Below are 461,373 nucleotides of genomic sequence, written 5' to 3' on the forward strand. Positions count from 1 at the left end.
TTGCCGGGCTTGCCGTCGGGATCATGCTTGCCGTCGGGGAACGGGTTCTTCGTACCGTTCACCTCGTCGCCATCCGAGATGCCGTCACCATCGGTGTCCGGCTTCGTCGGATCGGTGCCGATCTTCTTCTCCTCGCCATCGGGCAGGCCGTCGCCGTCCGTGTCGGGCTTCGTCGGATCGGTGCCGTCCTTGATCTCGTCGCTGTCCTTGACGCCATCCTTGTCGGTGTCATCGCTGTTCGGATCGGTCGGCTTGCCGTCGTTCTTCGCGCCGGTGACCTCGTCGCCGTCCGAAACACCATCGCCATCCGTGTCCGGATTGAGCGGATCGGTGTTGCCGGGCTTGCCGTCGGGATCATGCTTGCCGTCGGGGAACGGGTTCTTCGTACCGTTCACCTCGTCGCCATCCGAGATGCCGTCACCATCGGTGTCCGGCTTCGTCGGATCGGTGCCGATCTTCTCTTCCTCCTTGTCCGGCAGTCCATCCTTGTCGGTGTCCTTCGTGGAGTCCTTGACGGTAATCGTGAAGGATGCGGCCCCATTGGAGCCATGCTCACCGAGAGCGGTGACCGTGACAGTGTAGACCTTGTCCTCGTTCTTCGTCGGAGCGCCGGAGATGGTCTTCGTCGCCGGATCGAAGGTGACACCGTCCGGAAGACCGGTGACGGTCAGCGTCGGATTCACCTCAGCGCCGTCCTTGTCGGTCACCGCGATAACGATGTCCTTGATCGGGTCGCCGGACCAGACGGTCTGGTCCTCGATCGGAGCGATCGTCAGCGGATCGCCGGCGGTCACTACGAAGGCGACAGCAGTGGTGTCTTCGGAGTTGTCGGGGTAGGTGACCTTCACCGGGATCGTCACGCCGTCGCCGGCCTTCGCGTCCTGAGACGGCGTCACCGTCACCTCGCCGGTGCCCGCATCGACGGCCGCCGTCCAACCGGCCGGCAGCGCGCCAGCCGGATCAAGCGCGTACACGGTGCCCTGCGGCATCTTCGCATCACCCGTCTGCGGGACCTTCACCGTCTCGCCGGGCTTCGCCGAAGCGTCCTTGTACCCCGGATTATGCGCATCCGCGAGCGAACCGACCTGGAACACCGCGACCGCGTCATCCGTCGACTTGTCCGCGTACGTCACCGTCACCGGCACGTCGACGGCCTTGCCCGCATCCGCCACGACCGGCGTATACGAGACCAGACCGGTCTTCGCGTCCACGCTCGCCCCGGCGGGCGCGTCCTTGCCGAGCGCGTACGACGCCACATCCGGCGTCGCCGCAGTGCCATCGGCGTTCGTGAACGTCGGAGCCTTGGACGTCGCCTGAGCATCAACCGACGCGGACGTCACCTCATACTTCGGATCCACCGAATCAGCAGTCGTCGGATCGGGAGCAGCCACCGTGAACTTGACGGAGGCCGTGTCTTCGGAGTTGTCGGGGTAGGTGACCTTCACCGGGATCGTCACGCCGTCGCCGGCCTTCGCGTCCTGAGACGGCGTCACCGTCACCTCGCCGGTGCCCGCATCGACGGCCGCCGTCCAACCGGCCGGCAGCGCGCCAGCCGGATCAAGCGCGTACACGGTGCCCTGCGGCATCTTCGCATCACCCGTCTGCGGGACCTTCACCGTCTCGCCGGGCTTCGCCGAAGCGTCCTTGTACCCCGGATTATGCGCATCCGCGAGCGAACCGACCTGGAACACCGCGACCGCGTCATCCGTCGACTTGTCCGCGTACGTCACCGTCACCGGCACGTCGACGGCCTTGCCCGCATCCGCCACGACCGGCGTATACGAGACCAGACCGGTCTTCGCGTCCACGCTCGCCCCGGCGGGCGCGTCCTTGCCGAGCGCGTACGACGCCACATCCGGCGTCGCCGCAGTGCCATCGGCGTTCGTGAACGTCGGAGCCTTGGACGTCGCCTGAGCATCAACCGACGCGGACGTCACCTCATACTTCGGATCCACCGAATCAGCAGTCGTCGCCCGATCGGTGACCGTCATCGTAACGGTGTCGGTGATCGTGTGCTCGGTCTTGTCTGCCGATGTGATCTTATAGGTCACCGGGATCGTATAGGTTCCGGCCGCCTCGGGGGTACCGGCAAGCGTGCCATTGGCGTTCAACGTGACGCCCTTAGGCAGCGCATTGGCCGCATTCGGAGCAGTGGCGTCCACCGCGAAGTCAGAGACCTTGTCGTCCTTGCGAAGACCGTTGACGATGATCTTCGCGTCCGCGGCAAGCGGCTGGCCCGCAACGGTCGTATCCGGGGTGATCGCGGTGTCAACGATCTGGAAGTCCAGCTCGTAGGGGATGGTGACGTCGACCTTGAACGTCTCGTCGGTCTTGTCGCCCTTCGGGACGTTGAGCGTTGTCGTCGCGTTCACGACGACATTGGTTTCGCCTGCTGCAGTGGGGGTGCCGGTGATGTTGCCGTCAGCGTCGATCGACAGGCCGTCGGGCAGAGCGCCGTCCTTCGGAGTGAAAGCGTACTTCACCGCAGTGTCGGCACCGACGATATCACTGTAATCCGGAAGCGACAGCTTCGCTGTCACGCCCTTGCCGTCCGGATCGGGGTTCCCCGGAACCGCAAGCGGGTACGACTTGCCGACCTGGCCCAGCGGAATGTCGGCATGCGCGTTGACGGCGGTGAACGAATCCGATCCAAGTGCCTGGGAGACTTCATCATTATCGGCGTTCGCCGTGTACAGCGTCGCCGTATAGGTGCGCGACGTGCCATCGAACTCGGGGACCTTGAAGTCGCACGAGTCGAGCTTGCCGTCAGTGGTGACTTTCAAAGCGTCGCAGGTCGCGACGTCCTTGCCATCCGGATCGGTCCAGACGATTTTATAGGTTCGGCCCGGATCGAAGCTGTACGCCAGTCCTGTTGCGGTTGTATGCGCCGTATCGCCGATCTTCGCGAAGTTGCCCGCGCTGTCGTAGGGATTGACGTCGAAGCTGATGTCATCGGGGATAAGCGCAAAGTTGATGTTGTAGATCTTGCTCGTCAGCTTCTCGGCGAAGGAGCCGGAAGGATAAGTGGCGAGGCCACCTGCACCAAGCGAACCGATGTCGCCCGAGAAGTTGTTGTACTGGAACGGGCCGGCCGAGGAGATGCCTTCCATCGGCTCAGTGGATACGTACAGCCAATCGTAATTGATGTGCTTGCTGGAGCCATTGCCGAGCAGCCAGCTGCCGTCATCATGCGATGCAGCGAGCGTATGGGCCTTGTCCGCGGAGACGAGCCCTGCGCTCTTGTAGGAATTGCCATAGGTTCCCTTGAAATCAAGCACATAGCTGCCATCGTTGGCGGTCTTCGCGGTCACCGTCTCGGCGATCCACTTGTCCTTGCCGTCCTTGTCGATCTGCTGCTTGATCCAATCCTGCAACGCCTGTTCATCCGCGCTGTCCCAAGTCGCTCCACGGATGCTCTTGTCGTTGGCCGCCTTGTATTCGTTTTCGATCTTCGTCACGGCCTCGTCGGACAGATAAGATGCGGTCACGCGCACGCCCGGGGCGGCCGAGTCGCCCTTGCTGTGCTCATAATCGAACTGCTCGCTCCACATCGTCGCCGGAAGCGCGCTGTAGTTCCAGAACACGGTTCCGGAGACGGTGCCGTTGGTCACCTTGTTCTGCGACGACGTGTCGGCATCCGCCTGGTCCTTATGCATCTGCGCGACGGGCTTTTCCTGGTATCGAATCTTCACGGTCTGAATCGTGTTCGGTCCGATGCCGTAGTTGGTCGCGGCTTGCACCTGATAGGCATGGGTCGTCGGGAAGACGCGCTCATTGCCCCACGAATAGGACAGCGAATACTTGTTCGTATCCGGATTATCGGACCACACGCGGTAGTACTCGCCCTGCGGCAGGTTCGGGTCGGCGTCGAAGGTGTGGATGCCGCCCTCGGAATCGACGAACGGCTGCATGACGATGCCCCAGTTGCCCTGATCATCCGAGACCGTGGTGTAGACGGGCGAGGCGACGGTTCCCTTGTTGTCGAACCACTGAGCATACACGCGCACGCCCTTGAGCGGACGAAAATCATTGCTGACCAGGTTGCCGCCATAGGGCACGCCCACATTGCCCGAAATCGTACTGTATGTATCGGCGTTGCCCGGCGATTCGATCGCCTTCGTAGCCGCGGGGACGGATGCCGCATCATCCGCGAAGGCGGCTGGCGCGACGCAGCCAACGCTCAGCGCGGCCACTGCGGCCAGACAGGCAACCCCTCTCCGTAAGTATCCAAAATCTCTCATGTGTACTTAGTTTCCTTTCTAGCGCATGCACCCCCCCCCCGCTTTTCGCTGAAGAGAGGCTGAGGTGAATGTGCACTTTGCCAGCGTGCTAGGTGATATGACCAATGGATTGTCCCGACCATCCACATGTGTAAGGTGCCTCACACCTGCACTGAACATATATGCGTGATATGCCTAATTCGACAGTCGGAACTCATGCGCCCCGTCGCCGCCTCATGACGCAATCATCCTGTCGCGAAATAGTAAAGATAGTTGACTATTTGCGTCGGCATGCGAACCGTGCTATGGAGAACATCAGGCGCGCGGCGCCGGACACGGCGATACGCGCGGCAACCGCGACGGGAGCTGGAATCGGCCATCTTCAGCGTTTGCCTGCGGCATTCGATTCAACGACATAGGACAACACCTGCACATACAGATGGACGATCTTAAGCAGCAGACACCGTTTCCTCATCCCAAGCATCGACATCGCAGACATGCTGGTCTCATGCACCTTATTCATAATCGACTGGCTGCGTTGACGCCCCAACCGGGTCAGATAGATCTTGCGCACGCGGGCGTCCGTATCGCCAACGACCGTATAGACATAGCCGGATTCCTCAAGGACGCGCACGATGCCGCTGACCGCCTGCTTCGACAGCTGGGTCCGATGGCAGATGACCTTGTGCGTGCAGCCCTCATGATCGAGCAGGATGTTCATGACGCCGATGGCGTTCGGAGAGATTGCTTCATCGGTCATCAGAAAGCGATACAGGTGCCCCAGCTGCTCCCAGTCGCGAAAGAACTGCACCGCGAATCGCCGCGCATCCCGATTGAGATTGCCATCATCCTGCATCATCAGTCCTCCTTGACCAGTCCCACGGAATGATTCTTGACCACACCCGAGCAACTCACAGATTTATGTCAAGAAGGTTAACATAATGGGCCATTGGTATCAAATGGGCATCAAGACAGCATAATCCGTTGCATGAATACTGCGTATAATGACGCCATAAGCCCGGACACGGCACCAATCGCGCAAAACCGACTATTTTGCATAGCCCATATACAAAAAGGACCCGACTATGGAGTCGGGTCCGGAAAAGCGGAGCGTCAGCGCTTCGCACGCATGCGCAGGAAGACCTTGCGGACTTCCGAGGCGAGCAGCACGAAGAACGCCAGGCCGATGCATTCGAGCCACGCCATCGCCGGCAGCGGCGTCGTACCGAAGGCCGTATTGAGGAACGGCACGTAGATGACGAGCAGCTGCAGCACGACGGACAGGCCGATCGCGCCCCACAGCCACTTGTTCGAGAACAGGCCGACGAAGGCGCTCTGCAGATGCGAACGCGACGCGAGCGCGTTGAACAGCTGCGCGAACACGAGAATCGTGAAGCCCATCGTACGCGCCTCGACCATCTGCGCGTCATGGCCCATCGCGCTTACCGAACGGTCGGTGAACAGGCCGCCGGACAGATGCATGTCCATGCCGATGAGCGTGACGACGGCCATGATGATGCCGATGTAGACGATGTCGCCCCACATCGCGCCGTCGATGACGCGGTCGGTGAGCTTGCGCGGCTTGCGGTCCATGACGTCCTCGGTCATCGGATCGACGCCCATCGCGAGCGCGGGCGCCGCGTCGGTCAGCAGGTTGATCCACAGCAGCTGCGTCGCGAGCAGCGGCACGGTGACGCCGACCGACGCCGGGTTCTTGATGCCGAGCCAGCCGGCGAACACGACGCCGAAGAAGACGGTGAAGACCTCGCCGACATTCGAGCTGAGCAGGTAGCGCAGGAACTTGCGGATGTTGTCGAAGATGCCGCGGCCCTCGCGCACGGCGGCGACGATCGTCGAGAAGTTGTCGTCGGCGAGGATCATCTTCGCCGACTGCTTCGTCACCTCGGTGCCGGTGATGCCCATCGCGACGCCGATGTCCGCGGCCTTGACGGCCGGGGCATCGTTGACGCCGTCGCCGGTCATCGCGGCGATGTTGCCCTGACGCTGTAGCGATTCGACGATCTTGAGCTTGTGCTCCGGGGCGACGCGCGCGTAGACGGAGACCTCGGATGTCGCCTTGTCGAGCTGGCGCTCGTCCATCGCGTCGAGCTCGTCGCCGGTGAGCGCCTTGCCGTCCTTGGCGATGATGCCGAGGTCGGAGGCGATGCGGGCGGCCGTGAGCGGATGGTCGCCGGTGATCATGACGGTGCGGATGCCGGCGCGGTGCGCTTCGGCGACGGCGTCGCGCACCTCGGTGCGCGGCGGGTCGATGATGCCGACCATGCCGTTCCAGATCAGATGCGCTTCGATCGCGTCGGCCTGTTCGGCGATGTCGGAGACCTCGCCGGCCGAGTTCGTGCGGATGCCGGGGATCTGCGCGAGCGAATCGGTCTCGAGCGGGCGGTACGCCTCGCCGAGCGTGCGGTACGCCTCACGAGAGAGCCGTTCGACCGTTTCGAGGATGTCCTGGCGGTCGCCTTCGGTGAGCTTGCGGATCGCGCCGTTGACGTAGATGCGGTCGCAGTAGCCCAGCAGCACGTCCGGGGCGCCCTTCGCGAAGACGGTGAGCTTGCCGGCGTCGGTCGCGTTGCGCGCGATGACGGACATGCGCTTGCGCTCCGACGTGAACGGGATCTCGGCGACGCGCTGGAAGTGCTCGTACTTCTTGTCCGCATGCGTCTTGCGGGCGGCCACGACGAGCGAGACCTCGGTCGGGTCGCCGACGACCTCCCAGGTGCCGGGCTTGTCGCCCGCACGCAGTTCGCCGTCGTTCGCGAGCGTGCCGGCGCCGAGCGTGGCGAGCACCTCGTTCGCGATGTTCTCCGGGACGGCGACGCCGTCGAGCGCGACCATGTCGCCCTCCGGCGCATAGCCGGTGCCGGTCAGTTCGACCTCGCCCGACGGCACGACGACGCGTTCGACGGTCATCTCGTTGCGGGTGAGCGTGCCGGTCTTGTCCGAGCAGATGACGGACGCGGAGCCGAGCGTCTCGACCGAATGCAGCTTCTTGACGATCGCGTGGTGCGCGGCCATGCGCTGCACGCCGAGCGCGAGGACGACGGTGAGGATCGCGGCGAGACCTTCCGGCACGGCCGCGACGGCGAGCGAGACGGCGAGCAGCAGCGAATCGATGACGTCGTGGACGCTGTGGAAGCCTTCGAGCAATGCGAGCGCGAGCAGGACGACGGCCGCGATGATGCACACGGCGATGCCGAGGATCTTCGAGACGTGGTTCATCTCCTTCTGCAGCGGCGTCGCCTCGTCGTCGGTCGACTGCAGCAGATCGGCGATTTTGCCGACCTGCGTGTTCATGCCGGTGCCGGTCACGACCGCGCGGCCGGTGCCCTGCGTGACGGAGGTGCCGTTGAAGACCATGTTCGCACGGTCGCCGAGCGCCTTCGCCTTCTCGAGCGCCGTCGGGTTCTTGCCCACCGGGACGGATTCGCCGGTCAGCGACGCCTCGGCGATGCGCAGGCTCGCGGCGGCGAGCAGACGACCGTCGGCCGGGACCGTGTCGCCTTCACCAAGCACGAGGATGTCGCCGGGGACGATGTCGGTCGTGTTGATGCGCTCGACGCGGCCGTCGCGCAGCACGTTCGACGTCGGCGCCGTCATCTCGGACAGCGCGTTGACGGCTTCCTCGGCCTTCGCCTCCTGCACGTAGCCGAGAATCGCGTTGACGATGAGGATCAGCACGATGACGATGGCGTCGAAGGGCAGCGCCTCGCCTCCTTCGGCGCCGGGCGCCGCGTTGACCTTCTCGATGATCCAGGCGACGAGCGAGATCGCCGTCGCGGCGAGCAGCAGGTAGACGAGCGGATCCTGGAACTGCTGCAGGAACTTCTTCCATTTCGGCACCGGCGGCGCGCTCGCGAGCTCGTTGGGGCCGAACTTCTCCAGTCGGCGCTTGGCCTCGGCGGCGCTCAGGCCGGTGCGTAGATCGACGTCGAGCGCCGCGGCCACCTGATCGGCGCCGACGAGCGACGGGTCGACGTCGCGCAGCAGTGCCTCCTGCGCTTTCACCTCCCGGCTCTCCTGGGCGCCCTCAGTCTCCACATGGGGCTCGTTGGATAATGCGGATGGATCAATGATGCGATCATCCATAGGTTGTTTCTCCTCGGTCAGCCGCGGAGTAGTCAGCCAGGCGCGGCTCCCCTGCCCGGTATCGGCGGACCGGGAAACGGGCGTCGGACTGCGCGGTTATTTCCGGCGCCACGTTGGCATGGCGCCCTCATACGTCTGCCATTATTCCATAGCGTCGGTCATCATGCGGCCGTTTGCGGCGAACTGCACACAATCAGCGAAAACGAGGGCGGCGCCGTCACGGCTTCGCGCACAGCGCTTTGGCGCGGGGCGCTGCCATAATTGTGCCCATGGTTACGAAGAAAGGCCCGACCAAGGGGTCGGGCGGCAAGCACCGCAACGCGCTGCGCGGCAAGGGCCCGACGCCCAAGGCCGAGGACCGCGTCTATCACAAGGCATACAAGGCGAGGAAGCAGGCGGAGAAGCGCCAGCGTTCCGATCCGCGTCTGGCGGCACGCCGCCGCGCCACCAAATTCACGAACGATTCCGACGATCTGGTCATCGGCCGCAACGCCGTCCTCGAGGCGCTGCGCGTCGGCGTGCCGGCGAGCACGCTCTATGTGGCCGCGCGCATCGAACCGGACGACCGCACCCGCGAGATCATCCGCCTCGCCGGCCAGCATGGCCTCAACCTGCTCGAGGCGGACCGCCTGGAGATGGACCGCATCGCACGCTCCGACCATCATCAGGGCGTCATCATGAAGGCGCAGCCCTTCCAGTATTCGTCGCTCATCGAGCTCGCCGAACGCGCCGAGCGCAAGGCGCGCGCGATGGAGGCCGCGAACTCGAAGGCCGCCCGCCTCGCCGCGCGTCCGCTGTTCATCGCGCTCGACGGCATCACCGACCCACAGAACCTCGGCGCCGTCATCCGTTCGGCGGCCGCCTTCGGCGCGAACGGCGTCATCCTGCCGGAACGGCGCTCCGCGTCGGTGAACGCGACCGCATGGAAGGTGTCGGCCGGAGCCGCCGCGCATATGCCGGTCGCGCGCGTCGTCAACCTGACGAAGGCAATCGAGGCGCTCAAGGAACGTGGCTACTACAGCGTCGGCCTTGACGGCGGCGGCAGCAAGCTCGTCGGCGAGACCGGCTTCGAGACCGATCCGCTTGTTGTGGTGCTCGGCTCCGAAGGCAAAGGACTGAGCAGGCTCACTCGCGAGGCTTGCGACGCCATTGCGAGTATTCCGATCACGAGCGCCGTGGAGTCGCTGAATGCCTCCGTGGCAGCGGGCATCGCACTCTACGCCACCGTGAACGCGCGGCGCAAGGCCGGCGAATCCGCCGAATAATTTCGCACTACGGGTGCCTGTTCCCAATCTACGAGAGCAGACACCCACTATCTCGGCGTGCGGCACCAGTATTTCAATCGCGCGAACCGCACGCCATCGCCATCCACTGACTGCGCGCGTACGTGCAGCACTTAGTGCTTATTTGCGAATGCTGATGCCGTCGTAGTGCACACCGAACGCGGCGGCGACGTAGCCGGGAACGGCGGTGCACGTGGCGCAGGCCACCGTAAGCCACGCGGGCGCGTCAATCGCCGAGGTGGTCACGGTGAGCACGTACGAGACGATGCCCATCACCATGCACACCACGTACACGATGGTGCGCGTGTGTGGACTGAACGTGGGCACGAAATCGGTCTCGCTGTCATGAGGGTGCGCGATTGCACGCTCCACACCATCGGCTGTATGAATCCCCTCGGAATCACTCAGCTCATCCGAGGGAATGTCTGTATCGATCACATACTCTCCTTTCACATATTTCCCACACATTGCACTGATTGCCACCTGCACGCGGCTTCATTCCCGATCGAACGGGCAGATCAGACACTAGGTGCCGCAAGCACATACTTGTTCCACGCCGTGCGGTCGCCGTAGAACACGTTCAGGTCCAGATCGCCCGCATAGCCGGGCAGCCGCCCATGCGAACTGTATTGGCGCATCGCGCACCCGTATGCGTCCTCGTTCCACGGGTGCTGCTGGTAGCCGGTGGGAGCATCATCGGCGTATTGCGCGACCCATAAGCCGCAGTCGTGTGCCGCAGCGATTCCCGCCACCGCGCTCATGGCCGACCGCTGCACGTAGACCAGCGGCTTGACCCGCGTGAGCGCGATGTATGTTCCAAGAAATCGGTCGAGATAACCGACGTCGTTCCATGCCAAGTTGTCTGCGGCCTCCCAGTCCACGCACGGCAGACCGCGGTGCACATAGCCGAGCGTGTTCACCGTGAAGAAGCGTGCCTCGGCTTCGGCGCCGACCCCGCGGATGTAGTGCATGTAGCCGAACGGCTTGCCCAAGACGATGCACCGCTGGATCCTCGCATCGGCACCCGTCCACACGCCGCGCACGATACCGTTGCCCGTGAACTCGCCCGCACCCCACGTGGCCTGCACCACCAAGAAGTCGAACGGCACCGCGTCGGGATTGAAATCCGCCTTCCAATTACTGATATCTATTCCGTGAATAGTTTTCTCCTTGTATTGTTTTGAACACAGACCGTGCACTGACATCGATGCACTGGTATCACCCGATCGCATGCCGACAGCACATGGGACACTTCCAGCTACAATGGTTTTCAAATGCCGTAAGTCGAAGGGCAGGCAGAGATGGCACAGTCACGCAAAAGCGGAAAGCTCATACGCTCCTGCATCCTGCTCTGCCTGCTCTACTTCATAATGGAAACCTCTTACTTCAACCCACCTCGGGGAGCAGATGGCACAATTGGATTATTAATCTGCATCTTTGTAGGCATACCATCCCTATTCCTTGCTCCCGTCATCGCCTTGTTCCAAGGTATTTATTTTGCTCGGAGCACACGACTGCAAACCGCAGCTTTCCTTTGGCGATTATTCGCAATAGCAGGTGGATGCACACTCAACCTGACATTGACTTCCGTACAAGGTTGGTACATCAATACGTATGGTTGGTTTTCTGTCTTCTATATCCTCGCTGCCCTTCCCCCGCTCTCTTTTCTAGCAGGAGGCATCCTCCTACGAGGTGGCAAAGCCATACACGCATGGACTAGAACACGAACTCAGCGAGAGCCCGGCACGCCGCACGCACATAGACGGTAGCGCCATCGTGAGAAAGGAAGTAGCGACATGCGGCGTCAATGATCTTCGTTAGATCTTTAGTTGCATCTCCACCAACTGCCTCGTAGAATGCTTGTTCAGCAGCCGCCTTAGTGGTGGCATTCTCACTCCATGCCATTTGTTTAAACCGGTTGGCCAATTCGCTTCGGTTGTTGTAGTAAGCAAGCATGGTGTCCGACAACAGGTGAGTCGTTGCAGTGGATGCCTTGAGCTTGCTTGTCAGGTAAATTGCATCACCGTCAGAGCACATATCTGAGTAGTTGCACTCATTACCTACACCGGTCAAACGCAGACTGGCGAGAGGCTCCACCGCATACCAGTTGTCTTTGGCTCCAATAAGAGCTCGGGCCACTGTATCCACATTGGCGGACGGGTGTGAGAGTGCGCGTTCTCATGTTCTGCAATGCTCGCAGATGAGCCCTCCGCAGAGTCGTCCAGCATAGCCGGCTGGACATCGGTATCAATCACATAATCTCCTTTCCAGATGCATAGATAGATACAATCGCTCGTTTTCTCGCAGATTCATACCCGCGCGGCAAAAGATTCCACGAACTAGGCACCGCACATCACATACTTGTTCCACGCAGTGCGGTCACCGTAGAACACATTCAGGTCCAGATCGCCCGCATAACCGGGCAGCCGCCCATGCGAGCTGTACTGGCGCATCGCACACGCATAGGCGCCCTCGTTCCACGGGTGCAGCTGGTAGCCGGTGGAAGCATCGTCGGCGTATTGCGCGACCCACAGACCGCAGTCATGCGCCGCGGCGGCACCCGCCACCGCACTCATGGCCGACTGCTGCACGTAGACCAGCGGTTTGACCCGCGTGAGCGCGATGTACGTTCCGAAAAAACGGTCGAGATAACCGATGTCGTTCCATGCTGGATTGTCTGCGACCTCCCAATCCACGCACGGCAGACCCCGATGCACATAGCCGAGCGTGTTCGCCGCGAAGAACCGCGCCTCGGCTTCGGCGCCGACCCCACGGATGTAGTGCATATAGCCGAACGGTTTGCCCAAGGCAACGCATTGCTGGATCTTCGCATCCGCGCCCACCCACACGCCACGCACGATGCCGTTGCCCGTGAACTCGCCCGCACCCCACGTGGCCTGCACCACTAGGAAATCAAATGGAACACGATCGGGATTGAAATCCGCCTTCCAATTACTGATATCGATTCCGTGAATAGTTTTCTCCTTGTATTGTTTTGAACACAGACCGTGCACTGACATCGACGCACTGGTATCACCCAATCGCATGCCGACAGCACATGGGACACTTCCAGCTACAATGGTTTTCAAATGCCGTGAGCCGAAGGGCAGGCAGAGATGGCACAGTCACGCAAGCGAGGAAAACTCATACGCTCCTGCATCCTGCTCTGCCCGCCGTTACACTGCTTCCGATAGACATCTGACCACACAAAGGTGAACAATGAAGCCACACCCCACTCGCATCAGACATTGCCGTCAACAGCTGAGGCAGATTCGTACTGATCAGTGGATTGCCGGCATTCGAAGAATCCTGTGGTGGAGCGGCTTCCTCATGCAGATTGGCTGCATGATCGTCGCCAGCCAGACCGATGCCGAATCGACGATGCCAAGCACTACGCCATGGCAAACGATTGGCATCGTCATTCTTATTGGCTGGGCATTGTGGATTCTTTGCCCGATTCTGCAACTCATGGAAATAGCGGTTACACCACCGCCCCATCATGACAACCGCGATCATGCGACCATCATCATCTGCACCATCACGACCACACTGGTCACGCTCGCAAGCGCATACCTATTCTTCATCGCCACGCTAACGCCGTCACCCGCATGAAAAAGCGGACGACAGAGGCTACAACTAGCCAACAGGATGCGCGAGAAAGGCAGCATATACGCGCGCCAGAATCGGCCTTTCGAGAAGGATGGCATCCTTACACCAATCCGCGGATTCCAGCTACAATGATTCAGGATTATCCAAATGTAGGAACTGACAGAAATGACACAGTTACACGAAGCTGATAAACATCAGTTCAGCAATGCAATCCACCGACTAGGTCATATATTGTCTCCTCGACGTTGCCTACGCCAACCCACACCAGTATTCTCGTGGATCTTTGGCATATTGTTGTTACTGGATGTGCCGGTACTGCTCATCACAGGGCTGATCACTCTCACACTTGCCGAGGAATCCGCACCGGATATTCCACCCGAATGTCTCTCTGACAAGCCGTGCCCAGCAACCCCGCAGCAACATTTACGAGACACGACCATATTCTATGGATCACTTGCACTATGGTTCCTATTTGTGCTGATCATGCATCTTGCAATAATCGCGCTCATGGATGACACATTGTCATCGAAACACTGCAAGGTAACTATCTGCACCGTTATTCTCCTCACCTTCCTAACATTGCTAGGAGCAGGATGCCTGCTGAATCAATGGGTGCATGACGTTCGTATTGTAGCGATCTATTGCACATCAGTGCTGGTTGCCGTGCTATGGCCTGCGTATGTGTCTGCCCGCATACGATGCTACCCATACGCACACAAAAACACGTTCTGACTTTTCATCACTCGTTCACCAACCGAGAAGTATCTGTGTAGGATACTCTTTCAGTAAGAGCACCCCATACAGATGCATCATTTTATCGACTGGGGTTACTGATAAAAGCAGCATAAGCTTGGGCCAAACTTCTCGCCTCATCCTCTACTGGCATCCTATCCGCATGTGCTGCGTGGCAGAGGAGCCAAGTTGTAATCGGGAAATTAGTATTTCCAATATCGATGCCGTCGCCCAATGCCAAAAAAGCTTCACTAACATTAGAAGCTTTCCCGCCAAACCGTTCATTATAGAACTGCACGATGCGCTGCTGCTGATTTTGCTGGAAGAGCTCTTTCACAGCTTCAGACAATGAGTGTCCCGAGGGCTGTTCCTTCATATACTTGGCTATAATCCATGCATCAGCATCCGCTAATACATCTGCATAGCCGAATCCCATGCCATCCGATACGCTGCCCAAATGTGCTTTGAGCCACGTTGCCAAATCAGCGTCATGCCCTTCTGACACATATTTGCCCCAAATCTGCAAAAGATCCAGAGGCCACCCACCAAGATCTCCAAATCCGTAATGGTTCTGCTGAGTCTCCACGCCCCAAGTCAGATATCCCAATGCCGTAGCCGCCATATGGGCAAGATCCGGATAGAAATCAGAGTTCTTAATCGCTGGCTGTTGGGAACAAACTGTTGCGCATAGCACGCGAGCTTGTACTAGCTGTTCGGGAGAGCTGACTTCCGGAGTGTAGGCTTGCCACATCGCTTGGCTATCCGAGCTCCCAGAGGACCAATACTCGGGCTTGCGCAACCAATCAAGAATGAACTCGCCAATCCCATCCTGAAATGCCGAAAGAGGATTGGAGAGCCCGCTCATTCCGCTCATGCACTCCTCTTCCGTCCTTCGCACCCACTTGTACAATGGGTCATTGACACTCTCGGGGAGCACGGTATCACAAGGCATCACTTGTCCTGAGTAGGCGACGCGGTCGAGGTCCCAGTCGTGGTAGCTGATTTCGGTGAACTGGTCGTAGTTCCAGTTGCTTGGGATTGGGAAGCCGAGGTTGCCGGAGAAGCCTGTGGACATGTCGGATACGAAGCTCGAGACCGCGTATCCGGCGTCGCATACGCGCGTGCAGATGTTGCGTGACGCGTAGATGCCGACTTTGTAGCCGCCGGTGATGGTGTCATGGATGGCTTTGAAGTACGGGATGATGGCGGCCGTCACCTCGGGGTCCGTGGCGTCGTAGTCGACGGCGAAGTAGATGACCGTCTGGGGCACGCCGAGGCGTTGCGCCGCCGCCGCGGCCTCCTGCGCGTGACGTGCGCCGGTCTGCGAGGTAAAGGTGTCCAGACTGGTGGAATCCTCCTGGAAGATGGGGAAGTACTTGAGTCCGTGCTCGACGATGCGTTCGAGCTCGCCGGGCCGGATTGCTTTCCAGTAGTCCTTGGGCTGAAGCTTGTCCTGATTGGGTTCGCTCAGGTAGCGGCCTACAATCTCGTATCCGTCGGCCTTGAGCTGTTCGGCGAATTCGTCGGTGATCTCAAATCGTGTATCGCATGCCACTGCCGGGCGGTTCGGGTTGCCGCACGAGGTGAGCAGGCTCATCCATGTGTACGCGTCCACGCCACCGCTCGCGGGTAGCGCATAGGCATGTTGGAATTCCTCGACTGCACCGCTGATGGCCGTATTCCACACGGAGTAAACACTGGAGCCATACCCATTGCACACCAATGCCGCAGAGGCAAGCCATACCCATTTTGGATTAGCACCTGCCGTAGAGGCATCGATCGTCTTGAGTCTGGAACGGGTACCGTTGCCGAAGTTGCCGGTCGCCTCATCAGGCGTGAAACCCTCCAGCGCCTGCAACACCTGAATGAGCGCCATATTCATTTCCCGGCCATATAGACCGTCGGTCGGAATAATTCCGGTATAAGAACGATACTGTTCATTGATTTGTTGCTGCACCTCTCGAATGACCTGCCTACCGCCAGAACTTGCAATCAGCTTGAACTGCTGCATCGACAGCAACGCCATCATGATGTCCATGGTCACGGTCGAATCGCCTCCGATGCCCATGTCCGTCTTCAACTCGCGAATCGCGGCGCCCGTGCCGCCATAGAAATGCCGCGTGATGGAAACGGCCCCGGTGCCGTAGCCCTTGCACCACAATGCACCCTGAATGATGGCGTAGACGTTCGATTCCGCCTCGGCGCCATCGGGCTGCTGAGCAATGCCCTGCGGCCAGCGCGCCTGGAATCGCGACTGCGTGCCCGGACCGAACGCGTCTGCCGTCTGTTCAATGCCCAGCTCGATCTGCAGCGCGTGCAGCAGACCGTACACCGTCACCCATCCCGTCGCACCGTTCTCCGGCACTTTGTCGAAGCGTGCATCCGCACCATATGTCTCGTTCAACCACTTCTGGGTTGCGAGCACCATCTCGTCTGTCATAGGTCGTGTCCTTTCTGTGTTTAGCTGACCTGACAAACTTGATTGTAACCATATGGTTTCTTTTTGTCAACTCATGGATTCAGTTTAAGCATTACAGTACACTGAAACCCATGGCAGAATACGGAGAACGCTTTGCGCAGGCCTTGGCCGCCGAGCTGCGCGCACAGAAGGCACGACGCAAGGTGAGTGACGAGCAGATCGGCGAGGCCATAGGTGCGCACCGTGTGTCAGTGAGCCGCTACCTCACCGGCGAACGGCCCATCCCCATGGTCGTCTTCGCCGACATGTGCGACTTCCTGGGAGTCAGCCCGTCGAAAGTCATAGACGACGCGGAACAACAGGCTCGCAGGAACCCCTAGCGCATCAGCGGCAACGGCAATATCGGTCACGGTCGGCAATCAGCCACCCCTTAGCGTCATAATCGAACTGTTGTTCGAATCCTGCCCACAGTATACACTGTAATCGAACACATGTTCTAACAATAACGCCGCGGACCGAAAACATCGCACCACAACTGCGCGCGTCGAAGCCATCCATGCTCTATAGCTTGAACTATCAAGACAGGGAAGTTGACATCCTGCTAGCAAAGCCTCACTGTTGAGGAACTACACAATAAAAGAGAGAAGGATGCCCATGCAAGCATGGCATTCAACACTTCCACGCTTCTTTGCCGTTACGAGTGTAATGCAGAAGACCATAATCTGCAAAAGTATGGTCGTTTACTCTAACGGAAGTAGTGCAAACGACCATGTTTGAGCTTCATCACGCAAGCTCACGCAAACAGATCGTTGAACGCCTCCGTCATCGTCGGATGCGTGAAGATCGCGTTGCGCATATATACGGCGTCGACCTGCAGATCCATCGCCACTTTCGCCGTGTTGATCATCTCATGCGCCTCCGGGCACAGCAGTGTCACGCCAAGAATCCGGCCGGTCCGCGGATCGGTCAGCGCCTTGAGCAGTCCCTCGGTCTCGCGCATCACGACGGCCTTCGGCACCGCGGCGGTGGGCAGCGTGTGCACCTGCACCGCAATGCCCTGCTCGGCGGCATCGCGTTCATTGAGACCTACGCGCGCGTACGGCACATGCAGGAACACGCACGACGGTACATTGCGACGCTGCGCGCGGCTGTACTCCGGCGCATCCGGCGAGATCTGAGACCAGACGATGCGGTAGTCGTCGAGTGAGATGTACGTGTGCTGCGGGCCGCCGTTGCAGTCCCCCATCGCCCAGACATTCTCGTCGGTGGTGCGCAGCAGATCGTCCACCACAATGCCGCCGTTCGCATCGGCCTCAATGCCTGCGGCGGCCAGATCGAGGTCTGCCGTCTCGGGAACGCGCCCGGCGGCCACCAGCACCGCATCGGCGTCGAACACCGCGGCGGCTCCGTTCACTTCGGCGTCCACCCGAACCGAAACGCCCTCACCGGCATGGTCACCGGATCCCGGACTCACACGGGTGACGACCGCGTCGGTCACCACTTCGACGCCCTGTCGCTTCAGCATGTCGAGAATGGCCTCGGCCATGTCGGCGTCCTCACGTGGCAGTACGCGATCGTTGCGCTGGAGCACATGCACCTCGGAACCGAAGTCTGCAAGCATCGACGCGAATTCCAGACCAATGAACCCTGCGCCCAGAATCACCACGCGTTTGGGGAATGCAGGCAGCGAGAGCATGCCTGTGCTGTCATACACACCGGGCGTGGTGCGAATTCCTTCGATATCGGGAATCCGTGGCTTGGCGCCGGTGTCGATGTAGATGCGGTCGGCCTCCAACACCGTCTGCACACCATCCGCGCCATCCACCAGCACGGTGTGCGCGCCGGTGAACCGCGCCGTGCCATCAAGCATCGTCACGCCGTCGAGCACATCGAGCTTGCGGTAGTTCGCCGCGCGCAGCTTCGATGTGAGAGCCGTTTTCGCCGCCATCGCCTCGGCGAAGGCCTGCCGTGGCTCGGCACCTTGCCGGTCTGCCGCATAGGCGTCGAGAATGAGCGACTTCGACGGCAGGCAGCCGATGTTGATGCACGTGCCACCGTACATGTTGCGATCACGCTCGACCAGCGTGACATGGCCGCCCTCCTTGGCGATGCGCGCGGCCAAGGTCTTGCCTGCCTTGCCAAAACCGATGATGAGATGCTCTACATGCCTGGATTCCATATTCGCCTCCCGTAGACGTGGTGTGGCTCTCACGCTAACGGACGACGCGCTGCTCGCGAACAAGCATCTCCGTACGCGAAGAACCGCACATCGCCATACAGAATGCGGCGATTTGCATCAATTCACATCGAGAGGCCGCTCAGTGCGCCCATACGGCCGCGTCCTGGTCGAACTCCGGGTTGTAGTCGTCGTCCTCGTCGTGATGCACGGCCGCGTCGTCGTAGGTGGCCTCGTCGTCGATGACGCCGGAATCGGCTTCGGCGTTGAGGTCGTCGACGGTCTTCGCATCCATCATCTGCTTGGGCAGGATGTCCTGCACGTAGCTCTGCACGGCGTCGGCCATTGGCACGTCGTGGCCGGCCTTCTCCGCCATGAACCAGCGGTGGTCGAGCACCTCGTGGAAGAACTGCGCGGGTTCGATCTGCGAACGGTATTCGGGCGGGATCATGCGCACCGTCGGTTCGAAGACCTCGCGCATCCAGTCGGTCGCGACGATTTCAAGATCCTCGCCGTCGCGCCACGTCGACGCGCGGTAGGCGTCGAGGTCGTTGAGCAGGCGGCGCGCCTGGTTCTCCTGCACGTCGAGGCCGGTCAGGCGCAGCAGCTTGCGGTTCGCGTAGCCGGCGTCGACGACGCGCGGGCGCACGAGTACGCGCTTGCCGTCCTCGGTCGTCGTCACCTCGAGCTCGTCGACATCGAAGCCGAGCTCGTTGAGCCGGTTGACGCGCTTCTCGATCTTCCACATCTCGTTCGGATTGAACTTGTCGGTGTCGGTCAGCGCGCTCCACAGCGAATGGTAGCGGTCGACGAGGCGGTTGCCGACCTCGATCTCGTCGACGTCCGGCGGCAGCAGCTCGCCGGAGCTCAGATCCATCAGTTCGCCGATGATGTTCGTGCGCGCCAGGTCGATGTCGTATTCGCGCTGCCCCTGCGTCAGCTCGACCTGCAGGTCGCCGGTCTCGGCGTCGACGAGGAACGCGGAGAACGCGTCGGCGTCCTTGAGGAACAGGACGTTCGACAGCGACACGTCGCCCCAGTAGAAGCCGGCGAGGTGCAGACGCACCATGAGCACGGCGAGCGCGTCGATGAGCCGTTCCGCCGTGTCCGGACGCAATGTGCGCGCGAACAGCGCACGGTACGGCAGCGAGAAGCGCAGATGCTTCGTCACGAGGATCGCCTCAAGCGGATCGCCGTTCTCGTCATGACGGCCGGTCACGACGGCGATCGGCTGCACGGTCGGCAGGTTCAGCTTCTGCAGCTGGCGCAGCAGCTCGTACTCGCGTTCCGCGACGTTGCGCGTGATCTCCTTCATCGCGTAGACCTCGTCGCCGACGCGCACGAAACGCACGATGTGCCGGGAGATGCCTCGCGGCAGGTTGACGAGGATGTCCTTCGGCCATGTGGACAGCGGCTGCTCCCATGGCAGCGTGAACATCTTCGGGTCGGCGCTCGCCGAGGTGATCTTGAGCGACGCGGGCTCTTCGGAGGGCGCGGCCGGGTCCTCGGCCTTCACGCTCGTCGCCTTCAACGCGCGCGGATCCAACTGCGGATTGTCATTGAAGCTCATAGTCGTCACTCTACCTCATTGCTGTATGCGGTTTTCTTCGACAGGATACGCCCGAGATACGAAGGAACCCCGCAGATGTTGCGGGGTTCCTTCACAACGCTCAGGTCAGCGCCTGCATGCGGCCGGCATCAGTTGATGCGCAGCTCGGTCGACGGGGCGAAGAGGTGCATCTTGGCCGGGTTGACCTTGATCTTGACGATGTCGCCGACCTTCGGCAGCACGCGCGGGTTCACGCGGATCGTCGTGAGCTTGTTCTGGTCGGACATCATCGAGACCTGCTCGGCGGCCACCGAGTCGTCCGTGATGATATTGCCGTAGATGTAGCCGTCGGAGCCGAGATCCTCGACGTTGACGACCTTGAGCGAGAACGCGTTCGTATCGTCCGGGCCGGCGAGCGAGGCGTCCTCCGGACGGAAGCCGACGATGATCTCGTTGTTGTCCTCCGGCGTGAGCTTGTCGAGCGCCTCCTTCGGCAGTTCCATGGTGTCGGCACCGATCTGCGCCTTGCCGTTGACGACCGGGTGCGTGTTGATGTTCATCGACGGCGAGCCGATGAAGCCCGCGACGAAGACGTTGGCCGGGCGGTCGTACAGCTCGGTCGGCGCGCCGACCTGCTGCAGGATGCCGAGCTTGATGACGGCGATGCGGTCGCCCATCGTCAGCGCCTCGGTCTGATCGTGCGTGACGTACAGCGTCGTGACGCCGAGCTGGCGCTGCAGCGCCGCGATCTGCGTACGGGTCTGCACACGCAGCTTCGCGTCGAGGTTCGACAGCGGCTCATCCATCAGGAAGACCTTCGGCTCACGAACGATTGCGCGGCCCATCGCGACGCGCTGACGCTGACCGCCGGAAAGAGCCTTCGGCTTGCGGTCGAGGAACTCGGTGAGGTCGAGGATCTCGGCGGCCTTCTCGACACGCTTGCGGATCTCCTCCTTCGGGGTGCCGGCGATCTTCAGCGCGAAGCCCATGTTGTCGGCGACGGTCATGTGCGGGTACAGCGCGTAGTTCTGGAACACCATCGCGATGTCGCGGTCCTTCGGCTGCATCGTGGTGACGTCCTTGCCACCGATCAGGATGCGGCCCTTGTTGACCTCCTCGAGGCCGGCGAGCATGCGCAGCGTCGTCGACTTGCCGCAGCCGGAAGGACCGACGAGAACGAGGAACTCGCCATCCTTGATATCAAGATTGAGGTCATCCACCGACGGCTTGTCGTTGCCCGGGTAGATTCGCGTGACGTGGTCGAAAATGACTTCTGCCATTATTCATCCTTTCATCGGCAGGTACGTGCCGAACGATCCGTTGTGAGGGGATTACTTGTGGCGTGTCCGCCTGCAGCCGTCGACTTCGACGCGGCAGCAGACTTCTACGTTCGCCCGACGGGGATCGCTCCTCGCCAGACTGTTCCACACTATACACGCTCCTCCCAACTTATCAATCCCCAGGCGTGCCGCACATGTCGACCCCCGCGCGCCGCGCCGCCTGTGCCAACGGCGCCGGCCGTTTTCGTTCTGCGCGACATTCGTCGCGCCGCGCGCCGCGCCGCGCCGGCGCCCTCCGTACAATCGACGGTATGACGCTTGAGAAATGGGAACGCATCTCCAACATACCGTTGTTCGTGCTGTCGGCCGTGTTCCTGTTCGCGTACTCGTGGCAAATCCTCGCGCAGACGCATCTGACCGCGTGCTTCATCGCGATCAACGTCGTCTGGATCACCTATGGCATCGACTATCTCGTCTCCTTCATCCTCGCCGAGAAGAAGTGGCTCTGGTTCCGCAGGAACATCCTGCTGCTGCTGACGCTCGCGCTGCCGGTCTTCCGCCCGCTGAGGCTGCTGCGGCTCATCCCGATGCTGCACATCTTCAACCGCTCCGCCGGCGCGGCGACGCGAGGGCGCATCACCGTCTACGCGACGAGCGCGATAGCGCTGCTCATCTACGTCGCCGCGCTCGCCGAATACTCGGCCGAGCATCTGGCGCCGGGCGCCACGATCACGACGTTCCCTCTGTCGCTGTGGTGGGCCTTCGTCACGGTGACGACGGTCGGCTATGGCGACGTCTACCCGGTCACGATCACCGGCCGTTTCATCGCCGTCGCGCTGATGCTCACCGGCATCGCGCTGATCGGCATCGTCAGCGCGATGATCTCATCGTGGATCATCGACCAGGTCAACGGCGGCGCGCGCAACATCACGAAGGACAATGCGCAGACCCCGGACACGCATGCGCAGTCCGACAACGACTACAACTCCGCGGACGTGCGCCTGATGCGCGCCGAGATCCTGCGGCTCACCGACACGATCGGCCAGCTCAACCACGAGCTGCAGCGCACGCACCGCCTGACGAAACGCGCGCACCGGCGCGTCCAGGATCACCACGGCAACGTCTTTCTCGACGCAGAAGGCCGGCTGCGCCGCGAATTGTCGGGCGACGTCATCGACATCGACACGACGACGAGCACGGCGTCGACTCCGGCCAGGGGCGCCGACGACCATGCACATGACGCGCCGCACGACGCCGGACGTGGCATCCACGGGCAGCGCAAGGCACCCCACCACGCCGACGACGCGCCGCAGACGCATGCCGACGACGCGCCGAATCCGGCCGACGGGCGATAATTGCCCATCGGCGCCCCAACGACCCTACGATAGGAACCATGAGTGATCTGCACGCTTTGAACCTCCAGCACGGCGACATCGTCGGCGGATACACGCTCGACGCACGCCTCGGCGCCGGCGCGATGGGGTCGGTATGGCGCGTGACGGACGGCGGCGGCACCAGCTACGCGATGAAGATACTGCGCGATTCGCTCAACGACGAAGCAGCCGACGAGGCGGGGCGCCGCGCGCAGACGACGGCGCGCGAACGGCTGCGCCGCGAGGCGATGGCGCTCAAGCGGATCAAGGACCCGGGCGTGTGCAGCATCGCCGACATGGAGCTCGACGATTCGCTCGCGTTCATCGTCACCGAACTCATCGAAGGCGACAACCTGCGCCAGGACGTCGCGCAGAACGGCCGCTACATGGGCAGCGACCTCGAACGGCTCGCCGAAAAACTCATAGCCGCCGTGCACGCGGTGCACGCGGCGGGCATCGTGCACCGCGACATCAAACCGACGAACGTCATGGTCTCGGTCACCGGCCCGATCCTCGTCGACTTCGGCATCGCGATGGGCGAAGGCGAAAGCCACGTGACGAGCACCGGCCTCGTCATGGGCACGCCGGGATTCATCGCCCCCGAGATCATCGAAGGCCAGGAGGCGACCGAGGCGACCGACTGGTGGTCGACGGCCTCGGTGCTCGCGTTCGCGGCGACTGGCGCACCGGTGTTCGGCACGCAGCCGATGCTCGCCGTGCTGCAGCGCGAGGCGACCGGCAACGCGAACCTGCAGGGGCTGCCGCCGCGCACGCTGCAGGCGTTCCGCGCGGCGCTCTCGCCGCATCCCGAGGAACGGTGCACGCCCGACGAACTGCTCGACGCGATATCGGCGGACGCATGGGAGGCGGAGTCGCACCTCCCTTTTGAGGCAGCCGCCCCGGCCACCGGAGCGGCCTTCAGGAGGAACGAAAGCGTGAACAACCCACGCACGTTATGGCGCGCGCAATCGATGCCGACCGCCTCGATCCTGTTCCCCGCCGGCCGTCCGCGCGCCGCCGCGCAGCCGGAGGATGGCAGCCAATCCGACGACGGCATGCGGACGCATAACGGCATGCCTCTCGATCCGCCGCGGCCGCCGACGGCGACACGGCCGATCGAAGCCGCCACGACGCCGCTGAGGCAGACCGCGGCCATGACGGCGGCCTCGGCGACACGCGCGCTGCCGAGCAACGCCGACATCGACGCGGCCGACGTCGAAGCGACGCAGGTGATCGGGCCGATCGAACAGCCGACGGTCTCTCTCACCGCGCCGGCGCAACCCGTGGCGCCCGGGCAGCAGGCCACGCAGGCGCCGCGCCCGGCGACGGCCGCGCCGTCGTGGCGGACGGTGCAGGCGAACGAGAACGCACAGCCGCCGCGGACGGACACGCCGCAACAGCCGCCGGCACAGGCGTATGCGCAGCCGGCCTTCGCCCAGATGCCGCGGGACGCGACGCCGTACTACGCGGCGCGCGGACGGCTCGCCTGCCTGCTGTCGCTCGCGCCGCTCGCCGCGCTCGCCGCAAGCCTGCCGGTCATCGCGCTCATCGCCGCGTCGGCCATCCTGTGGACGCTGATGGCGGTCGGCTACAACGCGGCCGCGCAGACCGCACGCATCCGGCGCCGCCAAGGCGCCCGCCGCGGCAGCGACACGGCGGTCCGCGCGATCTCGTTCCCGTGGCATCTGCTCAAATCGATCGTGTTCGTCGTCCCCGCGATCCTCGCGCTGTGGCTCGTGGACGCGCTCGTAGCCGCGCTCGCGACCTTCGCCTGCCGGCTGCCATGCTACGAGACGCCGCTTCCGCTCCTCGGCGGCTCGCTGACGGTCGCCGTGCCGGACGCAGCCCCGGCGTCGCTGACCGGCGCGAGCTGCGCGATCGCGTTCGCGGTCGGCTGGCTGCTCGCCGTGCTCGGTCCATGGTCGTCGCCGATACGGCTCGGTGCCGGGCATCTGCTCGGCTTGACGCTGCGCGAATGCGAACATGCGCAGCTGCCGCCGCGGCGGAACCGGCGGCAGTGGGTGTGGCTCGGACTCGCCGTCGCCGGCATATGCGCGGCCGCGATCAACATCGAGGTGTCGCCGGCCGTCGCATGGTGGCCGTTGCTGCCATGGTAGCCGCGCGGCGCCCTGATGTGCGCGCTTCGTGACGGATGTGCGCGGACGATGGATTTTGGCGGCACGGCAACCTACACTCGAGACAGATTCAGGAAAGGACCCCGATGGCTCGAAACAACCCATCCAAACGCGACCGCCGCGAGGCCGAGGCCGCCGCGAGGCAGGCGCAGGCGGCACAGGCGGCGAAGGAACGCAGGCAGCAGACGATCATCGGCGCCATCGTGGCGGCCGTGCTCGTCGTGCTCATCGTCATCGCCGGCGTCGCCGTCTGGCGCAGCACCCACCCGGCGGCGGACAACGCGTCCACGACGACGACCCAGGAGGCGGAGGACGCGAAGACGAAGCTCGCGACGTCGCCGTCGAAACCGTCGGTCGCCGACGACCAGGGAGGCATCCTCATCTCGGCCGACGGCTATGACAAGCCGATCGCCGACGTGCCGACCATCGGCATCTACATGGACTTCATGTGCCCGGGCTGCGGCAGCCTCAACCAGAACCTCGACAAGGATCTCGTGAAGATGGCCGACGCCGGCCAGATCAATCTGGATCTGCATTTCATGTCCTTCATGGACCGCTTCTCGAGCGACGAATACTCGACGCGCACGGCGAACATGGCGCTGTACATCGCCGACCATGATCCGGATCCGGACCATCTGCTCAAGTTCATGTCCAACCTCTACGCCGCCGACTTCCAGCCGGACGAGTCGAACTACGTGCCGATCAGCGACGAGAAGATCGCCGAGCGCGCCGTCGACGCCGGCGTGGACAAGGACGTGGCCGACAAGGCGATCACCCGCCAGTACGACGACTACCTCGACGCCGTCAATACCTACACGCCGACACGCGAGGAGCTGTGGAGCACGAGCGGCTCGATGAAGGGGTCGATGTCGACGCCGACGGTGACGATCAACGGCAAGTACTGGGACATCCACGACACGAAGGTCACGTCGAAGGCGTCGCTCACCGAGGCGCTGTGCGACGCGATCGGCCTCAAGCCGGAGGACATCGGCGTCAAGGGAGATCTGCCGTCGATCGGCGCGAAGGGCGACGCGCTCATCCCGTGACGGCGCGCCGGACGCGCGGCATGAAGATGCCGTGTGCGTTCGGCGGCCGGCGCGTCCGACGCCTTGACCGTTCCAGATGAGCTGCTATGCTGTTCACGGTCGGCATGCGATGCGCCCGACGCGACAGCGTCAGCCTCCTTAGCTCAGATGGCCAGAGCGGCCGCCTTGTAAGCGGCAGGTCGTCGGTTCGATCCCGACAGGAGGCTCGATTTGCATTAAGGACGAAGAATCCATATACTCATAATGTGTATGAGAAGTTTGGCCTCATGCAAAGGAATACTTACCTCTGAGTAAGCAAATCCTGAAGGCTCCCCCAACCATAGCCTTCAGGTGCGGGTGAAGCATCCCCCCAACCAGCTTCGCCCGCGGGGGGCGAGAACATCCCCTTCTCTCTCGCCCCCACCCCTTCCAACGGAAACCCTGCGTCCATTGGCCGCAGGGTTTCCTGTTTTCCCTTGTCTTCCACGCCCCGTGTGCGGCCCACGCATCCGGATCCCGGCCGCCGCGTCCAGTCCCGTCATGCGCATCGACGGTTCGACCCGCGGACCGGGGCTTCCGCGGACGGAACCATCGGCACAGGTGACGAATCCGGACGCAACGGGCCGAGCCATCGACGAGGTCGACGAAATCACCCGTGAACCAGCCCCCAGCGGGCCAGATCGTCGACGTTGCCGACGGGACAGGACGCAAATCGGGCCATCAGCGGGTGGAATCGTCGAACTGGTCGACGAAACGGGACGCGACGAGCAGCCGAAAATCCAGGGGAAACCGAGACGAAGGGGTGCAGGCGGCGCGGGAGTGGACATCGACGCGGACATCGACGGTGAAAATGGCGGCGCGCGCCAGTACAATCATGACAGGATAGCAATTGTGCAGGAAAGCCAGGAAAAGGGGGACTATGCCCAAGCGATGGTCACCGAGACGCACCGTGACGTTGCGTCGCATCCGTGTCATGACCTGCGCCGTCGCGCTCGTGCTCGCGTCGTGCCTCACCTTCGCGTGCACGGCCCGCAAATCGGTCGCGCTCGACGTCAACGGTGACACACGCTATCTGACGACCTACGCGACTACGGTGAGCGGCCTGCTGCGCGAACAGGGCGTCGACGTCAAGACGCACGACCTCGTCAAGAACACCGGCGACGGCACGCTCGTCGATAACGACGTCGTCACCGTGAAAAGCGCCTACCAGACGACGATCACGATCGACGGCCAGCAGATGCCGTTCTGGACGGTCGCGGACAGCGCCGAGCAGCTGCTCGACTTCTTCGAGCAGAACGAGGTCGCCGCATCGCGCATCACCGTCGACATCAAGAACGTCTACAACCAGCTCACCGGCGGCATGGTCATCAACGCCGACGGCCCGGTCACGGTGATCGCCGACGGCAAGACGTCGATCGCGCCGAACGGCAAGCTGCCGGCGGCGTCGATCCTCGATTCGAAGGGCATCACGCTCGGCAAGGACGACCGCGTCAGCGTGCAGAAGGACGGCGACGAGACGATCCTGCGCGTGCAGCGCGTGACCTACGGCGACAAGACGGAGACCGTCGCCATCCCGTACACGACGCGCACCGTGCTCGACGACACGCTCGAGCCGGGTGCACGGCGCGTCGACATGGCCGGCGAGAACGGCGAGAAGAAGATCACCTACCGCATCACCTACGTCGACGGCGTGCCGGTGGAGACGACGCAGACGAACGAGGTCGTGACGAAGACGGCGCTCGACGAGGTCGTCGCCGTCGGACCGGAGAAGGTCGAACTGCCCCAGGACGGCGCGGACGGCACAGGCGACGGCGACGCGGGCACCGACGCCGACACCGACGGAAACACCGGCACGGACGACGCTGCGGGCACCAGCACGGACGGCAGCGGCGAGGCGAGCGAGCCGACGCAGACGCCGAGCAACGAATCGACGCAACAGCCGTCGGCGCAGCCGAGCGCCGAGCCGACGCAGACGCCGCAGCCGACGCAGCAACCCACGCAGACGCAGACGCCGCAGCCGACGCAGACGCCGCAACCGACGCAGCAACCCACGCAGACGCCCAAACCGACGCAGACGCCGACCCAGACGCCGACCCAGACGCCGACCCAGCAGCCGCAGCCGACACAGCAACCCACGCAGACGCCCAAGCCGCAGCCGACTCAACAGCCGACGCAGCCGAGCACGCCGGCGGAGGACTGCCGTCTGTGCCGCCCGTCGGCCTCCGCGGCGCAGGCCTATGCCGCCGGCGCCGCCGCGCAATACGGCTGGACCGGACAGAACTGGACCGACCTCGTGAAACTGTGGAACCGCGAATCGGGATGGCGTTGGAACGCCGAGAACCCGTATTCGGGCGCCTACGGCATCCCACAGTCACTGCCCGGCGACAAGATGGCCGCCTTCGGCACGAACTGGCGCGACGACGCCGCCGTGCAGATCGACTGGGGCCTGAGCTACATCGCGGGCCGCTACGGCTCGCCGATGAAGGCCTGGGAGCATTCCGAACAGGTCGGCTGGTACTAGACCACGACGCACGCCGACGGACGGGGCCCCGCCAGATCCCCCATCCGCAGCCGACCGCGGCCATCCATCACAGGAACGACGATCCGGACAACGGTCCAGAGAGAAGACGACACATCCACATGAGCGCACACGACGAACAGCGCACGGCCGCGACGGCCGTCGCGGCCGCATCGACGACATCCACCGACCCTGCATCCGCGCCGTCCGCGACGGACGGGGCATCCATCGGAGGCCATCTGCTGGGCGCCGCCGACATCCGCCGCATCGCCGCCGACGCCGGCATCAGCCCGACGAAGAAATTCGGACAGAACTTCGTCATCGATCCGGGCACCGTGCGCCGCATCGTGCGCGAAGCGGGCGTCGGCGCCGACGACCATGTGCTCGAGGTCGGTCCCGGACTCGGCTCGCTCACGCTCGCGATCCTCGAGACCGGCGCGCATATGACAGCGGTCGAGATCGATCCGCCGGTCGCGCAGCGGCTGCCGGGCACGATCGGCGAGTTCATGCCGGACGCGGCCGACCGTCTGCGCGTCGTGCGCGCCGACGCGCTCACGCTCACGCCGCGCAATCTCCCCGACTTCGCCGGCGACGCGTCGTTCACGCTCGTCGCCAACCTTCCGTACAACGTCGCAACGCCGATCCTGCTCACGCTGCTCGAGCGCTTCGACAACCTCGGATCGTTCCTCGTCATGGTCCAGAAGGAGGTCGCCGACCGGCTGTCCGCGCAGCCCGGATCGAAGATCTACGGCACACCAAGCGTGAAGCTCGCATGGTACGGCGTCGCGAAATCGGTCGGCACGATCGGCCGTAACGTCTTCTGGCCTGCCCCGAACGTCGACTCCGCGCTCGTGCATTTCGACCGCTACGCGCCGGGTGACGGACCGGCGGCGCACGCGAAGGCGGGACGCGAGGCCGTGTTCGCACTCATCGACGCCGCCTTCGGGCAGCGCCGAAAGACGCTGCACGCGGCGCTGAAGAAGGTCGTTCCGGAGGGCACCTTCGCCAAGGCCGGCATCGACATGACGCGCCGCGGCGAGACGTTGACCGTCGACGAATTCGTGCGGCTCGCCGACGCGGCGAAGGAGCTCGGCGCATGAACGGCGCGATCGTGAGCGTCGACTGCCCGGCGAAGACGAATCTGACGCTGCACGTCGGCGAGCGGCATGAGGCGTGGGGCGGCCGCCACGCGCTCGACACGATGTACTGCGCCGTCGGCGTCTACGACACGGTCACGCTCGAACAGCGCGCCGCCGGCGCGGGCTGCTCGCTCGAGCTCTCCGGACAGTATCTGGGCGACCTCGCCGCGTCGAGCAGCGACATGCTGCGCAACCACGCTATGCTCGCGCTGTTCGCGATGGCGAGGGCCTGCGGACGCGAACCGGACGTGGCCGTGACGATCGAGAAGAACATCCCGGTCGGCGCCGGCCTCGGGGGCGGCTCGGCGGACGCCGCCGGCACGTTGCTCGGGCTCAACGCACTGTGGGATCTGCATTGGCCGCTCGAACGGCTCGCGCCGATCGCGGCGACGCTCGGCGCGGACATGCCGTTCTGCCTCGTCGGCGGCTACGCGCACGGATCGGGCTACGGCGAGATCGTCACGCCGGTGGCGCCGGACGATCCGCGCATCACGGCGTTGCGCGCCGACGGCTGCGACGGCCGGGTGCTAGTCGGCGCCTACCGCGCGCAGCTGAGCACGCCGGAGGTGTATGCGGCCTTCGACGTGCTCGGCGGCGACGGTTCGCCGAACGATCTGCAGGCCGCGGCCGTGTCGCTGCACCCGCGTTCGGGCGTCGCGATCGAGCTGGCGAGGGCCGCCGGCGCGACGCGCGCCTTCATCTCGGGTTCGGGACCGTCCGTGTGCGCCTTCGTACCCGACGACGCCGCCGCGCACGCGGTCGAACGGGCGTGGCTCGGCGCGCAGGCCGTCGACCGGCTCTTCGTGGCGCAGGCGCCGGTCACGCCGGTCGTGCAGGCGCCGGAAGGCCGGGCGGGCATGGCCGCCGACGACCCCGCAGCGTCAGCATAATGGGATAAGGTGAGACCACACACACCTCGTCAACAAGGGATAGGTATGGCACAGAACAACGGGGCGCGCGAGGCCCGCAAGGCATACGTACGCAAGCGCCAGTCGATCGTGTTCGGCATCGTCGGCGTCGTGCTTGTCGTCGCGCTCGTCATCTCGACGCTCGTGTTCTTCCATGTGGGCGGCCTCGGCGAGACCCCGCAGAGCAAGGAGTCGGCGAACTACGGCCGCACCGCGCCGTGCGTGTCGCCGGCGGCCGACGGCTCGACGCCGAAGTACGTGGACAACCGCTCGGTTACGGTGCGCGTGCTCAACGGCACGCAGTTCTCCGGTTTCGCGCAGGCCGTCGCCGAGGCGCTCGAGAACCGCGAGTTCGTCGTGCAGGGCGTCGACAACTACGACAGTTCGAAGGTGGAACGCACGCTGATCGTCTTCGGCAAGAACGCGATCCCGCAGGCGTACACGCTCGCAAGCAACTTCAGCGACGCGCAGCTGGTCATGGACGACCGTTCCGACAAGCTCGTCGACGTCGTGCTCGGCGCGACGTTCAAGGATCTCGTGCCCACCGAGGACCTGCCGAAGACCGGCTCCGACATCCCGAACATCGAAGGCTGCAAGGCTCCGGACAAGATGACGTCGCTGCCGAAGGCGCCCGACCATACGGCGGTCGGCTGATACACGTCAGGACGCGGTTTTGCGAACGCCCCGCACACACCATGTGTGCGGGGCGTTCGCAAAACCGCGTCCTGACGATCATCCCGGCCGCATTCGGCGCCGATGGTGATCGCGGGTCAGGTCCCGGGCGATCACCATCGGCGCATACCGCACCCGCGCCGTTCGCAAAACGGCCGTTGCGCGATCATCACATGCACATGACGCACCCGGGACGTTCGCAGACCGTCCGTCACCGCGCGGCCATGCGCTCGTCGTACCAACGATGCAGCTCGGCGACGGCGACGTCGTGCCCGACCGGGCCGTGGTCGAGACGGTAATCGAGCATGTGCCGGTATGCGGCGCCCACCTCCGGCCCCGGCTCGAGCCCCAGCTCGGCGATGATCTCGTCGCCGTTGAGATCCGGACGGATCGCCTTGAGATCCTCCTGCTCCTTGAGCCTGCGCACGCGCTCCTCCATCTCGTCCATCGCCGAGCTGAACACGAGCGCCTTGCGGCGGTTCTGCGTCGTCGCGTCGGCGCGCGTGAGCCGGTTGAGCCGTTCGTAGAGGGGGCCCGCGTCCTTGACGTAGCGGCGCACGGCCGCGTCGGTCCACGGTTCGTCCACGTAGCCGTGGAAGCGCAGATGCAGGTTGACGAGATCGCTGACGTCGTCGACGATGTGATGGTCGAAGCGCAGCGCCTTGAGCCGTTTGCGCGTGAGCTTGGTTCCAACGGCGTCGTGATGGTGGAAGCTGACCTTGCCGCCCGGTTCGAACTTGCGCGTCTTCGGCTTGCCGATGTCGTGCATGAGCGCCGCGAGGCGCAGCACGAGGTCAGGGCCGGGCACCGGGCCGTCGGGCCCCGTCTCGAGCGCGACCGCGCGGTCGATGACGATCATCGTGTGCTCGAAGACGTCCTTGTGGCGGTGATGCTCGTCGATCTCCAGCTGCAGCGCAGGAATCTCGGGGAAGACGATGTCGGCGAGGCCGGAGTCGACGAAGGCCTCGACGCCGGCGCGAGGCCGGTCGGACAGCAGCAGCTTCGTCAGTTCGTCGCGCACACGCTCGGCGGAGACGATCTCGAGCCGCGACCCCATGTCGCAGATCGCCTCGGCCGTCTCCGGCTCGATCGAGAAGCCGAGCTGCGCGACGAACCGCACGGCGCGCATCATGCGCAACGGGTCGTCGTCGAAGGACTGCCGCGGGTCGACGGGCGTGCGCAGCACCTTGCGCTGCAGGTCGTTCGCGCCGCCGAAGGGGTCGACGAACTCGAGCTGCGGCACACGCAGCGCCATCGCGTTGACGGTGAAATCACGGCGCGACAGGTCGCCTTCGAGCGAATCGCCGTAGCTGACCTCGGGCTTGCGCGATTCGGGGTCGTACACGTCCGAACGGTAGGTCGTCACCTCCACCTTGACCTCGGTGCCGTCGGGACGCCGGCGCAACGCGCCGAGCGTGCCGAACTTGCGTCCCATGTCCCAGAAGCCGTCATGCCCCCAACGCTTGAGGATCGGTTCGAACTCCTCGGGCCGCGCCGACGTGCAGAAGTCAAGGTCGTGCGAGGGCCGGTGCAGCAGCAGGTCGCGCACGGGGCCTCCGACGAGCGCGAGCTCATATCCGGCATCGGCAAACATCTCTCCCAGCTCAATGGCTTCCGGCCACACTTCGAAGTTCACAGGCTCCCTTTCCGGCATTCGTCCTCACGCGGCGCGCGCGTCCCATCGGCGTTTCCGCCGGCACTTTTCTGCCCTTCAAGCATACCCGTATCCCATCGGCGGCAAAACATGAGTAAGGTGGACTATATGACCACACCCGCAGACGTTGCACGCATGCTTGCCAACGCTGCGGTCAACCATGCCCGCAATCCGCTCGAGCCGGACGCGCTCATGTACACGTCGCAGTCGCAGACGCTGCGCATCGCGACGGACGAGGCGCGCACGAAACCCGATCCGCGCACGCCGACGCCGGCGATGATGCCGCGCCGCCGCACCGGCGACCGCCCGACGACCTTCGCGTCGCTCGACGCGCAGGAACTGCCGATCGTGCGCGAATACTCGGCCGGCGGCCTCGTCTTCGACGCGCGCGGCCGCGTCGCGATCATCGCGCGTCACTCACGCAGCGGCCACCTCGAATGGTGCCTGCCGAAGGGCCATATAGAAAAAGGGGAGACGCCCCAGCAGACGGCCGTGCGCGAAGTGCACGAGGAGACCGGCATCCTCGGCGAGGTCGTCGATTCGATCGCCACGATAGACTATTGGTTCACCGGAACCAGCCAACGCGTCCACAAACTCGTCCACCACTTCGCGCTGCGCCAGATCGGCGGAGAGCTGACGGTGGAGGGCGACCCGGACCATGAGGCCGAGGACGCCATCTGGGTGGACTTCGCCGATCTGGACGACGTGCTCAGTTACCCCAACGAGCGTAAGATAGCTTGGCTGTACGCAAGGAAACTGAACAGGCAGGGCTAACGTGAACCGACGTCACACCGATCCGCACGTCCGGCGTCGTGCTTGGTGCGCGCTGCTGGTGCTGCTCATGGCGATCGCGACGGTGCTCGACGTGCAGACGCCCCGGGCGGCCGCGGACGAAGGCGACGCCGCGACGGCCGACGTGCCAGGCGTGGCGCTCTCCGTCGAATCGCTCACGGCCGTCGTCACGGAGACCTCCGGATTCTCCGCGACGCTCACCGTCGAGAACCGCACGACGCAGACGATGCCCGCCGGCGTCATCGACATCCTGACGAACCCCGACTACAACTTCGTCTCCCGCACCGACGTGCAGGAGTGGGCCGACGGCGTCGCGCAGATCGACACGACGCATGAGCTCGCGCACGCCGACGTCGCGCCGATCCCGGCCGGAGGCCGCGTATCCGTGCACGCCGACCTCTCCCCCCACGCCTCCGCGCTCGCGGCGCTCACGACGTGGGGACCGCGGCCGCTGCGCATCCTCTACACCGCGCAGACGGCCGACGGCGCGCAGCCGACGGGCGCGTCGCTCAACACCTACATCACGCGCTCGCAGGACGGCGTGGCCGGCGAGCGCACGCCGTCGATCGGCATGAGCGTCGTCATGCCGCTCACATCGCATGGCTGGAGCGTCGACACGCAGGCGCGCCAGCGGCTCATCACGTCGAACGAAAGCGACGTGCCGCCCTCGGCCATCGCGACGCTCGGCGAGGACGATCGCAAGGCGCTGCACGACAAGGACCAGCTGAGCACGAAGTATCCGCAGCTGCAGGTCGTCGCCGACCCGAGCGTGCTCGAAACGCTCGGCACGCCGCATCTGACGGCGCTGATGCAGCCGGCGCGCTTCGACATCACCGCCTATGCGCGCGCCGACGATCCGCAGGCCTATGCGCGCGCCGGCGTCGGCAAGGACATGTGGAGCGCCGAAAGCGCGCTCGCGCAGCTGCGTGGCGCGCTCAGCGACACGTCGGCGAGCGCGCCGACGATCGCATGGCAGGGCTCCGACAGCTGGACGATGGACGCGCTCGACGCGGCGCGCGAGGCCGGCTATGACACGGTGATCGCGACCGGCGACTTCAACATCGCCGACGATTCGACGGCGCAGACGCTCGTCTACCGTGTGCCGACCGAACATGGCGACGTCACCGTGCTCGGCGCGCAACCGACGCTCACGGCGCTCGCGAACGCGCATGCCTCGTCGCAGCATGCGCGCGCCGAACGCACCGACGCGGGACGCATCGCGCGCTTCATCGCGCAGAGCGCGTTCTACCAGATGGAGCAGCCCTACGCGCAGCGCACGTTGCTCGTCTGCTTCGGCGAGGACGCCACCGCGCAGGAGGTCAGGATGCTGATGGACGCGCTCGGCGACGCGAGCTGGATCGATCTGAAGTCGCTCGCCGATCTCACGGGTCAGGACACGCTCATCGACTCCGCGTTGACGCCGCAGCTGATCGACGAGAACGTCGGCCTCTCCGCCGGCCGCGCCGAGACGGTCCGCGAGACGCTCGTGCAGCTCGGCGCAAGCCGCGACGACCTGACACGGCTCGCCTCGTCGATCCTCGGCGGGAGGGACGGCGCCGCGACGAATTCCGGCGGCGCGCCGAAGGATGACGCCAACGACGATGGCGACGCGGACGCGACAGACACCTCCTCCCCCACGGCGTCCGCGGCCGCGAAGGCGACCGTGGACGCGCAGTCGGCGCCGCCGGAGGCGTCCGACGGTTCGCGGCTGACCGAGTCCGCATATGCGCGACGGCTGCTCGACGCCCATGACACGCTCGCGCTGTTCGCGCTGCAGGGCGACGCGGCCCTGTGCACGTCGATGGGCAAGGCCGCCCAGGAGCTCGCGGACGCGGCGCTCGGCGCAATCACGTTGAGTCCGTCCGGCAACATCAGCGTGCTGTCGGAGACGGCGTCGATGCCGGTCACGGTGAGCAACGGGCTGCCGTTCCCGATCGACGTGCGCGTCTCGTCGCGCACCGACGCGATCGAGATCGTCACGGCCCGCATGACCCCGATCACGGTGCCCGCGCACGGCGAGGCGCAGGCGTCGATCTCGATCCGTGTGACGACCTCCGGCACGGCGGTCGCGCGCGAACAGCTCGTCGACAGGGACGGCGTCCCCTTCGGCGCCGTGCAGCAGACGTCGATCACCAGTTCGCTGCAGATCAGCGACAAGAGCGGTCTCGTCATCATCATCATCGCCGTCGCGCTCGGTCTGCTCGGCCTGTGGCGGCAGTTCCACCGCAAGAAGGATCCCGACGAATGAGTTCTTCCGTAGGCCGCAATTCGCTGATCATGGCTTCCGGCACGGCCGCGTCCCGCATCACCGGCCAGATCCGCACGATCCTGCTCGCAGCGGCGATCGGCACGACCGGTCTGGCGGCGAACGCGTACCAGGCCGGCTCGATGATCCCGCAGGTTATCTACACGCTCGTCTCCGGCGGCATCTTCAACGCCGTGCTCGTGCCGCACATCGTGCGCACGCTGCACAGCGACAACGCCGAGGAGCAACTCAACAAGATCGTCACCTTCGCCGTCACATTGCTGCTCGGCGTCACCGTGTTGATGGCCGCGCTCACGCCGTGGATCACGCGGCTATACGTCAGCGGCAGCCCCGAGCTGATCAGCCTGACATGCGCGTTCACGCTCTGGTGCACGCCGCAGATCTTCTTCTACGGCCTGTACACGGTGCTCGGCCAGATCCTCGCCGTGAAGAACAAGTTCGGCGCCTATGCGTGGAGTTCGGTCGGCGCGAACCTCATCAGCTGTCTCGGCTTCGTCCTGTTCATCGTGCTCTACGGCAACCATGCGACGTCGTCCGCCGGCGAGTGGACGACGTCGAAGATCGTGCTGACGGCCGGCATGTGGACGCTCGGCGTCACGTTCCAGGCGCTGATCCTGTTCGTGCCGCTGCTGCGTGCCGGCTTCCGCTTCCGGCCGCGCTTCGGCGTGCGCGGCATCGGCCTGCGCACGATGGGGCCGATCGCCGCATGGAGCATGGGCATCGTCGCCATCGACCAGATCGCCAACATCGTCATCACGCGCATCCTGACGAGCGCGCCGGGCCTCGCCGAACAGACGATGCATCTCAGCGAGTTCGACGTCGCCGGCAACGCGACTTACCAGAACGCGTACACAATCTACATCCTGCCGTATTCGCTCATCGCCGTCTCGGTCGCCACGGCGATCTTCCCGCAGATCGCGTCGGCGATCGCCGACGACGACATCGAACGCGCCCGCGGCGACCTGAGCGGCGCGCTGCGCACGGTCGGCGCGATCATGTTCCTGTTCACGGCCTTCTTCCTCGTCATGCCGCTCGCGATCACGCGCGCGCTGCTGCCGACCGTCTCCGTCAACCAGGCGATCCTTATCTGCGGGCCGCTGATGGGCCTGTGTGCATGCCTGCCGCTGGCGAGCGCGTACCTGATCATCCAACGCACGTTCTACGCCTTCGAGGACGGCCGTTCCCCGTTCATCTTCATGGCGATCATGTATGCGCTGCAACTGACGGCATGCCTGCTGTGCACGCGCCTGCTGCCACCGACCGACTGGGCGGCCGCCGTCGGCCTGTGCGCCTCGGCAAGCTACCTGCTGTCCTTCATCCCGCTCGTGCACATGCTGCGCAGGCGTTTCGACGGCTCGCTCGACGGCCGGCGCATCGCGCTCACCTACGCCAAGGCCTTCGCGGCGATGGTCGTGAGCGTCGTCATCGGCTTCGCGCTGCAGCGTCCGGTCTACCATCTGCTGCACGTCAACGACCCGTCGAGCGCCGGCGTCGTCGGCTGGCTGCAGTCGGTCGGCGCGGCGGCGCTGCTGTTCGTCGTCATCGTCGCCGTCTATCTGGCCGTGCTGTGGGTGCTGCGTTGCGAGGAGCTCACGCAGGGCGTCGCTGCGCTGCGCCGCCGTCTTTCCCGCCGCGCAGCGCCCGCCGACGCCGAAGCGCCCGCGTCGGCGCTCGTCGACGCCGTCGACGGCGAGGAACGCGCCTACGACGCCGCCCATGGCCTCGCCGCCGATGACGACGACAGCACGCGCGTCATCCCCGAGCTGAGCCGCATCGCGCCGGCGGTGCCGATCGACGAGCTCGCGCAGCTCGATCCTCCGGTGCCGGCGGGACTGGCCGAACCGCCGGTTGCGCTGGCCGCCGACGAGCCGCGCACGCCGGCGCCGACGACCACCTCGGACAGTAGAATGACGGTGCACACATCCGCACGCTCTTATGAATCAGGGGTGACCATGAAGCCTCATCTGGGAGATACGATTCTCAACCGCTACACGCTCGTATCGCCATTGCGTGAAGAGGCCGGCCTGCAGGTGTGGAAGTCGAACGACCGCGTCCTGTCACGCGACTGCCAGCTGTTCATCGTCAACAACCGTGCCGTCCTGTCGAGCACGAACGCGCTAGCCGGCACGCTCGCCGCGTCGCGCGACCCGCGTTTCACGCAGGTCATCCAGCTGCAGCACGACGGTGACATCGCCGTCATCCTCACCCGGCTCGACGGCGGCGTCTCGATCAGTGAATACATGCGCGACGACGGTCCCGGCGCGCCGCCGCTCAGCTATGAGGCGATGCGCACGATCATCGGCGAGACGATGGACGCGATCCGCTTCCTGCACAAGGACCGACTGACGCACCGCGCATTGTCGACCGACACGGTGCGCCTGACGCGCAACGGCGTCCAGCTCGCCGACACCCCGGTGAGCGCCGCGCTCGCCGACACGGCGAACACGCCGGCCTCATACAACGACGAACGCCGCGCGATCCGTCAGCTCGCCGGCGTCCTCTACGGCATGCTCACCCGCACGCCGTCGACGATGCATCCGCGCTTCTCCCTCGACAAGCTGCCGCAGGCCGCGCCTATCGAGTTCCGCCTCATCGTCAAGCGCGGCCTCGAGCTGAACGAGGGCGACAAGCCGACGGTGCCGCTTGTGACGATGGCCGAGATGGACGCGCTGCTCGGCGCGCGCAAGCCGCTGCATGCGCTGACGCGCCATGATCTGCGCCTGACCGGCGCCGACGGCGAATGCTCGATCGTGCGCGCGATGATCCAGCCGGCGCTGCCCGGCGACATCCTCCCGATCCCCGATTCGATGGTCTCGTCGCAGACAATGCCGTCGATGATGTTCCCGGCACAGCAGCTGGACCCGGAGTCGCTCGCCGAGCTCGAGGAGGAGCCCGAGGAGACGGACGAGGACGCCGGCGACGAGGCGGCCGCACGCTCGTTCAAGGCGTTGTGGAACAAGAGCAAGGCGATCATGGGCGGCACCGACGAGACGGCCACGAAGATCCCGGAAATCTCGCCGAACAACGCGACCGAGATGTTCACGGCCTTCGATCCGAACGCCGTCCAGGAGACGCCGATGACGCCGTCGCGCATGACGGTGCCGATCGACGTGTCCTCGATGCGCGACGGCACGGTCGACGCGTCCTCGTCGACCGGCCATCTGCCGGCGATCGACGAGGACGGCAACATCGTGCCCGACGGCTCGCAGTCGCAGCGCGAACTGCGCGAGGAGCGCGAGGACATCGACGCGACCTACGTCATGGGCGCGCCGGCGCTGCCGCCGAGCTTCGCGCCGCAGGAGCGTCCGAAGACGCAGCCGACGTCGAGCTTCGCCGAGCCGAAGCCGAAGAAAGGCAGGAAGCGCGCCGCCATCATCGTATGCGTGATCGCCATCTTCGTCGCGCTCGGCTTCGCCGTGCACAGCATCGCGACGAGCGGATCGCTGTTCGGCTTCGGCCGGCAGGACACGACGTACTGGCCGGACTCCGACCTGTCCAACGTCCCCTTCGGCGAGCGCAGCGGCGGCGACGTGAAGACGCCGGAGGCGTCGAACCGGCAGACCGAGACGCCGGAGCCGACGCAGACGCCGTCGAAGGCGCCGAACAACACCGCATACCCGGTCTCCTCGCAGCAGTTCCTCGACCGTCCGGCGGGGCAGCAGGGCTATGGCTACTATCTGCATCTGCAGAACAAGGAGAACGTCGATCGCCTCGTCATCAAGATCCAGTCGTCCGGCGGCAAGGGCGTCGTCTACGCGAACGCGGCTGCCGACAACCCGACCGGCGGCGAGAAGATGGCCGAGTTCACCTTCGCCGAGGGCGGCACGACGGAGGTCAAGTTCTCGAAGCCGATCGAGACGCAGGACATCATCATGTGGGTGCCGCTCGACAGCCTTCCCGGCAACCAGCTGTACATCGACTCGGTGCAGGCGTTCTAGGACCCCTGCACCGTCAACGCGGCGGGTCACGCGGCAATGGCCGCATGACCCGCCGCGTTTGCGCGACACGGGCCGCGACCATGTGCCCAGAGAGATACGCCGAAATAATCGACGGGGCGCATATATTGTGAAGGCATGAGTGAAATTCGCGACGTCATCATCATCGGTTCCGGCCCCGCGGGCTACACGGCGGCCATCTATCTGGGACGGGCGGGACTGAGGCCCCTTGTCATCGCGGGCGCGCTCACGCCGGGCGGCCAGCTCGTCAACACGACGGAGGTCGAGAACTTCCCCGGCTTCCCCGACGGCGTGCTCGGCCCCGACCTGATGGAGTCGATGCAGCGTCAGGCGGAGCGCTTCGACGCCGAACTCGTCTACGACGACGTCGAATCGGTCGAACTCGACGAGACGGTCAAGACGGTGCGCTGCAGCGGCGGCGACGTCTACCGCACGCGCGCCGTCATAGTGGCCACCGGCTCGTACTACCGCCATCTCGACGTGCCCGGCGAGGAGGAGTACGCCGGCCGCGGCGTCTCGTACTGCGCGACCTGCGACGGCTTCTTCTTCCGCGGCAAGCCGATCGTCGTCGTCGGCGGCGGCGACTCGGCGATGGAGGAGGCCGGGTTCCTGAGCCGTTTCGGCTCGTCGGTGACGTTGCTGCACCGGCGCGACCAGTTCCGCGCGTCGCGGATCATGGTCGACCGTACGTTGGCGAACCCGGCGATCGACGTGATGACGAACACCGTCGTCACGGGCATCAACGGCGACGGCAAGGCAGTCACGTCGGTCAGCGTGCGCGACGTGAGCACCGGCGAGGAGCGCGAGCTCGACGCGAACGGCGTGTTCATCGCGGCCGGGCAGATTCCGCAGACCGCGTTCCTCGGCGGCGCGCTGGCGCTCGATGACCACGGCTACATCATCGTCGACGGCGCGGGCACGCGCACGAACGTGCCGGGCGTATTCGCGGCCGGCGACTGCGCGGATCCGGTCTACCAGCAGGCGATCAGCGCCGCCGGCACCGGCTGCCGCGCGGCGATCGACGTGCAGATGTATCTTGAATCGCTCATCGAGGAGGCCGGCGCCTGAGCCGTCAGCCACTGTCAGCGATATGCAAGGGGGCATGCGAACCCCGATTCCGGTTCGCATGCCCCCTTGTGTAGACGCAGCAACGCTGCGCCGGGATCATTCGACGGCCGTCGTCACTGCGGATCAAGCAGCCCGATGATGCGTTCCATCTCCTCGGGCGACGAGAACACGATCTCGATGCGGCCGTGCTTCTCCGATCCCTTGATCGAGACCTTCGTGCCGTAGCGCTGTTCGAGGCTGACCTGGATCGGCGAGCCGGCCCACGGATTGTGCTTGTTCGTCTTCGGCTTCTTCGGATGGTCGCTCGCCTGCATCGAGACGATCTCCTCGACGCTGCGCACGCTCAGGCCTTCGTCGACGATGCGCTTGGCGAGCGCCTCCATCGACGCGGCGTCCGGCAGCCCGAGCAACGCACGCGCGTGTCCCGCGGAGATCCTGCCGGAGGCGACCGTCTTCTGCACGCTCGCCGGAAGATTCATCAGGCGCAGCGTATTCGCGATCTGCGGACGCGACTTCGAGACGGAACGCGCGAGCTGCATCTGCGTGAGGCCGAACTCGTCGATCATCTGCTGATAGGCGGCCGCCTCCTCGAGCGGGTTGAGCGCGACGCGGTGCAGGTTCTCGAGCAGCGCGTCACGCAGCATGTAGTCGTCGGCCGTCGTCTTGACGATCGCCGGGATCTTCGTCAGTCCGGCGATCTGCGACGCGCGCCAGCGGCGCTCCCCCATGATGAGCTCGTATTCGCTGTCCATGCGGTCGGCGAAGGGATCGCCGGTCGACTGCTTCGGCTGCGCATGAGCGGCGCGGATCTGCTCGGCCGGGCGTTTGCGCACGACGATCGGCTGCAGCACGCCGACTTCCTTGATCGATTCGGACAGCTCACGCAGTTCCTCGTCGTTGAAGACGGTCCGCGGCTGATGCAGGTTCGGCCCGATCTGCGTGACCTCGAGCTCGACGAGGTAGCCGCCCTCGACCGGCTTGAGGCCGTCCTCGGCCGCCTCCTTGCGCGCATCGGCGTCGCTCTTCGCGATGACCGGCGTGCCGTCGAAGAACATGTCGCTCGGATGCGCCATGTCGCCGATCGCCGGCATCGCCGCGCGCTTCGGCGCCGACGTCGCCGTGGTCTGGGTGTCCGCATCGTCGGCGCCGCCCTGCGCCGGCGGACGGTGCTCAGCGGCCTCCGGCTGCAGCGTCATCGGCGCGGCGAGCTTCGAGACGGTTGCGCCGTGACGCGTCATCGCGCCCATCGACGGGATCGTCGAGCTCAGCGGGGAGACCGGCGCGCTCGGCTGGTCGCCCGTGACGGGCTGCGCCGGCGCGGTGGCCTGCGTCTTCTTCTTGGGCGCCGGCTTCGGCGTCTTCGCCGCCTTCTTCGGCTGTTCGGGCGGCGTCACCGGCGCCGCGGGCTGTTCGCCCGGCAGCGAGGGGAACAGCGCACCGAGTCCTCGACCCAAACGTGATTTCGATGCCATGTCACTCCTCGTTTCTTCTCGATGCGATGGTCTCCAGCACCACGGCCGACCGGTTGTTGATTTCGAGCGCGGCCTCGCGGTACGCGATCGCGCCCATGCCGCGCGGATCGTAGCTGACGACGGTCTGCGCGAAGCTCGGCGCCTCCGAGATCTTGACGGTGCGCGGGATCGTCGTGTCGAGCACGATGCTCGGATAGTGCGTCTTCACTTCCTCGTACACCTCGCGGCTGAGCAACGTGCGGCGGTCGAACATCGTCACGAGCATCGTCGAGACGAGCAGCTCGGGGTTGAAGTTCGACTGGACGAGGCCGATCGTGTTGATGAGCTGGCCGAGGCCTTCGAGCGCGTAGTATTCGGCCTGGATCGGGATGAGCATCTCGGAGACCGCGCACATCGCGTTGATGACGAGCAGGCCGAGGCTCGGCGGGCAGTCGACGAAGACGTAGTCGTAGTGCACGTCGCTGTCGGCGAGGAAATCGTCGAGCGCGTGGCGCATCAGGTTGTTGCGGTCGGGCATGTCGGCGAGCTCGAGGTCGGCGCCGCTCAGGTCGATCGACGCGGGCACGATGTGCAGCGTCTCGTAGTCGGGGCAGGTCTGCATGACGTCCGCGATCGTCGCGCGGCCTTCGATGACGTCGTAGACCGACGGGTCGCCGGAGTTGTGCTTCGCGCCGAGCGCCGTCGACGCGTTGCCCTGCGGATCCATATCGACGACGAGCACATTCATGCCCGTCTGCGCGAACGCGGCGGCCACGTTGACGGCCGTGCTCGTCTTGCCGACGCCGCCCTTCTGATTGGCTACGGCGATGCGACGCGTGCGCGCCGGACGCTTGAATTCCGCGGCGTTGATGCGTTCGTAGCGCGTGGACTCGTCGGCGATCTGCGAGCCGACGCCGGAGTCGCTGCCTTTGAAAATACGCGCCAGCGTCTCCGTGGTGCTTTCCATGCCGGGGATGTTCCCTTGATCTGTCACGAGGACTGTCCTCCTAGTTGAGTCGCAGTGTCTTCAAGTCTGTGTATCCGTATGGACAGGGCGCCCGCCCGGTCCCGTTGTGGATAACCTGTGGATGATTGTGGATAACTTCCGTATCCCCACACCGTGTTCACTGCGAAATCGTTGATATACAAGCTTTTCTTGGCACCCAAGTTATCCACATCGGCATTGTGGATAACTTTCCCGCATGGACAAGCGGTGTGGATAACCTACCGTTTCGCCGTCTTTTTGCCCGTCGCCTTCTTGTTGATGATTACGACCCTCGTATCCTCGAGGCCGTCGGCGACAGGCGCCGTCACGACCCGCGGCCGCACGCCGCCGTACTGGGCGATCACCTTGCGCGCCTTGTCGATCTCGGCCTGCGCCGAACGTCCCTTGAGCGCGATGAGCTCACCGCCGGGCTCGACGAGCGGCAACGTCCAACCGGCGAGCTTCGTCAGCGGCGCGACGGCGCGGCAGGTCACGGCGGCGAAGGGATGACGGATCGTCTCACGCACCCCGTCGGGAACGACGACCGAGGCCTTGACATGGCGTTTCGCCGCCGGCTGGCGTTCGTCGAGCGCGGCGATCACCTCCTCGGCGCGCGCACGGACGACGACCACGTTCCGCAGACCCATCGCCTCGACGCATTCGCCAAGCCATTCGCAGCGGCGCTCCATCGGCTCGACGAGCGTGAATACGCGGTCGGGCAGCATCGCGGCCGCAACGAGCCCCGGGAAGCCGCCGCCACTGCCGATGTCGGCGACGGTCTTGAACTGCCGCCTCTCTGTCGCCTCGCGGACGAACGGGACGATCGCCGCCGAATTGAGCAGATGCCGCTCCCACAGGATGCCCACGTCGCGCGGACCGATGAGCCCCCTCGGCTCACCCTCCTGTGCAAGTTTCCCGTGAAACACCTTCAGCGCGTCCAGCGCATCGCCGAAGACGCCCTCAAGCACCGGTGAATCGGCGAGCTGGTCGTCGGTATGGATCTCGTCACTCATAACGCACCATCCTATACCGTTTCCACATGCAACATCGCCGTTCCCCCACACTTTTCTTCACGTGAAACTATCAATCCACCACGTGAAACACCCTTCGGCATATTTCCGCCTTCCTTCACGCGGTAGTCTGGTAGGCGATTCAGGGACAATTACGGAAACAGGAAAGCCGAGGAGACCATGCCGATCACCGATGTCGTATTCGACTACTGCGGAGTGCTGCTGGACTGGCGCCCCGAACTGACGATGGAGGGGCTCGTGCCTACGCCGGTCATCCGGCGCGTGCTCGACCGGGCCGACCCCTACGGCTTCTGGCACTACGACCTGATGAGCGACCTCGGCTGGAGCCCCGAACAGGTCCTCGCCGACTTCCGCCGCCACCATCCGCACGACGACGACCTCAATGAGGCGATGCGCCTGTACTTCGCGAACTATCGGCGCGCCTTCGCCGGCATGATCGCCGGGATGCCTGCCCTGCTGCACGAGCTCGACGGGCGCGGCTGCCGGCTGTGGGGGCTGACGAACTTCAGCACTCCCTTCGTCACGCTCGCACATGCCGAATTCCCGGCGATGCATCTGCTCCGCGGCACAATCGTCTCCTCCCAGGAGCGCTGCGCGAAGCCGGATCCGAAGATCTACACGATCGCGATCGGACGTTTCGGGCTCCGGCCCGGGCAGACGATGTTCTTCGACGACAAGTTCGAGAACGCGCGCGCCGCGACCGAGGTCGGCATGCGCGGCGTGCGGTTCATCGACGCCGACCAGGCGCTGCAGGCCGTGCGTGACGCGGACTGAGGCGCCGGCACAGGGCGATCCGCGTCCTGCGACATGCGGGAAGACGAACGCGAGGGGGCGCGCACGAACCATGTGGTTCGTGCGCGCCCCCTCGCGTTCGTTCACAGGGACGTCCACGCCGTGCGGCGCGGACGGCGGTCAGTCCTCGACGATGTACTCGTCGTCGTCCTCGAGCTCCTCGTCGTCGACGTCGGTGCGCTTGAGGTAGATCGTCACGTAGCGCTTCGGCTCCTCGCCGTGCGAACGCGAACGCAGTCCCTCGTCGCGCACGACGTCATGGATGATCTTGCGTTCGAAGGAGTTCATCGGCTTCAGATCGACCGGTTCGCCGGTCTCGCGCACGTCGTCGACGGCGTCGAGCGCCATGTCGCGCAGGATCTGGCGCTTGCGCTTGAGGAAGCCGTCGACGTCCACGATCAGATGCGAGCGTTCGCCGGTCTCCTGCTGCACGGCGAGGCGGCACAGCTGCTGCAGCGCGTCCACCACTTCGCCGTTGCGGCCGATCAGGTGTTTGATGTCGGTGTCGTCGTCGGCCACGATCTGCACCATCGGGCGACCGTTGCGCACGCCCATCTCGATGTCGCCCTCGTAGTCGGCGATGTCGAGCAGACCCTCGAGGTAGTCGGCCGCGATGTCGGCCTCGCGGTCCAGCTGCTCCACGCTTCGTTCTTCGTCCTGCACCATACGCACTCCTTGCATGCATTGGAATGTTCTCAATACTGTAAAAATCGTTCGGTCCGGGGAACGTTCCGCCGGACATACACGCCTATAGGACACCAGTGTAGGGCAGTCCCCCGCCACCCGACACGGCGAGTGCGCTCAGCGGCCAGATACGACGATTCCCACGGCCGTCGGACGGTCGTGGGAATCGAGGGCGGAACGGATCCGGACCCGCTACTTCTTCTTGCGGTTCTTGCGCTGCGGCTGCTGGCGCTGATGGCCCTGCACGGCCTTGCGCTCGGCCGCCTTCTTCGCCTCGATGAGCTCCTCCTCCTCGAGCGAGGGGCGTCCTTCCCGCGCACGCTTCCTGTTCTCGTTGTCGTGGTCGCGCTTCTCCTTGTCGAGCGCGGCCGGCGAGCCGGGGGTCGGGAACTCGCGCAGCTGCCAGAACGAACGCAGCAGGTTGCAGATGTTGTTCGCGAGCCAGTAGACGAGCACGGCGAACGGCATCGCGACGCCGGAGAAGACGTACATGATCGGGAAGATCCACAGCATCATCTTCTGCATGCGCTCGGTCTGCTTGTTCATCGACGCCGGCGCCGTGTTGCGGCGCATCGTGTTCCACTGCATGTACCACAGGCATGCGCACATCGCGAACACGAAGATCGCGATGACGACCTTGCCGCTTGCGCCGGCGGTCGTGAAGGTGTCGGAGACCTTCGTGCCGAAGAAGGTCGTCGCCGAGAACTCATTCGCAGTCGCCACGTCGAAGGCGCCGAGCGGGTCGCGTTTGCGGCGTGCGATGTACGGGATCGCCGAGAGCACGTAGAACATGCACATGAAGACCGGGCCCTGGATGAGCATCGGCAGGCACGACCCCGCCGGATTGGCGTGGTTGTCCTTGTAGAGCTTCATCATCTCGCGCTGCATAGCTTCCTTGCTCGCGGGATCGTTCTTGCCCTTGTACTTGTTCTGGATCTTCATCATCTTCGGCTGGATCGCCTGCATGCCGCGCATCGACTTCATCTGCTTGTAGAACAGCGGGAAGACGCAGGCCTGCACGACGACCACGAGGAAGATGATCGACAGCACCCAGGAAAGGCCCACGGCCGGCATGCCGATGAGCGTGAGCAGTTTGTGGAACCAGTACATGACCTGCGTCATGAGCCATTCCACCGGGGTCAGCAGCTTGTACAGCCACCCCCAGAATCCGCTATCCAATAAGAAATTATCCGACATATCTGGCCGTTCACTCCTTCTCGTCGTGGGGCAGAGGGGTCAGCCGCGGCTCTTCGTGCGCGCGCGACCAAGAGAATCTGTAGAACAGGGAGAACCGCTGCGGCACATCGTCGATGCCTCCCGAACTCCACGGGCGGCAGCGCAGCAGGCGCAGCGCGGCGAGCGAGCCGCCGCGCACGGCGCCGTAGCGGCGGATCGCCTGGATCGCATAGTTCGAACAACTGGGGTAATAACGACATGAGGGCGGGGTGTTCGCTGAAATCCGCCGCTGATACCAGCGGATGCAGCGAATCATCGCCCGCCCTGCATGACCCGTCATCAACGCGCCGTCTTGCGATGCACCGCGCGGAACAGCTGCGCCATCTGCGCATCGAGCGACGCGAAGGACGCGTGCGCCGCGCTCGGCTTGGCGCGCAGCACGACGCTGCAGCGCTCGGGGAGCTCATCCTCGTAGCGTTGCGCGAGCACGCGGAAACGGCGTTTCACCGTGTTGCGCACGACCGCGTTCCCCACCGCCTTGGAAACGGCCAGCCCCACATGTCTGGATGCATCGCCGGCGCCGTCCGTGTCGTCGGGCATCAGATAATGCACGACGAGGTCGTCGCCGGAGACCTTCCGGCGACGACGCAGCACGGCGACGAAATCGCGATGGCTTCTGAGCCGTTCCACGTTCGTCCGACTGAAACGAAGACTCAGGCGGAAAGAGCCTTGCGGCCCTTGGCGCGGCGGCGGTTGATCAGCGCGCGGCCGGAACGCGTGCGCATGCGGGCGCGGAAGCCGTGCTTCATGTGGCGGCGACGGTTGTTCGGCTGGAATGTCCTCTTCATAGTTTCATGCTCCCGTTAGGTTAGGTCGGTGGGCCATGCGTTCATGCATGGCTTCGCTTGAGACAATCTCTACCAATTTACCGATACCCCTATACCTCGCGCGCCCTCCACCAGCAGGCGGCCGCGCGGCGGGCGCTTCCGACACGCCCGGCAGGCGCCGTGGACAGTGCCGCGGCGACGTCCACAGACCCGTCCGCGGATACCGGGGAAAAGCGGGGAAAGTTATGCACAAATCACACCGTTGTAATTACAAAACCAAGCATTTCCAACACGCGAGCTTGTGGATAACTTCCATCAGTCAGAGTAAAAATGACCTGTTACGCATGTGCATCCAACCGATGGAGACGAAACCATGAGCGAAGCAACCAACGACCCGGCGGCCGCAACGGCCGTCATATGGTCGAACGCGCTCGAACTGCTTCGGAAGAACTCGTCGCTGACCGCCCGTGAGAAGGGGTGGTTCGAGGGCGTGGTCCCCGAGGCGCTCTTCGGCACCAACATCATCCTCGCCGTCGAGAACAGCGAGACGCAGCACGTGCTGCAGACGGAGCTCAACGACGAGCTGCTGCAGGCGCTGCGCATCGCGAACGGCGGCGTCGACCTCTTCCCCGCCTTCAAGATCGCGGTGCGCGCGAACGAGCCCGAACAGCCCGTGCTGCCGGTCACCGCGCTGAGCGAGGAGGCGCCGCGCGGCGACACGCGCAAGCGCCAGCCGCTGCCCGAGCCGGAGCCCGCGCCCGAACCGGTCGTCGTGCAGCAGCCGCCGAAGACGACGCATTACGACGACGCCGTCGTGCAGACCTTCGAGGATTCGATGGGCAACGACCTCGATCCGTCGGCTGCGGCCGCGATGTCGACGACGCTCGCAGGGGCCGCCGACGTGTTCAAGGGACGCTTCGGACGCTCCCCGCAACCGATGATCGACCCCGAGACCCATCTCAACCCCTCCGACACCTTCGACACCTTCGTGCCCGGCGACTCGAACCGCTTCGCGCGCACCGTCGCGCTCGCCGTGGCCGAGGGCGGCGGCAGCGACTTCAACCCGTTGTGCGTCTACGGCGGATCGGGCCTGGGCAAGACGCATCTGCTCAACGCGATCGGCAACTATTCGCTGATCAAGCAGCCCGGCGCCCGCGTGCGCTATGTTACGAGCGAGGAGTTCACGAACGAGTTCATCGACTCGCTGCGCATGGACGCCGGCACGAAGTCAGGCTCGAGCCGCGTGACGGCGTTCAACCGCAAATACCGCGAGGTCGACGTCCTGCTCATCGACGACATCCAGTTCCTCGGCGGCAAGACCGAGACGCTCGAACAGTTCTTCCACACCTTCAACAGCCTGTACCAGGCGAACAAGCGCATCGTCATCGCATCCGACGTGCCGCCGAAGAACCTCAAGGACTTCGAGTCGCGCCTCATCTCGCGCTTCGAGCAGGGCATAACCGTCGATGTCAAGCCGCCGGACCTCGAGACGCGCATCGCGATCCTGCGGATGATCGCGTCGAACTCGGGGATGCGCGTGCCCTACGACGTCCTCGACCTGATCGCCGAGCGCTTCACCGAGAACATCCGCGAACTCGAGGGCGCGCTCAACCGCGTCACGGCGCTCGCCTCGCTCAACGGCCAGCCGGTCACCGTCGCGCTCGCCGAGCAGACGCTGCAGGACTTCTTCTCGACAGACATCGAGGTCAAGCCGACCGACATCATCGGCCGCGTCGCGAAGTACTTCCATCTGACCTTCGACGACATCGTCGGCCCGCAGCGCAACCGCAACATCACGCTCGCCCGTCAGATCGCGATGTACCTGACGCGCGACCTGACGAGCATGAGCCTCGTCAACATCGGACAGGTCTTCGGCGGTCGCGACCATACGACGGTCATGCACAACATCAAGATCGTCTCGGACGGCATGAAACAGAAGCAGGAGATCTACAACTACGTCACCGAGCTGACGGTGCTGCTGCGCCAGCGCAACAACAAGTAGCCGGTTGCGGCGGTGTGGAAGGCGCGCGGGCGCGACACACCCAAGCATGCCGATTTCGCCGCGAAGTTTTCCACATGGTTATCCACAATTGTTGGCAAAGTCAGTGGATATCGCGAGGAAAACGCCGAAATCGGCTGTGGAAAACCCGTGGAGAGGAGCAGGCGAAATGTGGACAACGTATTGTCCCCCATCGGTCTGTGGAAAAACCGGCTTGTTGTCCACAACCGATGCAGAGTTTATCCACAGCCCGTGAACGTGGATAAACCGCCGCCCTGTAAGGCTTTCGCAGGTTTTCCACATATCCACCGTGCTTATGATGGTGATGACTCTTTCCTTCTTAAGCTCTCATCATGACCATCAACGACCATTTGCTGCGCCCTGTGCGTCACCTCGACGAAGCAAGCAAAGAGCAGTTAGAATGAGTGCCAGACTCACACAATCGTCAACAGTCAAGGAAAGCGCATGAAAGTAGAAGTCAATTCCACCTCGTTCGCCGATGCCGTGTCCTGGACCACCAGCATCCTGTCCGCCAAGCAGCTCAACCCGCTGCTCTCCGGCATCAAGCTCGAGGCTCGGGACGGCGCGCTCCAACTGTCCACATTCACCTATGAACTGTCCTCGCGCGACCATATCGAGGCGGGCGTCGACGAATCGGGCGCCGCGGTCGTACCGGGCAAACTGCTCGCCGACATCAGCAAGTCGCTGCCCTTCGAGAAGGCCTACCTGCAGACCGACGGCTCGACGCTGCGGATCTCCTCGGGCAAGTCGACGTTCACGTTGCAGCTCATGCCGGAAAGCGAATACCCGGATCTGCCGCAGCTGCCCCCGTTGCTCGGCCAGGTGGACGCGCCGACGCTGACGCAGTCGATTATCCAGGCGGCTGTGGCGATCGCGCGCACCGACGACCGTCCGGTGCTCACGGCCGTGCAGATGAAATTCGCGGGCGACACGGTGACGTTGTCCTCGACCGATCGCTTCCGCCTGTCACGCTCGACCTTCCACTGGTCGCCGGCGAACGACGGCCTCGAGGCCGTCGCACTCGTCAAGGGCACGCATCTGCGCGACATCTCGCGTTCGCTCGACGAACGCCAGAACGTCAACCTGTACTTCGACGTCGAGAACCCGACGCTGCTCGGTGTGGAAAACGCCGGCCGCGTATCCACAGTCCAGCTCATCGACGGCGACTTCCCCGCCGTCGACCGCCTGTACGCCGACTCCTACCCGATCCACGCCGTGCTCGACAAGCAGAACCTGCTCGATGCGATCAAGCGCGTCGCGCTCGTCGCAGAACGCAATGCGCCGATCCGCATGGTCTTCGCGGGCCAGGAGATCACGCTGACGGCGGGCGCCGCCGACGAGGCCTCGGCGAACGAGGTGCTCGACGTGGACCTCGACGGCGAAGACATCACCGTCGCGTTCAATCCGAACTACCTGCGCGAGGGACTGAGCGCGATCACCGAGCCGTATGTGCGCATGAAGATGACGACGGCCGTCAAGCCTGTCGAATTCGACGGCCAGCAGGAGGAGGACTCCGAGGAGTCGCTCTCCTACCGCTACCTGCTCGTGCCGATGCGCTTCAACAGCTGATTCATGGTCGTGGAACCTGCGCGCCACGCAGGTTCCACGACCGTTTTCCCTTTTCCCGCCGACCCTGAACCGTTGGAAACCGATGTTCATCACCCGCCTCGCCCTCGACCATTTCCGTTCGTGGGACCATTGCCTGCTCGACCTCACGCCCGGCGTGACGATCCTGCAGGGGGCGAACGGACTCGGCAAGACGAACATCGTCGAGGCCGTCGAGTTCCTGGCGACCGGTGCGAGCCATCGCGCCTCGTCGTCGGCGCCGCTCGTCGAACGCGGTTTCGACGTGGCGACGATCCGTGCGAACGTGACCGACGAGGACGCGGGACGCACGACTACCTATGAGGCGACGATCCGTGCGAAGGGCGCGAACCGCGCACGCGTCAACGGCGGTCCGTCAACGTATCTGCGCGACATCGTCGGCGACATCCCGCTCGTCGCGTTCACGCCCGCCGACCAACGGCTCGTCTCGGCCGATCCGGCCTCGCGGCGGCAGTTCCTCAACCAGACGGCGTCGCTGCTCGTGCGCGGCTACGCCGATACGCTGCAGCGTTTCTCCCATGTCGCCAAGCAGCGCGCGACGCTGCTCAAGCAGCTCGGCGCGGCCGACGGCTTCGACGCCGCCCGCGATGCTGCGCTCAGCGGTCTGGAGATCTGGACCGGCCAGTACATCGACCTCGGTCTGCAACTGACTCGTGACCGCATGGCCGTCGTCGACCGGCTTCGCGCGCCGTTCCGGGAGCTCGTGCATGAGCTCGCCGGCGCAGGCGAGGACGCCACGCTCGACTATGACCCCTCCTTCGACGAGATCATGCAGGGCGAGGACGCGCCGCGGCTCATCAGCGAACATTTCCAGCGGCTCTACGCAGGCGAGGTGGCGCGTGGACGCAACCTCATCGGCCCGCAACGCGACGATCTGCTCATCGGGCTCAACGGGTTCCCGGCGCGCGAGTTCGCCTCGAACGGCGAGATGTGGACGCTCGGCCTCGCGCTCAAGATGGCCGTCTACCGACTGCTCGAGGAACACTTCGGCACGCAGCCGATCGTCATCCTCGACGACGTCTTCGCGCAGCTCGACGAGGCGCGGCGCTCGCAGATCCTGCGGTTCGCCGCGGCGCAGCGGCAGGTGCTCATCACCGTCGCCGCCGCAGGCGACATCCCCGACGATGGCGCGTTCGCCGGTGCGCGGATTATCGACGTGGCCGCGCTGCGCGCGCAGCCGGACGAGGAGGGGCTGTGATGCATACGCCGATCGTCGTGACGCTCAAGCTTGACGAACGCAAGCTCGGCGCCCAGGAATTCGAACGGGTGGCGGCGAAGGCCGGCCTCATCAGGGAACTGCGGGTGCGTCGCGAGGAGGCGCTCGACAACTTCGGCAAGCCGGGACGCGATCCGCACGAACTCGGCGACGTGTTCGCGAAGATCGTCGAGCAGTCGGGATGGGGGCCGCATCTGAGAATGGCGTCGCTCGAATCGGACTGGGCGTCGGTGGTCGGCGAGGTCAACGCGCGCCATTCCCGCGTCGCGAGCTACGTGGACGGCGTCCTGACGATCGCCGCCGATTCTCCGTCGTGGACGCAGCAGCTCACGGCGATCGCGCCGACGCTCACCGAGACGCTGCGCGAACGCCTCGGCGGCCTGCGGATCGATGAGGTCCGCGTCACCGGACCGCAGACGCACGGCCGCGGCGTGCGCATGATGAAATACGTGCAGCGGAACACGAGACGGCCCCATCCGCGCGGCTAGCCCACGGTCCCGCGGCCGGTCCCGATGCAGCCGTTGTTCGCTCCGGGAGAACAACAACGCATAACGGGCCGCTGTTGCATTCCGTCCCTATGCATAGGTAAGATATCCAGTAGTGCACTCAAACGCCCACAGGGGCGTTTTATTCGTGTTATAGGGCATATCGCATCGCGAAAGCACCCTCGCGACGAGCACAGAAAGGATACTCTGTGGCAGATCTCACGGCTGATGCGGTGGACGCATCCTCGAACGATGACAATCAGGTCATCGACGGCCAGCTGGACGACACCCTCTCCCCCGAACACTACGACGCGAGCGACCTGCGCGTCCTTGAAGGACTTGAGGCGGTCCGCATCCGCCCGGGCATGTATATCGGCTCGACGGGTCCGCGCGGCCTGCACCACCTCGTCTACGAGATCGTCGACAACTCGGTCGACGAGGCGCTCGCCGGCTATGCGACGCACATCGAGGTGACGATCCTGCCGGACAACGGCATCCGCGTCGTTGACGACGGCCGAGGCATCCCGGTCGACGAGGTCCCCGGCGAAGGCGTCTCCGGCGTCGAGACGGTCATGACGAAGCTGCATGCGGGCGGCAAGTTCGGCGGGGGCGGCTACGCGGTCTCCGGCGGCCTGCACGGCGTCGGCATCTCGGTCGTCAACGCGCTCTCGACGCGCGTCGACATCGAAGTGCGCCGCCAGGGCTACTACTGGACGCAGACCTACATCAACCAGCATCCGACGGCGCCGCTCAAGCGCGGCCGCGCGATGGAGAACGGCGAGTCCACCGGCACATCGGTCACGTTCTGGCCGGACCCGAAGATCTTCGAGACGACGATCTACGACTTCGAGACGCTGCGCGCGCGCTTCCAGCAGATGGCGTTCCTCAACAAGGGGCTCAAACTGTCGCTGACCGACATGCGCGAGACCGAGCCGACCGGCGACGAGGTCACCGGCGAAAGCGACGCGAGCGACGAGCTGCACCAGAGCGTCACCTACCAGTACGCGAACGGCATCAAGGACTACGTCGCGTACATGGTGAAGATGCGCAAGGCGCAGCCGATCGAGCCGGACGTCATCGACATCGAGGCCGAGGACCTCTCCGTCGGCGTCTCCGCCGAGATCGCGATGCAGTGGACGACGGCCTACTCGGAGTCGGTGCACACCTTCGCGAACACGATCGCGACAACCGAGGGCGGCACGCACGAGGAAGGATTCCGCGCGGCGCTCACGAGCATGGTCAACCGCTACGCACGCGAGAAGAACATCCTCAAGGACAAGGACGAGAACCTTTCCGGCGACGACGTGCGCGAAGGCCTGACGGCCGTCGTCTCGGTCAAGCTCACGAACCCGCAGTTCGAAGGCCAGACGAAGACGAAGCTCGGCAACTCCGAGGCGAAGACCTTCGTGCAGCGCATCATGAACGACCGGCTCGGCGACTGGTTCGACGCCCATCCGAACGAGGCGAAGAACATCATCCAGAAGGCGATCGAGGCGTCCCGCGCGCGCATGGCCGCGAAGAAGGCGCGCGAGAACACGCGCCGCAAGTCGATCTTCGAATCGGCGGGCATGCCGGACAAGCTCAAGGACTGCCAGTCGAACGACCCGAGCGAGTGCGAGTTGTTCATCGTCGAGGGTGATTCGGCAGGCGGCTCCGCGATCCAGGGACGCAACCCGAACACGCAGGCGATCCTGCCGTTGCGCGGCAAGATCCTCAACACCGAGCGCGCAAGCCTCGACCGCATGATGAAGTCGGACACGATCGAATCGCTCATCACGGCGATCGGCGGCGGCTACGGCGAGGACTTCGACCTTGACAAGGTCAGGTACCACAAGGTCATCATCATGGCCGATGCCGACGTCGACGGCGCGCACATCGCGACGCTCAACCTCACGCTGTTCTTCCGCTACATGCGCCCGATGATCAACGCCGGCTACGTCTACGTGGCGATGCCGCCGCTGTACCGGATCAAGTGGACGAAGGGCCCGCACGACTTCGTGTACACCGACGCCGAACGCGACCGCGTGCTGTCCGAAGGCAGGTCCGCCGGACGCCAGCTGCCGAAGGGCGAAGGCATCCAGCGCTACAAGGGCCTCGGCGAGATGAGCTACCAGGAGCTGTGGGAGACGACGATGGATCCGGACAACCGCGTGCTCAAGCAGGTGCACATCGAGGACGCGCTGCAGGCCGACGAGACCTTCTCGATGCTGATGGGCGACGAGGTCGAGCCCCGTCGTCTGTTCATCCAGCGCAACGCGCACAACGCCCGCTGGATCGACGCCTGACCGGGACCCGGCCAGGCATCACCCGCGGCATCACCCGCAACAAGACGTGACCGCCCAGACGCGGCGAAGGCAAAGGAAGCAAAGTGGCAGACGAACCCACCAACAACGGCTCGGACGACGAGCTCAACAACCTCTCCGGCTCGCTGGAGCCGCTGAGCCCGCAGGAAGCGGACAACACCGATTACGGCCTGATGGTCGGCACGCGCGTGCAGCCGGTCGACCTGCAGGAGGAGATGCGCCAGTCGTACCTCTCCTACGCGCTCTCCGTCATCGTGGAGCGCGCCCTACCCGATGTGCGCGACGGCATGAAGCCGGTGCACCGCCGCGTCGTCTACGCGATGTACGACGGCGGCTACCGCCCCGACCGCGGCTACAACAAGTGCTCGCGCGTCGTCGGCGACGTCATGGGCAAGTACCATCCGCACGGCGACTCGGCGATCTACGAGACGCTCGTGCGCATGGCGCAGTCATGGTCGATGCGCTACCTGCTCGTCGACGGCCAGGGCAACTTCGGCTCCCCCGGCGACGACCCGGCCGCCGCGATGCGTTACACCGAATGCCGCATGGCGCCGCTCGCGATGGAGATGGTGCGCGACATCGACAAGGACACCGTCGACTTCGTGCCGAACTACGACGGCAAGACGCAGGAGCCGACTGTGCTGCCCGCGCGTTTCCCGAACCTGCTCGTCAACGGCTCATCCGGCATCGCCGTCGGCATGGCGACGAACATCCCCCCGCACAACATGCGCGAGGTCGCGGACGGCGTGCACTGGGCGCTCGACCATCCGGAGGCGACGCGCGAGGAGCTGCTCGACGCGCTCATCGCCCGCATCAAGGGACCGGACTTCCCGACCGGCGCGACGATCCTCGGCCACAAGGGCATCGAACAGGCCTACCGCACCGGCCGCGGCCTGATCACGATGCGCGCCGTCGTCAACACCGAGGAGATCCACGGCCGCATGTGCCTCGTCGTCACCGAGCTGCCGTATCAGGTCAACCCGGACCGTCTCGTCGTCTCAATCCGCGAGGCCGTGCGCGACGGCAAAATCCAAGGCATCGCCGACATGCGCGACGAGACCTCCGGCCGCACCGGCCAGCGGCTCGTGCTCGTGCTCAAGCGCGACGCCGTGCCGAAGGTCGTGCTCAACAACCTGTACAAGCATTCGCAGCTGCAGCAGACCTTCGGCGCGAACATGCTCGCGCTCGTCGACGGCGTGCCGCGCACGCTGAGCCTCGACGCCTTCATCCGCCACTGGGTTGCACACCAGCTCGACGTCATCGCGCGGCGCACCGCCTATCTCAAGCGCGAGGCCGAGGAACGCGACCACATCCTGCAGGGCTACCTCAAGGCGCTCGACATGATCGACGAGGTCATCCATCTGATCCGTTCGTCGGCGACCGTCGAGATCGCGCGCACCGGCCTGATGAACCTGCTCGATGTCGACGACGTGCAGGCCGACGCGATCCTCGCGATGCAGCTGCGCCGTCTGGCCGCGCTCGAACGCCAGAAGATCCTCGACGAGCACGACGAGCTCATGCGCAGGATCGCCGACTACGCGGACATCCTCGCCAAGCCGGAACGCCAGCGCAAGATCGCCGGCGACGAACTCGACGAGATCGTCGCGCGCTACGGCGACGACCGCCGCACGAAGATCCTGCCGTTCTCCGGCGAGATGAACGTCGAAGATCTCATCGCCGAGGAGAACGTCGTCGTCACCGTGACGCACGCCGGCTTCATCAAGCGCACGAAGGCCGACGAGTACCGCGCGCAGCACCGCGGCGGCAAGGGCGTCAAGGGCGCCAAACTGCGCGAGGACGACGTCGTCGACCACTTCTTCCTGACGAGCACGCACAACTGGCTGCTGTTCTTCACGAACAAGGGACGCGTCTACCGCTGCAAGGCGTACGAGCTGCCGGAGGGGTCACGCGACTCCAAGGGCCAGCACGTCGCGAACCTGCTGCAGTTCGAGCCCGACGAGCAGATCCAGACCGTGCTGTCGATTCCGAACTACGAGGTCGCGAAGTACCTCGTGCTCGCGACGCGCTCCGGCAAGGTCAAGAAGACGCGCCTGTCCGAATACGATTCGCCGCGCCAGGGCGGCCTCATCGCGGTGCGTCTGATGCAGAGCGAGGACGGCGAGACGAGCGACGAGCTGATCGGCGCGAACCTGTGCAACGCCGAGGACGACATCATCCTCGTCTCGAAGCACGGCATGAGCCTCAAGTTCCGCGCCGACGACGAGCAGCTGCGCCCGATGGGCCGCCAGACCGCCGGCGTGCAGGGCATGAAGTTCCGTGACGGCGACGAACTGCTCGCGATGGACGTCGTCTGGGGCGACACCAACAAGGACCTCTTCGTCGTGACGAACGAGGGCTTCGCGAAGCGCACGCAGCTGGGCGAATACCGTCTCCAGGGCCGCAACGGCTACGGCGTCAAGGCCGTGCAGCTCGTCGAGGGCCGCGGCTTCCTCGTCGGCGCGCTCGTCGTGTCCGAAGAGGACCAGATCATGGCGATCATGAAGTCCGGCAAGGTCATCCGCTCGGACGTCGGCGAGGTCAAGCGCACCGGACGCACGACGCAGGGCGTCACCTTCGCGAAGCCGGACAAGGACGACGAGATCGTCTCGATCGCGCGCAACGCCGAGACCGAGGACGACGCCGACGGCGACACCGTCACGACCGATTCCGCGTCCGGCAGCACAAGCGTGCAGCCGGCGGAGGGCGAACCGGTCTTCACGGTCCGCGCCGACGGCGACCAGCCGACGCCGGTCATCGAGGAGGATTCCGCGGCAATCGAACGCACCGAGGAACCGGACGCCGACGTCGCATGACCCCCCGTCCGTGAAGGACGTGCCCACGGCCGCGCATGGCCGTGGGCACGTCCCCGAACGTTGGTAATCTCGACCTCAAAGCCATGAGCATTTCAAGGAGCAGAGCATGAGCGACCCCCGCGAGGCCAATCCACTGGAGCATACGACCGCTTCGATGACGCATGACAAGCATGCGCCGCGCGTCGCCCGTTCCGCCTCGAACACCCCGCTGATCGCGGACAAGGACCGTCCCGAGGAGAACAAGCCGGTCCGTCCGATCAAGCGTCGCAAGAAGCCGGGCGCACGTCGCATGAAGCTCTCGCTGACGCATCTGGACGCCTGGTCGGTCGCGAAGGTCACGTTCATGCTGGCGCTCGCCGGCGCGCTCATCCAGATCATCGCCGTCGCGCTGCTGTGGTCGCTGCTCAAGGTCGTCGGCGTCTTCGATCAGGTCACGCAGATCGTCTCGTCGGCAGGCCTCGATGCGGGCGGCATCAATCTCGCGAACGTCTTCTCGCTGCCGACGATCCTCAGCGGCGTCACGATCTTCTCGATCGCCGAGATCGTGCTCGTCACGATTCTCGTCACGATCTTCGCGCTGCTGTACAACGTCGTCTGCTCGCTCGTCGGCGGCGTCCATGTGACGCTCGGCGACGACTGATCCGCCGGGATATACGCGCGGCCCCCGGACGGGCGAAACCGTCCGGGGGCCGTTTTTTGCGCCCATTGCGATCATCGGGGGGGGGTGCAGGTCGTCGCCGCCGCGTTCGCGAAGCGCGATCGTTGCGATCATGGCGGGTGCACGTCACGGCGGTCCTGATCGCAACGCGGCGTCTTTGCGATCGTCAGCGGTGCACAACGCCGCAGGACTGATCGCCGATGGGTGAAAATCATCCATATGGACCATGCTGCGACGTCGGCGCAACCGGTAAACTCAAGACCGTGTTCAGATATCTCGGGTATTTCAGCCAGTCGTTCATGCTCGCCGTCATGCTGTGGCCGTTCGTGTCGTTCCTGCTGACGCTGCCGATTGTCGCGATCATCTACCACCGCAACCATCGGTTGAGCTTCATGAGCGCCTTCAGCGCCTACGTGGCAGTGCTCTACGCGCTCGGCCTCATCGCGTTCACGATGTACCCGATGCCCGACGATCCGATCGCCTACTGCCGCACCCACCATCTGGGGCCGCAGCTCGACCTGCTGCGCTTCATCCAGGATGCGCAAAGCGGCCTGTCCGGCGTGCTGCAGCTCGTCATGAACATCGTGCTGTTCCTGCCGCTCGGCTTCATGCTCGGCCGCTGGGCCGGCTGGAGGTTCTGGCAGACCGCCGGCACCGGCCTCGCCTGTTCGATCTTCATCGAGACGACGCAGCTCACAGGCATCTGGGGCCTCTACCCCTGCGCCTACCGCTACTTCGATGTCGACGACATGCTCACGAACACGATCGGCGCGATGCTCGGCTACGCGCTCGCCTTCCTCTACACGAAGCTCGTGCCGAAGCGCGTGAAGCAGATCGACGGCGTCAACAGGCATCCGGGCTTCATCCATCGTGCGGTCGCGCTCGCGCTCGACGTCATCATCATGGACGTCATCCTGTATGCGCTCGTGCTGCTGCTCATCTATGTGTTCTACAAGTGCGCGGTCGCGCTCGACGACACGCACTATGCGATTGGCGCGCTGCTCATTTCGACCGACAGCGTGCGCTGGGTGCCAGGCATCCTCGCCGGCATCCTGTTCCTGATCTTCGAAGTGTGGCGTCCGTGGCGTCATGACGGCCGCACGCTCGGCGGCGCGTACACGCGCATGACGGTCGAGACGACGGCGCGCACCGGCTGGCGTCGCATGCTGTTCTACGCCGTCCGTACGCTCGTGCTCGGCGTCTGGTTCGTGCTGCTCAATACCGGCGCCGACCGTTGGTTCTGGTATCTGACGGCCGCGCTTGTGCTCTGGTGGATCGTCATGCACCGGATGCCCTGGGATCTTGTGCCCGGTGACACGGCCACACCGTCAGCGCATCTGCAGCACGACTATGAACAGGGCGATGACGTGGCACACGTATCCGCCGATCGTGCCCAAGTGGAAGAGCTCGTGGTAGCCGAACCAACGCGGGAAGGGGTTGGGCTTGCGCAGTGCGAAGAACACCGCGCCGACGATGTAGCAGGCGCCGCCGCAGATGACGAGGACCGTCGGCACGGGGCCGATGAACGGTGACGTCCAGAAGAAGTAGATGATCGTCAGAGGCGACAGTCCCAGAATGCAATAGATGATCGTGAACAGCCAGTCGAGCCCGTCCGGATACAGCAGATGGGCGATCGTGCCGACGGCCGCCGTCACCCACAGGATGCCCATGTAGGTCCAGCAGATCGGCTTGTTGTCGAGCGCGAACAGGAACGGCGTGCAGGTGCCGGCGATCACGAGGAAGATGTTCGAATAGTCGATGCGCACGAGGACGGTGTCGACGAGCTTCGGGAAGTGGCCGTGTCCCAGATGCAGCGTGGCGCTGACGCCGAACAGCAGCATCACCGATGCGCCGTAGATGCTGACGCCGACCTTCATCCAGCCGGCAGGGGCCAGGCAGATGAGGATGACCGATGTGGCGATCGAGAACGGGAACGCGATCAGATGGAGCCATCCGCGCAGCTTCGGCTTCTCGCGCAGGATCTGCCGGCGTTCGCGCCATTCGCGGAACATCGCGGTGCGTTGCTTCTGCTCGTTGAGCTTCTTCGCCGTGACCGTCTTCTTCGGCCGATGCGGTTCGTCGTTTCCGGAGCGCGGGATGTTGTAGATGGGGCGGTGGCTCTGGGAGGCCGCGCGCACCTGGTTCTTCCTTTTTCTGCTGTTCTCGCCGACCATGCCTCCTAGCATAGGTTCGTGCATGGGAAAGATGCGCGGCCGTTCCTCTGACGGGGAACGGCCGCGCATGCGGGTGGCTCGCGTGTGGATGCGGCGTGCCGCGGACGCCCTTAGAAGATGCCCTGGGCGACCATCGCGTCGGCGACCTTGACGAAGCCGGCGATGTTCGCGCCGAACATCAGGTCGCCTTCATGGCCGTATTCCTTCGCCGCGTCGAGCGATTCGGACACGATGTTCTTCATGATGTCCTTGAGGCGCTCGTCGACCTCTTCGAAGGTCCACGACAGACGGTACGAGTTCTGGCTCATCTCGAGGCCGGAAACGGCCACGCCGCCGGCGTTCGAGGCCTTCGCCGGTCCGTAGAGCACGTGGTTCTTCTGGTAGACGGCGATCGCGTCCGGCGTCGACGGCATGTTCGCGCCTTCGCACACGACGGTGCAGCCGTTGTCGACGAGCTTCTGCGCGGCCGCTCCGTCGATCTCGTTCTGCGTCGCGCACGGCAGCGCGATGTCGCACTTGACGCCCCACACGCCGCTGCAGCCCTCGTGGTATTCGGCGCCTGCGACGCGGTCGGCGTACTCCTTGATGCGGCCGCGGTGGGCAAGCTTGATGTCCTTGACGACGTCGAGGTCGATGCCGTTCGGATCGTAGATATAGCCGTTCGAATCGGAGCAGGTGACGACCTTCGCGCCGAGCTCGGTGGCCTTCTCAATCGCGAAGATCGCGACGTTGCCGGAGCCCGAGACGGCGACGGTCTTGCCTTCGAAGGAATCGTCGCGCAGCACGCGCAGCGCCTCCTGCGTGTAGTAGCACAGGCCGTATCCGGTCGCCTCGGTGCGGGCGAGGGAGCCTCCGAACTCGAGGCCCTTGCCGGTGAGCACGCCGGTGAACTCGTTGCGCAGACGCTTGTACTGGCCGAAGAGGTAGCCGACCTCACGGGCGCCGACGTTGATGTCGCCGGCCGGCACGTCGGTGAACTGGCCGATGTGGCGCTGCAGCTCGGTCATGAAGGCCTGGCAGAAGCGCATGACCTCGGCGTCGGAACGGCCCTTCGGATCGAAGTCCGCGCCGCCCTTGCCGCCGCCCATCGGCAGGCCGGTGAGCGAATTCTTCAGGATCTGTTCGAAGCCGAGGAACTTGATGACGCTCTCGGTGACGGTCGGATGGAAGCGCAGGCCGCCCTTGTACGGGCCGATCGCCGAATTGAACTGGACGCGGTAGCCGCGGTTGACCTGCACGTCGCCGTTGTCGTCGACCCAGGCCACACGGAACTTGACGAGGCGCTCCGGTTCGACGAAGCGCTGCAGGACGCCAGCCGCCTCGTATTCCGGATGCTTCGCGAAGACCGGCTCGATGCTCTCGAACACCTCCTGCACGGCCTGCAGGAACTCCTTCTGGTCGGGGTCGCGCTCTTCGACCTTGGCGTAGACGCGCTTCACATACTCATCGGTGAGCATTGTTCCTCTTTCTGATGTCGGATACGGACAAAACAGCATCATTCTAAAGACAGCGAAAACGCGTGCACAAGCATGTTTCATGTTTTGGAAGGTGATTTTGCCAACGCTGTCATTCGTCACGTCATCCCGATTGGGCGCAGACGACGGGAAATTCGGACGCAACGGTCAGGATCGCGGCGACGCGCCGTTGATCGTGCGGCGGAACGGCAGATAGATCGCCCACGCGATCGGCATCGTGACGAGCAGCGCGGGATAGAACCAGACGATCGGGACGCCGCCGAACAGCAGGCCGCCGATGAGCGGGCCGAGGAACATGCCCAGATCGATGCCGGCGTAGTAGGTCGTGTTCGCCATGCCGCTGCGCGCCTTGCCGGCGATGAGCACGGCCTTCGCCTGCGTGACCGAGCTCATCAGACCGTAGCCGCCGGCCGTCATGATGGCCGCCAACGCGAGCATCCAGAAACTGCGCAGGTGGGCGAGCGACAGCAGCATCACGACGTCGCCGACCGTGCACAGCGTCAGGAAGAACAGGAAGGACTTCGTATCGAACCAGTTGCGCAGCGCGATGCGGACGGCGAGCAGCACGAGCGCGTAGATCGGGAAGAACACGGAGACGCCGAACGGCACCTGCATGCGGGCGGCGTAGTCGACGATGAACGACTGGTTCGCGAAATAGGGGATGCCGAACATCATGAAGATCAGCGCGATCGGAATCACCTTCGGCTCGAAAAGCGCGCTCAGCCGCGGACGGCGTCCTTCACGGGCCGGTTGCGCGGTGCGCGCTGCATACGGGCGGCCGGCGTCCCTGATGCACAGCACGCAGACGACGACGAGCACCGCCATCGCCGACGCCGTCAGGAACGCGGCGCGGTAGCTCACCGCCTTCGAGATGCGGATGCCCAGATCGGGGCCGAAGGCCTGCGCCAACGCGTTCATCGTCCCGTACAATCCCATGCCGGCGCCCATGCGCGACAGCGGCAGCAGCGTCGACAGCCATGTGGACAGGCACACCGAGATGCAGGCGAAACCGACGCCGTTGACGATGCGTGCGGCGAGCAGCGACGCCGGATTCGACGCATACGCGTACCAGACGTTCGTGATCAGGTACAGCGCGCCGCCGACGACCGCGAGCACGCGTTTGCTCGTACGGTCGGACAGGCGTCCGGCGACCGGGCGGCAGAACAGCGCGGCCAGCGACAACGCGCCGGCGATGAACCCCATCAATGCGCCGTTCGCGCCGAGCGTGTGCGCGAAGCCGGCGATGATCGGGCCGCTCATCATGCTCGCCGTCATGAAGAAGAACGTGGCCGCCATGATGAGCGCCACATCGCGCGTGATCAGACGCTCCTGATGGTTGTTGTCGGTCATGGGCTCCCTTTCGATGGGATGATGCGACGTGTGCGTTCCGCGCGGCGTCGTCGCCATTGTAGGCGCGTCGCCGCCGACGACGGCCGTGCTGTTCGCGATGCGCCGGACAAGCCGTCGGCGGATGCCGGCGCCCCGGCTTGCGCCGCATGATCGGGAGCCGGCGGCCTCATGAATCCGGAATTGTTGCGTACACTGGCGGACAATGCGCGTAACGCGGAAATTCGGCGGCGATTACGCCGATATGGATATGCTCCCGCTATCGAGTCGCTTACTATGACAATACGTGGCCGTCACTGTGCCGATTCCCGCCCTTCCCCGTGTCGTGAGGAGGCGGAGCGGCGACGGATGGCCGCCGCCACCCGTCGGAACACTGAAAAGGAGTCAGCATCATGTTGGACGGATTCAAGAAATTCATTGCGCGCGGCAATATGGTCGACATGGCGGTCGGCGTCGTCATGGGCGCCGCGGTCACGAGCATCGTCAACGCGCTCGTGAACAGCATCATCAATCCGCTCGTCGCCGCCATCTTCGGCAAGCCGGACCTGAGCAAGACGTGGAACTGGACGATCACCAACTGGGCCGGCGAGAATTCGGTCATCTCCTTCGGCTCCGTGCTCAACGCGCTGCTCAACTTCCTGATCATCGCCGCCGCCGTCTACTTCTGCATCGTCGTGCCGATCAACAAGCTGCGCGACATGAGCGAGAAGGCGATGGCGAAGATGAAGAAGAACGACGAGGACGTCGCCGCCTCCGAGCCCGACCTGAGCCCCGAAGAGCAGACGGTCATCCTGCTGCAGGACATCCGCAACTCGCTCGCCGCGCAGCAGAACACCGCCACGGTCACGGCAGCTCCCGAAACCAAGTAGTAACCACGTTCCGCCGTACCGGTCGCATATGCGACCGCATTGCATGAGCAGGCGCCTTACAACCCGGGCGCCTGCTCATATCGTAATCGGGCATAGGGGACAGGGAAAGCACGCATAGACCAAAGTCGCATACGGGGTGGGGGATCTCCGCGCGGGCGCCGCTGACCCATGGATCCGATCCCGCGTCCTCTGGGTGCGAGGAACCGACGCGCGCGGGGCCAGAGCGGGGCCGACAAGACGCATGCATAACGATCAGCGCGAGGAATCCCCTCGCGCGGCAGCGGGCACCGTCAGCGGCCGCCGAACGAACCGCCGCCTGCGCCGCCTCCGCCACCACCGAAACCGCTGCCCGATGATGATCCGCCACCCGAGGCCGCCGACATCATCGATGAGAAATTGGAACCCATTTGCGCGCCGAAATCGAAGAACGACGCGCTTCCGGCGCCCGCGCCGCCATCGTTCGCGAATGCGGAGCCGGGCATCGTCGTCGTGCGCATCGACCAGTAGAGGACCGGCGCCATGTCGGCATGCGCGTCGAGCCATGCGTCGTCGCACAGCTCGGCGGCGGCGCTCGCGAACTGCGCGACGACGTCCTTCGAAATGCCGAAGGCCGTCGCATAGACCAGATATTCGCCCCACAGCGTCACATCGAGCATCGTGCGGTCCTCGAAACGGCTGAAATCGAGCAGATAGCGCGCCAATCCCTCCACCTGCCCGGCGACTTCCTCGCCCTGCGGATCGAGCGTGTATTTCGGCGCACGAATCAGCGGGAACAGCGTCAACGCCAACGCGGCGCAGGCGACGATGCCGGTGAGCACGACCTCGCCGACGCCGAAGCACAGCAGCACGCAGACGAACAGCAACGCCGCAGTCGCGCCGGCTCCCCACCAGTGCAGCCTGCGGTCGGACACCTTGACGGCATGCGCATGCTGCAGCTCGCCGCGGCAGGTCTGCGTGAACTGCCGGAATCGCTTGCGCGCCTGCTTCCATTTGCGCACCGTCTTGTTCATCTGCTTCGTGTCGAAGACGTTGCCGCCCGTGCGCTCGCCGATCTCCAGCAGGATGTCGAGCAGGGCGCGCTCGGACGCGCACAGCTGCGTCGTGTAGGGGTCCCGTTGGTCGAATGCGGCGGGCAGCAGTACGAAGGTGCACCGTTTCATCGCCTTGCGCCGATGTCCCTCATCAAGCATGTTGAGCCGTGCCATCGCCATCGAAGGCGTAGCCGACGTCAGATCGATCGGCGGCTGCCCGTCCCTGCCGTCGTACAGCGAGACCTCGCCGGGGAAGACGGCGATGATGTGTTTGTTGACGAGCGCCATCAGCGTGGCCGCCATCGCCGGCGCCGTCGCGGCCTCGCCGTTGCCGTAGTCGACGACGATGTTGTACAGCCGCGCCGCCGCGGCCGGGCTGATCTCCGGCGCGCCGCGCCAGTATTCGATCGGGCCGCGGTAGCGGATGCCGCGCAGGATGCGCAGGTATTGCAGAACCATCATGACGACGCAGAAGAGCCACAGCGCGGCGCCGATGGCGATGCCTGCGATTGTGAGCCGGGCGTCGCGTGTGCGTTTGCTGTCCCAATCGATGCGCGCCTGCGCTTCGGCGGCGATCGTCGCATCCTTCGTCGCCGTGTCCGCCGTGCGCATGACGTACGGCGTGACATCGTTCGCGGCCATGCTCAGATAGTCGACGTACATGCGCGAGCGGACGTTGTGCGCGCCGAACTCGAAACCGTCGTCGATGCGGCTAATCGACGAATCAGGCCCCTCGAAATGCAGCCACGCCCACGAATCCGCGTCATCGAGCGTCTGCGGATAGTGCACGCGCGCGGTGAGCGTACCGATCGGCACCGAGTTGTCCTTCGACACGGGCTCCCATTGGAACTTCGTGACGTCGTCGTAGGAGGTCGCGACGTTGTCGAAGGTCATTTCGACGCGGAAACGCATGCTCGACGCGCTTTTCGTCTCAGGGATGTTCCAGCCGATCTCCACCGTCTGCCTATGCGGATCGGCCACGTTGTCGGTAGACGTGATCGATGCGTACTCGGTCAGCGGCGACTGCTTCGACTTCGGATTCTCGACGTTCGCGATGTACCAGGTGCCGGCATGCTCGCTGTTCCAGCTGTGTGCGCGGTTCACTTCCTTCGGCTGTACGATGTCGCCCTGCGTGTAGATGTCGCCGGTGTCGAGATGCTCCACCGAGATGCCGCTGATGCCGGTCAGCTGGTTGGAGTCGAGCGTGTAACGTTGGTAGATCTGACGCCACGGCTTGCGGTTCTTCTGCTTGTCAAGCCGCACGTCGACCGTTTCAACGATGCGCAGGCTGCCGTCGTCCTCCACGGTCACGTCGTAGTCGAGCGTGCGGTAGGCCATGCGCGCGTCACGGCCGCCGTTCGCGATGCCGGCGAGGATGACGGTGCCGGTGAAGCCGAGGAGGAGGGCGGTGATGATCGTCGTGACGACGGCCAGCAGAAGATTGCGCTTGCATGACCGCGGGGAACTGACTGTGCTGGTGCTCATGATGGTTGCCGGCGCCTTTCTTGGGTTATGCATGCCCGGCCTCTGCTTGTACGAATGTTCGGTGTTGTAAATGATGAAGATTGTGGCATAGGAGCGGAGCGGAGCGGGGTTGCAAGTCCATCTCCTGAGAATGCCGTTGCGGGGGGAGGTGGTTGCGCTGGGGTGCGGCCCGGCTCGTCGGGCGGTTCGGCGGATCGGGACGCAAACGGGGTCTTTTGCGGGTGGGACCGTCGAGGCGGTCGATGGAGTGGGACGAAGACGGACGACCTGTGGTGGAACGTCGGATGCCTGACGGGTTGGAACGGCGGTATATTGGCGGGAAGGAGCGGAGGTTGTCGTGGTGAGCAGGCGGCGAACGGATAGAGAAGGGTACAAGGATGGTGCAGTCGGAATGGGAATCGTGCCCGAATTGCGGCATGAACGTCTCGGCGGATGCCGCGGTCTGCACGAATTGTGGGATGCCGCTTGAGGCTGTGCCGATGCCTGATCGGACGCGGGTCGCGACGGGCATGACGTCCTTCATGGATGAGACGGCTACCTTCGTGCCGTCAGTGCCGCCTGCACCGTCGGCGCCGGCCGCACAGTCCCCGCCGCCGGTCGTGAATGTGCCGGCTCCGGCGCCGCAACCTGAACCGCCTCATGACGGCCGGCATGCGCGTGGCGCCGGAAAGGCCGTCATCATCACGGCAATCATCGTGGCCGTCGTCATCGTCATTGGGACGGTCGGTGGTTTCATCTGGAATCGGCGGCATCAATCGGAATTGGCGCAAGCACGCGAGTCCTGCAACGCCGCCGTGCGGGAACTCGAGGACCAGTATGCGGCCACACAACGGGAAGTCGATGAGGCGCATGAACTGGAAACGTTGTCGGCTGATGATGTGGCCGACGAGGATACAGTCAAGGAACTCAAAGATGCAATCGATCGCTATCACAAGCTCTCCGGAGACAAAAGCGGGCTGACCTGCGCGGCGGACGCGCATAAGGACGTGCTCGACTACGTGACGCAGCAGGCGCGCTCGCGGGCCGATGCACAGCGCAAGGACGCGCAGGCCGTCGCTGAGGCGGCCGAGGCGGTGAAGGCGTCGCGCAAGGCGCAGCAGAAGGCTGATGAGCAAGCCGCCGATGCTGCCGCCGAGGAGAAACGCAAACAGGAGCAGCAGACGGCCGAAGAGGAGGCGCGCAAGGCGCAGCGGACGAACGACGATCAGGAATCGACGACTTCGTCTACGCGTGCCGACGGCGAGAACATCAATGGTGATTGGCTGTCCTACCCGAAGGACGGCAAACGGGAATACATCAACGCGCGCTACGGATTCGGCGTGCGGATCCCCGAGGATTTCGCGATCGTGACGCCCGCCCCGGACAACGGCGACGGCCGGACATTCGTGAACAAGGATCTGGACATGCGCATCACCGTCAGCGCGATGCATAACGTTCTGGGCACGACGCCGCAGCAGCAGCTCGCGATGTACAAGAGCGATCATGACGTCAGCTACAGTCTTGTCGAAGGCGACGTCATGGTCGCCACCTGGGCGCAGGACGGCGACGTGCATTACGTGAGGGAGGTCATCGGGGAGAAGGCCATCAGCACGATTGAACTCACGTATCCGGAGACCAACCATGCCTCATGCGACCCGATTCTGGAGGAGACGGCGCCGACGCTGACGGCCCCGTATGCCCACGGCGGCGCGGACAGGTGAGGGATGCGCGTATAGGGATACCGATTGCACATAAAGCCAGGATGGACGGTATGACGATGGATACAACAACCGCGGCGGCAGTGGTGCGCGAGTTCTTCACCGCGGGATACGTCGATCACGATTATGACCGTGTGATGGATCTCGTGGCGCAGGGCTATGTGGATCACAGTCCGGTCGGAGCGCGCAGCAACGCGGATGCCGTGGGGATCCTGCGCATCGTCGAGGGCATGTTCGGGTTTATCCACTCATGCCGCAAGATTGAAGAGCGCACATTAGCTAGCCACTCGCTAGCCGCCGAACATGTCTCGAATGTATCGGGCGCGTAGAAGATCTCTTCGCTTACCTTGTAGCAAGCCTGAAAACGCCCCTGAACGCATCTTGCGGATAGTTCCAAAACTTCGCTTTCCCATGTTCGGCACATCCATTCAAGCCGCTTGCAGCACTTGTGTTTTTGCCGGGACCTCTCCGCCCTTGAAAACACCGCGTGTCGCGGCGGCGACTTTGCAACACTTGTGCTGCGTAAATGTGCCTAAAACGGCCATTCTTGGCCTTGAAATGCCCTCAGGCAGAAAACAGAAAAACCGCTGAAAACCCAATGTTTTCAACGGTTACCGCGAGTGGAGCTACCCGGGTTCGAACCGGGGACCCTCTGCTTGCAAAGCAGATGCGCTACCAGCTGCGCTATAGCCCCGAACGGGGGAACACGTGAGAATGCTCCCCACGTGGGCCCGGGAGGACTTGAACCTCCGACCTCATCCTTATCAGGGATGCGCTCTAACCACCTGAGCTACGGGCCCGATTCGATTGCGCTAGACGCAACAGATAAAGAGAATACACTTCGGGGTGTACTTGTGCAAATTGATTGCCATTCGGCGTGTCGTTGTTGGTCGTGTGCTTGTTTCGCACCGAATCGTGGTCGTTCGCGCGCGTGCTCGAGGGGGCTGACGGCGCGCGGCGTCTCTCCGGCGCCTGTGCATTGTCGTCGCGGAGTCTTTTCGGGGGGGGGGGGTGATTGTGCCGCTGCGAGGACGTCATTCGCTTGGAGTGCATTCGAACATATGTCCGAATACTCGTTGATAATGCTCGTATGTCTTTTCGTGGAATGCCTCGCGCCCGTTCGTTTTCCGCGCCGTCGCAGCGTGCGCTGATCTCGCGCGAGACGCTCAACGTCGACGGATTGCAAGTGGCGGTGCTGCGCAAGAACAACCGCAACATGTACCTGCGCATCAAGCCGCCGTATGGCGCCATCGAAGTGACCGCCCCCGCGCGTATGCCCGAACGGGCGATCGTCGATTTCGTGCGCGACCGTCGCGAGTGGATCGACGATGCGCTGCGCAAGATGGCTGCCGCGCGGTCGCGCACCTTCGCGTCGGCGAACGTGGATCCTTCGGTGCCGTCGCCGTCGATCGCCGCCACTGGAACCGAAGTCTCCGTCGCACGCGAAACAACCGATGCCGCCGCTAGTTTCACGTGGAACGAACAGTACGTCGAGAAGGCACGACGCTCGATCGAACAGCGGATTCCGGCGCTTGTGGAGAAATGGGCGCCGATCATCGGACGTTCGCCGTCGAAGATCACCGTGCGTGCGATGACGTCGCGGTGGGGGTCGTGCACGCCGAAGACGTCGCGGATCCGCCTGAACCTGCAGCTCGGATTAATGGATCCCAAGTTCCTCGAATACGTGCTCGTTCATGAGATGACGCATCTGTGGGAGCATGGGCATGGCGCCGGCTTCCAGGCGAGGATGAGCGACGCGTTGCCTGAGTGGAAGGAGCTGCGCCGCGAGCTCAACCGCTGCACGATCTTCGAAGCGCCGCAAGTACAGCGTTGAGCGCGGCGTTGAATGTGACATCGTGGCGGCCCTGAGTCTCTCCTGGCATGCATGCGTCGACTCCCTGCCGCATCGCCTGCGCGAGTTCGCGTTCGACCGCCTGCATGGCATCGAGATCCGCTTGCTGCTGCATGTCGTCTTCCTTGTCTGTTGATTTCATTGATGCGGCGTTGCGCCGCGCGTGCCCGCTCGGTGCGTCGATGCCCTGCAGCGTCTCCTGCACCGGGGGATGCGCTGCTCGATGCTGTCGCGGTGCATGCGCAGCAATGCGACCGTCTCCTTCGTCGGCTGCCCGAGGATGGCGCCGATCTGTTCGACGTTGGGTTCGGGGTCGCGGTACAGCCGGATCCGTCGGATATGTGCGATGTCGTGCTCGCCATACAGCCGATAACCGTTGCCGTCCCGTTCTGGGTGCAGCAGGCCGACCGATTCCCGATGGCGCAGCATCCGTGCGCTGACCGCGCACAGCGACGCCGTTTCGCCGATCGTCAGCATCGCGCCGTGCGCTGCCGTTTGTTCTGGACTCGTTCGCATGACTGCCACGCTATTGCCTGACATGATGTGAGGGTCAACATCGGCGGAGTGGGATTGGTGCGATGATGGCGGAGACTAAGAAGAGTGGAGATGGGAACTCTGAAACGTTGAATGAGGGTTGCCATAACGCCTCACTGTCATTCACAGTATCAGTGATAGTGATGTGACAGTGTGACTGTGATGAGGGGGGCGGGATATGGTCGTCGACACACAGTCAGCTGAGGGCGTAAGTGGGTTGCCTGTGCGCGATGCGATGGTCGATAATACGGCCATTCAGCCATCGGTCGGCCATGAGTATACGACGTGAGCATACGAAAGGAATCCAAGGATGGAATCGATCAATGAGGTGCGCATCGAGGAGCATGACGGCAGCCTGCCCACCGTGCTGATGATCGTCGGATCGCTGCGCAAGAAATCGTTCAACAGGCAGCTCGCGCAGTTCGCCGCCGGCGAGCTCGCCGACCGCGCGAACGTGCACATGCTCGACTGGCATGAGGTGCCGATGTTCAACCAGGATGAGGAATTCCCGACTCCGGAACCGGTGGCGGCGGTGCGCACCGAGGTCGCCGAGGCCGACGCGATCTGGGTCGTGACACCCGAATACAACCACGGCATGCCGGGGCCTCTCAAGAATCTGTTCGATTGGCTGTCGCGGCCGATGGAGGATGGCTCCCTGTCGCCGATCGTCGGCAAGATGATGACGATGAGCGGAGCCGCCGGCGCGAGCTGTGCGCGTGACTGCTTCGCGACGTGGCTGCCGGTGCTTAAGGCGCTGAAGATGTGCATCGCCCCGGCGACGTTCACCGGTGTGGCGTTGAGCCGTGAGATGTTCATCAGCGATAGGCTTGAACTTGACGACGCGGCGAAGGCTTCGATGCGCAATCAGGCCGATGCGCTCATTGCGTTGATCGACCAGGAATGATTACTGCGACGTGCATCATCGATGCACGCAACCGTGGGCGGGAGTGACCATGGAAGATTACCAAAACGAGAACGCGAGGACGATCGGCCGGTAGGTCGATGAAGGCTGGCAATGGGGCATGCCGATCTCGCACGAGACCTGCGAAAGCGCGTGCAACGGCGAATGGGACATTCTGCTCACCCCCACGAAGCCGGTTCCCACGAATGGGTCGGCGATGTGCGCGGCAAACGTGTGCTGGGACTGGCGAGCGGTGGCGTGCAGCAGATGCCGATCATGACGGCGCTCGGCGCGCAGTGCACGTGCTCGATTATTCGTCGCGCCAATGCGAACGGGAGACCGAGGTCGCGCAACGCGACGGTTACGAGATCGACGTGGTCCAGGCGGATATGAGGAAACGCTGCCGTTCGAGGATGAAAGCTTTGACCTGATCATCAATCCGGTCTCGAACTGCTACATCGAACAGTTGCGCCCGGTGTTCCGCGAGTGCTTCCGTGTGCTCAACCCGGCGGCTCGCTCATCGGCGGCTATGACAACGGCGTCAACTACATCTTCGACGACGACGAGACGACGCTGACGTATACGCTGCCGTTCAATACCCTCCACGACGAACGCGCGCGGCAGATGCTGCTCGACGCGGATTGTGGCATGCGGTTCTCGCATACGCTCGACGAGCAGATCGGCGGCCAACTCGAGGCCGGATTCGTGCTGCGCGCATTGCATGGGGACCCGAACGGCGAAGGCGACCTGCATAAGCACCATGCGCCGACCTTCATGGCCACGCGGATCATGAAGCCGCAACGCCGGGGCGCCGTCGATCGACGTCGGCAAAAGAAAAAGAAAGGGCCGGGGCCACGTTATCCGTGGCCCCGGCCGGACACTGAGAGAGAAAGAAAAAGGAGATGTTCAGTTATCTCGGTTCGCGTATTCCTTGAGCCGACGGCTTTATGATATGGCGCGCATCTTGGAAAACCGATGGCAAAAGCTCAAAGAATGCTGTTGGTTCGCATGGATTCGCATGGACGCGGTCGCCGTCCGCGCGCGTGCGTCGATCGGCGGACGCGTCATCCGAGGAGCACGGCGGGCGTCGGTGTTCGCCGTCGCCGCGTCATTCATGGCGGCTGGGCGTGCGAGTGTGCTCACGGCGGAGCGCATGCGCGCGTCTTACGCTCGACAATAGCGGCATCGGACGGTGGCAGCAAGCCATGCGTCGTCGATGCGACGAATCATCGAGCGAACGGCAGACATAGGCGGGCAGACATTGGCGGAGGGAAGCGGCGGCATGGCACAGACGATCGATATCACCGGCGCGCGCGTGCACAATCTCAAACGGGTGGACGTGCGGGTGCCGATCGGCGAGATGGTCGCCGTCGCCGGCGTCTCCGGTTCGGGCAAATCGTCGCTCGCGCTCGGCGTGCTCTACGCGGAGGGGTCACGGCGGTATCTCGAGGGGCTGTCCACATACACGCGTCGACGCATCGCGCAGAGCGGCGAGGCGAAGATCGACGCGATCGAACATGTGCCGCCGGCGCTCGCGTTGCATCAGCGTCCGAGCGTTCCCGGCATCCGCAGCACCGTCGGCACGATGAGCGAGCTGCTCAACAGTCTGCGGCTGATGACGTCCCGTCTCGGCAACTACAGCTGCCCAAACGGCCATATGCTCGATCCGACGCCGAACGTCGCGCTCGAACGGCCGATCATCTGCCCGGTGTGCGGCGAACGGGTGCAGCCGCTCGGCGCCGAGGATCTCGCGTTCAACTCGGGTGGCGCATGCCCGGCATGTTCGGGAACCGGCATCGTGCGCATGGTGGACGGGTCGACGTTGATCGCCGACCCGAATCTGACGATCGAGCAGGGAGCGGTGGCGCCGTGGCGTTCGCTGATGTGGTCGATCATGGTCGACGTGTGCCGCGAAATGGGCGTGCGCACCGACATCCCGTACAAGGACCTCACCGACCATGAGAAGGAGATCGTGCTGCACGGTCCCGCCGAAAAAAGGCACATCCTGTACCACTCGAAGAAACTGAACCGCGCCGGCGAACTCGACTTCACGTATTTCAGCGCCGAACGCACCGTGCTCAACGCGCTCGACAAGGCGAAGGACGCGAAGGCGCTCAAGCGCGTCGAGCCGTTCATCAAAGAGGAACGATGCCCCGACTGCCACGGCACACGGCTCAACGAACGCGCGCGTACATTGCCCGTCGACGGCAGGACGCTGCCCGAACAGTGCGCGATGCAGCTCGACGACCTCGCGGCATGGGTGCGCACGGTGCCCGCGACGATGCCGGACGACATGCGCGAGATGGCGCAGACGATCGTCGACGAATTCACGCGCACTGCGCGTCGTCTGCTCGAACTCGGCCTCGGCTACCTCACGCTCGACCGAGCCGGCTCCACGTTGTCGACCGGCGAGCGTCAGCGCATCCAGCTCGCGCGCGCCGTGCGCAGCGAACTGACAGGCGCGATGTATGTGCTCGACGAACCGTCGATCGGTCTGCATCCGGCGAACGTCGACGGTCTGATCGGAGTCATGCGCGACCTCAAGGCGCAAGGCAACACCGTCGTCGTCGTCGACCATGACGCGCGTGTGCTGCGTGACGTCGACTGGATCATCGAAATGGGACCCGGCGCCGGCGCGCACGGCGGCACCGTGATCGCGCAGGGCGCGGTGGACGACGTCGAAGACGATCCGCGTTCGCTCATCGGCCCGTTCCTCGCAAGCGAACGTGCACGCATCGTGCGTCCGCAGACGGCCGCCGACGGCATGTTCAGCGAAGGGGACATCACGATTGCGACGGCTCCGCTGCACACCGTGCACGCATTGGACGCGCATGTGCCGAGGCATCGGCTCACCGTCGTCACCGGCGTCTCCGGGTCCGGCAAGACGACGCTCGTCCTCGAAAGCCTCGTGCCCGCGCTCAGCGCGAATATCGCCGACGAACAACTACCCAACCATGTGCGCGCACTCGACGCTCGGGGCATCGAACGCGTCACGATGATCGACGCGACACCGATCGGCGCCAACGTGCGCTCGACCGTCGCCACCTACAGCGGCATCCTCGACGACCTGCGGCGACTGTACGCGCGCACCGACGCGGCGAAGGCGCGCGGCCTGAAGGCGGGCGCGTTCTCCTACAACACCGGCTCGCTGCGCTGCCCGACGTGCGACGGCACCGGGCAGATCACGCTCGACGTGCAGTTCCTGCCCGACGTGGACATCGACTGTCCCGACTGCCACGGCGCTCGCTACGGCGACCAGGCGGGTGAGATCACGTGGACGCCGAAGTACGGCGGCAACGCGGTGTCGCTGCCGGACGCGCTCGCGATGACGGTTGACGAGGCGATGGACGCGTTCGCGGATCAGAAGCGCATCCATACGAAACTGGCGACGCTGCACGAACTCGGCATCGGCTACCTGACGTTGGGCGAGAGCACGCCGGCGCTGTCCGGAGGCGAGGCGCAGCGGCTCAAGCTCGCGAGCGAAATGGGACGCGCGCAGGAGGGGACGTTGTTCGTCTTCGACGAGCCAACGATCGGGCTGCATCCGCTCGACGTATGCACGTTGATCGGCGTCTTCCAGAAGCTCATCGATCATGGTGCGAGCGTGCTCGTCATTGAACACGACCTCGATATGATCGCGAACGCCGACTGGATCATCGACATGGGTCCCGGCGGCGGCGAAAACGGAGGCGAGATCGTGGCCGTCGGCACGCCGACGCAGGTCGCCGCGAACCCGCTCAGCGTGACTGGCAGGTATCTGGCGCCGTGCGTCGGCGTGACGCGTCGGTGAGAACCGGGGTGTGCGGTTGGGCGCGCTCGGGTGCGATGTATGGGTCGGTTGTGATTGGGGTGGGTGCAGGTTGCGGCAATCGCGTTCGCTGAAGTGGCCGGTTGTGCGCTGGTTGGATGCAGTCTGCACCGGACATGTTCGCTGAGGGTGCAGATAGCGATCGGTGCAGGTGCAGTCTGCGCCGGACACCTTCGCTATGCTACGGCGTCGGTCAGTGCCTGGGCGGTTACCCGTCAATCCGCGCTGCTCTCCGTCGCAGCGCTGACGGCTGTTGAGATATGACCGTCGTTTCACCGCTGCCTGTCTTTATGCTGGAGGGATACCGTGCGGCGAAGAGGCGGGAAAGGCGGCAACATGAGTTTTTTGCAGCGGCATCCGTATTTGTTCTGGCAGCTCGTCGGTTGGTGCCTCGCGCTCGTGGATTTCGTGTTCCTCGTCATCGCGGTGTTCAACGATCTCGGTGAGTGGAGTTATCCGGTCATCGTGATCATGTTCATCGCCGCGTTGTTCGCGGTGCTCGGCTCCCCGTTCTTCGTGTATTTTTCGCGCAAGACACAGGTGCCGCGGACGGATTCGTCGGCGGAATCGCAGCGGATCAGCAACGGCGTCGCGGCGATTGTCAGGCTGCGCGGGAAACCCGGCTTCGTGCTCGTGAATCTGCTGTTCCCGGTGCTGTTCGGCGCCCTCATCGTGTTGACCTACCAACTCGGCGAGCATGGCCACATCTTCCTCGGATTCGTGTCGATGGTGGCGATGGTCGTCATGCCGTTCGTCTTCTACTCGCAGTATTTCTCCGTATTGGAGCGGCGATTCATGGCCTATGCCGACGGCGCGCGCATGGTGACCCTGAGATCCGTCGATGACATGTCGTTCTATTATCTGTCCGACCTGCGCGTGACGCATATGCCGCTGTTGCCGTTACCGAACGCACCTTCCGGCGCGATGCTCGATTTCCTCTACAACTGGCTGCGCCGCTACCTGACGGCCGACCGGCTCACGTTGATTCGTTTCACCGCGGCCGATCTACGTCGCGTCGGCTGTGTGATCGTCAAGGAGGAAAAGACGGGTCTTGTCTATCCCGACTCCCTGTTGATCGCGATTCCGGAACGACAGCTCGATCTGAGCGGAGACAACCGCGCGCAGTTTGATAAGGAATGCAATGCCTTGGGCGTATTCCGTCTGCCGGCGCCATCGCAGATTGAAGTGCATCCATGATGGCGTGAGGGGTATTGCCGCCCGCGGCGCAACGCAGTTGCCCGCATGGTGTGACTGTGGGATGCTGGGAACGGCGACGCATCGGCTGCGGCCGGCGTTAGCCAAGCATCTGAAGGAAGGACGAATATCATGGCGAATTCGATGAAGACTGCAATTTTCGAGTCGGCGCGCCACATGGCCGTCGAGGAGGCGCCGAAGCCTACGGTCGAACAGCCGGACGATGCGATCATCCGCGTCGTGCGCGCATGCGTGTGCGGATCGGACCTGTGGCCCTTCCGCGGCATCAACCAGACCGAGGAGCATTCGGAGAACTCGGGGCATGAGGCCATCGGCATCGTCGAGCAGGTCGGCGACGCCATCACGTCGGTCAAGCCCGGCGATTTCGTCATTGCGCCGTTCACGCACGGCTGCGGCCGGTGCCGTGCCTGCCGCGCCGGCTTCGACGGTTCCTGCATGGCGCATCCCGATAATTTCTCGATGGGTGCGCAGGGTCAGTACATCCGTTTCCAGCATGCGCAGTGGGCGCTCGTGAAAGTCCCGGGACGGCCGGAGGACTACAGCGAAGGCATGCTCAAGAGCCTGCTGACGCTGTCCGACGTGATGGCGACCGGCTATCATGCCGCCCACACCGCGCAGGTCAAGCCGGGTGACGCCGTCATCGTGCTCGGCGACGGCGCCGTCGGCCTGTGCGCGATCATCGCCGCGAAGATGATGGGCGCCAAGCGCATCATCTCGACAAGCCGTCACGACGACCGCCGCGCGCTCGCGCAGGAGTTCGGCGCGACCGACAACGTCGCCGAGCGTGGCGAAGAAGGCGTCGCGAAGCTGCTGGAGATCAGCGATGGCGGCGCCGATGCCGTGCTCGAATGCGTCGGCACGGATGCCTCGTTCCAGGAGGCCATGTCGGTGGCGCGTCCAGGCGCCTTGATCGGCCGCGTCGGTCTGCCGCATGGTCAGCAGATCAGCGGCGAAGGCACGTTCTACCAGAACGTCGGCGTCTACGGCGGTCCCGCGTCGGTCACCACCTACGACAAATCGGTGCTGCTCGACGCCGTGCTCAACGCGGACATCAACCCCGGCAGGGTGTTCACCGCTGAGTTCCGCCTCGACGACATCCAAGCCGCCTACGAGGCGATGGACGAGCGCAAGACGATCAAGTCGTATCTGATCCTCGACTGAGCACTCATGATTGGCCGCGCCGTGCATGGCGATTATGCGCGGTGCGGCCAATCATGATCACGGGCGCCGATGACGCCGCCGCTGTTTCGGATACTGCGCCGACTGCCGCCCCATGGATGCGAACAGTGCATGTTCCTGTTCCTGTTCCTGTTCCTGTTCCTGTTCCTGTGTGAAGCGTTTCTCATCGGTGTATTCGATTTGCCGTCGGTGTGCGCATGGTGGCTGCATGCAAAGCAATGGGGCCTGCACGCTGTTGGACGTGCAGCCCCCAGATAGATGCGCAGTCGCTATGCGTCGCGCCGTGGCTGTTGCTGCATGCGCGTCACGCCGTGCATGGGGCGACGGTGCTGTAGTTTCCGGAGTTGTCGGTCACCACCACACTCGTACCGGTAGCCGTGTAGTTCTGTCCGGAGACGCCGTTTTTGTTGTCCCACTGACCTGACCCGTTCGTGAAGACGAACTCGATTGGACGGCTGTTCGGATTCTCGATCGCGTACGAGACGTAGCCGTCGCACGCGGCGGTCATCTTGACACCCGGTGCGGTGGTCCAGGAGCCTCCGTCGGCGAAGCGCCAGTGCAGATACGTCGAGTCCGCGCCGAACTTCGAGCTCGGGTAGTAGACCGTGGTCGTGGCGGCCGGAGTCGGATCAACAGGGTCGACGGGATCCACAGGATCCACGGGGGCGGTGTCGGTGTTGTAGAACACGCTCACCTTGCCGCTCTTCACGGAGCCGGAGGTGATCTTCTTGTTCGCGACGGTGATGGTGCCGCCGTTGACCTGATCGGTGTAAGTGCCGTCGTCGAGTGTGGTGTCGAGTCCGGTGAGGTTCTTGTCGCCGTCCATGTTGACCACGACCACGCCGTCGTTCGCGCTGTTGCCGTCGGACTTGTAGCGTTCGATCATCAGGCAGTTGTCCGCCTGGCAGTTACGCAGGTACTCCGCGTTGCCTTCCATTGCGTTGCGGAACTTGTTGACCCACTTGACCTCGGGGCTCTTCCATTCGTCATCGCCGGCGTCGCCGAGCTGGGACTGCTCCGCGAACTGCGCGTTCGTGCCTCCGGAGCCGACCGGACGGTTGAAGAAGAGCGGCGCGCCGCCTGCACGGGCGCCGATGACGCCCCAGCCCATGCGGATCTGCCAGGAGGTCATGCCGGTGGATTGCTTGTCGCCGTTCGCGTAGGTGTCGTGCGATTCGACCCAGGTGACGAGCTGGTCGTCCTGCACGCCCTGACCCTGCAGGCTGGTCAGATTGCCGGCGTTGAGGTTCTTGCTGTTGAGCGCGCTGCGCAGTGTGCCGCCATAGTTCGAGGCAGTGTTGCCGCCGCCGTTGCTTGAATACTTCTCGAAGAGCGCGGGGTAGGCAGCCACGTTGAGGCCGGCGTCGCCCTGCAGCACTTCGCCGTACTGGTATTGGGCGCCGTTGTCGAGGATGGTGTCGAAATACGGGGAGTGTGTGCCGAACTCGTCAGGCAGTTCGATGTGCTTGGCGGCATCGTAGCGGAAGCCGTCCACGCCGTCGGCCACCGCCTCCTTGAGGAAGCTCTGCATGCGGTTGCCGACCTCCTGGTTCTCGGTGTTGAGGTCCCATAGGCCGAGCAGGTGGCAATGGGTCACCTGCCAACGGTCGCTGTAATTGATTGCAGTGCCGTTGTCCCCGCAGCCGCCTTCGGTTTTCGTGTGGAACAGGCTTGAGTCTTGCCAGCTTGGTTCGATGGCGTTCCAGTCGGAGGTGAAATGGTTGATGACGGCGTCCACGATGACTCGGATGCCGTACTTATGGGCTTCGGCGGTCATGGCCTTGAGGTCGTCTTCAGAGCCGACGACCGAATTGCCGATCGAGGTGCCGGCCGGCTGGTAGACGTAGTACCAGTTCTCCGTGAACTGCTTGCCCTGCATGGGGCCTTTGATGACGCTGATCGGCGACGTCTGGATCGACGTATAGCCGGCGTCCGCGATCTCGGCCATGTGTTCCTTCATTGTGTTGAACGACCACATCCAGGCGTGCAGGATCGAGCCATAGTTCATTTCCTTGGCCAGCCCGTTCTGGGTGCGCGCCGCCTCGAACTGCGCGTTGCCGAGCGTGCGGTCATAGCTCGTCGTCGTGGCCGCCTGCGCGCTTGACGCGCCGACGGCAAGGCCTCCGATGAGCGTCGCGGCGGCCGCGATGCTGGCGGCCGTCCTCGTGAGGAGTCGGCTTATCGTCGGGCGACGGTTGGCTTCGGTGCGCAGACCGGCGCTCTTGGACAGGGGTGTCATGTCCGCTGTCTCCTTTTCTGTGAAGGGATCTTCTTCCATGAAGAGATCTTCGGTTGTGCGCCGCATGATGCGACGCTGCGGTCCTGCCCGCTGGATGCGGGGAATGCGCCGTCGGTTCAGACGCCTTCCTCAGGGCGAGGCAATACCGCTTTGGTGCGCGGTCATTGTGCAACCGTTTGCGGAAACGCCCTGTGCAGTGATTTGGAATCTTATGTGAAATGCAGCGGCAAAAGATTCGTTGAATTAGACCGATGACATCGTAATCATCGTATTTGACGTGTTATGTCAGAAAGGGAGCCTTGACGTAGAGCCGTTGGAATACCAGTTTTGAGCTTGGCGAATAAAGCGATTTTCGAGCCGAAGGCGTAAAGGATGCGCCTAAAACATGTGCAAATTTCACACTCAAGGACGACATCGTTTGCAAAGAGGTGATTGGATGCCTCCGGCCACCCGTTCGAGGATGCCGAATCTGCATGATGAAGCAATCGTGGCGGTGAGTCTGCGTCTCGTTTCTCCGAATGGAATGCCGGGCGGTATCGCTGGTCGGTTGGGTGGTGCTGGCGTCGTGCGATGCCGCAGTGTGTGGTGACGCTGGACGCTGAGGGGTAATGGTTACGTCGCGCGATGCCACGAAGTATGCGGTTGCGCGTCGCTGAGGTGGCGTGAGCGTCGCGCGATGCCGCAGTGCGCGCAGTCGCGCGACGGCTGTTCGCGCAGCGTAAGAATACGGGTGCGGCGCTCGCGGCGTGCCCACAATACAATTGCGGGCATCATGTACGGCATGTCCGTGTTCGACGCGGAACTGCGGCGCAAGCTTGACGAAGGCAAAGTGGCGCTGGGTGGTTGTGAGATCGAGTTCGACCGTCCCATGCCGAGTCATCACTGCAACGATTGCGGCAAAGAGTTCTGACGTGTACGGAAGACATCGATTGCTCGACCGTCTGCCGTTTTCCACTGTGCCCAGCCGTTGCATGCATGTCCGGTCGAGAACGCTGCGGCCTGCGAGGGCGAACTGAAGTGCACGTCCGTGCGCACGGTGCCATCAGCGGCAACGTTGCTGCGCCGCAGTTCGCGTGCGCGGTCGCCTATGCTGTCGCTGTCATGTTCGGCCACTCGCTGCCCCGCGCGTATCGTGAGCATGTCATCCTCGACGACCATCTCCACATGCAACGGCGGACGTTTTCTGTCGAGATAATAGATACCTTCGGGGATGTTCTGGATGTCGGTGTGTTCCTGATGGTTTTTCGCTGCGTCATCGAAGACTTTGCTTTTGGATTCCGTACTAGACCTCGGATAGATTTGACGACCTTCGAATGACGAGAGCAGTTCGATCGCCAGATTGATGTCAAGTGCGAACAATTCGGATCCGGGGACGCGCGCCTTCGAGAAGATATCGTCGAGCATACGTTCCTTCTCGTCGTAATCCTCGACCTCAATCGCGAACCTGCGCCGCAACCCCGTCACGTTGCGGTACCCGTTGTGCTCAAGCTCGTACATGCGACCGTCGAAACGATCCGTCGTCGTCTTGCCGATCTTGATCAATCCCGATACGACCGTCGACATCACGTAGAGCACGCCTGTTGCCATGGGTGCCTCCTTTGACTTGCGTGGTATGAGGTCCACTGCGATAATATGATGCTGGCTGGAGCATGTTTCAGATTCTTGTCAGCTAGGCACGCATTTTGTTGCTTAACCGCATTTGGCCTATAACCCCAATTGGGAGTGTTGCAATAGTAGTAGAGGGTCCGAAAGCTATTGCTTTCGAACCCTCTATCGCATTTTCACTTTGCAGGCCATCATAAAGCCTAGTTCAGAAAACAAAATGAAGATTCAGCGAGCGTTTCTGCAGAATATGAATCCTTCGACATGCCCAAAGTTGGAACAATCCTCGGTTTTCGCCACTGAATGAGTTCAGGATAGCACTTGTACAACGGATTCGAAGTCGTTCTACGATGCCGTGTTAGTGTAGGAATGCTTATCGGAGATGTTCTCATGGAACAGGTTTGAAAGGGATATAAGGCAATGGCGGCTGAGTATCGTGAAGATGAGGATAGGTCCCGCGTCGATGATCTGTTTGCGTGTATCGTTAATGAATCCGTAGATACTCGACAGCAAGGAACTCGGTTCGAACGAATCGTCAAATGGTTCCTCGAGAACGATCCATCATGGGTGGAACGCCTCGCTGAAGTGTGGATGTGGGATGATGCGCCTGAAGAACTGCGCCGTGGGCATGCAGATATGGGCATCGATCTTGTCGCATTGGACGAGGATGGTTCGTATTGGGCTATTCAAGCGAAGTGTTATACGGAGAAGAAACTGTCTGAGCGTGATGTGTCCACATTCTTCATGAACGCTTTGGTGGACGACCACTATGGGCATTTTATGATTGCGGATACTGCGCCAGCGGTTACCAAGACACTTGAGAATTATATAAATGATCATTCGGATCGAGATATAGTTCGTCTGGATCTCGACACGATGAGGCGCGCTAATCTTGACTGGGGTGCGTTTGAGGCCGGATCGCGAGCTGGTGCGCGTACCACCTATGATCCGCGTCCGCATCAGGTCGAGGCGATTGAGGCCGTCAAACAAGAACTGGCGGATCATGACCGTTGCTCGCTGATTATGGCCTGCGGTACCGGTAAGACGCTGACTGCTTTGCGTTTGTGTGAGCAGTATCCTGGCACGGGGGGGGGTACGGTATTATTCCTCGCCCCATCAATCTCACTGGTAAGCCAATCGATGCGCGATTGGGTCAACCAGACCCGCGGTCATATCAACGTATACGTGGTATGTTCTGATGCCAAGGCGAGCAAGGTCTCGGAAGAAGCCTACGGCCAGTTATCTGACATTCCGTTCCCAGCCACTACAAGCGCAGAAACCGTGGCCAGCCGATTCTCTCCCAAGCCGACCGCTCTGAACGTGGTGTTCTCCACGTATCAGTCCATTGACGTGATTCACGAGGCGCAGAAGCTAGGTCTACCTGATTTTGATTTAATCGTATGCGACGAAGCACACCGCACAACGGGGGTTATGGATGGCGAAGGTGCCTTCCAGCGTGTGCATGATAATGACTTCATCCATGGCAAGAAGCGTCTGTACATGACGGCCACGCCGCGCATCTATGGCGAAGGTGCGAAGAACAAAGCCGCTGATGGTGCTGTAGAAATCGCAAGCATGGACAACGAACGGGTTTATGGCAGGGTTGCCTACAGACTCACATTCGGTAAAGCCGTTGCGGCTGGATTGCTCACGGACTACAAGATCGTCATCATGCAGGTCGGTGAGGACCAGATGGGTCGCGCAATGCAGGAGGAATACAGTCGGGAGAATGCGCCGATTCCTCTATCAGACGCCGCCAAATTTGTCGGCTGCTGGAAGGCGATGTTCGATCGTCGTCACTCCACCTCCGTCGCCGACCTTGCCACACGCGGCCGGCATGCTGAGACCACCGTGGGCGATGACGAATCCGACCGAGTGTTGCATCATGCGATTGCGTTCTCCGCGTCCATCAAGGATTCCAAGAGCCTAACCGATAAGTTCCAGACCGTCATCGACGACTACACCAAATCGCTGGAGGACACCAGTGAAAACGCGGCAACAATCCATGCGAATGGCATTGTGACTGTTGACATCAAACACGTAGATGGCACGATGGACGCACAGATGCGTGCCGACAGACTCGACTGGCTCTCTGCCGATACCCCTGCCAACGAATGTCGAATCCTGTCGAATGCACGCTGCCTGGCCGAAGGTATCGACGTGCCCGATCTGGACGCGGTAATCTACCTGAGCGCGCGCAAAAGCAAAGTGGACATCATCCAATCCGTTGGACGTGTCATGCGCCGCGCCCCCGGCAAACAGTACGGGTACATCATCGTCCCCGTGGTCGTGCCCCTCGGCGGCGACCCCGACAAGATCCTGTCCTCGGGCGCTTACGAGACCGTCTGGCAGGTCGTGCGTGCGTTGCGTAGCCACGACGAACGCCTCGAAGCCATCATCAACGCCGCCTCGTTGGGTGATACCGACGCGTTGCGCCACATCGTCGAGGTCGAGGTCCTCGACGAAAACCGTTTGCGCCTCAACCGCAGAAAAACCCGCCGCACCTCGCATGTCGGCGCCGAGGACCACATTGGCGATGCCGGACAGGAACCGGACGAGCGCGACACCAATGCCGTGGAAGACGTGCAAGGCGAATTGGATTACGAGCTCGCCGAAATGGCGAAAGCCATCAACGCACAGATCGTACGCAAATGCGGCACGAAGATCTATTGGGGCGAATGGACCGACGACATCGCCCACATCGCAGCCGCCCGCGCCGAGCAGATCGCCCGCATTGTGCAGGACGGCCCCGCGAAAGATGCGTTCGAACGCTATCTGCAAGGTCTGCGAGACAGCCTCAACCCCGCCTATACGGACATGCAGGCCATCACAGTGCTCGCCCAGCACGAGATCACCAAACCGATTTTTGAGACCCTGTTCACCGATCGCGCCGTCATTGACAACAACCCGGTCATGCACGCGCTCGACACCGTGATGGACGAACTCTACACGGCTGGCCTGTCCCAAAGCATCGACGACCCGACCTTGCGCGACCTGTACTCCTCCGTGAAGATCGCCGCGATGCAGCTGACCACCGACATCGCCAAACAGAACCTGATCAAGGAGATCTACAACGAGTTCTTCACCAAGGTGTTCAAGGACACCGCCAACGAACTCGGCATCGTCTACACGCCAGTCGAGGTTGTGGACGCGCAGTTGCACATGGTCCAACGCGCCCTCGCCCGTGAATTCGGCCAGCAGCTCGGCGACCAGGGCGTGCACGTCCTCGACGGGTTCGCCGGCACCGGCACCTACATCTGCCGCCTGATCGAAGACACCAGCCTGATCCCCGACGAGCAACTCGAATACAAGTACACGCATGACCTGCACTCCAACGAGATCGTGCCGCTGGCCGCCACGATCATGGACATCAATATCGAACAGTCCTACCACCAACGCCACGGAGGAGACTACGCCAACTTCCCCGGAGCGTTGCTCACCGACACATTCCAAATGAGCGAGGAAAGCAACACGCTCGATGACACCGTGTTCACGGACAACACCGAACGCGTACGCAAACAGCTCGCCACTCCCATCCGCATCATCGTCGGGAATCCCCCATATCGTGCGGGCGATACGGACAACACGGGTAATCAGAACACCAAATATGAAACACTCGACGCCAACATCGAAGAAACATACGTGGCCAATTCCGATGCGACGCTCAACAATTCGCTTTACGACCACTACATCCGCGCATTCCGATGGGCATCCGACCGTATCGGCGATACCGGCATCATCTGCTTCGTGTCCAACGGCGGATGGCTCACCAGCGCCTCAGGAGCAGGCGTACGACGCTCCTTTGCCGAAGAATTCAACTCCATCTATGTATATAACCTACGAGGCAATGCTCGTGGTCAAGGTGAAGAACGCCGTAAAGAGGCCGATAACGTATTTGACTCAGGCACGAGAACTACGATAACCATCACGATGCTGGTGAAGAACCCTGCCTCTGAAGAGCATGGCGTGATCCACTACAGGAATATCGGTGATTACCTAAGTCGTGATGAGAAGTTGAACATACTTAAGGAGGCGGTGGAACAAGATCCTGAATGGACTATTCTCACGCCGGACGAGCATGGAGATTGGCTGAACCAACGTGATGACTCATATCAGAACTTTGTTCCGTTGGGGCTAGGGAAGTATAAGCGACCGTTGGGATTATTCGCGACTTATTCTGGGGGCTTGAAAACTCAGCGTGATGCATGGGCAATCAATTTCTCACTTTCTTCGGTAGTGGCTAATATGAGAGAGCTAATTCACGCCACGAATGCCGCTGCTGACGCCTTTACTGCAGATGGTGTTCATCTGCCTCAGGATTTTGCACGATTCAGTTGGACGAGACGTGTGAAGGATTATGCTGAACAGGGCTTCCATATCCCTGTTAACTTTGGCGGATTTACTGTAGAAATGTATCGCCCATTCTGTAAAGAATATGTATATTTTGATAAATACATGAACGAAATGACGCTCCAACAACCCCGAATTTTCCCGCTCGCGGAAGCGAGCGGGCGAAAGGACGCTCCAACAACCCCTGGTTCATCCTCTTTGCCTAAAAACGTGGAGACTGAAAATTCGGCGAACGAAATGACGCTCCAACAGTACTACACTCCTTGCTTTGAAAACAAGGTGATAAACATTGGTGAGCGTGGCGTAATCATTTCAGATTTACTTCCGGATCTGGAACTGAATCACCACGGCCAGTGCTTCCCGTTGTATTGGTATGAGCAAGTTGAAATCGACGTCCCTGCAGACGAGGCGCAAGGTGCTTTGTTTGAGGATCCCAATGCTCCGGAAGCCGAGCAGTCGCTGCTTGACTTGGGCGATAAGGCAACGCGGAAGAAGGCGCAGTATGTGCGCCATGATGCCATCACCAATACCGGGTTGCAGGTGTTCCGTGAAGCGTATCCGGACATGCGCATCAGCAAGGAAGACATCTTCTACTATATGTATGGCGTCCTGCATTCGCCGGAATACCGCACACGCTTCGAGAACAACCTGAACAAGGAACTGCCTCGCATCCCACTTGCGAAGGATTTCAAAGCGTTCATGAAAGCCGGTAGGGAACTCGCTCAGCTGCATTTGGACTATGAGCATGCGGATCCCTATCCGGTAGTCGAGGTCGGTGACAGCGCCAATCCTGGACGTACCGAGAAGATGCGGTATCCAAATAAGATCAAAGATCCCGAGTCCGGTAAGAAAATCAAGGATCCGACTGTGTTGCAGGTCGCGGAGCGCCTGACCTTCCAAGAGATCCCTACGCGTGCGTACCAGTACATCGTGAATGGCAAGAGCGCACTCGATTGGATCATCGACCGTTATCAGGTACGTACCGATAAGAAGACCGGCATTGTCAACGATCCGAATCTGTATTCCAGTGATCCGCGTTATATCGTCGACCTTGTACGCAAGGTCATCAGGGTGAGCATACGCACTCTGGACATCGTGGAATCGCTGCCTCCACTGGAAGAATTGCCCAAGCCGGACAACTGGCCTGCGGAATGGAACTGAGCGTTTATACTGGCGGGAACACAAGGAGAAGAAGCGATGAGCATGATCATGTGTCCTGAGTGCGGCACCCAGATTTCGAGTAGGGCGCGTTCGTGCGTGGAGTGCGGGTACGCGGGCGATGATCCCACGCGCCCCATTAGTGAGCAGATCACTCACGAGATTGTACCGACGTTCAAGATGGCGGTCGAACGTTGGGATCCGATGGCGGAGCGCGCCAATGTCGAATTGATGGATGTGTCGCCTGAGAATAACGCGGGTATTTGGAACATATTCGGCAATTGGAAACAGGTCGTCACTCTGCTGCCCGCATTGGCGGAATGGGTGCAGCAGCAGGCTTCTCATGAACCGAATAAGCAGTGGGTCGCCGATATTTCAGAATACTATGCGCGGCTCATCGACGAAGGCAAGATCGTACTCAAGGAAGCCAAGGATGGCAGTGGGATACTTCCTACGGCATATAATCTGGATGGTAGTTTCGCCAAACAATTCAGGCTCAAGGAAGTCGATCTCAGTCCGGATATGTTGCAATCCCTGCAGCATCTTCAAACACAGGTTGCCATCACTGCCGTACTCGAAGAAATCAAAGGACTGAAGGAATCCATCCAGAGCCTACAGGTCGATTTGCAGAATGACCGGTTGGCCATTGCGGATAGCGCGTGGGACAAATGGGCGCAAGCGCACATGATCCCACGCGGTCGCGCCCGCAATGACTACCTGCGCCTCGCGATGGCCACGGCGACTGATGCGAAATGCACACTCATGCGCAACTTTGCGCAGCGTAGCCTCACGCTTGGGGTGGCTGTTGGAACGAAAACCGGCGCTGCGGAAAAGGCGCGAAAAGCCAAGCGCACAATTACGGGGGAGAATGAGCGTCTTGCGATGGAGGCGATGCAGGATCTCGTATCCATCGCCAATATGGTCCGCATCGAATGCGAAGGCCACGTTGAATTGAATCAGTACGACGCGGCCGAGCAGAGCCTGGTGCAGTTCACCGACTTCGTGCACGCCCAGCAGCTCGATAATCCCGACACGTTGTTGTCGATCAACAGCTATCTTGCCAATGAGGCTGGGGGAGAGGCAGTCATTGACCAATTCCAGGAGCTGGTGTCCAGCACCGCTACGTGGAAACAAGAAGCGATTACCGCCGACATCGTGCCCCAGATAGAATCGGTAACGGTATCAGATGAAGACGGAGCCGTCACGAGCAAGGAAACATATGAAAATCAGGAAGCGTGATACGCGTAAGCAGGCTGAATCCAGCGATTCCAACGAATCCGGCGACAAACAGCCGCAATGCTCCAAATGCGGGAAGCGATTGGAATCCGCCAACACGAAAGGTATCTGTAAGCATTGTGAGGCTAAGGTGGAGGGCCATCGAGCGGCGATCCTCGCCGCTGCTGCGACAGTAGGAGGTATCGCTGTGAAGTACGGCCCAAAGGTCGTGTCAGCGGCGATGAAGGTAATCAAGAAATAATTTCGTTTGCGCCATTTTGCACTTCTATCTCGTCATCTTTGGGTGTTCGAGGTACTCAAAGATGGCAAGATAGAAGCCTTTTTGCGTCGAGACGCCTCCGTGGTCTCGCGGGATACACCCAAAAATGCCGAGATGTGCTTCATAAACGTGTGCGCCCCACTGTATATGATTCCATCCGTGTCTATTGGGCTCAAGGGGAGGAAACACTGATGCAGCAACCATATTCAGACGCATCTTCGCGCACATCCTCAGTCACTGACGCGGTGCTCCCATCTCCTTTCCGCCGGCCTCCGGCTTGGATCACGTGGGTCCTTGGCGTCATCTTTCTGCTTGACGCTCCGGTGGTACTCTTCCTGGCGTTTTTCATGTGGTGGGCGGTCACTGATAACGCCCCCGATATTCCGCCGGGCTGCTCATTTATGGACCCGTGTCCCACCACCCGTGGGGAAATTGAGCGCTCGCTCGTCTTCTGTGGCGGGTCGATCCTGCTTTGGCTCGTCTTCGTCTATTGCCTCTACCGTCTTCTGCTTGCCTGCCTCGACACCCGCGAATCCGCTGGCTCCCGTCGCACCACGATTGTCATCACTTCCGCGCTGCTCGTGGGGCTGTCCGCGCTCGTGCTTTGTGTACTGCCTGATTGGGCCTATGGCCGCCCCCTGTTTCCGGAACCGTTCTGGAATACCGGGCGGATATACTCCTACACGTACTTTTTCGCAGCATTTCTTTCCACGCTTTACCCTGCATACTTCGCGGTGCGCGCTCGCTATTGCGAATATGCACCGGGAGGAGACTGCCCAAGAGTGTGCAGCATGCAGAAGCGTAATGTTTAGCCCCCCCTCTGCGCTCAACTGACCCGGTAGTGCCCGACCAGCTCCTGCGGAAATGTGCCGAGCACATCCTCCTCGTACTGCTTTTGTTTCGCGCTTACGTGGTGGATGAGCAAGGGCAATCCGTCTGCGTTGCGTGTGTCGGAGGCGATGCCGATGTGGTTGCTGTAGACGACGATGTCTCCGCCCTGCCAAGCGCCGACGTCGGTGGTGTCTGTCGTGAGGTTGATCGCATGCGCGGCGAAGTACGCGTTGAGTACGGGGACACGGCGGAAGTCGATGTTGGCGTCAGGCGTGTCGATCGCGTACCGCTCGGGATGGGCGAGTATGTCTTCATGCACGAGTGTCATCAGATCGTAGCCTGCTCCACGCAGTGCGGCGCCTACGACGTCGGTGCACACACCGTACCCGTCGTTCGGGTAGCCGGTCGCGTAATACTCGCTTTTGTATGCCGGTTTTGTGGCGATGTAGGCGCGTGCGTTCTGCAGAATGTCGCTTTGGTCGTCGATGCCGTCGCCATCCTTGTCGATTGCGCTGATGTATGGGGTGATGCTTGGCGTTGACTGCCTCGCCGACCTGTCTTCGTCTGCGCCCCCTATTGCGCTCCCGCAGGCCGACGCCAGCGTGCAGGTGACGATGAGCGCACCTATCGTGATGACTCTGGATAGTCGTTGTGCCATATATGTCCTCCTCCGAGTTGCCCTTCGCTGGCATCTGTTATAGCGCGCTTATCGCCTATGGAGAGTGACGATAGGGTCGCGCATGCAGGGCGGCTTGCAATCCTCTTGACTCCCATGCGGGCGAAGTAGATGGCGTCCTCCTTGATCAGTTGCGTGCGGTACACGTTTGCGTAGCCGGCGTTTCGTGTAAGGCGCTTGGTGATCTTCCCGGCGGATGATGGTGCGTCATCCTGGGACATGGCCGGATGCCGTCATTTCTCCTCCGGTGTGAAGATGTCCTCGATCGTCAGGCCGAAAACGTTGGCGATCTGGAATGCGAGTGGCAGTGATGGGTCGAATCGGCCTTTTTCTATCGAGATGATTGTCTGGCGACTCACTCCGAGTATCGTGCCGAGTTTCTCCTGCGACCACTGCCGTTCGTGTCGCAGCTCTGCCAGTCGGTTCTTCATCGGTCGCTGACCTTGTGGATGAGGTAGCTTATGCCGAACATCACGGCGGTGAAAACGCAAACGGCGGCAAGTGTCCATGACACTGTCGGCGACGAACAGAAGCCTGCGATTGCGGCGCCGATTCCTGTGCCGGCGAGGAGCAGATGGAAGCTGTCTTTTGCGGCTTGGTCATACCAGCTGGTTTCCACATTATGTTCAGGGTGTGCAATAGCGCCCGGAATCGTCGACCGGTCGACGAGCAGCGTCCAACTGAGTGCGATCATCACTGGCGCAAGGCATGCGCACGCAACTGTGATGCCGACCCATGCGCGCGCGCCATCATGCGGATGAGGGAAAGCGAACCGCAGCGCGACACCCATGCCGATCGCGACCGCCAGTCCGATGGGGGCCGCCAGTCGCAACGCCGGCGTTCCGTTCGGCTTGATGCGTCCGAACCGGTACTGTTTCTGAGTTGTTTTCTCATTCATGACATAGCCTCCATGTTCATGTTGGTGTGAGGATAGGTGAGTCAAGCATATGTCAAGCAAGCTTTACTGTCAAGTTTGTTTGACGATTTGGGTTTCTTCGTTATATTTGCGCGCTGTTCCTGCCACGCGTTTGCTAAAAATCGACAATCGGTTGCTTGGATGCAGTTAGCGCACCGAGATCCTGTCGAACGGCTCTTCGTCGATCTGAGATGCCATCGTCGTCACCGGCCGGCCCAATCATTCCATGCTGCTGTGCAGGAAGTGGTAGGCGCCGTGTTCGCGTAGATAGTCGCACATGTAAGGCGGTTTGAAATCCACTTGCCCCCATGCGGGCGAGTAGATGACGTCCTCCTTGATCAGTTGCGTGCGGTACACGTTTGCGTAGCCGGCGTTTCGTTCGAGGCGCTTGGCGATCTCCCTGGTGGACGATGGCCCGTCGTCCTGGGCCATGGCGAGCAGATACTCCTTCTGCATCGAGCTAAGTCCGTCGATTTCCGGAGCGTGCACCATGTCGCCCAGTCCGCGCTGTGCTCGCCGAATCCCTTTTTCGGCTGTCTCCATCGTGATGCTGTCGTTATCTCTGGAGTATGCCCACGCCATTGTCGAGCGCCATCTCGAATTCCTCGAGGTCGTCCTCTCTGTCAATCAGTACGGGCGGCGTCATGCCTGCTGTGGGTTTGAACGGATTCGCCTTCAGGGGACCTCTTCCGAAAGTATAAAGAATATAAAAAGTATAAAAAAGTATAACGACGTATGGTGGGAGGTGCCTCGTCCAGCCTGGCCTGATGGCGTTTCCGCTGTACTGATGACATGCCGGTCGTCGGTCGTCTCCGGGAGGAGATCAGTTGCGGAAAGGCGCTGGGTCCGCAACAACCTGTGCATCCGCCGATACGATATCTGTAGCTAAGTTGTGCCATGGCTACAGATATCCGATTATGTGTAGCCATGATTATCCATAGCTACACATATCGAGCGCAGAAAGGGTGCCGGTCATGGTCGAATGGCATATCCCCGCACTTGGCCATGAGGCGCACGTATGGCATATCGCCGATGACGCGTATGTCTCCCGGTCGCAGCGCATGAAGGGCAACGGTCCATACGAATTGGCCGTTCCCATTACGTTGTGCGATCTGGATGTCAATCTGCCGTCAGCGTTGGGCACTGCGATCGACGCGGCGAGTCAGGCGTTGGCTAGATTCGATGCCTATGCACTGTGGAAACTTGGCGAACAAGTGCAGTCCCTCGGCCCGATGAGTGCGGGCCTGCTGCGCACGGAAGCTACGTCATCCTCGCAGATCGAGCATCTTACCGTCGGTGCGAAGAATCTGGCATTGGAGCTCCTTGATGAGGGAGACAGCCAGAATGCACAGATCGTCATAGGTAATGTGCGGGCGATGGAATCGGCGTTGGAATTCAGCGGAAACATGACGCAGGGGAATTTGCTGCGCATGCATAAGGCATTGCTCAGCGCACAACCCGGCTGGGACGAATACGCCGGTAGGTTCCGTGAGCAGCTCGTGTGGGTGGGGACCAGTTCGCATTCGCCGCGAGGTGCTTCGTTCGTGGCTCCGCAACCGGATCTGGTACAGCTGGCGATTGACGATCTGCTCGCATTCCTTCTGCGCGACGACATTCCCGTGCTTGCGCAGGCCGCCTTGGCCCATGCGCAATTCGAGACGATTCACCCATTTACCGACGGCAACGGTCGAACGGGCCGTGCGCTCATCCACGCCGTGCTGCGCAGCAAGGGCCTCGCCGCGCATGTGGTGCCGCCGGTTTCCGCCGGCCTTCTCCGTGCTACCAACACCTATTTTGATGCCCTTACCGCATTCCGTGCGGGGAATGCGGCTCCTGTGATTGCAGTGTTCGCTGAGGCGAGCCTTTTCGCCGCGCAGAGCGGCATTGATCTGATCGATCGCCTCGACGGGCAAATCGAGGCCGCCAAAACCGCCTTGCGAGGCACGCGTAGGGATGCGGCTGTGTGGAAGGTGCTGCCGCATCTGATCGCGCAGCCGGTGATCAACTCCCGGTATTTGCGCTCTGCCGTCGGATTATCCAAGCCGCAGGCCGAACGTGCATTGCGTGCGCTCGCCGATGCCGACGTGCTCGTTGCGCGTAACACCGCCAAGCGTAATGTCGTGTGGGAGCATCGTGGCATCCTCGACGTGCTTGATGACTACGCAGCGTCGCTGCGCCGGCAGTGATGATATTCGGATGGACAAAGAAGCAGCGTCGATTCCTGGGGCGGTTGTTCTCATCCGCCGAGCCACGTCGCCAGGAACAGCAGGTCATCGCGGTAGGGGAGCCTTGGGTCAATCGCCTCCGGCTCGAATCTGACCACGCCGTCATGCTCGGGCATGCCGGCGAACACCACGGCGCCGGAGAGCACGCAACCGCGCCAATCCTGCACGCTCAGGTCGCGCAATCCCAGCTGCGCGGTGATGGCGGTGCCATCTGCGTGCACTCCGTGCGGTGCTCCATACGGCACCGCAAGATTGTGCGGCTTGGTGCAGCGCAACGTGCCTTCGTCGGTCCGCACCAGGTCGCCGACGCCGACCAGCGCCGAACAGTACCGGTGCAGCATCGTCGGGTCGAATGCATCCTTCAACCATGGATACACGGCGTTCATCTGCGCGATCCAGTCCGTCGCCTTGTGCTCCACCGAGGTCTGCGTGATGCCCAGCGAGCCGCCGTAGCCGTCGTCGATGCAGCAAGCCTGCATCCAGAATCGCAACGCCGTGAACGTCGTGCGCACGGTGAACATATGGCCTTGCGCATCATCGCCCGGCTTCCGCGTCACGCCCAGATCGCGGGCCATCATGTCAACAAGCCGGAGAGCCATGATCGATCCTGTTGATCAGCGCGGTGAGTTTGCTCGCGATGGCGGCGTTGGACGGATGCTGGCACAGCGCGTCCGCCGCGTCGAAGCCGTTGTACGCATACATCTCCACGCACAGATGCGGCATGACCCATTCCCTCGCGGCGGTGGTGCCATGGCCGAACGCCATGATCGTGGCGGGCGTCACCATCGCCGTAGAGGTCAGGCTTGCGGTCGGTCGCAGCGTGGACAGCTGCGCGATCACCATGTCCATGTCCGCGTCCTCGCGTGTGAACGGCTGCGCCGCCTTGTACAAGGTGGGCGTGTGCGAGACGGGAAAATCGATCATGCCCGCGGTCGGCACGAAGAACACCCGCTGCCAGACCTCCGGCGCCACCAGGTGCAGATTGCCGAAGCTGCCGACCGGCAGTACGACGATTGCATCGCCCAGATCGCATCGGTTCAGCGCGAACAGCAGACTCTCGTTGACGGTGTCGAAGACATTGTCCAATACAATCACCGGCGAAACGTGCTCTTTCAGGAAGGCTTCCAGTGTCGCAAAATCACTGAAATCGACGGGAACGCCCATATGCTGCGCGGGGACGCCGGCGAGCGCGAACGCAAGCGCATTCGCCACAGCCGGCACATGGACGGCATCGATGGCCAGCAGCCGCGTTGCATGCAGCGTTCTGCACAGCTGCGTCGCAAAATCGGTCAGCCGACCGTTGTTCCGGACGTTTTCCGCCGTGAACGCGCAGCCCAACATCTGCATGTTCTGCGCGAGCGCATGCCTCACGTCGTCGGCCGGATGTGCCGGCGTCTGCGTCATCATCGGCGCGCTGTGTAGTCGTTTATCCGCGTCCGGCGATGCCGCGCGCTGCGCCGCCAGCTGCTGCAGCATGGCGTCGTTGTGCTGGATGATCTGCCGCAGGCCGAGTTTGAGCGCCACATTCTCTTCGAGTTCCTGCAGCGATTGCTGCTGCGCCTCCTCCTGCAGTTCCAGTTCCGCCTGTGCGTCGCGTATCGCGCGCTGCTTCTGCCGAAGCTGTTCGCCGAGTTCCTCCACCTGCTTCGTCAGCTGCTGCACGGTCCTGGTCTGCTGTTCCCGCTGTTTCCGCAGATCGTCGAGCTGCACGCGCAGTTTGTGCTTGTGCGCGTTGAACTCGTCTTTGAGCGCGACGGTGGCCTGCTGCCTGAACGCCGTCATCACGTCCTCGTCCTGCTTGAGCAGGTCGTAGATGATCGTCGCTATGTCGTCGGTGTTGCTGCGGATCGTCGCCTTGAGCGCAGTCTGGAGCCGGCGGAGATCCTGCGATGAAGGAGTGACGTTCAGATATTCGTTCAGATTCTCCGGTTTGCTGAACGCTTGTTCCAGAATGGCGCCTGCGTTGCGCATGTACTCGTTGCTGTTCCTCAGTCGTTCCTTGCGGATGTACCACTGCATGTACGCCTGCGCCAGTTCATGCATCGGCTTGATCAGCACGGCGGAGTTCGATGTCGGCAGTGTCAGCTGATCGTAGACGTAGCGTTGCTCGTTTCCGTATCGGCCATGGATGATGCGAATGCTTCTGTTCTTCAGCGTGACGCATGGGACGGTGTGCGGAGCCCCTTCGCTCAGCGTGAGCATTCCGTTGTGTATCGTGACCATTTCGCGTTTGAGCACGGCTGCATCCGAGGTGTCACCGCTTCCGGCGAAGAGCAGCAGCACTTTCTCCGTGGGATGCCCTGAATATCGAAAACCGCGTGCGAGTACATGGGGGAGCTCCTGTGCGCTCTGTGCCGGAGTATCGATGATCTCATACAGCGGGGGTTCGGTGGTGCGCAGGCCGCCTTGGAAGAGATTCACTGTTGGCCGATCAGGGCGATCGAAACGCGGTGTCCATTGTAGGAAACGGAAATCGGAGGGGCTGTCTTCCATATCGCGACGGAAGTTGGGATTGTAAAAGGTTTTGGGATCGTCGGCGTTCGGAGTGGTGGTGCGCTCCCACCAGCGTTCATGCATCACCCATTCGTATCGTCCGTGACCTGCCTCGTCGGTCGCATAATCGAGGATGCGCACGAACTGGCCATCGCCATCCCCGTTGCTGTTCCAGACATAAACTCCCCAGGAACGTCGGCGTTCGTCGAATGATGGTGCCATGGTAATACCCCCTCGGTTGTAGATGGTCGTTATCGGTGTGCGGAACGGATACGGGCGACGGTGACACCGTACGACTTGCCGTGCCGGGTCGGCAGTCCCTCTCGCATCTGCGTCACGTCGTAGTGTCTGTTGACTCGCTGCCGCTGCGCCCGTCGTAATGGTGACGACGCGGATGGCGTGGCGGCATCGACGATTGCGGGAGGCTCGGTGGGCCGCAAGTCGGGAGGATCCGCCAGCTCGAGACCCTCGGGATATGCGCGTGACAACGCGTAGGCGCTCCACGGCAGATGGCTGTTCGCGCGCAGGAAGCAGCAGGTGCCTTCGATATGCGTGCAGCGGCGTCCGATCTGCGTGAACCCCAGCAGTCCCGCACGGCGGGGATCGGGGAGAGCGCAATGCAATGGCGGGAAGACGATTACGTCGGATGTCTGCACATCGTCATGGGTTGCGAACGGCGTCTGATAGATCTGGAAACTCTTGGCGAACAACGGTTCGTCAATGCCGTTGGCATGCAGCTGCGGCGGCCAGATGGGGACGGCGTCCAGATCAAGGCTCGTCAATCGGAAACCATGATCGGCAAGCCAGAAATTGGCCTGCTCACGTTGTGGCGAATTCGCCAACGTGACGATACGTACGACGAGCAGATCGCCATGCGACGACGGCAATGTGCCGACGGCGTCGGCGATGTCGAAACAAGTCCGCAGCACATGCAGCTCGCGCGGGCGCACGACCGCGTAATAGTCGAAGTTGGTGTGCAGTGACGTTCCGGCGGCGAGACGACGGCCGCCGTTCGGGCCGAATTCGGCGGTGAAGAGGAACACGCGCTCGCCGTCTTCGGGAACGCCTACATTGCGCTGCCAGCGTTCCGGAACGGCGATGCGCGCACGCAGCTGGAATGCGGGATCCTCCAGACGGACGGTACGGCGACGGTTGGCCACAAGGTCGGCAAGATCATGGGAATCGTGGTCGACGATCAACATGGCATGATCGTTGCGCAGTCCGCCGATGAGATCGCATCCGAGCGAACGCCGACGGACCGACAGCTCCAGATGGAACATGGTCGTACATGGCGTGTTCGGTGCAGCTGCACGGTTGACGGTTCCGCGGTCCCTGCGCAGGAACATCGGCAGCGCGGGAGGAATCGAAGGTGTATGCGCGCCGATGGTCGCCTGATAGCGCTCGCATAGTTTCGCGACCGGATTGTTCTTCGTGTGCTTGAAATGCGCGCGCACTGTTCTGCGGGGAGCGTCATGAAGGCGCCTCGACGAACCTGCATGTGCACGTTGCCGCGAGGTTCCTGCATCGGCTGAATACTCGATGTTGCCGCGGTTGAGATGCACGGGCTGGTCGCATGACGGGCAACGGAAGCGCACGTTGGATGGGAGATCGCTCTGGAATTCAAGCACCACATCCTCCGCGGTGACGATGCGCGTGCGCGCCATCGGAATGCATTGCCATGCGGTATCCATATCGCCCCTCGCTCGCCTTCTTCGTCGGTTGCCTACAGTGTAGGCGACCGACGTCGTGGCACGCCGACGATGTTCAATATTGGAGCCATTGTTTTTGGAACGCGTCCCATTATGTCCGTCGTCGCCCTGCTATGCTTGAACCACCAACGGGGACGTGGCGGGGTGAAGGAGCCGACATGAAGGATGCATATCGTGCCTATGACGGCACAACCATCGACGATTCCTTTGCGCTGCTCGAATTCGTCAGCTGGCTGCGCAGGTCGACGCGCGACGTCCCCTGCGTGCTGCTGTCGCAGGATGCGCGAGGCCGATCGTATGTCCCTCTCGACCGGGTGCGGGCGACCGTCGGATCGCGCGCGGTGACGGTGCTGCTCGATAACGCCGTGCAGCAATCGGCGCGCAATCAGCTCGGCGACGTCAATCCCTACCGCGGCGCGGCGCGCATCTTCCCTCCCGGCGACCGGTGGCATGACGATTATCGGCTCGTTCCCTGCATGCTGCCGTCGTTGTCCAAAACAGAGTTTCTGGCGCGCATCGACGACAAACTGAACGCGCTCGTCTCCGCCGCACGCAAGCCGAGCGCCGTGTGCGTCGCACGATCCGCCGCGTCGCCTCCTGCGTCGAATCCGCAGTCGTCGAAAAACCGTGTCGGCAAGCCATCCGAGGAGCCGAGTCTCGCGGATGTGCGTGGTCCCCGGCGTTCGTTCCATATCGATCTCGCGCACGCTCCGCTGTGCCGCGACGCCATCATGTCGTCGCGACGCGAATACCCGTGCATCCTCGTATCGCTTGCGCCCGAGGATACGCGGCCGTACCTGGACGTGTCCGCGTTGCTTGACGAGATCGAGGATGCCGCCATCGTCTTCGAAATCGCCGATCAACGGACCGAACAATGGCTGCGTGAACATCTGCCGCAATGGGCGCTCGCTTATTGCGGCGCATGCCGATTCTTCCCGCCGCGCAACGGCTCCGACCGCACGTATTCACGGCTGTTTCATGTGTCTGGTCGCGAAGACGGCGCCCGTGTCGTCGCCGAACTCGCCGAGGAAGTGTGGGACACGGCGTATGCGGATGGCTACAGCATCGGCGCGGGCGTCGACGATGACACTGACGGGGACGACGACGTCGCCGACGTCATGTGCGATCGACGCGACGACATCACTGCCGGCGTCGTCGAAATGATCATCGATGACACGGCGTATGTGAGGATGGACGACGAGCCGATGCCGCGCAAGGCGACGCTTGGGACGCCGTCGGCATTCCCGGAATCGCTGCCGGTCGGCGCGCTGCTGCGCAAAGGGCAGCATGTGCGCGGCTGCGCCGTTGGCGCGGACGGATTCGAGATCGTTCCCGATTGGGTCGACGCCGCCGACGCGTTGCGCGCGTACGGGCCGGAAGCCGTCGTCGCGGGGCTCGTCACGTATGTGTGTGCGGATATGCTCAAGGTCATGCTGTATCCGACGGTCGAGGTCGAGGTGCGCGGCGCGGATCTGTTCGCCGGCACGGCGGTGAACGCGGATCTGGATCTGCGGCAGGTGTTTTCACGTGAAACAACGATTGCGCTGCGCGTCGTGGCATGTGACGCCGACGACTGGCTGTTCACATTGCCGGACGCGACGGACACGATCGTCGAGCCGCCGAGTCTGCTGCCGGAAGGACCCGTATGGCTGGACGCGGCGGACGCGTTGGCATATCTGACACGCGCCTATGCGCGCACCAGTCTCGCCGATGTGGCGATCGAAACGCTGCTTGACTCAGCCGGGACAGTGGAATCGGCACGAGCCACGCTGCGCACAATGCATCGGCAGCTGACGGAGGCGCAGAACGATAACGCGGCGCTGACGCGCGACAACGAACGGCTGCGGGATGAGAACGCCGAGCTGGCACGCCGCAACCGCGCCTGCGAAAAGACGATCGAGGAGAACAACCCGCTTGCGGCGTTCAGCGGACGGTTCGCCTCGGTTCGCGAGGAGCTCGACTGGCAGTTGAAAGCGCAATCGCTGCTGCAGTTCACGGTCGAGGATCGCAGTCGGCGGCCATTGGCGCAATGGTCGTATGCGGGCGGGTTCTTCGATTCGTTGGAGGAATGCGAGCACGGGGACATGTCGCGATGGTCGCTGATCCGCACGATGCTGCTCGTGCTCGCCGGCAAGGAGACGCTCAACGGCCTGCGGCAGCACCAGCTGCGCACGGGCAGGGGAGGGGACAACCCGGGTCGCAAGGACGGTTATGGCAACACGATCCAACGCTGCAACGTGCACGGCCAGTACAGGCTGCACTTCACGCGGGACGGCGCCGGGCGGATCACGTTCGTCTCGGTGAACACGCACGACGAACTGCTGCTGTAGCGCCTGCGGAGGCGGCTCGGCACGCTACCCGTGGGGCCAGCGGAGCGCCATCCGTTGCTGAATCGGCAGCGCGACGTGGCGGTCGTCGGTCAGGAAGGTCGCATAGCAATCGATGCGGTTGGCGGGATCGTCGATCGCCACCGGAGTGCGCGTGTGCGCGACGAACCGTTCATCGACGCCGGGTGACGAACGCGTGAGGTTGGAGTAGAAGAACGGGAACGCCGAATAGCGGCTGATCTGCTCAAGCGAACTCAGATTCTGCTGATACAGGAACCGCGCCCCGGGGATGCGCTGCTCGATGAGCGTGCGCCATGGGCCGATATCGGAGGCGACGATGAAGCTCATGCCGGAGAGATCGGCGAAGGTGACGCTCGGGTGTTGCGCGAGCGGATTGAAGTTGTCGATGGCGACGCCGAGGAATTCACGGCCCAGATACAGCGATTCGACGCGCGGATCGTCAATCTCGCGGTCGGTGAAGACAAGCGTCGCTTTGCGCTGCAGCAGTTCGTCGAGCGCCGCCTCTGGATCGATCAGGTCGTAGCGGATCGTGATGTGCGCGGCAGGGGGATCGGTTGCAGCGTCGGCCGCGCCGGTTGCGCCAGCTGCGGCGGTGTCGCCGCTGTGTTCAAGGGAGGCAAGGAAATGCAGCGGACCCGGTGCGACCGACGCGACGACGATTTCGTTGCGCAGGCGCGCGTCGCTGCGGACCGTCTCGACGAAACGCGCATAGTCGTCGAGCAGCCGCGACGCCTCTTCGGCGGCAAGCTCGCCGGTCGGCGTCAATGACAACCGGTTCCTGGCGCTGCGGTCGAACAACGTGACGCCGAGGTCGCGCTCGAGCTTGCGCATCGCGCGCGTCATCGTCGGCTGCGTGATGCGCAGTTCGTCGGCGGCTGCGCTCAATGTGCCATAGCGGTGGAACGCGACGAGTTCGCGCAATGCCTCCATTTCGATCATGATCGCCGCCTCCCTGAGGAATCGTCGGCGCCTCCCCGGTCCTTTTCCGCAGGCGCCGGACGCACTATGCACCGGACGCATAACAGCATCAATGATAGGCATTGTACTTCGCGGAACGAGGGCTTTACGATGCTGGGTGAACGCGGAAACGGACGACGGATCCGCATAAGACAACATAAGGCGAAATGGGGAACGATCATGCAGTATGTGACGTTGAATGATGGCAACACGATGCCGCAGCTCGGCTTCGGCGTGTTCCAGGTGCCGGACCTCGCGGTGTGCGAGCAGGCGGTCTCCGACGCGCTCGCGACCGGCTACCGGCTGATCGACACGGCGGCCGCATATATGAACGAGGAGGCGGTCGGTGCGGCGATCGCGAAGAGCCCGGTGGCGCGCGAGGACATCTTCGTGACCTCCAAGCTGTGGGTCGACCACTTCACCTACGAGAAGGCGAAGCAGGGCATCGACGATTCGCTGCGCAAGATCGGTCTCGACTACCTCGACCTGTATCTGCTGCATCAGCCGTACGGCGACGTTGCCGGTGCGTGGCGCGCGCTTGAGGAGGCGCAGCAGGCCGGCAAGATCCGCTCGATCGGCGTCTCCAACTTCGCGCCGGACCAGCTGATCAACCTCGAGCTGATGAGCAACGTGAAGCCCGCCATCAACCAGATCGAGGTCTCCCCGTGGCATCAGCAGAAGGATGAGGTGCGTTTCGCGCAGGAGCAGGATGTGCAGGTCGAGGCCTGGGCGCCGTTCGCCGAGGGCAAGCATCACATCTTCACCGATCCGACGATCGCGCAGATCGGCGCGAAGTACGGCAAGTCAAACGGCCAGGTGATCCTGCGCTGGCTGCTGCAGCGCGGCATCGTCGCGATTCCGAAGTCGGTGCACAAGGAGCGCATGGAGGAGAACTTCGACGTCTTCGACTTCGAGCTCAACGGCGAGGATATGACGACGATCGCCGACCTCGACAAGCACGAGAGCCAGTTCTTCGACCACCGCGACCCGACGGCCATTGTGAACATCTTCGGACAGAGCCTGCGCGCGTTGCGTTCGTGAACGGTGCGCCCGCGCGGATGCGCGGGCGCACGAAAAACTGTGATTGTTTTCGGAAGGACGGATCAACAACAACTATGGCAACATATACGATTCTTGCGGCGACCGGCCGGATCGGCCGTATGACCACGCAGTATCTGCTTGAGCACGGTGATGCGGACCTCGTGCTGTTCGGGCATGACGCCGCCGAACGTCTGAGCGCGTTCGCCGGTCCGCGCGTGCGCTTCGTCGACGGCGATCTGAAGGACTCGTCAGCGGTCAAGGACGCGGTGCGCGGCTCCGACGGCGTGTTCCTCGCCTATGTGGCGACGCCGGACATCATGGTGCCGCTCATCAAGGATCTCGATGAGACCGGCGTCAAGCGCTTCATCGCGATGTCCGTGCCGGACGTCTATCAGGAGGTGGCCGGCACGTTCCAGGCGTGGTACCGTGAGCACACCGGCCTGGTGTGGAAGACCAACTACGTCGACACCGTCAACGCGATCGAGAACTCCGATCTCGACTATGTGATCCTGCGCACGACGTGGCTGTACGACAACCCGGCCAAGATCGACGTGGATGTGACGCGCAAGGGCGAACCGTTCAAGGACGCGCAGATCACCCGCGAGGCCGTGGCCAAGTTCGCGGCCGAGCTGCTGACTGGCAAGCAGGACTACCATCGTGAAAGCCTCGGCATCGGCGAACCCGGCACCGAATGGGCGGCTCCGACCTTCCGTTGAGTTTCGACTGAGCCGTTACCACCCGGACGCGTCGCGTTCGTTTGGCTTGGATGGCCTGAGTTCAGGGTGAATGGGTGCGGCCCGGACGTCTTCATGGGAAGACGTCCGGGCCGCACCCATTCACCGGTGGCGTCTATTGCGATGTTCCATGTGAAACATCGCATCCCCGCCGTCTGAACCGATGGATCAGTCGATGAGGAACGAGCGCATGAACCACTGGAACTGCTCGAGCTTCTGTACATGGTCCTGGATGATGTTGCTGCTCACGAAGTCGAGGTCGTCGAGTTCGGCGACGGCGGTGCGGTCGGCCTTGATGAACGAGTCGTAGTACTTGTCGAGCGCGCGCAGATAGTCGAGCGTGTTCTGGCGGCCGTCGAGTTCGAACTTGTCCCAGGTGCGGTAGCGCACGATGTCGTCGGGGCGGCCGGAGGGCGAACCGCCGAGCGCGGCGATGCGTTCCGCCGTCTCGTCGGCCATCGCGAGCACTTCGTCGACCTGCGGGTCAAGCATCTCGTGGACGGCGATGAAGTTCGGGCCGGCGACGTTCCAATGCGCATGCTTGAGCACGAGCGCTGCCTCCTGCTCCTGGCTCAGCCGCTCCTGCAGGATGCCGATGATCTTCTCCGAGGAGGCCTCGTCGAGGCCCGGGATGATGAATGACAGTGCCATTGTTCGTTCCTTTCTGATGATTGATGAGTATTCTAGTTCCGAGCTTACGTGCCGTTGCAGTGTGTTGGCTGGACGTGAGCTGTCGGCCTAACCTCTGTTCCCCTCGTCCTCTTCGGTCGCTGCGGATTCCTGATCGTCCTGTTTGCGCACTTCGATCGTTTCGATCCTGCGGCCGTCGATCTTCGTGACGGTCATCGTATAGCCGCCGTCCTCGGAGGTGTAGGTGTCTCCGACCTCGCCCATTTTGCCGGTGTGCGCGAGGAAGTATCCTGCGACCGTCTCGTAGGGGCCGTCGCTCAGTTCGATGCCGGTGAGATCGGCGAAATCCTCGATCGTCATGCTGCCATCCACTGTGGCGACGCCGTTGACGAACACGGTGCCGTTGCCGCCGGTCTTTGCGTGGTCCTCGGGAAGGTCGTACTCGTCGCGGATGTCGCCGACGAGCTCCTCGGTCATGTCCTCGAGCGTGACGATGCCGTCGGTGCCGCCGTATTCGTCGATGACGGTGGCCAGATGGATGCCGCGTTTGCGCAGCAGCGCCAGACTCGGCAGCAGTTTCGACGTGCCGGGCAGCGCGATGCCCTCGCGCGTCACGTCGGCGACGGTCATGCCGTCCGGATTCTGCACGTCGAGCAGATCGCGCACATGGACGAAGCCGAGGATGTCGTCAAAGTCCTTGCCGGAGACGGGGTAGCGGGAATACGGCATGTCGCGGACGAAGGCGGCGGCCTCGGCGAGCGGCATGTCCGCGTTGAGGAACGCGACGTCGGCGCGTGGGCGCATGACCTCGGCGACGATCTTCTCGGACGCGTCGAAGACGTCGTCGAGGATCGTGCGTTCGTCGTTCGATAGGTTCGAGTTCGAGCTGACGAGGACGCGCAGCTCCTCGTCGGAGACTTCCGATTCGGTTTCATTCGGGTCGAAGCCGAGCAGGCGGACGATGCCGTTCGTGTTCTTGCCGATGAGCCAGATGATCGGCTTGCATACCTTCGCGAACGCGGAGATCGCGGGGACGACGGCGCGGGCGATCTGCTCGTTGCGCTGCATCGCGATGCGTTTCGGCACCATTTCGGAGATGACGATCGAGCAGTAGGAGATGATGAGCGTGAGCGCGATCGTCGTGAGCGGCGCGGCCACATTGCCGGGCACGCCCCAGCTCTCTACGACCGGCACGATGAACGGGGAGATCGACGACTCGCCGAAGGATGCGGACAGGAAGCCGGAAAGCGTCACGCCGATCTGCACGGTCGAAAGGAACGTGTTCGGGTCGCGCGCGATCTTCGCGACGCGGGCGCCACGCGCGTCCTCCTGCTCCATCTGGTCGATCTGCGAGCCGCGCAGCGAGACGAGCGCGAGCTCGGTGCCAGCGAAGACGGCGCCGAGCAGCAGGAAGACGAAGATGAGCAGAATGTTCAAACCTAAAGACATGACTCAAGCGTATGTCACCGGCAGGGCAATCGGGCGGCAAAAGCCTATCTGCGATTTTGGGGTGGGTCATCCGAGAGACCGGGCCCCTAGATGTGCCATCTTTATCGCTTTTGTTCGTATATGGTGGGTTTAGCGGGTGTTTGGGGAGATGTCTCACGGAGGACCCACCCCAAAATCGCAGATACGGCCGAGCGCCTTGAAGTGTTACGATGACCGGCCTTGAAGGAGTGACGGCGAGAACCGAAGCGGTCATAAAACGGTTGTGGAACACTGTGGGAAATGGTTCAGTTATCCACATTTCCACAGATTTACCGCCATTGGTGGCATTGGGCCGAATGGCATGCTTGGGTTGCCGGTATGACCGAATCGAATCAAGCCAAGCAATTGCGGGAGGTGCGCGACGCAATGTTGCGCAGATGCGTTGAGGCGCAGTCGAAGCTCCGGTTTCCTCCGGTTTTCTGCCGGATGACGGCGTTGGGGTTGTTGGAAGTCGAGTTGCCCCGTTTGATGCGTTGTTCGGGAAGTGATGGGGATATGCGCCCGGAACGGGTGGTCGCAGGTCAGAATGCGCATCATGCGCTTGCCGGTATCCATGATGTGCAATGGAGCGGATTGATCCAAACACAGGTGGTGGCGGATGCGGTGTGTTGTACGACGGCCGAATGCACGTGGGTGATGATGGCACCGGTGCTGAGCATGTTGGAATTGGTGGTGCTAGGTGACAGCATGATGCGGCGCGATGCCGCGCTCAAACGTACATCGATCGCTGGATTCGAGCAGTATCTTGACCAATTGCGGGAACGATGCAAAAGGACCAAAGTCAAGGGATTCCGGGCATGCTGCAAAGCCCTGAAGCTGATTCGCGAAAATACGGATTCATCGATGGAGAGCCGCGTGCGCGTCACGCTCGATCAATACGGCCTTGGTGTTCCGAATGTGAACCATCCTGTGGTGCATCCGATTACCGGACGGATGCTGTATCTGGATATGGCATATCCGGAACTGAAGATCGCCGTCGAATACGATGGCCGGTTTCATGCTGATCAGTGGGAGGCAGATGTGGAACGCCGCCGGATCCTTGACGAACTAGGCTGGGATGTCATCCAGGTCACCGCCGCTGATATGCGTACCGAAGGTGATCGGCATGCGTTGGCGATGCGCGTCGCACAACATATCGGCATCCGATTGGGGCGGAAGGTCCGTGTGCGTGCTCCATTGGCCGTGGAACAGCTCGCCGATGGCCGCCGTGCTCCGGAAGCTGCTTGGAAACGCTGGCTGTGAGCATCCGTCCGGACCCTATTTGCGATTTTGGGGTGCGTCATCCATGAGGCCCCTTCTCCAACTGCCTCTAAACCCACCATATGCGAACAAAAGTGATAAGAACGGCACGTTTAGGGGCATCGTCTCCGAGATGACCCACCCCAAAATCGCCGATACAGCCGATTGGCGGCTGATCTCGGCGCTCAGAAGCTGAGCACCTCCACCAGACCGGAATCCAGGCGGTAGCGGGCGCCCACGATCATCAGCCGCTCATGGGCGAGCGCATCGCGGATGATCTCCGAATGCGTCACCAGATGTTCGATCGTGCGCGCGATGTTGACCTGCTCGTAATCCTCGTTCGAGTCGAGGCCGGCCATTCGCGCCTGCCAGACGGACAGGCCCACGTTCTTGAGGAACTGCGAATCGGACGAGAGGATGATCTCGTCGAGGTCCTCCATCAGCTGTTCGCGCACGGCCGGCGATTCGTGCTTGTCCTCCTTGGACAGCTTCTTCACCAGTGCGTCGAGTTCCTTGACGCCCTGCTCGACGGCGGCGCAATGCTGATGGCCGAGCACGACGAGCAGGCTCACATGCATCGCGCCGACCGCGTATTCAAGCGACTGCAGCACGGCGTCGTCGATGATCTGCCCGGCCGTGCGCACCGTGAACATGTCGCCCAGACCGGCGTCGAAGATGATCTCCGGCGGCACGCGCGAATCCGAGCAGCTGAGCACCGCCGCGTCCGGATTCTGCGCGTCGATGAGCGATTCGCGCGTCTGCTTGTCCTGCCACGGATGCGTGGCGTTGCCTTCCGCGAAGCGCCGGTTGCCGGCGAGCATGCGGCTCCATGTGCTGTTCGCGGTCGTCTCTTCGGTGTGCTCGGTCATCGTGTCTCCTCTGGTCGTTGCGGTTCGTGCGTTACGGTAAATCATAGAATCTTTGGGATCGATGGATTGTTCACCGTGCGCAATCGGCGCCTGCGCGTTGCCGTATGGGCGTGCCTCAAGGCCATATGCCGCGGTGCGGTGAACGTACTTGCCTGCCACAGGGGGCGGCGTGTGATGCCTTCATTCCGTATGGCAGGCGGTCGTTGGTTACTGAAACGGTGTTGCGGGGTCCGGCGCGACCGGACTCGTGGGCCTCCTTCGGCGATCGGCATGCTCGTGCGCGCCGTGTCTCTGAGCGGCTGTGGTTTTGCACCGGCGAGGCAATGATTTTCCGACACGCCTAAATTTGTTTAGTAAAGTTGGTAAATGGTAGAGTACGTGACATGACCGGTGCAGCGCAGTGCCGATCACGCCAACCACCCAGAACGGCATCGGGCATGACATCAGGAATGACGCCACGGCTCACGCCAGACATAACGTCGATATCGCAATGGAGAGAACAACATGATGAGTGCATCCAGCGAGACGGCGCCGAAGCCGCCGGCAATGTCAGCAACGTCCATCAAGGGGAGCGCCATGCACAGCGCGATGGGAACCGGTCCGCAGGCGCGAGCGCAGCGGCGCCGCGCGCGCCGCCAGAAGATCTGCTTCGCCCTCGGCAACCTCGGCCAGTCCGCGTTCTACAACGCGATGAGCACCTTCTTCATGACCTACGTCACGACCGCGCTGTTCGTGCGCGTGGACAAGGGCGTCGCGGCCCGCATGATCGCGCTGATCACGTCGTTGGTCGTCGTCATCCGCATCGCGGAGATCTTCCTCGACCCGATCATCGGCAACATCGTCGACAACACGCGCACGAAGTGGGGCCGTTTCCGTGTCTGGCAGTTCATCGGCGGCATCGTGCCGTCCGTGCTGCTCGTCGTGGTCTTCAGCGGTCTGTTCGGACTCGTCAACGTGAACACCACATGGTTCATCACGCTGTTCATCATCACCTTCGTCACGCTCGACGTCTTCTATTCGGCGCGTGACATCTCCTACTGGGGCATGATTCCGGCGCTGTCCAGCAACTCGCATGAGCGCGCGGTGTACACGTCGCTCGGCTCGCTGACCGGCTCGATCGGCTACAACGGCGTCACCGTCATCGTCATTCCGATCGTCAGCTACTTCACCTACCGGTTCACCGGCGAGCACGTGCAGGGACAGTCCGGATGGACCGCCTTCGCCGTCATCATCGCCGTGCTCGGTCTGCTCACCGCCTGGTCCGTCGCGTTCGGCACCCGCGAAAGCTCAAGCAACCTGCGTACGAAGGAGGAGCATTGCGGTCCGCTTGACGCGTTCAAGGCCATCGGGCGCAACGACCAGCTGCTGTGGACCGCGCTGAGCTACCTGCTGTACGCCGTCGCCAATGTCGCCACGACCGGCGTGCTGTTCTACCAGTTCACCTATGTGCTCGGCACTCCCGAGCGCTTCGCGATCGCCGGCGTCATCCCGGTCGTCACCGGTCTTGTCACGACGCCGCTCTATCCGATCCTGAACCGGCGCATTCCCCGCCGCTGGCTGTATGCCGCCGGCATGGCGCTGATGATCGCCGCGTATGCGATGTTCATCATGGCGCCGCGCAACCTTGCGGTCGTGCTCGTCGCGCTGTGCCTGTTCTATCTGCCCCAGCAGACCATCCAGATGACCGCGATTCTGACGATGACCGATTCCATCGAATACGGCCAGCTCAAGACCGGCCGCCGCAACGAGGCGGTCACCTTGAGCGTGCGTCCGATGCTCGATAAGATCGCGGGCGCATGCTCCAACGGCATCGTCGGCTTCGTGGCCGTCGCCGCCGGCATGGTCGGCACCGTGTCCGCCTCGGACATGACCCCCTCGAACATCCATACCTTCACGACCTGGGCGTACATCATCCCGTCCGTGGGCATTGTGCTCAGCCTGCTCGTCTTCCTGCTCACCGTCCGCATCGACGAGAAGAAGCATGGGGAGATCGTCGAGCGGCTCGAGGCCGAATTCGCCGAGAACGGCGACGTCAACGCCTGACGTCCGATATCCGATACCGATCAGAAAGGAACAATCATGACCGCATGCGAAAGCCCGATCGCCACCAAGCCGCGCCGCGTCCATCGTTGGCCGCAGCCACTGCCCGGCGACGACGTACGGATCTGGTACGGCGCCGACTACAATCCCGACCAGTGGCCGGAGGAATACTGGGACGAGGATGTGCGCCTGATGACGCAGGCCGGCGTCAACATCGTTTCGCTGGCGATCTTCTCGTGGGCCAACATCGAGCCCGAGGACGGCGTCTTCACCTTCGACTGGCTCGATCGCATCATCGCGAAGCTCTATGCGGCCGGCATCGCCGTCGATTTGGCGTCGGGCACGGCCTCGCCGCCGATGTGGCTGACCGCCAAGCATCCCGAAGTGCTGCCTCGCGACGAGCGCGGCGACGTCGTCTGGCCCGGCGCGCGCCAGCACTGGCGCCCGACGAGCCCGGTGTTCCGCGAGTATGCGCTGCGTCTGTGCCGGCAGATGGCCGACCATTACCGCGACAACCCCGCCATCGTCTCCTGGCATGTGAGCAACGAGTACGGCTGCCATAACCGTTTCGACTATTCGGATGACGCGATGCGCGCGTTTCAGGATTGGTGCCGCGCGAAGTACGGCGCGATCGAGCGGGTCAACGAGGCATGGGGCGCGAACTTCTGGTCGCAGCGCCTCAACGGGTTCGACGAGATCCTGCCGCCGCGCTACATCGGCGACGGCAACTTCACGAATCCGGGGCGTCTGCTCGACTACAAGCGCTTCAGCTCGGACGCGCTCAAGGAGTTCTTCCGCGCCGAGCGCGACGTGCTGGCTTCGATCACGCCGGACATCCCGATCACGACGAACTTCATGGTCAACTCGTCGCAGAGCACGATGGACTATGACGATTGGGGCCGCGAAGTCGATTTCGTCTCGAACGACCATTACTTCACGCCGGGCTCATGGCATCTCGACGAGATGGCGTATTCGTCGTCGCACGTGGACGGCATCTCACGCAAGGAACCGTGGTTCCTGATGGAGCAGTCCACGTCCGCCGTCAATTGGCGCGGGCTCAACCCGCGCAAGGAGCCGGGACAGCTGGTGCGCGATTCGCTGCTCCATCTGGCGATGGGCGCGGATGCGATCTGCTACTTCCAGTGGCGGCAATCGCGCGCCGGGGCCGAGAAATTCCATTCGGCGATGCTGCCGGTCGCAGGCGAGGATTCGCGGATCTACCGCGATGTGTGCGAGCTCGGCTCCTATCTGCACGATCTGGCGGACGTCGTCGGATCGAAGGTGACCGATTCGCCGGTCGCCATCGTCTACGACGTCGAATCGGTATGGGCTGCTGAGCACGCGACGGTGCCGAACCAAGCGGTGCAGGGGTGGAGCGAGCCTTTGGACTGGTTCGGCGCGTTCGCGGAATACGGCATCCGCGCCGACGTGACGCCGGTGCATGGCGATTGGGACACGCATGAGGTGGTCGTCATCCCGTGCGTCTATCTGTTCGGCGATGAAACCGCCTCGCGTCTGCGCGACTTCGTGGCGCAGGGCGGCAAGGCGATCGTGACCTATTACAGTGCGATCGCCGACGAGCACGATCGTCTGTTCCTGGGAGGATGGCCCGGACTCATCGGCGATGTGGCCGGCGTGCGCGTCGAGGAGCACTGCCCGTTGGGCGATCGGTTCGCCGGTGCGCTCGACCATCTGGATGTCAGCAATGGCGCCGTCGTGCATGACCTCGCCGATGTCATCACGTCGGTCGCCCCCGACACGCAGGTGCTTGCGACCTTCGAGGCCGATGCCGTGACCGGCATGGACGGGCGCCCCGCCATCACCGTCCATCCGTATGGCGACGGCAGGACGGGCTATGTGGGCGGACGGTTCGGCAAGGACGGCATCGCGGCGAGCCTGCCGCAGCTGTTCGCCGCGATGGACGTGTTCCCGGACGCCGCTGCGGCGGACGGCGACGTGCTGCGTGTGACGCGCGCGCAGGCGGACGGCAGGGCATACGAATTCGTGTTCAACCGTCGGCGTGAGGCGGTCACCGTCGATATGCCGCGCGGCGAGGCGGCGGTCATGTACCGTGCGGAATCGAACGGCGCCACGGCGGTGCTGCGACCCAACGGCGCGATCGTGATCCGCCGCTGATCGGTGCGGTGGCGCCGGCATCGATGACCGGTGGCGGGTGCGACGCATGGGCCGCAGCCGCCACCGGTCATCGATGCCGAGGCGCTATGATTGGTAAAGTAGTTTACTAATCAGGGATGCCGAGCGGAGTGAGGTGACGATGGCGACACGTAAGGAGATCGCTGCATTGGCGGGAGTGTCGCAGGCCACGGTGTCCCGTGTGCTGAACGGGGACGCCTCGTTCAAGATCAAGCCGGAGACTCGACGGCGCATCATGCGGGCGGCGGCCCAACTGGGGTTCGCCAATGTGCCGATGCGCACCATCGCCGTGCTTGACGTGCATCCACAGGTGGAAGGACTCGAAGACGAGTATTTCCAAGCGCTGCGCAAGGAGGTGGAGCAGGTGGCGCGCAATCAGGGGATGACGCTCACCTACTTCGAGGATGCGGCGCAGCTCGTCGCCGGAGCCGATGATTATGACGGATTCCTCGCAATCGGTCCGGGACTGATCGAGCCCGAGGACCTGGAGCGGTTGCATGAATCGTTGCCGTACGGGGTGTTCATGGACACGAATCCGGCTCCGGCCTGGTTCGATTCGGTCCAACCTGATCTGAGCCAATGCATGCTGGACGCGTTGGACGCCTTCATCGATGCGGGGCGTCGGCGCATCGGGTTCATCGGCGGCCGCGGGCTGCTCATGGGCCTGCACAGCTACAAGGAGGACATCCGCTCGATGGCGTTCGTCGATTGGAGCGAGCGGCTGGGGCTCGATAATCGCGATCTCGTCTACGCCCATGGGCCGGTCACCGTGGACAACGGACGGGCGTTGGCCGAGCGCATGCTGGAGGAACACCCCGAAGGCGACCGTCCGGACGCCATCATCGTGGCGACCGACCCGATGGCGGTCGGCGTGCTGCAGACGTTCGCGAGCGCAGGGGTGAAGGTGCCGGACGATATCGCTGTCATCAGCGTGAACAATCTGCCGATCGCGCAGTATACTGCGCCTCCGCTGACCACTTTCGACATCGACCGGCACGAGCTGGTGTATGCGGGGTTGGAGACGCTCAAGGACGCAATCGCGCGCAATCGCACCTGCCGTCATCATCTGCTGATTTCGGCCGCATTGGTGCCTCGGGGGAGCTTCACCCCCGCAGTTGGGTGACGGAGGGCGGACTCCGTCGGCCGCCGCGGGGTCATGCGTTAAGGTACATCATGGAAGTTTTGAATACAGCGCGCGTTCCGGTGCGCGCAATTGCAGGAGGTGGCGATGGTCGACCGCAAGGGGGCGAAGCGCCCTTCGATTTTTGAAGTGGCGAAGCTTGCGGGCGTGAGTCATCAGACCGTCTCGCGTGTGATCAACGCTTCTCCCAATGTCTCGCCGGCCACTCGCGAGAAGGTGGAGCGCGCGATCGCGGAATTGGGGTACCGGCCCAGTAATTCCGCGCGCTCGCTGGCGTCGAACCGCACGCGCACGATCGGCATGATCGCGGGCGGCCAGCGGTTTTACGGCCCGGTGACCGCATTGGCGTCGGTTGAGGCGGTCGCCCGCGCCCACGCGATGTTCGTTTCGGTGGCGATGGTGCATGAGGCGGAGTGCACTCAGCAGGAGTTCGATGACCTGTGCGGCATGTTCATGCAGCAGGGTGTGGATGCGTTCATTTTCCTGACCCCCACCGATGAGATGTTCCAGATGGCGTGCCGTGCGAAGGTGCCGCAACCGTGCGTGATCATCACATCCACGCACGGCGGCGTGAGCGTGGGCGAGGGGATGCGCATGCTCGACGCGCGCGGCCGCCGCCGTGTTTCGCTTGTGGGCGTGGATCAGTGGGGCGGCATGGCTTCGGTGATGCGGCTGATCCGTAAATACGGCCACCGTAATGTGCTGTTTTTCGCGGGCCCGGGCCAGTGGCGCGATGCGCGCACGCGTCTGCTGGCGTGGAACAAGCTGTGCGCGGAGAACAAGATGAATTCGGTGACGGTGCAGTGCGGCGACTGGGAATCTGCCGATGCATACCGCCGCATGAACCATATTCTCGACAATATCGGGTCGAACGGCGGCCGCTTGCCCACATGCGCGGTGTGCTCGAACGACGTGATGGCGATCGGTGTGATCCGTGCGCTGCATGAGCACGGCGTGCGTGTGCCCGACGACATGAGTGTGACCGGTTTCGACGACATTCCCGGCATGAGCAACATGTACCCGCCGCTGACCACGGTGCGTCAGGATTTCGATGATCTGGGCATGATGGCCATGAAGGAGGCGCTTTTTTTGATGGGCGACGGCGATGAGCCCGGTTATCCGGCTTCGTACCATGGCGTGGGGTTGGTGTCCGCCGACCTGATCGTGCGTCAGTCGGTGCGTGCGGCCCCGCACAGGTGATGCATGAATAGGCGGTGATGCCCCGTGGACCACGGAACATCACCGCTCGGGTCGCCGCATCATGCTCATTCGGCGCGTTCGTTCGTGTTGTGTGGGGGCCGCACCTCCTTCGTCTTCCAGCCGAGCACCGCGTTTACCGCGCAGTACCCGGTGACGATGATGAGGCAGATGCTGAAGATGACATTCGACCAGCTGAAGAGCTCGCCTGCATTGTTCGCTTCCACGCATGTCTGGACGAGCCAGATCGCGCAGGCCGTTGCGGTCAGAGCGTAGAGCCGGGCGCGTGCCGTCGGTGTGATGTTCATGATATGCCTCTTTCGTTGATGGTGCGGCGGGGTTCAGCTCTTCTTGCGCTTCGAGAGGATGTCGACGGCCACGGCGCCCAGCAGCACGAGGCCCTTGATCGTCTTCACGACTGCGGTGTCGACGCCCATGATGGACAGGCCCTGATTGATCACACCCATGACGAGTGCGCCGACCACGGCGCCAGGAATGGTTCCGACGCCGCCGGTGACGGCCGTGCCACCGATGAAGCAGGCCGCGATGGCGTCCATTTCGAATTCCATACCGGCCTGTGCGGTGGCGGAGGAGAGCCGTGAGAGTACGCAGACCGCGGCGATGGCCGAAAGGAGACCCATGTGTACAAAGAGCGTGAAGTCGACGCGCCTGGTGTTGATGCCGGAGAGGATGGCCGCCTTGCGGTTGCCGCCCACCGCGTACACATGGCGGCCGAACACCGTGCGGGTGAGGATGAAGTTGTAGATGAAGACGAGCACGCCCAGAATGACGAGCATGATCGGGATGCCGCCTTGGTCGGCGTTGCCGGAGAGGGCCAGCAGATAGGTGACGAAGCCGATGAGCAGCGTGGCGATGACGATCTTGGTCACGGTGAGCGCCATGGGCTCGGGCGTGAGACCTGCCTTGGACACTTTGCCGCGGCGGCGCAGCTGACTCCACGCGAAGAGCGCGATGCATGCGATGCCGACCACTATGGTCAAGCCGTCGAACGGCCCCCACCATCCAAGCAGCTGCGGCAGGTAGTTGCGGGCGATGCCGCGGAACTGCGGCGAGGTGATCGGCACGGATTCGCCGACGATCACGGTGGCCAGTCCTCGGAAGATGAGCATGCCCGCCAGGGTGGTGATGAAGCCGGGGATGCCCACGTAGGCCACCCAGAAGCCTTGCCAGCAACCGATGATCAGGCCCACGATGAGCGAGATGAGGATCGCGAGCATCCAGTTGACGCCCTGCCGTTCCATCAATATGGCGCATACACCGCCTACGAACGCCACGATTGAGCCGACGGACAGATCGATGTGCGTGGCGATGATGACCATGACCATGCCGATGGCGAGGATGATTACGTAGGCGTTCTGCTGGATCAGCGAAACGAAGCTGTTGGGCTTGAGCAGCACGCCTTTGGTGAGGATCTCGAAGACGAGTACGATCACGACGAGCGCGCCCACGATGCCGTATTGCTTTGAATTGTTGGCCAGTGTCGCGAGGAGTCCCGCGTCCTTCTTTTCTGCCGGGGCTGCATTGACGGTGCTCATGATGCAACCACCTCCTTCTCCTTGGTCATGCCTTTCATGAGATATTCCTGGGTGAAGCCGTTCTTGCGCACGTCATCGGTGACGACGCCTTGGCTGACGGTGTAGATGCGGTCGCAGATGCCGATGAGTTCCGGCAGCTCCGACGAGATGACGATCACGGCCTTGCCGGCGTCGGCCAGCTGGTTGATAATCTCGTAGATCTCGTATTTCGCCCCGACGTCGATGCCTCGCGTCGGTTCGTCGAGAATCAAGATGTCGGGGTCGGAGATGACCCATTTCGCGAGCACGACTTTCTGCTGGTTGCCGCCGGAAAGCGTGCCGACATTCACGTCAATGCTGTTGCATTTGATGCGGAAGTCGCGGCGGTATTCCTCGACTTCGCTCTGTTCGGCGCCGTCGTTCATGATGCCGTGCGAGCTCATCTTCTCCAGTGACGCCAGGGAGGCGTTCTCGCGGATGTTCTGCAGCAGGTTCAGGCCGTAGGCCTTGCGGTCCTCGGTGGCGTAGGCCAGTCCCGCGCGGATTGCCGCCTGCACGTTGGGCAGGTGCACCTCCTTGCCTTTGACGAACACCTTGCCCGAGATCCTGGAGCCGTACGAGTGCCCGAAGAGGCTCATCGCCATTTCGGTGCGTCCGGCGCCCATGAGCCCCGCAAGACCCACGATTTCACCGGAATGCACGTTGATGTTGGCGTGGTCCACGATCACACGGTTCTGGTCGAGCGGATGGTGGACGGTCCAGTCCTCGAGGCGCAGGTATTCCTCGCCCGGCACGTTGGACTCGTGGTTGGGGTAGAGGTTGGTGAGCGAGCGTCCCACCATCTTGCGGATCAGCTCGTCCTGATCCAGCGGCGTTTCCGGGGTGACGAACATCGTGCCCACCGTCGCGCCGTCGCGGATGATCGTCACATTGTCCGCGACGGCGGCGATTTCGTTGAGTTTGTGGCTGATGATGATGCTCGTCACGCCCTGCTCGTCGCGCAGCTGGCGCACCAGGTCGAGCAGGTGGGCGGAATCCTCGTCGTTGAGCGCGGCGGTCGGCTCGTCGAGGATCAGCAGTTTGACGTTCTTCGACAACGCCTTGGCGATCTCCACGAGCTGCTGCTTGCCCACGCCGATGTCCATGATCTTGGTGTCGGGGTTCTCCGGCAGGCCCACGCGCTTGAGCAGCTGCGACGCCTTGGCGCGCGTCTTGTCCCAGTCGATCACGCCGCCCTTCGCCTGTTCGTTGCCGATGAAGATGTTCTCGGCGATCGAAAGGAACGGACTGAGCGCGAGCTCCTGGTGGATGATGACGATGCCATCGGCCTCGGAATCCTTGATGGTGCGGTACTTGCACTCCTTGCCTTCGAAGGTGATGGTGCCTGAATACGTGCCATGCGGGTAGACGCCCGAAAGCACGTTCATCAGTGTGGACTTGCCTGCGCCGTTTTCGCCGCAGATCGCATGTATCTCGCCGCGTTCCACCGACAGATCGACGCCGGAGAGCGCTTTGACCGGACCGAAGGTCTTGACGATGTCGTTCATCGTCAGAATCGTGCTGTTGCTTGGCATGCCGATCTCCTTCCCCTTCAGGTGCGCCGCCCGCTAGCGGACGGCTTCGCCCTTCGTGAGCTTGTCGAAGCGGTCCTGCGTGAGGTACTTCGCCTTGACCAGGTCGTCGAGGTTCTCCACGGTGATGTTCTGCGGGTCGAGCAGCTTGGACGGCACGTCGACGTTGTTGTTGTTGAACTCGCCGTTGATGCCGGTGACCTTCTTGCCTTCGGCGATCTCGATGATCATGTCGTACACGGCGTCGGCCAGCTCATCCACGTTCTTGAACACGGTCTCGCCCTGCTTGCCGGCCGCGATGTTGGACACCGCGATCTCCATGGCGTCCTGGCCGGTGATCGGCGGCCAGGATTCGGTGCCAGGCTTCATGTCCGGGCGCTTGGATTCGATCGCGTTAATCACGCCTTGCGCGATGCCGTCGTATGGGGTGAGCACGGCGTCGAGTTTCCGGCCGCTGGCATAGGTGGAATCGAGGATCGACTCCATGTCCTTCTGCGCCTGCTCGGTCTTCCATGACTGCACCGAGATCTTCTGCCAGTCGTCGACGGTGAAGTCCTTCGTCACGCCGCCGCCGTGGTTGGACGGGCAGACGAGCACGCCCTTTTCAAAGTATGGCTGCAGGATGTCCCATGCGCCTTTGAAGAAGTATTTGGCGTTGTTGTCGTCGGGCGAGCCGGTGAACAGCTCCATGTTGAACGGACCGGTGTCGCCATCGTTGAGCCCCAGCTGGTCGACCAGGTATTCGGCCTCCAGTTTGCCCACCTGCTCAAGCTGGAATGTGGCGTAGTAGTCCACGGCGTCGGTGTTCATGATCAGCCGGTCGTAGGCGATCACGGTGGCGCCGGCGTCGCGGGCCTTTTCCACGGCGGGCCCGACGGCCGATCCGTCCTTGGACGCGACGACGAGGATCTTGGCGTTCTGGTTCACCATGTTCTCGATGTCCGCGTTCTGTTGCGCCGGTTTGTCGTCCGCGTAGTTGAGGACCACCTTGTAGCCAGCCTTCTCAAGCTTGTTCTTGAGGTTGTTGCCGTCTTTGTTCCAACGCTCCTCGGATTTGGTCGGCATGGAAATGCCGATTGTCGCGCCTTTTTCGAGTTTCTGGGTGCCACCGGTCTGCTCGAATCCGGAACGGGTGGATCCGCATGCGCTCACGCCGGCGCATATCGCCAGACTGCTGATGAATGCGGCTATCTTGGTGATGCGTTTCATCTGCTCCATCTCCTTTGACGGAATGTACAGCGTCTCTGCTGCGATCTCGATGAGATCTACCGTCAGCATACGCCTTTGCGTTAAGTTGTCAAACTCAAAACGCCGTGTTTTGTCATGTTGAGTTCATACTCTGAATCCAATATGGGGATTTTCTGCATGTTTTCCACGGTTTTCGTGTATTCAAGACTGATTTCAGGTGCGCGCCCTCTATGCTGGTGTGTATGGCAGGACGATTCTCGAAGAAGAAGCTGGGCTCGCAGAGCTCGCTGCGTGAGGCGAATCGCGCCAACCTGTTGGACTCGATCCATAAATTCGGCGCGATGACCCAGGTGGAACTCGCCGAAATCATGGGCGTCTCCACAGCCACGATCTCCGCGCTCGTGCACCAGCTGGTTGACGAGGGCCAGCTTGAGACGCACGGCACCGTGCGCAACAGGCGGCGTGCACAGCTTGTCACGCTTGCACATCACAGCGGTCTGGCCGCCGGCGTGCACATCACGCGCCGGGGTCTGCGCATCGTATTATGCGACGACACGCGCACGCCGTACATGGAGCACCATTACCCGCTCGCGCGCAACCATCTGCCCGATACGACGCTCGACGTCGCGGCCCGTATGATCCGCGAATCGCTCGAGCAGATGGGCACGGGGGTCGACGAACTGCTCGCGGTCGGCATCGCGCTGGGCGCGCCGGTCGACAAACGCACGCATATGCTCGCGGTGCCCGGGCTGCTGCCCGGCTGGGAGGATGTGGACATCACCGCGGTGTTCCGCCGCATGTTCGGTGTGCCGGTGAGCGTGGACAACGATGCGAACATGAGCGCGTTCTGCGAGGCACGTGTGGGGGCGGGCAACGGCGTCGAGGATTTCGTGTATGTGAATGCAAGCGATGGCGTGGGCGCCGGCATCGTGCGCGGCGGCGAAGTGCACCATGGCGTGACCGGCCTTGCCGGCGAGATCGGACACATCCAGGTGGACCCTTTGGGCGCCATATGCCAATGCGGCAACCGTGGCTGCCTCAATACGATTGTGGATGAGCGGCGGCTGGCGTCGCTGCTTTCGGTGACCCATGGCGATCTCACTCTCAACGACCTGGTGCTGAAGGCGAACGAAGGCGACCCCGGCTGCCGGCGCGTGATCGCCGACGCCGCGGTGCGTATCGGCAATGTGGCGTCCACGTTGTGCATTTCGGTCGACCCCGAGCTCGTGGTGGTGGGCGGCGAGCTGGCGCAGTCGGGCGAGGTGTTCCTCGACCCGTTCCGCGAGGCGCTGCAGCGGCTGCTCTTTCCCGATGCGTTGACGCCGATCGCGGTGCTCGAGGCGAAGCTGCCGAAGGTCAACAGTGCGCTGGGGGCCGGAATCATGGCGATGGAGAACGTGGAACGGGAGGCCTTGAACGGTGGCCGTTCCCATAAGGGCAAGCAGGGGGAAGACGATGTGCCATCAGTCAACGTTGATTGAACTGCGCGGGATTTCGAAACGGTATGGGAACGTCGAAGCGCTGCGCGACGTCAATCTTGTGGTGCAGACGCGGCAGATCGTGGCCGTGGTGGGCGACAGCGGCGCCGGAAAATCCACGCTCGTGCATGTTCTGGCCGGGCTCGTGCAGCCCGATGCCGGCAGCATCGCGGTGCGCGGCGAGACGGTGAAGCTCGACAGTGTGGCGAAGGCGGTCGAGCTCGGCATCGCCTCGGCGTTCCAGCAGCCGCAGTTCTGCGAGAACCTCGACGTCTCCGCGAACATCTTCCTGGGACGCGAGATGCGCCAAGGGCTGTCGATGCGCGATGACGCGGGCATGTACGCTAAGGCGCGCGAAGTGCTCAACACACTCTCCACGCCGGTGCGTGCGGGGCAGAGCATCGCCTCGCTTTCGGGCGGCCAACGGCAGACCGTCGCCATCGCGCGCACACTGCTCAACAACCCGAGCCTGATCGTGCTCGACGAGCCGACCTCCTCGCTCTCGGTGACGCAGACGGCCGAGGTGCTCGATTACATCGTGCGGCTCAGGTCGGCCGGCCGCAGCGTGATCATGGTCTGCCATGACCTGCCGAATGTGTTCGCGGTCGCGGACCGCATCGTCGTCATGCGGCACGGCACGGTATGCGCCGTGCACGCTACCGCCGACACCACGTATGAAGAGGTGATCGCGGAGATCTCGGGCGTGAGCAAAGGGGCCGTGGCCAACCGCATGCGCGCCCGGGCCTCGCGGACGTCCATGCCGTGTGCGGGCGGAGCGGAGTAGTTTTCGGGGAACGGCAATGATGCGGTTCCCGGCCCGACTAAGGGAGGTACACACATGAACACTGCGGAACTCATTGTTTCCATTGTCGTCGGCCTTGGCTGCTGCGCGCTGGGCATGTTCCTGGGGTCGATGCCGCTCAAGCGTGACCAGATCACTGAAGAACAGAACAAATACCAGCAATTGGGCGGCTTGCTCGCGTGCGGTCTCGTGGTGATCCTGATGCTGCTGGGCATGGGCACCGCGTCGTGGGTCGCCATCGCGGCGCTCGCCGTGGGGGCGGGCGTCTGCCGTATCCCGGCGGTGCGGCGCATGCTGCTGGCGTGGTTCCCTATGCTCAAGCCGGCCGAACCGCGGTCGCCGCTGCGCAAGGCGAAGCCGAAGAAGCGCTGAAGGGCGTGTTCAGAGTCTGGTCGAGGCGCGCTCCACCAAGGTGAAATCGGAGGTGTAGACGCGCGGAGGGCCGCCATAGCCTTGGATGCGCTCGATGAGCATGTCGACCGCATGCCGCACATAGCTGTCCACATGCGGGTCGATTGTGGTCAATGAAGGGTTCGCATACTTCGTTTCTGGCACATTGTCGAAACCGATCACCTGCACGTCGCCGGGCACCCGCAGCCCGCGCACCTGCAGTTGGTGGAGCGCGCCGAGCGCCATCGCGTCGTTGAGGCAGATGATCGCATCGGGGTGCACGCCGCGTTCAAGCATCAGGTCCACGGCGTGCACGCCGCTGTCGCTCATGAGCAATCCCCATGAGAACAGCATGCCTATATCGACTTCGAGTCCATGCTCCTGATGGGCCTGCATATATCCCTGCATGCGCAGCGCCTGGGTGCCTTCGGTGGCCTTACGGTAATGCTCGACGCCGAGCGAGCCGTCCGCGCCGAATAACGCAATGGAGCGGCAGCCCGCGTCGAGCAGGCGGTTGGTGGCGTACCTAATCGCGTCCGCGTTCGGCATGGTGACCTGGTCCACTTTGCCGTAGGCGCTCCAATCACCGGCGAGCACAAGCGGATAGTTCTGCTCGAGGAGCTTGCCATGCTGTTCGAAGGCATGGTCGGCGAACACGATCCACCCGTCGGCGGCCAGGTTGTTCGCCTGTCGCATTGCGCGGGCCAGCCCATGCTCCGTCTGCCCGTATGTGTTGATGATGACGCCATAGTGGTATTCGCGGGCGTAGTCGATGACCTGATCCGCCAGGTATGAGGCGAAGGGCTGGGAGAAGTCGAACACCGCCAGTCCGAGCAGGCCGGTCGTGCCGGTTTTCAAGGACCGTGCGGACAGGTTGACGGCATAGTTCAGTTTGTCCATCGCGGCGAGCACGCGTTCACGTGTCGATTCGCGCATGCTGCCGGTGCCGTTGATCACGTTCGAAACCGTTTTGAACGAAACACCGGCTTCTGCGGCGACATCTTTGATGGTCACACCTCTTGCCATGATGCACCTCCGGTTTGCTTGGCAGTGCCCGTGCCTCTAGTGGATGGTACGCCGGCTGCCGCATATGGGCATTCGTCGTGGTTTTGATTATATTGGCGGCGATCCACTGGATGGCATGGATGGGCGCCCACGTCCCAAGGGGCCGTGGGCGCCGTGGCTCCCCCGTTCCGATGAATGTCAGGATTTGACCGCGCCTGTGGCGAGGCCGCCCACCCAATAGCGTTGCAAGAACAGGAACGCAAGCACCATCGGGATGATCGAGAGGAACGCGCCGGAGGTGACGAGATTCCAGATTTGCTCAGATGCGGCGCCTGCCTGCGACTTGACCTGCCATGCGGTGAGCCCGACGGTGATGGGGAAGAGCCGTTGGTTGGTGAGTACCACCTGCGGCAGGAAGAAGTTGTTCCAGGCGCCCACCACGGAAAGGAGGAATACCGTGGTGATGGCGGGGGTCATGATGGGAAGCGATACTTTGAAGAACGTGCGCAGCTCTCCGGCGCCGTCCACACGGGCGGCTTCCAACATCTCGTCGGGCAGCGACTGCATGCAGTAGATGCGCATCAGGTAGACGCCCATGGGATTGAGCAGCGTAGGCAGCAGCACGGCCCAGGCCGTGTTCGTCATGCCGACATTGCTCATGAGCAGGAAAATCGGGATGACCAGTGCGGTGGCGGGGATCATCAACGCGCCGAGCACGATGTTGAAGTACGCCCTCTTGCCGCGGAATTGGAACTTCGAGAAGCCATAGCCGGCCATGACGGCGATGGCGGTGGCCAGGAAGCCGCCCCCGAGCGCGTAGACGAACGAGTTGGCGATCCACCGCCAGTATATGCCGTCCTGATAGCCGGAGAGCTGCTTGATATTGCTCCACAGGGCGAAGTTCTTGTCGAACCACATTGGGCCGTTCGATCCAAAGAACAGGCCGGAATTGCTTTTTGTGGCCGCCACGATGAGCCACCACACCGGCACAAGGAAGTAGATGCATGCCAGGATCAGCACGACGGTGGTGAACACGCGCGGCGACCCCTTGATCGCATGTGCGCGGTTGGCCTTGGTTGCGGTTGCCATGTCAATCCTCCAATCCGGATTGCTTGCTCGTGAGCTTCATGAAGATCACGCTGAAGATGACGACGATGAGACCGAGTGCGAACGACACGGTCGCCGAATAGTTCGTGTCGTTGTAATTGAAGGCGAGCGCCTGCGCATACATGTTCGGCGTGTATTCGGGCGGGATGACGGTGGGCGCCTGATTGCGCAGCACGGTGGGCTCGGTATAGAACTGCAGGGTGCCGATGAGCGAGAAGATCGTGACCATGACCATCGATCCGGAGATCATGGGGATCTTGATGCGGGTGGCGATGCGGAATTCGCCGGCGCCGTCGATGCGCGCGGATTCGTAGAGTTCGGTGGGAATCGACTGCAGCGCCGAGTAGAGGATGACCATGTAGTAGCCGGTCCACTGCCATGTGACCACGTTCACGAGGGCGCCGAAGATGCCGTTGGGCGACAGGAAGTTCGGGGTCTGCATGCCGAACAGTTCGAAGATCGAAGTGAACGGGCCCATGTTCTTCGAATACATGAATCCCCACATCAGTGCGCCGATCACGCCGGGGATCGCATACGGCAGGAAGATGCACAGGCGTGAAGCGGAGCCAAAACGGTTCTTCATCGTGTCCAGCAGCAGCGCGAAGAACAAGGCCAGCCCCAGCTGGATGGGCACCATGACCACCGTGTAGAGGACCACGCGCCCCATGCCCGTCAGGAAGATCGGGTCGGTGAATACGCGTGCATAGTTGCTCAGGCCGGTGAAGCGTTCGCCGAACACCTGCGAGTAGGTGAACAGCGAGAGATAGAAGGCGTATGCCAGCGGGATCACCAGGAAGATGAGGAACACGATGCCGAAGGGGGCGGTGAAGAACCAACCCCACATGCTTTGCCGGCGGCCGGCTTTGCGACGTGCCTTGTCGATGTCCTGTTGCGTTGCTTGTGCTGTCGTAGTCATTTGAATCTCCTCCCTCGAAAGAAGGCGGGGCGGCCCATGCGGTCGCGTGTGGGCCGCCCCATGGAATCACGGTTTATTCGACCGTGAAGCCCTGCTGCTTGGCGTATTTGTCGAGGGTGTCGTCGAGCGAATTGAGGTTGTCCTCAATGGCGCCGCCGTCCTTGACGATCTTGGAGAAGGCCTTCACCTGCTCGTCGTAGGCGTAGGTCTGGAAGGGGAGGAACGAGTATCCCCTGTATCCTTCCGCCACCGGAATCGTGATCTCGTTGACCTTCTGGCCGCCCATGAAGGAGTCGGCCATGTCCTTGAAGGCATCGGACTGGAGCATGTCAGTCCATGCGGGGAAGAGACCGCCATCGGTCACGCCGATCTGCTGCGCTTCCTTGCTGCCGAAGAGCTCGCGGGCCACTTTGTAAGCGGCTTCCGTGTCTTTGGCCTGGTCCGTCACGGCCCAAGCGGAACCACCTTGGTTCACATCGGGCGTAGCATCGTCCCAGACAGGTGCCTTGTACATGCGGAAAGCGCCGGTGTCGGAACCATCAAGTCCTTGGATGTAGCCGGTGAGCCACGAAGCCTGCACATAGCACGCGTATTTGCCCGACAGCATGTTCGTGTTCCAGTCGGTCGTATTCGCGTCCGTCGTGTCGACAAGGCCTTCCTTGACGAGTCCCTGCCAGAACCGGAGCACGTCCTGCACCCCCTTCGAGTTGAAGTCGATGCCCACCTTGTCCGGCTCGGAAGCGGAGTACTGGTACACGTTCGCGCCCTTTTGCGCGAAGAGCGCCAGGTTCACGGCAGTGCCGTTCGGCGCCCAGTCGCTCAGATAGCCGTCATAGCCCGCGGCCTTCAGGTCGCGGCCGGCCTGCGCGAATTCGTCCCATGTGGTGGGCACCTTGACGTTGTATTTGTCGAACACGTCCTGGCGCACATACATCACAAAGGGACCCAGATCCACGGGCACGCCGTAGATGCCGGTATCGCTGTCCATCGTCACGCCGTTCCAGACGCCTTCGGTGTAATCCGCCTTGTGCTCGTCGAAACCGAACTGCTTGAGATCCACAAGGTGCTTCTCCTTGCCGGCCACGAACTGGGGCATCGCCTCGTACTCGAGCTGGATCACGTCGGCGGCGCCTGTCTTCGCTTTGATCGTGTTGTTGAACTTCGTGTATTCGGGGCCGCCTTGGCCGGCGTTCGTCCAGCAGACCTGCAGGTCATCGTGGGTCTCGTTGTACAGGTCCACCACCTTTTCGATGGCGGGGTACCATGCCCACACGGTCACTTTCTGCACGCCCTTCTTCGGAATGGTGTTCTGGCATTCAGCGTTATCGTTGGCCGTTTTATCCGTATGCACGGCCGCGGCCCCGCCTTCTGGCGATCCGCCGCCGCAGGCCGCGATGGAAACGGTCATCGCCGCCGCCAGCACGGCGAACGCTTTGTTTGCCTTGTTCATGATGTTCTCCTGTTCTTTTCGTTTCAACGCATATGGATGGCGGTCCAGCTCACCGGCGGCAGCACCACGGAGACGCCGCCATCGTGCACTGAGGTCGAATCGTTGGTATACGGTTCCACACGGTTCTGGTCGTGGAGCGTGTTGGCGGCGAGGATGTCGTCGTCATGGAGGGTGCGGGCCTCGATCTCATGCGGTGTGAAGCCTTCCGGCAGTTTGATGTCGAACGTGCATTCGTCGGCCGGCGAGCGGTTGGTGACGAACACGGAAACCGAGCCGTCCGCGCCGCGCACGGCGACGGCGTTCGTGGAGGCCACGTCGCCGTAGCGGTCGGTGTGGTATCGGGGGGATTCGATCTTGGGTTCCAGCACGCTGCCACCCTTGGACCAGGCGGCTGTGAGCGAGAACGGGTAGAACGTGGTCTGCCTCCATGCCGGGCCGTTGGGTTCGGTCATGATCGGTGCGATCACGTTGACGAGCTGGGCGAGCGAGGCGGCGTGCACGCGGTCGGCGTTCTGTAGCAGTGTGATCAGCAGGTCGCCCACCACCACGGCGTCGGCAAGCGAATAGACGTCTTCCAGCAGACGCGGGGCCACCGGCCAGTTGCCGATGCCCTCGGGATTCTTGCTTGGTTCCTCTTCCTGATACCATACGTTCCATTCGTCGAACGAGATGTACACGTTGTGGTCGCTCTTGAGCCGCGAACGGGTGGCGTCGATGGCGGCGCCCACATCTTTGATGAAGCCGTCCATATCCACGCCGGAGGCGAGGAACGACGCCATGTCGCGAGAGCCGTCGGGCATGACCCGCGGGAAGTAATAGGCATGTGCGGAGACGAAGTCCACCTTGTCGAAGGTCTGTCCGAGCACGGTCTCCTCCCATGCGCCGAACGTGTCCATCGTGTGACTCGACGAACCGCAGACCACCAGCTCGAGGTCCGGGTCGATCATGCGCATGCCGGCCGCGACCGATGCGGCGAGCTTGCCGTAGTCCTCGGCTCTTTTGTGACCCGTTTGCCAAGGTCCGTCCATCTCGTTGCCCAGGCACCACATGCGGATGTTGAACGGGTCGGCGGCGCCGTTGCGGATGCGTTCCTCGGACCGGGCCGTGCCGCCGGGGACATTCGCGTATTCCAGCAGGTCCAGTGCCTCGGCAAGTCCGCGGGTGCCGAGGTTGACGGCCTCCATCAGCTCGTTGCCGCCGGCCTTGCGCAGCCACGAGGCCATTTCGTGCAGGCCGAATTGGTTGGTCTCGGTGGAATGCCAGGCCAGGTCGAGGCGGCGGGGGCGGTCCTGCCGCGGGCCCACGCCGTCTTCCCAGTTGTAGCCGGACACGAAGTTACCGCCCGGGTAGCGGATGGTTGTGGCGCCGAGCTCCTTGACCAGGTCGATCACATCCTGCCGGAACCCCTCCTCGTCGGCGGTGGGGTGCCCGGGTTCGTAGATGCCGGTGTATACGCAGCGGCCCAGATGCTCGACGAACGACCCGAACATGCGGTCGTGCACCGGGCCGACCTTGAATTCGTCATCCGCCACGAGTCTGGCATGTGCTTGGGTAGGCTCGGCCATGGTTCCTCCTATTCCTCTGTGTCGCACTAAGTACAACGTTGTTCTTTTGCGCAATGGTTCTTCGTCGTCGAAGAAGGGTTGGGGTTGGGTTCGAAGGTTGGGTCAGTACAACCTTGTACTTCATGTTACCGCTCACATTTAGTTTGTAGCGTCAAAGGGGCAGTGTGGGTTGGTCAACGATTGGAATGACGCCGTTTGCTCGGTGTGTTGATGTGGTCGTGTTCGCTCAGGGCGAGCGCGGTTTTGCCTTGCCGGCGTGTTCTCGATTACGTGAGCGCTAACATAAAGGTGTCCTACAATGATGTGAACGCTCACACAGGAGGAATCATGGCGGATTCGCAAGACAAGATCGCCGAGAAGATCCGTGGCGGACGCACGTCCCTTGGCATCGAGTTCGGTTCCACGCGCATCAAGGCGGTGCTCATCGACGACGAGTGCAATACGATCGCCACCGGCGATTACGGATGGCAGTCGCACCTTGTGGGCGGCTTGTGGTCGTATGACGCGGACAAGATCTGGCGCGGTCTGCAAAGCGTCTACGCGGATATCGCCGACCGTGTGGAAGCCGACTATGGGCTCAAGCTCGCGCACATCGGACAGATCGGTTTCTCCGCGATGATGCACGGCTATCTGGCCTTCGACGCGGATGGCGAGTTGCTCGTGCCGTTCAGGACATGGCAGAACACCAACACAGGGGAGGCCCATGAGAAGCTCTCCAAGCTCTTCCAGTACAACATCCCGGAACGCTGGTCGATCGCACACCTGTACCAGGCGGTGCTCGACGATGAACCGCACATCGGCTCCGTACGTTACTTCACCACGCTCGCCGGCTACGTACACTGGAAGCTCACCGGCCGCAAGGTGCTGGGCATCGGGGACGCCTCCGGCATGTTCCCGATCGATCCGGACACCAAGACCTATGAGCAGGGGTTCATCGAACGGTTCGATGCGCTGCCCGAAGTGGCCGTGCAACCGTGGAGACTCGAGGATCTGCTGCCCGAACCGCTCGTCGCGGGCACGGCCGCTGGCACGCTTACGCCGGAAGGAGCGGCGCTGCTCGATCCCTCGGGCGTATTGCAGCCGGGGGTGGTGCTCGCGCCGCCGGAAGGTGACGCTGGCACCGGCATGGTGGCCACGAATTCCGTGCGCCGCCGTACCGGCAACGTCTCCGCTGGTACGTCGATCTTCGCCACTGTCGTGCTTGAGCACAAGTTGTCCACGCTGCGCCCGGAAGTCGATCTGGTGACCACTCCGGCAGGCGATCTGGCCGGCATGAGCCATGCCAACAACTTCACCGCCGACCTGAACGCGTGGATCAACCTGTTCCGCGAATTCGCGAAGCTGAGGGGATGCTCGGTCGACGACGCCGAGCTGTACGGCGAGCTGTTCCGCAGCGCCGTCAGCGAGCGCGCCGATCCGGACGCCGGCGGCATGCTCGCCTACCCGTTCCGCACTGGCGAATTCCTGGCCGGCCTAGCCGAAGGGCGTCCGCTGGTCGTGCGCGAACCAGAGGCGCGGTTCAACCTTGCGAACTTCATGCGCGCGCAATTGTTCGGCGCGTTCTCGCCCGTCACGATCGGCATGGATGTGATGACGCACGACGAAGGTGTGCGGATTGATTCGCTCGTGGGGCATGGCGGAATCTTCGCCACACCCGTTGTGGCGCAGCGCATCCTCGCCGCCGCGTTCAATACGCCGATCCGCATCATGACGACGGCGTCTGAGGGCGGCGCGTGGGGCATGGCCGTCCTCGCCGACTATCTGCGTCATGCGGATATGCCGCTCGCCGATTATCTCGACGGCATGGTGTTTGCGCACGCGCAGTCCGTGACGGAGACGCCGCGACCGACCGATGCGGCGGGGTTCCGCGAGTTCTTCGCGCGGTTCACACAGGCGCTGCCGATCGAACGTACGGCGGCCGAATGCATGCCGATCGGCGGCGGTCAAAGCGACTGACCGGATCAATACGAGTCAATACGGAAAGGAATGACAATGGCAACGCTTGCAGAGTATGGGCCGGAAGTCCGCGCGGAAGCCAAGCAGGTGCGCGAGGTGGTTGCCTCGCTGCACGAGCAGCTCATCAAGTGGAATCTGGTGGTGTGGACGGCCGGCAATGTCTCGCAACGGCTGCACACGGCGGACCTGATGGTGATCAAACCGTCCGGCCTGCGGTACGAATACCTGACGCCGAGCTCGATGGTCGTGTGCGATCTGGACGGCAATGTGGTGGACGGCGCCGAATCGCCGTCGTCCGACACCGCTTCACACGCCTATATCTACCGCCATATGCCGGAGGTGTACGGCGTGGTGCACACGCATTCCACATATGCGACCGCCTGGGCCGCGACAGGGCAGAACATTCCCTGTGGCCTGACGATGATGGGCGATGAGTTCGGCGGCGATGTGCCGGTCGGGCCGTTCCGCCTGATCGGGTCCGAGGCGATCGGTGAAGGCGTGGTCGAGACCCTCAAGGCATATCCGAGGTCCCCCGCTGTGCTCATGCAGAACCACGGGCCATTCACCATCGGCAAGGACGCGGAAGCGGCGGTCAAGGCGGCGGCGATGACCGAAGAGGTCGCGCACACAATGTGGGCGGCGCGCCAGCTCGGCGACATCATCCCCATTTCCCAGGAAGACATCGACAGGCTCAATGACCGCTACCAGAACGTGTACGGCCAGCACTGAGCCATGCCGTCCGCAACGAGACCCACACCCCCAACAACAACGGATATCACAGTGAAGTGAGGAACAATATCATGGCATTGGAGAATCCATTCGAAGGCAAGGAAATCTGGTTCGGCGTCGGCTCGCAGGACCTGTACGGCGAGGAGGCGCTGCATCAGGTGGCGCGGCAGTCCACCGAGATCGTCGATGCGCTCAATGCGAGCGGCCGCATCCCCGTCAAGCTCGTGCTCAAGCCGACGCTGAAATCGTCGGACGGCGTGCGCCGGTTCATGGTCGACGCCTCCGCGGACGACAACTGCATCGGCGTGATCACGTGGATGCATACCTTCTCGCCGGCGAAAATGTGGATCCGCGGCCTCGAATCGCTCAAGAAGCCGCTGCTGCAGCTCAACACGCAGCACCACTTCGAGATTCCGTGGGACAGCATCGACATGGACTTCATGAACCTCAACCAGGCCGCGCACGGCGACCGTGAATATGGGTATATCGTCACGCGTCTGGGCATCCCGCGCAAGATCGTCGTCGGGCACTACACCGATCCGGCGGTCGCCGACAAGATCGGCGTGTGGGCTCGTGCATGCGCCGGCTGGCAGGCGTCGAACACGATGAACGTGATGCGCTGGGGCGACAACATGCGCAATGTGGCCGTGACCGAAGGCGACAAGACCGAAGCGGAGCGCGTGTTTGGGGCCTCGATTAACACATGGGCCGTCAACGAGCTTGTCGCCGCCTATGATGCGGTCAAGGAGGATCAGGTCAAGGATCTCATCGAAGACTACAAGGCGAAGTACGAGATCGCGCCCGAACTGTTGGACAAGGACTATGATTCGCTGTTCATCGCGGCACGCGAGGAATGCGCGATGGTGAACATGATGCGAGCCAATGGCTGCACGGCCGGCGTCGACAACTTCGAGGACCTCGGCGCGCTGCCGCAGCTGCCGGGCGTCGGCCCGCAGCGTTTCCCGTCCGAATACGGCTGGGGCTTCTCGGCCGAAGGTGACTGGAAGACGGCGGTGCTTGTGCGCATCGGCGCGGTGATGGGCTACGGCCTCGAAGGCGGCGCGTCGCTCATGGAGGACTATTCCTATAACTTCACCCCGGGCAACGAGATGATCATGGGGTCGCACATGCTTGAGGTCTCGCCGGCGGTGGGCGCAATCGCCAAGCCGCGTCTCGAGATCCACCCGCTCGGCATCGGTGGCAAGGCCGATCCTGTGCGCCTCGTGTTCACGGTGGCGCCGAAGCAGGATGCGGTCGTCGTCTCGCTCGCCGACGTTCGTACTCGGTTCCGCATGCTGATGAACGTCGTGGACGTGGTCGAACCGCTCGGTTCGCTTGCCAAGCTGCCGTGCGCGCGTGCCCTGTGGAAGCCGGAGCCGAATCTCGAGGTCTCCGCCGAATGCTGGCTGCGGGCCGGAGGCTCCCACCACACCTGCATGACCACATCGGTCGGCCGTGAGGCGTGGGAGGACTTCGCGCGCATCGCCGGCGTCGAACTCGCGACGATCGACGCCGAGACCACGCCTCGTGCGTTCGCACGCGAGCTCGAGATCGAAGACATGTACCACGAGCTCAGCAACCGCCACTGATCCATCACGACTTCCCCTCCCTTTCCTTTCCCCCGCCGTGCGCCGGTGCCCATCGGGTGCCGGCGCACGGTTTTCCGCACCTTGCCATACTGTGCGCACGGTGCGGAGGGTTATGCCTCCGGCATCTGGAGACGGCTGACGATTCGATAGTAGTTTTTCCTGAACTCTTTCTCGGAACCGAAGAATCTGATGTCCGTCTGTGTCTGGTGTGATGTCCGGTATTTACGTGCGGTCAGTTCGACTGTGCAAATGAAATCCGCCACTTGGGCCAGCCGATAATCCACCTGAGAAGCGAGGCGCGCTTCTATCGCCTCTGTGGAGATGACATCGTGGATGGCGTCATCGAGGGCGCACACCACCAGCTTTTGCCCGTTGTCGTAATAGCGTTTGATCTTATCGAACTGTTGGAAATAGAGCAGATGATTTTGCAAATAAGTTGCAATGTCACGGGTAAGCCGACTGCGGAGTCTGGGGGAATCGAATGAGTTGGTGCTCCGGTTGCGGAAATCGGATTTCTCATACATGAATGTCACATAGGATACCGGCAGCTTTCGAACCATGAGCAGAAATGACCGCAATAGTTGCTGACGTTCTGAGGGTGGCAATGAGCGATACGGGCCATTGCCATTCAGCAGCGGTTCGGTGTGCAGGGGGATGTCGGGGAGATGCTTATTGGCAAGTGTTTCTTGATAGGCATCAAAAAGTGGAAGAACGGCATCATCTTGTTCGTGAAACACCAAGGAGACACCGAAATACTCCGACTGTCTGGCGTCTCTTCCAGTCTCGCCTGTTTCATCCACGAAGATTGAACATTCCCTCATCCTGCTCCCCGATAAGAAAAATGCCGGGGATAACCCCGGCGGTTGGAGATCGGCATTGCTGACGATCTGAGTATTTACGAGTATAACATCGGAGTGTCGGAAAGCAATGGTTCCGGCGTGGCGTGCGGGCTTATGCGCCGGTATCGTTCTGGTCGCGTTGGGCGCGGGAGTCAGCTGCATGCGCAGTGCTAGCATCAGTCGTAGATATACAGAAAGGCGCACTTATGAGCACGCTCGCTGATCAGACCTCGCACATCCCCCTCGTCACGCTGCACGACGGCACGAGGATTCCTCAAATCGGACTGGGTGTGCTGCGCATCGATGACGAAGGCGTCGCTCCGGTCGTCGAATCGGCGCTTGAAGCCGGCTATCGGCACATCGACGGCGCCGCCGGCTACAACAACGAGGAGGGCGTGGGCCGCGCGCTCGCCGCGACCGGCTACAACACGGGCGAGAAGCGTGCATCGTTGTGGATGACCACGAAACTGCGTGATTCCGAGCAGGGGTGCGATTCCGCGATGCGCGCCTTCGACCGCTCGCTTGAACTGCTGCAGCTTGACTACGTGGACATGTATATGATCCACTGGCCCACGCCCTTCGATTGGCGCAGCGGCGAGACGTGGAAGGCGCTGCGCGAACTGCGCGAAGATGGCCGTGTGCGCACACTCGGCGTCTGCAATTTCATGCCCGAGCATCTCGACCGGCTGTTCGATGAAACGGGGGAGTACCCGACCGTCAACCAGATTGAACTGCACCCCACATGGCAGCAGCGTGATGTCGTGGACTATTGCCGTGCGCACGACATCGCAGTGGAGGCGTATTCGCCGATGGCGCGCGGCGCCGATCTGGCGAACGGCGTCGTCGAGCATATCGCCGCCGCACATGGGGTGAGCCCCGCGCAGGTTATCTTGCGTTGGCATATCGAGAACGGCACGATCATCATTCCCAAGTCCGTGCATGCCGAACGCCAGCGTGAGAACCTCGATCTGTTTGGTTTCGCGCTGACGCCGCAGGAGCATGCGCAGATCGACGCGCTCGACGGCCCGACGCGCGCCGGCCATGATCCGATGACCTTCACCTACGCATGAACGATGGGGGCTGCGCGTGCTGCCCGGCGAACATCGCGCGGCTCATCGCGTCGATGGACCAATATGTGTACACGGAGAAGGACGATGGACGCACGGTGTTGGCGCATCAGTTCGTGTCGAACGAGGCGCGCTTCGACTCCGGCCTGCGTGTACATGAGGAGTCGGGATTCCCATGGAACGGCTGTGTGACGCTGGAGGCGTCGATGCCCGAGGATACCGGGTTGGAGTCGGTGGATCTGCTTGTGCGTGTACCGGAGTGGTCGCGTGACGATTGGCAGGTGTCCATTGACGGCACCAAGCGAAAGGTGGCCGTGGTAGACGGGTTCTTCGCGGTGAATGTTGCACGTGGAACACGGCATCGAATTGAGCTCGACTTCGATTATTCGGTGCATGTGATGCGCGCGAACTCGCATGTGAGCGCCGATGCGGGACGTGTGGCGTTCACCGCGGGGCCGATCGTGTTCTGCGCCGAGCAGGCCGACAACCCGGGGAACCTGTGGGGCTACAGGATGCATTTGGACGATGCATTGCAGCGCGCGCAGCTGCGTTTCGACGACGATTTGCTCGGCGGCGTCAACACCGTGAGCGTGCCGGCCGACCGCGAGGACGAGGATTCCACGCATGCGCCGCTGTATGAGCGGATGACGGGTCCGCGCGAGAGCACCCCCACCGGGCTCACACTCGTGCCGTATTATGCATGGGCGAATCGCGAAGTAGGCCAGATGAGCGTCTTCCAGCGCGTGTGAATTGCCCACAGGGTGCGTGTCTGTGCCTTCGGATGGTCGGCGTGCATCGTTGCGCGAGCGGTGTGCCAACGCATGAAGCCGGATCGGTGAGGGTGTGACGTGTGTCGGTGGCGGTCAGTTTTCCGCTTCGAAGACGTTGAGGTCGGTGGTCATCAGATCGCGGGTGTCCTTGGAGAAGAAGCCCTTGTCTGCCGGGAAGTGATCCGACTTCACGCGGTCGGCGTTCACCCATTCATTGAGCACGTTCACGGTGACTTCGGGCAGCCCGATGCGCGATGCGGCGACGATGAGCTCGTCGCGGTTGTTGTCGGTGTCCTTCATCTCGGACAGTCCGTGCAGCGCGTCGAGATTATCCTGGAAATCGGCGATCGGCTTGTTCTCGAACAGCACCTGATACCACTGATACAGCGCTTCGCCGGTGCGGGTCATGTCTTCGGTCGTTTCCGCCATGTCTCATCCTTCCTGTTGTGCGCGCCTGATATGATGCGCGCCGTGCAATCGTTCAGGTGACATCGTAAACGCGCCGGTCAGCGCGCGTGCGGAACTTCCGCTGCCGGTGTAACGGTGATGATGTGCGTTTTGGATGGTCTCCGCGCCAGCATCCGTCGTCTGCGCAAATGATACTTTCTATCATTTACGGCCTGTTGCGTGCCGAGATGCGCGCTCTAATTGATACTTTCTATCATTTACGACGTCAATTCGATAGTGCAGTCTTCTGATTATGCTCATCAGTATCAATATCGAGACCGGAGGATGCGGCATGGGTGATACGTACCGGCGGCTTTCCACGCTGTTCCATATGGATGCGAGCGCGGAGGCGAAGACCAAACTTGAGCATGCCGCGCGTGAGCGGCTGGAATCCGATTCGACCTTCCGCACCGGCATCACCACCAGGCTGGGCGAGCTGTTCGTCGCGATGCCGCGCGAGCTAACCGTCAGAATCAACGACGTGCTCGTTCAGGACCGCAAAGTGGCGCTGCTGTGGGACCGGCTTCCGCAGATCATGAAACGGAACTACATCGACCGGGCGATTGGCGACGAGATCCTCTCGACGAACGAGATCGAAGGGGTACACAGCACCCGCAGGGAGGTGGAACTCGCGGTGGCCGCCGCGCAGGAGCGAGAGGACGATGCAGTGACGGCGGCCAAGAGTCCCCGCCGCGACCCGTATCGGACCCTTCGATTCAGCGAGTTCGCCAAACTCTATCTTGGGTTGACCGACGATCAGGTTGAGCTGCCGCATTCGTTGAAGGATCTGCGGCGCATCTACGACGATGTCGTCGGCGAGGAAATCGCAGCCGAGGATGTGCCCGACGGGCGATTGTTCCGTGCCAAAGGTGGGCAGATCATCGGCAACGGCGCCCGTGTCGTCCACACGGGCGCGCATTCGCAGGAGCGGATTGAGACGCTGTTGGAGCAGATGCTGGGACTCATGCGTTCCGAAACGATGCCGACGCTGCTGGCTGCGGCCGCCGCGCATTTCCTCTTCGAATACACGCACCCGTTCTACGACGGCAACGGCCGTACCGGCCGATTCCTGTTCGCGCTCAATCTGCGATCCGCGCTTGCGACCCCCACGATCCTTTCGCTGTCCCGTGTCATCGCACACAACAGGCCGCAGTATTACAGGGCGTTCACGCAGGTGGAGGATGCGCTGAACCATGGCGAGTTGACCTTCTTCGTGATGACGCTGCTCGATTTGATCATGGAGTCGCAGCATGACCTCGTCGAATATCTGACGCAGTTGATGAACGGCGTGAAAGGGCTTAGGCGTCGATGCGACCAGCTGACGGATATGCACGCGCTTTCCTCCCATGCGGGCGAGGTGCTGTTCGCGCTTATGCAAGAGCAGGAGTTCGGCGGCTGGCGGTCGATGACGCTCGATGAGGCCGCCCGGCATCTTGGTCTGTCGAAGCAGAGCGCGCGCAAAGTGGTCAAAGAGCTTGAAGAGGCCGGACTTGTCGAGTATACGAAGCGGCGTCCGCTGATGTTCCGTTGCTCCGGCGATGGAGTGAATCTAGAGGGGATGCCTGAGATTTGAGCTATTTCGTGGTGCGATGCCCCGCAGTGGCATGATTCCCGCGGAGCGCCGTCAGCCATGTGCCGGCGCAATGACGGTAATGAGTGGGGGCCGTGACGCGGGATGATTTCCCGCGTCACGGCCCCCACTCATTGAAGAGGTCGGATCCTTGGTATCAGCCGGTGTTCTGCAGGCCGGCGGCGACTCCCGAAACGGTGCACAGGATCAGGTAGATGAAGCCCGCCTGCTGGCTCTTCGAGAGCTCCTCCTTGTCCACCTTCTTACGCAGCGAACGCAGCGCGAGCACCTGGGTGACCGACAGCGCGTCCACGTACGGGGAGCGGATGCGGATCGCCTGGCCGAGCACATGGCGGTGCTGCAGCGGCCATTCGTCGCCGACGATGCGCAGCACCCAACGGCGCGTCAGCTCCATCTCGTGCAGGACCTTGTCGCGCAGATCGTCGCGGTCGCCGAGCGCGAGGTACATCTTCGCGATGCGTTCGTCGGTCTTCGCGAGCGACATCTCGATGTTGTCGATGAACGTCGAGAACAGCGGCCACTCCTGATACGCCTTGCGCATCGTCTCGAGGTCGCCGAAGGCCTCGCACGCGGAGCCCAGACCGTACCATGCGGCGAGGTTGATGCGCGCCTGCGCCCACGAGAAGATCCATGGGATCGTACGCAGATCGTCGAGCGACTTCGCGCCCAGACCGCGCTTCGCCGGACGCGAGCCGATCGGCATCAGGCCGATTTCGGTCAGCGGCGTGACCGTGGAGAACCATGGCGCGAAGTCCGGCGTGTTGAGCAGGTCGAGATACGTCGCGTGGGAGACCTCGTCGAGCTTCTTCGCCATTGGCGCGAACGCATCGGTCATCTCAGTGTTCGTCTTCTCGACGCTCGGAGCGGACTGCAGCAGCGTCGCGGCGGCCACGGATTCGACGTGGCGGATCGCGAGTACCGGGTTGCCGTAGCGGGCGAAGATGACCTCGCCCTGCTCGGTGAGCTTGAAGCGACACTTGACGGAGCCCTTCGGCTGCGCGAGCACGGCGCGGTTCGCCGGGCCGCCGCCGCGGCCGACGGCGCCGCCGCGGCCATGGAACAGCGTCAGGTCGATGTCGTTCGCCTCGGCCCACGTGGCGATCCGCTCCTGCGCGGAATGCAGCGCGAGCGTCGCGGAGGTCGGACCGGCGTCCTTCGACGAATCGGAGTAGCCGAGCATGACCTCGAGCTTGCGGCCGGTCTGCTTGAGCCGTGCCTGCACCTCGGGGATCTTGATCATTTCGTCGAGCACGCTCACCGAGTTCTCGAGATCCTCAAGCTGCTCGAACAGCGGGATGACGTCGATGACCGGCGCATCGTCCGGATTCGAGAACGCGAGACGGTTGAGCTCGTAGACGTCGCGCACGTTCTTCGCGCTCTTCGTGAACGAGATGATGTAGCGGCGCGCGGCCTTGATGCCGTTGCGCTTCTGGATCGCGCCGAGCGCGCGGAAGGTGTCGAGCACCTCGACCGTCATCGGCTGCAGTTCGCCGCGTTCGCCATGCAGGCCATGCTCGCGGATGTCGTCGAGTGCGCGGGCGTGCACGACCGAATGCTGGCGGAACTCCATCTCGACCATGTGGAAGCCGAAGGTCTCCGTCTGCCAGATGAGATCCTGCAGCGGGCCGTAGGCAGCGCGCTTGTCGCCGGCTTCGGCGAGCGAGCGCTGCACGACGCGCAGGTCGGCGAGGAAGTCGTCGGCGCTGTGGTACATCAGGTCGGCGTCGCGCTTGATCGTGTAGTGCAGACGGTCGGCCAGGACGAGCATGACGGCGCGGTGCAGCTCCTTCGTCGAGATGAGCGACGCCTTGCTCGTGAGCCGCTCACTGATCTCCCTCTGCTGGTTCCACAGCGTATGCAGCTCGTCGCTCGGCGGCGTCGTCTCCGCTTCCACCGTCAGGTTCCGGCCGACGTTGCGAGTCGCCTCTTCGAGGGCTGCGAGCACATGGTCGGAGAACTTGCGCGCCACCTGACGGCTCACCTTCGCGGTGACGTTCGGGTTGCCGTCGCGGTCGGAACCGATCCAGCTGCCCGGATGGAAGAACGCGGGGCACGCCGGTTCGACGGTGCCGGCCTTGTCGCCGAGCACCCAGTCGTCGAAGCGACGGTAGACCATCGGGATCGTGTCGAACAGCGTGTTGTCGAAGATGTCGAGGATCGTGTCGGCTTCCTCGACCGGCGTCGGCTTCTTGAGCGCAATCGGGGACGTGCGGAATAGCGCGTCGATCTCGTTGTAGAGACGGCGGTAGCATTCCTTCTTGTCCGATCCGCCCAGCATGCGGTATGCGGCGAGCTGGTCGGAGATGCGGCGGATCTTGCCTTCCACGGCCTTGCGCCGCGCCTCGGTCGGATGCGCGGTGAAGACCGGATGGAACTCGAGACGGTCGAGCAGCTCCTTCGCCTTGGCCGGACCCATCTCGGCGATGAGCTGGTGGTAGGCCTTCGTCATCTCGTTGACCGGGTCGATCGCCTGGGAATCATCCACCTTCGCCTCGCGGTCATGCAGCACGGAGACGCGGTAGTTCTCCTCGCACAGGTTCGCGAGATGGAAGTACGTGGTGAACGCGCGCGCGAGCAGCTGCGCGTCGTGCAGGTTCATCGCGTCGATCGTCTTGACGGCCATTTCAAGGTCGTCGCGCTCGGGATGGGTGTCGGTGAGCACGCCCGAGAAACGTTCCGCGCTCGCGTCGACGGCGTACTGGCGCACGGTGTCGAAGGTGTTGAGCAGCGATTCGTCGTATTCGGAAAGCACTCCACGCAGAATCTCGAGACACAGATCCATGTCTTCGTGCAGTGTGGGGGGAAGCTCACGCTCCTCGGGGGCCTTGGTCCCCAGACCGGACGTGACGATGGCCGCATCCGCAGGCGTGATCTGTTCGTTATCAGTCACATTGACCTCCTTCTAAGAACATCAGGTTGCTCGGTCTTCCGCTCATCCGCGGCTCCTCCGCGGTTGTGTTGATCGGACGTTGCGAGCCCACAGCCTTAAGTTCTCTTCGGTTGCACGCCCATTGTAGGCGCGGGGAATCGACAGTGCGGCCGTTTGGGGGCCGAAAGGGCCATGATATGAGACGGCTGCCGTACACGGTCTCGCGCGCGCGGTACATAGAGGGACATGGACGGCCACGACCGGCAGATTTCATGGTTTCGGCGGCTTTTGGCCGCGCAGGTTTCCGGGTCGTTTGGGCGGCGCGCACGGTGGGCGGCGCACAGGCGTGCACGGCGGCCCACGTCCAGCGCCCGCACGTTAATGGAAGCCATGAGCAATGAGCAGACGCAGGGGAGAGGTGCAGGCCTCCACGATCGCTTCCGGGGAGCCAACGCCGACCATCCTCACCACCATGGCGGCCCGCCTACGAGCGGCGCCACGGCCGCCGGGAAATACCATTCCCATTCGATTCCGCTGGACATGGAGGACATCGAGCGCGACTGGGACAAGCCGATCCAGGACGCCGGCATCGCCGCGAAGGCGAGCGTCATCGTGCGCGTCGGCATGCTCGACCTCGGCGCCGGAACCGGCAGTTTCCGCGTGCGCGAGATGATGCACCGCATCGCCTACCCACTCGGCGTGCACGTGCGCGCCGACGTCAATCTCACCGACATCGAAGCCGCATGCACCGACGGGTCCGGACGCATCACCGAAGTCGTCAATCTGCCGACAACGGGTGTCAACACCGAACGCATCTGGCTCCTCGAACATTTCGCCGACTGGTTCAGCGTCAATCTCGGCACCGGTTCGATGTACCACCGCGAGACGAAGGTCTCCGACGGTCTCATGCAGCATCTCGACATGCGGGACGCTTCGCAGGTCTCCGCGGATATGGCGAAACGGCTGCGTGAGGAGCGGCATCAGACACGCGTGGCCGAACGCGCCGCCGCCTCCGACGCGGCGGTCGAGGACCACGAGGCCGCGCTCGCCGGCAACGCCGCCGACGTCGCGGCGGCCACGACGGGCGATGCCGCGATGCGGTCGGAGGACGGCGCGGCGCCGGAAGTCGGCGAAACCGTCATCGACGCGCTCGTCAAGGCCGACGGCCATGGCGACGGTGCGCGTGGCAGCGCCGAACAGCTGGCGATGCCGCGTACGCCGCGGACGCGGTTGCGCGCGGCCGCCGGCGAGCGCACGCGCGCTTGGCGTGAACGTTCGCAGCATCCGCCGAAGAACGGCTACGCCAAGCATTTCGACCATGTCGGTGACGGTTCCGCCGCACGCAAGACGCATGAGATCACGGTGCGCGACGTGCATCGGCGGCTCGATATGATCGAACGCCGCAAGCCGCTGTATTCGCCGGCGCTATCGGGACTCGCGTCCGCCTGCGCGTGCGCGTCCTTCGTGTTCCTGCTCGGCGGCGCGCCGTACGACATGATCGGCGCGTTCGTCGGCGCCGGGCTTGGCCAATGGCTGCGGCGACGGCTGTTCGCGCATCATCTCAACCAGTTCTTCGTGACCTTCGTCTGCGTGGCCGTGGCGGCCTTCGCGTGCGTCGGCACCTTGCGTCTAATCGGCCTGTTCAATCCGGTGGCGTTGCAGCACGACACGGCGTACATCGGCGCGATGCTGTTCGTCATCCCGGGATTCCCGCTCATCACCGGCGGCCTCGACATGGCGAAGATCGATTTTCCGTCCGGCGTGCAACGCGTGATGTACGTCATGTGCATCATCCTGATGGCGACGCTCGCCGGATGGATGGTCGCGTCGCTCGTGCAGCTCAATCCGCAGGGATTCGAATTCTCGCATCTCGACCCGTGGGTGAACGGCTGCCTGCGCGCGCTGTTCGCGTTCATCGGTGTATGGGGTTTCTCGATGATGTTCAACTCGCCGCAGCGCATGTGCCTCGTGGCAGCGACGATCGGCACGATCACCGACACGCTGCGTCTTGAATTCGTCGATTGCGGATTGCCCCCGGAGGCGGGCGCGTTCCTCGGCGCGATGCTCGCCGGCCTGCTCGCCTCGGCGTGGCGTTCGGCGGTGCGTCACCGCCTGCTGCCGCCGCATCTGGGCTATCCGCGCATCTGTCTGACGGTGCCGTCGATCGTCATCATGGTGCCGGGCATGTATATGTATCAGGCGATGTTCCATCTGGGGCAGTTCGAGACGCTGCTCGCGCTCGACTGGGCGTTCCGCGCGTTCATGGTCATCATCTGCCTGCCGATCGGCTTGGCGATGGCGCGCGTCATCACCGACAAATCATGGCGGTACGACGTGTGACGGTGGACGTCGTCCATATGGCTGCGGGGCGGCGCTTGGAAATCCAAGCGCCGCCCCGCAGCGTTTTCCCGATGTGCGTCCTGCCTGCGCGCGACCGCGTCAGCGGTCGTAGCGCATGCCCATCGCCTCGCGGACCTCGTCGAGCGTCTCGTTGGCGATCGCGTTCGCGCGGCGGTTGCCCTCATGCAGGATGTCGCGGATCGTGTCCATGTCCTGAGCGAGCTTTGCGCGGCGTTCGCGGTGCGGCGCGAGGAACCCGTTGACCGATTCGGTCACGTACTGCTTGAGCGCGCCGGCGCCGGCGTTGCCGATCTCCTCGGCGATCTCCTGCGGGTCGCGGCCGGTGACGAGGCCGGCGGTCGTCAGCAGCGCCGCGACCTGCGGGCGGTGCTCCGGGTCGAAGGTGATCATGCGTTCGGAATCGGTCGGGCTCTTCTTGATGAGCTTCGCCGTCTCCTCGGCGGTCGCGCCGAGCATGATCGAGTTGCCGTAGGATTTGCTCATCTTGCGGCCGTCGAGTCCCGGGATCTCCGGGGCGTCCGACAGGATCGCGGCCGGCTCCGGGAAGATCGGGTGCTTCTTCGCGTAGCGTTCGTTGAATCGGCGCGCGATCGTGCGCGTGATCTCGACGTGCGGCAGGTTGTCCTTGCCGATCGGCACGACGTTCGCCTTGCAGAACAGGATGTCGCAGGCCTGATGCACCGGGTAGGTGAGCAGCAGGCCGGTGAGCGCGTGGCCGGAGGATTCCATCTCCGACTTCACGGTGGGGTTGCGGTGCAGCTCGGCCTCGGTGACGAGGGACAGGAACGGCAGCATCAGCTGGTTCTCGGCCGGGATCGCCGAATGCGTGAAGATCATCGTCTTCTCCGGGTCGATGCCGGCGGCCATGTAGTCGAGGACGAGGTTGAGGACGTTGTCGTCGATGTGCTCGGTTGTGTCGCGGTCGGTGATCACCTGATAGTCGGCGATGATGATGTTCGTGTTGACGCCGCGGTTCTGCATCGCGACGCGTTCCTTGATCGAGCCGAAGAAATGGCCAAGGTGGAGGCGGCCGGTCGGACGGTCGCCGGTGAGCATCGTGAACTTGCCCGGATTCTCCTCGAGCTTCCTGAGCGTCTCTTCGGAACGCTTTCTCGCAGCGAGGAAACTTGCGCTCATTTCGTTGCCGGCCGCGGTCAGGCGCGCCTCTTGTTCTTCAGCCATACGTAATCCTTGTGCCGTTCGAATCGTTGGTTTTCGGTGGTTTTCATCGTAGAAATCTGAGCAGACAACAAAAGAGGGCCACGGAGGTGGTACTCTCTTATGTGATGAATTGATAGCAAACAGTTAATCCAGGGGGTCAGATGGGCCGCGGACGTCAAAAAGCCAAGCAGCAGAAGATAGCTAGGAAGCTCAAGTACCTGACCACTGACACGGATTATGACGAGCTTGCGAAGGAGCTGGGAGCGCAGGAACCAGGATCCGGTTCATTCGATCCGTTTGCCGATGTGGAGGCGAAGTACGCCCAAGACGCGGATGTTGACGAGTTCGAGGATGAGGAGACCGTCGTGTCCGCTGCATCCGAGGACGATCTTGATGACTATGCGCAGTGGGCGGCCGAGGCCGCCGCGAAGGCCACAAGCGGAGAGATGCCGGTGACGCCAGCGCCCAAGCCGCACAAGCCGATTCCGATGCCAGTGCCGGGCGCCTTCAAGCATGCCGATCGTGCGGACTCCGAACGATAGCGGTAAGAGTCCATCGGTCGGCTGAATCGCAACGCAATCCGAACCGTGTGCGTGTGCGTGAACCGCGGTGTTCGCGCACACGCACACGGTTTTTGCATACGGTTTTTGGTGGAGCGGCGGTCGCGGATGCGGCGTTCGTACGGGCTATCCGAGCGGAAGTATCGCCGAAAGGTCGTCGCGCTCGCCGACCGCGCTGATGTGGCCGGCCTCGCGCTCCTCGTCCCAGCTGGTGATGCCGCTGGCGACACGCAGCCAGACCGCCGGCTCGAGCTCGATGACGTCCGGCGGTGTGAGATTGTGCGGATCCGAGGCGGGGCCGTCAAGGATCTTCACGGCGCCCCATGGCGCGACGCGCACCTCGACGCCGGGTCCCGGCGCCTTCAGCTCGAGCATGTGCAGCGAATACCGGACGGCGAGCGCCATCGTCGGGCGCGGCAGCGCGGGGGCGATGTCGGTCGCCGTTTCGACGCCGACGAGCGCATGCGCGGCGTCGCACCATGCGTCGTAGGCGTCCATGCCGGCGGGGATGTCCTTCTTGTGGATAGCAGCCATGCTTCGTATTGTGCGCGCACGTTGCGATAAGTCAATATATTTATGTATCTCCGATCGTTGCGGGTGCGGGACGCGGCGGTGGCGGTCGGGACGGGTGGGGAATGCGCCGGAAGATGTTCGGTGGGCACGCAGCGAACTGAAATCGCCACTGAACGACACACGTGACACGCGCGCCGTTGGTGTCCGCAGAGGATGCGCGAGGGGCTTTGGCGACTGCTTACGACGGCTGAAGCGCTTCCGCGATGTGGAGGTCGCAGTACAAAAAGCGCGTGAACGCAGACGCAGGCGTTGACAAAGTGGACCTTATGCTATGATTTTCTGTTTGAGAACGTATGCAAAAACGGACGGAAGAGCTTGTGGCGCGGATTCCCGATGGGACAGGAGCTTTTGCCCGTGGACGTTCATAGTGAAGATAATGTTCAGAGGAGTCATAGATATGACCGAACTTACAGCACCGAAGTCCTCGGTTACCGCAGCCCAGTTCGCGGACGAGATCCGCAACGAGCTCAAGTACACGCAGGGCGTTACGCCTGAACAGGCGAAGCCGGCCGACGTCTACGTCGCCACGGCCACCGCTGTGCGCAAGCACCTTATGGATTCTTGGATGAAGACCCAGCAGGACATGGTCAACGGCAACACCAAGGCCGTCGGCTACCTGTCCGCTGAGTTCCTCATGGGCAAGCAGCTGCGCAACGCGCTGCTCAACTCAGGCCTCACCGATCAGTTCTACGCGGCCGTCAAGGAGCTGGGCTTCGACGCCCAGGAAGTCATCGACGCCGAATACGAGCCGGGCCTCGGCAACGGCGGCCTCGGCCGTCTCGCCGCCTGCTTCATCGATTCCCTCGCGTCGCTGGGCGTTCCGGCCTTCGGCTACGGCATCCAGTACCGTTACGGCATCTTCCGTCAGGAATTCGACGAGGACGGCCGTCAGGTCGAGCGTCCTGACTACTGGCTGGCCAACGAGGATCCGTGGGGCCACATCGACTACGCGCGCGACCAGCGCGTCAACTTCGGCGGCGAAGTCGTCGAAGAGGACGGTAAGCGCGTGTGGAAGCCGGCGTGGGCTGTCCGCGCGATCCCGGTCGACTACATGGTTCCGGGCTACGAATCCGGCCGCGTCAACACGCTGCGCCTGTGGCAGGCCCGCGCGTACGACGAGTTCGACCTGCTCACCTTCAACAAGTCCGAGTACCTCGACGCGGTCAAGCCGCAGGTCGAGGCCGAGAACATCTCCAAGATCCTCTACCCGGAGGATTCGACGGAGGTCGGCAAGGAACTGCGCCTCGAGCAGCAGTACTTCTTCGCTTCCGCTTCGCTGCACGACGCGATCCGCGTCTTCTACGGCGACGCCGAGAAGCCGGATCTGACGACCTTCCCGGACAAGATCACGTTCCAGCTCAACGACACCCACCCGGTCATCGGCATCCCGGAGCTCATGCGCATCCTCATCGATGAGTACGGCTACGACTGGGATACCGCGTGGGACATCACGACGAAGACCTTCAACTACACGTGCCACACGCTGCTTCCGGAAGCGCTCGAAGTGTGGCCGGCGTCGCTCATCGGCAAGCTGCTGCCGCGTCATCTCGAGATCATCGAGAAGATCAACGACCAGTTCATGCACGAGCTCGCCGACCGCACCGACGACGAGGCGAAGATCGAGCGTATGCGCATCCTCACCGCGGGCGAGAACCCGTCGGTGCGCATGGCGTACCTCGCCTCCTACGCCGGCTCGCACGTCAACGGCGTCGCCGAGCTGCATTCGCAGCTGCTCAAGGACGTGACGCTGCGCGACTTCTCGGACATCTATCCGGCGAAGTTCACGAACGTCACCAACGGCGTCACCCCGCGTCGCTTCATGAAGCTCGCGAACCCGGGTCTGTCCGCGCTCATCACCGAAGGCCTCGGCACCGACAAGTGGCTCGAGGACCTCGAGCTGCTCAAGAACCTCGAGCCGCTCGCCGCGGACGACGAGTTCGTCAAGAAGTTCGCGAAGGTCAAGTACGACAACAAGGTCCGTTTCGCCGACTTCGCGAAGGCCGAGTACGGCTTCGAACTCGACCCGACGACGATGTTCGACACGATGATCAAGCGTCTGCACGAGTACAAGCGCCAGGCCCTCAAGATCCTCGAGGTCATCGCCACCTACGCGGACATCAAGTCCGGCAAGGTCAAGGCCGAGGACATCACGCCGCGCACCGTCATCTTCGGTGCGAAGGCCGCCCCGGGCTACTACCTCGCCAAGATGACGATCCAGCTCATCAACAACGTCGCCAAGGTCATCGACAACGATCCGGACGTCAAGGGCAAGCTCAAGGTCGTGTTCCCGTGGAACTACAACATCCGCGTCGCGCAGATGCTGATCCCGGCGACCGAGCTCGACGAGCAGATCTCGCAGGCGGGCAAGGAAGCGTCCGGCACCTCGAACATGAAGTTCGCCCTCAACGGCGCGCTCACCGTCGGCACGCTCGACGGCGCGAACGTCGAGATCCGCGAACGCGTCGGCGCCGACAACTTCTTCCTCTTCGGCATGACCGTCGACGAGGTGGACAAGATGTACGAGGGCAACTACGATCCGGCGAAGTTCTACGAAGCGGATCCGCGCCTCAAGACCGCGATCGACATGGTCGCGGACGGCACCTTCTCCAACGGCGACAAGGAGACCTATGCTCCGCTCGTCTCCGATTGGCTGACGAAGGACTGGTTCATGACGCTCGCCGACTTCACGGCGTACCACGACATCCAGTCCCAGATCGAGACGCTGTACGCCGATCAGCTCGAATGGAACCGCAAGGCGATCCTCAACGTCGCCAACTCCGGTTACTTCAGCTCGGATCGCTCGATCGAGGATTACCTCGAGCGCGTCTGGATGACCGGCCCGCTGCCGACCGAGAAGTGATTCACACGGTCGTCACGCTGACCGCGGCATAAGACGAACGGCGGGCGGCACCTTCGGGTGTCGCCCGCCGTTCGTCTGTATATATCGCGATCAATCGGCCGCCGGTATGCGCGGATCCTCGTCTCATGGACGGCGGCGGCATCGGCGTCGCAGCGCGAGTGGATGCCGCATACGCGAGGATATACGGTGATATCGGCGGTGATATCGTCATCCATATAAAAACCGCGGTGTACACGTTCCAACAATCGTGCGCACCGCGGTCCTCTGATGTCGACAATGCGCGCTTCGCGCGCTTCGTCGCCGCACAACGCAGTGCGGCGCATATGCTCAAGCCGCGTCGGCGGCCGGAGCGACCTTATCGACGTCGTCCTCGGTCTTGTCCTTCGCGAGCGTGAGGTCGACGGGCGACGAGCTGTTCTCCCACGGCTCCTCCCACGGATCATAGTCCGGGTTCTGCTGCTTGTAGACGTAGACTCCGACGACTGCCGCGAGCAGTGCGCCGAAGAGCAGCGCGAAGAATTTCCAACCGCTAGAGGACTTGTTTTCCTTCATGACGGCTCCTTTCCGATTACGTGGTCGGCTGGTTTCCCCAGACAACTCTGTTCACCATCATAGGACTTTCGCCGCGTTCGCGCGACTTCGGTTGTGCTCATGGCAAGTCCTTGCATCGCAACGCGAAAACGGCGGCGCACGGTGGCGCGCGATCCTGCGCTACAGTGTGACCTATGCCCAACAATCGTTTTTCGTTGTTTCCCGACTCCCCGTCGATGAGGCAGGTGTTCTCGCTGCGGTCGCTGCGCTACCGGTGGCGCAACGGCGAGCCGGTCGTCACGTTGGCGATCATCGTCGTGTGCGTCGCGCTGTGGATCGTCGAGTTCGTCCTCAATCTGGTGGGCCGCCCGGCGCTCGTGCAGCTGCTGCAGTATGGCGCGATGCAGCCCTACCGTGCGGCGCGCGAACCGTGGATGTTCGTCACGTCGATGTTCCTGCATGCGCCGACGTCGATCTTCCATATCCTGTTCAACATGCTGACGCTGTGGTGCGTGGGGCCGTTCCTGGAGCGGCTCATGGGGCACTGGCCGTATCTGATGCTGTATCTGATCGCGGGCATCGGGGGCGGCGTCGGCATGGAGATGTGGGCGGCCTTCGGCCATGACCCCTCCGCTTGGCTCACTTACTCCTATGGCGCATCCGGCGCGTTGTTCGGCCTGTTCGCCGCGTGCCTCGTCGTATACCGGAAGGCCGGCTCGGATATGCGTTCGATGCTCGTATGGATGGCGATCAACTTCGCGATGCCGCTCGTCGTGCCGAATATCGCATGGCAGGCGCATGTCGGAGGCTTCGTCTTCGGCGGTCTGCTCACGTTGCTCGTCGTGGACGGCCCGCGCGCGCTGCGGCGCAGGTCGACATTGGCGCGCACGTTGATCTACGGCGGTGCGTTGCTGCTGCTCGAAGCGGTCATCGTCATCGTGTGCGACCAGAGCAACATCTACGCGATGGCCCTATGAGCGTGGTGTTCCGCAAGCGCGCATCGGCGGTGTCGGATGGACGCTTGGTTGCAAGCCGACGGCGTGCTGCAACTTACAGCGGTGTAGTTTTCCACAGGATGTGGAAAACGTTGTGGATAACTCGGGGATAGGGTGAGGAAACCACTCGAAGTTATCCACATAGATATCCACAAATGTTGATATCCGAGGTTTCCTCACTGGTGGAGGATGTGGATAAGAGTTATCCACATCCTTGCTGAACCGTTGGAATCAAGCCATAAATAGGGATTTTGCAATGGGGTGTCCCTATATGTAGGGCATCAAAAGTTATCCACATTTCACGTTATGTCAGAAATCGAAACACAGTGGACATCCCCTGCCACTGTTTTCCTCCTCAAGGACTCCCACCCCGTAGGGCCGGTATCGTGCGTCGAATACAACGGCCGTTCGTCAGGTCGATCGATTTGCCCTGAGGCAATGGGTTCGCAGTCATGCAGAGGAACGTCGTTCGGTCTCTGAGCATGTTCCCGGAACGGGTGGCGGAGCCGGAGCGGACCGTGGAAAGACCTATAGACGATTATCCTGTCGGCTTCAAAGCGGTGTCAACCGCTCTACCCAATTTGGGTACGCGGCCGCGCTTGCAGTCGCGGATCCGCAGGCCTCGCCGGCGTGCGTGGCTCGGATGCGGCCGCCGACGGCGGACCGGTCGAGCTGTCAAACTCGTCGGCGCGCGTGGGCCGGATGAATCGATCATCGAGGTCGCGCAAGAAAGTGCGGGACTCGTCGGCATGCGAGGGCCGGATGAGGACGGTGTCAGAGGACGGTTGCGACGACGGGGCAGTCCGCCCCACGCGTCGGCGCGTATCCGTATGGTTCTGGACGGCCTGCGGGCGGCACGCCGCTACAATGCGGCTTATGGACAACGACGATAATGCCATTTGCGTCGGCGGGTGCATCTCGCCGCGCGTCGACGAGGCGACGCGCGCGTTCATCGCGGCGCATCAGGACGAGGATGTGCGCGACGTCGCGCTCCACGCGAAACGGGACGATGGCGTGGACGTGCCTTTCGCGCTCGACCAGATCGCCGGTCGGCGCACCGCCCGGTCGAAACTGCCGCGTTGGGCGGCGACCGACGGCATCATCTATCCGCCGCATGTGCCGATGGAGCAGTGCTCGTCGCAGCCTGCGGCCGAATACAAGGCGCGGCTGGCGGCCGAACTCATCGCCGGGCAGCCGCATCCGACGACGCTTGTCGATCTCACAGGCGGTTTCGGCGTTGACTTCTCCTTCATGGCACGAGTATTCGACGAGGCCGTCTACGTCGAAAGGCAACCGCGGCTGTGCGTGCTCGCGATGCACAATCTGCGTGAGCTCGGCGTCGGGAACGCGCGCGTCGTCTGCGCCGACGGCGTCGCGACGCTGGCGACGATGCCTCCGGCGACGCTCATCTACGTCGATCCGGCGCGGCGCGACGCGCATGGAGCGCGTACCGTCGCGATCTCCGACTGCACGCCCGACGTGCTCGCGTCGCGCGACGCGTTGCTCGCCAAAGCGCCGTTCGTCGTCGTCAAACTGTCGCCGATGCTCGATTGGCGGCAGACGATCGACGATTTCGGCGGCGCGGTGCGTCGTCTCGACATCGTCGCCGTGCACAACGAATGCAAGGAGATCCTCGTCGTGCTCGGCAGGGGGCGCACCGAGCGGCCGCTGATCCGATGCGTGGACGACGGCGCATGCGTCGAGTTCCTCGCCGGCGACGACGAACGGCCGACCATCGCGCCGTCATCGACGCTGTCCGATATGCGTTTCCTCTACGAACCGAACGCGGCGATCATGAAGGGCGGCGCATTCGCGACGCTGCAACGGCGTTGGCCGGCGACGCAGATCGGCGTCAACAGCCATCTGTTCGTCGCCGATCAGTGGTTCGACGATTTCCCCGGGCGCGCCTTCGTGATCGACGGCATCGGCACGATGAACAAGAAGGACGTCCGGCGGCTGCTCGAAGGCGAACGCAAGGCGAACGTCGCCGTGCGCAATTTCCCACTCACGGCCGCTCAGCTCGCGAAGAAGCTCAAGCTGGCCGATGGCGGCGACGTGTACGTCTTCGCGACGACGGACGCAGACGGCCGCCACATCCTGATCCGCGCGCACAAGCGCGACTGAGGACGAGACGCCCAGGGTGTGGATGGCCATATGTGGGTGTGGTCACGCATGGACTGCCATTTGATGGGCTGCGGATGGCAGCGTATGGGTGAGGCCACGCAAGGAATGCCGTGTGGGAGGTTGTAGGCGGCGGCTTATAGGTGTGGTCACGCATGGACTACCTAAAGCCGATCGCGGGCAACAAAAAAGGGCACCGGAGGGCGCCCTGATCAGTCATGTGCCACGATGTCAGCGCCACCAGACCATCATGATGAAGCCGGCGATCAAGAACGCGAACGCGATCAGAAGGTTCCAGGAGCCGATCGACGGAATCGGATATGTGTAGTTCGTCAGATAGAAGACGACGGCCCAGATGAGGCCGATGATCATCAGCGTGCAGAACACCGGCACGAACCAACCCGGATTCGCCTTCGTGCCCTTGATGCTCTCCTCGACGCGCTTCGTGTTCTCACGCTGACGCTGCATCATGCGGCGCATCTGCGGCGTCATGTCCTTCTCGTCGACGGTCTGGTTGAGGATCTCCTGGATGCGGCCGACCGGGATCTCGTCGTTCTCGACGTAGGTTGCGGCCTGCGCCAGATCCATCGGCGCCTTCTCCGCCCCGTCGTCCTGCATATGCGGCTCGTCGTTCGACTTCTCGGCGGTACCGTGTTCGTCGACCTGGCCATCCGTGGGTGTTTTGTGCAGCTCTTCGTCAGCCATTTGTCTAATCTCCTTGCATAGGCTAATTAGGTATCATAGTGGTTGCTCGCGAAAGCGGCCACCAGAGGCGGCCATCATGAGCAAAATCATCATATTTTCGCGCGTCGCCGCGAAGGTGGGCCATATGGTTCGGCGGCGGAGTTCGTAAGGAGACGGATATGGCCAGGCACAGACCGAAGCATGGCACCGGCAAGTCGTTCATCGGCAGCGTCTCCGTGCTGCTCGTCGTCACCTTCGCCGGCTTCCTGCTCATCACGAACATGCGCGTCAACCGCACGACGACCGTCTCCTCCGATGCCGCCGAGCTCGTCGAGAACCGTGTGCGCAAGGTGGACGAGCTGCAGGCCGATGTGAAGGAGCTGTCGGCGCAGGTCGACAAGCTGAGCGCGCGTGTGCAGTCCGACCAGTCGCGGTCGTCCGAGGACGCCGGCTCCAGCACGATGCTGCCCGCCGTCGAGGGTCCGGGCGTCACGGTGACGCTCAACGATTCGTCGATGTGGAAGAACGCCGTCGATTCGTCGGGGTCGGCGGTGGACAACGACAAGTACGTCGTGCACCAGCAGGACGTCGAGGCGGTCGTCGACGCGCTGTGGGCGGGCGGCGCGGAGTCGATGCAGATCATGGACCAGCGCGTGCTGTCAACGTCGGCGATCATCTGCTCGGGCAACGTGCTGCTGCTGCAGGGCCGCAAGTACTCGCCGCCGTTCACGATCTCCGCGATCGGGCCGCCGACGCTGATGATCCAGGCACTCGACGATTCGCGCGCCGTGCAGATCTACCGGCAGTACGTGGACGCGTACGGCCTCGGCTACGACGTGCGCACGGAAAGCGAACTCCACTTCGACAGCACGACGATGCTGCTGCAGCCGCTGCAGTACGCGCATGTGCTGCAACAGCCGAACAAGTCGGGCAACGATACCGATGATGCCGCGGGCGGCGGCGAGCAAGCGGGCGGCGGTGACCAATAGAGTACGATTCTTGATGCGGTCCGCGGACATGGCCGGCGACGGCCGTCCGGGACGACCGGTCATGAAGAACGGGGGAAGACACCACCATGGAACACAGTCAGCATGCGGCGCCGCGCCGCACACGCAGCGTCGGACGCGCGATCGTCACGATCATCGCGGAGCTGCTGCTCACCTTCGCCGCGATCTGCGGTCTGTACGTGGCGTGGATGCAGTGGTGGACCGGCGTGCAGTCGGACCATGTCCAGCAGGAGACGCGCGCGCAGGTCGCATGGGCGCAGCCGAACGACGGCGGCACATTGACGATCGCGCAGCCGCAGGAGGGCGATCCGCCGGTGCAGCCGCAGGAGGCGCTCGTCGGCGAGCTCATCGCCCGCGTCTACATCCCGCGCTTCGGCGACCAGTGGGAACGCAACCTCGTGCAGGGCACCGACCTCGCCGAGCTCAACCAGCACGGTCTGGGCCACTATGTGGACTCGCAGATGGCCGGGCAGGTCGGCAACTTCGCGATCGCCGGGCACCGCAACGGCTACGGGCAGCCGCTCGGCGACGTCGACAAGCTCGAGAAGGGCGACGCGATCGTCATCCGCTCGAAGGACTACTGGTACGTCTACCACTATACGAACTACACGATCGTGACGCCGGACGAAGGATGGGTCATCGGCGCGAACCCCGAGCATCCGGGGGAGCCGCCGACGAAACGGCTCATCACGATGACGACCTGCGAACCGAAATACACGTCGCCGACGCACCGCTGGGTGAGCTTCGGCGAGTTCGCGTACTGGGCGAAGGTCTCGGACGGCATCCCGGAGGAACTGGCGAAGACCGATTCCAGCGGCGCCGTCGAATTCATCAACAACGAGCGGCAGTCGTTCGCGTCGTCGATCACATCGCTCGCGCCGTGGGTGTGGGGCGCGCTCGTCGTGTATCTGGTCGTGTTCCTCGCGGCGGCCGTCGCCTGGCGCTGGCCGGCGCTGCGCGCGATTCGTGAGGGGGGCAAGCCGTTGCCGGACGCGGACATCTACGGCTGGCTGCTGCGCCACCAGCCCGGCGCCGCGCCGATCCGCTGCCTGCTGATGCTGCTGCTCGTCTTCGCCGCCGCGGCCGCGCTGTTCCAGTGGGGCTTCCCATGGGCGGCCGCGAACGTCCCGTTCCTGCAGCAGATGTCCAACTATGTGGCCGTGTAGCGCGCCGCGCGCCCGCTACACCGGCTTTGCACTACACTGGTGGGCGAGTACAAGCCCACACGCCAGCGAGAGGACCTTTCATGACCGATTCCGCGCATATCCTCGTCGTGGACAACTACGATTCCTTCGTCTACACAATCGTCGGCTATCTCAAGACGCTCGGCGCGACCGTGACGGTTGTGCGCAACGACGCGCTCGACCCGGCCGACGAGGCCGTCCTCGACGGCTACAACGGCGTCCTGATCTCGCCGGGGCCGGGCGCGCCGGCCGATGCGGGCGTCAGCGAGGACATGATCCGAGTGTGCGCGGCGACGCGCACGCCGATGTTCGGCGTCTGCCTCGGCATGCAGGCGCTCGCCGAGGTGTTCGGCTGCACGGTGAGCCATGCGCCGTCGATCATGCACGGCAAGACGAGCCTCGTCGAGCACATCGACGATGAGATCTTCGCCGGCGTCGCGAACCCGATGACGGCCACGCGCTACCATTCGCTCGCCGTCGAGCCCGACTCGGTGCCGGCCGATGCGCTCGAGGTTACGGCGTGGACCGTCGACGACCACATCGTGCAGGGCATCAAGCACCGCGAGCTGCCGCTGTACGCCGTGCAGTTCCATCCCGAATCGGTGCTCACGCAGGACGGCTACCGCCTGTTCGCGAACTGGCTCGCCATCTGCGGCCAGCCGGACGCGGTGGACAAGAGCCTGGGACTGCAGCCGAAACTCGCGCGTTGAGCATGCGCTGAGCGCGCTCCCGCCGCACACATCCCAATGGGCGGGGCCCGGATCGTTCATGGATCCGGGCCCCGCCCATTGCGATGCTTCCGCCGGCTAAGCGCCGCGCCTGTCAGGGCTGGTTGTGGTCATCGCCGTTCTGCCCCGACTCGGAAGGCGACGGCGAGGAGGAGGGGGAATCCGACGGCGACGGTGACGGCGACGACGGGGCCTTCGTCTTGACGGTGACCTCGGACCCCTTGTCCACGCTCGTGCCGGCGGCGGGGCTGATCGATTCGACGGTCGCGTCGTCCGACGAATCGCCTTCCACCTTGACGCTCAGTCCGGCCGCCTCGAGGACGGCGCGTGCGCTCGCGAGCGACTCGCCTGCGGCGACGGACGGCACGTTCACCTGTTCACGGCCCGTCGACACCCACACCGTCACCGTGCTGTTCTGCGCGACCGACGTGCCGACCTCCGGCGAGACGCGGATGACCGAGCCCTTGGCGACGGTGTCCGACGACTCCTGCATGACGGTGACCGTCAGCCCCATCTGGGAGAGCGCGGCCAGTGCCTGGTCCTGCGGCTGGCCGACGATGCCGTCCGGCACCTTCGTCATGCCCGACGACACCCACAGGCTGATCGTGGATCCTTTGAGCTGCGAGGTGCCGTAGGCCGGGTCGGTGCGCGTCACATGGTCCTTCGCGATCGTCGCGCTGTCCTCGGTCTGCACGCTCGACTCGACGACGAATCCGGCGTCCTCGAGCGTCGACCTCGCCTGCTCCTGCGTATAGCCGGTCACGTCCGGGATCTTGATCGAACGGGGGCCGGTCGAGAACCACACCTCGACGGTGCTGCCCTCGGCGACGCGCTGGCCGCCGGCCGGGGTCTGCTTCGTGAACATGCCCTCCGGCTTCGTCGAATCGGCGTCCTGCTTGACGTTGATGTTGAGCCCGAGGTCGCTGAGCTGCTTGCGTGCGCGCGCTTCGGTCGTCGTCTCGTTGAAGGTCGGAACCGTCACGTACTTCGTCGCGTTCTGCGCGTGGTCCCACCACAGCCATCCGCCGATCGCGATGCCGAGGATGACGATGGCCGCGGCGACGGACGCGATGACGACGTTGCGCTTGTGCTTCTTCTTCGCGATCTCGGCGCGACGATCCGCGCGCGTCTTGAGCGAACCGGCCGAACCGTCCGGATTGACCTGTTCGAACTGGCCGGTGACCGGATTGAACACCTGCGTGGCCGGTCCCTGCTGGGCCGGCACCGGCTGCGGGGGACGCTGCTGTTGTTGCGTCTTCGTCGTCGACAGGTCGGTCAGCGGGTTGAATGCGGTCGCCGTCGGCACGCCGCCGTTCATGAGCGCGATGATGTCGCTCTTGAATTCGGCGGCCGTCGCGTAACGGTTCTGGCGGTCCTTCGCCATCGCCTTCGCGCAGATCGAATCCCACGCCGTCGGCAGTCCCGGCACGATCGTGCTCGGACGCACGGCCACCTCGGAGACATGCTGGTAGGCGATCGCGACAGCCGAATCGCCGGTGAAGGGCGGACGTCCGGTGAGCATCTCGTAGAGCACGCAGCCGGCCGAATACAGGTCGGAGCGCATGTCGACGGTCTCGCCGCGCGCCTGCTCGGGGGAGAGGTACTGCGCGGTGCCGACGACGCCCTGCGACTTCGTCATCGTCGTCGCCGAATCGTCGAGCGCGCGGGCGATGCCGAAGTCCATGACCTTGACGATGCCCTGCTCGGAGATCATGATGTTGCCGGGCTTGATGTCGCGGTGGATGATGCCCATCCGGTGCGAATACTCGAGCGCGCTGAGCACGCCGATCATCACGTGCTCGGCGTCGCGCTGCGAAAGCGGGCCGTTCGCCTTGATGATGTCCCTGAGCGTCTGGCCCTTGACGTATTCCATGACCAGATACGGCAGATGCTCGGTCTGGCCGTTCTCGAAGGTGATGACCTCCTCGCCCGAATCGTAGATGTTGACGATGTTCGGGTTGTTCATCTGCGCGACCGAATGCGCCTCGCGCTGGAAGCGCGTCAGGAAGATCTCGTCATGGGCGAGGTCGGGGCGCATGATCTTGATGGCGACGGTGCGACCGAGACGCGTATCGACGGCCACATGGACCTCCGCCATGCCGCCTCGTCCGATGAGCTGGCCGAGCTGGTAGCGACCACCATCCAGTGTCGTAGGCATGCTACTCATTGCTGCTCCTTCCGCCTTGCACCGCGAAGTGGTTGTGTCGTGGGGAATCCGTCTGCGCCGCCTGCGCGAACGGAGGGATCGTGTTCGTGGCCGGATCGTGGTGCGGCGCGCTCGCGACGCGCCGCGGCACCCTCTTTCCGGATGTGACCATCGTCGCGTCGACGGCGATCGTCTGCTGGTCGAGCAGCCGGCGTTCGATGCGCGACAGGACGCGGGCCACCGTCAGCGCGTCCTGCGGACGGTCGAGCGGGTCCTTCGCGAGCATCGACATGACGAATTGAGACAGTTGGAAGTCGACGGTCGCCGGCAGCGGCGGCACCGGGTTGTTGACATGCGCTGCGGCGATGTCGACAGGCGTTGCGCCGGTGAACGGACGGTGCCCGCACAGGCCTTCGTAGGCGACGACGCCGAGTGAGTAGATGTCCGACTGCGGCGTGGCGTGCTGCCCCTGCGCCTGCTCGGGGGAGATGTACTGCGCGGTGCCGACGACCATGCCGTCCTGCGTGATCTGCTCCTGGTTCGTCGAATAGGAGACGCCGAAATCGGTGATCTTGACCTCGCCGTTGGCCGAGACCATGATGTTGGCCGGCTTGACGTCGCGGTGGATGACGCCATGCGAGTGCGCGACGAAGAGGCCGCGCGCCGTCTGGACGAGGGCCGGCAGCAGCTGCGTCGGCTCCATCGGGCCGTCGATCTCATGGAACAGGTCGGCGAGCGATTTGCTCGGCACGTATTCCATGATCAGGAAGCCGATGCCGTCATGCTCGTAGTACTCGAACAGCGCGGCGATGTTCGGGTGCGCGAGATTCGCCGAATTGCGCGCTTCGGCGCGCAGCCTGCGCAGCTTCGACTCCTGGTTCGTCGTGTCGGTGCGCAGCGCCTTGATCGCGACCGGGCGGCCGAGCTGGATGTCGTAGCCTTTCCAGACCTCGCCCATGCCTCCCTGTGCGAGACGTGAATCGAGGCGGTAACGCCGGCGAATGAGCTGTCCTTCGATGAGTCTCATTGGGTAAGCGCCTCCTTCATTACTGCGGTCATGACCGGTCCCGCCGCGAACGAGCCGTAGAGGTCGACGTTGTGCACGACGACGGCGACGGCGATCTTCGGATCGTCGGCCGGCGCGAAGCCGATGACCCAGCCGTCGATCGAATCGTTGTCGGCGCCGATCTGCGCGGTGCCGGTCTTCGCGGCGACGCGGATGCCGGGGATCTCCAGGTTCGTGTTCTCGTCGGTGACGACGGCCTCCATGCCCTCGGTGAGCTGCTTCGCCGTGTCTTCGCTGAACGCCGTGCTCATGACCTGCGGCTTCGTGTCCGGCAGCACCGACAGGTCGCTGAAGCGCACGCGGTCGACGAGCGTCGGCTTCATGACCTTGCCCTTGTTTGCGACGGCCGCGGCGACCATCGCGTTCTGCAGCGGCGTGACGAGCGTGTCGCCCTGCCCGATCGACGCCAGCGCGAGACGGTCCGGAGTGACCTGCTGCGGGAAGCGGGACGCGACGGCGCGCATCGGCGTGCCGTCGGCGGCGGATCCGTCGATCGTGATCGTCGAATCGAAGCCGAGCTTCTTCGCCATGTCGGAGATCGTATCGTCTCCGAGCGCGACGCCGAGCTGCGCGAAGGCCGTGTTCGACGAATACGCTATCGCGTCCTTCAGCGAGATCTTGCCGTCGACGCCGTCGCCGGCCGACGATGAGTTCGTCAGCTCCGTCTCGGTGCCCGGCAGCGTGTAGCTCGCGCCGGCCGGGATCTGCGAGTTGATGTTGTATTTGCCCGAGTTGATCGCGGCGGCCGCGACGACGGTCTTGAACGTGGACCCGGGCGGGTACAGCTGGCTCGTCGCGCGGTTGATCATCGGGCTGGCCGCTCCCTGGCTCAGCTCGGCGTAGTTCTTGTTCGCCTCGCCGCCGTCGTGCGTCGCGAGCAGGTTCGGGTCGTAGCTCGGCTTGCTCACCATCGCGAGGATGCGGCCGGTGCTCGGCTCGATCGCGACGACGGCGCCGTCGTCGTCTCCGAGCGCGTCGTAGGCGGCCTTCTGCAGCTTCGTGTCGATCGACGTCTCGATTGAGGCGCCGCGGTTCTCCTCGCCGGTGAACAGGCCCTTGAGCCGCTGCCAGAACATCGCGTCGGATTTGCCGGTCAGCAGCGTGTCCTCGGACGCCTCGATGCCGCGGTCGGCCTTCTGCGTGACCGAGAAATAGCCGGTGACCGGCGCGTAGAGGGCGCCGTCGGCGTAGGAGCGCTGGTACTTGTACTCGTCCTGCGACGCGTCCGATTTGGCGAGGATCGTGCCGTCGGAGGCGAGGATCGCGCCGCGTGCCGCGCTGTTCGTGTAGTAGAGCGTGCGCACGTTGCGCGAGTCGCTGGCGAGCGCGTTCGAACGCACCGTCATGATCAGCGACGATGAGAGGCCGAGGATGACGAACAGCACGAGGACGGCGGTGAACAGCTGACGTAGCGTTTTGTTCATCAGGCCTCACCTCCCGGGTGTGCGCCGCCGCCCGCGCGCCGCGGCAGGTTGACGTAGGAATGGGTGTTGATCGGCGCGACGATCTGCGTGACCGGGCCGTCGTCGCCATCCGCGGCGGGGACGTGGCGGGCGTCGTTCGAGGCGGTGCGCGCCTCGGCCTGCTGGCGGCTGCGCAGTACCGAGAGCGCCTCCATGCGGAAGGTGTCGCTCAGTTCGTCGGACTGCGGCTTGTTCGCCGCGTTCGAGATGATGACGAGCAGCGCGGCGAGCAGGTAGTTCGCGACGAGCGACGAGCCGCCGGCCGCCATATACGGCATCGTCAGGCCGGTGAGCGGGATGACGAGCGTGATGCCGCCGACGACGGTGAAGACCTGGAACGCCATCGTGAACACGAGTCCCGAGGACAGCAGCTTGCCGAAGCCGTCCTTGATTTTCATCGCAATGATCATGCCGGCCGCGATGATGAGCAGGTAGAGCATGAGCACGGCGAACAGGCCTACAAGGCCGAGTTCCTCGCCGGTCGACGCGTAGATGAAGTCGGAGTTCGCCAGCGGTGTGACGGTCGGGTACCCCTGACCGAGGCCGGTGCCCATCAGACCGCCCGAGGCGAGGCCGAACAGGCCCTGCACGATCTGGCTCGAACCTCCCGGATAGCGGCTGTAGATCACCGGATCGAAGGGATGCAGCCAGGCGTCGACGCGGTAGCCGACATGCGCGAAGATGCGCGCGGCGACGACGCAGCCGGCGGCGAAGGCGAGGAAGCCGATGACGACCCAGCTCACGCGGCCGGTCGCGACGTACAGCATCGCGACGAACATCGCGAAGAACATCAGCGACGTGCCGAGGTCGTGCTGCACGATGAGCACGCCCATCGACGCGACCCAGACGATGATGATCGGGCCGAGGTCCTTCAGGCGCGGCAGCTGCAGCGGGCCGAGCTTCTTGCCGCCGACGGCGAGCTGGTCCCGGTGGTTGAACAGATAGGACGCGAAGAAGAACGCGAGGAACAGCTTCGCGAACTCGCCCGGCTGCAGCGAATACGGTCCGATCCCGATCCAGATGCGCGCGCCGCCGATTTCGCGGCCGAGGCCGGGGACCATCGGCGACAGCAGCAGCGCGAGGCCTATGACCATGCTCACATAGGAGAAGCGCCGCAGCACACGGTAGTCGTGCATGAACACGAACAGCAGGTCGCAGCAGACGAGTGCGAGGCACAGCCAGATCATCTGCCGCGTCGCGACATGGGCGTCTATCGCCGCGTCGCAGCGTGCGATCATGAGGATGCCGATCGACGTGAGCATGAGCACGCACGCCATGATCGACTGGTTCGCGTAAGGCTGGAACCTGCAGATGAGCGCCCACGTGACGATGAACAGCACGGCGATGACGCCCATCAGCACGAGCGCGTTCGTCGGCGGCTGCCCCTCGGTCCTCGCGAACATCTGGAAGACGCCGATGGCGGTGATGACGAACGCGAAGAGGATCTGCAGCAGATAGCGTATCCGGGTCTTCGTCACTTCGAATCCTTCTCCTGGGCCGTGGCGGACGGCGACGACGAAGCCGACGACGAAGCCGACGACGAAGCGGACGGCGATGGCGAGGCGGTCTCCTTCTTCGCCTTCTCGAGCGCTTCCTGCTGCGCCTGCGCGGCGGCCTTGCGGCGCTCCTCCTCATCCTTCTGCTGCTGCTTCGTCTTCTCGAGCTCCTGCTCGATCTGATCCGCCTTCGCGACGGCGGCGTCGTAGTCGTCGACGTTGATGCCGCTTTCGAGCTGGTTCTGCCATCCCTCCGGCAGTTCGCTGAACTTCAGGTCCGTCTGTTCTACCGGATGCGACAGTTTGATGCCGAAGATGTTGGTGGGCACGCCCTGGTAGATCGCGATCGTGTCACCGTCCTTCGCGAGAAAGTACTGCCTTTGGCTCCACGCGTACGCACCGCCGGCGATGCCGCACAGCGCGAGCGCGGCGAGGGCGACGACGATCACCGCGGCGACGCGTCCGCGGAAGCGTCGCGAGCGCGCCGCCTTCTTCTTCTCGAGCTGCTCGTGGTGGATCGCGGCCGCGACCTCCGGGTCGTTCGGATCGGCGCTGTAGCGGCCGTTGCTCTTGCGCACGACCGGGATCTCGCCGGTGTCCGGATCCTGCAGCTCGCCGGTCTCCTCGCGCACCTCGCTCGTGTGGCCGACGCTCGGCTTCGCCGGTGCGCCGCCGTCCGCCTGGTCGTCGTCGGAGGGACGCGGCTGGATGAGCGCGGCCGCGCGTTCCGCCGGCGACGATTTCGCGATGAGCGCGGGCGCGGCGGAGACCGGTTCGTTGACGATGTCGGCGATTGCGTCGAGCGATGCGCTCGCTGCGCCGCCGATGAGCGGCGTCTGGTGGGGGACGTCGAAGGAGTCGGCGTTGAGCGCGAGCGTCGCGTCGGCGATGACGGCTGTCACGTTGTCGGTGCTGCCGGCGCGCAACGCCATCGAGACGAGCCGCTGCGCGCACTCCTCCGGATCGCTCGCCGCGAGCATCGTCTCCTCGATCGTCGAATCCTCGAGCACGCCGCACAGGCCGTCGGAGCACAGCAGCAGGCGGTCGCCGGCGTGGGCGACGCGGATCGAGATGTCGGGGCGCGCGTCGATGTCGAAGTCGCCGAGCACGCGCATGACGACGTTGCGTTGCGGATGGTTGCGCGCTTCGGATTCGCTGATGCGTTTCGTGTCGATGAGATGCTGGACGTAGCTGTGGTCGCTTGTCAGGCGCATCAGCGCGCCGTCGCGCAGCAGATACGCGCGTGAGTCGCCGATGTGCGCGAGGACCCAGTAGCCGGAGACCAATGTGATCGCCGTGATCGTCGTGCCCATGCCGGCGAGCTTGCGTTCGCGCTTCGCCTTGCCGACGATCGCGTCGTGCGCGGCGAGCGTCGACGTCTCCATGATCGCGGTCGCTCGCGCGACGTCGCCTTCAGCGCTGTCCTGCTCGATGTGCGCGAGCGAGCGGATCGCGATCGTCGACGCGGTGTCGCCGCCGGCATGGCCGCCCATGCCGTCGCAGATCGCGACGAGATGAGCGCCCGCGAACGACGAGTCCTGGTTGTTGGAACGGACGGTGCCGACGTCCGAGACGGTCGTCGAATACATGTACAGCGTGCTGTGCTCTGCGGAGGTCATCGGCTCACCTCAGTTCGAAGGTGGTCGCGCCGATGCGCACGGGGATGCGCGGCGCGAGGATCGTGGGCGCGGTGATGCGCTGCTGGTTGACCACGGTTCCGTTCGTGCTGTGCAGGTCCTCGATGGCCCACTGGTGCGAGCGCTCGTCGGGGTAGACGCGCGCATGGTGCGACGAGACGAATTCGTCGTCGAGCACGACGGTGTTCGAGGCCGCGCGCCCCAACGTGATGACGGCTGAGTTCAACGGCACCGACGTGCCGGCGAGCGGGCCGTCGATGATGACGAGCAGCGTCGGCTGCTTGTCGGCGACCGCCGGCGTCGCGTCCGCCGTCGGATGGTTCGGCGTCGAGCTGGCGGGGGTGGCCGCGACCGGCGCGTCGGCCTTCCTGCGGACCTCACGTTCCTTTTTGCGGCGCGCGCGTGACTTGCGCGGGCTGTAGGAGGCCACGTCGCGGTACAGCGAGCGGGCGATGCTCCAGACGAACACCCACAGCAGAATCAGGAATGCGTATTTCAGTACCGCGAAGGTAAGTTCGGTAATCATAACGGCAATCGGTGTCCCGGTTCACTCCTGGTCTTGCGACGACGCCCAGTAGAGGATGCGCGTACGGCCGATCGTGATCGTATTGCCGTCGAGCAGCGTGGCCGCCGGCACCTGGTGGCCTTCGACGTAGGTGCCGTTCGTCGAGCCGAGATCGCGCGCGATGACGCCGTTGTCGGTGATGTCGATCTCCAGATGCTTGCGGGAGATGCCCGGATCGTCGATGACGATGTCGCAGCCGGAGCCCCGTCCAAGGATCGTCTTGCTCTTCGTGAGCAGGTACTGGCTGTTGTTCACCTCGAGCATCGGGCAGTCCTCGGCCTGCGCGTCGGTCGTGACCGGGACGGCGTTGCCCTGCACGGATTCGCTCGTGAGCTTGAAGTTGCCCTTCGACAGTTCGAGGTCCTCCTCGAACACGACGACGACGGGGCCTACGAACGCGTAATGCTGGCTCTTCGCGTACTTCGTGAGGTTGTCGGCGAGTTCGTTGGCGAGCGCCTCCGAGCCCCACTGCTCGATGCGGTCGAAATCGGGGGTGCTCAGCTTGAAGCGATACTCGTTCGGCGCGACCGTGCGCTCACGACCCACCGGCATCGCCGATTCGTCGATCTCGCGTTCGAGTGCGCTCGTCAGGTCGACGGGCTGCAGGTCCTTGGAGCCGAACTTCGCGAACACTCCGTTGACCGCGCCTTCCACGCTTTTCTCAAAACGGTCAAGAACGCTCATAGTAGTCCCTTTCTTATTCCTGTCCCATCCTACGCTTGGTCGCAAACCGTGCCGGCTTCTGCGGCCACCGGGCGAGCGGCCGCCGCGTCGGACGTCGCCGTGGACAGCACCGCATGGCGCGCCGTGCGCCATGGGTCGCATATGACTCATGATATATGAATACGTCTGTTCCCATCCTTTATACGGATATGCGATGACCTACGCGGCCGGCGCGCATCCGGTCCGTCATGCGCGCCGGCGCGCGTTCAGCCAATGCGCAGGGTTACGGTGCTAGCGTAAGGCGGTATGACGCAAACCACTGTGCACACGAATGACGCCCTGTCCGCCGATTCCTCGATCCCCGACTACGCCGCCGCGAAGGCGCGCACATTGCGCTTCAGCTGCGGCGCCCCGCGCTCGCCGCAGCTGCTGGGCGACGGCTCCCGCATGCTGTTCCTGCGCTCCGACGGCGCCGAGGACACGGTGACGTCGCTGTGGATGGGCGAGGCCGACGGCACCGAGACGCTGCTCGCCGATCCGCGCGCGCTGCTCGCCGACGCCGACGACGAGGACGTTCCCGCGGCCGAACGCGCCCGTCGCGAACGCGCGCGTGAAGGCGGCAGCGGCATCGTCTCCTACTCGGTCGACGCGGCCGGCCGCGTCGTCGTCTTCACGATCAACGACCAGCTGTTCGTCTCCGCGCTCAACGCCGATGCCGCGGCCGCCGACACCCATGCGCTCGACGTGCATGGCTCCGCCGACGAGCCGCTCCGTCCGATCCTCAACCCGCATGTGAGCCCCGACGGCACGCGCGTCGCCTATTCGACCGGCGCGGCCGTCATCGTCGTCGACGTCGCCACCGGCGAGGCGGGCGTCGCCTATGCGGTGCCGCGGGGCGAGCGCGCTGACGTGCGCGCCGGCGTCGCCGAGTTCGCCGCGGCCGAGGAGATGGACCGTTATGACGGCTTCTGGTGGGGGCCCGATTCGCGCACATTGCTCGTCGAACGCTTCGACGCCTCGCCTGAGCCGCTGTGGACGATCAGCGACCCGGCCCATCCGGAGCGCCGCGGGATCGACCATCGCTATCCGCGCGCGCTCACGCGCAACGCGATCGTCGAGCTCTACGCCGTGCATCTGGACGGCGACCGGCTGAACACGGAACGCACGGCGCTCGTCGACTGGGACAACGACACCTACGAATATCTGGCCGTCGTGCGTTGGGACATCGGCCATATGCCGCTGCTGCGCGTCCTCGACCGCCTTCAGCAGCACGAGCAGATCCTGCGCGTCGACGTGCCGAAGGAACAGGACTGGAAACGCTTGGCGCCCCTCGAGGACGGCGTCGTGCCGCTGATGCCGGTCACCGTGCTCGAGACGCACAGCAACGGCCAGTGGATCGACCTCATCGGCGGCACTCCCGCCTACACGCCGTCCGGCGCGCTAATCTGCTCGATCAACGACATGGCGAACGACACGAACCGCCTGACCATCGACGGCCGCCCGTTCACGCCGGTTGGCTGGCAGGTGCGCTCCGTGCTCGACGCCGACGACGAGACGGTCATGTGCATCGTGCAGCGCTCGCCCGAACAGGCGCCCGATGTGCCGAAGCAGTGGATGCCGACGGCCGCCGACCACGACGCCCGCAGCTTCGACGTGGTCGCCTTCGACTACGACGGCAACGTGTACCCGGTCACCGACGAACCGGGCGTGTGGAGCGCGACGCGCGCCGGCGACGGCCTCGTCGTCACCGGCCGCGACATGGCCGATCCGCGTGCGCGGATGACGCACTACTACCGCGGCGAGGCCGTCGCCGTCGCCAACAACGCGGCGACGCCGGGGCTCGACATCAACGTGCGCTTCGTGCGGCTCGGCGAACGCGGGCTGCATGCGGCGATCGTCGCGCCTACCGGCGCGCAATACGCGGACGCGCGCACGTTGCCGGTGCTCATGCATCCCTACGGCGGCCCCGGCTTCCAGGAGGTCACGATGAGCCAGTCCGCGTACTGGGACGCGCAATGGTGGGCCGAGCAGGGCTACCTCGTCGTCATCGTCGACGGCCGCGGCACGACGGGCCGCGGGCCGTCGTGGGACCGTGAGGTGTACAAGGCGCTGAAACAGGTCACGTTGGAGGATCAGGTCGACGCCGTGCACGCGCTCGACGACGCGGTGCGCCGCATCAACGACGCGTCCGCCTACGGCAGGCATGCGTCGGGCGCCCGCGCGCATGGGCTGCCGCGTCCCGAACTCGACCGCGTCGCGATGATCGGATGGTCGTACGGCGGCTTCCTGTCCGCGCTCGCCGTGCTCGACGCGCCGGACGTCTTCGCGGCCGCGTGCGCCGGCGCTCCTCCGACCGACTGGACGTTGTACGACACCTGCTACACCGAGCGCTACCTCGGCCTCGACGAGGCCGACTACGCGCGCAACGGCATCATCGCGGACGCGCCGGCGTTGCGCCGTCCGCTGATGCTCATCCACGGCTTCGCCGACGACAACGTGACGATCGCGCATTCGCTGCGGCTGAGCCACGCGCTGATGGCGGCCGGGCGCGACCACACCTTCCTGCCGCTGACCGGCATCACGCATATGACGAACGACCCGACCGTCGCGCGCAACCTGCTGCTGCTCCAGCGCGACTTCCTCAAGCGCTCGCTCGGGCGCTGAGGGACGCGCGGCTCAGCGCCCGGCGCCGTAGATGCCGGTGGCGATCGCCTCGGCGAAGACCTCGTTGACCTTCGGGCGCACGACCTTCATCGACGGCGTCAGGCACTTGTTGTCCTGCGTGAACGTGACCGGCAGCACGATGAACCTGCGCACCGACTCGGCGCGGGAGACCTCGGCGTTCGCGCGGTCGACGTACCTCTGGATCTCGGCGGCGACCTCCGGCAGCCCCGCGGCCTGTTCGAGAGTGAGGTCCGCCGGCAGCTTCTGCGTCGGCAGCCAGCCCTCCAAGCCTTCCTTGTCGAGCGTGACGACGGCGCCGACGAACGGGCGGTTGTCGCCGACAATGACGGCGTGTTCGACGATCGGGCAGGTGGCGATCTCCTGCTCCATCGGGATCGGCGCGACGTTCTTGCCGCCGGCCGTGATGATGATGTCCTTCGCGCGGCCGGTCAACGTGATGTGTCCTTCGTCGTCGAGCGTCGCCAGATCGCCGGTCCTCAGCCAGCCGTCGGAGGCGAAGGTCTCGGCCGTCTTCCCGGGGAGGTTGTGGTAGCCGCGGAAGACGTTCTGGCCCTTGACCTCGAGTTCGCCGGTAGGCGAGATGCGCACCGACGATCCGGGCACCGGCTGCCCGACGGTGCCGATGACGTTGTCGTGGACACGCGTGAACGCGAAGGGCGCCGCCGTCTCGGTCAGGCCGTAGCCCTGGATCATCGTCAGGCCGATGCCGTTGAAGAACGTGGCCAGACGGCGGTCGAGCGGCGCGCCGCCGCATGCGAGGTACTTGATGCGCGGGCCGAAGGCGCCGCGGATCGAACTGTAGACGAGACGTTCGTAGAGCGCATGCTCGGCGCGCTGCTTCGCGTCCGGCGTTGCGCCCTGCTGCGCCATCTCGCTCCAGTCGCGCGCCGACTCGGCCGCCTTCGCGAAGATGCGGCCCTTGAAGCCGGTGCCGGCTTTGCGCGACGCCGCATTGTAGACCTTCTCGAACACGCGCGGCACCGACAGCACGAAGGTCGGCTCGAACACCCGCATGTCGTGCGGCAGCGTCTTCGTGCTCGGCAGATAGCCGATGACGCCGGCGTCGGAGGTGAACACGAAGTACTGGATGAAGCGGGCGAAGCAGTGGGCGAGCGGCAGGAACAGCAGCAGGCGCGCGTCGCCTTCGAGCATCTCCGGGACGCATTCCGCGGCCGCGCGCGTGATGCTCACGAAGTTGCGGTGCGTCAGCTCGGCGCCCTTCGGCGCGCCGGTGGAGCCCGACGTATAGACGATCGTCGCCAGGTCGTCGGCGCCGACGCCGGCGATGCGCTCGTCGAGCTCCTCGTCGGAGACCATGACGCCGAGGCCTTTGAGCGCGGCGATCGCGTCCGCGTCGAGCATCAGGATGCGTTCGAGGCCCGGGCAATGGTCGAAGACGGAGTCGAGGCGGTCGAATCGCTCCTGATTGTCGGCGATCGCCAGCTTCACATCGGAATCGTTGAGGATGCGCTCGGCCTGGATCGCCGAATCGGTGTCGTAGATCGGCACCGTCACGGCGCCGACGGCGGCGAGCGCGAAGTCGAGCAGACCCCATTCCACGCGCGTCGCTGAGAAGATCGTGACGGCGTCGCCCTTCGCGACGCCGAACTGGATCAGGCCCTTCGCGATCGCGCGGACCTCGTCGTTGAACCGGCCGGCGGTGAGCGTGCTCCACGAGCCGTCGGGCTCCTTGTTCTCGGTGAGCGGGGAATCGGCGCCGGAACGCTCGAGGCGGTCGGTCAGCAACGTGTAGATCGTTTCATTGTCGCGTACGGTGAGCGCATGGCCCGGCGTCGTGTACTCGGTGAGCATGGGGGAATCCTTCGTATCGGCCTTGTTCAGGCGGCTTTCGCGGCCGCATCGGCCATCCTACGGTACCGTAGGGAACGTGCGCGTCGTATGAATCGACAACACACGCCGGCCGTGCTTTGTAGGGAACGCACAATCGGGGGATGCGCGACCGGCCGCGCGGTACGTCGAGCGCGTGAACGCGTCCGGGCGTGCGGCGGCGGTGCTTAGGATGGTCGGTATGGAAATCGCGATGGTCGACGAACGGCATGTGCGGCAGGCGATGGCGAGGACGGTGCTTCCCGCCACGGGCACATGCGCGCATGAGGGATACATGGAACCGGCGCACGAGGATTGGGCGGGGCGCCCTTTGCCGCGGCTGCGCAGGTTCGGCAGGCTGCATTACGTGTGCTACGACGTGGACGAGTTCCACCGGCTCGGCATCCCCGGCGCGTCGCGCGAGAACCACGGCGCCGTCGTGTTCTCCCATGGCTTCTCTGAATTCGCGGCCAAATACGGCGAGCTCGTGTGGTACTTCCTGCTCGCAGGCTTCTCGGTCTGCGTGCTCGAGCACCGCGGGCACGGCTATTCGGCGCGCGACGTGGAAGACGACCAGATCGTCTACATCGACGATTGGCGCCGCTACGTCGCCGATCTCGCGAAGTTCACGAAGGAGGTGGGCGGCGCCTACGCGCGCGGCGGACGGCCCACGCTGTTCGCGCATTCGATGGGCGCCGGCATCGCGGCGGCGATGCTCGAACGCTGTCCGAACATCGTGGCCAGGGCCGTGCTCTCGTCGCCGATGATCAAGGCGAACACCGGCGCGCCGAACTGGCTTGCTGCCGCCGTGTGCGGCGCGGCGTGCGACCTCGGGCGCGCGAAGTCGATGGCGCCGGGGCAGCACGGGTTCACGCCGGTCATCGATTGGCGCGACGAGCAGGGGGCGTGCGCCGGGCGGCTCGAATGGTACAAGGAGCTGCGCATCGCGGACACGCACTACCGGACGACGGCGGCCGCGAACGAATGGGTGCGTCAGGCCGTGCGCATCTCGCGCGCCATCCTTGATCCGGACATGTGCGAACGCATCGACGTGCCGGTGCTGCTGTTCCAGTCGGGACGCGACCACTGGGTCAGCAATCCGGCGCAGGACGCCTTCGTGCAGCGTGTGGGACGTGACAGCGGCCGCATCAGCAAGGTGCGCATCGAGGATTCGGTCCATGAGATCTTCTCGATGCCGAACGCCGTCGTGGCGCCGTATCTGCAGCGGATCTTCCGTTGGCTGCAGTCGGAGGAGACGGTGACGGTGCTGCCGTAGCGCCGCCGGCCGCCAGATGCGTTAGAATCGCCTCGGAAACAGCGGCGCGCGCGTCGGCGACGGCCGCGCATGAGCATAAAAGCGGGGCGTACAGTGACGCGGAACGCACATGGTGATCGGGACGGCGCCGGCGGCGCGGCCGGCGGTGGCCGCAGCGCGCAGGAGCAGGTGCAGGACCTGCTGAGCCGGTCGGCGCATGAGGAATGCGCCGACGCCGCGCAGACGCTCGCCGACGAGACGGTCGCCACGCGGTCCCTCGAGCAGACGCCGCGGCGGATGATGACCGGCGTGCTGTGCACGTTGCTCGGGGGCGCCTTGTGGGGCGTCAACGGGTCGGTGTCGAAGATCCTGATGGAGGGGTACCACATCGCGCCGCTGTGGCTCGCCTGCGTCAGGGAGATCGTCGCCGGGCTCATCTTCCTCGGCTGCGCGGCGGTCGGGTCGCGGCATGCGCTCGTCGAAGCCGTGAAAAGCGTGCGCGAATACCCGATGTATCTGGTCACGGCGCTCACCTGCGTCACGCTCGTGCAGGTCGCGTACCTGTTCTCGATCCATTGGACGAACGCGGGCACGGCGACGGTGCTGCAGACGGTGAACCTGCTGATGGTGCTCGTCTACGTGTGCGTGCGCGGCAGACGCAGGCCGACGGCCAAGGAGATCGTCGGCGTGACGCTCGCGTTCGCAGGCGTGTGGCTGCTCGCGACCGGTGGCAACGTCAGCTCGCTCGCGTTGCCGCTGCCGGGGTTGCTGTGGGGGCTTGCGGACGCGTTCTCGTGCGCGTGCCTCGCGATCATCCCGGTCATGCTCATCGCGAAGTACGGCAACTTCGTCGTCAACGGCATCACGTTCCTGCTGTCCGGGCTGCTGCTCACGCCCTTCGTGCAGCCGTGGAAGGACGTGCCGCAGCTCGACGCGCGCGGGTGGGGGCTGCTGCTGTTCACGATCGTCGTCGGCACCTTCGTCGCGTTCTGGCTGTACATGGCCGGCGTCGTGCGCATCGGCTCGATGCGCGCGACGATGCTCGGCACGATCGAGCCGGTCATGGCGACGATCACGGCCGTCATGTGGACCGGCGCCGTGTTCTCCGGCACCGATTGGGTCGGCTTCGCGCTCATCATCGTGATGTCGTTCCTCGTGCGGTAGCGGCCGTCGCGCTCATGGGTGTGCCGGTTGCATAATCGAGGGTCGTCGCCGTGCGCGCGGCCATACAATCGTGGACGATTGCCTGAGGCGTGCCGAAGGCCTGCGGGCGAGGCGGCCTGAGGGCGGGACTGCAGAGAAAGGATCGATTATGCTCTCGACGGCGCAGAACGTGACGATGACCGTGCTCAATGTGATCGTATTGATCGCGTTGCTCGTGTTCGGCGTGTTCGCCGTGTACAACAACAAACCGAATTTCGAGCTGACGCCGGAGCACCTCTACGACCAGCAGAAGGGTCAGCAATGGGGCATCTGGGTGTTCGTGTTCATCATCGTCAGCTGGCTCGTGACGCTGCCGGGCATCTTCGGCCCGCTCAGCAACGGCTGGACGCAGGTGCTGTGGTGGATCGAACTCGTGACGAATGTGGCGTCCCTCGTGTGCTGCTGCGCGGCGATCTTCTACTATCATCGCCTCAACACGCGCCCGCACGACTGATGCGCCGACGCGTCACCGCGTGCATCGATGACGCCGGACATAAGCGAGTGGCGGCCGGAATCTCCATGGATTCCGGCCGCCACTCGCTTTATTCGGCTCATTCGATACGCGTCGCTGATGGCGCGTTACGCTCGCCGTCAGCGCGGACGATCATGCGTCTTCACTCCTCGCGGCGACGTGCGCTCAGCGTGGCGACACCGCCGACGAACGCGAGCGTGAACGCCGTGATGAGCACGGCGCCGGTGCTTGCGCCGGTGGCGGCGAGCTTGCCGCTGGCGGCGTTCGCGACCTGCACCGACTGCGGCGCCCGGGATGTCGCGTCGGACGTCGCAGCGGCTGTGATGGTGCTGCCGGTGGTGCCGGTGCTGCCGGTGGAGACTGCCGCGCCGGGAGTCGCCGGCGCGGTCGGAGTCGTCGGATTCGACGGGTCGGTCGGCGTCGTCGGCTGCTGCTCGGCCTTGACCGCGGCTTCGAGCGCGATCTCGGCGAGGCGGAGGTCTTCCTGACGGTCCTTGAGCGCCTGCTGGGCGTCGGCAAGCGAGGCCTGTGCCGCGTCGAGCCGGGCCTGGGCGTCCGCGGCCGCCTGCTTGGCCTCGTCGAGCTTGGCCTGCGCCTCCTGGACGGCGGGTGTGTTGCCCACGTTCTTCCGGGCTTCGTCAAGCGCGGACTCGGCGGCCTTGACGGCCGCATCGGCGGCATCCTTGGCCTGCTGGGCGTCATCGACGGCGGCCTTGGCTGCGTCGGCGTCCTGCTGGGCCGCGGCGACCGCTTCGCCGGCCTTCGCGACGGTGTCCGTGGCGTCCGCGAGCGCCTGATTGCGCCTGGCGAGCTCGTCCTTGGCCTCCTGCAGATCGGCGACCGTCTGCTTGGCGTCCGCGAGTTTCGCGGCCGCCGCGTCGGCCGCCTGCTGCGCCTGCGCCGCCTCGGCGGCCTTGTCGGCCGCTTGGGCGGCCGCCGCGTCGCTTGCCTGCTTCGCCGCGTCGTAGGCCGTTTGCGCCTTGTCCAGATTCGCCTTGGCGTCCTGCATCGCGGCGTACTTGTTCGCCGCATCATCCTTGGCGGTCTTGGCCGCGTCGGCGTTCTGGTTCGCCTGGTCGAGCGCCTTCGAGGCGTCGTCCGCCTTGCGTTGTGCGGCGGCGAACGCGGCTTCGGCGGCATCGTAGGCCGTCTGTGCGGCATCGAGCGCTTCGGAGGCCTGCGTGTACTTGGCTTCCTGCTCGGCCGCGTCCTTCTGTGCGTCCGCCTTGGCCTGCTGCGCATCGGTGTGCTTCGTCAGCGCGCTGTCGTAGGCCTGTTCGGCGTCCGACTGCGCGCTCTGCGCCGTCTGGAGGTCGGCGGCCGCCTGCCTGCTGGCCTGATCCGCCGCATCGGCCGCCTTGTTCGCGGCCTCCACGGCTTCCTGCGCACTCGCGAGCGCATCCTGCGCGTCCTTGAGCTTCTGCTGCGCGTTGCGGATGGAGTCGACGTACTCCTGCAGCTCCTGCTGGTAGACGTCCGCATCGGTGGGCGTCGTGTCGTCGACGCCGTCATAGCGGATGATGTTGGAGCTGCTGTTCTCCATGGCGGAGGTCGGCACCATGGCGCCATTGGCCGGATACTGGCTGATGCCCATGCCGGTGGCGACTGCATTGGGATTCGAGCAGTTGAGGTAGTGGCCGATGGTGGGGTAGAGATCAGGGTACGTTATGCTGATTTGATACGGGGTCATCGATTCGAGACCCGGATACTTGCCGCTGGCGAGGGCGTCCTCATAGATGGCTTTCTCCTCAGTCCACCAGCCGGCAAGGGGATCGCGGTACCCCCACGCCAGATTCTCGGAGAGCGAGAGGTTGTCCGTCAGTACCTGGTTATGCTGCATGACGAGTTTCGTCGCCGCATTCGCCTGTACCATCGCGGCGGCCATTGCGGCATCCGAGATCTTCAGCGGTGCAAGACCTTCGCCGGCGCGCAGCTGGTTGAGTTCCTGAATGAGCGCCACGGCCTGAAGCATGTTGTCCAGGCTCGTGGCGTCCTTCGGATTCCCGATTTGCGTGTACTGCAGCCACGATCCGCCGTCAGCCGGCGCGATCTCGGTCGGCTTGTTCGGGTTCTTGGTGCTCAGCGCCGGATCCAGCAGCACCTGCTGTGCGAGCGTCGCGTTGCGATACTCGAACCAGCCGAGCGCACCTTTCTGCTCGAGCTCGGTCGCGGCGGCCGCCGCCTTGGTCGCGTCGTCCACGGCCTTCTGCGCGGCCTCGAGCTTCTGCTGGGCCGCCACCTTGTCCTGTGCGGCCTTGTCGGCTGCCGCCTGCGTGTCCTTCATCTGCTGCTCGGCGGCCGCCACCTTCTGCTCGGCGTCGCTCTTCGCGGCTGCGGCGTCGGCGAGCGCCTGCGCCGTCGTGGACTCGTCGCGTTCGGCGGCGGCGAGCGTCGCGTTCGCCTTGTCGAGTTCCTGCTTGGCGGCGTTTGCGTCATTGCGTGCATCCAGCAGAGCGTTGTGGGCGTTCTGATAGGTGTGGTTCGCGTCGCTGAGTTCGGCGTTGGCCTGATCGGCCTGCGAACTCGCCTCCTGCGCCTGCTTGAGCGCCTCGTCGTACTTCACGACCGTGCTGGCGGCGTCCTGCTTCGCCTGCTCCACCTTCGCCGGATCCGTGGCGTCGCCGGCGATCTGCTCCGCTTCGTCGAGCTGCTGCTTGGCGGCGTCGGTCTTCTGCTGCGCCGCTGCGGCCTGCTTGGCGGCGTCCGCGCTTGCGTCATTCGCCGCCGTCGCCGCCGTCGCGGTGCCGTCCGCATCCTGCTCGAGCGCGTCCATATCGGTGGCATCCACCTGCTGCTGCAGTCCGTCCACCTTCGTCTGCTGTTCGTCCACGGCATCCTGTGCCGCCGACTCGTCCGCCTTGGCCGCCGTTTCCGTGTCCTGCGCCTGCTTGAGCGCATCCGTCGTCTGCGTCTGCACGGCCATGGCGTTCTGCAGATGGTCGGAGGCTTCGCCGAGCTTGGTGTTGGCTTCGTCGAGCGCGTCCTGTGCGGCGGCCGTGTTCGGATCGTTGGCGATCGCGTCGTCGACGGCCTGCTGCGCGTCCTGCACCGCCGCATTCGCCTGATCGACCTCGCCGTTCGCGTCCGAGACGGCGCCTTCGGCGTTCTTCTGCGTTTCCTGCGCCTGAATCACGCCTTCCTTGGCGGCGTCCACGGCCGCCTGCGCCTGCTGCACCGCGCTGGTCGCAGCTTGCTGTTGTGTCTGGTTTTCCGGCTGCTGCGGCGCCGAGGGCTCGTCGGCCATGGCGACCATCGGCGCGCCGAGCGTGGCGATGGCGGCCATCGTGGCCACCGTGCCGTTCACCGCCTTCATCGTCGGGAACGGGTTGTTCTGCTCTTTGCCGCGCGGACGCGCATGCTTTCCCTGTGTCATATGGACCCCCTTCAGTGGTCTTTGTGTGGCGGCTGACGTCGCCGCTGTTCTTCTCTAACAGCAAAATCCATCATAGGGGAAGCGAAAATAACACACGCGCGATTTGGGAAAATTATTTCCTCGCGACTATTATGCGTGCTTCAATCGTCAGTTCGCTGATCTGTGTGAGATCAAGCGCGTCAATGTCGGCGTTGAACAGCAGCGGGGTCATATGAGCGAAGGTTCTCACGTCGGCGGGTGGCATTGCGAGGGTCTGCGAGACGGTGCGCATGCTCAGCACGTCGAAATGCCCGCAGAACTGTTCGATTACGTGTTCGTTTGAATAGTCGGTGTTCCGCAGCTGTTCGCGCGCGAGCTCGCGTAATTGTTCATCGTGATGCGTGCCGGGGACCACTTTGACCACGACGGCGTCGTCCTTCATGACACGGTGGAATTCCGCGGTGTTTATCGGGGAGAAGACATCAAGGACGCAGTCGATTGCGCCGTCGCGCACCGGAAGGTCGGCAAGGTTGCCGACGAACCATTTGACGGCCATGCCCGTGTCCTCGCGTGCCGCCTGCTGGATCGAATCCTTCGAGATGTCGAAGGCGAGCACGTCGACTTGCGGGTTTGCGCGCTGCACGGCGCGTGAGTAGAAGCCCTCGCCGCAGCCGACGTCCAGGATCGCGGGGCGCTCGCCGCTGTATGGGCCGGCGAAGTCCGCGGCGGAGGGGATGGCGTCGAGCACGGCGTCGCGGATATGGTCGTAGTAGCCGGCTTCGAGGATGCGCGCGCGGTTCGCGAACGATTCCTTGTTGTAGAACGGCGACTGTTTCGCGGCGGGCATGAGGTTGACGTAGCCCTGTTTCGCGATGTCGAAGGTGTGGCGGTCGGCGCAGCGCAGGCTTGTGCCGTCCAGGTGCAGCGCGTCGTGGCAGATCGGACAGATGAAGTACCGTTCACTGTCGCCGAAGCGCGCGATTTTCGCAGGATTCATGCCGCCATCGTAACTGCGGAGGGGGTCAGGGAGTATGGGGCGGGTCTTGGAAGTGGCCGGATTCGCGTGATGCGTGCGCCGCGCGGGGCGATGGCTCGTTCGCGGCGGCCATGCATGTCGGCTGCTGCATGGCCGTGCGCGTCTCGGTTCGTATGGCCATCCTCGCCGACGCTTGCATTGCCGTGCGCGCCGCTGTATCGGCATCCCGCCGCCCGCATAAGTCGATTGTTCGTCCAAGCAACCGACTTATGAGGCGGCGGATATTGGTCTGGGTTATGGATGCATGGTGGCAATGAGCGGTTTTGGTCCGTATTGAAAGGTCATGCGCGCATATGCGGCGGGTGTGTGCGCATTTGTGCTGATCTGGGGGATGGGCGGAGACATGGCCGGTCCCGTGGCCGCATAACTCGTCTTGTTGGGTGAAAAGCTGAGTTATGCATTCGGCGGGCGGGGGTATGCATTGGCGCCTGCGAAACCTGAAGTGCGATCCGGATCTGGTCCCCGTTCAACAGCATCGGTTGGAACGAATTCCACGCCAGCGCGCCAAGGTGCCCTTTCCGGTCTATACCCCCGGCTCTGCCTATCTTGAGCAGATGGGCAGAGCCGGGCGATTTTTGCGTTCAACAGCCGTGTACTGTGTTCCGTGCCCATCTCTTGCCCACAAATCGAGTGAACGACGATGATCTATCGTGATTCATCGTGAACTTCGATGTGCCGCGAAAACCGTTGGAACACTGGAAAAATACCGTGAAATCAGAGAAAAAGAAGAGTGCGAGCGGCGGGACTTGAACCCGCACGAGCATGAGCTCACTGCCACCTGAAGACAGCGCGTCTACCATTCCGCCACGCTCGCAGACAAACATCGAATTTACACCATGCGTCGCATGTGCGCAACTCGGCGTGTTGCGGGGTGCGTCGCCTTGGGGTCATTCCTTGGTCAGCGTATCGAGACGGTCGTTGAGCTGGGCCAGTGTCGTCTGCCCCAGTTGCGTTTCGAGTGCGTGTTGCGCCGCGTCAAGCTCGCCGTCGAGCAGAGTGTGGATGTTGCGGCCCACCGGGCATTGCGGGTTGGGGTTGTCGTGGAATCCGAACAGTTGCCGGCCCGGGCCTTCGATCGCGCGGTAGACGTCCAGCAGCGTGATCGATTCCAGCGGCCGCGCGACATGCGCCCCGCCGATACCGGCGTCCACGGTGACGAGGCCGGCGTCCTTGAGCTTGCCGATGACCTGGCGGATGATCACCGGATTGACGTTGACGCTGTCGGCGATGAACGATGACGTCACCTTGCTTGTCGCCCCGAAATGCGCGATGCACAGCATGACGTGCACGGCGATCGGGAATCGTGACGATATCCGCATGCCGTTTCCCCTCATGGCCGTTTCCTTTCCTGTGTCCGCGGTCGTCGGCGTTCGTGCCTCGATGCTCTCGGCGATCGTTGCGGCGCTTGGCGACGCGCCGGGCGTTGTTGTAACAGTTGACATTACATCACAGTGGTGGTTGACTGTCAATCAACATGTTGTAACAAATAAAGTTACAACTGGGAACGCAAGCACGTCAATGCTGGAAAGGACATCATCATGGCACAGAAGATTGCGGTCATCGCGGCGAATGGCAAAGAAGGACGTCTGATTGTCGAGGAGGCGGTCGACCGCGGCCTCGACGTGACGGCCATCGTGCGCGGCGAGAACAAGACGACCGCGCCACACGCCATCATCAAGGACGCCTTCGATCTGACGAAGGACGATCTGAAGGGATTCGACGTCGTCGTCAACGCCTTCGGCACGTGGACTCCGGAGACCTTCGACGAGCTGCCGCATGAGATCGCGCATGTCGCCGATCTGCTCGCCGGCACCGATGCGCGCTTCATCGTCGTCGGCGGCGCGGGCAGCCTGCTCGTGGACGCGGACGGCAGGAAGATCGCGCTCGAGGACACGCCTGATTTCCCCGAAGCGTACAAGGGCGTTTCGGCGGCGCACGGCAAGGCGCTCGCCGGCCTGCGCTCGCGAGACGACGTTGAGTGGACCTATGTGAGCCCGGCCGCCGACTTCGTCGCCGATGGTGAGCGCACCGGCGAATACCGGCTCGCCGGGGATGACCTCACGCTGAACGCCAACGGTGAGAGCGAGATCAGCTACGCCGACTACGCGATCGGCATCGTCGACGAAATCGTCGCCGACCATCCGCACATCCGCGAGCGCATCTCCCTCGTGAGCAAGTAAGGCGGGCCGATTCGTCGCATCCGTGAATCCGCGTCCGGGCGATAAGCTTTGCGCCGCCCGGACGCGGATTCGCTGTATCTGACCATATCCGCTGTGGCTATAGCAGTCCGTTCCGCCGCATCGCCGATACGATGTATCCCACCATCACTGCGTATCCCCTCGCCGACGGATGGAAGCCGTCATGCGACCAGAAGACCTTGGGGTCGCCGATCGGGGCGAACGCGAGCGCGATGTAGGGCACATGTTCGTCGGCGCACACATGCCTGCTGATGCGCGTCTGATCGGCGATGCGTATGCGCAGCGCCTTCTTGAGCGCATTGCCGAGCACCGGTGAATTGTGCGGTTGTCCCGAACTCAGGGTCACGACGTGATCGGCGAGCTGCTTCGCCTCCGCCACGGCGGCGCGCAGGTCGGCTTCCCATTCCTTGCCGCTGCGCATCGCCATGATGTCGTTCGACCCGGCGCAGAGCACGAGGATGTCCGCGCGTCCGCCGTCGGCCTTGACCTGGGGCAGCAGACGGTAGCGCACGCGGCGCATCGTCGCCCCCAGCTTGCCGTAGGCCGCCCAATGCACGTGCCTGCCGCTCGCCTTGGCCATCGCGCGTGCCAGCTGCGCCGGGAAACCCTGCGACTGTTCGGGGACGCCGCATCCGGCCACCATCGAATCGCCTACGACGATGAGCTTCAGCGTGTCATCGTCGCTGGCCGGCCTCGTTTCCGCGCTGGGTTCGGCGTCGGCATGTGCGAACGCGTCGCCCACGCGCTCGCCCGGGGGCTCGGGCATCAGATGCACATGACGTTTCGCCCAGGCGCCCTCGATGGTGGCCATGACCTTTTCGAAGGGGTTCATAGATGTGCGTGCCTTCGCGTTCATCCGCGCGATCCGTTCGCGTAGAAGCGGGCGAGCGTCTCGTCGCGGAACTCGTCGAAGTAGCCGCCGTCGATCGATGCGCGGATGTCGTCGAGCAGATGCACGAAGAAGTACTCGTTGTGGATCGTCGCGAGCGTGAACCCGTTCATCTCGTGCGAACGCAGCAGATGGTCGACGTAGGCGCGCGAGTAGTGCGTGCACGTGTAGCAGCCGCAGCCCTCCTCGAGCGGGCCGAAGTCGTGCTTGAACTGCGCGCGCTTGATGTTGTAGCGGCCGTCGCGCGTGAAGATCGCGCCGTTGCGGCCGCAGCGCGCCGGCGCCACGCAGTCGAAGGTGTCGCCGCCGTTCTCGACGCATGCGAAGATGTCGTCCACCGCGGCGATGCCGAGCACATGGCGCGGGCGGCTTTGCGGCATCTCGTCGCAGATCCATGCGCAGATGTCGCCGATGATGCGTTTCTCCATTGCGCCGCCGATGCCGACGCCGTCGAAGTCGAGCGACGCGATCTGCTGCGCCGCGTGACGCCGCAGATCCTCGTAGTTCGCGCCCTGCACGACGCCATAGAGCGCCTGATAGGGTTTGCCGACGCGTTCCGCCGTGAGCCGTTCATGCTCGGCGACGCAGCGCTGCGCCCAGCGGTAGGTGCGTTCGACCGAGTTCTCCTGATAGCGGCGCGTGTTCATCAGCGTCGTCAGCTCGTCGAAGGCGAACATGATGTCGGCGCCGATCTTGTGCTGGATGTTCATCGATATCTCCGCCGAGAAGCGGTGCAGCGAACCGTTGAGCGGCGATTTGAAGGTCACGCCGTCCTCGTCGACGAAGGCCATGCGTTCCTTGCCTGCGGCGATGACGTCGTCCGATTTCATGCCTTTCACGTCCATCGCGAGCGTCTTCTTGAAGCCCGCGCCGAGCGAAAGCACCTGGAAGCCGCCGGAATCGGTGAAGGTGGGGCCGTTCCAGTTCATGAACTTCGCAAGTCCGCCCGCCTCGTCGAGCACGTCCTCGCCGGGGCGCTCGTACAGGTGGAATGCGTTCGACAGCAGGCACTGCGCGCCGAGATCGACCATTGATTCGGGCAGCACGGCCTTCATCGCGCCTTGCGTGGCGACCGGCACGAAGGCGGGCGTCCTGATGTCGCCGTGCGGCGTGTGCAGGATGCCGGTGCGTCCGTAGCGCGCGCCGCCCTTGCCTTTGCCGTCGGGGGCGTCGGGCAGCCGTGTGAGCTGCTCGAAGTGGAAGGCGCTGCGGTCGCCCGGCTTGCCCGCTTCGGCGCCGCGCGGATGCTCGACGAGCTGAGGTGCCGGCGCGCTCGTGATCGTATTGTCTGCTGGAATGCTCGTGCTGGTCATGCGTGCAATTCTAGGGCCTGCGGTTGTCCATCGGCATGGGTTATACGCTCTGGCCGATGTTTCGACCCATCGTCCATCTCATCGTCGATGATGTTTTGCCGTGGAGGATTGCATGACGAAACCATTCCTATCTTTTCTTTGATGAAAAGGGGAGGGCCGCCGATTGGCCGGATGCGATACCGGGATGAGGGGCCTGCATCCTCGTGGGCAACGTTCTATGCGCCCATCCGCTCGTCATTCAGCTGCTTGAGGCGTCGCGGCCGGCGCTGGAGTTCCCGCCCCGCAGCAAGCCGTTGAGAAGGGCGGTGCGGAACCGTTCGTATCGCACCGCGTAGAAGACCATCATGAATTGAATACGGTGCGCGCGTCGCAGTGCGCCGGATCGACCTGATCGATCGGCGTATCGAGGAGACTCGCGTCCGGAAAATCCGCATAGTCGTATGCGCGAATACGGATGTGGCCACGGTGGGCGGCGCCCACCGTGGCCACATCCGTCATTCGGTGCGGGTTACCTGATGCGTTTGCGCAGCGCGATCAGGTAGAGGATGCCGCTGGCCGCCGCGAGCGCCAGCGCCGCTGCCATGATGGCGGCGATGCCTGCGCCGGTCTTGGCCAGTGGTGATTGCGTCGGCGTCGCTGCGCGAGGCTGCGTCGGCGTAGTCGGCTGTGCCGGGGTTGCGGGAACGGTCGGTTTCGTCGGAGTCGTGGGCTCGGTCGGCGTATCCGGCGTATCCGGTGTGTCCGGTTCGGTCGGCTGCGTCGGCTCCGTAGGCGTCTTGGCGTTCGTCACGGTCACTTCGGCGGTGCGTGCGTCGTTGCGCAGCTGCTCCTTCGTCACTCTGATCGGCTTGGTGTCCAGATTGTATCCTTCCGGAGCCTTGGACTCGGTCAGCGTGTAGTCGTCCAACGCCAATCCGGACAATGATGCGGTGCCGTCGGCTCCGGTGACCATCGTGCCCACGACGGAGCCCGTGCCGTCGGTCACCGTGAATGTGGCGCCCGCAAGCTTCGTGTTCGCATCGGCTGCGTCGACTTTGGTCAGATGGATCGCGTACGCCGTCCTCCTGTCGGTCACCCGCACGGCGAAGGTCTTCGCCGGCGCATGCTGCAGATCGGCCTCGGTCACATGGACTGGATCCGCCGTGTCATATCCTTCCGGGGCCTTGGTCTCGGTGATCGTATAGTCGTCGGCGAGCAGCTTCCCGATGCTGGCGTGGCCCTGCGCATCCGTGGTCATCGTGCCCTCGACGACGCCCGTGCGGTCGCGCGTCACCGTGAACTGCGCGCCGGCGAGCGCGGCGCCGTCCTCGTCGTATTTGGACAGGTCGATCGCGTAGTTGTATCCGTTGGCCATGCCGCTTGCGGACTGCCATTTGACGGTCCAGCTGCGCGGGACGTCCTCGTCGCCGTCATAGGTGGCCGTCGCGGAGTTCTCGAACACCTCGCCGTTCGCCGGCGTGTAGTTCGCCTGCACCCGGTACAGCACGAGCAGGCCTTCGCCGTCGGTGAGGTTCCCCAGCTGCATCGTGAAGCTCTTGCCGTCCGCCGAGAACTGCGGCTTCGGATATTGGTCCGTCACGTCGGTCGCGCCGTCGAGGTCGAACTGCCCGGCGTCATCGATGATGAAATGGCCCCGCTGCACCTGGAAGCTGTCGCGGATATACGAGGTGCCCGGGGTGCCGAGCGTGTCCGTGACCGTCAGATTGTTCATCGTCGGCACGCCTGCGCCGTTGATGCGCAGCGCATACTGGATCGTGTCCCGGGTGTCCGGAAGCTGCCAGCCGTATTTGGCGAACTTTTCGTTCTTGTCGTCGTGTGACATGTCGATGTATTCGAGATCGCCGCCGGTAATCGTCCGTCCGCCGAACTGGAGGTTGAACGGCTGCTTGCCTTTCTCCGGCTTGTGCCCCTGGTCCACCATGAACGCGAGCGCCACGTTGCCGGTGATGTTGGAGTGGCTGTCCACATAGTCGGTGAACGTGAAGATGACCTTCGAATCACCGCGCTGGCATGTGCCGACGGCCACGACGCCTCCGTCATCGTCCTTCACGTCGAAGCGTTCGGTCGTGTACGACACGTATCCGGACGGCCACGTGAGCGTGGCTGTGTCACCGGCGTGCACGGTGTGGTTCGGAATCGTGAAATCAAGGTTGAGCTGCACGGCGACGGTGTCCTGGATGGTGTGTTCGGACAGCGTCGCGTGCGTCTCGATCTGCCCCGAGACCTCCTTGGCGTCCGCTGGAATCGCGGACATGAGCGCGGCGGGCAGCGCCATCGCCGCCGATGCGAGCACCGCGACGAGCACCATGAGCATGCGGCCGAAGCCGGTCGTGTTGTGTTGTAGCCGCCGCGATTGCGCGGTGTGGCCTGATCTGCTCACCATGAGTATTATCCTTCCCTTGATGGATCGCCATTGTCCTTCTCCGGATGGTTCGTCATCGTCCTTCTCCGGATGGTTCGCCCGTGCCGATTCGGTCAGACGGACGACGTGTTGCCGTCACTGTAGCGAGTGGATTCGCCCGCCGTGTGCCATATCGTGCTCGGCGTACGGTTACGGGGCATCCTCCGCCGCGATGTCTAAAGGACGTCCGATTCAAGAATCTTTCGACAAAGCGCAATCGAGTTTTCAGCGGACGTTCAGGAAACATCAAGCGGCCGCGTTTTAACTATGTGGATAGAGATTCCTCTACCGGTGATGAACAGCGCCGCGCGCCACGCCGCCCGCGCACTACGATGACCGGTGACGAACGTAGACAATGCACCGAGTGACGAACGGAGAGACAGATGAGTGACGAGAACCGTTACCCGTGGGAGACGAGCGATTCCGACGGCGCGCAGCCGAACACCGCACATACGAACGATGCGCCGGCGGACGACGCGGCGCCGGCGCGGCAGCCGGACGCGTCCGCGTCCTCGGACGATGCGCCGACGCATACGCTGCCGCCGCTGCAGCCGGCGACGCCGAACGCCGACGACGCGCATACGACGCCGATCCCGTCCGCCGGCGCGCAGCCCGCGCAGCAGCCGGCGTCGCAGGGATACCGTTCGGCGCCGCTGTACGGGGCGTACGCGCCGACGACGCCGAACCCGCAGCCGACGCAGCCGACGCAGCAGCCCGACCATCAGCAGACGCAGCCGACGTCGCCGTTCGCGCTGCCGTTCCAGAACCAGAACATACCCGGCGCGAACCAGCAGCCGCATGCCGGCCGTTCGCCGTACGTCCCCCTCGACGCCGCGAACAGCGGCGCGGGCAACAACGACGGCGGCGCCGGCGCGCCGGGCGCCCCGACGTCGCCGGGCGCGCCGTTCGGCGACGGCGATCCGCACAACCCGTACACCGACATCGGCCGCGAGGAGACGAAGTCGCACGGCGTGCTCATCGGCGTCGTCGCCGCCGTCGTGACCGCGATCCTGTGCCTCGGCGTCGGCTGGACGGCGCTCGCCTACGGCTGGGTGAAGGTGCCGACCTCGTCGTCGATATCATCCATCTCCTCCAATCAGGGCAGTTCTGAAGGCAGCGCCGTCGTCGAGGGCGGCGAGGCGCCGAATTGGACGGCGGTCTCGTCGAAGGTCTCGAACGCCGTCGTCTCGATCTCGACGACCGTCGACGGAGGCACGGCGAAGGGTTCCGGTGCGATCATCGACAAGGACGGCCACATCGTCACGAACAACCACGTCGTCTCCGGCGCGAAGAGCATCGTCGTGACGCTGACGAACGGCGATCTGTACGAGGCCGATGTCGTCGGCACCGATTCGACGACCGATCTCGCCGTCATCCAGCTCAAGAACCCGCCGTCCGATCTGACGGCGGTCGAGTTCGCCGATTCCGCAAAGGTGGCCGTCGGCGAGCCGATCATGGCGATCGGCAACCCGCTCGGCTACGACGACACGGCGACGACCGGCATCGTCTCCGCGCTCAACCGACCGGTCTCGGTGATGGACGAGGACAACCAGACGATCGTGACGAACGCGATCCAGATCGATGCGGCCGTCAACCCGGGCAACTCGGGCGGCCCGACCTTCAACGCGGCCGGCCAGGTCATCGGCATCAACTCGTCGATCGCATCGACGGCGAGCAGCGAGGAGACCGCCGGATCGATTGGCATCGGCTTCGCGATCCCGTCGAACCTCGTCAAGCGCGTCGCGAACGAGATCATCAAGAACGGCAAGGTCGAGCATGTCGCGCTCGGCGTCACGATCAAGAACACGACGGTGACCGCGGACGGCGTGACGCGCGCCGGCGTCGAAGTGCAGTCGCTCGTCTCGGGCGGCCCCGCCGAGAAGGCCGGCATCGTCAAGGGCGATGTCATCGTCGCCTACGACGGCCTCGCGGTGACGAACAACTATTCGCTGCTCGGCTTCGTGCGTGCGGCGGCGATGGACTCGACGGCCAAGCTGACCATCGTGCGCGACGGCAAGGTCATGGACGTCGACGTCAAGCTCGACAAGGCCGAGTCGGACGTCAACGGTTCGTCGGGCAGCGACAGCGAGCAGCAGGAGCAGCAGCGCCAGCAGCAGCAGCAGGAGCAGCAGGAGCAGCGCAACGGCGGCAACGGCGGTGGTGTCTTCGACCCCTTCGGCCTGTGGTAAACCCCTGCGAACATCCGGGTCGGTGCTGAAGCGGTTCGGCCCCGGCTCGGACGGCATCCTCGGATGACGCCGGACAGTGCGATTCGCACTGTCCGGCGTTCTTTGTTACAGTGAAGCACGTTCGCGCCGTGGGATGCCATGTCCGCGAACCGATAACTGAAGATGATCTAGCAATCTTTTTACGCCGTGTGTCGTAAGCGCGCCAAGCCGGGCGCCGTGTTCGATGGGCTAACAAGGCGTGAAGCTGACATTCCCGGACCCGCCGGAATCGCGCACCCGCTGCGCGGCCACGCGCGGGGCGGGAAGACGATACCGACCGTAAGGAGATGCGATGAGGAGAATCATCGATCTTTGCAAGGAAGTGCCGCTTCTTCCTCTCACGCTGCTGGCGGCGATCCCGCTGGCGCTCATCCCGCAGTGGCGCCCATGGGGGCGCATCCACCCCGCCTTCGACCCCGGCGTCGGAGAATGGATCATCATCCTGTTCGTCGCCTGGACGATCTACACGAGCATCCGCGAGATGATCGACAGCATCAGGCACGGCCATGTGGGCGTCGACCTGCTCGCGATCGTCGCGCTCGTCTCCACCGTCTGCGTGCAGCAGTACTGGGCGTCGTGGGCCGTCGTGCTCATGGTCGCCTCCGGCGAGGCGATTGAATCGTATGCACAGAACAAGGCGAAGGGCAACCTCGCCGCGCTGATCAAGGCCGCGCCGCAGCAGGCACACGTCGTCACGCTGCCGGGCGCGGACGCCTCCGGTGAGGCGGACATGACCGACGAAGGCTTCCGCAAGGTGCAGCAGGCCGTCGAGGACGCGCAGCGCGAAGGCAAGCCGCTTAACGCAGGCAACGGCCACTTCGAGACGGTGCCGGTCAACGACGTCAGGCTCGGCTCGGTGCTGCTCGTGCTGCCCGGCGAGATCGTGCCGGTCGACGGCCTGCTGCTGAGCGGCACGGCGAGCGTCGACCTGAGCAACATCAACGGCGAACCGGTGCCGCGCACGATCTTCGCCGGCGCGAAGGTGCTCTCCGGTTCGATCAACGGCTCGACGACGATGATGATCCGCACGACGTCGCTCGCCGCCGACTCCCAGTACCAGCAGATCCTCAAGCTCGTCTCCTCCGCCGAGGAGTCGCGCGCGGCCGTCGTGCGCACGGCGGACATGCTCGCCGTGCCGTTCACGATCGTCTCCTTCGCGATCGCGATCGTCGCATGGATCGTCTCCGGCACCGGTCTGCGCTTCGCGCAGGTGCTCGTGCTCGCGACGCCGTGCCCGCTGCTCATCGCCGCGCCCGTCGCCTACGTCGCAGGTACCGCGCGCCTCGCCAAGCACAAGATCCTCGTCAAGTCGCAGGACGTGCTCGAGAACCTCGGCCGCGTCACGCATGTCTTCTTCGACAAGACCGGCACGCTCACCGTCAAGCAGCCGCAGGTCGTGCGCGTCGAGAAGGCCGACGGCGTGCCGGCGGACGTCTCCGAGGACGAGATCCTGATGATGGCGGGCGTCGTCGAGGGCTTCTCGGTGCACGTGCTCGCCAAAGGCATCGTCGAGGCCGGGCGCAGCGCGATGGAACGGCTCGGGCGCTTGCCGAGCTCGAGCGGCAAGAAGGCCTCCGACGACCATGTGGACGCCTCCCACCGCGCGCTGCCGAACCCGAACGAGAACTATCCGGTCGTCGGCAACGTCTCCGAGATCCCCGGCAAGGGCGTGCGCGGCACCGTGGACGGTCACAAGGTGGAGGTCGGACGCTATGCCTTCGTGACCGGGCAGGGCATCGCCAGCCAGAAGGTCCGCAACGCGGCTGAGGAGGAACGCAACGAGAAGGCGATGGAGGCCGCCGACCGCGAGGCCGCCAAGCTGTGGCCCGACGAGCTCGAGCCCGACGAGATGGCCACCTACATCGCCATCGACGGACATCTCGCGGCACGCATCGTGCTGCGCGACATCCCGCGCTACAACGCGAAGCAGTCGGTCCGGGAGCTGCGCGACCTCGGCGTCAAGGAGGAGACGATGCTCACCGGCGACAAGAAGTCGTCGGCGATGATCATCGCGAACGAGGTCGGCATCACCGACGTGCGCTACGAACTGCTACCGCAGGACAAGGTGGAGGCCGTGCGCCAGGCTTCGCAGGAGGAGAGGAGCGGCGCCGAGACGTGGTGGGAGCGCGCGGCCGCGAAGCTGCTCGGCGAGCCGATCCACCGCGACGTGACGATGATGGTCGGCGACGGCGTCAACGATTCGCCGGTGCTCGCCGTCGCCGACATCGGCATGGCGATGACCGACGGCACGTCGACGGCGGCCTCGGAATCAGCGGAGGTCGTCATCATGAACGACGACATCGGCGCCGTGCCGAAGGGCGTCAGGATCGCGCGGCAGACGAAGCAGCGCATGCTGCAGGCTGTGCTCGTCGGCATCGCGCTCGCGATCGTCGGCATGGTGTGCGCGGCGTTCAACCTCATCCCGGTCGTCGCCGGCGCGTTCCTGCAGGAGGCGATTGACGTCGTCTCGATCCTGTGGGCGTTGACGGCGTTGTTCGACCGCAGGTAGCGTCCGGCTCGTCAGGTCGCCGTGCGGCCGTCACGGAGCCGTCCCGGCCGGTGTCGTCGCCGACCGGGACGGCTCCTCTTGCATCCGTCGGGCTTCACGATTCGCCGTGCAGGTCGGCGATGACGTCGTCGACGGCCGTCGCCAGTTCGCTCAGCAGATCGTTGCGGCCGCACGCGTCCGACAGGATCGCGAGCACATAGCCCTGCGGATGCGTCTGCAGGTCGTGCGCGCCCGCCGGCAGCACGATGCCGGCGTCGTTGAGCGCGTAGAGATCGCCCTCGCCGTAGATCCAGCCGGCTTTCGTGTACACCTCCTCGCTTTCGGCGTGCGCCATCTGGATCGACGAATTGAGCGAGCCGCGCATCTGTTGCGCGAGCCATGCGCGCGCCTGCTGCGACGCGGGCTCCGCGCCGTCCGCCTTCGCCGGCGCCGTGTCCGAGAACAGGTATTGGTAGCCGAGCACCCACAGCCGCGCCAGGTCGCTCGCCGTCAGGAACTCGTAGTAGCCGCTGAGAGGCGCGTCGAAGGTGTATCCGGCCGTCCATGCCGTGAACGGCGACGTGCCGTAGCGTCGGTACAGCGAGTCGTAGGAGTCGTTGTCGGAGACGGTGAGCGTCGCCGTGATCAGCTGGTTGAGATAGGCGGCGTCGGCGTCGACGCTCGTCGAGACGGCGTCGAGGTCGATCGCGCCCGTCTGCGCGAGCGACAGGATGTACGGGGCCTTGATCGACGATGCCGAATACCGCGGCACGTTTGCGAAGGATGTGATGACGGCGCCGGTGCGCATGTCGACGACGGCGAAGGAGACCTCGAAGCCCTGCTCATGGTAGGCGCTGATCGCGTGCTGCAGCTGGGCGGATTCGGCGCTGCTCAGCGTGACGCCGGCGGCCGATACGGCAGCGTCCGTGTCAGTCGAACGCAGATTCGCGAACGCGGTGGCCACGACGTCGTCAAGGTCGGGCGTCACGATCGTCGTTTCGATACCGTCGGACGGCGCCTCGGCGGCGGTCGACGCGGAGCTCGCCGGTGACGGCGCCGTCCGCGTGGCGGATGCGACGGGATGAGCGGCGTTCGCGAGTCCGTCGCCGAAGACGCCGACGGCGCCTGCGCTGAGCATGCTGCACATCGCGACGACCGACGAGGCGATCGCGATGCCCCTCCATTTGGCGATCGATCTGCGATGGCTGGCGATCGCGATGTCGAACTGCGTGTCGGTCAGCGGCACGTCACGCCATTTGGGAATCGTGCCGCGTCTCGTCTTCTTCTGCATCCCACCGCACCCGTTTCTCACGTATGCCCACGCTTTTCCAAGGAAAACTATAGGGCGACCCTTCGGCATCGGCACAGGGCGACAGGGGGTCGGCGCGCAACGGGGCGGGCGACCTGCGGCCGTCCGCCCCGTTGCGCGCCGACCGCGTCACTCGCCGTGGGCGAGGCGACGGAACTCGTCGGGGTCGATGACCTTCTTGTGCTCGCGGCCTTCCTTCGCACCTTCGGAGCGTTCGAAGGCGTCGACGCGCTTCCAGCCGGCGAAGTCGATCGGCTTGACGCCGCGTTCGGCGAGCAGGCGGTCGATCGATTCGGGGTCGCGGTCCGGAGCCAGACGCGCGTTCTCCTTGTTCTTCGCCAGATCCTCGAGCATCGCCGTGACGATCATCAGCGCATCCGACTTCGTCGAGCCGATCAGGCCGACCGGTCCGCGCTTCGCCCAGCCGGTCGCGTACAGGCGGTCGCGCACCTCGCCGTCGGCGGCGTCGACGGTGATGCGGCCGTCGCCGTTCGCGTTCGCCAGATGCGCGCCCTGCTCGTCATAGGCGATGCCCGGCACGGACTCCGGCTTGTAGCCGATCGCATGGTAGACGGCCTGCACCGGATAGTCGGTGAATTCGCCGGTGCGCGTCATCCTGCCGTCCGCCGAGGTCTCGGTGCGTTCGACGCGGATGCCGCAGACCTTGCCGTCCTCTCCGAGGATCTCGACCGGCGCGGAGTTGAAGTGGATGTAGTATTTGCGGTCCGCCGGGTTGCCTTCGAAGTCGACGTCGCCGTCGTCCTCCATGTCCTCGGCCATCTCGCGGATCGCGAACAGCTCCTCGACCATCTGACGGGTCAGCTTGTCCTTGCCGGCCTCCTCGATCGTGTCGTCGTCGAGCTCGAAGTCGTCCTCGTCGATGATCAGCTGGACGCCGGGCAGCTTCTCCATCTCACGCAGCTCCTGGACGGAGAACTTCGCCTGCGCGACGCCACGGCGGATGAACAGATGCAGCGTCTTCGCCTCGTTGCGCAGGATGCCCTCGTACACGTTGTCCGGGATGTCGGTGCGCGCGCGCAGGTCGTCGGCGTTGCGCATCAGCTCGCGGGCGACGTCCATCGCGACGTTGCCGCCGCCGATGACGGCGACCTCCTCGGCCTGCAGCGGCCACTCGCGCACGCCGGTCGGATAGCCGTCGTACCACTCGACGAACTTGGCTGCGCCGTAGACGCCGTCATAGTCGGCTCCCGGCAGATTGAGCGGCTTGTCCTTGATCGCACCGGTCGCGAAGAGCACGGCGTCGTAGCGTTCGAGCAGGTCGTCGATCGTCACGTCCTTGCCGAACTCCACGTCGCAGTACAGATGGATGTCCGGATTGTCGAGCGTCTTCTCGAGCGCGGACGCGATGAACTTGATCGACGGATGGTCGGGGGCGACGCCGTAGCGCACCAGGCCGAAAGGCACCGGCAGCTTCTCGAACAGGTCGATGCGCGCGTCCGTGCCCAGCCCGAGCTCGTCGCCGAGTTTGGCGAGCTGACGCAGGAAGATGTCGGAGGAATACACGCCGGCCGGGCCGGCGCCGATGACGGCAATACGAAGTTCAGAATCATTAATCACGGCATACTAGCGTAGCCGATATGCGCGAACGGCGGAAGGGGGAATGCGGGACGGATGGGGATCGTCGGTACACTGTTGCCTATGAACGGGAAACTGCGGATGCACAACCATTACAACGGGTTGAAGACGGCGATACTGTTCGCCGTCATGTGGGCGATCATCATGGTCATCTGGTGGGCGACTGGCGCGTACGTGGACACGCTCGTCTACTACGTGATGATCGGCTTGGGCATGTCCTTCGTCTCCTACTGGTTCTCCGACAAGCTCGCGCTCGCATCGATGCACGCGCAGCCGGTCAGCGAACAGGAGGCGCCGCAGCTGTACGCGATCGTGCGCGAACTGTCGCAGACGGCGGGCAAGCCGATGCCGCGCATCTACATCGCCCCGACCGAGACGCCGAACGCGTTCGCGACCGGGCGCAACGAACGGCACGCGGCCGTGTGCTGCACGCAGGGCATCATGCGCATCCTCGACTACCGGGAGATGCGCGGCGTGCTCGGCCACGAACTGATGCACGTGTACAACCGCGACATCCGCACATCGGCGATCGCCGGCGCAATGGCCACCGTCATCACCTACCTCGGCTACTCGCTGATGTACTTCGGCAACTCCACGCGCAACGACCGCGACTCCGACAACGGCGCGGGCGCGCTCGGCGCGTTCGGCGCGCTGCTCAGCATGATCCTCGCGCCGATCGCGGCGTCGCTGATCCAGATGGCGATCTCGCGCACGCGCGAATACGACGCCGACGAGGACGGCAGTGTCCTGACCGGGGATCCGAACGCGCTCGCAAGCGCGCTGTACAAGATCCAATACGGCATCGCGCAAAACCCGATGCCGGCGACGGCGACCGACCGGTCGACGGCGGCGATGATGATCGAGTCGCCGTTCTTGGCGAAGGGCATCTCGCGGCTGTTCTCGACGCATCCGCCGACCGAGGACCGCATCGCGCGCCTGCAGCAGATGGCGGCGGATATGGGCGCGCCGGGTATCGCGGACGCCGACCGTCTCGCGCAGGTCGCGCGCGGCGGACGGGTGTAGGGTGGACACGGCCGTCGGTGTGGCCGGCGGCTGTGGTAAGGTAGCTGATGCGGACGCCGCAGCGGCCGCACGCGGATGTAGTTCATCGGTAGAACGAAAGCTTCCCAAGCTTTAGAGGCGGGTTCGACTCCCGTCATCCGCTCTCATACGTATCAACGATTCCGCCCGAAACTCTTGGAAACATTGGATTCTTAAGATTGCTGGAGTGAGTGGAATCAAGGTGGATCGTGGCGAATTGGAATAAATCTGGAATAAGTTCCCGGCACCATCCACCACCCATGTTCACTTTTCGCACACGCATGTTCACTAGTCACTCAAACACAAGTGACAAGTAATCGGAGCCCTACTGCCGCTTGGGTTTCAGGGCTTTACTGTTCGCTTGTCACCAGTAATACATAGACGACCCCGCGCATAATCCGGGCGTGTCGCAACCAGCCGGACGTCAAAAACGTTGCAATACCAACGATTACGATTGGTTGTCAGCATGACAGGTAATCGTGACCGGTAAACCCGTGGCCGCATCTCGCTGCCGCACCACCGCCGATGGGTCAGCGTTTCCCACACATACTCACGGTTAGAGATAACCTCTTTTCCGTGGTCTGTGCTATACTCAGTATAGCTATACTCGGTAGCTAATTTCATAGGTTACCCTTTCCGGCGTTAGCCGCTCAGGTAACTCAATGCCCGGCATCTTGCACATGCCGGGCATTTTTCATACCCGGCAGCCATGCCATACACGCCCATGAACGGCATGGGCAACCGGCCGCCACCACAGTGGCGGCAGCGCGCGCCAGTCCGGTTATGATCCGGTAGGGCCAAACCCCGCTGGCGCCAGAGCCTCACGGCTCCAAGAGTTTCCTCAAGTCCTTGAGCTTGAGCGCGTCAGCTAACCGGACGGCAGTGCCTAACGTCATATCGCTAGGGGCGCGAGCCCCCCGCTCGATATTGGCTATACTCACATGCGGCACGCTCGCCCTCTCAGCGAGTTCGCGCTGCGTCAGTTTTTTGCTTTTCGCAGCTCGGCTAGTCCCATTTTTCTCACCTCCTTCGGTGCTTGTGGTTGATGGCCATCACTATACGGGCTTGCAGTACTACAAGCAAATTGTAGGCAGTGAAAGGCAATAGAAACCCATTGGAAGCACTAGCATCTATCAACGTGTCGCGTAGCATGTATCAGGTGTATGCGCAGCCGTATCAGGCGGCGCGCACGGGGCGCGTCGGGCGTGACCACACACCGAAACCACTTCGGGTGCGGGACGCGTATGCCGCGTTCGCATACGGTACCTGTTGCGATCGTTGTAGGTGCGGAGGGTACGCATGGCGTTCGCAAAGGCCGGCGCAGGCGATCGTCAGGGGTGAGCTGCGCGCGGCGGAAACGTTCGCGTCACGGGCCGGAGACTCGCGCAATGTGACGCTGTCAGGGGACGGTAGCGCCGGCAGGGCCGTCGGGATGTACGGTGAAGGCATGTGCGCGCATTATCTGGGATTGTCGGATGAGGAAGTCGATCGGCTGGTCGAGCAGTTGAGCGGGGAACGGCCGGAGAGACCCGAGTCGAGTCCCGCGGAAGCCGCGGCGCCGCAGTACGAACAGCGCGAGCTCGACTATCCGCAGTCGGAGCGGCGGTCGTCGGTGAGCCTGCGCGAGGAGCGGGAACGCCGATGGATCGACGTGTATCCGAAGACGGTGTCGCCGGTGATCGTGCCGACCTTCGACACGGCGGCCGGCGTCGGCGAACTGACGCCCGGCGCATTGGAACGCGCGGAGCTGTCGTGGGGATACCGCACGCAGTGGAATCCGCAGCCGATCTTCAACACACGCATCGAAAGCGCGGACAAACCGATCTGGCGGGCGTCGATGGAACACGACCGCTGCGTCATCGCCTGCCGTCGGTTCTATGAATTCAGCGGGACCGAGACGCGCGTCAGCGGGCGCACCGGACGCGTCGTCAAGCAGCAGTACGCGTTCACGGTTCCCGGTATGCCGATCATGTTCATCGGCGGCATACGTCGCGGCGACGAGTATTCGATGATCACGACGCACGCGAACGCCGCGATGGCGCCGGTGCATCCGCGCATGCCGCTCATCCTGCATCCGACCGAGCTGACGACGTGGCTCGGGCCGCGGTACATGCGCCTCGCAGACCGTTCCGCCGTGCCGCTCGCCGCGCATGAAGTGGGGTAGCGCTCGCCGATGGAGACCGTGCTGCGATAGATTGAACGTATGGGACACGGAACGCGCACGCAAGGCGCACATCGGTTCGATTCCCGATGTGCGCATGTCATCGTCGTCGTGTGTGCCGTCGTGGTCGCCGTGCTGATCGGCGTAGGCGTGCGACTGGTCACATGGTGGCGCGCCTACACGGTGCCATCGATGGCGGGGCAGACGATCGCGAGCGCATCCGCGGCAGACGCTGACGACGCGGTGGCCGAGGACCTCGCGCAATGGTATGTGCAGTGGATGGGCCGGCAGCGGGAGATCGGCGTCGCGCCGCAGTACCAGCTGGAATCGGTGCGGGTGCGTGACGTGCAGCGGCTGCCGGGCGTCTCCTCGCGATATGACAAGTCCGACGGGCGAAACGTCTACGTGCAGTTGGACGCGACGCTGCGGCCGCGGTTCATGTCGATTGAACGGATCACCGACGTGGAGGGATGCCAGACGTACCGTGCGGATTCGGCGGTCAGTGCATCATGCGTGTTCGCGCTTGAGCCGCAATCGGGCGGCTATCGCATCGCGCAGGTGATGGAACCGATCGCCTATCAGCGGCTGGCGTATCCGGAGCAGTTCGAGAAGACGCAGCCGGATCCGACGGCCCCGGTCCTCGATGGCCGCAACGGATACCGTCTGTCCGCGGAACGGCTGGAGGTGACCTACGACGGAGGAGCGACATGGCATGAGGTGCCCGATGGCGTCGCGCGCGTCATCGGCGGCGTCCACGCTGATACCGCGCTGTGGCTTGAGCCGACGCGGTATGTGATCACGCCGCAGTTCACGGCGTTTGTGGGATACGACGATGAGGCGGACATGGCGGAACTCGTCTATTCATGGGATACCGGTTCGACGTGGCTCACGTCGCCGTTGGGGAGAGGCGTGCAGGCGTCGTCGTACATCGCCATGCTCGGCGACCGCATCGCGGTGGCATACGGATATGGAGACGCGCTCGGATCGGTCGGCTATGCGATGGTCGTGTCCACGCTGACCGACCTGCGTGCGGATCCGGCGGCTGCATGGCGAAACGTTCCGCTGTATATGCAGTATCCGTCGAACCTGACGATGGCGGGATGGATGGATGACGTCACGATATGCGTCGGGCAGACGGGGTCGCTGCACATCTCCTCGGACTCCGGCGCCACATGGCGTGCACTGGGGGTCCCCGAGGAACCCGGCTTGGAGAGCAGGCTGGGCTACAACCCGTTCGATACGCCGACGCGTACATGGGTGGAGGATGGCGTCGCCTATCTCGCGATAGGGCAGGGCGAGGACGCCGATTATGCGCCGGACGGAGCGGTCGTGGAGGCGGTGTTCTCCTACGACATCGTCGACGGCGCGTTCGCTTTCCTCAGGGAACAGGCCGCTCCGGCGCCGACGCTCGCCGGGTGAGCGTCGTGCGGTCAGGGAGTCCGTTATGCTGTTAGGCGTTTCATGTGAAACACTCACGGTCGATAACGACGCAGACATGGTGCACAGGCGAGGTGGGCAGATGGCGAGCACAATAGTCAATTCATCGAACGGACCGACGACGGGCAACGAAGGACGGGGCCACGGTCTCGGTCTGTTCGCGCTCGCCGCCGGTGCATTCGTGTTCGGCGCGGCCGAGTTCGTCATGATGGGCATCCTGCCGCAGGTCGCGCAGGCGCTGCGGGTGAGCATCCCCTTCGCCGGCAACTTCATCTCGGCATACGCGATCGGCGTGTGCGTGGGCGCGTTGCTGCTGATCTTCGGACGCAGGATCCCGCCGCGCTCGCTCATCATCCTGTTCATGATCATCGCATTCGCCGGCAACGCGTTGAGCGCGGTCGCCGTCAACGCGCCGATGATGATCGCCGCGCGCTTCATCGCGGGTTTCCCTCACGGCGCGTTCTTCGGCACGGCCACGCTCATCGCCAAACTGCTCGCGCGGCGCGGGAAGGAGGCGCAGGCCGTGGCGTCGATGGTCACCGGGCAGACGGTGGCAAACATGCTCGGCGTGCCGGCGGGGACGCTGCTTGCCGAGCATCTGTCCTGGCATCTCGCGTTCGTGGCGCTCGCCGCCTGCGCCGTCGTCACCGGCGTCCTTGTACGCGTATGGGTGCCGTTCGTCGCGGCCGCCGATGATGCGGGTCTGGCCGGACAGTTCGCATTCCTGCGCAAGCCCGGACCGTGGATGGTGCTCGCCGCCGTCTTCGTCGGCAACGTGGGCATCTTCTGCTGGTGGAGCTATGTCAGCCCATGGCTGCAGCGTGTGGGCGGCTGGCCGAACGCGATGGTCTCCGCGTTGATGATGCTCGCCGGCTTCGGCATGGTCGTCGGCGGCTTGATCGGAGGCCGCATATGCGACCGGTGGAATCCGGGCTCCACATCGGCGCTCGGGCAGTTCGTCGCCTGCGTGGGGCTGCTCGCCGTCTTCCTGATTCCCGGTTCGCGCGTGAGCACGGCGGTGCTCACCTTCGTGATCTCCTTCGGCTTGTTCTTCGTCTCCGCGCCGCAGCAGCTCATCATGGCCGAATGCGGCGGCCTGATCGGCGGCGCCGCCGTGCAGATCGCCTTCAACCTCGGCAACGCCGTGGGCTCGATGGTGGGCGGTGGCATGCTGGACGCCTCGCATATGAACTACCATTACCCCGCTCTGAGCGGCGTTCCGTTCGCCGCGTTCGCCGTGCTGCTGCTCGTGCTCTACTCGGCACGGTATGAGCGGCGCGGTCGTGACGCGAATCTGCTGCGCGCCTGAGCATATGCGGTTTGCGCGGTATTTCCGGTTTCTCACGAAGCACATGTGGACGCCTGCTCCAAGGACGGGTAAAATCTGGCCCCAATGCAGCGGATTTCAACTGTACGGAGGGGCCGGCTACGGGCAAGGTCGAGTGCAATGCGGACCGCTCGAAGCCCAACACCATAGCCGATGTGGCGGCGGTCTGAGGGGACTGAGCGCCGCGCGGATAGGTTGTCGCGTCATGTGAATCGCATCGGCGCACCGTGATGGACCTGAACTGTTCAGTGCGGAATGAATTACTAGAGATTCGGGCAGCCGCACGACCGTCGCAATATCAGGGTCGTGTCGATGATCTGGGTGAGCGGGGCGTCGGCGTCGAGCGCCGCGGCGACCGCGTGATGGGCGATGGCGGCGGTGTCCTGCCGGATCACCGTCATCGGCGGGTCGGTGTACTCGGTGATGAACGTGCCGTCCAGACTGATCATTGCGATGTCATCCGGCACGCGCAACCCGCGTTCGCGCACCGCCCGCAGGGCGCCGACACACACTAGGTCCGAAGAGGCGAAAATGGCGTCGATGTGGTTTTGTGTCTCGTCGAGCATGTTCAGTGTGGACAGATACCCATCTTGGGCGGTGAAGCCGGAACTCACCAACGGGCCTGCGGGGACGCCCGCGTTACGGCAGGCGTCACGCCAGCCGACGGTACGCATGTCTGCCGGGTTGTCGCTGCCGGCAAGCAGTGCGATGGTGCGCCTGCCATGCTCGAAGAGATGCATGGTGGCATCATAGGCGGCCTGATGCAGGTCGGATGACACGGACCGCAACCCTCCCACCGGTTGACATCGGTCGAGCAGCACAATGTGGTGCCCTGTTCGTGAGAGCTTTTCGAGCTCGCTGTCGCTTTGTGCGGATGAGATGAAGATGGCGTCGACCTGCCGGTTGAGCAGCTCGTCGATGCGGGTGCGTTCCAGTCCCGGATCGCCGTGGGAGAGATTGACGAGCAAGGTGCACCCGCGTTCGATCGCCACTTGTTCCAATTGTTCGGCGAGGGCGCCGAAATACGGGTTGGAGATGTCGGGCATGACCAGACCGAGTGTATGGGTGATGCCGCTTTGCAAGGATTTGGCGAGTGTATTCGGGCGGTAGCCCAATTGCGACGCCGCCTCTACCACACGTTGTGTGGTGGGGGGCGAGATTCGCGGGTCGTGGTTCAACGCGAAGCTCACGGTGGCGACGGAGACGCCGGCGAGCTTGGCCACGTCGGCGCGTGTGGGTCGTTTTCGTGCAGGGGTGTCGCCCTTCATACGCCGTCCTCCATGTCGTTGACCATATGCTCCACATGATAGCGCCGCACCTATATGGGCAGGTGTGCCACGGAGCAATCTAGATGCGACACGCCTGTCCGACGAATTGGTTTACTCGTGTAAACTAAGAGTTGTCATCGCATTGCAATGCTGATGACGAATGTGAATCTAATCAACGACGATGGGTGCAACATGAACTCTATTCGACGTACTATAGCGGCCGTATTGTGCTGCGTGTCATTCGTTGGTCTGGCATCCTGCGGTTCCAGCGGGGATTCGAACACGCTTGAGGTCATGACGGGCATGGCCACCGGTTCCGAGCAGCTCAAAGTCATGCAGGAACTCGCAAAAGGATTCGAACAGACGCATCCCGGGGCGCACATCAACCTCTTGCCGGGCACCAGTTCATACGAACAGGACATTCGCGTGAGGCTGGCTGGCAGGAATCCTCCGGATATATGGAATACGCATGGTTGGTCAAGAGACCGGTATGCGAACTTCCTTGAGCCCCTGAATAACCAGCCATGGGCATCCCGGCTCAACTCTCTTATGGACATCTCGATGCGCACCAATGGCGGAGAGTTCTATGCGCTGCCCCTTGACGTCGCAGTGACGGGCATCGTCTACAACCAGGATGTATTGCAAAGGGCCGGTGTCGATGCGCGGTCAATCAACAGTTGGGATGACTTTGATCGGGCATGTCGCGCCGTGACCGCCAACGGAGATTCGTGCATAGGTGCCGCCGGCAAAGAGACGTGGACCGGCGGCAACCTACTCGATTACACTGCGCCCGGGATGTTCACGCAAGCCCAGCTTGATGCCCTGCAGCAAGGCGACTTCGAGGATGCGCCATTCAGAAAGATGGCGGATATGGTGTCCGGATGGGCGAGGAGCAAGTTCTTCAATGTGGACTATGTCTCGGCGACGAACGACGACGTTGCCCGTTCGGTGGCGCTCAATAAGATCGCGTTCGTGTTCCAGTCCAATGGATTTGTTCAGACCGCGCAGCAATACAATCCACAGGTCAATCTGGGCTTCATTGCCTTTCCCTCGGATACGGGCGAACAATATCTCGTCAGTGGCGAGGACTATGCCCTCGGAGTAGCCAAGGACAGTCCACGCAAGCAACTGGCGCTTGAATTCCTGGACTACCTTGCCGAGCCCGGAAATATGGAACGCTTCACTGCGGTGACCAATAATGCCTCTGCGTTCAAGGACGTCAAGCCAACGCTGGGCATGATGGAAAGCAGCTATGACTATTGGGTCACGCAGAAACATACGCAGGCCATCCCGATTTTCGACAGGGTGTACTTGCCCAATGGCATGTGGAGCACGATGACCACCACGGCGGATGGGTTGATTTCCGGGCAGATCGACCCAGCGCAGGCAGTCAGCCAGATATCAACATCATTCGTCAGTTTGTACCGCAAAAAGGCATAGCGGCAGGCAGGAGAATACAGAAATGGCAAAGAAGCAATCAGTTGATCAGCCGCAGACGCGGTCGCTCAGGGAACGTTTCCATGGTGCGAACATCAATCTTTTCTATGTGCCGGCGCTTGTTCTGCTCGCATTGTTCCTGTTGTACCCGCTCGTTTCGGGATTCGCCATCTCGCTGACAAGCTGGGATGGATACAATCCGGAGCGGCTGTTCGTCGGACTCTCCAATTACGTGACGATGCTGCATGACGCGAATTTCCGCATGACGTTGATTAACACGCTGATCTACGGCATCGGTTCGACAATCATCCAACAGGTTCTGGGCCTCGGCCTTGCGTTGTTGCTCAATGCGAAGATCAGGGGACGCACGCTTATGCGCGCCGTCATCTATCTGCCGGCGCTTGTGTCCGCGGTCATCATGGGCACAATGTATTACTTCATCTTCCAGTACCAGCAGGGCGCGTTGAATGCGATTCTTGTGGCATTCGGGCTGGATCGTGTGGTCTGGTTCCAGGACCCGCATCGTGCCGTGCTGATCATCGTGCTCGTCAACTCATTGCAATTCGTGGGCACCTCAATGATTATCTACCTGGCTGGGCTTCAGGGAATGGATCGTTCGGTGGTCGAAGCGGCGAGTCTGGACGGTGCAACCGGGTGGACGAAGTTCATCAACATCACCATGCCGATGTTGATGCCGGCGTTCACCACGAGTGTGGTGCTCAACCTCATTGGCGGTCTCAAGCTTTTCGATGTGATCAAGGTGTTGACTGGAGGAGGCCCCGGCTATTCCACGAATTCTGTTTCCACGTATATCAGCATTCAGTACTTCGATAATCAGAATGCCGGATATGCGGCGGCCATGGGTGTTGTGCTGTTCCTGATTATCGCCGCAATCACAACGTTGCTCAACAAGGGGCTTGGCAAGCTCGACTGGGAATCATGATCGAAGCATTCGCGAAAGGGATGTGAACAAATGAGTGTTTCAACACAGGACTACAGTCAAGACGATGTTGTCGGGGCGAAACGGCACCGGCGTGGCAAGTGGGCCATTTACCTGTTCCTCGCCATTGTGTGCCTTGTACAGCTGTTGCCGTTCTGGCTCGCGGTTTGCCAGTCTACCAAACCGTCGACCGATCTTTCCTCGACGATTGTGCCGAGGTTGCACGATGTGCAATGGAGCAATTTCAGTGATGCGATCAACGAAGGCGGCATTTTGCGCGCTATCGTCAACAGCGTGATCGTGACGTTTGGCGCAACGGTCCTGACCTGCGTCATCGGAGCGATGGCGGCCTATCCCCTGGCCCGCAGGAGGACCCGGGGCAACAGTTCGTCTCTGCCGCAATCCTGGCGCTGATGATGATCCCGCCGCTGAGTATTCTCGTGCCGCTGTACACCTTCCTGGTGCGCATCGGCGGCGTGAACTCCTACTGGGGGACCATCCTCGTGCTCGGCACGGGCAATCTGCCGCTCGCCATCTTCCTGTACACCGCATTCATCAGGTCGATTCCGGTGGTCATCGACGAAGCCGGCATGGTGGATGGCGCAAGCCCGATGCGCATCTTCTTCAGGCTTATTCTGCCGCTGCTCAAGCCGGTGACCGCGACCGTCATCATCATGACCGGCATCGGCGTGTGGAACGAGTATGCGCTGTCGAGTTACCTGCTCACCGACCAGTCGATGCAGACGATCGCGCCGCGCGTCGCCTCGTTCTTCGCCGCACAGAGCAGCAACCTTGGCACTGGCGCCGCGGCGGCGCTCATCGCAGCTCTGCCGGTTGTCGTGGCCTACCTGTTCCTGCAGCGGTACTTCATCGAAGGCATGGTGGCAGGCTCGGAAAAGTAACGATGCCACCAAGCGACCACAGCCAAACACACCATATGCGATGACATCATGAAAGGAGCAATCGCATGCTATTCCCCGGAAAACCCGGTTCGAATGGAGGCGAACAGACGTATCTGATGCTTGCCGACGCCGAAGTGGGCGAACCTCTGCATGCCGTATTGGGGGTATTCGCCGCGGAAGGACCTGTATCGGACGGCGCGCTGATGGAACGCCCGTCGTCCCTTGTCAGCGCATCCCCGTCTTGGCGGTTGCCGGCATTGGTGAATGGCCAGTGGTCGGGTTCCTTCGCTCGTCCGTCCGTGAGAGGGCACCGCGTCGTCGCAGAAGACGGAGGACCGAAGCTGTGTGCTGGACGGGACTGGTCCCCGCTGTTCCGCATATCGGCACCGCCGATTGTGGATGACAACCAGATGCGCATCGAGATGGAGGATGCCGCAGCCGGGCTGAGGCTGGTGTTTGAATGCGAGGCGTTGCCGGGCGGAGCCCTGCGCATGCGGTATCGCCTCGGCAATCAGTGCGACGGTATGTATCTTGTCGAATCGGTTGAAGCGCGACTGCCATTGCCCGATGATTTCACCGAAATCCTCGATTTCACCGGTCGCCATGAACGCGAACGTACGCCGCAACGCCACCACATTGCCGATGGCACATGGATCAGGGAGGGCCGGCGCGGCAAGCCGTCTTTCGAAGGTACGACGCTGATTGCCGGCACACAGGGCTTCACGTTCTCGCAAGGGTCTGTGCTCGAGGTGCAACCTGCATGGAGCGGCAACACCATGTTGGCTGTGGACCGCGACTGTGAGGACTCCGCGGCGGTCCATGCCGGTGAATTGCTGCTCCCCGGTGAAATCGCCTTGGGGAACGGCAAATGGTATGAAACCCCATGGGTTGTCGTGACGGCATCGAACCATGGCCTCGATGGTGCGGCGCACAGTGTGCACCGCTGGCAGCGCAGCCTGCCTGCACATCCTGCCGTGCAACCGGTCACGCTCAATGTGTGGGAGGCCGTGTATATGGACCATTCGTTCGAGGTCCTCGCCGACATCGCCCGACGCGCGGGCGCCATCGGTGTGGAACGGTTCGTGTTGGACGATGGATGGTTCCATCTGCGTCGCGACGACCGAGCGGGATTGGGCGACTGGTGGGTCGATCCCGAAGTATGGCCTGAAGGGCTTGGGCCCCTCGTCGATATGGTGCATGGCCTTGGCATGCAATTCGGATTGTGGTTCGAGCCGGAGATGGTCAATCAGGATTCCGATGTGTTTCGCGCGCACCCCGACTGGATCCTGCAGACGGATGACCGCACCCCATTGCCGCATAGGCATCAGCAGGTGCTAGATTTGACGCACCCCGAGGCTTTCCGGCATGTGTTTGGCCAGATGTGCGCGATTTTCGAACAGTACCCGATCGACTATGTGAAATGGGACCATAACCGGGACCTGTTGGAAGCCGGAGGCAACCGCGTGTATGGCGCGCCCGTAGTGCACGAACAGACGCTGGCGTTCTACCGGTTGCTCGACGAATTGCGCGCACGGTTCCCGAAGGTGGAATGGGAGTCATGCGCATCGGGTGGCGGTCGCATCGACATGGGTGTGGTGGAGCGCGTCTGCCGCTTCTGGGCATCCGATGTCACCGATGCATTGAGCCGCCAGCACATTCAACGCTGGACGCTGCAGAACGTCGCTCCTGAATACATCGGCGCCCATGTGTCGGCGCCGACGTCGCATCAGACCCGGCGCACATTCTCGCTGGATTTCCGAGCGGCGACGGCGGTGTTCTACGCGTTCGGCATCGAGTGGGACATTCGCAAAGCCTCGTCCGGCGATCTGGCCCAATTGGAACAGTGGATTACGTGGTATAAGGAGCACCGCGATTTCCTGCATTCCGGTGACGCCATGCGGCTCGACGTAGACGATCCGGCGGTATTCGCCTACGGTGTGATCGACGGGGACGGCTCCCATGCGATCATCGCGCATGCGCAACTACGGGAATCAGACTCGAACCGAGGCGTGCATCTGCGTATTCCGCATCTCGACCCCGATGCCACCTATCGCCTGAGCTGGACCGGACCTGCCCCGGCCGAGGCCGCGTTGGAGCCGCTCGACCAGGCAGGTCCCCTTGGCGCCCAAGTGGCCAGCGGAGCGACGTTGGCGCGCCGCGGCGTGTGGATTCCCCGATGCCACCCAGAGAGCATCCGCCTGATCGACGTGGTCCAGGTGCGTGCCTGAGCGAGGGGCTGCAAGCTATGCGCATGGGTTTCGTCGTCTGCTCGTGAGTCAGCAACGAGATGGCGAAACCCCTGCGCATATTGCGTCGGCTATGTGCGAATCTGCGGGCAGATCGCGAAACAAGGGTATGTGATCACAGCTTGGCGGTGAGTGCGTGCGCCTCGCTCGCATTGCGAGCCATGCCCATGTACTCCATGCCGTACAGACCGGCGAAACGGCGGATGGTGTATTCGCCGCGCTCGTACATCTGCTGCGTTGGCGTGCCGCCCTGGAACAGGAAGAAGAGGCGTTTGCCGGCGAGGTCGTCGGTGGAGACCGGACCATAGCAGCGGTCGAGCAGGCAGCGCGTCATGCCGCTCATGTCATGCCAGTACACCGGCGAGCCGATTACGATTGTGTCGGCCGCCTTCATGGCGTCCAACACCTCGTCGAACTGGTCGTCGGCGAAATGGGTGCCGTAGTCGTACACCTTGAGCGAGGCGAGATCAATCTGCGTGAAATCGCGGCCTTCGAGGAATGCGTGGCCGAGGTGTGCAGTGTTGCCGCTGATCTCGCCGCCATTGATGAACAGAATACCCATGGAATCTCCTTATGTGTTGCTTGGCCGGTGCGAATACTGTATGCGCGGACTGCCGGTAGCGACTCCTCGTAGCGCGGACTATCATATGCCGAACACGTATGACCTTGCTGCCGATTGGAGTGATGCCATATGACCATGCGAAACCTGCGGCGTGGGGGTGCGCTGGCGCTCGCAATCGCAATGATCTGGGGCGCCGGCGCGTGCGGATCGTCTGACGGGCAAGCAGCCCAAGCTCCTTCGCGTTCTCCGAGGGCGCGCGGCTGTTCTCCCACGATTCGCAGATCATGGGCTGGCTGTTCGACCGGTAGCGCTTTGGTGTGAGTGACGATTGCCGTTCGGAAGAGGTCATTATGCGAGCCGGTGCGTGTCAACACCAATTGGAGCTCGTGCTTTTCTATGCGGTAGATGAGCGGCCAATCGCTTTCGAGGTGTGTTTCGCGGTACCTGCGCCAGTTTCCAACGAGCGGATGGTCTTTATATACTTTGGTGCCGAGCAGCTTCGTGTCACTGCCCGAGGGCGTGCATCTCCATCAGCAGCAGCGAACGCTTCATCTCCACGCCGTAGGCATACCCGACGAGATTGCCGTTCGCGCCGATCACGCGATGGCACGGCACGATGAACGGAATCGGGTTGCGGTTGTTCGCCGATCCCACCGCACGCACCGCCTTCGGGCGTCCCACGGCCTGTGCGATCTGCGTGTAGGTGCGCGTCTGCCCGTACGGGATCTGCTGCAGCGCATGCCATACGGCGCGCTGGAACGGGGTTCCGAACGTGAATGCGACCGGCACGGTGAACTCACGCAGCTCGCCGGCGAAGTACCGTTCGAGTTCGTCGAAGGTCCTGTCGGTGAGCGTCGTGGGCGTGCCGTCGCCGTCGAGTTCGTGGTCGTCCCGGGTGACGATGCGCAGTCCGGTGACCGCGTCGTCCTGCCAATCGATCCTCACAGGACCATAGGTGCCCATATACGTCGCGAATCCCTGCATGGCGTCCTCCTCCTTGATACGTATGCTGCCATGATTATAGAAGGCGGCCGGATGGCGTGCGTCGGCACGACGTGAATGCTCACCGATTCTGCGTAATCAACGACCGCCGGTTTGCGCGGAATGCAGCGCCTTGTCGGCTTCGTCGACGATGCGCAGCGTGTTGAGGGTACGCGGATAGCCGATATACGGCAGGCACTGGAGCGTGACCTTGCGCAGGAAACCGGCGTCGTTGCCCAAGGCGATGTTCGCCTTCGCATGCGCGGTGAGCTGCGGTTCGACGCCGCCTTGGGCGGACAGATAGCAGAACGTGATCATCTCACGCTGCAGGTCCGTCAGGCCGGTGCGTGTGTAGTAGTCGCCGAAGCAGTTGTCGGCGAGCCAGTAGTTGATCTTGCCGCGTTCGTAGCTCTTGTCCATGCCTTCGCCGAACAGCTCCACCTGCTTCGCGTTGCCGGCTTCGAGGCGGTCGTCCATCGTCGTCGTGGTCTGGTCGGGCAACGGCAGCCTCACGCCACGCGCTTCAAGCACATCGTTCGTGACGTCGAGGAACGGGCGCACGCGTCCCAGGCCGAGATAGTCGACGGCCTGATAGACGACTTCCTTCACCTCGATCGGCGAAAGGCCGGCGTCGAGTGCGCGCGTCAGCTGGATGCGGAACTCGTCGACGCCCTGGCATCCGAGCAATGTCGCGAGGATCGCGAGGTAGCGCGTTTCGGGATCGAGCCTCGTGTCCGGATCCTGCGCCACCTCCTCGTCGGCGAAGTGCAGCAGACGGTCAACGAAATGAGGGTCGGTGCGGATGAGCTCGTCGTTTGGATCGCGGTCGTGATCGATCTGGGTATGCGTCATGATGACCTGGTTTCGTGGGGGATCGGATGAAACATGCGGATGGGATCAAAGGGGAAAGGCGGCTCGCGTCGAAGGTCGCGACCCGCCGGATGGGGGAGCGGGGGCACGTCTGCGCAAAGGCGGCGTGCCCGGCGCGTGGTATGGCCATCGCTCAGGCGAGCTTGCCGTACTCGGCCTCGTCCACCGGCTCGAGCCACTCGTTGCTCTTGCCTTCGCCCGGCACGTCGATGGCGATGTGCGAGAACCAGCTGCCCGGAGCTGCGCCGTGCCAGTGCTTCGTGTTCGCCGGGATGTGCACGACGGTGCCCGGCGTCATCGCGATCGGCTCCTGGCCGTCGATCTGCGCGTAGCCGTGGCCGCCGACGCAGATGAGCATCTGACCGCCGCCCTTCGTGGCGTGGTGGATGTGCCAATGGTTGATGCAGCCGGGCTCGAAGGTGACGTTGGCCATGCTGACCTGCTCGCCGGAGATCGGCGCGAGCCAGCTCTTGCCGGTGAAGTACTGCGCGTAGGCGTCGTTCGGTGCGCCCACCGGGAACATCAGCGACTGCGCGTATGCGGTCGGAACGCCGACCGGAATCGGATAGTTGTTCATGATGAAGCCTCCATCTGCCGTCATTGCGCGTGGGCGGGCCCTCTTCACCTCGTAGTGCCCATGCGCTGCCGGTTCATAGTATGGGGCCGATCGTGATATGCGGCAAATAGTGAAATCGCATGTCATGCATAATCGTTCTGCATGCATTCGGTTGCGTATATGTTCGGCTGTGCATGCATGATGCGCGGCCGAACATATGGGGCCTAGAGGTTGCGGCCGAAGAACCGCTCAATCGCGTCGAACGGAATCGCGTTGAGATTGTCGTACAGATCGGTGTGGTTGGCGCCCGGGATGATCATCAGTTCCTTGTTCGCCGGGTTCACACCGTGCTCGAGCGCCTCATATGCGGCCTTCGAGAAATACAGCGAATGCGCCTTCTCGCCGTGGATGAGCAGCACAGGGTTCTCGATCTCGTCGATGTAGCTCAGCAACGGCATGTTCATGAACGACAGCGCGGAGGTCATGTTCCAGCCGTCGTTCGAGTTCACCGAGCGCGCATGGTAGCCGCGCGGCGTCCTGTAGTAGGCGTGGTAGTCCTTGACGAACTGCGGGGCGTCGTCCGGCAGCGGGTCGACGACGCCGCCGGCGCGCGCGTAGTCGCCGTTCGCGTAGTCCTCGGTGCGCTGTTTGCCCAGCTGTGCGCGCGTCTCGTTGCGTTTGGCGGGCGAATCGTCGGCGTCGAAATAGCCGTTCGCGGTGACGCGGCTCATGTCGTACATCGTCGAGGCGACGGTCGCCTTGATGCGCGGGTCGTTCGCGGCCGCGTTGAGCGCCATGCCGCCGAAGCCGCAGATGCCGACGACGCCGATGCCGTCGGGGTCGACGTCGCGGCAGTTCGCGAGGTAATCGACGGCAGCCGAGAAATCCTCGGTGTTGATGTCCGGGGAGGCGACGGCGCGCGGCGAACCGCCCGACTCGCCGGTGAACGACGGGTCGAACGCGATCGTGAGGAATCCGCGTTCGGCGAGCGTCTGCGCGTACAGGCCGCTCGCCTGCTCCTTGACGGCGCCGAAGGGGCCGGAGACGGCGATCGCCTTGAATCTGCCGTTCGCCGGCGCGTGCTTCGGTGTGTAGACGTCGGCGGCCAGTTCGATGCCGTAGCGGTTGTGGAATGTGATTTTGCTGTGTTCGACCTTGTCGCTGTGCGGGAACACCTTGTCCCAGGCCGGAGTCAGCTCAAGTGCCGTCATCGGTGATCTCCTTCGTAAGGCCGCGCGTCATGTGCGATGATGCGCGGCGGATGCATTGCGTTGATGTCTTGTGATCGTCAGTATCGTCCCCGCAGCGCTATAACGCAAATAGTGGATTAGTATAATCATTATTCATTAGAAGAATAATGTTGCGAAAGGAAGCCGATGGAGATCCGGGCGTTGCGCGCGTTCCTCGAAGTTTCGCGTGAAGAGAACATGACCCGTGCCGCAGCCAATCTGCACATGTCGCAGCCGTCGTTGTCGAAGCTCATCCGATCGCTTGAGCATGAGCTCGGCATGAAGCTGTTCGTACGCCGCAGCTTCGGGCTGACGCTGACGAAGGAAGGGCAGGTGCTGCGTGAGCGCGCACGCGACCTCGTCGGCATGGCGGACCGCATCGAGGACGAATTCGCGTCACTCGGCGGCATCACCGGCGGCACGTTGTATTTCGGTCTCGCGGAGTCGTATCAGATCCGCTACCTCGCGCAGCAGATCAGACGGCTGCGTGAGCGATGCGTCGATTTGCGCTACCACGTCGAGAGCGGCGTCTCCGCGCAGGTGCTCGAGCATCTCGACCAGGGCACGCTCGATTTCGCGGTGCTCGCGCAGGACCCCGATCTCACGAAATACGAGGCGCTGACGTTCCCCGACGTCGATCGGTGGGGCGTCATCGTGCCCGCCGGCCATCGATTGGCGTCTCGCAGCACCATCGGCATCGACGATCTCGTCGGCGAACCGCTGTTCTGCTCGCAGCAGGGCTGGAAATACGAGATCGCGCGTTGGGCCGGGTCGCGCATGCCCGATCTGCGGCTTGAGGCGACCTTCGGCCTCGCCTACAATGCCGCCGTCTTCGCGCGCGAAGGGCTCGGCGTGCTGCTGAGCTTCGACCGCATCGTCGACACCAGCGCGGACTCGGGGCTTGTATTCCGTCCGCTGCGGCCGGAACTCGACACGAAACTGCATCTGGTGTGGCGGCGCAACCGCCCGCTCAGCCCGATCGCCGAACGGTTCGTGCGCCAGCTGCGCGAGGCGTCGCCCGCGCAGCCGAACGACGCGCCTGCGGATCAGCCGCGCGCGTTGTAGTCCTCGCACATCATGTTCGTGGCTTTGAGCAGCTTGTACAGGTAGATGAACGGCCCGACGATGATCAGCGCACCGAGGATGTTCCACAGCCAGAAATCGGCCATGCTCACTTCGCGCGGCATGCCGCGGCGCTGCAGTTCGTTGCCGATGCGGTCCGACAGGTTGCTGTACCAGACGAGCCAGGCGATGCCGAGCGACAGCCATCCGAACAGGAAGAACATGAGCAGGTAGTTCGTCGATTTGCGGCCGTCATGCGGGGTGGCGACCATGTTCGTCGATTCGGTCACGTCGTACATGACGACGATGTCGTAGATGCCGAGCGTGATCAGGCCGAGCAGGATGTATTTGAGCAGGCCGCGGTTCGTCTTGAGCTTGTACGCGGGGGCCTGCTGCACGACGGTCACCGGGATCGGCTGCTGCGGCCCGTATCCGTTCGGCGTCGGCGCGCCGTCCGCCGGCGTCGACGGCGGGATGTTCGCGCCGCCGTAGGGAGGCGTCGTGCCCGCCGCGTCGGCCGGTGTCGACATGTACGCCGTGGCCGCCGGCTGCTCATACGGCTGTGCCGGCTGCTCAGGATAGGCCGGGTAGTCCGGATACGGCTGCTGCGGCTGCGCTTGTGGCGTCGCCGCCGATGTGCCCGGATAGGGCGCCTGCGACGATGCGGGTTGCGGCGCCGCGCCGGTCTCGTCCGGGCGCGGCGGCAATGCCGGCATCGGGATCTGCGGGTGCATGTTGTCGGTCATCGTGGTTCCTCTCCGTCATGCCGCCCATGCGGCGTTGCACGGGTCCTCTTCGAGTGTAGACGCACAAGCCGTCCTGATACAACCTCCGGCGGGGAATAATGGTGGACGTCAGCCCAGATGCAGCAGGCACAGCATCGGCAGCGAGAAGCACACGCAGAAGCCGCACAGACCGGTCACGATCGTCACGACCGGGCGGATGAGCGACTTCCAGCCGCTCATCCGACCCTGCGGGCGGTGCCGCTTCTCGACGACCGCGGCGCCGATCCAGCAGCCGAGTCCGGCGATCGTACCCGCGACGAGCAGCCACACGTTCGTCGTCGAACGGTCGAGCCACGCGCCGATCGCGTCGTTCGGCGCGCCGTCGAAGGACGACAGCAGTACCGGCGCGACGAGGACGTATCCAAGGACGATGAGCGCGGCGACGACGGCGAGCGCCGCCCGCGGCCGTGTGGCGGCCGTCGTGTCGGTGCGCCCGCCGTCGTGTCGATCCCTGTTCGTCATCCGTCGTCTCCGTTCCCGTGCCGTGGTCGTTCGTCATGCGCGTTCCATCCTACGCGGCGCGGGGGCGGCGGTGGCGGTCATTTGCCCCAGCTCTTGGCGACGGCCGCGTTCTCCTTGGTGTTCTGCGCCATGACGCCGACGATCGGATGCGGACGGTATGGGCGCTCGAGCGCGGCGATGTCATCGTCGCTGAGCTCGAAATCGACGGCCGCGACGGCGCCGTCGAGATGATGCGGTTTCGTCGCGCCGATGATCGGCGCCGTCGCCTTGGTGAGCAGCCATGCGAGCGCGACCGTCGTCATCGTCACGCCGTGCTCGTCGGCGATGCGCATGACCTCGTCGATGATGTCGGCGTCCATCGCCGCCGCGGCGTTGTATTTGCCTTGGGCGAAGGCGTCCTCGCGCAGCCGTCGGCTCGTCTCGCCGGGTTGACGGCTCAGTCGTCCGCTCGCGAGCGCGCTGTACGGCGTCAGCGCGATGCCCTCCTCGCTTGCGCATGGCAGCATCTCCCGTTCGTCCTCGCGAAACAGCAGATTCATATGGTTCTGTACGGAGATGAACTGCGGCCAACCGTGTTCGCGCGCGATGGCGTTCGCCTTCTCCAGCTGCCATGCCGCGATGTTCGCCGCGCCGATGTACCGCGTCTTGCCGGAGGCCACGGCGTCGGCGAGGCCTTCCATGATCGCTTCGATCGGCGTGCGCCAGTCCCACATGTGGTAGATGTACAGGTCCACATGGTCCATGCCGAGGTGCCGCAGGCTTGCGTCGAGGTTGTCGCGCACGTGCTGTTGCCCGCTGACGCCGTGTGCGATCTCCTCGTCGGTGCGTGGCAGGAATTTCGTGGCGACGACGACGCTGTCGCGTGACGCCATCGATGCGAGCGCGCGTCCCAGATACGCCTCGGAGGCGCCGTGCTGGTAGACGATCGCCGTGTCGAAGAAGTTGATGCCCGAGTCGAGCGCCTGCCGCACGATTGCGCGCGAGGCGTCCTCGTCGAGCGTCCAGCTGTGCTGCCCGTCGTTCGGATCGCCGAAGCTCATGCATCCGAGGCAGATGCGTGAGACTTCGAGGTCGCTCGGGCCGAGGGTGGTGTATTGCATGGGGTGCTCCTTGCCGTTGGTCGTGGTGTTGCTGTGACGCTCACATGCCGAGCGAATCGGCCCAGCCGCGCAGTTCGCCCTCGCTCGCGTCGACGTCGAAACGACGCCCGTCGATCCACTGCGCGTCGGGCGCCGAACCGTGCAGCTGCGTGCCGAGCGCGCCGCGTGTGCTCGACGACGACGTCGCGAAGGTCGTGAGCTTCTTGCCGGCGAGGTCATGCGCCTCGAGCCATGTGCGCACCTCGCGCGGCGCCGTGTCCCACCACAGCGGGTAGCCGAGGAAGATCTCGTCGTAGCCGTCGGTCGACGGATCCTCGGCGAGGGCCGGGCGCATCGAGCGGTCCTCATGCTGCTTCGAGCTGCGGCTGTCCGGGTTCGTCCAGTCCAGATCGGCGTCGGTGAACGGCGGGGCGGGGACGATCTGACGCAGATCCGCGCCGATCGCGTCGGCGAGATGCTCGGCGACGCGGCGCGTGTTGCCGGTTCCGGTGATGTAGACGACCAGTTTGTTCGTCATGTCGATTTCCTTTCGTGAATGCTGAGGATGCTGTGATCGCGATGATGGTCGCCCGTGCGCTCAGCATCGCGCGTGCGTCATCGTTGCGGTTGCGTGAGCCATCGTCTCGACGTAGGCGAGCTCCTCGCGCACGCGCTTCGGCTGCGCGTGCAGCGGGAAGTTGTCCGGATCGTCGTAGCCGTCGAACGGCGCATCGCGCGGATCGGCCTCGAGGGCCGCGAACATCGGGGCGATTTCGGCGTCGCTTTGCGGCTGGCCGAGTTCGTCGACGAGGTTGAAGGTCTTGCGGTCCGCCTCCTCGCAGCCGAGTGCGGCGACGAGCGTCTGCGCGATCTGCCGGCGCGCGACCGATCCGTCGGCCGGCCCCGTCGGGACATGCCTCTGGTCCTGCCGGAAGCGCAGATGGTGCTCGTCGGCGCCTTCCATGTCGAACCAGCCGGGCCGCACGATCGTGTATTCGTTGCCGGAGGCGCGCACGAGGCGCTCGCTGCGGCGCTTCCAGTCGTGCGCCTGCGTCGCCCGGTTGTACTCGGTGTCCATGTCCGCGGCGAGCCCGATCGCCGTCATCAGTGCGATGCGCGCCCTGCGGCCGTCGAGCGCGTCGAGCGCGTTCTTCACGGCGCCGTAGTCGACGTCCTCGTTCAGCGTGGGACCGCCGTTCGCGCCCATCGTGAACACGATGCCGTCGATGCCGTCGAGCGCGCGGCGCATGTCGTCGACGTTCTTGAGATCGCCTTCGCAGATCTCGACGTTCGGCCCGAAGCATTCGCGCGACGCGTCGCGCACGAGCGCGCGCACCCGGTATCCCCGCGCGACGCCTTCGCGCACCGCGTAGCGTCCGACGCTGCCGCTCGCGCCGACGAACAACACATGGGTCGGCCTCATATGATCATCGATCCTTTCGTCCCCGACGCGGCTCGCATGGATGTCGCGTCCGTGTGCGCGCTCACGCCTCGGCGATGTCGATCATCGACTTGATCGCGCGGCGTTCGTCCATCGCCTTGTACGCGTCCTGCACATGGTCGAGGTCGAAGCGTGCCGTGAAGACCTTGCCCGGGTCGATGCGGCCGTCGAGCACGGCCTTGAGCAGCGTCGACCTGTCGTGCGCCGCGACCGACGCGATGCCGCCGGTGAGCGTGACGTTGCGCCAGAACAGCGCGTTGACGTCAATGTCGCTCGTATGCGGCACGCCGACGCGGCTCACATAGGCGCCCGGCCGTCCGCTGCGCACCGCCGATTCGATGCTCTGCTCGGAGCCGACGCATTCGAGGACTCGGTCGGCTCCGGCGCCGTCCGTCATCTCCATGATGCGCGCGACCGCTTCGTCGCCGCGTTCGGCCACGATGTCGGTCGCGCCGAACTCGCGGGCGAGCTTCGCGCGGTCCTCGTGGCGGCTCATCGCGATGATGCGGCCGGCGCCGAGCAGCTTCGCGCCGATGACCGCGCACAGGCCGACCGCGCCGTCGCCGTAGACGACGACGGTGTCGCCGGGTTCGATGCGCGCGCTCCATGCGGCGTGGTAGCCGGTCGCCATCACGTCGGAGAGCGCCAGCAGCGACGCGATCCGCTCGTCGCTGTAGTCGGCCGGCGATCCGGGGATCTTGACGAGCGCCGTGTCCGCCCACGTCGCGCGCATGTATTCGGCCTGATAACCGGCGTTGCCGCCGGGCTCCTGATTGAGGCAGTTGCCGTCGTAGCCCTTCTCGCACGGCACGCAGTGGCCGCAGGCGTGGGTGAAGGGGACGATGACGAAGTCGCCGGGCTTCATGTCGTGCACGTCGGGGCCGACCTCGTCGATGACGCCGATCGCCTCATGGCCGACGAGCGAACCGTGCTCGCGTTCGTTGATGCCGCGGAACCACCACAGGTCGGATCCGCACACGCAGGCCTTGAGGACGCGCACGATCGCGTCGGTCGGCTTCTCGATTCCCGGGCGCGGCACCTCGCGCACCTCCATATGTTCGGGTTCCACGAACACCGCGGCCTTCATCGTCGCGGTCGTGTCCTTGGTCGCATCGGTCATATGTGCCTCCATCGTCGTCTGGTCGGTCCGGTCTGCGATATCGAACCGGTTCGTCATAGGCTACGGTAGAGGGATGTTGAATCTATTACAAATACAGAACTCAGATATAATCATATGCAGGAAAAGAATGTAAGAAGTAATCGGAGGAACGATCATGGATATTCGACTGCTGCGTCATTTCGTCGCCGTCGTGCAGGAGGAAGGCATCTCCGCGGCCGCCGACGCGCTGCGCATGAGCCAGCCGGCGTTGTCGCGGCAGATGAAGGAGCTCGAGAAGGATCTCGGCGTGCGGCTCTTCGACCGCGGCAACCGTGGCCGCACGATCTCGCTGACGAAGGAAGGGCAGGTGTTCTACCGGCGCGCGCGGCAGATCATCGAGCTCGCCGACCGCGCCCGCGCAGAAGTGCACATGCACGACGAGGTCGAGGGCGTCGTGCACATCACGGCCGCGCAGACCTCGGCGATGGACTACGTCGGCCGCGCCGCCGCGCAGACGCGGCTGCTGTACCCGCATGTGAGCTTCGACCTGCACGACGACAACGGCCCGAACAACGTGGAACGGCTCAACAACGGCCTCGCCGACTTCGCCGTCGTCGTCCAGCCGACCGACATGGCGCGCTTCGATCATCTCGCGTTGCCCGGCCAGGACCGGCTCGGCGTCGGCATGCGCGCCGACGATCCGCTCGCCGGCCGCGCCGGCGTCACGAACGAGCTGCTCAAGGACATGCCGCTCATCGTCTCCTCCGGCACGATCGAACGGCGCGACCTGTCCGGATGGTACGCGTTGCCGGCGCCGCTCAACATCGTCGGCACGATGAACCTGCCGTTCAACGCGTCGCGCTTCGTGCGCGAGGGGTTCGGCTACATCCTGACGCTCGACCATCTCATCGAGGAGGGGGAGGACGCCGGACTCGTCTGGAAGCCGCTCGAACCGGAGCTGCGCATCCGTGTGAGCGTCATCTGGCGCAAGGACCGCGAGCTGTCGCGCGCCTCGCAGGCGTTCCTGCAGCAGCTGCGCGCGATCGTGCTGTGACTTGCGGCCGCCGCGCGCGGATCGTCTATGCGCCGCCCCGCGCCGGCTTCGGCACGCCGCCCATCGCACACAGTTCGTCGATCGTGACGAAGGAATAGCCCTGCTGTTTCAGATCGTCGATGATGCCAGGCAGCGCCTCGATGTCCTGCGTGCGGTCGCCGCCGCCGTCGTGCATCAGCGCGATCGCGCCGTTGTATGCGTTCCTGAGCACCTCGTCGTGGATCGCCTTCTTTCCGGGGCGTTTCCAGTCGAGCGTGTCGATGCTCCACAGCACGTTCATGTCGACGATGTCGGCCGCGTCCTTCCACTGCTGCACGCCGAAGGCGCCGTACGGCGCGCGCAGCACGCGCGTCTTCGTGCCGCTCGCCTGTTCGAGGTCGGCGAAGCCGGTGAGGATCTCCTTGCGCAGGTCGTCGCGCGACATGTCCGGCATGTACGGATGGCTGACGCTGTGCGACGCCACCTGGTGGCCCTCCTCGACCATCCGCCGCTCGAGCTTCGGATAGGCGAGCGCCTCCTCGCCGAGGTCGAAGAACGTGGCTTTCACCTTCTTCTTCCTGAGGATGTCGAGGATCGGCCCGGTGTACTGGCTCGGACCGTCGTCGAAGGTGAGCGCGATGACCTTCCTCCCGGCCGGCTGCGGCGCGAACGACTGCACGGTGAGCTTCTTCGCCGGCTTGATCTCCTTGTGGACGACCTCCTCCTTCGAGCGTTCGCCGATCCAGACCTCCTCCCGGCCGTCCTCGCCCTGCTGCGTGACGACCTGGATCGGGCCGTTGTTGAGATTGATGTCGGTGCCGTAGCGCTTCGTGCGCGTCTCACTCGTATGCGCCTCGGTGACGTCCTTGCCGGGCGTGACCGTCATAGTCCCGGCGTCGGCGATCGTCGTCGTGCCGTAGTCGGCGGCCGGCACCGCCGCGCCGTTGATGCTGACGGCGACCTGCTCGCCGCCGTCCTTGTCGAGCACCTTCCCCTTGAGCGACAGCAGACGGCCGCGCGCGCGGCCGAAATCGTCGTGCTCATCGAGGAAGCGGGCGATCGTCGTGTCCGCGCGCGCCGCCACCGTCTCGCCGTCGACGTTCACGTCGACGGAGCGCCAATGGAATCGCCACATCCACCATGCGCCCGCACCGAGCGCGACGACGACGAGCGCGACGAGCACGGTGACGACGGCGGCCGCCACCGGGCCCATCGTCCCGTGCGGCCGTTTCGGCGGCTTCGCGCTGCCCTGGAAATCGATCTCCTCGACGGCGGCGACGTCCTCCTCCTCTTCGTCGTCGTTGCCGTCGATGTCCAGCGATTGCAGATCCTCGTCGTAGCCGTCCCCGTCGGTATGTCCGTCCCTGTTGTGCGACACCGTGAACCGCCCTCCCCGTGCGCTGCCGGTCGCGGCCGCGGAGGCCGCCTTTGTGCTGCAGCCCAGCTTAGCATCGCGTTTCGCGGTCGGCTGCGGCACGGTGCATGCGCACACGCCATAAGATAGGAGGCATGACTATCGCAACTCCGGAACGTTACGCGCAGATGCTCGACGCCGCGCGGCAGGGGGGCTATGCGTACCCTGCGATCAATGTCACCAGCTCGCAGACGCTCAACGCCGCGCTGCAGGGGCTCGCCGAAGCGGAATCGGACGGCATCATCCAGGTGTCGGTGGGCGGTGCGGCCTACTTCTCCGGCCAGCGTGTACTCGACCGCGTCACCGGTTCGCTCGCCTTCGCTGCCTTCGCGCACGAGGTCGCGAGGAAATACCCGAACATCACCGTCGCGCTGCACACCGACCACTGCGCCAAGCAGTATCTCGACGAATGGGTGCGCCCGCTGCTCGACATCGAGATCGACGAGGTCGCGCACGGACGCGAGCCGATGTTCCAGTCGCATATGTGGGACGGCTCGACGGTGCCGCTCGCCGAGAACCTCGAGATCGCGCGCGAACTGCTCGACAAGTCGGTGCGCGCGCACACGGTGCTCGAGATCGAGATCGGCGCCGTCGGCGGTGAGGAGGACGGCCACAGCGCCGAAATCAACGAGAAGCTGTATTCGAGCGTCGAGGACGGCGTCGCCGTCGCCCGGGCGCTCGGGCTCGGCGAACGCGGCCGCTACATGGCCGCCTTCACCTTCGGCAACGTGCACGGCGCGTACAAGCCGGGCGTCGTCAAGCTGCGCCCGCAGCTGCTGCAGCAGATCCAGCACGGCGTGTGGGACCGCGCGGCCGCTGGCGAGATCGGCGTGGCGCTCGACGCGAACGTGCCCGACGGCAAACCCTTCGAGCTCGTGTTCCACGGCGGCTCCGGCTCGACGCCGCAGGAGATCGCCGAAGCCGTCTCGTACGGCGTCGTCAAGATGAACATCGACACCGATACGCAGTACGCGTTCACACGCGCGATCGCCGACCACATGTTCCGCCACTACGACGGGGTGCTCAAAGTGGACGGCGAGGTCGGCGACAAGAAGAAGTACGATCCGCGTTCGTGGGGCAAGGAGGCCGAGGCGTCGATGGCGGCGCGCGTCGTCGAGGCGTGCCGCCAGCTCGGTTCGGCCGGGCGCGCGCTCAGGTAGCGCGGCGCCTACGCGATCGTTGGGGAACCCGTGTTGGGGGAGTTCCTCTACGTGGGCTGCAAGGCCCGCGTAGAGGGGCTACGGTAATCTGTCCTCGGCGGATCCGGAGAACCAGCGGAGGTGGAGCATGCCAGGAATCGTCTTGATCGGCGCCCAATGGGGCGACGAGGGTAAAGGCAAGGCGACCGACCTGATTGGAACGAAGGTCGATTACGTAGCGCGTTTCAACGGCGGCAACAACGCCGGGCACACCGTCGTCGTCGGCGACGAATCGTATGCGCTGCATCTGCTGCCGTCCGGCATCATCAGCCCGAACGCGACCCCGGTCATCGGCAATGGCGTCGTCGTCGATCCGGAGGTGCTCTTCGAGGAGATCGACGGCCTGGAAAGCCGCGGCATCGACTGCTCACGCCTGCTTGTCAGCGAGTCGGCGAACGTCATCGCCCCGTACCACCGCATGATCGACAAGGTCACCGAACGTTTCGCCGGCAAGAAGAAGATCGGCACGACCGGCCGCGGCATCGGCCCTGCGTATGCGGACAAGATCAACCGCATCGGCATCCGCGTGGCCGACCTCTTCGACGAGGGGCATCTGCGCGACAAGGTCGAGAACGCGTTGCGCCAGAAGAACCAGATGCTCGTCAAACTGTACAACCGCCGCCCGGTGGACGTCGACGCGACCGTCGAGGAGCTGCTCGAGCTCGGGGAGCGGCTCAAGCCGTACGTGGCGAACACGTCGCTCGTGCTCAACCAGGCGCTCGACGACGGCAAGACCGTGCTGTTCGAAGGCGGCCAGGCGACGATGCTCGACATCGACCACGGCACCTACCCCTTCGTCACGTCGTCGAATCCGACGGCGGGCGGCGCGTGCACCGGCACCGGCGTCGGCCCGACGAAGATCGACCGCGTCATCGGCGTCTCGAAGGCGTACGTGACGCGCGTCGGCGAAGGCCCGTTCCCGACCGAGCTGTTCGACGAGTGGGGCGACTGGCTGCGCGCCCAGGGCCATGAATACGGCGTGACGACCGGTCGTCCGCGCCGCTGCGGTTGGTTCGACGCCGTCGTCAACCGCTATGCGACGCAGGTGAACGGTCTGACCGACATCGTGCTGACGAAGCTCGATGTGCTCACCGGCCTTGAGGAGATCCCGATCTGCGTCGCCTACGACGTGGACGGCGTGCGCTACGACGACATGCCGACCGACCAGTTCGCGTTCGCCGCCGCGAAGCCGATCTACGAGACGATGCCGGGCTGGACCGAGGACATCTCGCAGGTGCATCGCTTCGAGGACCTCCCGGCGAACTGCCAGGCCTATGTGAAGCGGCTCGAGGAGCTGTCCGGCTGCCGGATCTCGGTGATCGGCACCGGTCCGCAGCGCGACCACATCATCCAGATCCACTCGCTCATCGACTGAATCCATCCGTATCCATCCGTTGCACGCTATTGCTCAACGGGCGCCGGGCCGTCCATGACGAGGACCGTCCGGCGCCCTTCCATGTTCCACGGGTTATCATGTCAGCACACGCCGAAACCCAGAGCTGTATTGAGGCGGTGATTTTCGTATGAACACGCAACACAACGAGTCCGAACAACCGGCGTCGCAGACCGCGGAGTCCGAAAAACCCGGACCGTCATCGGCGTCGGCGGCGCCGATGACGGCCGAGGACACCGGCGACCTTCGCAAGGAGCTGATGCAGCCCCATCCGACCGGGGCCGCCGCCGCGCGCAAGCCGCCGAGCGTCCCGTTGGCGCCGATGAAGCGCATGCAGGCGCGCTTCAATCCGCTCGCCGACGGCATGGTCTATCTCGTCGTGTTCCTCGGCGGCTGCGTCGGCACCGCGCTGCGTTACGGGCTGTGGCTCGCATTGCCGTATCCGGGTTCCGACTCCCCGCTGTGGATGGCGTTCCATCCGGCCACCTTCCTCGCGAACATGATCGCCTGCTTCATCTTTGCGCTGCTCACGTCCTACATGTCCCAAGCGATCTGGTTGCGCAAACGGGTGCGACAGCTTGCGAGCCGCGGCGTCGGCATGGGCATGTGCGGCGGCTTCTCGACGTTGTCCGCGATGATGATCGAGGACATCACGGCGCTGCACAACAGCGGCTATCTGAGCTTCATCATCTACACGGTGCTGAGCTTCATCGCGGGCATCATCGTCGCCTGGTTCGGCTCGTGGCTCGGGCTCAAACTCACGGCGGTGCGCTCGGCCAGCCTCGCCGTGGCCGACGCGTTGCGCAATCAGGAGCAGCCGAAGCCGGCGATCGGCGTGCGCGTGCCGACCGATGCCGCTGCCGCCGATGCGATGCCATACGACGACGCCAATCCGCAGACCGACGAGATCCCGGTCGTCCACGCCGATCCGCTGACCGGGGAGGTGAAGTGATGGGCGCGTTCCTGCTCGTCTGCATATGCGGAGGCCTTGGCGCCGTCGCCCGTTTCGTGCTCAACACGTCAATCCAGCGCTGGTGGAACCGAGCCTACCCGCTTTCGACGTTCATCATCAACATCATCGCGGCCATGCTCGCCGGCATGGCCGCCGGCGCCTATTTCTACCAGACCGTCAGCTATTCCACGTACCTGTTGTTCGTGGCCGGCTTCCTCGGCGGCTTCTCCACGTTCTCCACGGCGATCAACGAAATGGTCTCGCTCACGCGCACGCGTCAATTCACCGTGGCTGCGTTCTACTTCCTCACCACGCTCGTCGTGCCGTTCCTCGCCGTGATCCTCGGCTGGTGGCTCGTCTCCTTCGGCCACTAGTGCGCACGGTAACTGCTTCTCTTTCCTCATCTTGCGAGAGTTTCCGGTTGGGCCTCGGCGGTTTTCTTTTCCGGGGGAGTGTCAGTGGCGCAAAACAGTTGAGACCCAGTCGTTTTCTGTCACTGACAGATTCTCGGTGGCAGGTTTCGGCTGAGTCTCAACTGTTTTGTTTCAGGCCGATTACTCAGTGGGTTTCATGAAGAAAATGAGAATTATGATTCCACGCTGGTTTGTGCGGCATCGTCATCTTTCTTTCCTGATTCCAACTGTTTTTTCTTCATGCGCGCGCGACGGCACTGATGCAGGCACCAGCCTGTGCATGAGCAGGACAGCAGGAGTGCGACGCATCCCCATGCATAGTGCTGTACTGATCGTACCGCACAATCAAGCCCATGGTCGGCTGATCCGTCCCATGCGCTCTGCTGGTATGTGTAACTGTGTTCCATCCCCAAATCAAAGATGGGTGTTCCGATGCACGTGCCTCCTGTCGGACCCGCCGGATTCCTGACGAAAAGGAAATATGCGACGAATCCTGCCGCGACTGAAACGGCCAGGCAGGCGAGATGCCGTTTCCTCAGGTACTGCGGGTACATCAGTATGGCCACAAGGGAATACAGCTGCACAGGCACATTGATCACCAGAATGGCTGCAGCGAGCAATCCGTACCATGTGATTCCGGGAAGAGAAAGAAGATGCGCCATGATTCAACCCTAAATCCAGGTATTCTTTTTTACTGAGGTGAGACCATGCATGTCTAATAATGGGATAGTTTTTGGTATAATTGTTTCATTCTAATGTTTGTTGATTGTTTTGAGAAGCTGATGCCGACCGCATATGGGGTTAAGGCTTCATAATGTGCGGTACTGTGATCACGAGTTCGATTAGTGCGCATGCGCCGAGCAGCAGGACTGATGAGAGCAGCCACCACTTGAGAGGGAAGACTGCAGGCACTGCTCCGAATGTCGGTGCCATGACCTGTGCGGTCCACCACGAGCCCAACCATATGCAGAAGGCCGCCTGTACACTCGCCGCGCAGACTGCAATGATCGCCTGCAATACCTGCTGCATGACCTGCTGAACGGGGGTGGCTCCGGCCAAGGCGCTGAGAATCATGGACTCGCGTTGCCTCCTACCCTCCATGATCAACGATGCCAGTGCAGTGCTGAGTGCAATGAGCAGTGGCAGTGCGCACAGTGTGAACAAGGAACTCATATCGGCCCGCACGCTGGAACCACCCCCTGTGTGTGCGTTGAGCGCGGAAGCAAGCGTCCATGCCGGCGCAATCACACCGAGAGGCAATGCCACGCATAGCGTCATTGGATTGATGGCGGCAAGTGCCTGCGCCGGCCGGTCCGTGAAGGCACAGAGCGCCAAACGACCGACGGCCGAATGGGGGAGCAGCCGCGTGCATGCGCGTACGATTCCCAAGGCGCAGTATGGGCCGGCGACCACGCATACTATGGCGGCGAGCGCGGAAACCCCCATGCCGGCGGGGACGAATGAATCGGCGCTCATGACCATGCGGCCGCTGCGTGCGGCCCCGACGGTTGGCCAGACAAGACCGACCAGACCACCGGCGAGGGCTATGGCGAACGCCAGACGAATCCACGATGTTCGTGCTTGCGGATTGCGCCACAGCTGCACCTGTTGCGCGGGGGTGACGCGAAGCTGGCGGCGTGCCCTGACCGCGGTGGCGGCGAATGAGATGCCGAGCAGGCACAGCATGGCAACGAGTATGGCCGTATGTGAATAGCGGGGAGTCAATACGCCGTGCAATCCGGCGACATGCGTCATGATCCATTGGCATGCCACACCCATCAGCGGCCATGCGACGGCAATCCCAATCCCCATGCCGACGAGAATGGCTGCGGCGATCTGCATGGCGAATATGAGCGCGCATTGCGCGGGGGACGCGCCGGCGAGCGAAAGCCGGGCGAGAATCTCCGAGCGTGCGTCGAATACCTGCCGCAACGTGCCACTGACTGCGGTGAAGCCCACCACCACAGTCAAAAACACATGCATGCCCCATATGGACCATAGGCCTGACGCTGACTCGGCGCCGATGCTGCCGATGGACTGTGCATCGGCAATCGCTGTGCACATGAGGCACAGCACGGCTGTGCTGAATCCGAGGGTTAGAAACACAACGGCTGCGGAGAGCCAGACGCGTATGGAATGCGCGGTGTCTCGCACGACGAGTCTAAGGAATGCGCCTGCTGCGCCCCCGCTGACCACCCCGCTCATGCGCCCACCACCGTGGTCAACGCTCCAGCCACCACGGCCACGTCCTGCGTCTGCAGCTCGCGGACGATGCGCCCGTCCTGCAGCATGAGAATCCGGTCGCATTGCGCTGCGACGAGCGGATCGTGCGTGACGATGAGCACACTCCCACGCGATGCGTTCGGGTCTGTGCCGGCACATGCGCGCAGCAGTCGCATCACCGTGGCAACCATCGCGGTGTCGAGCGCCCCTGTGGGTTCGTCGGCCAGCACGATGCGTGGCTGTTGTGCGAGCACGCGTGCCAATGCTACGCGCTGCTGCTCTCCGCCCGACAGGTTGCTTGTACGCTCGTTGGCATACTGATCCATGCCAACCGCTGCCAACACCTCGCGAATCTGAGACTTCGTGATGTGCCGGTGCCCGAGCTGGAGAGGCAGTGCCACATTCTGCGAGGCCGTCAGATACGGCACGAGCTGGTATTGCTGGAACACGAATCCTACGTCGGTACGGCGTAGTTTCGCGCGTTTGGACAGCGAGAGGCCTCGCATATCGTTCCCGAGCAGCTCGATGGTTCCCGAATCCACGTTCTCCAGCCCTGCCAGACATGACAGCAACGTCGACTTTCCCGCCCCCGAACGCCCCATGATCGCCACCATCTCACCGGCGTGGATCTCGAGACTCACACCGTTGAGAATTCGCACAGTGCCATGGCCATCGCGGAATACCTTGCTGATGTCTCGGCAACGGATAGAAGCATTGACATTATTCATACGATTACATCATTCTCGCTAGAAGTATTAAATAATAAAGGATATATATAATTACAACAATGATATTTATTGTATTTATTGTCTTAATTATTTGGCAGTTGTTTCTCTTGTCTTTAGTTTGCTGTTCAGATAGGATTGCAAGCAGTGCCTTATAGCCATCGGAGTCAAGTAGCGGAATCGCATTCCAGAGGATTCCGATGCCAAACCAGCAGGCAACTACTATTAGGTTCCATGATTGCTGATGCATGGCATATGCTAAGACAATATTGTTTGTGATGCAGTTTGCTAGTACTCCAGAGCTGTGAACAGTAAACTTTTGCCTTTTGTGGAGGAGATTTACGTCGTTCATTCTAATATAAAATGCAGGAAATATGTAGTAGTTGATTTTTATTCCCGCGCAATCGGGTTTTCTGCCAAATAGGCGAAGAGCGAGGTAATGTGCGCCTTCGTGAAGGAACATCTGGGAAAGGCTATACGCTCCTACCTTCCAAAGAATATTCCATGTGATGTATATTTTATAGGTGAAGGCGATGTACATTGTTAGTAGGCATGCAGAGAAGACCGATACGGAAAGCACAATTACGTAAGCCCACCACGATCTGTCACTTATTGCTTCATTCTCAGGAGTTCCTTTCGTTTGTGCGAGAGCGACTAATTCTTTGTTGGTGGTTTGGTAGACTTTGCCGGTGTCTGATTGCTTTAATATGCAGACATTGTTAAATGAAAAAATTTCGCATCCACTCTCTTTAATACGGAAGTAAGAGCTACTTTTCATTTTTAATAGTCTCCGATGTGGTCAGCCACTTCAAGAATTCGGCATTAGAAAAGAGTTGATTGCAGACTTCGCATACATTAATGTATGGCGGGTCTGGAAGGCCAGGTACTCCATCAAGCCGAGCATGATCCATTAACCAGCCAAAACCCTCTTTCCTCATGAGTGAAAATAGACGGTTGTATTGCACGGTATGCAAGGCCTTGTTGACATCTATTTCTTTCGTTGAGCCAAGAGAGTACGTTTCCTGAAATGCTGATGGAGAACAACATGGGTACACTTTTCCATCGAAGTGATAAGTCACCTGAAACCCTGGGCAATGCAAGTTGGCGGAAGAGTCTTCTGGACGGAATAGGTCTGTGCTGGGGATGCTGACTGCGCGACCCACTCGTTGCAATGGATAGCGAAAAATAGGCACACCGAGAACCGCCTCGCCTAGTGCTTCTAGAAGTGATGCTCCCGTATGATTTTTGGTAACGACCATATCTATGGAGCATTGCATCCTATTTTCCCGACAGGCGTTCAGGCAGTTTTGGATTCTTGAGATGGGAATGTGTGCTTCGTGAAAATCATCTACGCTGAATCCTAGCGAACTAATCCCGGCTTTCTGTAATGCACGTACTTTGGCATCTGCGGATATTGAAGTAATACCCCAAAACCCATTGGTCATGACTGTGCATTTTTTGTTATTGCTTTTAGCGATCTGTGCACATTTGAGAATGAGTGGGAATCTTAGAAGTGCTTCGCCGCCACTGATTGCTATCGTGTCGACATTAATATTGCGAGCCGCACCATCAACAATGCGAAGTACCTCATCATCTGATAGATGCAGCTCGCTTTGAGGACTTGAAGCAAAGCAGCAATGAGCACATCTAATATTGCATTTTTGATCGATTACAACACCGATTGTAGTCATACTAAATATTTGCTCCAAGTCTTTTGTTTACCAATGGAAGATGGTTCCGGCCGTCACGAAATACCCAAGATCGTCTTGGTCGGCCAGTTCTACCAGCTGTGTGTCTGAAGCGAATGCACTCAGCAAGGACTCCTCATCGTTGTGCAGCATGGTGTCTCCTTTCTCTTTTCTCGCTTTGTGGTTAGGGGCATTCATAAATCTAAAACGTTTGCTACGGTGGAGATGAGAGAAAGAAGTCCCCTATTTGGTGGACGTTTCGCCGCAAGCATAAGAGAAGGAGGGGGTCTCTGGAGCGATGGCGGGAACAGATGAGACTGCTGAGATTCACATTGCGATTGTGGACAACGATGCCATGGTCGGCCGCATGCTCGGAGAACTGCTGGCCATGCTCGACCCACACATGATCACCGACTATTGCTGGCGCACAGGGGAGGAGGCCGTCGACTCCTGCATGGCATTGCTTGAGGAGGGGCGACTGCCCGACGTGCTGATCTCCGATCTGGAGATGCCTGTGATGGGCGGCATCGACGTGGCCCGTGCCATTCGTCACGTCACCTCGCACATGGGGATTCTGCTCATCACCGCGTTCACGACATCGCAATCCATTGAGATGGCCGCACAATCCGGCGCGCAAGGACTCGTCTACAAGGATTCCTCGAATGAGGAGCTGCTCGACGCGGTTCGACTTGCTGCGCAAGGTCTTCCCGTGGACAGTCGATTCCCCACGTGCGAGCAGTCGCACGCGAATCTGCTCAGCCAGCCGACTGCAACAATACCGGCATTGTCAGCCATGCAATGCACGATCATTCGCATGTGCGCCGACGGTTTGAGCACTGCGGAGATCGCGCGCATGCTCGACATTCGCGAATCGAGCGTCAACGAGCACGTCAAACGTGCCATGGGCAAGTTCGGCGTGCATACGCGCGCGCATCTCATTGCCATGTGCATACGCAAGGGGCTCATCTGATGGTGGCGATGTCCAAGTTGCGCCGCCCCTCTCCAACCGTCGTTGCCGTCATGATCGTCGCGCTGCTGCTCACGGCGCTTGAATGGTCCCTGTTGCCTACGCATCCGTGGGTCGGTACGCTGTTCACGCTCGTGCACTGCCTGTTGCTTGTCGGAACGATCTGGTCGCCGGTGGCATGCACGGGTCTCATGGTCGCGCTGCACGTCGTGTGGATGTTCATGACGCATGGCGATGCGGGAACCACTCAATTATGGGGTCTGTGGGCGGCGTTCGGCATCACGGCGGCGCAATCCGCGAGCACTCTTACCGCGCTGTTGCCGCTGATCTGCACTGTCTCCACGTTCTGCGAGCGTTCCGTGGTGCGCGACCAGCCAGTGAGTAGCAGTCTCATGATCGCCGTCACCTATTGGGCCGCATGGATGATCGGCGAGCTTGTGCAGATCACCAGGCAACGCAATCGTTCGCGTCAGCGCCAGCGTCAGCTCGCACAGCAGGAGCGGCTTGCCGCGCAGATTCACGATGCACTGAGTGCCGAGATGTCGTATCTCATGCTGCACATGCGCAAAGATGCCGCCGATCCGCGGTTTGACGACCATGCGCGCGCCGAGTTCGCGACGATGGCACAGAGTGCCTCAGATGCGTTGTGCAGCGTGCGCGATCTCGTACACGAGCTCGCTCCTGCACATCATGATGGGGCGCTGCGAGCACAACAGCGTGCCAATCAATCCGCGGTCCTCGCCGAAGAGATTCACCGCGTGGAATCGAGGCTGCGCAATCTGGGATTCTCCGGCTCGATCAAGCTGACCGGTGACGCGGGTGGCATTCCGGTTGCTGTGTTTGCGCTCGCGCATCGCGCGGTTCATGAACTCGGCGCGAACATCATGCGGCACGGCGAACCTGCGCCATACGATATGACGCTCGATATTGCGGAACACGTATGCATCGACTCGCATAATTCGGTGCGGAACAACGGTGTCCCGGCCTCCGGCACCGGTCTGGATTCACTGCGGCAGGCAGTGGAGGCATGCGGTGGCAGTGTGATCTGCGAGCTCAACGGAACAATCTGGCATACGCGAGTGGTCGTTCCAAACAATGGGTTGCGTGCCAAATGATGACGGCAGGGTATCTCGCCTAACGGATGACACTAAGACGCATAGTCATGCATGCAGGTGACGGATTTCCAAGGATTTCCGGCGACTGATCCCGCCAAATGAGCCCTTGATGTCAGCCGTTAAGCGAGATACGCCGACATCAACATTCGGTGCACACTCCGAAGTGCGTCTTCGCCGTCAACGTGCTGGCTCACGAGGTGCACTCACCGACGCGTGGTGGCACGCTCATGCAGCGTCACCGGAATGATCGACTCAGTCGATTCGTTCTGCGCGTGGGAATCGACGGAGGAATCGTCGGTCACACTGTTCTCTGTGCGCACGCAATTCTCGATCTCGCGCTCCACCTGCTCGGCGATCGTGTGCGCAATCCGGGTGAAATCCTGCACCACCGAAGTGAGCGGCAGTCCCGCGCAGTCGGTGATGATCGTGCCATCGTACGCAATGATCTGCAGTCGCTCGGGTACGGCGATTCCGCGCGCGCGAGCCTCCTGCACGGCGAATGCGGCGGCGAGGTCGGAGCCGACGAACGCGTCCATGTCGGCGTGCTCGTCGAACGCGCGGCGCACCGCGCTGCACATGCCCGCGAGTTCGAACACCTCGCCGGATTCGATGTACGCGTGCGCGATATGTGATTCATTGAGATGGTTTTCCAGTGTGGTGACATATCGGACGGTGGGGAATGTGGTGCGGCCTTCGCCGAGATCGCCGAACTGCGCGCGCGGACCGCCTACCATGACCACGCGCCGTGCGTGCGTGCGCATCAACAGATCGGCGATCAATTCACCGCCGTGCGCATGGTCCGAGCTCACCTGGGCGATGCGCGCCCCGAGATTGCGGTCGAAGGCGACGATCGGGCGGCCGATCGACGCCCAGTAGTCGGGATCGTGCGTCGTATGCGCGGCGACGACGAGCGCGTCGAGGCTGCGCTGGCGCAGCATGTCGACGTACTGCGCCTCGCCGTTCGCGGAATCGACGGTCGAGCACAGCATCGTGCGCAGTCCGCGCGCGGAGAACTCGCGCTGCAGCTGAGACGTAAGCGTCGCGAAGAACGGATGGCGAATCGTCGGGACGATGACGCCGACGATGCCGGTGCGGCCGTGGTAGAAGTGGCGGGCGAGCTCGTTGGGGACGTAGTTGAGGTCGCTCATCGCCTGCTCGACCTTCGCGCGCATGTCCTGCGACACGTATCCGGTGCCGTTGATGACGAGTGAGACGCTGCTCACCGAGACTCCCGCGCGTTTCGCGACGTCGCGCATGCCGACCATCCGTGCCTCCTGTCTGGTATGCCATGGTGTTGCCGATGCCGGTCCGACGCGTATCCGCGGGGCTGGCGCCCGCTCGTGTCGCGCCGGTTCGGCGAATCCCATTGTAGATGTGGCGCGCTCCGGTGCCGGTCATGGCGCGACCGGTGACCGCCGTGGTGGCAGCCGCGATGGTCGTCTGCGGTCGATGGGTGGATAGCGCTGGCCGCCTGCCTGTTGTATCGAACCGGTTCGACACGCCGAGCGGGCAATCATGTTGCGCAACCGTCGGACCGGTGTCATAATCGTCAGTATCGAACCGGTTCGATACAACACCGTCGATCCGGTCCCGGGCTTCGGCCCGACCGATTAATCCCAACGGGGTGATTGACCGACCATACCTGACTCGACGAGGAGGAACCTGTGAAAAACAAAGTACAGCTCATCACCTATGCGAATCGTCTCGGCGACGGCAACCTCGCCTCGCTGACCGACATCCTGCGCACCCGTTTCGACGGCGTCTACGAAGGCGTGCACATCCTGCCGTTCTTCACGCCCTTCGACGGCGCCGACGCCGGCTTCGACCCGATCGACCATACGCAGGTCGACCCGCGTCTCGGCGACTGGGACGACGTCGCCGAACTCGCGAAGACGCACGACATCATGGTCGACGCGATCGTCAACCACATGAGCTGGCAGTCGCGCCAGTTCCAGGACGTGCTCAAGCGCGGCGAGGACTCTGAGTACTATCCGATGTTCCTGACGATGAGCTCGGTGTTCCCGGACGGGGCGACCGAGGAGGAGCTCGCCGGCATCTACCGTCCGCGCCCGGGCCTGCCGTTCACGCACTACAGCTTCGCCGGCAAGACGCGACTCGTGTGGGTCACGTTCACGCCGCAGCAGGTGGACATCGACACCGACTCCACTGAAGGCTGGGACTACCTGATGTCGATCTTCGACCAGATGGGCAAGTCGCACGTCAAGTACATCCGCCTCGACGCCGTCGGCTACGGCGCGAAGGAAGCCGGCACAAGCTGCTTCATGACGCCTAAGACCTTCGAGTTGATCTCGCGGCTGCGCGAGGAGGGCGCCAAGCGCGGCCTCGAGATCCTCATCGAAGTCCACTCGTACTACAAGAAGCAGGTGGAGATCGCCGCGAAGGTGGACCGCGTCTACGACTTCGCGCTGCCGCCGCTGCTGCTGCACTCGTTGTTCACCGGCAAGGTGGACGCGCTCGCGCACTGGACCGACATCCGTCCGAACAACGCCGTCACCGTCCTCGATACGCATGACGGCATCGGCGTCATCGACATCGGCTCCGACCAGCTCGATCGCTCGCTCAAGGGACTCGTCCCCGACGAGGACGTCGACGCGATGGTCGAGACGATCGCGAGGAACACGCACGGCGAATCGAAGGAGGCGACCGGCGCCGCCGCGTCGAACCTCGACCTCTACCAGGTGAACTCCACCTACTATTCGGCGCTCGGCTGCAACGACCAGCACTACATCGCCGCGCGCGCCGTGCAGTTCTTCCTGCCCGGCGTGCCGCAGGTGTACTACGTCGGCGCGCTCGCCGGCAGGAACGACATGGCGCTGCTCAAGCGCACGAACGTCGGCCGCGACATCAACCGCCACTACTACACGACCGCCGAGATCGACGCGGACCTCGAGCGTCCGGTCGTGCAGGCGCTCAACGCGCTCGCGCGCTTCCGCAACGAGCTGTCCGCGTTCGACGGCGACTTCGACTACGCGACGAGCGACGACGGCGCGACGATCAGTTTCACGTGGAACGATGATGACACGTCGGCGACGCTGGCCTTCACGCCGTCGAAGGGCGTCGGCGCCGACAACGCGCAGCCGGTGGCGACGCTCGTCTGGAAGGACGCCGCGGGCGAACATGTCAGCGACGACCTGATCGCGACCCCGCCGGTCGTGCACATGGACTGAGCGAGCCTCCCGCGAGCGGACAACGAAGTAGAAAAGAAAGAGGCAGATCATGGTGGACGAACAGAACGCCGGCGGCAAGCCGACGGCCAACGGCTACATCCGTCCGGGCGTCGATGACCGACCCGACCTGGACAAGGCGCTGAGCGCCGAGGACAAGGAGAACATCGCGCGTCTGACCGCACCGATGCCGAAGAGACGCGCTGCGGAACGCAGCGTCGACGACGAGCAGACGCAGGGCGTCAAACTCGCCACCGATTCGCAGGTCCACGGTTCCGGCATGGCCGCGCTCGCCGCCGTCGACACGGCGGTCCCGGACGAGGCGTCCGCGTTCATGGACATGCGCGACCCGATGGTCTCGGCCGACGGCCACCGCCCGACCAAGGCCGAAATCGTGCGACTGGGTATCGGTTTCACCGTCTCCGCGGTCGCCTGCGCGATTCCATGGGTCGCGTTGAGCACCGTCATCCTGCCGCGCGTGTTCGAGCAGATCGATGCGGGCAGCAAGGTGTTCATGCTCGGCCTCGTCAACTCCATCGGCGCGTTCGTCGCCCTCGTCGCGAACATCGTCTTCGGCACGCTCTCCGACCAGACGCGCTCGCGCTTCGGCAAGCGCACGCCGTGGATCGTGGTCGGCGGCCTCATCACCGGCCTGAGCATCGGCGCAATCGCGTTCACGCGCTCCGAGGCGCTCATCGTGACGCTGTGGTGCCTCGCGCAGATGGGCTACAACATGATGCTCGCGCCGTACGTCGCCGTCATGTCCGACCGCGTCCCGGACAAGGTGCGCGGCACAATCTCCGGATTCTACGGCGCCGGCATCGCCGTCGGTCAGACGCTCGGCTCGGTCGTCGGCGCCGCGTTCCTCACGCACGGCGCATCGGGCATCTTCCAGGCGTGGATGATGGGCCTCGCCATCTTCTCGCTCGTCGGCGTCTTCGTCGTCGTCGTGTGGCCGCGCGAGAAGTCGAGCAGATTCGAAGCGGACGGCGAGGCGATGAGCGCGAAGGCGATCCTGCGCAACTTCCGTCCGCCGCGCCACGCACCCGACTTCTACTACGCGCTCGTAGGCCGCACATTGATGATGGGCGGCTACTGGATGATCACGACCTACCAGTTGTACATCGCGCAGGACTACATCTACGCCGGTGATCCGCACGCCATCGACAAGGCGGCCGCGATCATCGCGACGATGGGCGTCATCACGCTCGTCGTCTCGTTGATCGCCGCGGTCACCGCCGGGCCGATCACCGACCGCATCGGCAGGCGCAAACTGCCGGTCGCGCTCGCAAGCTGCCTGTTCGCCGTCGGCGCCGCGATGCCGCTGCTGTTCCGTTCGCCGATGGGCATGTATCTGTTCGCGGCGATCGCCGGTCTCGGCTACGGCGTCTACAACGCGATCGACCAGGCGCTCAACGTGGCCGTGCTGCCGAATCCTAAGGAGGCGGGCAAGGATCTGGGCATCCTCAACCTCGCGAACACGCTTTCGACGGTCATCGGCACGATGATGACGTCGATCGTCGTCTCGATCGCGAAGTCGGCGATGCATGCGCCGGGCACGCCGGCGGCCGCCTATGCGTGGGTGTTCGTCGTCGCGATCGCCGTCGTGCTCATCGCGGCCGCGCTCATCATGCGCATCCGCAACGTCAAGTGACGCTTTTCTTTCATCACATTGCCAAGGCCGGCGACGTTCATGTCGCCGGCCTTTTCCATACGCGTCGCGCTCACCGCGCGAAGAGGCGCAGATATTCGTCGGAGCTCATCCAGCGCACGGTGGACCGTTGGAATGCGGCGCGGTCGCATGGGGCATGGCGGTTCCTCGTCGTTTCGCGTACTTCGTCGTCGGACATCATGGCGTCTACGCTTACGCTGACGGTTGAGGTGGTCGTCATCGCTCCTCTCGGTCGTTCACGGGCGTATGGGCCAATCTATCTACTATTAATTCTGCTATCTATGACGATGCGGCTCAAGGTATCTGAGTTTTTCGCTCATGGTTGGTCAAGGATGGGCGAAATGGAGGGGGGCTGGGGATGCCGGAGCCGCTGCGGGGCAACCTGTCGGGATACTGGTCGCGTCGCATCGATCAGAAGAATCGTCTGGTGTATCGCGTTGCGGGTGGTGGGCGGTCGTTGTGTCTTGAGATCGTACAGTGCCGTACGCATTACGGCGACCGATGACGGCTATGAGAGGAGCGTCGACGGTCCATGCCATCCGCGTGAATTCATCTGCGCGCATGGCGGTAACGTGTCGGCCGCCGCGCGGCTGCGGTTATCGTTGTGCTTATGAACGATCAGTCTCCACAGCAGGATGCGGACGGCGCCGGGCGCCCCGCGCCGCGTCCATTCCCGAATTCCGATTATGTGCGTCCGGGCATCGATGACCGTCCGGACCTCGATAAGGCGCTCACCGATGAGGACAAGGCGGCCGTCGCGCGCCTCGCCGTGCGTCAGAAGCCGAAGACGCCGCCGGCGGCCGCCGACCAGCCGGAGGTGCAGGCCGCCGCGATGGGCGTCAACATGCCGGTCGGCGGCGCCGATGAGCCGGTGCCCGACCTCGAATCCGCGTTCCTCGACATGCGCGACCCGATGGTGGACGCGAACGGCTACCGCCCGACGAAGGGGGAGGTGCTGCGCATGAAGATCGGCTTCGCGTGCACGGCGTTCTTCCTCGCGTTCGCGCTCGCCGCGCTCAACATCACGCTCGTGCCGCAGGAGCTCGATGTGTTGAGCGGCCCGGTCGGCGGCGCCGTTGCGCTGTCCTGGGTGCTCGGCGCCGGCATTCTGTGCTCGCTCGTCGCGACGATCTTCTTCCTGCCGTTGTCCGACCACACGCGCACGCCTCTCGGCAGGCGCACGCCGTGGTTCGCCGGCGGCACGCTCGTCGCCGTCATCTTCGCGTTCTCGCTGAGCGCCTGCCATACGCCGACGGCGGTCGGCATCGTCTGGGCGTTGCTGCAGATCGGTCTGGCGGCGATGTTGTGCTCGCTGCATGCGTCGATCGGCGAGCGCGTGCCCGACAAGTTCCGTGACGCCGTCGGCAAATGGCGCACGGTGGGTGTGCTCGCGGGCCTCGTGTTCGGCATCTGGTTCGGCGTGCTGATGGCGTCGGAGCCGGGCGTCGGCATGGACCTGTGCGCCGTCGGCGTGCTCGCTGCCGGCATTCTGGGGCTTCTTGTCGTCCCCCGCGAATCTTCGACGGTCTATTCGCGCGCGAAGCCGATGGAGACCGCCGATCTGCTCGTCACGCTGCGCGTCGGCCACCCGACGGCCATGTGGCGCACGATCTGCCTGACGAGGCTGTTCTCGTCCGCAGGCGTCATGCTTGCGACCGCCTACGTCTGGTTCGTCGTGCGGTACCGCCGGGGGGTCGACGCCGGTTTCGATCTGCGCGCGACGATGGTGATGGTCGCGCTCATGGGTCTGCTGGCGTGCGCGATGGCGCTGCTGAGCGAGGGCGTCGCCGATCTGTTGCGCGCGTCGTTCGACAACGATCGGCTCGTGCTGATGATCGGCGTCGCATTGGCGATCGTGGCCGTCGTCGTGCCGCTCGTCAGCTACACGACCGCCGGATTGTATGTGTTCGCCGGCATCGGCGGATTCGCCATCCATATGATCGATGACGCGCTGCAGTCGCTCGCCGTGGCTTCGGTGCCGCAGCTCGACCGCGCCGCCGGATACCTCGCCGTGTTCAACACGAGCGCGACGGCGGGCCGTCTGGTCGGCGCCGTCGTCGGCGGATTCGTCTTCGCTTATGTGACCGTCTTCTCGAACGTCTTCCTGTGGGCGGCGATCATGTTCGCGTGCGCCGGCGCGTGCGCCGCCGCCGCGATCGCGTACCCGCCCAAACGCTGATAGGTGAGGCGTTGGTAGGTGAGGTGGCGTTCGCTGTGTTCGTTGTGCAGGCATAGTGAACGCCGCCGATTGCTTGGAGCCATGGTGCGTGTGCCGCCCCGACTGTGAGCGTCGATGATACCGTTGGACGATACAGCTGGTTATGTTTGTGCACTGAGAGCGGAAAAGTCGTATATTAGCTTGCTGCCCAAAGTCGTAAATCTCACTATATGGACACTGTGCCCGATTGGTCGCAAGGCGGGGAGTAGGTTCTAGCCCAACACGGCACCGCGGCAAGCGCGCGCCGTGCACAGCAGTGCAAATGGATATGCGGAAAGGAGGCTCGCGATGAGTGAGACCATGGTCGCACGACTGCAGATCGTACGAATTATTATCTCGCCATCGGCGAGCTGATTCGTATATCTGAATCCAGCCCCGCCGATGGTGGCGGGGACGGATCGTGAACTACCTCGGACCCCGCCATATGCGCGGGGTTTTTGCGTTTGTACCCAAGCCATGAATGCAGGCAAACTATCAGGAGGTTTTCATGACCGCAGCCGAAGCAGAGGCGGAATCCGCCACGGCCACTCTCGCCCGACCGGCGTCGCGCGCAGCGCGCTCGTCGGTGGGCACGATCATCGCCGCATCCATGGTGGGCACGACGATTGAATTCTACGATTTCTACGCGTACGGCACGGCCGCCGCGAACTACTTTCCGCGCGTGTTCTTCTCCGACCGGACGAACCCGACCGTTGCGCTGCTGCTCTCGCTCGTCACGTTCGCCGTCGCGTTCCTCGCGCGCCCGGTCGGTTCGTTGATCTTCGGGCATTTCGGCGACTCGATCGGACGCAAGGCGACGCTCGTCGTCTCGCTGATGACGATGGGCGTCGCCACTTTTCTCATCGGCTGCCTGCCCGGATATGACATGTGGGGCGTATGGGCGGTGATCATGCTGTGCGTGTGCCGCTTTGTGCAGGGCATCGGCCTCGGCGGCGAATGGTCCGGCGCCGCGCTTGTGGCCACCGAGAACGCACCTGCCGACAAGCGCGCGCTCTATGGTTCGTTCCCCGAACTCGGCGCGCCGGTCGGCTTCTTCCTGTGCAACGGCACCTACGTGGTGCTTGAGATGTTCAACGATGACGCGGCGATGCTCGCATGGGGATGGCGCGTGCCGTTCCTGCTGTCGTCGCTGCTGGTGGTCGTGGGACTGCTCGTGCGTGTCCATATGGAGGAGACGCCGGCGTTCCGCGCCGCGCAGCAAAGCCAGCGCGTCGTCAAGGCTCCGGCTGTCGAGGTGTTCCGTACGAGCTGGCGGCAGGTGCTGCAGGCGACCTTCCTCGTCGCCGTCACCTACACGCTGTTCTACACTCTCGCCACATGGTCGCTTGCATGGGCCACGAAAACGGATGCGCAGGGTGGTGGCGGCCTTGGTTTCTCCACGCAGGAGTACATGACGATGCTGATGGCCTCGGTATGCGTGTTCGCCGTGTTCATCGTGCTCTCATGCGTGTTTGCGGATCGGCTGGGACGTCGCCGCGTGATCATCGGGTCGTCGGTCGCGCTGGTCGTGTTCGCGGCGGTGTTCCCGCTGCTAATGAACAAAGCCGTCGTCGGTGTGCACAACACGGCTGCCACGATGCTGTTCCTGTGCCTTGGATTTGCGTTGATGGGCATCGCGTTCGGGCCGATCGGCGCGCTGCTGCCTGAGCTGTTCAGCGTCAATGTGCGCTACACCGGATCCGGTATCGGCTACAATCTCGCGGCGATCGTCGGCGCGGCGTTCGTGCCGTCGGTGGCCACATGGCTCTCGTCGCATTGGGGCGTCGGCTCGGTCGGTCTGTATCTGGGCGTCATGGCGTTGGGCTGCCTTGCGGCGATCCTGACGTGCCATGAGACCAAGGACGTGGATTACATGCGGTGACTCGCGGGTGATCCGTCAGTGAACGATGCGTCAGGTAAGGAGAGGCTTGGCGGCGACGCAGGCCGCACAGAAGAGCAAGACGTCCATTATATGGACGAAACATATTGTTGATTTCCGGCAAGCGATGGTGGATTGGCGCTATTTTCCAGAAGAAACCGCGCGTATTCCAAAACGAGATGCCAACGGTATCCAAAAGATGGACTTGGCAAGGAGGCGCTTGCGGATTTCGGTAATATGAGGACTCAGTTTTGGAGACAAAATCTCCGACACAGCGGGAAGCCTGCCTACGTGGATCGGCCGTTCCGGACCATGGGACGCGCGGTTCATGAATCAGGCACAAGAACAACATAGGCGTCGCGGACCACTACAATGCCCGCGGTGCGCAGCAAAAGACAACAAAGGAGTGTGCCAATATGGCAGCACAGATCTGGTACGAAGACGACGGCGATCTCTCGGTTCTCGACGGCAAGAAGGTCGCGATCATCGGTTACGGCTCGCAGGGCCACGCTCACGCGCTCAACCTGCGTGATTCCGGTGTGGACGTCGTCGTCGGCCTGCGCCCGAACTCGAAGTCCGTCCAGTTCGCGAAGGACCAGGGCCTTGAGGTCAAGAGCGTTCCGGAGGCTGCCGCGGAAGCCGACGTCATCATGATTCTGGCTCCCGACCAGTATCAGAAAGGCATCTGGGACAACGACATCGAGCCGAACATCAAGGAAGGCGCCGCACTGGCCTTCGCGCACGGCTTCAACATCCACTACGGCTACATCAAGCCATCCGAGGACCACCCGGTCTTCATGGTCGCACCGAAGGGCCCGGGCCACATCGTCCGCCGTGAGTACGCGGCCGGCCGTGGCGTCCCGGTCGTGACCGCCGTCGAGCAGGATCCGCGCGGCGACGGCTGGGATCTCGCCCTCGCCTATGCCAAGGCACTCGGCGCGTTGCGCGCCGGCGCCATCAAGACGACCTTCAAGGAGGAGACCGAGACCGATCTCTTCGGTGAGCAGAACGTGCTCCTCGGCGGCGTCAACAAGCTCGTCGAGATGGGCTTCGAGGTCCTCACCGACGCCGGCTATCAGCCGGAGATCGCCTACTTCGAGGTCTGCCACGAGCTCAAGATGATCGTCGACCTGATGAACGAAGGCGGCCTGAACAAGGATCGTTGGTCCTGCTCCGACACCGCCCAGTACGGCGACTACGTCAACACCGTCATCGATGAGCATGCCCGTGAGCGCATGGAGTACCACCTCAAGCGCATCCAGGACGGCTCCTTCGCGAAGGAGTTCATGGACGATCAGGCCGCCGGCGCCCCGAAGTTCAAGCAGCTCCAGGAGGAGTACTCGAACGTCCGCATCGAAGAGGTCGGCCCGAAGCTCCGCGCGATGTTCTCCTGGAACAACGAGGCCACGAAGGACGCCGATGAGGCCAACTCCTTCACCGGCAAGATCGCCCGCGCCCAGGTCCAGGACGCTGAGTGATTGAATCGGCCGGCGCGGTGACGCCCGGCTGAATCGCACTGCTACGGTGGGGCGCAGTTCATCGCGAACTGCGCCCCCTTTTGTCGTCTGCGTTCCGACTCTTCAGCCATGTCGACGAACCGGGACGCAAGCGGGCGCGTTCGTGGGTGACTTCATCGACCCGGGTCGACGGATCGGGACGATTGGTGATATGCTGACGCGGTATGTGTGGAATTGCAATGATGTCGATGATCGCGTGGGATATCTGACCGCGTGTCAACGCAGATCCTCTTGAATTCAATCGGATTTCATAACACCATCGCGCAGGGGCCCGCTACGTGGCGGTCGTTCGGCATATCCGCATCCACCATCTGGAACAGGCTGGAATAGATAAGCCGTACATGGGTCGAACGACCCTATGCCCTCCTGCGCGAATCCAAGCGAAGGAGACATCATGCGCAATCATACGAAGCCGTATCCGGATGCAATCGGCGCCCCGCCCGGCTGGCATCTGCCGGTCGCGCTGTTGCTCACCGGCCAGGCGCTCTCGCTCGTCGGGTCGAGCATCGTACAGTACGCGGTTTTCTGGTATCTCATCATGCAGACCGACTCGGGCGTCACGATGACGGTCGCGATGCTCTGCGCATGCGTGCCGCAGGCCGTCGTCTCGCTGTTCGGTGGCGCGTGGGCGGACCGCTGGAACAAAAAGGCGCTCATCATCCTGCCCGACGCGCTCATCGCCGTCGTCACCGTGGTACTGTCTGTCTCGATTGCGCGCGGTGCCGCCGGGCTCGCGCTGTTCTTCGTCGTGCTTGCGGTTCGCTCGGCCGGTGCGGGCGTGCAGACGCCGGCCGTGCAGTCGTTCATTCCGCAAATCACGCCGGAGGAGAAGCTGCTGCGGGTGAACTCGATCAACGGCACGATCCAGTCGGTCAATATGATTGCCGCGCCCGCGGTCGCCGCCGTGCTCATCAACATCATGCCGCTGTGGGCGATCCTGTACGTCGATGTGACGACGGCAGCGGTGGGCATCGCGTTCGTCGCGCTGATCCGCGTGGCGCGCGAAGGCGAATCGGGCGCCGCGCCCGCCGTCTCGGTGTTCGCCGACATGCGTACCGGCCTGCGGTATGCGTGGCGTTATCCGCGCATCCGCAGTGTGCTCATCGCGTATGCGTTCGTCTGCTTCATCAACATCGCGCCGATGAACCTCACGTTGATTCTGATGAACCGCGGATTCAACGGCCAGCGGCTCGACCTCGGTTTCACCGTGCTGTCGACCGCGGCAGACAAGCTCGCGGCGAACGAGATGGCGTGGAGCATCGGCATGGTCGTCGGCGGCGCGCTGCTCGCCGCGTTCGGCGCGCGCGTCTTCCGCAACAACATGGTGCTGCTCGCGTGTGCGTTCATCGGCATGGGCGTGTGCACCGCCGGGCTCGGGCTGTCGCCGACGTTGCTCGTGTATCTGTGCGTCGATTTTCTTGTGGGATTGTGCACATCGCTCGGTTCGTCGCCGACGTTCACGCTGCTGCAGCAGGAGAGCACGCCCGACATGCGCGGGCGTGTGTTCGGTCTGCTCACCACGTTCTCTGGTTTCGGCACGCCTCTCGGCATGCTCGTGTTCGGTCCGCTCGCTGATGTGATCGACGTACGCGTGATTTTCGTGCTGGGTGGTGTGCTGACGGTCCCGTTCGGCGTGTGGCTGCTGCGGGTCGACAGGCGGTGGGAGGCGCCTCGCTTGGGTGTTGCAGGCGACACGCGTCCATAATGCTGTTGACGACGACAACACCAATATGATAGGTTGCTGTTGTCAATGAAAACATCATTGACAACAGCGATGAAAGGTTGTCTTCCGATCAAAGACAAACGCATCGTCCCGCTCCTCGAACAGCTCGAGGAACAAGGATGGCGCATCCATTCTACTAAAAAAGGATGGTTGTGCTATCCACCCGATAAGACGAAGACCGCGGTGGCTATTCATAAGACACCATCGGACAGTCATTGGTTCGAATCGTGCCTGCGACTGTTGCGTCGAAGCGGGTTCCGAGCATGAGCGGGGCGGGGCGGCGGCTGTTCGACCGTCGCCCCACTTTCATCCGCTGAAATCTGGAGAAAGCGGGAATGACGTGGCTGCTTGGCAGGTATTGATTGACTTTGAATCCGATACAAAACTCTCCGAAGAGATGGCTTTTGATGTCAGTGAACGGCTAGGAGAGCTTGGAGCAGTTCCGTCTTTTGAGCTGGGTGGTACACAAGGAAGCATCGTCATGTGTGTCGATGCGGAGGATGTGATTGAGGCGGCCCGACAAGGATTGGAATACACTGGCCAGGCGCTGCCGGACTGCAAGCTCACGCCGAACAATCTGGAAGTGACGGAGTGGGGGAAGGCTGTCGAACATCTTCATGATCCTCTGTACCCCGAAGTCGTAGGGTACGCCGAAATTGCCCGATTGGCTGGTGTGACAAGACAGCGTGCGCGTATGTTCCCGAAAATCGTGGATTTTCCGAAGCCTGTTATCGAGACGGCGCAGGGGGCGTTGTATACCAAATCCGCAATTGAAGCATGGCTTGAGCGTAGGACCTGCAGGGCAAAGAGGGCATAGTGGACAGCGGCATTGCGTGGACGTTGATCTGAATTGCTGCGGATCGATGTCCACGCGCTAGCGCTGATTGCTGCAGTACCCTACATGAGCCATCACGAAGGCATGATACGCCCTGCACACCACACGCACTCGACCTGCCAAGTCTGGGGGTCAGACAGCAGCAAGTCAGCGGCGAATCCGGGGGCGACCAATCCAAGCGGGGCCTTCGTGATGGGATTGGGCATATGGAATCCGAAGGTTTTCGCCGGAGTGAGCGTGGCCGCTTCAACCGCGTCCTGAGGGCTGATTCCCAAGCGGTTGATGGCATGCGCCACAGCTTCTTCAAGCACAAGTGTGGATCCGGCGATGGCATTGTTGCTGACGAGTCGCGCGTGGCCGTCCACCACATTGACGTCCAGCGCGCCCAGTTTGTAATGGCCATCGGGGCAGCCGGTGGCGGCCATGGCGTCGGTGACGAGCGCGATGCGGTGAGGTGCCAGTTCGAAGGCAAGCCGCAGCATGGGATCCTGTACATGGAACCCATCGGCGATGAGCTCGATGGTGACGCGGCGGTCTTCCACAACCGCGGGAATCGGGCCGGGTTCGCGGTGGTGGAGGCCGTTCATTGCGTTGAACATGTGTGTCATCAAGCCGGCGCCGGCGTCGATGGCCTTGCACGCCATGGCATAGTCGGCGTTACAATGGCCGATGGCGGGCACCACGCCGGAGGCTCGGAGCATGCGGATGGCTTCCACGCCATGAGCCCGTTCGGGTGCGATGGTGATCTGCCTCATTGACCCATCGGCTGCGTCGAGCAGTGTGCGCACGGATTCCTGCACTGGATCGCACAGGCAGTCCGGGTTGTGCGCGCCTTTGCGCGCCAGTGCCAGGAATGGCCCTTCCAGATGTGATCCCAGAATATCGGGGCGCGTGTCCATTGCCTCCCGCACCACTCGGATGTTCCGGGCCATCACATCGAGTGGATTGGTGATGAGGCTCAATATCTGGCGTGTGGTGCCATGGGTCATGTGGCACGCGCGCGCGATGCTGATCGCCTCCGCGCCGTCATCGAACGCGACGCCCCAACCGCCGTGGGTGTGGATATCGAGATATCCGGGGGTCAGGTTGCGCCCCTTGGCGTCGATGACGCCACTCTCATCGACGCCAAAGCGGGCGCATGCAGACTCCAGTTCGTCGCTGGACGTGCCGGTCGCCGCGATGGTCTCACCATCCGTCACAACCCATCCCTGTTCTTGCACACCGCGCGCGTCGACGACACGCGCATTGCGTATGGCGAAGGGACGCGGCTCTCGCATAAGGGAATTCGTGACTGACTGTGCGGTGGTGATGTGGTTCGCGTTCATGATGACCTCTTGCTTGGATTGCCGGCGGGGTTCAGATGCCCTGCCACTCGGGCTTGTGTTCGTAGGCGTAGCGGTAGTAGTCCTTGTGGCGGAGCCATGATGCAGCTGCCTCGTCGATGATCACGGTCGCGTGCGGATGCAGCTGCAGCGCGCTCGCCGGGCAGAACGACGACACCCCGCCCTCCACTGTTTCGGCGATGGCCTCGGCCTTGCTGTCGCCAAACGCCAGCAGGATGAGGTGCCGCGCCTTCATGATTGTACCGATGCCTTGCGTGATGCAGTGCGTGGGCACTTGATCGATGTCATTGTCGAAGAAGCGCGCGTTGTCTTCTCGCGTCTGCTCGGTGAGTGTTTTGATGCGCGTGCCCGACGCGAGCGACGAACCCGGTTCGTTGAACCCGATGTGCCCGTCGGTGCCGATGCCGAGGATCTGCACATCGACGCCGCCCTCCGCCTCGATCATGCGGTCGTATTCGTGCCCTGCCGTACGGATTGTGTCGAGGGCCCCATTGGGCACGTGCACCAAGTCGGGCGTGAGTCCCAGTGGTTCCACTACCGTGCGCGTGATCGTGGAACGATATGACTGTGGATGGCTCGGGTCGAGCCCCGCATACTCATCAAGCGCGAATCCGCGCACGTGAGACACATCGAGATGGTCGTCCTTCACCTTGTGCGCCAAGGCCTGGTAGGCGGCCAGCGGGCTTGAGCCGGTGGCCAATCCCAGTACGCAGTCGGGCTTGGATCGGATCAGGTCCGCCACGCACTGTGCATAGATGCGCCCCGCGGCCTCTTCGTTGTTCACAATAATGACTTCAGCCATGTTGCATTACTTCCCTGTATTCTTGTGATTGGCGGTGTTGTGCGCTCACTGTGTGGAAAGCGTGACTTCCTCGGGCGTGCGCACGGGTGTAAGACCGCATTCGCGCAGCACGGCATCGACTGCCTCGACGTTCGCGCCTTGCAGTGGGGCGACCGGGTTCGGCATCTGGTTCGTGTCGAAGATCCCGAGCAGTGCCATTGCCGTCTTGAACGCGCCCACACCGGCGCCGAAGCCCGAAACGCCGTTCGTCACGGTGACAATGCGCATAAGCGCGGCCAGCTTGTCCTGTTCCTCGCGCACCGTCTTCCAATCACCGGCTTCAGCGGCCTTCCACATGCGCACATAGCCCGTGCACTCCACGTTGCCCAAGCCTGGCACGCTGCCATCCGCCCCGGCCATGTAGGCGCCGTCGACGACCACCTCCTGGCCGGTGAGCACGGTGAGCGGGTGGCCGGCCTTGCGGTTGTCGTCGCACAGGAACCTGAACGCCACATCGTCGTTCGATGAATCCTTGACGCCGGCGAGCACGCCGTCGAGTCCGAGCTTGATGAGCAGATCCCCCGGAAGCTTCACGTGCACGCACACGGGGATGTCGTAGGCGAACAACGGCAAATCAACGGCTTCGTGGATTAGGCGGAAGTGACGTTCGATTTCGGGCAGGCCGCCGAGCGCGTAGAAAGGCGCTGTCGCCACAATCGCGTCGGCGCCCAGTTCATGCGCGACTTTCGCGTGCTCGATCACGCGGTTCGTCTCGGTGTCGATGCATCCCACAAGCACCGGCACGCGGTGGTCCACGGCGGCGATCGCCGTTTCGATGATTTCCCGGCGCCGTTCGTCAGTGCTGAACGCGACTTCGCCCGACGACCCGAGGAAGAAAAGCCCGTCAACGCCTGCGTCGATGAGACGGTTGATGGAACGTGTGAAGCTCTCGCGATCGAGCTTCTGGTCGGCGGTGAGCGGTGTTACGACCGGCGGGATGACGCCACGGAACTGCTGGTTCATGATATTCTCCTTGTTTTGATGCATGCCGGCGATGGGCATATGCGAAACGCAAATAGATAGATGGACAGATGGGTTGCGGATTGTGGTTGGTCAGGCTATGGGCGCGCATTCCGCCGCTGTTGGATGCAGCAGCGATGGCGCTGCGCCGAGCAGAAGTCGCGTATAGGGGTCCTGCGGATTGTTCAGCACTTGCTTTGCCTCCCCATGTTCCACGATTGTGCCGTGGTTCATCACGATGATTTCGTCGGAGACATACCGCACGGTTTGGATGTCGTGGCTGATGAAGACCATCGAGAGGCCGAGCTCCTTCTTGAGGTCGGAAAGCAGGTTCAGGATCTGCGCGCGGACCGAGACGTCCAGAGCGGATGTGGGTTCGTCGGCGATGATCGCGTCGGGTTTGAGCGAAAGTGCCCGGGCGATGGCCACGCGTTGCCTCTGTCCGCCGGAAAGCTGACCGGGAAGGGCGTTGAGCGCGGATTTCGGCAGGCCCACCATGTTGATGAGCTCATAAGCGCGGCGAATGCGTTCCTCTTTATTGCCCAAACTGTGCACGATGAGCGGGTCCATGAGCTGATCCTGCACGCTCATACGGGCATTGAGCGCGGTCGCCGGGTCCTGGAACACGACGGAGACGACGCGTCCGATGCGCATGCGGTCCTTGGCGTTGCGGTGGGTCACGTCCTGCCCTTTGAACATCACATGGCCGGAGGTGACAGTCTGCAATCCACACATCACATTCGCGGTGGTGGACTTGCCGCAGCCGGATTCGCCAACGATGCCGATTGTGCGGCCGGGCATGAGCTTCAGACTCACGTGGTCCACGGCTTTGACCTTCTTCGGGCGGAAGATGGAACCAGCGCGGGTCTTGAATTCGACTTCGACGTCTTTGAGCTCGATGATGGGGGTGGCTGGGGTGTTCATCGTGCTTCCTCCTTGGCGGTAACACGAACCGGCTTGGGCTGCGTGCGTGTTGGGGTTGGCGTTGCGGATGCCTGGAATTTGGTGGCGGCGCGGGCGATCGCCTGTTCGCTGTCGACGAGTGCATCGTAACCGTTCAGAGTCTCCTCGATGGAGGCGTCGACTTTGGAGTAGGTTCGATCAATGCCGTCGTCTTTGTCGAGGTCATCAGGGTGCACTGCGTAGTAGTGCAGGGTGCCGGGCACTTGCTTCATCACAGGGCGCACGTCCAGGCCGCGGGTCGGGCGCGACGAGCGTGGTGCAAAGCGGTCGCCCTTGGGGAAGTCGGCGGGGCTGGGCACGGTGCCGGGCACTTGGTGCAGGCGTCCGGAGCCGGCTTCGATTGAGGTGACGGATCCCAGTAGGCCGCGCGTGTACTCGTGGTGGGGGTCGGTGAGGATCTCGGTTGTGGATCCCTGCTCGACCACCTGGCCCGCGTACATGACCGTGATCGAGTGGGCGACCTTGGCCACGAGAGCAAGGTCATGGCTCACGAAGATCATGGCGAAACCGAGCTTTTCACGCAGGTCGTTGAGCAGGTCAATCACCTGCTTCTGCACCGTTACGTCAAGTGCGGTCGTCGGTTCGTCCGCGATGATGAGCTTCGGGTCGCGTGTGAGGGCCATCGCAATCAGCACGCGCTGGCGCTGGCCGCCGGAAAGCTCATGCGGGTACGATTCGAGCACGCGCTGCGGGTCGAGGCCCACGAGCTCGAGGAGTTCCTCGGCCGTGCGGGTGCCGCCGCGGGAGATGAGCTGCTTCATCTGCGCCTTGATGAGCATCGACGGGTTGAGCGAGGAGAGCGCGTCCTGGTAGATCATGGCGATCTCGTGGCCGCGCAAGGCGTTGTACCGCTTTTGGCTGATGCCGACGATGTTCTCGCCTTCAAACAGGATCTCACCACTGATTTGCGCCTTCGGATCCAGCAGGCCCATGATCGCAAGCGAGGTGATCGACTTGCCGCAGCCGGATTCGCCCACAAGGCCCATCGTTTCGCCGGGGCGCACCGCGAAGTTCAGGTGGTCCACCACGTTCACATCGCCGTGGCGCGGGAACTTGATGCACAGGTCCTTCACCTCGATGACCGGCTCGGCGGTGCTGTGGGGGGTCAGGCGGTCGGTGCGCTTCGCTTCGGCCTCCTTGAGGGCCATGAGCGAGGCCTCGAGCGTTTCGGCCTGGGCGGCATAGGCGGCCACCGGATCCACGAGGATGCGGTCCTCTTCGCGCTTGAGGTCCTTCTCGTTCTCGTTCTGCTCGATTGGGGCGGTCGGGGCCGCCACCATCGCATCGGTGATGCCTTCGGACAGGATGTTGAGACACAGCACGGTGAGCATGATCGCCAGACCCGGGAAGAGCGCCTGCCACCAGAACCCGTAGATGACGCCTTCCTTCGCGGAGGAGAGGATGTTGCCCCAGGTGGGCGTGGGCTCAGGAATGCCGGCGTTGATGAATGAGAGCGAAGCCTCGAACACAATCGCGTCGGCCACCGAAAGCGTGGTGAACACCATGACCGGTGCGGCGATGTTGCGCGTGACGTGCTTGATGAGCAGCCACGGGGCGCGTGCGCCGCTCACAATGCCGGCGCGCACATAATCCTTGCCGTATTCGCTGATGATATTGGCGCGGACGATGCGTGCAATCTGCGGCACGTAGAGGATGCCGATCGAGATGACGATGCCGATCATCGACTGTCCCAGGATCGACACGAACACGGCGGCCAGCGCGATGCCCGGGATGGACATGATGATGTCGATGCAGCGCATGATCACTTCAGAGATCCATGTGCGTGACACGGCGGCCACTGCGCCGATCAGCGCACCGGCGATCAACGCGAAGGCGATGGACGACAGGCCGATGACGAGCGAGTATCGCGCGCCGTAGAGCACACGGGAGAGCACGTCGCGCCCCAGATTGTCGGTGCCGAATGGATGGTCACCCGAGGGAGTGCGGTAGTTGAGTGTGATCTCGCTGGGGTCATGCGGGGCAATGAGCGGGGCGAACACCGCACATACGATGAGCGCGAGGATGAAGATGACGGAGATCTTGGTGCCGATCGACATCTTGGACCAGCGCTTGAGCACCAGTTTGCCATTGGCTTTGTCGACGTTCTTCGCGGAGAGGGTCTTGCTGAACAACATGGTGATCACACATTCCTGATTCGTGGGTTGATAAGGACATAGAGCAGATCAACGACGATGTTGATGATGATGAAGGCGAGGGCCACAACAAGCACGACACCTTGCACGAGCATCGGCTGGTTGTTGTTGATGCCGTCGAACATCGCGGTGCCCATGCCTGGGAGTGCGAAGATGACCTCGATGACGATGGCGCCGCCCATGAGGTAACCGATCTTCATGCCGAGCACGGTGACCGGGGTGATGAGCGCATTGCGCAGCACATTGCGGGCGATGACGACAGGTTTCGGGATGCCGGCGCCCAAAGCGGTGCGCACATAGTCTTTGTCGAGCTCCTCAACCATCGATGTGCGGATGATGCGGGTCATCGAACCTGCCACCGGCATCGCCAGGGCGAAGCACGGCATGGCCATGCGGCGCATATACTCTCCGGGGTTCTGCGTGAACGGTACAAGGTCGCCTGCGCCGGGGAGCCAGTCGAGCTTGATCTGCAGGAAGTAGATGAGCAGCACGCCGAGCCAGAAGCATGGGGTGGCGATCTCGATGATTGAGATGACGCGAATCGCCTGGTCGACCCACGTGTCGCGGTAGAGGGCAGCCAGCACACCGAACACCACGGAAATCACCAAGGCGATGGCCAGACCGATAAACGTGAGCTGGAGGGTCAACGGGAACGAGGTGGCGATGCGCTCGGCAACCGAGTCCTTGTTCACGCCGTACACGCCAAGCTTGCCTTGGAACATGCCGCCGATGTATGACCAGAATTGCTGCCACCACGGGCGGTCGTAGCCCATTTCGTGGCGGAAGGCTTCCAGGGCCTGTGGGGTGGCGCTTTCGCCGAGTGCGGCGACGGCCGGATCGTACTTGGAGAACGACATCAGGAAGAAGACGAGCAAGGTGACGCCGAAGGCCATGAATGGGAGGGCGATGATGCGCTTGCCCAGGATTCGCAGGAGATTGTTCATGAGATGCTCCTTGGATGTGAATGGACCAGGGGTTGCGGTCAGCGGTTGAGTTTGGCTTGCAGCAGGTCAAGGCCGGTGGTGCCGATGGCTTCGGTCTTGGAGAAGACGCCTTTTTTGAAGGCGGTGGTGGTCTTGCGGTGGAAGAGCGGGTAGATCGGAACCTGTTCGGACAGCAGGTCGAAGCACTGGTCCCAGTAATCCTGCCGTTCGTTGTCGCTTGGGGCGGCGATGGCCTTGTCCATGAGTTCGTGGAGCTGCTTGTAGCCGTCGGAGCCGTACCAGAACGTGCGCTGATGGGTCCAGGTGTTGTCGCCGTAGAACCAGTTCATCAGCAGGTCGGCGTCATTGCCGAACACCGAGGGGTCGCCTGCGACGAGTGCCATGGAGAAGTCGGCGTCATCGCGATCGGTGATATTCGGGTAGAGGGCGGACGAGGCCATCGACTGCAGGTCCACGTCCATGCCGATTTCGGCCAGGTTGTTCTTGATCTGCGGAGCGAGTTGCGTGATCCACGATTGATCGGTGGAGTACAGCGTGAACTTGATGGGTGTTTGGACGCCGGCTTCCTTGAGCAGTTGCTTGGCTTTGCCCACATTGTGTTCGAACACCGTGGACGCCTTGTGGTATGCGGGGTATTCTTCGATCAGGTAGCTTGTGGTGGGTGTGGCTTGGCCGGCCATCTGGTTGTCGATCAGTTGCTTGGCGTCGATCGCATAGAACACGGCCTGACGCACACGCGGATCGTCGAAGGGCTTCTGCTTCGTGTTGAACATGATGTACGGGGCGTTGAACGATTGCACCGTCTTGAGCTCGGCCTTCTTCTGCAGCACGTCGAACGCAAGGGTGGGCACGAGCTCCATGACATCGACTTTACCGGTCTGCATTGCGGTGACTCGCGCCGTGTCGTCGACTGCGACATTCCAGACCATGTTCTTGCACTGTGCCGGGTAATCGCCGTTGTAGAGGTCGTTCTTCACGAACGTGACCTTTTGATCGGTGATGTTGGCGTACTTCCACGGGCCGGAGCCGATGGGCTGCGCAGTGAGCTCGTCATTGCTCATCGATGCCGGCGCGACCTTGATGAGTGCGAGGCGTTCCTTGAACGCGGGGAATGGGTATTTGAGGTTGAACGTGACTTCCTGGTCGTTTTTCGCTTCAACGGAATCGATGAAGCTGATCATGGGGGCGTACAGGCCTCCCTCTTTGTTGGAGCGCTCGTATGATTTCACCACATCATTCGCCGTGACCGGTTTCCCGTCGGAGAACTTCGCGCCATCGCGCAACGATACGGTGTATTCGGTGTCGGAAACCTTGACCGGCTCACCCTTGGCGAGCGCGTTGTACATCGAATAGTCGGAGTAGTTGAATGCGTAGAGCGGTTCGACGACGTACCAGTTGGCGGCCATGGTCATTGCGCTCGATGTTGAGTTGGGGTTGAAGTCTCGGCTGGCGTATGCCACTTCCGCCGTGATGGTGTCTGGAACCGAGGGGCCGGTGGCGTTCTGTGTGTTGCCGCAGCCGCTCAACGCGAAGGTCGAGATCACGGCGATCGCCGTGGCCTTCGTCAATAGCCTTGTTCTTTTCATTGCTGTCCTTACTGCTTGGAGGGTTATACCTGCTTGGAGTGGTAACTCGCAATGCTTTGATGAAACGAGGTGTTTCGAAGCTGATTAAATCGTAAGACATCAGACATCTGATTGCAATTCAGCGCTCTGCGGAAAACCACCCCTCATCCACATGTGACATATAGAAAAACCGCAGGATCTCAAGCCGAAGCTTTCCATCACTGCGGTTTCCCCTTGGAATCTCTTCGATTCTCAGGCTCGTCGTTCCGTATTACGTTGTCGTTACTGCCGGTTTCGTGGGGGGGGGTACAGCGCCTGTGCCTCCTGCGTGCGACTGTCGAGCCATCGCCGGAACAGCTCGGGCCAGGCCTGCACGCATTCCTCCACGCCGGAGCCGTCGGCGTACATGGATTCCACGGTCCCCAGGCTCACCCCATGCCGGCCTGACGGGAACAGATGCGCCTCGACACTCACGCCCGCGCGCCGGAGCGCGGCGATGAGCAGCAGGCTGTTCTCTATGGGAACGGTGGAATCGGTGAGGGTGTGGAACAGGAACGTCGGCGGAAAATCAGGGGTGACGCGCGTCTCGATCGACACATGGGCGAGTGCGTTGCGGTCGGTGCTGCGATCGCCGAGCAGCCGGTCGAAACTCGGGCGGTGCGCGAACTCGCCGGAGGAAATCACCGGGTATCCGAGCAGGAGCCCGTTGGGCCGGATCTGCCCGGCGTCGAAGCCGTACTGTTCGGGCATTTCCGTGCTCCAACTGGCGCCCAGACTGGCGGTTAAATGGCCTCCGGCGGAAAATCCCGCCACGAACAGCTGGTCAGGGTCGATATGCCAGTCTTCGGCGTTTGCGCGTATGGTGGCCATCGCTTGCGCCAACTCAAGCAGGGCGGTGGGGTAGTGGGCCGGATAGGTCGAGTAGCGCAGCACGCACGCTTGGTACCCATAGGCGAGCATGCGGACCGCGATGGGTTCCGCTTCACGGTCGGATGTCTCCAGGTAACCGCCTCCGGGCACGACGATGATGCATGGGCGTGTGCGGTGCGCGTCGATTTCGGACGAATTGTCAAGCAGATAGCAATCGAGCGCGGCATTCGCTTCGCCCACGGGAATGTGCAGTAGGTTCATCGTTCCTCCTTTGGGCCCTGTGCGCTATTGCGCGTCTGGCGAGGGCAGGGCGTCGCGGAACCAGCCGGTGATCGAGGTCGGGTGGGTGATCGCCGTGCCCACAACGGCCGCCCAGGCGCCGAGCTCCATGACCTCACCCAACTGGGCGGGCGTGTGGATGCGGCCTTCGCAGATCACCGGCACATCGGGGAATTCCTGCACCATGGCGCTGAGCAATTCGAGGTCGGGGCCATCGGTTTTCGCGCGTTCCCCCGTGTAGCCGGCGAGTGTCGTGGAGATGATGTCCGTCCCCGCGTCGACCGCCTGGCGGGCGTCCGCGAGACTGCCGCAGTCGGCCATGACGATGATGCCGTCGTCGTGCAGTGCGGCCACGGTCTCAGTGTAGGTGCGGTCGTCGGGGCGCGGGCGGCGCGTGGCGTCGAGCGCGACGATGTCCGCTCCCGCATTGGCGCAGCAACGGGCGTGGCGCAATGTGGGCGTGATGTAGACGCCTTCGTCGCCTTCTTTCCAAATGCCGATCACGGGCACTTTCACTTGACCTTTGATTGCTGCGATGTCGGCCAATCCCTGACAGCGGATGCCGCGCGCGCCGCCGATTTCCGCCGCCATTGCCATTTGGGCCATGGTCTCCGGGTGGCGCATCGGTTCGCCGGGGTAGGCCTGGCAGCTCACGATGAGGCCGCCTTTGAGTTGTTCGATGATATGGTGCATGGGTTCCTCCTAGTGGTGATTGTGCAGGTGTTGGCGAGCGGCTACGGCCGCGCCGATGAGTGGCGCATTGCCGCCGAGCACGCCTTCGACGAGCGGGATTGTGCGGGTGAGTTGCAGTGCGCTGTCTTCGAATCCGGCGCGCAACGCCTCCCACCACACTGCCCCGGCGTTCGTGACGGATCCTGAGACGACGATGACGTCGGGGTCGATCAGATTTGCGGCGCCGCCCAATGCTTCGCCGAGCGCGCGGCCCGCCTCGGTGAGCACGCTGATCGCAAGCGGTTCGCCGGCTTCGGCCAGTTCGCACACGTCGCGTCCGTTCGCGATGGTCGTTGTGGCGTCCCCGCACCGCATGGCATACAGTGTGGCCAGTCCGGTGCCGGAGGCCACCGGCTCGATGTGGCCGCAGGCAGTGCCGCAGGAACATGGCACGCCACGCCCGAGGGGGTGCATGACGTGCCCGATGTGGCCCGCCACGTCGTGTGCGCCGAAAACCGGCTGACCATCCACGATGAGCGCGCCGCCAATGCCGGTGCCTACGCCCACGGAAAGCACGCGGGAGTAGCCGACGCCTGCCCCATAGTGCGCTTCGCCCAAACCGTGGGCCACGACGTCGTTCACGACGGTCACGGGCGCCGCCTGCACCTTGTGCAGCGCGTCGGCAAGTCGTTGGCCGGTCCAGCCGGGAATGAGGTCGGTCGACGACACGATTATGCCCTGTGCGCTGTCCACCACGCCCGCCGAGCCGACGCCAATGGCGTCGACCGCCCCCAGTTCCGCAAGCTGGCTTGAGGCAAGGTCCACAAGCCGCTGCAGCACCGCCGGTCCGCCTTCGGTGGAGTTCGTGGGCACCGAGGTGTTTTGCGGCGCGCCGCCGGCAAGCGTGCCGTCGGCGGCGAACGTGACCATGCCGGACGCAATTTTCGTGCCGCCCAGGTCAAAGGCGAGGATATGCATGTCGCTGGCCATCACACCGCCCTCCCCGTTACGCCGAAGCGTTCCAGATCGCTCGCTTCGCGGATGCGTGCCAGCCGGTCCACGCGGGCGGGCAGGGAATCCGAGGCGGGTACGCAGACTTTCGCGCCAAGATAGGCAAGCGTGGGGCACTCCAGCGCGCATTGCACGCAGGAGGCTATGCGCTCGGCGTTCATAAGCGACGCCGGTTCATCGGGCCACATGGGCAGATGGCCGTCCGCCCAGACGCCTCCGAATTCGGTTGCTTGGCCGGAGGCTCCGGAGAACATGAGCCCTGTGAGCACGCCGGCGGCCGCGGCCTTGCGCACATGCGCTTCAGGGGCGGCCGGATCGCGCGCTTCCAAGCAGCTGCGGCCCCAATTGATCGTCAATCCGATTCCGGTCGAATCGCACACGTCGATCTCTTCGTCAAGGGAAAGGAAACCCTTTTCCGGTGGTTGTCCTTTGACGCAGGCGTCGCAATGTTCAATCACCAGTGCTGTGCCGCACCAGTCCCATGTGAGCAGTTCCTCCACGGATTGCCGCATCGCCGCGGCGTCCGCGCGCGAGGTGGGGGCTGAGTGGATTTCAAGATAAGCCATATCGTTGGATCCGCGGGAATCCACGAAATCCGCAATCGCATCATGGGCGTGACGCGCGAATGCAAGCGCCGCCCTGCGTCCGTCGGGGTCGGGGCTCGCCAAGCCGAAGTCGGCATCGGCGCCCACGCGTTGCATTGTCCCCGGGATGAGTGTGACTGTGTTGTGCTTCCAATGTTCCGGGATGTTCCGCGCGAGAACACCACGCGTTGCAGGGTCGGCAAGATCGCCGGGGTATGGCAGTTCCGCCCCATCGATCCACACTTGCTCGCCAAGCAATGCATAATACAGGGATTGTTCGTCGCGGTCGGCCGGCAGTGAGGCGTAGGCGCCGACAATGTAATGTGGACTGGTCATCGCTCCTCCTTCGGTGACGTGAACCATTCAAAATTCATCAGACAACAGATAACCTTGAGCATTATTATGCACTTCGAATATCAAGGTACGCTGAAAGAAGAGTCGAGGTCAGACAACATACATGTGGTATGATGTCTGACAAGAGTCGCTGAATCGCTGCAGGGATTGTATGGGATGGCGACTGCGAAGGTGAAGCTGCACCAAACGACATACGACGTAGGCAGGGATTGCAATGACGATGACTATCGACGATATTCAGTCTCGTATCGTATCGATTGGCGCTCCGGTCGATACCGCACAGACAGCACAGCGCGCGGCGGTCGCCCAGGCGTCGAGTCGATGCGAGGTGGCCATGGATGCCATCAAATCGTATATCATCCGCAAAGGGCTCAAGTCGGGAGAGCCGCTGCCCAACGAAGCGACATTGTGCGACGAGCTTGGGGTGTCACGCTCATCGGTGCGTGAGGCGATCCGCAAGCTTGAGGCGTTGCGCATCGTTTCGGTGGCGCATGGCAAAGGCATGTTCGTGGGCGACATGTCGCTCGAACCGCTTGTGGAAACACTGAGCTTCCGTGCAATGACGGACGGCAAAAACGATCTTTCGAACCTGCTTGACGTGATCGAAGTGCGGCGCATCCTCGACCTCGGCGCAGCGGGGGCCGTGTGCGCGGCGATGCGCGGCACTGACCAACCTCGCCTGCTTGAGCTCACGGACCGCATGATGGAGGCGGCTCGCCAAGGCCGGCAGTTCATGGACGACGACATCGAATTCCATTCGATCCTGCTGCGCTCGGCGGGTAACCAGGTGCTGTCGCAGCTGGCGAACAGCATGTGGCTCGTGCACATGGCGATCTTGCCGCAACTCGATCTTTCGGTGAGCGACGACCTTGTACGTAGCGCGCAGGCGCACCGTGACATGGCCGTCACCGCGATGGATGGTGATGTGGATGGGTACCGGGCTGCGGTCATCGAGCACTATGCGCCGATCGCCAGCATCGTTGAGACATATCTTGCCCAGCAGGCCTAGCCGGTAAGCCGCGCACTACCCCGCATACGGCAGCGCCGGCAGTTCGGCGCCGTTGAGCAATGGCGCCGGGCCCCAGCTCTTCCACGCATACCGCACGGCGGTGGGGGAGGGAACCTGGGGTGCGGTCACGCGCACCGTCATACGGTCGGTGGCATCGCCGCTGGTGCCTGGCAGGATCCGCGCGGCCGCCTCCGCATACTTGCCGTCCGCACCGGCAACCTCGAATCCCGATTCGCCGGCATCGCGCGCTCCGGTCTCACCGGCTGCCGTGCGCATCGTATCCGGCGTCGTACCGCGCCAGTGCAGCCCACGCGCGTTGGTGAACGTCACGTCGAGCGCGCCGCCCGTTGCCGGCGCCACGCCCGCCACGCGCGGGCTTTCCGCCTCGATATCCGCGCGTCCGTACACCCCGCGCAACGCCATGTCCGCGATGCGCGTGCCGACGGTCGTCTTGTCGAGTGGATGGATGTTGTCGAACTCGCCGCAGTCCATCGTGCACACGAGCAGCACGTCCTCGAGCGTCTCGCTCGCGTCGAGCTGCGCCGCGCGGATGACGGGCCAGTGCAGCGGATCCTCGCCGCGAGCGGCCATGTGGCCGTCGATCCACTGCGGCAACTGCACCACGATGAATGGCAGCGCGCGCGCCGCGGCATCAGCCTGATACCCGACCTCCGGCTCCTCATACCCGGCGAGATTCCACAAGGTGCGCCATTCCTCGATGAGCAGTCCGAGCAGCTCACGGTACGACTCGCACTGCGCCTCGTCCTCCTCGCCTTGGTACCAGAGGAATCCGCGCAATGTGTATGGCGCCACACGGCGCACCATCGCCTCGTACGGCGCGCTCACACGGCGTTCGGAGAACGGCGTGACCGGCGGCGGCCACGGGCAGGGGCCGATTTCCGCGTCGATCTGCGGTTGGGTGATGCCCGGATGGGCCTCTTTCATCGCCGCCACGTTGTTGTTCCACTGGTCGAACACCGTCTGCCACTCATCCGCCTCGGCGCGCATCTGTTCCTCGGTCTTGCCGGCGATCGCCGCTTCGTACCGCTCGACGTACGGGCGGCCGGCGTCGGAGCCGATCAGTGTGGCACGGCTCATCCAGCTGGTAATCGATGTGCCGCCGATGTAGCAGTCGATGATGCCGACGGCCACATCCGCGCCAAGCTGTGCGCGCAACCGCGCCCCGAAATGATAGGCGATGGCGGACATGCCGGCGACTTGCGGCGCGAGCGCAGTCTTCCAGCCGGATGCCGCCTCGGCCGATTCGTCGATACGCCCGACCTTGGGTGTGTTGTAGAAGCGCAGGAGTGGGTCGTCCGCCGCGGCGATCGCCTCGTCGCCGTGTTCGCTCGTGTGCAGCTCGAGCTCCATGTTGCTTTGGCCGCCGGCAAGCCAGACCTCGCCGATCATCACATCCACGAACTCCAGCCGGTTTGTTTCATGTGAAACACGCAGCGTATACGGTCCGCTCGCTGGCAGTGCGGGCAGGATCGCGAGCCACGGGGCCTCCGTCTCATGCTCTCCGTACGCCTGCGCCACGGACATCGTCTGCGCGACGGTCACACCTTGGGCATCCATCAGATCGACCACCACACGCCCGCCGGCCGGTGCCGTGCCGAACACGGCGACCGGCGTCTCGCGCTGCAGCACCATATGGTCGCTGAACACGGCGGCCACACGCAGCGAGCCGTTGCGTGTGCGTTCCGCCGCGCCGCTTGCGCGCGCCCCGCCGTCCGCGACCCCGCTCGCCCCGGGCGCGATTCCCGTCACTGTGACCATGCTGTTGCTCCTCCGCTCCCTTAATCTCAGTAATTCCAACGCTTACGCGCGCGTCACCGCTCCCACAGCTCCGCGCCGAACGACTCGAGGTACGCGCACAGTTCGCGCGCCATCTCCTCGTCCTCGGCGATGCGCGGGTGCCCGGGCGTGCCGGTTCCCGCGCGTGAATACGCAAAATGCGTGACCTGCGGGTCGTTGCACTCCGCCACCACCTCGCTGATCGCGCGGTCCCAATTCGCGTCATGCTCGAGCACCGTCGTGGTGCACACGATGTGCGCGTCGGGGTATTGCGCGCGCAGGGCGTGGATGAAGTCGGCGTACCGCGCGCGCCAATGCACCGCGGTCTCGCCGGTGTAGTCGCGCGCCATGAAGTCATCGGGATGCGAATCGTTCTGCCCGAGCGCAATGACGACGACATGCGGGGTGTAGTCGTGGAAATCCCACATGATCGGCTCGCCGAGCGCGGGATTGTACGCCGCGCGGTTCCAGATACTCTCCATGCCGATGTAGTCAGGCGCGTTGAACCAGCCGATGCCGTCGAGCAGCGGTGCGCCGCCCTGCGCGATGATGCGCAGCTCGGCGCCGAGCGCGCGTGCGGCGATCGCGCCATACGAATACCACGCGTTGCTGTATGAGGACAGATCGACGTCCGGATCGGGTTTGCCGGTGTAGAGCACGGCCTCGTTGCGCTCGCCGCAGCTGACCGAATCGCCGTAGATCTCGATGCGCCGTTCGCTCGGAGCGTCGAGCGGCGCCATGATATGCGCGTCGTCGTCGATGCCGACGCCGACGAACTCCATGTAGTGCATGCCACCGTCCTGACGCTTGAAGACGACCGCCCGATGCTCGATGTCCGGCAGATGGTCGGCGATGCGCAGCGTCAGCACGCCTTCGTCCTCCTCGGCATAGGGCGGCAGCTGCGGTTCGGCAGGCGACGGCACGCGCACGCTGTACTGCGTGTCGTCGATGATGACGCCGAGGCGGATGTCTCCGTAGTTCCAGTGATTGCGCAGCCGCACGCTCAGTGTGGTGCCGGTGAAGCGGAAGCGCGCCTGCGTATACGGGAACACCCACAACAGGCCGTCCTCGGTCCGTTCGGTGCGTCCTTGGTGCTGAAAAGCTTGATTCGTATAGGCGATGAGCCGCATGACACTCCTTCGTATGCATCGTGCCGATGTGACGCCGCCGCTGTGCGGAGGCAGGTATCACGTCTTCGTTGTCCGCTGTGTTCCGATGATAATCACGGCATCGACCGCGACATGCTGAAGCGCTAAAGTTTTTCTGCGACTTCAATTATATATTGATACACTTATCAGCGGCGCGGAACGCCGACGGCGGCCTTCCGCGATCCGCTGAAGCGCAGGCCCCGCCCAAGAAGCAGCGGGCGGCGGCCACACCACTGGACCGGTCGACGCGGATGGCGTCGGCGGTACGTCAACGAAAGGACGAAGCGATGGAAGAGCGGTTCCCGAAGGGATTCCTGTTCGGTACGGCGACGGCGGCGTACCAGATCGAAGGCGCGGCGGACGAGGATGGCCGCACCCCGTCGATCTGGGATACCTTCTCCCACACCGGCCACACGCTGAACGGCGACACCGGCGACGTCGCCGACGATTTCTACCACCGTTGGGAGGACGACCTCAAGCTGCTGCGCGACCTCGGCGTCAACGCATACCGCTTCTCGATCGGCGTCCCGCGCATCGTCCCGACGCCGGACGGCAAGCCGAATGAGAAGGGCCTCGACTTCTATGAGCGGATCGTCGACCGTCTGCTCGAATACGGCATCAAGCCGATCGTGACGCTCTACCATTGGGATCTGCCGCAGTACATGGCCTCCGAGGACGGCCGTGAGGGCGGATGGCTCGAACGCGACACCGCATACAGGATCGCCGACTACGCCGGCATCGTCGCCAAGCGCCTCGGCGACCGCGTGCACACCTACACGACGCTCAACGAGCCGTGGTGCGCGACCTACCTGAGCTATGGCGGCACCGAACAGGCGCCGGGGCTTGGGGCCGGCCCGCTCGCGTTCCGCACCGTGCATCACATCAACCTCGCGCACGGACTGATGTGCCAGGCCGTGCGCGCCGAGGCGGGCGGCAAGCCGGAGCTGTCCGTCACGTGCAATCTGCAGGTCTGCCGCGGTGACGCGGACGCCGTGCACCGCCTCGACCTGATCGCGAACCGCGCGTTCCTCGACCCGATGCTGCGCGGGCGCTACCCGCAGGAGCTCTTCGCGATCACGAAGGGCATCTGCGACTGGGACTTCATCCGTGACGGCGACCTCGCGCTGATCCACCAGCCGATCGACGTGCTCGGTCTCAACTACTACTCGACGAACCTCGTCAAGATGAGCGACCGTCCGCAGTTCCCGCAGAGCACGGCCGCCTCGACGGCGCCGGGCGCGAGCGACGTCGACTGGCTGCCCACCGCCGGACCGCATACCGAGATGGGATGGAATATCGATCCCGATGCGCTGTACGACACGCTCGTGCGGCTCAACGACGACTATCCCGGCATGCCGCTCGTCGTCACCGAGAACGGCATGGCGTGCCCGGACAAGGTCGAGGTCGGCCCCGACGGCGTCAAGATGGTGCATGACGCCGAACGCATCGACTATCTGCGCCGGCATCTGGATGCCGTCTACCGCGCAATCCGGGAAGGCACCGACGTGCGCGGCTACTTCGCATGGTCGCTGATGGACAACTTCGAGTGGGCCTTCGGCTACAGCAAGCGCTTCGGTCTGACCTATGTGGACTACGAGACGCAGGATCGCATCCGCAAGGACAGCTTCATGTGGTACCGCGACTTCATCGCCGGGCACAGCGCGCGCTGAGCGCCGTCGGACGATCACGGCATGGGAGGGCGCCGACCCATATGGGTCGGCGCCCTCCCGTTGTGTTGTGTGTTGGAGACATCGGAAGACACGCCGGAGCTATGAAGCGCTTAATGGCTGAAAGCGTTGCAGGTGCCGTTGTGAGGTGGTATGACATCAAGACGCGTGGAAGGTTTGTGCAACGGTAAAACATTGGAAACATTGGAAAATCTGAACGCTTTATGACAGCGCCGGTGGGAGATGGTCATTATGCTGACGGCCGATGACGGCGACTAAATTACTTAAGCGCTTGACAAACTGGAAAAAGTCGGTTATATTGATTCCATCGTTCACCTCAGGCAGGCAGAGAAGCCGAGAGGTGGCCCAGGCTCATCGCTGAGCCGGGCGTCGGCGACGACGCCCAAGAGACCAGGAAGGACACAAGAATGAACGTCAAGAAGATCGCGGCGGCCGGTATCGCGGCGGCATGTCTCGTCAGCGTCGCTGCGTGCGGCGGCAACAACGGCAGCTCCGCGGACGGCAACAACAAGGCCGGCATCACCTATCCGGAGATCAAGCTCGGCGAGACCGACAAGGACCTCAAGGCAGAGATCACGTTCTTCAACGGGCGCACCGACATGGGCCTCGCCTCGTACCCGGGCAAGAACTGGGAGTCCTACATGAAGGACTTCAACGAGATGTACCCGAACATCAAGGTCAATGTCCAGACCGATTCGAACTACGCGGATTCCGCGCTCACCCGCCTGCAGGCGAACAACGACTCGTGGGACATCATGATGATCCCGGCGGTCGACCGCTCCGAGTTCTCGAACTACTTCGTGTCCTACGGCAAGACCGAGGACATGGACAAGGAGATCAAGCTCGCGAACGAGAAGGCCTATGACGGCCAGACCTACGGCATCGCGACCGACGGCCAGACCTCGGGCATCGTCTACAACGCCAAGGTCTTCGAGGAGGCCGGCATCAAGGAGCTGCCGAAGACGCCGGAGGAGTTCCAGGCGGATCTCAAGCTCATCAAGGAGAAGACGAAGGCGATCCCGCTGTACACGAACTTCGCCGAGGATTGGGCGATGGGGGCGTGGGACGCCTACATCGGCGGCAACGCGACCGGTGATCCGAAGTTCATGAACCAGGTCATGCCGCACGACAAGACGCCGTTCGCGAAGGACGACAAGGCTCCCGACACCCACCCGTACGCCGTCTACAAGACGCTGTACGACGCGGTCGCCAACGGCTACACCGAAGAGGATTACTCGACCACCGATTGGGAGTCCTCGAAGGGCAAGATCAACAACGGCGAGATCGCGACGATGGTGCTCGGCGCCTGGGCCGTGCCGCAGATGAAGCAGGCCGGCGACCACCCGGACGACGTGCAGTACATGCCGTTCCCGATCACCGTCGACGGCAAGCAGTACGCGACGCTCGCGGGCAACTACTCGATGGGCATCAACAAGAACTCCGACGCCGACCGCCAGAAGGCCGCGATGATCTTCGTCAAGTGGATGACCGAGAAGTCGGGCTACGCGAAGAACGAAGGGGGCATCCCGATCATCAAGGACGATGACTCCTACCCGGACACCTACGAGCACTTCAAGGACGTCGAGCTGATCGTCGACGATCCGGCGAAGGAAGGCGAGGAGGACCTCTTCGCCGACATCAACTCGGATTCCGAGCTTGGTATCAACAACGGCAACGGCAAGAAGATCCAGGACATCGTGACCGATGCCGCCAACAAGACCAAGACCATCGACCAGATCATGGGCGAATGGGATGAGAAGTGGGGCGCGGCCGTCGAATCCGAGAGCTGATCCGATGAGCGTCGGCGTCCTGGGCGGGCGCTGACGCTCCGTCCCTGTCGCACGCCACTACCTCCTTTACCTCTACCTCCTTTCCCTTTCTTTCCTCGATGGGGCCGGAACGTTGCCGTTCCGGCCCCATCGTCGTTATAGGGGAAAGGGCCTGCGGGAACGCGGAGCGATGTCCGATGGGCTGCTGTGCGGTGTACGCCAGGGTCGCCGCCCTATGGGCGGCGGTCGGCGCATGGGGCGTCATGACACTTTGTCGGGCGCCGGGGGGGGTGTTGTGACGCGCACGCTCATGCACGCATCGTTGGGCGAGTCGTGGGTGCATGGAAACTCGCCGTTGGGGGAATGATATAGTTATGCGCTTAAGTATCTGCGGCGGCCGTGGGCCATGCGCCTATGAAGCGCTGAAATCGTTGGAAAATCAAGGGAAATCGTATACTGGGCATCGATGACGCCATTGCAGGGGCGTGCTGAATCGCACAGCTTATCGAGTGAAGAACGGTGGAGGGCGCCATGTCGGGAAGCATCGGGCCGGCTGTTGCCCCAATGTCGCGCTTGGGTGTTGTGTATGTCCGTAAACCTTGGAACGATAGGGGAAACAGGCTCCATCCGCGATGCGGTGTGGAGGGGGGAGTGAGGGAAGGGGTATGGATGTCGTTCGTCATACGACACGGACCAACTTAAGCGCTTGACAAACTGAAAACACAAGGTTATATTGAGTGTCATCACTTATCACAGGCAGGCAGAGAAGCCTGAGGTGGGTATTCCTAAAGGCTCATTGCAGAGTCGGGAGGAAACGCAGGCGCTCCGGCGCCGGCGGAAGGATAAGGAAGGAACAGAGACCATCATGACTACCACACAGCCGAACGTAGCGGTCGCGGAGCGGTCCGCCGCGGATATCCCGTTCAACAAGCATCGCAGGGATTGGAAGAAGGCGGGCATCATCGTCCTCTTCTGCCTTCTGCCGGTCGCGCTCCTCGTCGTCTTCACGTATCTGCCGTTCTTCCAGATGTGCGGGTACAGCCTCTACAGGATGAAGTACATCGGCACGCCGAAGTACATCGGCCTGAAGAACTACGCCGACATCTTCACCCGCCCCGACCTGCTCGCCACGCTCAAGCTTTCGCTCTACTACATGGTCGGCGCGCTCATTCAGGTGGCCCTCGCGCTGTACCTGGCCACGGTCCTCGCGTTCAAGGTCAAGGGCGGCGCGTTCTTCAAGGGCGCGATGTTCTTCCCCTACCTGATCAACGGCATCGCGATCGGCTTCATCTTCAAGTTCTTCTACACCCGCGGCTACGTGCTCGATTCGGTGCTCCAGTGGTGCGGGTTCAGCCTCGACAACCTGCCGTACTGGCTGCGTGATCAGAAGGTCAACAACTGGTCGCTCGTCGCCTCCTCGGTTTGGAGGTACCTGGGCCAGACGATGATCCTGTTCATCGGCGCGATCATGTCGATCGACGGCTCTCTCTACGAGGCGGCGGAGATCGACGGCGCGAACAAGTGGCAGCAGTTCAAGCACATCATCCTGCCGGGCATCCAGACGATCCTCGTCCTGAACATCATCCTGTCGATCACCGGTTCGCTCTCCGCCTTCGAGGCGCCGTACGTCATCACCTCCGGCGCGAACGGCACCGGCACCTTCTTCGTCCAGATGGACAAGATCGCGCATTCCGACCAGAAGGTGGGCCTCGCCTCCGCGATGGCCGTCGTCCTGCTCGTCATCATCATGATCTGCGCGCTGCTGCAGAAGATCGTCATGGGCTGGCTGTTCCGCGACGCGGACGACGGCACGGCCAAGGCCCGCAGGCATGCGCAGAAGGTCGAGAAGCAGCGCAGGAAGGCGCTGCGCCGGTCCAACAAGGTCAAGGCCGGCAACGCCCCGCTCTTCAGGAACGGAGCCAACAAGGAAGCCGAGGCGTGAGCACGATGTCAAGCGAAACGATCACCCCGGATATGCAAACGAACTCGCAGAAAGGAAAGGCCATGGAAGCCTCCGTCGAAAAGGTGAGCGTCTGGTATCACATGCGCCGCTGGGTGCTCTCCTTCCTCAAGTACTTCAGCCTCGTCTTCATCACGTTCTGCGTCCTGCTGCCGCTCGCGTCCTGCGTGTGGACGGCCGCGAAGACCGATACCGAATACAGGACCGGCGACGTCATGGCGATGCCGCACAACTGGTTCAACTTCCAGAACTATGTGGACGCGTTCAAGCTGTCGAACATGGCCGTCGCGTTCCGCAACTCCTTCATCGTCCTCGTGTGCGTCTGCTTCATGACGACGATCATCGGCACACAGCTCGCCTACGTCCTGAGCCGCTTCCAGTTCCCGGGCAACGCGTTCATCCGCGGCGCCTTCACGATCGCGGCGCTGCTGCCGGGCATCGCGATGCAGGTCGCGGTCTACAAGATCATGGGCAGCCTCGGCATGATCAACTCCCTGTGGGGCTACATCATCATGTCGATGGGCACCGATGTCATCTCGATCTACATCTTCATCCAGTACTTCGAAAACCTGCCGATCTCGCTTGACGAGGCGGCGATGATCGACGGCGCGAGCTACTTCACGATCTACGGCCGCATCCTGCTGCCGCTGCTCAAGCCGGCGATCGTCACGGCCCTCATCCTCAAGGGCGTCGGCATCTACAACGAGTACTACGCGGCCAACCTCTACCTGCAGGACAAACAGAAGCTCGGCACCGTGGCCATCTCGCTGTATGCCTTCACCGGCCCGCAGGGCTCGAAGTACAACCTGATCTGCGCAGGCGTCATCGTGACGCTGCTGCCCGCCCTGATCCTGTTCCTGATCTTCCAGAAGCAGATCTACAACGGCGTCGCAGCCGGCGCGGTCAAGGAGTGATGATCTCAGACTTACCCTTCCCCTTTCCTCACCATCGGGAGCCGTGCCGAGCGAGTTGCGTGCGGCACAGCTCCCTTCCCTTCTTCGGCGGTCGCCTCCGGTCGCCATCCCCGCCACCGTTCCGCTTCCGTGCGCGGCACGCGCCGGCATCAACCACTAGGAGCATATACCATGACCAACACCCCTTCCACCTTCGCCCCGCTGACGAGCGGCTGGACCGTCACCGCGATGAATCCGGAGGTCGTGCCCGCCGACCTTCGCGAGACGCTGGCCGCCGGCATCCCGGCGACCGTCCCGGGCGAGGCGACGCTCGACCTGCTCAACGCCGGCCTCATCCCCGATCCCTTCGACGGCGACAACGAGAACAAGCTGCAGTGGACCGGCGACGTCGACTGGCGCTTCACCTGCACCTTCGACTGGCATGACGCCGGCAACACGCGCCACGACCTCGTCGCCTACGGCCTCGACACCGTCGCGACGATCGAGCTCAACGGCGACCCGATCGCGCAGACCGAGAACTGCCACCGCTCCTACCGCTGGGACGTCCGCGAACTGCTCAGGGACGGCGAGAACGTGCTCACCGTCACCTTCATGTCCCCGGTGCGTTACTCCGACGCCGAGGAGCAGCGCCGCGGCTACTACCCGCACACCGAGCACCACGCCTTCAACCAGATTCGCAAGCCGAGCTACTCCTTCGGATGGGACTGGGGCATCGATGTGGCGAACGCCGGCATCTGGCGCGAGATCGGCATCGACTCGTGGAGCGGCGTGCGCCTGGCTGAGGTCCGGCCGCTCGTCGACGTGGCCTCCGACGGCACCGGCGTCCTCAATGTGCACGTCAGGGTCGAACGCGAAGGCCACGGCCGCATCATGAACCCGATGGACGCCCACAGGTTCCAGACGCCGGTCCCGGTCCATGTGACGCTCGAAGGTTACGGCACGATGCTCGAGGCCGACGGATCGGTGGATCAGGGCCGCGACGAGACGACGATCACGATCGCCGTGCCGGACGCGAAGCTGTGGTGGCCGCTCGGCTACGGCGACCAGCCGCTCTACGCCGTCGACGTCAAGGCCGGCGCCGACCTGCAGGCCGTGTGGAAGGGCCGCGTCGGCTTCCGCACAACGCATGTGGACACCCGCGCCGACGAGCTGGGCCGTCCGTTCCAGATCTACGTCAACGACGTGGCGGTGCACGCGCGCGGCTACAACTGGATCCCCGACGACGCGTTCATCGCGCGCGTGACGAAGAAGGACTACGAGCGCGGCATCCGCGACCTCGTCGAATCGAATTCGAACATGGTCCGCGTCTGGGGCGGCGGCATCTACGAGGCCGACGAATTCTACGATCTGTGCGACGAATATGGCGTCATGGTCTGGCAGGACTTCATGCTCGCCTGCGCCGCCTACCCGGAGGACCCGGAGACGAAGGAGGAGGTCGAGGCCGAAGCGCGCGAGGCCATCATCCGTCTGTCGAGCCATCCGAGCCTCATCGTCTGGAACGGCTCGAACGAGAACTACGTGGCCTACGCCGAATGGGGCGGCTACAAGCAGGCCGTGCGTGACGACGACCTGCCGGCGAACGAATACGGCTACGGCGAGAAGGGGTGGGGCGACTACTACTACTCGGAGCTCTTCCCGCAGCTGCTCGCCGAACTCGACCCGACGCACGTGTATCTGCCGAGCTCGCCGATGAGCTTCACGAAGTTCACGAACGCGAACTGGGACACCGATGGCACGATGCACATCTGGGATGCGTGGAACCGCAAGGACTACCGCATCTACGCCGAGTACACGCCGCGCTTCGCCGACGAATTCGGCTATCAGGCGCCTCCGGCGTGGAGCACGCTCGTCGGCGCCGTGCACGACGAGAAGCTCGAGCCCTTCGGCGAGCAGATGCTCGTGCACCAGAAGGCGATGGGCGGCAACTACAAGCTCGCCCGCGGCATGCGCTCGCATCTGACGCCCGGCCATCTCGACGACGTGAGCTTCGGCGGCGTCGTCAACGGCAAACCGAGCGACGGCGCGCACAGCTGGCTCATCCCGACCGACGACTGGGACGACATCCAGGACTGGCACTGGGCGTGCCAGCTGCAGCAGGCGCATGCGATGAAGTTCGGCGTCGAGCATATGCGTTCGCTTGCGCCGGTCAACGCGGGCGCGCTCATCTGGCAGCTCAACGACGACTGGCCCGTCGTGTCCTGGGCGGCCGTCGACTTCAACGGTCATCGCAAGCCGGTGTGGTACGCGTCGCGCGACTTCTTCGCACCGCGCCTCGCGACGATCCAGCCGCGTACGTCCGAGGAGTACCGTCGGACGCACAGCTGGGAAGGCGTCAAGGTGGGCGCCGACCACTTCGAGCTCATCGTCCTCAACGACACCCGCGAGCCCGTCAAGGACACGTGGACGGTGCAGCGCGTGACGCTCGGCGGCAACGTGCTCGCGACGCAGACGATCGACGTCGACCTCGACGCGACGTCGCACAAGGGCTACACGCTCGACGACGCCATCGTCGACTACGACGATCCGAACGCCGAGCTCATCGTCGCGACGTCGTCCGACGGCTCTTTCGCGCGCGTCGTCCACAATCCGGCCGAAGTCGTCGACCAGTCGCTCGCCGCGCCTGCGGAGGCCTTCACCGCCGATGCGAGGAAGGTCGACGGCGGCGTCGAGCTCACGGTGACGGCGAAGGACTACGTGCGCGACCTGTTCGTCATGGTCGACAAGGTGGACGCAAAGGGCGCCGTCGAGGAGGGCCTCGTCTCGCTGCTGCCGGGTGAATCGGTCACGTTCCACATCACGACGGACGCGGACGACCCGCAGGCCTTCACGGCGGCGAACGTGCTGCGCAGCGCGAACGACCTCAAGCGCGAAGCGAAGTGATGATTTAAGCGGCCATCAGTACCACGGCAACTGATGGCCGCTTAAGCCATTGTCCCGATCGTTCGAATGGTCTTCAGGCGATGCAGGGGGGGCGCAATGGCGTATTCATGGTGGGCAAGTCGGCCGACGGGATGTGTCGGCCGGCGCTACCGTATACAATGGTTCTGAAGCGATTCAGTGACGGCTCCATCGCGGGGCGTGGCGGGGATCGCGGGGCACCAACAGCACAACGCATGCCGTCCGGAAGCGGGCGGCGGCCACGGAGCGCAGCGGCACAGCGGCGTGCGCGCAGCGTGACGGGACGGGAGACGATGACATGGCGGCACAGAAGACGAAGGTCACGATCTTCGACGTGGCGAAGGCATCGGGGGTGTCGAGCAGCGCCGTGTCCTACGCGTTGAACGGGAAGCCGGGTGTCTCCGACACGACGCGCGCGAAGGTGCTGCAGGTCGCCAGGGAACTTGGCTGGAAGCCGAACGGCGCCGCGCAGTCGCTCGCGCAGGCCAAGACGAGGCGCATCGGCCTGGTCCTCGGCTACGATCCGCAGCTGCTCGCCGTCGAGCCGTACATGATGAGCCTCATCTCCGGCCTCGGCGCGGAGCTCGAGGAGAAGGACTACTCGCTGCTTGTACGCATGTCGATGGACAGCGACGACGAAGACTCGATCATCGAGGACTGGGTCGCGACGAGCAACGTCGACGCGATGCTGCTGCTCAATCTGGAGATCGGCGATCCGCGCATCGAACTGATGAAGCAGAATCCGCAGATGCCGGTGCTCGCCGTCGCCGACGCCTCGCTCACCGCGGGACTGCCGACGCTTGCAAGCGACGACGCCGCCGCGGTCGGGCTCGCCGTGCGCCACCTGTACGATCTGGGGCACCGCAACATCGCGCGCGTCGCCGGCCCCGAGGAGCTCGGCCACTCGTACATCCGTGACGCCGCGTTCTCGGAGGTGACCGCCGAACTCGGCGTGCGCTACCGCTGCCTGCACACCGACTACACGCCGGCCGCCGGCGCCGACGCAACGAAGCGGTTGCTCAGCGTCAATCCGGCGCCGACGGCGATCATATACGACAACGACGTGATGGCGCTCGCCGCGGAAGGCGTCGCGGCCGTGGGCGGCGTCAAGGTGCCCCAGGAGCTGTCGATCATGAGCTGGGACGACTCGTTCATGTGCGAGGCCGCGCACCCCGGCATCACGGCGCTCAACCGCGACATCGTCGAATCGGGCCGCATCGCGGCGTCGCTGATGCTCAAGCTCATCGACGGCGAGGAAGTGGACGTCGTCGAGGAGCCGCCGTACGAGCTGCGCGTGCGCGAATCCACTGGCCCGGCTCCGCAGCGGGACTAGTGGGGCCGTCTGTTCCCTCCGCGGCGGCGGATGGCGGCGGCCGTCAGCGCGCCGACCGCCGCCGCGGAGATTGCCGCGGCCAGCGCCGGTAGCGTCGCCGATCCGCTGGCGGACAGCCGCATGTCCGAGGGCGGTCGCTCGGAAGAGGACTGCGGAGACCGGGTGGTCTGCTGCGTCTGCTCCGGCTGCCGCGTCTGCGTCGGTTGCGTGGGAGGTGCGGCGCCATTGGCCGGATTCTTGGGGTCCTGCGGCCGGTCGTCGTTGGCGGTGTCCAGCCGCAGGAACGGGAAGGTCACCTGAGGCTGACGGAGATCCATCAATGTGGCCTGGCTTTCCTTTCCGGTGAACGCGTCAATCGCGTTGCTGTCTGTGGTGACGCTGTCATGCGCGGGACTGTCGTCGGGGACGCCGAGACCTCCGCCGAACCGGAATTGATGGACGTAATCGGGGCAGCTCTCGCCGCCGTCCCAGCATGCGGTTGAATAAACGGGCCGGACGTTGCCGATGCCTTCCGAATCCTCGGCGCTGCTGAAGACGGAGACCTGATATCCCGCCCTGCCGAGGTCGAGGTCGGCGAATGCGGTGCGCGGGACCGACGCCACGATGGTGTTGCGTCGAATCAGATCGAGTGAGACGTCGGCGATGCGGCTTATGTCCGGATCGGCGTCGTAGACGCCGCTGCCGTACCGTGCGCCGTCGTTGCGGCCGTCCACGACGACCGCCTTGCGCCATGCGCCGCGGGTGAATGTATTTGTGCCGGGCAGTTGGGGCGTGGGTGCGCCGTCCCCCGCGGCTCCGTCCGCGTCCGCGGCGTCGGACAGCAGGATGGTGAAGCGCTGCGTGCTCATATGGTTGCCGCCCCATGGGTTGGTGATGGGGGTCTGCACGGAGGTGGCGAACCGTATGACGTCCCCATCGCTGTATGCGTCGAAGGTCCGCAGATCGAAGCCGCCCGGATTGAAGGAGCCGTCAGCGGGGTAGACATAGCTGCCCGGACCGTTGTCGTCGCCCTGCGGGTCGGTAAGTCCGCCAATCCGTTCGCCTAGCGCATAGACGGTATACCGTTTGACGTTCATGACGCCGTCGGTGCCAACGGCGCAGACGCGTACGCTGTTGCTCACGTCGGGCAACGTGATCGCGGCTGTGAACGCGCCATCCGCGACGGCCTGCCGCTGTTCCTCGCCTCCGTTGACGCTGATGCGCACCGTTGCGGCGTCGGTCGTTCCCCGCACCGTGACGGCGCGCTGCGTGGCGGTCTCGCCGTCCGTGAGCCCCTCGACGGTGAGCGTCGGCGTGGCGCCCTGTGGCTGGCCGTCGGTGGTCGCGTCCCAGTTGTCATACAATCGCGGATCGAAGTTGAGCCGTCCCAGCTCGTTGTGCGCCCAGTTGTCGCCCGCCTTGATGACCGGGACGCCGCCCACCGTGTAGTTGTGCAGCAGCAGGCCTTCGCCATCGGTCGTCTGGTTGCCGATGCGCACAGGCGTGCCTTCCGCGTCGGTGAACCGGTCGAAGAAGCTTTCCTGCGCCGGCATCGTCAGTCCGTTCCACGATTCGATGTGCAAGCCGTCTATCGTGATCCGTTCGAGGTTCTGCAGCGGGTAGATGCGTATCGCGCAGTTCGCCATGCCTTCCACATGCGTGTTGGAGATGGTCATGTCGCGTATCGTGTGGGTGACGTCGGCGGTGTTCGATGCGTTCCCGTCGATGTAGGACGATGCCGAATTGATGATGCAGGTGTTGCGTTTCTGGTCGTTCCAGTACATGCGGTTGTGGATGACGCTGGTGCCGTCGACGACGACGTCCTCCACGTTCCGCGGAGTCCAGCCCCATTGGAACACCGGCCCGTTCTCGTTCTTCCACACTACGGTGTTGCGCACGCGCACATGGGAATGGTAGAGCTTGATCGCATCGTCGTTGGCGTGGAAGAACGAATTGGCCAACGTGGTCCCCCGATACAGCTCCAGGCCGTCGGTCTGCCAGTACCATCCGCCGACCTGCTGGTAGTTGTTGACCCGCATCGCGAACGGGCCGTCCTCGACGCCATACATGACGAAGCTGTGATATGGCGGATTGGCGACGGTGACGCCGTCCAGCGTGAGCGTCTGCGGGGCGCCGGTCGATTCGAACTGCAGCATTTTCACGCATGATCCATGGCAGTTGGCGTTCTGCTCGGAGCGATGCTCGTATCCGTTGTTGGTGTCCGCCTCATACGGATACTGCTCTCCGGACAATACGCCATGTCCGCTGACCTCCAGCGAGGAGCCGTGGGTGAGGAACTGGAAGGCGCCTTTGACGTAGGCGCCGGCGGCCAGATGGACGCGCGTGATGTTGCTCGGCAGCTTGGCGTGGTAGCGCGACCCCATCCAGTAGGTGCCGGGGCCGAAGTACAGCGTCGTGATGTCCGAGGCGTCGTCGAGGTCGTTGACTGCTCCGGGCGTGACCTGGCGCACATGCGGATCGCTCAGATCCGGTGGGACCCCCGGATCGGCCGTGGCGCCGGCGTTGTTCCGTCTCATGGGCTGTGCGAACACCAGCATGGCGTTGCGCGGCTCGGTGCCGATGGTCTGCCCGCTGGCCGGATCCGTGGTCAGTCTGCCCGTGCCGGGCGAGGCGTCGTTGTAGGTGGTGATGAGCTGCGGGGCGAACTCGACGGAGAAGCGGTAGCCGTCCGCGCTGTAGGGGACGTGGACGCGGACCGTATGGTCGTCGATGAGCGTGGTCGTGAATCCCAGCGTCGTGGGGCGGATCGTGACCTGATCCGCCGAAGCGATGGTCTGGCCGGTGTCGAGGCTGACGTCGATGTCGACGTCGGTGGCGTACTCGAAGGTCGACCAGGACATCGTCAGATTGTTGTCGGCGGCGAAGTCAGCGCCATCTTCGCCCGTGTATCCGCGCTTGCCTTCGCCGCTGCGCGGAACGCTCAGGTAGGTGAAGGAATCGTATCGGGCCTGCGGCCGGCTGGCGGGGCGGACGGTCGTGGAATAGAAGGGGGAGCGCCGTACGACGTCGTCGCCGACCGCGCCGGTGGCGTTGGCATCCGTCCTGTCGTGCCACCAGGTATGCAGATCGGATGTGTCCGCCGTGTTGGGCGTGTCCGATGGCGCTTCCTGGGCGGATGCGACGGCCGGTGCCCATGCCGAGGCCGCGGCGAACGTGACGATGGCGCATGCCGCGGCGACCGTGTTCGCCCATGGGCGTCGCCGCCGGCGATCGAGGGGGATTCCGGGGCTCTCGTCGTCTCCGCGGCTGTCGAAACGTTGGGTCATGCTGTGCTCTCCTTTGAGTGTGGTATCGACGGACGCCGTCGTCCGTCGATGAGCCAGTGTATCAAAGGGAGAAAGGAATTGCGAAACGTTTCAGATGGCTTTCAGGCAAAATGCCCGAAGGTGTCATGCGCTGCGATTGCGGCCCGTCGATTCCCTGACGATGAGCTCCGGATCGAACAGCAGTTCGTTGCGTCGGTTGCCGGAGGTCGCGCTGCTGGGTGGATCGAGCAGGCTGTTGACCGCGGCCCGGCAGATCTGGGGGAGCGGCTGGCGGATCGTCGTCAACGATGGCGTCATGTATTTCATCGAAGGGGAGTCGTCGAAGCCGATGATGGAGATGTCCTCCGGGATGCGCAGGCCGAGGACGGAGGCGGCGCGGATGGACCCCAGGGCCAGTTGGTCATTGGCGCAGGCGATCGCGGTGGCCCCCTGTCTGATCAGCTCCATGGCCGCCACCTGTCCGGACTCGAACCCGTATGTGGTCCAGATGGTCATGTCGTCGGGGTGGTCGATGTGGTTCGTCTGGAAGAAACGCTTGGCCGCCTCGTATTTCTGCACCGACGGGTGGTGTTTGCGGTCGCCCAGCAGCAGGCCGATGCGTTGATGCCCCAGGTCGGACAGGTGCCGCAGCGCCATCGTCATCGCCTTGGCGTCGTTGGTGCCCAGATAGACGCCCTTCATCTCGCGGTGGGCGCCGTTGAGGAAGACGAGCGGTACGTTCCTGGAGAGAAGGGGGTTGTAGGTGTCCGACGGGGAGCCCAGCGTGTCGTAGCTTCCGGCGAGGAAGATGGCGCCGGTGAGGGGCTGGTCCTGCAGCATCGTGATGTATTGCTCCTCGGAGACGCCGGCGAGCGTGTAGCTGCAGGAGAAGGCGAGCAGGTCGCGCTGTGCCAGCAGTGTGGTGAGCATCGTGACGTATTCGGGGAAGATGGGGTTCGCGAGATCGGGGGAGATGATGGCGACGGGTTTTTTGCCATTTCGCTGCAATCTGTCTAGAGACATGCCGAGCTCGCGAATCGCGTTCACGACGTTCTCGCGTAGTTCTTCGGAGACTCCGGGCTTCGAGTTGATGACGCGGGAGACCGTCGCGGGGCTTACCCCCGCGCGGGATGCGATGTCGGCAAGTGTAGTGCCCATGAGGATTCTCCATCCGTGCCGGATCTCGATGAGACGTTGGATGTGATGACCTAACAAAGTGTATTACGCCGGCGTCCTCGCCTTGTTCGACAAGAGTGAAACACTTTGAAAGATTAAGGAAATCTTTCGAAAGATGTTATAGTTGGGAGCACCCGCACGGAGCTGGGGCCTTCCGGATGGCTGTGCGGGGAACGTATACGGGACGAAGAATCAAGGAGGATGCTTCGGATGTTCGGTAAAAACAAAGTACTGAAGGCAACGGCGCTGACATGCGCGTTGCTGATGCCGCTGTCCGCATGCGGCGGCGGCTCCAATACCACCGCCGACGGCAAGCCGATCCTCACCGTTCAGGTGGTCAAGGACGCTCGCGCGATCAAGATGTCCGAGATGGGCTGGACGAAGGATCTGGAAAAGGCCTGCGGCTGCTCCATCCAATGGCAGGACGTCGCCGCGTCCTCCTGGGACCAGCAGCGTCAGGCATCGCTCGCCGCGGGAGAGGTCGCCGATGTGACCATCAGCGGCTTTGGCTCGGGGGACATGGGGGAATACGGCAGTCTGTTCCTGGATCTGAAACCGGAGATGGACAAGATGCCGAACATGAGCAAGCTGTTCGAGGCGGAGCCGTACGCCCGCGCCATCTCCACGACCACCGACGGCAAGATCCTCGGCGGACCGAGCGTCGCGCGCGGCGCCGCCAGAACCAGCAACCACATGTTCATCAACAAGCAGTGGCTGGACAAACTGGGGCTGAGCGTCCCCACCACATGGGATGAACTCGCCGACGTGCTCAAGGCGTTCAAGGACCGCGATCCCAACGGCAACGGGAAGGCCGATGAGATCCCCATGGATTTCAACGCTCCGAGCACCGGCGGCTTCGGCCTGTTCCAGCCGAACGTGTTGTTGGCGAGCTCCGGCATCACGGTGCCGAACGGCCCTCTCGGCATGTACGTCAAGGACGGGAAGGTACACAACTACCTGACCGATACGCGCTATCGCGATCTAATCGTGTATCTGCATGAACTGTGGGCGGCGGGCGTGATCTCCTCTGACGCGTTCACGCATGACTGGTCCAAGTACACCGGTACCGCCAAGGGCGAAGGCAAGACCGCAATCGTCGGATTCACATGGATGTGGACGCCGTCGGATATCTTCGGGCCGGAACTCGGCGATCAATACATCACGATTCCGTCGCTCAAGCAGCATGCGGACCAGAAGGAACCGCCGGTATGGGCCTATAACGGCGACGACCTCGCCTATCAGGCGGACCGTATCGTCGTCTCCGCCAAGGTCTCGAACAAGGATGCGGCGCTGAAGTTCGTCGATGCGTTCTACAGCCCCGATATCTCCGTCCAGGCGCGTTTCGGAACCTTCGGCACCGCCGTGCGGCGCAATGGGGAGAACGACTACACGATCCTCGATCCGCCGGAAGGCCATGACAACGCGGCTGACTGGCAGTTCTACCAGTCGTTGGCGGATGGCGCGCCGGGATGGCTCAGCGATGACATGAAACTCGGTCTTCCCTCCATCCACACCGAAGTGGTGCCGGTGGACGCGGTCTACGACGAGGACTACAGCCATGTGGATTTCGACAACGACATCCTGTATTCGAACATGCCGATGACGCCCGAACAGACCAGCAGGATGAACGCGAACAACACCGGTATCACACAGGGCGCGATGAGCAAGTTCGCGCAATGGGTGACCAAGGGAGGCGTGGAACAGGAATGGGATGCCTACGTCGAAAACCTGAAGAAGAACAAGCTCGACGAGAACATCGAAATCGAGCAGCAGGTCTACGACGCGTTCAAGAAGAACATGGGCATGATCAAAGTCAACCTGAACAGTCGCGCGGAGAAGACGGCGCAGTCTGAATGATGCGTCCGACGCAGACGGGGCGGCCCGGACAGGACGCCCCGTCTGCGCTCCAGCCGCCCTGACGGTCTTCAGCAAGCGGCTGGGACATGGGATTTTCAATGAAACGAGGAACGTATGAGTGCGAGCGCAAGTGGCCGGCCGATGGTCGTCGACAACGTGGAGGAGCGCAGGAAGGCGCCTTTGTGGAGGAGGCTGCGAAGACATTTCCAGCTGTATTGGCAGCTGTGGGCGTTGGTGCTGCCCGCGATTGTGTTCATTGTGGTGTTCGCCTACATACCGATGTACGGCGTGCAGCTCGCGTTCCGCCGATACGACATCACGAAGGGCCTGACCGGCGGCCAGTGGGTGGGATTCCAATACTTCAGGCAGTTCTTCAATGATCCGCTGTTCGGCGAGATCATCACGAACACGTTCCGCATCAGTCTATGGACGCTGACGATGGGGTTCATCGCGCCGATCCTGCTGGCGTTGCTCATCAACCAGATCGGTGGTGCGAAGATCAAGGGATTCGTGCAGACCATCACCTACATGCCACACTTCATCTCCACCGTGGTCATGGTCTCGATGATCCAGATCTTCCTGCAGCCAGGCAATGGCCTGCTTGGACGATTCCTCGGCCGTGAAAGCATGATGGGCAATCCGAAGGCCTTCGCGCAGATCTACTGGATCTCCGAGGTGTGGCAGCATATGGGATGGAACTGCATCATCTACCTCGCCGCATTGTCCTCCGTGGACCTGGCGCTGTACGAGGCCGCGAAGATCGATGGCGCAAACCGTCTGCAGCTGATTCGCTACGTCGACATCCCGACGATCATGCCCACCGTCGGCGTGCTGCTCATCCTGAACATGGGTTCCGTGTTGGGCGTCGGATTCGAGAAGGTGTGGCTGATGCAGAACACGCTGAACATCACGGCGTCCGAGGTGATTTCCACCTATACATACCGCATAGGCATCCTTGACAACCAGTTCTCGTATTCCACCGCGATCGGTCTGTTCAATTCGGTGGTGAACTTCGTCTTCCTGGTGATAGCCAACGCCATCGCGCGGCGCACCAGCGACACCAGTATCTTCTAGGAGGACCCGCATGGCATTCACAAGGCATAAAGGCGTATCCGCCAGCCATCCCAAACGCCAGAAGAAGACGCCGTCGGACGTGGTGTTCGAAGTGGTGCTCGCCATCATCATCGTGGTGATTCTTCTGGTGATCCTCTATCCGCTGTGGTTCGTCATCATCGCATCGTTCTCCGATCCAGCCGCCGTGGCGACCGGGCAGGTGACGCTGCTGCCGAAAGGATTCAGTCTGGGCGGCTATGCGAAGATCCTCGCGGACACCCGCATCTGGATCGGCTATCGCAATACCATCATCTATACGCTGTTGGGCACGGCCGTCAACCTGGCGGTCACCATTCCGGCTGCATTCGCCATGTCGAGGCGCGAATTCAAGCCGAGGCGCATCATCATGTTCCTGTTCGCCTTCACGATGTTCTTCAGCGGCGGCCTGATCCCCAGCTATCTGCTGATGAAGCAGCTGGGGCTGCTCAACAGCATCTGGGTGTTCATCCTGCCGGGGGCCTTCGGCGTCTACAACATGATCATCGCCAGATCCTTCTTCGAAAGCTCCATCCCCGAGGAACTGTATGATTCGGCGCGTGTGGACGGCACATCCTACTTCGGCTTCTTCTTCCGCATCGTGTTGCCGTTGTCGAGTGCCATCATCGCCGTGATCGCGCTGTACTGCTTCGTGGGGCATTGGAACGATTACTTCACCGGTCTGATCTACATCCGCGATCAGGACAAGCAGCCGCTGCAGAACATCCTGCAGATGATTCTGCTGGCGAACCAGACGGAGCATGGAGGCGCCTCCATGTCCGCACTGCAGTCGCAGAACTTCGCGGATCAGATCAAATTCGGCATCATCATCGTATCCACGCTGCCGCTCATGGTCATCTACCCGTTCCTGCAGAAGTACTTCAACAAGGGCGTGATGATCGGGGCGGTCAAGGGATGACGGCGATGCCTCCGACGGATGGGAACGGGTGGTCCGATGCAACGATTCGCTCTCGGATATGAGCGCCTCGCCAGGGTGGTCATGCTCGTCGCCGTGGTGCATGTGGCCGTCCTCGCGTATACGATCTGCGGTCTGGTGGCGTTCGGGCTGTTCCCGTCGATCGGAGCCGCCTTCGCCACCTATCGCCGATGGCTCATGTCCGAGGACCGTTCGTGGGGCATACGCCAGATCTGGGCCGCTTTCCATGCCGCCTGGCGCACCGACCTGCGGGCGGCCAATATGTTCGGCTGGCTGCTGGCCATACCCGGGCTGCTGCTGCTCTGGGAATACTGGTTCGTGCAGCATAACGACTTGGGGCAGCCGGGGATCGTGGCCTCAGGGGTGCTGTTCGTGGTCAACCTGGTGTATCTGCTCATGACGTGTGTGGGTTGGGCGGTGCGCTCGCATTACGCCGAACGGATCGGCTGGGTCGTCCGTATGTCCGCATCGATGGTGGTCGCACGGCCGCTGTGTTCGCTGTTCATCGTGCTGCTGCTCATCACCATCGGTTTCGCATACTATACGTGGCCCGGACTCGCGGCGGCCTTGGGCGTCGCCGTGCCGATCTTCGCCATCATGGCCGCGGTCTATGCGTGGGGAGGCCTTCCCGGCATGAGCGTCCACGACGGCCAGGCATAAAGAACGTCTATATACAAACTGTGGAGAAGACATGGCATACGAAGCGTTCCGGAATCTCACGGAGGGATCGCGCCTGATACCGCCGAGCGACCGCATCGTGATGGGCGAAGGGTGGCGCGTGAGCGTGCTCACCGATGCGCTCATCCGCCTCGAATGGTCGCGGGACGGCGTCTTCGAGGACGGCGCGACCCAGATGGTGGTCAACCGCGATCTGGGCAGAGCCGTTCAGGCGCAGATCACGCGGCGGGGCGACGGCGTCGTCGTCGAGACGTCCGCGCTGCGGCTTGAATACGATGGCGCCCCGTTCAGCCGGGAAGGACTGTCCATCGTCGTCAAAGGCGTACCGGGGAGCCAGCATAACACCTGGCATTATGGGGATGTCCCGCGCGGGAACCTCAAGGGCACCGCCCGGACGTTGGACGGAGCCGACGGCGGTGTCGACCTTGGCGAAGGGATCCTGTCGCGTGACGGATGGAGCGTGCTGGACGATTCGTCCGGCAATGTGCTGCGGAGCGTCGATGAGGTGAACGGACAGCCCAACGTCTTCGGCACATGGCCGATGAGGCGTGAGCATCCCCAGACCGACCTGTACTTCTTCGGCTATGGGCTGCGTTTCATCGAGGCGATCGACGACTTCCACCGGCTCACAGGGCCGGTGCCGTTGCTGCCCCGATGGGCGCTCGGCAACTGGTGGAGCCGCTTCCACCGGTATACGCAGTCCGAATATCTCACGTTGATGGATCGTTTTCGGGATGAGGGCATGCCGTTCACCGTCGCGGTGCTGGATATGGACTGGCACATAACCGACGTGGACGCGGAATACGGTTCCGGCTGGACCGGCTACACATGGAACCGCGAGCTGTTCCCCGACCCGGGGCGGCTGTTGGTCGATCTGCATCGACGTGGGCTGAAGGTGACGCTCAATGAGCATCCGCGCGATGGCATCCGCGCATTCGAGGATGAATATGTCCCGATGGCGCGGGACATGGGCGTCGACCCCTCCTCCGGCGCCGCGGTGAACTTCGATCCGGCGAACCCGCGGTTCATGGACGCCTATCTGCGCATGCATGACCGCATCGCCGCGGATGGCGTGGACTTCTGGTGGATTGATTGGCAGCAGGGCGCGGTGACCCGTCAGCCCGGGCTCGATCCGCTCTGGATGCTCAACCATATGCAATACCTCGCTTCGACGCAGTCCGGACGTTGGCCGTTGACGTTCAGCCGTTATGCGGGAATCGGCTCGCATCGCTATCCGATAGGGTTCTCCGGGGATACCGTCGTGTCGTGGCAGTCACTGGACTTCCAGCCCCGGTTCACGGCGACCGCGTCGAATATAGGGTATGGATGGTGGAGCCATGACATCGGCGGCCATATGTACGGCGTCCGTGACGACGAGCTCGAGGCGCGTTGGTACCAGTACGGGGCGTTCAGCCCGATATGCAGACTTCATTCGAGCTGCTCGATGTTCGGAGGCAAGGAGCCGTGGAATTTCGCGCAACCCGCGCGATCCGTCATGACCGGGGCGTTGCGGCTGCGGCACGCGCTCATCCCGTATCTGCATTCGATGAATTACCGCGCCGCCTTCGAATCGCGTCCGCTGGTCGAACCGATGTACTGGGAATATCCGCAATGCGATGCCGCATACGATTATGCGAACGAGTACCGGTTCGGCAGCGAACTGGTCGTGGCCCCCGCGACGCGGCGTATCGAGAAGGCCTGTGCGCGCTCGCGGACCGATCTGTGGCTTCCGCACGGCGATTGGTTCGATTTCTTCGATGGCCGGCGCTACCGTGCCGACGAGGCGGACGGACGGCGTCTGTCGGTATGGCGGTCGCTTGATCATTACCCGGTGTTCGCGAGATCCGGCGCCATCGTTCCCATGCAATGCGTCCCGGACGGAACGGGGCGGCGTGCGTGGAATTCGACGGATAATCCGCGCCGTCTTCGTGTGCTTGCATTCCCCGGTGACGGCGAGTTCGTCATGATTGAGGACCGCGGCGATTGGGAGACGGCGCAGGACGGGCATGTCGCGTCGACCCGGATGGAGCAGATCTGGGATGAGGACGGCGGCGTGTTCTTCATCGTCGATGCCGTCTGCGGGGCGGCGCGCACGGCGCCGCCATACCGGGATTGGACCATCGTGCTGCGGGGGGTGGAGTTTGCGGAATCCGGCGTGCCCGATCGGCGCGGGCAAGCCGATCATGTCACGGTTCGACTGGGCGGCCTTCCCTGCCCTGCGACGGTGGCGTACGACAGGGCCACGCTGTCCTTGAGCGTGGCCGTGCGTGATGTGCCGAGTTCCGATATGCTGTGGCTGCATATCCCCAGCAGTCTGATTTCGCTTGCGGACAACCCCGTCGAGGAGGATGTGCGTGGCCTGCTGATGTCGGCGCAGATGTCGAACGTCGGCAAGGATCTGGCATATGATGCCCTGATGCGTCAGGGGAAGCTTGGTCTGGCCACCTTGCGCGCCTACGGCGGGGCGGGCGCAGAAGACGAGGGTGAGGCGTATGTGCCGGACGGCGTGATGGCGGCGCTCGAGGAGATCATGCTGCGCTAATCCATGCGGTCAGGCGTCGTGATCTGCGGGAGTGTCGCGCGGCTTGAGTCGGAAGGCCTTGCAGGTCCAGCGCATGACCGCCCACATCGAGACGCCGGCGCCGAGGACGCACCACAGGATCGGCACCCAGACGACCGCGCCGGGCACGAACCACATCAGTACGAACGGCAGCGCGATGAGCGCGACGTTGCCGAGCGCCAGCAGCGGCTTCATCAGCGACAGACGGGTCGACTGGCGGATCTGCTCCCACCAGGACAGCTTGCTGCGGCCGGACAGCGGCAGCACGAAGGACAGCATCATCGCGATGATGACGAGTGCGCCGAGCGTGACGCCGTAGATGACGGACGCCGCGTCGCCGGACTGCCGTGAGATGTACCACAGGTCGACGGCGCCGATCGCGAAGAGGACGATGAACAGCAGCGAGAACAGCATGTTCACGCCGAAACGGCGTTTGATCGCTCGCCAGAAAGTGCGCAGGACGCCTTCGTCGGTGTCCTCGACGATCTCACGCGAGACCTCGCAGGCGGCGGCGGTGGCCGGGCCGATCGTCACGATCGGGATCGAACAGACGAACCATGCGACGGACAGCATCGCGAGGTCGCCGATGCGGCCCATGACGACGTTGAAGGGATTGTCCTGACGGAACAGGCTGGAACTCATGACGATGTCTCCTCTTTTGGGTTGCGGATGATGTTCGGGTCGAGGTCGAGGGGCGTTCAGCGGTACAGGTATGCGATGAACCGCTGCGCATTGCCGGTCTGCTTCGTGTTCGCGACGACGCCGATGATCGCGGCGTCATCGGTCGCGAACTCGTGCCATCGTTTCGCGTCGTCGAGTCTGAGGCCGTAAGGCTCCGCCTTGCCTTTGCCGCTGCCGGAATCGTCGACGTCGTCGCTGAGCGCGGAGTCGTCGAAGCCGTGGAAGTCCTCGGCGTAGGCGTGCAGGTCGCCGTATTCGTCGGCCGTCAGCGTCGACTTGAGATTCGTGAAGTAGCCGTAGCCGGCGAGTTCGCGGAAGACGGCCGGCGGTGCGATGACGACGTCGATCTGCTCGCTCGAGATCATCGTCTGCAGCTTGGAGAGGCCGTCCTTCTTCGTGTCGAAGTAGTCGTCGATGATGACGTCCTGCCCGAGCGTCTTCGTGTACTGCTCCTGCAGCTTCGCGGATTCGCCGAGCGGGAGCGTGCTGTCGACGACGGCCGCATACAGCGCGGGGCGTTCGCGAGGCGAGACGAAACGGACGATGACGAACGCGCACAGCGCGATGACGATGACGGCGGCGACGCACGGGATCAGGAAATGCTCGCGGAAGTAGGCGCCCTTCTGGCCCATCGGCAGTTTCGTGAACACGTACAGCTTCGATTTGCCGGCGTACCGCGGCGCCTGCGTGAGCGAGTCCACGGCCGCGCGCTGGGATTCGGTGAGGCGATCGTCCGACGAATGCCTGTCTGCTGCCATGGCGCCCATCCTCTCGTCATATGTTCCGGCGGCGTCGCCGGCGGCCGCGGTGCGCGTCGCGATGCGTTCGCCGGCCGCCTGAGGGCGGCACGTCGGCGTGTCGAAGTGAACCTCAGCCATGTTCTGTTTGCGTTACTTAACCGCTTAATTTATACTGATTGAGCGAAAAAGTCAATCCCCGGTGTGGTGCCGACGGCGGAACTTACGGGGACTGAACGCGCGGCGGTCGCGCCGCGGTTGTGCGAAGGAGACAACGATGTTCGACAACGGAAACCATGTGGTGCTGCGCCGCGACGACGTGTGCGTCGTGCTCAAGACGCCGGACGGCGAGATGCCGCAGGTCGAGTACTGGGGACGTGATTTCGGCATGCCGGAAGCCGAGGACATGCTGGCGATGCTCGACGCGATGACGCTCAAGGTGACGCCGCCGGACGAGAAGCCGGACGCGGCGCTGCGCCCGTCGCTGCTGCCGCAGGGCGCCGAGGCCTTCGCGGGCCGCCCGGGGCTTGAGGCGCACCGCGGCGGGGCTCCGGTGTTCGTGCGTTGGACGTCGGTGGCGACGACGGCCGGCGCGCACGACGGCGCGCCGGCGGATGCCGTCGATGTCCTCGACGTGCACGCCGAGGACGGCGTCAACGACGTCGCGCTCGACATGCGCCTCGAACTCGCCGAAGGCGGTCTGCTGCTCGCGAAGGCCGCGGTGAAGAATATCGGCGAGGGCGCCGAGCCGCTCGTCGTCAACTGGCTCGACCTGACGATGCCGATTCCGCGCCGTGCCGACCATCTGACGCAGTTCACCGGCCGCTGGCCGCTCGAAAAACAGCCGGCGACGACGGCGCTGCCGGTCGGCTCCGTCACCCGCGATTGCCGCCACGGCAAGACGAGCCATGAAAGCCCGTGGATGTTCATCGCATCCGACGGCGAGCCGAAGTTCTCCGCCGGCGAGGTGTGGACGTGCCATCTCGCATGGAGCGGCAACCAGACCTACCGGATCGACAACCTGCCGCAGCACGAGGCGCTGCTCGGCGCCGGCGAGCTGCTCGGACCGGGGGAGATCCGCCTCTCCGCCGGCGCGGCCTATACGACGCCGCAGGTGTGCTTCTCCTACTCCGACGTCGGCCTCGACGGCGCCGCGAGCCGCTTCCACCGTTGGCTGCGCGCGCTGCCGCGGCATGTGCGCGGCGACCGTCCGGTGACGCTCAACACCTGGGAGGCCGTCTACTTCGACCACGACGAGACGACGCTGATCAGGCTCGCCGACCTCGCCGCGAAGGTGGGCGTCGAACGCTTCGTGCTCGACGACGGCTGGTTCCATCTGCGCCGCGACGACACGAAGGGGCTCGGCGACTGGATCGTCGACCCGGCCGTGTGGCCGAACGGGCTCAACGCGCTCGCAAGGCACGTGCGCGGCCTCGGCATGCAGTTCGGCCTGTGGTTCGAGCCGGAGATGATCAATCTCGACTCCGACTGCGCGCGCGAGCACCCCGATTGGATCCTCGCGGCGCCCGAGGCGGTGCCGTGCCGCGCCGACGTCTCGTACCGCACGCAGTACGTGCTCGATCTGGCCAATCCGGACGCCTATCGCCATGTGCATGACCGGATGGCCGATCTTATCGGCGAACTCGGCATCGACTACATCAAGTGGGACCACAACCGCGACGTGACCGAGCCGGTGCACGCCGGCCATTACGGGCTGCATGCGCAGACCGAGGCCTGCTACCGCCTGTTCGACGAGCTCAAGCGCGAGTTCCCCGGACTGGAGATCGAAAGCTGCGCCTCGGGCGGCGGCCGCACCGACGCCGGCATGCTGCAGCACGCCGACCGCATATGGGCCTCCGATTCGAACGATCCGCGCGACCGTGCGGACATCCAGCGCTACACCGAACTCATCGTGCCGCCGGAGATGATCGGCGCGCACGTCGGACCGAGCCCGGCGCACTCCACATGGCGCGCGACCGACCTGTCCTACCGTGCGGCGATGTCGCTCGAGGGATGCTCCGGCTTCGAATGGAACATCCTCGAACGCACGCCCGAGGAGCTCCGGCAGATCACCGGATTCGTCGCCCTCGTCAAGGAGCTGCGCGGCGTCCTGCACTCCGGCTCCGTGCACCATGCCGACTTCCACGATCCGGCGCTGCGTGCGCGCGGCGTCGTCAGCGATGATGGTTCACGCGCGATCTGGGTCGTCGCGACCGTCACGAATCTGCGTGACGTCGTCACCGAACGGCTGCGCCTGAACGGGGTGCGCGACGATCGCGTCTACCGCGTGCGCATGCGTCAGGAGATCGGCGAGTCACGCTGGGGATGGAACACGCCGGCGTGGATGCGCGACGCCCGAGGTGAGGACGGCTTCGAGGTCGGCGGCGCGCTGCTGAAACGCGTCGGCCTGCAGATCCCGCCGCTGTGGCCGCTGCAGGCGATTGTGCTCGACATTCGGGAAGTGCGGTGAAACTTGCCACTTAAGCGCTTCAGTGATACGCTCGACATCGTACGCACACGATAGCGCCGGCCATCAGGGTCGGGCGGGTCAACGAAGACGACGGACGACAATCGGAAGGAAGACGATGACCACCACCAATGCGAAGTATCAGATCGGGACGCCGGAGAACAAGAAGTTCCTCGACATCTCCCGCGACAACCTCATCGCGTTCGGACGCCGTTTCCCGGCGGTCGACGGCAGCTCGTACTGGCTCGGCGACGACGGCGCGCCGTGGAAGGACCGCAACCGCGCCACCTGGATCACGTGCCGCATGACGCATGTCTACTCGCTCGCGACGCTGCTCGGCGTCGACGGCGCCGCCGAACTCGTCGACAACGGCATCCGCGGCTTGCGCGGCGTGCTGCATGACGAGGAGAACGACGGCTGGTACGCCGAGATCACGCCGGACATCTGCCATATGCCGACGAAGCAGGCCTATGCGCACGCCTTCGTGCTGCTCGCGGCGTCATCGGCGCTGCTCGCCGGCCGCCCGGGCGCGAAGGAGCTGCTCGAGCAGGCCGAGCACGTCTATCTGACGAAGTTCTGGGACGACGAGATCGGCCTGAGCGTCGACACCTGGAACACCGAGTTCACCGAACTCGACACCTACCGCGGTCTCAACGCGAACATGCACTCGGTCGAGGCGTGCCTCGCCGTCGCCGACGTCACCGGCGACGAAAGCTGGCGTGAACGCGCCGGCCGCATCATCGGCCATGTGCTCACATGGGCCGAGGAGAACGACTGGCGCATCCCGGAGCACTTCACCGCCGACTGGATGGCGCAGCTCGAGTTCAACGCGGACAAGCCGGACGACCAGTTCAAGCCCTACGGCGCGACGCCGGGCCACGGCATCGAATGGGCGCGCCTGATCACGCAGTACGCGTTGTCGGTGTACGGCAAGGACGGCGTGCTGGACGGCGATGGCCGCAAGTACCTCGACGCGGCCGAGCATCTGTTCAACCGTGCGGTCGAGGACGCGTGGGACGCCGACGGTGCGCCGGGCGTCGTCTACACGACCGACTGGGAAGGCAGGCCGGTCGTGCACGACCGCATGCACTGGACGCTCGCCGAAGGCGTCAACACGGCCGCGACGCTCTACCACGTCACCGGCAAGCAGGAATATGCGGACTGGTACGCGACCTTCCTCGAATACATCGACACCTATCTGATGGACCACAAGCACGGCTCATGGTTCCATCAGCTCAACCGCAGGAACGAGGTCATCGACACGGTCTGGCCGGGCAAGTCCGACCTGTACCACGCGACGCAGGCGATGATGATCCCGCTGCGCGACCCGGCGCTCTCGATCGCCCCGGCGACGAAGAAGGGCATCGAGGAGGGCCTCGACTGAAGGTCGGCCGGGGAAACCTCGCCCTGAATGCGTGACAAGCGCCGCATGCCCCTGCGGCGCTTGTCACGCATCGCCGGGCGCCGCGGCTGTGGCTGCGGCGTCCGACTCGCGTCGGCGCGGCTCGCCGTAACAACGTGTCCGTAGAATGGGCGTCAGCCGTCCATGCATGTGCGCGTGGCGCGGCCTTTCCATGCCGTGGACGGCCGTTCGCGGCATCGCGATACAAAGGACGATCATGGCCTCCACATCCGAAGTGAGTGAGCAGCCGCAACAGCTGCGCAAATCGTTGAAGAACAGGCACATCCAGCTCATCGCGCTCGGCGGCGCGATCGGCACCGGCCTGTTCTACGGCTCAAGCGAATCGATTTCGCTTGCCGGCCCATCCATCCTGCTCGCCTATATCATCGGCGGCGCCGCGATCTTCATGATCGTGCGCGCGCTGGGCGAGATGAGCGTCGAGGACCCGAAGGCGGGTGCGTTCAGCTACTACGCGTCGCGGTACTGGTCGAAGCGCGCGGGGTTCATCTCCGGATGGAACTACTGGTTCAACTATGTGCTCGTCTCGATGGTCGAACTCGCCGTCGTCGGCTCCTTCGTCAACTACTGGTTCCCGAACATTCCGCAATGGGCGTCGGCCGCGTTCTTCCTCGTGTGCATCACGATCCTCAACCTGTTCGGCGTCAGTGAATTCGGCGAGTTCGAGTTCTGGTTCGCGCTGATCAAGATCGTCGCCGTCATCGCGATGATCGCGGGCGGCATCGCCGTCATCGTCATGAACCTGCCGACCGACTCGGGCGTGCGCGCGTCCTTCGCGAACTGGTTCACGGTCGACGGCGGCTTCCTTCCGAACGGTGTGATGTCGCGCGCCGCGGACGGCCACTGGATGGGTCTGCTGATGGCGCTCGTCGTCGTCATGTTCAGCTTCGGCGGCACCGAGCTCATCGGCGTCACGGCCGGCGAGGTCGAGGATCCGCGCAGGACGATCCCGAAGGCGACGAACGGCATCATCTGGCGCATCCTCGTCTTCTACGTGGCTGCGCTCGGCGTCATCATGGCCGTTGTGCCGTGGGACCGCATCGACGGCCAGATGAGCCCCTTCGTGCAGATCTTCGATTCCGTCGGCGTGCCGGTGGCCGCCGGCATCCTCAACTTCGTGTGTCTGACGGCGGTCATGAGCGTCTACAACTCCGCGTTGTATTCGAACTCGCGCATGCTGTATTCGCTTGCGCGCCAAGGCAATGCGCCGGCGTATCTCGGCAGCGTGAACAAGCGCGGCGTGCCGGTGGCGGCCGTGCTCACGAGCGCCGCCGTCACCGTCGTCGCCGTCGTCGTCGTGTTCCTGTGGCCGCAATTCGCGTTCAACTATCTGATGTCGATTGCGACGATCGCCGCGATCATCAACTGGACGATGATCATGGTCACCGAGATGCTGTTCCGGCGCCATGTGGCCGCCGGCGATGGTCCGGGGGAGTTGCGGGGACTGCATGGCGACGAGGCGCTCGAGCGGATCCAGTTCAAGTTGCCGGGGTGGCGTTGGACGCCGTATCTGATCATCGCGTTCCTGGCGATGGTGGCTGTGCTGATGTGCTTCTCGCCGAGCTATCGCATCGCGCTGATCGCCGGCGTGATCTGGCTCGCCGTGCTGTTCGCCGCCTATGCGTTCACATCGAAGGGCGGCGAACGGCGCCGGAAGGCGGCGAAGGAGCGCTGACGGCCTGCTATGCGGCGGGCGCCCTCTGCCGGCGGCGGCCGCCCTCTGCCGGCGGCGTGTAGCCGGAGGGGGCGGTGGTCGTGAACCAGGCTCTTGCCGCATAACTCGCGTTTTCGGCGGTTTTGCTGAGTGATGCGCCGCACGTGGCGTCGGGATGGGCGATATGCCCGAAGAACCGCACGGATACGCACATCGTGGCCGATCATGCGCACGTATTCGCCCGGAATCAATCGGAATAGCTCAATTGAATCGCCTCTGGCGACGCAGCCGCCGAGCCGACCGCCGCATATCTCGTGATGGTTGAGGAAATACCGAGATATGCGACGGGCGGCTCGACGATATGCGCGCAATGCCAGGTGGCCGGCGACCGCGCCATCTGGCCCATCGTTGTGTTGTCGATCATGTCGTCGCCGTTCCTCCCCGCCGTCGAGGATCCCGTCGACGCTGATGCCATGGAGTTCCGAAAACGTCACGAGCAACGAAAGGTCGGGGTTCGTCGATCCGGTCCGCGAGCTGCTGCTGCGTCCACTCGTGCTCGAGCCGGAGCTCCCTGAGGAACGTCCCGATATGCTTCTGGTTCATCGTGCCTTTTCTTTCGGCGGTCGTGGAGTGCTTTCGGGCATCAGCATCGCATCGCGTCGGCGGCGACGCGCACGCGATCGTCAGATGCAGCCCGAGAACTCGGGCGCTGACCGGTGAGCGGACATGCGACACTGCTGTCCAATGGCGGAATTCCAACGGAAACCGGCGATGACGGCGGCCAACGCGTCTATGCGTCGGCCGTGGTCTCGCGGGGCATGCTCATGGTGATGATGGTGCGGGCGATATCCTCCGGGGTGGCCTGCAGATCCGTCTCCAGCCAGTATTGGATGAGGCCGAGGCTGCCGTGGATGGCGAACTGCGTGCGCATGACATTCTCGAGGGCGCTTGGCGAGCTGGGCGATGTCGCGACGATGCGGTCGTAGCGTGCGTAGATCAGGCCGACGAGGCGCCGTTGGAAGTCGACGTCGGCGCGGGGGCTCAGGAGGACCTGCAGATGGCGTCTGTTCTGCGCGATGTACCGGCAGATCTGCACGATCGCGTTGTCGAGCCCGGCGTCGATGGCCTTCTGCCGTTCGGGGCCGTCATGCCGGGCGCCCTGCCGTTCGGCCTGCTCGAGCATGTCGTCGAAGGTGGCGGACAGCCACGAGAAGGTCTCGTTCTCAATCGTGCCCAACAGATCCGTCAGGTCGTCGTAATGGGCGTAGAACGTGGAGCGGTTGACGTCCGCCTTGGCGCACAGTTCGCTTACGGTGATGGCGTTCAGGGGCTTCTCTCGCAGCAGGTCGATGAGCGAATCCTCGATGACCGTGCGCGTGTACCGTGTGCGGCGGCTCTCCGTCAGCGCCTTTGCCATGGTCTTCATCCTCCTTCGCGTCCGTCCGTGCGACGACACGCTATCCAACTGATGGTTGCGAAAACAACACCGTGTTGATTTACTAGTGTACAGCACAATGCCACGGAAGGCGTGCGGCGGTTCAACGCCGGGCGCCGGGGCGATGGACCTCGCCACGAGGACCGCACCGCAGCGGAAGGAGCAGGCGATGGCGTACATCGAATTCAATGATGTGGTCAAGGGGTACCCGGCCGGCGACTCCACGATTCGTGCGCTCGACGACGCGAATTTCACGGCCGATGAAGGCGAACTGAGCGTCATCCTCGGGCAGTCCGGCGCCGGCAAGACGACGGCGCTCAACATCCTCGGTGGCATGGATACGGCCACGTCGGGCAAGGTCGTTGTCGGCGGACGCGACATCACCGACCTCAACCACCACGACCTGATCACCTACCGGCGCAACGACATCGGCTTCGTCTTCCAGTTCTACAACCTCATCCCCAACCTCACGGCGCTTGAGAACGTGGAGCTGGCCTCGCAGATCTGCGCCGACCATTTCGACCCGGCGCAGACGTTGGAGAAGGTCGGTCTGGCGGACCGGCTCGACAACTTCCCGGCGCAGCTGTCCGGAGGCGAGCAGCAGCGCGTCTCGATCGCGCGCGCCGTTGCGAAGAAGCCGAAGCTGCTGTTGTGCGACGAGCCGACCGGTGCGCTCGACTACGAGACCGGCAAGGAGGTGCTGCAGCTGCTGCAGGACATCTGCCGTGATGAGCGCATGACCGTGCTCATCGTCACGCACAACTCGGCGCTCGCGCCGATGGCGCATAAGGTCATCCGCTTCCGTTCCGGCAAGGTCGTCAGCCAGGAGACCAACGACCATCCGACGCCGATCGGCGAGATCGAATGGTGAGGTGACGATGATGGCTGGACGTGGCAAGCGCGACCGCGGCGGCGCGAAAACGCTCGGCTCGGCCTTCCTGCTGGATACGTGGCGCTCGTGGCTGCATGCATGGAAGTCGTTCCTTTCGATTCTGATCATCTCGATGCTCGGCGTGGCCGTGCTCACCGGCATCTACGCGGGTTGTCGCGACGCGCTCATCGCGGCGAACCGCTTCTACGAGCAGCAGGGGCTGCATGATGTCCAGATCGTCTCGACGATGGGGCTGACCGACGAGGACGTGGACGCGCTGCGGCGCGTTGACGGCGTCGACTCCGCCATCGGCGTGCGTATGGAACGGGTGACCTTCGACGGCGATGCCGGCCGTCGGCTCAACGCGACGCTGCGCGAGCCGTCGGACGGCGGGTCGGCGGTCGATGCGCCCTATGTGCGCGAGGGGCGACTGCCGAAGGCCGCCGACGAGGTGGCCGTCACCGCGCAGTTCACGCATGACACGCACCGCAAACTCGGCGACGTCATCGACGTGACCGCCGCCGATGACGGCGACGGTACGGGTGGCGATGACGGCGATGACGACGCGGTGCACAAGCTGAAGATCGTCGGCGTCGTCACCGATCCGTCGGATCTGTCGAACCCGGACGGGTATTCGGGATCCGCGTTCCGCACGGCGGTCGCCAACGACTACACCGTCTACGTGGCGCCGGGTGCGCTGGAGAAGACCTTCGGCGCTGATGACGACGTGTACGGCGCCGTCGTGTTGCGTCTGACCGACGCCGAGAACAAGGACGCGTTCGCCGACGACTACGACGCGCTCGTATCCTCGACGATGTCCGAGATCGAGCGCACCGTGCAGCCCGAGCGCGAGGAGTCGCGGCGCAAGGCGTTGCAGCAAAGCGCCCAGGACGAGCTCGACAAGGCGAAGGAGCAGGCGTACGCGCAGATCAACGAGGCGCAGGCGCAGCTCGATGCGCAGCGCACGCAGCTCGACGGGCAGCTCAAACTGCTTGACGCACAGGCCGCGCAGGTGCCGGTGGGCATGCCGATGCCGACGCGTCTCGCCGAGGCGCAGCGGCAATGGGCGCAGGCCGATGCGCAGCTCAAGGAGGCGCAGCAGCGGATCGACACGCAGCGCAACGGCGCCGGCGACCGCTTCGCCGCCGAGCAGCAGCAGGTCGATGACATTGCGCCGCGCTGGTATGTGCAGTCGCGCAGCGCATTGAGCGGATTCAGCTCGCTCAAATCGGACATCAGCTCGATCAGGTCGCTCGGCAACGCGTTCCCGATCGTGTTCCTCGTCGTGGCCGTCATGATGAGCCTGACGACGATGAGCCGTCTCGTCGAAGAGGACCGCGGGCTCATCGGCGCCTACCTCGGTCTCGGCTACGGCCGCGCGGCGATCACGGCGCGCTATGCGCTGTTCGCGCTGCTGGCGGGCCTGCTCGGTGGCGGATTGGGATTGCTCATCGGCTTCCTCGGCATTCCGGCCTTCCTGCTCGTCGTCATCCACGGACTGTATGCGATCCCCGACCTGCGGATCGAATACGACTGGCTGTACGGGTCGATGGGCGTCCTGCTCTTCGTCGTCGGTGTGCTCGGCGCGGCGTTGTTCGCGTCGATCCGCGACATGCGTCAGATGCCCGCCGCGTTGATGCGCCCGAAGGCGCCGAAGGCGGGGTCGCGCATCCTGCTCGAACGCATCCGCCCGTTGTGGCGGCGCATGAGCTTCCTCAACAAGGTGACGGCGCGTAACATCTTCCGCTTCAAGTCGCGACTCATCATGACGGTCGGCGGCGTGGCCGGATGCGCCGCGCTGATCCTATGCGCTCTGGCCATCAACGACACGGTCGCCGCGCTCGGCCCCGACCAGTACCGTGGCGTCGACCAGTACGACATGTTCGCGATGGCCAACGACGGCGAGGAACAGTCATTGCGCGACAGGCTCGTGCAGGACGGCGAGACGACGGCCATCATGCAGACGCGCGTCGAAAACGGCGAGATCACGAACGGCGGCGGCAGCAGCACGTCGGTGCAGCTGACGATCGTGCCGCAAGGCCAGCTCGGCGAACTCAACACGATGTTCAGGCTTGAGCCGGCGCGCGGCGAGTCGATCCTCGGATGGCTGCACGGCCGTGGCAACGACCAGCCGGTCACGTTGGGCGACGACGGCGTCATCGTCGCGCAGTCGGCCGCGCAGTCGCTCGGCGTGAAGGCCGGCGACGAGATCATGCTGCGCGCGGACGGCAGGCAGCCGCACCGGGTCAAGGTGAGTGCGGTCACGCGCAGCCTCATCGGCGCCGAGGTCTTCATTGCGGAGGACCTGTACCACCGGATGTTCCCGTCGTCGACGGCCGGGGACGGTGTGGACGCGCAGCCGGCGATCACTTGGAACGCCGTCTACGCCAAGCTCAAAGGCGACGACGACGCGCAGGTCAAGTACGTGCAGCGGCTCGAGGACGACGCGATCGTGCTGAGCGCCAGTTCCACCGCCTATCAGGCCGAGCATTTCAAGTTCGACCTGATGGGGGCCGTCGTCGCGCTGATCGTCGCGCTCGCCGGCAGCCTCGCTCTCGTCGTGCTGTTCACGCTCGCGCATACGAATGTGTCGGAACGCATGCGCGAGATGGCCACGCTCAAGGTGCTCGGCTTCTATGACAAGGAAGTGCATCGCTATGTGAACCGCGAGATGATGGTGCTGACGCTCATCGGCCTCGTCATCGGTCTGCCGCTCGGGCGGTGGGTCGCCGGGCTGCTCACCGGCGTGCTCAACATGCCGGGACTGTACTTCGAGGTGCACATCTTCTGGTGGAGCTACGTCGTCACTGTCGTGGCGACGCTCGCCTTCACGTTGCTCGTGCAGTTGTTCGTAGACCCCGTCCTCGACCGCATCGATCCGGTCAGTTCGCTCAAGTCGGTCGAATAGGCCTTGCGCATGCGGCGGCTGCACGGCGGTCGCGCGCCGTGCAGCCGCCGCAATATGCGCAGTGCGAACGGCGCGCAACAGATGGCGGCTACAGTCGAATGTATTATGTCGAATATGCAACAACCTGACGGCCCCTCCGGCCTCGACCGGGAGAAGGCCGTGAACGCCTCGCTCGAGACCGTCGACAAGGACAACGAGATGGAACGCGGGCTGACGAACCGCCATGTGCAGTTCATCGCGATCGGCGGCGCGATCGGCACCGGCCTGTTCCTCGGGTCGGGCAAGTCGATCGCGCTCGACGGGCCGAGCATCGTGCTCGTCTACATCCTCGTCGGCAGCGTCATGTTCCTGATGATGCGTGCGATCGGCGAACTGATGTACCGGGACCCGAGCCAGCACACCTTCATCAACTTCATCCGCATGTATCTGGGCGCCGGTACCGGCAAATTCGCGCTGTGGACGTACTGGCTCGTGCTGATCCTGACCGGCATGACCGAGTTGTCGGCGGTCGGGCAGTACTGCGTGACGTTCTTCCAGACGCTCGGCTTCGAGCTCAAGTCATGGCAGTGGCTCATCGAACTGCTGTTCCTCGTCGCGCTGGTGGGTGTGAACCTGATCGCCGTCAAGCTGTTCGGCGAGACGGAGTTCTGGTTCTCGATGATCAAGATCTTCCTGATCCTCGCGCTCATCGTCACGTCGGTCATCATGGTCGTCGCCGGATACCGATACGGCGCGACGAAATTGCCGGGCTCCGACCAGACGTATCCGGGCGGGCAGGCGTCGCTTGCGAACATCGCCGACGGCTTCTCCTTCGCGCCGAACGGCTGGACGCAGATGCTGATGAGTTTCCAGATGGTCTTCTTCGCCTACACGATGATCGAATTCGTCGGCGTGACCGTATCCGAGACGAAGAACCCGCGCAAGGTGCTGCCGAAGGCGATCAACGGCATCATCCTGCGCGTGCTCGTCTTCTATGTGGGCGCGCTGCTCGCGATCATGGCGATCGTGCCGTGGCGCAACTTCATGACGAGCGACAACGGCAACCAGTTCTCGTCCCCGTTCATCATGGTGTTCGAATTCGCCGGCCTGCATTGGGCGGCCGCCGTCGTCTTCTTCGTCGTGCTGACCGCCGCCGCGTCGTCTCTCAACTCGCTGCTCTATTCGGCGGGACGCCATCTGTTCCAGATCGGCGAGGAGGCGAACTCGCCTGTGCTGGGGCGATTGGGCGTCGTCTCGAAGACGAAGGTGCCGGCACGTGCGATCGTCGTCTCCGGCGCGCTGATCCTGCTGTCGCCGGCGATCGCGGCGCTGCCGGGCGCGTCCAGCGCCTTCGTGCTGTTCTCGTCGGCGGCCTCGGCCGTGTTCATCTTCATCTACATCCTGACGATGGTCGCGCACTACCGATACCGCAATTCGCCGCAGTTCATGGCCGACGGATTCCTGATGCCGGCCTACCGTGTGCTCAATCCATTGACGATCGCCTTCTTCGTGTTCATCTACGCGACGCTGTTCATCGGCGCCGACACGCGCGGCCCGGCGATCGCCGGGCTCGTATGGCTCGTCGTCTTCGGCGGATACTGCCTGCTGCATGAGCGCTATTCCAGCCGCGGTCTGCGTGGGGCGCTGAAGCGCTGATCTTCAAAAACGGCGGTCTGTGAGTGCACTTACTCACAGACCGCCGGCCCGATGGCCGTTTGCGGGTGGGCACACCTACAGACGGCCATTTTTGGTGCCGACGATGGCATCATTGTGGGGGATGCGCACGGAATGCCATCAGCGGCCTCCGCAGGCTATCCATCCACACCTTCATCCCTCTGTCCACGTCCATTGTCTTACAGTGTAAGTAATTTGCGGTGTAAGATAATCGATTCTCGATGATCATGGAGGTGATGGTGGACTACACATTGGAAGCCGTGCATGAGGTGATGTTCGCGATGTGGGCGTCGCGCTCGCGGGCGACGCGCGCGTTCGAGCGTGGTACGCAGGGCGAGATGTTCGTGCTGCGCGAGTTGGCGTTCCAAGGGCCGCGCACGCCGACGCAGCTCGCCGATGCGATGGGGGCGACCTCGGGACGGATCTCGTCGATTCTGTCACGCCTGAGCGGGAAGGGCTGGATCGTGCGCACCGGCGACCCGGCGGACCGTCGCAGCGTCGTCGTCGAACTGTCCGGCGATGGGCGTCGCGCTTTCAAAGACCATGGCGACGAGCTCGTCGCGCGGCTTGAATGGGTGTTCTCCCAGATGGGCGAACGGCGTACGCGCGATTTCGTCGGCCTGTTGGGCGAATTCATGACCTATCTGTCGATCTGCGACCCGGAAGGCGGGCCGCCCACGGCCGAGCAGGTGCGGGAGGCCGTCGAGCGCAACCGCAGGCTGCATGAACGGATGGTCGAGATGGTGCGTGACGGGGGGCGTGGTTGCGCGTTGGGCAATCCGCCCCGTCCGAGGTTCGCATCGGAGGCGACCTCCGATGCCGGACGGGAAGGTCCCGCCGTACGCTGACTTCCAATCCCCCAACGATTGCGTCAATACCTCATATGGGCATGAAAAACCTTACACTATAAGGAAAAACGATGTTACGAATCATGAAATACCTCTCCAAGACGGAGATCGGCCAGCTGCTCATCTCGCTGGTCACTATCGTCGGGCAGGTGTACTTCGATCTCGAGCTGCCGAGCTACATGTCTCAGATCACCACGCTCGTCGAAACGCCGGGCAGCCAGATGCACGACATCTGGATCGCCGGCGGCAAGATGCTGCTCGTCTCCTTCGGCTCGCTCGTCTGCGCCGTCATCACCGGCTACTTCGCCGCACGCGTCGCCGCGTCCTTCGGGCAACGGCTGCGCTCTCTCGAGTTCCGCAAGGTGGAATCGTTCGGGCCGTCCGAAATGCACCGCTTCTCCACGGCGAGCCTCATCACGCGTTCGACGAATGACGTCACGCAGATCCAGATGTTCATCACGATGGGCCTGCAGATGCTCATCAAATCGCCGATCATGGCCGTGTGGGCCGTGTGCAAGATCGCGGGCGACGGTTTCGAATGGACGCTCGCGACCGGCATCGCCGTCGTGGTGCTGCTCGGAGCCGTGGCGTTGCTCATGGCCTTCGTGATGCCGAAATTCAAGGCGATGCAGCGTCTGACCGACGGCATCAACCTCGTGGCGCGCGAGAACCTCACCGGTATGCGCGTCGTGCGCGCCTACAACGCCCAGGGCTACCAGGAGTCGAAGTTCGAGGACGCGAACACCGCGCTCACCGACACGCAGCTGTTCACGAACCGCGCGATGAGCGTCATGATGCCGCTGATGAGCACGATCATGAACGGCCTGTCGCTCGCGATCTACTGGATCGGCGCCTATTTGATCGAAGACGCCGGCGCGACCGAGAAACTCACGCTGTTCTCGAACATGATCGTCTTCTCGAGCTACGCCGTGCAGGTGATCATGAGCTTCCTGCTGATGAGCATGGTGTTCGTGCTCTGGCCGCGCGCCGACGTCTCCGCGCACCGCGTGATGGAAGTGATCAACACCGAACCCCTCGTCACGTCCGGCACGCGCGACCGCGGCCTGACCGTGGCCGAGGCGAAGCGGGCCGGCGTCATCGACGCCGCGAACGCCGCCGACTACCGTGACGACCTCGAGCTCGCCGGCCGGATCGAGTTCCGCGACGTGAGCTTCACCTACCCCGATTCGCGCGAGGCGATGCTTGAAGGCATCAGCTTCACGGCGGATCAGGGCGACACCGTTGCGATCATCGGTTCGACCGGCTCGGGCAAGTCGTCGCTCATCAACCTCGTGCCGCGCTTCTACGATGCGACCGACGGACAGGTGCTCGTCGACGGCGTGGATGTGCGCGAATACGATCTGAAGACGCTGCGCGACAAGATCGGCTATGTGCCGCAGCAGTCGTTCCTGTTCAAAGGCACGGTGAAATCGAATGTCAGCTACGGCGACCGTCCCGGCGAGCCCGAGGACGTGCCGATGCTCGACGCCTCGCGCGCGAGCGGCCGCAAGGCGGAACGCGAGATGCTCAAGGCGGATGAGGGCCGCACGCTCACCGCGCAGGAGGAGAACCGCGTCGAAGAGGCGTGCGATGTGGCGCAGGCCACCGAGTTCGTCGGGAAGATGCGCGGCGCGTTCGACGCGTCGATCGCGCAGGGCGGCACCAACGTGTCCGGCGGCCAGCGGCAGCGCCTGTCGATCGCGCGCGCCGTCTACCGCAATCCGGAGATCCTGATCTTCGATGATTCGTTCTCGGCGCTCGACTTCAAGACCGACCGCGTGGTGCGTGACGCGCTCAAGGAGTATGCGAAGGACGCTACGAAGATCATCGTCGCGCAGCGCGTCGGCACGATCATGGACGCGGACTGCATCCTCGTGCTCGACGACGGCCGGCTTGTCGGCAAAGGCACGCACCGCGAACTGCTCGAGTCGTGCGAGGTGTATCGGCAGATCGCGAAATCGCAGCTGAGCGAGGAGGAGCTCGGCGCCTGAACCTGCGATGGCCATGTCGCAGGTTTCATGTGAAACAGTCGTTTGAACGGAAGGAAACCAATCATGCCAGGTGCAATGGGGCCGCGTGGCCCGCACGGCGGCGCGCCCGTCGAAAAAGCGGATGACCTCGGCGGCGCGCTCAAAGACCTGATGCGGTTCAGCCGCAAATACATCCCGGCGATCGTCGTCGCGTTGATCCTCGGCGTCGGCGGCACGGTCTGCCAGATCATCGGCCCTGATTATCTGGGCGACATGACCGACGAGATCACGAAGGGGCTGCCGGCGCTCATCAACGGCAAGCCGGTGCTAGGCTCCATCGACATGGGCGCCGTCACGCGCATCGCATGGACGCTTGTGGCGCTGTACGTCGCATATGCGCTGTGCTCGTATGTGCAGAGCTGGATGATGGCGACCGTCACGCAGCGCACGGCGCAACGCCTGCGCGCGGCGATCGACGTGAAGATGAACAAACTGCCGCTCAAATACTTCGACGAGCACAGCAACGGCGACGTGATGAGCCGCATCACGAACGACGTGGACGCCGTGGGGCAGACGCTCGGCCAGTCGCTCGGCGCGCTCATCACCTCGGTCACGCTGTTCTTCGGCGCGCTCGTCATGATGTTCGCGAACAACTGGCTGCTCGCGCTGTGCGCGATCGCGGCGAGCCTCGTGGGCATGGTGCTCATGCTCGTCGTCATGCGGGTCTCGCAGCGCTACTTCGTCAAACAGCAGGTCGCGCTCGGCGACGTCAACGGCCATGTCGAGGAGATGTACAGCGGGCACACCGTCGTCAAGGCCTTCGGCGGCGAGGCCGACGCGATCCGCCGGTTCGAACGCTACAACAACGACCTGTACGAATCGGGTTGGAAGAGCCAGTTCCTCTCCGGTCTGATGATGCCGATGATGAACCTCGTCGGCAATCTCGGCTACGTGGTGGTGTGCGTCGTCGGCGCATGGCTCGCGATGGACGGGCGCATCGAGTTCGGCGTCATCGTGGCGTTCATGATGTACATCCGCTTCTTCACGCAACCGCTTTCGCAGTTCGCGCAGGCCTTCCAGAACCTGCAGCGTTGCGCGGCCGGCGCCGAGCGCGTGTTCGCGTTCCTGAACGAGCCGGAGCTCGCCGACGAATCCTCCAAGCAGCCGCTGCTCGGGATGGGCAGCGACGGCGAGATCACGCCGGTCGAGGGCCGTGTCAGTTTCGAGCACGTCAAATTCGGCTATGACGCCGACCGGATGATCATCCACGATTTCTCCGCGGATGTGCAGCCGGGGCAGAAGGTCGCGATCGTCGGGCCGACGGGTGCGGGCAAGACGACGATGGTCAACCTGCTCATGCGGTTCTACGAGATCAACGGCGGCAGGATCCTGATCGACGGCATCGACACGAAGGACGTGCCGCGCTGGAACGTGCACGACCAGTTCTCGATGGTGCTGCAGGATACGTGGGTGTTCCAGGGCACCGTGCGCGAGAACATCGTTTACGCGAAGGAGGGCGTGGACGACGGGCGGGTCATCGCGGCGTGCAAGGCCGTCGGACTGCACCGCTACATCATGTCGCTGCCGGACGGCTACGACACCGTGCTCGACGAGTCGGCGACGCTCTCGCAGGGCCAGAAACAGCTGCTGACGATCGCACGCGCGATGGTGCAGGATTCGCCGATCCTGATCCTCGACGAGGCGACGAGTTCGGTCGATACGCGTACTGAGGAGCTTATCCAGACGGCGATGGACAGACTCACCGAAGGGCGCACGAGCTTCGTCATCGCGCATCGTCTCTCCACGATCCGGGACGCCGACATGATCCTCGTTATGAAGGACGGCGACATCGTCGAACGCGGCACGCATGACGAGCTGCTCGCGCGCGGTGGCTTCTACGCCGACATCTACAACGCCCAGTTCACGCTCGCGCAGTGACGGTTGCGGTGCGCGCCGCGGCGTAAACGCCCAAGAGGCGGGTGCGTCCGGGATGCGTGCTCCGCACATGGTAGGTTCATAGATGGTAGGCCTGTGCGCGAATGTGAGCAAAAGACTGGTGATGGTATGAGTGCGTGCGATGCGACGGATGTCTCGTCCTCGTCCACGGATCGCTCCGCCGATGGCGCGAATCTGCGCGTCGTGCTCGTGGAGAACGATGCGCTCGTGCGGCAGCCGCTGCGATACCTGCTCGGGCAGGCGATGCCCGATCTGCGCATCGTCGAGACCCTCTTCGGCGGCCTCGACGCCGTCCAATACTGTCTGCGGCGTCCGCAATCGGCCGACGTCCTGCTGACCGATATGCATCTGGGTGACGTGGACGGCCCGGCCGTCGCATGGCGGCTGCGCCACGCCGGCAGCCTGACGCCGATCCTCGGCATCACGTCGCTGCCGCTCTCGCACTACTGCAACGCGGCCGTCGCCGCCGGCATGCAGGGTCTGCTGCCGAAATCGAACATCGCGCAGATCGCGTCGGCGTTGCGCAACCTGCGGCAGGGCCGGCCGTGCCCGGGCTACGAATCCCCGATGATGGCGGCCGCGCGCATCCGCAGCAGCAAGTCCCCGATGAGCGTGCTCACCAATGCGCAGACCAACGTGCTCGAACTGATCGCCGCCGGCTACGACCTCGACGAGATCGCGCGGCGGCTGCACTGCTCGCCGGCCACGGTGCGCAAACACAGGCAGAACATCTTCAACCGGCTCAACGTGTCGACGATTCAGGAGGCGATAGCGCAATGGACGCGGTTCCGGCAGACCTTCAACCTGGACTGACTGCGCAGTCCGCCTGGACCACACGGGACTCACGTAACATCTGTGCGGCGTGCGTCATCGTTCTGGTCGGCGTCGTGATGGCATGGCATACGGTGATGCCGCATACGCCGTCGCTGCCGGTCATCGCGATCGTCGTCATGCAGATCGCGCTGTTCATGCTGTCGTACTGGATACGCGCGTCGAGGAACCTGCTCGTCGTCACGCTCGCCCTCATCCTCGTGCTGTCGATGATCGGGGACTGCATGTTCCCCCAATACAGCGCCTACGGCATGAACGCGCAGCTCGCCGCGTTCGGCCTGCTCGCATATTGGACGAACGACGTGTGCGTGGCGCTCGCATTCGTCGCGTTGAGCGCCTACCAGTGGATATGGCTTGCCGTCAGCTCCCACGCGCAGGGTGGCGTCTCCTCGATCATCCTGTTCATCGCGTTGTACGCCGTCGTCGGGCTTGCGTGCAGCGGTGCGCGCCATCTGATGGAACGTGTGCATCGCCAGCAGCAGACGATGCTTGCGATGCGCGTAGGCATCTGCACGACGGCGATGGAGCTGCACGACGCGGTCTCCGGTTCGTTGACGAAGGCGGAACTGCTGCTGCGGCGATGCGAGGGCGAGGGCGTCTCCGCCGCGGCGCGCGACGATTATCGGCGGATCCATGAGGAGATCGGCGAAGCCAAGGACAACGTGGGCGGCATCGTCGACCTGCTGCTCGCCGAATACGGCGAAAGCGACGAGGAACGGACGCAGCGCCGGCGCATCCGCGCGGCGCTCGACGCGCATGACAAGGCGATGGCAGCCGACGGCATCGATGGACGTTCCGTCATCGTCGCAGCCGAACAGGGGTTCGGCACATTGCGCGACGACGACATGTGCGCGCTCGACCAGCTCATCGGCGGCATCTACGAACGGATACGGCTCACGCATCCCGCATGGTACGAACTGTCGATCACGGTCGGCGGCACGCAGGTCTCGATCCTGCAGATCCAGACCGGAGGCCCGGCGCTGACGCCTCCGCGTATCCCATGGCATCGGCGTCTGCGTGTCCATGCGACAATGGAACAGGGCGAGGCCGTCGCGATGATGACCGTCACGATGCGGCTGCATCACACGAAGCGTCCGACGCAGCAGGAGGCTGCGGCGCGCATGCTCGCCCAGATCCAGCGTGCGCAGGAGCGCACGTCGAGAGAAAGGAAGGGATGATGCCCATGAAGAAGAAGGCCGCCGCCGTCTGCGCGGCTCTGCTGTTGCTCGCTCCGCAGATGGCGTTCGCGGCGCCTGCGGACACCGCCGGGGATGCGGACGGCGTGAACGCCGGGCAGCCGATGTTCGACTGCCCGACCTGGCTGTGGTGGCTGTGCGGCACCTCGAAGCAGGGGGAGTAGAACGACGGGGACGCGGTTCTGAACCGCGTCCCCGTTTTCGTAGCCGTCAGCGCGTGGGCTCGCCGCCGTTGGACGGCAGGCTGTCCTGGGCGGTGTCGCCGCGCGCGTAGAACACGGTGCCGGGGTCGAGCTCATCGGTGAGCAGTTGGGAGACGGTGACGAGATGGAAGCCGCGCTCACGTAGGCCGCTGACGATCTGCGGGATCGCCTCGACGGTGCGTTCGTTGCCGTCATGCAACGCGATGATCGCGCCGGAAGATGCACTGTCCAATACGTTGTCGGCGATGTCTGCGGCGCTCGTCTTCGCGTCCCAGTCGCGCGCGTCGACGTTCCACAGGATCACCGATTGGCCGTCGGCGCGCGCGGTTTCGACGACGGCCTCGCTCCATGCGCCGTCCGGCGGCCGGAACAATGTCGGCTTGGCCACGCCGGCGTCTTCGATGACCTCATCGGTGTCATGGAACCATCTGGTGAGCTCGTCGGCGGACAATGTGTGCAGCTGCTTGTGCCTCCAGCTCATCGAACCGATTTCGTGGCCCTGCGCGGCCATCGTCGCGAGCAGCTGCTTGTTGCTGCCCGAAACGAACTGTCCCTGCACGAAGAACGTGGCCGGGACATCCGCCTGTTTGAGCGCGGCGAGCAATTGTGGCGTCACCTGCTTGTTCGGGCCGTCGTCGAAGGTGAGCGCGACGCACGCAGACAGCTCGCAGTCAAGCGGCATCGCGGCGACGACAGCGTCGGCGGCTTTAGTCAACGCGGCGAGCGCGTCGTTGATCTGTGCGTTCGTCGCCGTGGCGGCCGGTTCTAGCACGGCCTTCGCCTGCTCGATCTGCACCTGCAGCCCCGCGCGCAGATCGGCGGGCGCGTTGTTCTCGGAGCGCGCATAGACCGTGTTAGCGAAGGTGAGCTCCTTCTGCAGCTCGCCGCGGCGGTCGGCGTTGCGTGCGCCTTCGACGAGCTGTTTCAACGTGTCGGCGTCGGTCTGCACGTCGCGCATGCGGTTCACCATGCTCGTGTTAGCGATCGTGAACCTGCCGGAGAGGTCGGTGAGCGCGTCGGTGCTCATATCCGCTGCGCAGTTCGCCGCGGTCAGTGAGGAGACGGTATGGGTGTCGTCGATGTGGTCGATCTTGCTCGTGAGCGCCGTGGCATGCTCCTCGCTGACCGTCTTCGCCTCATCGCCGTCCGCGAGCTTGCCTGCGGACGAGATTGTCGTCGTGTAGGTGGTGTTGAGTGTGGCGAACTCGCGTTGCGCGGCTGTGCAGTCGGTGAGGGCGGTCGCGTGCGCCTGCTGCTGACGGCGGTGGTAGGCGCCGATAATCGGGGTGATGATCGCCGCGAGCACGCCGGCGATGACAACGAATGCCGCTACAAGTGTGAGGATCATGTTGCGACGGCGATGGGGGGATGGGCTGGCGGCCGTTTTGGTCGCCGCGTCGAAAAAATCGGCGTCTGCAACGAGTTGGTCGGGTTGGTCGTTGCGGTGGTCGGAAGAGTCGTCGCTCATAGTGCCCCCCCTCAGTACTCCCATTGTTGCGATTGCATAGTTGTATACCAGTGTATATCCATTGCGCGCGGAATCGATGCAAGGCTTCGGATGATATAAACAGCAGATGCGGATAGTTGGTGCGGCGGTATTATGGCTAGTCGCGCCTGCGCATAACTCGGTTGTTCGGGCGAACTGTCGAGTGATGCGCGCGCGGCGCCGACCGGAGGAGGTGGCGTGGGGCGGAGATGTCACAAAAGCGCACAGGGGATTGGGAATCGGTCACATCATCGATCGCAATCGCACATGGCGGGAGCGTATGGCTAAGGGCGCCGACGCATAACCCGACAGTCGCCGCGAACTATCGAGTTATGCGATGGGCTGCGTCATGCTCGATGATGGATCATGCGGCGTCGATGGCCATATGCGCGGCGCGGCGGCAGTCGGTTGCGCCGATTCGCGCGCTCTGCATGTACGGCCGATGCAAGTCATGCACGCTCGGGGGAGTCGGAGGACGCGGGCAGCAACGTGAGTCTCATGATCGGGATCGACAGCAGCGTCAGATAGGCGATCGAGTACAGGCAGCCGGCGAGCACGTCGCTCGCGTAGTGGACGCCCAGATAGACGCGCGTGGCCATGACGATCGGCGGGATGAGCGCGAGCAGCACGATCGCGACCCATTTGATCGCGCGCCGCCAATAGCGGTAGACGAGGTAGATGAGGAAACCGTAGAACGCCGTCGACGCCATCGCATGGCCGGAGGGGAAGCTGAAGCCCTGTTCGGCGATCAGACGGTGCTCGATCGGCGGCCGCGGGCGTGCGACGATGCGTTTGAGGATCTCGTTGAGCGTCGCCTCGACGGCGAGGTTGACGGCCGCCGCGACGCCGATGCGCCAACGTCGCAGCGCGCATGCGGCGCCGAGGATGACGACGGTGAGCCCGATGAGCGTCGCGGCGCCGGACATATGCGTGAACGCGACGACGGCGGGCGTCAATGACGGCGAGATGACATGCGCGGACAGCCACGCATAGACCGCCGTGTCCATCGGCAGCGGCCCGCCGTGCGCTAGCAGCACGGCGACGCCCAAGGCCGTCGCGCCGCAGACGGCGAGGACGCCGACGATCTGCCAGCCGCGGCGGCGCAGGAAGGACGCTTGGTCCGTTTGGGTCTCTCGGGACTCATGGATTGCGGGATCGCAGATTTGCATGCCACAAGGATACGGCGAAGGCGCGGACGGGGATTTGCGCTCCGATGGCGCGGTGGGCATAATGAGGAGGACGTCGAACAGATGTTCGGATGAGTGAAAGCGAGGAACGGGCGTGAGTGCGTGGCGCAGCGTGAGAAGATTCTACCGACGGCATCGAACGGCGGTCACGTCGGCGGCCTTGTTCGCGGCGGCGATGGCGCTCGTCGGGCGTGTGCCGCTGATGCCCGACGCGGACGCGCTGTACACGCCGCTCAGCGGCGTGGGATCCTTCATCCTCTCGCCGGCGGCGGGCGGCGCGTTGCTGTACCGGCAGCGCTCGCGGCGCGCGATGTGGTGGTATGTGCTCGCGATGGCCGCGGGGACGACGGCGCCGATGCTGTACGGATACTTCCACAACATCGTCAACGACGGGACGATCGGCGGCATCATCGGCAATGCGACCGGGGGGATCACGGGTGAGGCGGGCGGCGCGCTCGCGACGCTCGCGTCTATGGCGCCGGTGCTGCTGTTCGTCGGCGGCGCATTGGGCGGCTACTGGCTCGCGCAGCGCTTCGGCCGGCGCCGGCGCCGATAGGCGGCGCGGCAGCGTCTGTCCGCATCTGCGTTTTCATTAAGTTTTCATTACATCAACATGGTGTAGGTGTCGTGTTGATAGGGGGCGTGCGCGCTGCAAAACCGTTCTGCCGTATAAAGAAAGAGGCCCGGCCGAAGGGAAGAAGCCGGGCCTCCGAGAGAGAGGAAAGAGAAGAAAGAAGGGTTTTCGATTATGTCAACCTTGCGGTTGATGACTTCAATATAACCACCGGTATCTTGAAGCAACGCTGGAACATGCTGTGAAGTTGCTGAAAATCGGTGATCGCCTGCCGTCAGGCGCGGATCGACGGCCACAGCAGCGCGGCCATATGCGAGGCCCAGGCGTCGTGTGAGCCGTTGCCGGGCGCGCCGAGCGCCTTGCATGCGAGCATCGAGCCGAGCGCCGTGCGGAACAGGAACGGCGCGTCCAGTCCTTGGCGGTAGACGCCGCGTTCGGCGCCGCGCGCGAGGAACTCGGTGAAACGTTCGCAGACCGGACGGATGACGTTGTCGGCGACCTCGCGTAGCCGGTCGTTGCTCGACGACAATACGATGCCGACGGCCGTCAGGCCGATCTTCTCGTCGAAGCGGTCGACGATGCGCCGCAGCGCCGCCGTGAGGCCGTCGCGGCCCGGCTCGATGCCGTCGAGGTCGATCGGCAGCACGAGCGTATGCGTCAGTTGTTGGATGAGGTCGTCGCTGTTCGCGAAGCGCCGGTAGATCGTCGTCTTCGCGACGCCGGACTTGCGCGCGACCGCCTCGATTGTGACCGCGCCGATGCCCTGCGCGATGAGGATCTCCAGCGCCGCGCGCATGATCTTGCCGTCGGTGCGCTCGCGGCGCTGCTCATGCCGTTCGGTATGCCGTGCCTGGTCGGTCGGCTGTGCTGTTGAGTTCATGGACTTCCCCTCGGATGCTCGGTGACGAAAACGGATGCGGATGCCGCCGTCAGCTGATGAGCTTCGTGCTTTCGACCTTGCGCTCATACCACAGGTTGAAGCGGATGAGCCCGCGACGCAGCCCGAAGCCGATGATGAGCAGCGGTACGAGGAAGAGCGCGAGCTTGCCCATCGCGATCCAATAATCGTTCTGATAGATGCCGGCGATTGCGCTGCGCAGCGCGGCCGTCGAATAGGTGACCGGCAGCCACGGGCTGACGTCGCTGAGGAAGTGCGGCAGGATCGCGAGCGGATAGGCGGCGCCCGAGCCGGAGATCTGCATGACGAGGAACAGCACGGCGATCGCCTTGCCGACGTTGCCGAAGCTCGCGATGAGCGTGTACGTGAAGAACGAATAGACGATCGCGCTGAACCAGCCGTCGAGCATGAACAGCCACGGGTGCACGGCCTGCACGCGCAGGAACAGCAGCGTGCCGGCGAGCGAGAACGTCGCCTGCATCAGCACGATGACGCCGAACACGAGGTAATGGCCGAGGAACTGCTGCCACGGCTTCGGATCGCCCAGTTCGAGCTGCCGTTTCCTCGACAGGTTCACCTTGAGCGTCACCGCCGTCAGGATCGCGCCCACCCACAGCGGCAGGAAGGTGTAGAACGGCGTCAACGACGTGCCGAAGTTCTCCACCGGGAACAGCGCCTTCGTCTTGAGCTCGACCGGCGCCGACAATGTGCTTGCGAGCGTCGACGAATTGCCGGAGAGCACCTGTTTGACGGCGCCCATGTCCCCGGTGTCGAGCGCCTTCGTCAGCTGCCCGCTGAAGTCGGCGAGCTTCGTGGCCGCCGCGTCGAGCTCGTCGGCGGCGTCGTCGAGCAGCCCGCGCACTTTGGCGATCTGCTCGTCGGCCGTCGCCGTCGAGCCGTCGAGGTCGCCGAGCGCGTCCTTGAGCGTCGTCACGCTTGTCGCCAGCTGCTCCGAGGCGTTCGTGAACGATGTGTTCATCCGCTCGAGGTCCGGCTTGATCGACGCGTCGAAATCGGTGGAGATGCCGCCGACCGCCGACTTCGCCTGCGCCGCCAGATCCTTGATCGACTGCCGCGTCTCGCCGTTGACCTTCACATGGTCGCTGATGTCGGCTGCCGCCGCGTCGAGCCGCGAGGACAGCTGCGAAAGCGTCGTGGATGCGGCGTCGAGACGGTCGATGAGCGACTGGATGCGTGCGCGCACGGCGCCGTCCTGCGGCAGCGACGACTTGTCGAGCAGATCCTGCAGCCGGTCGCGCGTCGTCGCATAGTCCTTCGCCTCGCCGGCGACGTTCCCCGAGATGTTTGTGATGGAGGCGGCCGCCGCGTTCGCCTGGCCATCGACGCTGTCGAACAATGTGTCGACGCTGCCGGCGAGCGATTCCATGCTCGTCGAGCTCGCATTGAGCGCCTGCTGCAGCGCGTCCGTCGACGTGCCGAGCGCGCCGGAGAGGTCGGCGACCGACTGCTTCGCGTCGGACAGCTCTCCGACGGCGTCCTCGACGCCAGACTTCGTCTGCGCGACGAGGTCCTTCGAACTCGCCATCAATGTCTGCGCGGAACCCGTGAGCTGGCTGTACGAGCGCAGCGTCGTCGCGCTGTCGGCGAGCGTCGTGGACAGGTCGTCGACCGTCGCGTTGAAATTGCTCAGCCGGTCCTTCGCCTCCGGTTTGTCAAGCATGTCGACCATCGACGAGGCGACGTTGAGCGCAGTGTCGGTGATCGTCTTCGCGAACATCTCGTTGATCGACGCCGCGATCGTGTCGGCGCCCTGCCCGGTGACCTTCGGCGCGAGCGCGTTGAGCTTCTCGTTGTCGTAGTAGTCGAGCACCGCGTGGTCCGCGTCGGTCGAGAAGAACGTCAGCATCGTCTTGCTGAAGTCCTTCGGGATGATGACGGCGGCGTAGTATTCGCCGGACTTCGTGCCGTCGATCGCCTCCTGCTTCGTCTTCGTGAAGTTCCAGTCGAGCTGCGTGTTCGCGCGCAGCGTGTTGACGACCTCGTCGCCGATGTTGATGCGCATCGGCAGCAGGTCGCCCTTGTATCCCTCGTCCTCGTTCGCGATCGCGAACTGCAGGTTCTTCGTGTTCGCGAAGGGGTCCCAGCAGGCGGCCACGTTGAACCATGTGAACAGGCCGGGGATGACCGTCAGTCCGATGACGATGATGATCGACGCGATGTTGCTTGTCAGCCGTTTCACGTCATCGACGAAGATCCTGCCTACCATCTTCATGCCGAATGCCTCCCATCATGCTGCCCATGGCGCTGGCGCAGGCCGTGCACGCCCTTCGTCAGCCGCTCGCGCAGCTCGTGCAGATCGAGGTCGAGCGTGTCTTCGAGGTCGCCCATGTCGGCCTCTTCCTCCTCTTCCTCGTCATCGTCGTCATCATCATCGGAGTCGGCGATCGTCTTCGCGGCCTTCGCGTAGGTCTTCGCGAACTTCGGCGCCGACGGCATCGTGATGATGCCGCGGCTGAGCACGAGGTCGCGCAGCGCGTCCTTGTCGAGCGTGCCGAGTTCGGCTTCGCGGCGCAGGCTGTTGCGGATCGATTCGACGACCATCAGGAAGGTGATGATGCACAGGATCCAGACGATCCACGTCGCGAGCGCCACGAGCTTCGTGCCGTTCGTGAACGAGAACGTGACGAACAGCGCGATCGGCACGACGAATCCGGCGATGAGCGCGCCGCGCATCAGCTTCGGGTAGAGGCGTGCGAACTTCGTGGCGCGGGCCTCCACCCGCTTGCGGTAGTCCTCCTGGTTCGCGAGGATGGCAACCGCCTGGCGCAGGCTGAACTTGTGCGTCGGCGTGTAGACGCGTTCGCTGTTGACCATGTCCGCTTCGTTGAGTTCGCGGGAGAACAGATGGTTGAAGTTCGACATGAGCGGGCGCAGCCCCAGCCCGATCGCGAAGGCGAGCGCCATGAACAGCAGGAGCATCAGCATGTCCTTCGCCCAGTGGCCGTCGTAGAAGCCGCCGATCGTCTCGCGGAACGCGCCGATCGAATAGGTGAAGGGGAACAGCGGGTACAGCGCGCGGTAGAAGGCCGGCATCATCTCGATCGGGTACAGGCCGGAGGCGCCGGGGATCTGCACCATGATGAGCGCGACGACGAGCGCCTTGCCGACATGCATGAAGGTCGCGGACAGCGCGTAGGCGATCGAGACGTAGACGATCGACGTGAACCATGCGGTGAAGACGAACAGCGCGGCGCTCTTCATCTGCACGCCGATGACGATGTCGCCGATCGCGACGACGACGCCCTGCAGGCTGGCGATGAGCGCGAGCAGCAGGAAGCGCGCGAGATAGGTCTGCCACATCTTCGGATCGCGGTCCTCGAGCCCTTCGTGATCGACCTCGAGGCGGATGAGCACCATCAGCATGAACGCGCCGACCCATAGCGCCAGGCTGGTGAACAGCGGCGCCATCGCCGAGCCGTAGGTGTCGACCGGGTAGAGCGTGTGCGTCTTGAGCACGGTCGGCGACAGCATGAAGTTCGCGATGCGCGAGACGTCGACGTCGCCGTCGGCGCCGGTGAGCTGTGCGAGCAGATCGGTGTTCGCGAGCGCTCCCAGATCGGTCGACGTCGTGTCGAGGCGGTCGATGAAGGTCTTGAGCAGCCCGTCCGTGCTCGCGAGCGACGAGTCGGCGTCCTCGCTGATCGAGTCGATCTGGTCGAGCACGAGCTTCGCCTGCGCGGACAGCGACGCCTGGCCGTTGAGCGATCCGGCGAGCGCGCCGCTTGTGCCGGCGAGCGAGCTCAGGCCGGCGTTGAGCTGCGGTAGCGCCGATGAGTTGATCGTCGAGCGTGCGCCGGCGAGCGAGTCGATCGTCGATGTCGACGTCGTCGAGAACTGGTTGATCGTGGACAGCGAGTTCGTCGCGGCCTGCTGCGTCGACTGGTTCAGCTCGGTGAGCGACGCGAGCGTCTGCGCGGATTTGCGGTTCTCCTGCTCGAGCAGCGTCACGATTTCGTTGATCTGTTCGGACAGCGGGTTGTCGGGCAGGTTCTTCAGGTCGTCGAGGATCTTCGCCGTGTCCTCGTTTACCGACGTCATGTTGTTGAGGGCGGCTCCGGTCGCGCCGCTCGCCGTGAGGACGCCGTTGGCGATGCGCGTCGCGTCGCTCGACGCGCGGCCGGTCGCCTGCAGCATCAGGTTGCCGCCCTTGTCCAACTGGTTCGACGCGTTCCCGGCGAAGGTGTTGATCGAGCCCTGCGATTTCGTCAGCAGGTCGTTCGCCGTCGTCAGGCCGTCGCTCGCGTTCGTCGACGCCGCCGTGACGTCGTCGAGAGCCTCGCGTGCCGCCGCTGTCTTCGATTTCGTCGTGCCGAGCGTCTCGCGCAGCTGCGCGATCGTCGTGCGCGCGTCCTCGAGCTTGGATTTCGTCTTGTTCAGCTGCGCGGTCGTCTTCGCGACCGTCGTGGTGGAGTCGTCCTTGATCTTCGTGTTCGTCTTGTTGACGATGTCGCCGATGACGCCGCTGACTGTGGAGACGAAGGTGCCGTTGATCTGGCGGTCGACGGTCGTGGCGCCGACGCCGGTGATCTTCGGCGCGACCGGGTTCGCCTTCTCGTTGACGTAGTAGTCGATCTGCGGGCGGTTGGTGGCGTCAGTGAGCACGTTGGCGATCCGGTCGCTGAAATCGGACGGGATGACGATCGCCGCGTAGCATCGAGCGGATTCGACGCATTCCATCGCCTCGGCGCGGCTCATGAAATCCCATCCGAGCTGGTGGTTCTTCTTGAGCGTGTCCTCGATCTGGTCGCCGAGTTCGAGCTTGCCCATCAGGTCGCTGTCGGCGCCCTTGTCCTCGTTGGCGACGGCGACGCGGATGCCGCTCGTGTTGCCGTAGGGGTTCCAGAAGCCGGCGATGTTGAACCATGCGTACAGCGGCGGTATGAAGGTCAGCCCGAAGAGGATGACCCAGGCGGTGGGGACGCGCAGGAGACGCTTGAGGTCCCTTCCGAGAATGAACCATATGTTGCGCATGCGCGGCTCGTGCTCCTCTCGTCGTGTGGCGGATGTGCGGTCGGCGGCCGCCTCCCGGCCGCCCATGCGATACGGCCACGATAAACGATACGGTGTACGTAGCGCTACGCGGTCAGTAGCGGATACGGCGTTTCGCATGGTCGTCGGCGTCCTCGAAGCCATGTGCGGGGCCGCTCCCATTGTGCGGCGGCATGCGATGGCGCTTTTGCCCAAGATGAACGGCGTACGGGTCGGTGGGTGTCCACGGGCGGTCCGAATTGTGAACTTTTTCGGGGAAGTTCGTCCGCGGGTATTGTGCGCGCGGCGCTTTGCCCATATTGTGGGGCAGGCGCCCCGCGATGCGCGCCGGGCGTGGTCCGCGCGTGGTCCGGCGAAGCGGGATCGAACTTGGGATGTATCGATGGATCAAGGACAGGAGACCAGTATGACCCAGCAGATGACGGCGGCGGCGAGCCGCAGGCTTGCGGTGCCCGACCTCATCACGACCGGCGTGTTCACCGCCGTGTATTTCGTGCTCGTGGCGCTGTGCGCGTTGTTCTGCAACATCGTGCTCACCGTCGCCGGCAACATCTTCCTGCCCGCGATCGTCGCGCTGCTCGCCGGACCCGTCTACATGCTGCTTGCCGCCCGTGTGCGCAAATTCGGCGCGATCACCGTCATGGGCGCCGTCCTCGGGCTGTTCCTCGTCGTCTCCGGGCACTTCGTGACCTCGCTCGCCACCGGCATCGTGTTCCCGCTGCTCGCCGACCTCATCGCGAAGGCCGGCGCCTACCGCAACAAGGCGGCGCTGCTCGCCGGCTATGTCGTGTTCTCCTTCGGCTGCGTCGGCCCGATCCTGCCGATGTGGATGATGAAGGACGCCTATGTGGCGAGCCTCGAGCGCAAAGGCAAGGACGCCGCGTACATCGACCTCGTCCTCAGCCATGTCAACGGTGCGACCTTCGGCGCGGCGATGGCCGCGCTCGTCGTCTGCGCGCTCGCCGGCGGCGCCTTCGGGCTGCGGATGATGACGCGGCACTTCGCGAAGGCTGGGGTGCTCGCGTGACGCAGGCCGCCGAACGGCCGGCGGCCGGGGGCGTGGCGCTCGACCCGCGCGTCAAGCTCTCGATGGTCGTCGCCGCCAATGCGCTCATGGTCATGCACGTCGGCCCCGTCGTGCAGGCGGTCGCCGTCATGGTGTTCACGATGCCGCTGTTCATGGCCGGCAAGGCGCGGGCCGGCGCGCGGATGCTCGCATGCTATGCGCTGCTGTGCGCGGTGCAGGCGGTCGCCGCGGCCGGTGTGACGCGGATGCCGTGGCTGCACGTCGTGGGGTTCACGGCGAGCGGCATCGCGATGATGATGCCGTGCCTGGCGGCGGGGGCGTCCGCGTTCGGCACGACGCGCATCGGCGATCTCGTATGCACGATGCGGCGGCTGCATATGCCGGACGCCATCGTCATCCCGGTCGTCGTCGCGATGCGGTTCTTTCCGACGATCCGGCACGACTGCCGCATGATCCGGCGCAGCATGCGGCTGCGCGGCCACTCGATGCTGCGCCATCCGCTGCGGTCGTTCGAATACGTCATCGTGCCGCTGCTGATGAACGCGACGCGCGTCGCCGACGATCTGACGGTCGCGGGGCTGACGAAAGGGCTCGGCTCGCATGCGCGGCCGACGAGCCTGAACGAGCCTCGCATGCGAGCCGCCGATTGGGCCGTGCTCGCCGCGGTCGTCGCGCTGCCGGTCGCCGGCGCCATGCTCGGATGACGAAAGGGCGGGGGAGGCCATGAACGGTCAGGATACGGCGATGTGCATGCTGCGCGCGTGCACCTTCACCTACGCGCTCGCCGATGCGGCCGCCGTGCGCGACGTGGGGCTGCAGGCGGCGCGCGGCGAGTTCGTCGTACTCGCCGGCCGCAGCGGCTGCGGCAAGACGACGCTGACGCGGCTGCTCAACGGACTGGCGCCGGGACACGTCGCCGGCACGCTCGCCGGCGAGGCGCGCACAGCCGGCCTCGCCGCCGGGCAGGCGTCCGTCGGCGACTACGCGCGCGTCGTCGGCAGCGTGTTCCAGAATCCGAAAACCCAGTACTTTCAGGGGAACTCGACCGACGAACTCGCATTCGCCTGCGAGAACGCCGGCATGCCGAGCGGCGAGATCCGCGCACGCATCGCGCGCGCGGCGCGGCGCTTCGGCATCGAGGCGTTGCTCGACCGATCCATCATCGAACTGTCCGGAGGGCAGCAGCAGCGGCTCGCCGTGGCCGCCGCGACGATGCTCGACCCCGCCGTGCTCGTGCTCGACGAGCCGACGGGCAATCTCGACGCCGACGCGATGCGCGCATTGCACGACATGCTCGCGCGGCTCAAGAAGGACGGCGTGACGATCGTGGCGGCCGAACACCGGCTCGCCTGGTGCGCCGACCTCGCCGACCGCTACGTCGTGCTCGAGAGCGGCGCCGTCGTCGGCGACTACGACGCGCAGTCGTTCCTGCAGCTCCCCGCCGAACGGTTGCGCTCGTGGGGGCTGCGCGCGCTCGACATGGGCGGCGCCCGCGCGCGGGTGCGCGAGAAGATCGACGAGAGCCGCCGGCGATCCGCCGGCCCCCGCGACGGCGCGCCGGTGCTCAGGACGCGCGGCCTGCGCGTCGGATACCGGCGGCCGTCGCTGTTCGGCGCGAAGACGCCGGACTTCGCGCGCGACGTGCCGGACCTCGAATTCCACGCCGGCAGAATCGTCGGTCTCATGGGGCGCAACGGCGCCGGCAAAAGCACGTTCGCGCGCACGGTCTGCGGGCTGCAGCGGCCGCTCGGCGGCGCCGTCGAACTCGACGGGAAGGCGGCGAACGGCAAGGCGCTCACGCGCGCCGCGGCCATGGTCATGCAGGACGTGCACTACCAGCTGTTCGCGGACAGTGTGCGCGGCGAGCTCATGCTCGACGCGACGGGCGCCGGCGAGGCCGATCCGCAGCGGCTGCGGATGCGATGCGACATGATCCTCGGGGAGCTCGGATTGCTCGACGTCGCCGACCGCCATCCGATGAACCTGTCCGGAGGCCAACGGCAGCGGCTCGCGATCGGCACCGCGCTGATGGCGGACAAGCGTTTCGTCGTGCTCGACGAGCCGACGAGCGGTCTCGACCTGCATCACATGATGCGAGTCGGCGCGCTGCTGCGTGCGCTCGCCGACCGCGGCGTCGCCGTCATCGTCATCACGCATGACGACGAGCTCGCCGCGACATGGTGCGACGAGCTCGTCATGTTCGAATGAATGGCGCGGTCCGACTCACAGGGCGAGCAGGTCGCCGTACTGCAGGAAGTACTGGCTCTCCTTCTCGGCGCCGGAATCACCGGATGCGTCCGAGCCTTCCGGATCCTTCGAATCGTCGGGCTGCTGCGCGTCCCCGGAACGGTCGGGGGCGTCTCCTTCGGCGCGCTGCCAGCGGTCGCCGCGACGTCCGCCGCCGAAGTCCTGCATGTCCATGTCGCTCAAGTCGCCGCGGCCGTCTTCGGGCATCAGCTGCTCGAGCTGCTCGTCGGTGCTGTATGCGAACGGCGCCGTATGGCGCGTGCGTCCGGAGTCGTTGAGCGCATTCGCGATCGCGCTTCCGGCGACGCCGGCGCCGAGGCCGCACGCGAGGCTGATGCCGACGACGAAGGCCGTCATCTTGCCGCTCAGCTTGTCGTGGACGCGCGCGGTCGCGCCGGTCGGAGCCGGCATCGGGTTCGCTGTATACATCGGAGTGTGCGGACGGCGCGCGAAGTCGTAGTCGTACGCTTTCGTCGAATCGGGCTGCTGCGGAGAGCCGGCGACCGGCTGCTGCGCTACCGTCGGCGTCTCGTCCGCGTTCGTCGCGGCGGCGTGGATGTCGTGATCGTGGTTCGTCATGATGTTCCTCTGCTTGATCGATGCGCGTCCTGCGCGACGCGTGAATCTGCTAATGGAACCATTTCAGTCGACGGTCATTGGACCCGGCTTGGCATCCGGTTGCAATCGGCTTCACAATCGCTGAAAATCCTCTGAAAACACCGTTTCTTCACAATCGCGGCACCTATGGATGCGCCTCGGTCGGCGATCTGCGCGCCCAGAGCCGTGCGATCGCGTCGGCGTCACGGGTCGATCGATCGCGGCGCGGCGAAGCGGGCCTTGCCGCCGCGCTCGAGCCATTCGACTGTTGGACGGTGCGCGGTGGACGAACGCGCGCCGCCTTCGGATAGCGCGTGCGCATGCGCCCATCTGCTGTGCGCATATCTCGATGGTTCCCGGGAACTATCGAGATATGCCCGGGTGTCCGGCGCCGGATGGGGCACGATGCGCGTTGGTGTGCGGGTCTTGTGCAAGAGTGTGCTGTTGGGCCGGGGCTATGGTTGATGCTGTGCGGTTATGCATCATGGGGCCGCCGGTCGGATCGCGGTTTGGGCGCATGATTCGGTAGTTTGAGGAAAACAGCGAGCTATGCGGCGGTGGGGATGGCGGAGACAGGGGACGGCGCTCGCCGGATATCGTAAAGGCCCTGAACCCTTGGGATCTCAAGGGTTCAGGGCCTTTCGCCGGTGCCCCCCCAGGGATTCGAACCCTGAACCCACGACTTAAAAGGACGCTGCTCTAACCGTTGAGCTAGAGGGGCAACAACGTGCAATTATACATTGCCGGATTGATTTCGCAAATCGTTGTGCTGGTCCGCCGGCGCGCTAACGTGGTCATCATGTCTTGCACCACATTGTTAGTCGGAAAATCAGCCAGCATCGACGGCTCCACGATCATCGCGCGCAACGACGACTCGGGCAGCGGCGCCTACGATCCGAAGCGCTTCGTCGTCGTGGCCCCCGAGGACCAGCCGCGGCGGTACTCGAACGTGGCCGGGACCTTCCGCATCGAGCTGCCCGACGACCCGTGCCGCTACAGCATCGTGCCGAACGTGCGCGACAACCGCGGCATCCTCGCCGAGGCCGGCGTCAACGAGCACAACGTGGCGATGAGCGCGACGGAGACGATCAGCGTCAACCCGCGCGTCCTCGCCGCCGACCCCTATGTCAAGGCGGACAAGGACGGCGTCGGCGAACAGGTCAGCGGATTCGGCGAGGAGGACGTCATCACGCTTGTATTGCCGTACGTCACGACGGCGCGCGAGGGCGTCGAACGGCTCGGCGCGCTGCTCGAGGCCTACGGCACCTACGAGTCGAACGGCATCATCATCAGCGACGTGGACGAGATCTGGTACGTCGAGACGATCGGCGGCCACCATTGGATCGCGCGCCGCGTGCCCGACGACTGCTACGCGGCGGTACCGAACCAGCTCGGCATCGACGCCCTCGACTTCGACGACGCGTTGAGCGAACGGCGCAACAACATGTGCAGCGCCGATCTGCGCGAGTTCATCGACGCCCACCATCTCAACCGCGCGATGGCGTCCGAGAACAACAGCCCCGCGCATTTCGACACGCGAGGCGCCTTCGGCACGGCCACGTCGAAGGACGCGATCTACAACACGCCGCGCGCGTGGTACATGCAGCGCCGCCTCAACCCGTCGCATGATTGGGACGGCCCGGACGCCGAATACCGGCCGGACTCGCAGGACCTGCCGTGGTGCCGCGAACCGGAGCGCAAGGTGAGCGTCGAGGATGTGGCCTTCCTGATGGGCTCTCATTTCGACGGCACACCCTACGACCCTTACGGCACGACCGGCACGGCGGAAAGCCGCCACCGCTACCGCCCGATCGGCGTCAACCGCACCGGCCACATGGTGTGCATGCAGATCCGCCCCTACGTGCCCGAGGCGAACCGCGCGCTCATGTGGATCTCCTACGGCTGCGGCACGTTCACGGCGCCGGCGCCGTTCTACGCGAACGTGCTCGATACGCCGCCGTTCCTGCGCGACACCGAGCCGGTGCACGCGTCGACCGATTCGCTGTACTGGATGAACCGCCTCATCGCCGTCATCGCCGACGCCCACTGGTACGACACGAACGGCGAGATCGAACAGTACATCGAGGACGTGCTGTCCTACGGCCTCAACCTCGTCGAGCACACCGACGCCTCGCTCGCCGAGGACGCGGACGCGCTCGCCGACGACGGCGCCGACGGACGACGCGCGGCCGTGCGGCTCGCGCTCGCCGACGCGAACGGGGCGATGGCGACGTGGCTGCGCGGACGCACGCAGACGCTGCTCGACCAGGTGCTGTACACGTCAAGCAACCTGATGCACAACGCGTTCAGGATGTCGGATCACTGGATGCAGTGACCGCGCCGTCGGCGCCGTCGTCCTCGGATTCCTCGGATGTCGGCGCCGATTGCGGTTCGTCCTTCGCGGCGCGCTCGCGTTCCTTGCGCGCCTTCTCGCCTTCGAAGCGCAGCGCCGGCTTCGCCTCCATGCGTGACAGGCCGTTCCACGCGAGGTTCACGATGAGCGCGGCGAGCTGCTCCTTGCTGAGCTTGCGCTGGTCGGCCCAGTACTGGCCGGTGTACACGGTCATGCCCACGAGCATCTGCGCATAGTACGGCGCGTGCTTCGCCGGCAGCTTTTGCCGCTTGAACCATTCCTCGAGGATCTCGCCGACGCGCGTGGAGACGTCGCCGAGCAGCGACGAGAACGAACTCGTCGGATCGGTCGTCGGCGAATCGCGCACAAGCACCTGGAAGCCTTCCGCGTTCTCCTCGATGTAGGTGAGCAGCGCGAGCGTCGTGCGTTCGACGATCTGGCGCGGATGGACGTTCTCGCCCGACAGCGCCTGGAACAGCGCGTCGTTGAGCGCGCGCATCTCGCGGTCGACGACGACGGCGTACAGTCCCTCCTTGCCACCGAAATGCTCATAGACGATCGGTTTGCTTACCTTGGCGGTCGCGGCGATCTCCTCGACGCTGACCGCTTCGAAACCCTTGGACGCGAACAGCGAACGGCCGATGCGGATGAGCTGTTCGCGGCGCTGATACGACGACATTCTGGAAGCGTTTGCCATACCGCGTATTCTTTCACGTCCTCTTGATTGGCCGTGTCCGTTGAGTTTTTTAGGCTGAGGCTATGGATACGAACACCGTGTACGGCATCATCGCCGTCGTGGTCATCGCCGTGCTGTTCATCGTGGGCGGCATCTGGGCCGATCGGTCACGCAAGAAGAGAATCAACAAGGCGCAGGAGGAAGCCAAGGCGAAGGCCGACGCACGCCTCGCCGCCGAACGCGAGCGGGCGCGCAAGGCCGCCGTCGAGGCGCCGGCCAAGCAGGCCGCGAAACCCGAGCATCCGCAGCCGAAGAAGGTCCCCGAGCCTGAGGAATCCACTGAAGAGGCGGCTGGGGAATCCGCCAAGTCGGCCGTTGAGGGATTGCACGAGACGGCCGTCGAGGAGACGGTTGAATCGGGGCCGGCCACTGAGGAAACGGTCGCCGAGGAGCTGGCCATCGAAGCCGAAGAGGAGACGGCCGAGGAAGAGGAGGCCGAACCCGCCGTCGTCGACGAGACGATCGTCGAGGAGGTTCCGGCGCCCCCCGAGGAGCAGCCGGAGAAGCCGGTCGGCAAGAAGGGACGCCTGCAGCGGCTGCGCGAACGGCTCTCCAAGTCGAGCAACCCCTTCGGCAAGGCGCTGTTCAACATCCTCGCGAAGGACCATCTGTCCGAGACGGATTGGGAGGACGTCGAGGACACGCTGCTGCTCGCCGACGTCGGCGCCGAGGCGAGCGAGGAGCTCGTCGAACAGCTGCGCCGCGACGTGCGCGTGACCGGCGAGACCGACCCGACGCAGCTGCGTGAGGCGCTGCGCGCCGAACTGCTCAACCTTGTCGGCACCGACGTCGACCGCCGCCTCGAGGCGGAGAAGCCCGTCGCGAGCACGCCGAGCGTCATCATCATGGTCGGCGTCAACGGCACCGGCAAGACGACGACGACCGGCAAGCTCGCGCGTCTGTTCGTCTCCGAGGACAGGAAGGTCATGCTCGGCGCCGCGGACACGTTCCGCGCGGCCGCCGCGGACCAGCTCGAGACCTGGGGTGCGAAGGTCGGCGTGCCGGTCGTGCGTTCGGACAAGGACGGCGCGGACCCGGCGTCGGTTGCCTTCGAGGCTTCGGCGAAGGCGAAGGAGACCGGCATGGACGTGCTCATCATCGACACGGCCGGCCGTCTGCAGAACAAGGCGAACCTGATGGACGAGCTCGGCAAGATCCGCCGCGTCACAGAGAAGAACCTGCCGGTGGCCGAGGTGCTGCTCGTGCTCGACGCGACGACCGGGCAGAACGGCATGACGCAGGCGAAGGTGTTCGCCGAGGCGATCGGCATCACCGGCGTCGTGCTCACGAAGCTCGACGGCTCGGCGAAGGGCGGCATCGTCATCTCGGTGCAGAAGGAGCTCGGCGTGCCGGTCAAGCTCGTCGGCGTCGGCGAAGGGCCGGACGACCTCGCGCCCTTCGACCCGGAATCCTTCGTCGACGGCATCCTCGGCGAATAGCCGGCGCACGCGTTCGACGACGGCGAAACGGGGCATGAACCGTACGGTTCATGCCCCGTTTCGCCGTCCTACGGCGTTTTACACTTTCGTAACGCGGCGAAACATGCTCAACATCCGCGGGGCGTTCCATATGGCGTGTGAGCTCCGCAAGGGGCTGCAACGCAAGAGAGTCGGCCGCCGGTTGCATCGGCGGACAAGGCAAGACAATACACATGAGAGGGAGGTGGCCGTATGGGACAGCTTGATTCCGGTAATGCCGCGTGGATATTGACGAGCGCGTGCTTGGTGTTCCTTATGACACCCGGTGTTGCATTCTTCTACGGCGGCATGGTCCGCGCCAAGGCCGTACTGAACATGATGATGATGGAGGCGGCGGCGCTGTCCGTCACGATCATCATCTGGGGCCTGTGGGGCTGGTCGATCGCCTACGCCGGCCATTCGATCGGCGGCGTCTTCGGCGATCCGGCGACCGGTTTCCTGCTGCGTGACACGATGGTCGCGCAGGACGGCGTCTTCACGTCGGCGAGCATGAACTCGAACAACTATCCGGCTTCCGTCGACGTCGGCTTCCAGGCCGCCTTCGCGATGATCACCGTCGCGCTCATCTGCGGCGCGATCGCCGAACGCGTCAAGTACAGCACATGGATGATCTTCGTCGCGCTGTGGGTCACCTTCGACTACGCGCCGATGGCGCACATGGTCTGGAACGGCGGCCTGCTGTCCGCCGACGGCCCGATCTCTCAGGCGATCGGCGCGGCCGCGCACGACTTCGCGGGCGGCACCGTCGTCCACATCAACGCCGCCGTCGCGGCGCTGATCATCGTGCTGATCATCGGCAAGCGCAAGGGCTTCGGCACCGAGCCGATGCGCCCGCACAACGTCCCCTTCGTCATGCTCGGCGCATTCCTGCTGTGGTTCGGCTGGTTCGGTTTCAACGCCGGCTCCGCCTTCGCCGCGAACGGCACCGCCGGCTACGCCTGGGTCTCCACGTCGCTCGCCGCCGGCGCCGCGATGCTGGGCTGGGGCTTCACCGAGAAGATCCGCACCGGCCACTATACGGCGATCGGCGCCGCCTCGGGCATCGTCGCCGGCCTCGTCGCGATCACGCCGGCCGCCGACGTCGTCTCCCCGATCTGGTCCATCGTGCTCGGCGCGATCGCCGGCATCGTGACCTGCTTCGCCTGCTCGCTCAAGTACAAGCTCGGCTATGACGATTCGCTCGACGTCGTCGGCGTCCACGGCGTCGGCGGCCTCATCGGCACCGTCGCGCTCGGCTTCTTCATGCAGGACACCGGCCTGTTCTGCGGCGGCGACTGGCGTCAGCTCGTCGTGCAGATCGTCATCGCCCTCGTCGCGATGGCCTTCTCCGCCGTCATCACCACGATCATCGCCTTCGGCCTAGAGAAGACCGTCGGCTGGCGCGTGACCCAGGCCCAGGAGATCGGCGGCATCGATCTGGCCGATCAGGGCGAACGCGCATACGATTTCGCTGGCACCGCCAGCTCCGTCATCAAGGAGATGTGAGTCATGAAGCTCATCACCGCAATCATCCAGCCGTTCAAGCTCGACGACGTCAAGGAGGCCCTCGCGGCCGCCGGCGTCCACGGCCTCACCGTCTCCGAGGCGAACGGCTACGGCCGCCAGCGCGGACACACAGAGATCTACCGCGGCGCCGAATACACGGTCGACCTGATCCCGAAGATCCGCGTCGAGGTCCTGTGCGACGACGCCGACGCCGAAACGCTCGTCGACGTCATCATCAAATCCGCCGGATCCGGCACGATCGGCGACGGCAAGGTCTGGGTCGCCCCGCTTGACATGGTCGCCCGCGTGCGCACCGGCGAAACGGGATCCGCGGCCATCTGAACCCGACGACGAACCATGTGACACCCAAGGGACGGCCTCCGCTGCACGACGTGCGCGGAGGCCGTCCCCGTATCGCAACATCCGCAGTCCCACGGCGACTGCACAACGCAGCCAGGAGGAATCGACGATGACGACGGCGGTCGACGGTCTCAAGGAACGGATGCTCGCGCTGAGCGCGCCCGACGGGGACGGCGTGCTGCGCGGCGGCGCGGGCAAACGTGTGGAGCGCACGGCGCTCGCGATGGACGCGCTCGCGCGGCTGTGGGACGAGGCGTGCGCGGCGGTGCCCTTCGACGTGCCGTCCCACGGCATCGGACTCGCGGCGGTCGGCTCGCTCGCGCGCGGCCAGCTCGGACCGTGCTCCGACCTCGACCTCGTGCTCATCCACGACGGCCGGGCGCTCACCGGCGCGCGGCTCAACGAATTCGCGAACAGGCTGTGGTATCCGCTGTGGGACGCCGGCCTCGACCTCGACCACTCGGTGCGCACACGCGCGCAATGCGAATCGGTGACCGACGCCGACCTGCCGGCGGCGATGGGCTGGCTCGACGTGCGGCCGGTCGCCGGCGACGCCGCGCTGATCGGCGGCACCGCCGTCTCGATCCTCGAAAGGTGGCGCAAGGCCGCGCGCAAACGGCTGCCGGAGCTGCTCGATTCGGCGAAGGCGCGCCTCGAGCGTTTCGGCCGCATGCCCTACGTCAACCAACCCGACGTCAAGGAGTCGCGCGGCGGCCTACGCGACGTCGTGCTCACGGCCGCGCTGTCCGCGTCGTGGCTCGCCGACCGTCCGCACGGCCGCTACGACGCAGCCGTCGAACGGCTGCTCGACGTGCGCGACTGCATCCATCTGGCCGCGCATAGGGACACGAATCTGCTGCTCGCGCCGTATCAGGCGCCTGTCGCGGCGATGCTCGGCCTCGCCGACCCGACGCTGCCCGAGGACGAGCGCGCGGCGAACTCGATCGACGACCTGCTCACATTGCTCGCCCGGCTCGGCCGTGCGATCGCGTTCTCGCTCGACGCGACGGCCGCGCGCGCCGAGCATACGCTCGTCCATGAGCAGCCGCGGTTCTCGTTCTTCCAGATCATGCATCCGCGCGCCGGCGGCAAGCGCGAGGCGCCGAAGTTCGAGCTGCTCGCGCCCGGCGTCGCGTTGCACGAGCAGGAGGTCGTGCTCGCGCCCGGCGTCGACGCGTCGAAGGACGGCGGACTGCCGCTGCGGGTGGCCGCGGCCGCCGCCGAACGGGGACTGCCGATCAACACGTCGACGCTTGCGAACCTCGCGAAGTCGCCCATCCGCTACACCGACTGGGACGACGGCTCGCGCGCCGACTTCATCCGCCTGCTCGCGAGCGGCGACCGTCTGCTCGGCGTCTGGGAGGAGATCGACTTCGTCGGCATCCCGAACCGCTGGATGCCCGAATGGGCGGCGATCCGCAACCGGCCGAGCGCGTCGGCGGCGCACCGGTACACGATCGACCGCCATATGATCGCCGTGACGTCGCAGCTCGAACGCGGCTCGTACGACGACGGCCACTATGCGGCGCTGCTGCTCGCCGGGCTGCTGCACGACATCGGCAAGCGGCCGCGCGTCGCCGATCACGCCCGCGAAGGCGGGCGGCATGCGCGCGCCGTGCTCGAACGGATGGGCTTCGCCGGGCCGATCGTGCATATGGCGACGCTGCTCGTGCGTGAGCATCTGAGTCTGTCCGAGTTCTCGACCTCGCGCAACCCCAATGATCCGAAGGCCGGCGAGGAGCTCGCGGCGCGCGTGGAGGGCGATCCGACGCTGCTCGACATGCTGTTCGACCTGACGAAGGCAGACATGTCGTCACTCGGGGCGACCTCCGGCGAGCGGATCTCCGGGCAGGTCGGATGGAGCCGATGGAGCGCGCAGCTCGTCACGGCGATGGCGGCGAACGCGCATGCGGCGATCGTCGGGCGCGGCTGAACGGGTTGGACGGTCCGTGGCTGCCTGCGGGGAAAAGGCAATGCATAGCACAGATCGTTGGCGTCTGCAAATCGAAAGAGCGTGCATCAAAAGGTGATCGCGCTCGTATCCCCAAGTTATCCACAGACTTATCCACCGAATGTGGATAATCGGAACGATAATCCACCGCAATCCACATGGTTATCCCCAAAATGTGGATAAGTGGGGGTGCGCCGTGAAGAAGTTGTCCACAATGTCGTTCCTCGCGAGTCGTTCCACTGCCCGCTGAACGTCGGCGGCGACGATTATGGGCGCAGGCAAAACGGGAGCGGCGCCGCTCCGGGACCCGACGGCATCGATGGGGCGGCCGCCGAAGTTGGCGGCGACGGGGGCGCGGCGGGAACGTCGGGCGTATCGGCCGATGCGTCCGGAGCGCGATCGGCCGTCCACATCGGCGGGGGAGCGGTGGAACACGCGCGGGCTTTCCACATTTCCACAAAGTTTCGCAGGCCGTTGGCGTCCGCGCGGCCGATGCGGCACAGTGGCTGCAACACCGGTGCGGACCAACGAGATTCCACGGACAAGGAGGACATATGTCCACAACAGCAGACCCGGGCGCCGACGGCGCGACGCTCGCACTCGACTCGCAGGGGTTCCTCGAGGAGCTCGTCGAACTGCGCACATTGTTCGACGACCACATCGTCAACGCCGAACGCATCGTCGTCGACGAGAAGGACACGCCGCAGGGGCGTATGCTGAGCACGATCATGCCTCCGGCTCCCGAACGCCTGCTGGAGCTCGGCGAGGATCTCTTCGGCGCGTCCTGCTGGCCCGTCGAACTGTGCTCGGCGGCCGAGATGGGCGACGGCGCCTTCATCGACCACTGCAGGGCCTTCCTGACGCATTGCGAATACGTCGTGCGCCGCCGCGGCCTCGGCTACTGGCTGTACGAGCGCATGGAGCAGGCGCGCATGGCCTTCGCCACGGACCGGCCGGTCGACGAACTGCCGCTGCACATCCGCGCGACCGACGCCAAAGGTCTGGCCAAACGCTTCGGAGGCCGCGACAAGCGCCGCTTCGGCACGAAGAAGCAGCGTTGCGAGGACGGCTTCGAGTACTACCGCATGACGCGTTCGATGGCGTCGCGCAGCGTCATCCGCTGGGGCGCGCCGGGGATGCCCGCGGCGCGCGTCGCCTACACATTGCTCACCGACGGCACGATCGGCGGCGAACTGCTGCTGCAGGACACGACGCCGGAGCACCGGTTCCGCAACGAGGCGCAGCGGCGCGCGCACGAGGACGCGATGGACATCCTGCGCACGATCGAAGGGTTGCGGCTGCAGGCCGACGCCGAATACGAGCAGGCGCTCGCCCGCGGCGACGTGAACGTCGCGATGCCGAACCGCACGAGCGACGACGAGGACATCATATGCACGTCCTACCAGTATTTCGCCTACCACGTCGGCATCGCGCAGGCGCTCGCCCGCGCCCGGGCCGGCGAGGCGTGGCGCGAGGAGGACATCGAACGGTACGTGCAGGCCAAGCCGTGCGTCTCCGCGCTCGAGCAGCGCATCGACCGGCGGTTCCTGTACGACGCGCAGCGGCTGCGGCGGGCCGTCGAGGAGTTGTGGGAGGACAGGCCCGCGCTCGTCGAAGCGCTTTTCGCGTCGGCGCAGGCGCGCGAGGAGGAGATGCGCAAACCGCTGTGGCGCAACATGCTCTACCTCAACGACGTCGCCGGGTCGCTGCTCGGCGCGATGATGCGCAACCAGCTGATGGGCGCGCTCGCGACGCATGACGAGGAGCTGCTGCGGACCTCGCTCAGGAGCCTCGACTCGATCTGCGCGATGATGCGCGACATCGGCACGCTCGCGATGCCGATGCTGCTCATCGACGAGCATGAAATCGACTACGAGCGGCTGCACGACGCGTCGCGCCAGGAGCAGACGCAGATGCTGCGCCGCTACTGCTCGATTCGCGACGCCGCCGTGGCCATATGGCTCGCACGCATGCCGTGGAAGGACGATCCGACGCTGCGCGAGGCCACGCTCGAACTGTTCGGACCGTCGACGCTCGCCTTCTCGCGCGCCGTGCTGCCGCGGCTCGAACGGGAGCTCGAACTGCCCGGAACGATCGGCGAGGCCTGCTGAACCCGACGGTCCCGGACACCCCGACCGGCCGCGACACTCCGTGCGAAGACCCGACACGCGTTCATGCGCGGCCTTCGCGCGGAGTGTCGCCGTGAGGGGTCTCCTGCGGTACGTCGGCCTTCCATATAATCGACTGTTATGGCTGAAGGATTCGACAGGAACGACAAGAACGACATGGCGTTGTTCGATCGCGTGCCGCCGCACGACGACGACGCCGAGATGGCGACGCTCGGCGGCATGCTGATGGCGAAGGACGCGATCGGCGAGGTGACGCAGACGCTCGAGGAGGCCGACTTCTACCAGCCGAAGCACCAGACGATCTACAAGGCGATCATCGACCTGTTCTCCGCCGGCGACCCGGCCGACGTCGTGACCGTCGCGAACCGCCTCGACGACGCCGGCGACCTCGAGAAGGTGGGCGGCGTCGACTACCTGCACGACCTCATCGGCTCGGTGCCGACGGCCGCGAACGCCGTGTACTACGCGACGATCGTGCACCAGCGCGCGATCCTGCGCAACGTCATCGCCGCGGGCACGAAGATCACGCAGCTCGGCTACAACGCCGAAGGCTCGCAGGCGCAGGAGGTCGTCAACCTCGCCCAGGCCGAGATCTACGAGATGAGCATGGGCAAGGTGCATCAGGACTACGCGCCGATCTCCAGCGCCGTCGAGGCGACGCTCAAGCAGATCGACCGCATCCAGAAAGGCGAGATCGAATCCGGCATCCTCACCGGCTTCCGCGACATCGACTCGGTGACGAAGGGCCTGCAGCCGGGCCAGATGGTCGTCGTCGCGGGACGCCCCGCGATGGGCAAGTCGACGCTCGGCGTCGACTTCGCGCGCGCCGCCGCGCTTCACCAGCATCTGACGACCGTCATCTTCAGTCTCGAGATGAGCCAGATCGAACTGTCCCAGCGCATCATCTCCGCCGAGACGAACATCCCGCTCTCGGCGATGCGCAACGCCGAGGACATCGACCCGGGCCGCTGGAACGTGCTCAACAACTTCTTCATCAAACTCAAGGACGCGCCGCTGTTCATCGATGATTCGCCGAACATGAGCCTGATGGAGATCCGCGCGAAATGCCGCCAGCTCAAGCAGAGCGACGACCTCAAACTCGTCGTCATCGACTACCTGCAGCTGATGAGCTCCGGCAAGCAGGTCGAAAGCCGCCAGCAGGAGGTCTCCGAGTTCTCCCGCGCGCTCAAGCTGCTCGCGAAGGAGCTCGAAGTGCCGGTCGTCGCGCTCTCGCAGCTCAACCGAGGCCCAGAGATGCGCAACGACAAGAAGCCGCAGCTGTCCGACCTGCGCGAATCCGGCTCGATCGAGCAGGACGCCGACGTCGTCTTCCTCGTGCACCGCCCCGACGCCTACGACAAGGAGGACCGTCCCGGCGAGGCCGACATCATCATGGCGAAGCACCGCAACGGACCGACGGCGACCTTCAACCTCGCGTTCCGCGGACAGTATTCTAAGTTCCAGGACATGCCCCAGGACTATCAGCAGGGAGTCTGACATGACGACAACGTCAACAGGCGCGGCGCCGAACACGCCGCCACGCAAACCATGGTGCGCTTTCGCGACGCCGCTGCTCGGCAAGACGGTGCGCTGGGCGTCGCGCGTCACCCGTCACGGCGGCAGCGCGTTCCCCGGCAAGGTCGTCGAACGCGTCGACCCGACGTTCCTGCGCCGCACGCTCGCGCAGCTGCCGCTCGGCGTCGTCCTCGTCTCCGGCACGAACGGCAAGACGACGACGACCCGCATGGTCGCGATGATGCTCGAATCATTGGGACTGCGCGTCTTCACGAACCCGACCGGCTCCAACTTCACGCGCGGCGTCGTCTCCGCGCTGCTCAACGAGGTCACGATGGGCGGCCGCATCGACGCCGACATCGCCGTCCTCGAACTCGACGAGGCCTACGCCGTGCAATTCGTCGCGCAGGTCAGGCCGCAGTATGCGCTGCTGCTCAACGTCATGCGCGACCAGCTCGACCGCTTCGGCGAGATCGACAACACGGCGCGGCTGCTCGCGCGCGTGGCCGAGGCGACGACGCGCGCCGTCGTCCTCAACCGCGAGGACCCGCGCATCGCCGCGCTCGCCGGCCTCGCGCCGGCCGACGCGCGCGCGTCGTACTTCGGCCTGTCGCGCGCGCTGCGCCGCTACTTCCCGACCGACGACGACATGGCGACGACGGTCGCTCTCGCCGCCGCCGACGCGCCGGGGGAGCCGACCGCGGCCGCCGCGCACGTCACGCCCGCCGACGTCATGCTCACGGCGGTCGGCGACCACCGCGCGCAGATGGTCATCGACGGCCAGGAATACGAGTCGGAGGTCAAGCTCGAAGGCGTCTACAACCTCTACAACGCGGCGGCCGCGCTCGCCGTCGTGCGCGCCGTCCAGCAGGACCTGTGCGGCCCCGACATGATTGCAAAGGCCGCGTCGACGCTGCCGCGGTCGCGCCGCGACGGATTCGTCATGCGCGCGCAGCGCTTCGCCGGCGCGCACACGGCGCAGCTGCTCGACGCGCTCGCGCAGGTCACGCCCGCCTTCGGCCGCGGCGAAATCATCGACGTGCACGGCTCGCCGACGGAACTGCTGCTCGTCAAGAACCCGATGGGATTCCGCCTTGCGCTCGCTTCGTTCCCGCCGGACGATGCCGACACGATGATCTGCATCAACGACGAATACGCGGACGGCCGCGACATGAGCTGGCTGTGGGACGTCGACTTCACGAGCCTCAAGGCCGGCGGCGTCGACACCGTCTCCGGCGTGCGCGCCTGGGACATGGCGCTGCGCCTCGCCTACGACGACGTCGAGGTCGGCGGCGTCGAGACCGATCTCGAACAGGCCGTCATGGCCTTCACGGCGCGCAACCCCGGGCGCCGCAAGCACATCTACTGCACGTACACGGCGATGCTCGCCGTGCGCGCGTATCTGTCGAAGATCGCCGACGTCGCCGACGCCGGCGTGGGCAAGTGAAGGAGCGACGCATGGCCAGACCGATCGACATCGTCTCGCTGTATCCGAAGGACATGAACATCTACGGCGATTCCGGCAACGTCCTGACGATCGAACGCCGTCTCGCGCTCTACGGCTACGAGCCGCGCGTACACGCCGTCAACCAGCGCGACCCATGGCCCGACCACGCCGACCTCATCCTCGGCGGCGGCGGCCAGGACACCTGCCAGAAGAAGATCATCGACGACCTCTACGCGCGCGCCGACACGTTGCGCGCGCTCGCCGACGACGGCGTGCCGATGCTGATGATCTGCGGCCTGTACCAGCTGTTCGGCGACTACTTCGAGACGGTCGACGGCGCGCGGCTCGAAGGCATCTCGATCATCGGCGCGCATACCGTCGGCCGCGACGTGCGCATGATCGGCAACCTCGTCGAGCACAGCGACGACTTCGGCGACGTCATCGGCTACGAGAACCATTCGGGGCAGACCTTCCTCAGCGACGGCGTACGCCCGTTCGGCACCGTCGCCCACGACGGCATGGGCAACAACGGCGAGGACCACACCGAAGGCGCGCGCGTGCACAACGTCATCGGCACCTACATGCACGGTTCGCTGCTGCCGAAGAACCCGGCAATCAGCGATTTCCTGATCCGCGCGGCCGTCGAACGCCGCTACGGCGGTTTCCGCCCGGAGTCCGCGCCGGCGCAGCGCGAGGAGCTCTCGCGCATCGACCGCATCGCGCAACGGGCGCGCGAGGTCGCGCGACTACGCCCACGCTGAACGCGGCCGACGCGGCGGAACGTGTAGAGTTGGCACTGACCGATACTTACTCCAACAGGGTATGAGCTGGGAGGCATCATGACCGATTCGAACAACAACATCCCGGACTTCGGCGAAGGCCTGCGCAAGATCTTCCTCGCGGGCGTCGGCGCGATCGCCACGACCGCCGAAAAGGGCCAGGAGCTCGTCAACCGTCTCGTCGAACGCGGCGAACTGACCGTCGAGCAGGGCAAGCAGCTCAACAGCGAACTCGCGCGCAAGGCCGGCGACAAGAAGGACTCGCTCAAGGAGAAGGCCGCGCAGGCGTCGCAGACGGTGCAGGACGCCGCCGCCGGGCTGCGCAGCCAGGCCTCGAAGGCCGTCGACGACCTGACCGACAAGGACGACGACACGGCCGCCGCCGACGACTCGGATAAGTGAGTCCCCGGAACGCCAATCCCCGGCGCGCCGATGCGCGCCATGACTCAATGCGCCGCCTGAGGCGCCAAACCGAAGGCGGTGCATCGGCATGCCCGTGAACCAGCATCCAGACCAGCATGGCGCCATGCCGCCGGACGGCGCGGTGCCGCCCGACGAGTTGCGCCGCTTCGCGAGGCAGGAGCGCCATGAACTGCGCGACGAGGCCCATGAGGCGCGCCATGAGGAGCGCGAGCAGGCGCGCGCCGCTCGCGAACGGCGCCATAAGGCGCGCGTGGACACGTCGAAAATCGTCGACCTCGACGCGAAGCTGCAGGACCAGGAGGCGCACGCCGACGGCCCAGCGGCGCATCAGCCGCAGCAGGAACGTCTCCTCGACGCCGAGGAGACGCAGGAGGCCGCGCGCATCATCGAACTGCGCGACGAACTGCCGAAGGCATCGAAGGACCCCGAGACGATCGGACTGTTCGGCGCGCACCGCCGCTCCTTCGCCGACCAGTACCATCTGACGCGCCGCAGCAAACTCAAACGACTTCGCCAGATCGGCAAGATCGCGATGCAGTTCGACGCGCTCAAGGGACTGACGCCGGTCAAGATGCGCCTGATGTTCGAGGCGCTCGGACCGACCTTCGTCAAGGTCGGCCAGATCCTGTCGATGCGTTCCGAGATCCTGCCGCAGTCGTTCTGCGACGAACTGTCCAAGCTGCGCGCCGACGCCGACCCGATGCCGTATTCGATCGTGCTCGAAACGCTTGAATCCGAATACCGCCGCCCGCTCGGCGAGGTGTTCCGCACGATCGACCCGACGCCGCTCGGTTCGGCGTCGCTCGCGCAGGTGCACCGCGCGACGCTGCTCAGCGGCGAGGACGTCGCCGTCAAGGTGCAGCGCCCCGGCGTGCGCGTGACGATGGCCGAGGACGTCTCGATCATGCGTTCGCTCGCGCGCGGCGCGACGAAGATCATGCACAACGCGCAGGTCGTCGACTTCCAGGGCGTCGTCGAGGAACTGTGGGACACCTTCGACGAGGAGACGAACTTCCTCAACGAGGCGCGCAACCTGAGCGCCTTCAAACGCTTCTGCGACGACTTCGCGTACATGGACTGCCCGACGCCGTACGTCGAACTGTGCACCGAGCATGTGCTCGTCATGGAATACGTCGACGGCATCCCGATCTCGCACACGCGCGAGCTGATCGACGACGGCTATTCGCTCAAGGAGATCGGCACGAAGCTCGTCGACAACTACGCGTGCCAGATCCTCGACGCCGGCTTCTTCCACGCCGACCCCCACCCGGGCAACATCGAGATCCGCGGCGGCCAGATCGTGCTGCTCGACCTCGGCATGACCGGACGGCTCAACGCGTCGACGCGCGCCGCGCTCAAGCAGATGCTCTTCGCCGTCGCCAAGCAGGATTCGGCGCAGCTCGCCGACGCGCTGCTGCGCTTCGCCGGCACCGAGTCCGACCACGCCGACTATCCGTCGCTGCTCGCCGACCTCGACGGCATCATCGAGGAATTCGGCACCGTGAACCTGCAGGACCTCGACCTTGCGCAGTTCCTCACGTCGCTCACGCAGATGGCGCGGCGCCACGGCATCGAGATCCCCAGCTCGATCACGACGGTCGGCCGCGCGCTCGTGACGCTCGAAGGGCTGCTCGACAAGTTCATCCCCCACGTCAACATGATCGAGATCATCTCCGAGCACATCGAACACTCGAAGACGAAGACGCAGGCCGCCAAGGACGAGGTCAGGAAACTCGCGCTCGAAGGCCATGAGGCGCTGCACGGCGCGCTCAGGTCGATGAGCGAGGCGAACGTCGCGCTCCACATGCTCACGCGCGGCGAACTGCGGACGAACTTCGAGCTCGTCGGCTCCGAGGAGCCGTTGCGGCAGCTGTCGGACATGGTCAACAGGCTCACAATGGCGCTCATCGTCGTCGGACTGTTCATCGGATCGTCGATCGTCTACTACGCAGGCATGAAGCCGATCATATTCGGCATACCGCTCGTCGGCTTCGTCGGATACGTGGCCGCGTTCGTGCTGTCGTGCTGGATCGTCATCGACATCTATCTCAAAGGGCGCGAGCGGCGGCGCCGGAAACGCAAGTAGGATATCGGCGGCGTCAGTTCGCTGACAGCGCGTGGCGGCGCCGCAGCGTGCACTAGGCTCGAAGGAAGGAACCAAGGAGGAACCATGGCAAAGACGTTGAGGAACATCGTCATCGGCGCGGCGCTCACCGCGGGCGCCGCGGTGTGGGCGACGGCGCCGCGCAGCTTCGGCAACCGCAGGAAGAACTACGTGTCGTCGCTGCCGGAGGTCATGTACGCGCATCGGGGCCTGCACGACGCCGGCTCGGGGCTCAGCCAGCAGTACGCGGGCGAGAGCGGAGAATACGTGGCGCTCGCGCGGCGCATGGCGATGCAGGCCGGCTACGGCACGCCGAGCGAAGTCGGCCCGATCGCGCCGGAGAACTCGCTCGCGGCCTTCGCGGCCGCCGCCGAGGCCGGATACGGCATCGAACTCGACGTGCAGCTCACGCTCGACAACAAGGTCGTCGTCGCGCACGACCCCGATCTGTTGCGCGTCGCCGGCGACCCGCGCAGGATCGCCGACCTGACCTATGACGAGCTGATGCGGATCGCGCTGTTCCCGACGGCGGCGCCGGGCGCCGAGACGTCGCCGCTGCTGCCGGGCGCGACGGCCGAGGACCCGACGCTCGTCAGGACGCCGGACGAGGCGCCGACGGGGTACTACCAGCATGTGCCGCTGCTCGCCGACGTGCTGCGAGTCGTGGACGGTCGCGTGCCGATCATCGTCGAGTTCAAGTTCGAGAACGTGCGCGACTGGGGCAGCCGCGACGACGCGTTGATGCAGCAGGCCGCCGATCTGCTCGACGCGTACAAGGGCGTCTACGCCGTGGAGTCGTTCAACCCGGCGGCGATGCACTGGTACAAGGAGAACCATCCGAACACGTCGCGCGGACAGCTCGCCGAGGATGCGCCCTTCGGCGGCACCGACCCGGTCGTGTGGGCCGCGGGCAAGCTCGCGTTCAACTGGATGAGCCGCCCCGACTTCATCGCCTACGATTACCGCAACGGCAGCAGCAAGGCGCTCGCGTTCGCGCGGCGCATGGGCGCGCAGGCGGTCGCTTGGACGGTGCGCAGCGAGCAGGAGCTCAATGCGTGCCTGCCGTACTTCGACCGCTTCATCTTCGAAGCCTTCGTCCCGGGCGAGACCCCGGCGAGCGCGCTGCAGCTGTAAGCCGCGGTGCGTGTGCTGATATGCGGCGGTGCATGACCGGGGGCGGTCATCGCCGCCGTTTTCAGATTGTGCAGAGGCCGCAAGGAATCGGCGATCGACTTGCACCTGCGGGGACATGGCGACGCGCCGGATGTGAATCCGGCGAAAGCATGTACAATGGTATCCGCGTCGGGCCGTGCATAGCCCCGGGCTCCATTTTTTGCCGCTGCGAGCGGCCTTTGCGCCGACATGGCGCTTTCGCGGTCCGGCGCATTTTCTTCTATCCCGATATTTTCTCCGACTTGGCGGCTGCATGCCCCGGTCAGTGCACCGGCTGCAGCTTCTGGGCTGTCGGCGCCAGATGCAGATCGATGTACTGCGTGTACGGATGCGTGTTCACCTGATCGACGTGGGTGCGGTACCAGTCGTAGGACTCGCACAGGCCTTTGTCCAACGGCGTGACGTCGGGCATGATCTCCTGCTGGGCGTGCACGTCGAGGCTGTATTCGTAATCGTGGAACGGGAAGAAGTTGCGCGGCTCCACATCGTCGACGCTCGCATAGGTCGGCGTCTTGCCGACGGCGGCGTAGCACAAGTCGACCCATTCGCGCACGGTGACGCTGTCCGGATTGCCGACGTTGAACACATGCTGCGCGGGCTGCTCGTCGATGATCCGCTCGAGGAAACGGCACAGGTCGCGCACATGGAAGAACTGCAACCGCATATGGCCGTCGTGCGGCAGATAGAACCGGCGGTCCTCGCGCGCGCAGTCGAAGACGAAGGCCTCGCGGTACAGGTTGTTCATCGGCCCGTACAGGTACGGCGGCCGGACGATGTAAGCGCCGTCCACGCATTGCAGCAGCGCGCGTTCCGCCTCGATCTTGCCGGTGCCGTAATCGCCCCAGAACATGTTGCGGCCGAGCCGCACGCCCTCGGCGAAGGGTTGCAGATTCGTCTCGGGGTAGACGGCGCTCGAACTGATCATGATCGTCGAGCCGACACGCGCATGTTCGAGCGCGTGCGCAAGGTCGAGCACGTCGCGGGCGTCGTAGGCGGTCACGTCGATGACGGCGTCGAAGCGTTCCCCGTTGAGCAGATGCCCCAGGTCATGGCGGTCAGCGACGAGCGTGCGCACACCGGCGACAGGCGGGTGCGAGCCGCGGTTGAGCACGGTGACGTCGTCACCCAGCTCCACGAAATACCTGGCGATGAAACGGCTTACGAAAATCGTCCCACCCGTGACGAGGATGCTGCGTGTCATGCCCCGACCCCTCTCTTCATGTTGTAGTCGCCCTGTGAGCGCCGCGTCCCACCCCCCGCGGGGGCACACCGCCCACCAGTGTAGCGGCCGGCGGCATGCGGGACGGCGGCGTATCCACCTGCTGAGACGGGCATGGGAGCATCTGCGATGACGCGGCGTGCATACTCTGTGAGCATAATATGGGGGGAGGGGTGCGGATGGACGGTGTGACGCGGTCTTTCGGCAGGGACCGGGGGTTATGCTGGGGGTATGGAATTGCATGTACTGAATCATCCGCTCGTCGAGCACAAGCTCACCGTGCTGCGCGACAAGAACACCCCTTCCTCGACGTTCCGCGAGCTCGTCTCCGAGCTCGTCTCGCTCGAGGCGTACGAAGCCACGCGCAACCTCGCCGTCGTGGACAAGCCGATCGAGACGCCGGTCGCGCCGATGGTCGGCAAGGCGATCGCCAAGCCGAGGCCGATCATCGTGCCTGTGCTGCGCGCAGGACTCGGCATGCTCGACGGCATGACGCGCATGATGCCGTCCGCCGAAGTCGGCTTCCTCGGCATGAAGCGCGACGAGGAGCATCCGACGCAGCAGATCACCTACGCGAACCGGCTGCCCGACGATCTTTCGGGCCGCCAGTGCTTCCTCATCGACCCGATGCTCGCGACCGGCGGCACGCTCGTCGCCGCGACGCACTACCTCGCCGAGAAGGGCGCGAAGGACGTGACGGCGATCTGCATCATCGCGGCTCCGGAAGGCATCAAGTTCGTCGAGGACAACATCGATCCGAGCATCGATTTCCGCGTCGTCGTCTGCGGTGTGGATGAAGGCCTCAACGACCGCAGCTACATCGTGCCGGGACTCGGCGACGCGGGCGACCGCCTCTACGGCGTCGTCGACTGATCAGGCCGGATAACGGATTCATACGGACGGGCGCTCCCAGGTCGGGGCGTCCGTCCGTTTGCGTCTATCGGCGCTTGCGGCTGTTGCGCGGGTCGGCCGCGAGCGGGGTGGGTTCGTCGAGGTGGTTGACGGGTCGGTCCGGAGCGTCCCGGTTCGTCGGTGGGGTCGACGGAACGGGCCGCAAATGGGCTAGTTCGCGGGTGGGTTCGTCGAGGTGGTTGACGGGTCGGTCCGGAGCGTCCCGGTTCATCGGCGGGGCCGACGGGTCGGGCCGCAAACGGGCTAGTTCGCGGGTGGGGTTATCGATGGGCCCGACGGGTTGGGACGAAGTGTGCGCGGCACCATTGAATGGCGCGGCACGGCTTTGGTCAACATGGGATAGTCAAAAGTCAATCTGAGATATTCGGTATGCCGATTTTGTGCGGTTTTGTCGTTTTAAGCTGAGGTCATCAGCAAGATTCCTCGGAATCTTCCGACAAAGCAGTCAGAAAAGGTCACTGAAATGAACATTTTCATTGTCTCGGACGACACGGCGCTTCCTCTTGACCGCCAGCAGCTCGCATGCAGGATCCGTAATGCGGTTGCCGAAACCGACGACGTCCCCGCCATCGGCTGTGAGCTCATTGGGCATGATGAGTTCTCCACCCTGTCATTGGCTGACGGCGATATCGTGATCGTCTACGGCATGTGCGCGCAAGACGACGATTGCCTGCACGGCATCGCCGATCGCTGCGAGAAACTGGGTGTGCGCCTCGCTCTCGCCACGAAACTCCCGGTGTTCAGGACCGATGTCCCGGATGCGGCTTATCCCACTGCCGTCGACATGGCGGTGCGCGACGTGGCGCGTGAACGTCGTTTGCACGTATTGGATCTATTCGCCTACGCCATGTCCTGGTACATGCGCGAATACGAAAGCGAGCGTGCCCAGCTGCTCGAACCGGTCGAGGGCGGCCGCCGTCTCTCGGGCGCCGCCGCGACCATGGTCACATCGTTCGTCGCGCGGTGGGTCGTGCGTCGCTACTTCAGCCGCGGCCACATAACGGACCGCCTATACGGAGCGTCCATGTACCCGGAGATGTGGAGCGAGGAGACCAATGACGAAGACATGAACCATGCGCATGACATCGGCATGAACGCGGTGCGCATCGGCGAGTTCTTCTGGAGCAAGCTGGAGCCCGAGGAGGGGCATTATGACATGGCCTATCTTGAAGGCCTGCTCGACCGGTACCGCGCGCGCGGCCTGAAGGTCGTGCTCGGCGTCCCCACCCCGACCCCGCCGCGTTGGTTCACGCTTGCATACCCGCAATCATGCGTCGTCGACGCCGATGGGCGCGTGATGCGGCATGGCTCCCGCCAGCATGTATGCACGAACAATCCCGACTACCGCCGCAAGGCGTATCAACTCACACGGCGCATCGGCGAGGTCGCGTCGCGGTACCCGAACGTCGTGGCGATCCAGCTCGACAACGAGTTCAAGTGCCATGTGGACATGTGCTTCTGTGAGACCTGCCGTCGGTTGTGGCCGCAATGGCTGCAATCGAAGTACGGCGACATCGAGACGCTCAATGCGGCCTGGGGCACCGGCATATGGAGTGAACGGTATGATTCCTTCGCCGATGTGGTGATGCCCGAGGCGACTCCGTTCGCGCACAACTCATCGCTTGACTACGCGTTCCGCACCTTCACGGCCGACACCCTCACCCAGTTCGCATCCGGCCTGGCGCAGATCCTTGTGGAGGCCACGTCCATTCCGTTGACGCACAATACGTCCACGAACTTCAACCTGCGCAACTACGATCTGTTCGACCAGCTCGACATCGTGGGTTTCGACACCTACCCCAATTCGCTGACGCCGTGGATGTTCCCCATGAACCTGGGTCTGTGGCGCAATCTGATCCCCAACGATGATGTGCTGCTGCTCGAGACCTGCTCCTCGCATGTCGGGTATACCGGCAACTACATGCTGCCGCATCCGACCGGTTTCCTCGAAACCGAGGTGTTCCTCGGGTATGCTTCCGGACTCAGGTCGTTCCTGTATTGGCTGTACCGCGGCCAGAAGCATGGTGTGGAGCAGCCGCATGGGGCGGTGGTGACGGCCGCCGGCACCCCCGACATCGGCTACGACGATGTGCTGGCGTCGCAGCGGCTGCTGAGCCGCCAGTCGCCGTTCCTCGAAGAGACGGAGGTGGTCCGTTCAAGCGTGGCCATGGTGTATTCCGACGAGGCACGCCGCGCATACAACGTGGAGTCGGGCGGCATCTACAACTTCAAGACGATGGTCACCGACTACTATCACGCGCTTTCCTCGCGTGGAGTCGATCCGGAGCTGATTCCGGAAAACGCCGACTTCACCCGATACCGGTGCGTGCTCATGCCGTTCGTCCGGTGTGTGGATGCACGGTTGTTGGCCAAGTGCCGCCAATACGTGGAGCAGGGCGGCAAGCTGGTCCTCGGGCCCATGACCGGCGACCGGACGGCCGATATGGCTTGGAACACCGCCGATGGCAATGGTCTGGGCGAACTCGGTGAGTGGATGGGCGTGAGTGACGTCGTGCAGTATCTGTCGGCGGATCCGCGCACCGAGGCGGTCGTCTCGGTCGGTAAGGCGCACGATGCGCTCGGTGGTCTCGTCACTATGTTCCGCGCGGAACGCCCGTTGGATTACATGACCGTCACGAGCGACGTCGCAGCCGGCCGCACGGCCGTCGCGCGCCGCGACGGGGCCGTGTACATCGGAGGCATCCCGGCGCAGGCGGACGGCAGCGCGTTCTGGGATGCGCTTGTCGCACACGACATCGCCCCGTTCGACGACGATCGTGCGTTTGTGCGCGCGGGCGGGGCCGTGCTGAAGTTCCGCCGCGACAACGAGCGGTACGCCGACTTCCACATCGCCAACATGGGAGGCGCGCCCGCCTCCATCGATGTCGCCAAGCCCGCGACCGACCTCGACGGCATGCCGGTCGCCCCGGGCACGTTTGAACTCGCCCCGTTCGCGTGCGCGCTGCTGCGATTCGCCAAATAGACCGTGCGCGGGCGCCCGGCATTGGCCACGGGGCGCCCACGCATCCCAAACCATATGAAGAACAGAAGATACATTCAAAGGAGAATCTCATGTCTGCATCATTGGCCGAATACGACTTCGCGGAGGAAAACGCGGAGAGTCTGGCCGAAAAGCTCAACGGCGGAAAGGTGATGCCCTTCGGCATCAAGGACAAGATCGGGTATGCGCTCGGCGACTTCGGCACCACCATGATGATGGGCGTGCTCGCCTCGTTCCAGTCCATCTTCTATACGAACGTGCTCGGCATCGAACCGGCGCTCGTCGGCGTCATCCTCACCTTCACCACGATCGTCGGCGCCTTCACCGACGTGACCGCCGGACGGCTCGTCGACAAGTCCAAGCTTGGCAGGAAGGGCCGCTTCCACCCCTGGGTCCATGTGATGAAGTGGCCTCTGGCGATCACGATCCTCATGTGCATGTGCCCGTTCGTCGCCGGCATCCCGATGGGCGGCCGCGTGGCTTATCTGTTCGTGGCGGCGTTCTGCTACGCGGCGATGCTCTCCGCCTACAACATGCCGTATGGTTCGATGGCCGCGACGTTGAGCGCGGACCCGGACGACCGCACCACGTTGTCCGTGTTCCGTAACATCGGTTCCGCATTCGGCGCCGGTGGCGTCGGTTTCGTGCTGCCGCTCATCGTGTATACGACCGATGCCCAAGGCAACAAGGTGCTGCAGGGCAATACGCTCTTCATTTGCACGATCGTCTGCTGCGTCATCGCGATGGTCCTCATGGAACTCATGTACCGTCTGACGACCGAGCGCGTCATCGTGGACAAGCAGGACGATGTGCCGGTCAAGGAGCTGCTCCATTCGCTGTTCCACAACCGCGCGCTGCTCACGTTCCTGCTGGCCGAGGTCGTCATCGTCTGCGCGACGAGCATCATCAGCTTCATGACCTCGTACATGTACACCTCGGTGTTCAACAACACGCAGGCCCTGTCCGTCGCGCTGCTGTTCAACTACGCGACCACATTGCTGCTCGCCCCGGTCGCGCGCAAGGCCACGAAGCGCTTCGGCAAAAAGGAGTCCGTCTCCACGATGCTGCTGTGCGCGGCGGCGATCTATCTGGTCATCTACTTCCTGCACCTGAGCAACCCCTGGGTCTACCTGCTGCTCACGTTCCTCGCCACACTGTGCTTCTCCGCGTTCAATGTGATGGTGTGGGCGTTCATGGGCGACGTCGTGGATTACCACCAGTACATCAGCGGCCAGCGTGAGGACGGCACCGTCTTCTCCGTGAACATGTTCGGCCGCAAGGTCGCGCAGTCGCTCATGGGCATCGTCACCGGCACGCTGCTCGCCGCGGTCGGGTACAAAGCCACCACGTCCGGCAACACGATACAGTCCCAGCGGGTGCTCGATGGCCTGTATATGTCGGCCACGCTGCTGCCGGGCATCCTGCTTGCGATCGGCGCCCTGATCCTCATCTTCCTCTATCCGTTGGGCAAGAAGAAGACCGATGAGATCAGCGAAACGCTCAAGGAGGTCAACAAGGTCACGGTGTCCTGACGGCGCCGCCCCCAGACACGGCCGGTGCGTCCCAGACGGCGCATCGGCCATGCCGGTATCAGGACCGATCGTGCGGTTGATGGCTCCATTCGATGTATGCGCTCGTCGTCATGCCGAACTCCTGCTGGAAACAACGCAGGAAATGGGTGTATGACTTGAACCCGCACTGACGGTAGATGCGCTTCGGCGACCCGATCTGGGCAAGCAGCCGTTTGCTGCGCTGCAGACGCCGCCGTTGTACGAACCGACCGATGGTGAGGCCGAGCTCCTTCTTGAACGTGCGCGAAAGGTGGTATTTGTTCGTGGCGCAGCTGTCTGCGATGACGTCCAGACTCAGCTCCTCCGCAAGATGCTCGTCGATGTACCGCAACGCCGCGGCCACGGCCGGCGCATAACAGGATTCGGGCTCCGGCAGCGTGATCGCCGCGCCTTGGTCGGCAAGCACGAGTTCGTTGAGGCGGATCATCGCCGCCACAAAGTGCTCGTTGTAGCGCAGATCATCACCGAAACACGTCGATGGAGGCCTCAACAGGGGCTGCATGAGTTCGCGCAGCTGGGACGGATTCATGGTGAGCACACGGTTGATGGGCGTACCGGACGGCGTATGGAAGCAGGATTCGAGATCGGTGAGGGTGGTGGACAGCGACCGCAGGAACGCGGCGTTAACATGGAGATACACACGTTCGTAGCGTTCGCTTGTCTGGCGGATGACGTTGTGCACCACCCCGGGATTGATCATGAACACGGAGCCCGGTTCGCTGCGGACCGGTTCGCCGTCGATCTGGAACTCCCCGGTTCCCTCGAGGATGCAGTTGATCTCGTAATGGTCATGGGTGTGGAGCCGCAGCCCATCCTCCACATGCACAAAGGAATGGAACACCTCGAAACGGTCCGAGGCCATCGTACTGACGAACACGGGAGGTCTGGGATCGGTGAGCCCGCTGTGACGCTCTGGCATGATACACAGCGTAACACGCGCATGGCGGCGCCCATGCCGGGCATTTACCATGGAAGACAGGAACGGACAGGGAGACGGCGATGAAGCTGATGCAGCGCATACTGGCGGTGATCGCGGCCTGCGCGCTCGTATGCGGGGTGGCCGGCTGCGGTGCGGCGCCTTCGGAAGCGGCGTCGAAGCAACTCACGATCGCATGGTGGGGTTCGCAAGGCCGCAACGAGAAACAACAGCAGGTGAACGAATTGTTCATCCAACGGCATCCGGGGATGCGGATCGACGGCCAGTTTTCGCAGTACGGGGACTATTGGCAGAAACTGGCGACCGGCGCCGCCGGGCGGCAGATGCCCGACATCGTGGCGATGGACCTGCCGTACATGAACCAGTACATCGACAATGGACTCATCGTCGACCTGACGCCGTATATCGATGATGGCACGCTCGACGTGAGCCAGGTCAGCGACGCGGTGCTCGCCACGGGCGCGGCGAACGGCGGCATCTACGCCATGAGCTCCGGCGTGAACGCGCCGGCGGTCATCTACGACAAGACCCTGTTGGATTCGCTCGGCATCACGATCGACCCCGATTGGACGCTCGACGATTTCATGCGTATCAGCAGGCAGGTGTATGCGCGCACCGGCACGAGGACGAATGCGGGCTACTACCGTGACACGAACGTACTCGAATACCTGTTGCGCGCCCGGCACGAGCGGCTGTACTCCGAAGACGGGATCAACGTGGACGATCCGGCGGCGGTGGAACCGTATTTCGCGATGTTCCAAAACGGCATCGAGGAGGGCTGGCACCTTGAGCCCACCGTGTTCTCCGAAATCAACCTGAGCGTCATGAACCAGGATCCGCTTGTCTCCTACACCGACAACGCACACCGCTCGTGGTGCGCGTTCGGATGGTCCAATTCGTTGAGCGGCATGCAGTCGCTCATGGCGAATGGGGACGATCTGGCGCTCGCGCCATGGCCATCCGACGATGTGGAGGCCTCGAACTACATCCACCCGGCCCAGTTCTTCGCCATTACGCGCGATTGCGAGCATCCGGAGCTGGCGGCCCAGTGGATCGACTTCTACGTCAACGACCGACAGGCCAACGAGATCATGGGTATGGACCGTGGGATGCCCATCAACGGCACCATGGTGGATGCGGTCTGGGACCGGCTCTCCGCCGACGACCGGGAGTCGATCGTGTATGTGCGCGAGATGGTCGAGCCTGCAAGTTCGACCATCAACCCGCCGTCGCCCGCAAAGGCGGTCAAAGTGAACGCGGCGGTCATGCCAGGCATCCAGGAGCAGTTGTTGTACCGGCGCATCGACGCGCGGCAGGCGGCGCGCATGTTCGTGGAACAGGCACGCGATGCGATGCGGCAGTGAGCACGGGCGCAGAAAGGCGGAGGCGATGAGACGAGTGGAACCACAAGGGCTTGGGGAAGCGGCCATCGGGTCGGAGAGCGGCCGGTCCACGCTCGGGCGGCGGTGCAGGGATCTGCTGGAACGCGAATCGACGGCGGGCGTGGTATGCGCATTGCCGTTCATCATCGGATTCGTTGTGTTCCTGCTCATCCCCATGGCGCTCTCGCTGTACTATTCGTTCACCGACTACAGCATCGTCGCGCCGCCGGTGTGGGTGGGCCTGCGCAATTACGTGGTGATGTTCACGGCCGACCCGTTGTTCTGGCAGTCGCTTGGTGTGACCGTCATGTTCGCGTGCGTCTCGGTGCCGCTGCGGCTGGCGTTCGCGCTCGTGGTCGCCATGCTGCTCAACCGTCCGACGCCGCTGACGGGCTTTTTCCGCGTGGCGTTCTACATGCCTTCGATCCTTGGGGGTTCCGTGGCCGTGGCGGTGCTGTGGCGCCGCATGTTCGCGCAGGACGGCGTCATCAACGCCGTATTGGGCATGTTCGGAATCGAAACACATTTCTCGTGGTTGGGCTCGCCGTCGACGGCGATATGGACGCTCATCGCGCTTTCGGTCTGGCAGTTCGGATCGGCGATGCTCGTGTTCCTGGCGGCGCTTAAACAGATCCCCACGCAGCTCTATGAGGCGTCGAGCGTGGACGGGGCGGGCCCATGGCGCCAGTTCGTTTCGATCACACTGCCGATGCTTACGCCCACGATCTTCTTCAATCTGGTCATGCAGGTCATCAGCGGGTTCCTCGCGTTCACCCAGTGCTACATCGTCACGCAGGGCAAACCGCTCAACAGCACCTTGTTCACGATGGTCTACATGTACAACACGGCCTTCACGTACTACCAGGCCGGATACGCCTCGGCCATGGCATGGGTCATGCTGCTTGTGATCGGCGCGATGACCGGGCTGCTGTTCGCGACCAAGCGGTTCTGGGTGTATGAAGGCAACGAATGAGTGGAGGCCACGATGGCAAGGCGACGTTCCATGATGCAGCGTGAATTGCTCGAGCCCATACGCAGGCCGAGCGGCAGAGTGGCGCGACTGGCGTATTATGCGCTGATGCTCGCGGCTTCATTCCTGATGCTGTACCCGATCATCTGGATGGTGTTCAGCTCGTTCAAACCTACGAACACGGTGTTCTCCACCGCGGGAGAGCTTGTGCCGCGGCAGTGGACGCTGGCGAACTATGCCAACGGGTTCAGGGGGTTCTCGGGTGTGCCTTTCTGGCGGTTCCTGCTGAACTCGTTGTTCATCTCCGTCGTGGCGACGGTCGGCACCGTGCTGTCTAGCGCGATTGTGGCCTATGCGCTGAGCCGGCTGCGGTTCCGTCTGCGCAAGCTGTTGTTCGTGCTGGTGCTCGGCACGATGATGCTCCCCGCCCAGGTGCTTCTGGTGCCGCAGTATCTGTGGTATCAGAAGCTCGGATGGACGAACTCGTATCTTCCGCTCATCGTGCCGTACTGGTTCGCGATCCAGGGGTTCTTCGTCTATCTGTTCATGAGTTTCATGAACGACATCCCCCGTTCGCTCGATGAGGCGGCCAAACTCGACGGTTGCTCGTACTACGGTATTTTCTTCCGGGTGATCATGCCCTTGCTCAAACCGGCCATCGTGACCGCCACGATCTTCTCGTTCATGTGGCGTTGGGACGACTTCCTTTCGGCGCTGATGTACGTCTCCGACACGGAGTGGTATCCGGCGTCGCTTGCGCTCAAGCTGTTCACCGATCCTGGGACGACATCCGATTACGGCGCGATGATCGCGATGTGCTGCGTCTCGCTCATACCGTCGATCCTCATCTTCGCCGTATTCCAGAAACAACTTGTGCAGGGGACCAGCTCGAGCGGGCTCAAGGGCTGACCTCATGTCATCAGTCGGGGACGGCCGGTGACCTTTGCGGGTGGGTTCGCCGATGAAGTCGACGGATCGGGACGCAGATGGACCGGTTCGCGGGTCGGATCGTCGACCACCTCGACGAGCCCACCCGCAAGGGGGGCGCAGGACGGGCTACTCGAGACGGCCGCGGCGCCACAGATGGGCTCCGGTGCGCAGGTCGGCGGCTGTCGTGTGCAGGTTCGCGGCCGTGTGCAGCAGTTGCGCGGCCTTCGTGTGCGCGGCGCGGATGTCCTCTGTCGTGCCGACGGCGGGGGAGCCCACATCGGCCATCGCCCTCGCGTGCGCGTTGAGCCGCTTCGCCTGCACGCGCAGGCCGGCGACGACGACTTCGACGAAGGTCGCGGCGCGGTCGAGCGCGACGGCGAAGTCGCCGCGGAACGCGCCGGCGAGGATCGAGTCGGCGGTGCGCGCGATGTCCTCCTCGGTCGGCGCGGCGTCCACACCGGCGATCGCCGACGCCGACGTGACGATCGGCTCGCCGAGACGCCACAGCCGCGCGATCGAATCACGATGCCTGCGCATCCATGTGCGCAGCAGATACAGCCGCCACAGCACACCGGGCAGCGAATCAGGCTCCGCGTGGCTCCACAGTTCGGCGATGACGTCAACGCCTTCATGGTCGACGAGCGTGAGCACACGGTCGACGACCTGCGGATCGTCGGTCTTGTGCACATGGCTGAGCAGCGCCCACGCCGTCGCGTGGCTGACGGCGCTCAGCTGTTCGGGGTCGGCGCCGCCGGCGATGTTCTCGGCAAGCGCCTGATCGAGCTGCCCGGGACGTGGGGGGCGAGGGGAGCCGGTGTGCGTGAAGGCGGAGCGGCTCGCGATGATTGAACCGGAGCCGCTGCGTTGCGCGTTAGTAGACAATCGGGGCCACTTTCTGGATGTCGATGATGCGCAGGCCGTCGTCGGTCGGTACGAGGAAGAGGGCGAGCGCGCTGCCGGTGGGCATGTACGGGGTCTTCGCGATGAGTTTCTTCGTCAGCGATTTGTTGGCGCACATCGGCCGCAGATGCTCGAACATGCCGCCGATGACCGGCCGATGCATGCAGATCGCCGTCGCCTGGCCGCCGTGCACCGTCCGCTCGAGCTGCGCGAGGAACGCCTTCCATGCGCCGTCCGCGTCGCGCGCGAACGCGTCCTCGGTGAGTTCGGGGATGAACTCGACCGGCATGCCCGTCTGCCACGACAGCATCTGCATCGTCTGCTGGCAGCGCATCCACGGCGACGACGTGAGCCGTGCCGGCGCGTAGCAGGCGAGCTCGCGGTCGAGCGCGTACGCGGCGGCCGCACCGAGCGGCGTGATCGGCCGGGCCGCGTCGGTGCCCTTCCACTGTTTGCGCGCCTCGGCCTTCGCATGGCGCACGAGCAGCACGGCGCGCGCGGCGTCGGCGTGCTCCTCGAGCCGGTCGGCGAACAACGCGAGCATGTCCTTGTCGGTGGAGTGCGTCAGCGTCTTGCGCGCCTCGGGGACGGTCAGCCAGACGACGTCGTTGATCTCGCCGACGTCCGCGCGGTGCACGGGGCCGAAGGCGGGCGCCATCTGATGCGCGAGCGGACGGTCGATGACGGCGGCCATCCAGTACAGCACATGCTTGCGCTGTCCGCTGTCCGAGCCGTTGCGCTTGTTGCGCGACTTGAGACCCTCCGCGGAGAGCGGATACTCGACTTCGCCCAGATACGGTCCGAGTGTCACGGACTGCCCGGTCTCTTCGCCGATCTCGCGCACCGCCGCATGCCGGTGCGATTCGTTGTTCTCGAGCTTGCCCTTCGGCCAGCTCCAGTCGTCGTATTTCGGACGGTGCACGAGGCAGACCTCAATCGGTCCGTCCGGGGCGTCGCCGCGGCGACGGTAGAGGATGCCGCCGGCCGCCTCGACCACATGCTTGCATTTGCTACTCATGGGACCCATTGTAGGAGGGGTGTCCGTTTTCACGGTGTGCGTGATGGGCGGCCGTGCGGGCGCATACGGCGGGGCCGGCGCACGTGCACGACGTGCGCCGGCCCCGCCCGCGGCCATGGATGGCGTGACCGCGTATCAGTTGTGCGCGTTCGGGCGACGCTGATGCTTGCGGATCAGGTATTCCTGGCTGTCGACGAGCGGACGGCCGTCGGCGTCCTTCGCGTGGCGCACGTAGGTGCCGTCCGGCTGCATATGCCAGCTCGACGTGGAATCGGCCATCTGCAGATCGATGTACTTGATGAGCTCGTCGATCTGCTCGGGCACCGTGATGCGCACGAGCGCCTCGACGCGGCGGTCGAGGTTGCGGTGCATCAGGTCGGCGGAGCCGATCCACACCTCCGGCCCGGAGATCGGACCTTCGCCGATCTGCGGGCCGTCGGAGTTCGCGAACGCGTAGATGCGGCTGTGCTCGAGGAAACGGCCGAGGATCGAACGCACGCGGATGTTCTCGCTCAGTCCGGGCACGCCCGGCTTGAGCGAGCAGATGCCGCGCTCGACGATGTCGATCTTCACGCCCGCCTGGCTCGCGCGGTAGAGGGCGTCGATCGTCTTCTCGTCGACGATCGAGTTCACCTTGATCTTGATCCACGCCTCCTTGCCGGCTCGCGCGGCGTCCTCCTCGCGGCGGATGCGCTGGATGAGGCCGGAACGCACGGTGCGCGGCGCGACGAGCAGACGGTGGAAGCTCGACTTCGGCGCGTAGCCGCTCAGCTGGTTGAACAGGCGCGCCATGTCCTGGCCGACGACGGGATCGCAGGTGAGCAGGCCGAGGTCGGTGTACAGGCGCGCCGTCTTCGGGTTGTAGTTGCCGGTGCCCACATGGCAGTAGCGCTTGAGGCCGTCCGCCTCCTGACGCACGACGAGCGAGAGCTTGCAGTGCGTCTTGAGCCCGACGATGCCGTAGACGACGTGTACGCCGGCGCGTTCGAGCTTGCGCGCCCACGCGATGTTCGCGTCCTCGTCGAAGCGCGCCTTGAGCTCGACGAGCGCGAGCACCTGCTTGCCGGCGTGCGCGGCGTCGATGAGCGCGTCGATGATCGGCGAGTTGCTCGACGTGCGGTACAGCGTCTGCTTGATCGCCAGGACCTTCGGGTCGGCGGCCGCCTGCGCGAGGAACGCCTGCACCGACGTCGAGAACGAATCATAGGGATGGTGCAGCAGGATGTCGCCTTCGCGGATCGCGGCGAAGATGTCCTGCGCGCGGCTCGATTCGACCTGCGCGATCTGCCGGTTCGTCGTCGGCACGAACGGACGGAACTTGAGGTCCGGACGGTCGATGCCGCCGAGCTCGAAGAGCACCGTCGCGTCGAGCGGCGCGGGCAGGCGGTAGACCTCCTCTGGCGTGACGCCCATCTGGTCGGCGAGCAGCTGGGAGAGGAACGGCGAGGTCTCGTCGGAGATCTCGAGACGGATCGGCGGCCCGAAGCGGCGGCGCAGCAGCTCCTTCTCGATCGCGTTGAGCAGGTTCTCGGCGTCGTCCTCCTCGACCTCGATGTCCTCGTTGCGCGTCACGCGGAACGAACGCGCCTCCTTGATGATCATGCCCGGGAACAGCGTCTCCAGATGCGCGATGATCAGGTTCTCCATCGTGATGAAACCGTAGCGCACCTCGTCGGAGTCGTCCTCGGTCATGTCGTCGACCGGGACGAGCCGGTTGATGTTGTCCGGGATCTTGACGCGCGCGAAGTGCGACTTGCCGGATGCCGGGTTCTCGACGATGATCGCCAGGTTGAGCGAGTTGCCGGAGATGTACGGGAACGGGTGCGCGGGGTCGACGGCGAGTGGCGTGAGCACCGGGAAGATCTGCTGGCGGAAGTAGCGCGACAGGCGCTCCTGCTCGCTGATCGTGAGCTTGTCCCAGCTCAGCAGCTTGATGTTCTCCTTCGCGAGGTCCGGCAGGATGTGGTCCACGACGTAGTGGGCATGCTCGTCCTGCAGCTTGTGCGCCTGTTCGGAAATCGCGCGCATCTGCTGGCGCGGGCTCAGCCCCGACGGGCTCGTCACGGCGATGCCGGTGTCGATGCGGCGCTTGAGGCCGGCGACGCGGACCATGAAGAACTCGTCGAGGTTGTTCGCGAAGATCGCCGCGAAGTTGGCGCGCTCGATGATCGGGATGTCCTCGTCCTGGGCGAGTTCGAGCACGCGCTTGTTGAACTTGAGCCAGCTGAGCTCGCGGTCGAAGAAGCGGTCCGGCGGCAACGGCTGCTCGCCGCTGAGCGTCTCGCGTTTGTCGGTCTTGTCCGTCTCTGCGATGTGTTCGGCGATCTGGCTGCGCAGAATCGCCTTCGAAGGTGCGTCAAAAATCTGTGCCATGCTCACTACTCTAGGGGGTGATGGCCGAGAAATCACTGGGAACGGCGAAAAATTCCGTTTTTCGTTGCACAAACTTTACCTGACCGTGGCGTCGCGGCGGATGACCGGGGTGCGGCGCATGCCGGCGCGATGTGCCGCGGACGTAATCCCGACACGCCGGGAGTGATGTTCGAATGAACATATGGGCGTCTGGAATGGACAATATGGCTCGTTTTCGTGTTGCGTTCGGCGGTGCAGCGCACAAAATGGCAAAAATGTGAACATTGGTCGGATGGAGGCCGTCCCGACTTGCGAAGTCGGATGAATCGAGCATAATTATCAAGTACAAGAACAACTGAATAGCAGACCCACAAAAGTATATGATCAGTAAGATTATTACGTTGGGCGGATATTGGAAAGACTTACCGTTACAACGATGAGGTTGTGCAGAGATTCTGCGCAGTTGGACTTGTGAGGGACCCACTTCGGTGGGTCCCTTTTTCATGTTCCATGCGTGTCGCCGTGTCCGCGCGGAGCGCGGATGCGGCCGCATGCCTGAGGGGCCCGACCGCCGATGGCGGGGCGCGGGGTCGGGTCCGGCGATCCGGTCGCCGATCTGTGTGGCGATGGGAGCGGCAGGACGACCCGGCCGATGACGCTCGCCGCGGGTATGCATCGGGACACGCCGGGACGGCGTCGGCGCGGACGAAAAGTGGGCGGTTTCAGCGTGTTCGGGGGGATAGTATGCGCGGCGTGCGCGACCCCCTTCGGCCTTACTGCCGGGCCGATGTTCACGGTGGGGTGATTCCTGCGTTCACGCTCGGGGGAATGTGGATAACCGGTCCGTCCGTACACATACCCCCGGCGGCATTGCGCCTCGCGGAGCGCGCGTCGTTCAATCGAGCCATGAACACATTGGCGATGATGCCTGCGTATGCAGATGGAAGAGAGGCGATGGGCCGGCCGATGGCCGCGTTCAGCGCATCCCGCAGCACGAACGAGCCGCAGCGGTACTACACGCCGCCGCGGGGAGGCACCGGCGCGCGGCCGTACCGGCCGCGGCCGCAGGGGACGATGCGCCGCACCGACGCGCATCATGAGGCGATCGAACTGTCCGGAGGCAACGTCATCACGGTGTCGTCGGCGAGCGGCGGCGCTGGCACGTCGACGATCGCCGCGCTGCTGGCGCGCTCGCTCGTCGACCATCATGCGCCGGCGGCGCTCGTCGACGCCGACGTGCGCATGTGCGCAGGCGGACTCGACGTGCTGCTCGGCATCGAGCATGAGCATGGCTCGCGCTGGCACGACGTGCATGCGCCGCTCGGACAGCTGAGCGGTTCCGCGTTGTACCGCCAGCTGCCGAAATGGGGCGACGTGAAGGTGCTCGCCTACAACCCGTGGAACGGCGACGCGCCGAAGCCGTGGGAACTCGACGCCGCCGTCCACGCGCTCGCCGCCTGCGACGAGGTCGTCGTCGTGGATGCCGGACAAGGCGGGACGATCGCCGAGTCCCCGGCGCTCATCGAGGCGTCGCACGTCGTCGTTGTGGAGCTGTCGGTGCTGGGGCTCGCGCGCGGCCGCGCCCATCTCGACTGGCTCGAACGGCAGGGCCGGGAGAGCGTCGACCGGCGTACGATGCCGCCGGGGCCCGGGCAGCCGTCGCGGCCGGTCGCGCAGCGGCCGGGCGAGGTAGTCGCCGTCGTCGGTGTGGAACCGCATGGCCCGGCCCGGCTGCGCGGCGTCCTCGACGTGAAGGAGGCGAAATCCTACCTCGGCAAGGACGTCATCGGTCCGATCCGCAACGACGCCAAGCTGTGCGGGGACATCCTCGAAGGACTCGGCGTGCGTGCGGTGCCGAAGCGCAACGCGCTCGTGATCGACAGGCTCGCCCAGCAGGTGGAGCGCGTCTGCGACCTCAGCGGGACGCCGCGGTGAGGAGGGCGCCATGGACTTGGCTTCGTGCACGACGCTCGAACTGGGGCCGCTCGCCGCCCTTGGCGGCGACAGGCGCGTCACCGACGTCGTCGTGACCTGCGATGGCACCGTCTGGTTCGACGCCGGCCGCGGCATGCAGCTCGCGCACACGGCGATCCCGCTCGGCGACCCGGCGGTGCTGCGCGACCTGGCCGTGCGGTTGTGCGCGCAGCTGGGAGCGCGGCTCGACGAGACGCAGCCGATCGCAGACGCGGCCGCCGACGACGGCACGCGCGTGCACGCCGTCATCGCGCCGATCGTGCCGCATGGCGCGTCGATCTCGATCCGTTTCCCCGACCGTGCGCGCGCCGATCTGGAATCGCTCGCCGTGGCCGGCATGTTCCCGGCGCAATGGACGCCGATGCTGCGCATGCTCGTGCGCGCCAAGGCGAACATGCTCGTCTCGGGCGCGACCGGCGCCGGCAAGACGACTTTGCTCAAGGCGCTGCTCGCGAGCTGCGCGCCGAACGAGCGGATCGTGACGGTGGAGGAGGTGCGCGAACTCGCCGCGGTGCCGCATCCGCACGTCGTGTCGCTCGTCGCACGCGACGCGAACGTCGAAGGCGCCGGACGCGTCGGCTTGCCCGAGCTCGTCAAGGCCACGCTGCGTATGCGCCCCGACCGGATCGTCGTCGGCGAGGTGCGCGGCGAGGAGGTCGTCGACCTGCTCAGGGCGCTCAATTCCGGGCATCGCGGTTCGCTGAGCACGATCCACGCCGACGGTGTGGACCGTGTCCCGTCCCGTCTCGTCTCGCTCGGCATGCTCGCCGGCGTGGCCCCGGACGCACTCGAACGGCTCGCCGACGGCACCTTCGACGTGCTCGTCCATCTCGAACGGATCGGCGGTCGCCGCCGTATCGCGCAGATCGGGATGCTCGACTGCCGCGACGGCGCGTTGCGGGGACGGTGCGTCGTTTCGCGGGACGGATCCGGTGCGACGGTGACCGGCCCGGCGTGGCCCGATTTCCTAAGGAGGTGGTGCGATGCCGTGGCCGATACTGGCGGCGATGGGCGTGTTCCTCGCCGTGTCGCTTCACGAAGGCGCTGATGCGCGTCTCGGCGGTCTTGCGCCAGGCGTCCGCATCGCGGCGGATGGCGCTGCGCGCGACGCCGGACGGCGCGTCGGCATCGGCGCCGAAATCGCCGGACTCGCCGCCATGCTGCGCGCGGGGCGTGACGTGCGCACGGCCTTCGACCGGTGCTTCGGCGCCCGGGTTGATGCCGGGGCGGCGTCGGGGCTGCGAGGGCCGGCTCGGAGCATGACGGCCGGTGTGATGAGCGACTGCAACGGCGACGTCGACGTCGAGCTGCTCGCCGAGGCGTTGCGCGTGGGCGCGCTGCCGGGGGAGACCGCGGCCGAGGTCCGGCATGCATCCCACGGCCTTCGCGCCGCCTGCAGGCTCGGCCTGCGTCTGGGATGCCCGACGGCGCGCTGCGTCGAGGCGGTGCGCGCCGCGCATGCGCGCATCCACATGCGCGAGGAGCTCAGGCGCAATGCCTTCGCCGTGCCGCAATCGACGGTGAAGATGCTGCTCGGGCTTCCGGCCGTCACCGTCGTCCTCGGCGAAGTGCTCGGCGCCGACCCGATCGGCGTCCTTTTCGGCTCCTGGCAGGGGATGTGCTGTCTGGGGCTCGGCGTCGTCTGCTACGCCTTCGGCGCTGTGTGGATGCATCGGCTCATGCGGAGGACGGGAGCGGACGATGACTGACGGGAGCAGCGTATGGATGATGCGATCGGATGGGCCTGCTGCGCGGCCGTCTGCGCGGCCTTCGCGGTGGCCGCGGCGCTCGCGGGGCATGACGTCGGCTTCCGGCTGCGCGCATTGCCCGGGCGGGTGCGTGAGGATTGGGTGCCGAGCGTGCCGCTCGTGCTGCGGCTGTTGGACGCCGCGTTGGAAAGCGGCGTGTCGATTCCACGCGCGCTGCGCGCGGTCGGCGCATGCTGCGCTGGCCCGTGCGCCGAAGCGTTCTCCGCCGTCTGCGACGAGCTGGCGGCCGGCGCCTCCTGGGACGACGCATGGACCTGTGCGCGCGATGAACCGCGGATCGCCGCCATCGCCGCGACGTTGCGCGCGACGTTGCGCGAGCCGTGGAACGAAGGCGTCGCCGCCGGCGCGCGGATCGGCGCGACGATGGAACAGCTCGAGACGACGGAGCGCATGGAGATCGAAAGGGCCGCCTCGCGGCTCTCGGTGCGGCTGCTGCTGCCGATGGGGCTGTGCTTCCTGCCGGCGTTCCTGTGCATCGCCGTCATACCGACGATCATCTCCTTCGCCCGATGATCCGCGATGCGCGATCGGCGCGTTTCATGTGAAACATGTGGAACACGCGTCTGTGCATCGCAATGCGTCAGCGCGAACAAACATCTCAACACGAACACACAACAAACACAACACACAACAAAGGAGTTGACAATGCAGAACATGATCTCACTCGACGACGGCATCGGCATCGACGCGATGGATGTCGGGTGGCCGTTGCAGGACCTGGGCAGGCGCATGGCGCGCGCCGCCGTCATGCTCGACTCGAGGATGCGCACGCTGACGGCGCAGCCGGAGGAGGGCGCTGCGACCGCCGAATACGCGGTTGTGCTCGTCGCGGCCACCGGTTTCGCGGCCGTGCTCGTCGCGCTGCTCAAGTCGGACGCAATCAAGACGCTGCTGACGAACATCGTCAAGAAGGCGCTGAGCGTCTGAGCGGTGCGGCATGCGACGTCCGTGGAAACGACTGCGCGCATGGATGCGCGGCGACGACGGGGCGGCGACGGCGGAGTTCGCCGTCGTGCTGCCCGTCGTCGTCGCCGCAGCCGCGCTGCTGCTGTATCTCGCACGTGCGAGCGTCACACAGATCTCATGCCAGGACGCGGCGGCCGACGCAGCCCGCGCCGCGCTCGTCAGGGACGACGACGTGTCCGCGCCCGCCGGCGTGCAGCTGACGGTCACCGACGGCGGCGACCACATCACGGTCACGACGACCTGCCGTGTGCTCGCCGATCCGCTCGGCGTGCTGCCGACGACGGTGCATGGACGGGCCGTCGTCATGAAACAGGACGTGTGAGCGTGACGTGGCGTCCGTTCGCGATATGCGGTGTAAGGGGATGTAAGAAAAAGGTGAACGATGACGGGAACGGTGATGAGGATGGACGGATGCGGACGGTCGTGCGTCGCGTGGCTGCGGCGCCATGCTGTGCGGCCGAGGCGCGAGGACGAGGGGTCGGCGACGCTCGTCGGCGCCGCACTCGTCGTCGCGGCGGCCGTGCTCATCGGCGTATTGGCCGCCGCCGGCAACATCGTGCTGCGGCAGTCGCAGGCGCGCACGGCGGCGGACATGGCCGCGCTCGGCGCCGCGTCCGCGCTGTGGCGGGGCGACGGCACGCCATGCGCGGTGGCGGCATGGCTGAGCGACGCGAACGCCGGGAACCTGCAGCGTTGCGACGTGGACGGCGACGACGTCAGCGTCAGCGTGCATGTGCCGACCGACGTGCCCTTCGTCGACCATGTGACGGCGGACGCCAGGGCGGGGCCGCGGCCTTGCGCGAACTGACGTCCCCGGAATGGGGGGCGGCGGGGTTCATCATCGGCGGAACGCTCTGGCGTGGAGGCGGCCGCGCCCACGTGGCCGCAACACGCGGGGCGTCGGCGCGGGCGTGCGTCGCGCGCGGGGGGCCGACGGCCGGCTCGGGTGAGCAGGCTGTACCTTAGAAGCAGTGGACAGCGAGGCAATCGCGATGAAGAAACGGGAAGCAACATGGCATTAGCGCTTTATCGCCGGTATCGACCGGACACGTTCGAAGGCGTCATCGGGCAGGACCAGGTGACGGTGCCGCTTATGCGCGCGCTCGACGAGCACAAGCTCACGCACGCGTACCTGTTCTCGGGGCCGCGTGGATGCGGCAAGACGAGCTCGGCGCGCATCCTCGCGCGCTGCGTGAACTGCGTCGAGGGGCCGACCTCCCATCCCTGCGGCGTGTGCGACAGCTGCCGCGACCTGGCGACCGGAGGCCCGGGGTCGATCGACGTCGTGGAGATCGACGCCGCAAGCCACAACGGCGTCGACGACGCGCGCGAGCTGCGCGAGCGCGCCGGCTTCGCGCCCGCCCGCGACCGCTACAAGATCTTCATCCTCGACGAGGCGCACATGGTGACGCCCCAGGGCTTCAACGCGCTGCTCAAGATCGTCGAGGAGCCGCCGGAGCATGTCATGTTCATCTTCGCGACGACCGAGCCGGAGAAGGTCATCGGCACGATCCGTTCGCGCACCCACCACTATCCGTTCCGTCTTGTGCCGCCGGAGACGATGGGGCCGTACCTCGAACAGATCTGCGAGCAGGAGCGTATCGAGACGGAACCGGGTGTGCTGCGGCTCGCGATGCGCGCCGGCGGGGGTTCGGTGCGTGACACGCTGTCCGTGCTCGACCAGCTCATGGTCGGCGCCGTCGAAGGCGACATCACCTACGATTCCGCGGTCGCGCTGCTCGGCTTCACGCCGGACGTGCTCATCGGCGCGGCGATCGACGCCGTCATCGACCACGACGGCGCGAAACTGTACGACGTCATCCAGAAGGTCATCGTCGGCGGCTACGACGCGCGCCGCTTCGTCGAGGACCTGCTCGCGCGCATCCGCGACCTGCTCGTGCTCACGCTCGGCGGCGAGCACGCCGAACGTGTACTCAGCGACGACGCGGCCGCCGAGGACCTCGACGACCTGCATCGGCAGGCGACGGCGCTCGGTCTGGCGACGCTGACGGCGATGGCCGAGGAGACCGACGAGGCGTTGACGCATATGGCGGGGGCGACGTCGCCGCGCATGCGTCTGGAACTGCTCGCCGCGCGCCTGCTCGCCGGACGCGAGACCGGATACGCCGCGCTCGGCTGCGACGGCCCGTCCGCGGCCGCGCAGCCCGATCCGACGAAGCCTGCGACCGGCGGCGGATTCATCGGCGCCGATGCGGAAGACGACATGCCCAAGCGCGGGCGGACGGACGCAGCCCCCGCGCAGACGGCCGGACAAGGCCCAGCGCAGACCGCGCCGGCGAGCGGGCAGCCGTCCTCTCGGCCGAGGATGCAGCCCTCCCAGCCGACGTCTTCCGCGCAGCAGGCCGCCCAAGGGGCGCCGGACCCGCGCGCGCAGGCGCATCAGTCGAAGGAGCAGCATGCGATGGACGCCGCCACGGCGGCGATGCATGCGGCCTCCCAGGCGCAGCGGATCGCCGAGGCCGGCGTGCAGCAGCGACCTGCTCCGCTCAACGGCACGCCGGATGAGCTATGGGACGGCCTGGTGGCGTCGCTGCCCGCCGATGTGCGCACCTATGTGGACCGCACCAAGGTGCCGCGCATCAAGTTCGCCCCCGACCGGCGCACCGGCGGCCGCAAACTGATGATCAAGTTCGGCACGCCGATGGACAAGTACGCGTTCGCGCTCGCCGTGAGCAAGGAAAGCGTCGAAGGCAGGACCGAGGTCACCGACATCCTGCGCGCCGAGGTGCACCGCGTTTTCGGCACCGATGTGCGGCTCGCGCCGACGCCGACGATGGAGGACGGCCAGACGGCGCCCCCGTTCAAGCAGTTGCCGCCCGACCAACAGCAGCGCATCAAGGCGCAGCTGGCGAAGGAGAACCTGCAGGCGACGCTCAAGGCGCAGCTCGGCCGCGCTTCGTCCGAGCAGCCGGCCGCGTCGTCGCCGGCCGACGGCGACGACGCGGCGGCCGCCGACGACGCCGTGCACCGAGGCGCGCCTGCGCAGCATCCGGACGGCGACTACGACCCGTGGGCGAATCCCAAACCGGCGGCCGCGCCCTTCGCGCCGCCGGCGGACGCATATGACGGCCGAACGCAGTTCACGCAGCCGGCTCCGGCGCCTGCGCCGCTGACGGCGCCGTCGCCGAGCGGCGCGGCCGCGTCGATGGCCGAAGCCGGCATCGACCCCTGGGCCTACCACGACGACGAACCGGCGCATATCGATTTCAGTCGCGTCTCGTCGATCGAACAGGAGGCGGCACAGGACCGCCGTGGCCAGCAGGCCGCCCCGGCCGATCCGTGGGGGCATCTCGACGATGCGGCGCCGGTGCCGGCCGAGACCGCCCAGGACGTGCAACCTGCGCGCCCGCAGGTCGATCCGGAGGAGGACGAATACTCGATCAACGACGAATCGCTGGCCTCGTCCCAGACGATGAGCGTCGACGAGGTCAAGGAATTATTCGATGTGAAGTCTGTTGAAGAGTTCGCGGCGGATGATCCGAGGAACCCGCGCAATCAGCGGGCGCACTGAACGGCACGCCGAGGAGGGACAGCATGGCATTGGCATACGACGGCGCGATCCAGCGCCTCATCGACGCGTTCTCGAGTCTGCCCGGCATCGGGCCGAAGGGCGCGCAGCGCATCGCGTTCTACGTGCTCGGCGCGCCGGACGAGGAGGCGCAGCGGCTCGTCGAATCAATCACCGAGGTCAAGCAGAAGGTGCGGTTCTGCGACGTGTGCGGCAACGTCTGCGAGACGAGCCCGTGCGCGATCTGCGCCGACCCCCGCCGCGACCGCGGCACGATCTGCGTCGTCGAAGAGCCGAAGGACGTCATGAGCATCGAGCGTACGCGCGAATACCGCGGCCTCTACCATGTGCTCGGCGGCGCGATCAACCCGATGGCCAACGTCGGCCCGAACGACCTCAACATCGCGCAGCTGCTCAACCGATTGCAGACCGACGAGGTCAAGGAGATCATCGTCGCGCTCAACCCGAACATCGAAGGCGAGGCGACGACGACGTATCTGAGCCGGCTGCTCACGCCGCTCGACGTGAAGGTGACGCGGCTGGCGAGCGGACTGCCCGTCGGCGGCGATCTCGAATACGCCGACGAGATCACGTTGTCGCGCGCGCTTGAAGGACGCCGCGAGGTCTGAACGCGCCCCCGCCCGCACACGGCCTCCCCGCAAGCGCCAACCCGGGCGTTTCGTATTCTGGGAAGGCGCCTCGGCGTCGCGCGGGCGCATTCATATAATGATCGAGCTTCCTGCGTACACTGGGCACAGTCGCGGGTCCCATTGCGTACAACAGACAGACACAGAGAAGATTGGATAGTTGTGGCTCTTATCGTGCAGAAATACGGTGGTTCGTCCGTCGCCGACGCCGACTCGATCAAGCGCGTGGCACGACGCATCATCGAAACGAAGAACGCCGGCAACGATGTGGCGGTCGTCGTCTCCGCCATGGGCGACACGACCGATGATCTCATCGACCAGGCGCTGAGCATCGACTCCGATCCGCCGGCCCGCGAAATGGACATGCTGATGACCGCCGGCGAGCGCATCTCGATGAGCCTGCTCGCGATGGCGATCCACGCCGCCGGCTCCCACGCCTACTCGTTCACCGGCTCGCAGGCCGGATTCATGACCGACGCCCAGTTCGGCGCCGCGCACATCCGCGCCGTCAATCCGGACCGCGTGCGCCGCGCGCTCGACCTCGGCAGCGTCGCGATCGTCGCCGGTTTCCAGGGACGCAACGAACGCGGCGACGCCACTACGCTCGGCCGAGGCGGTTCGGACACCTCGGCCGTCGCGCTCGCGGTGGCCCTCGGCGCCGACATCTGCGAGATCTACACCGACGTGGACGGCATCTTCACCGCCGATCCGCGCATCGTGCCGACCGCGCGCCGCATCCCGTCGATCGGCTACGACGAGATTCTCGAGATGTCCTCGTGCGGCTCGAAGGTGCTCGCGCTGCGCTGCGTCGAATACGCGCAGCGTTTCAAGATGCCGCTGCATGTGCGCAGCTCGTTCTCCCACCGTTCCGGAACGCTCGTCGTTCCCGACGGCGTCGATCCGAACACGCTGCCGAACATCTGATGCCGGCGACCGACTTCCGACCAATCCAACCACGCAACACCCACGGAGAGCAAAAGAACCATGAATGAGCACGAAGACAAGTCGATGGGCGATCTGTTTCCCGACCTCGGCCAGGAGACGCCGATCATCTCCGGCGTCGCGCATGACAGCAGCGAATCGCTGGCGACCGTCCGCGGCGTCACCGACGAACCGGGCATGGCCGCCCGCGTGTTCGAACGTCTCGCCGAGATCGGCGTGAACGTCGACATGATCGTGCAGGCCGGCGCCTCGACCGGCACCGCCGACATCTCGTTCACCGTGCCGGGCAAGGACGCGCAGCGCGTGCGCGAGGTGCTGATCCAGGAGCAGGACAACCTCGGCTACAACTCCTTCGACCTCAACCCGAACGTGGGCAAGGTGGCCGTCGTCGGCGTCGGCATGAAGACGCACTCCGGCCTCGCCGCGCGCTTCTTCAAGGCGCTCAGCGAGAAGGGTATCAACGTGCTGATGATCTCGACCTCCGAGATCCGCATCGCCGCGCTCGTTCCGCTCGACCAGCTCAACGAGGCCGTCAAGGCGCTGCACACGGCGTACGGGCTGGACGCGCAGAAGGTGGAGGCCGTCGTCTACGGCGGCACCGGCCGCTGACGGCGTCGATGGTCGTACAGGACAACCCCAACGGCAGAAACTACGGCATAACTAAGGAGCCGGCAAATGGTACAAATCAACGAACGTGGCGTCAACGTGGCCGTTCTCGGCGCGACCGGACAGGTCGGCATGGTCATGCGCCGTGTGCTCGACGAACGCGACTTCCCGGTCAAGGACCTGCGTTTCCTCGCTTCCGCGCATTCGGCGGGTCAGGTGCTCAACTGGCGTGGCCATGACATCGTCGTCGAGGACGTGGCGACCGCCGACCTGAGCGGCATCGACATCGCGATCTTCTCCGCCGGCGGCGGCACGTCGAAGATGTGGGCGCCGAAGTTCGCCGAGGCCGGCGCCTACGTCATCGACAACTCGTCGCAGTGGCGCATGCATGACGATGTGCCGCTCGTCGTCGCCGAAGTCAATCCGGACGACCTCGACGAGATCCCGTCCGGCATCGTCGCGAACCCGAACTGCACGACGATGGCGATCATGCCGGTGCTCAAGCCGCTGTCCGACGCGTTCGGCCTCAAGCGTCTCATCGTGAGCTCCTATCAGGCCGTCTCCGGCGCGGGCCGCGCCGGCGTCGAGCAGCTGATGAACGAGGCGAAGGCCGCCGTCGAGCAGGGCGCGGACAAGCTCGTCTTCGGCGCCGACGCCATCGACTTCCCGGAGCCGACGAAGATCGCGCGCACGATCGCGTTCAACGAGGTCCCGTTCATCGGCGACATCGTCGACGACGGCTCCGAGGAGACCGACGAGGAGCAGAAGCTGCGCAACGAAAGCCGCAAGATCCTGCATCTGCCCGACCTCAAGGCCTCGTGCACCTGCGTGCGCGTCGGCGTCTTCACGTCGCACGGCATGAGCGTCAACGCCGAATTCGAGCAGGACGTCACGCCGGAGCAGGCGCGTGAGGTGCTCGAGCAGGCGGACGCCGTCGAACTCGTCGACATCCCGACCGCCCAGCTCGCCGCCGGCAAGACGCCGAGCTTCGTCGGCCGCATCCGTCAGGACCAGGCCGTGGACGGCAACAAGGGCCTCGCGTTCTTCGTGACGAACGACAACCTGCGCAAGGGCGCGGCGCTCAACGCCGTCGAACTCGCCGAGATCGTCGCGAACAAGCATTTCGCCGATCAGCTCTGACAAGCAGTTGAAGGCTGAAGGAGAGGCGCACGTCGTATGGCGTGCGCCTCTCCTGTCTTGTCCGCGGATGGTGTGGTTGCCGCGGAGGCGGTTCGCGTCGGAGACGTTCGCTGAGAAGCGCGTCTGCGATCATGGCGGGTGCTTAATGCGTCAGTGATGATCACTGGGAAAACGGCAGCGATCGTTTCAGGTGCGCTCTGCGTCGGATGCGTTCGCGGGGGAGCTCCGGTTGCGATCGTCCCGGGTGCATGGCGTAACCGTGCAGTTCGTTGCCGCGGCCGTCGGGCCCGCGACCGCTCGCGCCATGCGCGAACAGGCGGCGGGCTATGCTGGAAGGCATGTCAAAGGCATCGATCACCGCGCAGCACCAGTTGGACCGCATCGTCGCGCTCGGATATCCGGACGTCGCCGACATGAGCGACGAATCGTTCCGCGCGCTCGCGCGTCCGCTCATCGCCGCACTCGAGGACAGCGACCTCGGCGAGGACATCCTGCTGGTGCCGACGCGCGAGCTCGTCTCCCCGGAATCGCTGATTGCACGCACGAGCATCAACCGCATGGCCGGGTTCACGACGATGCCGCCGCGCGACATCGCCAGTTTCCTGCCGACCGACGGTTTCGAGCCGCCGGAGGGGCCGTTCTACCTCGTCGTCGAGCCGCACACCGGCACCTGCTACGTCAACCGCGAGCCCGATGTCGCGCGCAAGCTCATCGAATCGGACGAGCGCATCCCGTTGACGCTCGAGGAGGGGCTCGCGATCGCGACGCAGCATCCGGAATGGCTGCTCGAGAAGAACGGCTTTAATCTGCTCGGCTCACGCAGCGCCGACGGCCGCGTCCCGAGCATCTGGATGAGCCAGAACGCACCGCGTCTGGGCGCGGTGTGGCCGAATTCGCGGCACACATGGCTCGGCAACGCCTATTGCATGGCCCGCCGCGGCGTCAACCTCATCAACTGAATCGGCCGGAGGGACGGCGCGCGCCCCGCTTATACCTGAAGAATGTAAACAAGTTGCGGAAAATGGCCGGATTGTGGACGTTTCTTCGCGACTTCTTCGGTAGGTTTTATAGGGTAGGACGATATGCACGATTGTGCATAACCACTATGTGAACTCATGCGTGGACGCATAGTGGGACGACTGCACTCACAATTTCGAAACACTCACAGAAGGAGGAGAGATGGGTCAGGATCATTCGTCCGTGTTTGATCTCGCCGCAGTGGCCGCGGCTTCCAACGGAGGGAACAATGACCCGCTGCTGCCTCCGGCACGTTTTATCGGCGCCCCGCAGAAGCCCAGCTCGATGCCGTACACGAAGTACGTCGCATACGATAAGCAGGTGCCGTTTGACTACCCGGAGCGCACGTGGCCGGGCAAACGACTTACCCGTGCGCCCCGCTGGTGCTCGGTCGACCTGCGCGACGGCAACCAGGCGCTCGTCAACCCGATGGACTCCGACCGCAAGCTGCGGTTCTGGAACATGCTCGTCGAGATGGGCTACAAGGAGATCGAGGTCGGCTTCCCGAGCGCGTCCGAAACCGACTACGACTTCATCCGCATGCTCATCGAACGTGAGCTCATCCCCGACGATGTGACGATCGTCGTGCTCACGCAGGCGCGCGAGCACCTCATCCGCAAGACCTACGAATGCCTCAAGGGCGTCAAGCGCGCGATCGTGCACTTCTACAACTCCGTCTCGGTGCTGCAGCGCGAGGTCGTCTTCCGCAAGGAGAAGGACGCGATCAAGAAGCTCGCGACCGACGCGGCCGTGCTGTGCAAGGAGCTCGAGGCGGACGCCGAGGGCGTCGACCTCTACTACGAGTACTCGCCGGAGTCCTTCACCGGCACCGAGCCCGAGTACGCCGTCGAGGTGTGCAACGCCGTCATCGACGTCATCAAGCCGACTCCCGAGCATCCGATGATCATCAACCTGCCGGCGACCGTCGAGATGACGACGCCGAACGTCTTCGCCGATGAGGTGGAGTACGTCTCGAACAATCTGCAGGACCGCGACGCGATCGTGCTTTCGCTGCACCCGCACAACGACGAGGGCATGGGCGTCGCCGCGGCCGAGCTCGGCATCCTCGCCGGCGCGGACCGTATCGAAGGCTGCCTGCTCGGCAACGGCGAGCGCACCGGCAACGTCGACCTCGTCACGCTCGGCCTCAACCTCCTCACGCAGGGCATCGACCCGCAGATCGACCTGTCCGACATCCCGCAGATCCGCCGCACCGTCGAATACTGCAACCAGATCAAGATCTCCGAGCGGCACCCCTACGCCGGCAACTTCGTGTTCACGGCGTTCTCGGGTTCGCATCAGGACGCGATCAAGAAGGGGCTCGAGGCCCGCGAGGTGGCCGCTGACATGGCCGGCGCCGAGCTGGACAACTTCGTGTGGCTCGTGCCGTATCTGCCGATCGACCCGAAGGACATCGGCCGTTCCTACGAGGCGATCATCCGCGTCAACTCGCAGTCCGGCAAGGGCGGCATGGCCTACCTGCTCAAGGCGAACCACAACCTCGATCTGCCGAAGAAGCTGCAGGTCGAGTTCGAGCGCGTCGTGCAGCAGCATGCGGACGCGACGAAGAAGGAAGTCAAGGACGAGGACATCTGGCATCTGTTCAAGGACGAGTACCTGCCCGTCGAGGAGGCCGGCACGACCGAGGCCGGCGCCGTCGTCGGTGACCAGCAGGACATGTCGCTTGAACAGTGGGGCCGTCTCAAGCTGCTCAAGGTGAGTCTGTCCTCCGGTGCGGACGGCTCGGACACGACGCTCAACGCGACCGTGCTCGACCGCGGCCTGAATGTCGGAACCGACCCGGAGGAGGCCCGCGAGATCTCCGGCACCGGCAACGGACCGATCGACGCGTTCCTCGACGCCGTCAAGGTGCTCGGCGTCGACGCGACGGTGCTCGACTACGCCGAGCATACGCTGTCGGTCGGCACCGACGCGCGCGCCGCCTCCTACGTCGAATGTGAGATTGCGCTCGAGGACGGCGAGACGAGCGTCGTCTGGGGCGTCGGCATCGATTCGTCGATTGTGACGAGCTCGCTCAAGGCGATCATCTCCGCCGTCAACCGTTCGGCGCGCTGAACGGCGTGATATGCGGACAGGCGGCCGCCGGGCTCTGAGCCCGGCGGCCGCCTGTCCGCATATCACGCGTCATCCTTCGGTGAGCATGCCGTCGGCCATATGGTAGAAGTGGTCGGCGATTTGCTGCAGTTCGTCGCTGTGATGACTTGCGATGACGACGGTATTGCCCTTATCTCGCTGCCGTGTCATCTCCTCGAGGAACACCTGAACTGAATGTTCATCCAAACCGTTGGTGGGTTCGTCGAGCAGGATGAGACGCTGATGTTCCATCAACGCCTGCACGATGGCCAATTTCTGGCGCATGCCCAGGGAATACGACTTCACCTTTTCCCGCTCGTGACTTTTGAGACCGAACAATGTGAGCAGCCTATCCGTCTCTGCGGCATCGAAATCGTGATTGATGCCGGCGAGATACTGCAGATTGTCCATTGCCGTTTCATAGGGGAGGAAACCCGGTTCCTCGATGATGATGCCGACCGCTTCGGGCAGTCTGCGGTTGAACTCCACCGGCTGGCTGTTGATGAGCACCTGTCCGGTAGTAGGGCGAATGAAACCGCAGATCGCTCGCAGCAGCATCGTCTTGCCTGACCCGTTGGGTCCGACGATGCCGTAGATGGCGCCGTGCTCGAACTGCGCGTTGACATCGCGCAGAATCGGCTTGTGTTTGATGATTTTTGAGAGATGATTGATTGCGACATGCATGAGGATGCTCCTTTCGAGATGAGTACGTCAGCGTATTTCCAATCTGCTGAACAGCAGCAGAACGGCGCCTGAGAAGATCGTGGCCAGCAATGCGCATAGCGGTAACCCGTGAGATGGCTGTGCGAACCATGCAAGCACGGGGGAGACGGTGGCGGCCATCGCATACAGCGTGATGGCCGCCAGATACCCGTAGGCGGTGGCTTCGGCGAGATGGCCGGCGTCGATGATGAGGATTAGCGTCAGCGATGTCAGCATCGCACATGCGGCGCCGGGAACCAGCGTGGCCGTCTCTGTAGGCTGTATGGCGAGCGCCACGGCGAGTTCTACGCCGCACAGCATCGCACAATAGAGGACGAGCATGACCAGATAGGCGACGAAATGACCGACGGTGCGTGGACGGCGCACATATACCAGATAATCCGGTGACGCAAGGAAATCGAAAGGGCCGCTCAACAGCAGCGCGACGGCCGTCGTCATGAATGCGATGGGCAGTAGATTCGTCAGCAGCGCAGGCGCGCTCGGATCGTCGGATGGGCGTACCATGCCGATGAATATGGCGTGGTCATGCGGCGATGAGTAATACGCGTATGTCACGATGGCGAGCAGCGTCAGCAACAGCAAACGCATGCTAAGACGTGCACAGGACGCCGCGCGCAGTCGGCCGAATATGACATGCATGTCATGTCTCCAATCGATCACGATGCCCGAAGACTGTGACAATCGTCAGAATCATGACGATGCAGTAGCCGATGAACGGCAGCAGCTGCTGAACGAGGATGATGTTCCAATCGAAACTGAGCGGATACCAGAAGAAGCATACGTACCGTTGGATGTTGCCGCCGAGTGGCAGCAACATCCAACGGGCCAGCACGAAGAACGCGATGAGTATGGCGGTCCCATATGCCCAAGGCAGGCCGCAGATGACGAGCAGCATATTGAGCAACGCCAATGACATGTTCATCATGGATGTGAGTACCGTAGTGATGAGCAGCAGCGGAATGTCATTCGCTCGTGGCAACCCTACGCGAATGGAGACGATGAGGGCGAATAACGCCACGCCGCAGACGGCGGTGGACAGGGAAATGAGCATGATATGGCGCAGATTCGCAGTCAGTTGCGTCCGGGGATCATGGCGGACGAGTGCGAAGGCGCGATACTCCACGCGCAGCAGGCATGCCAGTGTGAGTGATGCGGGCAGTACGAGCTGTGCCGCGCCTACGCGAAGGAATCCGATGGTGTCACGCTCAAAGCCATACAGCGTGCATGTCAGATAATTCATGAGCATCCCTACCGCGCAGCCGCAACATATCACGATGCCGATGGTGAGCGCAACGGGGGATACTGGAGGACGGCGCATGCGTAATTGGCGATGAAGACGATCAGGAGACATCTCGTTGTCCTTTGATGAGCAGCGGTATGGAGGTTGCCAATAGCAGCAGGATGATGGACAGGGCGATTCCTACGTAATTCTGTGCGCGCAGTTCGTCCACGGTGGCTGGGGCGAAATTCAGGAATATGATGTGCGTCCATTGGTCGCGTCCGCCTTTCCCGCTGGTTGTGAACAGCCACCACAGCAGGCTTAATGTAAATGGCACAAGCAATTCCATGTGACGACGCCGGATGAACAACGAACTGGAGATGGCCAGCGTGGCGAACAGTCCGGAAATCACGAAGACAAGCAGGCAGATGACGGCGACGCATAACCACTGATTACGCTCGTATAGTGGATACGCCCATGATTTCGATGAAACGAGTACATAGCGGTTGAGGTACAAACCGGTTTCATCCCATTCGGTGCCTTCGATGAAGTTCATATGAGGATTGACGATGCCCATCACGAGCATGTTGAGTGCCAACGGCATCAGACCGCCAATGCCGCCGAGCAGAAAACCTGCGCAGAGGGACGAGCACAGGAATATCGGGCGGTCGCAGCGGCTGATGACGAAAGGCGCACGCTTCCAATGCCGTTCTTCGGCGACGAGGCTGCCGCCGAGCAGGGCCGCCAAAAAAGGCATCAGGAACAGATACAGTCCGGCACCGCTACCGAACTGGCTGAACAGCATGACGTCCGCGAGGAAAGTGGGTTCATGATCGTACAGCACAAAACTGGCTTGGTGAGTCGTCCACCATTGCACGACGATCATGCCGACTGACAGCACGATGATGATTGCCATGCGCCCGCTCAATAGATTGCTGCGCAGCTGGCGGCGAATGATGGATCCGTTCATAGAGCCTCCGATGATGGTTAGCGTCCATGGTGGTGAAGAACTGCAAGATCCTCACCACCATGGACCTATTGCAAGTAGGGCTATCACTTGTTATCAGGAGACCAGAGTCCTGCGGCTTCCGTACCGGCGACGTTCTGCGTGTTCTGCAGACGCATATGTACTTGCTTGCGGCCGTAAATCTGATAGGTCTGATTGGTAACGTATCCGACGGATCCCGAGGTCAGCGTTACGGTACCGGAGCGCACGTCCTCATTGGAATAGCCGAGCATCCATGCGCGGATGGTTCGGTTGCCGGAAACGCTTGATGCCGAGATGTATCCGTCAGAAGTGTTCTGCTTCTGCCGATTTGGGGTATCCGCGGTGTTCCAGTTAGTGAGGTAGGCACTCCAACCGGTCTTGGCCGTATTGCCCGCAAGGGCAGGGAAGGCAAAGCAGAACGTGGATGCGGCGATGGCCAGCAACGCGATTGCTTTGCGACTCAGGTTTTTGCTTTTCATGGCAACTCCTTTACATCGTTTTCTTCTTCGTCGAATAATCGATGAATGGACATACCTCAGTGTATTGGGGTGGGAGCGTGGCGCCAAAGCCATGTAAAGAAAACACTACATGGCTGTTCTGTGGGCATTCGGCGGGGTGATGAAGGAGCATGAGCTACAATGCTGAGACGCGGCGCGCGCAGACGGATGCGCCGTGCCGACTCGGCAATGAACGCCGAGAGAGAAGGATGAACGTCTCGGATGGGGAGGGGAGATATGGCGATACCAGTGCTTGCCGTCATCGACAACGATGCATGGGCATTGCAGACGATCACGCAGTGGCTGAAGGCGCAACCGCAGCAATGCACATTGGCGTGGGCCACCACATCCTGTGCGCAGGCGGTGCACGGGTGCCTGTACGGGAAACCGGATGTGGATGTGCTGCTCGTGGATATGGCGCTCGGCGCGATGAGCGGTCCGAACCTGTGCAAGACCATCCGCATGCACTCGCCGCGTCCGGCGGTGCTCGGCATGACCGCTTTCGATCCGGAACTGTTTCGTGACGATCTGGCTGTGGCCGGCGCGCAAGGCATCATGGACAAGCAGTCCATCATCCCCGGTCTGATGCCGTGGCTTGCGCCCCTCGCCGAAGGCGGCAGCATCCAACCTGAGACCTTCCATGATGCGCACGCGGCCCATCGAATCCTGTGCGCATCCCCGCAGACGCCGGCGGCCAAAGACATCAGAGACAACGAACTCAGCCCACGTGAACGGGAGGTGCTCGCGTTGTATGCGCAAGGCAAGACGACGGACGAAGTGGCCGGCGTCATGGCCGTCGCCCGTAACACCATCTACACTTTCGTCGACCGCGCCTCCGGAAAACTGGGCGTGCGCAACCGTGCCGAAGCCATCGAGAAAGCGCGATGGTATGGCCTGCTGTGATCTTCGTGCCACTGACTTCACCAGTGCCGTGCGCGAGCGCGCCCGCCATATGCCGTACATGTTGCTGCGCGGTGTCGCGGCCTTGTGGACGGTGATGCTCGTATTGGACGCATGCCGGCTCGTCGGGGAAAGTCGATGGATCTCCTGCTGCATCGCCGGCGTCGAAATCGCCTGCCTGTGGTTGTTGGCGAGCCGTCCTCTCGTCGGTGTCGTGCCGGTCGCCATTCTGTGGTGCATGTCCCTCGTCAGTCCGATTCCGGTGCCGCCCGCTTTCGGCTATGTGGGGTTGACGGCCGTAGGCGTGCTGGGATACCTCGGCATGCCGCTGGCCATCCTTTTCGCGTTTGTCTTCATGGCGGTGGATTACGTGTCGCATCTGCTGATGGCCGATTTCGTCGCGCCGTTGGCGATCATGCCGGCGCTGACGATGTGTGCTGACATGCTGTTCGCCGGCGTCGTCGGCTGCATCGTGCGCATTGTGCGCAGGAACATGCGCGAACGCGACCGTTGGCGCGTGCAGCAGCAGCATATGGCCGTCGCGGCGCGGTTGCATGACGAGGCGTGCAACGATCTCGTCTATGCGTTGCTGACGTTGCGCCGTTCGCAGGTCGAAACAGTGAGCACCAACGATGATGAGGAACACGAACGCCTCGCGCAGGTGTGCGCCGCCGTTGAAGACGCGCTCGCATCGGTGCGTTCGGGCATCCTTCTGCTGCGCGCGTCCGACGACGGCGACGAACACCGCACGGAGCGTCGTCGTACGCTGCCGGTGCTTGCGGCGATCGAATGGCAGCATAGCCGTGTGCGCGAGCTCGGCTTCGACGGATTGACGTCGGTCAGCGACGGCGCCCGTTTCGTCACGTCCGGCGCCGACCGCATCGCCGCGCTTGACGGGCTGATTCGTGAACTGTTCGGCAATCTGGTCAAATACGCCGACGCCGCACATCCGTTCGTCTGCTCCGTCAACATTCAGGGGGACATGCTGTATCTGTCGTGGTGCAACACGCGCGCCGCACGGCCGAACGTGACGGCGTCCTCAGGCTCGGGCATCGCCGGTTGCCGACGACTGTTCGAACAATGCGGCGGCGCGCTCGCGGCTGGTGCCGGCGACGGCGCGTTGTGGTGCGTCGAGGCGTCAATGCCGCTGCACGGCGCTTCGACGATGCCTGATTGAGCCGAATCGCTGTCCCCGTCATCGATTCCATATACATACAACGAGTACATACAACGGGCAGGGGTGTCCTTTCGAAGCACATGCGAAAGGACACCCCCACCCGGTCCGCCTGTTTGTCTGCCGTCCGACGCGGTCATGTCAACTGCGCCGGACGCGGCCCGCTCATCCGCTATTGCCGGATTGCTGCTGCGGCTCAGTGGTCGGCTGCGTATCCGGTTGCGTCGGTTGTGCCGGTTGCGTCGGTTCGGTGGTCGGTTGTGCCGTCTGCGTCGGCTCGGTGGTCGGTTGTGCCGTCTGCGTCGGCTCGCTCGTCGGCTTGTCGTTCGCTGTCTGTGACGGCGATGCGTTTTGCGTCGGCGACGCGCTCTGCGATGCCGACTCGCTGGGCGATTCGCTCGGCGTGATCGTGTTCTGCCCCTGATTCGTCGTCGGCGCGCGCGATCCGCCCAGGCCCCAGTCGCCGTCCGGGCCGCCGATCTTGCCATTGTCGACGGCGGTCGGGAACTGCTCGACCGGCATGTCGGCGACGGCCGTCGACATGAACTCGGCGAACAGATGCGCCGGATAGCCGGTCGAGGAGACGCCGTAGCCGGCGAAGGACGGCACGACGAGGTTCTCGCCGTTCTCGCCCGGATTCCAGATCGCCCACACGTTCATCAGCTGCGGCGTGTAGCCGACGAAGCTCGCCGCCGTCTCGTCGTTCGCGGTGCCGGATTTGCCGGCGACCGGACGGCCGAGCTGCGAGGAGACGCCGGCGGCGGTGCCGTAGGTCGTCGTGCCGAGCATCGCGTTCTGCGTGAGCGCGCAGGCGTTCTCGTCGAAGACCTTCTTCGGCTCCGGGTTCGCCTTGTACATGTCCTTGTCGTCCTTCGTGACGTGGTCGACGATGTGCAGCGTGTTCTTCGTGCCGTTGTTCGCGATCGTCGAATGACCCTGCGCGAGATCCCAGACGGTCAGCGAGTTGATGCCGAGGATGTTGTAGAGCGTGTCCTCCTGGATGTCGCCGGTGATGCCGGCGTCATGCGCGATCTGCGCGTAGCGTTCCGGCGTCAGATGCTCGTTGACGTTCATGAATACGGTGTTCACCGAGTTCGCCGTCGCCTGGTTGAGGTTGATCGTGCCCCAGCTGATGCCGAGCGCGTTCGGCACCTCGGCGAAGGTGCCCGGCGTCGTCTCGAAGAGTTCCGGTGAATTGCCGTTGAACAGCGTCTGGAAGCTCACGTCGTCCTGCGCGGCGCCGATGAGGCCGAAGGGCTTCATCGTCGATCCGGGCTGGAACGTTGCCTGCGTCGCGTTGTTGAGCTGCTGCTTGAGGTAGTCCTGTCCCGCGTACATCGCGCGCACCGAGCCGCTGCTCTGCTCGACGGCGATGCCGCCCACCTGCAGCGTTTCCGGCATGCCTTCGGGCCGTTCGTCGCCGACCTGCTGCATGCGGTCCTGCATCGCCTTGTCGAGCGTCGTGACGACTTTGTAGCCGCCGGTCTCCAGTTCGTCCTTCGTGAAGGCCTTGTTGTTCGTCAGCTCCGTCTCGACCGTCGACAGGATGTAGCCGGTCGGCCCCTCGTAGTCGTTGCTGGGGACGTACTCCTTGACTTCGGGGAACTTCGCGTCGGCCGCCTGCTGGTCGGTCAGGTAGCCGTCGTTCTTCATGATGTCGACGACGCGGTCGAAGCGCTTCTGCGCCTGCTGCGGGCTGACGGCCGGGTCCCAGGTGCTCGGCGCCGGGATGATGCCGGCGATCATCGCGGCCTCGGAGGGCGTGAGGTCCTTCGCGTCCTTGCCGAAATACGCCTGGGCGGCGGCCTGGATGCCGTAGGCGCCGCGGCCCAGATAGATCGTGTTCATGTAGTTGCACAGCACTTCGGACTTGTCCTGCGAGTTCGCGATCTTCATCGCGAGGATCGCCTCGCGGATCTTGCCGGTGTAGGACGTCGTTTCGCCCAGATAGTAGCGTTCCGCGTACTGCTGCGTGATCGTCGAGCCGCCCTGGCGGGTGCCCTTCGTCAGGTTGTTGTACAGCGCGCGCGCCATGCCGGTGATGTCGATGCCCTTGTTCGTCCAGAATGAACGGTCCTCGGAGGCGACGATCGCATTGCCGACGTAGTCGGGCAGCGTCGAGCAGTTGACGATCTCACGGTTCTGTTCGGAGAACGAGCCGATCGGCGTCGTGCCGTCGCTGTAGTAGACGGTCGTCTTCTCGGCGAGCGCGACCTTCTCCGGCTGCGGGATGTCCGTCGTCGCATACAGATAGGCGAACGCTCCGATGCCGAGGGCGAGGATGACGCCGATGACGCCGAGCAGGATCTTCCACCACAGGCCTTTGTGCTTTTTCTTCGGGTCCTTCTTGTTCTTCGGCGCGCGATGGTTCCTGCGCGCGCCGTCGGGGCCTGCCGATGTCTTTCTCGCGTTCGTGGAGCCGGACGACGCCCTGTGCGCGCCGCCCGCCGCACCCGAACGTACGGTACGTGTCTGTGAAGCCATGCCATCCACGGTAATCGGCGTACCTGAAAAACCGCCGTCGCTTCGCCGAAGGGCGCATCGGAGCCGCCGACTACGCCGGCGTAGGTTTTTCCTGCATACACGGTAACGTTAGTGTCTTGAAGGTCCTTCGGCAGTCCACCGCGGGCAATGCGCGGTATGCTGAAAGGCGAACAACGCACGCAACTAGAGGAGTCATTTTTCATGAGCATTCGCGTGGCTATCGCCGGTGTGGGCAATTGCGCCTCGTCACTGGTGCAGGGTGTCGAGTATTACAAGGACACCAAGGATGAGGATAAGATCCCTGGACTGATGCACAACAACTTCGGCGGCTACCGTGTGCGCGACATCGAGTTTGTCACCGCGTTCGACGTCGACGCCGACAAGGTCGGCAAGGATCTGTCCGAGGCGGTCTTCTCGTCGCAGAACAACACGATCAAGTTCTCCGACGTGCCGAATCTGGGCGTCGAGGTGCAGCGTGGACCGACGCTCGACGGTCTGGGCGAGTACTACCGCGAGATGATCGAGGAGTCGGACAAGGAACCGGTCGACGTGGCCCAGGTGCTGCGCGACAACAAGGTCGACGTCCTCGTCTCCTATCTGCCGGTCGGCTCCGAGGAGGCCGACAAGGCGTATGCGCAGGCCGCGATGGACGCCGGCTGCGCGTTCGTCAACTGCCTGCCGGTGTTCATCGCCTCCGACCCGGAGTGGGCGCAGAAGTTCCGTGACGCCGGCGTGCCGATCATCGGCGACGACATCAAGAGCCAGGTCGGCGCGACGATCACGCACCGAGTGCTCGCCCGCCTGTTCGAGGACCGCGGCGTGCATCTCGACCGCACCTACCAGCTCAACGTCGGCGGCAACATGGACTTCATGAACATGCTGCAGCGTTCGCGCCTCGAATCGAAGAAGATCTCGAAGACGCGCGCCGTCACGTCGATCGTCCCCCACGAGATGGACCCGTACAACGTCCACATCGGCCCGTCCGACTACGTCGCATGGCTCGACGACCGCAAGTTCGCGTTCGTCCGCCTCGAGGGCACGACCTTCGGCGACGTCCCGTTGAGCCTCGAGTACAAGCTCGAGGTGTGGGATTCGCCGAACTCGGCCGGCATCGTCATCGACGCCGTGCGCGCCGCGAAGATCGCGCTCGACCGCGGCCTCGCCGGCCCGGTGCTCGCGCCGTCCTCCTACTTCATGAAGTCCCCGGCCGTGCAGCATGAGGACAATGAGGCGCGCCAGCTCGTCGAGGAGTTCATCGCCGGCAAGGTCGAGGCGAACGAGGCCGAGCTCGACGCCGACGTGGCCAAGGCGAAGGCCGACGGCAAGGACGTCTGGAAGGCCTGAGCCCGAAGCGTCGCCGTTCGACGGCTGTCTGAAGGCCGCCCATGCCCCCGTGGCGTGGGCGGCTTTCGTCATATCCGCGGCATGCCGTGTGTTGCGGTGTCGGGGCATGGTGTACACTGATGAATGCCTCCGCGTGGCACTATGTCACCCAATCCCCCCAGGGCAGGAATGCAGCAAGGGTAAGTGGCCTCTGGTGGGTGCGCGGAGGTTTTTCCGTATTCACGAGGTTTTTCCCCACTTGCGCTACAGTCGGTAGCATGACCGAGCACATGCATGACACCCCGTCCGCGCATCCCGACGCCGGCGCGACGCAGCCCTCCGCTGACGCGACGCACTGGTCCGCGCTCGAGAAGCCGCAGCGCCCCGCACCGCTGCCGGTGCCGCAGGGCGGCGCCGATAAGCCCAATGAGGAGGACGTCCTCGCGCAGGACATGAAGGACAAGCTCGCGCAGCTCGATCCGCTGACGTTGCGCCCGCGCCCGTCGAGCGTCGTGCTGGGCGTCGTCTTCGGCGTCGTCTTCCTCGCGATCGCCGCCGCCGTCTACTGGCTCGGCGTGCGCACCGTCGCCGGGCAGACCTTCGAGGACCTCGCGATCGTCAACTATGCGTCGACGATGCCGTCGTGGCTCGGCTTCGGCCATCTGCAGTCGCCGATCATCATCGGCGTCGCGCTCGCCTTCGGCGCCGCCGCCTTCGTCGTCGCCGCGCTGCGCCGGCGGTGGTGGCTCGTCGGGCAGCTCGCTGTTTACGGCGCCGTCTGCTTCGCCGCGGCGAGACTGCTCAAGCCGTACCTGCCGAGGCCGTTCCTCATCTACGTCGAATCGTCGGTCAACAATTCCGCGCCGTCGGGGCACACGATGCTCGCCGCGGCCGCGGGGCTCGTGCTGCTGTGCGCGGTGCCGCACGCATGGCGTGCCGCGTGCGCCGTGCTGTCGACGGTGTGCACGATCGTCGTCGGCGCATCGGTCGTCTTCGACCAGTGGCACCGGCCGAGCGACGTGCTGATGGCGATGTTCATCGCCGGCGGCCTGATGATGCTCACGCTGGCGTGCACGCGCGCCTCGGGCATGGACCGTCCCGGCGACCGCGTCTCGTCGCCGTCGATCCAGCTCGTCGCGACCGCGTTGATCACGCTCGGGCTGTGCGCGATCGCGTACGGCGTCTACGTCGTCTGGCAGGTGCAGCCCGGGCTCGTGTCGTCGGCGGGCTGGGCGGCCTCGGGATCGTGCGCGGCGACGACGGCGCTCGTCTTCGGATGCGCCGCGTTCGTCAACGGCATGGTGCTGATGATGCGCCAGCTGACGGCCGCGCCGTTGACGAAGCTCGGGCTCATCGGCGCGCCGCCGGCGCCGCCCAAAGCGAAATGAACGGCGTCGAAACGCCCCGATCGGCGCCGAGACGCGCCGGGCCGGCGCAGTCGATTGCGCAGCCCGTGAGTAATATGGCGTGCGAATACCGCATGTAAGGAGAAATCATGACTGCAGGCAGCAAGCTCGTGATCGTCGAATCCCCGGCGAAGGCCAAGAAGATCGGCGGCTACCTCGGGGACGGGTACACCGTGCTCGCTTCGGTGGGGCATATTCGCGACCTTGCCCAGCCGAGTCAGGTTCCCGCTGACCAAAAGGCGCGCTTCGGCAAGTTCGGCGTCGATGTGGACGACGGGTTCAAACCCTACTACATCGTCGGCGCGGACAAGAGGAAGACCGTCGCCGAGCTGCGCGCCGCGCTCAAGGACGCCGACGAGCTCTTCCTCGCGACCGATGAGGATCGCGAAGGCGAGGCGATCGCATGGCATCTCGTGCAGACGCTCAAGCCGAAGGTACCGGTCAAGCGCATGGTGTTCCACGAGATCACGCCGGAGGCGATCCGCGCGTCGCTTGAGCATACGCGCGAGGTCGACGGCCATATGGTCGATGCGCAGGAGACGCGTCGCGTGCTCGACCGCCTCTACGGTTACGAATTGTCTCCGGTGCTGTGGCGCAAGGTCGGCCCGGGACTGTCCGCGGGGCGCGTGCAGTCGGTCGCCACGCGTCTGATCGTCGAACGCGAGCGCGAACGCATGGCATTCGTGCGCGCGCCGTACTGGGACGTCGTCGCGCAGCTGCAGGCGCCGGACGCGCTCGGCGCCGACGTGGCCTTCGAGGCGCGTCTGGTCGCCGTCGACGGCCATCGCGTCGCCGGGTCGAAGGACTTCACGTCGCGCGGCGAACTCACCGAGGCCGCGCGCAAGGACGGCGTGCGCCAGCTGGGGCAGGCCGACGCCGCCGCGATCGCCGCCGCGCTCGGGCAGGCGCCGTTCAGCGTCGCCGACGTCGAGAAGAAGCCGTATCGGCGCCGTCCGCAGCCGCCGTTCACGACGTCGACGATGCAGCAGGCCGCCGGCAACCGTCTCGGCATGTCGTCGAGGCAGACGATGCGCGCCGCGCAGATGCTGTACGAGAACGGCTACATCACCTATATGCGTACCGATTCGGTCACGCTCAGCCAGGAGGCGATCCACGCCGCGCGCGAATCGGTCGCGCGCGAGTTCGGCGAGCAGTATCTGTCCGAGAGCCCCAAGCAGTACGCGACGAAGACGGCGGGCGCGCAGGAGGCGCACGAATGCATCCGTCCGGCGGGCTCGCACTTCCGCGATCCGTCGCAGCTCGCCGGCAAGCTGCCGCCGGACCAGCTCAAGCTGTACACGCTCATCTGGCAGCGCACGCTCGCCTCGCAGATGGCCGACGCGACCGGTTCGACGGCCACAGCGCGTTTCACCGCCGGCGCCGGCGACCGCGGCGAGACGACGTTCCAGGCTTCGGGCACCGTCATCGAGTTCCCCGGCTTCCTGCGCGTGCTCGGCGAGCACCGCAAGGGCGCGAAGGACGACGAGGCGTCGCTGCCGCCGATGAGCCCGGGCGACGTGCTGCACGCGCGGGACGTGAAGGCGGACGGCCATGAGACGCAGCCGCCGGCGCGCTACACCGAAGCCTCGCTCGTCAAGACGCTCGAGGCGAAGGAGATCGGCCGCCCGTCCACCTACGCGAGCATCATCTCGACGATCATCGACAGGAAATACGTGTACGAGCGCGGCCGCGCGCTCATCCCGTCGTGGCTCGCGTTCGCCGTGACGAAACTGCTCGAGACAAAGTTCCCCAAGTATGTCGACTACCAGTTCACGGCGGATATGGAGAACGGCCTCGACGAGATCGCGCACGGCAGGGACACCGGGCGCGACTGGCTCACCGCCTTCTATTTCGGCACCGGCAAGGACGCGGCGAGGAACGCCGATGAAGTGCATGAGGGACTGCAGCAGCAGGTCGCGCAGCTCGGCGAGATCGACGCACGCGCGATCAATACGATTGAGATCGGCGACGGCATCAATGTGCGTGTCGGCCGCTACGGCCCGTATCTCGAGGACATGAAGCACCTCGACGACAAGGGCAATCCGAAGCACGCGTCGATCCCGGAGACGCTCGCGCCGGACGAGCTCACCGTCGCCGAGGCGCACAAGCTCATCGACGAGAACGCCGGCGGTCCGCGCGTGCTCGGCGCCGACCCGGCGACCGGCGGCACCGTCGAGCTGCGCAACGGCCGTTTCGGCCCGTACATCGCGCTCGTCGAGGAAGGCTCGGATGCGCGTCCGAAGATGGCGTCGCTGTTCAAGTCGATGACGCCGGAGACGATCACGCTTGACGACGCGCTCAGATTGCTGAGCCTGCCGCGACTCGTCGCGTCCTACGACGAGACCGACGAGAAGACCGGCGAGACGGGCACGACGAAGATCCTTGCGAACAACGGCCGCTACGGCCCGTATCTGACGCGCGAACGCGCCGACGGCACGAGCGAGACGCGTTCGCTCGAGAACGAGGACATGATCTTCACGGTGACCGGGCAGCAGGCGCGCGACCTGTTCGCGCAGCCGAAGTACGGCCGCGGCCGCCGCGCCGCGAAGCCGCCGCTGCGCGAACTCGGCAACGATCCGACGACGAACAAGCCGGTGACGATCAAGGAAGGCTTCTACGGCGCCTACATCACCGACGGCGAGACGAACCGTTCGCTGCCCAAGCAGTACGATCCGAAGACGATCTCCGCCGAGGACGCGTTCCGTCTGCTCGCCGAGAAGCGCGCGGCCGGCCCGGCCAAGCGCCGTGGCCGCAAGGCGTCGGCGAAATCGTCGAAATCGTCGAGGTCCGCGAAGACGAAGCCGGTGAGCGCCGCGCAGGCCGCCCGCGAGGAGCGCCGCAGAAAGGTGCGTGAATTCGCCGACCAGGGATGGCCGAACGCGCGTATCGCGCGCGAGATCGGCTCGACGCCCGCCACCGTCAAGTCGGACATCGAGTATCTGAGCGAGCATGACGGCTACGTGCGCCCGGCCGTCGCGTCGAGGCGCTGAGCGGCGGCATGACGATGGCGCAACAGGGATTGTTCGTCTCCTTCGAAGGCGTCGACGGCGCCGGCAAGACGACGCAGGTTGAGCGTCTCGCCGACCATTGGCGCGCGCGGGGCAGGGAGGTGGTCGTCACGCGCGAGCCGGGCGGCACGTCGCTCGGCGTCGAGATCCGGCGGCTGCTGCTGCACGGCGACGCACCGATCGCGGCGCGCGCCGAGGCGCTGCTGTTCGCCGCCGACCGCGCTCAGCACGTCGCCGAGACGATCCGCCCGGCGCTTGAACGCGGCGCGATCGTCATCACCGACCGGTACCTCGATTCGTCACTCGCCTATCAGGCGGGCGGCCGCGAACTGACGGCCGACGAGATCCGCGGGCTGAGCATGTGGGCGACCGGCGGCCTGCTGCCGCGGCGCACCTATCTGCTCGACGTCGATCCGGAGCTCGCGCATGCGCGGCTCACGCACGCCGACGACCGCATCGAATCGGCCGGCGACGCCTTCCGACGGCGCACGCGCCGCGCGTTCCTCGACCTCGCCGGGCGCGAGCCGGAGCGTTTCCTCGTCGTCGACGCATCGGCGCCGGCCGACGACGTCGCGCGTACGATTTGCCAAGACAGCGCGAATCTGGTTGGGTGAGACGTCATGAGCGTGTGGGACACCTTGGTGGGGCAGGACCGCGTCGTCGAACAGCTGCGCGCGGTCAGCTGCGGCGACCCGAAGATGCTGGCGCAGTCATGGCTGATCTGCGGCCCTCCCGGTTCGGGCCGCTCCAACATGGCGCGCGCGTTCGCGGCCGCGTTGGAGAGCCCGGACCACGGCCTCGGCGACGAGCCGACGAAGGCCGTGCGCGAGGTGTTCGCGGGCACGCATCCGGACGTGACGACATTGACGACCGACAAGGTGACGATCGGCATCGACGAGGTGCGCGACCTCGTGACGACGGCCGAGCAGATGCCGCGCAGCGGCCCGTGGCGCATCATCATCATCGAGGACGTCGACCGCATGCTCGAACGCACGACGAACGTGCTGCTCAAGGAGATCGAGGAGCCGAGCCCGCGCACGATCTGGCTGCTGTGCGCGCCGAGCGCGCAGGACGTGCTGCCGACGATCCGTTCGCGCACGCGCATCGTCAACCTCGGCGTGCCTTCGGACGCGCAGGTCGCGCAGTACCTCGAGGACCGGCATGGCGTCGACCACAACCTCGCCGTGCGCGCCGCGCGGCTCGCCGAAGGGCACATCGGCGTCGCGACGCTGTACGCGACCGACTCGCAGGTGCTCGCCGACCGCGACGAGCTCGTCGTCGGCGTCCTCGGGCTGCGCAGGACGTCGCAGGCGATCCTGCTCGCCGGCTCCCTGCTCGACAGCGCGAAGGCGCAGGCCGCCGCCGACGTGGCCAAGCGCGGCGACAAGGCGCGCGCCGAGTTCCTGCGCCTCAACGGCCTGCAGGAGGGCGACCGTGTGCCGCCGTCGCTGCGCCCCGCGTACAACGCATTGACGAAGACCGACGACGTCAAACGCCAGACGACGCGCCGTACGCGCGACGTGCTCGACCGCGCGCTCAACTCGGTCGCGAGCGTCTACCGCGACGTCGCCGTGCTGCAGAACGACGCCGAGGAATCGGTCGGCCTCGTCAACGTCGAGAACCGGCGCGCGATCGCCGACCTGAGCGCTCGGCTGCGAAGGGAGCGGACGATCGGCTGCCTCGACGAGATCAACGTCGCGCGCCGGCGTCTGCTCGGCAACGGCAACGCGCTGCTCGTGATCGAAGCGCTGTTTTGCGCGCTCGCCGATATGTGAGCGGCCGACGGCGATTCGCGACACGCGATATATCAGCCATGCGTCGCCATGCGCGCCGCCGATGCGCGATACTGGAGTCATGCTAGTTTCCGCAGATTTCACCACCGTGCCGGACCTTTACGCCAAGCAGGCGCCCGATGACGCCCGCGTGGACGGCGTGCCGTGCATCTCCTTCCCCTTCTACATCGACCATCTCAATCCGGCCGTCAAATACCTGCATTGGGAGTTCAGCGATCCCGATTCGATTCCGGTGTGCGGATTCGAATGGATCCACTGGACGATGGCGAACCTGCCGGTCGACGCGATCATGTTCGATCCGTCGGACGCGCATGCGCTGCAGATTCCCGCCGATTTCTCGCGCAAAGTCAACGCGATGATCCCGGAGGCGGCGCAGGGGCGCAATTCGCAGGCGTCGCCGCTCTACGGCCAGGACCAGCAGAACCTGCAGCTCGTCGCGCGATACACCGGTCCGCAGCCGCCGGATCAGGACCATCGCTATGTGCTGCAGATCTGGGGCACGACCGAGCCGATCCCGGATCTCGAGCAGGGCTTCTGGCTCAATGCGATGCTGCACGGCCTCGAGCATGCGCAGGTCGTCGACGGCGGCGGCATCACGCTCGTCGGCAGCTGCTGAAACCCCGCTCCACCCATGGAGTAATTTGCCGGTCCGATGCCTCATGCGCCGCAAAACGCGGTAGAACGGTAGAACAAGTGGGAACACGAGCAGAGCGCATGGGAGGGCGGCGTCCCGCGCCGCATCCCCATGGGCTGTGCCCCATGCATGGAAAAGAGGCATCGTATGGCATGCACCACCATTCTAGTCGGCAAAGGCGCGAGCTATGACGGATCGACGATCATCGCGCGCAACGAGGACGACGAACCGGGATCGTTCAACAACAAGAAGCTCATCATCGTCAGGCCGGAGGCCCAGCCCCGCACCTACACGAGCGTCAACGGGCATCTGACGATCGACCTCCCCGACGATCCGCTGCAGTATTCGGAGACGCCGAATTCGTTCACGAGCGACGGCGTGTGGGGGGAGGCCGGCATCAACGAGGCGAACGTTGCGATGACGGCGACCGAGACGATCACGTCGAACGCGCGCGTCCTCGGCGCCGATCCGCTCGTCCCGTACACGCCCGCGGTCGGCAAGCCGGGCGACGCCGGATATGTGCCGGAATCGGCCGGCGGCATCGGTGAAGAGGACCTCGTCACGATCGTGCTGCCGTACATCCGCACCGCGCGTGAGGGCGTGCGTCGTCTCGGCGCGCTGCTGGAGAGGTACGGCACGTACGAAAGCAACGGCATCGGGTTCTCGGACGCGCACGAAGTGTGGTGGATCGAGACGGTCGGCGGCCATCATTGGATCGCGCGCCGCGTGCCCGATGACTGCTACGTCGTCAACCCGAACCGTCTGGGCATCGACGACTTCGACTTCGAGGACGCCTACGGCGAGCAGCGGGAATACATGTGCTCCGAGGACCTGCGCGAGTTCATGGACCTGCACCATCTGGATGTCGACTTCGCGCTCGAGGGACGCTTCGACCCGCGTGACGCCTTCGGCTCCCATTCGGACATGGACCACGTCTACAACACGCCGCGCGCGTGGATGATCGAAAAGTACTTCAATCCGCTCGACGAGACCTGGGACGGCCCGGACGCCGACGTGCGCCCGAGCGACGACGACATCCCGTGGTGCCGTCAGCCGGACAAGAAGATCACGATCGAGGACGTCGACTACGCGCTGTCTCTGCATTACCAAGGCACGAAGTACGATCCGTACGGCAAGCTCGGCACCGACGCGACGCGTCACCTGTACCGTCCGGCCGGCATCAACCGCACCTGCGAACGCTCGATCATGCAGATTCGCCCGTACGCGCCGCAGGTCGACCGTGCGATTCACTGGATCACCTTCGCGTCGACGCCGTTCAACGCGACGGTGCCGTTCTTCGCGAACGTCGACGCGATGCCGGCATATGTGAGCGACACGACGTCCGAGGTCACGCTCGACAGCTACTACTGGGCGAGCCGTCTGCTCGCCGTCCTCGGCGACTCCGACTACGCCGGCACCGCGGAGCAGATCGCGCACTACAAGCAGACGGTCGCGGCGCTCGGCCATCAGATGGTCTTCGCGACCGACGAGCAGCTCGGCCGCCTCGGCGTCGACGCGACGCGCGCCGCCGCCGCCCGCGGCGTCAAGGACGAGGAGCTCGGCATCCCGGCGGACGTCGAGCCGATGGAGCCGAAGGACGTCACCGACGCGACGCGCAACCCGAAGGCGCGCGAGCTGCTCACGGCCGCGAACACGACGATGGCCGCGCAGCTCAAAGCGCAGACGCAGACGATCATCGCGCAGTGCCTGCAGGCGACGAGCGTCAACATGAAGAACGCGTTCAGCATGGCCGACTTCTAAACCGTGCCCGACCGTGCGTGGCGCGCGCCGTACGCGCCATGCTCCATGCGCCGTCGGCATACGCAGCGCTATGCGTATGCCGACGGCGTATTTCGTATCATGGTTGGACGAATGCGGCGCATTGGCCTATCCTCCTACAATGGCCGTGGAGGCCGCCCGCACGCCGGCGCAGACGGCGCGGGCGGCACCATCCGCATCATCTGACACCATGGGAGAGATATGAGCTGTACAACCCTGCTCGTCGGCAAGGACGCAAGCTACGACGGATCGACGATCATCGCGCGCAACGAGGACAGCTGCAACGGCGAGTTCGACCCGAAGCGGTTCGTCATCGTCAGGCCCGAGGATCAGCCGCGTCACTACAAGTCGGTGCTTTCGCACGTCGAGATCGAGCTGCCCGACGACCCGCTGCAGTATTCGAGCGTGCCGAACGCGATCCGCAAAAGCGGCATCTGGGGCGAGGCCGGCGTCAACGAGGCGAACGTCGCGATGAGCGCCACCGAGACGCTGACGACGAACGCACGCGTGCTCGGAGCCGACCCGCTCGTCGAGTTCGCGCCGGCGGTCGGCAAGCCGGGCGACGACTACTACAAGCCCGAGGTCGCCGGCGGCATCGGCGAGGAGGATTTCGTCACGATCGTGCTGCCGTACATCAGGACGGCGCGTGAGGGCGTCGCCCGTCTCGGCGCGCTGCTCGAACGGTACGGCACCTACGAGATGAACGGCGTCGCGTTCAGCGACGTCAACGAGATCTGGTGGCTCGAGACGGTCGGCGGCCACCATTGGATCGCGCGCCGCGTGCCCGACGACTGCTATGTGACGATGCCGAACCAGCTGGGCATCGACGAGTTCGACCTCGACGACGCGCTCGGCGACCAGCGCGACTACATGTGCTCCGCCGACCTCGGGGAGTTCATCGAACGCAACCATCTGAGCCTCGCCGTCGAGGGCGCGTCGCCGTTCTCGCCGCGTGACGCCTTCGGTTCGCATTCCGACTCCGACCATGTCTACAACACGCCGCGCGCATGGTACATGCAGCGCTACTTCAATCCGCTCGACGAGGTGTGGGACGGCCCGGACGCCGACCACAAGCCGGACGCCGACGACATCCCGTGGTGCCGCCAGCCGGACCGCAAGATCACGATGGAGGACGTCAAGTACATCCTGAGCTCCCACTACCAGGAGACGCCCTACGACCCCTACGGCACACGCGGCGACGACGCGTCTCGCACGCGCTTCCGCCCGATCGGCATCAACCGCACGAACCATCTCGCCGCGATGCAGATTCGCCCGTACCGCCCGCAGGTCAACCGCGCCGTGCAGTGGATCGCCTACGGCTCGAACCCGTTCAACGCGATGGTCCCGTTCTTCCCGAACGTCGACGATACGCCCGCCTATCTGCGCGACACGACGGCGCGCGTGACCTCGGAGAACTTCTACTGGGTGAACCGGATCATCGGCGTGCTGTGCGACGCGCAGCACGCGCAGACATTGTCCGCCGTCGAGAACTACCAGCAGAGGGTCGGCGCGCTCGGCCACGCGATGCTGCGCGCCGCCGACGAGCAGGTGAACCGCCTCGGCGGCGACGTCGTGCTCGAGGCCGCCGCCCGCGAGCACGAGTACGACGACGGATTCGCCGAGGACGACCTCGTCGAGGACGTGCAGCCGATGGAGCCGGACGGGATCATCGAGGCCGTGCGCGACCCCGAGGTGCGCGGCGTGCTCGCGACGGCGAACGAGGATCTCGCGTGCCAGCTCAAGAGGGAGACCGAGAAGCTGCTCGACACGGCGCTGTACACGTCGAGCCTCGCGATGAAAAACCATTTCGCGATGTCCGACAACTGATCGCCGCTGTTCATCGCACGATGATCCGAAGGCGGCGCGCATGGGCCGCCCGCCCGCGTGCGCCGGCTTTCGCCGTTCGCATCGTGATGGGGGACGTCTCGTGGCCGCAGCGTGCTGATATGTTGGAACAGGCAGCTCAACCACCGGAAAGGAACGTGCAGTGTCGCTCATCGAGAATTTCACCAAGCCTTACGGATTGGTCGACAAGATCGACGCATTCGGTTATCTCGACTCCCTCAACAACAACCCCGACGCTCCGCGCAAGCACGGCAAGGTCGTCCTCGTCACCGCGGACACGCCGCTCAAGGCGTCGCGCGGCGAAGGCAAGACGACGACGACGATCGCGCTCATCGACGCGCTCAACGCGCGCGGCATCGACGCGGCCGCGGTGCTGCGCCAGCCGAGCATGGGCATCACGGCGGCCGGCTCGAAGGGCGGCGCCTCCGGTGGCGGCAAGGCGTCGCTGACGCATCCCGAGCTCATCGACTGGGGTCTGTGCGGTGAAATGGGCGCGATCGAGGCGGCGCAGAACCTGCTCGCCTCCTTCGCCGAGAAGGCCGTCGACGACGGTCTGCTCGACACGGTGCTCGTCCCGCGCGTCTCCGAAGTGCCGTCGCGTTCGCTGCGCAGCGTCGTCGTCGACGCCGGCAAGAACGACGTGCGCGAGAAGACCGTGCTCACGCCTACCTGCGAGCTGATGCAGATCGTCGTGCTGTCGCGTTCGATGGACGAGATCGCCGATCGCGTCGCGAAGATGATCGCCGGCACGAAGGACGGCAAGGCCGTGACCTTCGGCGAGTTCATCGACCTGTGGCGCGTCACGAACATCCTCGCCGACGCCGTCAAGCCGGCGAAGACCGAGACGAAGAACGGCTCGCCGGTGTATGTGCACGGCGGTCCCTTCGCGAACGTCTCGATCGGCATCCCGTCGCTCGTATCCGTCGAGATGGCGTGCGCGCAGCATGACGTCGTCATCGTCGAGGCCGGTTACGGCGCCGATGCCGGCGCGCAGAAGTGGCTCGACATCGCCTGCCGCGAATACGGGGCGCAGTGGCCGAGCGCGGCCGTCGTCGTGACGCGCGCCTCCACCTGGCGCGACGACCCGGCGCTGCAGTGGCGCTACCCCTTCCACGTCGAACGTCTCGAAGGCCTCGGCATTCCGACCTTCCCGCTCATCAATCTGTGGGACGGCGAGGACGACCAGGTTCCGGCGCTGCGCGAGACGGCCGCCGAGCTCGGCTTCCGCGAGCCGATCGTCGGCAACCTGTACCGTGACGGCGGCGATGCGCTCGCCCCGCAGCTCGACGCCTTCGCCGAGGCCGTGAGCGCCGAGGATGCGCCGGAGACGCCGACGAGCCACAAGGGCATGCCGCTTGTAGAGAACGTCAAGTGGGTGTGCGAGCACGCCTATGGCGTCCCGGCCGATCGCGTCGTCATGAAGCCCGGATTCGAGGAGTCGCTCGAAGCCGCGCGCGCTCTCGCCGAGGACGCCGGCGTCGTCTTCGACGACCTCGCGCTCGTCGCCGTGAAGTCGCCGGCGACGATGACCGACAACGACGCCGCGCCGGCCGACGAACGCACGGTGACGCTCAAGAAGGTCGACGTCCATTCCGGCGCCGGCCTAGTCCACGTCAACCTGACGATGTCGCTGACGACGCCGATGCCGAAGATCGTCTGAGATCCACACGGCTGTCTGTTCCCGGGCCGCCACGCGCCTGATCGCGCGCGGCGGCCCGCATGTTTCGGGCTGAAGGCGAAGGGGAGGTGCGGACGGTGGGGCAGGCATAGGGTATATCAAGTCGGACGAGACGTATCGGTTCACGATTGATGATGACGGCAACACGACATGGACGGGCGACCATCTGCCGTGGCTCGTCGTTGATGATGCCGGATCGACCGGCATCCGCGTCGTCGGCAACGAAAAGGAGGAGGAGCCCGGCGTCGAGCTGCCTTCGGCGGGCGGCTTCGGGACGCATTTCGCGGCCTTCGGATTCGCGTTCATCGCGGCGGGCATGTGTCTGGCGGTGGCCGCGCAGAAGAACCGCAAACCCGGCGCGCACGCCGGGACGCGTGGTCGCTGATTCAGATGAATGAAGAGAGACGCCGTCGAATCGGGGGGGATTCGGCGGCGTCTCTCGTATACGCTGAGCGTTCGTCGCACGGTAGTCGGCGGCGGAACTCGGCGCGGAAAACCCGGATCAGAAGTTGGAGCCGTTCCAGCCCCAGTCGGGCGTCGCGGTGTAGCGGATGTAGGTGCGGTCGGCCGGGATCTCGAGCGTGTCCTGCAGCGCGTCCATGATCTGCGGCGTGAGATTCTTCCAGGCGCTCGTCGGCACGTTCGAGCCGAAGACGTTCACCTCAACGTAGGCGACCGGCGCGGAATCGTCGCCGCCGAAGTACATCGGCACGTTGTCCTCGAACATGCACATGAGCCAGCCCTCGGACTTGCCGGGGACGGCGGGGATGGCCTGGCCGAACAGGTTCTTGAGCGTGTCGCGCTGCTCCTTCGTCGTCGGGATGGAGACATGGGTGTGGATGACTGGCATCGGTCCTCCTTGATGGAACGGATGATGGAACGGCGGCGGCCGCATCGGCGGTCACCGGCCAACAGCATCCAGTCTAGGACAACCGCCCTGCACCGCATCCGAGTTGCACCCGACGGCTGAGCGGAGGCCGGTGGGAGACCCGTCCGCGTCGGCGCGTCACTTCCAGCCTTTGGGCGTGTGCTCGATCGACCACATGCCCAGACGGTGCGAGAAGCTCCGCTCCCACTTCGCTTCGAGCTCCTCCTCGGACAGGATGTGGTCGCCGCGGCGCAAACGGTTCATCGCATTTGTGTGCGTGTCGTCGAGCAGCCATTTGCGGATGATGAAGTTCCAGATCGCGACGACGACCGCCGAGATGAGCTTGCCGATGTTCGTGCGCAGCAGGTACATCGCATGCTGGCTGATGTAGGCGTCCTTGTTCATGCCGTAGGTGGACAGCCAGATGATGACCATGTTGATGAACAGGCCGACGACGGCCGAGAACAGGAAGATCGCCATCTCCATCCACCGTGCCATATCCGGACGGTGCCTGAAGACGTACTTCATGCTCGCGAAGTAGTTGAAGACGAGCGAGATGAGGAACGAGATCGTCGCCGCGATGACGTTATGCATATGGAACACGCCGACGAGGAGGTTGAGGATGCCCCAGTCGATCAGGAACGCGATGATGCCGACGATGCCGAATTTCAGGATCTGCTCAATGAGTTTGCGCACACGAACAGTGTACAAGGGGTCCGTCCGAAGCCGCTGGCAGCGTAGAGCGGTGTGGCGGGGGATACGCGTATGAGCCAGCCGTCGCTTGGCTCGATGGGTATTCGCCCATGATGCGAACGGCAGCTGCGCGACGGTGCCTGCATCGCGGCGGCGCAGTCGGCGCCGGTCGGCTGCGCCGGGTCGCGCATATCCCCAGGTTTCCACCCGTGCATAGCTCGATAGTTCAGGGGAAATCTGGGGATATGCGCTGCGTGCCGCCCGAGTGGATGGCTGGGGTGTGTGATTATGTGCGCTTGGGTTGGTGGATGTGTGGTCGAGGGATCAGCATGGTTGATATTGTGCGCCTTTGATGGCCCGGGCCGCCGGAGCGTCTGCGCTCGCCGGCGGTGTGCGCATAGCTCGATGGTTTGCACGAAATATCGAGCTATGCGCACGCAGGCGCACGGAGAGGGCGGGGCTGAACGGTGGAACACCCTCCGCGCTGCGGCGCTATGTGCCTGTGCGCCCGCGCGAGATGGGGAAGAGGCCGCCCTACAGTTCGACCTCGGGTTTGTTCGGGTCGTCCTCGACGTGGGCGAACTTCGCGGCGAGCGCCTCCTTGTTCTTGCGTTCGTCCTCCTTGCGCGCGCGTTCCTTCGCCTCCTTGGGGTCCCACAGGATGTCCTCGCGGTGCTTGCGCCACTCGGCGCCGGCGATCGGCGCGAGCGCCTGCGCGAGCACGGTGGCGGCATCCGTGGCGTCGTCGTCGCCGTTCGGCGTGGCGTAGGCGGCGACGACGCCACGGAACTGCTCGGCCGTCAGGCAGATCTGCGGCAGCTGCAGCGTCGCGGCGAAATCGTTGATGAACAGGAAGAACGGCAGCGCGAGCCGTTCAAGGCCGCGCACGCGCTGTTCGGGCGCGCCGCCGGCCGTCGCCTCCTCGGTTCCGAGCTGCGTCGTCGCGGCGCGCATCAGTTCGTTGAGCAGTGCGACGACGACGGCGTAATGCCATGCGGGCGATTCGACCTTCGTCTCGGCGCGCGCGGCGACGAAATCCTCGAGGTCGCCGATGGCGGCCGTGACGGCGGTGGAGGTCGCGCCCGACCAGCCGGCGTCGAGCGTGCCGGCGGCGTCGAGCAGCCCATGCACGTCATGCGACGAGATGAAGCCCTCGAGCGCCTCGACCGCGTCGTTCGCGGCGTTCAGCGCGTCGACCGTCGACTGCGGGCGCCCCGGGATCGCGTCGGCGCCCTCGTAGACGAATTCGGCGTCGGCCATCGGAATCGTTTCGCCGGTCATGACCTGCGCGGCGAGACGGCTCAGCCGCACCTGCAGGTTCTCGCAGTAGCGCGCATCGTTGTCCATGTGCAGCGCCGACGTCAGCGGCCACAGTTCGGTGAGGTCGGCCGCCTCCTGCGCGGCCTGGCGGACGCTCGGCAGCGCGGCGATGCGCTCGACGACCTGGTCGGGTTCAGCATTCATCGTGACTCCTTATGGTTGCGGACGCCGCACGGCGTCCGGGAAACGGATGGCCGGCGGCTACGCGATGCCCTTCGCCGGGTCGGCGTAGGTGATCGACAGGACGTCGTGCGTCGCGTTGTCGTAGGTGATCGACGTCACCGACGCGAGCGCCGTCTTGCGCAGCAGCATGTTGTGTTCGGGGCGTCCCGTCTCGAGCATGTGGCGGTACGACCAGATCGGCGATTCGTGCGTGACGACGACGATCTGCTCGCCGGGATGCTCGTCGACTTTTTCGAGGGCGAAATTCTGCACACGGTTCGCGATCGAACGGTAGCTCTCGCCCCAGCTCGGACGCCACAGGTTGCGCACGAGCCTGAGGTTCTCCGGGCGCCACAGCGCGCCGTCGCCGTGGCCGATGCGCTTGCCGCGGAACTCGTTGCGCGCCTCGATGAGACGGGGGTCGGTGAGCAGCTGCAGCCGCTGCTGGCCGCGGTCGGCGCGCAGGCGGTTGAGCTCGAGCAGGATCGCGTCGGCGGTCTCGCGCGTACGGTCGAGCGGCGACGAGTAGACGGCGACGGCCGTGTTCGTCTGCGGGTTCGCGGCGAGGTAGCGGCCGGTCGCCTGCGCCATGCGCCGCCCGGCTTCGGACAGATGGAAATCGGGAAGCCGTTCGTAGAGCACGTGGTTCGGGTTGTGGACCTTGCCGTGCCGCACGAAGTTGATGGTGGTGGCCGTCATGACGCTCCCTTTCGGATTGATGTGAACATTTCACGATAATCGCTTCCTCCTCAATAATGTACCGCGTGTCGCGCCGGAGGGTGCGACTAATGTGGCCGTGTTCGCGAACGCGTGCGCGAGGTGCGTGCGGCGCGCGGACAATCCGATCGGTCGCTCGACGACGACGTAGCCGGATCGCAACGCGACACGACCACCCCAACCAACAACCAACCGCAGGCGGCGACAATCAAGCCGTGACGCCAAACGGCGCGACGGCCGCATGCGGCACACACCCCGCGAGCAGAAAGGAGCGGCACATGGCACAACACAGGGAGCACGTGGTGACGAAAGGGATCAGGGACGTCAACAGGCGGTTGTTCGGCGGCTACGCGCAGCTGCTGAAGATCCCGCATACGGCCAGGTTCACGGTCGGCTCGGTCGTCGCGTGCATGCCGTTCCCGATGGTCGGCATGACGATGACGATCATGACGCAGCAGTACTACGGCAACTATTCGCTCGCCGGCGCGCTCACGGCCGTGCAGGCGATCGCCGGCGCCGCCGTCGGGCCGCTGTTCGGCACGCTCGTCGACCGCTACGGGCAGCGGCAGGTCTCGGTGCCGATCATCGCCGTGTGGACGGTCGCGGCGACGGCCTTCGTCTCATGCGTGCTCGCGCACGTGCAGCCGTGGATCCTGTTCTGCATCGTGCCGTTCCTCGCCGCCGTGCCGCCGTGGGGCGCGATGAGCCGCGCGCGGTGGACGAACCTGCTCAGGCACGACCGCGTCGGCGTCAACCGCGCGTTGTCGCTGTGCGGCGTCTTCGACGAAGCGATGTGGGTCATCGGCAATCCTCTCGCCTCGACGCTGGCCGTCATCTCCGGCGTGCTCACGTTCAGCTTCACCGGCGCGTGCGTCCTCATCGGCGCGCTGATGTTCCTGACCGAGCTGACGACGGAGCCGGCGAGCCAGACGCGGCTCGCGCGCGCCGAAGGCCTCACGCGGCGCGAGTTCCGTGCACGCGAGGACGAGAAGGCGCGGCTGCTGCGCGCGCGGACGGCGGAACGCGACGCACGCGCGCAGGCGAAGTCGGAAGGGCGGAGCGCGGCCGAGGTGGACGCCGCCGGCAAGGCGGCCTACGAGCGGTCGATGAGCGGCAAGAAGGACTCGATCTGGGGTCCGGGCCTCATCGCCGTATGCGTCACCTGGTTCGGGCTCGGCGCGTTCCAGTCGGCCGCCGGCATCTCGATCGTCTCGTTCGCTACCGAATCGGACATGAAGCAGTACACCGGATTCGTGTTCGCGTGCTTCTCGATCAGCTCGCTGCTCGGCGCGCTCGTCTACGGCGCGAAGAACTGGACGATCCCGCTGTGGAAGCGCTTCTACGTGTGCCTCGCCGTGCTCAACCTCGGCATCGGCTCGTTCCTGTTCGCCAAGCAGCTGTGGGTCATCGCCGTCATCTACCTGTTCATCGGCGTGTGCCAGTCGCCGACATGGATCAACGGCAACCAGCTGATGCTGCATCTCGTGCCGCAGACGCGCTTCACCGAAGGCATGGCGTGGATGGGCGCGATGAACGCGATCGGAGGGTCGGCCGGGTCGGCGATCGCCGGCGTCGCGATCGACCATGCCGGCTCGCACGGCGGCTTCGCCGTCGTTACGGCGCTCGCGCTCGTCTCGCTCGCGATCGCGCTGTGCGGCTTCAAGCAGATCAAGGTGAGCACGCAGACGCCGGTGCTCACCGAAGTCGACTCGACCGACGCCGCGATCGGCGACGGAGACGAGACGGCCGCGCAGCTGGAGGACGTCGCCGCGATCGCGGCCGAGGACGCCCCCGCGGACGAGGCGCAGGAGCGGGCGGATCGCTAAGCGCGCGGCGCGCTCGGCGGGGGCGGAGGGCCGCCCCCGTCACGTCGGCCGCGCGCGCCACAATAGACGGCATGACTGATGCTGCAATCGTACAACCAGAAGACTCCGTCGAAGACATGAAGGAACGCGAGCGCGTCAAGCCGGAACTGCCGGCGGACGTGCGCGTGCGCTTCTGCCCGTCGCCCACCGGCATCCCGCATGTGGGCATGGTGCGCACCGCCCTGTTCAACTGGGCCGAGGCGCGCCATACGGGTGGCACCTTCGTGTTCCGCATCGAGGACACCGACGCCCAGCGCGACTCCGAGGAGAGCTTCAACCAGATCATCGAGGCCCTCGACTGGCTCGGCATCGACTGGGACGAAGGGATCCGCGTCGGCGGCCCGGACGGCCCGTACCGCCAGAGCGAACGCGGACCGATCTACGACGACGTCGCGAAGAAGCTGCTCGCCGCCGGCTACGCCTACGAATCGTTCTCGACCCCCGAGGAGATCGAGGCGCGCAACGTGGCCGCCGGCCGCCCCAAGGAGTTCGGCTACGACGGCTACGACCGCGACCTGACCGAGGAGCAGAAGGCCGCGTTCCGCGCCGAGGGCCGCCAGCCGGCGCTGCGCATCAGGATGCCCGACGAGGACATCACGTTCAACGACCTGATCCGCGGCGAGATCACGTTCAAGGCCGGCTCCGTGCCGGACTACGTGATCGTGCGCCCGAACGGCGACCCGCTGTACACGCTGACGAACCCGGTCGACGATGCGCTGATGCGCATCAACGTCGTGCTGCGCGGCGAGGACCTGCTCAGCTCGACGCCGCGCCAGATCGTGCTGTACCGCTACCTCGTCGAACTGGGCGTAGCCAAGGAGACGCCGGTGTTCGGCCACATGCCCTACGTCATGGGCCAGGGCAACAAGAAGCTCTCCAAGCGCGACCCGGAATCGAACCTGTTCCTGCACCGCGAGCACGGCTTCATCAAGGAAGGCCTGCTCAACTACCTCGCGCTGCTCGGCTGGTCGATCGGCCCGGACCGCGACATCTTCACGATGGACGAGATGGTCAAGGCCTTCGATGTGCGCGACGTCAAGGCGAACCCGGCGCGCTTCGATCTGGACAAGGCGACGGCGATCAACGCCGAGCATATTCGCATGCTCGAGCCGCAGGACTTCCTCGACCGTTCGGTGCCGTACCTGTTCCGCGCCGGCGTCGTCTCCGCCGATTCGTGGGATGCGCTGGGCGACCGTGAGCGCGAGGTGCTCACCGCCGCCGCGCCGCTCGTGCAGACGCGCGTGCGCCTGCTCGGCGAGGTCGCCGGCATGGTCGGCTCGCTGCTGTCCGACGACGCGTACATCCCGCCGGAGGACGACGCGAAGAAGCAGCTCAAGGCGACGGCCGGCGAAGTGCTCGATGCGGCGATTGCTGCGCTCGACGCGGTGCCGGAGGACGAATGGAAGACCGATCATCTCCATGAGACGCTCAACAAGGCGCTCATCGAGGAGGGCGGTTACAAGCCGCGCGTCGCCTTCGGGCCGGTGCGCGTCGCGATGAGCGGCCGCCGCGTCTCGCCGCCGCTGTTCGAGTCGATGGAGATCGTCGGCAAGCCGCTGACGATGCAGCGTCTCGAAGGCCTGCGCGCGCATCTCGACGAGATTCAGGGCTGATTCGGGGCGCAGTCATGCGCCGGACGGACGCATGACTGCGGCCGAGCGGGGAACATCTGCCGATGTTCCCCGTTTTTGTTTGCCGGGGCCATGCGTCGATGTTGCGTGAAAACGTTGGAATCATGGGCGACACGCCGTGATTTGCATGAGTGCGGGATCTCTAGTATATTTTCTTTCTGTTGCTTCACGGAGCAGCGAGATGATGCCCCCATCGTCTAGCGGTCTAGGACTACGCCCTCTCACGGCGCCAACACCGGTTCAAATCCGGTTGGGGGTACGAAGTTCACCACCACGGTGATGAACATGCCAATTGGGATGTGGTGTAATTGGCAACACAGCTGATTCTGGTTCAGCCATTCTTGGTTCGAGTCCAGGCATCCCAGCCAATCGAAACCCTCGCTTCGGCGAGGGTTTCGTCGTTTTCGCGAGGCGCGCCCTCGGTGAAGCGTTTGCGCGGAAAACGGGGGGAATCCGCGTGACGCGCGCCATGTCGCGCACGAAGTGCATTACTGTTGGAAGTATGAGCGAACGAGCAACGAACAAGCAGGCTTCGGCCATGGATGGACCACTGTCGGTGTCGCAGCGCCTCGGTCGGCTGCAGTTCCATCGTTCGGGCAAGTTCCGCATCCTGCAGCTCACCGACATCCAGGATGGTCCGAAGGTCTCGTCGGACACGATCAGCCTCATCGAAGCCGCGCTCGCGAGCGCGCGCCCCGACCTCGTCGTCTTCTCCGGCAACCAGATCGCCGGGTACGATCCCGCTTACGCCGCCACCTTCTGCAAACGCCACTGGAAGAAGCCGCTGCCGACCGCGCGGCGCGAGGCCGAGCTCGAGCAGACGCGCGAACGGGTGCGCTCTTCGATACGCCAGTTCGTCACGCCGATGGCGGACGCCGGCGTCCCCTGGGCCGTCACCTACGGCAACCATGATTTCCAGTGCGGGCTGAGCAACGCGCAGCTTGATGCGATCTACCGCGAGTTCAAAGGCTGCCTCAATCCCGTCATCACCGGGCATATGAAGCAGGAGATGCACATCGACGACCCGTCGGCGCCGCTTGACGCCGCCGACGTGTGTGCGCGCACGACGGTGCCGGCGCTCGCCGACGAGGTCGCCTACGCGTGCGAGTCGGGCACCTTCGCGCTGCCGGTCGCGAACGAACAGGGCGAGACGATCCTCGGCGTCGTGCTCGTCGATTCCGGTGACTATGCGCCGACGGGCGGTTACGGTGCGCCGGATGCGCGCGCGTTGGCGTTCCTGCGCGCATTGCCGGCCGTGTTGGGGCCGCACGTGAAATCGATCGTCTTCCAGCATACGGCGGTGCCGCAGTACTATCAGCTGCTCAAGCCGGTCGCGGCGACGGCCGCGCACGCCGTCGAGGGGTATCGGATGTTCTCCGGCCAGTACTACACGCTCGACGACGCGAAGACGGCGCCCGGCGGCTATCTCGGCGAGGGCATCAGCTGCCCCGACGACGACAGCGGCGAATTTGCGATCCTGCGGGACACGCATGCGTACTTCGCGATCTCGACCGGCCATGACCACCGCAACGCCTTCGACGGCGTCGTCGACGGCGTGCGCATGATCGCGTCGCCGACCTGCGGGTTCGGATCCTACGGACCGGTGCCGCAGCGGCGTGCGGCGCGGCTGTTCGAGTTCGACATCCGCCACCCCTACGAACCACGCACGCAGCTGCTCGCGTTCGGCGACCTCGTGGGCAAACCCAGTTCGAAGAAGGCCTACGTGTACGGGATGATCGCCGAATCCAAGCCGAAGAGCGAAGGCGTGAACCTGCTGCACAAGCCGACGGCGTTCAGCCGCATCCTCCATTCGATCGCGAAGAACCTGTTCGGCCGGTAGACCGCGCGTGCCGTTCTGGGGGTGTGGTCACGCGCGGAATGCCGCCGGAAGGGTGGGTTGGTGTCGGTGTATGGGTGAGGTTACCTACGGAATGCCATTGGGGGCGCTGCAACGGCGTTCTGTGGGCGGGGTCACCCGAATATTGCCATTGGTGTGGGGCAGCCGATGGCGGTTTGGGGATGAGCGCAACATATGGCGGAGGGGACCGGCGATGCGGTCCCCTCGATGGTGCCTTCGGGGCTATAGGCCTTGGCGCTGTCCGCGGCACGTGGCTTGCGGCTGCGGCTGCGGGTGGTGGCTCAGCGGCTGATGCTCGCCTTGATCAGCGCATCGGTCAGGTATTTGCCGGCGCCCATGACGAGCGGGGCGAAGCGGTGGCCTGGATTCGAACCCATGCGGCCGCTCGGGCCGGAGATCGAGATCGCGGCGATGACCTGGCCGGAGGCGTTGCGGATCGGCGCCGAGATCGAGCACACGCCCTCGTCGCGTTCGTTGATCGACTCGGCCCAGCCGCGCTTGCGGACGGCGGCGAGCTTTGCGGCCGAGAAGCGGGCGTGGCGCAGGCCCTGATGCAGGCGGTCGGAATCCTCCCAGGCGAGCAGGATCTGCGCGGCGGAACCGGCCTCCATCGACAGCATCGCGCCGACCGGAATCGAATCGCGCAGGCCGCTTGCGCGCTCGACGGCGGCGATGCAGACGCGCTGTTCGCCTTGACGGCGGTAGATCTGCGCCGATTCGCCGGTGCGGTCGAGCAGCGTCTGCAGGATCGGGCCGGCGGCCGCAAGCAGGCGGTCCTCGCCGGCGGCGGCCGCGAGTTCGGCGAAGCGCGAGCCGAGCACGAAGCGGCCATGCTGGTCGCGCAGCACGAAACGGTGCCGTTCAAGCGCGATCGCGAGGCGGTGGGCGGTCGGGCGCGCGAGCTTCGTTTGGCTGACGAGCTGGCCGAGCGTGGCGGGACCGGACTCGAGCGCGTCGAGGATCTTGACGGTCTTGTCGAGCACGCCGACGCCGGAATGGATCTCATGGTCATTGGCGACGGATCCGTCCGTCATCGACGTGTGGAGGTTGTGGCGCCTCGCCTCGCCTGCAGCGGCATCGGAAGGCGTCGCCTCGGTCTCGGTGGCGGTCATGGCGGTGGCGGATTTTGTCACGGCCTCATCGAGCTGATGCTCGGTTTTTGCGGATAGCGTATTTGAAGTCATGACGACATTATGCCATCTCACATAATGAAACGCCAAATCGAAGAGGGCGGAGCCTGCCGGCGAATCCGGGGCGGCGAGGCGCAAGTCTCGCAAAACGTAGCAATGGCAACGATTTCCTTTGTCTCAACCTGTTCACCGAACCTCCATATCTCATATAGTGACGTGCGTGCAATGTCTTGAAAGATGAACTCATAAGCTGAACGGACGTGTGAAGCGCGCCCTTGACAAGCGCAACCAGTTTTTGTAGGAGGAAGACCGACCATGGGAATGACACTGGCCGAAAAGGTCTGGGCTGATCATTTGGTGCGCAAAGGCGACGATGGCGCTCCCGACCTGCTGTACATCGACCTGATGCTCATGCACGAGGTGACGAGCCCGCAGGCCTTCGAGGGGCTGCGCCTCGCCGGCCGCACCCCGCGCCATGTGGACCAGCTCATCGCGACCGAGGACCACAACACGCCCACGGTCGACATCGACAGGCCGAACCCGGACGAGACGAGCGCGACGCAGCTGACGACGCTCGAGAGGAACTGCAAGGAGTTCGGCGTGCGCCTGCACCCGCTCGGCGACGCCGACCAGGGCATCGTCCACGCCTTCGCGCCGATGCTCGGCCTGACGCAACCGGGCATGACGATCGTGTGCGGCGACTCGCACACGTCGACGCACGGCGCGTTCGGCGCGCTCGCCTTCGGCATCGGCACCTCCGAGGTCGAACACGTCATGGCGACGCAGACGCTCAGCCTCAAGCCGTTCAAGACGATGGCGATCAACATCGAGGGCGATCTGCCCGCCGACGTCAGCGCGAAGGACATCATCCTCGCGATCATCGCGAAGATCGGCACCGGCGGCGGCCAGGGCTACGTGCTCGAATACCGCGGCAAGGCCATCGAGAACCTTTCGATGGACGCGCGCATGACGATCTGCAACATGAGCATCGAGGCGGGCGCCCGCGCCGGCATGATCGCCCCCGACGAGACGACCTTCGCGTATCTCAAGGGCCGTCCGCACGCGCCGCAGGGCGAACTGTGGGACCAGGCGGTCGAGTATTGGAAGACGCTGAAGACCGACGACGACGCGCGATTCGACGCTGAGGTCACGCTGCGCGCCGAGGACCTCGAACCCTTCGTCACCTGGGGCACGAACCCCGGTCAGGGCGTGCCGATCTCCGGCAGCGTCCCGGCCCCCGAGGACTTCGCCGACGCGACCGAGCGCGCCGCCGCCGAACGCGCGCTCGACTACATGGGACTCGAGGCGGGCACGCCAATCCGCGACATCCCGGTGGACACGGTGTTCATCGGCTCGTGCACGAACGGCCGCATCGAGGACCTGCGCATCGCCGCCGAGATCATGAAGGGCCGCAGGAAGGCCGACTCGATCCACCGTGTGCTCGTCGTGCCGGCGTCCTCGCGCATCCGCCTGCAGGCGGAGGAGGAGGGCCTCGACCGCATCTTCAAGGACTTCGGCGCCGAATGGCGCAACGCCGGCTGTTCGATGTGCCTGGGCATGAACCCGGACAAGCTCGTCGTCGGCGAACGTTCGATCTCCACGTCCAACCGCAACTTCGAAGGCCGTCAGGGCAAGGGCTCGCGCACGCATCTCGCGTCGCCCGCCGTGGCCGCCGCGACGGCGATCCGCGGCACGATCTCGACGCCCGCCGACCTGTAAAGCATCCCAGAAAAGGACGATTCGATGGAAAAACTCACAACACTGACCGGAACCGGCGTCCCGCTGCGCCGCTCGAACGTCGACACCGACCAGATCATCCCGGCCGTCTTCCTCAAGCGCGTGACGCGCACCGGCTTTGATGACGCGCTGTTCTACGCGTGGCGCCGCAACCCCGACTTCGTGCTCAACAAGCCGGAGTACGCCGACGGCCAGATCCTCGTGGCGGGTCCCGACTTCGGCATCGGCTCGTCGCGCGAGCACGCCGTCTGGGCGCTGCACGACTACGGATTCCGCGTCGTCATCGCGCCGCGCTTCGCCGACATCTTCTACGGCAACACGGCGAAGAACGGCGTCCTTGCGGCGATCATGCCGCAGGAGAGCGTCGAGCTGCTGTGGAAGCTCCTCGAGGAGGAGCCCGGCCGGCAGATGACCGTCGACCTCGAGAACCGCACCGTGGCCTGCGGCGACGTCGTGCTGCCGTTCGAGGTCAACGACTACGTGCGTTGGCGTCTGATGAACGGCTACGACGACATCGACCTGACGCTGCAGCACGAGGACGACATCGCCGCCTACGAGGCGATGCGCGCCGAGCGCTTCCCGTTCAAGCCGAAGACGATCCCGGCGTTGCACGGGCCGGATCAGACGATCGAATCGGCGCGCGATCCGCAGGAGGACGACTGGGCCGGCCCGATCGGCGCGCGCTGAACGGCCGCGACCGTATAATGGGCGGCGGGTGCGACGCAGGCCGCGCCGCGAACGGAGTCGTCACAAGGTGAAGGAGCAGCCATGGCGGATGCGATTGTGTTGATCACGACGGACAGCGATATGGTCGGCGACGCCGCGAAGCGCATCGTCGAGCTCGACGGCGTGCGCGACGTCTACTCGGTGGCGGGTGACGTCGACCTCGTGGCCATCGTCTCCGCTGACCGTTTCGAGGACCTCGCGCAGATCATCCCCGAAGGCATCGCGAAGGTGGACGGCGTCGCCGCCACGCAGACGCTGATGGCCTTCCGCACGTATTCGAAGGAGGACGAGGAGGCTGCCTTCGACCTCGGCGGCGACTGATCGCGCCGCGCAGGCGCCGGATGACGTCGAGCATAACGGCCCGGCGGCCGCGTCCCGTGCATGCGCACGTAGGATGCGGCCGCCGGGCCGTCGTCATAGGGGCATGCGGCCGTCAGTCGCCCTGCTCGGCAACCGCCTTCGATGCGACGGCGCCGACGTAGTAGACCGGCTGGTCGAAGTTCGGCTGGAACAGGAAATCGACGTTGGCGAGCATGTCGATCGTGAACCTCGCCTGGATCGCCACCGACACGACGTTCGCGGCGCCGGAGACGTCGACGCTCGAGCAGAACTGCGCGCCTTTGACGAGGCGCGTGTTCGGATCCCAGGTCAGGATCGACGTGACCGGTGCCGTCGTCGTCATGAAGGCGGGACGGTAGTCCTCGACGAGCTCGGTCGAACGGATATCCATGCCGCGGCGGTTCGCGCCGCCCTGCGTCAGGCCGGACGCGGCGAGCGACAGGTCGTAGAGCTGCACGGCGCTTGTCGCCTGCGTGCCCATGTACTTGCGCGTCGGCCGTTCGATGTTCGCGCCGACGAGCATGCCCTGGCGCACCGCGTTCGTCGCGAGCGGGATGTAGTCGTGCGCTCCGGTCGGGTTGTACAGGACGGTCGCGCTGTCGCCGGCCGCGTACACGTAGGGCACCGACGTCTGCATGTATTCGTTCGTGACGATCGCGCCATTGTCCATCATGTCGAGCTGCCCGCGCACGAGGTCGGTGTTCGGCAGGAAGCCGACCGCGAGCACGGCGAACTGCGCCGTGTACTCGCCGCCGTCGGTGACGACGGTGACGGTGCCGTCCTCGTCGTTGTCGCGCAAGGAGACGACCTTCTCGCCGAGCGCGAGCGTCACTCCGTGCGCGCGGTAGCGTTCCTCGACCTGATCGGTGATCGGCTTGTCGAAGTTGTTGGCGAGCACGCGGTCGGCGGCGTCGACGAGCGTCGTCTCGACGCCGATGCCGCTGAACTGCTCGGCCAGTTCGGCGCCGATGTAGCCGGCGCCGATGACGACGACCGACTTCGCGTCCGTCGAACGCTCCTTGATCTCGATCGCGTCGTCCCAGTTCTTGCACAGCTGCACGCGCTTCGAATCGACGCCCGGGATCGACGGCACGACCGGGCGCGAGCCGGTCGTCACGACGAGCTTGTCGAACGGCAGCGTATCCGTGTCGCCGGTCTCGAGATCGCGGTATTCGAGCGTCCTCGCGGCGACATGCACGTCGGTGACGTCGGTGCGCATGTGCATCGTGGCGCCGGCCGCCTCGAGCTGCGCGGGCGACGAGTAGAACATCTTCCTCGGATCGGACACGTGGTCGCCGACCCACAGCGCGATGCCGCACGAGAGGAACGACACCGTGGCGTTGCGTTCGAAGACGTGCACATCCCAGTCCGGATGCGCATGGAGGATCGACGACGCGGCGAAGGTGCCCGCGTGGGTGCAGCCGATGATCGCGACAGTGGTCATGAGAGTCTCCTTCGATGGTCATGCGGAAGGCCGGCGATCCGTTTCGCGCGGCGCCCGGCCGGTGGCTCCGATGATAGGTGCGAGACGCCGGGGCGGGCGCGGTTTTGCGCGCAACGCCGATAACGTCGGCCGTTCGGTCCGCCGTGCGCATGCGCGGCCTTGCGACTTACATGCCTTATGGCACAATGAAAGGCTGACGGGTGACGGCGCGGCCGGCCGCGGAAATAAAAACGGCGGCGCGCGGGTAGATATACATAAAGACGGACGGACCTACTCGGAAGGCGCCGCATCGCGTCTCCCGCGGCAACGATAGGACATGAAAGAGGTAGACGTGGCCGAACATACGGATGACGTGTTGCACGTCGTTGGCGGCAAACCGCTTAACGGAACGATCAAGGTCCGTGGAGCCAAGAACTTCGTCAGCAAGGCGATGGTCGCCGCATTGCTCGCGCCGGGCACAAGCGTGCTCAAGAACGTGCCGGAGATCCGCGATGTGCACGTTGTCTCCGACCTGCTGCGCCTGCATGGCGTGAACGTGGACGTCGACGGCTCCGAAGGCGTCGTGACGATCGACGCGACGAACGTGCAGCTCGCCGACGTCGCCGACGTAGACACGCTCTCGGGATCGAGCCGCATCCCGATCCTGTTCTCCGGCCCGCTGCTGCACCGCCTCGGCGAGGCCTTCATCCCGGCGCTCGGCGGCTGCAACATCGGCGGGCGCCCGATCGACTTCCATCTCGAGACGCTGCGCAAGCTCGGCGCCGACGTGGACAAGGAACACAAGGACGGCATCCACATCACGGCGCCGAACGGCCTGCACGGCGCGAAGATCCACCTGCCGTACCCGTCGGTCGGCGCGACCGAGCAGACGCTGCTCGCCGCCGTGCTCGCGGACGGCAAGACCGAGCTGTCCGGCGCGGCGACCGAGCCGGAGATCATGGACCTCGTGGCCGTGCTGCAGAAGATGGGTGCGATCATCTCGGTGGACGTCGACCGCACGTTCCGCATCGAAGGCGTCAAGGAGCTCAAGGGCTACACGCACACGGCGCTCACCGACCGCATCGAGGCCGCGAGCTGGGCGTCGGCGGCGCTCGCGACGCATGGCGACATCTTCGTCAAGGGCGCCACGCAGCCGGAGATGATGACCTTCCTCAACGTGTTCCGCAAGATCGGCGGCGAGTTCGACATCACCGACCGCGGCATCCGCTTCTGGCATCCGGGCGGCGACCTCAAACCGGTCGCGATCGAGACCGACGTGCACCCGGGCTTCATGACCGATTGGCAGCAGCCGCTTGTCGTGGCGCTCACGCAGGCCAACGGCCTGAGCATCGTGCATGAGACCGTCTACGAGAACCGCTTCGGTTTCACGAAGCCGCTCGTGCAGATGGGCGCGACGATCCAGCTGTACCGCGAATGCCTCGGTTCGCTGCCGTGCCGGTTCCAGCAGCGCAACTACAAGCATTCGGCCGTCATCTTCGGGCCGACGCCGCTCGAGGGGCGCGACATCGACGTGCCGGATCTGCGCGGCGGATTCAGCCACCTGATCGCGGCGCTCACGGCGAAGGGACCCTCCGACGTGCGCGGCATCAGCCTCATCGACCGCGGCTACGCGGACTTCCGCGGCAAGCTCAACGCGCTTGGCGCGCAGATCGACTGATTCGCGCGACCGCAACGCCCACCATTCTTTCTTTCCCCCACCGGCCAGCTGGCTCTTCTCTCCAGCCGGCCGGTTTTCGCATATGTGCACGGTGCGGGACGCTGGAGCGGGGCTTGGCGACTTGGGGTGCGCATGCGTGCGCCGGGTGGGACGCGTGGAGTGTGGCTTGATGTCCGGCGGCGCGTATGCGTACGCGATGCGGGGCTCGGGGAGGGGGCTTGGCGACTTGGAGTGCGTATGTGTGCGCCGTGCAGGACGCGTGGGGGTGCGGTGGCGTCCGGTGGTGCGTATGCGTGCGCGGGGCGGGACGCAAGGATGGGGCTTGAGGACTTGGGGTGCGTATGCGTGCGCGGGGCGGGACGTGGGTGTGGCGGTAAGTACGGTTCTCGGGGCACAATGGGGGGCATGGCATCCAAAGGCAAACCCTCCCCGCGCTCGGCGGTCGAGCCGCTGAGCAATAAACAGGTCGCCAGGCTTGCGGCCGAATACGATTTTGTCGACCCGACCCGGCCGTTCCCGACCGGTCGCATCCGCCCGAACCAGAAGGAGATCGACGAACTCAACCCGAAGACCACGCACAGGCTGCTCGAAGGCGCGGCGAAGGTGCTGCGCGCAAGCTGCAAGGTGCGCGCATGGGGCCTTGACAACGTGCCCGTCGAAGGGGCCTACATCACGGCCGCCACGCATGTGACGCAGTTCGACGTCTTCGTTCCGATGGTCGCGATGTTCCAGATGGGGCGGCGCCCGCGCTACATGGCGAAGGCCGAGATGGGCAAGTGGCCGATCATCGGCAAATGGTTCCGCGCCGTCGGCATGCAGCCCGTGCCGCGCCGCAGCGGCAAGGCCCGCCAGATAGAGGAGGAGTCGATCAACATCCTCGCCTCCGGCCATGCGCTGACGATCTGGCCGGAGGGCACCGTCACGCGCGACCCGAAGAAATGGCCGATGAGCATGAAGAACGGCGTCGGCTTCATCGCGCTCGAGGCCTCGCGACGCGTAGGCCATCAGATCCCGCTGTACTGCGCGGTGACATGGGGCGCCGCGAGCATCAACCACTGGTGGCCGTGGCCGCGCAAGAACGTCGTCATGTGCTACGATGTGCGGCTCGACTACGCCGATCTGCTCGCGCACGCCGACCAGTGGGGCGATGAGCCGCCTGTCGAGCTCGCCGACGAACTCGCACGCCGCGTGCGCGTGCGTATGAAGGAGGTCATGGCGAACATCCGCGGCGTCAAGGCGCCGGACGGGTTCTACGACTACCGCATCATGAAGGAGGTCCCCGAGGTCGCCCCCTTCACCGATCCGCATCTCGTCGACGCGCAGGCGCTCGGCAAGACCACGGAGGCGGCGCCGAAGGACGAATAACGCGCCAAGAGCGAAATCGAACATCGCGGCGCGACAGCGGCAACAATAGAGAGCAGACGAATCCGCGGGGACGGGTCGATGCCCGGCTCCGCCGCAATGACAGATGCCGGCGCGCACGCGCGGCGGAAGGAGCACGATATGGCGAACATCACGGTTCTGGGCGCGGGCGCCTGGGGAACGGCCTTCGGACAGGTCCTCGCGGACGCGGGCAACAACGTGACGATGTGGGCGATCGAGCCGGAGATCGTCAAGGCGATCCAGACCGAGCACCGCAATCCGGTGCGGCTGCCGAGCGTCGAGAAGCTGCCGGACACGATGACGGCGACCGGCGACCGCGCCGAAGCGGTCGCGCATGCCGACGTCGTCGTCGTCGCGATCGCCGCGCAGGTCGCACGCAAGGCGCTTGAGGAGTTCAACGGGCTGCTGCCGGACGAGGCCCTCGTCGTCTCGCTGATGAAGGGCATCGAAAAGGACACCGGCAAGCGCATGGACCAGGTCGTCGAAGAGGCGCTCGAGCTGCCGGCCAACCGCTTCCTCGCCCTGTCCGGACCGAACCTGAGCAAGCAGGTCGCCGCGCGCGAGCCCGCCGCGGCCGTCGTCGGCTGCACCGACATCGACAACGCGCGCGCATTCGCGAAGATGTGCACGACCGACTACTTCAAGGCCTTCATCACGGTCGACGTCATCGGCCTCGAACTGTGCGGGTCGCTCAAGAACGTCGTCGCGCTCGCCGTCGGCATGTCGCACGGCGCCGGCTACGGCGAGAACACGGCCGCGATGATCGAGACGCGCGGCCTGACCGAGATCAAGGAGGTCGGCACCGAGGCGGGCGCGCTGCCGGAGACCTTCTACGGCCTCGCCGGCGTCGGCGACCTCATCGCGACCTGCGGTTCGCCGTTGTCGCGCAACTACACCTTCGGCTACAACCTCGGCAAGGGCATGAGCGTCGAGGATGCGACGAAGGCCAGCAACGGCGTCGCCGAAGGCGTCGCCACCGCATCCGCCGTCGTCGCGCTCGGCGAGAGGTACCGTGTGGACACGCCGCTCGCGAAGGCCGTGACGCGCGTGCTCAACGACGGCATCTCCTTCGATCAGATGATCGCCGAGATGTTCCCGAAGGACATCACCGTCGAATGATCGATTATCGATAACGGAACGATCGGGGGCCGTGCACAACGGATGCTGTGCACGGCCCCCGATCGTATCCGCGCGGCGGCTGCGGACGCCGTCAGTGATTCAACGCGCCCTCGATGAGCAGCGTGACCATATCCGGGAACGGGATGCCGGTGGCCTCCCACGCCTTCGGGAACAGCGAGATCGACGTGCAGCCGGGGAAGGTGTTGATCTCGTTGACGAGGACGTCGCCTTCGGCCGTCACGAAGGTGTCGACGCGGCTCAGACCGGTGCCGTCGACGGCGTTGAACGCGCGCACCGCCGTGTCGCGGACACGCTCGATCAGCTCATCGGACAGCTTCGGCGGGATTTCGGTGTGGCTCGCCTGCGAGTCCATGTACTTGCTGTCGAAATCGTAGAACTGGTCGTCGCCGTCCTCGCGCTTGTCGAGCACGACCTCGCCGGGCAGGCTCGCGCGCGCCGAATCGGTCGGCTTCGGCCGGATGACGCCGCATTCGATCTCGCGCGCGTCGATGCCCTGTTCGATGAGCACGCGCCAGTCATGCAGGCTCGCCTCATACACGGCGGCCGCGAGCGCCTCCGGATCGTTGACGCGTTCGACCTTCGTGACGCCGAAGCTGGAGCCGGCACGCGACGGTTTGACGAACAGCGGGTAGGCGAGTCCGGCCTCGTCGACGAGCCCGAGGAAGGCCTCGCCGTCGGCGCCGAAACTGTCGGAGGAGTCGAAGCGGCGCGTGTCGATCGTGATGCCCGGTGCGACCGGGATGCCGGCGGCGTCGAGCAGCACCTTCGTGTAATGCTTGTCCATGCAGGCGGCCGACGCGAGCACGCCGCAGCCGACATAGGGCACGCCCATCATCTCGAAGAGCCCCTGGATCGTGCCGTCCTCGCCGTATGGGCCGTGCAATGCCGGGATGACGACGTCGATGTGGCCGAGCGAGGCGAGCGTGCCGTCGGAGCCGCATGCCCAGAAGCCGTCGGAGCCCTGTCCGATGTTGAGGACGACGTCACGTGAGCCTTCGACGCGCTCGACCTGCGGCAGGCCGTGCGCGAGGTCCCAGTCGAGCGGATCGGCGCCGTCGGTGATCCATGCGCCGTCCTTCATGATGCCGATGAGGACGGGTTCGAACCTTTCCGGGTCGAGCGCGCGCAGGAACGTGGCGGCCGTGATGCAGGAGATCGAATGCTCATCCGCCTTGCCGCCGTATATGACGGCGACGCGCGTGCGGTCGGCGGTTGCTTGCTGGGACGTCGGTTCGGACATGGTCACCTCTGTGCTGGAAAGTCAGGATCTACGACGTCTTCAGCCTACTCGCACGATGGTAACTGAGGGGCGCCGCGGGCGGACCCCGACGAGCGGGAACGCCGCCCCGCGCGCGTGTCAGCGCCGCCGTATGCACCGGTGACATCTCATAGGTCAGGATGGGCGCCTGCGGTGGACGGGGTTCCGATACACTGTTGTTATTCGCGTGCGTTACCGGGAGACGTGCTCGTTGCGGCCATTGCCGAACGCCGCCGAACCACGATGTCGACGATGCCCCGGCATCGCAACGGGACGGCCATGCCGCGCCAGACACGGCGGCCGTCCGGCCGACCAGGAAAGGGAAAACACGATGAGCAACCCCAATTCGCCGTACGATCCGGCTGGACAACCGCAGAACAATCAAGGCTATCCGCAGGCCCCCGACCACCCCGGTTACGAGAGCACGCGTTCGGCGGCCCAGGAGCCGACGCAGGCCTATGGCGCGCCCGCAGCCGAACCGATGGCCTATGGCAGCTACGACGAGACGCAGGCCTATACGCCGTCCGCGCCGCAGGTGAACCAGACGCAGCCGATGCCGTCCTATCAGGAGCCGCAGGCTGCGCCGTTTGAAGGCCAGCAGCCGCGCACGAGCGAATTCGACGGCGCCGCGCAGGCGCAGCCGACGCAGGCCTTCGACTATGGCCAGATGCCGCAGTCGCCGTACGGCGCGCCGGCCCCGGTCCCGACGCAGCAGCAGGGCGGCGGATACCCCGGCGGCAACGAATACGCCGGCGGCAACGGCTATGCGCCGGCGAACGGCTACGGCCAGCAGCCGGCCGCCGCCTATGGGGCCCCCGGCCAGTTGCCGCCGCAGATTCCGCCGGACGCCAACGCGCCGTTCAACGGCCAGCAGCCGCCGAAGAACAGCAAGACGCCGATCATCATCGTCAGCATTATCGCCGCGGTGCTGCTCATCGCCTGCATCGTCTTCGCCGTCATCGCGCTCAACAAGGACGACGACAGCAAGCCGGCCGAGTCGCCAAGTTCGACATACAGCCAGACGACATCGCCGAAGGCGACCGATGACCCGACCGACGACCCCTTCGATGACCCGACCGATGACCCGACCGACGACCCCGATGAGCCGCTCAGCGGCAACAGCCTCGGCAGCGACGTCCTCGAACAGGAGCTGCGCAACGGCAAGACGCTCGAGCAGGCCTTCTCCAACCCGCAGGTCAAGAAGCAGCTCGAGGAGGCCATCGAGCAGTCCTCCGGCGACACCGAGGGCATGGCGTTCGACGTGTCCGCGAAGGGCAACACGCTCGTCTATGCGATCAGCTTCACCGATTCGTCCTATGACGGCTACGCCAGCATCTACACGACGATGATGGACGGCCTTATGTGCTCGCCGATGAGCGAATTCGCCAAGCAGCTCGAGGACCAGTACGATCTGAAGGACGCGAAGGTCGAGTTCATCCTCGAGGATTCGACCGGCAAGAAGATCCTCGACGAGACCTACGGTTCGCAGTCGGAATGCAAGGTGACGAGCGAGGACTACGACTCGTTGCTCAACAACGATTGAAGGACGATGACAATCGACGGACGTCGATGAACATGGGAACGCCGCGTGCACCACGCGGCGTTCCCGTCTATTGTGGAGACGATGCGTGGCGCCGACCGGCGCCGGGGATACGCGCACGCGCGCGAGAAACGAGGAGATGATGAGCCAGAACAACCCGTATATGAACAACCCGTACGCGGGCGGCGGCGCGCCGGCGCCGAACTACCAGCAGCCGCAGTACCCGAACTACGAGCCGCAGCAGCCGCAGTACTACGCCGCGCCGTCGTCGAAATGGAACGGCATGGCGATCGCCGGCTTCGTCTGCTCGTTCTTCTTCTCGCTCATCGGCCTCGTGCTGAGCATCATCGGCTACTCGCAGACGAAGAAGAGCGGCGAACGCGGCGGCGACTTCGCGCTCGCCGGCATCATCATCTCGGCCGTCTCACTCGCGCTGAGCATTCTCGCGATCATCCTGTTCTTCGTGATCTTCGGCACCGTCATCACGGCCGCCACCATGCAGTGAGGGCGCCGATGAGCGCTCCGATGACCCCGGCGCCGCAACCGACGCGGCAGCCGATGTACTATGCGCTGGAACCGCGCACGCCGCAGCCGCAGATGGATATGCGCATCGCGAAGGCGCGCCGTGCCGCGTCGTCCCTCGGTGTCGGATTCACGTTCATCATCGTCATCTGGTGCGCGATCACGCTGCTGCTGCAGTCGGCATTCATGTGGCTGCGCAGCAGCATGGCCGGCTGGATGGCGATCGCGATCTCCGATTTCGCGCTGTGCGTGTGCGCGATCCCGATCGGCTACCAGCTGCTGCGCAACACGCCGCTGCTGACGCCGCGCCGCTTCGGCCTGCGCTTCTCGCAGTGGTTCGTCTATCTGCTGATGTGCCTGCCGATCATCTGGGTCGGCAACCTGCTCGGCACCGCCCTGTCCGCGCTGCTGTCGTCGGGGAAGGCCGACAACCGCATCACGCAGATGATGAGCGGATCGAACTGGTTCGTCATGGTGATCGCGACCGTCGTCGTCGCGCCGCTCGTCGAGGAGTGGCTGTTCCGCAAGCAGATCATCGGCCGCCTGCGCCGCTACGGCGAAAAACCGGCGATCGTCCTGTCCGCGTTGTTCTTCGGCCTGTTCCACCTCAACCTGTACCAGTTCTTCTACGCCTTCGGCCTGGGGCTGCTGTTCGGCTACGTCTACACGCGTACGAGCCGGCTGCGCTACAGCGTCGCGCTGCATATGGCCATCAACGCGAACAGCGCCATCGTCGGCACGTCGTTGCTGGCCCGCTACGAGCGCATCATCGCGAAACCCGACCTGCTGAGCCGTCCGCACACCGGCGACGTCCTGTTCATCGTCGGCATGGCGCTGTATCTCGTGCTGATGTTCGCCGGCGTCATCGCCGGGTTCGTGCTGCTCATCCGCAGGCGACGCCGCTTCCGCTTCTACACGGCGCCCGACGAGCTGCCGCGCGGTGCGGCGATGCCGGCCTTCTTCGGCAACGCCGGCGTCATCGTCTTCCTCGTCGCCGGCACGCTTGCGATGACGCTGCTGTAGCCGCGGGCCCGTCAGCGGGCGGCGGCGTCCTTCGCGGCGACCGAGCCGGAGGCGGCCAGATCGGTGAACATCGACGACGCGCTCACGTCGCGCGCGATCGCGTCGGTCACCGCCGACAGCGCGACGCCCGGCTTCGCGTAGGCGATGATGTTGCCGGTCGTGCCTGCCGGCGAAAAACCAGTGAAACGGATCAGCGGCTTGGGGGACTCGCAGATCAGGTCATGCGCCGACTCGTCGATTTTGCCGAGCAGCTCGTCGGTCAGCTTGTCCATGTCGACGCCCGGCTTCGCCGTGAACGGGATCGTCACCTGCGATTCGTTCGTCGACAGGTACTTCTCGAGCGCCGTCGTGTTGAGCACCGAATTCGGGATCATCAACGTGTTGCCGTTGCGCTCGCGCACGACGGTCTGCCGCCACGTGACGTCGGTGACGGTGCCGGTCACGCCGGAGATCGAGACGACGTCGCCCGGCTGCAGCACATGCGAGAACATCAGCTGGAAGCCGCCGATCGTGTTCGCGATCGAATCCTTGAGGCCGAGCGAGATCGCGAAGCCGCCGATGCCGAGCGCCGTGAACAGGGTGACCGGGTTGACGCCGAAGACCGGTTTGAGCACGATCGTCACGGCGAGCGTCCAGATGAGGATGCGCGAGAGGTTGATGAAGATCGACGCGTTCGGGATCTGCGAGCGACGCAGCACTTTATTGAGCACGCGCGACGTAATTCGCGCCGCGATCATCGCGGCGACGGTCACGATGACGACGAGGATGATTTTGCCGCTGTTCGCGCGCAGCCAGTCCAGTACGATGTCCATGACGCTCCCGGAAGAATCGGATCGGTGGCCGCCGGTCGGCGGCACCGCCATCATAACGGCAGCACGGGAACCGCGACGAACGTGGCCCCGACGCCGGTCAGGTCGTCGGGGCCACGCGCGGAAGGGTCAGGCGTCCGGCTCAGCGGTAACGGTCGCCGGGCGCGATGAAGCTCGGCGCATGGCTGTGGACACGGTGGTAGCCGAGCACCATGCGCCGCCAGTAGGACATCGGATCCTCGTCGGCCATCGTCAGGAACAGGCCCATCACGAGGATCGCGACGTCGCTGTCGAGCAGGTCATCGACGGTGATGTTGTTGCGTTGCTGCGGCCAGTTGTACAACAACGACAGGATGCCGCCGACGCAGAAATCGACGAGCATCCTCGTCTTCGGATCGATCGAGACCGTGTCGGAGCCGACGATCGTCAGCAGCGTCATGCGCAGGAAGTCGCGCAGCGAGTCGACAAGCTCGGCGGAGCTGTGCGAGCCGACGAGCAGCGACAGACGGTTGAGATGCTGCAGCTGCTCGGGGTCGTTGAGCAACCGGACGCAGAAATGGCGCCACTCGACGTTCGGGTCGTTGTTCGGATGCGTGTAGAGCGGCAACGGCAGCCGCTCCACCTCGTGCAGGATCGCCGAATCGGCCAGTTCGGGCAACCCGGAGTAGTGGTAGTAGAAGGAGTTGCGGTTCACCTGCGCCGTATGCACGACGTCGGTCACCGTGATCTTGTCGTAATCATGGTCCTCGAGCAGCGTCCAGAAGGCGTTCTCGAGCCGATCCTTGGCGGGGAGGATCTCTGAATCACGACGAGGCCTAGACATGCGTTCCGCTCCTTCGGATTGGTTCGATCGCGTCGATCGATGCGGCGGCCCATGCACCGTGTGCCTTTCGGGGCCATGTGTCGCGTGCGAGACGGCGCGCGGGACGGTCCCCGCGCTCCTTCGTTGTCTACCAGTGTATAGGCACGCGATCGTGATCTGGCCGGGCGATGGCTGCTGGCGAAAAACGGGGGAAAAAACGGACCGGCGGCGATCAATGGTGGAACGTGGCGGTGGCGAGCATCCACAGCGCCTGGTTGATGTACCGGCGCTCCTCGCTCGTCAGACCCACATACCGGCCGAGCATGCCGGGGATGACGCGCGGGCCGGCCTTCATCAGTTCGGTCGTGCTCTTGTATCCGCTCGACGTCAGCACGCGGAACAGCGCTTCGACGCCATGCTCGCGCTGGCGCTGCGTCATGCCCGACAGCCACGAGTTGAGGGCGTCGTTGAAGGTCCTCGAGCTTTCGGACAGGCCGTCCTCGGCGATGTCGAAGTCGTCTCCGTGCATCCGCCAGCTGTAGCAGGAATGCTGGGCCAGCCCGTCCGCGTCCGACCTGACGACGACGAGACGCTCGTTCGGCGACTCGTTGAGCAGCATGCCGATGATCGACGAGTCGGGGACGACCTTCGTAATGCGGTTGATGACGGTGCCGTACTCGTAGCTGTGCACGACGTCGGACGGGAATCCGGGGCCGTCGAAGGAATAGATGTGGCGGATGCGGTCCTTGACGTCGTCGCGCGCGTTCATCGCCGCGTACACGGAGACGTTGCCGCCCTTCGAATGCCCGGTGAGGATGATGTCGCCGTCCCACAGCGCGGCCACCTTCTCAAGGTAGTCGGCCGCCTGCTTCTGCGCCGGCACCGGATACTGGTAGGCCATGTTGAAGTCCTCCTTCCAGCCGACGAGGGAATCGTCGGTGCCACGGAAGGCGATGACGAGCTCGCCGGTCGGCAGCCGGAACGTCAGCGCGGCGAACTGCGTCTGCGCGGCCTCGTCGAAACGTTCCTCCGCCGCCGAGACACGCACGACCGAGAAGCGCGGATTCGCGGCGGTCGAACGGTAGAACTCGTGCGATTCGCGCGGGTCGCCGAAACCCGAGTGCTTCGCGATGTACGGGTGGAGGGTCTCGTACTCGCCGAGCTCATGCTCGATCTGGCGCAGCGCGGGGCCGTCGAACGGGGCGCGCACGAGCGCGCGCATCGAATGGGAGAGCCGGTGCCAGTCAAAGGAACGCAGGCGCCTCGACAGGCTTCCATAGCGCCGTTCGAGCGCCGCGAGCGTCGGCACGTCGGAGGGGATCCGGTCGTAGCTCAGCAACGCGAACACGAGCGCGTCGGCCGTATGGAACGGCCATTGGGAGAAATCCCGCGTCTCCGTGCGCGCGTAGTCGAGAATGCTACCCATGCCGACCTTCCCGGAACGTGCCGCCGCGGCCGTCCCCAACCCATTGTACGGCGGACGGCCGCGGACGGGCGCGCGATTGCGGCGGGCGGAAGTCAGCCGCCGTAGACCTCGGACACGAACTCGCGCAGCCGCTCGACGCCGCGGCGCACCTGGTCGGTCTCCAGGCAGTAGGAGATGCGCAGATAGCCGGGCATGCCGAAGGAATCGGAGGGCACCATGTACAGGTCGTAGTCCATCGCCTTGCGCGCGAACGCGTTCGCGTCCTCCTCGAGCGCCTTCGGGAAGATGTAGAAGGTGCCGCCGGGACGCTGCACCGTGAAGCCGAGGTCGACGAGCACGTCGTAGATGATGTTCATGTTCGTCTCGTAGATCGACAGGTCGCTCGTGTCCTCAAGCACGCGCGCGACGGCGAGCTGCATCGACGACGACGGGCAGTTGTGGCCGATCGTGCGGCTGATCTGCGCGAACATCGGCACAAGCAGGCCGGCGTCGCTCGCGCGCGGGTTGACGGCGACGTAGCCGATGCGCTCGCCCGGCAGCGACAGCGACTTCGAGAACGAGTAGCAGGTGAGCGTGTTGTCGTAGAAGCGCGCCGGATACGGCTGCTCGGCGCCATCGAAGACGATCTCGCGGTACGGCTCGTCGGAGATCAGGAAGATGTCATGGCCGAACTCGCGCTGCTTGGCGCGCAGCATGTCGGCGAGCGCCTCGAGCGTCTCGGCGGAGTAGACGGTGCCCGACGGGTTGTTCGGCGTATTGATGAGCACGGCCGCGACCTTCGGGTTGAGCGCGCGTTCGAACGCGTCGAAATCGATCTGGAAGCGCTCCGTGTCCGGCGGCACGACGGTCAATGCGGCGCCGGTGCCCTCGACGTACGGCCGGTATTCGGGGAAGTATGGCGCGAAGGTGACGATCTCGTCGCCCGGCTTCGTCACCGCGCGGAACGCGTGCGCGAGCGCGCCGGTCGCGCCGGCGGTCGGGAACAGGTGCGCGGCCTCGTAGTCCATGCCGAAGCGGCGGTTGAGCGAATCGGCCATCGCCTGGCGCACCGACAGGATGCCCGTCGACGGGCTGTAGCCGTGCAGCACGTGCGGCGGCTCGGTGGCGTAGAGGTCGAGCATCGCGTCGGTGAACTGCGACGGGCACGGGACGTTCGGGTTGCCGATCGAGAAGTCGAAGACGTGGTCCGCGCCGATCTCGCGCTTGCGTGCGCTCGCGCGTTCGCTGATCGAACGGATGACGGATTTCTCGTTGAGCATGTCCTTGTAACGGTCGTTGATCATGGGATCCTTTCGGAGCGGACGGGAAGGGGACGAGGCCAGCGTACGCCGCGGTCATGTCGCGCACGTTGCGCCGGCGGCCGGCTCAGCGCGACGCGCGGCGCGCGCGGTACTTCGCGAACTGCGCGCGGACCTCCTTGAGCACATGCGGGTCGTGCGCGGTGCGCATCTGCGGGTAGGCGTCGATGAGGCGGCGCTGCTGCAGGTTGAACAGGTCGTGCACATGCGTCGAGAACTGCTCGCTCGTGTCCTTGACGGCCTCGCCGGCATCGCGCACCTTCGCGCCGACGCGCGTGCCGAGGCCGTTGGTGGACGCGTTGAAGCGCGCCTCGGCGGCCTCGATGCGCTCGTCGGCGGCCGTGATGCCGACGTCGATCCTCGCGATGCCGCGCCGCTTGAGCGCCTTGATGTCCGATTCGACGCGGCCGAGACGGCCGTTCATGCTGATCAGGCCGGCGAAGGTGATCACGGCGTCGACGAGCGTCAGCGCGAGCAGCGTCGTCGCGACGGCGATCAGCGTCGCCGGGGGAACCCCGTCGAGCGCGGCGAGGACGTGCGGCTGCACCCACAGTTTGATGACCGTGCAGCCGAGGCCGAAGAAGATGAAGCCGTTGAGATAGACGCGGCCGTTGATGTTGAACGGTTTGTCCGAATAGTCCCACAGCCGCATGTGGAACAGCTTCTCGATGCCCCACGACGTGAGGTATTCGAGCGTGCACGCGAGGACGCCGCTGCTGAGGAAGACGGCGAGGAACGAGTGCTCGCCGGGCAGCCCGTAGACCGCGAGCATCGCGCCGAAGCCGTAGATCGGGCACAGCGGCCCGTTGAGGATGCCGCGGTCGACGAAGCGCCGCTTCATGACGATGTTGAGGCAGGTCTCCCACAGCCAGCCGACGAAGCTGTACAGCAGGAACCACAGGAAGACCTTGTCGAAGGCGAGGATCACGTGCGTCATGGACACCACGGTAGCGCATCGTGCGCCGCGGCGGCGGTTCTCACGTGCTGGGACGGCGGTGAAGGCGCACCTCGACTGCGCTACACTGACGAAACCATGGAAAGCGCGCCACAGCGGTGGCGCAGGCGCAATGCGCTCTGAGGGAGGCATGTGCTGCGGGCGACGAGGTCTCGCAGACGATCGGTCCGGTGACGGACGTCGAGAGCGCCGCGGACGCAGCAGACGACGACGGCCGGACATGGACCGGCGGGAAGGAGCATACGCGACGTGTTTGGATTCGGCAGGAAGAAGGACAAGGCGAAGCGCGGCGCCGAAGCCGCGGCGCAGCCCATGCAGCCGCCGCGGCCGCAGGGCGGCGCCGCGGTGCCGCCGCCGGCCCCGGCGAACGGCCACACGAACGGCCCGGTGCGGCTCATCGATCCGGTGCCCGGGCAGCCGCAGGACATGCGCGTCGGCATCGTGCAGGCGCTCGAGCAGCCCGAAGGCGGCCGGGGGTACATCGTCGAGCTCACGCCGGCCGGCCAGATGAACATCCTCGCGTGGATCGCCGACGACGACGCCGTGCATCCGACCGCCACCGTGCTCGCCGAGAAACCGTCCACGGCGGGCGTCGAACTCAAGTTCGACCCGTGGAACGAAGGCAACGACCGCATCGGCGCGATCTTCATCTGGGACACCGAGCATGGCTTCCAGGGCGACGACCCCGACATCCCGATCTGCATCGGCGAATACATGGTCGACGCCGACGGCGCCGTCCTGATCGCCCAGTGCTCCTTCGACGCCGGCGCCTACGCGCGCACGCCGCATCCGCGCGCCGAGGCGGTCGCCGCATGCTGGCTGCTCGCGCGCCGCCTGCCGGCGCTGCGCGGCGAGCGGATCACGACGAGCTCGGGCCGTTTCGTCGACCTCTTCGACCAGATCGAGAAGATGCCGCTGCCCGACGCGGTCGACATGATCATCCACCGCGGCACGTCGAACACAGGCCGCGTCACGCAGATCGAGCGCGCGCTCGCGCGCCAGCTCGTCGAGATCGGCGCGCCGCAGCTGCGCGCGATCGCCGCGAACACCGAGCTCGGCCTGCGTCGCCTCGGCACGAACGGCCAGTTCTGGATCAACTTCGACCAGAACGCCGTGCAGGGACTGCAGCGCGATCTCGTCATCGCCGTCGAAGGCGCGTTCAACCGCCTCGTCGACGCGCGCAACGCCGCCGCGCACCGCGACAACGACATCGCGTTGCTTGCGACGCTCGACGAACGCACGACCGGCTTCGTGTTCCGCTCCGCCTTCGTCCACTGGGGCGAGCATGCGCGCTTCACGCGCGGAGAAATCGGCGCGCGCAACCCGTACATGGAGCTCTACGACGCGCGCGCCAAGCGCGGCGGCGCATGGGAGTCGCTGACGCGATTCGGCAACGTCGCCGAACGGCTGCGGCTGCCGTTGCGCCTCCAGTACGGCGTCGACGTCGACAATGAGTCCGGCGTGATGGCGATCGCGTTCAACGCGCCGACGGCGATGGGGTTCCCGGCCTCGCGCGTCGACAACGACGGCGTCTGGCGCGACGTGCGCGACACGCGCGGTGCGCAGGCCTCCGTCTACGTGCTGCGGCTCGCCGGTCTGCTCGCCTATGTCGGCTTCTCGTCGAGCATCGCGACGACGTCGGTGACGATCACGGCGCGCGCCGGCACGCTCACCGGCACGCCGGTGCTGTCGATGCGTTTCGAGCGCATGGCCTTCTACGGCGACGTGGTGCCGCGCTATCTTGGCGGCGACATCGACGACGACGCCTTCGACTTCGATCCGGCCGCGCTGCTGCGGCTGCTCGCGCCGTCCGCGCAGGCCGTAGACCTCGGCGACGACCTCGGCTTCAGGGGCGTCACGCCGCTGCCGCTGCCGGAGGCGATCAAGGCGCACCGCGTGCCGCTGTGGAAGGACATGCGCGAACTGCCCGCCGACCTCGGCGTTCGGCTGCGCGCCGATCGCGCGTGCGAGCTCGACGTGCTGCACGATGACGCGCCGATCTCGATCGCCGACGTCGAGAAGATCATCAACGACAACGAGGATTCGCCGGTATCCGCCGCGATCGAACTCGAATCGGTCGTCATGGAACTGTCGAAGTCGCTGCCGCAGGAGACGCCGGCGTTCCGGCCGCTGTACTGCAACAACCAGGGCGAGCGCGAACTCGTCACGCTCGCCGACGACGACGATCCGCAGGCGCATGCGGACGGCAGGCCGAGCGTCGACCCGTCGGCGATCCGGTACTTCAAGGTGCCGGACGCGCTGTTCCGCGCGCTGGCCGAACTCGCGCGCATCAGCATCGCCAACGGGCAGTTCGACAAGGCGAAGGAGCTGCTCGCGCGCGTCCACCACATCGGCAAGCTGTCGATCCCGCCGTACATCAGCGAATCGGCGATGTATGTGGACGGCGCCGAACCCGACTGGGCCAAGGACGCCGACGTGCTGACGAAGGCGCTGCCGTACGCCGTCGAGCCCTGCGACGTCGCCGTGCTCTACTACCGCCTTGCCTACGCGATGCGCAACCTCGGCAAGGCCGACCTGTCCGCCGCCTGCTACGCGATGACGCTGACGATACCGGTGCGCTGGCTGCGCGACACGGCGCTCGAGGAGCTGAGCGAGCTGCTCGACGGCGACCTGAACCGTGCGCCGGCGATCGAGGACGCCAAGCAGCTGCTGCGCGCGAACGGCATCCCGGTCGTGCCGTCGCACGGCCTGATGCATCTGCTCGCGCGCAACACGATCGACCTCGTGGACGCCGGCTTCCCGAAGGCCGCCGGCATCGGCGTCCGGCTGCTCGCGGCCGCCGAACGCGACGACACGCTCGACTGGCTCGGCGGCACATTGCTCCACGGCACCTACGGCGAGGACGAACTCGGCGACGAGTGAGCCCGCGCCGGCCCTTCGGCCGCATGACGGCCGAAGACGCATGACGACCAAGACCCGCAACGACCCCAGCAACGACCAAAGGACGCAACGATGACGCAGATGAACGGCACGAACGGTTTCACCGTGCCACCGATTCCGCCGGCGCCGGGATCCGGCGCCCCGACGCCGCCGCCGATGCCGACGCCGCAACAGGCCGCGCCGCCGCAGCCGCAGCAGCCGACGTCCGCGCGGCATGCGGCGCACCCGATCCATCAACTGGACGGCCGCGGACGCACCGACCGGCTGCCGACGCTGCCCGGACAGCCGCAGGGGCGCCGCTACGCGGTGACGACCGCGCTGCCGCAGCCGGAGCAAGGCCTCGGCTACGTCGTCGAGGAAGTCGACGGCGGAGTGCGGGTCCTCGCATGGATCCGCGACGACATGAAGGTGTTCACGACCGATGACGTCCTCGACGACGATTCCGCCGGCGCGCTGCGCGCCGACCGCGCCGACGTGCACTTCGACAAATGGGATGCGGACGACGACGACTACACCGGACCGATGCGCGTGCGCAGCATCTTCGAGCCCGGCCATGGCGTCAGCTTCGGCGAATACCGCAGGCAGGACGACGACGTGACGATCCTCGCGGCGGCGCTCGACCTCGGCCCGTTGACGAGCGGCGCCCACCCGCGGGCCGTCGTCCTCGCGGCGGGATGGCTGCTCGCGTACCATGTCCCGACGCTCGCCGGCCGCCGTCCCGGCTCCGGTCTCGGCCGCATCTTCGACGAGTTCATGCGGGTGACGCGCGAGCCGGTCGCCGACGCCGTCGACGCGATCGTCTGGAAGGGCGCCGTGAACGCGGCCACGGCGGCGCCTACCGACCGTTTCGCCGCGCGCGAGCTCATCGAGGCGGGCGCGGCCGCGCTGCGTCCGGTCAGCGCGCGCGAATCGGTGCGCTTCATCATCGTCGAGGACACGAACCTGTTCTGGGCCGTGTTCAACGGCGACATGCCGACCGCCGACCGGCACGCGGTGCTCGCCATCGAATCCGCGCTCAACCGCCTCGGCGCCGTGCGCCGCGTGGCCGACGCGAGGGACAACGAGAACGGCTTCGTCACGACGCTCGACGAGGCCGGATGCTACGACGCGGTGCGCCGTCGCGACCACGTCTGGTCGCAGCACATCGAGCATGTGCTCGACTACACGGACGTCAACAACCGCTTCGCGCGGATCAACGACGCGGCGGCCGCGCCGGGCGGCATGTGGGACACGCTGACGCGCTTCATCACAATCGGCGAATCGCTGATCCTGCCGCACCGCTTCGAATACCGCGCCGACGTCAACACGGACACCGGCGAGATGGCGATCATCTTCTCCGCCCCCGACGAAACGCAGTTCCAGTCGAGCGACTGGCGCGACGGCCATGTCGTCGACGTGCGCGCCATGCGCGCGGCGCACGCCGCGACGTACGCGCTCGAACTCGCCGGATTGCTCGCGCAGATCGCATTCACGGCCGGACCGTCCGTCAACGCCGTCACCGTCACCGGCTACCGCGGCTCGCTGTACAAGACCGAGGATCCGGTGCTTTCGTTGAGCTTCGATCGCGCGCGCTTCACGACGAACGTACTGCCGCGCTACCGTGACGGCGTCTTCGACGACGCGGCGCTCGACGACGATCCGGCGCGCGTCCTGCCGATGCTCGAACCGACGGCCTTCGCGCTCGCCTTCAACGCGCGTCGAGGCCTCGACGTCATCACGCCGCTGCCGGTGCCGCAGTCGCTGCTGGCGAACCGCACGCCGCTATGGACGGACACGCGTCCGCTGCCGCCGCGACTGTGCTCGCTGCTGCGCGCCGACCGCGCGCAGGACCTCGACATCCTGCATGACGACGCTTCGATCAAGGGATCGGAGGTCATGGATCTGCGTCAAGGCAACGAGAAGGACACGCCGATCGGCACGTCGATCGAACTCGAATCGGTCATCATGCAGATCGAGATGAGCGAGCAGGCGCCGGCGAACCAGCGGCCGCTCTACTGCGAGAACCCGACGCAGCGTCTGCTCGTCTCCCTCGTCGACGACGGCCCGGACACGCGCTACTGGAAGGCTCCGGACGCGCTGTACAACGCGCGCGTCGGACTGACGCACATCTACCGCGACGACGGCGATCACCAGGCCGCCGTCGCGCAGGCGCAGGCGATGGAACGCATCGCGCCGACCTGCGCGGCCGCGTATTTCGAGGAGGCGGTCGTGCATGCCGACAGCGAGGACTACGAGGCCGCGGCGCGCGTGCTCAAGTCCGCGCTGACGATCGCCGTCGACCGCGACGACGTCGACTTCGTATACTACCGCCTCGCCTACGCGTTGTGGAATACCGGCGATCGCGAATCGGCGGCCGCCTGCTATGCGATGCGCACGCTCGACAGCGCCTCCTATGCGCCGTCCGCGCGCCGCGAGGTCGCGCAGCTGCTCGCGCAGCTCGGCTGGGACAAGCTGCCCGACCACGACCAGGCGGTCGCCAGGCTGCGGGAGGTCGACATCCCGGTCGCCCCGCAGGTGCGCGCTCTCGATGTGCTCGCCGAGGCGGCGATGGGACTCGTCGACGCCGGATTCCCGTGCGCGGCCGACGCGGCCGCCGGCATCCTCGCGAACTCGGTCGAAGGCGACGTGCTGCGGCTGCTGCGCCAATGCCTGCGCTACGGCGTGCTCAACGCCGACGACGTGCTCGCGGCCGAACGCGGCGAGTGACGCGCCGATAGACGCTGAGAGACGCCGATAGACGAAGGCGGGCGGGGACCACAGGTCCCGGCCCGCCTTCCTTGCATGGGTGGATTTTCAGGGAAGGTCAATCGGCGAGGCGCTCCTTGATGAACGCGGTCGCCTCGTCGTAGGACGGGCAGACGGGCACGCCGTCCGCGTTGTGCGCGATCGACAGCGCGGCGGCCGCGTTCGCGATCTGCACGCTCGCCTCGAGGTCCCAGCCTTCGGCGAGCAGCGCGCACAGCGCGCCGGTGTGCACGGGGCCGGCTGAGCGGATATGCGTCGCCTTCGTCGGGAAGCCGTCGATGTGCATGACGCCTTCGCCGTGCTGGCGGATCCATGCGCCTCGCGAACCGGCTCGCAGCACGATCGGCGCGTGCAGCACGTCGCTCAGCGCCGTGCACAGTTCGTGCATCGATTCGTCGAAGCCGCCGGAGACGCGCAGCGTCGGCGTCTCGTCGATGCTGATCGACAGCCGTTCGGCGAGCGAATACGCCTGCTGGCGGTTCATCGACCAGATCGGGCGCGCGAGGATCAGCGTCTCGAGCAGCTGCGCGTTGACGAGACGCAACGCGCTCGTCGAATTGAGCACGATGCGGAAATCGCGCGTCTGCGGCTGGCATTCGGGGCGCGACAGGAACTTGTGGACGGCGGTCGCGCCGTCGTTCATCAGCGCGTTGCTGCCGATGTGGACGACGTCGCCCTTCTGCGGATGGACGTTCCTGTAGGCGTCCGCGTCGCCGCGCGACTCGGCGCCGTGATGCGCGACATAGGATTTCGCCTCGCCGTCGGACAGGATGATGCGCATGCCGTTGTCCTGATTGGGCAATGTGCGGCCGGTATGGGTGATGTGCGCGCGGCGCAGCGCATCCGCGATGCAGTCCGCCCACGGGCCGGTGCCCATCATGCTCGCCAACTCGGTGCGCGCGCCCATGCGTCCCGCCGCGGCGAGCACCTGGAAGCTGCCGCCGATCGAACGGGACACGGTGCCCGCCTCGACGAAGCGGCCGGGCTGCGGCATCTCCGGCACGCGCATCAGCATATCCACCCAGGTCTGGCCGAGGGAGACGACGGTCGGTTCATGGTCGCGCTGCGCGCGGATCTTGTTGACGATGTCACTGAGCATGACTGGTTCCTTTCTCGTTGGCGGCCCCGCACGTTTTCCGCATTGCGAATGCGCGTCGGCCTCACTGCCTCTTCCTCACGTTCCTCCTGCAGTACCCTCTCCCAGTACTTGCCCGACGCCTGCCGGCGTCGGCGGCGGCCCCCAGAGAAGACGCTCTGGTTACGATTGTAGACGCTGTGCGCGGGAACGGCGCGCGGATCGGTGCGGATGCGGACGCATGCACGGCGCAATTGTGAAAGAAGCACGGGGAAAGTGGCGTTGTCCGGCATCTGGTTGTATCATTGGGAAGTTGTGTGTGACGGCGTACGTTCTTGTATGCACGCAGCCGCACGCAGACTTGCAAGTCAACAGTAATTTATAGGGAGTCCATTATGGCAGCTCGTTGTGCAGTGTGTGGCAAGGGCCCGCGTACGGGTTATTCCGTGTCGCACTCGCATATTCGTAACAAGCGCCGCTTCCTGCCGAACCTCCAGCCGGTTCGCACCACCGTGGACGGTCAGAACGTCCGCCTTCGCGTGTGCGCGAAATGCCTCAAGGCAGGCAAGGTTCAGCGTGTGAGCGCCAACTGATATGCATTGAACCATGCGGAACGCATGAGGGAGCCCCGTCGGAAGAGTCCAGCTCGTCCGACGGGGCTTCTCGTTGCTTGGTGTATTGGGCGTGGGGCGCCGCGGCCCCCGCATGCCGGTCGCCCTGCCGCCGCGGCACGTTCCATCGGCGGCGTTGATGGTTTGTTCCGGCAACGGGCCAATTCGCGGGGGCGGTTCGTCGGGCATGTCGATGGTGCGGGACGGAAAGTGGCTGGTTTGCGGGATGGTTCGTCGGCGCTCTCGGCGGATCAGGACGCTGCGGGGCGGCCTGTCGGCGGTGCCGACGGATTGGGACGGAATCGGTCCGGTTCGTGGGTGGACTCGTCGGCTGGTTCGATGGATTGGCCCGGAACAGGACGACCCGGCGGGACGCGCTGTGGCGGCTCGTCCGCGCGCGTGCGACAATGGGGGACTATGAGTACCGTGACCGTGGAATCACCGCTGGCGTCGTTGCTGACGAACAAGCGGCGCGTCAGCGCGCTCAAGGCGCTCGGCGTCACGACGGTCGGCGAGGCGCTCAGCTACTATCCGTTCCGCGTGACCGAGCCGGTGCCGGTGCGTGCGCTCGGCGACGTGCGCTTCGGCGAGAGGATGGCCTGCCCGGTCGTCGTGCGCGGCGTACGCGTCGCGCCGATGAGCTCCCGCGGCTCCTACCGCCTCGAGGTGCTCGTCGACGACGCCGACTACGCGCGCGACCATCGGCAGCGCCCGGCCGCCGCCAACCTCGTCTTCTTCGCCCACCGCAAGTCGTACATCGACTGGATGGCGTCACGGCTGACGACCGGCATGCGCATCGTCATCGCCGGTGAACCGAGCGTGTTCAACGACCGCCTGCAGTTCACGCATCCCGAAATCCTGACCGTCGCCCCCGACGAGCCGACGCCCGCGCCGGCGCAGCTCGCCTTCGACGAGCCGACGCCCGCGCGCGGTACCGGCCGTCCGCGCAACACGCCCGCACGCACGCTCAAATACGACGTCGACTCCGTCGCGCAGGGCCTTGCCCGCGTCTGCCGTCCGCGCCCGGTCTACCATGCGAACTCACGCATTTCGAGCGAACACATCCATGAGACGATCCTCGCGCTGCTGCATATGCTCGCCGGCGAGGAACCGCAGTCGGCCGCCGAACCTTCCGATGACGCGCCGGTACGCTCGCTGTGGGACGACGGCGACCGTGTGCGCGCCGCGCTCGAACGGGCGATCCCGGACGTGCTGCCGGAACAGGTGCGTGCCGAACTCAATCTGATGCACCGCGCGCAGGCCTTCTGCGCGATCCATGACCCCGACGCCGTCGCCGACTTCCGCCATGCGATCCGGACGATGCGCTACGAGGAGGCCTTCGTCTGCCAGTGCGCGCTGCTGATGGCGCGCGACGCGGCGAGCGCGAGCGAGGCCTTCCCCTGCGGCGATGTCGCGTTGCGCGACGACTACATCGCCGCGCTGCCGTTCCCGTTGACCCATGGCCAGCGTGACGTCATCGACCGGATCGGCGTGGACATGCGCGCCGACCATCCGATGCAGCGGCTGCTGCAGGGCGAGGTCGGCTCCGGCAAGACCGTCGTCGCCGTCGCCGCGATGCTGCAGGCCGTCGGCTCCGGCCATCAGGCCGTGCTCGTCGCGCCGACGCAGGTGCTCGCCGAACAGCACCACCAGTCGATCACCGCGTCGGTCGGCGCGTCGGACGCCGATGTGCCGGTGCTGCTGCTCACCGGCGGCATGAAGCTCGCCGCGCGCCGCCGCGTGCTCGCGAAGGCCGCGAGCGGCGAGCCGTGCATCGTCGTCGCGACTCACGCCGCGTTCTCGAAGTCGTTCCAGGCGCCGAACCTCGCGCTCGCCGTCATCGACGAGCAGCACCGCTTCGGCGTCGAGCAGCGCGAGACCCTGCGCGGCAAGTCGGAGCGCGACCCGCATCTGCTCGTCATGACGGCGACGCCGATTCCGCGCACTGCGGCGATGACGTGGTTCGGCGACCTCGACATCTCGTGGCTGACCGAACTGCCGGGCGGCCGCCGGCCGATCCGCACCTTCATCGTGCCGGAGGACGACGGCAAGCTGATGTCCGACATGTTCTGGCATCTGCGTGCGCGCATCGACGCCGGCGAGCGCGCGTACATCGTCTGCCCGCGCATCGACGTGCCGGAGGACGACGGCGCGGCCGCCGCCGACGATGACATGCAGGTCGTCGAACTCGGTGACGACGCCGACCATCCGCGCCCGCCGCTGCGTTCGGTGGAGGAGATCCGTGAACGATTGCAATCGCTGCCGCAGTTCCGCGGCGTCGCGATCTGCACGCTCACCGGTCGCGACGACGACAAGACGAAGCAGCGCGTCATGGAGGAGTTCGCGGGCGGCGCGACGCCGGTCATGGTCGCGACGACGGTCATCGAGGTCGGCGTCGACGTGCCGCAGGCCAGCTGCATCGTCATCTTCGACGCCGACCGCTACGGCCTGTCGCAGCTGCATCAGCTGCGCGGACGCGTCGGCCGAGGCGGAACCGACGCGTGGGCGTTCCTCGTTTCGCGCGCCGAAGCGGGGTCGATCGCCGAGGAGCGGCTGCAGGTCATCGCCGATTCGCTTGACGGAGCCGACATCGCCGCCAAGGATCTCGAGTTGCGCGGCGCCGGCGATGTGCTCGGCGACGCGCAGTCGGGCGGCAAGTCGAGCCTCAGGCTGCTGCGCGTCGTCAAGGACGCGCCGATGATCGCCGACGCGCGTGAGCGCGCGCAGAGGCTGCTCGACGCCGATCCGACGCTCGACGGGCATGTGCAGCTCGCCGGCGCCGTCCTCGATTTCACGCGCGGCAACGAGAGGTTCCTGACGAGCAACTGAGTGCGAGCGGCGCCCACGGCGAATGCCAGAAGACGATCACCGGACGGCAAGGTCACTGTGAAGAACGGTTCGATCTTCAAACTCAAGGGCGGCGAGACGGCAGGCCGTGCACGGCCTGCCGGCCGGCGCGAAGTCCACGGTGGCGCAAACCGGCAGGCCCACGGCGGCGCAGGCTCGTCGGTCGACCATGACGGCGCGTCCGGCGACATCGAACGCAGCGGGGACGACCAAACTCGGCTTCGTCAACGCCTATACGCCCGATCCGACGACGCCTGCGATGACGAACACCTTCGGAGGCGGCGGCATCCCCGTCGACGCCGAACCGACCGTGCAGCCAGCCGACTTCATGAACGCCTTCCTGCGCATGGACCGCATGGCGATGGGCGGGCGGGGCGCTAGGCTCGAAACCATGCATGTCATCACCGGCAGATTCAAAGGCGCACCGCTCACGACGCCGCTTTCCGTGACGCGACCGACGACCGACCGCACGAAGGAGGCGTTGTTCTCACGCCTCGAATCGCGCGGCCTGCTGCAGGACGCGCGGGTGCTCGACCTCTTCGGCGGCACCGGCGCGCTCGGCATCGAGGCGCTGAGCCGCGGCGCGCGCGAACTCGTCGTCGTCGAGGCGAACGCGCAGGCGGCGAAACTGATCGCCGGCACGTTGACGGCGCTCAAGCGGCACCACGGATGGGAAGAGGGCATGGACGCGCATGTCGTGCGCGCGAAGGCCGAACGCTACGCGGCGAAGGCGAAGGTCGACGCACCCTTCGACCTCGTGCTCATCGACCCGCCGTACATGTTCGCGACCAACGACTGCGCACGGCTGCTCGACGACCTCGTCGGGCGAGGATTGGTGGGGCAGTACGGCGCGATCGTCCTCGAACGCTCGAAGCGCACAGCGCCGCCGACGCCGCCCGCCGGATGGGTCGAGGACGATCGGCGCGACTACGGCGAGACGACCGTGTACACGTATCGTTCAAACGACTACGAACGGCTCGTCGACGCACAGCGCGCCGATTGAGGCGGCCCAGCGCCGGGATGGCTCAGCCGAGTCGGCGCGGATGAGCGCCGGAGACCTCCCAGCCGAGCGCCATCAGCGTCTTGCGGTCGGCCTTGCCGAGCGCCGCGCAGTCAAGACGCGCGATCAGATCAGGCCGGAGCCGCGACGTTTTCCCGAGCGCCTCGTCGCGCCGGAAACGGTCGACCTTGCCGTGGTCGCCGGAGATGAGCACCGGTGGCACCGCCATGCCGCGCCAGGTGGCCGGCTTCGTGTACTGGCTGTGCTCGAGCAGCGCGTTCGCGCCGGTGTATGACTCCTCGACGATCGAGTCGGCGTTGCCCATGAATCCGGGCAGCAGCCGCGTGATCGCCTCAAGCATCACCGAGACGGCGACCTCGCCGCCGTTGAGCACGTAGTCGCCGATCGAATACTCGCGCACGTCGACGCCGCGCTCGCGGTAGTACTGCGGGATGCGCGCGTCATAGCCCTCGTAGCGGCCGCAGCCGAAGACGAGATGTTCGGCGTGCGACAGCTCGGTCGCGCACTGCTGCGTGAACAGCGGCGCCGACGGGTTCGGGAAGATCAGCACCGGGGAGCCGGGGGAGGGCGCGGCGTCCGCGTCCGCCGGAGCGTCCACCGGGACGTCGAGCAGCTCGTCGAGGCATTCGGCCCACACCTCGGGCTTCATCACCATGCCGGCGCCGCCGCCGACCGGCGTATCGTCGACCGACTGGTGCACGTCATGCGTCCAGTCGCGCAGGTTGTGCACGCGTACCGTGACGAGCCCGCGTTCCATCGCCTTGCCGAACAGGCTCAGGTTGAGCACGTCGAAGTACTCGGGGAACACGGAGACGATGTCGATGTCCATATGGCTCCTTGCAGTGTTGGGTCACGGTGTCGGGATCACAGCTTCGCATGCCCCGGCCGTAATGGGCGCGGCCGGGGCATGCGAAGCACAGTGGGGGGGGGTCAGATGCCCGGGATCAGGCCGCCGGGAGGATCGATCGTCAGATAGCCCTCCTCGAGGTCCACGTCGGGCACGAGTTCGATGACGAAGGGCACGAGCGCCGTCTTCTCGTCGCCGACCGGCTCGGCCAGACGGATCTTGAGCAGCCACTGCGCGCCTTCGGTCATGTCGACGACCTTGCCGAGGACACGGCCGTCCGGCGCGAGCCGCGCCTCGAGGCCGACGATGTCCTTCGGATAGAACTCGTCCTCCTCGAGCTCCCACGGCTCCCCATAGAGGATCGTGCCGTTGAGCGCCTCGGCCGCGTTGCGGTCGTCGATGCCTTCGAGCTTGATGTACCAGCGGTTCCTGAACGTGCGTGCGCCTTCGACGACGTATTCGTCCTCGGCGTCCTTCGTGAACAGCGGCGAGCCGGGGGCGAAACGCTCCTCGGGTTCGTCGGTGAACAGCTGCACGCTCACTTCGCCTTTGAGTCCCTGCGCGCGTCCGATACGACAGACCCTCAGCAGCTCGGGCTGTTGAGGGTCCATCGGTGAAGATTCATGATTCACTTGCGCACATCCATGATGTCGACGCGCACCTTGTGGTCGGCCATCGCCTGCACCACGGTGCGGATCGCGTTGGCGGTGCGGCCGTTGCGGCCGATCACACGCCCGATGTCCTCAGGATTGACGCGTACGCGAATCAGCTCACCACGCGCGTTCTCATGGGACTTGACCGAGACGTCGTCAGGGAAATCGACGATGTTCCTAATCAGATGTTCCACGACTTGAGCAAGCATGATCAGACGGCTTCCGGAGCGGACTCTTCAGGATCGGCGAACTCGACCTTCTCGTCGGCCTTCTGCTCGGCAGCGGCGTCCGGGTCGGTGGCGGCCTCGTTGGCCTTGAGCTCGGCTTCGGCCTTCGCGGCCTTGAGCTTCTGCGCCTTCGTGTCGGCCTCTTCGATGAGCGTGGCCGCATCCGGCTTCGCGGCGGCGGTCTTCAGCGTGCCCTCGGCGCCCTTGAGGCCCTTGAACTTCTGCCAGTCGCCGGTGATCTTGAGCAGGTTGCGGACCTGGTCGGTCGGCTGCGCGCCGACGCCCAGCCAGTACTGCGCGCGATCGGAATCGATCTCGATCGTCGAAGGCTGCGTGTTCGGGTTGTACAGGCCGATCTCCTCGATGGCCTGGCCGTCGCGCTTGTTGCGCGAATCCATGATGACGACGCGGTACACGGCATAGAACTTCTTGCCCATACGCTTGAGACGAATCTTGGTTGCCAAAACGGCTCTCCTTGGTTAACTAGGGTTGCGCACCGCGCTTCGCCGTGTGGGGCACGGCTCGACCGGCGCGCGCGTTCCTTGACGCCTACGGGTGATGAGAGGGTCCCGCATCGTCAAATAACCAAGTCAGGATACCTCCACCCATGGTCATCGGTGGCGTCCGCGGCGGCCGACGGCGTAACGGGGCCTCGCGGCACCACGCCGTGGGCGGATTATATAGTGTGAGATGGCATCGCCGTGGCCGTGCGAGCCGCGAAAGCCGCGGCGCACGCCGCACATCGACGAGGATCGATCACAAGGAGGGCTGCGATGTTCGTTCCGCGCTACTACGAGGACCCGTCCACGCTGCATGTGGGCTGCGAGCCGAACCGCGCGTATTTCATTCCGGCGAGCGGGGCGGTCGACACGAGCTTCGACCGGCGCGTATGCTCCGACCGTTTCCAGCTGCTCGACGGCGACTGGGCGTTCCGCTATTACGCGAGCATCCACGAGCTCGACGCCGAGGTCGCCGCGGCGAGCGCCGCCTACGACCCGATCTTCACCGACGTCGCGTTCAACCCCGGCGACGACTACACGCAGATCCCGGTGCCCTCGGTCTGGCAGATGCACGGCTTCGACCACAACCAGTACACGAACATCCGCTACCCGTTCCCCTTCGATCCGCCGTTCGTGCCGCAGGACAACCCGTGCGCCGTCTACCGCACGACCTTCGACTACGAGCCCGACGAGGCCGCGCCGCGCGCGTATCTGAACTTCGAAGGCGTCGACAGCTGCTTCTACCTGTGGCTCAATGGCGCCTTCGTCGGCTATTCGCAGGTCTCGCACGCGACGAGCGAGTTCGACGTGACCGACCTGGTCGAGGACGGCGAGAACACGATCGCCGTGCTCGTGCTCAAATGGTGCGACGGCAGCTACCTCGAGGACCAGGACAAGCTGCGCATGAGCGGCATCTTCCGCGACGTCTATCTGCTCAAACGCCCGACGCGGATGATCCGCGACTACTTCGTGCACACGGCGATCGACTTCGACGGCGGCCGGCGCACGGCGGTGACCGTCGACTTCGACGCCGGCTCGGGCGGCCTGCCCGGGCATGTGGCCGTCGCGGTCCTCGACGCCGACGGCGAGACCGTCGACGCCGCCGAGGCGCAGGTCGTCGACGCCGCCGACGCCGATGCGGCCGACGACGACGTGTTCACCGTCCGCGCACGCGCGAGGCTGACGATCCCCGCCGCGCGGCTGTGGAACCCCGAGGAGCCCTACTGCTACCGTCTCGTCATCGCCACCGACGACGAGACGATCACGTCGCCACTGAGCGTGTGCGAGGTGCGCGCCGCGCTCGGCGACGACGGCGTGCACGAGCGGATCGAGCTCAACCGCCGGCCGATCACGATCCACGGCATGAACCGCCACGACGCCGACCCGGACACCGGCTACGCCGTCACGCCGCAGCGTTTCAAGGAGGATTTGCTGCTGATGAAGCAGCACAACGTCAACGGCGTGCGCACAAGCCACTACCCGAGCGCGCCGTACTGCTACGACCTGTACGCCGAACTCGGCTTCCTCGTCGTCGACGAGGCCGACATCGAGGCGCACGGCGCCTACATGCTGCAGCACGGGCACGACGGCGACGGCGTCGACGACACGGCCGCGCTCGAAGGATGGAACGCGCGCATCGCCGACAACGAGGACTTCGCGCCGGCCATCCTCGACCGCGTGCGCCGCTGCGTTGAACGCGACAAGAACCACGGCTGCGTGCTGTTCTGGTCGCTCGGCAACGAATCCGCGTACGGCGTCGGCTTCGAACGCGCCGCCGCATGGGTCAAACGCTACGACACGTCGCGGCTGACGCATTACGAAAGCGCACGCTACGTCGAACACGACGGCCATGACCGCCACGACTACGACGCCATCGACGTGCACAGCCGCATGTATCCGTCGATCGACGAGATCGACGCCTATTTCGGCGCCGACGGCCCCCGCGGCGACGGCGCGGACGGCGAGGACGGCACGAAGGCCGGCGGCGTCGTCAAACCGTATCTGATGTGCGAGTTCTGCCATGCGATGGGCAACGGGCCGGGCGACCTCGAGGACTACTTCGAGGCGATCGAACGGCATCCGGGACTCGCCGGCGGCTACGTGTGGGAATGGTGCGACCACGCCGTCGACGCCGGCCGCACGCCGCAGGGCAGACGCGAATACCTGTACGGCGGCGACTTCGGCGACCGGCTCAACGACGGCAACTTCTGCGTCGACGGCATGGTCTCGCCCGACCGCACTCCGCACTCCGGCCTCGACGAATTCAAGAACGTGTTCCGCCCCGCACGCGTCGTCGCCGTCGCCCGTGACGGCGCCGACGTGCAGGTGACGCTGCGCAACCACCTCGACTTCACGACCTTGTCCGACCGTGTGCAGCTCATGTGGGAGCTGTACATCGACGGAGCGATGCGGGGATACGCGCTGTGCGACGACGAGGCGACCGCCGCCGCGCTGGCGATCGCCCCCGGCGCCGAAGGCACGCTGACGCTGCCGGGCATACCCGACCTGCGCGATATGGACGGCAAGGTCACGATCGTGCTGCGGTATCTGACGAAGGAGCCGATGTGGGGGATGGCGCCGCTTTTCGAACTCGGCTTCGACGAGATCGCCGTCGACGTGGCCGGCGGCGACGCGCGCAACCAGTGGGTCGCGCGCCAGCATGAGGAGATGCGCGCAGGCGATGAACGCGGCGCGACGATTCAGCTGCGGCGCGCAGGCACGTCGATCGTGCTCGAAGGCGCCGACTGGCGCTACGAACTCGACGTGCGCACCGGCCTGTTCTCACGGATGAGCTACCGCAACCACGCGCTGCTCGCGCAGCCGATGCGGATCGACGTCTGGCGCGCGCCGACCGACAACGACCAATACCTCCGGCGCGCATGGGAGCGCGCGCAGTACGACCACGCGAGCGCGCGCGCCTACGACGTGGCCGTGCGCACCGTCGCGTCGAGCGGCATCGCGCAACCCGAGGAAGGCTGCGCGATCGCGAACGAGGTCGACCCCGACGACGCGCGTCTCGCGCCGAGCGCCGTCGAGCTGCGCGTCTCGATGGGCGTCGTCGCGCCGAGCGTGCAGCCGATCGCGCACGTCGACGCCGTCTGGACCGTGCATGCCGACGGCTCGCTCGCATTGGCGATGGACGTCGCGCGCGACACGGCGTTCCCGTTCCTGCCGCGCTTCGGCATCCGCATGATGCTGCCCGCGTCGATGAGGAACGTCGTCTACTGCGGCTACGGGCCGAACGAAAGCTACGTCGACAAGCACCGCTCCGGCTGGCACGGCATCTTCGAGGGGACGCCGAAGACGCTGGCCGAACACGAGATCAGGCCGCAGGAGAACGGCAACCATCACGACTGCGACTGGGCGAGCGTCGGCGGCGACGGCGTCGCATTGGTCGTCCTGCGCGGCGACGGCGCCGAGGAGGCGCGCGGCTTCGACTTCCAGGCGCTCGAATACACGGCCGAGGAGATGACGCGGGCGCGGCACGACTTCGAACTCAAGCGCGCCGGCATGACCGTCGTCTGCGTCGACTACATGCAGTCGGGCATCGGCTCGAACAGCTGCGGGCCCGAACTGCTGCCGCAGTACCGGCTCGACGACGCGCGCTTCCGCTTCGTCGTCACATTGCGGCCGCAGACGGCCTGAGCGGCGTCATTCGGCATCCCCGTCGTCGCGTGCGGCGCGGATGCGGTCGCGTGCGCGCTCGCGGGCGAGCGGCGGCAGCGAATCCGGCCATGTCTCGCCGGCGCCCGCGTTGAGCGGCGTCGGATGGTCGATGATCGTCAGCGTCGCGGCGAGCGCGAGATGGTCGGTGCCGGGCACTTCGACCGCGCGCACGTCGGAGGCGGTCAGATAGTCGGTGAACAGCACATGGTCGAGCACGATGCGCGGCCACTTGATCCAACGTGGATAGGTCGGGCGCAGCCCGCGTGCGTCGGTGAGCGCCGCGTCGTGGAAGCCGGCGGCGAGCAGTTTGCGGAAGCTCGGATGGGGGATGCCCGAGTTGAAATCGCCCATGACGACGCAGATCGTCTCACGTTCGGACGGCTGCGCGGCGGAGGGCTGCGCGGTCTGCGCGTCCGCCGCGGTCGTGGCGGCGGCGTCGTGGCGGGCGGCGCGGTCGGCCGTCGCCGAATGCGCGGAGATGCCGGCCTGCACGAGGACGCCATCACGGGAGCCGTCCTTCTTGGCCGCCGCGGCCGCCGCACGGTTGGCCGCGTCGATCGCGGCGAGCGTCGGGTACTTTTCGCGAGGCTCGTCCTTCGGATGCGCGATCAATGCACGCAGGCCGATGATGCCCTCCGACCATGCGCGGCAGCCGCGCATCGGCGACTTCGGATGGGCGGACGCGAAGGTGATGTCGCGCGTCGACGAGAACGGGATCGTCATCGTCGGCACGTCGGCTGCCGGGATCGGCACGCCGGTCGGCGTGCTCGCCGATGGCTCGACGCGCATCCAGACGCCGTTGAAGCCGCCGTTGTCGGTCGGCAGCGCCTCGCCGAGCTCATGGTAGGGAAGCAGCGCGTTGAGGCCGGCGGCGTCGAGGCGCGCGACGAGGTCGTCGCTGAGCTCCTGCAGCGCGAGGACGGCGACGTCCTCGTCGCGCACAAGGCCGACGACCCTCTCGGCGTCGGCATGGCCGTATCGGCAGTTGAGCGTCAGCACGCGGAACTGGCCGTGGTCGGGATGCGATTTGCGCGGGCGGTCAGCGTTGGCCGTTGCGCCGTCCTCGCGCGCCTTGCGCTCGGCGAGACGTCGCGCGAGCGCGGCGGCCGTGTTCGGCGCCTTGATGCCGTTGAGCCAATAGGCGGATTGGCGCATCAGCGACGCGATGATCATGACGACGGCGCAGATCGCGAACGGCCACGCATGCAGACAGACGCTGACGATCGCGAGCGCGGTGAAGGGGATCCACAGGAAAGGCGTCAGCGCGATCAGATAGGGCAGCGGCTTGTGGCCGTCCCAGCCGGCGGGCAGCTCGGTGAGCGCGAGCCATGCGATCAGCACGATCAGCACGATCCACATCGCGATGAGCATGAAGGCACCTTTCTGTAGGGGATGTGCGGTACATCGAAAAGGCCGTGGCGGTCGGGCCACGGTCAAGAAAAAGGCGGCTGCTACTGGCAGCCGCCCCTCATGCGGACGGTCAGTTGCCGCCGAGCAGGCCGCCGAGGCCGCCGCCGAGATTCGGCGGGAGGTCGGCGCCGCCGAGCATCCCCTGCAGCTCGTCGGGCAGCTGCGGCGTCTTCGGCTTCTTGACGAAGGCCGAGCCGGAGGCGTTCGGCTTGCCGGACAGCCGTGCGCGCAACGCCTGCTCCTCGGCCTCGCGCTTCATCGGATTGCCGGACTTCGACGCGCCCTTCTTGCCTTTCTTGCCCTTCTTGGCGTTCTTGCGGGCCGAACCGCCGCCGAAGCCGCCCATCGAACCGAAGCCGGCCTTGTTGCTCATGCGCTTCATCATCTTCGAGGCCTGCTCGAAACGCTGCAGCAGCGCGTTGACGGCGGAGACGGTCACGCCCGAGCCGTAGGCGATGCGCGCGCGGCGCGAGCCGTCGATGATCTTCGGATTGCGGCGCTCCTCGGGCGTCATCGAACGGATGATCGCCTCGGTGCGGTCGATCTCGCGCTCGTCGAACTGCTCGAGCTCCTTGCGGTGCTGCGCCATGCCCGGGATCATGCCGAGCAGCGACTTCATCGAACCGAGCTTGCGCACCTGCTGCAGCTGCGCGAGGAAATCGTCGAGGCCGAAATCGCCCTCGGCCATCTTCTCGGCGGCCTTGCGCGTCTGCTCCTCGTCGAACTCACGCTGCGCCTGCTCGATGAGCGTCAGGATGTCGCCCATGTCGAGGATGCGCGAGGCCATGCGGTCCGGGTGGAAGACCTCGAAGTCCTTGAGGCCCTCGCCGTTCGACGCGAACAGGATCGGCTTGCCGGTCACCGACGCGACCGACAATGCGGCGCCGCCGCGCGCGTCGCCGTCGAGCTTCGAAAGCACGACGCCGGTGAAGTCGACGCCCTCGTCGAAGGCCTGCGCGGTGCGCACCGCGTCCTGGCCGATCATCGCGTCGATGACGAAGAGGATCTCGTCCGGCTGCACGGCGTCGCGGATGTCGCGCGCCTGCTTCATCAGCGTCTCGTCGACGCCGAGACGGCCCGCCGTATCGATGATGACGGTGTCGTAGAGCTTCTGGCGCGCGTACTCGATCGAATCGCGCGCGACCTTGACCGGATCGCCGTGCGTCTCGCCCGGCGCGGAGACCGCTTCGCCGCCGGCCGACTGCACGCCCTTCTCCGGCGCGTACACCGGCACGCCGGCGCGCTCGCCGACGACCTCGAGCTGCGTCACCGCGTTCGGACGCTGCAGATCGGCCGCGACGAGCAGCGGCGTATGGCCCGATTCCTTGAGCCAGTAGCCGAGCTTGCCGGCGAGCGTCGTCTTGCCGGCGCCCTGCAGACCCGCGAGCATGATGATCGTCGGCGGCGTCTTCGCGAAGTTGAGCGGACGGTCGACGCCCTGGCCGAGGATGTCGGTGAGCTCGTCGTTGACGATCTTGACGACCTGCTGGGCCGGGTTGAGCGCCTCGGAGACCTCGGCGCCGAGCGCGCGCTCGCGCACGCGCGCCGTGAACGAACGCACGACGTCGAGCGAGACGTCCGCGTCGAGCAGCGCGCGGCGGATCTCGCGGATCGTGCCGTCGATGTCGGCCTCGGAAAGCTTGCCTTTGCTCTTGAGATGCTTGAACGCGTTCGAGAGCCTGTCTGTAAGAGAACTGAATGCTGCCATAATGGCTACGATTCTACCGTGTTGAGGGGAAATCGTGCAGCTTGCGCACCGGAACCCCACAGCCATGCGCGCGTTCACTACACTGGTTGGAGCGCGACAGGTGAGGGCGGTCGCGCGTACGACGACGACGCGGCGCCATATGGCCCGACGAGGAGCGAGGAGGCGACATGCATCAGAAGAGAATCGAACAGCAGGCATTGAAGGTCGGCATCATCGTCAACATCGTCATGGTCGTCGCCGGATTCTTCGTGTTCTTCATCACCGGGCTCAAATCGATGTTCCTCGACGCGTCGTTCACCGTGATCTCGGTGATCTCGGGCGGCGTCGCGGCGTATCTGTCGAAGAAGACGGTGCGCGTGAGCGAACGCTTCCCGAACGGCATGTTCGCGCTCGAGCCGATCTACGCGATCTGCAAATCGATCTTCACGATCTGCCTGCTGCTGTTCTCGTTCCTCGACGTGCTGCGCGTCGCGATCGACTACTTCGCGTACGGCGAAGGGGAGCGGCTGAGCTTCGGGCCGGTCGTCATCTACCAGATCGCCGCCGTCAGCGTCTGCCTCGTGCTCGTGTGGTACTACCGCGCGCGCAATCGCTCGATCGGCGACGCGAGCCTGATGCTCAAGGCGGAGGCGAACGGCACGTGGATCGACGGCATGATCTCGCTCGGCATCGGCGTCGTCGCCGTGCTGCTGTTTTTCCTGCCCGACGGCACGCCCCTCGATTTCCTGCACTACACCGGCGACTTCTTCATCACGACGATCATCGTCGCGCTGACGGTCAAGGAACCGGTCGTCGTGCTGCGCGACGCCTTCGTCGAACTCGTCGGCGGCACGCACGACGACGAGGAGATCTCCGCGTTCGTCACACGCGAGGTCGAGGCGCATCTGCCGGCGCGCATCGTCATGGAGAAGCTCCACGTGTTCAAGACCGGCATGAACTTCGACGTCGACATCTTCATCGGCAGCACGCACGGCAGCGTGCGGATGGAGGAGCTGGTCGGCGCGCGGCGGGCGATCGAGAAGGCGCTCGAACCGAAGCTGCACATCGTCAACGTGGACTTCGTGTTCGAGTAAGCGGGGCGCGGCTGGATTTGTGGCTGTTGGCGGCTAGGTGCTAGCTGCCAACAGCCTTTTTTGTGCGCTCGCATGGACGTACGTGGCTAGTCACTAGACGTCAATGGTCATGATGGTGGGCTGTGATGGATGTGCGTGGCTAGCCGCTAGCCACGCACATCCATCACCGCGGCCCATTGCAGCTGTGTGTTGCTAGCCGGTAGCCATCGACGGCTATGACGGTGCGCTGTAGTGTTTCTGCGTCTGATACTGACCACACACGCCATGCCATCCACACGGCACGTTCTCTGCTACGGGTAGTGGAAAACGGCCCAAAGCTTGTTGTAAGTCGATAAATATGCACTACCCGTAGCTCAGGAGGCACTGCCCGTAGCGGGGAGGGGCTCTGCAGTCCCATCTGGGTGCTTTCTTGAAGCACAAATCATTTGTACAAATATTTTGTATAATGAGGTTGCGTGAAAGGAGAAGCGATGACGGAACAGCGAATGAAAGTGGATGACGGGCCGGCGCCCGCGGAGTCGGAGGAGGCGCTCAAGTGCATGGCGCATCCGGCTCGCATGCGGCTGCTCGGCGCACTGCGGGTCGGTGGCGTGCAGACGGTCGGTGAGCTCAGCGCCGCCACCGGTGAGGCGCCGGGCGCGGTGAGTTACCATCTTGCGCAGCTCGCGAAAGTCGGGCTTGTCGAAAAAGCGGTGTCGCCAGATGGAGACAAACGCAAAAGCTACTGGAAATCATGCCATCATGCGACAAATGTGCGACCGGACAGTGCGGACGCAGACGTCATCGACGCGTTCAGCCGCACGGCGGCGCTCACCTACCAAATGGCGTATGAGCGGTTCCTCGACGTGCTGCCCACACTGCCGCAGGAGTGGGAGCAGACGTGCGGTGCGAACGACCGCGTGCTGCGGCTCACCGCGGAGGAGACACGTGCGATGGTGGAAGACCTCAACGCGGTGATGCGCAAATGGGAACAGTTGAGCGATGCCCGCAGAGTGGCTATCGAACGTGACGCTGGCGCCGACGCAGACGACGATACCGCCGTTGAACCGGTCGCCGTAGTGCAGCAGGTGTTCCGATGGGTGCCGTGACCGAGGCGCCCGCCATGCGCCGCTCGTTCTGGCGCGCGCCGAATTACGCCGCTTGGTTCACCGCGGACACGGCATCCGCCGCAGGTGGGTCGCTCCGTGCGCTCGCCGTGAGCCTCGCCGGATACGCGGTCTCCGGGTCGACGGCCGCCGCAGGCTGGCTCGGCACTGCCGCGCTCATCGCGCAGCAGGCGGCGAGCGTGTTCGGCGGCACGTTCGTCGACCGCCATGAGCGTCGCACGCTGATCGTCGTCAACGCGGCGATCGGTGTGTGCGCATGGGGGAGTGTGGCGGCGCTGCTCGCGGCGCGCATGCTCACCTACCCGCTGCTGCTCGTGATTGCCACGCTTGGTTCTGCGGTCAGCGGCTTTCTTGGTAGTGCGACCGACGCGATGCTCCGCTCGATCATCGGCGTGCGCGACTACCCGAAAGCGCTCAGTCTCAACCGCGGGCGCGATGCGACAATCAACATCGCCGGCAATCCCGTCGGCGGATTCCTCTACGGCGTCGCGCCCTGGTTGCCGTTTCTTGTGACGGCGTGCCTGTATGCGCTTTCCGGTGCGGCCGCGCGGCGCATACGCACGCCGCGTAAGGCGCATGCGCCCGCCACGCGGCCGTCGTTCTTCGGCGACTTTGTGGGTGGATGGTCGTGGTCGCTGCGCAAACCGCTGCTTGTGACGGTCATGATTGCGGCGGCGGTGCTCAATTATGGTGTCAACGGCGTCGAATATGCGATTCAGCTGCATCTGATGCAGCTCAACACGAATGCGACGCTCATCGGCGCCATAGGCAGCGGCATCGCCGCGATGATGCTCGTCGGCGCATTCACCGCCGCGCGGTTGAGCGACCGCGTGCCGGTCGGCGGCTGTATATGCGCCGGCTTCATATTCCTGTGCGCGTGCATCGCGCCCATGCTGTTCGCGTACGGACCTGGCGTATCGCGTGGCGCATCGTATGCGCTTGTGTTCGTGGCGAATTCGGTGATGGGCCTGCCGTTCCCGATCATCGATGCGCTGCTGCTCGGGTTTGTGTATGCGAAGGCTCCCACATCGATGCAGGGCAGAATCGCCGTCTCGCTCACGGTGCCTGCGCAGGCCCTCTCCGCATTCTCCAGTGCGAGCGCAGGCACACTGCTGCCCGCGCTGGGATTCCGCGGCACGGTCGCGGTGTTTCTTGCCGCGCTTGTGTGCTCCACCACGGTTGTGCTGTGCAGTGCGCGCATCCGCCGCATCCCGCGCGCCGACGGCTGGGACACGGCGGAACTGTAGGTGGATGGCTTAATCGTCATGCATGCGCTTGGCGGCCTCTTGATATACATATCCATCGTCACGGATGTCGATCACGATGACAATCATCTGCGTGGCGGTGCGCTCCAATCGATATACCACGCGCACTCCGTCGTTGCGTAGCTTGATTTTCAATAAGCCGCTGAGGTCGCTGACATTGTGGTGTCCAAGGGGTTTGCCATAGCCGCCTTCCTATTGTGGGAGAGGATTGGTGGCGCCTTTACGAAGTGCTTTGTGGATGTGGCTTTTAGTCGGTTCTTTGATTTTGCGTAGATCGCGAACAGCTTTATCGGTGAAGGTTATGGTCCAAGTCATTCGAATTCTGGTTCGTATCCATCATCAACGGGTCGATAATCCTCTCCGAAGGCTTCGTCCATGGTGTACCGCTTGCCGTTGTCGTGCTCCACACGATCTTTTGCGAGTATGTACAGCTCGTAGTCTTCTGCGATCTCGAGCAGACGCGTATAGTCCTCTGGTGTGATGATGACCGCCGCGGGTTTGTTGTTGCGCATGATAATGGCCGGTTGGTCGTTCTTCACTGCATTGATGGTTCGGCTTGCGCCTCCATGGTTCAGTGTGGAAATCGGAACAATACTGTCGAGCAGATGGGACGTTTTCAAGATGCTCACCCCTTTTCCATATGCCTAGTATACAGATTGTGCTACCAATTCGTATTCCATAAAAGAGATGATCACAATAGTGTCGCTGCGGGAATGAAGCAAACGGCGGCGCCCTCAGGCAGAGAGGGTGCCGCCGCTGTATGGTGCAGAAATGGTGTGTTCGGTCAGTCGAGGGACCAGGTCGAGCCGTTGGGGCCGTCTTCGATTGTGATGCCGAGGGCTGCAAGGTCGTCGCGGATCTTGTCCGCGGTCGCGAAGTCCTTCGCCTTGCGGGCGGCGGTGCGTGCCTCGAGCTGCGCGTCGATCAACGCGTCGAGCGTCGCGCGCGCCTTGTCGTCACCGCCGTCGATCCACGGTTCGGCGAGCGGGTCGAGGCCGAGCGTATCGAGCATCGCGCGCACGTTGACGAGCGCCGTGCGCAGCGCGTCGCGCTTATGGCCGTCGGCGTCGAGATCGGCGATCAACGTGTTTCCGGCGCGCAGCTGCGTGAAGATGGCGGCGGTTGCACGTGAAACATTGATGTCGTCGTTCATTGCGGCGACGAAGTCCACCGGCAGCTCGTCGGCGGTCACGGACGTGATCTCGTCGCGCGACGGCTGCTCGCCGAGCGCGTCGCCGGCGTGCTCGATGAAGTTCATGACGCGGTCGTAGGCGGCCTGCGCCTCGGCGAGCGTCTGATCGGACCACTCGAGCATCGAACGGTACTGGACCGAGCCGAGCGCATAGCGCACGACCCATGCGGAGTGCTCGGCGAGCACGACCGGCACCGAAAGGCCGTTGCCGAGCGACTTGCTCATCTTCTCGCCCTTCGCCGTCACCCACGCCGAATGCATCCAGCGGTTCGCAGTGCGGTAGCCGGCGGCGCGCGTCTGCGCCATCTCGTTCTCATGGTGCGGGAAGCGCAGGTCGAGCCCGCCGCCGTGGATGTCGAACATGCCGTCGAGGTAGCGGTAGCTCATCGCCGAGCATTCGATATGCCAGCCGGGGCGTCCGGTGCCGAACGGCGTCTTCCAGCGCGCGTCGGCGGGGTCGGTCGGCTTCGGACGCTTCCACAGCGCGAAATCGCGCGGGTCGCGCTTGTCTTCGGACAGGTCGGCCGGATCGACCGGGTTGTACTTGTCCTCGCCGGTCATGTCGACCGACGGCCCCATGCGGTCGGCGACGGCGGCTGCCTCGTCGACCTCGGTCGTCTGCTTCTGGTGCGTCAGCTCGCCGTAGTGCGGCCACGACGCGACGTCGAAGTAGACGTCGCCGGTCAGCTCGCCGCGCTCGTCGCGGATGACGTAGGCGTGGCCGTTGTCGATGATGCGCTCGATCAGATGGATCATGTCCATGATGTGACCGGTCGCGCGCGGTTCGTAGGTCGGCGGCAGGACGCCGAGCCTGTTGTACGCGTCGGTGAACTCCTGCTCGTAGTGGTAGGCGCGCGCCCACCAGCGCTGGCCGGCGGCGGCCGCCTTGTCGAGGATCTTGTCGTCGATGTCGGTGACGTTGCGGATGAACGTGACACGGTAGCCGAGCTTGAGGAACCAGCGGCGGATGACGTCGAAGGCGACGCCGGCGCGGATGTGGCCGATGTGCGGCGAGCTCTGCACCGTCGCGCCGCATACGTAGATGCCCACGTTGCCCGGTCGGATCGGCTCGAAACGGCTGATCGCATGCGACGCCGTGTCGTAGAGCCTCAGGTCGACGGCCGCGTTCGCGACGCCGCCGTCGCCGGCCATCAGCGTCTCGGTGAACTGCGGGTCCTGAAAAGTGCCGGAAGTATTGGCATTGCTTGCTTCGTGGGAATGCTCGGTCATGGTTCGAGCGTATTGCGTTTTGTAGACAAGCGGCATGCGGGCGCGGACGGGCGTCAGACAACCTCCGGTGAAGGTATCTCGGCCGGGAAGGAGCATTTTCTCCGTTATGGGCAGGTATACCGCCCGAACAGGGCCAACTGCCGGCAGGTATACCCGGCGCCTCCGGAGAAAATGCTCCTTCTAAGCCGGGATGCCCTCGGATGACGTCCGAGAAGCGTCCGCGTGGCACCCTGGACCGTCCGAAGGAGCCACGCAGACCACCGTCACTGGCCCATCTGTTCGGACAGGTCGAGCCATTCGGCCTCGAGGCCGTCCGATTCCGCCGTCAATGCCTGCAGCTGCCCGTTGAGTTCGTTGAGACCGGCATAGTCGCTTGGATTATGCGCCGCCATCTGCTGCTCAAGTGCCTCCTTCTGCGTTTCGAGCTTCTTGAGCTTGCGTTCGATCGCCGCGACGCGACGCGCCGCGTCCGCATACGCCTTGCCGCTGAGCTTCGGTTCGCTCGGCGCCGCGCCGGCGGCCGCATCCTCGTCCTTGACGGTGTCCACGTCGACGGTCGGATCGGCCGCGCCCGCGGCCGTGTTCATGCCGAGCGGATCCTCGCCGCGGCGCAGCGCGTCGACGATGTCCAGATAATCCTGCACGCCGCCGGGCAGATGCCGGATCTTGCCGCCGATCAATGCGAACTGCTCGTCGGTGACGCGTTCGAGCAGATAGCGGTCGTGGCTGACGACGATGAGCGTGCCCGGCCACGTGTCCAGCAGATCCTCCATGACGGCGAGCATGTCGGTGTCCAGATCGTTGCCCGGCTCGTCCATGATGAGCACGTTCGGCTCGTCGAGCAGGATCAGCAGCAGCTGCATGCGGCGCTTCTGGCCGCCGGACAGATCGCGGATCGGCGTCATCAGCTGCGCCGCCTCAAAGCCGAGCCGCTCCATCAGCTGCCCCGGCGTGACCTCCTTGCCGTCGACGATGTAGCTCGGCTTGTAGCGGCTGAGCACTTCCTTGACCTTGTACTTGCCGAGCTTCTCGAGTTCGTCGAGCCGCTGCGAAAGCACCGCGAACTTGACGGTCTTGCCGATGTTCACATGGCCGGCAGTCGGCGTCAACGTGCCGTCGAGGATCTTGAGCAGCGTCGATTTGCCGGCTCCGTTCGCGCCGACGATGCCGAAGCGGTCGCCCGGGCCGATCAGCCACGTCACGTCGTCGAGGATCTCGCGGCCGCTCACCGTCAGCTCGACGGCCGCCGACGTCACATCCGACGCCGTTTCGTCCTTCGTTTCGCCGCGCGTGCCGCGCAGCGCATTGATCTCGCCGGCCGGCTCACGGTGCGTGAGCCCATGCGCGGCGGCGACCTGCGCCGCACGCGAGCCGAAGGCCGACTTCAGGCGCGGGTCGTCGGCGTCGTCGACGGCGATCGTCACTTCGCCGAAGGCCTGCGGCTCGCTGACCATCGGCTCGACGACATCCACCGTCGACGCCGACTTCGCGCTCGCCGCGAGCGCCGCCGCGTCCGGGTCGATGTCCGCGTACGCGCCCTGCTCGCGGTCGAAGATCTGCGTGACGTCCACGAGGTCGACGACCTGCTTGCCGAGCCGGGATGTCGCCATCTGCTTGAGCTCGAGCGTGTTGCGCATCGGCGGGACGTCGGCGATGAGTTCGCGTGCGGCCTTCACATGGAACTTCTGCTTCGTCGAGCGCGCGCGTGCGCCGCGCGACAGCCATGCGAGCTCCTTGCGCGCGAGGTTGCGGCGTTTCGTTTCGCGCACGTCGGCCTGACGGTCGCGTTCGACGCGCTGCAGCATGTATGCGCTGTAGCCGCCTTCGAAGGGTTCGATCTCGCCGTCATGCACTTCCCACATCGATTCGCAGACCTCGTCGAGGAACCAGCGGTCGTGCGTGACGAGCAGCAGCGCGCCGGTGCCTTTCGGCCAGCGGTTCTTGAGATGTTCGGCGAGCCAGTGGATCGTCACGACGTCGAGGTGGTTCGTCGGTTCGTCGAGCGCGAGGATGTCCCAGTCCTTGAGCAGCAGCCGTGCGAGGTCGGCGCGCCGGCGCTGGCCGCCGGAGAGCGTGCCGATCTTCGCGTCGAGGTTGAGGCCGCCGAGCAACGCCTCGACGATTTCGCGCGTCTGCGTCTGCGCCGCCCATTCGTAGTCGTCGCGGCCTTCGAGCGCGGCCTGGCGCAGCGTCGCGTCGTCGTCGAGTTCGTCGCGCTGCCCGAGGACGCCAAGGGTGAGGCCGTTGCGGCGGCTCACGCGGCCCGAGTCGGGCGTCTGTTCGCCGTCGAGCAGATGCAGCAGCGTCGATTTGCCGTCGCCGTTGCGGCCGACGATGCCGATGCGGTCGCCTTCGAAGACGCCCTGCGTGACGTCGGTGAAGATGGTTTTCGTTGCGAAGGAAAGGGAGACGTGTTCCAGTCCCAGATCAAAAGTCGGCATAGGGAACACTGTAACGATGGCGCGGTAAATCGGCGGTGCGCGGTCCGTCGTCGGCGTCGCCGCGCACGTCGTCCGGCGTATTCAGCGCATCAATGTGGAGGCATAGGTGTTGCAGCGGGCGGCGAAACCGGAGAAGACCTGTTCGGCGAGCGGCTGCAGCTGCGGATTGCAGGCCGCGTACTGTTCGCGCACCTGCGACTTCGAGCCGCCGGACGCCTTGAGCTGTTTGACCATGAGCGGCTCTTCGAGCCATTCCTCGAGCAGCTGCGGCGTCACTTCGAGGTGGAACTGCATGCCCAGGGCGGAACCGAAGCGGAAGGCCTGCACTTTCGCGGCGCCGGAGCGGGCGAGCAGGGTGGCGCCGTCGGGCAGTGTGACGCAGTCGTTGTGCCATTGCAACACGTCGAGTTCCTTGTTCCACATCGCGAAGTAGTCGTGGCGCTCGACGCGTTTGATCGGCCGCACGCCGATCTCCGGGTCGTTGTTCGTCTTGAGCTTCGCGCCGAGCGCGGTCGCGATGATCTGGTGGCCGAGACACACGCCGAGCACCGGCTTGCCGACGCTGATCGCGGCGCGCACGAGCTTGCCTTCCGCCTTCAGCCCGGGGTAGTGGTTGTAGTCGGTCGCGGACATCGGGCCGCCCATGACGACGACGCCGGCGACCTCATCGAAGTCGGGCATGTCCGGCTTCTTTTTCTTCGCGATGGTTAACGTCTGGGTCGGCAGATTGATCTCTTCAAGTTCGGTCTGGATGCGTCCTGGCTTCTCCCAAGCAGCGTGCTGCAGAATAAGGACTTCCGGTTGTGTCATGCCTCCCATTGTGCCATCGGCCCTGACTTGCCGGCGCAGGCCGCTGCTGTGCGTTGTTCTGCGCGCACGGATGGCGCCGGTGTGCGCCGGTGTGCGCCGGCGCGACGCAGCCAGCGAACATATGCGCACCGTGGGACGCTGTACGGTGCGTCGGCGTCCCGCTGTGCGTATGGGTGCGCGGTCCGGGACGCGGGGCGGTGTGCTGGCGTCCGGTTGCGCGTACGGATGCGCGGTCCGGGACGCGGGGCGGTGTGCTGGCGTCCGGTTGCGCGTACGGATGCGCGGTCCGGGACGCGGGGCGGTGTGCTGGCGTCCGGTTGCGCGTACGGATGCGCGGTGTGGGACGTGGAACAGCTGGTTGGTGTCCCGCTGCGCGTACGGATGCGCGGTGCGGGACGCGGGATATGCGATGTGGGGTGGAGGATCCGCGCGGATCCTCCACCCCACATCGGGAAGCTGTTGTGTCAGCGGCCGGTGATCTCCGAGCCGATGACCTTTTCGCTCATCGCGCGCGGCCCACGGCTCATCGCGACGGCGCCGGAACGCACAAGCTCGATGATGCCGTAATGGTCGAGCAGGCCGAGCAGCGCGTCGATCTTGCCGCCGGCGCCGGTGGCCTCGATCGTCAGCGACTCCGGGTTGACGTCGACGACGCGCACGCGGAAGAGGCGCACGATCTCAAGGACGTCGGAGCGGTTGGATTCGTCGGCGGCGACCTTGATGAGCACGAGCTCGCGTTCGACCGTCGTCTCCGGATCGAGGTCGACGATCTTGAGCACATGCAGCAGCTTGTTGAGCTGCTTGATGATCTGCTCGAGCGGCACCTCGTCCACTTCCGCCGTCACGGTGACGCGGGAGATGTCGGGGCGTTCCGTCGGCGAGACGGACAGCGAATTGATGTTGAACGCGCGGCGCGCGAACAAGCCGGCGATGCGCGCGAGCACGCCCGGACGGTTCTCCACGAGCACGGACAGGGTGTGGCGCTTGGATCCCGGCTGGGATGCTGGATACGATGCCATGGCGGTGCTCCTCTCAGTTCTCTTCGTTCTCGTCGGCTGTCGCTGCGGCTGCGTCGTCCGTGTCGTCGGCGTCATCCAGCCGCACGTCGCCGGTCGGGTTGAGCAGCGGCTTGATGCCCGGCATGTAGGTGACGTTGTTGTTCGAATCGCCGGCCGCGACCATCGGCCACACCATCGCGTCCTTCCACACATGGAAGTCGATGAGCACCGGACGGTCGTTGATTTCATTGGCCTTGCGGATGCATTCGATGGCCTCTTCCTTCGTGCGCGCGCGCAGACCCACGCAGCCGTAGGCCTCGGCGAGCTTGACGAAGTCGGGGCAGCCGACGAGACCCGTCTCGTCCTCCTTGTGCAGAATCGTGGCCGAGTAGTGCTTGCCGTAGAACAGCGTCTGCCACTGGCGCACCATGCCGTACACCGAGTTGTTGAGCAGCGCGATCTTGATCGGCGTGCCGTCGAGGAAGGCCGTCGCGAGTTCCTCGCTCGTCATCTGGAACGAGCCGTCGCCGTCGATGAGCCACACCGGCTTGTCGCCGTTGAAGTATCGCTGCGAGCCGACCGCCGCGCCGATCGCCGCCGGCAGCCCGAAGCCCATCGTGCCGAGACCGCCCGAGGAGATCCACTGATGCGGCTTGCGGAACTTGATGAGCTGCGTCGCCCACATCTGATGCTGACCGACGCCGGAGACCCAGATTGTGTTCGGATCGGCGGCCTCGGAGAGCTGCTCGACGACCCACTGCGGCGCGAGCGTGCCGTCCGTCGGCTCCTCGTAGCGCACCGGATACTGTTCGACCCACTTGTCGAGCATCTTCCACCAGCTGCTCAGGTCGGGCTTGCCGTATTCGGCGTGCAGCTGTTCGATCTGCGGGATCAGCGCCTGGAGCACCGTCTTCACGTCGCCGACGATCGGCACGTCGGCGGTGCGGTTCTTGCCGATCTCCGCCGGGTCGATGTCGATGTGGATGACGCGCGCGCCGGGGGCGAAGGCGTCGAGCTTGCCGGTGACGCGGTCGTCGAAGCGCGCGCCGATCGCTACGAGCAGGTCGGAGCGCTGCACGGCGCCGGTCGCCGCGATCGTGCCGTGCATGCCGAGCATGCCGAGCACGGCCGGATCGTCGTCGGAGACGATGCCGCGCGCCGGCAGCGTCGTGACGATCGGCGCGCCGGTGAGGTCGGAGAGCGCCTTGATCTCGGCGCCCGCGTCGGAACGCATGGCGCCGCCGCCGACGTAGAGCACCGGGCGGAACGAGCGCTGGAACAGCTTTGCGGCCGTCGTCAGCACGCGGCCGTGCGCTTCGGTCGTCGGATTGTAGCCGGGCAGGATCATGCGCTGCGGCCAGCTGTAGTACATCTCCTCGTTCTGCGCGGTCTTCGTCAGGTCGACCACGACCGGGCCGGGGCGGCCGGAACGCGCGATGTAGTGCGCCTCGGCGAGCACGCGCGGCACGTCCTGCGCGCTCGTGACGAGATACGAATGCTTGGAGACCGGGTACGTCGCGCCGACGATGTCCGCCTCCTGGAACGCGTCGGTGCCGATCGAGTTGACGCCGACCTGCCCGGTGATGACGATCATCGGGATCGAATCCATGTTCGCGTCGGCGATCGCCGTGATGACGTTCGTCGCGCCGGGACCCGACGTGACGATGCACACGCCGACCTCGCCGGTGGCGACGGCGTAGCCTTCGGCTGCATGGCCGGCCGCCTGCTCATGCCGCGCGAGGATGAAGCGGAAGCCGGTGTCCTCGTTGATGGCGTCGTAGACGGGCAGGATCGCGCCACCGGGAACGCCGAAGACGTCTTTGACACCCAGATCCTCAAGCGTGCGGACAAGCGCCTGAGCGCCCGTCATCTTTTCGCCTTCAGTGACCGCATGCTTCTGGTGGGCGGCGGCGGATTTCGTCACGCCGCTGAACGCCTGCAGGGGTGTAGGTGACACTGCTGATCCCTCCCTTTTTCCTAAGTGGTGTCTGCTGGTTGTCCACGTCATCCTACTGGAAGACGGCAGTGTCACCGCAGGCATGACCGAATGATGAATGCTTTTTCGGACAGTCGGAGAAGTCGGGGAGGGGGCGCGTCGCCCGGCGATCGTCGCGGGTGCGGATCGCGTCTGTCATGTTCGCGAACGACGCCGTTCGCGAACACCACCGCCGTGGATTGCACCCGCGCGGTTCGCCGGCGTCGCGGTTCGCCGGTGCGCGATCAGTCGGCTTCAGCTTCGGCGTCGGCGTCGGCCGTGGCGGCGTCGAGGTTCTTCCACGCCTGTTCGGCGGCGGCGAGCTGCGCCTTGCGCTTGCTCGTGCCGCGGCCGATGCCGATGACGTCGTCGCTGTCGCCGAGCATCGCGCGCGCCGTGAACTGCTGCGCGTATTCGGGGCCGCCGACCGACATCTGGTAGCGCGGCTCGCCCAGTCCCAGCTGATGTGCCTTCACGGTGAGCGACGTCTTCCAATCGAGCGCCGGGCCCTCGCTTGCGACCTCGGCGAGCGTGTCGTCGATGAGGCGGTGGACGACCTCGCGTGCGCCGTCGATGCCGTATTCGACGAAGGTCGCGCCGATCAACGATTCGACGATGTCGCATAGGATCGAGCTCTTCTCGGCTCCTCCGTGCTCCATCTCGCCGTGGCCGAGCAGGATGTACGGGCTCGCGTCGAGTTTCGTGCGCGCGATCGCGGACAGCGCCTCCTCGGAGACGGCCTTCGCGCGGATCTTCGCGAGCTGCCCTTCGGTCATGTCCGGATGGGCGGTGAACAGCGTCTCGGTGACGACGAGTTCGAGGACGGCGTCGCCGAGGAACTCGAGACGCTCGTAGTTCTTCGCGTCGGGATGCTCATGGGAGAAGGAACGGTGGGTGAGGGCCTCGACGAGCAGGTCTGGCTGCAGCGTCGTGCCGAGTGCCTCAAGCAGCGGATGCGCGGGGTTCGGGTCGTCGATGGTTACGGTCACATGGTTGGTCATGTCTGCCATAGTAGTCGGCGGCGCGTGCGGAGCGGTGCGCGGCGGATGGCGCATCCGGGCGCGGGGCGTACGAAAAAACGCCCCGCCACCCGTCGATGGCAGAGCGTTTTCCGTTATATGCGTTATCGAAGATCCGCGACTCAGCGAGAGTAGGTGCTGCGGATGGCCTCGCGATAGACGCGACCGCGGTAGGAGCCGCAGGTCGGGCAGGCCATGTGAGCCATCGTCGGAGCGCCGCAGTTCGGGCAGCTGATCGTCGGGACGGCCTTGGTCTTCCAGTTAGCGCGGCGCGAACGCGTGTTGGCGCGCGACATCTTGTACTTTGGCAGTGCCATAGTTTGTTTCCTCTATTCGATCGAACAATTGAGCTTAAGCGTTCAGAAGTTTAACGCATCGGCCGTACAAACGCGGCGCGCGGCCGCCGCGGGCCGCGCGGCCGCTCAGTTTTCGCCCGCCGGCACGTCCCCGTCCGCATCGCCCTCGGCGGCTTCGAGCTGCGCCTTGAGCGCCTCGAGCCCGGCGAAGCGGATGTCGGTCGTCTCGTGATGGTGGTCGGGATGCTCGTTGAGGTCGACGCCGCACTGCGGGCACAGACCCTTGCAGTCGGGGCGGCACAGCGGCTGCAGCGGAAGCGCGTCGACGAAGGTGTCGCGGATCAGCGCCTCGAGGTCGGCGAAGGAGCCGTTGTCCATCAGCGGATAGACGTCCTCGGCCTCGTCCTCGCCGGCGATGATCTCGACGTCATCGTCCTGCTCGCCGCCTTTGCCGCCTTTGGGCTCCGTCTGCTGCTCCTCGTAAGGGAAGAACGCCGTCACCCGCTCGCTCCAGTCGTCGTTGAGCGGCGTGTCGCAGCGCGAGCACACGGCGTGCACCGGCGCGGTGAAGGTGCCGGTGAAGATGAGCCCGTCGACGATCGAGTCGAATTGTCCGTCGACGTGGACGTCGGCGCCCTCCTTGATGCCGACGATGCTGTCGCCGATGCCCGACGGGGCCGGGAAGGTGCGGTCGAGCGGCATCTGCTGCCCCGCGTGGGAGCCGACCTGCGCGACCGGCACCGTCCAATCCGTGTACTGCACGCGTGCCATGCGTTCCTCTTTTCTTTTCTTTTCCTTGGTTTCCTTGGTTTCGCCGTCTTCGTTGTCCGTCATCGGCGGAATCCGTCCGTTCCGGCCAATCGCCGATCCGCGGTGATTATTCCAGCGCGCGGTCCGCGGCGTCCGGCCGCCGGGCCGTCACGACTGCGGGTAGTCGTCGTCGGAGACGTGCGGCACGTTCTGCGCGGCCTTCTGCTGGCGGTCCTCGAGCACCTGCAGGCCGCTGGCGACATCCCGCTTGAGCTTGTCGAGCTGCTCCTGCAGATCGTTCATGACGCCGATGCAGTAGCGGTCGGCGCCCTGCGTCAGATGGTCGGAGGTGTGCTGCGCCTTGTTGAGCATCTGCGTCGCCTTCTCGCGCGCCAGCTGTGTGATGTTCTCCTGGCTCGTCAGGAACTGCACCTGGTCGTTCGCGTCACGGATCATGTCGGCGGCGCGGCTCTGCGCCGAGGTGATGATCACGTTAGCCTGCGACTGCGCGCCCTCGAGGCGGCGTTCCGCCTCGCGCATCAGCGCGGACGCGCGCTCGAGCTGCACCGGCAGCATCGCCTTGAGCGACTGCAGCTGGTCAAGGAAGTCCTCGCGGTCGATCTTCACGAGCGTCGGCGAGAACATCGTGCCCTTCGCCTCGTTGAGCGTGCGCTCCATCGCGTCGATCGTGTCGTAGACGGTCGTGAACTCCTCCTGCTCGCGCGACGGCTGCTGTGCGTCGGCGTGCGGATTGTCGCGCAGGTCGGGCAGGTCGCCCATGTTGAAGGGCGTATGGCCCCCCGTATTCGCCGGCGTGTGCTCGTCGGTGTCGTCTACCGGTGTCTCGTCCGTCATATTCGTCCTTCCTCGATGCGTGGGTTCGCGGCCGTCCGTCAGTCGCGCTCCGTCCTGAGCGCGACGTTGAGCTTCTCGATGACGTAATCGGGGACCATGCCGCGCACGTCGCCGCCGTGCCGTGCGACGTCCTTGACGACGGAGCTCGAGATGTGCTCAAGCACCGGGTCGGCGGGCAGGAACATCGTCTCGATGTCGGCGAGCTTGCGGTTGACGAGCGCCATGCCCAGTTCGGCCTCGTAATCGCCGTTCTGCCGCAGCCCCTTGACGATGACGGTCGCGCCGACCCGCTTGCAGTAGTCGGTGATCAGGCCGTCGGTGGAACTCACGACGATGTTCGTCGCCTCGTCCCCGAGGGTGTGGCGGATGATGTCGACGCGTTCCTCCTCGGTGAACAGCGGCGTCTTCGCGGCGTTCACGGCGACGACGACGTGCACTTCGCCGAACAGGCGCGCGCAGCGCCGGATGACGTCGAGGTGGCCGTCGGTGATCGGATCATATGATCCGGGGCATACAGCAATAGTCATACGTATAAGAGTAGCGAAACGTAAAGCGTTCGGCCCGCGTTTCACGAAAAAGACGACGGGAATGCGCATGGGGCGCACGCGGTTGGACGGGCGCAGGCGCATGTCGTCGATGCACATGGGCGCATGCGCTATCATGGACGCACTGCACACGGCACTGGGCGCGCACCGGATGCGTCATGGGCGCGCCGCGCGGGCGGACGCGGATGGGCGCGCCGCGGAACGGAGAACATCATGGAAGCAGCAATCGAACAGCTTGAACAGTTCGCACAGTCGAGGAACGCGGGGGGAGTCGGCGAGGCCGATCCGCTCACGCAGACCGAACCGGACACGGGCGCCGGCACGACCGTGCTCGAACGGCCGGTCGAAGAGGAGCAGACTCAGCGCAGCGACAACGGCGACGCCGACCGCTTCGCGCATTACGTCTCCAGGGAGCGCATCGAGGAGTCGCGGCTGACCGGCAGGCCGGTCGTCGCGCTGTGCGGCAAGGTGTGGGTGCCGAAGCGCAACCCGGCGGATTATCCGATCTGCCCTGAGTGCAAGCGCATCTACTCGGAATACGGCGGAGCGCAGTTCTAAGCTCCAAAGGTCGATGTCCGGACGGTGCCCCCTCCCGACGGCGATGAGTCGGCATATCGCCGCGGTCATCGCCGTCGGGAAGGGGGCACCGTCCGCTTTTCATAGGGCCGTCATAGCGACAGCGAGTCGATGCGCGCGAGCTCGTCGTCGGTGAAATCGGTGTTGGCGAGCGCGGCGAGGTCGTCGAGTAGCTGGGCGGGGCGCGAGGCTCCGACGAGCACCGTCGTCACCGCCGGATCGTGCAGCAGCCATGCGAGCGACATCTCGGCGAGCGACTGGCCGCGCTGCGCCGCCAGCTCGTTGAGCCCACGGATGCGCCGCAGACGGTCGTCGGTGAGCGCGCTCGCCTGCAGGAAGCGGCCGTCGCGCCCGATGCGGCTGTCGGCGGGGATGCCGTTGAGGTAGCGGTCGGTGAGCAGGCCCTGGTCGAGCGGAGAGAAGGTGACGAGGCCCTTGCCGAGGCGCGCGCCGGTCTCCTTGAGCCCGTTGCGCTCGATCGTGCGGTCGAAGATGTTGTAGCGGTTCTGGTTGACGATGAACGGCACATGCAGGTCGGCGAGGATGCCCATCGCGCGTTCCATCGTCGGGCCGTCGTAGTTCGACAGGCCCACATAGAGCGCCTTGCCGCTGCTGACGGCCGTGGCGAGCGCGCCCATCGATTCCTTGAGAGGCGTGTCCGGGTCCATGCAGTGGTGGTAGAAGACGTCGACGTAGTCGAGGCCGAGGCGGGCGAGCGAGGCGTCGAGGCTGCTCAGCAGGTATTTGCGGCTGCCGCCGCGGCCGTAGGGTCCGTTCCACATCTCGAAGCCGGCCTTCGTCGCGATGACGAGTTCGTCGCGGTGAGCGGACAGGTCGGAGCGCAGGATGCGGCCGAAGTTGCGCTCGGCGGCGCCGGGTTCCGGTCCGTAGTTGTTGGCGAGATCGAAGTAGGTGACGCCGTTGTCGAAGGCCGTGCGGATCGTGGCGCGCATGTTCGCCAGCGGCGTGTCGTCGCCGAAATTATGCCACAGGCCGAGCGCGATGCGCGGCAGCTTGAGGCCGCTGACGCCGCAGCGGCGGTACTCCATCGATTCGTAGCGCGTCGGATCGGGTGTATAGACGTCGGTGGGTTCGAACATCGTGACCTCGCTGTCTGGCTGTTTGTTGATAAGGCTGCACCCATTGTAGCGACGTCCCATGGCGCCCGTGCGCCGGCGGCATTCCGTGGGCGGGTCCACCCAAATACCGCCGTTTGCGGCTGTGGCGGCGCCCGTTTATAGGTGCGCTCACCTAGAGAATGCCGTTTCTAACGGAGGCGGTGGCGGCTGTTTGTGGGTGCGGTCACCTGCAGAATGCCGCCGTACTTACACCCACACTCACCACAACCGCCGCCACCGTATCAACCGCCTACTGCGGCAGGACGAGCGTCTGCGTCGGGATCACCGGGTCGCCGCGCATCAGCGACTGCGCGGTGATCGGCAGCGCCTTGAGCGCCTCCTCGTGGTGCGTGCGCGCGTCGACGATCGCGTCGTGGCCGCGCCAGCGGTCGTCGATCCGTCCGTGGTCGACGAAGTCGACGAGCAGATCCTGCCATCCCTCCTCGGGCGTGAACGCGTCGAGCTCCTCCTTGCCGCCGGCGATGACGTGCTCGCAGTCGGCGAGCGCGTATTCGTAGGAGCGGAACGCGAGCTTGCGGCCCGGCACCGTCGCCTTGTTCGTCGACTTCTTCGCGACCGGCACCATCGTGCCGTCGTCGCCTGCGCGTTCGGTGAGCTTGTACACCATCGCGCAGGTCGGCGCGCCGGAGCCGGTCACGAGCTGCGTGCCGACGCCGTACGAGTCGACCGGCGCCGTCTGCAGCGACGCGATCGCGTACTCGTCGAGGTCGTTCGTCACCGTGATCTTCGTGTTGACGGCGCCGAGCGCGTCGAGCTGGTTGCGCACGCGCTGGGCGAGCGCCGCGAGGTCGCCCGAGTCGATGCGCACGCCGCCGAGTTCGGGGCCGGCGACCTCCACCGCGGTTTTCACGGCCTCCTCGATGTTGTAGGTGTCGACGAGCAGCGTCGTGTTCCTGCCGAGCGCGTCGATCTGCGATTCGAAGGCGGCGCGCTCGCTGTCGTGCACGAGCGTGAAGCAGTGCGCGGCCGTGCCGATCGCCGTCAGATCGTAGAGTTTCGCGGCGAGCAGATTCGCGGTGCCCTGGAAGCCGCCGACGATCGACGCGCGCGCGGCGGCGACGGCCGCCCACTCGTTCGTGCGACGGCCGCCCATGTCCATGCACGGGCGGTTCTTCGCGGCCGACGTCATGCGCGAGGCGGCCGCGGCGACCGCCGAATCGTAGTTGAGGATCGACAGGATCAGCGTCTCGAGCAATGTGCACTCGCCGAACGAACCCTCGACCTGCAGGATCGGCGAGTTCGGGAAGTACATCTCGCCTTCGCGGTAGCCGCGGATCGAACCGTGGAACTCGAAACGCTCGAGCCAGTCGACGGTCTCCTTGTTGACGATGCGCCGGTCGCGCAGGAACCTGAGGTCCTCGTCGGCGAAGTGGAAGTCGGCGAGCGCGTCGAGCAGCCGTCCGGTGCCGGCGACGACGCCGTAGCGGCGCCCTTCGGGGAGGTGGCGCGTGAAGACCTCGAACACGCAGTCGCGCGACGCGGTGCCGTCCTGCAGCGTCGCGTCGAGCATCGTGTACTCGTACATGTCGGTCATCAGGACCGGGTTGTAGTCGACCATGGGAAAAACTCCTTGGATCCTTCAGGATGCCCGCGCGAATGGCGCGAACGGGCGCATGTTGCGCACCACAGTAGTCGGGCGGTGCGGCAACGGCCGGCGCGCGCCCATATCGTGAGGCGTGTCACGCGCGTTCGCCGTCGTGCGGCTGTCGCCGGGCCCGGCGCAGCCGGTATGCTGGGGACATGCGTTTCATTGCGGGAATCTGGCGGCTGGCGATCGCCGCGCTGTGCATCATGGGCACGTCCGAGGCGTGGACGGTGCCGAACCGTTGGGTGTACTTCACGTTCCAGACCGGCGCGCTCATCGCCTTCGTCATGCTGTGGGCGGGCGCCGCGTCGCTCGTGCACGGCGAGCAGCCTCCGGCGTGGCTCAAGGGGATGGCGACGACCTACGCCGTCGTCGTCGCGCTCGTCGCGCTCTTCATGCTGCCTCCCGACGACCCGCGCTATGTGCCGCAGATCTTCGGCATCATGACGAACACGATGCTGCACCGCATCGTGCCGATCATGGTCGTCGTCGATTTCCTCGTCTTCGACGTCCACCGCCGCTACAAGTCGACCTATCCGCTGCTGTGGCTCGTCTACCCGCCGCTCTATCTGGTCTTCGTGCTCGCGCGCGCATGGTGGTGGCCGCAGGGCGTCGGCCCCGGCGCCGGCGGCAGCCCGTACCCGTACGAGTTCCTCGACCTGCCGGCGATCGGCTGGGCGAACTTCGGCGTCGCATGCCTCAAGATCGTCGCCGCGTTCCTCGTCGTCGGCGCGCTCGTGTGCATCATCGACCGCGCGATGCCGGCGCGCGCGCTCGCCGGCGGCGGAGCGTGATCGGCGGGAGCGTGAGCGGCTATCATCGGTAACGAAGCAACAGCAGACACGTCGCCGCGCGCCGCGCGCCGATGGCGGCATCGGCAATCCGAAGGAAGCCACAGCATGGAAATCAAGGACATGATCAGTTCGACAACCGTCATCCGCCCCGACGGGCGGCAGAGCGACGAGCTGCGGCCGGTGCGGATCACGCGCGCGTTCACCGACGTCCCGGAAGGCTCGGTGCTCATCGAATGCGGCAACACGCGCGTCATGTGCACGGCCACGTTCACGCAGGGCGTGCCGCGCTGGCGCAAGGACAGCGGCCTGGGCTGGGTGACGGCCGAGTATTCGATGCTGCCGCGCGCGACCGCCGAACGCACCGACCGCGAGTCGGTGCGCGGCAAGGTCGGCGGCCGCACGCATGAGATCAGCCGCCTCATCGGCCGCTGCCTGCGCGGCGTCGTCGACATGAAGGCGCTCGGCGAGAACCAGATCCAGCTCGACTGCGATGTGCTGCAGGCCGACGGCGGCACACGCACCGCATCGATCACCGGCGCGTACGTGGCGATGGTCGACGCGTTGCGCTGGGCGCAGAGGAACCGCCGCATCCGCAACGCGAAGCGCGTGATCAAGGACAGCGTCTCCGCCGTGTCGGTCGGCGTCATCGACGGGCGCCCGATGCTCGACCTGCCGTATCTCGAGGACAGCCGCGCGATGACCGACATGAACGTCGCGATGACCGGCTCGGGCGAGTTCATCGAGATCCAGGGCACCGCCGAGCACCGCCCGTTCTCCCGCGACGAGCTCAACGTGCTGCTCGATCTGGCGACGAAGGGCAACCGTGAGCTGCAGGCCGCGCAGCGCGCCGCGCTCGAGGAGCTCGAGACCGCCAAGTGAGCGCCGGCCTGCGCGGCCGTGGCGAACATCGTGAGACATCGTAAGGCATCATTAGGGAAAGGAACGCCATGAAGATCGTCGTGGCGACACATAACGAAGGCAAACTTACGGAGATCCGCGCCATCCTCGCCGAACGGCTCGGCGGGCGTGCGGACGGCATCGAACTCGTGTCCGCAGGCGCGCTGGGGCTGCCCGATCCGGTGGAGACCGGCGTCACCTTCGAGGCGAACGCGCTGCTCAAGGCGAGGTTCGTGGCGCTGCGCACCGGGCTGCCGGCGATCGCCGACGATTCGGGCCTGATCGTCGACGTCATGGGCAACGCGCCGGGCATTCTCTCGGCGCGCTGGAGCGGCGAACACGGCAACGACGAGGCCAACAACCGGCTGCTGCTCGCGCAGATCGAGGACATTCCGGACGACGACCGCACCGCCCGCTTCCGCTGTGCGGCCGCGCTCGTCGTGCCGGTGGCCGACCCCGACGCCGCCGACGGCGACGGCCTCGTGGACGCGCGCGAGACCGTCGTGCTCGGCGAGATGGCGGGCACGATCGTGCGCGCGCCGCATGGCGCGAACGGCTTCGGCTACGACCCGATCTTCATGCCCGACGACCAGCCGGCCGACGCGGTCGCGAGCGGCGAGCTGCTCACGAGCGCGCAGATGACGCCGGAGCAGAAGAACGCGATCTCGCACCGCGGCAAGGCGCTGCGCGCGCTCGTGCCGGCGATCGAGGCGCTGCTCTAAGCGTCCGTGCGGGGCGTGCGCGGTCCGCGCACGACGCCCCGCCGGGCATGTATGGCCGCCGGATCGTCCGTCGGCGCCGTGCATTCATTTGATTTGTTCGTTCTTTGTTCGTTGTTCGTTCACGGATGCGGCGCGCCGCATCCCGGCGCCCCGGATGCGCCGATGAGTGGAGGTTTTTGTGATGCGGCAGTTCGAGTTCGCCGATCTGACCCGTGACGAGTTCGCCGGTTTCGCGGCGCACGCCCGGCACGGCAATTTCCAGCAGACCGTGATGATGGCCGATCTGCGGGTCGCCCAAGGCCAGACGATCGACTACGTCGGCGTTCGCGAGGACGGCACGCTCGTCGCGGCCGCGCTCGTCGCCACGCACGGCTCGGGCCCCACCGCCTTCAGCACGATCGCCGACGGACCGCTGTGCGACCTCGACGACCGCGAGCTCACCGTCTTCCTCCTCGATCGCATCGCCGCGATGGCGAAACGCCGCCGCCACGCCGTGCATCTCGACATCACGCCCGAACAGCCGTACCAACTGCACGACGCGCAGGGCGAGGCGCTGCCCGGGCTGCAGGGCGCACCCGACACGGCGATGATGGAGAACCTCGAGGCGGCCGGCATGACGCACGGCGGCTTCACACGCGGCTACACGGCGGTGCCGCGCTGGCGCTTCCTCAAGGACCTCGACGGCGTCGACGACGGCGCGGCGCTGCTCAAGACCTTCAGCAAACGCACGCAGTGGAGCGTCAAGCGCGCGCAGTCGATGGGCGTCGAAGTGCGCCGCGTCGGCCCCGACGAACTCGGCGTCTTCGCGTCGATCGAACAGCAGACGGCGGAACGCCGCCATTTCGAATACCGCGGCGAACAGTACTTCCGCCGATTCGCCGAGGCCTTCGGCGACGACGTGCACTTCCTCGTCGCGCGGATCGACACGCAGGCCCACCACGACGCGATGCGGCGCAAACGCGACGACCTGCAGCGGCTCGTCGACGACCTCGACGCCAAGCTCGCGCAGCGCGAGACGACGAAGCTGCGTCGGCGCCACAACGAGGAGTCGAACAACCTCGCCGCGGCCACGAAACGCTACGAGGAGGCGGTCGCATTGCTCGAACGCGGCGCGTACATCCCGGTGGCCGCGTCGATGTTCGTGACGGTGCCGCAGGAGACCGTCTACCTGTTCTCCGGAAGCGTCGAGGAGTACAAGCCGTTCTACGCGAGCGCATTGATCCAGTACGAGGCGATGCTGCACCTGTGCGTCGAACGCGGCGTGACGCGCTACAACTTCTATGGCATCGACGGCGTCTTCGCCGATCCGGACAGCGAAGGCCGCGGCGTGCTCGAGTTCAAGCAGGGCTTCGACGGCTACGTCGAGGAGCTGCCCGGCGAATTCATGCGTGTGCTGCGGCCGAATATGTACAAACTCGAACAGTTTGTCCATAAACTGCGCGGCTGAGCCGCCGTCCGCGCCATGCGGGGTCGATACACTGATGGCCTTATGACTGCGAACGATACCGATGGCGCCGCCGGCACGGCCGCGCGGCGCCGATGGAAGGCGGTGCTGCTGACCGCCGAACAACTCGATGAACTCAGCGCCCGCGACCCGCTCGGCAACTTCCAGCAGGGCTCGCGGATGGCGGCGCTCGCGGCCCGGCACGGCTCCGTGTGCTCGAACGTGGGGCTCACGGACGCCGACGGCCATGTGGTCGCCGGCGCGATGATCGCTTACACGCCGAGCCGTTTCGGCATGTCCGGCTCGATCTGGCTCGGTCCGATCTGCGATCCCGATGACACGCCGATGCTGTCCGCCTTGAGCGATGCGATTCGTGCGGACGCGAAACGGCATCATGCGATCGAGGTGGCGGCGTGGCCGAATCTGGTCTACCGGCTGCACGCCTCGGACGGCACGCCGACCGAGGAACCCCACGACGGGTATCTGCGCGCCTTCGAGGGTCTCGGATGGAGCCATCAGCCCCTCACATGCGGCTATGACAGCGTCATCAACCGCTGGGTGTACGTCAAGGACCTCACTGCCTACGGCACGGCCGACGCGCTGCTCAAGTCGTATGCGAAACGCACGCAGTGGAGCATCGAACGCGCGCGGTCGATGGGCGTCGTCGTCCGCGAGGTCGGCGTCGGCGAACTGCGCGTCTTCGCCGACATCGAGCGGCAGACGGCGCAGCGGCGCCACTTCGCCTACCGCGGCGAACAGTATTTCCGTGATTTCGCGGCCGCGTTCGGCGACCGGGCGCATTTCCTCATCGCCTACATCGACACGGCCGCCTACGAGGCGTCGATGCGGCGCAAGGCGCAGAGGCTCGAGGAGCTCGTCGCCGGCCTCGAAGCGAAGCTCGCGCAGCGCGAGACGACGAAGCTGCGCCGGCGCCACAACGAGGAATCAAGCAACCTCAAGGCGGCGCGCAAACGCCTCGACGCCGCCCGCGGACTCACGGCGCGCGGCGCGATGCTGCCGGCCGCCTGCTCGCTGTTCGTGACGCATCCGAACGAGACCGTCTACCTGTACTCGGGCAGCGTCGAGGAATACAAGCCGTTCTACGCGAGCGCGCTGATCCAGCACGAGGCGATGGTCACGCTGTGCCTCGACAAGGGCATCACGCGCTACAACTTCTACGGCATCGACGGCGTCTTCGACGATCCGGACAGCGAAGGGCACGGCGTGCTCGAGTTCAAACAAGGCTTCAACGGCCATGTGGAGGAACTCGTCGGCGAGTTCACGCTGCCGGTGGGCCGCGCGCGCCTGGCGCTCAGGAACACGCTGAAGAGGGTCCTCGGCTAGATCAGCCCGGCGGCGATAAGCATATGCGCGCCGGTCATCAGCAGGATGCTGAGCGCGGCGGTCACGGCGAGCGAGAAACCGGCGAGCTTCGCGTTGCCGAGCACCTCGTCGGTGAACAACGTCGAGAAGACGGCGATCGGCGCCAGACAGCACATCATCGTCGCCTCGCGGATCATCGGGCCGAAGGGCAGCAGGAGCCATGCGGCGAGCGCGAACAGGATCCCGAAGGGCAGCCGCCAGGCGATGACGCGCAGCACGGCGAGGACGTCGCGGCGTCCGGAGGGCACGTCCATCAGCATGCCGACCATCAGCATCGCGACGAAGGCGTTCGCGTTCGCCAGCGGCGCGAACAGGTCGGCGAACCAGACGGGCAGCGCCACGCCGGTCGCCGTCAGCGCGATCATGACGACGTAGACGTCGAAGGGCACCGATCCGAAGAAGCCCTTGAGGACCGTGCGGCGCAGCGCGCGGCGTGCGAGCCGCCTCGCGTCCGGGTCGGTCGGCTTTTCGTACGGCAGCGTCGGCGCGTCGCCGGCGCCCTGTTCGGCGAGCGTGCGCCCGGGGCGGATGTGCAGCAGCGTCTGCGTCATCACGTTCGTGCCCGCGGCCACCATGATGCAGTTGCCGATGTCGAACATCGCTGCCGGCACGACGGCGCCGGAGCCGAGGAAGGTCTGCACGACCGGGAAGCAGAAGCATCCGATGTTCAGTCCGGACGCGTTGAGCATCAGGAACGCGCGGCTCGCAATCGGGCGCCGCGACGTCGCCAGGTAGATGACGACGACCGGGACCAGCGCGACGACGAAGCCGTAGGCGGACAGCCACAGCAGCGACAGGTCGTGCGGGTTCTTCGCGAACGAGTGGACGATCGCGCCGGGAAGGACGAGGTCGAACAGCACGACCTGGATGATGCGGTAGTCGCGCTGGCCGAACAGGCCGCCGCGCTTGAACAGATAGCCGATGACGATGATGCCCAGCAAGGCGATGGGCTGGAGCAGCGTGAGCATGGTGCCTCGGTCGGGACGTGCGGATGGTTCCGCGAAAGGGACGATGGGTGGTTCGCGTGCGCGAGATGGGACTCGAACCCACACGACCGAAGTCACAGGAACCTAAATCCTGCGCGGCTACCAATTACGCCACTCGCGCGTCACTGCACCGTTTCGCTTCCCGGAGCCGCGCGGCGCACGCCGACGGCCGGAAAACAAAAACCCTAGGCTTGTGAGCCTAGGGCAGTGGAGCCACTTGACAGAATCGAACTGTCGACCTGCTCATTACGAGTGAGCCGCTCTACCGACTGAGCTAAAGTGGCGTGCTTAGTGCACAAGATGGTGAGTGTAGTCGATGTCCTGCGATTGCGCAATTCGTGTGTGTCGGGCGTGTCGCGACGGTCGTGTTCGCCGGCGCCGCGCCCGGTGCGACAGGGCGCGCGAGGCGAGGCGGCGCAAGGGGAGAGGCGCCGCGCGCTTGTGTAAGATGAACGGCATGAGTAACGGATTCGACGATTTCTACGCCATCATCCCCGCGGGCGGCACCGGCACGAGGCTGTGGCCGCTGAGCCGTGAAGGCAGGCCGAAGTTCCTCTTCGACATGCTCGGCCAGGGGCGCACGCTCATCCAGACGACATTCGACCGGCTCGCCGCGATCTGCGGCATCGACCATGTGTGCGTGAGCACCGGCGAGCGCCACGTCGCCGCCGTGCGCGAACAGCTGCCGGAACTCAGCGCCGAGCATATCTTCGCCGAGCCGTCGCCGCGCGACTCGACGGCGGCGATCGCGCTCGCGACGGCCGTGCTGATGCGTCGCCACGGCGACGACATCATCGTTGGATCCTTCGCCGCCGACCACGTCATCCGCGGCAGGCTCGCGTTCATCGAGGCGGTGCGCCAGGCCGTGCAGACCGCGCGGGCCGGCTACGTCACGACGATCGGCATCGCCGCGTCCCGCCCGTCGACGGCCTTCGGCTACATCCACGAAGGCGGCTCGCTCGCCGCGCGGATCCCGGACGCGCCGGATGCGACGCTCGTCGAGCGCTTCGTCGAGAAGCCGAACGCCGTCACCGCGCAGGCGTACCTGTCGACCGGCGAATACCGTTGGAACGCCGGCATGTTCGTCATGCGCGCGAGCGTGCTGATGGACCATCTGCACAAGGAGAAGCCAAGGCTCGCGCGCGCGATCGACGCGATCGCCGACGCGATCGTCGACGACGACCACGCCTACGCGGCGGCCGTCGAGACGGCGCGCGCGAACGGCGAGAACCCGCGCGAAAGCGTGCACCGCGAGGACTTCCACTCGCACCGCGACGCGGCGATGGCGCAGCACTGGCCGTCGCTTGAGAAGATCGCCTTCGACTACGCCGTCGCCGAGCCGCTCTCCGTCGAGGGCGGCGTCGCGATGATCCCGGGCGACTTCGGATGGGACGACGTCGGCGACTTCAACTCGGTCGCCGCGCTGCTGCCGAGCGTCGACGAACGCAACAACAAGGTGCTCGGTTCGCTCGACGACGTCGCGACGCTCGACTCGGCCGGCGACGTCATCGTCACCGGCGGCGAGCGCACGATCGCGCTGCTCGGCGTCAACGACATGGTCGTCGTCGACACCCCCGACGCGCTGCTCGTCGCGCCGCGCGCCCGCAGCCAGGAGGTCAAGGCGATGGTCAAGCATCTGGCGGAGTCGGGCGCCGACGAGCTGCTGTAGCCGCCGGCGCATGCATCGAGCCGGCCGCGTCGTGCGCCGGCGCGGCTGTGCCGTGCGTCAGCGGCGGCGTTGCGCCGTTTCCGGTTAACGTCGTTAAGCAATGAGCACCCCGCGCATCGCGTCGGCGGGGCCGGGATATCGGCGTGCGGCACTGTCTTATTTCGTGAGTAGGGTGTGTGTTCTGTGAAGCGTTGCAAACGTATGCCGACTGATGGCGGCCCGGACGGCGCCCCCGCAGCACGCGCGCTTTGCAGAAGATGATGATGAAAGGACCAACAATGGCAATCAATCCTCCAGTCGACGCCACCCAGACCGAGGCGTGGGCCAAGCTGCAGCGTCACTACGACGACATGCAGACCGAAGGCGTCGACCTCAAGCAGTGGTTCGCCGAGGACGAGAACCGTGTGGATGCGCTGTCCTTCGACGCGGGCACGCTGCATTTCGATCTTTCCAAGAACCTGATCAAGCCGGAGACGCTCAAGCTGTTCGCCGAGCTCGCCGATGAGGTCAAGCTCGCCGAGCGCACCGAGCAGATGTACACCGGCGTGCACATCAACAACACCGAGGACCGCGCCGTGCTGCACACCGCGCTGCGCCGTCCGGCCGAGGACGAGGGCAAGTACGTCGTCGACGGCCAGGACGCCGTCAAGGACGTCCGTGAGACCCTCGATCGCATGTACGCCTTCGCCGAGAAGGTCCGCAGCGGCGAATGGAAGGGCGTCACCAGCAAGGAGATCGACACCGTCGTCAACATCGGCATCGGCGGCTCCGACCTGGGCCCCGTCATGGCGTACGAGGCGCTCAAGCCCTTCGCGGACGCCGGCATCAAGGCGCGCTACGTCTCCAACATCGACCCGAACGACATCGCCGAGAAGACGCGCGACCTCGATCCGGAGACCACGCTCTTCGTCGTCGTCTCCAAGACCTTCGGCACGCTCGAGACGCTGACGAACGCGCGTGAGGCGCGCGCATGGCTCCTCGAGGAGCTGCAGGCCTCCGGCGCGATCGACGGCACCGGCGAATCCAAGGCCGAGGCCGTGGAGAAGCATTTCGTCGCCGTCTCCACGAACCTCGAGCGCGTCAAGGAATTCGGCATCGACCCGAAGAACGCCTTCGGCTTCTGGGATTGGGTCGGCGGCCGCTACTCCGTCGATTCCGCCGTCGGCCTGACGCTGGCGATCGTCTTCGGACCGGCCCGTTTCGAGGAGTTCCTCAACGGCTTCCACCAGATCGACGAGTACTTCAAGAACACGCCGTTCGAGAAGAACGTCGTCGTGCTCATGGGCATGCTCAACGTCTGGTACCGCAACTTCTACAAGGTCGCCTCGCACGCGGTGCTCCCGTACGACCAGTACCTGCACCGTTTCCCGGCGTACCTGCAGCAGCTGACGATGGAATCCAACGGCAAGTCCGTGCGCTGGGACGGCACCCCGGTGACGACCGAGACCGGCGAGATCTTCTGGGGCGAGCCGGGCACGAACGGCCAGCACGCGTTCTTCCAGCTGATCCACCAGGGCACGCAGCTCATCCCGGCCGACTTCATCGCCTTCGCGAACACGCCGAACCCGCTCAAGGACGGCGACCAGGACATGCACGAGCTGCTGCTCGGCAACTACTTCGCGCAGACGAAGGCGCTCGCCTTCGGCAAGACCGCCGACGAAGTGCGCGCCGAGGGCACGCCCGAGGACATCGTCCCGGCCCGCGTGTTCACCGGCAACCGCCCGACGACGTCGATCATGGGCGTCCGTCTCGATCCGTTCGCGCTCGGCGAGCTGATCGCGCTCTACGAGCACATCACCTTCGTCGAAGGCACCGTCTGGGGCCTCGACTCCTACGATCAGTGGGGCGTCGAGCTCGGCAAGCAGCTCGCGAAGGAGATCACGCCGGCGATCTCGCAGAACGACGAGGCGCTCGCCGCCCAGGATGCGTCCACGCGCAGCCTGATCAACTTCTACCGCAAGGTCCGCGAGTTCTGATCCGCATCCCGCGCCGCGACGGCGGCTGCGGCCGCGGCTGACCAGCGGTTGTGGCCGCTGCTGCGGTGGCTGAGCGGCGGCTGACCTGCGGTTGCTGCGGCGGCAATGGCCGCCGACTGATGCATAAGGTGCATGGCCCAGTATGGGCTGTGCACCTTTTTGCGTTCTCCGACTGCTCCGATTGGCCGATGCCGTCGGGACTGTTCATGGCCGTGTGTACAATACCGAACGTTGTGCCGATGCATGGGGTGCCGCATAACCCCGCGCATCTTCAGGTCCAGCCGGACATGACTTTCGGCGGATCGGCAGCGTGGGCCGCAGCGGCCTGCGGAATCCAGGCGGCGTCGATGTGACCGCCGCCCCAACCACTGCGCTGATATGCGGCAGCGAGCGAGGAACAACCATGGTTAACGCTATTGAGGCATTCGACGCCAAGCACATGAAGCCGGCCGACGAGATCCCGGCGTTCCGTCCGGGCGACACCGTCGACGTGAACGTGAAGATCAAGGAAGGCAACAACTCCCGTATCCAGACCTTCACCGGCGTGGTGATCGCCCGTCAGGGCGCGGGCGTTCGCGAGACCTTCGTCGTGCGCAAGATCAGCTTCGGCACCGGCGTCGAGCGTCGCTTCCCGCTGCACTCCCCGTCGATCGACTCGATCAAGGTCGTCCGTCGTGGCCGCGTGCGTCGCGCGAAGCTCTACTACCTGCGCAACCTGCGCGGTAAGGCCGCCCGCATCGTCGAGCGTCGCGACAACTCCGCCAAGTGAGTACGGCCGCGCGCGTCGACCTTCGGCCGTCGGCGGCGCGCGTGCATAGTCGTGGAGGATCCGCATTCGCGGGTCCTCTTTTTGTTATCGACGCCGATGATTCCGTCCGTGGCGGAATGTGACTGGGCTTGTGCGTGAGGTCATCCGTTATGCCATCGATGTCATACAATGGCGTACAGCGCAGCCGCGCCTTCGGGACGCGGATGCGGCGAGCACGGCAGCCAACAGTCAGGAGATCCATGCGCAACGATTCGTCAGCCGAGGGCGCCCCTATGGGAGGCGAAGGCGCATCCATGCAGCCGCAGGGCGGCGCCGGCCGCGGCGATGCGCACGGCGCTCGGCATGCCAGCCAACCCAAGCAGGATGCGAAGTTCACGGTGCGCGATTTCCTGTTATGGTGCGCGCTGCCGATCGCCGTCGTCGTGTTGATGCGCGTGTTCCTGTTCGGCATGTACGTCATCCCGTCGAAGTCGATGGAGGATACGATCGTTCCCGGCGACCGCGTCGTGACGACGAAGCTCGCGCCGCGCGTCACCAAGCTCAAGCGAGGCGACATCGTCGTCTTCAAGGACCCTGCGAATTGGCTCGCCGATGAACAGACGACGTTCTCGAGCGATTACCTGATCAAACGACTCATCGGTCTGCCGGGCGACATCGTCGAATGCGACGGCAACGGCGCGCCGGTCGTCATCAACGGCGTCGCCATCGACGAGACGTCGTACATCAAGCCGGGCACCCAGCCGAGCGCCTTCCCGTTCAAAGTGACCGTCACGCCGGGGCACGTGTTCGTGATGGGCGACAACCGTTCGAATTCCGCGGATTCCCGATACCATCAGAACGACGGCGACAACGGGCTCGTGCCGATCAGCGACATCGTCGGCGTCGCCTTCGCACGGTACTGGCCGCTCAACCGGATCGGCTGGCTGAGCGCGCATCACGACGTCTTCGCCGACGTGCCGTCCCGCGAGACAAGCGAGTGACGTTTCACGTGAATCACGAGTGGCGGCTGCGGCGGGTCGGTCGCGGCGACGGTCGTGCGGAGTGATTGTGATGGACGATTGCGTGGAACGGTCGCGATGGGCGGTCGTGCGGCGCGGTTGCCGCAACAATCAGAAAAGAGGATGGGATGAGCATTTCCGCGGTGCCGACGTTTGAGCTCGAGCGGGGGCTCGCGGCGGATGGATACGATGTCATCGTCGGATTCGACGAAGTGGGGCGCGGATCGCTCGCCGGGCCGGTCATGGTCGGCGCCGCCGCGTTCCGCGCCGTGGACCTCGATCGCGCGGAGCAGTCGGTGCCGCAGTATCTGGCGGATTCGAAGATGCTGACCGAGCATCGGCGCGAGGCGCTCTACGAGCCGCTGCGGACGTGGGCGGACGCATACGCGATCGGCGCGGCGACGAATCAGGAGATCGACGAATGGGGGATCGCGCACGCCCTCGGCGTAGCCGCGCTGCGTGCGCTCGACAAGGCCGAACGCGCGCTCGGCGTCGTCGAAGGCGGTGAAGCGCGCGTCGGCGCGATCCTCGACGGGCCGAACGACTACATCACGAAGGCGCTCGGATCGTTCGAGGCGCCGCTCGTTCCGGTGCCCGCTCACGTCGTCACCCAGGTCAAAGGCGATCAGCGGTGCCGCTCGGTCGCCGCCGCGGCCGTGCTCGCGAAGGTGACGCGTGACCGACTCATGGTCGCGCTTGCGGAGGAGAACCCCGACTATGCGCGCTACGGGTGGGCGCACAACAAAGGCTACGGTTCGCAGGCGCATCGCGCAGCGATCGCCGAATACGGCCCGAGCGACCTGCACCGCCTCAGCTGGAAACTGACGTGAGCGTCGCGTGTACCGGAAAGCTCCGATGGCCCGCATATGCCGATAGTCCACAAGTCCACATCGGTGGGATGTACGCGGCGCGGGCGCATCGTCGCCGCGCGGTCGCTGCCGGCCGCGCTCGCGGGCGGCAGCGACCGGATGCATCATCCTTAAGGCTGAGATATGCGCGGGCTGCGCGGCGAAGTCATCCCGATGCATGATGGTCGCGCCATCGGCCCGACCATACTGTGGCAACCATGAACGTACAGAACCCGTCACAGCAATTCAGCGCCAACGATGCGCCGTCGGCGAAGCAGCCGCGCGCCGTGCACACGCAGCAGGGGGCGCCGACGCCGGTGCTCCACGGCATCGACCTCGTCATGCACTACAACGCGACGTCCCGCAGCACGATCCAGCCGGGGCAGCCGCCGGCGCTCAACCATGCGAGTTTCCTCGTCGGCGAAGGCGAGCGCGTGGCGATCATGGGACCATCGGGATCGGGCAAGTCGACGCTGCTGCATGTGCTCGCCGGTATCACGAAGCCGACGACCGGCCGTGTGATGTTCCGCGGCGCCGACATCGATCGCATCAGCGAGGCCGAACGCACACGGTTGCGCCGTCAGGCCTTCGGATTCGTCTTCCAATCGGGGCAGCTGCTGCCGGAACTGCCGGCCGTCGAGAACGTCGCGCTGCCGCTCATGCTGTCCGGCATGCCATACCGCGAAGCCACCGACCGCGCCGTCTCCTGGCTGGAGCGCATCGGTCTGCGCCATCTGATGTTCAGCCGTCCCGGCGAGATGAGCGGCGGCCAGATGCAGCGCGTCGCGATCGCGCGTGCGCTGTGCGTGAACCCGGCGATCATCTTCGCAGACGAACCGACCGGCGCGCTCGACCAGAACACCGGCCGCGGCGTCATGCAGCTGCTGATGGCGGCCGCCGCCGCGAACAACGCCGCCGTCGTGCTCGTCACGCACGATCCGAACATCGCCGCCTTCTGCGGCCGCACCGTCCATATGCGCGACGGCATCGTGCTCGACGCGGCGAACCAGCGGATGGGCGGCGCATCGGCGGCGGCCGGCTCCGGCGCCGCCGTCCCCGTCGCTGCTGGCGCCGCATTTGCGCGCAATCCTTCGCAAGGAGTCGCATGATGAACACGTTTGCTCTCTGGAGATTGTTCCACCGCGGTTCGCTCGGCATCGCGCGGTCGCTGCGCACTGTGCGGCGGGACGCGCGGCCGGACACGCGGCCGGCGGCGAATGCGCAGCCGACGACCACGGTGTCGGAGCAGCCATCGCCGGCATCGGCGACTGGCGCTGTGAACATGGACGCGACGGTTGCGTCATCGACGGAGGATGCGGCGATGGCGGCGGCCGCCGCCATCGATGCAGCGGCCATCAACGCAGCAGCCACGGCGAGCGCGCAGCCCGTGCGCGCACGTCGTCGCGGCGGCGGCGACTTCACCGGGATGCTCGCCGTCATCGCCTTCGCCGCCGCGACGGCGATCTTCCTCACCGTCCTCGGCGGCCTGCACGGCTTCATCTGGCGTGCGTCACCCGACCATACGGCGGGCTGCATGTTCGATGCGGCGCGCTGCACATCGCACGCGAACGTGAGCACGGACGGCACGCTCTACGTGACGCTCGCGGTCTTCGCATGCGTGCTGCTCATCGTCCCGTTCACGACGCTCGCCGGATCGGCGGCCAGATTGGCGGCGACCCGACGCGACGAACGCCTCGCGACGCTGAGGCTCGTCGGCGCGACCGTCTCGCAGGTCACATGCCTGACGGCCTTCGAGGCGGTCAGCCAGGCGGTGCTCGGCGCGCTCATCGGCATCGGCGGGTACTTCGCGATCATGCCGCTCATCATGACGCTCACCTTCGAGAACCGCC

366 protein-coding genes, 10 tRNA genes, 1 other RNA gene and 5 pseudogenes (1 of these 382 only partly in view) are annotated in these 461,373 nt (G+C 64.5%); 209 read left to right on the plus strand and 173 right to left on the minus strand.

Features of this window, described 5'->3' with window-relative positions:
* The 3 genes from D2E22_RS02265 to D2E22_RS02275 all read right to left on the minus strand — a co-directional run.
* Positions 1-4,064: YPDG domain-containing protein (locus D2E22_RS02265; protein WP_164518381.1), on the minus strand; the 4,064-nt coding region annotated here is incomplete at its 3' end.
* 538 nt (positions 4,065-4,602) lie between these two features.
* The gene (locus D2E22_RS02270; protein ID WP_126031523.1) at positions 4,603-5,079 is read right to left on the minus strand and encodes a MarR family winged helix-turn-helix transcriptional regulator; all 477 of its coding nucleotides are present in this window, start codon (positions 5,077-5,079) and stop codon (positions 4,603-4,605) included.
* A 254-nt stretch (positions 5,080-5,333) separates the two neighbouring features.
* Positions 5,334-8,324 carry a cation-translocating P-type ATPase gene (locus tag D2E22_RS02275; protein WP_126031524.1) on the minus strand — a complete coding sequence of 997 codons (2,991 nt, stop codon included), beginning with the start codon at positions 8,322-8,324 and terminating at the stop codon, positions 5,334-5,336.
* Positions 8,325-8,593: 269 nt separating this feature from the next.
* Between D2E22_RS02275 and rlmB the strand changes: the two genes are divergently transcribed.
* Complete coding sequence (rlmB, locus tag D2E22_RS02280; RefSeq protein ID WP_126031525.1) at positions 8,594-9,589, plus strand: 23S rRNA (guanosine(2251)-2'-O)-methyltransferase RlmB; 996 nt, start codon at positions 8,594-8,596, stop codon at positions 9,587-9,589.
* Between the two features lie 138 nt (positions 9,590-9,727).
* Here the strand turns inward: rlmB and D2E22_RS02285 are convergent, their stop codons facing one another.
* From D2E22_RS02285 to D2E22_RS02300, 4 genes are all read right to left on the minus strand, one after another.
* Complete coding sequence (locus D2E22_RS02285; protein WP_164518382.1) at positions 9,728-10,045, minus strand: hypothetical protein; 318 nt, start codon at positions 10,043-10,045, stop codon at positions 9,728-9,730.
* An 80-nt stretch (positions 10,046-10,125) separates the two neighbouring features.
* Positions 10,126-10,881 carry a GH25 family lysozyme gene (locus D2E22_RS02290; protein ID WP_164518383.1) on the minus strand — a complete coding sequence of 252 codons (756 nt, stop codon included), beginning with the start codon at positions 10,879-10,881 and terminating at the stop codon, positions 10,126-10,128.
* A 442-nt stretch (positions 10,882-11,323) separates the two neighbouring features.
* A complete protein-coding gene (locus D2E22_RS02295; protein ID WP_126031528.1) occupies positions 11,324-11,746 on the minus strand; it encodes a hypothetical protein in 423 nt (140 codons plus the stop codon).
* Between the two features lie 200 nt (positions 11,747-11,946).
* The gene (locus D2E22_RS02300; protein ID WP_164518384.1) at positions 11,947-12,654 is read right to left on the minus strand and encodes a GH25 family lysozyme; all 708 of its coding nucleotides are present in this window, start codon (positions 12,652-12,654) and stop codon (positions 11,947-11,949) included.
* A gap of 172 nt (positions 12,655-12,826) precedes the next feature.
* On the opposite strand from D2E22_RS02300, the gene D2E22_RS02305 reads away from it, so the two are divergent.
* On the plus strand, positions 12,827-13,219 hold the full coding sequence (locus tag D2E22_RS02305; RefSeq protein WP_126031530.1) for a hypothetical protein: 393 nt from the start codon (positions 12,827-12,829) through the stop codon (positions 13,217-13,219).
* Positions 13,220-14,030: 811 nt separating this feature from the next.
* On the opposite strand, the gene D2E22_RS02310 is transcribed toward D2E22_RS02305, so the two are convergent.
* Positions 14,031-16,388 (minus strand): glycoside hydrolase domain-containing protein, encoded by a 2,358-nt coding sequence (locus D2E22_RS02310; RefSeq protein ID WP_126031531.1) that lies wholly within the window; start codon positions 16,386-16,388, stop codon positions 14,031-14,033.
* 110 nt (positions 16,389-16,498) lie between these two features.
* Here D2E22_RS02310 and D2E22_RS02315 point away from each other — a divergent pair, with 110 nt between their 5' ends.
* Positions 16,499-16,747: a helix-turn-helix domain-containing protein gene (locus D2E22_RS02315; protein WP_126031532.1), complete on the plus strand. Its 249-nt coding sequence runs from the start codon at positions 16,499-16,501 to the stop codon at positions 16,745-16,747.
* 413 nt (positions 16,748-17,160) lie between these two features.
* Here the strand turns inward: D2E22_RS02315 and D2E22_RS02320 are convergent, their stop codons facing one another.
* From D2E22_RS02320 to D2E22_RS02330, 3 genes are all read right to left on the minus strand, one after another.
* Positions 17,161-18,546 carry an FAD-dependent oxidoreductase gene (locus tag D2E22_RS02320; protein ID WP_126031533.1) on the minus strand — a complete coding sequence of 462 codons (1,386 nt, stop codon included), beginning with the start codon at positions 18,544-18,546 and terminating at the stop codon, positions 17,161-17,163.
* Between the two features lie 139 nt (positions 18,547-18,685).
* Complete coding sequence (locus tag D2E22_RS02325) at positions 18,686-20,113, minus strand: DUF4032 domain-containing protein (protein WP_126031534.1); 1,428 nt, start codon at positions 20,111-20,113, stop codon at positions 18,686-18,688.
* 128 nt (positions 20,114-20,241) lie between these two features.
* Positions 20,242-21,372: an ABC transporter ATP-binding protein gene (locus tag D2E22_RS02330; RefSeq protein WP_126031535.1), complete on the minus strand. Its 1,131-nt coding sequence runs from the start codon at positions 21,370-21,372 to the stop codon at positions 20,242-20,244.
* A gap of 311 nt (positions 21,373-21,683) precedes the next feature.
* Here D2E22_RS02330 and D2E22_RS02340 point away from each other — a divergent pair, with 311 nt between their 5' ends.
* From D2E22_RS02340 to D2E22_RS02355, 4 genes are all read left to right on the plus strand, one after another.
* Positions 21,684-22,727, plus strand: coding sequence for a potassium channel family protein (locus tag D2E22_RS02340; protein ID WP_126031537.1), 1,044 nt, complete (start codon positions 21,684-21,686; stop codon positions 22,725-22,727).
* A gap of 38 nt (positions 22,728-22,765) precedes the next feature.
* On the plus strand, positions 22,766-24,862 hold the full coding sequence (locus D2E22_RS02345; protein ID WP_126031538.1) for a serine/threonine-protein kinase: 2,097 nt from the start codon (positions 22,766-22,768) through the stop codon (positions 24,860-24,862).
* Between the two features lie 104 nt (positions 24,863-24,966).
* Positions 24,967-25,926: a DsbA family protein gene (locus D2E22_RS02350; RefSeq protein ID WP_126031539.1), complete on the plus strand. Its 960-nt coding sequence runs from the start codon at positions 24,967-24,969 to the stop codon at positions 25,924-25,926.
* Between the two features lie 132 nt (positions 25,927-26,058).
* Positions 26,059-26,132, plus strand: a tRNA-Thr gene (locus tag D2E22_RS02355).
* A 493-nt stretch (positions 26,133-26,625) separates the two neighbouring features.
* On the opposite strand, the gene D2E22_RS10460 is transcribed toward D2E22_RS02355, so the two are convergent.
* Positions 26,626-26,880, minus strand: a complete 255-nt coding sequence (locus tag D2E22_RS10460) for a hypothetical protein (protein WP_164518380.1) — start codon at positions 26,878-26,880, stop codon at positions 26,626-26,628.
* Between D2E22_RS10460 and D2E22_RS02360 the strand changes: the two genes are divergently transcribed.
* The 4 genes from D2E22_RS02360 (at position 26,825) to D2E22_RS02375 (ending at position 31,124) form a co-directional block, all read left to right on the plus strand.
* Positions 26,825-28,426, plus strand: coding sequence for an aggregation-promoting factor C-terminal-like domain-containing protein (locus D2E22_RS02360; RefSeq protein ID WP_126031540.1), 1,602 nt, complete (start codon positions 26,825-26,827; stop codon positions 28,424-28,426). The genes D2E22_RS10460 and D2E22_RS02360 overlap by 56 nt on opposite strands.
* A 119-nt stretch (positions 28,427-28,545) precedes the next feature.
* The gene (gene rsmA / locus D2E22_RS02365) at positions 28,546-29,523 is read left to right on the plus strand and encodes a 16S rRNA (adenine(1518)-N(6)/adenine(1519)-N(6))-dimethyltransferase RsmA (RefSeq protein WP_126031541.1); all 978 of its coding nucleotides are present in this window, start codon (positions 28,546-28,548) and stop codon (positions 29,521-29,523) included.
* Positions 29,520-30,452 carry a 4-(cytidine 5'-diphospho)-2-C-methyl-D-erythritol kinase gene (locus tag D2E22_RS02370; protein ID WP_126031542.1) on the plus strand — a complete coding sequence of 311 codons (933 nt, stop codon included), beginning with the start codon at positions 29,520-29,522 and terminating at the stop codon, positions 30,450-30,452. Before rsmA ends, D2E22_RS02370 begins: the two co-directional genes overlap by 4 nt.
* A 45-nt stretch (positions 30,453-30,497) precedes the next feature.
* Positions 30,498-31,124 carry a LytR C-terminal domain-containing protein gene (locus D2E22_RS02375; protein ID WP_126031543.1) on the plus strand — a complete coding sequence of 209 codons (627 nt, stop codon included), beginning with the start codon at positions 30,498-30,500 and terminating at the stop codon, positions 31,122-31,124.
* A 229-nt stretch (positions 31,125-31,353) separates the two neighbouring features.
* Here the strand turns inward: D2E22_RS02375 and D2E22_RS02380 are convergent, their stop codons facing one another.
* Positions 31,354-32,778, minus strand: a complete 1,425-nt coding sequence (locus D2E22_RS02380; RefSeq protein WP_164518385.1) for a CCA tRNA nucleotidyltransferase — start codon at positions 32,776-32,778, stop codon at positions 31,354-31,356.
* 126 nt (positions 32,779-32,904) lie between these two features.
* Here D2E22_RS02380 and D2E22_RS02385 point away from each other — a divergent pair, with 126 nt between their 5' ends.
* From D2E22_RS02385 to trxB, 4 genes are all read left to right on the plus strand, one after another.
* Positions 32,905-33,570 (plus strand): NUDIX hydrolase, encoded by a 666-nt coding sequence (locus D2E22_RS02385; protein ID WP_164518386.1) that lies wholly within the window; start codon positions 32,905-32,907, stop codon positions 33,568-33,570.
* Between the two features lies 1 nt (position 33,571).
* Positions 33,572-35,836, plus strand: a complete 2,265-nt coding sequence (locus tag D2E22_RS02390; protein WP_126031545.1) for a DUF6049 family protein — start codon at positions 33,572-33,574, stop codon at positions 35,834-35,836.
* Entirely contained in the window at positions 35,833-39,792 is a 3,960-nt protein-coding gene (locus D2E22_RS02395; protein WP_241218133.1) for a murein biosynthesis integral membrane protein MurJ, read from the plus strand. The genes D2E22_RS02390 and D2E22_RS02395 overlap by 4 nt, the downstream gene beginning before the upstream one ends.
* Before the next feature lie 135 nt (positions 39,793-39,927).
* Positions 39,928-40,878, plus strand: coding sequence for a thioredoxin-disulfide reductase (trxB, locus tag D2E22_RS02400; protein WP_126031546.1), 951 nt, complete (start codon positions 39,928-39,930; stop codon positions 40,876-40,878).
* Between the two features lie 113 nt (positions 40,879-40,991).
* Here the strand turns inward: trxB and D2E22_RS02405 are convergent, their stop codons facing one another.
* The 3 genes from D2E22_RS02405 to rsmG form a co-directional block, all read right to left on the minus strand.
* Positions 40,992-42,350: a ParB/RepB/Spo0J family partition protein gene (locus tag D2E22_RS02405; protein ID WP_126031547.1), complete on the minus strand. Its 1,359-nt coding sequence runs from the start codon at positions 42,348-42,350 to the stop codon at positions 40,992-40,994.
* Between the two features lies 1 nt (position 42,351).
* Positions 42,352-43,296, minus strand: coding sequence for a ParA family protein (locus tag D2E22_RS02410; RefSeq protein ID WP_164518387.1), 945 nt, complete (start codon positions 43,294-43,296; stop codon positions 42,352-42,354).
* 257 nt (positions 43,297-43,553) lie between these two features.
* Entirely contained in the window at positions 43,554-44,327 is a 774-nt protein-coding gene (gene rsmG / locus D2E22_RS02415; RefSeq protein ID WP_126031549.1) for a 16S rRNA (guanine(527)-N(7))-methyltransferase RsmG, read from the minus strand.
* 177 nt (positions 44,328-44,504) lie between these two features.
* Between rsmG and D2E22_RS02420 the strand changes: the two genes are divergently transcribed.
* The gene (locus D2E22_RS02420) at positions 44,505-45,119 is read left to right on the plus strand and encodes an HAD family hydrolase (RefSeq protein WP_126031550.1); all 615 of its coding nucleotides are present in this window, start codon (positions 44,505-44,507) and stop codon (positions 45,117-45,119) included.
* A gap of 138 nt (positions 45,120-45,257) precedes the next feature.
* Here D2E22_RS02420 and D2E22_RS02425 read toward each other — a convergent pair whose 3' ends face one another.
* The 5 genes from D2E22_RS02425 to rpmH form a co-directional block, all read right to left on the minus strand.
* Positions 45,258-45,803 (minus strand): Jag family protein, encoded by a 546-nt coding sequence (locus tag D2E22_RS02425; protein WP_126031551.1) that lies wholly within the window; start codon positions 45,801-45,803, stop codon positions 45,258-45,260.
* Between the two features lie 210 nt (positions 45,804-46,013).
* Entirely contained in the window at positions 46,014-47,018 is a 1,005-nt protein-coding gene (gene yidC, locus D2E22_RS02430) for a membrane protein insertase YidC (RefSeq protein WP_126031552.1), read from the minus strand.
* Between the two features lie 10 nt (positions 47,019-47,028).
* Positions 47,029-47,313 carry a membrane protein insertion efficiency factor YidD gene (gene yidD / locus D2E22_RS02435; RefSeq protein ID WP_126031553.1) on the minus strand — a complete coding sequence of 95 codons (285 nt, stop codon included), beginning with the start codon at positions 47,311-47,313 and terminating at the stop codon, positions 47,029-47,031.
* 23 nt (positions 47,314-47,336) lie between these two features.
* Positions 47,337-47,687, minus strand: a complete 351-nt coding sequence (gene rnpA, locus D2E22_RS02440; RefSeq protein WP_126031554.1) for a ribonuclease P protein component — start codon at positions 47,685-47,687, stop codon at positions 47,337-47,339.
* 23 nt (positions 47,688-47,710) lie between these two features.
* The gene (gene rpmH, locus D2E22_RS02445) at positions 47,711-47,845 is read right to left on the minus strand and encodes a 50S ribosomal protein L34 (RefSeq protein ID WP_095612744.1); all 135 of its coding nucleotides are present in this window, start codon (positions 47,843-47,845) and stop codon (positions 47,711-47,713) included.
* Positions 47,846-48,197: 352 nt separating this feature from the next.
* Here rpmH and dnaA point away from each other — a divergent pair, with 352 nt between their 5' ends.
* The 8 genes and pseudogenes from dnaA to D2E22_RS10725 form a co-directional block, all read left to right on the plus strand.
* Positions 48,198-49,826 (plus strand): chromosomal replication initiator protein DnaA, encoded by a 1,629-nt coding sequence (gene dnaA, locus D2E22_RS02450; protein WP_126031555.1) that lies wholly within the window; start codon positions 48,198-48,200, stop codon positions 49,824-49,826.
* Between the two features lie 462 nt (positions 49,827-50,288).
* Complete coding sequence (dnaN, locus tag D2E22_RS02455) at positions 50,289-51,413, plus strand: DNA polymerase III subunit beta (protein WP_126031556.1); 1,125 nt, start codon at positions 50,289-50,291, stop codon at positions 51,411-51,413.
* A gap of 82 nt (positions 51,414-51,495) precedes the next feature.
* Positions 51,496-52,647 (plus strand): DNA replication/repair protein RecF, encoded by a 1,152-nt coding sequence (gene recF / locus D2E22_RS02460; protein WP_126031557.1) that lies wholly within the window; start codon positions 51,496-51,498, stop codon positions 52,645-52,647.
* Positions 52,647-53,153: a DciA family protein gene (locus D2E22_RS02465; protein ID WP_126031558.1), complete on the plus strand. Its 507-nt coding sequence runs from the start codon at positions 52,647-52,649 to the stop codon at positions 53,151-53,153. Before recF ends, D2E22_RS02465 begins: the two co-directional genes overlap by 1 nt.
* A gap of 230 nt (positions 53,154-53,383) precedes the next feature.
* Positions 53,384-55,435 carry a DNA topoisomerase (ATP-hydrolyzing) subunit B gene (gene gyrB, locus D2E22_RS02470; protein ID WP_420897236.1) on the plus strand — a complete coding sequence of 684 codons (2,052 nt, stop codon included), beginning with the start codon at positions 53,384-53,386 and terminating at the stop codon, positions 55,433-55,435.
* An 83-nt stretch (positions 55,436-55,518) separates the two neighbouring features.
* Entirely contained in the window at positions 55,519-58,266 is a 2,748-nt protein-coding gene (gene gyrA, locus D2E22_RS02475; protein ID WP_126031560.1) for a DNA gyrase subunit A, read from the plus strand.
* A 154-nt stretch (positions 58,267-58,420) separates the two neighbouring features.
* Positions 58,421-58,906 carry a DUF3566 domain-containing protein gene (locus D2E22_RS02480; protein ID WP_241218169.1) on the plus strand — a complete coding sequence of 162 codons (486 nt, stop codon included), beginning with the start codon at positions 58,421-58,423 and terminating at the stop codon, positions 58,904-58,906.
* 410 nt (positions 58,907-59,316) lie between these two features.
* Positions 59,317-59,712: pseudogene (locus tag D2E22_RS10725) on the plus strand (VanZ family protein); the annotation flags it as partial.
* Positions 59,713-60,252: 540 nt separating this feature from the next.
* Here the strand turns inward: D2E22_RS10725 and trhA are convergent.
* The 3 genes from trhA to D2E22_RS02500 all read right to left on the minus strand — a co-directional run bounded on the left by trhA (position 60,253) and on the right by D2E22_RS02500 (position 63,923).
* Positions 60,253-61,098 carry a PAQR family membrane homeostasis protein TrhA gene (gene trhA / locus D2E22_RS02490; RefSeq protein WP_126031562.1) on the minus strand — a complete coding sequence of 282 codons (846 nt, stop codon included), beginning with the start codon at positions 61,096-61,098 and terminating at the stop codon, positions 60,253-60,255.
* A 110-nt stretch (positions 61,099-61,208) separates the two neighbouring features.
* Positions 61,209-62,555 carry an NADP-specific glutamate dehydrogenase gene (gene gdhA / locus D2E22_RS02495; protein ID WP_126031563.1) on the minus strand — a complete coding sequence of 449 codons (1,347 nt, stop codon included), beginning with the start codon at positions 62,553-62,555 and terminating at the stop codon, positions 61,209-61,211.
* A 165-nt stretch (positions 62,556-62,720) separates the two neighbouring features.
* On the minus strand, positions 62,721-63,923 hold the full coding sequence (locus tag D2E22_RS02500) for an MFS transporter (RefSeq protein WP_241218134.1): 1,203 nt from the start codon (positions 63,921-63,923) through the stop codon (positions 62,721-62,723).
* 389 nt (positions 63,924-64,312) lie between these two features.
* On the opposite strand from D2E22_RS02500, the gene mscL reads away from it, so the two are divergent.
* On the plus strand, positions 64,313-64,789 hold the full coding sequence (gene mscL, locus D2E22_RS02505; protein WP_126031565.1) for a large conductance mechanosensitive channel protein MscL: 477 nt from the start codon (positions 64,313-64,315) through the stop codon (positions 64,787-64,789).
* A gap of 290 nt (positions 64,790-65,079) precedes the next feature.
* On the opposite strand, the gene D2E22_RS02510 is transcribed toward mscL, so the two are convergent.
* Complete coding sequence (locus D2E22_RS02510) at positions 65,080-67,305, minus strand: DUF2207 domain-containing protein (protein WP_164518388.1); 2,226 nt, start codon at positions 67,303-67,305, stop codon at positions 65,080-65,082.
* A gap of 377 nt (positions 67,306-67,682) precedes the next feature.
* On the opposite strand from D2E22_RS02510, the pseudogene D2E22_RS10950 reads away from it, so the two are divergent.
* The 3 genes and pseudogenes from D2E22_RS10950 to D2E22_RS02520 all read left to right on the plus strand — a co-directional run.
* Positions 67,683-67,766, plus strand: a pseudogene (locus D2E22_RS10950) (zinc ribbon domain-containing protein); the annotation flags it as partial.
* Between the two features lie 60 nt (positions 67,767-67,826).
* A complete protein-coding gene (locus tag D2E22_RS02515) occupies positions 67,827-69,005 on the plus strand; it encodes a hypothetical protein (protein ID WP_241218135.1) in 1,179 nt (392 codons plus the stop codon).
* 50 nt (positions 69,006-69,055) lie between these two features.
* Positions 69,056-69,331 carry a nuclear transport factor 2 family protein gene (locus D2E22_RS02520; RefSeq protein WP_126031568.1) on the plus strand — a complete coding sequence of 92 codons (276 nt, stop codon included), beginning with the start codon at positions 69,056-69,058 and terminating at the stop codon, positions 69,329-69,331.
* Positions 69,332-69,623: 292 nt separating this feature from the next.
* Here the strand turns inward: D2E22_RS02520 and D2E22_RS02525 are convergent.
* Positions 69,624-69,696 (minus strand) — tRNA-Ala (locus tag D2E22_RS02525).
* 32 nt (positions 69,697-69,728) lie between these two features.
* A tRNA-Ile gene (locus tag D2E22_RS02530) sits at positions 69,729-69,802 on the minus strand.
* Positions 69,803-70,092: 290 nt separating this feature from the next.
* Here D2E22_RS02530 and D2E22_RS02535 point away from each other — a divergent pair.
* Complete coding sequence (locus tag D2E22_RS02535; protein ID WP_126031569.1) at positions 70,093-70,836, plus strand: M48 family metallopeptidase; 744 nt, start codon at positions 70,093-70,095, stop codon at positions 70,834-70,836.
* Here D2E22_RS02535 and D2E22_RS10465 read toward each other — a convergent pair.
* Both D2E22_RS10465 and D2E22_RS02540 read right to left on the minus strand, forming a co-directional pair.
* On the minus strand, positions 70,793-70,969 hold the full coding sequence (locus D2E22_RS10465; protein WP_164518389.1) for a hypothetical protein: 177 nt from the start codon (positions 70,967-70,969) through the stop codon (positions 70,793-70,795). The two genes, D2E22_RS02535 and D2E22_RS10465, sit on opposite strands and share 44 nt — an antisense overlap.
* Positions 70,970-70,992: 23 nt before the next feature.
* Positions 70,993-71,370, minus strand: coding sequence for a MerR family DNA-binding transcriptional regulator (locus tag D2E22_RS02540; protein ID WP_164518390.1), 378 nt, complete (start codon positions 71,368-71,370; stop codon positions 70,993-70,995).
* A 328-nt stretch (positions 71,371-71,698) separates the two neighbouring features.
* Between D2E22_RS02540 and D2E22_RS02545 the strand changes: the two genes are divergently transcribed.
* From D2E22_RS02545 to D2E22_RS02570, 7 genes are all read left to right on the plus strand, one after another.
* Positions 71,699-72,292, plus strand: a complete 594-nt coding sequence (locus D2E22_RS02545) for an NADPH-dependent FMN reductase (protein WP_126031571.1) — start codon at positions 71,699-71,701, stop codon at positions 72,290-72,292.
* A 322-nt stretch (positions 72,293-72,614) separates the two neighbouring features.
* Positions 72,615-72,866 (plus strand): methyltransferase domain-containing protein, encoded by a 252-nt coding sequence (locus D2E22_RS11035; RefSeq protein WP_241218136.1) that lies wholly within the window; start codon positions 72,615-72,617, stop codon positions 72,864-72,866.
* Complete coding sequence (locus D2E22_RS11040; RefSeq protein ID WP_241218179.1) at positions 72,776-73,240, plus strand: hypothetical protein; 465 nt, start codon at positions 72,776-72,778, stop codon at positions 73,238-73,240. Before D2E22_RS11035 ends, D2E22_RS11040 begins: the two co-directional genes overlap by 91 nt.
* A gap of 331 nt (positions 73,241-73,571) precedes the next feature.
* A complete protein-coding gene (locus D2E22_RS02555; protein ID WP_126031572.1) occupies positions 73,572-76,079 on the plus strand; it encodes an excinuclease ABC subunit UvrA in 2,508 nt (835 codons plus the stop codon).
* 354 nt (positions 76,080-76,433) lie between these two features.
* Complete coding sequence (locus D2E22_RS02560; RefSeq protein ID WP_126031573.1) at positions 76,434-77,294, plus strand: hypothetical protein; 861 nt, start codon at positions 76,434-76,436, stop codon at positions 77,292-77,294.
* 129 nt (positions 77,295-77,423) lie between these two features.
* A complete protein-coding gene (locus D2E22_RS02565; protein ID WP_206431339.1) occupies positions 77,424-78,473 on the plus strand; it encodes a zinc-binding dehydrogenase in 1,050 nt (349 codons plus the stop codon).
* 69 nt (positions 78,474-78,542) lie between these two features.
* Entirely contained in the window at positions 78,543-78,749 is a 207-nt protein-coding gene (locus tag D2E22_RS02570) for a hypothetical protein (RefSeq protein ID WP_126031574.1), read from the plus strand.
* 46 nt (positions 78,750-78,795) lie between these two features.
* On the opposite strand, the gene D2E22_RS02575 is transcribed toward D2E22_RS02570, so the two are convergent.
* Positions 78,796-80,730 carry an alpha-amylase family glycosyl hydrolase gene (locus D2E22_RS02575; RefSeq protein WP_241218137.1) on the minus strand — a complete coding sequence of 645 codons (1,935 nt, stop codon included), beginning with the start codon at positions 80,728-80,730 and terminating at the stop codon, positions 78,796-78,798.
* 772 nt (positions 80,731-81,502) lie between these two features.
* Here D2E22_RS02575 and D2E22_RS10470 point away from each other — a divergent pair.
* Positions 81,503-81,640 (plus strand): hypothetical protein, encoded by a 138-nt coding sequence (locus D2E22_RS10470; protein WP_164518391.1) that lies wholly within the window; start codon positions 81,503-81,505, stop codon positions 81,638-81,640.
* On the opposite strand, the gene D2E22_RS02580 is transcribed toward D2E22_RS10470, so the two are convergent.
* Positions 81,610-82,317 carry a DUF4357 domain-containing protein gene (locus tag D2E22_RS02580; protein ID WP_126031576.1) on the minus strand — a complete coding sequence of 236 codons (708 nt, stop codon included), beginning with the start codon at positions 82,315-82,317 and terminating at the stop codon, positions 81,610-81,612. The genes D2E22_RS10470 and D2E22_RS02580 overlap by 31 nt on opposite strands.
* A gap of 435 nt (positions 82,318-82,752) precedes the next feature.
* Here D2E22_RS02580 and D2E22_RS02585 point away from each other — a divergent pair, with 435 nt between their 5' ends.
* From D2E22_RS02585 to D2E22_RS02600, 4 genes are all read left to right on the plus strand, one after another.
* Complete coding sequence (locus tag D2E22_RS02585; protein WP_126031577.1) at positions 82,753-87,843, plus strand: type ISP restriction/modification enzyme; 5,091 nt, start codon at positions 82,753-82,755, stop codon at positions 87,841-87,843.
* Between the two features lie 36 nt (positions 87,844-87,879).
* Positions 87,880-89,079, plus strand: a complete 1,200-nt coding sequence (locus tag D2E22_RS02590) for a zinc ribbon domain-containing protein (protein ID WP_126031578.1) — start codon at positions 87,880-87,882, stop codon at positions 89,077-89,079.
* On the plus strand, positions 89,060-89,317 hold the full coding sequence (locus D2E22_RS02595; RefSeq protein WP_126031579.1) for a hypothetical protein: 258 nt from the start codon (positions 89,060-89,062) through the stop codon (positions 89,315-89,317). The genes D2E22_RS02590 and D2E22_RS02595 overlap by 20 nt, the downstream gene beginning before the upstream one ends.
* Positions 89,318-89,526: 209 nt before the next feature.
* A complete protein-coding gene (locus D2E22_RS02600; protein ID WP_126031580.1) occupies positions 89,527-90,147 on the plus strand; it encodes a hypothetical protein in 621 nt (206 codons plus the stop codon).
* Positions 90,148-90,161: 14 nt separating this feature from the next.
* Here the strand turns inward: D2E22_RS02600 and D2E22_RS02605 are convergent, their stop codons facing one another.
* The 4 genes from D2E22_RS02605 to D2E22_RS02620 form a co-directional block, all read right to left on the minus strand.
* Entirely contained in the window at positions 90,162-90,824 is a 663-nt protein-coding gene (locus tag D2E22_RS02605; RefSeq protein WP_126031581.1) for a DUF1287 domain-containing protein, read from the minus strand.
* Positions 90,825-91,075: 251 nt separating this feature from the next.
* Complete coding sequence (locus D2E22_RS02610) at positions 91,076-91,273, minus strand: helix-turn-helix transcriptional regulator (protein WP_126031582.1); 198 nt, start codon at positions 91,271-91,273, stop codon at positions 91,076-91,078.
* Complete coding sequence (locus D2E22_RS02615) at positions 91,270-91,740, minus strand: hypothetical protein (protein WP_126031583.1); 471 nt, start codon at positions 91,738-91,740, stop codon at positions 91,270-91,272. The genes D2E22_RS02610 and D2E22_RS02615 overlap by 4 nt, the downstream gene beginning before the upstream one ends.
* 237 nt (positions 91,741-91,977) lie before the next feature.
* Positions 91,978-92,340 carry a hypothetical protein gene (locus D2E22_RS02620; RefSeq protein WP_164518392.1) on the minus strand — a complete coding sequence of 121 codons (363 nt, stop codon included), beginning with the start codon at positions 92,338-92,340 and terminating at the stop codon, positions 91,978-91,980.
* Between the two features lie 392 nt (positions 92,341-92,732).
* Here D2E22_RS02620 and D2E22_RS10845 point away from each other — a divergent pair, with 392 nt between their 5' ends.
* Entirely contained in the window at positions 92,733-93,944 is a 1,212-nt protein-coding gene (locus tag D2E22_RS10845) for a Fic family protein (RefSeq protein WP_126031585.1), read from the plus strand.
* Positions 93,945-93,994: 50 nt separating this feature from the next.
* Here the strand turns inward: D2E22_RS10845 and D2E22_RS02630 are convergent, their stop codons facing one another.
* The 3 genes from D2E22_RS02630 to D2E22_RS02640 are packed head-to-tail and all read right to left on the minus strand — an operon-like array spanning position 93,995 to position 97,930.
* Positions 93,995-94,582: a hypothetical protein gene (locus D2E22_RS02630; protein WP_126031586.1), complete on the minus strand. Its 588-nt coding sequence runs from the start codon at positions 94,580-94,582 to the stop codon at positions 93,995-93,997.
* A complete protein-coding gene (locus tag D2E22_RS02635; protein WP_126031587.1) occupies positions 94,563-96,698 on the minus strand; it encodes a hypothetical protein in 2,136 nt (711 codons plus the stop codon). The genes D2E22_RS02630 and D2E22_RS02635 overlap by 20 nt, the downstream gene beginning before the upstream one ends.
* A 29-nt stretch (positions 96,699-96,727) precedes the next feature.
* Positions 96,728-97,930 (minus strand): hypothetical protein, encoded by a 1,203-nt coding sequence (locus D2E22_RS02640; protein WP_241218138.1) that lies wholly within the window; start codon positions 97,928-97,930, stop codon positions 96,728-96,730.
* Between the two features lie 413 nt (positions 97,931-98,343).
* On the opposite strand from D2E22_RS02640, the gene D2E22_RS02645 reads away from it, so the two are divergent.
* A complete protein-coding gene (locus tag D2E22_RS02645; protein WP_126031589.1) occupies positions 98,344-100,515 on the plus strand; it encodes a hypothetical protein in 2,172 nt (723 codons plus the stop codon).
* Between the two features lie 24 nt (positions 100,516-100,539).
* Here the strand turns inward: D2E22_RS02645 and D2E22_RS02650 are convergent, their stop codons facing one another.
* Positions 100,540-101,472, minus strand: a complete 933-nt coding sequence (locus D2E22_RS02650) for a LysR family transcriptional regulator (protein WP_126031590.1) — start codon at positions 101,470-101,472, stop codon at positions 100,540-100,542.
* A 198-nt stretch (positions 101,473-101,670) separates the two neighbouring features.
* On the opposite strand from D2E22_RS02650, the gene D2E22_RS02655 reads away from it, so the two are divergent.
* Together D2E22_RS02655 and D2E22_RS02660 are read left to right on the plus strand one after the other, a co-directional pair.
* Complete coding sequence (locus D2E22_RS02655) at positions 101,671-102,531, plus strand: aldo/keto reductase (RefSeq protein WP_126031591.1); 861 nt, start codon at positions 101,671-101,673, stop codon at positions 102,529-102,531.
* A 74-nt stretch (positions 102,532-102,605) separates the two neighbouring features.
* Positions 102,606-103,247: an NAD(P)H-binding protein gene (locus D2E22_RS02660; RefSeq protein ID WP_126031592.1), complete on the plus strand. Its 642-nt coding sequence runs from the start codon at positions 102,606-102,608 to the stop codon at positions 103,245-103,247.
* Between the two features lie 186 nt (positions 103,248-103,433).
* Here D2E22_RS02660 and D2E22_RS02665 read toward each other — a convergent pair whose 3' ends face one another.
* Together D2E22_RS02665 and D2E22_RS02670 are read right to left on the minus strand one after the other, a co-directional pair.
* Positions 103,434-103,916, minus strand: coding sequence for a Dps family protein (locus D2E22_RS02665; RefSeq protein ID WP_126031593.1), 483 nt, complete (start codon positions 103,914-103,916; stop codon positions 103,434-103,436).
* Between the two features lie 87 nt (positions 103,917-104,003).
* Positions 104,004-105,344: a hemolysin family protein gene (locus D2E22_RS02670; protein WP_126031594.1), complete on the minus strand. Its 1,341-nt coding sequence runs from the start codon at positions 105,342-105,344 to the stop codon at positions 104,004-104,006.
* Positions 105,345-105,623: 279 nt separating this feature from the next.
* On the opposite strand from D2E22_RS02670, the gene D2E22_RS02675 reads away from it, so the two are divergent.
* On the plus strand, positions 105,624-106,625 hold the full coding sequence (locus D2E22_RS02675) for a DUF559 domain-containing protein (RefSeq protein WP_126031595.1): 1,002 nt from the start codon (positions 105,624-105,626) through the stop codon (positions 106,623-106,625).
* Between the two features lie 182 nt (positions 106,626-106,807).
* On the opposite strand, the gene D2E22_RS02680 is transcribed toward D2E22_RS02675, so the two are convergent.
* Complete coding sequence (locus tag D2E22_RS02680; RefSeq protein WP_241218139.1) at positions 106,808-107,491, minus strand: carbonic anhydrase; 684 nt, start codon at positions 107,489-107,491, stop codon at positions 106,808-106,810.
* 576 nt (positions 107,492-108,067) lie between these two features.
* Between D2E22_RS02680 and D2E22_RS02685 the strand changes: the two genes are divergently transcribed.
* The 4 genes from D2E22_RS02685 to D2E22_RS02700 all read left to right on the plus strand — a co-directional run bounded on the left by D2E22_RS02685 (position 108,068) and on the right by D2E22_RS02700 (position 114,026).
* Positions 108,068-109,534 carry a glycoside-pentoside-hexuronide (GPH):cation symporter gene (locus tag D2E22_RS02685; RefSeq protein WP_126031841.1) on the plus strand — a complete coding sequence of 489 codons (1,467 nt, stop codon included), beginning with the start codon at positions 108,068-108,070 and terminating at the stop codon, positions 109,532-109,534.
* Positions 109,535-109,570: 36 nt separating this feature from the next.
* On the plus strand, positions 109,571-111,667 hold the full coding sequence (locus tag D2E22_RS02690) for a beta-galactosidase (protein WP_126031596.1): 2,097 nt from the start codon (positions 109,571-109,573) through the stop codon (positions 111,665-111,667).
* A 139-nt stretch (positions 111,668-111,806) separates the two neighbouring features.
* Positions 111,807-112,808, plus strand: a complete 1,002-nt coding sequence (locus tag D2E22_RS02695; RefSeq protein ID WP_126031597.1) for a LacI family DNA-binding transcriptional regulator — start codon at positions 111,807-111,809, stop codon at positions 112,806-112,808.
* Between the two features lie 105 nt (positions 112,809-112,913).
* On the plus strand, positions 112,914-114,026 hold the full coding sequence (locus tag D2E22_RS02700; RefSeq protein ID WP_126031598.1) for a LacI family DNA-binding transcriptional regulator: 1,113 nt from the start codon (positions 112,914-112,916) through the stop codon (positions 114,024-114,026).
* A gap of 65 nt (positions 114,027-114,091) precedes the next feature.
* On the opposite strand, the gene D2E22_RS02705 is transcribed toward D2E22_RS02700, so the two are convergent.
* From D2E22_RS02705 to D2E22_RS02720, 4 genes are read right to left on the minus strand one after another with little or no spacing between them, the layout of a single operon-like run.
* Complete coding sequence (locus D2E22_RS02705) at positions 114,092-114,331, minus strand: carbon starvation protein (protein ID WP_126031599.1); 240 nt, start codon at positions 114,329-114,331, stop codon at positions 114,092-114,094.
* A gap of 33 nt (positions 114,332-114,364) precedes the next feature.
* Positions 114,365-115,579 carry a multiple monosaccharide ABC transporter permease gene (gene mmsB, locus D2E22_RS02710; RefSeq protein WP_126031600.1) on the minus strand — a complete coding sequence of 405 codons (1,215 nt, stop codon included), beginning with the start codon at positions 115,577-115,579 and terminating at the stop codon, positions 114,365-114,367.
* Positions 115,576-117,132: a sugar ABC transporter ATP-binding protein gene (locus D2E22_RS02715; protein ID WP_126031601.1), complete on the minus strand. Its 1,557-nt coding sequence runs from the start codon at positions 117,130-117,132 to the stop codon at positions 115,576-115,578. Before D2E22_RS02715 ends, mmsB begins: the two co-directional genes overlap by 4 nt.
* A 33-nt stretch (positions 117,133-117,165) precedes the next feature.
* Positions 117,166-118,338: a substrate-binding domain-containing protein gene (locus D2E22_RS02720; RefSeq protein WP_126031842.1), complete on the minus strand. Its 1,173-nt coding sequence runs from the start codon at positions 118,336-118,338 to the stop codon at positions 117,166-117,168.
* Between the two features lie 221 nt (positions 118,339-118,559).
* On the opposite strand from D2E22_RS02720, the gene D2E22_RS02725 reads away from it, so the two are divergent.
* Genes D2E22_RS02725 through D2E22_RS02735 form a run of 3 tightly spaced genes read left to right on the plus strand, consistent with a single transcriptional unit; the run spans position 118,560 to position 120,969 of the window.
* The gene (locus D2E22_RS02725) at positions 118,560-119,798 is read left to right on the plus strand and encodes an ROK family transcriptional regulator (protein ID WP_126031602.1); all 1,239 of its coding nucleotides are present in this window, start codon (positions 118,560-118,562) and stop codon (positions 119,796-119,798) included.
* Positions 119,773-120,579, plus strand: a complete 807-nt coding sequence (locus tag D2E22_RS02730) for an ATP-binding cassette domain-containing protein (RefSeq protein WP_126031603.1) — start codon at positions 119,773-119,775, stop codon at positions 120,577-120,579. Before D2E22_RS02725 ends, D2E22_RS02730 begins: the two co-directional genes overlap by 26 nt.
* A gap of 54 nt (positions 120,580-120,633) precedes the next feature.
* On the plus strand, positions 120,634-120,969 hold the full coding sequence (locus tag D2E22_RS02735) for a hypothetical protein (RefSeq protein WP_126031604.1): 336 nt from the start codon (positions 120,634-120,636) through the stop codon (positions 120,967-120,969).
* A 9-nt stretch (positions 120,970-120,978) separates the two neighbouring features.
* Here the strand turns inward: D2E22_RS02735 and D2E22_RS02740 are convergent, their stop codons facing one another.
* From D2E22_RS02740 to arfA, 5 genes are all read right to left on the minus strand, one after another.
* The gene (locus tag D2E22_RS02740; protein ID WP_126031605.1) at positions 120,979-122,013 is read right to left on the minus strand and encodes a LacI family DNA-binding transcriptional regulator; all 1,035 of its coding nucleotides are present in this window, start codon (positions 122,011-122,013) and stop codon (positions 120,979-120,981) included.
* A gap of 177 nt (positions 122,014-122,190) precedes the next feature.
* Positions 122,191-123,081, minus strand: a complete 891-nt coding sequence (locus D2E22_RS02745; protein WP_126031606.1) for a carbohydrate ABC transporter permease — start codon at positions 123,079-123,081, stop codon at positions 122,191-122,193.
* A 1-nt stretch (position 123,082) separates the two neighbouring features.
* Positions 123,083-124,015 (minus strand): carbohydrate ABC transporter permease, encoded by a 933-nt coding sequence (locus tag D2E22_RS02750; protein WP_126031607.1) that lies wholly within the window; start codon positions 124,013-124,015, stop codon positions 123,083-123,085.
* A 73-nt stretch (positions 124,016-124,088) separates the two neighbouring features.
* Positions 124,089-125,465, minus strand: coding sequence for an ABC transporter substrate-binding protein (locus D2E22_RS02755; protein WP_126031608.1), 1,377 nt, complete (start codon positions 125,463-125,465; stop codon positions 124,089-124,091).
* Positions 125,466-125,488: 23 nt separating this feature from the next.
* Positions 125,489-127,030 carry an arabinosylfuranosidase ArfA gene (gene arfA / locus D2E22_RS02760; RefSeq protein WP_126031609.1) on the minus strand — a complete coding sequence of 514 codons (1,542 nt, stop codon included), beginning with the start codon at positions 127,028-127,030 and terminating at the stop codon, positions 125,489-125,491.
* A 327-nt stretch (positions 127,031-127,357) separates the two neighbouring features.
* Here arfA and D2E22_RS02765 point away from each other — a divergent pair, with 327 nt between their 5' ends.
* The 3 genes from D2E22_RS02765 to araA all read left to right on the plus strand — a co-directional run bounded on the left by D2E22_RS02765 (position 127,358) and on the right by araA (position 131,304).
* Complete coding sequence (locus D2E22_RS02765) at positions 127,358-128,986, plus strand: xylulokinase (protein WP_126031610.1); 1,629 nt, start codon at positions 127,358-127,360, stop codon at positions 128,984-128,986.
* A 36-nt stretch (positions 128,987-129,022) separates the two neighbouring features.
* Positions 129,023-129,715 (plus strand): L-ribulose-5-phosphate 4-epimerase, encoded by a 693-nt coding sequence (locus tag D2E22_RS02770; protein ID WP_126031611.1) that lies wholly within the window; start codon positions 129,023-129,025, stop codon positions 129,713-129,715.
* Between the two features lie 71 nt (positions 129,716-129,786).
* The gene (araA, locus tag D2E22_RS02775) at positions 129,787-131,304 is read left to right on the plus strand and encodes an L-arabinose isomerase (protein ID WP_126031612.1); all 1,518 of its coding nucleotides are present in this window, start codon (positions 129,787-129,789) and stop codon (positions 131,302-131,304) included.
* 110 nt (positions 131,305-131,414) lie between these two features.
* Here the strand turns inward: araA and D2E22_RS02780 are convergent, their stop codons facing one another.
* Entirely contained in the window at positions 131,415-132,320 is a 906-nt protein-coding gene (locus D2E22_RS02780) for a DUF3800 domain-containing protein (RefSeq protein WP_126031613.1), read from the minus strand.
* 29 nt (positions 132,321-132,349) lie between these two features.
* Between D2E22_RS02780 and D2E22_RS02785 the strand changes: the two genes are divergently transcribed.
* Both D2E22_RS02785 and D2E22_RS02790 read left to right on the plus strand, forming a co-directional pair.
* Positions 132,350-133,213 (plus strand): aldo/keto reductase, encoded by an 864-nt coding sequence (locus tag D2E22_RS02785; RefSeq protein WP_126031614.1) that lies wholly within the window; start codon positions 132,350-132,352, stop codon positions 133,211-133,213.
* Complete coding sequence (locus D2E22_RS02790) at positions 133,210-133,959, plus strand: glycoside hydrolase family 127 protein (RefSeq protein ID WP_126031615.1); 750 nt, start codon at positions 133,210-133,212, stop codon at positions 133,957-133,959. The genes D2E22_RS02785 and D2E22_RS02790 overlap by 4 nt, the downstream gene beginning before the upstream one ends.
* 114 nt (positions 133,960-134,073) lie before the next feature.
* On the opposite strand, the gene D2E22_RS02795 is transcribed toward D2E22_RS02790, so the two are convergent.
* On the minus strand, positions 134,074-134,409 hold the full coding sequence (locus tag D2E22_RS02795; protein ID WP_126031616.1) for a hypothetical protein: 336 nt from the start codon (positions 134,407-134,409) through the stop codon (positions 134,074-134,076).
* A gap of 271 nt (positions 134,410-134,680) precedes the next feature.
* On the opposite strand from D2E22_RS02795, the gene D2E22_RS02800 reads away from it, so the two are divergent.
* The gene (locus tag D2E22_RS02800; protein WP_241218140.1) at positions 134,681-136,000 is read left to right on the plus strand and encodes a Fic family protein; all 1,320 of its coding nucleotides are present in this window, start codon (positions 134,681-134,683) and stop codon (positions 135,998-136,000) included.
* A gap of 154 nt (positions 136,001-136,154) precedes the next feature.
* Here the strand turns inward: D2E22_RS02800 and D2E22_RS02805 are convergent, their stop codons facing one another.
* Positions 136,155-138,908, minus strand: a complete 2,754-nt coding sequence (locus D2E22_RS02805; protein ID WP_126031618.1) for a phosphoenolpyruvate carboxylase — start codon at positions 138,906-138,908, stop codon at positions 136,155-136,157.
* A 519-nt stretch (positions 138,909-139,427) separates the two neighbouring features.
* Between D2E22_RS02805 and D2E22_RS02810 the strand changes: the two genes are divergently transcribed.
* Positions 139,428-141,227: a threonine/serine exporter family protein gene (locus tag D2E22_RS02810; protein WP_126031843.1), complete on the plus strand. Its 1,800-nt coding sequence runs from the start codon at positions 139,428-139,430 to the stop codon at positions 141,225-141,227.
* Positions 141,228-141,326: 99 nt separating this feature from the next.
* Here the strand turns inward: D2E22_RS02810 and trpS are convergent, their stop codons facing one another.
* Positions 141,327-142,430 (minus strand): tryptophan--tRNA ligase, encoded by a 1,104-nt coding sequence (gene trpS / locus D2E22_RS02815; protein ID WP_126031619.1) that lies wholly within the window; start codon positions 142,428-142,430, stop codon positions 141,327-141,329.
* A gap of 140 nt (positions 142,431-142,570) precedes the next feature.
* Here trpS and D2E22_RS02820 point away from each other — a divergent pair, with 140 nt between their 5' ends.
* A complete protein-coding gene (locus D2E22_RS02820; protein ID WP_126031620.1) occupies positions 142,571-142,951 on the plus strand; it encodes a DUF3073 domain-containing protein in 381 nt (126 codons plus the stop codon).
* Positions 142,952-143,095: 144 nt separating this feature from the next.
* Here D2E22_RS02820 and D2E22_RS02825 read toward each other — a convergent pair whose 3' ends face one another.
* Positions 143,096-143,503: a sterol carrier family protein gene (locus tag D2E22_RS02825; protein WP_126031621.1), complete on the minus strand. Its 408-nt coding sequence runs from the start codon at positions 143,501-143,503 to the stop codon at positions 143,096-143,098.
* A gap of 436 nt (positions 143,504-143,939) precedes the next feature.
* Here D2E22_RS02825 and D2E22_RS02830 point away from each other — a divergent pair, with 436 nt between their 5' ends.
* Positions 143,940-146,402: a glycogen/starch/alpha-glucan phosphorylase gene (locus tag D2E22_RS02830; protein WP_126031622.1), complete on the plus strand. Its 2,463-nt coding sequence runs from the start codon at positions 143,940-143,942 to the stop codon at positions 146,400-146,402.
* Positions 146,403-146,729: 327 nt separating this feature from the next.
* Here D2E22_RS02830 and D2E22_RS02835 read toward each other — a convergent pair whose 3' ends face one another.
* Positions 146,730-146,954 (minus strand): hypothetical protein, encoded by a 225-nt coding sequence (locus tag D2E22_RS02835; RefSeq protein WP_126031623.1) that lies wholly within the window; start codon positions 146,952-146,954, stop codon positions 146,730-146,732.
* Between the two features lie 173 nt (positions 146,955-147,127).
* Between D2E22_RS02835 and D2E22_RS02840 the strand changes: the two genes are divergently transcribed.
* Together D2E22_RS02840 and D2E22_RS02845 are read left to right on the plus strand one after the other, a co-directional pair.
* On the plus strand, positions 147,128-147,910 hold the full coding sequence (locus D2E22_RS02840) for a rhomboid family intramembrane serine protease (protein ID WP_126031624.1): 783 nt from the start codon (positions 147,128-147,130) through the stop codon (positions 147,908-147,910).
* A gap of 894 nt (positions 147,911-148,804) precedes the next feature.
* Complete coding sequence (locus D2E22_RS02845) at positions 148,805-150,052, plus strand: THUMP-like domain-containing protein (RefSeq protein WP_164518393.1); 1,248 nt, start codon at positions 148,805-148,807, stop codon at positions 150,050-150,052.
* 228 nt (positions 150,053-150,280) lie between these two features.
* On the opposite strand, the gene crgA is transcribed toward D2E22_RS02845, so the two are convergent.
* Entirely contained in the window at positions 150,281-150,754 is a 474-nt protein-coding gene (gene crgA, locus D2E22_RS02850) for a cell division protein CrgA (protein WP_126031626.1), read from the minus strand.
* 158 nt (positions 150,755-150,912) lie between these two features.
* Here crgA and D2E22_RS02855 point away from each other — a divergent pair, with 158 nt between their 5' ends.
* From D2E22_RS02855 to D2E22_RS02865, 3 genes are all read left to right on the plus strand, one after another.
* Positions 150,913-151,722, plus strand: coding sequence for a DUF881 domain-containing protein (locus D2E22_RS02855; protein ID WP_126031627.1), 810 nt, complete (start codon positions 150,913-150,915; stop codon positions 151,720-151,722).
* An 86-nt stretch (positions 151,723-151,808) separates the two neighbouring features.
* Positions 151,809-152,906 (plus strand): class E sortase, encoded by a 1,098-nt coding sequence (locus D2E22_RS02860; RefSeq protein WP_126031628.1) that lies wholly within the window; start codon positions 151,809-151,811, stop codon positions 152,904-152,906.
* An 80-nt stretch (positions 152,907-152,986) separates the two neighbouring features.
* Positions 152,987-153,634 carry an anthranilate synthase component II gene (locus D2E22_RS02865; RefSeq protein ID WP_126031629.1) on the plus strand — a complete coding sequence of 216 codons (648 nt, stop codon included), beginning with the start codon at positions 152,987-152,989 and terminating at the stop codon, positions 153,632-153,634.
* Between the two features lie 112 nt (positions 153,635-153,746).
* Here D2E22_RS02865 and pknB read toward each other — a convergent pair whose 3' ends face one another.
* Genes pknB through D2E22_RS02900 form a run of 7 tightly spaced genes read right to left on the minus strand, consistent with a single transcriptional unit; the run spans position 153,747 to position 162,709 of the window.
* Entirely contained in the window at positions 153,747-155,819 is a 2,073-nt protein-coding gene (gene pknB, locus D2E22_RS02870; RefSeq protein ID WP_126031630.1) for a Stk1 family PASTA domain-containing Ser/Thr kinase, read from the minus strand.
* Positions 155,812-156,825 (minus strand): serine/threonine-protein kinase, encoded by a 1,014-nt coding sequence (locus D2E22_RS02875; protein WP_126031631.1) that lies wholly within the window; start codon positions 156,823-156,825, stop codon positions 155,812-155,814. Before D2E22_RS02875 ends, pknB begins: the two co-directional genes overlap by 8 nt.
* Complete coding sequence (locus D2E22_RS02880; RefSeq protein WP_126031632.1) at positions 156,822-158,288, minus strand: peptidoglycan D,D-transpeptidase FtsI family protein; 1,467 nt, start codon at positions 158,286-158,288, stop codon at positions 156,822-156,824. Before D2E22_RS02880 ends, D2E22_RS02875 begins: the two co-directional genes overlap by 4 nt.
* Positions 158,288-159,805, minus strand: coding sequence for an FtsW/RodA/SpoVE family cell cycle protein (locus D2E22_RS02885; RefSeq protein ID WP_241218141.1), 1,518 nt, complete (start codon positions 159,803-159,805; stop codon positions 158,288-158,290). The genes D2E22_RS02880 and D2E22_RS02885 overlap by 1 nt, the downstream gene beginning before the upstream one ends.
* Positions 159,802-161,442 (minus strand): PP2C family protein-serine/threonine phosphatase, encoded by a 1,641-nt coding sequence (locus D2E22_RS02890; protein ID WP_241218142.1) that lies wholly within the window; start codon positions 161,440-161,442, stop codon positions 159,802-159,804. Before D2E22_RS02890 ends, D2E22_RS02885 begins: the two co-directional genes overlap by 4 nt.
* A gap of 4 nt (positions 161,443-161,446) precedes the next feature.
* A complete protein-coding gene (locus D2E22_RS02895; protein WP_126031633.1) occupies positions 161,447-161,986 on the minus strand; it encodes an FHA domain-containing protein FhaB/FipA in 540 nt (179 codons plus the stop codon).
* Between the two features lie 21 nt (positions 161,987-162,007).
* Positions 162,008-162,709, minus strand: a complete 702-nt coding sequence (locus D2E22_RS02900; protein WP_095612814.1) for an FhaA domain-containing protein — start codon at positions 162,707-162,709, stop codon at positions 162,008-162,010.
* 285 nt (positions 162,710-162,994) lie between these two features.
* Here D2E22_RS02900 and D2E22_RS02905 point away from each other — a divergent pair, with 285 nt between their 5' ends.
* On the plus strand, positions 162,995-165,352 hold the full coding sequence (locus D2E22_RS02905) for a prolyl oligopeptidase family serine peptidase (RefSeq protein ID WP_126031634.1): 2,358 nt from the start codon (positions 162,995-162,997) through the stop codon (positions 165,350-165,352).
* Between the two features lie 12 nt (positions 165,353-165,364).
* Here the strand turns inward: D2E22_RS02905 and D2E22_RS02910 are convergent, their stop codons facing one another.
* Positions 165,365-167,185, minus strand: a complete 1,821-nt coding sequence (locus D2E22_RS02910) for an AMP-dependent synthetase/ligase (RefSeq protein ID WP_126031635.1) — start codon at positions 167,183-167,185, stop codon at positions 165,365-165,367.
* A gap of 217 nt (positions 167,186-167,402) precedes the next feature.
* Between D2E22_RS02910 and D2E22_RS02915 the strand changes: the two genes are divergently transcribed.
* The 3 genes from D2E22_RS02915 (at position 167,403) to D2E22_RS02925 (ending at position 170,112) form a co-directional block, all read left to right on the plus strand.
* Positions 167,403-168,476, plus strand: a complete 1,074-nt coding sequence (locus D2E22_RS02915) for an alpha/beta fold hydrolase (RefSeq protein WP_126031636.1) — start codon at positions 167,403-167,405, stop codon at positions 168,474-168,476.
* 276 nt (positions 168,477-168,752) lie between these two features.
* Positions 168,753-169,619 carry a DMT family transporter gene (locus tag D2E22_RS02920; RefSeq protein WP_241218172.1) on the plus strand — a complete coding sequence of 289 codons (867 nt, stop codon included), beginning with the start codon at positions 168,753-168,755 and terminating at the stop codon, positions 169,617-169,619.
* A 148-nt stretch (positions 169,620-169,767) separates the two neighbouring features.
* Positions 169,768-170,112 (plus strand): hypothetical protein, encoded by a 345-nt coding sequence (locus D2E22_RS02925; RefSeq protein ID WP_126031638.1) that lies wholly within the window; start codon positions 169,768-169,770, stop codon positions 170,110-170,112.
* Positions 170,113-170,272: 160 nt separating this feature from the next.
* Here D2E22_RS02925 and D2E22_RS02930 read toward each other — a convergent pair whose 3' ends face one another.
* The 4 genes from D2E22_RS02930 to D2E22_RS02945 form a co-directional block, all read right to left on the minus strand.
* Positions 170,273-173,503 carry a CAP domain-containing protein gene (locus tag D2E22_RS02930; protein ID WP_126031639.1) on the minus strand — a complete coding sequence of 1,077 codons (3,231 nt, stop codon included), beginning with the start codon at positions 173,501-173,503 and terminating at the stop codon, positions 170,273-170,275.
* Between the two features lie 112 nt (positions 173,504-173,615).
* On the minus strand, positions 173,616-174,479 hold the full coding sequence (locus D2E22_RS02935; protein WP_126031640.1) for a putative RNA methyltransferase: 864 nt from the start codon (positions 174,477-174,479) through the stop codon (positions 173,616-173,618).
* 770 nt (positions 174,480-175,249) lie between these two features.
* A tRNA-Leu gene (locus D2E22_RS02940) sits at positions 175,250-175,332 on the minus strand.
* A 73-nt stretch (positions 175,333-175,405) separates the two neighbouring features.
* Positions 175,406-175,852, minus strand: coding sequence for an Rrf2 family transcriptional regulator (locus tag D2E22_RS02945; RefSeq protein WP_241218143.1), 447 nt, complete (start codon positions 175,850-175,852; stop codon positions 175,406-175,408).
* Between the two features lie 204 nt (positions 175,853-176,056).
* Here D2E22_RS02945 and D2E22_RS02950 point away from each other — a divergent pair, with 204 nt between their 5' ends.
* Positions 176,057-176,698: an NAD(P)-dependent oxidoreductase gene (locus D2E22_RS02950; protein ID WP_126031641.1), complete on the plus strand. Its 642-nt coding sequence runs from the start codon at positions 176,057-176,059 to the stop codon at positions 176,696-176,698.
* A 97-nt stretch (positions 176,699-176,795) separates the two neighbouring features.
* Here D2E22_RS02950 and D2E22_RS02955 read toward each other — a convergent pair whose 3' ends face one another.
* The 4 genes from D2E22_RS02955 to D2E22_RS02965 form a co-directional block, all read right to left on the minus strand.
* The gene (locus D2E22_RS02955) at positions 176,796-177,548 is read right to left on the minus strand and encodes an SGNH/GDSL hydrolase family protein (RefSeq protein WP_164518394.1); all 753 of its coding nucleotides are present in this window, start codon (positions 177,546-177,548) and stop codon (positions 176,796-176,798) included.
* Positions 177,549-177,568: 20 nt separating this feature from the next.
* Positions 177,569-178,918 (minus strand): tRNA guanosine(34) transglycosylase Tgt, encoded by a 1,350-nt coding sequence (gene tgt / locus D2E22_RS02960; protein ID WP_126031643.1) that lies wholly within the window; start codon positions 178,916-178,918, stop codon positions 177,569-177,571.
* 342 nt (positions 178,919-179,260) lie between these two features.
* The gene (locus D2E22_RS10475; protein ID WP_164518395.1) at positions 179,261-179,407 is read right to left on the minus strand and encodes a hypothetical protein; all 147 of its coding nucleotides are present in this window, start codon (positions 179,405-179,407) and stop codon (positions 179,261-179,263) included.
* 19 nt (positions 179,408-179,426) lie between these two features.
* Entirely contained in the window at positions 179,427-181,301 is a 1,875-nt protein-coding gene (locus tag D2E22_RS02965; protein ID WP_126031644.1) for a SpaA isopeptide-forming pilin-related protein, read from the minus strand.
* A gap of 401 nt (positions 181,302-181,702) precedes the next feature.
* Here D2E22_RS02965 and D2E22_RS02970 point away from each other — a divergent pair, with 401 nt between their 5' ends.
* Positions 181,703-183,508, plus strand: coding sequence for a S1C family serine protease (locus D2E22_RS02970; RefSeq protein ID WP_126031645.1), 1,806 nt, complete (start codon positions 181,703-181,705; stop codon positions 183,506-183,508).
* Positions 183,509-183,839: 331 nt separating this feature from the next.
* Positions 183,840-186,056, plus strand: coding sequence for a heavy metal translocating P-type ATPase (locus D2E22_RS02975; protein WP_126031646.1), 2,217 nt, complete (start codon positions 183,840-183,842; stop codon positions 186,054-186,056).
* Positions 186,057-186,150: 94 nt separating this feature from the next.
* Here the strand turns inward: D2E22_RS02975 and D2E22_RS02980 are convergent, their stop codons facing one another.
* Together D2E22_RS02980 and D2E22_RS02985 are read right to left on the minus strand one after the other, a co-directional pair.
* Positions 186,151-187,326 (minus strand): serine hydrolase, encoded by a 1,176-nt coding sequence (locus D2E22_RS02980; RefSeq protein WP_164518396.1) that lies wholly within the window; start codon positions 187,324-187,326, stop codon positions 186,151-186,153.
* Between the two features lie 147 nt (positions 187,327-187,473).
* Positions 187,474-188,922: an FAD-dependent oxidoreductase gene (locus D2E22_RS02985; protein WP_126031648.1), complete on the minus strand. Its 1,449-nt coding sequence runs from the start codon at positions 188,920-188,922 to the stop codon at positions 187,474-187,476.
* An 81-nt stretch (positions 188,923-189,003) separates the two neighbouring features.
* Here D2E22_RS02985 and htpX point away from each other — a divergent pair, with 81 nt between their 5' ends.
* Positions 189,004-189,963 (plus strand): zinc metalloprotease HtpX, encoded by a 960-nt coding sequence (gene htpX, locus D2E22_RS02990; protein WP_126031649.1) that lies wholly within the window; start codon positions 189,004-189,006, stop codon positions 189,961-189,963.
* A 71-nt stretch (positions 189,964-190,034) separates the two neighbouring features.
* Positions 190,035-190,105, plus strand: a tRNA-Gly gene (locus tag D2E22_RS02995).
* Positions 190,106-190,802: 697 nt separating this feature from the next.
* Here D2E22_RS02995 and D2E22_RS03000 read toward each other — a convergent pair.
* Entirely contained in the window at positions 190,803-190,964 is a 162-nt protein-coding gene (locus D2E22_RS03000) for a helix-turn-helix domain-containing protein (protein WP_126031847.1), read from the minus strand.
* A 464-nt stretch (positions 190,965-191,428) separates the two neighbouring features.
* Here D2E22_RS03000 and D2E22_RS03005 point away from each other — a divergent pair, with 464 nt between their 5' ends.
* The 3 genes from D2E22_RS03005 to D2E22_RS03015 all read left to right on the plus strand — a co-directional run bounded on the left by D2E22_RS03005 (position 191,429) and on the right by D2E22_RS03015 (position 194,888).
* Complete coding sequence (locus tag D2E22_RS03005) at positions 191,429-192,145, plus strand: SOS response-associated peptidase family protein (protein WP_126031650.1); 717 nt, start codon at positions 191,429-191,431, stop codon at positions 192,143-192,145.
* A gap of 39 nt (positions 192,146-192,184) precedes the next feature.
* Positions 192,185-193,561: an oxidoreductase gene (locus tag D2E22_RS03010; protein ID WP_241218145.1), complete on the plus strand. Its 1,377-nt coding sequence runs from the start codon at positions 192,185-192,187 to the stop codon at positions 193,559-193,561.
* Positions 193,562-193,661: 100 nt separating this feature from the next.
* Positions 193,662-194,888: an MFS transporter gene (locus D2E22_RS03015; RefSeq protein ID WP_126031651.1), complete on the plus strand. Its 1,227-nt coding sequence runs from the start codon at positions 193,662-193,664 to the stop codon at positions 194,886-194,888.
* Positions 194,889-195,169: 281 nt separating this feature from the next.
* Here D2E22_RS03015 and D2E22_RS03020 read toward each other — a convergent pair whose 3' ends face one another.
* The gene (locus tag D2E22_RS03020) at positions 195,170-196,174 is read right to left on the minus strand and encodes a LacI family DNA-binding transcriptional regulator (RefSeq protein ID WP_126031652.1); all 1,005 of its coding nucleotides are present in this window, start codon (positions 196,172-196,174) and stop codon (positions 195,170-195,172) included.
* A 294-nt stretch (positions 196,175-196,468) separates the two neighbouring features.
* Between D2E22_RS03020 and D2E22_RS03025 the strand changes: the two genes are divergently transcribed.
* The 5 genes from D2E22_RS03025 (at position 196,469) to D2E22_RS03040 (ending at position 201,681) form a co-directional block, all read left to right on the plus strand.
* Positions 196,469-197,614 (plus strand): ABC transporter substrate-binding protein, encoded by a 1,146-nt coding sequence (locus D2E22_RS03025; protein ID WP_164518397.1) that lies wholly within the window; start codon positions 196,469-196,471, stop codon positions 197,612-197,614.
* Between the two features lie 22 nt (positions 197,615-197,636).
* Entirely contained in the window at positions 197,637-198,554 is a 918-nt protein-coding gene (locus D2E22_RS03030) for a carbohydrate ABC transporter permease (protein ID WP_126031654.1), read from the plus strand.
* 30 nt (positions 198,555-198,584) lie between these two features.
* The gene (locus tag D2E22_RS10745) at positions 198,585-198,965 is read left to right on the plus strand and encodes an ABC transporter permease family protein (protein ID WP_241218146.1); all 381 of its coding nucleotides are present in this window, start codon (positions 198,585-198,587) and stop codon (positions 198,963-198,965) included.
* The gene (locus D2E22_RS10750; protein WP_241218147.1) at positions 198,965-199,453 is read left to right on the plus strand and encodes a carbohydrate ABC transporter permease; all 489 of its coding nucleotides are present in this window, start codon (positions 198,965-198,967) and stop codon (positions 199,451-199,453) included. Before D2E22_RS10745 ends, D2E22_RS10750 begins: the two co-directional genes overlap by 1 nt.
* Positions 199,454-199,518: 65 nt before the next feature.
* Positions 199,519-201,681 carry an alpha-galactosidase gene (locus tag D2E22_RS03040; RefSeq protein WP_126031655.1) on the plus strand — a complete coding sequence of 721 codons (2,163 nt, stop codon included), beginning with the start codon at positions 199,519-199,521 and terminating at the stop codon, positions 201,679-201,681.
* Between the two features lie 133 nt (positions 201,682-201,814).
* Here D2E22_RS03040 and D2E22_RS03045 read toward each other — a convergent pair whose 3' ends face one another.
* From D2E22_RS03045 to D2E22_RS03070, 6 genes and pseudogenes are all read right to left on the minus strand, one after another.
* Positions 201,815-202,261, minus strand: a complete 447-nt coding sequence (locus D2E22_RS03045; RefSeq protein WP_126031656.1) for a flavodoxin family protein — start codon at positions 202,259-202,261, stop codon at positions 201,815-201,817.
* A 347-nt stretch (positions 202,262-202,608) separates the two neighbouring features.
* A pseudogene (locus D2E22_RS10755) lies at positions 202,609-202,758 on the minus strand (type II toxin-antitoxin system mRNA interferase toxin, RelE/StbE family); the annotation flags it as partial.
* A 7-nt stretch (positions 202,759-202,765) separates the two neighbouring features.
* A complete protein-coding gene (locus D2E22_RS03055; protein ID WP_126031657.1) occupies positions 202,766-203,245 on the minus strand; it encodes a methylated-DNA--[protein]-cysteine S-methyltransferase in 480 nt (159 codons plus the stop codon).
* A 96-nt stretch (positions 203,246-203,341) separates the two neighbouring features.
* Positions 203,342-204,094 carry a carboxymuconolactone decarboxylase family protein gene (locus D2E22_RS03060; protein ID WP_126031658.1) on the minus strand — a complete coding sequence of 251 codons (753 nt, stop codon included), beginning with the start codon at positions 204,092-204,094 and terminating at the stop codon, positions 203,342-203,344.
* Positions 204,095-204,245: 151 nt separating this feature from the next.
* Complete coding sequence (locus tag D2E22_RS03065; RefSeq protein ID WP_126031659.1) at positions 204,246-204,689, minus strand: cupin domain-containing protein; 444 nt, start codon at positions 204,687-204,689, stop codon at positions 204,246-204,248.
* Between the two features lie 203 nt (positions 204,690-204,892).
* On the minus strand, positions 204,893-205,879 hold the full coding sequence (locus D2E22_RS03070; RefSeq protein WP_126031660.1) for an alpha/beta hydrolase: 987 nt from the start codon (positions 205,877-205,879) through the stop codon (positions 204,893-204,895).
* A 165-nt stretch (positions 205,880-206,044) separates the two neighbouring features.
* On the opposite strand from D2E22_RS03070, the gene D2E22_RS03075 reads away from it, so the two are divergent.
* Positions 206,045-206,962, plus strand: a complete 918-nt coding sequence (locus D2E22_RS03075; RefSeq protein WP_126031661.1) for a LysR family transcriptional regulator — start codon at positions 206,045-206,047, stop codon at positions 206,960-206,962.
* On the opposite strand, the gene D2E22_RS03080 is transcribed toward D2E22_RS03075, so the two are convergent.
* The 6 genes from D2E22_RS03080 to D2E22_RS03105 form a co-directional block, all read right to left on the minus strand.
* Positions 206,944-207,705, minus strand: a complete 762-nt coding sequence (locus D2E22_RS03080) for a DUF4234 domain-containing protein (protein ID WP_241218148.1) — start codon at positions 207,703-207,705, stop codon at positions 206,944-206,946. The genes D2E22_RS03075 and D2E22_RS03080 overlap by 19 nt on opposite strands.
* 108 nt (positions 207,706-207,813) lie before the next feature.
* Entirely contained in the window at positions 207,814-208,206 is a 393-nt protein-coding gene (locus D2E22_RS03085) for a hypothetical protein (protein WP_126031662.1), read from the minus strand.
* 77 nt (positions 208,207-208,283) lie between these two features.
* Positions 208,284-209,306 (minus strand): aldo/keto reductase, encoded by a 1,023-nt coding sequence (locus tag D2E22_RS03090; protein ID WP_126031663.1) that lies wholly within the window; start codon positions 209,304-209,306, stop codon positions 208,284-208,286.
* A 40-nt stretch (positions 209,307-209,346) separates the two neighbouring features.
* The gene (locus tag D2E22_RS03095) at positions 209,347-209,823 is read right to left on the minus strand and encodes a flavodoxin (protein ID WP_126031664.1); all 477 of its coding nucleotides are present in this window, start codon (positions 209,821-209,823) and stop codon (positions 209,347-209,349) included.
* A gap of 60 nt (positions 209,824-209,883) precedes the next feature.
* Complete coding sequence (locus D2E22_RS03100; protein ID WP_126031665.1) at positions 209,884-210,708, minus strand: SDR family oxidoreductase; 825 nt, start codon at positions 210,706-210,708, stop codon at positions 209,884-209,886.
* 61 nt (positions 210,709-210,769) lie between these two features.
* The gene (locus D2E22_RS03105; protein WP_126031850.1) at positions 210,770-211,813 is read right to left on the minus strand and encodes a zinc-dependent alcohol dehydrogenase family protein; all 1,044 of its coding nucleotides are present in this window, start codon (positions 211,811-211,813) and stop codon (positions 210,770-210,772) included.
* Between the two features lie 187 nt (positions 211,814-212,000).
* Between D2E22_RS03105 and D2E22_RS03110 the strand changes: the two genes are divergently transcribed.
* Positions 212,001-212,879: a LysR family transcriptional regulator gene (locus D2E22_RS03110; protein ID WP_126031666.1), complete on the plus strand. Its 879-nt coding sequence runs from the start codon at positions 212,001-212,003 to the stop codon at positions 212,877-212,879.
* Positions 212,880-212,904: 25 nt separating this feature from the next.
* Here D2E22_RS03110 and D2E22_RS03115 read toward each other — a convergent pair whose 3' ends face one another.
* On the minus strand, positions 212,905-214,350 hold the full coding sequence (locus D2E22_RS03115) for a polysaccharide deacetylase family protein (protein ID WP_241218149.1): 1,446 nt from the start codon (positions 214,348-214,350) through the stop codon (positions 212,905-212,907).
* A gap of 17 nt (positions 214,351-214,367) precedes the next feature.
* Between D2E22_RS03115 and fbaA the strand changes: the two genes are divergently transcribed.
* The 4 genes from fbaA to D2E22_RS03135 all read left to right on the plus strand — a co-directional run bounded on the left by fbaA (position 214,368) and on the right by D2E22_RS03135 (position 218,190).
* Positions 214,368-215,432: a class II fructose-bisphosphate aldolase gene (gene fbaA, locus D2E22_RS03120; RefSeq protein WP_126031667.1), complete on the plus strand. Its 1,065-nt coding sequence runs from the start codon at positions 214,368-214,370 to the stop codon at positions 215,430-215,432.
* Positions 215,433-215,559: 127 nt separating this feature from the next.
* Positions 215,560-216,846, plus strand: coding sequence for an adenylosuccinate synthase (locus D2E22_RS03125; protein WP_126031668.1), 1,287 nt, complete (start codon positions 215,560-215,562; stop codon positions 216,844-216,846).
* A 148-nt stretch (positions 216,847-216,994) separates the two neighbouring features.
* Entirely contained in the window at positions 216,995-217,816 is an 822-nt protein-coding gene (locus D2E22_RS03130; protein ID WP_126031669.1) for a fluoride efflux transporter FluC, read from the plus strand.
* On the plus strand, positions 217,816-218,190 hold the full coding sequence (locus D2E22_RS03135) for a fluoride efflux transporter FluC (protein WP_126031670.1): 375 nt from the start codon (positions 217,816-217,818) through the stop codon (positions 218,188-218,190). Before D2E22_RS03130 ends, D2E22_RS03135 begins: the two co-directional genes overlap by 1 nt.
* 212 nt (positions 218,191-218,402) lie before the next feature.
* Here D2E22_RS03135 and D2E22_RS03140 read toward each other — a convergent pair whose 3' ends face one another.
* From D2E22_RS03140 to D2E22_RS10850, 6 genes are all read right to left on the minus strand, one after another.
* The gene (locus D2E22_RS03140) at positions 218,403-218,891 is read right to left on the minus strand and encodes a hypothetical protein (protein ID WP_126031671.1); all 489 of its coding nucleotides are present in this window, start codon (positions 218,889-218,891) and stop codon (positions 218,403-218,405) included.
* A gap of 139 nt (positions 218,892-219,030) precedes the next feature.
* Positions 219,031-220,434: an FtsX-like permease family protein gene (locus tag D2E22_RS03145; protein ID WP_126031672.1), complete on the minus strand. Its 1,404-nt coding sequence runs from the start codon at positions 220,432-220,434 to the stop codon at positions 219,031-219,033.
* Positions 220,431-221,180 (minus strand): ABC transporter ATP-binding protein, encoded by a 750-nt coding sequence (locus D2E22_RS03150; protein ID WP_126031673.1) that lies wholly within the window; start codon positions 221,178-221,180, stop codon positions 220,431-220,433. Before D2E22_RS03150 ends, D2E22_RS03145 begins: the two co-directional genes overlap by 4 nt.
* A gap of 4 nt (positions 221,181-221,184) precedes the next feature.
* Positions 221,185-221,955, minus strand: coding sequence for a zinc metalloprotease (locus D2E22_RS03155; protein WP_126031674.1), 771 nt, complete (start codon positions 221,953-221,955; stop codon positions 221,185-221,187).
* A complete protein-coding gene (locus D2E22_RS03160) occupies positions 221,945-222,868 on the minus strand; it encodes a radical SAM protein (protein ID WP_126031675.1) in 924 nt (307 codons plus the stop codon). The genes D2E22_RS03155 and D2E22_RS03160 overlap by 11 nt, the downstream gene beginning before the upstream one ends.
* 27 nt (positions 222,869-222,895) lie before the next feature.
* Positions 222,896-223,018, minus strand: a complete 123-nt coding sequence (locus D2E22_RS10850; protein ID WP_277600005.1) for a hypothetical protein — start codon at positions 223,016-223,018, stop codon at positions 222,896-222,898.
* Between the two features lie 187 nt (positions 223,019-223,205).
* Here D2E22_RS10850 and D2E22_RS03165 point away from each other — a divergent pair, with 187 nt between their 5' ends.
* The gene (locus D2E22_RS03165; RefSeq protein WP_164518398.1) at positions 223,206-223,835 is read left to right on the plus strand and encodes a response regulator transcription factor; all 630 of its coding nucleotides are present in this window, start codon (positions 223,206-223,208) and stop codon (positions 223,833-223,835) included.
* The gene (locus D2E22_RS03170) at positions 223,835-224,947 is read left to right on the plus strand and encodes a sensor histidine kinase (protein WP_126031677.1); all 1,113 of its coding nucleotides are present in this window, start codon (positions 223,835-223,837) and stop codon (positions 224,945-224,947) included. Before D2E22_RS03165 ends, D2E22_RS03170 begins: the two co-directional genes overlap by 1 nt.
* 203 nt (positions 224,948-225,150) lie before the next feature.
* Here D2E22_RS03170 and D2E22_RS03175 read toward each other — a convergent pair whose 3' ends face one another.
* A complete protein-coding gene (locus D2E22_RS03175) occupies positions 225,151-226,212 on the minus strand; it encodes a LacI family DNA-binding transcriptional regulator (protein ID WP_126031678.1) in 1,062 nt (353 codons plus the stop codon).
* Between the two features lie 399 nt (positions 226,213-226,611).
* Between D2E22_RS03175 and gtfA the strand changes: the two genes are divergently transcribed.
* From gtfA to D2E22_RS03225, 9 genes are all read left to right on the plus strand, one after another.
* Complete coding sequence (gene gtfA, locus D2E22_RS03180; protein ID WP_126031679.1) at positions 226,612-228,135, plus strand: sucrose phosphorylase; 1,524 nt, start codon at positions 226,612-226,614, stop codon at positions 228,133-228,135.
* 49 nt (positions 228,136-228,184) lie between these two features.
* Complete coding sequence (locus tag D2E22_RS03185) at positions 228,185-229,786, plus strand: MFS transporter (RefSeq protein WP_126031680.1); 1,602 nt, start codon at positions 228,185-228,187, stop codon at positions 229,784-229,786.
* Positions 229,787-230,162: 376 nt separating this feature from the next.
* A complete protein-coding gene (locus tag D2E22_RS03190; RefSeq protein ID WP_126031681.1) occupies positions 230,163-230,309 on the plus strand; it encodes a type II toxin-antitoxin system YoeB family toxin in 147 nt (48 codons plus the stop codon).
* Positions 230,310-230,414: 105 nt separating this feature from the next.
* Complete coding sequence (locus D2E22_RS03195; RefSeq protein ID WP_126031682.1) at positions 230,415-231,983, plus strand: MFS transporter; 1,569 nt, start codon at positions 230,415-230,417, stop codon at positions 231,981-231,983.
* Between the two features lie 526 nt (positions 231,984-232,509).
* Positions 232,510-233,883, plus strand: coding sequence for an MFS transporter (locus tag D2E22_RS03200; RefSeq protein ID WP_241218150.1), 1,374 nt, complete (start codon positions 232,510-232,512; stop codon positions 233,881-233,883).
* 46 nt (positions 233,884-233,929) lie between these two features.
* Positions 233,930-234,121 carry a hypothetical protein gene (locus D2E22_RS03205; protein ID WP_126031683.1) on the plus strand — a complete coding sequence of 64 codons (192 nt, stop codon included), beginning with the start codon at positions 233,930-233,932 and terminating at the stop codon, positions 234,119-234,121.
* A 175-nt stretch (positions 234,122-234,296) separates the two neighbouring features.
* Positions 234,297-235,358, plus strand: a complete 1,062-nt coding sequence (gene ilvC / locus D2E22_RS03210; protein ID WP_126031684.1) for a ketol-acid reductoisomerase — start codon at positions 234,297-234,299, stop codon at positions 235,356-235,358.
* A 433-nt stretch (positions 235,359-235,791) separates the two neighbouring features.
* Positions 235,792-237,102, plus strand: coding sequence for an MFS transporter (locus tag D2E22_RS03215; RefSeq protein WP_241218151.1), 1,311 nt, complete (start codon positions 235,792-235,794; stop codon positions 237,100-237,102).
* Positions 237,103-237,460: 358 nt separating this feature from the next.
* Positions 237,461-237,937, plus strand: a complete 477-nt coding sequence (locus D2E22_RS03225; protein WP_126031685.1) for a hypothetical protein — start codon at positions 237,461-237,463, stop codon at positions 237,935-237,937.
* Positions 237,938-238,029: 92 nt separating this feature from the next.
* Here D2E22_RS03225 and nagA read toward each other — a convergent pair whose 3' ends face one another.
* From nagA to D2E22_RS03280, 11 genes are all read right to left on the minus strand, one after another.
* The gene (nagA, locus tag D2E22_RS03230) at positions 238,030-239,280 is read right to left on the minus strand and encodes an N-acetylglucosamine-6-phosphate deacetylase (RefSeq protein ID WP_126031686.1); all 1,251 of its coding nucleotides are present in this window, start codon (positions 239,278-239,280) and stop codon (positions 238,030-238,032) included.
* 31 nt (positions 239,281-239,311) lie between these two features.
* Positions 239,312-240,100, minus strand: a complete 789-nt coding sequence (gene nagB, locus D2E22_RS03235; protein ID WP_126031687.1) for a glucosamine-6-phosphate deaminase — start codon at positions 240,098-240,100, stop codon at positions 239,312-239,314.
* A gap of 45 nt (positions 240,101-240,145) precedes the next feature.
* Positions 240,146-241,102, minus strand: coding sequence for a dihydrodipicolinate synthase family protein (locus tag D2E22_RS03240; RefSeq protein ID WP_126031688.1), 957 nt, complete (start codon positions 241,100-241,102; stop codon positions 240,146-240,148).
* A gap of 90 nt (positions 241,103-241,192) precedes the next feature.
* Positions 241,193-242,023 carry an ABC transporter ATP-binding protein gene (locus D2E22_RS03245; RefSeq protein WP_126031689.1) on the minus strand — a complete coding sequence of 277 codons (831 nt, stop codon included), beginning with the start codon at positions 242,021-242,023 and terminating at the stop codon, positions 241,193-241,195.
* Positions 242,020-244,197 carry a dipeptide/oligopeptide/nickel ABC transporter permease/ATP-binding protein gene (locus tag D2E22_RS03250; protein WP_241218152.1) on the minus strand — a complete coding sequence of 726 codons (2,178 nt, stop codon included), beginning with the start codon at positions 244,195-244,197 and terminating at the stop codon, positions 242,020-242,022. The genes D2E22_RS03245 and D2E22_RS03250 overlap by 4 nt, the downstream gene beginning before the upstream one ends.
* Positions 244,198-244,202: 5 nt before the next feature.
* Entirely contained in the window at positions 244,203-245,159 is a 957-nt protein-coding gene (locus tag D2E22_RS03255) for an ABC transporter permease (RefSeq protein ID WP_101398183.1), read from the minus strand.
* A gap of 38 nt (positions 245,160-245,197) precedes the next feature.
* The gene (locus tag D2E22_RS03260; RefSeq protein WP_126031690.1) at positions 245,198-246,745 is read right to left on the minus strand and encodes an ABC transporter substrate-binding protein; all 1,548 of its coding nucleotides are present in this window, start codon (positions 246,743-246,745) and stop codon (positions 245,198-245,200) included.
* Between the two features lie 261 nt (positions 246,746-247,006).
* The gene (locus tag D2E22_RS03265) at positions 247,007-247,855 is read right to left on the minus strand and encodes an alpha/beta hydrolase (protein ID WP_126031691.1); all 849 of its coding nucleotides are present in this window, start codon (positions 247,853-247,855) and stop codon (positions 247,007-247,009) included.
* Between the two features lie 24 nt (positions 247,856-247,879).
* Positions 247,880-248,566 carry an N-acetylmannosamine-6-phosphate 2-epimerase gene (locus D2E22_RS03270; protein WP_126031692.1) on the minus strand — a complete coding sequence of 229 codons (687 nt, stop codon included), beginning with the start codon at positions 248,564-248,566 and terminating at the stop codon, positions 247,880-247,882.
* 9 nt (positions 248,567-248,575) lie between these two features.
* Complete coding sequence (locus D2E22_RS03275; protein WP_126031693.1) at positions 248,576-249,535, minus strand: ROK family protein; 960 nt, start codon at positions 249,533-249,535, stop codon at positions 248,576-248,578.
* Positions 249,535-250,476 carry a DUF4862 family protein gene (locus tag D2E22_RS03280; RefSeq protein WP_126031694.1) on the minus strand — a complete coding sequence of 314 codons (942 nt, stop codon included), beginning with the start codon at positions 250,474-250,476 and terminating at the stop codon, positions 249,535-249,537. The genes D2E22_RS03275 and D2E22_RS03280 overlap by 1 nt, the downstream gene beginning before the upstream one ends.
* A 232-nt stretch (positions 250,477-250,708) precedes the next feature.
* Between D2E22_RS03280 and D2E22_RS03285 the strand changes: the two genes are divergently transcribed.
* Positions 250,709-251,503: a FadR/GntR family transcriptional regulator gene (locus tag D2E22_RS03285; RefSeq protein WP_126031695.1), complete on the plus strand. Its 795-nt coding sequence runs from the start codon at positions 250,709-250,711 to the stop codon at positions 251,501-251,503.
* A gap of 15 nt (positions 251,504-251,518) precedes the next feature.
* Here D2E22_RS03285 and D2E22_RS03290 read toward each other — a convergent pair whose 3' ends face one another.
* Both D2E22_RS03290 and D2E22_RS03295 read right to left on the minus strand, forming a co-directional pair.
* Positions 251,519-253,282 (minus strand): sialate O-acetylesterase, encoded by a 1,764-nt coding sequence (locus tag D2E22_RS03290; RefSeq protein WP_126031696.1) that lies wholly within the window; start codon positions 253,280-253,282, stop codon positions 251,519-251,521.
* A 53-nt stretch (positions 253,283-253,335) separates the two neighbouring features.
* Positions 253,336-254,430 (minus strand): GDSL-type esterase/lipase family protein, encoded by a 1,095-nt coding sequence (locus tag D2E22_RS03295; RefSeq protein ID WP_126031697.1) that lies wholly within the window; start codon positions 254,428-254,430, stop codon positions 253,336-253,338.
* Between the two features lie 305 nt (positions 254,431-254,735).
* Here D2E22_RS03295 and D2E22_RS03300 point away from each other — a divergent pair, with 305 nt between their 5' ends.
* The 6 genes from D2E22_RS03300 to D2E22_RS03325 all read left to right on the plus strand — a co-directional run bounded on the left by D2E22_RS03300 (position 254,736) and on the right by D2E22_RS03325 (position 265,010).
* Entirely contained in the window at positions 254,736-256,118 is a 1,383-nt protein-coding gene (locus tag D2E22_RS03300) for a GH1 family beta-glucosidase (protein WP_126031698.1), read from the plus strand.
* A 425-nt stretch (positions 256,119-256,543) separates the two neighbouring features.
* A complete protein-coding gene (locus D2E22_RS03305) occupies positions 256,544-257,926 on the plus strand; it encodes an ABC transporter substrate-binding protein (RefSeq protein ID WP_126031699.1) in 1,383 nt (460 codons plus the stop codon).
* Between the two features lie 844 nt (positions 257,927-258,770).
* The gene (locus D2E22_RS03310; protein WP_126031700.1) at positions 258,771-259,847 is read left to right on the plus strand and encodes a carbohydrate ABC transporter permease; all 1,077 of its coding nucleotides are present in this window, start codon (positions 258,771-258,773) and stop codon (positions 259,845-259,847) included.
* Positions 259,848-259,852: 5 nt separating this feature from the next.
* A complete protein-coding gene (locus D2E22_RS03315) occupies positions 259,853-260,779 on the plus strand; it encodes a carbohydrate ABC transporter permease (RefSeq protein WP_241218173.1) in 927 nt (308 codons plus the stop codon).
* A gap of 171 nt (positions 260,780-260,950) precedes the next feature.
* The gene (locus D2E22_RS03320; protein WP_126031701.1) at positions 260,951-263,659 is read left to right on the plus strand and encodes a glycoside hydrolase family 2 protein; all 2,709 of its coding nucleotides are present in this window, start codon (positions 260,951-260,953) and stop codon (positions 263,657-263,659) included.
* 316 nt (positions 263,660-263,975) lie between these two features.
* Positions 263,976-265,010 (plus strand): LacI family DNA-binding transcriptional regulator, encoded by a 1,035-nt coding sequence (locus D2E22_RS03325; protein WP_126031702.1) that lies wholly within the window; start codon positions 263,976-263,978, stop codon positions 265,008-265,010.
* On the opposite strand, the gene D2E22_RS03330 is transcribed toward D2E22_RS03325, so the two are convergent.
* Positions 265,007-268,276, minus strand: a complete 3,270-nt coding sequence (locus D2E22_RS03330) for a family 49 glycosyl hydrolase (RefSeq protein ID WP_126031703.1) — start codon at positions 268,274-268,276, stop codon at positions 265,007-265,009. The two genes, D2E22_RS03325 and D2E22_RS03330, sit on opposite strands and share 4 nt — an antisense overlap.
* Positions 268,277-268,399: 123 nt before the next feature.
* On the minus strand, positions 268,400-269,413 hold the full coding sequence (locus D2E22_RS03335) for a LacI family DNA-binding transcriptional regulator (RefSeq protein ID WP_126031704.1): 1,014 nt from the start codon (positions 269,411-269,413) through the stop codon (positions 268,400-268,402).
* 228 nt (positions 269,414-269,641) lie between these two features.
* Here D2E22_RS03335 and D2E22_RS03340 point away from each other — a divergent pair, with 228 nt between their 5' ends.
* The 5 genes from D2E22_RS03340 (at position 269,642) to D2E22_RS03360 (ending at position 276,534) form a co-directional block, all read left to right on the plus strand.
* On the plus strand, positions 269,642-271,288 hold the full coding sequence (locus tag D2E22_RS03340) for an extracellular solute-binding protein (RefSeq protein ID WP_126031705.1): 1,647 nt from the start codon (positions 269,642-269,644) through the stop codon (positions 271,286-271,288).
* Between the two features lie 114 nt (positions 271,289-271,402).
* Entirely contained in the window at positions 271,403-272,362 is a 960-nt protein-coding gene (locus D2E22_RS03345) for an ABC transporter permease (RefSeq protein ID WP_126031706.1), read from the plus strand.
* 10 nt (positions 272,363-272,372) lie between these two features.
* Positions 272,373-273,296, plus strand: coding sequence for a carbohydrate ABC transporter permease (locus D2E22_RS03350; RefSeq protein WP_126031707.1), 924 nt, complete (start codon positions 272,373-272,375; stop codon positions 273,294-273,296).
* Positions 273,297-273,332: 36 nt separating this feature from the next.
* A complete protein-coding gene (locus tag D2E22_RS03355) occupies positions 273,333-273,974 on the plus strand; it encodes a YesL family protein (RefSeq protein WP_126031708.1) in 642 nt (213 codons plus the stop codon).
* A gap of 31 nt (positions 273,975-274,005) precedes the next feature.
* Positions 274,006-276,534 (plus strand): glycoside hydrolase family 31 protein, encoded by a 2,529-nt coding sequence (locus D2E22_RS03360; RefSeq protein ID WP_126031709.1) that lies wholly within the window; start codon positions 274,006-274,008, stop codon positions 276,532-276,534.
* 9 nt (positions 276,535-276,543) lie between these two features.
* Here D2E22_RS03360 and D2E22_RS03365 read toward each other — a convergent pair whose 3' ends face one another.
* Both D2E22_RS03365 and D2E22_RS03370 read right to left on the minus strand, forming a co-directional pair.
* Positions 276,544-277,194, minus strand: coding sequence for a YesL family protein (locus tag D2E22_RS03365; RefSeq protein WP_126031710.1), 651 nt, complete (start codon positions 277,192-277,194; stop codon positions 276,544-276,546).
* A gap of 56 nt (positions 277,195-277,250) precedes the next feature.
* On the minus strand, positions 277,251-278,111 hold the full coding sequence (locus D2E22_RS03370) for a hypothetical protein (RefSeq protein WP_241218153.1): 861 nt from the start codon (positions 278,109-278,111) through the stop codon (positions 277,251-277,253).
* A 136-nt stretch (positions 278,112-278,247) separates the two neighbouring features.
* On the opposite strand from D2E22_RS03370, the gene D2E22_RS03375 reads away from it, so the two are divergent.
* The 3 genes from D2E22_RS03375 to D2E22_RS03385 all read left to right on the plus strand — a co-directional run bounded on the left by D2E22_RS03375 (position 278,248) and on the right by D2E22_RS03385 (position 283,532).
* Positions 278,248-280,440 carry an alpha-galactosidase gene (locus D2E22_RS03375; RefSeq protein ID WP_126031711.1) on the plus strand — a complete coding sequence of 731 codons (2,193 nt, stop codon included), beginning with the start codon at positions 278,248-278,250 and terminating at the stop codon, positions 280,438-280,440.
* A gap of 115 nt (positions 280,441-280,555) precedes the next feature.
* On the plus strand, positions 280,556-281,821 hold the full coding sequence (locus D2E22_RS03380; protein WP_126031712.1) for an AGE family epimerase/isomerase: 1,266 nt from the start codon (positions 280,556-280,558) through the stop codon (positions 281,819-281,821).
* 235 nt (positions 281,822-282,056) lie between these two features.
* Positions 282,057-283,532, plus strand: coding sequence for an amino acid permease (locus D2E22_RS03385; RefSeq protein WP_126031713.1), 1,476 nt, complete (start codon positions 282,057-282,059; stop codon positions 283,530-283,532).
* Between the two features lie 226 nt (positions 283,533-283,758).
* Here D2E22_RS03385 and D2E22_RS10480 read toward each other — a convergent pair whose 3' ends face one another.
* Together D2E22_RS10480 and D2E22_RS03390 are read right to left on the minus strand one after the other, a co-directional pair.
* Entirely contained in the window at positions 283,759-283,935 is a 177-nt protein-coding gene (locus tag D2E22_RS10480) for a hypothetical protein (protein ID WP_164518399.1), read from the minus strand.
* A 366-nt stretch (positions 283,936-284,301) separates the two neighbouring features.
* Complete coding sequence (locus D2E22_RS03390; protein WP_241218154.1) at positions 284,302-284,937, minus strand: TetR/AcrR family transcriptional regulator; 636 nt, start codon at positions 284,935-284,937, stop codon at positions 284,302-284,304.
* A 178-nt stretch (positions 284,938-285,115) separates the two neighbouring features.
* Here D2E22_RS03390 and D2E22_RS03395 point away from each other — a divergent pair, with 178 nt between their 5' ends.
* The 9 genes from D2E22_RS03395 (at position 285,116) to D2E22_RS03435 (ending at position 297,343) form a co-directional block, all read left to right on the plus strand.
* Positions 285,116-285,817 carry an ABC transporter ATP-binding protein gene (locus D2E22_RS03395; RefSeq protein WP_126031715.1) on the plus strand — a complete coding sequence of 234 codons (702 nt, stop codon included), beginning with the start codon at positions 285,116-285,118 and terminating at the stop codon, positions 285,815-285,817.
* A 7-nt stretch (positions 285,818-285,824) separates the two neighbouring features.
* On the plus strand, positions 285,825-288,725 hold the full coding sequence (locus D2E22_RS03400) for an ABC transporter permease (protein ID WP_126031716.1): 2,901 nt from the start codon (positions 285,825-285,827) through the stop codon (positions 288,723-288,725).
* A 105-nt stretch (positions 288,726-288,830) separates the two neighbouring features.
* Entirely contained in the window at positions 288,831-290,360 is a 1,530-nt protein-coding gene (locus D2E22_RS03405) for an amino acid permease (protein WP_126031717.1), read from the plus strand.
* Between the two features lie 257 nt (positions 290,361-290,617).
* The gene (locus D2E22_RS03410; RefSeq protein WP_126031856.1) at positions 290,618-291,226 is read left to right on the plus strand and encodes a MarR family winged helix-turn-helix transcriptional regulator; all 609 of its coding nucleotides are present in this window, start codon (positions 290,618-290,620) and stop codon (positions 291,224-291,226) included.
* Between the two features lie 71 nt (positions 291,227-291,297).
* Positions 291,298-293,217, plus strand: coding sequence for an ABC transporter ATP-binding protein (locus D2E22_RS03415; RefSeq protein WP_126031718.1), 1,920 nt, complete (start codon positions 291,298-291,300; stop codon positions 293,215-293,217).
* A gap of 63 nt (positions 293,218-293,280) precedes the next feature.
* Positions 293,281-295,134: an ABC transporter ATP-binding protein gene (locus tag D2E22_RS03420; RefSeq protein WP_126031719.1), complete on the plus strand. Its 1,854-nt coding sequence runs from the start codon at positions 293,281-293,283 to the stop codon at positions 295,132-295,134.
* A 126-nt stretch (positions 295,135-295,260) separates the two neighbouring features.
* Positions 295,261-295,965, plus strand: coding sequence for a response regulator transcription factor (locus D2E22_RS03425; RefSeq protein WP_126031720.1), 705 nt, complete (start codon positions 295,261-295,263; stop codon positions 295,963-295,965).
* A 74-nt stretch (positions 295,966-296,039) separates the two neighbouring features.
* Positions 296,040-297,161, plus strand: a complete 1,122-nt coding sequence (locus D2E22_RS03430) for a hypothetical protein (RefSeq protein WP_126031721.1) — start codon at positions 296,040-296,042, stop codon at positions 297,159-297,161.
* Entirely contained in the window at positions 297,158-297,343 is a 186-nt protein-coding gene (locus D2E22_RS03435) for a hypothetical protein (protein ID WP_126031722.1), read from the plus strand. The genes D2E22_RS03430 and D2E22_RS03435 overlap by 4 nt, the downstream gene beginning before the upstream one ends.
* Positions 297,344-297,389: 46 nt before the next feature.
* Here the strand turns inward: D2E22_RS03435 and D2E22_RS03440 are convergent, their stop codons facing one another.
* Both D2E22_RS03440 and D2E22_RS03445 read right to left on the minus strand, forming a co-directional pair.
* Positions 297,390-298,850 (minus strand): polysaccharide deacetylase family protein, encoded by a 1,461-nt coding sequence (locus tag D2E22_RS03440; RefSeq protein WP_241218156.1) that lies wholly within the window; start codon positions 298,848-298,850, stop codon positions 297,390-297,392.
* 467 nt (positions 298,851-299,317) lie between these two features.
* Positions 299,318-300,037 carry a phosphatase PAP2 family protein gene (locus tag D2E22_RS03445; protein ID WP_126031724.1) on the minus strand — a complete coding sequence of 240 codons (720 nt, stop codon included), beginning with the start codon at positions 300,035-300,037 and terminating at the stop codon, positions 299,318-299,320.
* Positions 300,038-300,149: 112 nt separating this feature from the next.
* Between D2E22_RS03445 and D2E22_RS03450 the strand changes: the two genes are divergently transcribed.
* The gene (locus D2E22_RS03450; RefSeq protein ID WP_126031725.1) at positions 300,150-300,611 is read left to right on the plus strand and encodes a hypothetical protein; all 462 of its coding nucleotides are present in this window, start codon (positions 300,150-300,152) and stop codon (positions 300,609-300,611) included.
* Between the two features lie 47 nt (positions 300,612-300,658).
* Here D2E22_RS03450 and D2E22_RS03455 read toward each other — a convergent pair whose 3' ends face one another.
* From D2E22_RS03455 to D2E22_RS03470, 4 genes are read right to left on the minus strand one after another with little or no spacing between them, the layout of a single operon-like run.
* Positions 300,659-300,925 carry a hypothetical protein gene (locus D2E22_RS03455; protein ID WP_126031726.1) on the minus strand — a complete coding sequence of 89 codons (267 nt, stop codon included), beginning with the start codon at positions 300,923-300,925 and terminating at the stop codon, positions 300,659-300,661.
* Positions 300,904-301,509, minus strand: a complete 606-nt coding sequence (locus D2E22_RS03460; RefSeq protein ID WP_241218157.1) for a TetR/AcrR family transcriptional regulator — start codon at positions 301,507-301,509, stop codon at positions 300,904-300,906. Before D2E22_RS03460 ends, D2E22_RS03455 begins: the two co-directional genes overlap by 22 nt.
* A gap of 49 nt (positions 301,510-301,558) precedes the next feature.
* Complete coding sequence (locus D2E22_RS03465; protein ID WP_126031728.1) at positions 301,559-303,760, minus strand: YhgE/Pip domain-containing protein; 2,202 nt, start codon at positions 303,758-303,760, stop codon at positions 301,559-301,561.
* Positions 303,757-306,519 (minus strand): YhgE/Pip domain-containing protein, encoded by a 2,763-nt coding sequence (locus D2E22_RS03470; protein WP_126031729.1) that lies wholly within the window; start codon positions 306,517-306,519, stop codon positions 303,757-303,759. The genes D2E22_RS03465 and D2E22_RS03470 overlap by 4 nt, the downstream gene beginning before the upstream one ends.
* A gap of 424 nt (positions 306,520-306,943) precedes the next feature.
* Between D2E22_RS03470 and D2E22_RS03475 the strand changes: the two genes are divergently transcribed.
* Genes D2E22_RS03475 through D2E22_RS03485 form a run of 3 tightly spaced genes read left to right on the plus strand, consistent with a single transcriptional unit; the run spans position 306,944 to position 309,772 of the window.
* Positions 306,944-307,564, plus strand: coding sequence for an MptD family putative ECF transporter S component (locus tag D2E22_RS03475; RefSeq protein WP_126031730.1), 621 nt, complete (start codon positions 306,944-306,946; stop codon positions 307,562-307,564).
* Complete coding sequence (locus D2E22_RS03480) at positions 307,561-308,268, plus strand: energy-coupling factor transporter transmembrane component T family protein (RefSeq protein WP_241218158.1); 708 nt, start codon at positions 307,561-307,563, stop codon at positions 308,266-308,268. Before D2E22_RS03475 ends, D2E22_RS03480 begins: the two co-directional genes overlap by 4 nt.
* Positions 308,269-308,287: 19 nt before the next feature.
* Positions 308,288-309,772 (plus strand): ABC transporter ATP-binding protein, encoded by a 1,485-nt coding sequence (locus tag D2E22_RS03485; protein ID WP_126031731.1) that lies wholly within the window; start codon positions 308,288-308,290, stop codon positions 309,770-309,772.
* 15 nt (positions 309,773-309,787) lie between these two features.
* Here D2E22_RS03485 and D2E22_RS03490 read toward each other — a convergent pair whose 3' ends face one another.
* Both D2E22_RS03490 and D2E22_RS03495 read right to left on the minus strand, forming a co-directional pair.
* Positions 309,788-310,390 (minus strand): hypothetical protein, encoded by a 603-nt coding sequence (locus D2E22_RS03490; RefSeq protein WP_126031732.1) that lies wholly within the window; start codon positions 310,388-310,390, stop codon positions 309,788-309,790.
* A gap of 666 nt (positions 310,391-311,056) precedes the next feature.
* Positions 311,057-311,129 (minus strand) — tRNA-Lys (locus D2E22_RS03495).
* Between the two features lie 78 nt (positions 311,130-311,207).
* Between D2E22_RS03495 and D2E22_RS03500 the strand changes: the two genes are divergently transcribed.
* On the plus strand, positions 311,208-312,743 hold the full coding sequence (locus D2E22_RS03500) for a C69 family dipeptidase (RefSeq protein ID WP_126031733.1): 1,536 nt from the start codon (positions 311,208-311,210) through the stop codon (positions 312,741-312,743).
* On the opposite strand, the gene D2E22_RS03505 is transcribed toward D2E22_RS03500, so the two are convergent.
* Entirely contained in the window at positions 312,715-313,440 is a 726-nt protein-coding gene (locus D2E22_RS03505) for a TetR/AcrR family transcriptional regulator (RefSeq protein ID WP_164518409.1), read from the minus strand. The genes D2E22_RS03500 and D2E22_RS03505 overlap by 29 nt on opposite strands.
* Before the next feature lie 80 nt (positions 313,441-313,520).
* Here D2E22_RS03505 and ftsY point away from each other — a divergent pair, with 80 nt between their 5' ends.
* The 11 genes from ftsY (at position 313,521) to D2E22_RS03560 (ending at position 328,302) form a co-directional block, all read left to right on the plus strand.
* Positions 313,521-314,936 carry a signal recognition particle-docking protein FtsY gene (gene ftsY / locus D2E22_RS03510; RefSeq protein WP_126031735.1) on the plus strand — a complete coding sequence of 472 codons (1,416 nt, stop codon included), beginning with the start codon at positions 313,521-313,523 and terminating at the stop codon, positions 314,934-314,936.
* 231 nt (positions 314,937-315,167) lie between these two features.
* On the plus strand, positions 315,168-316,460 hold the full coding sequence (locus tag D2E22_RS03515) for an ammonium transporter (protein ID WP_126031736.1): 1,293 nt from the start codon (positions 315,168-315,170) through the stop codon (positions 316,458-316,460).
* 3 nt (positions 316,461-316,463) lie between these two features.
* Positions 316,464-316,802, plus strand: a complete 339-nt coding sequence (locus tag D2E22_RS03520; protein WP_095614734.1) for a P-II family nitrogen regulator — start codon at positions 316,464-316,466, stop codon at positions 316,800-316,802.
* Between the two features lie 127 nt (positions 316,803-316,929).
* A complete protein-coding gene (locus D2E22_RS03525) occupies positions 316,930-318,753 on the plus strand; it encodes a [protein-PII] uridylyltransferase family protein (protein ID WP_126031737.1) in 1,824 nt (607 codons plus the stop codon).
* Positions 318,754-319,325: 572 nt separating this feature from the next.
* Positions 319,326-320,882: a hypothetical protein gene (locus D2E22_RS03530; protein ID WP_126031738.1), complete on the plus strand. Its 1,557-nt coding sequence runs from the start codon at positions 319,326-319,328 to the stop codon at positions 320,880-320,882.
* Positions 320,883-321,020: 138 nt separating this feature from the next.
* A complete protein-coding gene (dnaB, locus tag D2E22_RS03535; protein ID WP_126031739.1) occupies positions 321,021-322,397 on the plus strand; it encodes a replicative DNA helicase in 1,377 nt (458 codons plus the stop codon).
* 1 nt (position 322,398) lies between these two features.
* Complete coding sequence (locus tag D2E22_RS03540; RefSeq protein WP_126031740.1) at positions 322,399-323,862, plus strand: Mur ligase family protein; 1,464 nt, start codon at positions 322,399-322,401, stop codon at positions 323,860-323,862.
* Between the two features lie 11 nt (positions 323,863-323,873).
* Positions 323,874-324,623: a type 1 glutamine amidotransferase gene (locus D2E22_RS03545; RefSeq protein ID WP_126031741.1), complete on the plus strand. Its 750-nt coding sequence runs from the start codon at positions 323,874-323,876 to the stop codon at positions 324,621-324,623.
* Between the two features lie 78 nt (positions 324,624-324,701).
* Positions 324,702-325,043 (plus strand): phasin family protein, encoded by a 342-nt coding sequence (locus D2E22_RS03550; protein ID WP_126031742.1) that lies wholly within the window; start codon positions 324,702-324,704, stop codon positions 325,041-325,043.
* 124 nt (positions 325,044-325,167) lie between these two features.
* A complete protein-coding gene (locus D2E22_RS03555; RefSeq protein ID WP_126031858.1) occupies positions 325,168-327,150 on the plus strand; it encodes an AarF/UbiB family protein in 1,983 nt (660 codons plus the stop codon).
* 84 nt (positions 327,151-327,234) lie between these two features.
* Positions 327,235-328,302: a glycerophosphodiester phosphodiesterase family protein gene (locus D2E22_RS03560; protein WP_126031743.1), complete on the plus strand. Its 1,068-nt coding sequence runs from the start codon at positions 327,235-327,237 to the stop codon at positions 328,300-328,302.
* A 301-nt stretch (positions 328,303-328,603) separates the two neighbouring features.
* Here the strand turns inward: D2E22_RS03560 and D2E22_RS03565 are convergent, their stop codons facing one another.
* Positions 328,604-329,542, minus strand: a complete 939-nt coding sequence (locus D2E22_RS03565; protein WP_126031744.1) for an NAD-dependent epimerase/dehydratase family protein — start codon at positions 329,540-329,542, stop codon at positions 328,604-328,606.
* A 249-nt stretch (positions 329,543-329,791) separates the two neighbouring features.
* On the opposite strand from D2E22_RS03565, the gene upp reads away from it, so the two are divergent.
* The 3 genes from upp (at position 329,792) to D2E22_RS03580 (ending at position 335,005) form a co-directional block, all read left to right on the plus strand.
* Complete coding sequence (upp, locus tag D2E22_RS03570) at positions 329,792-330,433, plus strand: uracil phosphoribosyltransferase (RefSeq protein ID WP_126031745.1); 642 nt, start codon at positions 329,792-329,794, stop codon at positions 330,431-330,433.
* 502 nt (positions 330,434-330,935) lie between these two features.
* The gene (locus tag D2E22_RS03575; protein ID WP_126031746.1) at positions 330,936-333,455 is read left to right on the plus strand and encodes a beta-galactosidase; all 2,520 of its coding nucleotides are present in this window, start codon (positions 330,936-330,938) and stop codon (positions 333,453-333,455) included.
* 89 nt (positions 333,456-333,544) lie between these two features.
* The gene (locus tag D2E22_RS03580; RefSeq protein WP_126031747.1) at positions 333,545-335,005 is read left to right on the plus strand and encodes an MFS transporter; all 1,461 of its coding nucleotides are present in this window, start codon (positions 333,545-333,547) and stop codon (positions 335,003-335,005) included.
* Positions 335,006-335,063: 58 nt separating this feature from the next.
* Here the strand turns inward: D2E22_RS03580 and D2E22_RS03585 are convergent, their stop codons facing one another.
* A complete protein-coding gene (locus tag D2E22_RS03585; RefSeq protein ID WP_164518400.1) occupies positions 335,064-335,963 on the minus strand; it encodes an AraC family transcriptional regulator in 900 nt (299 codons plus the stop codon).
* Between the two features lie 80 nt (positions 335,964-336,043).
* Between D2E22_RS03585 and D2E22_RS03590 the strand changes: the two genes are divergently transcribed.
* Genes D2E22_RS03590 through D2E22_RS03600 form a run of 3 tightly spaced genes read left to right on the plus strand, consistent with a single transcriptional unit; the run spans position 336,044 to position 339,242 of the window.
* Positions 336,044-337,345 carry an ABC transporter substrate-binding protein gene (locus D2E22_RS03590; protein WP_126031749.1) on the plus strand — a complete coding sequence of 434 codons (1,302 nt, stop codon included), beginning with the start codon at positions 336,044-336,046 and terminating at the stop codon, positions 337,343-337,345.
* Positions 337,346-337,370: 25 nt separating this feature from the next.
* The gene (locus D2E22_RS03595; RefSeq protein WP_126031750.1) at positions 337,371-338,336 is read left to right on the plus strand and encodes a carbohydrate ABC transporter permease; all 966 of its coding nucleotides are present in this window, start codon (positions 337,371-337,373) and stop codon (positions 338,334-338,336) included.
* Between the two features lie 30 nt (positions 338,337-338,366).
* Positions 338,367-339,242, plus strand: a complete 876-nt coding sequence (locus tag D2E22_RS03600; protein ID WP_241218160.1) for a carbohydrate ABC transporter permease — start codon at positions 338,367-338,369, stop codon at positions 339,240-339,242.
* A 147-nt stretch (positions 339,243-339,389) separates the two neighbouring features.
* Here D2E22_RS03600 and D2E22_RS03605 read toward each other — a convergent pair whose 3' ends face one another.
* The 3 genes from D2E22_RS03605 to D2E22_RS03615 form a co-directional block, all read right to left on the minus strand.
* Positions 339,390-340,145 (minus strand): hypothetical protein, encoded by a 756-nt coding sequence (locus D2E22_RS03605; RefSeq protein ID WP_126031751.1) that lies wholly within the window; start codon positions 340,143-340,145, stop codon positions 339,390-339,392.
* Entirely contained in the window at positions 340,135-341,181 is a 1,047-nt protein-coding gene (locus tag D2E22_RS03610) for an NUDIX hydrolase (RefSeq protein WP_126031752.1), read from the minus strand. Before D2E22_RS03610 ends, D2E22_RS03605 begins: the two co-directional genes overlap by 11 nt.
* Before the next feature lie 135 nt (positions 341,182-341,316).
* Positions 341,317-343,554: an RNA degradosome polyphosphate kinase gene (locus D2E22_RS03615; protein WP_126031753.1), complete on the minus strand. Its 2,238-nt coding sequence runs from the start codon at positions 343,552-343,554 to the stop codon at positions 341,317-341,319.
* 933 nt (positions 343,555-344,487) lie between these two features.
* On the opposite strand from D2E22_RS03615, the gene D2E22_RS03620 reads away from it, so the two are divergent.
* The 14 genes from D2E22_RS03620 (at position 344,488) to leuA (ending at position 358,199) form a co-directional block, all read left to right on the plus strand.
* Positions 344,488-345,468, plus strand: a complete 981-nt coding sequence (locus D2E22_RS03620) for a CpaE-like family protein (protein ID WP_241218161.1) — start codon at positions 344,488-344,490, stop codon at positions 345,466-345,468.
* Between the two features lie 10 nt (positions 345,469-345,478).
* A complete protein-coding gene (locus D2E22_RS03625; RefSeq protein ID WP_126031754.1) occupies positions 345,479-346,555 on the plus strand; it encodes a TadA family conjugal transfer-associated ATPase in 1,077 nt (358 codons plus the stop codon).
* The gene (locus D2E22_RS03630) at positions 346,491-347,216 is read left to right on the plus strand and encodes a type II secretion system F family protein (protein WP_126031755.1); all 726 of its coding nucleotides are present in this window, start codon (positions 346,491-346,493) and stop codon (positions 347,214-347,216) included. The genes D2E22_RS03625 and D2E22_RS03630 overlap by 65 nt, the downstream gene beginning before the upstream one ends.
* 12 nt (positions 347,217-347,228) lie before the next feature.
* Complete coding sequence (locus tag D2E22_RS03635) at positions 347,229-347,789, plus strand: type II secretion system F family protein (RefSeq protein WP_126031756.1); 561 nt, start codon at positions 347,229-347,231, stop codon at positions 347,787-347,789.
* 177 nt (positions 347,790-347,966) lie between these two features.
* Positions 347,967-348,203, plus strand: coding sequence for a DUF4244 domain-containing protein (locus tag D2E22_RS03640; RefSeq protein ID WP_241218175.1), 237 nt, complete (start codon positions 347,967-347,969; stop codon positions 348,201-348,203).
* A 10-nt stretch (positions 348,204-348,213) separates the two neighbouring features.
* Entirely contained in the window at positions 348,214-348,564 is a 351-nt protein-coding gene (locus D2E22_RS03645) for a TadE/TadG family type IV pilus assembly protein (RefSeq protein ID WP_126031758.1), read from the plus strand.
* Positions 348,565-348,624: 60 nt separating this feature from the next.
* Positions 348,625-349,050 carry an Rv3654c family TadE-like protein gene (locus D2E22_RS03650; protein ID WP_126031759.1) on the plus strand — a complete coding sequence of 142 codons (426 nt, stop codon included), beginning with the start codon at positions 348,625-348,627 and terminating at the stop codon, positions 349,048-349,050.
* A 204-nt stretch (positions 349,051-349,254) separates the two neighbouring features.
* On the plus strand, positions 349,255-351,774 hold the full coding sequence (gene dnaX, locus D2E22_RS03655) for a DNA polymerase III subunit gamma/tau (protein WP_126031760.1): 2,520 nt from the start codon (positions 349,255-349,257) through the stop codon (positions 351,772-351,774).
* 23 nt (positions 351,775-351,797) lie between these two features.
* Complete coding sequence (gene recR, locus D2E22_RS03660) at positions 351,798-352,400, plus strand: recombination mediator RecR (protein WP_095613311.1); 603 nt, start codon at positions 351,798-351,800, stop codon at positions 352,398-352,400.
* 180 nt (positions 352,401-352,580) lie between these two features.
* Entirely contained in the window at positions 352,581-353,342 is a 762-nt protein-coding gene (locus D2E22_RS03665) for an aspartate kinase (protein WP_126031761.1), read from the plus strand.
* Positions 353,343-353,402: 60 nt separating this feature from the next.
* On the plus strand, positions 353,403-353,969 hold the full coding sequence (locus tag D2E22_RS03670; protein ID WP_026644759.1) for an ACT domain-containing protein: 567 nt from the start codon (positions 353,403-353,405) through the stop codon (positions 353,967-353,969).
* A 66-nt stretch (positions 353,970-354,035) separates the two neighbouring features.
* A complete protein-coding gene (locus D2E22_RS03675) occupies positions 354,036-355,106 on the plus strand; it encodes an aspartate-semialdehyde dehydrogenase (protein ID WP_126031762.1) in 1,071 nt (356 codons plus the stop codon).
* Positions 355,107-355,444: 338 nt separating this feature from the next.
* Positions 355,445-356,065 (plus strand): DUF5701 family protein, encoded by a 621-nt coding sequence (locus D2E22_RS03680; RefSeq protein ID WP_126031763.1) that lies wholly within the window; start codon positions 355,445-355,447, stop codon positions 356,063-356,065.
* A 220-nt stretch (positions 356,066-356,285) separates the two neighbouring features.
* The gene (leuA, locus tag D2E22_RS03685) at positions 356,286-358,199 is read left to right on the plus strand and encodes a 2-isopropylmalate synthase (RefSeq protein ID WP_126031764.1); all 1,914 of its coding nucleotides are present in this window, start codon (positions 356,286-356,288) and stop codon (positions 358,197-358,199) included.
* A 69-nt stretch (positions 358,200-358,268) separates the two neighbouring features.
* Here leuA and D2E22_RS03690 read toward each other — a convergent pair whose 3' ends face one another.
* From D2E22_RS03690 to D2E22_RS03710, 5 genes are all read right to left on the minus strand, one after another.
* Positions 358,269-358,901, minus strand: a complete 633-nt coding sequence (locus D2E22_RS03690) for an ABC transporter ATP-binding protein (protein WP_126031765.1) — start codon at positions 358,899-358,901, stop codon at positions 358,269-358,271.
* Positions 358,902-358,928: 27 nt separating this feature from the next.
* Complete coding sequence (locus D2E22_RS03695) at positions 358,929-359,516, minus strand: hypothetical protein (RefSeq protein WP_126031766.1); 588 nt, start codon at positions 359,514-359,516, stop codon at positions 358,929-358,931.
* Positions 359,517-359,580: 64 nt separating this feature from the next.
* Positions 359,581-360,291 carry a hypothetical protein gene (locus D2E22_RS03700; RefSeq protein ID WP_126031767.1) on the minus strand — a complete coding sequence of 237 codons (711 nt, stop codon included), beginning with the start codon at positions 360,289-360,291 and terminating at the stop codon, positions 359,581-359,583.
* On the minus strand, positions 360,281-361,129 hold the full coding sequence (locus tag D2E22_RS03705; RefSeq protein WP_126031768.1) for a hypothetical protein: 849 nt from the start codon (positions 361,127-361,129) through the stop codon (positions 360,281-360,283). Before D2E22_RS03705 ends, D2E22_RS03700 begins: the two co-directional genes overlap by 11 nt.
* 83 nt (positions 361,130-361,212) lie before the next feature.
* Positions 361,213-361,626, minus strand: coding sequence for a hypothetical protein (locus D2E22_RS03710; protein WP_126031769.1), 414 nt, complete (start codon positions 361,624-361,626; stop codon positions 361,213-361,215).
* Positions 361,627-361,881: 255 nt separating this feature from the next.
* Between D2E22_RS03710 and D2E22_RS03715 the strand changes: the two genes are divergently transcribed.
* Together D2E22_RS03715 and D2E22_RS03720 are read left to right on the plus strand one after the other, a co-directional pair.
* A complete protein-coding gene (locus D2E22_RS03715) occupies positions 361,882-362,547 on the plus strand; it encodes a response regulator transcription factor (RefSeq protein ID WP_164518401.1) in 666 nt (221 codons plus the stop codon).
* Positions 362,534-363,721 carry a sensor histidine kinase gene (locus tag D2E22_RS03720; protein ID WP_126031771.1) on the plus strand — a complete coding sequence of 396 codons (1,188 nt, stop codon included), beginning with the start codon at positions 362,534-362,536 and terminating at the stop codon, positions 363,719-363,721. The genes D2E22_RS03715 and D2E22_RS03720 overlap by 14 nt, the downstream gene beginning before the upstream one ends.
* A 162-nt stretch (positions 363,722-363,883) precedes the next feature.
* Here the strand turns inward: D2E22_RS03720 and D2E22_RS03725 are convergent, their stop codons facing one another.
* Entirely contained in the window at positions 363,884-366,202 is a 2,319-nt protein-coding gene (locus D2E22_RS03725; RefSeq protein ID WP_126031772.1) for a transglycosylase domain-containing protein, read from the minus strand.
* Between the two features lie 201 nt (positions 366,203-366,403).
* On the opposite strand from D2E22_RS03725, the gene D2E22_RS03730 reads away from it, so the two are divergent.
* The 10 genes from D2E22_RS03730 (at position 366,404) to D2E22_RS03775 (ending at position 379,650) form a co-directional block, all read left to right on the plus strand.
* Entirely contained in the window at positions 366,404-367,546 is a 1,143-nt protein-coding gene (locus D2E22_RS03730; protein WP_126031773.1) for an inositol-3-phosphate synthase, read from the plus strand.
* A 120-nt stretch (positions 367,547-367,666) separates the two neighbouring features.
* Positions 367,667-367,763, plus strand: an RNA gene (gene ffs, locus D2E22_RS03735) — signal recognition particle sRNA small type.
* 40 nt (positions 367,764-367,803) lie between these two features.
* Positions 367,804-368,913 (plus strand): phosphatase PAP2 family protein, encoded by a 1,110-nt coding sequence (locus tag D2E22_RS03740; RefSeq protein WP_126031774.1) that lies wholly within the window; start codon positions 367,804-367,806, stop codon positions 368,911-368,913.
* Between the two features lie 107 nt (positions 368,914-369,020).
* Entirely contained in the window at positions 369,021-371,921 is a 2,901-nt protein-coding gene (topA, locus tag D2E22_RS03745; RefSeq protein WP_126031775.1) for a type I DNA topoisomerase, read from the plus strand.
* A gap of 14 nt (positions 371,922-371,935) precedes the next feature.
* Positions 371,936-372,553, plus strand: a complete 618-nt coding sequence (gene tmk / locus D2E22_RS03750; protein WP_126031861.1) for a dTMP kinase — start codon at positions 371,936-371,938, stop codon at positions 372,551-372,553.
* A 6-nt stretch (positions 372,554-372,559) separates the two neighbouring features.
* A complete protein-coding gene (locus D2E22_RS03755; RefSeq protein WP_126031776.1) occupies positions 372,560-373,714 on the plus strand; it encodes a DNA polymerase III subunit delta' in 1,155 nt (384 codons plus the stop codon).
* A 79-nt stretch (positions 373,715-373,793) separates the two neighbouring features.
* Positions 373,794-374,348 (plus strand): YbhB/YbcL family Raf kinase inhibitor-like protein, encoded by a 555-nt coding sequence (locus tag D2E22_RS03760; RefSeq protein ID WP_164518402.1) that lies wholly within the window; start codon positions 373,794-373,796, stop codon positions 374,346-374,348.
* Positions 374,349-374,513: 165 nt separating this feature from the next.
* Entirely contained in the window at positions 374,514-376,127 is a 1,614-nt protein-coding gene (locus D2E22_RS03765) for a C69 family dipeptidase (RefSeq protein ID WP_126031778.1), read from the plus strand.
* Positions 376,128-376,346: 219 nt separating this feature from the next.
* On the plus strand, positions 376,347-377,972 hold the full coding sequence (locus D2E22_RS03770) for a C69 family dipeptidase (protein ID WP_126031779.1): 1,626 nt from the start codon (positions 376,347-376,349) through the stop codon (positions 377,970-377,972).
* 160 nt (positions 377,973-378,132) lie between these two features.
* A complete protein-coding gene (locus D2E22_RS03775; RefSeq protein ID WP_126031780.1) occupies positions 378,133-379,650 on the plus strand; it encodes a formate--tetrahydrofolate ligase in 1,518 nt (505 codons plus the stop codon).
* A gap of 520 nt (positions 379,651-380,170) precedes the next feature.
* On the opposite strand, the gene D2E22_RS03780 is transcribed toward D2E22_RS03775, so the two are convergent.
* The 4 genes from D2E22_RS03780 to D2E22_RS03795 all read right to left on the minus strand — a co-directional run bounded on the left by D2E22_RS03780 (position 380,171) and on the right by D2E22_RS03795 (position 383,410).
* The gene (locus D2E22_RS03780) at positions 380,171-380,518 is read right to left on the minus strand and encodes a phenylpyruvate tautomerase MIF-related protein (RefSeq protein WP_126031781.1); all 348 of its coding nucleotides are present in this window, start codon (positions 380,516-380,518) and stop codon (positions 380,171-380,173) included.
* Between the two features lie 156 nt (positions 380,519-380,674).
* Positions 380,675-381,232 (minus strand): GtrA family protein, encoded by a 558-nt coding sequence (locus D2E22_RS03785; RefSeq protein WP_126031782.1) that lies wholly within the window; start codon positions 381,230-381,232, stop codon positions 380,675-380,677.
* 531 nt (positions 381,233-381,763) lie between these two features.
* The gene (locus D2E22_RS03790) at positions 381,764-382,693 is read right to left on the minus strand and encodes a hypothetical protein (RefSeq protein ID WP_126031783.1); all 930 of its coding nucleotides are present in this window, start codon (positions 382,691-382,693) and stop codon (positions 381,764-381,766) included.
* A gap of 57 nt (positions 382,694-382,750) precedes the next feature.
* Positions 382,751-383,410, minus strand: coding sequence for a histidine phosphatase family protein (locus D2E22_RS03795; RefSeq protein WP_126031784.1), 660 nt, complete (start codon positions 383,408-383,410; stop codon positions 382,751-382,753).
* A 296-nt stretch (positions 383,411-383,706) separates the two neighbouring features.
* Between D2E22_RS03795 and D2E22_RS03800 the strand changes: the two genes are divergently transcribed.
* From D2E22_RS03800 to D2E22_RS03820, 5 genes are all read left to right on the plus strand, one after another.
* Positions 383,707-385,254, plus strand: a complete 1,548-nt coding sequence (locus tag D2E22_RS03800; RefSeq protein ID WP_126031785.1) for an MFS transporter — start codon at positions 383,707-383,709, stop codon at positions 385,252-385,254.
* 116 nt (positions 385,255-385,370) lie between these two features.
* On the plus strand, positions 385,371-386,906 hold the full coding sequence (gene gltX / locus D2E22_RS03805; protein WP_206431347.1) for a glutamate--tRNA ligase: 1,536 nt from the start codon (positions 385,371-385,373) through the stop codon (positions 386,904-386,906).
* A 204-nt stretch (positions 386,907-387,110) separates the two neighbouring features.
* Positions 387,111-387,183 (plus strand) — tRNA-Glu (locus D2E22_RS03810).
* A gap of 34 nt (positions 387,184-387,217) precedes the next feature.
* Positions 387,218-387,292 (plus strand) — tRNA-Gln (locus D2E22_RS03815).
* A gap of 134 nt (positions 387,293-387,426) precedes the next feature.
* On the plus strand, positions 387,427-388,764 hold the full coding sequence (locus D2E22_RS03820; RefSeq protein WP_126031787.1) for a metallophosphoesterase: 1,338 nt from the start codon (positions 387,427-387,429) through the stop codon (positions 388,762-388,764).
* A gap of 299 nt (positions 388,765-389,063) precedes the next feature.
* Here the strand turns inward: D2E22_RS03820 and D2E22_RS03825 are convergent, their stop codons facing one another.
* The gene (locus tag D2E22_RS03825) at positions 389,064-389,816 is read right to left on the minus strand and encodes an IclR family transcriptional regulator (RefSeq protein ID WP_206431349.1); all 753 of its coding nucleotides are present in this window, start codon (positions 389,814-389,816) and stop codon (positions 389,064-389,066) included.
* A gap of 411 nt (positions 389,817-390,227) precedes the next feature.
* Here D2E22_RS03825 and leuC point away from each other — a divergent pair, with 411 nt between their 5' ends.
* From leuC to D2E22_RS03840, 3 genes are all read left to right on the plus strand, one after another.
* On the plus strand, positions 390,228-391,631 hold the full coding sequence (gene leuC, locus D2E22_RS03830) for a 3-isopropylmalate dehydratase large subunit (protein WP_126031788.1): 1,404 nt from the start codon (positions 390,228-390,230) through the stop codon (positions 391,629-391,631).
* A 24-nt stretch (positions 391,632-391,655) separates the two neighbouring features.
* The gene (gene leuD, locus D2E22_RS03835; protein WP_126031789.1) at positions 391,656-392,336 is read left to right on the plus strand and encodes a 3-isopropylmalate dehydratase small subunit; all 681 of its coding nucleotides are present in this window, start codon (positions 391,656-391,658) and stop codon (positions 392,334-392,336) included.
* A gap of 81 nt (positions 392,337-392,417) precedes the next feature.
* Positions 392,418-392,696 (plus strand): Lrp/AsnC ligand binding domain-containing protein, encoded by a 279-nt coding sequence (locus D2E22_RS03840; RefSeq protein WP_126031790.1) that lies wholly within the window; start codon positions 392,418-392,420, stop codon positions 392,694-392,696.
* A 112-nt stretch (positions 392,697-392,808) separates the two neighbouring features.
* On the opposite strand, the gene D2E22_RS03845 is transcribed toward D2E22_RS03840, so the two are convergent.
* On the minus strand, positions 392,809-394,158 hold the full coding sequence (locus D2E22_RS03845) for an NAD(P)/FAD-dependent oxidoreductase (protein WP_126031791.1): 1,350 nt from the start codon (positions 394,156-394,158) through the stop codon (positions 392,809-392,811).
* A gap of 331 nt (positions 394,159-394,489) precedes the next feature.
* Here D2E22_RS03845 and murA point away from each other — a divergent pair, with 331 nt between their 5' ends.
* The 3 genes from murA (at position 394,490) to D2E22_RS03860 (ending at position 398,317) form a co-directional block, all read left to right on the plus strand.
* Complete coding sequence (gene murA / locus D2E22_RS03850; protein ID WP_026644730.1) at positions 394,490-395,815, plus strand: UDP-N-acetylglucosamine 1-carboxyvinyltransferase; 1,326 nt, start codon at positions 394,490-394,492, stop codon at positions 395,813-395,815.
* A gap of 405 nt (positions 395,816-396,220) precedes the next feature.
* The gene (locus D2E22_RS03855) at positions 396,221-397,180 is read left to right on the plus strand and encodes a lysophospholipid acyltransferase family protein (protein ID WP_126031792.1); all 960 of its coding nucleotides are present in this window, start codon (positions 396,221-396,223) and stop codon (positions 397,178-397,180) included.
* 138 nt (positions 397,181-397,318) lie between these two features.
* Entirely contained in the window at positions 397,319-398,317 is a 999-nt protein-coding gene (locus D2E22_RS03860; RefSeq protein WP_126031793.1) for an NAD(P)H-dependent glycerol-3-phosphate dehydrogenase, read from the plus strand.
* A gap of 91 nt (positions 398,318-398,408) precedes the next feature.
* Here the strand turns inward: D2E22_RS03860 and D2E22_RS03865 are convergent, their stop codons facing one another.
* Positions 398,409-399,578, minus strand: coding sequence for a D-alanine--D-alanine ligase family protein (locus D2E22_RS03865; protein ID WP_126031794.1), 1,170 nt, complete (start codon positions 399,576-399,578; stop codon positions 398,409-398,411).
* A 349-nt stretch (positions 399,579-399,927) separates the two neighbouring features.
* On the opposite strand from D2E22_RS03865, the gene D2E22_RS03870 reads away from it, so the two are divergent.
* The 3 genes from D2E22_RS03870 to D2E22_RS03880 all read left to right on the plus strand — a co-directional run bounded on the left by D2E22_RS03870 (position 399,928) and on the right by D2E22_RS03880 (position 402,681).
* On the plus strand, positions 399,928-401,139 hold the full coding sequence (locus D2E22_RS03870; RefSeq protein WP_126031795.1) for a DUF4854 domain-containing protein: 1,212 nt from the start codon (positions 399,928-399,930) through the stop codon (positions 401,137-401,139).
* An 85-nt stretch (positions 401,140-401,224) separates the two neighbouring features.
* Positions 401,225-401,641, plus strand: coding sequence for a DUF4190 domain-containing protein (locus tag D2E22_RS03875; RefSeq protein ID WP_126031796.1), 417 nt, complete (start codon positions 401,225-401,227; stop codon positions 401,639-401,641).
* Positions 401,642-401,649: 8 nt separating this feature from the next.
* Complete coding sequence (locus tag D2E22_RS03880; RefSeq protein ID WP_126031797.1) at positions 401,650-402,681, plus strand: CPBP family intramembrane glutamic endopeptidase; 1,032 nt, start codon at positions 401,650-401,652, stop codon at positions 402,679-402,681.
* An 11-nt stretch (positions 402,682-402,692) separates the two neighbouring features.
* Here the strand turns inward: D2E22_RS03880 and D2E22_RS03885 are convergent, their stop codons facing one another.
* The 5 genes from D2E22_RS03885 to D2E22_RS03905 form a co-directional block, all read right to left on the minus strand.
* A complete protein-coding gene (locus tag D2E22_RS03885; protein ID WP_126031798.1) occupies positions 402,693-403,493 on the minus strand; it encodes a mechanosensitive ion channel family protein in 801 nt (266 codons plus the stop codon).
* A gap of 139 nt (positions 403,494-403,632) precedes the next feature.
* On the minus strand, positions 403,633-404,313 hold the full coding sequence (locus tag D2E22_RS03890; RefSeq protein ID WP_241218162.1) for a TetR/AcrR family transcriptional regulator: 681 nt from the start codon (positions 404,311-404,313) through the stop codon (positions 403,633-403,635).
* A 211-nt stretch (positions 404,314-404,524) separates the two neighbouring features.
* Positions 404,525-405,718 (minus strand): DUF2974 domain-containing protein, encoded by a 1,194-nt coding sequence (locus D2E22_RS03895; protein ID WP_126031799.1) that lies wholly within the window; start codon positions 405,716-405,718, stop codon positions 404,525-404,527.
* 92 nt (positions 405,719-405,810) lie between these two features.
* Entirely contained in the window at positions 405,811-407,001 is a 1,191-nt protein-coding gene (locus D2E22_RS03900) for a pyridoxal phosphate-dependent aminotransferase (protein WP_126031800.1), read from the minus strand.
* Between the two features lie 82 nt (positions 407,002-407,083).
* Positions 407,084-407,953: a putative ABC transporter permease gene (locus tag D2E22_RS03905; protein WP_126031801.1), complete on the minus strand. Its 870-nt coding sequence runs from the start codon at positions 407,951-407,953 to the stop codon at positions 407,084-407,086.
* A gap of 267 nt (positions 407,954-408,220) precedes the next feature.
* Here D2E22_RS03905 and D2E22_RS03910 point away from each other — a divergent pair, with 267 nt between their 5' ends.
* Both D2E22_RS03910 and D2E22_RS03915 read left to right on the plus strand, forming a co-directional pair.
* A complete protein-coding gene (locus D2E22_RS03910; RefSeq protein ID WP_126031802.1) occupies positions 408,221-410,854 on the plus strand; it encodes a tetratricopeptide repeat protein in 2,634 nt (877 codons plus the stop codon).
* Positions 410,855-410,944: 90 nt separating this feature from the next.
* Positions 410,945-413,578 (plus strand): tetratricopeptide repeat protein, encoded by a 2,634-nt coding sequence (locus D2E22_RS03915; RefSeq protein ID WP_126031803.1) that lies wholly within the window; start codon positions 410,945-410,947, stop codon positions 413,576-413,578.
* A 97-nt stretch (positions 413,579-413,675) separates the two neighbouring features.
* On the opposite strand, the gene D2E22_RS03920 is transcribed toward D2E22_RS03915, so the two are convergent.
* Complete coding sequence (locus D2E22_RS03920; protein WP_126031804.1) at positions 413,676-414,716, minus strand: PfkB family carbohydrate kinase; 1,041 nt, start codon at positions 414,714-414,716, stop codon at positions 413,676-413,678.
* Between the two features lie 371 nt (positions 414,717-415,087).
* Between D2E22_RS03920 and rpmB the strand changes: the two genes are divergently transcribed.
* The 3 genes from rpmB to D2E22_RS03935 all read left to right on the plus strand — a co-directional run bounded on the left by rpmB (position 415,088) and on the right by D2E22_RS03935 (position 419,153).
* Complete coding sequence (rpmB, locus tag D2E22_RS03925) at positions 415,088-415,285, plus strand: 50S ribosomal protein L28 (RefSeq protein WP_081663964.1); 198 nt, start codon at positions 415,088-415,090, stop codon at positions 415,283-415,285.
* Positions 415,286-415,720: 435 nt separating this feature from the next.
* The gene (locus D2E22_RS03930; protein ID WP_164518403.1) at positions 415,721-418,132 is read left to right on the plus strand and encodes an ATP-dependent DNA helicase RecG; all 2,412 of its coding nucleotides are present in this window, start codon (positions 415,721-415,723) and stop codon (positions 418,130-418,132) included.
* 409 nt (positions 418,133-418,541) lie between these two features.
* Positions 418,542-419,153 (plus strand): RsmD family RNA methyltransferase, encoded by a 612-nt coding sequence (locus D2E22_RS03935; RefSeq protein WP_126031863.1) that lies wholly within the window; start codon positions 418,542-418,544, stop codon positions 419,151-419,153.
* A 22-nt stretch (positions 419,154-419,175) separates the two neighbouring features.
* Here D2E22_RS03935 and trmD read toward each other — a convergent pair whose 3' ends face one another.
* The 4 genes from trmD to rpsP all read right to left on the minus strand — a co-directional run bounded on the left by trmD (position 419,176) and on the right by rpsP (position 421,362).
* Entirely contained in the window at positions 419,176-420,000 is an 825-nt protein-coding gene (gene trmD, locus D2E22_RS03940; protein ID WP_126031806.1) for a tRNA (guanosine(37)-N1)-methyltransferase TrmD, read from the minus strand.
* A 101-nt stretch (positions 420,001-420,101) separates the two neighbouring features.
* A complete protein-coding gene (gene rimM, locus D2E22_RS03945) occupies positions 420,102-420,629 on the minus strand; it encodes a ribosome maturation factor RimM (protein ID WP_126031807.1) in 528 nt (175 codons plus the stop codon).
* A gap of 17 nt (positions 420,630-420,646) precedes the next feature.
* Positions 420,647-420,880 carry an RNA-binding protein gene (locus D2E22_RS03950; protein ID WP_095613013.1) on the minus strand — a complete coding sequence of 78 codons (234 nt, stop codon included), beginning with the start codon at positions 420,878-420,880 and terminating at the stop codon, positions 420,647-420,649.
* A gap of 2 nt (positions 420,881-420,882) precedes the next feature.
* Positions 420,883-421,362, minus strand: a complete 480-nt coding sequence (gene rpsP / locus D2E22_RS03955; protein ID WP_126031808.1) for a 30S ribosomal protein S16 — start codon at positions 421,360-421,362, stop codon at positions 420,883-420,885.
* 309 nt (positions 421,363-421,671) lie between these two features.
* Between rpsP and D2E22_RS03960 the strand changes: the two genes are divergently transcribed.
* Positions 421,672-425,043 carry a glycoside hydrolase family 2 TIM barrel-domain containing protein gene (locus tag D2E22_RS03960; protein WP_126031809.1) on the plus strand — a complete coding sequence of 1,124 codons (3,372 nt, stop codon included), beginning with the start codon at positions 421,672-421,674 and terminating at the stop codon, positions 425,041-425,043.
* A gap of 6 nt (positions 425,044-425,049) precedes the next feature.
* Here the strand turns inward: D2E22_RS03960 and D2E22_RS03965 are convergent, their stop codons facing one another.
* Both D2E22_RS03965 and ffh read right to left on the minus strand, forming a co-directional pair.
* Positions 425,050-426,435: an endonuclease/exonuclease/phosphatase family protein gene (locus D2E22_RS03965; protein ID WP_164518404.1), complete on the minus strand. Its 1,386-nt coding sequence runs from the start codon at positions 426,433-426,435 to the stop codon at positions 425,050-425,052.
* Positions 426,436-426,544: 109 nt separating this feature from the next.
* Positions 426,545-428,182, minus strand: coding sequence for a signal recognition particle protein (gene ffh / locus D2E22_RS03970; protein ID WP_126031810.1), 1,638 nt, complete (start codon positions 428,180-428,182; stop codon positions 426,545-426,547).
* Positions 428,183-428,349: 167 nt separating this feature from the next.
* On the opposite strand from ffh, the gene D2E22_RS03975 reads away from it, so the two are divergent.
* From D2E22_RS03975 to D2E22_RS03985, 3 genes are all read left to right on the plus strand, one after another.
* Positions 428,350-429,255, plus strand: a complete 906-nt coding sequence (locus tag D2E22_RS03975; protein ID WP_126031811.1) for a cation transporter — start codon at positions 428,350-428,352, stop codon at positions 429,253-429,255.
* A gap of 455 nt (positions 429,256-429,710) precedes the next feature.
* The gene (locus D2E22_RS03980) at positions 429,711-430,343 is read left to right on the plus strand and encodes an ArsR/SmtB family transcription factor (RefSeq protein ID WP_241218163.1); all 633 of its coding nucleotides are present in this window, start codon (positions 429,711-429,713) and stop codon (positions 430,341-430,343) included.
* Positions 430,331-431,608 carry an MFS transporter gene (locus D2E22_RS03985; protein WP_206431343.1) on the plus strand — a complete coding sequence of 426 codons (1,278 nt, stop codon included), beginning with the start codon at positions 430,331-430,333 and terminating at the stop codon, positions 431,606-431,608. Before D2E22_RS03980 ends, D2E22_RS03985 begins: the two co-directional genes overlap by 13 nt.
* Before the next feature lie 329 nt (positions 431,609-431,937).
* Here the strand turns inward: D2E22_RS03985 and D2E22_RS03995 are convergent, their stop codons facing one another.
* The 12 genes and pseudogenes from D2E22_RS03995 to coaD form a co-directional block, all read right to left on the minus strand.
* Positions 431,938-432,255 carry a type II toxin-antitoxin system Phd/YefM family antitoxin gene (locus D2E22_RS03995; protein WP_241218164.1) on the minus strand — a complete coding sequence of 106 codons (318 nt, stop codon included), beginning with the start codon at positions 432,253-432,255 and terminating at the stop codon, positions 431,938-431,940.
* A gap of 155 nt (positions 432,256-432,410) precedes the next feature.
* A complete protein-coding gene (gene cysS, locus D2E22_RS04000; protein WP_420897237.1) occupies positions 432,411-433,970 on the minus strand; it encodes a cysteine--tRNA ligase in 1,560 nt (519 codons plus the stop codon).
* Between the two features lie 341 nt (positions 433,971-434,311).
* Positions 434,312-435,313 (minus strand): annotated as a pseudogene (locus D2E22_RS10965) (ATP-binding cassette domain-containing protein); the annotation flags it as partial.
* 111 nt (positions 435,314-435,424) lie between these two features.
* Positions 435,425-436,489, minus strand: a pseudogene (locus D2E22_RS10970) (ABC-F family ATP-binding cassette domain-containing protein); the annotation flags it as partial.
* 81 nt (positions 436,490-436,570) lie between these two features.
* Complete coding sequence (locus D2E22_RS04010; protein ID WP_126031814.1) at positions 436,571-437,299, minus strand: type 1 glutamine amidotransferase; 729 nt, start codon at positions 437,297-437,299, stop codon at positions 436,571-436,573.
* 464 nt (positions 437,300-437,763) lie between these two features.
* Positions 437,764-438,318: an acetolactate synthase small subunit gene (ilvN, locus tag D2E22_RS04015; RefSeq protein ID WP_126031815.1), complete on the minus strand. Its 555-nt coding sequence runs from the start codon at positions 438,316-438,318 to the stop codon at positions 437,764-437,766.
* A gap of 13 nt (positions 438,319-438,331) precedes the next feature.
* Positions 438,332-440,305, minus strand: a complete 1,974-nt coding sequence (locus D2E22_RS04020) for an acetolactate synthase large subunit (protein WP_126031868.1) — start codon at positions 440,303-440,305, stop codon at positions 438,332-438,334.
* A 212-nt stretch (positions 440,306-440,517) separates the two neighbouring features.
* Positions 440,518-441,273 carry a ribonuclease III gene (gene rnc, locus D2E22_RS04025; protein WP_126031816.1) on the minus strand — a complete coding sequence of 252 codons (756 nt, stop codon included), beginning with the start codon at positions 441,271-441,273 and terminating at the stop codon, positions 440,518-440,520.
* A 140-nt stretch (positions 441,274-441,413) separates the two neighbouring features.
* Entirely contained in the window at positions 441,414-441,608 is a 195-nt protein-coding gene (rpmF, locus tag D2E22_RS04030; RefSeq protein ID WP_095613000.1) for a 50S ribosomal protein L32, read from the minus strand.
* Positions 441,609-441,713: 105 nt separating this feature from the next.
* Positions 441,714-442,358 (minus strand): YceD family protein, encoded by a 645-nt coding sequence (locus tag D2E22_RS04035; RefSeq protein ID WP_126031869.1) that lies wholly within the window; start codon positions 442,356-442,358, stop codon positions 441,714-441,716.
* 147 nt (positions 442,359-442,505) lie between these two features.
* Positions 442,506-443,192: an ATP synthase subunit B family protein gene (locus tag D2E22_RS04040; RefSeq protein WP_241218165.1), complete on the minus strand. Its 687-nt coding sequence runs from the start codon at positions 443,190-443,192 to the stop codon at positions 442,506-442,508.
* A gap of 38 nt (positions 443,193-443,230) precedes the next feature.
* A complete protein-coding gene (gene coaD / locus D2E22_RS04045; protein ID WP_126031817.1) occupies positions 443,231-443,719 on the minus strand; it encodes a pantetheine-phosphate adenylyltransferase in 489 nt (162 codons plus the stop codon).
* A gap of 231 nt (positions 443,720-443,950) precedes the next feature.
* Here coaD and D2E22_RS04050 point away from each other — a divergent pair, with 231 nt between their 5' ends.
* Positions 443,951-444,295, plus strand: coding sequence for a DUF3039 domain-containing protein (locus D2E22_RS04050; protein WP_126031818.1), 345 nt, complete (start codon positions 443,951-443,953; stop codon positions 444,293-444,295).
* Positions 444,296-444,405: 110 nt separating this feature from the next.
* Here the strand turns inward: D2E22_RS04050 and D2E22_RS04055 are convergent, their stop codons facing one another.
* Both D2E22_RS04055 and D2E22_RS04060 read right to left on the minus strand, forming a co-directional pair.
* Entirely contained in the window at positions 444,406-445,413 is a 1,008-nt protein-coding gene (locus D2E22_RS04055; RefSeq protein WP_126031819.1) for an aldo/keto reductase, read from the minus strand.
* Positions 445,414-445,681: 268 nt separating this feature from the next.
* On the minus strand, positions 445,682-447,010 hold the full coding sequence (locus D2E22_RS04060; protein ID WP_126031820.1) for a nicotinate phosphoribosyltransferase: 1,329 nt from the start codon (positions 447,008-447,010) through the stop codon (positions 445,682-445,684).
* A gap of 182 nt (positions 447,011-447,192) precedes the next feature.
* Between D2E22_RS04060 and D2E22_RS04065 the strand changes: the two genes are divergently transcribed.
* The 5 genes from D2E22_RS04065 to D2E22_RS04085 all read left to right on the plus strand — a co-directional run bounded on the left by D2E22_RS04065 (position 447,193) and on the right by D2E22_RS04085 (position 452,238).
* A complete protein-coding gene (locus D2E22_RS04065) occupies positions 447,193-447,831 on the plus strand; it encodes a Pr6Pr family membrane protein (RefSeq protein ID WP_126031821.1) in 639 nt (212 codons plus the stop codon).
* Positions 447,832-447,936: 105 nt separating this feature from the next.
* Positions 447,937-448,710 carry a ribonuclease PH gene (rph, locus tag D2E22_RS04070; RefSeq protein ID WP_126031822.1) on the plus strand — a complete coding sequence of 258 codons (774 nt, stop codon included), beginning with the start codon at positions 447,937-447,939 and terminating at the stop codon, positions 448,708-448,710.
* Positions 448,711-448,778: 68 nt separating this feature from the next.
* The gene (locus tag D2E22_RS04075) at positions 448,779-449,450 is read left to right on the plus strand and encodes a non-canonical purine NTP pyrophosphatase (protein ID WP_126031823.1); all 672 of its coding nucleotides are present in this window, start codon (positions 448,779-448,781) and stop codon (positions 449,448-449,450) included.
* 181 nt (positions 449,451-449,631) lie between these two features.
* Positions 449,632-450,897: a peptidoglycan bridge formation glycyltransferase FemA/FemB family protein gene (locus tag D2E22_RS04080; RefSeq protein ID WP_126031824.1), complete on the plus strand. Its 1,266-nt coding sequence runs from the start codon at positions 449,632-449,634 to the stop codon at positions 450,895-450,897.
* 42 nt (positions 450,898-450,939) lie between these two features.
* Positions 450,940-452,238, plus strand: a complete 1,299-nt coding sequence (locus D2E22_RS04085; RefSeq protein WP_126031825.1) for a peptidoglycan bridge formation glycyltransferase FemA/FemB family protein — start codon at positions 450,940-450,942, stop codon at positions 452,236-452,238.
* Here D2E22_RS04085 and D2E22_RS04090 read toward each other — a convergent pair.
* The 3 genes from D2E22_RS04090 to D2E22_RS04100 form a co-directional block, all read right to left on the minus strand.
* Entirely contained in the window at positions 452,235-453,245 is a 1,011-nt protein-coding gene (locus tag D2E22_RS04090; RefSeq protein ID WP_126031826.1) for an AEC family transporter, read from the minus strand. The two genes, D2E22_RS04085 and D2E22_RS04090, sit on opposite strands and share 4 nt — an antisense overlap.
* A 57-nt stretch (positions 453,246-453,302) precedes the next feature.
* Positions 453,303-453,384, minus strand: a tRNA-Leu gene (locus tag D2E22_RS04095).
* Between the two features lie 87 nt (positions 453,385-453,471).
* Positions 453,472-453,547: transfer RNA gene (locus D2E22_RS04100), tRNA-Thr, on the minus strand.
* 173 nt (positions 453,548-453,720) lie between these two features.
* Between D2E22_RS04100 and D2E22_RS04105 the strand changes: the two genes are divergently transcribed.
* The 7 genes from D2E22_RS04105 to D2E22_RS04135 all read left to right on the plus strand — a co-directional run.
* Positions 453,721-454,932: a mannose-1-phosphate guanylyltransferase gene (locus D2E22_RS04105; protein WP_126031827.1), complete on the plus strand. Its 1,212-nt coding sequence runs from the start codon at positions 453,721-453,723 to the stop codon at positions 454,930-454,932.
* A 278-nt stretch (positions 454,933-455,210) separates the two neighbouring features.
* Positions 455,211-456,908: a glucose-6-phosphate isomerase gene (gene pgi / locus D2E22_RS04110; protein WP_126031828.1), complete on the plus strand. Its 1,698-nt coding sequence runs from the start codon at positions 455,211-455,213 to the stop codon at positions 456,906-456,908.
* Between the two features lie 403 nt (positions 456,909-457,311).
* Positions 457,312-457,677 carry a 50S ribosomal protein L19 gene (rplS, locus tag D2E22_RS04115; RefSeq protein ID WP_026644690.1) on the plus strand — a complete coding sequence of 122 codons (366 nt, stop codon included), beginning with the start codon at positions 457,312-457,314 and terminating at the stop codon, positions 457,675-457,677.
* A 272-nt stretch (positions 457,678-457,949) separates the two neighbouring features.
* Positions 457,950-458,657, plus strand: coding sequence for a signal peptidase I (lepB, locus tag D2E22_RS04120; protein ID WP_126031871.1), 708 nt, complete (start codon positions 457,950-457,952; stop codon positions 458,655-458,657).
* A 146-nt stretch (positions 458,658-458,803) separates the two neighbouring features.
* A complete protein-coding gene (locus D2E22_RS04125) occupies positions 458,804-459,505 on the plus strand; it encodes a ribonuclease HII (protein ID WP_126031829.1) in 702 nt (233 codons plus the stop codon).
* Between the two features lie 236 nt (positions 459,506-459,741).
* Entirely contained in the window at positions 459,742-460,632 is an 891-nt protein-coding gene (locus tag D2E22_RS04130; RefSeq protein WP_126031830.1) for an ABC transporter ATP-binding protein, read from the plus strand.
* On the plus strand, positions 460,629-461,373 hold the start of the coding sequence (locus D2E22_RS04135) for an FtsX-like permease family protein (RefSeq protein ID WP_241218167.1). 911 nt of this gene lie beyond the right edge of the window; only the first 745 of its 1,656 coding nucleotides appear in the window; the start codon lies at positions 460,629-460,631; its stop codon lies off the right edge, out of view. Before D2E22_RS04130 ends, D2E22_RS04135 begins: the two co-directional genes overlap by 4 nt.

The sequence above is a fragment of the Bifidobacterium castoris genome, from assembly GCF_003952025.1.
In the GTDB taxonomy this organism is placed as follows: domain Bacteria; phylum Actinomycetota; class Actinomycetes; order Actinomycetales; family Bifidobacteriaceae; genus Bifidobacterium; species Bifidobacterium castoris.

Coding starts and splice junctions, on each gene's coding strand:
- topA (WP_126031775.1), top strand. CDS start 369,021: ATGACTGCAGGCAGCAAGCTCGTGATCGTCGAATCCCCGGCGAAGGCC.
- D2E22_RS02310 (WP_126031531.1), bottom strand. CDS start 16,388: ATGACAGACGAGATGGTGCTCGCAACCCAGAAGTGGTTGAACGAGACA.
- D2E22_RS03720 (WP_126031771.1), top strand. CDS start 362,534: ATGGCCTGCTGTGATCTTCGTGCCACTGACTTCACCAGTGCCGTGCGC.
- D2E22_RS03905 (WP_126031801.1), bottom strand. CDS start 407,953: ATGACGCACGTGATCCTCGCCTTCGACAAGGTCTTCCTGTGGTTCCTG.
- D2E22_RS03400 (WP_126031716.1), top strand. CDS start 285,825: ATGATGGCTGGACGTGGCAAGCGCGACCGCGGCGGCGCGAAAACGCTC.
- dnaA (WP_126031555.1), top strand. CDS start 48,198: ATGAGCGAAGCAACCAACGACCCGGCGGCCGCAACGGCCGTCATATGG.
- D2E22_RS03185 (WP_126031680.1), top strand. CDS start 228,185: ATGGTGGACGAACAGAACGCCGGCGGCAAGCCGACGGCCAACGGCTAC.
- D2E22_RS03290 (WP_126031696.1), bottom strand. CDS start 253,282: ATGGTCACAGTGACGGGAATCGCGCCCGGGGCGAGCGGGGTCGCGGAC.
- D2E22_RS03095 (WP_126031664.1), bottom strand. CDS start 209,823: ATGACGAACAAACTGGTCGTCTACATCACCGGAACCGGCAACACGCGC.
- trmD (WP_126031806.1), bottom strand. CDS start 420,000: ATGGACATCGACATCGTCTCCGTGTTCCCCGAGTACTTCGACGTGCTC.
- D2E22_RS03560 (WP_126031743.1), top strand. CDS start 327,235: ATGGCAAAGACGTTGAGGAACATCGTCATCGGCGCGGCGCTCACCGCG.
- D2E22_RS11035 (WP_241218136.1), top strand. CDS start 72,615: ATGCGAACGGGAGACCGAGGTCGCGCAACGCGACGGTTACGAGATCGA.
- tgt (WP_126031643.1), bottom strand. CDS start 178,918: ATGACCAGCACGAGCATTCCAGCAGACAATACGATCACGAGCGCGCCG.
- D2E22_RS03755 (WP_126031776.1), top strand. CDS start 372,560: ATGAGCGTGTGGGACACCTTGGTGGGGCAGGACCGCGTCGTCGAACAG.
- D2E22_RS03030 (WP_126031654.1), top strand. CDS start 197,637: ATGGCAAAGAAGCAATCAGTTGATCAGCCGCAGACGCGGTCGCTCAGG.
- D2E22_RS03070 (WP_126031660.1), bottom strand. CDS start 205,879: ATGACGGCACTTGAGCTGACTCCGGCCTGGGACAAGGTGTTCCCGCAC.
- D2E22_RS02520 (WP_126031568.1), top strand. CDS start 69,056: ATGACGATGGATACAACAACCGCGGCGGCAGTGGTGCGCGAGTTCTTC.
- D2E22_RS03085 (WP_126031662.1), bottom strand. CDS start 208,206: ATGACGAACAGGGATCGACACGACGGCGGGCGCACCGACACGACGGCC.
- D2E22_RS03150 (WP_126031673.1), bottom strand. CDS start 221,180: ATGAATAATGTCAATGCTTCTATCCGTTGCCGAGACATCAGCAAGGTA.
- D2E22_RS03740 (WP_126031774.1), top strand. CDS start 367,804: ATGACCGAGCACATGCATGACACCCCGTCCGCGCATCCCGACGCCGGC.
- D2E22_RS03625 (WP_126031754.1), top strand. CDS start 345,479: ATGGACTTGGCTTCGTGCACGACGCTCGAACTGGGGCCGCTCGCCGCC.
- tmk (WP_126031861.1), top strand. CDS start 371,936: ATGGCGCAACAGGGATTGTTCGTCTCCTTCGAAGGCGTCGACGGCGCC.
- D2E22_RS03390 (WP_241218154.1), bottom strand. CDS start 284,937: ATGAAGACCATGGCAAAGGCGCTGACGGAGAGCCGCCGCACACGGTAC.
- D2E22_RS03270 (WP_126031692.1), bottom strand. CDS start 248,566: ATGCACCATATCATCGAACAACTCAAAGGCGGCCTCATCGTGAGCTGC.
- D2E22_RS02635 (WP_126031587.1), bottom strand. CDS start 96,698: ATGGCACCATCATTCGACGAACGCCGACGTTCCTGGGGAGTTTATGTC.
- D2E22_RS03160 (WP_126031675.1), bottom strand. CDS start 222,868: ATGACTACAATCGGTGTTGTAATCGATCAAAAATGCAATATTAGATGT.
- D2E22_RS02680 (WP_241218139.1), bottom strand. CDS start 107,491: ATGACCGAGCACACCGAAGAGACGACCGCGAACAGCACATGGAGCCGC.
- D2E22_RS02795 (WP_126031616.1), bottom strand. CDS start 134,409: ATGGCGGAAACGACCGAAGACATGACCCGCACCGGCGAAGCGCTGTAT.
- ilvN (WP_126031815.1), bottom strand. CDS start 438,318: ATGGCATCGTATCCAGCATCCCAGCCGGGATCCAAGCGCCACACCCTG.
- leuD (WP_126031789.1), top strand. CDS start 391,656: ATGGAAAAACTCACAACACTGACCGGAACCGGCGTCCCGCTGCGCCGC.
- D2E22_RS02925 (WP_126031638.1), top strand. CDS start 169,768: ATGCTCTCGACGGCGCAGAACGTGACGATGACCGTGCTCAATGTGATC.
- D2E22_RS02735 (WP_126031604.1), top strand. CDS start 120,634: ATGAACACTGCGGAACTCATTGTTTCCATTGTCGTCGGCCTTGGCTGC.
- D2E22_RS03010 (WP_241218145.1), top strand. CDS start 192,185: ATGGGACACGGAACGCGCACGCAAGGCGCACATCGGTTCGATTCCCGA.
- D2E22_RS03840 (WP_126031790.1), top strand. CDS start 392,418: ATGGCGGATGCGATTGTGTTGATCACGACGGACAGCGATATGGTCGGC.
- lepB (WP_126031871.1), top strand. CDS start 457,950: ATGGGAGGCGAAGGCGCATCCATGCAGCCGCAGGGCGGCGCCGGCCGC.
- D2E22_RS03250 (WP_241218152.1), bottom strand. CDS start 244,197: ATGTTGTTCAGCAAGACCCTCTCCGCGAAGAACGTCGACAAAGCCAAT.
- D2E22_RS03260 (WP_126031690.1), bottom strand. CDS start 246,745: ATGAAAAGAACAAGGCTATTGACGAAGGCCACGGCGATCGCCGTGATC.
- upp (WP_126031745.1), top strand. CDS start 329,792: ATGGAATTGCATGTACTGAATCATCCGCTCGTCGAGCACAAGCTCACC.
- D2E22_RS03790 (WP_126031783.1), bottom strand. CDS start 382,693: ATGAATGCTGAACCCGACCAGGTCGTCGAGCGCATCGCCGCGCTGCCG.
- D2E22_RS02425 (WP_126031551.1), bottom strand. CDS start 45,803: ATGGTGCAGGACGAAGAACGAAGCGTGGAGCAGCTGGACCGCGAGGCC.
- D2E22_RS03015 (WP_126031651.1), top strand. CDS start 193,662: ATGGCGAGCACAATAGTCAATTCATCGAACGGACCGACGACGGGCAAC.
- D2E22_RS03600 (WP_241218160.1), top strand. CDS start 338,367: ATGATGCAGCGTGAATTGCTCGAGCCCATACGCAGGCCGAGCGGCAGA.
- D2E22_RS02345 (WP_126031538.1), top strand. CDS start 22,766: ATGAGTGATCTGCACGCTTTGAACCTCCAGCACGGCGACATCGTCGGC.
- D2E22_RS02660 (WP_126031592.1), top strand. CDS start 102,606: ATGGCAACATATACGATTCTTGCGGCGACCGGCCGGATCGGCCGTATG.
- D2E22_RS02740 (WP_126031605.1), bottom strand. CDS start 122,013: ATGGCAAGAGGTGTGACCATCAAAGATGTCGCCGCAGAAGCCGGTGTT.
- D2E22_RS04035 (WP_126031869.1), bottom strand. CDS start 442,358: ATGGCACGCGTGCAGTACACGGATTGGACGGTGCCGGTCGCGCAGGTC.
- rpmH (WP_095612744.1), bottom strand. CDS start 47,845: ATGAAGAGGACATTCCAGCCGAACAACCGTCGCCGCCACATGAAGCAC.
- D2E22_RS02910 (WP_126031635.1), bottom strand. CDS start 167,185: ATGCTCACCGAGTACACGACGCCGGGCCATGCGCTCACCGTACGCGAC.
- D2E22_RS03675 (WP_126031762.1), top strand. CDS start 354,036: ATGGTACAAATCAACGAACGTGGCGTCAACGTGGCCGTTCTCGGCGCG.
- D2E22_RS03020 (WP_126031652.1), bottom strand. CDS start 196,174: ATGAAGGGCGACACCCCTGCACGAAAACGACCCACACGCGCCGACGTG.
- D2E22_RS02770 (WP_126031611.1), top strand. CDS start 129,023: ATGGCAACGCTTGCAGAGTATGGGCCGGAAGTCCGCGCGGAAGCCAAG.
- D2E22_RS02565 (WP_206431339.1), top strand. CDS start 77,424: ATGGCGAATTCGATGAAGACTGCAATTTTCGAGTCGGCGCGCCACATG.
- D2E22_RS03415 (WP_126031718.1), top strand. CDS start 291,298: ATGTTACGAATCATGAAATACCTCTCCAAGACGGAGATCGGCCAGCTG.
- D2E22_RS03860 (WP_126031793.1), top strand. CDS start 397,319: ATGGCGAACATCACGGTTCTGGGCGCGGGCGCCTGGGGAACGGCCTTC.
- D2E22_RS03820 (WP_126031787.1), top strand. CDS start 387,427: ATGAGCGAACGAGCAACGAACAAGCAGGCTTCGGCCATGGATGGACCA.
- D2E22_RS02730 (WP_126031603.1), top strand. CDS start 119,773: ATGTGCCATCAGTCAACGTTGATTGAACTGCGCGGGATTTCGAAACGG.
- D2E22_RS02715 (WP_126031601.1), bottom strand. CDS start 117,132: ATGCCAAGCAACAGCACGATTCTGACGATGAACGACATCGTCAAGACC.
- D2E22_RS10465 (WP_164518389.1), bottom strand. CDS start 70,969: ATGCAGCAGCAAGCGGATCTCGATGCCATGCAGGCGGTCGAACGCGAA.
- D2E22_RS10745 (WP_241218146.1), top strand. CDS start 198,585: ATGAGTGTTTCAACACAGGACTACAGTCAAGACGATGTTGTCGGGGCG.
- D2E22_RS04105 (WP_126031827.1), top strand. CDS start 453,721: ATGAGTAACGGATTCGACGATTTCTACGCCATCATCCCCGCGGGCGGC.
- D2E22_RS02820 (WP_126031620.1), top strand. CDS start 142,571: ATGGGCCGCGGACGTCAAAAAGCCAAGCAGCAGAAGATAGCTAGGAAG.
- D2E22_RS02930 (WP_126031639.1), bottom strand. CDS start 173,503: ATGACACAGGGAAAGCATGCGCGTCCGCGCGGCAAAGAGCAGAACAAC.
- D2E22_RS04090 (WP_126031826.1), bottom strand. CDS start 453,245: ATGCTCACGCTGCTCCAGCCCATCGCCTTGCTGGGCATCATCGTCATC.
- cysS (WP_420897237.1), bottom strand. CDS start 433,970: ATGGCCGGCGACGGCGGCGTCGCGAACGCGGCCGTCGACCTGAGGCTC.
- D2E22_RS02745 (WP_126031606.1), bottom strand. CDS start 123,081: ATGGCAACCGCAACCAAGGCCAACCGCGCACATGCGATCAAGGGGTCG.
- D2E22_RS03770 (WP_126031779.1), top strand. CDS start 376,347: ATGAGCTGTACAACCCTGCTCGTCGGCAAGGACGCAAGCTACGACGGA.
- D2E22_RS03890 (WP_241218162.1), bottom strand. CDS start 404,313: ATGTCTAGGCCTCGTCGTGATTCAGAGATCCTCCCCGCCAAGGATCGG.
- D2E22_RS02580 (WP_126031576.1), bottom strand. CDS start 82,317: ATGGCAACAGGCGTGCTCTACGTGATGTCGACGGTCGTATCGGGATTG.
- D2E22_RS03060 (WP_126031658.1), bottom strand. CDS start 204,094: ATGACGCATACCCAGATCGATCACGACCGCGATCCAAACGACGAGCTC.
- pknB (WP_126031630.1), bottom strand. CDS start 155,819: ATGAGTAGCATGCCTACGACACTGGATGGTGGTCGCTACCAGCTCGGC.
- mmsB (WP_126031600.1), bottom strand. CDS start 115,579: ATGAGCACCGTCAATGCAGCCCCGGCAGAAAAGAAGGACGCGGGACTC.
- D2E22_RS03680 (WP_126031763.1), top strand. CDS start 355,445: ATGTCAAAGGCATCGATCACCGCGCAGCACCAGTTGGACCGCATCGTC.
- D2E22_RS03460 (WP_241218157.1), bottom strand. CDS start 301,509: ATGAACTCAACAGCACAGCCGACCGACCAGGCACGGCATACCGAACGG.
- D2E22_RS02950 (WP_126031641.1), top strand. CDS start 176,057: ATGGCACAGAAGATTGCGGTCATCGCGGCGAATGGCAAAGAAGGACGT.
- D2E22_RS03330 (WP_126031703.1), bottom strand. CDS start 268,276: ATGACCCAACGTTTCGACAGCCGCGGAGACGACGAGAGCCCCGGAATC.
- D2E22_RS03370 (WP_241218153.1), bottom strand. CDS start 278,111: ATGGCTGAGGTTCACTTCGACACGCCGACGTGCCGCCCTCAGGCGGCC.
- rsmA (WP_126031541.1), top strand. CDS start 28,546: ATGAGCGCACACGACGAACAGCGCACGGCCGCGACGGCCGTCGCGGCC.
- D2E22_RS02330 (WP_126031535.1), bottom strand. CDS start 21,372: ATGGCAGAAGTCATTTTCGACCACGTCACGCGAATCTACCCGGGCAAC.
- D2E22_RS03520 (WP_095614734.1), top strand. CDS start 316,464: ATGAAGCTCATCACCGCAATCATCCAGCCGTTCAAGCTCGACGACGTC.
- D2E22_RS03715 (WP_164518401.1), top strand. CDS start 361,882: ATGGCGATACCAGTGCTTGCCGTCATCGACAACGATGCATGGGCATTG.
- rpmB (WP_081663964.1), top strand. CDS start 415,088: ATGGCAGCTCGTTGTGCAGTGTGTGGCAAGGGCCCGCGTACGGGTTAT.
- D2E22_RS03595 (WP_126031750.1), top strand. CDS start 337,371: ATGAGACGAGTGGAACCACAAGGGCTTGGGGAAGCGGCCATCGGGTCG.
- D2E22_RS02720 (WP_126031842.1), bottom strand. CDS start 118,338: ATGAAACGCATCACCAAGATAGCCGCATTCATCAGCAGTCTGGCGATA.
- D2E22_RS03705 (WP_126031768.1), bottom strand. CDS start 361,129: ATGAACGGATCCATCATTCGCCGCCAGCTGCGCAGCAATCTATTGAGC.
- recF (WP_126031557.1), top strand. CDS start 51,496: ATGTTCATCACCCGCCTCGCCCTCGACCATTTCCGTTCGTGGGACCAT.
- trxB (WP_126031546.1), top strand. CDS start 39,928: ATGAGTGAAATTCGCGACGTCATCATCATCGGTTCCGGCCCCGCGGGC.
- D2E22_RS03405 (WP_126031717.1), top strand. CDS start 288,831: ATGTCGAATATGCAACAACCTGACGGCCCCTCCGGCCTCGACCGGGAG.
- D2E22_RS03320 (WP_126031701.1), top strand. CDS start 260,951: ATGACCAACACCCCTTCCACCTTCGCCCCGCTGACGAGCGGCTGGACC.
- dnaN (WP_126031556.1), top strand. CDS start 50,289: ATGAAAGTAGAAGTCAATTCCACCTCGTTCGCCGATGCCGTGTCCTGG.
- D2E22_RS03575 (WP_126031746.1), top strand. CDS start 330,936: ATGAACATTTTCATTGTCTCGGACGACACGGCGCTTCCTCTTGACCGC.
- D2E22_RS02610 (WP_126031582.1), bottom strand. CDS start 91,273: ATGAAGAACCGACTGGCAGAGCTGCGACACGAACGGCAGTGGTCGCAG.
- D2E22_RS03845 (WP_126031791.1), bottom strand. CDS start 394,158: ATGACCACTGTCGCGATCATCGGCTGCACCCACGCGGGCACCTTCGCC.
- rlmB (WP_126031525.1), top strand. CDS start 8,594: ATGGTTACGAAGAAAGGCCCGACCAAGGGGTCGGGCGGCAAGCACCGC.
- D2E22_RS04010 (WP_126031814.1), bottom strand. CDS start 437,299: ATGACACAACCGGAAGTCCTTATTCTGCAGCACGCTGCTTGGGAGAAG.
- D2E22_RS03215 (WP_241218151.1), top strand. CDS start 235,792: ATGCGCAATCATACGAAGCCGTATCCGGATGCAATCGGCGCCCCGCCC.
- D2E22_RS02700 (WP_126031598.1), top strand. CDS start 112,914: ATGGTCGACCGCAAGGGGGCGAAGCGCCCTTCGATTTTTGAAGTGGCG.
- D2E22_RS03985 (WP_206431343.1), top strand. CDS start 430,331: ATGGGTGCCGTGACCGAGGCGCCCGCCATGCGCCGCTCGTTCTGGCGC.
- D2E22_RS03100 (WP_126031665.1), bottom strand. CDS start 210,708: ATGAGGCCGACCCATGTGTTGTTCGTCGGCGCGAGCGGCAGCGTCGGA.
- D2E22_RS02970 (WP_126031645.1), top strand. CDS start 181,703: ATGAGTGACGAGAACCGTTACCCGTGGGAGACGAGCGATTCCGACGGC.
- rnc (WP_126031816.1), bottom strand. CDS start 441,273: ATGACCAACCATGTGACCGTAACCATCGACGACCCGAACCCCGCGCAT.
- D2E22_RS03385 (WP_126031713.1), top strand. CDS start 282,057: ATGGCCTCCACATCCGAAGTGAGTGAGCAGCCGCAACAGCTGCGCAAA.
- D2E22_RS03880 (WP_126031797.1), top strand. CDS start 401,650: ATGAGCGCTCCGATGACCCCGGCGCCGCAACCGACGCGGCAGCCGATG.
- D2E22_RS03350 (WP_126031707.1), top strand. CDS start 272,373: ATGGCATTCACAAGGCATAAAGGCGTATCCGCCAGCCATCCCAAACGC.
- D2E22_RS03140 (WP_126031671.1), bottom strand. CDS start 218,891: ATGGCGCATCTTCTTTCTCTTCCCGGAATCACATGGTACGGATTGCTC.
- D2E22_RS02315 (WP_126031532.1), top strand. CDS start 16,499: ATGGCAGAATACGGAGAACGCTTTGCGCAGGCCTTGGCCGCCGAGCTG.
- D2E22_RS03550 (WP_126031742.1), top strand. CDS start 324,702: ATGACCGATTCGAACAACAACATCCCGGACTTCGGCGAAGGCCTGCGC.
- D2E22_RS03255 (WP_101398183.1), bottom strand. CDS start 245,159: ATGAACAATCTCCTGCGAATCCTGGGCAAGCGCATCATCGCCCTCCCA.
- D2E22_RS02410 (WP_164518387.1), bottom strand. CDS start 43,296: ATGGAAAGCACCACGGAGACGCTGGCGCGTATTTTCAAAGGCAGCGAC.
- D2E22_RS02370 (WP_126031542.1), top strand. CDS start 29,520: ATGAACGGCGCGATCGTGAGCGTCGACTGCCCGGCGAAGACGAATCTG.
- D2E22_RS02765 (WP_126031610.1), top strand. CDS start 127,358: ATGGCGGATTCGCAAGACAAGATCGCCGAGAAGATCCGTGGCGGACGC.
- D2E22_RS02900 (WP_095612814.1), bottom strand. CDS start 162,709: ATGAGCGTTCTTGACCGTTTTGAGAAAAGCGTGGAAGGCGCGGTCAAC.
- D2E22_RS02895 (WP_126031633.1), bottom strand. CDS start 161,986: ATGATTACCGAACTTACCTTCGCGGTACTGAAATACGCATTCCTGATT.
- D2E22_RS02465 (WP_126031558.1), top strand. CDS start 52,647: ATGCATACGCCGATCGTCGTGACGCTCAAGCTTGACGAACGCAAGCTC.
- D2E22_RS03125 (WP_126031668.1), top strand. CDS start 215,560: ATGCCAGGAATCGTCTTGATCGGCGCCCAATGGGGCGACGAGGGTAAA.
- D2E22_RS03515 (WP_126031736.1), top strand. CDS start 315,168: ATGGGACAGCTTGATTCCGGTAATGCCGCGTGGATATTGACGAGCGCG.
- D2E22_RS10845 (WP_126031585.1), top strand. CDS start 92,733: ATGGTCGAATGGCATATCCCCGCACTTGGCCATGAGGCGCACGTATGG.
- D2E22_RS04060 (WP_126031820.1), bottom strand. CDS start 447,010: ATGGTCGACTACAACCCGGTCCTGATGACCGACATGTACGAGTACACG.
- D2E22_RS02630 (WP_126031586.1), bottom strand. CDS start 94,582: ATGGCTCTCCGGCTTGTTGACATGATGGCCCGCGATCTGGGCGTGACG.
- D2E22_RS02655 (WP_126031591.1), top strand. CDS start 101,671: ATGCAGTATGTGACGTTGAATGATGGCAACACGATGCCGCAGCTCGGC.
- D2E22_RS02945 (WP_241218143.1), bottom strand. CDS start 175,852: ATGAGGGGAAACGGCATGCGGATATCGTCACGATTCCCGATCGCCGTG.
- D2E22_RS02980 (WP_164518396.1), bottom strand. CDS start 187,326: ATGCAGAAGAAGACGAGACGCGGCACGATTCCCAAATGGCGTGACGTG.
- D2E22_RS02600 (WP_126031580.1), top strand. CDS start 89,527: ATGCAGCAACCATATTCAGACGCATCTTCGCGCACATCCTCAGTCACT.
- D2E22_RS02585 (WP_126031577.1), top strand. CDS start 82,753: ATGGCGGCTGAGTATCGTGAAGATGAGGATAGGTCCCGCGTCGATGAT.
- D2E22_RS03590 (WP_126031749.1), top strand. CDS start 336,044: ATGAAGCTGATGCAGCGCATACTGGCGGTGATCGCGGCCTGCGCGCTC.
- D2E22_RS03420 (WP_126031719.1), top strand. CDS start 293,281: ATGCCAGGTGCAATGGGGCCGCGTGGCCCGCACGGCGGCGCGCCCGTC.
- D2E22_RS02955 (WP_164518394.1), bottom strand. CDS start 177,548: ATGAACCCCTTCGAAAAGGTCATGGCCACCATCGAGGGCGCCTGGGCG.
- D2E22_RS03315 (WP_241218173.1), top strand. CDS start 259,853: ATGTCAAGCGAAACGATCACCCCGGATATGCAAACGAACTCGCAGAAA.
- D2E22_RS02480 (WP_241218169.1), top strand. CDS start 58,421: ATGACGCATGACAAGCATGCGCCGCGCGTCGCCCGTTCCGCCTCGAAC.
- nagA (WP_126031686.1), bottom strand. CDS start 239,280: ATGAACGCGAACCACATCACCACCGCACAGTCAGTCACGAATTCCCTT.
- D2E22_RS03080 (WP_241218148.1), bottom strand. CDS start 207,705: ATGACCGACAACATGCACCCGCAGATCCCGATGCCGGCATTGCCGCCG.
- ilvC (WP_126031684.1), top strand. CDS start 234,297: ATGGCAGCACAGATCTGGTACGAAGACGACGGCGATCTCTCGGTTCTC.
- D2E22_RS02300 (WP_164518384.1), bottom strand. CDS start 12,654: ATGCGATTGGGTGATACCAGTGCGTCGATGTCAGTGCACGGTCTGTGT.
- D2E22_RS03325 (WP_126031702.1), top strand. CDS start 263,976: ATGGCGGCACAGAAGACGAAGGTCACGATCTTCGACGTGGCGAAGGCA.
- D2E22_RS03200 (WP_241218150.1), top strand. CDS start 232,510: ATGACCGCAGCCGAAGCAGAGGCGGAATCCGCCACGGCCACTCTCGCC.
- D2E22_RS02305 (WP_126031530.1), top strand. CDS start 12,827: ATGAAGCCACACCCCACTCGCATCAGACATTGCCGTCAACAGCTGAGG.
- D2E22_RS03565 (WP_126031744.1), bottom strand. CDS start 329,542: ATGACACGCAGCATCCTCGTCACGGGTGGGACGATTTTCGTAAGCCGT.
- D2E22_RS03280 (WP_126031694.1), bottom strand. CDS start 250,476: ATGACCAGTCCACATTACATTGTCGGCGCCTACGCCTCACTGCCGGCC.
- D2E22_RS03930 (WP_164518403.1), top strand. CDS start 415,721: ATGAGTACCGTGACCGTGGAATCACCGCTGGCGTCGTTGCTGACGAAC.
- D2E22_RS03440 (WP_241218156.1), bottom strand. CDS start 298,850: ATGAGCGACGACTCTTCCGACCACCGCAACGACCAACCCGACCAACTC.
- D2E22_RS03365 (WP_126031710.1), bottom strand. CDS start 277,194: ATGAGTTCCAGCCTGTTCCGTCAGGACAATCCCTTCAACGTCGTCATG.
- D2E22_RS02965 (WP_126031644.1), bottom strand. CDS start 181,301: ATGGTGAGCAGATCAGGCCACACCGCGCAATCGCGGCGGCTACAACAC.
- D2E22_RS10460 (WP_164518380.1), bottom strand. CDS start 26,880: ATGACACGGATGCGACGCAACGTCACGGTGCGTCTCGGTGACCATCGC.
- D2E22_RS02810 (WP_126031843.1), top strand. CDS start 139,428: ATGGAGGACATCGAGCGCGACTGGGACAAGCCGATCCAGGACGCCGGC.
- D2E22_RS03175 (WP_126031678.1), bottom strand. CDS start 226,212: ATGGTCGGCATGCGCGACGTCGCGAAACGCGCGGGAGTCTCGGTGAGC.
- D2E22_RS03375 (WP_126031711.1), top strand. CDS start 278,248: ATGTTCGACAACGGAAACCATGTGGTGCTGCGCCGCGACGACGTGTGC.
- D2E22_RS04050 (WP_126031818.1), top strand. CDS start 443,951: ATGGAAGCAGCAATCGAACAGCTTGAACAGTTCGCACAGTCGAGGAAC.
- D2E22_RS04040 (WP_241218165.1), bottom strand. CDS start 443,192: ATGACGGACGAGACACCGGTAGACGACACCGACGAGCACACGCCGGCG.
- D2E22_RS02880 (WP_126031632.1), bottom strand. CDS start 158,288: ATGAACAAAACGCTACGTCAGCTGTTCACCGCCGTCCTCGTGCTGTTC.
- D2E22_RS03545 (WP_126031741.1), top strand. CDS start 323,874: ATGGCCAGACCGATCGACATCGTCTCGCTGTATCCGAAGGACATGAAC.
- D2E22_RS03110 (WP_126031666.1), top strand. CDS start 212,001: ATGGATATTCGACTGCTGCGTCATTTCGTCGCCGTCGTGCAGGAGGAA.
- D2E22_RS03895 (WP_126031799.1), bottom strand. CDS start 405,718: ATGGGTAGCATTCTCGACTACGCGCGCACGGAGACGCGGGATTTCTCC.
- D2E22_RS02665 (WP_126031593.1), bottom strand. CDS start 103,916: ATGGCACTGTCATTCATCATCCCGGGCCTCGACGAGGCCTCCTCGGAG.
- D2E22_RS03690 (WP_126031765.1), bottom strand. CDS start 358,901: ATGCATGTCGCAATCAATCATCTCTCAAAAATCATCAAACACAAGCCG.
- D2E22_RS03630 (WP_126031755.1), top strand. CDS start 346,491: ATGCCGTGGCCGATACTGGCGGCGATGGGCGTGTTCCTCGCCGTGTCG.
- D2E22_RS03155 (WP_126031674.1), bottom strand. CDS start 221,955: ATGAAAAGTAGCTCTTACTTCCGTATTAAAGAGAGTGGATGCGAAATT.
- fbaA (WP_126031667.1), top strand. CDS start 214,368: ATGACTATCGCAACTCCGGAACGTTACGCGCAGATGCTCGACGCCGCG.
- D2E22_RS02385 (WP_164518386.1), top strand. CDS start 32,905: ATGACCACACCCGCAGACGTTGCACGCATGCTTGCCAACGCTGCGGTC.
- D2E22_RS02785 (WP_126031614.1), top strand. CDS start 132,350: ATGAGCACGCTCGCTGATCAGACCTCGCACATCCCCCTCGTCACGCTG.
- D2E22_RS03935 (WP_126031863.1), top strand. CDS start 418,542: ATGCATGTCATCACCGGCAGATTCAAAGGCGCACCGCTCACGACGCCG.
- D2E22_RS03760 (WP_164518402.1), top strand. CDS start 373,794: ATGCTAGTTTCCGCAGATTTCACCACCGTGCCGGACCTTTACGCCAAG.
- D2E22_RS03580 (WP_126031747.1), top strand. CDS start 333,545: ATGTCTGCATCATTGGCCGAATACGACTTCGCGGAGGAAAACGCGGAG.
- D2E22_RS03780 (WP_126031781.1), bottom strand. CDS start 380,518: ATGCCAGTCATCCACACCCATGTCTCCATCCCGACGACGAAGGAGCAG.
- D2E22_RS02860 (WP_126031628.1), top strand. CDS start 151,809: ATGGAACACAGTCAGCATGCGGCGCCGCGCCGCACACGCAGCGTCGGA.
- D2E22_RS03900 (WP_126031800.1), bottom strand. CDS start 407,001: ATGATCAACGACCGTTACAAGGACATGCTCAACGAGAAATCCGTCATC.
- D2E22_RS03800 (WP_126031785.1), top strand. CDS start 383,707: ATGGCACAACACAGGGAGCACGTGGTGACGAAAGGGATCAGGGACGTC.
- D2E22_RS04075 (WP_126031823.1), top strand. CDS start 448,779: ATGAAGATCGTCGTGGCGACACATAACGAAGGCAAACTTACGGAGATC.
- D2E22_RS02270 (WP_126031523.1), bottom strand. CDS start 5,079: ATGATGCAGGATGATGGCAATCTCAATCGGGATGCGCGGCGATTCGCG.
- D2E22_RS03645 (WP_126031758.1), top strand. CDS start 348,214: ATGCGACGTCCGTGGAAACGACTGCGCGCATGGATGCGCGGCGACGAC.
- D2E22_RS04065 (WP_126031821.1), top strand. CDS start 447,193: ATGCGTTTCATTGCGGGAATCTGGCGGCTGGCGATCGCCGCGCTGTGC.
- D2E22_RS03040 (WP_126031655.1), top strand. CDS start 199,519: ATGCTATTCCCCGGAAAACCCGGTTCGAATGGAGGCGAACAGACGTAT.
- D2E22_RS03425 (WP_126031720.1), top strand. CDS start 295,261: ATGAGTGCGTGCGATGCGACGGATGTCTCGTCCTCGTCCACGGATCGC.
- D2E22_RS02975 (WP_126031646.1), top strand. CDS start 183,840: ATGAGGAGAATCATCGATCTTTGCAAGGAAGTGCCGCTTCTTCCTCTC.
- D2E22_RS02790 (WP_126031615.1), top strand. CDS start 133,210: ATGAACGATGGGGGCTGCGCGTGCTGCCCGGCGAACATCGCGCGGCTC.
- D2E22_RS02695 (WP_126031597.1), top strand. CDS start 111,807: ATGGCGACACGTAAGGAGATCGCTGCATTGGCGGGAGTGTCGCAGGCC.
- D2E22_RS02570 (WP_126031574.1), top strand. CDS start 78,543: ATGACGCCGCCGCTGTTTCGGATACTGCGCCGACTGCCGCCCCATGGA.
- htpX (WP_126031649.1), top strand. CDS start 189,004: ATGAACGGGAAACTGCGGATGCACAACCATTACAACGGGTTGAAGACG.
- D2E22_RS02855 (WP_126031627.1), top strand. CDS start 150,913: ATGGCCAGGCACAGACCGAAGCATGGCACCGGCAAGTCGTTCATCGGC.
- D2E22_RS03090 (WP_126031663.1), bottom strand. CDS start 209,306: ATGCAATACACCACCCTCGGCCCGAGCGACCTCGAAGTCTCACGCATC.
- D2E22_RS02875 (WP_126031631.1), bottom strand. CDS start 156,825: ATGAGACTCATCGAAGGACAGCTCATTCGCCGGCGTTACCGCCTCGAT.
- rph (WP_126031822.1), top strand. CDS start 447,937: ATGGAAATCAAGGACATGATCAGTTCGACAACCGTCATCCGCCCCGAC.
- rsmG (WP_126031549.1), bottom strand. CDS start 44,327: ATGAGTGACGAGATCCATACCGACGACCAGCTCGCCGATTCACCGGTG.
- D2E22_RS03435 (WP_126031722.1), top strand. CDS start 297,158: ATGATGCCCATGAAGAAGAAGGCCGCCGCCGTCTGCGCGGCTCTGCTG.
- D2E22_RS03650 (WP_126031759.1), top strand. CDS start 348,625: ATGACGGGAACGGTGATGAGGATGGACGGATGCGGACGGTCGTGCGTC.
- D2E22_RS03265 (WP_126031691.1), bottom strand. CDS start 247,855: ATGAACCTACTGCACATTCCCGTGGGCGAAGCGAATGCCGCGCTCGAT.
- D2E22_RS04125 (WP_126031829.1), top strand. CDS start 458,804: ATGAGCATTTCCGCGGTGCCGACGTTTGAGCTCGAGCGGGGGCTCGCG.
- D2E22_RS03485 (WP_126031731.1), top strand. CDS start 308,288: ATGAACGGTCAGGATACGGCGATGTGCATGCTGCGCGCGTGCACCTTC.
- gltX (WP_206431347.1), top strand. CDS start 385,371: ATGAAGGAACGCGAGCGCGTCAAGCCGGAACTGCCGGCGGACGTGCGC.
- D2E22_RS10480 (WP_164518399.1), bottom strand. CDS start 283,935: ATGATCGACAACACAACGATGGGCCAGATGGCGCGGTCGCCGGCCACC.
- D2E22_RS03855 (WP_126031792.1), top strand. CDS start 396,221: ATGGCATCCAAAGGCAAACCCTCCCCGCGCTCGGCGGTCGAGCCGCTG.
- D2E22_RS02685 (WP_126031841.1), top strand. CDS start 108,068: ATGCACAGCGCGATGGGAACCGGTCCGCAGGCGCGAGCGCAGCGGCGC.
- D2E22_RS02605 (WP_126031581.1), bottom strand. CDS start 90,824: ATGGCACAACGACTATCCAGAGTCATCACGATAGGTGCGCTCATCGTC.
- D2E22_RS03105 (WP_126031850.1), bottom strand. CDS start 211,813: ATGAAGGCCGCGGTGTTCGTGGAACCCGAACATATGGAGGTGCGCGAG.
- D2E22_RS03615 (WP_126031753.1), bottom strand. CDS start 343,554: ATGGCACAGATTTTTGACGCACCTTCGAAGGCGATTCTGCGCAGCCAG.
- D2E22_RS02725 (WP_126031602.1), top strand. CDS start 118,560: ATGGCAGGACGATTCTCGAAGAAGAAGCTGGGCTCGCAGAGCTCGCTG.
- D2E22_RS02575 (WP_241218137.1), bottom strand. CDS start 80,730: ATGACACCCCTGTCCAAGAGCGCCGGTCTGCGCACCGAAGCCAACCGT.
- gdhA (WP_126031563.1), bottom strand. CDS start 62,555: ATGCTCACCGATGAGTATGTGAAGCGCGTCTACGCCAAGGTCGAAGAG.
- leuC (WP_126031788.1), top strand. CDS start 390,228: ATGGGAATGACACTGGCCGAAAAGGTCTGGGCTGATCATTTGGTGCGC.
- rimM (WP_126031807.1), bottom strand. CDS start 420,629: ATGGACCCTCAACAGCCCGAGCTGCTGAGGGTCTGTCGTATCGGACGC.
- D2E22_RS03540 (WP_126031740.1), top strand. CDS start 322,399: ATGACGACAACGTCAACAGGCGCGGCGCCGAACACGCCGCCACGCAAA.
- D2E22_RS03640 (WP_241218175.1), top strand. CDS start 347,967: ATGGATGTCGGGTGGCCGTTGCAGGACCTGGGCAGGCGCATGGCGCGC.
- nagB (WP_126031687.1), bottom strand. CDS start 240,100: ATGGCTGAAGTCATTATTGTGAACAACGAAGAGGCCGCGGGGCGCATC.
- D2E22_RS03075 (WP_126031661.1), top strand. CDS start 206,045: ATGGAGATCCGGGCGTTGCGCGCGTTCCTCGAAGTTTCGCGTGAAGAG.
- D2E22_RS03725 (WP_126031772.1), bottom strand. CDS start 366,202: ATGGCTTCACAGACACGTACCGTACGTTCGGGTGCGGCGGGCGGCGCG.
- D2E22_RS04080 (WP_126031824.1), top strand. CDS start 449,632: ATGCGGCAGTTCGAGTTCGCCGATCTGACCCGTGACGAGTTCGCCGGT.
- D2E22_RS03710 (WP_126031769.1), bottom strand. CDS start 361,626: ATGAAAAGCAAAAACCTGAGTCGCAAAGCAATCGCGTTGCTGGCCATC.
- D2E22_RS03965 (WP_164518404.1), bottom strand. CDS start 426,435: ATGCTCATCGCGATGTGGATCGTGCTGATCGTGCTGATCGCATGGCTC.
- ftsY (WP_126031735.1), top strand. CDS start 313,521: ATGGATACGAACACCGTGTACGGCATCATCGCCGTCGTGGTCATCGCC.
- D2E22_RS02535 (WP_126031569.1), top strand. CDS start 70,093: ATGTCTTTTCGTGGAATGCCTCGCGCCCGTTCGTTTTCCGCGCCGTCG.
- arfA (WP_126031609.1), bottom strand. CDS start 127,030: ATGGCCGAGCCTACCCAAGCACATGCCAGACTCGTGGCGGATGACGAA.
- D2E22_RS03500 (WP_126031733.1), top strand. CDS start 311,208: ATGTCTTGCACCACATTGTTAGTCGGAAAATCAGCCAGCATCGACGGC.
- D2E22_RS03340 (WP_126031705.1), top strand. CDS start 269,642: ATGTTCGGTAAAAACAAAGTACTGAAGGCAACGGCGCTGACATGCGCG.
- D2E22_RS02750 (WP_126031607.1), bottom strand. CDS start 124,015: ATGACTACGACAGCACAAGCAACGCAACAGGACATCGACAAGGCACGT.
- D2E22_RS02615 (WP_126031583.1), bottom strand. CDS start 91,740: ATGAATGAGAAAACAACTCAGAAACAGTACCGGTTCGGACGCATCAAG.
- pgi (WP_126031828.1), top strand. CDS start 455,211: ATGGCAATCAATCCTCCAGTCGACGCCACCCAGACCGAGGCGTGGGCC.
- D2E22_RS03195 (WP_126031682.1), top strand. CDS start 230,415: ATGAACGATCAGTCTCCACAGCAGGATGCGGACGGCGCCGGGCGCCCC.
- D2E22_RS03885 (WP_126031798.1), bottom strand. CDS start 403,493: ATGGACATCGTACTGGACTGGCTGCGCGCGAACAGCGGCAAAATCATC.
- D2E22_RS03355 (WP_126031708.1), top strand. CDS start 273,333: ATGCAACGATTCGCTCTCGGATATGAGCGCCTCGCCAGGGTGGTCATG.
- D2E22_RS03525 (WP_126031737.1), top strand. CDS start 316,930: ATGACGACGGCGGTCGACGGTCTCAAGGAACGGATGCTCGCGCTGAGC.
- D2E22_RS03915 (WP_126031803.1), top strand. CDS start 410,945: ATGACGCAGATGAACGGCACGAACGGTTTCACCGTGCCACCGATTCCG.
- D2E22_RS02545 (WP_126031571.1), top strand. CDS start 71,699: ATGGAATCGATCAATGAGGTGCGCATCGAGGAGCATGACGGCAGCCTG.
- D2E22_RS02705 (WP_126031599.1), bottom strand. CDS start 114,331: ATGAACATCACACCGACGGCACGCGCCCGGCTCTACGCTCTGACCGCA.
- D2E22_RS03865 (WP_126031794.1), bottom strand. CDS start 399,578: ATGTCCGAACCGACGTCCCAGCAAGCAACCGCCGACCGCACGCGCGTC.
- D2E22_RS03055 (WP_126031657.1), bottom strand. CDS start 203,245: ATGCAGGGATTCGCGACGTATATGGGCACCTATGGTCCTGTGAGGATC.
- D2E22_RS10750 (WP_241218147.1), top strand. CDS start 198,965: ATGATGATCCCGCCGCTGAGTATTCTCGTGCCGCTGTACACCTTCCTG.
- D2E22_RS03765 (WP_126031778.1), top strand. CDS start 374,514: ATGGCATGCACCACCATTCTAGTCGGCAAAGGCGCGAGCTATGACGGA.
- coaD (WP_126031817.1), bottom strand. CDS start 443,719: ATGACTATTGCTGTATGCCCCGGATCATATGATCCGATCACCGACGGC.
- D2E22_RS02920 (WP_241218172.1), top strand. CDS start 168,753: ATGATGACCGGCGTGCTGTGCACGTTGCTCGGGGGCGCCTTGTGGGGC.
- D2E22_RS02510 (WP_164518388.1), bottom strand. CDS start 67,305: ATGAGCACCAGCACAGTCAGTTCCCCGCGGTCATGCAAGCGCAATCTT.
- D2E22_RS03490 (WP_126031732.1), bottom strand. CDS start 310,390: ATGACGAACCACGATCACGACATCCACGCCGCCGCGACGAACGCGGAC.
- D2E22_RS04130 (WP_126031830.1), top strand. CDS start 459,742: ATGAACGTACAGAACCCGTCACAGCAATTCAGCGCCAACGATGCGCCG.
- D2E22_RS02620 (WP_164518392.1), bottom strand. CDS start 92,340: ATGGCGTGGGCATACTCCAGAGATAACGACAGCATCACGATGGAGACA.
- D2E22_RS03025 (WP_164518397.1), top strand. CDS start 196,469: ATGACGGGCATGGCCACCGGTTCCGAGCAGCTCAAAGTCATGCAGGAA.
- leuA (WP_126031764.1), top strand. CDS start 356,286: ATGGGTCAGGATCATTCGTCCGTGTTTGATCTCGCCGCAGTGGCCGCG.
- D2E22_RS02420 (WP_126031550.1), top strand. CDS start 44,505: ATGCCGATCACCGATGTCGTATTCGACTACTGCGGAGTGCTGCTGGAC.
- D2E22_RS02675 (WP_126031595.1), top strand. CDS start 105,624: ATGGTTCAGTTATCCACATTTCCACAGATTTACCGCCATTGGTGGCAT.
- D2E22_RS03310 (WP_126031700.1), top strand. CDS start 258,771: ATGACTACCACACAGCCGAACGTAGCGGTCGCGGAGCGGTCCGCCGCG.
- D2E22_RS03345 (WP_126031706.1), top strand. CDS start 271,403: ATGAGTGCGAGCGCAAGTGGCCGGCCGATGGTCGTCGACAACGTGGAG.
- D2E22_RS02515 (WP_241218135.1), top strand. CDS start 67,827: ATGGATGAGACGGCTACCTTCGTGCCGTCAGTGCCGCCTGCACCGTCG.
- D2E22_RS03285 (WP_126031695.1), top strand. CDS start 250,709: ATGACGATGACTATCGACGATATTCAGTCTCGTATCGTATCGATTGGC.
- D2E22_RS02540 (WP_164518390.1), bottom strand. CDS start 71,370: ATGCGAACGAGTCCAGAACAAACGGCAGCGCACGGCGCGATGCTGACG.
- D2E22_RS03730 (WP_126031773.1), top strand. CDS start 366,404: ATGAGCATTCGCGTGGCTATCGCCGGTGTGGGCAATTGCGCCTCGTCA.
- D2E22_RS03305 (WP_126031699.1), top strand. CDS start 256,544: ATGAACGTCAAGAAGATCGCGGCGGCCGGTATCGCGGCGGCATGTCTC.
- D2E22_RS02935 (WP_126031640.1), bottom strand. CDS start 174,479: ATGAATCCTGCGAAAATCGCGCGCTTCGGCGACAGTGAACGGTACTTC.
- D2E22_RS03360 (WP_126031709.1), top strand. CDS start 274,006: ATGGCATACGAAGCGTTCCGGAATCTCACGGAGGGATCGCGCCTGATA.
- trhA (WP_126031562.1), bottom strand. CDS start 61,098: ATGGTCGGCGAGAACAGCAGAAAAAGGAAGAACCAGGTGCGCGCGGCC.
- D2E22_RS03555 (WP_126031858.1), top strand. CDS start 325,168: ATGCCGCCGGACGGCGCGGTGCCGCCCGACGAGTTGCGCCGCTTCGCG.
- yidD (WP_126031553.1), bottom strand. CDS start 47,313: ATGATTCGCTGCATCCGCTGGTATCAGCGGCGGATTTCAGCGAACACC.
- D2E22_RS02825 (WP_126031621.1), bottom strand. CDS start 143,503: ATGGCTGCTATCCACAAGAAGGACATCCCCGCCGGCATGGACGCCTAC.
- D2E22_RS02325 (WP_126031534.1), bottom strand. CDS start 20,113: ATGAGCTTCAATGACAATCCGCAGTTGGATCCGCGCGCGTTGAAGGCG.
- D2E22_RS02830 (WP_126031622.1), top strand. CDS start 143,940: ATGACCGAACTTACAGCACCGAAGTCCTCGGTTACCGCAGCCCAGTTC.
- D2E22_RS03465 (WP_126031728.1), bottom strand. CDS start 303,760: ATGAAGATGGTAGGCAGGATCTTCGTCGATGACGTGAAACGGCTGACA.
- D2E22_RS03335 (WP_126031704.1), bottom strand. CDS start 269,413: ATGGGCACTACACTTGCCGACATCGCATCCCGCGCGGGGGTAAGCCCC.
- D2E22_RS02800 (WP_241218140.1), top strand. CDS start 134,681: ATGCTCATCAGTATCAATATCGAGACCGGAGGATGCGGCATGGGTGAT.
- D2E22_RS02690 (WP_126031596.1), top strand. CDS start 109,571: ATGACCGCATGCGAAAGCCCGATCGCCACCAAGCCGCGCCGCGTCCAT.
- D2E22_RS10850 (WP_277600005.1), bottom strand. CDS start 223,018: ATGCTGCACAACGATGAGGAGTCCTTGCTGAGTGCATTCGCTTCAGAC.
- D2E22_RS04085 (WP_126031825.1), top strand. CDS start 450,940: ATGACTGCGAACGATACCGATGGCGCCGCCGGCACGGCCGCGCGGCGC.
- D2E22_RS03505 (WP_164518409.1), bottom strand. CDS start 313,440: ATGTCGTCGTATCAGCGCCGCGAACAGCTCATCCGCATCGGCCGTTCG.
- D2E22_RS02405 (WP_126031547.1), bottom strand. CDS start 42,350: ATGGCATCGAAATCACGTTTGGGTCGAGGACTCGGTGCGCTGTTCCCC.
- D2E22_RS02320 (WP_126031533.1), bottom strand. CDS start 18,546: ATGGAATCCAGGCATGTAGAGCATCTCATCATCGGTTTTGGCAAGGCA.
- D2E22_RS02780 (WP_126031613.1), bottom strand. CDS start 132,320: ATGCTAGCACTGCGCATGCAGCTGACTCCCGCGCCCAACGCGACCAGA.
- D2E22_RS02340 (WP_126031537.1), top strand. CDS start 21,684: ATGACGCTTGAGAAATGGGAACGCATCTCCAACATACCGTTGTTCGTG.
- D2E22_RS03610 (WP_126031752.1), bottom strand. CDS start 341,181: ATGAGTAGCAAATGCAAGCATGTGGTCGAGGCGGCCGGCGGCATCCTC.
- D2E22_RS03670 (WP_026644759.1), top strand. CDS start 353,403: ATGAATGAGCACGAAGACAAGTCGATGGGCGATCTGTTTCCCGACCTC.
- yidC (WP_126031552.1), bottom strand. CDS start 47,018: ATGTCGGATAATTTCTTATTGGATAGCGGATTCTGGGGGTGGCTGTAC.
- D2E22_RS02590 (WP_126031578.1), top strand. CDS start 87,880: ATGAGCATGATCATGTGTCCTGAGTGCGGCACCCAGATTTCGAGTAGG.
- mscL (WP_126031565.1), top strand. CDS start 64,313: ATGTTGGACGGATTCAAGAAATTCATTGCGCGCGGCAATATGGTCGAC.
- D2E22_RS03245 (WP_126031689.1), bottom strand. CDS start 242,023: ATGAACACCCCAGCCACCCCCATCATCGAGCTCAAAGACGTCGAAGTC.
- D2E22_RS02275 (WP_126031524.1), bottom strand. CDS start 8,324: ATGGATGATCGCATCATTGATCCATCCGCATTATCCAACGAGCCCCAT.
- ffh (WP_126031810.1), bottom strand. CDS start 428,182: ATGGCAGCATTCAGTTCTCTTACAGACAGGCTCTCGAACGCGTTCAAG.
- D2E22_RS03635 (WP_126031756.1), top strand. CDS start 347,229: ATGGATGATGCGATCGGATGGGCCTGCTGCGCGGCCGTCTGCGCGGCC.
- D2E22_RS03950 (WP_095613013.1), bottom strand. CDS start 420,880: ATGCTTGCTCAAGTCGTGGAACATCTGATTAGGAACATCGTCGATTTC.
- D2E22_RS02555 (WP_126031572.1), top strand. CDS start 73,572: ATGGCACAGACGATCGATATCACCGGCGCGCGCGTGCACAATCTCAAA.
- rpmF (WP_095613000.1), bottom strand. CDS start 441,608: ATGGCACTGCCAAAGTACAAGATGTCGCGCGCCAACACGCGTTCGCGC.
- D2E22_RS02395 (WP_241218133.1), top strand. CDS start 35,833: ATGAGTTCTTCCGTAGGCCGCAATTCGCTGATCATGGCTTCCGGCACG.
- D2E22_RS02755 (WP_126031608.1), bottom strand. CDS start 125,465: ATGAACAAGGCAAACAAAGCGTTCGCCGTGCTGGCGGCGGCGATGACC.
- D2E22_RS02840 (WP_126031624.1), top strand. CDS start 147,128: ATGCCCAACAATCGTTTTTCGTTGTTTCCCGACTCCCCGTCGATGAGG.
- D2E22_RS03620 (WP_241218161.1), top strand. CDS start 344,488: ATGGGCCGGCCGATGGCCGCGTTCAGCGCATCCCGCAGCACGAACGAG.
- D2E22_RS02890 (WP_241218142.1), bottom strand. CDS start 161,442: ATGACCTCCGCAGAGCACAGCACGCTGTACATGTATTCGACGACCGTC.
- D2E22_RS04020 (WP_126031868.1), bottom strand. CDS start 440,305: ATGACGTGGACAACCAGCAGACACCACTTAGGAAAAAGGGAGGGATCA.
- D2E22_RS02845 (WP_164518393.1), top strand. CDS start 148,805: ATGGACAACGACGATAATGCCATTTGCGTCGGCGGGTGCATCTCGCCG.
- D2E22_RS02905 (WP_126031634.1), top strand. CDS start 162,995: ATGACGCAAACCACTGTGCACACGAATGACGCCCTGTCCGCCGATTCC.
- D2E22_RS03825 (WP_206431349.1), bottom strand. CDS start 389,816: ATGACGGACGGATCCGTCGCCAATGACCATGAGATCCATTCCGGCGTC.
- D2E22_RS03005 (WP_126031650.1), top strand. CDS start 191,429: ATGTGCGCGCATTATCTGGGATTGTCGGATGAGGAAGTCGATCGGCTG.
- D2E22_RS03190 (WP_126031681.1), top strand. CDS start 230,163: ATGCCGGAGCCGCTGCGGGGCAACCTGTCGGGATACTGGTCGCGTCGC.
- D2E22_RS03130 (WP_126031669.1), top strand. CDS start 216,995: ATGAACACGCAACACAACGAGTCCGAACAACCGGCGTCGCAGACCGCG.
- D2E22_RS02865 (WP_126031629.1), top strand. CDS start 152,987: ATGACCGATTCCGCGCATATCCTCGTCGTGGACAACTACGATTCCTTC.
- D2E22_RS02560 (WP_126031573.1), top strand. CDS start 76,434: ATGAGTTTTTTGCAGCGGCATCCGTATTTGTTCTGGCAGCTCGTCGGT.
- D2E22_RS03395 (WP_126031715.1), top strand. CDS start 285,116: ATGGCGTACATCGAATTCAATGATGTGGTCAAGGGGTACCCGGCCGGC.
- D2E22_RS03045 (WP_126031656.1), bottom strand. CDS start 202,261: ATGGGTATTCTGTTCATCAATGGCGGCGAGATCAGCGGCAACACTGCA.
- D2E22_RS03135 (WP_126031670.1), top strand. CDS start 217,816: ATGGGCGCGTTCCTGCTCGTCTGCATATGCGGAGGCCTTGGCGCCGTC.
- D2E22_RS03585 (WP_164518400.1), bottom strand. CDS start 335,963: ATGCCAGAGCGTCACAGCGGGCTCACCGATCCCAGACCTCCCGTGTTC.
- araA (WP_126031612.1), top strand. CDS start 129,787: ATGGCATTGGAGAATCCATTCGAAGGCAAGGAAATCTGGTTCGGCGTC.
- D2E22_RS03975 (WP_126031811.1), top strand. CDS start 428,350: ATGCATCAGAAGAGAATCGAACAGCAGGCATTGAAGGTCGGCATCATC.
- D2E22_RS03380 (WP_126031712.1), top strand. CDS start 280,556: ATGACCACCACCAATGCGAAGTATCAGATCGGGACGCCGGAGAACAAG.
- D2E22_RS02645 (WP_126031589.1), top strand. CDS start 98,344: ATGAAGGATGCATATCGTGCCTATGACGGCACAACCATCGACGATTCC.
- trpS (WP_126031619.1), bottom strand. CDS start 142,430: ATGGCTGAAGAACAAGAGGCGCGCCTGACCGCGGCCGGCAACGAAATG.
- D2E22_RS02650 (WP_126031590.1), bottom strand. CDS start 101,472: ATGATCGAAATGGAGGCATTGCGCGAACTCGTCGCGTTCCACCGCTAT.
- D2E22_RS02835 (WP_126031623.1), bottom strand. CDS start 146,954: ATGAAGGAAAACAAGTCCTCTAGCGGTTGGAAATTCTTCGCGCTGCTC.
- D2E22_RS02500 (WP_241218134.1), bottom strand. CDS start 63,923: ATGACCGACAACAACCATCAGGAGCGTCTGATCACGCGCGATGTGGCG.
- D2E22_RS03240 (WP_126031688.1), bottom strand. CDS start 241,102: ATGAACCAGCAGTTCCGTGGCGTCATCCCGCCGGTCGTAACACCGCTC.
- D2E22_RS02350 (WP_126031539.1), top strand. CDS start 24,967: ATGGCTCGAAACAACCCATCCAAACGCGACCGCCGCGAGGCCGAGGCC.
- dnaB (WP_126031739.1), top strand. CDS start 321,021: ATGGCTGAAGGATTCGACAGGAACGACAAGAACGACATGGCGTTGTTC.
- D2E22_RS03065 (WP_126031659.1), bottom strand. CDS start 204,689: ATGAACAACTATCCGATTCCGGTCGGCGTTCCGACCGCATACGCGCAG.
- recR (WP_095613311.1), top strand. CDS start 351,798: ATGGCATTGGCATACGACGGCGCGATCCAGCGCCTCATCGACGCGTTC.
- D2E22_RS03960 (WP_126031809.1), top strand. CDS start 421,672: ATGTTCGTTCCGCGCTACTACGAGGACCCGTCCACGCTGCATGTGGGC.
- D2E22_RS02595 (WP_126031579.1), top strand. CDS start 89,060: ATGAAAATCAGGAAGCGTGATACGCGTAAGCAGGCTGAATCCAGCGAT.
- D2E22_RS03700 (WP_126031767.1), bottom strand. CDS start 360,291: ATGTCTCCTGATCGTCTTCATCGCCAATTACGCATGCGCCGTCCTCCA.
- D2E22_RS03300 (WP_126031698.1), top strand. CDS start 254,736: ATGGAAGAGCGGTTCCCGAAGGGATTCCTGTTCGGTACGGCGACGGCG.
- D2E22_RS03530 (WP_126031738.1), top strand. CDS start 319,326: ATGTCCACAACAGCAGACCCGGGCGCCGACGGCGCGACGCTCGCACTC.
- D2E22_RS03795 (WP_126031784.1), bottom strand. CDS start 383,410: ATGACGGCCACCACCATCAACTTCGTGCGGCACGGCAAGGTCCACAAC.
- D2E22_RS03870 (WP_126031795.1), top strand. CDS start 399,928: ATGAGCAACCCCAATTCGCCGTACGATCCGGCTGGACAACCGCAGAAC.
- dnaX (WP_126031760.1), top strand. CDS start 349,255: ATGGCATTAGCGCTTTATCGCCGGTATCGACCGGACACGTTCGAAGGC.
- D2E22_RS03470 (WP_126031729.1), bottom strand. CDS start 306,519: ATGCGCAACATATGGTTCATTCTCGGAAGGGACCTCAAGCGTCTCCTG.
- D2E22_RS03145 (WP_126031672.1), bottom strand. CDS start 220,434: ATGAGCGGGGTGGTCAGCGGGGGCGCAGCAGGCGCATTCCTTAGACTC.
- D2E22_RS03170 (WP_126031677.1), top strand. CDS start 223,835: ATGGTGGCGATGTCCAAGTTGCGCCGCCCCTCTCCAACCGTCGTTGCC.
- rplS (WP_026644690.1), top strand. CDS start 457,312: ATGGTTAACGCTATTGAGGCATTCGACGCCAAGCACATGAAGCCGGCC.
- D2E22_RS02360 (WP_126031540.1), top strand. CDS start 26,825: ATGCCCAAGCGATGGTCACCGAGACGCACCGTGACGTTGCGTCGCATC.
- D2E22_RS04055 (WP_126031819.1), bottom strand. CDS start 445,413: ATGTTCGAACCCACCGACGTCTATACACCCGATCCGACGCGCTACGAA.
- D2E22_RS03475 (WP_126031730.1), top strand. CDS start 306,944: ATGACCCAGCAGATGACGGCGGCGGCGAGCCGCAGGCTTGCGGTGCCC.
- D2E22_RS03295 (WP_126031697.1), bottom strand. CDS start 254,430: ATGCGGCTCATCGCCTATACGAATCAAGCTTTTCAGCACCAAGGACGC.
- D2E22_RS03275 (WP_126031693.1), bottom strand. CDS start 249,535: ATGGCCAGCGACATGCATATCCTCGCCTTTGACCTGGGCGGCACGAAA.
- D2E22_RS03445 (WP_126031724.1), bottom strand. CDS start 300,037: ATGCAAATCTGCGATCCCGCAATCCATGAGTCCCGAGAGACCCAAACG.
- D2E22_RS10470 (WP_164518391.1), top strand. CDS start 81,503: ATGTACGGCATGTCCGTGTTCGACGCGGAACTGCGGCGCAAGCTTGAC.
- D2E22_RS02670 (WP_126031594.1), bottom strand. CDS start 105,344: ATGTCTTTAGGTTTGAACATTCTGCTCATCTTCGTCTTCCTGCTGCTC.
- D2E22_RS02375 (WP_126031543.1), top strand. CDS start 30,498: ATGGCACAGAACAACGGGGCGCGCGAGGCCCGCAAGGCATACGTACGC.
- crgA (WP_126031626.1), bottom strand. CDS start 150,754: ATGGCTGACGAAGAGCTGCACAAAACACCCACGGATGGCCAGGTCGAC.
- D2E22_RS03920 (WP_126031804.1), bottom strand. CDS start 414,716: ATGCTCAGTGACATCGTCAACAAGATCCGCGCGCAGCGCGACCATGAA.
- D2E22_RS02915 (WP_126031636.1), top strand. CDS start 167,403: ATGGAAATCGCGATGGTCGACGAACGGCATGTGCGGCAGGCGATGGCG.